This window comes from Xylophilus sp. PBN-3R, from assembly GCF_057747805.1.
In genome coordinates, this window is the sequence record NZ_CM173225.1 from 2,792,272 (window position 1) to 3,244,719 (window position 452,448).

The 452,448-nt window shown below is 65.3% G+C and carries 418 protein-coding genes, 3 tRNA genes, 1 other RNA gene and 3 pseudogenes (2 of these 425 cut by a window edge); 202 read left to right on the forward strand and 223 right to left on the reverse strand.

Features of this window, described 5'->3' with window-relative positions; genetic code table 11:
• Nucleotides 1–352 carry the end of a GGDEF domain-containing response regulator gene (locus tag AC3ANW_RS13265; protein ID WP_488341316.1) on the forward strand. The gene continues 647 nt to the left of window position 1, outside the view, so 352 of the gene's 999 nt are visible here — the last part of the coding sequence; its start codon lies beyond the left edge, outside the window; it ends in the stop codon at nt 350–352.
• A 113-nt stretch (nt 353–465) separates the two neighbouring features.
• On the opposite strand, the gene AC3ANW_RS13270 is transcribed toward AC3ANW_RS13265, so the two are convergent.
• Genes AC3ANW_RS13270 through AC3ANW_RS13295 form a run of 6 tightly spaced genes read right to left on the reverse strand, consistent with a single transcriptional unit; the run spans nt 466 to nt 6,056 of the window.
• Nucleotides 466–2,472, reverse strand: a complete 2,007-nt coding sequence (locus AC3ANW_RS13270; protein ID WP_488341317.1) for a hybrid sensor histidine kinase/response regulator — start codon at nt 2,470–2,472, stop codon at nt 466–468.
• Nucleotides 2,473–2,477: 5 nt separating this feature from the next.
• On the reverse strand, nt 2,478–3,371 hold the full coding sequence (locus AC3ANW_RS13275; RefSeq protein WP_488341318.1) for a sensor histidine kinase: 894 nt from the start codon (nt 3,369–3,371) through the stop codon (nt 2,478–2,480).
• Nucleotides 3,372–3,408: 37 nt separating this feature from the next.
• Nucleotides 3,409–4,437 (reverse strand): ATP-binding protein, encoded by a 1,029-nt coding sequence (locus AC3ANW_RS13280; RefSeq protein ID WP_488341319.1) that lies wholly within the window; start codon nt 4,435–4,437, stop codon nt 3,409–3,411.
• Nucleotides 4,428–4,832 (reverse strand): anti-sigma regulatory factor, encoded by a 405-nt coding sequence (locus tag AC3ANW_RS13285; RefSeq protein ID WP_488341320.1) that lies wholly within the window; start codon nt 4,830–4,832, stop codon nt 4,428–4,430. Before AC3ANW_RS13285 ends, AC3ANW_RS13280 begins: the two co-directional genes overlap by 10 nt.
• Nucleotides 4,822–5,196 (reverse strand): STAS domain-containing protein, encoded by a 375-nt coding sequence (locus AC3ANW_RS13290; RefSeq protein ID WP_488341321.1) that lies wholly within the window; start codon nt 5,194–5,196, stop codon nt 4,822–4,824. The genes AC3ANW_RS13285 and AC3ANW_RS13290 overlap by 11 nt, the downstream gene beginning before the upstream one ends.
• Before the next feature lie 11 nt (nt 5,197–5,207).
• A complete protein-coding gene (locus tag AC3ANW_RS13295) occupies nt 5,208–6,056 on the reverse strand; it encodes an STAS domain-containing protein (RefSeq protein WP_488341322.1) in 849 nt (282 codons plus the stop codon).
• A 309-nt stretch (nt 6,057–6,365) separates the two neighbouring features.
• Between AC3ANW_RS13295 and AC3ANW_RS13300 the strand changes: the two genes are divergently transcribed.
• Nucleotides 6,366–6,680, forward strand: a complete 315-nt coding sequence (locus AC3ANW_RS13300; protein ID WP_488341323.1) for a flagellar transcriptional regulator FlhD — start codon at nt 6,366–6,368, stop codon at nt 6,678–6,680.
• A 166-nt stretch (nt 6,681–6,846) separates the two neighbouring features.
• The gene (locus AC3ANW_RS13305) at nt 6,847–7,842 is read left to right on the forward strand and encodes a Bug family tripartite tricarboxylate transporter substrate binding protein (protein WP_488341324.1); all 996 of its coding nucleotides are present in this window, start codon (nt 6,847–6,849) and stop codon (nt 7,840–7,842) included.
• A 21-nt stretch (nt 7,843–7,863) separates the two neighbouring features.
• Here AC3ANW_RS13305 and AC3ANW_RS13310 read toward each other — a convergent pair whose 3' ends face one another.
• Nucleotides 7,864–8,532, reverse strand: a complete 669-nt coding sequence (locus AC3ANW_RS13310; RefSeq protein WP_488341325.1) for a GntR family transcriptional regulator — start codon at nt 8,530–8,532, stop codon at nt 7,864–7,866.
• Nucleotides 8,533–8,701: 169 nt separating this feature from the next.
• On the opposite strand from AC3ANW_RS13310, the gene ggt reads away from it, so the two are divergent.
• From ggt to AC3ANW_RS13325, 3 genes are all read left to right on the forward strand, one after another.
• Nucleotides 8,702–10,282 (forward strand): gamma-glutamyltransferase, encoded by a 1,581-nt coding sequence (gene ggt / locus AC3ANW_RS13315; RefSeq protein WP_488341326.1) that lies wholly within the window; start codon nt 8,702–8,704, stop codon nt 10,280–10,282.
• A gap of 15 nt (nt 10,283–10,297) precedes the next feature.
• On the forward strand, nt 10,298–11,065 hold the full coding sequence (locus tag AC3ANW_RS13320) for a class II aldolase/adducin family protein (protein WP_488341327.1): 768 nt from the start codon (nt 10,298–10,300) through the stop codon (nt 11,063–11,065).
• 913 nt (nt 11,066–11,978) lie between these two features.
• Nucleotides 11,979–13,124 (forward strand): zinc-binding dehydrogenase, encoded by a 1,146-nt coding sequence (locus AC3ANW_RS13325; RefSeq protein ID WP_488341328.1) that lies wholly within the window; start codon nt 11,979–11,981, stop codon nt 13,122–13,124.
• On the opposite strand, the gene hrpA is transcribed toward AC3ANW_RS13325, so the two are convergent.
• Entirely contained in the window at nt 13,121–17,218 is a 4,098-nt protein-coding gene (gene hrpA / locus AC3ANW_RS13330) for an ATP-dependent RNA helicase HrpA (RefSeq protein ID WP_488341329.1), read from the reverse strand. The two genes, AC3ANW_RS13325 and hrpA, sit on opposite strands and share 4 nt — an antisense overlap.
• Before the next feature lie 99 nt (nt 17,219–17,317).
• Between hrpA and argA the strand changes: the two genes are divergently transcribed.
• A complete protein-coding gene (gene argA / locus AC3ANW_RS13335) occupies nt 17,318–18,667 on the forward strand; it encodes an amino-acid N-acetyltransferase (protein WP_488341330.1) in 1,350 nt (449 codons plus the stop codon).
• Between the two features lie 46 nt (nt 18,668–18,713).
• On the opposite strand, the gene AC3ANW_RS13340 is transcribed toward argA, so the two are convergent.
• From AC3ANW_RS13340 to AC3ANW_RS13395, 12 genes are all read right to left on the reverse strand, one after another.
• Nucleotides 18,714–19,232, reverse strand: a complete 519-nt coding sequence (locus AC3ANW_RS13340) for a disulfide bond formation protein B (RefSeq protein ID WP_488341331.1) — start codon at nt 19,230–19,232, stop codon at nt 18,714–18,716.
• Between the two features lie 108 nt (nt 19,233–19,340).
• Entirely contained in the window at nt 19,341–20,444 is a 1,104-nt protein-coding gene (locus tag AC3ANW_RS13345; protein WP_488341332.1) for a sulfate/molybdate ABC transporter ATP-binding protein, read from the reverse strand.
• A gap of 10 nt (nt 20,445–20,454) precedes the next feature.
• Complete coding sequence (cysW, locus tag AC3ANW_RS13350) at nt 20,455–21,378, reverse strand: sulfate ABC transporter permease subunit CysW (protein WP_488341333.1); 924 nt, start codon at nt 21,376–21,378, stop codon at nt 20,455–20,457.
• Nucleotides 21,375–22,253, reverse strand: a complete 879-nt coding sequence (cysT, locus tag AC3ANW_RS13355) for a sulfate ABC transporter permease subunit CysT (protein WP_488341334.1) — start codon at nt 22,251–22,253, stop codon at nt 21,375–21,377. The genes cysW and cysT overlap by 4 nt, the downstream gene beginning before the upstream one ends.
• Nucleotides 22,253–23,248 (reverse strand): sulfate ABC transporter substrate-binding protein, encoded by a 996-nt coding sequence (locus tag AC3ANW_RS13360; RefSeq protein ID WP_488341335.1) that lies wholly within the window; start codon nt 23,246–23,248, stop codon nt 22,253–22,255. Before AC3ANW_RS13360 ends, cysT begins: the two co-directional genes overlap by 1 nt.
• Before the next feature lie 85 nt (nt 23,249–23,333).
• Entirely contained in the window at nt 23,334–23,975 is a 642-nt protein-coding gene (locus tag AC3ANW_RS13365; RefSeq protein WP_488341336.1) for a peroxiredoxin, read from the reverse strand.
• A gap of 170 nt (nt 23,976–24,145) precedes the next feature.
• The gene (gene pbpG / locus AC3ANW_RS13370) at nt 24,146–25,255 is read right to left on the reverse strand and encodes a D-alanyl-D-alanine endopeptidase (protein WP_488341337.1); all 1,110 of its coding nucleotides are present in this window, start codon (nt 25,253–25,255) and stop codon (nt 24,146–24,148) included.
• A gap of 255 nt (nt 25,256–25,510) precedes the next feature.
• Nucleotides 25,511–27,208: a 2-isopropylmalate synthase gene (gene leuA / locus AC3ANW_RS13375; RefSeq protein WP_488341338.1), complete on the reverse strand. Its 1,698-nt coding sequence runs from the start codon at nt 27,206–27,208 to the stop codon at nt 25,511–25,513.
• 201 nt (nt 27,209–27,409) lie between these two features.
• Entirely contained in the window at nt 27,410–28,258 is an 849-nt protein-coding gene (gene pssA, locus AC3ANW_RS13380; RefSeq protein WP_488341339.1) for a CDP-diacylglycerol--serine O-phosphatidyltransferase, read from the reverse strand.
• Nucleotides 28,259–28,401: 143 nt separating this feature from the next.
• On the reverse strand, nt 28,402–29,418 hold the full coding sequence (ilvC, locus tag AC3ANW_RS13385) for a ketol-acid reductoisomerase (protein ID WP_488341340.1): 1,017 nt from the start codon (nt 29,416–29,418) through the stop codon (nt 28,402–28,404).
• Nucleotides 29,419–29,562: 144 nt separating this feature from the next.
• The gene (gene ilvN, locus AC3ANW_RS13390) at nt 29,563–30,054 is read right to left on the reverse strand and encodes an acetolactate synthase small subunit (RefSeq protein ID WP_488341341.1); all 492 of its coding nucleotides are present in this window, start codon (nt 30,052–30,054) and stop codon (nt 29,563–29,565) included.
• A 117-nt stretch (nt 30,055–30,171) separates the two neighbouring features.
• Nucleotides 30,172–31,953, reverse strand: coding sequence for an acetolactate synthase 3 catalytic subunit (locus AC3ANW_RS13395; protein ID WP_488341342.1), 1,782 nt, complete (start codon nt 31,951–31,953; stop codon nt 30,172–30,174).
• A gap of 267 nt (nt 31,954–32,220) precedes the next feature.
• Between AC3ANW_RS13395 and AC3ANW_RS13400 the strand changes: the two genes are divergently transcribed.
• From AC3ANW_RS13400 to AC3ANW_RS13425, 6 genes are read left to right on the forward strand one after another with little or no spacing between them, the layout of a single operon-like run.
• The gene (locus AC3ANW_RS13400) at nt 32,221–32,787 is read left to right on the forward strand and encodes an RNA polymerase sigma factor (RefSeq protein ID WP_488341343.1); all 567 of its coding nucleotides are present in this window, start codon (nt 32,221–32,223) and stop codon (nt 32,785–32,787) included.
• Entirely contained in the window at nt 32,784–33,236 is a 453-nt protein-coding gene (locus AC3ANW_RS13405; RefSeq protein WP_488341344.1) for a DUF3619 family protein, read from the forward strand. The genes AC3ANW_RS13400 and AC3ANW_RS13405 overlap by 4 nt, the downstream gene beginning before the upstream one ends.
• Before the next feature lie 30 nt (nt 33,237–33,266).
• Nucleotides 33,267–33,932, forward strand: a complete 666-nt coding sequence (locus AC3ANW_RS13410) for a DUF3106 domain-containing protein (RefSeq protein ID WP_488341345.1) — start codon at nt 33,267–33,269, stop codon at nt 33,930–33,932.
• 50 nt (nt 33,933–33,982) lie between these two features.
• Nucleotides 33,983–34,540, forward strand: a complete 558-nt coding sequence (locus AC3ANW_RS13415; RefSeq protein WP_488341346.1) for an RDD family protein — start codon at nt 33,983–33,985, stop codon at nt 34,538–34,540.
• Between the two features lie 6 nt (nt 34,541–34,546).
• A complete protein-coding gene (locus tag AC3ANW_RS13420) occupies nt 34,547–34,969 on the forward strand; it encodes a diacylglycerol kinase (RefSeq protein WP_488341347.1) in 423 nt (140 codons plus the stop codon).
• 10 nt (nt 34,970–34,979) lie between these two features.
• A complete protein-coding gene (locus AC3ANW_RS13425; RefSeq protein ID WP_488341348.1) occupies nt 34,980–35,585 on the forward strand; it encodes an LOG family protein in 606 nt (201 codons plus the stop codon).
• Nucleotides 35,586–35,594: 9 nt separating this feature from the next.
• Here the strand turns inward: AC3ANW_RS13425 and AC3ANW_RS13430 are convergent, their stop codons facing one another.
• A complete protein-coding gene (locus tag AC3ANW_RS13430) occupies nt 35,595–35,933 on the reverse strand; it encodes a P-II family nitrogen regulator (RefSeq protein ID WP_488341349.1) in 339 nt (112 codons plus the stop codon).
• A 61-nt stretch (nt 35,934–35,994) separates the two neighbouring features.
• Between AC3ANW_RS13430 and AC3ANW_RS13435 the strand changes: the two genes are divergently transcribed.
• Nucleotides 35,995–37,173, forward strand: coding sequence for a GNAT family N-acetyltransferase (locus AC3ANW_RS13435; RefSeq protein ID WP_488341350.1), 1,179 nt, complete (start codon nt 35,995–35,997; stop codon nt 37,171–37,173).
• 49 nt (nt 37,174–37,222) lie between these two features.
• On the opposite strand, the gene ppa is transcribed toward AC3ANW_RS13435, so the two are convergent.
• The 3 genes from ppa to AC3ANW_RS13450 form a co-directional block, all read right to left on the reverse strand.
• Nucleotides 37,223–37,753: an inorganic diphosphatase gene (gene ppa / locus AC3ANW_RS13440; protein WP_488341351.1), complete on the reverse strand. Its 531-nt coding sequence runs from the start codon at nt 37,751–37,753 to the stop codon at nt 37,223–37,225.
• Nucleotides 37,754–37,838: 85 nt separating this feature from the next.
• On the reverse strand, nt 37,839–38,675 hold the full coding sequence (locus AC3ANW_RS13445) for a ZIP family metal transporter (protein WP_488345424.1): 837 nt from the start codon (nt 38,673–38,675) through the stop codon (nt 37,839–37,841).
• Between the two features lie 58 nt (nt 38,676–38,733).
• Nucleotides 38,734–39,357, reverse strand: coding sequence for a superoxide dismutase (locus tag AC3ANW_RS13450; RefSeq protein WP_488341352.1), 624 nt, complete (start codon nt 39,355–39,357; stop codon nt 38,734–38,736).
• A 140-nt stretch (nt 39,358–39,497) separates the two neighbouring features.
• Between AC3ANW_RS13450 and moaA the strand changes: the two genes are divergently transcribed.
• Complete coding sequence (gene moaA, locus AC3ANW_RS13455; RefSeq protein WP_488341353.1) at nt 39,498–40,634, forward strand: GTP 3',8-cyclase MoaA; 1,137 nt, start codon at nt 39,498–39,500, stop codon at nt 40,632–40,634.
• Complete coding sequence (gene mobA, locus AC3ANW_RS13460; protein ID WP_488341354.1) at nt 40,631–41,230, forward strand: molybdenum cofactor guanylyltransferase MobA; 600 nt, start codon at nt 40,631–40,633, stop codon at nt 41,228–41,230. The genes moaA and mobA overlap by 4 nt, the downstream gene beginning before the upstream one ends.
• 9 nt (nt 41,231–41,239) lie before the next feature.
• Here the strand turns inward: mobA and rnhA are convergent, their stop codons facing one another.
• Together rnhA and AC3ANW_RS13470 are read right to left on the reverse strand one after the other, a co-directional pair.
• On the reverse strand, nt 41,240–41,689 hold the full coding sequence (rnhA, locus tag AC3ANW_RS13465) for a ribonuclease HI (RefSeq protein ID WP_488341355.1): 450 nt from the start codon (nt 41,687–41,689) through the stop codon (nt 41,240–41,242).
• Nucleotides 41,690–41,702: 13 nt separating this feature from the next.
• Nucleotides 41,703–42,554, reverse strand: a complete 852-nt coding sequence (locus AC3ANW_RS13470; protein ID WP_488341356.1) for a class I SAM-dependent methyltransferase — start codon at nt 42,552–42,554, stop codon at nt 41,703–41,705.
• On the opposite strand from AC3ANW_RS13470, the gene gloB reads away from it, so the two are divergent.
• From gloB to AC3ANW_RS13500, 6 genes and pseudogenes are all read left to right on the forward strand, one after another.
• Entirely contained in the window at nt 42,553–43,335 is a 783-nt protein-coding gene (gene gloB, locus AC3ANW_RS13475) for a hydroxyacylglutathione hydrolase (protein WP_488341357.1), read from the forward strand. The genes AC3ANW_RS13470 and gloB overlap by 2 nt on opposite strands.
• Nucleotides 43,332–44,885, forward strand: a complete 1,554-nt coding sequence (locus tag AC3ANW_RS13480; protein WP_488341358.1) for a transglycosylase SLT domain-containing protein — start codon at nt 43,332–43,334, stop codon at nt 44,883–44,885. Before gloB ends, AC3ANW_RS13480 begins: the two co-directional genes overlap by 4 nt.
• A 123-nt stretch (nt 44,886–45,008) precedes the next feature.
• Entirely contained in the window at nt 45,009–45,743 is a 735-nt protein-coding gene (locus AC3ANW_RS13485) for a gluconate 2-dehydrogenase subunit 3 family protein (protein ID WP_488341359.1), read from the forward strand.
• 12 nt (nt 45,744–45,755) lie between these two features.
• Nucleotides 45,756–47,517: pseudogene (locus AC3ANW_RS13490) on the forward strand (GMC family oxidoreductase).
• 14 nt (nt 47,518–47,531) lie between these two features.
• Nucleotides 47,532–48,893, forward strand: a complete 1,362-nt coding sequence (locus AC3ANW_RS13495) for a c-type cytochrome (RefSeq protein WP_488341360.1) — start codon at nt 47,532–47,534, stop codon at nt 48,891–48,893.
• A gap of 99 nt (nt 48,894–48,992) precedes the next feature.
• Nucleotides 48,993–49,451 (forward strand): DoxX family protein, encoded by a 459-nt coding sequence (locus tag AC3ANW_RS13500; RefSeq protein ID WP_488341361.1) that lies wholly within the window; start codon nt 48,993–48,995, stop codon nt 49,449–49,451.
• A 7-nt stretch (nt 49,452–49,458) separates the two neighbouring features.
• Here AC3ANW_RS13500 and AC3ANW_RS13505 read toward each other — a convergent pair whose 3' ends face one another.
• Nucleotides 49,459–50,181 (reverse strand): Crp/Fnr family transcriptional regulator, encoded by a 723-nt coding sequence (locus tag AC3ANW_RS13505; protein ID WP_488341362.1) that lies wholly within the window; start codon nt 50,179–50,181, stop codon nt 49,459–49,461.
• Nucleotides 50,182–50,210: 29 nt separating this feature from the next.
• On the opposite strand from AC3ANW_RS13505, the gene AC3ANW_RS13510 reads away from it, so the two are divergent.
• Nucleotides 50,211–51,845, forward strand: coding sequence for an adenylate/guanylate cyclase domain-containing protein (locus tag AC3ANW_RS13510; protein ID WP_488341363.1), 1,635 nt, complete (start codon nt 50,211–50,213; stop codon nt 51,843–51,845).
• A gap of 150 nt (nt 51,846–51,995) precedes the next feature.
• Nucleotides 51,996–52,352 (forward strand): hypothetical protein, encoded by a 357-nt coding sequence (locus tag AC3ANW_RS13515; RefSeq protein ID WP_488341364.1) that lies wholly within the window; start codon nt 51,996–51,998, stop codon nt 52,350–52,352.
• A gap of 16 nt (nt 52,353–52,368) precedes the next feature.
• Here AC3ANW_RS13515 and AC3ANW_RS13520 read toward each other — a convergent pair whose 3' ends face one another.
• The 5 genes from AC3ANW_RS13520 to dnaX all read right to left on the reverse strand — a co-directional run bounded on the left by AC3ANW_RS13520 (nt 52,369) and on the right by dnaX (nt 56,896).
• Nucleotides 52,369–53,424 (reverse strand): ABC transporter substrate-binding protein, encoded by a 1,056-nt coding sequence (locus tag AC3ANW_RS13520; RefSeq protein WP_488341365.1) that lies wholly within the window; start codon nt 53,422–53,424, stop codon nt 52,369–52,371.
• A gap of 82 nt (nt 53,425–53,506) precedes the next feature.
• Nucleotides 53,507–53,902 (reverse strand): MAPEG family protein, encoded by a 396-nt coding sequence (locus AC3ANW_RS13525; RefSeq protein ID WP_488341366.1) that lies wholly within the window; start codon nt 53,900–53,902, stop codon nt 53,507–53,509.
• 26 nt (nt 53,903–53,928) lie between these two features.
• Entirely contained in the window at nt 53,929–54,519 is a 591-nt protein-coding gene (recR, locus tag AC3ANW_RS13530) for a recombination mediator RecR (RefSeq protein WP_488341367.1), read from the reverse strand.
• Nucleotides 54,520–54,528: 9 nt separating this feature from the next.
• A complete protein-coding gene (locus tag AC3ANW_RS13535) occupies nt 54,529–54,861 on the reverse strand; it encodes a YbaB/EbfC family nucleoid-associated protein (protein WP_488341368.1) in 333 nt (110 codons plus the stop codon).
• 58 nt (nt 54,862–54,919) lie between these two features.
• Entirely contained in the window at nt 54,920–56,896 is a 1,977-nt protein-coding gene (dnaX, locus tag AC3ANW_RS13540; RefSeq protein ID WP_488341369.1) for a DNA polymerase III subunit gamma/tau, read from the reverse strand.
• A gap of 58 nt (nt 56,897–56,954) precedes the next feature.
• Here dnaX and AC3ANW_RS13545 point away from each other — a divergent pair, with 58 nt between their 5' ends.
• From AC3ANW_RS13545 to AC3ANW_RS13560, 4 genes are all read left to right on the forward strand, one after another.
• A complete protein-coding gene (locus tag AC3ANW_RS13545; protein WP_488341370.1) occupies nt 56,955–58,076 on the forward strand; it encodes an AIR synthase-related protein in 1,122 nt (373 codons plus the stop codon).
• A gap of 30 nt (nt 58,077–58,106) precedes the next feature.
• Nucleotides 58,107–58,203: signal recognition particle sRNA small type (gene ffs, locus AC3ANW_RS13550), an RNA gene on the forward strand.
• Between the two features lie 257 nt (nt 58,204–58,460).
• Complete coding sequence (locus AC3ANW_RS13555; protein WP_488341371.1) at nt 58,461–58,718, forward strand: helix-turn-helix domain-containing protein; 258 nt, start codon at nt 58,461–58,463, stop codon at nt 58,716–58,718.
• A 160-nt stretch (nt 58,719–58,878) separates the two neighbouring features.
• On the forward strand, nt 58,879–59,550 hold the full coding sequence (locus AC3ANW_RS13560; RefSeq protein ID WP_488341372.1) for a response regulator transcription factor: 672 nt from the start codon (nt 58,879–58,881) through the stop codon (nt 59,548–59,550).
• Here AC3ANW_RS13560 and AC3ANW_RS13565 read toward each other — a convergent pair.
• The 6 genes from AC3ANW_RS13565 to AC3ANW_RS13590 all read right to left on the reverse strand — a co-directional run bounded on the left by AC3ANW_RS13565 (nt 59,540) and on the right by AC3ANW_RS13590 (nt 70,698).
• The gene (locus tag AC3ANW_RS13565; RefSeq protein ID WP_488345425.1) at nt 59,540–60,361 is read right to left on the reverse strand and encodes an alpha/beta fold hydrolase; all 822 of its coding nucleotides are present in this window, start codon (nt 60,359–60,361) and stop codon (nt 59,540–59,542) included. The genes AC3ANW_RS13560 and AC3ANW_RS13565 overlap by 11 nt on opposite strands.
• Before the next feature lie 281 nt (nt 60,362–60,642).
• Entirely contained in the window at nt 60,643–62,133 is a 1,491-nt protein-coding gene (locus AC3ANW_RS13570) for an ATP-binding protein (RefSeq protein WP_488341373.1), read from the reverse strand.
• The gene (locus AC3ANW_RS13575) at nt 62,130–66,860 is read right to left on the reverse strand and encodes an AAA family ATPase (protein WP_488341374.1); all 4,731 of its coding nucleotides are present in this window, start codon (nt 66,858–66,860) and stop codon (nt 62,130–62,132) included. Before AC3ANW_RS13575 ends, AC3ANW_RS13570 begins: the two co-directional genes overlap by 4 nt.
• Nucleotides 66,857–67,432, reverse strand: a complete 576-nt coding sequence (locus AC3ANW_RS13580) for a response regulator transcription factor (protein WP_488345426.1) — start codon at nt 67,430–67,432, stop codon at nt 66,857–66,859. Before AC3ANW_RS13580 ends, AC3ANW_RS13575 begins: the two co-directional genes overlap by 4 nt.
• A 299-nt stretch (nt 67,433–67,731) precedes the next feature.
• Nucleotides 67,732–69,354, reverse strand: coding sequence for an MFS transporter (locus AC3ANW_RS13585; RefSeq protein ID WP_488341375.1), 1,623 nt, complete (start codon nt 69,352–69,354; stop codon nt 67,732–67,734).
• A 57-nt stretch (nt 69,355–69,411) separates the two neighbouring features.
• Nucleotides 69,412–70,698 carry a TIGR03862 family flavoprotein gene (locus AC3ANW_RS13590; RefSeq protein WP_488341376.1) on the reverse strand — a complete coding sequence of 429 codons (1,287 nt, stop codon included), beginning with the start codon at nt 70,696–70,698 and terminating at the stop codon, nt 69,412–69,414.
• A gap of 225 nt (nt 70,699–70,923) precedes the next feature.
• On the opposite strand from AC3ANW_RS13590, the gene trxA reads away from it, so the two are divergent.
• The 5 genes from trxA (at nt 70,924) to AC3ANW_RS13615 (ending at nt 76,488) form a co-directional block, all read left to right on the forward strand.
• Nucleotides 70,924–71,259, forward strand: coding sequence for a thioredoxin TrxA (gene trxA / locus AC3ANW_RS13595; RefSeq protein ID WP_488341377.1), 336 nt, complete (start codon nt 70,924–70,926; stop codon nt 71,257–71,259).
• Between the two features lie 268 nt (nt 71,260–71,527).
• On the forward strand, nt 71,528–72,790 hold the full coding sequence (gene rho / locus AC3ANW_RS13600) for a transcription termination factor Rho (protein ID WP_488341378.1): 1,263 nt from the start codon (nt 71,528–71,530) through the stop codon (nt 72,788–72,790).
• Between the two features lie 169 nt (nt 72,791–72,959).
• The gene (locus AC3ANW_RS13605; protein WP_488341379.1) at nt 72,960–73,241 is read left to right on the forward strand and encodes a type B 50S ribosomal protein L31; all 282 of its coding nucleotides are present in this window, start codon (nt 72,960–72,962) and stop codon (nt 73,239–73,241) included.
• 143 nt (nt 73,242–73,384) lie between these two features.
• Nucleotides 73,385–75,121 carry a hypothetical protein gene (locus AC3ANW_RS13610; protein ID WP_488341380.1) on the forward strand — a complete coding sequence of 579 codons (1,737 nt, stop codon included), beginning with the start codon at nt 73,385–73,387 and terminating at the stop codon, nt 75,119–75,121.
• Nucleotides 75,122–75,126: 5 nt separating this feature from the next.
• Entirely contained in the window at nt 75,127–76,488 is a 1,362-nt protein-coding gene (locus AC3ANW_RS13615) for an MATE family efflux transporter (RefSeq protein WP_488341381.1), read from the forward strand.
• 3 nt (nt 76,489–76,491) lie between these two features.
• Here the strand turns inward: AC3ANW_RS13615 and phoR are convergent, their stop codons facing one another.
• The 7 genes from phoR to pstS all read right to left on the reverse strand — a co-directional run bounded on the left by phoR (nt 76,492) and on the right by pstS (nt 83,232).
• The gene (phoR, locus tag AC3ANW_RS13620; RefSeq protein WP_488341382.1) at nt 76,492–77,889 is read right to left on the reverse strand and encodes a phosphate regulon sensor histidine kinase PhoR; all 1,398 of its coding nucleotides are present in this window, start codon (nt 77,887–77,889) and stop codon (nt 76,492–76,494) included.
• A 13-nt stretch (nt 77,890–77,902) separates the two neighbouring features.
• Nucleotides 77,903–78,622, reverse strand: coding sequence for a phosphate regulon transcriptional regulator PhoB (phoB, locus tag AC3ANW_RS13625; protein ID WP_488341383.1), 720 nt, complete (start codon nt 78,620–78,622; stop codon nt 77,903–77,905).
• Between the two features lie 10 nt (nt 78,623–78,632).
• Entirely contained in the window at nt 78,633–79,334 is a 702-nt protein-coding gene (gene phoU, locus AC3ANW_RS13630) for a phosphate signaling complex protein PhoU (RefSeq protein WP_488341384.1), read from the reverse strand.
• A gap of 13 nt (nt 79,335–79,347) precedes the next feature.
• Nucleotides 79,348–80,160: a phosphate ABC transporter ATP-binding protein PstB gene (pstB, locus tag AC3ANW_RS13635; RefSeq protein ID WP_488341385.1), complete on the reverse strand. Its 813-nt coding sequence runs from the start codon at nt 80,158–80,160 to the stop codon at nt 79,348–79,350.
• Between the two features lie 17 nt (nt 80,161–80,177).
• Complete coding sequence (gene pstA / locus AC3ANW_RS13640; protein WP_488341386.1) at nt 80,178–81,071, reverse strand: phosphate ABC transporter permease PstA; 894 nt, start codon at nt 81,069–81,071, stop codon at nt 80,178–80,180.
• Nucleotides 81,068–82,033, reverse strand: a complete 966-nt coding sequence (gene pstC, locus AC3ANW_RS13645) for a phosphate ABC transporter permease subunit PstC (RefSeq protein ID WP_488345427.1) — start codon at nt 82,031–82,033, stop codon at nt 81,068–81,070. The genes pstA and pstC overlap by 4 nt, the downstream gene beginning before the upstream one ends.
• A 164-nt stretch (nt 82,034–82,197) precedes the next feature.
• Nucleotides 82,198–83,232: a phosphate ABC transporter substrate-binding protein PstS gene (pstS, locus tag AC3ANW_RS13650; protein ID WP_488341387.1), complete on the reverse strand. Its 1,035-nt coding sequence runs from the start codon at nt 83,230–83,232 to the stop codon at nt 82,198–82,200.
• Nucleotides 83,233–83,455: 223 nt separating this feature from the next.
• On the opposite strand from pstS, the gene AC3ANW_RS13655 reads away from it, so the two are divergent.
• A complete protein-coding gene (locus AC3ANW_RS13655; RefSeq protein ID WP_488341388.1) occupies nt 83,456–84,955 on the forward strand; it encodes a Ppx/GppA phosphatase family protein in 1,500 nt (499 codons plus the stop codon).
• A gap of 33 nt (nt 84,956–84,988) precedes the next feature.
• Here AC3ANW_RS13655 and AC3ANW_RS13660 read toward each other — a convergent pair whose 3' ends face one another.
• The 7 genes from AC3ANW_RS13660 to AC3ANW_RS13690 form a co-directional block, all read right to left on the reverse strand.
• Complete coding sequence (locus tag AC3ANW_RS13660; protein ID WP_488341389.1) at nt 84,989–85,465, reverse strand: SixA phosphatase family protein; 477 nt, start codon at nt 85,463–85,465, stop codon at nt 84,989–84,991.
• Nucleotides 85,462–87,531 (reverse strand): polyphosphate kinase 1, encoded by a 2,070-nt coding sequence (gene ppk1 / locus AC3ANW_RS13665; RefSeq protein WP_488345428.1) that lies wholly within the window; start codon nt 87,529–87,531, stop codon nt 85,462–85,464. Before ppk1 ends, AC3ANW_RS13660 begins: the two co-directional genes overlap by 4 nt.
• 326 nt (nt 87,532–87,857) lie before the next feature.
• On the reverse strand, nt 87,858–88,703 hold the full coding sequence (locus AC3ANW_RS13670) for a GNAT family N-acetyltransferase (protein WP_488341390.1): 846 nt from the start codon (nt 88,701–88,703) through the stop codon (nt 87,858–87,860).
• Nucleotides 88,704–88,809: 106 nt separating this feature from the next.
• The gene (gene glmM / locus AC3ANW_RS13675; RefSeq protein ID WP_488341391.1) at nt 88,810–90,168 is read right to left on the reverse strand and encodes a phosphoglucosamine mutase; all 1,359 of its coding nucleotides are present in this window, start codon (nt 90,166–90,168) and stop codon (nt 88,810–88,812) included.
• A gap of 28 nt (nt 90,169–90,196) precedes the next feature.
• Complete coding sequence (gene folP, locus AC3ANW_RS13680) at nt 90,197–91,036, reverse strand: dihydropteroate synthase (protein ID WP_488341392.1); 840 nt, start codon at nt 91,034–91,036, stop codon at nt 90,197–90,199.
• 98 nt (nt 91,037–91,134) lie between these two features.
• Nucleotides 91,135–93,060 (reverse strand): ATP-dependent zinc metalloprotease FtsH, encoded by a 1,926-nt coding sequence (gene ftsH / locus AC3ANW_RS13685; protein WP_488341393.1) that lies wholly within the window; start codon nt 93,058–93,060, stop codon nt 91,135–91,137.
• A gap of 166 nt (nt 93,061–93,226) precedes the next feature.
• Complete coding sequence (locus tag AC3ANW_RS13690; protein ID WP_488341394.1) at nt 93,227–93,895, reverse strand: RlmE family RNA methyltransferase; 669 nt, start codon at nt 93,893–93,895, stop codon at nt 93,227–93,229.
• Nucleotides 93,896–93,976: 81 nt separating this feature from the next.
• On the opposite strand from AC3ANW_RS13690, the gene AC3ANW_RS13695 reads away from it, so the two are divergent.
• Both AC3ANW_RS13695 and AC3ANW_RS13700 read left to right on the forward strand, forming a co-directional pair.
• Nucleotides 93,977–94,453, forward strand: a complete 477-nt coding sequence (locus tag AC3ANW_RS13695; RefSeq protein ID WP_488341395.1) for a YhbY family RNA-binding protein — start codon at nt 93,977–93,979, stop codon at nt 94,451–94,453.
• A gap of 14 nt (nt 94,454–94,467) precedes the next feature.
• Nucleotides 94,468–95,217: a glycosyltransferase gene (locus AC3ANW_RS13700; protein ID WP_488341396.1), complete on the forward strand. Its 750-nt coding sequence runs from the start codon at nt 94,468–94,470 to the stop codon at nt 95,215–95,217.
• Here AC3ANW_RS13700 and AC3ANW_RS13705 read toward each other — a convergent pair.
• The 21 genes from AC3ANW_RS13705 to rpsB all read right to left on the reverse strand — a co-directional run bounded on the left by AC3ANW_RS13705 (nt 95,202) and on the right by rpsB (nt 117,115).
• Nucleotides 95,202–95,654, reverse strand: coding sequence for a DUF4149 domain-containing protein (locus tag AC3ANW_RS13705; protein ID WP_488341397.1), 453 nt, complete (start codon nt 95,652–95,654; stop codon nt 95,202–95,204). The two genes, AC3ANW_RS13700 and AC3ANW_RS13705, sit on opposite strands and share 16 nt — an antisense overlap.
• Before the next feature lie 8 nt (nt 95,655–95,662).
• A complete protein-coding gene (gene greA, locus AC3ANW_RS13710) occupies nt 95,663–96,142 on the reverse strand; it encodes a transcription elongation factor GreA (RefSeq protein WP_488341398.1) in 480 nt (159 codons plus the stop codon).
• Nucleotides 96,143–96,214: 72 nt separating this feature from the next.
• The gene (kdoO, locus tag AC3ANW_RS13715) at nt 96,215–97,087 is read right to left on the reverse strand and encodes a Kdo hydroxylase KdoO (RefSeq protein ID WP_488341399.1); all 873 of its coding nucleotides are present in this window, start codon (nt 97,085–97,087) and stop codon (nt 96,215–96,217) included.
• A gap of 18 nt (nt 97,088–97,105) precedes the next feature.
• Entirely contained in the window at nt 97,106–100,351 is a 3,246-nt protein-coding gene (gene carB / locus AC3ANW_RS13720; protein ID WP_488341400.1) for a carbamoyl-phosphate synthase large subunit, read from the reverse strand.
• Complete coding sequence (gene carA, locus AC3ANW_RS13725) at nt 100,344–101,516, reverse strand: glutamine-hydrolyzing carbamoyl-phosphate synthase small subunit (protein WP_488341401.1); 1,173 nt, start codon at nt 101,514–101,516, stop codon at nt 100,344–100,346. Before carA ends, carB begins: the two co-directional genes overlap by 8 nt.
• 223 nt (nt 101,517–101,739) lie before the next feature.
• The gene (locus tag AC3ANW_RS13730) at nt 101,740–102,510 is read right to left on the reverse strand and encodes a TrmH family RNA methyltransferase (protein ID WP_488341402.1); all 771 of its coding nucleotides are present in this window, start codon (nt 102,508–102,510) and stop codon (nt 101,740–101,742) included.
• A complete protein-coding gene (gene rnhB / locus AC3ANW_RS13735) occupies nt 102,507–103,244 on the reverse strand; it encodes a ribonuclease HII (protein WP_488341403.1) in 738 nt (245 codons plus the stop codon). The genes AC3ANW_RS13730 and rnhB overlap by 4 nt, the downstream gene beginning before the upstream one ends.
• Nucleotides 103,216–104,370 carry a lipid-A-disaccharide synthase gene (gene lpxB / locus AC3ANW_RS13740; RefSeq protein WP_488341404.1) on the reverse strand — a complete coding sequence of 385 codons (1,155 nt, stop codon included), beginning with the start codon at nt 104,368–104,370 and terminating at the stop codon, nt 103,216–103,218. The genes rnhB and lpxB overlap by 29 nt, the downstream gene beginning before the upstream one ends.
• 4 nt (nt 104,371–104,374) lie before the next feature.
• Entirely contained in the window at nt 104,375–105,172 is a 798-nt protein-coding gene (lpxA, locus tag AC3ANW_RS13745; protein ID WP_488341405.1) for an acyl-ACP--UDP-N-acetylglucosamine O-acyltransferase, read from the reverse strand.
• 31 nt (nt 105,173–105,203) lie between these two features.
• Nucleotides 105,204–105,644: a 3-hydroxyacyl-ACP dehydratase FabZ gene (gene fabZ, locus AC3ANW_RS13750; protein WP_488341406.1), complete on the reverse strand. Its 441-nt coding sequence runs from the start codon at nt 105,642–105,644 to the stop codon at nt 105,204–105,206.
• Nucleotides 105,645–105,649: 5 nt separating this feature from the next.
• Nucleotides 105,650–106,699, reverse strand: a complete 1,050-nt coding sequence (lpxD, locus tag AC3ANW_RS13755) for a UDP-3-O-(3-hydroxymyristoyl)glucosamine N-acyltransferase (protein ID WP_488341407.1) — start codon at nt 106,697–106,699, stop codon at nt 105,650–105,652.
• A 3-nt stretch (nt 106,700–106,702) separates the two neighbouring features.
• Nucleotides 106,703–107,230 carry an OmpH/Skp family outer membrane protein gene (locus AC3ANW_RS13760; RefSeq protein ID WP_488341408.1) on the reverse strand — a complete coding sequence of 176 codons (528 nt, stop codon included), beginning with the start codon at nt 107,228–107,230 and terminating at the stop codon, nt 106,703–106,705.
• Nucleotides 107,230–109,527 (reverse strand): outer membrane protein assembly factor BamA, encoded by a 2,298-nt coding sequence (gene bamA, locus AC3ANW_RS13765; protein ID WP_488341409.1) that lies wholly within the window; start codon nt 109,525–109,527, stop codon nt 107,230–107,232. The genes AC3ANW_RS13760 and bamA overlap by 1 nt, the downstream gene beginning before the upstream one ends.
• 156 nt (nt 109,528–109,683) lie before the next feature.
• On the reverse strand, nt 109,684–111,045 hold the full coding sequence (gene rseP, locus AC3ANW_RS13770) for an RIP metalloprotease RseP (protein ID WP_488341410.1): 1,362 nt from the start codon (nt 111,043–111,045) through the stop codon (nt 109,684–109,686).
• 40 nt (nt 111,046–111,085) lie between these two features.
• On the reverse strand, nt 111,086–112,279 hold the full coding sequence (gene ispC / locus AC3ANW_RS13775; RefSeq protein ID WP_488341411.1) for a 1-deoxy-D-xylulose-5-phosphate reductoisomerase: 1,194 nt from the start codon (nt 112,277–112,279) through the stop codon (nt 111,086–111,088).
• Nucleotides 112,276–113,130, reverse strand: a complete 855-nt coding sequence (locus tag AC3ANW_RS13780; RefSeq protein WP_488341412.1) for a phosphatidate cytidylyltransferase — start codon at nt 113,128–113,130, stop codon at nt 112,276–112,278. Before AC3ANW_RS13780 ends, ispC begins: the two co-directional genes overlap by 4 nt.
• A gap of 25 nt (nt 113,131–113,155) precedes the next feature.
• Nucleotides 113,156–113,896: a polyprenyl diphosphate synthase gene (uppS, locus tag AC3ANW_RS13785; protein WP_488341413.1), complete on the reverse strand. Its 741-nt coding sequence runs from the start codon at nt 113,894–113,896 to the stop codon at nt 113,156–113,158.
• A 26-nt stretch (nt 113,897–113,922) separates the two neighbouring features.
• Nucleotides 113,923–114,483 carry a ribosome recycling factor gene (gene frr, locus AC3ANW_RS13790; protein WP_488341414.1) on the reverse strand — a complete coding sequence of 187 codons (561 nt, stop codon included), beginning with the start codon at nt 114,481–114,483 and terminating at the stop codon, nt 113,923–113,925.
• 17 nt (nt 114,484–114,500) lie between these two features.
• Entirely contained in the window at nt 114,501–115,226 is a 726-nt protein-coding gene (gene pyrH / locus AC3ANW_RS13795) for a UMP kinase (protein ID WP_488341415.1), read from the reverse strand.
• A gap of 85 nt (nt 115,227–115,311) precedes the next feature.
• A complete protein-coding gene (gene tsf, locus AC3ANW_RS13800; protein WP_488341416.1) occupies nt 115,312–116,238 on the reverse strand; it encodes a translation elongation factor Ts in 927 nt (308 codons plus the stop codon).
• A gap of 118 nt (nt 116,239–116,356) precedes the next feature.
• Complete coding sequence (gene rpsB, locus AC3ANW_RS13805; RefSeq protein WP_488341417.1) at nt 116,357–117,115, reverse strand: 30S ribosomal protein S2; 759 nt, start codon at nt 117,113–117,115, stop codon at nt 116,357–116,359.
• 173 nt (nt 117,116–117,288) lie between these two features.
• On the opposite strand from rpsB, the gene AC3ANW_RS13810 reads away from it, so the two are divergent.
• The gene (locus AC3ANW_RS13810; protein ID WP_488341418.1) at nt 117,289–118,818 is read left to right on the forward strand and encodes an NAD(P)H-hydrate dehydratase; all 1,530 of its coding nucleotides are present in this window, start codon (nt 117,289–117,291) and stop codon (nt 118,816–118,818) included.
• On the opposite strand, the gene AC3ANW_RS13815 is transcribed toward AC3ANW_RS13810, so the two are convergent.
• Nucleotides 118,815–121,364 (reverse strand): hypothetical protein, encoded by a 2,550-nt coding sequence (locus tag AC3ANW_RS13815; protein WP_488341419.1) that lies wholly within the window; start codon nt 121,362–121,364, stop codon nt 118,815–118,817. The genes AC3ANW_RS13810 and AC3ANW_RS13815 overlap by 4 nt on opposite strands.
• 183 nt (nt 121,365–121,547) lie before the next feature.
• Here AC3ANW_RS13815 and AC3ANW_RS13820 point away from each other — a divergent pair, with 183 nt between their 5' ends.
• Nucleotides 121,548–121,721 carry a hypothetical protein gene (locus AC3ANW_RS13820; RefSeq protein ID WP_488341420.1) on the forward strand — a complete coding sequence of 58 codons (174 nt, stop codon included), beginning with the start codon at nt 121,548–121,550 and terminating at the stop codon, nt 121,719–121,721.
• A 585-nt stretch (nt 121,722–122,306) separates the two neighbouring features.
• Here the strand turns inward: AC3ANW_RS13820 and AC3ANW_RS13825 are convergent.
• Nucleotides 122,307–123,077: an SDR family oxidoreductase gene (locus tag AC3ANW_RS13825; RefSeq protein ID WP_488341421.1), complete on the reverse strand. Its 771-nt coding sequence runs from the start codon at nt 123,075–123,077 to the stop codon at nt 122,307–122,309.
• A 58-nt stretch (nt 123,078–123,135) separates the two neighbouring features.
• On the reverse strand, nt 123,136–125,466 hold the full coding sequence (gene rnr / locus AC3ANW_RS13830) for a ribonuclease R (protein WP_488341422.1): 2,331 nt from the start codon (nt 125,464–125,466) through the stop codon (nt 123,136–123,138).
• 33 nt (nt 125,467–125,499) lie between these two features.
• Here rnr and AC3ANW_RS13835 point away from each other — a divergent pair.
• A tRNA-Leu gene (locus AC3ANW_RS13835) sits at nt 125,500–125,584 on the forward strand.
• 162 nt (nt 125,585–125,746) lie between these two features.
• On the opposite strand, the gene rimO is transcribed toward AC3ANW_RS13835, so the two are convergent.
• The 3 genes from rimO to AC3ANW_RS13850 all read right to left on the reverse strand — a co-directional run bounded on the left by rimO (nt 125,747) and on the right by AC3ANW_RS13850 (nt 128,077).
• Nucleotides 125,747–127,153, reverse strand: coding sequence for a 30S ribosomal protein S12 methylthiotransferase RimO (rimO, locus tag AC3ANW_RS13840; protein ID WP_488341423.1), 1,407 nt, complete (start codon nt 127,151–127,153; stop codon nt 125,747–125,749).
• A 56-nt stretch (nt 127,154–127,209) separates the two neighbouring features.
• Nucleotides 127,210–127,809, reverse strand: coding sequence for a polyhydroxyalkanoate synthesis repressor PhaR (gene phaR / locus AC3ANW_RS13845; protein WP_488341424.1), 600 nt, complete (start codon nt 127,807–127,809; stop codon nt 127,210–127,212).
• Between the two features lie 97 nt (nt 127,810–127,906).
• Nucleotides 127,907–128,077 carry a hypothetical protein gene (locus AC3ANW_RS13850; protein ID WP_488341425.1) on the reverse strand — a complete coding sequence of 57 codons (171 nt, stop codon included), beginning with the start codon at nt 128,075–128,077 and terminating at the stop codon, nt 127,907–127,909.
• Between the two features lie 177 nt (nt 128,078–128,254).
• Between AC3ANW_RS13850 and AC3ANW_RS13855 the strand changes: the two genes are divergently transcribed.
• The 3 genes from AC3ANW_RS13855 to AC3ANW_RS13865 all read left to right on the forward strand — a co-directional run bounded on the left by AC3ANW_RS13855 (nt 128,255) and on the right by AC3ANW_RS13865 (nt 130,595).
• Nucleotides 128,255–128,896 (forward strand): phosphatase PAP2 family protein, encoded by a 642-nt coding sequence (locus AC3ANW_RS13855; protein ID WP_488341426.1) that lies wholly within the window; start codon nt 128,255–128,257, stop codon nt 128,894–128,896.
• Nucleotides 128,897–129,022: 126 nt separating this feature from the next.
• Nucleotides 129,023–129,223 carry a hypothetical protein gene (locus AC3ANW_RS13860; protein ID WP_488341427.1) on the forward strand — a complete coding sequence of 67 codons (201 nt, stop codon included), beginning with the start codon at nt 129,023–129,025 and terminating at the stop codon, nt 129,221–129,223.
• A 37-nt stretch (nt 129,224–129,260) separates the two neighbouring features.
• Nucleotides 129,261–130,595 (forward strand): leucine-rich repeat-containing protein kinase family protein, encoded by a 1,335-nt coding sequence (locus tag AC3ANW_RS13865; RefSeq protein WP_488341428.1) that lies wholly within the window; start codon nt 129,261–129,263, stop codon nt 130,593–130,595.
• Here the strand turns inward: AC3ANW_RS13865 and AC3ANW_RS13870 are convergent.
• Nucleotides 130,585–131,037, reverse strand: coding sequence for a DUF6232 family protein (locus AC3ANW_RS13870; protein WP_488341429.1), 453 nt, complete (start codon nt 131,035–131,037; stop codon nt 130,585–130,587). The genes AC3ANW_RS13865 and AC3ANW_RS13870 overlap by 11 nt on opposite strands.
• Before the next feature lie 217 nt (nt 131,038–131,254).
• Between AC3ANW_RS13870 and AC3ANW_RS13875 the strand changes: the two genes are divergently transcribed.
• The 3 genes from AC3ANW_RS13875 to yghU all read left to right on the forward strand — a co-directional run bounded on the left by AC3ANW_RS13875 (nt 131,255) and on the right by yghU (nt 133,258).
• Nucleotides 131,255–131,698 (forward strand): hypothetical protein, encoded by a 444-nt coding sequence (locus AC3ANW_RS13875; RefSeq protein WP_488341430.1) that lies wholly within the window; start codon nt 131,255–131,257, stop codon nt 131,696–131,698.
• Nucleotides 131,699–131,740: 42 nt separating this feature from the next.
• Nucleotides 131,741–132,166, forward strand: coding sequence for a surface-adhesin E family protein (locus tag AC3ANW_RS13880; RefSeq protein ID WP_488341431.1), 426 nt, complete (start codon nt 131,741–131,743; stop codon nt 132,164–132,166).
• A 234-nt stretch (nt 132,167–132,400) separates the two neighbouring features.
• Nucleotides 132,401–133,258 (forward strand): glutathione-dependent disulfide-bond oxidoreductase, encoded by an 858-nt coding sequence (yghU, locus tag AC3ANW_RS13885; protein WP_488341432.1) that lies wholly within the window; start codon nt 132,401–132,403, stop codon nt 133,256–133,258.
• Nucleotides 133,259–133,415: 157 nt separating this feature from the next.
• Here the strand turns inward: yghU and AC3ANW_RS13890 are convergent, their stop codons facing one another.
• Nucleotides 133,416–134,783 (reverse strand): CitMHS family transporter, encoded by a 1,368-nt coding sequence (locus tag AC3ANW_RS13890; protein WP_488341433.1) that lies wholly within the window; start codon nt 134,781–134,783, stop codon nt 133,416–133,418.
• A gap of 186 nt (nt 134,784–134,969) precedes the next feature.
• On the opposite strand from AC3ANW_RS13890, the gene AC3ANW_RS13895 reads away from it, so the two are divergent.
• The 5 genes from AC3ANW_RS13895 to AC3ANW_RS13915 are packed head-to-tail and all read left to right on the forward strand — an operon-like array spanning nt 134,970 to nt 138,835.
• The gene (locus AC3ANW_RS13895) at nt 134,970–135,656 is read left to right on the forward strand and encodes a response regulator (RefSeq protein WP_488341434.1); all 687 of its coding nucleotides are present in this window, start codon (nt 134,970–134,972) and stop codon (nt 135,654–135,656) included.
• Complete coding sequence (locus AC3ANW_RS13900; protein WP_488341435.1) at nt 135,646–137,118, forward strand: sensor histidine kinase N-terminal domain-containing protein; 1,473 nt, start codon at nt 135,646–135,648, stop codon at nt 137,116–137,118. The genes AC3ANW_RS13895 and AC3ANW_RS13900 overlap by 11 nt, the downstream gene beginning before the upstream one ends.
• Nucleotides 137,115–138,215: an ABC transporter substrate-binding protein gene (locus AC3ANW_RS13905; protein ID WP_488341436.1), complete on the forward strand. Its 1,101-nt coding sequence runs from the start codon at nt 137,115–137,117 to the stop codon at nt 138,213–138,215. Before AC3ANW_RS13900 ends, AC3ANW_RS13905 begins: the two co-directional genes overlap by 4 nt.
• 54 nt (nt 138,216–138,269) lie before the next feature.
• Nucleotides 138,270–138,551, forward strand: coding sequence for a hypothetical protein (locus AC3ANW_RS13910; protein ID WP_488341437.1), 282 nt, complete (start codon nt 138,270–138,272; stop codon nt 138,549–138,551).
• Nucleotides 138,548–138,835 carry a cupin domain-containing protein gene (locus AC3ANW_RS13915; RefSeq protein WP_488341438.1) on the forward strand — a complete coding sequence of 96 codons (288 nt, stop codon included), beginning with the start codon at nt 138,548–138,550 and terminating at the stop codon, nt 138,833–138,835. The genes AC3ANW_RS13910 and AC3ANW_RS13915 overlap by 4 nt, the downstream gene beginning before the upstream one ends.
• Before the next feature lie 16 nt (nt 138,836–138,851).
• On the opposite strand, the gene AC3ANW_RS13920 is transcribed toward AC3ANW_RS13915, so the two are convergent.
• Both AC3ANW_RS13920 and AC3ANW_RS13925 read right to left on the reverse strand, forming a co-directional pair.
• Entirely contained in the window at nt 138,852–139,184 is a 333-nt protein-coding gene (locus tag AC3ANW_RS13920) for a hypothetical protein (RefSeq protein ID WP_488341439.1), read from the reverse strand.
• A gap of 63 nt (nt 139,185–139,247) precedes the next feature.
• Nucleotides 139,248–139,610 carry a hypothetical protein gene (locus tag AC3ANW_RS13925; RefSeq protein ID WP_488341440.1) on the reverse strand — a complete coding sequence of 121 codons (363 nt, stop codon included), beginning with the start codon at nt 139,608–139,610 and terminating at the stop codon, nt 139,248–139,250.
• A gap of 355 nt (nt 139,611–139,965) precedes the next feature.
• Between AC3ANW_RS13925 and AC3ANW_RS13930 the strand changes: the two genes are divergently transcribed.
• Together AC3ANW_RS13930 and AC3ANW_RS13935 are read left to right on the forward strand one after the other, a co-directional pair.
• Complete coding sequence (locus AC3ANW_RS13930) at nt 139,966–140,355, forward strand: hypothetical protein (RefSeq protein ID WP_488341441.1); 390 nt, start codon at nt 139,966–139,968, stop codon at nt 140,353–140,355.
• Nucleotides 140,356–140,889: 534 nt separating this feature from the next.
• Entirely contained in the window at nt 140,890–141,114 is a 225-nt protein-coding gene (locus AC3ANW_RS13935) for a hypothetical protein (RefSeq protein WP_488341442.1), read from the forward strand.
• Between the two features lie 102 nt (nt 141,115–141,216).
• Here the strand turns inward: AC3ANW_RS13935 and AC3ANW_RS13940 are convergent.
• From AC3ANW_RS13940 to AC3ANW_RS13950, 3 genes are all read right to left on the reverse strand, one after another.
• Nucleotides 141,217–141,293: transfer RNA gene (locus tag AC3ANW_RS13940), tRNA-Val, on the reverse strand.
• 77 nt (nt 141,294–141,370) lie between these two features.
• The gene (locus tag AC3ANW_RS13945) at nt 141,371–143,593 is read right to left on the reverse strand and encodes a RelA/SpoT family protein (RefSeq protein ID WP_488341443.1); all 2,223 of its coding nucleotides are present in this window, start codon (nt 143,591–143,593) and stop codon (nt 141,371–141,373) included.
• Complete coding sequence (locus tag AC3ANW_RS13950) at nt 143,590–144,585, reverse strand: alpha/beta fold hydrolase (RefSeq protein WP_488341444.1); 996 nt, start codon at nt 144,583–144,585, stop codon at nt 143,590–143,592. Before AC3ANW_RS13950 ends, AC3ANW_RS13945 begins: the two co-directional genes overlap by 4 nt.
• A 101-nt stretch (nt 144,586–144,686) precedes the next feature.
• On the opposite strand from AC3ANW_RS13950, the gene AC3ANW_RS13955 reads away from it, so the two are divergent.
• Nucleotides 144,687–145,469 (forward strand): 3-hydroxybutyrate dehydrogenase, encoded by a 783-nt coding sequence (locus AC3ANW_RS13955; protein ID WP_488341445.1) that lies wholly within the window; start codon nt 144,687–144,689, stop codon nt 145,467–145,469.
• A 15-nt stretch (nt 145,470–145,484) separates the two neighbouring features.
• Here the strand turns inward: AC3ANW_RS13955 and AC3ANW_RS13960 are convergent, their stop codons facing one another.
• On the reverse strand, nt 145,485–146,195 hold the full coding sequence (locus AC3ANW_RS13960; protein ID WP_488341446.1) for an SIMPL domain-containing protein: 711 nt from the start codon (nt 146,193–146,195) through the stop codon (nt 145,485–145,487).
• Between the two features lie 178 nt (nt 146,196–146,373).
• On the opposite strand from AC3ANW_RS13960, the gene ompR reads away from it, so the two are divergent.
• Nucleotides 146,374–147,108: an osmolarity response regulator transcription factor OmpR gene (gene ompR / locus AC3ANW_RS13965; RefSeq protein WP_488341447.1), complete on the forward strand. Its 735-nt coding sequence runs from the start codon at nt 146,374–146,376 to the stop codon at nt 147,106–147,108.
• Between the two features lie 46 nt (nt 147,109–147,154).
• The gene (locus tag AC3ANW_RS13970; RefSeq protein ID WP_488341448.1) at nt 147,155–148,714 is read left to right on the forward strand and encodes a sensor histidine kinase; all 1,560 of its coding nucleotides are present in this window, start codon (nt 147,155–147,157) and stop codon (nt 148,712–148,714) included.
• Nucleotides 148,715–148,733: 19 nt separating this feature from the next.
• On the opposite strand, the gene ispF is transcribed toward AC3ANW_RS13970, so the two are convergent.
• Nucleotides 148,734–149,213, reverse strand: a complete 480-nt coding sequence (gene ispF, locus AC3ANW_RS13975) for a 2-C-methyl-D-erythritol 2,4-cyclodiphosphate synthase (RefSeq protein ID WP_488341449.1) — start codon at nt 149,211–149,213, stop codon at nt 148,734–148,736.
• On the reverse strand, nt 149,210–149,926 hold the full coding sequence (ispD, locus tag AC3ANW_RS13980) for a 2-C-methyl-D-erythritol 4-phosphate cytidylyltransferase (RefSeq protein WP_488341450.1): 717 nt from the start codon (nt 149,924–149,926) through the stop codon (nt 149,210–149,212). The genes ispF and ispD overlap by 4 nt, the downstream gene beginning before the upstream one ends.
• 156 nt (nt 149,927–150,082) lie before the next feature.
• Between ispD and mfd the strand changes: the two genes are divergently transcribed.
• The 3 genes from mfd to AC3ANW_RS13995 all read left to right on the forward strand — a co-directional run bounded on the left by mfd (nt 150,083) and on the right by AC3ANW_RS13995 (nt 154,930).
• Nucleotides 150,083–153,559, forward strand: a complete 3,477-nt coding sequence (mfd, locus tag AC3ANW_RS13985; protein ID WP_488341451.1) for a transcription-repair coupling factor — start codon at nt 150,083–150,085, stop codon at nt 153,557–153,559.
• Nucleotides 153,560–153,569: 10 nt separating this feature from the next.
• A complete protein-coding gene (serB, locus tag AC3ANW_RS13990) occupies nt 153,570–154,277 on the forward strand; it encodes a phosphoserine phosphatase SerB (RefSeq protein WP_488341452.1) in 708 nt (235 codons plus the stop codon).
• 125 nt (nt 154,278–154,402) lie between these two features.
• Nucleotides 154,403–154,930: a cupin domain-containing protein gene (locus tag AC3ANW_RS13995; protein WP_488341453.1), complete on the forward strand. Its 528-nt coding sequence runs from the start codon at nt 154,403–154,405 to the stop codon at nt 154,928–154,930.
• A gap of 26 nt (nt 154,931–154,956) precedes the next feature.
• On the opposite strand, the gene trxC is transcribed toward AC3ANW_RS13995, so the two are convergent.
• Genes trxC through AC3ANW_RS14015 form a run of 4 tightly spaced genes read right to left on the reverse strand, consistent with a single transcriptional unit; the run spans nt 154,957 to nt 157,629 of the window.
• Complete coding sequence (trxC, locus tag AC3ANW_RS14000) at nt 154,957–155,391, reverse strand: thioredoxin TrxC (protein WP_488341454.1); 435 nt, start codon at nt 155,389–155,391, stop codon at nt 154,957–154,959.
• Nucleotides 155,392–155,407: 16 nt separating this feature from the next.
• Nucleotides 155,408–155,734 (reverse strand): hypothetical protein, encoded by a 327-nt coding sequence (locus tag AC3ANW_RS14005; RefSeq protein ID WP_488341455.1) that lies wholly within the window; start codon nt 155,732–155,734, stop codon nt 155,408–155,410.
• Nucleotides 155,735–155,788: 54 nt separating this feature from the next.
• Nucleotides 155,789–156,724: a Bug family tripartite tricarboxylate transporter substrate binding protein gene (locus AC3ANW_RS14010; protein ID WP_488341456.1), complete on the reverse strand. Its 936-nt coding sequence runs from the start codon at nt 156,722–156,724 to the stop codon at nt 155,789–155,791.
• Nucleotides 156,724–157,629: a LysR family transcriptional regulator gene (locus AC3ANW_RS14015; RefSeq protein ID WP_488341457.1), complete on the reverse strand. Its 906-nt coding sequence runs from the start codon at nt 157,627–157,629 to the stop codon at nt 156,724–156,726. Before AC3ANW_RS14015 ends, AC3ANW_RS14010 begins: the two co-directional genes overlap by 1 nt.
• 139 nt (nt 157,630–157,768) lie before the next feature.
• Here AC3ANW_RS14015 and AC3ANW_RS14020 point away from each other — a divergent pair, with 139 nt between their 5' ends.
• Nucleotides 157,769–160,501, forward strand: coding sequence for a tannase/feruloyl esterase family alpha/beta hydrolase (locus tag AC3ANW_RS14020; protein ID WP_488345429.1), 2,733 nt, complete (start codon nt 157,769–157,771; stop codon nt 160,499–160,501).
• Nucleotides 160,502–160,531: 30 nt separating this feature from the next.
• Here the strand turns inward: AC3ANW_RS14020 and AC3ANW_RS14025 are convergent, their stop codons facing one another.
• Complete coding sequence (locus tag AC3ANW_RS14025; protein WP_488341458.1) at nt 160,532–162,157, reverse strand: hypothetical protein; 1,626 nt, start codon at nt 162,155–162,157, stop codon at nt 160,532–160,534.
• Between the two features lie 186 nt (nt 162,158–162,343).
• Between AC3ANW_RS14025 and metG the strand changes: the two genes are divergently transcribed.
• Both metG and AC3ANW_RS14035 read left to right on the forward strand, forming a co-directional pair.
• Nucleotides 162,344–164,407, forward strand: a complete 2,064-nt coding sequence (gene metG, locus AC3ANW_RS14030) for a methionine--tRNA ligase (protein ID WP_488341459.1) — start codon at nt 162,344–162,346, stop codon at nt 164,405–164,407.
• Between the two features lie 33 nt (nt 164,408–164,440).
• On the forward strand, nt 164,441–164,656 hold the full coding sequence (locus AC3ANW_RS14035) for a hypothetical protein (RefSeq protein WP_488341460.1): 216 nt from the start codon (nt 164,441–164,443) through the stop codon (nt 164,654–164,656).
• A 2-nt stretch (nt 164,657–164,658) separates the two neighbouring features.
• Here the strand turns inward: AC3ANW_RS14035 and AC3ANW_RS14040 are convergent, their stop codons facing one another.
• Nucleotides 164,659–165,597 carry a hypothetical protein gene (locus AC3ANW_RS14040; RefSeq protein WP_488341461.1) on the reverse strand — a complete coding sequence of 313 codons (939 nt, stop codon included), beginning with the start codon at nt 165,595–165,597 and terminating at the stop codon, nt 164,659–164,661.
• Nucleotides 165,598–165,760: 163 nt separating this feature from the next.
• Between AC3ANW_RS14040 and AC3ANW_RS14045 the strand changes: the two genes are divergently transcribed.
• Together AC3ANW_RS14045 and AC3ANW_RS14050 are read left to right on the forward strand one after the other, a co-directional pair.
• Nucleotides 165,761–165,967: a DUF3460 family protein gene (locus AC3ANW_RS14045; RefSeq protein WP_488341462.1), complete on the forward strand. Its 207-nt coding sequence runs from the start codon at nt 165,761–165,763 to the stop codon at nt 165,965–165,967.
• Between the two features lie 23 nt (nt 165,968–165,990).
• Nucleotides 165,991–166,812: a segregation and condensation protein A gene (locus AC3ANW_RS14050; protein ID WP_488341463.1), complete on the forward strand. Its 822-nt coding sequence runs from the start codon at nt 165,991–165,993 to the stop codon at nt 166,810–166,812.
• A 13-nt stretch (nt 166,813–166,825) separates the two neighbouring features.
• Here AC3ANW_RS14050 and AC3ANW_RS14055 read toward each other — a convergent pair whose 3' ends face one another.
• On the reverse strand, nt 166,826–167,818 hold the full coding sequence (locus tag AC3ANW_RS14055) for a hypothetical protein (RefSeq protein WP_488341464.1): 993 nt from the start codon (nt 167,816–167,818) through the stop codon (nt 166,826–166,828).
• A gap of 202 nt (nt 167,819–168,020) precedes the next feature.
• On the opposite strand from AC3ANW_RS14055, the gene panD reads away from it, so the two are divergent.
• Genes panD through panC form a run of 3 tightly spaced genes read left to right on the forward strand, consistent with a single transcriptional unit; the run spans nt 168,021 to nt 170,110 of the window.
• Nucleotides 168,021–168,422 (forward strand): aspartate 1-decarboxylase, encoded by a 402-nt coding sequence (panD, locus tag AC3ANW_RS14060; RefSeq protein ID WP_488341465.1) that lies wholly within the window; start codon nt 168,021–168,023, stop codon nt 168,420–168,422.
• A complete protein-coding gene (panB, locus tag AC3ANW_RS14065; RefSeq protein ID WP_488341466.1) occupies nt 168,419–169,243 on the forward strand; it encodes a 3-methyl-2-oxobutanoate hydroxymethyltransferase in 825 nt (274 codons plus the stop codon). The genes panD and panB overlap by 4 nt, the downstream gene beginning before the upstream one ends.
• A gap of 33 nt (nt 169,244–169,276) precedes the next feature.
• Nucleotides 169,277–170,110, forward strand: coding sequence for a pantoate--beta-alanine ligase (panC, locus tag AC3ANW_RS14070; protein WP_488341467.1), 834 nt, complete (start codon nt 169,277–169,279; stop codon nt 170,108–170,110).
• Here panC and AC3ANW_RS14075 read toward each other — a convergent pair.
• Nucleotides 170,107–170,370, reverse strand: coding sequence for a YfhL family 4Fe-4S dicluster ferredoxin (locus AC3ANW_RS14075; RefSeq protein ID WP_488341468.1), 264 nt, complete (start codon nt 170,368–170,370; stop codon nt 170,107–170,109). The two genes, panC and AC3ANW_RS14075, sit on opposite strands and share 4 nt — an antisense overlap.
• Before the next feature lie 74 nt (nt 170,371–170,444).
• On the opposite strand from AC3ANW_RS14075, the gene AC3ANW_RS14080 reads away from it, so the two are divergent.
• From AC3ANW_RS14080 to AC3ANW_RS14090, 3 genes are all read left to right on the forward strand, one after another.
• Nucleotides 170,445–171,392, forward strand: coding sequence for an ABC transporter permease (locus AC3ANW_RS14080; protein ID WP_488341469.1), 948 nt, complete (start codon nt 170,445–170,447; stop codon nt 171,390–171,392).
• A complete protein-coding gene (locus AC3ANW_RS14085; RefSeq protein WP_488341470.1) occupies nt 171,389–172,210 on the forward strand; it encodes an ABC transporter permease in 822 nt (273 codons plus the stop codon). Before AC3ANW_RS14080 ends, AC3ANW_RS14085 begins: the two co-directional genes overlap by 4 nt.
• A gap of 101 nt (nt 172,211–172,311) precedes the next feature.
• Nucleotides 172,312–174,729 (forward strand): catalase, encoded by a 2,418-nt coding sequence (locus AC3ANW_RS14090; protein WP_488341471.1) that lies wholly within the window; start codon nt 172,312–172,314, stop codon nt 174,727–174,729.
• A gap of 25 nt (nt 174,730–174,754) precedes the next feature.
• On the opposite strand, the pseudogene AC3ANW_RS14095 reads toward AC3ANW_RS14090, so the two are convergent.
• The 5 genes and pseudogenes from AC3ANW_RS14095 to AC3ANW_RS14115 all read right to left on the reverse strand — a co-directional run.
• Nucleotides 174,755–174,931 (reverse strand): annotated as a pseudogene (locus AC3ANW_RS14095) (dihydrodipicolinate synthase family protein); the annotation flags it as partial.
• A 241-nt stretch (nt 174,932–175,172) separates the two neighbouring features.
• The gene (locus AC3ANW_RS14100; RefSeq protein WP_488341472.1) at nt 175,173–176,570 is read right to left on the reverse strand and encodes an amidase; all 1,398 of its coding nucleotides are present in this window, start codon (nt 176,568–176,570) and stop codon (nt 175,173–175,175) included.
• Nucleotides 176,567–177,313 carry an aspartate/glutamate racemase family protein gene (locus tag AC3ANW_RS14105; protein WP_488341473.1) on the reverse strand — a complete coding sequence of 249 codons (747 nt, stop codon included), beginning with the start codon at nt 177,311–177,313 and terminating at the stop codon, nt 176,567–176,569. Before AC3ANW_RS14105 ends, AC3ANW_RS14100 begins: the two co-directional genes overlap by 4 nt.
• Nucleotides 177,310–178,227: a polysaccharide deacetylase family protein gene (locus tag AC3ANW_RS14110; protein ID WP_488341474.1), complete on the reverse strand. Its 918-nt coding sequence runs from the start codon at nt 178,225–178,227 to the stop codon at nt 177,310–177,312. Before AC3ANW_RS14110 ends, AC3ANW_RS14105 begins: the two co-directional genes overlap by 4 nt.
• Entirely contained in the window at nt 178,224–179,732 is a 1,509-nt protein-coding gene (locus tag AC3ANW_RS14115) for an amidohydrolase family protein (RefSeq protein WP_488341475.1), read from the reverse strand. The genes AC3ANW_RS14110 and AC3ANW_RS14115 overlap by 4 nt, the downstream gene beginning before the upstream one ends.
• Nucleotides 179,733–179,767: 35 nt before the next feature.
• Between AC3ANW_RS14115 and AC3ANW_RS14120 the strand changes: the two genes are divergently transcribed.
• Nucleotides 179,768–180,250, forward strand: coding sequence for a nucleoside deaminase (locus tag AC3ANW_RS14120; protein ID WP_488341476.1), 483 nt, complete (start codon nt 179,768–179,770; stop codon nt 180,248–180,250).
• Here the strand turns inward: AC3ANW_RS14120 and AC3ANW_RS14125 are convergent.
• From AC3ANW_RS14125 to AC3ANW_RS14135, 3 genes are read right to left on the reverse strand one after another with little or no spacing between them, the layout of a single operon-like run.
• A complete protein-coding gene (locus AC3ANW_RS14125) occupies nt 180,238–181,107 on the reverse strand; it encodes an ABC transporter permease (RefSeq protein WP_488341477.1) in 870 nt (289 codons plus the stop codon). The two genes, AC3ANW_RS14120 and AC3ANW_RS14125, sit on opposite strands and share 13 nt — an antisense overlap.
• Complete coding sequence (locus AC3ANW_RS14130; protein WP_488341478.1) at nt 181,100–181,966, reverse strand: ABC transporter permease; 867 nt, start codon at nt 181,964–181,966, stop codon at nt 181,100–181,102. The genes AC3ANW_RS14125 and AC3ANW_RS14130 overlap by 8 nt, the downstream gene beginning before the upstream one ends.
• A 7-nt stretch (nt 181,967–181,973) precedes the next feature.
• Complete coding sequence (locus AC3ANW_RS14135; RefSeq protein ID WP_488341479.1) at nt 181,974–183,065, reverse strand: ABC transporter ATP-binding protein; 1,092 nt, start codon at nt 183,063–183,065, stop codon at nt 181,974–181,976.
• 308 nt (nt 183,066–183,373) lie between these two features.
• Between AC3ANW_RS14135 and AC3ANW_RS14140 the strand changes: the two genes are divergently transcribed.
• Entirely contained in the window at nt 183,374–184,429 is a 1,056-nt protein-coding gene (locus tag AC3ANW_RS14140) for an ABC transporter substrate-binding protein (protein ID WP_488341480.1), read from the forward strand.
• A 4-nt stretch (nt 184,430–184,433) separates the two neighbouring features.
• Here AC3ANW_RS14140 and AC3ANW_RS14145 read toward each other — a convergent pair whose 3' ends face one another.
• Both AC3ANW_RS14145 and AC3ANW_RS14150 read right to left on the reverse strand, forming a co-directional pair.
• Complete coding sequence (locus AC3ANW_RS14145; protein ID WP_488341481.1) at nt 184,434–185,732, reverse strand: MFS transporter; 1,299 nt, start codon at nt 185,730–185,732, stop codon at nt 184,434–184,436.
• Nucleotides 185,733–185,803: 71 nt separating this feature from the next.
• A complete protein-coding gene (locus AC3ANW_RS14150) occupies nt 185,804–186,250 on the reverse strand; it encodes a MarR family winged helix-turn-helix transcriptional regulator (protein WP_488341482.1) in 447 nt (148 codons plus the stop codon).
• A gap of 187 nt (nt 186,251–186,437) precedes the next feature.
• Here AC3ANW_RS14150 and gloA point away from each other — a divergent pair, with 187 nt between their 5' ends.
• Nucleotides 186,438–186,887, forward strand: coding sequence for a lactoylglutathione lyase (gloA, locus tag AC3ANW_RS14155; RefSeq protein WP_488341483.1), 450 nt, complete (start codon nt 186,438–186,440; stop codon nt 186,885–186,887).
• Between the two features lie 62 nt (nt 186,888–186,949).
• Here the strand turns inward: gloA and AC3ANW_RS14160 are convergent, their stop codons facing one another.
• On the reverse strand, nt 186,950–188,281 hold the full coding sequence (locus tag AC3ANW_RS14160; RefSeq protein WP_488341484.1) for an undecaprenyl-phosphate glucose phosphotransferase: 1,332 nt from the start codon (nt 188,279–188,281) through the stop codon (nt 186,950–186,952).
• Nucleotides 188,282–188,950: 669 nt separating this feature from the next.
• On the opposite strand from AC3ANW_RS14160, the gene epsF reads away from it, so the two are divergent.
• The 8 genes from epsF (at nt 188,951) to AC3ANW_RS14200 (ending at nt 199,022) form a co-directional block, all read left to right on the forward strand.
• Nucleotides 188,951–190,384 carry a chain length determinant protein EpsF gene (epsF, locus tag AC3ANW_RS14165; RefSeq protein WP_488341485.1) on the forward strand — a complete coding sequence of 478 codons (1,434 nt, stop codon included), beginning with the start codon at nt 188,951–188,953 and terminating at the stop codon, nt 190,382–190,384.
• Entirely contained in the window at nt 190,381–191,295 is a 915-nt protein-coding gene (locus AC3ANW_RS14170; RefSeq protein ID WP_488341486.1) for a polysaccharide biosynthesis tyrosine autokinase, read from the forward strand. The genes epsF and AC3ANW_RS14170 overlap by 4 nt, the downstream gene beginning before the upstream one ends.
• A gap of 132 nt (nt 191,296–191,427) precedes the next feature.
• Nucleotides 191,428–192,951 carry an O-antigen ligase family protein gene (locus AC3ANW_RS14175; RefSeq protein ID WP_488341487.1) on the forward strand — a complete coding sequence of 508 codons (1,524 nt, stop codon included), beginning with the start codon at nt 191,428–191,430 and terminating at the stop codon, nt 192,949–192,951.
• Nucleotides 192,952–192,961: 10 nt separating this feature from the next.
• Complete coding sequence (locus tag AC3ANW_RS14180; protein ID WP_488341488.1) at nt 192,962–194,413, forward strand: Atrophin-1 multi-domain protein; 1,452 nt, start codon at nt 192,962–192,964, stop codon at nt 194,411–194,413.
• Nucleotides 194,410–194,955, forward strand: a complete 546-nt coding sequence (locus AC3ANW_RS14185; protein WP_488341489.1) for a serine O-acetyltransferase — start codon at nt 194,410–194,412, stop codon at nt 194,953–194,955. The genes AC3ANW_RS14180 and AC3ANW_RS14185 overlap by 4 nt, the downstream gene beginning before the upstream one ends.
• Entirely contained in the window at nt 194,952–196,163 is a 1,212-nt protein-coding gene (locus AC3ANW_RS14190) for a glycosyltransferase (protein ID WP_488341490.1), read from the forward strand. Before AC3ANW_RS14185 ends, AC3ANW_RS14190 begins: the two co-directional genes overlap by 4 nt.
• Nucleotides 196,164–196,175: 12 nt before the next feature.
• A complete protein-coding gene (locus AC3ANW_RS14195) occupies nt 196,176–197,513 on the forward strand; it encodes a glycosyltransferase family 2 protein (protein ID WP_488341491.1) in 1,338 nt (445 codons plus the stop codon).
• Between the two features lie 63 nt (nt 197,514–197,576).
• Nucleotides 197,577–199,022 carry a lipopolysaccharide biosynthesis protein gene (locus AC3ANW_RS14200; protein WP_488341492.1) on the forward strand — a complete coding sequence of 482 codons (1,446 nt, stop codon included), beginning with the start codon at nt 197,577–197,579 and terminating at the stop codon, nt 199,020–199,022.
• Nucleotides 199,023–199,027: 5 nt separating this feature from the next.
• Here AC3ANW_RS14200 and AC3ANW_RS14205 read toward each other — a convergent pair whose 3' ends face one another.
• Entirely contained in the window at nt 199,028–200,209 is a 1,182-nt protein-coding gene (locus tag AC3ANW_RS14205) for a glycosyltransferase (RefSeq protein WP_488341493.1), read from the reverse strand.
• A 172-nt stretch (nt 200,210–200,381) separates the two neighbouring features.
• On the opposite strand from AC3ANW_RS14205, the gene AC3ANW_RS14210 reads away from it, so the two are divergent.
• Entirely contained in the window at nt 200,382–200,771 is a 390-nt protein-coding gene (locus tag AC3ANW_RS14210) for a hypothetical protein (protein ID WP_488341494.1), read from the forward strand.
• A gap of 60 nt (nt 200,772–200,831) precedes the next feature.
• On the opposite strand, the gene AC3ANW_RS14215 is transcribed toward AC3ANW_RS14210, so the two are convergent.
• The 3 genes from AC3ANW_RS14215 to AC3ANW_RS14225 form a co-directional block, all read right to left on the reverse strand.
• On the reverse strand, nt 200,832–201,473 hold the full coding sequence (locus AC3ANW_RS14215; RefSeq protein ID WP_488341495.1) for an FMN-binding negative transcriptional regulator: 642 nt from the start codon (nt 201,471–201,473) through the stop codon (nt 200,832–200,834).
• A gap of 10 nt (nt 201,474–201,483) precedes the next feature.
• Nucleotides 201,484–202,446, reverse strand: a complete 963-nt coding sequence (locus tag AC3ANW_RS14220; protein ID WP_488341496.1) for a Bug family tripartite tricarboxylate transporter substrate binding protein — start codon at nt 202,444–202,446, stop codon at nt 201,484–201,486.
• A gap of 80 nt (nt 202,447–202,526) precedes the next feature.
• Nucleotides 202,527–203,945: an amidase gene (locus AC3ANW_RS14225; protein ID WP_488341497.1), complete on the reverse strand. Its 1,419-nt coding sequence runs from the start codon at nt 203,943–203,945 to the stop codon at nt 202,527–202,529.
• An 85-nt stretch (nt 203,946–204,030) separates the two neighbouring features.
• On the opposite strand from AC3ANW_RS14225, the gene AC3ANW_RS14230 reads away from it, so the two are divergent.
• The 5 genes from AC3ANW_RS14230 to AC3ANW_RS14250 are packed head-to-tail and all read left to right on the forward strand — an operon-like array spanning nt 204,031 to nt 209,056.
• Nucleotides 204,031–204,822 (forward strand): IclR family transcriptional regulator, encoded by a 792-nt coding sequence (locus AC3ANW_RS14230; RefSeq protein WP_488341498.1) that lies wholly within the window; start codon nt 204,031–204,033, stop codon nt 204,820–204,822.
• Nucleotides 204,823–204,867: 45 nt separating this feature from the next.
• On the forward strand, nt 204,868–205,800 hold the full coding sequence (locus tag AC3ANW_RS14235; RefSeq protein WP_488341499.1) for a bifunctional heptose 7-phosphate kinase/heptose 1-phosphate adenyltransferase: 933 nt from the start codon (nt 204,868–204,870) through the stop codon (nt 205,798–205,800).
• Nucleotides 205,797–206,249 carry an adenylyltransferase/cytidyltransferase family protein gene (locus AC3ANW_RS14240; RefSeq protein WP_488341500.1) on the forward strand — a complete coding sequence of 151 codons (453 nt, stop codon included), beginning with the start codon at nt 205,797–205,799 and terminating at the stop codon, nt 206,247–206,249. Before AC3ANW_RS14235 ends, AC3ANW_RS14240 begins: the two co-directional genes overlap by 4 nt.
• The gene (locus tag AC3ANW_RS14245) at nt 206,239–208,029 is read left to right on the forward strand and encodes a tetratricopeptide repeat protein (protein WP_488341501.1); all 1,791 of its coding nucleotides are present in this window, start codon (nt 206,239–206,241) and stop codon (nt 208,027–208,029) included. The genes AC3ANW_RS14240 and AC3ANW_RS14245 overlap by 11 nt, the downstream gene beginning before the upstream one ends.
• The gene (locus AC3ANW_RS14250) at nt 208,022–209,056 is read left to right on the forward strand and encodes a transporter (protein WP_488341502.1); all 1,035 of its coding nucleotides are present in this window, start codon (nt 208,022–208,024) and stop codon (nt 209,054–209,056) included. Before AC3ANW_RS14245 ends, AC3ANW_RS14250 begins: the two co-directional genes overlap by 8 nt.
• Here AC3ANW_RS14250 and AC3ANW_RS14255 read toward each other — a convergent pair.
• A complete protein-coding gene (locus AC3ANW_RS14255) occupies nt 209,010–211,703 on the reverse strand; it encodes an excinuclease ABC subunit UvrA (RefSeq protein WP_488341503.1) in 2,694 nt (897 codons plus the stop codon). The genes AC3ANW_RS14250 and AC3ANW_RS14255 overlap by 47 nt on opposite strands.
• 152 nt (nt 211,704–211,855) lie before the next feature.
• Between AC3ANW_RS14255 and AC3ANW_RS14260 the strand changes: the two genes are divergently transcribed.
• Both AC3ANW_RS14260 and AC3ANW_RS14265 read left to right on the forward strand, forming a co-directional pair.
• Nucleotides 211,856–212,173: a hypothetical protein gene (locus tag AC3ANW_RS14260; RefSeq protein ID WP_488341504.1), complete on the forward strand. Its 318-nt coding sequence runs from the start codon at nt 211,856–211,858 to the stop codon at nt 212,171–212,173.
• A 107-nt stretch (nt 212,174–212,280) separates the two neighbouring features.
• Entirely contained in the window at nt 212,281–212,706 is a 426-nt protein-coding gene (locus tag AC3ANW_RS14265) for a hypothetical protein (protein WP_488341505.1), read from the forward strand.
• 543 nt (nt 212,707–213,249) lie between these two features.
• Here AC3ANW_RS14265 and eda read toward each other — a convergent pair.
• A complete protein-coding gene (gene eda, locus AC3ANW_RS14270; RefSeq protein WP_488341506.1) occupies nt 213,250–213,909 on the reverse strand; it encodes a bifunctional 4-hydroxy-2-oxoglutarate aldolase/2-dehydro-3-deoxy-phosphogluconate aldolase in 660 nt (219 codons plus the stop codon).
• A complete protein-coding gene (gene edd, locus AC3ANW_RS14275) occupies nt 213,900–215,726 on the reverse strand; it encodes a phosphogluconate dehydratase (protein WP_488341507.1) in 1,827 nt (608 codons plus the stop codon). The genes eda and edd overlap by 10 nt, the downstream gene beginning before the upstream one ends.
• Before the next feature lie 160 nt (nt 215,727–215,886).
• On the opposite strand from edd, the gene AC3ANW_RS14280 reads away from it, so the two are divergent.
• Nucleotides 215,887–216,462, forward strand: a complete 576-nt coding sequence (locus AC3ANW_RS14280; protein WP_488341508.1) for a gamma-glutamylcyclotransferase — start codon at nt 215,887–215,889, stop codon at nt 216,460–216,462.
• A 40-nt stretch (nt 216,463–216,502) separates the two neighbouring features.
• Complete coding sequence (locus AC3ANW_RS14285; protein WP_488341509.1) at nt 216,503–217,057, forward strand: superoxide dismutase family protein; 555 nt, start codon at nt 216,503–216,505, stop codon at nt 217,055–217,057.
• A gap of 13 nt (nt 217,058–217,070) precedes the next feature.
• Here the strand turns inward: AC3ANW_RS14285 and AC3ANW_RS14290 are convergent, their stop codons facing one another.
• Complete coding sequence (locus AC3ANW_RS14290) at nt 217,071–217,637, reverse strand: nucleotidyltransferase family protein (protein WP_488341510.1); 567 nt, start codon at nt 217,635–217,637, stop codon at nt 217,071–217,073.
• A gap of 32 nt (nt 217,638–217,669) precedes the next feature.
• Between AC3ANW_RS14290 and pdxH the strand changes: the two genes are divergently transcribed.
• Nucleotides 217,670–218,320 carry a pyridoxamine 5'-phosphate oxidase gene (gene pdxH / locus AC3ANW_RS14295; RefSeq protein WP_488341511.1) on the forward strand — a complete coding sequence of 217 codons (651 nt, stop codon included), beginning with the start codon at nt 217,670–217,672 and terminating at the stop codon, nt 218,318–218,320.
• A gap of 22 nt (nt 218,321–218,342) precedes the next feature.
• Here the strand turns inward: pdxH and AC3ANW_RS14300 are convergent, their stop codons facing one another.
• From AC3ANW_RS14300 to msrA, 4 genes are all read right to left on the reverse strand, one after another.
• A complete protein-coding gene (locus AC3ANW_RS14300) occupies nt 218,343–219,290 on the reverse strand; it encodes an AEC family transporter (protein ID WP_488341512.1) in 948 nt (315 codons plus the stop codon).
• A gap of 115 nt (nt 219,291–219,405) precedes the next feature.
• The gene (locus AC3ANW_RS14305; protein ID WP_488341513.1) at nt 219,406–221,481 is read right to left on the reverse strand and encodes a TonB-dependent receptor; all 2,076 of its coding nucleotides are present in this window, start codon (nt 221,479–221,481) and stop codon (nt 219,406–219,408) included.
• 113 nt (nt 221,482–221,594) lie between these two features.
• Nucleotides 221,595–221,981 (reverse strand): hypothetical protein, encoded by a 387-nt coding sequence (locus AC3ANW_RS14310; RefSeq protein ID WP_488341514.1) that lies wholly within the window; start codon nt 221,979–221,981, stop codon nt 221,595–221,597.
• 59 nt (nt 221,982–222,040) lie between these two features.
• On the reverse strand, nt 222,041–222,583 hold the full coding sequence (msrA, locus tag AC3ANW_RS14315; protein ID WP_488341515.1) for a peptide-methionine (S)-S-oxide reductase MsrA: 543 nt from the start codon (nt 222,581–222,583) through the stop codon (nt 222,041–222,043).
• A gap of 162 nt (nt 222,584–222,745) precedes the next feature.
• Here msrA and AC3ANW_RS14320 point away from each other — a divergent pair, with 162 nt between their 5' ends.
• Both AC3ANW_RS14320 and AC3ANW_RS14325 read left to right on the forward strand, forming a co-directional pair.
• Nucleotides 222,746–223,435 carry a protein-L-isoaspartate O-methyltransferase family protein gene (locus AC3ANW_RS14320; RefSeq protein ID WP_488341516.1) on the forward strand — a complete coding sequence of 230 codons (690 nt, stop codon included), beginning with the start codon at nt 222,746–222,748 and terminating at the stop codon, nt 223,433–223,435.
• Nucleotides 223,436–223,451: 16 nt separating this feature from the next.
• Nucleotides 223,452–223,799 carry a rhodanese-like domain-containing protein gene (locus AC3ANW_RS14325; protein ID WP_488341517.1) on the forward strand — a complete coding sequence of 116 codons (348 nt, stop codon included), beginning with the start codon at nt 223,452–223,454 and terminating at the stop codon, nt 223,797–223,799.
• 3 nt (nt 223,800–223,802) lie between these two features.
• Here the strand turns inward: AC3ANW_RS14325 and AC3ANW_RS14330 are convergent, their stop codons facing one another.
• Both AC3ANW_RS14330 and AC3ANW_RS14335 read right to left on the reverse strand, forming a co-directional pair.
• Complete coding sequence (locus tag AC3ANW_RS14330) at nt 223,803–225,068, reverse strand: 3-deoxy-D-manno-octulosonic acid transferase (protein WP_488345430.1); 1,266 nt, start codon at nt 225,066–225,068, stop codon at nt 223,803–223,805.
• A 56-nt stretch (nt 225,069–225,124) separates the two neighbouring features.
• On the reverse strand, nt 225,125–226,510 hold the full coding sequence (locus AC3ANW_RS14335; protein ID WP_488341518.1) for a phosphomannomutase/phosphoglucomutase: 1,386 nt from the start codon (nt 226,508–226,510) through the stop codon (nt 225,125–225,127).
• A 191-nt stretch (nt 226,511–226,701) separates the two neighbouring features.
• Here AC3ANW_RS14335 and AC3ANW_RS14340 point away from each other — a divergent pair, with 191 nt between their 5' ends.
• From AC3ANW_RS14340 to AC3ANW_RS14350, 3 genes are read left to right on the forward strand one after another with little or no spacing between them, the layout of a single operon-like run.
• Nucleotides 226,702–228,279, forward strand: a complete 1,578-nt coding sequence (locus tag AC3ANW_RS14340) for a DNA-3-methyladenine glycosylase 2 family protein (protein ID WP_488341519.1) — start codon at nt 226,702–226,704, stop codon at nt 228,277–228,279.
• Nucleotides 228,276–228,806 carry a methylated-DNA--[protein]-cysteine S-methyltransferase gene (locus AC3ANW_RS14345; protein WP_488341520.1) on the forward strand — a complete coding sequence of 177 codons (531 nt, stop codon included), beginning with the start codon at nt 228,276–228,278 and terminating at the stop codon, nt 228,804–228,806. Before AC3ANW_RS14340 ends, AC3ANW_RS14345 begins: the two co-directional genes overlap by 4 nt.
• On the forward strand, nt 228,803–229,696 hold the full coding sequence (locus AC3ANW_RS14350; RefSeq protein WP_488341521.1) for a DMT family transporter: 894 nt from the start codon (nt 228,803–228,805) through the stop codon (nt 229,694–229,696). Before AC3ANW_RS14345 ends, AC3ANW_RS14350 begins: the two co-directional genes overlap by 4 nt.
• A 4-nt stretch (nt 229,697–229,700) precedes the next feature.
• On the opposite strand, the gene AC3ANW_RS14355 is transcribed toward AC3ANW_RS14350, so the two are convergent.
• The 4 genes from AC3ANW_RS14355 to AC3ANW_RS14370 form a co-directional block, all read right to left on the reverse strand.
• The gene (locus tag AC3ANW_RS14355) at nt 229,701–230,360 is read right to left on the reverse strand and encodes a DUF1345 domain-containing protein (protein WP_488341522.1); all 660 of its coding nucleotides are present in this window, start codon (nt 230,358–230,360) and stop codon (nt 229,701–229,703) included.
• Between the two features lie 18 nt (nt 230,361–230,378).
• Nucleotides 230,379–232,319 carry a propionate--CoA ligase gene (locus AC3ANW_RS14360; protein WP_488341523.1) on the reverse strand — a complete coding sequence of 647 codons (1,941 nt, stop codon included), beginning with the start codon at nt 232,317–232,319 and terminating at the stop codon, nt 230,379–230,381.
• Between the two features lie 111 nt (nt 232,320–232,430).
• Entirely contained in the window at nt 232,431–233,036 is a 606-nt protein-coding gene (locus AC3ANW_RS14365; protein WP_488341524.1) for an isochorismatase family protein, read from the reverse strand.
• A 57-nt stretch (nt 233,037–233,093) separates the two neighbouring features.
• Nucleotides 233,094–234,167, reverse strand: a complete 1,074-nt coding sequence (locus AC3ANW_RS14370) for a PQQ-dependent sugar dehydrogenase (protein WP_488345431.1) — start codon at nt 234,165–234,167, stop codon at nt 233,094–233,096.
• Between the two features lie 175 nt (nt 234,168–234,342).
• Between AC3ANW_RS14370 and AC3ANW_RS14375 the strand changes: the two genes are divergently transcribed.
• Both AC3ANW_RS14375 and AC3ANW_RS14380 read left to right on the forward strand, forming a co-directional pair.
• On the forward strand, nt 234,343–234,930 hold the full coding sequence (locus AC3ANW_RS14375) for a C40 family peptidase (protein ID WP_488341525.1): 588 nt from the start codon (nt 234,343–234,345) through the stop codon (nt 234,928–234,930).
• 125 nt (nt 234,931–235,055) lie between these two features.
• Entirely contained in the window at nt 235,056–235,430 is a 375-nt protein-coding gene (locus AC3ANW_RS14380; RefSeq protein WP_488341526.1) for a VOC family protein, read from the forward strand.
• Between the two features lie 56 nt (nt 235,431–235,486).
• Here AC3ANW_RS14380 and lpdA read toward each other — a convergent pair whose 3' ends face one another.
• Genes lpdA through aceE form a run of 4 tightly spaced genes read right to left on the reverse strand, consistent with a single transcriptional unit; the run spans nt 235,487 to nt 242,333 of the window.
• Nucleotides 235,487–237,310, reverse strand: a complete 1,824-nt coding sequence (lpdA, locus tag AC3ANW_RS14385; RefSeq protein WP_488341527.1) for a dihydrolipoyl dehydrogenase — start codon at nt 237,308–237,310, stop codon at nt 235,487–235,489.
• Nucleotides 237,307–237,897: an MFS transporter gene (locus AC3ANW_RS14390; RefSeq protein WP_488341528.1), complete on the reverse strand. Its 591-nt coding sequence runs from the start codon at nt 237,895–237,897 to the stop codon at nt 237,307–237,309. Before AC3ANW_RS14390 ends, lpdA begins: the two co-directional genes overlap by 4 nt.
• 4 nt (nt 237,898–237,901) lie before the next feature.
• A complete protein-coding gene (gene aceF, locus AC3ANW_RS14395) occupies nt 237,902–239,596 on the reverse strand; it encodes a dihydrolipoyllysine-residue acetyltransferase (RefSeq protein WP_488341529.1) in 1,695 nt (564 codons plus the stop codon).
• 19 nt (nt 239,597–239,615) lie between these two features.
• Nucleotides 239,616–242,333, reverse strand: a complete 2,718-nt coding sequence (gene aceE / locus AC3ANW_RS14400; RefSeq protein WP_488341530.1) for a pyruvate dehydrogenase (acetyl-transferring), homodimeric type — start codon at nt 242,331–242,333, stop codon at nt 239,616–239,618.
• A 155-nt stretch (nt 242,334–242,488) separates the two neighbouring features.
• Here aceE and AC3ANW_RS14405 point away from each other — a divergent pair, with 155 nt between their 5' ends.
• The 5 genes from AC3ANW_RS14405 to AC3ANW_RS14425 all read left to right on the forward strand — a co-directional run bounded on the left by AC3ANW_RS14405 (nt 242,489) and on the right by AC3ANW_RS14425 (nt 249,427).
• Nucleotides 242,489–245,041, forward strand: a complete 2,553-nt coding sequence (locus AC3ANW_RS14405) for a PAS domain S-box protein (protein ID WP_488341531.1) — start codon at nt 242,489–242,491, stop codon at nt 245,039–245,041.
• Nucleotides 245,038–245,685, forward strand: coding sequence for a response regulator transcription factor (locus AC3ANW_RS14410; RefSeq protein ID WP_488341532.1), 648 nt, complete (start codon nt 245,038–245,040; stop codon nt 245,683–245,685). Before AC3ANW_RS14405 ends, AC3ANW_RS14410 begins: the two co-directional genes overlap by 4 nt.
• A 97-nt stretch (nt 245,686–245,782) precedes the next feature.
• The gene (gene folD, locus AC3ANW_RS14415) at nt 245,783–246,634 is read left to right on the forward strand and encodes a bifunctional methylenetetrahydrofolate dehydrogenase/methenyltetrahydrofolate cyclohydrolase FolD (RefSeq protein WP_488341533.1); all 852 of its coding nucleotides are present in this window, start codon (nt 245,783–245,785) and stop codon (nt 246,632–246,634) included.
• Nucleotides 246,635–246,713: 79 nt separating this feature from the next.
• Nucleotides 246,714–248,780, forward strand: a complete 2,067-nt coding sequence (locus tag AC3ANW_RS14420) for a M3 family metallopeptidase (protein ID WP_488341534.1) — start codon at nt 246,714–246,716, stop codon at nt 248,778–248,780.
• Nucleotides 248,777–249,427, forward strand: coding sequence for a DUF4124 domain-containing protein (locus tag AC3ANW_RS14425; protein ID WP_488341535.1), 651 nt, complete (start codon nt 248,777–248,779; stop codon nt 249,425–249,427). Before AC3ANW_RS14420 ends, AC3ANW_RS14425 begins: the two co-directional genes overlap by 4 nt.
• Nucleotides 249,428–249,434: 7 nt before the next feature.
• Here AC3ANW_RS14425 and rpiA read toward each other — a convergent pair whose 3' ends face one another.
• On the reverse strand, nt 249,435–250,139 hold the full coding sequence (gene rpiA / locus AC3ANW_RS14430; RefSeq protein WP_488341536.1) for a ribose-5-phosphate isomerase RpiA: 705 nt from the start codon (nt 250,137–250,139) through the stop codon (nt 249,435–249,437).
• 37 nt (nt 250,140–250,176) lie between these two features.
• Between rpiA and AC3ANW_RS14435 the strand changes: the two genes are divergently transcribed.
• Entirely contained in the window at nt 250,177–251,223 is a 1,047-nt protein-coding gene (locus tag AC3ANW_RS14435) for a quinone-dependent dihydroorotate dehydrogenase (RefSeq protein ID WP_488341537.1), read from the forward strand.
• An 18-nt stretch (nt 251,224–251,241) separates the two neighbouring features.
• On the opposite strand, the gene AC3ANW_RS14440 is transcribed toward AC3ANW_RS14435, so the two are convergent.
• Both AC3ANW_RS14440 and AC3ANW_RS14445 read right to left on the reverse strand, forming a co-directional pair.
• Nucleotides 251,242–254,271, reverse strand: coding sequence for a bifunctional diguanylate cyclase/phosphodiesterase (locus tag AC3ANW_RS14440; RefSeq protein WP_488341538.1), 3,030 nt, complete (start codon nt 254,269–254,271; stop codon nt 251,242–251,244).
• Between the two features lie 223 nt (nt 254,272–254,494).
• Nucleotides 254,495–255,382 carry a LysR family transcriptional regulator gene (locus tag AC3ANW_RS14445; RefSeq protein ID WP_488341539.1) on the reverse strand — a complete coding sequence of 296 codons (888 nt, stop codon included), beginning with the start codon at nt 255,380–255,382 and terminating at the stop codon, nt 254,495–254,497.
• Between the two features lie 113 nt (nt 255,383–255,495).
• Between AC3ANW_RS14445 and AC3ANW_RS14450 the strand changes: the two genes are divergently transcribed.
• Genes AC3ANW_RS14450 through AC3ANW_RS14470 form a run of 5 tightly spaced genes read left to right on the forward strand, consistent with a single transcriptional unit; the run spans nt 255,496 to nt 259,983 of the window.
• Nucleotides 255,496–255,891, forward strand: a complete 396-nt coding sequence (locus AC3ANW_RS14450) for a cupin domain-containing protein (RefSeq protein ID WP_488341540.1) — start codon at nt 255,496–255,498, stop codon at nt 255,889–255,891.
• Between the two features lie 58 nt (nt 255,892–255,949).
• The gene (locus tag AC3ANW_RS14455; protein WP_488341541.1) at nt 255,950–256,972 is read left to right on the forward strand and encodes a Bug family tripartite tricarboxylate transporter substrate binding protein; all 1,023 of its coding nucleotides are present in this window, start codon (nt 255,950–255,952) and stop codon (nt 256,970–256,972) included.
• Nucleotides 256,973–256,988: 16 nt separating this feature from the next.
• Nucleotides 256,989–258,251, forward strand: a complete 1,263-nt coding sequence (locus AC3ANW_RS14460) for a CaiB/BaiF CoA transferase family protein (protein WP_488341542.1) — start codon at nt 256,989–256,991, stop codon at nt 258,249–258,251.
• A complete protein-coding gene (locus AC3ANW_RS14465; protein ID WP_488341543.1) occupies nt 258,248–259,066 on the forward strand; it encodes an enoyl-CoA hydratase/isomerase family protein in 819 nt (272 codons plus the stop codon). The genes AC3ANW_RS14460 and AC3ANW_RS14465 overlap by 4 nt, the downstream gene beginning before the upstream one ends.
• Nucleotides 259,067–259,068: 2 nt before the next feature.
• Nucleotides 259,069–259,983, forward strand: a complete 915-nt coding sequence (locus AC3ANW_RS14470) for a hydroxymethylglutaryl-CoA lyase (protein ID WP_488341544.1) — start codon at nt 259,069–259,071, stop codon at nt 259,981–259,983.
• A gap of 17 nt (nt 259,984–260,000) precedes the next feature.
• On the opposite strand, the gene AC3ANW_RS14475 is transcribed toward AC3ANW_RS14470, so the two are convergent.
• Nucleotides 260,001–260,987 carry a Bug family tripartite tricarboxylate transporter substrate binding protein gene (locus AC3ANW_RS14475; RefSeq protein ID WP_488341545.1) on the reverse strand — a complete coding sequence of 329 codons (987 nt, stop codon included), beginning with the start codon at nt 260,985–260,987 and terminating at the stop codon, nt 260,001–260,003.
• A 182-nt stretch (nt 260,988–261,169) separates the two neighbouring features.
• Between AC3ANW_RS14475 and AC3ANW_RS14480 the strand changes: the two genes are divergently transcribed.
• Nucleotides 261,170–261,379: a hypothetical protein gene (locus AC3ANW_RS14480; protein ID WP_488341546.1), complete on the forward strand. Its 210-nt coding sequence runs from the start codon at nt 261,170–261,172 to the stop codon at nt 261,377–261,379.
• On the opposite strand, the gene AC3ANW_RS14485 is transcribed toward AC3ANW_RS14480, so the two are convergent.
• Genes AC3ANW_RS14485 through AC3ANW_RS14500 form a run of 4 tightly spaced genes read right to left on the reverse strand, consistent with a single transcriptional unit; the run spans nt 261,330 to nt 266,319 of the window.
• Nucleotides 261,330–262,883: a dynamin family protein gene (locus AC3ANW_RS14485; protein ID WP_488341547.1), complete on the reverse strand. Its 1,554-nt coding sequence runs from the start codon at nt 262,881–262,883 to the stop codon at nt 261,330–261,332. The genes AC3ANW_RS14480 and AC3ANW_RS14485 overlap by 50 nt on opposite strands.
• Nucleotides 262,880–264,142, reverse strand: a complete 1,263-nt coding sequence (locus AC3ANW_RS14490) for a GTPase (protein ID WP_488341548.1) — start codon at nt 264,140–264,142, stop codon at nt 262,880–262,882. Before AC3ANW_RS14490 ends, AC3ANW_RS14485 begins: the two co-directional genes overlap by 4 nt.
• Before the next feature lie 23 nt (nt 264,143–264,165).
• Nucleotides 264,166–265,101 carry a catechol 1,2-dioxygenase gene (gene catA, locus AC3ANW_RS14495; protein WP_488341549.1) on the reverse strand — a complete coding sequence of 312 codons (936 nt, stop codon included), beginning with the start codon at nt 265,099–265,101 and terminating at the stop codon, nt 264,166–264,168.
• Nucleotides 265,102–265,140: 39 nt separating this feature from the next.
• The gene (locus tag AC3ANW_RS14500; protein ID WP_488341550.1) at nt 265,141–266,319 is read right to left on the reverse strand and encodes a muconate/chloromuconate family cycloisomerase; all 1,179 of its coding nucleotides are present in this window, start codon (nt 266,317–266,319) and stop codon (nt 265,141–265,143) included.
• 142 nt (nt 266,320–266,461) lie between these two features.
• Here AC3ANW_RS14500 and AC3ANW_RS14505 point away from each other — a divergent pair, with 142 nt between their 5' ends.
• Nucleotides 266,462–267,349, forward strand: a complete 888-nt coding sequence (locus AC3ANW_RS14505) for a LysR family transcriptional regulator (protein ID WP_488345432.1) — start codon at nt 266,462–266,464, stop codon at nt 267,347–267,349.
• Between the two features lie 146 nt (nt 267,350–267,495).
• Here the strand turns inward: AC3ANW_RS14505 and eutC are convergent, their stop codons facing one another.
• From eutC to AC3ANW_RS14530, 5 genes are read right to left on the reverse strand one after another with little or no spacing between them, the layout of a single operon-like run.
• The gene (eutC, locus tag AC3ANW_RS14510) at nt 267,496–268,257 is read right to left on the reverse strand and encodes an ethanolamine ammonia-lyase subunit EutC (protein WP_488341551.1); all 762 of its coding nucleotides are present in this window, start codon (nt 268,255–268,257) and stop codon (nt 267,496–267,498) included.
• Nucleotides 268,254–269,648 (reverse strand): ethanolamine ammonia-lyase subunit EutB, encoded by a 1,395-nt coding sequence (locus AC3ANW_RS14515; protein ID WP_488341552.1) that lies wholly within the window; start codon nt 269,646–269,648, stop codon nt 268,254–268,256. Before AC3ANW_RS14515 ends, eutC begins: the two co-directional genes overlap by 4 nt.
• Nucleotide 269,649: 1 nt before the next feature.
• Nucleotides 269,650–271,017, reverse strand: coding sequence for an ethanolamine permease (eat, locus tag AC3ANW_RS14520; protein ID WP_488341553.1), 1,368 nt, complete (start codon nt 271,015–271,017; stop codon nt 269,650–269,652).
• A gap of 60 nt (nt 271,018–271,077) precedes the next feature.
• The gene (locus tag AC3ANW_RS14525; protein WP_488341554.1) at nt 271,078–271,317 is read right to left on the reverse strand and encodes a hypothetical protein; all 240 of its coding nucleotides are present in this window, start codon (nt 271,315–271,317) and stop codon (nt 271,078–271,080) included.
• Between the two features lie 54 nt (nt 271,318–271,371).
• On the reverse strand, nt 271,372–271,668 hold the full coding sequence (locus AC3ANW_RS14530) for a hypothetical protein (RefSeq protein WP_488341555.1): 297 nt from the start codon (nt 271,666–271,668) through the stop codon (nt 271,372–271,374).
• 154 nt (nt 271,669–271,822) lie between these two features.
• Here AC3ANW_RS14530 and ku point away from each other — a divergent pair, with 154 nt between their 5' ends.
• From ku to AC3ANW_RS14580, 10 genes are all read left to right on the forward strand, one after another.
• Nucleotides 271,823–272,704 carry a non-homologous end joining protein Ku gene (gene ku / locus AC3ANW_RS14535; RefSeq protein ID WP_488341556.1) on the forward strand — a complete coding sequence of 294 codons (882 nt, stop codon included), beginning with the start codon at nt 271,823–271,825 and terminating at the stop codon, nt 272,702–272,704.
• Nucleotides 272,705–272,709: 5 nt separating this feature from the next.
• Nucleotides 272,710–276,003, forward strand: coding sequence for a DNA ligase D (gene ligD / locus AC3ANW_RS14540; protein WP_488341557.1), 3,294 nt, complete (start codon nt 272,710–272,712; stop codon nt 276,001–276,003).
• On the forward strand, nt 276,000–276,893 hold the full coding sequence (locus AC3ANW_RS14545) for a LysR family transcriptional regulator (protein ID WP_488341558.1): 894 nt from the start codon (nt 276,000–276,002) through the stop codon (nt 276,891–276,893). The genes ligD and AC3ANW_RS14545 overlap by 4 nt, the downstream gene beginning before the upstream one ends.
• Before the next feature lie 133 nt (nt 276,894–277,026).
• Complete coding sequence (locus AC3ANW_RS14550; protein ID WP_488341559.1) at nt 277,027–277,164, forward strand: hypothetical protein; 138 nt, start codon at nt 277,027–277,029, stop codon at nt 277,162–277,164.
• 71 nt (nt 277,165–277,235) lie between these two features.
• The gene (locus AC3ANW_RS14555; RefSeq protein WP_488341560.1) at nt 277,236–278,258 is read left to right on the forward strand and encodes a Bug family tripartite tricarboxylate transporter substrate binding protein; all 1,023 of its coding nucleotides are present in this window, start codon (nt 277,236–277,238) and stop codon (nt 278,256–278,258) included.
• Nucleotides 278,259–278,297: 39 nt separating this feature from the next.
• Nucleotides 278,298–279,359 (forward strand): Ldh family oxidoreductase, encoded by a 1,062-nt coding sequence (locus AC3ANW_RS14560; RefSeq protein ID WP_488341561.1) that lies wholly within the window; start codon nt 278,298–278,300, stop codon nt 279,357–279,359.
• Between the two features lie 139 nt (nt 279,360–279,498).
• Nucleotides 279,499–279,774 carry a DnaJ domain-containing protein gene (locus tag AC3ANW_RS14565; protein ID WP_488341562.1) on the forward strand — a complete coding sequence of 92 codons (276 nt, stop codon included), beginning with the start codon at nt 279,499–279,501 and terminating at the stop codon, nt 279,772–279,774.
• Between the two features lie 6 nt (nt 279,775–279,780).
• Nucleotides 279,781–280,353 (forward strand): hypothetical protein, encoded by a 573-nt coding sequence (locus AC3ANW_RS14570; protein ID WP_488341563.1) that lies wholly within the window; start codon nt 279,781–279,783, stop codon nt 280,351–280,353.
• Nucleotides 280,354–280,382: 29 nt separating this feature from the next.
• Nucleotides 280,383–281,138, forward strand: a complete 756-nt coding sequence (locus AC3ANW_RS14575; protein ID WP_488341564.1) for a hypothetical protein — start codon at nt 280,383–280,385, stop codon at nt 281,136–281,138.
• A gap of 7 nt (nt 281,139–281,145) precedes the next feature.
• Nucleotides 281,146–282,372, forward strand: a complete 1,227-nt coding sequence (locus AC3ANW_RS14580) for a hypothetical protein (RefSeq protein ID WP_488341565.1) — start codon at nt 281,146–281,148, stop codon at nt 282,370–282,372.
• A 54-nt stretch (nt 282,373–282,426) separates the two neighbouring features.
• Here the strand turns inward: AC3ANW_RS14580 and AC3ANW_RS14585 are convergent, their stop codons facing one another.
• Nucleotides 282,427–283,458 (reverse strand): methionine synthase, encoded by a 1,032-nt coding sequence (locus AC3ANW_RS14585; protein ID WP_488341566.1) that lies wholly within the window; start codon nt 283,456–283,458, stop codon nt 282,427–282,429.
• Between the two features lie 19 nt (nt 283,459–283,477).
• Entirely contained in the window at nt 283,478–284,464 is a 987-nt protein-coding gene (locus tag AC3ANW_RS14590) for a DUF1852 domain-containing protein (protein WP_488341567.1), read from the reverse strand.
• A gap of 92 nt (nt 284,465–284,556) precedes the next feature.
• Between AC3ANW_RS14590 and AC3ANW_RS14595 the strand changes: the two genes are divergently transcribed.
• From AC3ANW_RS14595 to AC3ANW_RS14630, 8 genes are all read left to right on the forward strand, one after another.
• Complete coding sequence (locus AC3ANW_RS14595; protein WP_488341568.1) at nt 284,557–285,474, forward strand: LysR family transcriptional regulator; 918 nt, start codon at nt 284,557–284,559, stop codon at nt 285,472–285,474.
• Between the two features lie 574 nt (nt 285,475–286,048).
• The gene (locus AC3ANW_RS14600) at nt 286,049–287,650 is read left to right on the forward strand and encodes an ABC transporter substrate-binding protein (protein WP_488341569.1); all 1,602 of its coding nucleotides are present in this window, start codon (nt 286,049–286,051) and stop codon (nt 287,648–287,650) included.
• 25 nt (nt 287,651–287,675) lie between these two features.
• Entirely contained in the window at nt 287,676–288,653 is a 978-nt protein-coding gene (locus AC3ANW_RS14605) for an ABC transporter permease (RefSeq protein ID WP_488341570.1), read from the forward strand.
• Entirely contained in the window at nt 288,650–289,588 is a 939-nt protein-coding gene (locus AC3ANW_RS14610; RefSeq protein ID WP_488341571.1) for an ABC transporter permease, read from the forward strand. Before AC3ANW_RS14605 ends, AC3ANW_RS14610 begins: the two co-directional genes overlap by 4 nt.
• A 2-nt stretch (nt 289,589–289,590) precedes the next feature.
• The gene (locus AC3ANW_RS14615) at nt 289,591–290,592 is read left to right on the forward strand and encodes an ABC transporter ATP-binding protein (protein ID WP_488341572.1); all 1,002 of its coding nucleotides are present in this window, start codon (nt 289,591–289,593) and stop codon (nt 290,590–290,592) included.
• A 7-nt stretch (nt 290,593–290,599) separates the two neighbouring features.
• A complete protein-coding gene (locus AC3ANW_RS14620) occupies nt 290,600–291,649 on the forward strand; it encodes an ABC transporter ATP-binding protein (RefSeq protein ID WP_488341573.1) in 1,050 nt (349 codons plus the stop codon).
• Nucleotides 291,650–291,659: 10 nt separating this feature from the next.
• Entirely contained in the window at nt 291,660–292,547 is an 888-nt protein-coding gene (locus tag AC3ANW_RS14625; RefSeq protein WP_488341574.1) for an N-formylglutamate amidohydrolase, read from the forward strand.
• Entirely contained in the window at nt 292,544–293,749 is a 1,206-nt protein-coding gene (locus AC3ANW_RS14630) for a M20 aminoacylase family protein (RefSeq protein WP_488341575.1), read from the forward strand. The genes AC3ANW_RS14625 and AC3ANW_RS14630 overlap by 4 nt, the downstream gene beginning before the upstream one ends.
• Before the next feature lie 313 nt (nt 293,750–294,062).
• Here the strand turns inward: AC3ANW_RS14630 and AC3ANW_RS14635 are convergent.
• From AC3ANW_RS14635 to uvrB, 10 genes are all read right to left on the reverse strand, one after another.
• A tRNA-Val gene (locus AC3ANW_RS14635) sits at nt 294,063–294,137 on the reverse strand.
• A gap of 38 nt (nt 294,138–294,175) precedes the next feature.
• The gene (gene dnaQ, locus AC3ANW_RS14640) at nt 294,176–294,895 is read right to left on the reverse strand and encodes a DNA polymerase III subunit epsilon (protein ID WP_488341576.1); all 720 of its coding nucleotides are present in this window, start codon (nt 294,893–294,895) and stop codon (nt 294,176–294,178) included.
• Nucleotides 294,896–294,905: 10 nt separating this feature from the next.
• Complete coding sequence (gene fdx / locus AC3ANW_RS14645; RefSeq protein ID WP_488341577.1) at nt 294,906–295,244, reverse strand: ISC system 2Fe-2S type ferredoxin; 339 nt, start codon at nt 295,242–295,244, stop codon at nt 294,906–294,908.
• 30 nt (nt 295,245–295,274) lie between these two features.
• Nucleotides 295,275–297,155 carry a Fe-S protein assembly chaperone HscA gene (gene hscA / locus AC3ANW_RS14650; RefSeq protein ID WP_488341578.1) on the reverse strand — a complete coding sequence of 627 codons (1,881 nt, stop codon included), beginning with the start codon at nt 297,153–297,155 and terminating at the stop codon, nt 295,275–295,277.
• Nucleotides 297,156–297,233: 78 nt separating this feature from the next.
• A complete protein-coding gene (hscB, locus tag AC3ANW_RS14655; protein ID WP_488341579.1) occupies nt 297,234–297,752 on the reverse strand; it encodes a Fe-S protein assembly co-chaperone HscB in 519 nt (172 codons plus the stop codon).
• A gap of 74 nt (nt 297,753–297,826) precedes the next feature.
• The gene (gene iscA, locus AC3ANW_RS14660; protein WP_488341580.1) at nt 297,827–298,150 is read right to left on the reverse strand and encodes an iron-sulfur cluster assembly protein IscA; all 324 of its coding nucleotides are present in this window, start codon (nt 298,148–298,150) and stop codon (nt 297,827–297,829) included.
• Nucleotide 298,151: 1 nt separating this feature from the next.
• Entirely contained in the window at nt 298,152–298,580 is a 429-nt protein-coding gene (gene iscU, locus AC3ANW_RS14665) for a Fe-S cluster assembly scaffold IscU (RefSeq protein WP_488341581.1), read from the reverse strand.
• Nucleotides 298,581–298,619: 39 nt separating this feature from the next.
• Entirely contained in the window at nt 298,620–299,840 is a 1,221-nt protein-coding gene (locus AC3ANW_RS14670; RefSeq protein ID WP_488341582.1) for an IscS subfamily cysteine desulfurase, read from the reverse strand.
• 92 nt (nt 299,841–299,932) lie between these two features.
• Nucleotides 299,933–300,469: a Fe-S cluster assembly transcriptional regulator IscR gene (iscR, locus tag AC3ANW_RS14675; protein ID WP_488345433.1), complete on the reverse strand. Its 537-nt coding sequence runs from the start codon at nt 300,467–300,469 to the stop codon at nt 299,933–299,935.
• Between the two features lie 204 nt (nt 300,470–300,673).
• On the reverse strand, nt 300,674–302,821 hold the full coding sequence (uvrB, locus tag AC3ANW_RS14680) for an excinuclease ABC subunit UvrB (RefSeq protein ID WP_488341583.1): 2,148 nt from the start codon (nt 302,819–302,821) through the stop codon (nt 300,674–300,676).
• A gap of 123 nt (nt 302,822–302,944) precedes the next feature.
• Between uvrB and AC3ANW_RS14685 the strand changes: the two genes are divergently transcribed.
• The 3 genes from AC3ANW_RS14685 to AC3ANW_RS14695 all read left to right on the forward strand — a co-directional run bounded on the left by AC3ANW_RS14685 (nt 302,945) and on the right by AC3ANW_RS14695 (nt 306,411).
• On the forward strand, nt 302,945–304,141 hold the full coding sequence (locus tag AC3ANW_RS14685) for an amino acid aminotransferase (RefSeq protein ID WP_488341584.1): 1,197 nt from the start codon (nt 302,945–302,947) through the stop codon (nt 304,139–304,141).
• 99 nt (nt 304,142–304,240) lie between these two features.
• Complete coding sequence (locus AC3ANW_RS14690) at nt 304,241–305,776, forward strand: polyhydroxyalkanoate depolymerase (protein ID WP_488341585.1); 1,536 nt, start codon at nt 304,241–304,243, stop codon at nt 305,774–305,776.
• Between the two features lie 5 nt (nt 305,777–305,781).
• Nucleotides 305,782–306,411, forward strand: a complete 630-nt coding sequence (locus AC3ANW_RS14695; RefSeq protein ID WP_488341586.1) for an RnfABCDGE type electron transport complex subunit B — start codon at nt 305,782–305,784, stop codon at nt 306,409–306,411.
• Between the two features lie 7 nt (nt 306,412–306,418).
• On the opposite strand, the gene AC3ANW_RS14700 is transcribed toward AC3ANW_RS14695, so the two are convergent.
• Nucleotides 306,419–307,450, reverse strand: coding sequence for an extracellular catalytic domain type 1 short-chain-length polyhydroxyalkanoate depolymerase (locus AC3ANW_RS14700; protein ID WP_488341587.1), 1,032 nt, complete (start codon nt 307,448–307,450; stop codon nt 306,419–306,421).
• A 25-nt stretch (nt 307,451–307,475) separates the two neighbouring features.
• A complete protein-coding gene (locus AC3ANW_RS14705; RefSeq protein WP_488341588.1) occupies nt 307,476–307,898 on the reverse strand; it encodes a CopG family transcriptional regulator in 423 nt (140 codons plus the stop codon).
• A gap of 207 nt (nt 307,899–308,105) precedes the next feature.
• Between AC3ANW_RS14705 and AC3ANW_RS14710 the strand changes: the two genes are divergently transcribed.
• The 3 genes from AC3ANW_RS14710 to AC3ANW_RS14720 are packed head-to-tail and all read left to right on the forward strand — an operon-like array spanning nt 308,106 to nt 310,166.
• The gene (locus AC3ANW_RS14710) at nt 308,106–308,339 is read left to right on the forward strand and encodes a DUF2789 domain-containing protein (RefSeq protein ID WP_488341589.1); all 234 of its coding nucleotides are present in this window, start codon (nt 308,106–308,108) and stop codon (nt 308,337–308,339) included.
• A 34-nt stretch (nt 308,340–308,373) separates the two neighbouring features.
• Nucleotides 308,374–308,934 carry a hypothetical protein gene (locus AC3ANW_RS14715; protein ID WP_488341590.1) on the forward strand — a complete coding sequence of 187 codons (561 nt, stop codon included), beginning with the start codon at nt 308,374–308,376 and terminating at the stop codon, nt 308,932–308,934.
• Nucleotides 308,931–310,166, forward strand: a complete 1,236-nt coding sequence (locus AC3ANW_RS14720) for a PrsW family intramembrane metalloprotease (protein ID WP_488341591.1) — start codon at nt 308,931–308,933, stop codon at nt 310,164–310,166. Before AC3ANW_RS14715 ends, AC3ANW_RS14720 begins: the two co-directional genes overlap by 4 nt.
• Here AC3ANW_RS14720 and AC3ANW_RS14725 read toward each other — a convergent pair.
• Nucleotides 310,150–310,611: a MarR family winged helix-turn-helix transcriptional regulator gene (locus AC3ANW_RS14725; protein WP_488341592.1), complete on the reverse strand. Its 462-nt coding sequence runs from the start codon at nt 310,609–310,611 to the stop codon at nt 310,150–310,152. The genes AC3ANW_RS14720 and AC3ANW_RS14725 overlap by 17 nt on opposite strands.
• A 95-nt stretch (nt 310,612–310,706) precedes the next feature.
• On the opposite strand from AC3ANW_RS14725, the gene AC3ANW_RS14730 reads away from it, so the two are divergent.
• Nucleotides 310,707–312,077 (forward strand): MATE family efflux transporter, encoded by a 1,371-nt coding sequence (locus AC3ANW_RS14730; protein ID WP_488341593.1) that lies wholly within the window; start codon nt 310,707–310,709, stop codon nt 312,075–312,077.
• A 97-nt stretch (nt 312,078–312,174) separates the two neighbouring features.
• Nucleotides 312,175–312,996: a HoxN/HupN/NixA family nickel/cobalt transporter gene (locus AC3ANW_RS14735; protein WP_488341594.1), complete on the forward strand. Its 822-nt coding sequence runs from the start codon at nt 312,175–312,177 to the stop codon at nt 312,994–312,996.
• A gap of 109 nt (nt 312,997–313,105) precedes the next feature.
• Here AC3ANW_RS14735 and AC3ANW_RS14740 read toward each other — a convergent pair whose 3' ends face one another.
• From AC3ANW_RS14740 to prpR, 3 genes are all read right to left on the reverse strand, one after another.
• Nucleotides 313,106–314,020, reverse strand: a complete 915-nt coding sequence (locus AC3ANW_RS14740) for a helix-turn-helix transcriptional regulator (protein WP_488341595.1) — start codon at nt 314,018–314,020, stop codon at nt 313,106–313,108.
• A 41-nt stretch (nt 314,021–314,061) separates the two neighbouring features.
• A complete protein-coding gene (locus tag AC3ANW_RS14745; protein WP_488341596.1) occupies nt 314,062–314,757 on the reverse strand; it encodes a fumarylacetoacetate hydrolase family protein in 696 nt (231 codons plus the stop codon).
• Between the two features lie 142 nt (nt 314,758–314,899).
• Nucleotides 314,900–316,864, reverse strand: a complete 1,965-nt coding sequence (gene prpR, locus AC3ANW_RS14750; protein ID WP_488341597.1) for a propionate catabolism operon regulatory protein PrpR — start codon at nt 316,862–316,864, stop codon at nt 314,900–314,902.
• Between the two features lie 192 nt (nt 316,865–317,056).
• Here prpR and AC3ANW_RS14755 point away from each other — a divergent pair, with 192 nt between their 5' ends.
• From AC3ANW_RS14755 to AC3ANW_RS14780, 6 genes are read left to right on the forward strand one after another with little or no spacing between them, the layout of a single operon-like run.
• Nucleotides 317,057–318,082 (forward strand): tripartite tricarboxylate transporter substrate binding protein, encoded by a 1,026-nt coding sequence (locus AC3ANW_RS14755; protein WP_488341598.1) that lies wholly within the window; start codon nt 317,057–317,059, stop codon nt 318,080–318,082.
• Between the two features lie 35 nt (nt 318,083–318,117).
• A complete protein-coding gene (locus tag AC3ANW_RS14760; protein ID WP_488341599.1) occupies nt 318,118–319,107 on the forward strand; it encodes a Bug family tripartite tricarboxylate transporter substrate binding protein in 990 nt (329 codons plus the stop codon).
• Between the two features lie 25 nt (nt 319,108–319,132).
• Nucleotides 319,133–320,146: a Bug family tripartite tricarboxylate transporter substrate binding protein gene (locus tag AC3ANW_RS14765; RefSeq protein WP_488341600.1), complete on the forward strand. Its 1,014-nt coding sequence runs from the start codon at nt 319,133–319,135 to the stop codon at nt 320,144–320,146.
• The gene (gene leuC / locus AC3ANW_RS14770) at nt 320,146–321,549 is read left to right on the forward strand and encodes a 3-isopropylmalate dehydratase large subunit (RefSeq protein ID WP_488341601.1); all 1,404 of its coding nucleotides are present in this window, start codon (nt 320,146–320,148) and stop codon (nt 321,547–321,549) included. The genes AC3ANW_RS14765 and leuC (AC3ANW_RS14770) overlap by 1 nt, the downstream gene beginning before the upstream one ends.
• Entirely contained in the window at nt 321,546–322,151 is a 606-nt protein-coding gene (gene leuD, locus AC3ANW_RS14775) for a 3-isopropylmalate dehydratase small subunit (protein WP_488341602.1), read from the forward strand. Before leuC (AC3ANW_RS14770) ends, leuD (AC3ANW_RS14775) begins: the two co-directional genes overlap by 4 nt.
• Nucleotides 322,152–322,197: 46 nt before the next feature.
• A complete protein-coding gene (locus tag AC3ANW_RS14780; RefSeq protein ID WP_488341603.1) occupies nt 322,198–323,061 on the forward strand; it encodes an isocitrate lyase/PEP mutase family protein in 864 nt (287 codons plus the stop codon).
• An 8-nt stretch (nt 323,062–323,069) separates the two neighbouring features.
• Here AC3ANW_RS14780 and AC3ANW_RS14785 read toward each other — a convergent pair whose 3' ends face one another.
• The gene (locus AC3ANW_RS14785) at nt 323,070–324,083 is read right to left on the reverse strand and encodes a LysR substrate-binding domain-containing protein (RefSeq protein WP_488341604.1); all 1,014 of its coding nucleotides are present in this window, start codon (nt 324,081–324,083) and stop codon (nt 323,070–323,072) included.
• A 61-nt stretch (nt 324,084–324,144) separates the two neighbouring features.
• Between AC3ANW_RS14785 and AC3ANW_RS14790 the strand changes: the two genes are divergently transcribed.
• Nucleotides 324,145–325,176, forward strand: a complete 1,032-nt coding sequence (locus tag AC3ANW_RS14790; protein ID WP_488341605.1) for an amidohydrolase family protein — start codon at nt 324,145–324,147, stop codon at nt 325,174–325,176.
• A 4-nt stretch (nt 325,177–325,180) separates the two neighbouring features.
• On the opposite strand, the gene AC3ANW_RS14795 is transcribed toward AC3ANW_RS14790, so the two are convergent.
• Nucleotides 325,181–326,149, reverse strand: a complete 969-nt coding sequence (locus tag AC3ANW_RS14795; protein WP_488341606.1) for a flavin reductase — start codon at nt 326,147–326,149, stop codon at nt 325,181–325,183.
• 120 nt (nt 326,150–326,269) lie between these two features.
• Here AC3ANW_RS14795 and AC3ANW_RS14800 point away from each other — a divergent pair, with 120 nt between their 5' ends.
• Genes AC3ANW_RS14800 through AC3ANW_RS14815 form a run of 4 tightly spaced genes read left to right on the forward strand, consistent with a single transcriptional unit; the run spans nt 326,270 to nt 330,395 of the window.
• Complete coding sequence (locus tag AC3ANW_RS14800; protein ID WP_488341607.1) at nt 326,270–327,667, forward strand: acyclic terpene utilization AtuA family protein; 1,398 nt, start codon at nt 326,270–326,272, stop codon at nt 327,665–327,667.
• Nucleotides 327,664–327,975: a DUF4387 domain-containing protein gene (locus AC3ANW_RS14805; protein WP_488341608.1), complete on the forward strand. Its 312-nt coding sequence runs from the start codon at nt 327,664–327,666 to the stop codon at nt 327,973–327,975. Before AC3ANW_RS14800 ends, AC3ANW_RS14805 begins: the two co-directional genes overlap by 4 nt.
• A 29-nt stretch (nt 327,976–328,004) precedes the next feature.
• Nucleotides 328,005–329,405, forward strand: a complete 1,401-nt coding sequence (locus tag AC3ANW_RS14810; protein ID WP_488341609.1) for an LLM class flavin-dependent oxidoreductase — start codon at nt 328,005–328,007, stop codon at nt 329,403–329,405.
• Between the two features lie 30 nt (nt 329,406–329,435).
• On the forward strand, nt 329,436–330,395 hold the full coding sequence (locus tag AC3ANW_RS14815) for a 3-hydroxyacyl-CoA dehydrogenase (RefSeq protein WP_488341610.1): 960 nt from the start codon (nt 329,436–329,438) through the stop codon (nt 330,393–330,395).
• A 48-nt stretch (nt 330,396–330,443) separates the two neighbouring features.
• Here the strand turns inward: AC3ANW_RS14815 and AC3ANW_RS14820 are convergent, their stop codons facing one another.
• The 4 genes from AC3ANW_RS14820 to hisD form a co-directional block, all read right to left on the reverse strand.
• Nucleotides 330,444–331,421 (reverse strand): Bug family tripartite tricarboxylate transporter substrate binding protein, encoded by a 978-nt coding sequence (locus AC3ANW_RS14820; protein ID WP_488341611.1) that lies wholly within the window; start codon nt 331,419–331,421, stop codon nt 330,444–330,446.
• A gap of 110 nt (nt 331,422–331,531) precedes the next feature.
• Nucleotides 331,532–332,548 (reverse strand): LacI family DNA-binding transcriptional regulator, encoded by a 1,017-nt coding sequence (locus AC3ANW_RS14825; protein WP_488341612.1) that lies wholly within the window; start codon nt 332,546–332,548, stop codon nt 331,532–331,534.
• Complete coding sequence (locus AC3ANW_RS14830; RefSeq protein WP_488341613.1) at nt 332,545–333,312, reverse strand: SDR family NAD(P)-dependent oxidoreductase; 768 nt, start codon at nt 333,310–333,312, stop codon at nt 332,545–332,547. Before AC3ANW_RS14830 ends, AC3ANW_RS14825 begins: the two co-directional genes overlap by 4 nt.
• Complete coding sequence (gene hisD / locus AC3ANW_RS14835) at nt 333,309–334,640, reverse strand: histidinol dehydrogenase (RefSeq protein WP_488341614.1); 1,332 nt, start codon at nt 334,638–334,640, stop codon at nt 333,309–333,311. The genes AC3ANW_RS14830 and hisD overlap by 4 nt, the downstream gene beginning before the upstream one ends.
• A 494-nt stretch (nt 334,641–335,134) precedes the next feature.
• Here hisD and AC3ANW_RS14840 point away from each other — a divergent pair, with 494 nt between their 5' ends.
• Genes AC3ANW_RS14840 through AC3ANW_RS14850 form a run of 3 tightly spaced genes read left to right on the forward strand, consistent with a single transcriptional unit; the run spans nt 335,135 to nt 338,687 of the window.
• Complete coding sequence (locus AC3ANW_RS14840; RefSeq protein WP_488341615.1) at nt 335,135–336,577, forward strand: CHASE2 domain-containing protein; 1,443 nt, start codon at nt 335,135–335,137, stop codon at nt 336,575–336,577.
• A gap of 33 nt (nt 336,578–336,610) precedes the next feature.
• Nucleotides 336,611–337,003, forward strand: a complete 393-nt coding sequence (locus AC3ANW_RS14845) for a hypothetical protein (protein ID WP_488341616.1) — start codon at nt 336,611–336,613, stop codon at nt 337,001–337,003.
• Complete coding sequence (locus tag AC3ANW_RS14850; protein WP_488341617.1) at nt 336,978–338,687, forward strand: M48 family metalloprotease; 1,710 nt, start codon at nt 336,978–336,980, stop codon at nt 338,685–338,687. Before AC3ANW_RS14845 ends, AC3ANW_RS14850 begins: the two co-directional genes overlap by 26 nt.
• A gap of 83 nt (nt 338,688–338,770) precedes the next feature.
• On the opposite strand, the gene AC3ANW_RS14855 is transcribed toward AC3ANW_RS14850, so the two are convergent.
• Nucleotides 338,771–339,637 (reverse strand): DMT family transporter, encoded by an 867-nt coding sequence (locus AC3ANW_RS14855; protein ID WP_488341618.1) that lies wholly within the window; start codon nt 339,635–339,637, stop codon nt 338,771–338,773.
• Nucleotides 339,638–339,788: 151 nt separating this feature from the next.
• On the opposite strand from AC3ANW_RS14855, the gene AC3ANW_RS14860 reads away from it, so the two are divergent.
• The 4 genes from AC3ANW_RS14860 (at nt 339,789) to AC3ANW_RS14875 (ending at nt 343,450) form a co-directional block, all read left to right on the forward strand.
• Entirely contained in the window at nt 339,789–341,144 is a 1,356-nt protein-coding gene (locus AC3ANW_RS14860) for an aminotransferase-like domain-containing protein (RefSeq protein WP_488345434.1), read from the forward strand.
• Nucleotides 341,145–341,211: 67 nt separating this feature from the next.
• Entirely contained in the window at nt 341,212–342,345 is a 1,134-nt protein-coding gene (locus AC3ANW_RS14865) for a dienelactone hydrolase family protein (RefSeq protein ID WP_488341619.1), read from the forward strand.
• A gap of 215 nt (nt 342,346–342,560) precedes the next feature.
• Nucleotides 342,561–342,770 carry a DUF4287 domain-containing protein gene (locus tag AC3ANW_RS14870; RefSeq protein ID WP_488341620.1) on the forward strand — a complete coding sequence of 70 codons (210 nt, stop codon included), beginning with the start codon at nt 342,561–342,563 and terminating at the stop codon, nt 342,768–342,770.
• Nucleotides 342,771–342,898: 128 nt separating this feature from the next.
• Nucleotides 342,899–343,450 carry a GNAT family N-acetyltransferase gene (locus tag AC3ANW_RS14875; protein ID WP_488341621.1) on the forward strand — a complete coding sequence of 184 codons (552 nt, stop codon included), beginning with the start codon at nt 342,899–342,901 and terminating at the stop codon, nt 343,448–343,450.
• 38 nt (nt 343,451–343,488) lie between these two features.
• Here the strand turns inward: AC3ANW_RS14875 and AC3ANW_RS14880 are convergent, their stop codons facing one another.
• Nucleotides 343,489–344,379 carry an AraC family transcriptional regulator gene (locus AC3ANW_RS14880; RefSeq protein ID WP_488341622.1) on the reverse strand — a complete coding sequence of 297 codons (891 nt, stop codon included), beginning with the start codon at nt 344,377–344,379 and terminating at the stop codon, nt 343,489–343,491.
• Between the two features lie 149 nt (nt 344,380–344,528).
• On the opposite strand from AC3ANW_RS14880, the gene AC3ANW_RS14885 reads away from it, so the two are divergent.
• Entirely contained in the window at nt 344,529–345,278 is a 750-nt protein-coding gene (locus AC3ANW_RS14885) for an SDR family oxidoreductase (protein WP_488341623.1), read from the forward strand.
• A 150-nt stretch (nt 345,279–345,428) separates the two neighbouring features.
• Here the strand turns inward: AC3ANW_RS14885 and AC3ANW_RS14890 are convergent, their stop codons facing one another.
• From AC3ANW_RS14890 to AC3ANW_RS14970, 17 genes and pseudogenes are all read right to left on the reverse strand, one after another.
• Nucleotides 345,429–345,761, reverse strand: coding sequence for a hypothetical protein (locus AC3ANW_RS14890; protein ID WP_488341624.1), 333 nt, complete (start codon nt 345,759–345,761; stop codon nt 345,429–345,431).
• 277 nt (nt 345,762–346,038) lie between these two features.
• Entirely contained in the window at nt 346,039–346,731 is a 693-nt protein-coding gene (locus AC3ANW_RS14895) for an aspartate/glutamate racemase family protein (protein WP_488345435.1), read from the reverse strand.
• Nucleotides 346,705–348,183: pseudogene (gene hydA, locus AC3ANW_RS14900) on the reverse strand (dihydropyrimidinase); the annotation flags it as partial. The pseudogene hydA and the gene AC3ANW_RS14895, both read right to left, overlap by 27 nt.
• 24 nt (nt 348,184–348,207) lie before the next feature.
• Entirely contained in the window at nt 348,208–349,971 is a 1,764-nt protein-coding gene (locus tag AC3ANW_RS14905) for an ABC transporter ATP-binding protein (RefSeq protein WP_488341625.1), read from the reverse strand.
• On the reverse strand, nt 349,968–351,425 hold the full coding sequence (locus tag AC3ANW_RS14910; protein ID WP_488341626.1) for an amidohydrolase family protein: 1,458 nt from the start codon (nt 351,423–351,425) through the stop codon (nt 349,968–349,970). Before AC3ANW_RS14910 ends, AC3ANW_RS14905 begins: the two co-directional genes overlap by 4 nt.
• Nucleotides 351,416–352,990 carry an ABC transporter substrate-binding protein gene (locus AC3ANW_RS14915; RefSeq protein ID WP_488341627.1) on the reverse strand — a complete coding sequence of 525 codons (1,575 nt, stop codon included), beginning with the start codon at nt 352,988–352,990 and terminating at the stop codon, nt 351,416–351,418. Before AC3ANW_RS14915 ends, AC3ANW_RS14910 begins: the two co-directional genes overlap by 10 nt.
• Nucleotides 352,991–353,040: 50 nt before the next feature.
• Nucleotides 353,041–353,931 (reverse strand): ABC transporter permease, encoded by an 891-nt coding sequence (locus AC3ANW_RS14920; RefSeq protein WP_488341628.1) that lies wholly within the window; start codon nt 353,929–353,931, stop codon nt 353,041–353,043.
• Entirely contained in the window at nt 353,931–354,863 is a 933-nt protein-coding gene (locus tag AC3ANW_RS14925; protein WP_488341629.1) for an ABC transporter permease, read from the reverse strand. The genes AC3ANW_RS14920 and AC3ANW_RS14925 overlap by 1 nt, the downstream gene beginning before the upstream one ends.
• A 14-nt stretch (nt 354,864–354,877) precedes the next feature.
• The gene (locus tag AC3ANW_RS14930; protein WP_488341630.1) at nt 354,878–355,783 is read right to left on the reverse strand and encodes a LysR family transcriptional regulator; all 906 of its coding nucleotides are present in this window, start codon (nt 355,781–355,783) and stop codon (nt 354,878–354,880) included.
• A 47-nt stretch (nt 355,784–355,830) separates the two neighbouring features.
• The gene (locus AC3ANW_RS14935) at nt 355,831–357,240 is read right to left on the reverse strand and encodes an amidohydrolase family protein (protein ID WP_488341631.1); all 1,410 of its coding nucleotides are present in this window, start codon (nt 357,238–357,240) and stop codon (nt 355,831–355,833) included.
• A 4-nt stretch (nt 357,241–357,244) separates the two neighbouring features.
• Nucleotides 357,245–358,564, reverse strand: coding sequence for an aspartate aminotransferase family protein (locus AC3ANW_RS14940; protein ID WP_488345436.1), 1,320 nt, complete (start codon nt 358,562–358,564; stop codon nt 357,245–357,247).
• Between the two features lie 27 nt (nt 358,565–358,591).
• Nucleotides 358,592–359,623, reverse strand: coding sequence for a phosphotransferase (locus AC3ANW_RS14945; protein WP_488341632.1), 1,032 nt, complete (start codon nt 359,621–359,623; stop codon nt 358,592–358,594).
• Complete coding sequence (locus tag AC3ANW_RS14950; RefSeq protein ID WP_488341633.1) at nt 359,623–360,516, reverse strand: polysaccharide deacetylase family protein; 894 nt, start codon at nt 360,514–360,516, stop codon at nt 359,623–359,625. Before AC3ANW_RS14950 ends, AC3ANW_RS14945 begins: the two co-directional genes overlap by 1 nt.
• A 20-nt stretch (nt 360,517–360,536) precedes the next feature.
• On the reverse strand, nt 360,537–361,358 hold the full coding sequence (locus AC3ANW_RS14955; RefSeq protein ID WP_488341634.1) for an ABC transporter substrate-binding protein: 822 nt from the start codon (nt 361,356–361,358) through the stop codon (nt 360,537–360,539).
• 43 nt (nt 361,359–361,401) lie between these two features.
• Nucleotides 361,402–362,169 (reverse strand): amino acid ABC transporter ATP-binding protein, encoded by a 768-nt coding sequence (locus AC3ANW_RS14960; RefSeq protein WP_488341635.1) that lies wholly within the window; start codon nt 362,167–362,169, stop codon nt 361,402–361,404.
• 3 nt (nt 362,170–362,172) lie between these two features.
• Nucleotides 362,173–363,018 (reverse strand): amino acid ABC transporter permease, encoded by an 846-nt coding sequence (locus AC3ANW_RS14965; RefSeq protein ID WP_488341636.1) that lies wholly within the window; start codon nt 363,016–363,018, stop codon nt 362,173–362,175.
• A 19-nt stretch (nt 363,019–363,037) separates the two neighbouring features.
• Nucleotides 363,038–364,000 carry an N-carbamoyl-D-amino-acid hydrolase gene (locus tag AC3ANW_RS14970; RefSeq protein ID WP_488341637.1) on the reverse strand — a complete coding sequence of 321 codons (963 nt, stop codon included), beginning with the start codon at nt 363,998–364,000 and terminating at the stop codon, nt 363,038–363,040.
• A 618-nt stretch (nt 364,001–364,618) separates the two neighbouring features.
• Here AC3ANW_RS14970 and AC3ANW_RS14975 point away from each other — a divergent pair.
• The 5 genes from AC3ANW_RS14975 (at nt 364,619) to AC3ANW_RS14995 (ending at nt 368,700) form a co-directional block, all read left to right on the forward strand.
• The gene (locus tag AC3ANW_RS14975; RefSeq protein WP_488341638.1) at nt 364,619–365,155 is read left to right on the forward strand and encodes a hypothetical protein; all 537 of its coding nucleotides are present in this window, start codon (nt 364,619–364,621) and stop codon (nt 365,153–365,155) included.
• Complete coding sequence (locus tag AC3ANW_RS14980; protein WP_488341639.1) at nt 365,152–365,649, forward strand: hypothetical protein; 498 nt, start codon at nt 365,152–365,154, stop codon at nt 365,647–365,649. The genes AC3ANW_RS14975 and AC3ANW_RS14980 overlap by 4 nt, the downstream gene beginning before the upstream one ends.
• Before the next feature lie 136 nt (nt 365,650–365,785).
• On the forward strand, nt 365,786–366,799 hold the full coding sequence (locus AC3ANW_RS14985) for a Bug family tripartite tricarboxylate transporter substrate binding protein (protein WP_488341640.1): 1,014 nt from the start codon (nt 365,786–365,788) through the stop codon (nt 366,797–366,799).
• A 34-nt stretch (nt 366,800–366,833) separates the two neighbouring features.
• On the forward strand, nt 366,834–367,817 hold the full coding sequence (locus AC3ANW_RS14990; protein ID WP_488341641.1) for a LysR substrate-binding domain-containing protein: 984 nt from the start codon (nt 366,834–366,836) through the stop codon (nt 367,815–367,817).
• A 73-nt stretch (nt 367,818–367,890) separates the two neighbouring features.
• Nucleotides 367,891–368,700, forward strand: coding sequence for an aspartate dehydrogenase (locus tag AC3ANW_RS14995; protein ID WP_488341642.1), 810 nt, complete (start codon nt 367,891–367,893; stop codon nt 368,698–368,700).
• Nucleotides 368,701–368,732: 32 nt separating this feature from the next.
• Here the strand turns inward: AC3ANW_RS14995 and AC3ANW_RS15000 are convergent, their stop codons facing one another.
• A complete protein-coding gene (locus AC3ANW_RS15000) occupies nt 368,733–369,233 on the reverse strand; it encodes a hypothetical protein (protein WP_488341643.1) in 501 nt (166 codons plus the stop codon).
• An 80-nt stretch (nt 369,234–369,313) separates the two neighbouring features.
• Nucleotides 369,314–370,060: a FadR/GntR family transcriptional regulator gene (locus AC3ANW_RS15005; RefSeq protein WP_488341644.1), complete on the reverse strand. Its 747-nt coding sequence runs from the start codon at nt 370,058–370,060 to the stop codon at nt 369,314–369,316.
• Between the two features lie 118 nt (nt 370,061–370,178).
• Between AC3ANW_RS15005 and uxuA the strand changes: the two genes are divergently transcribed.
• The 3 genes from uxuA to AC3ANW_RS15020 are packed head-to-tail and all read left to right on the forward strand — an operon-like array spanning nt 370,179 to nt 372,860.
• Entirely contained in the window at nt 370,179–371,216 is a 1,038-nt protein-coding gene (gene uxuA / locus AC3ANW_RS15010; RefSeq protein ID WP_488341645.1) for a mannonate dehydratase, read from the forward strand.
• A 43-nt stretch (nt 371,217–371,259) separates the two neighbouring features.
• A complete protein-coding gene (locus tag AC3ANW_RS15015; RefSeq protein ID WP_488341646.1) occupies nt 371,260–372,270 on the forward strand; it encodes a Bug family tripartite tricarboxylate transporter substrate binding protein in 1,011 nt (336 codons plus the stop codon).
• Nucleotides 372,271–372,293: 23 nt separating this feature from the next.
• Nucleotides 372,294–372,860 (forward strand): YceB family lipoprotein, encoded by a 567-nt coding sequence (locus AC3ANW_RS15020; RefSeq protein WP_488341647.1) that lies wholly within the window; start codon nt 372,294–372,296, stop codon nt 372,858–372,860.
• Here AC3ANW_RS15020 and leuD (AC3ANW_RS15025) read toward each other — a convergent pair.
• The 4 genes from leuD (AC3ANW_RS15025) to AC3ANW_RS15040 are packed head-to-tail and all read right to left on the reverse strand — an operon-like array spanning nt 372,847 to nt 376,822.
• Nucleotides 372,847–373,503 carry a 3-isopropylmalate dehydratase small subunit gene (leuD, locus tag AC3ANW_RS15025; protein ID WP_488341648.1) on the reverse strand — a complete coding sequence of 219 codons (657 nt, stop codon included), beginning with the start codon at nt 373,501–373,503 and terminating at the stop codon, nt 372,847–372,849. The genes AC3ANW_RS15020 and leuD (AC3ANW_RS15025) overlap by 14 nt on opposite strands.
• Nucleotides 373,496–374,914, reverse strand: coding sequence for a 3-isopropylmalate dehydratase large subunit (gene leuC, locus AC3ANW_RS15030; RefSeq protein ID WP_488341649.1), 1,419 nt, complete (start codon nt 374,912–374,914; stop codon nt 373,496–373,498). Before leuC (AC3ANW_RS15030) ends, leuD (AC3ANW_RS15025) begins: the two co-directional genes overlap by 8 nt.
• On the reverse strand, nt 374,911–375,840 hold the full coding sequence (locus AC3ANW_RS15035; protein ID WP_488341650.1) for an alpha/beta fold hydrolase: 930 nt from the start codon (nt 375,838–375,840) through the stop codon (nt 374,911–374,913). The genes leuC (AC3ANW_RS15030) and AC3ANW_RS15035 overlap by 4 nt, the downstream gene beginning before the upstream one ends.
• Before the next feature lie 4 nt (nt 375,841–375,844).
• Complete coding sequence (locus AC3ANW_RS15040) at nt 375,845–376,822, reverse strand: tripartite tricarboxylate transporter substrate binding protein (RefSeq protein ID WP_488341651.1); 978 nt, start codon at nt 376,820–376,822, stop codon at nt 375,845–375,847.
• A gap of 98 nt (nt 376,823–376,920) precedes the next feature.
• On the opposite strand from AC3ANW_RS15040, the gene AC3ANW_RS15045 reads away from it, so the two are divergent.
• The 4 genes from AC3ANW_RS15045 (at nt 376,921) to AC3ANW_RS15060 (ending at nt 383,059) form a co-directional block, all read left to right on the forward strand.
• The gene (locus AC3ANW_RS15045) at nt 376,921–377,904 is read left to right on the forward strand and encodes a LysR family transcriptional regulator (protein ID WP_488341652.1); all 984 of its coding nucleotides are present in this window, start codon (nt 376,921–376,923) and stop codon (nt 377,902–377,904) included.
• Entirely contained in the window at nt 377,901–378,914 is a 1,014-nt protein-coding gene (gene dusA, locus AC3ANW_RS15050) for a tRNA dihydrouridine(20/20a) synthase DusA (protein WP_488341653.1), read from the forward strand. The genes AC3ANW_RS15045 and dusA overlap by 4 nt, the downstream gene beginning before the upstream one ends.
• A 70-nt stretch (nt 378,915–378,984) precedes the next feature.
• The gene (locus tag AC3ANW_RS15055) at nt 378,985–381,114 is read left to right on the forward strand and encodes a hypothetical protein (protein WP_488341654.1); all 2,130 of its coding nucleotides are present in this window, start codon (nt 378,985–378,987) and stop codon (nt 381,112–381,114) included.
• A gap of 133 nt (nt 381,115–381,247) precedes the next feature.
• Nucleotides 381,248–383,059 carry a M14 family zinc carboxypeptidase gene (locus tag AC3ANW_RS15060; protein WP_488341655.1) on the forward strand — a complete coding sequence of 604 codons (1,812 nt, stop codon included), beginning with the start codon at nt 381,248–381,250 and terminating at the stop codon, nt 383,057–383,059.
• Nucleotides 383,060–383,074: 15 nt separating this feature from the next.
• Here AC3ANW_RS15060 and AC3ANW_RS15065 read toward each other — a convergent pair whose 3' ends face one another.
• The 4 genes from AC3ANW_RS15065 to phaC all read right to left on the reverse strand — a co-directional run bounded on the left by AC3ANW_RS15065 (nt 383,075) and on the right by phaC (nt 388,623).
• Entirely contained in the window at nt 383,075–384,817 is a 1,743-nt protein-coding gene (locus AC3ANW_RS15065) for a cation:proton antiporter domain-containing protein (protein WP_488341656.1), read from the reverse strand.
• Between the two features lie 169 nt (nt 384,818–384,986).
• Nucleotides 384,987–385,724: an acetoacetyl-CoA reductase gene (phbB, locus tag AC3ANW_RS15070; protein WP_488341657.1), complete on the reverse strand. Its 738-nt coding sequence runs from the start codon at nt 385,722–385,724 to the stop codon at nt 384,987–384,989.
• A gap of 80 nt (nt 385,725–385,804) precedes the next feature.
• Complete coding sequence (locus AC3ANW_RS15075; RefSeq protein WP_488341658.1) at nt 385,805–386,983, reverse strand: acetyl-CoA C-acetyltransferase; 1,179 nt, start codon at nt 386,981–386,983, stop codon at nt 385,805–385,807.
• Nucleotides 386,984–387,030: 47 nt separating this feature from the next.
• Nucleotides 387,031–388,623 carry a class I poly(R)-hydroxyalkanoic acid synthase gene (gene phaC, locus AC3ANW_RS15080; RefSeq protein WP_488341659.1) on the reverse strand — a complete coding sequence of 531 codons (1,593 nt, stop codon included), beginning with the start codon at nt 388,621–388,623 and terminating at the stop codon, nt 387,031–387,033.
• Between the two features lie 145 nt (nt 388,624–388,768).
• Between phaC and AC3ANW_RS15085 the strand changes: the two genes are divergently transcribed.
• Nucleotides 388,769–389,068: a hypothetical protein gene (locus AC3ANW_RS15085; protein ID WP_488341660.1), complete on the forward strand. Its 300-nt coding sequence runs from the start codon at nt 388,769–388,771 to the stop codon at nt 389,066–389,068.
• Here AC3ANW_RS15085 and pgeF read toward each other — a convergent pair.
• Nucleotides 388,976–389,785 carry a peptidoglycan editing factor PgeF gene (pgeF, locus tag AC3ANW_RS15090; RefSeq protein ID WP_488341661.1) on the reverse strand — a complete coding sequence of 270 codons (810 nt, stop codon included), beginning with the start codon at nt 389,783–389,785 and terminating at the stop codon, nt 388,976–388,978. The two genes, AC3ANW_RS15085 and pgeF, sit on opposite strands and share 93 nt — an antisense overlap.
• A gap of 113 nt (nt 389,786–389,898) precedes the next feature.
• Between pgeF and AC3ANW_RS15095 the strand changes: the two genes are divergently transcribed.
• Nucleotides 389,899–390,201 carry an antibiotic biosynthesis monooxygenase family protein gene (locus tag AC3ANW_RS15095; RefSeq protein WP_488341662.1) on the forward strand — a complete coding sequence of 101 codons (303 nt, stop codon included), beginning with the start codon at nt 389,899–389,901 and terminating at the stop codon, nt 390,199–390,201.
• A 10-nt stretch (nt 390,202–390,211) separates the two neighbouring features.
• Nucleotides 390,212–390,760: an NUDIX hydrolase gene (locus AC3ANW_RS15100; protein ID WP_488341663.1), complete on the forward strand. Its 549-nt coding sequence runs from the start codon at nt 390,212–390,214 to the stop codon at nt 390,758–390,760.
• Nucleotides 390,761–390,769: 9 nt separating this feature from the next.
• On the opposite strand, the gene AC3ANW_RS15105 is transcribed toward AC3ANW_RS15100, so the two are convergent.
• From AC3ANW_RS15105 to AC3ANW_RS15115, 3 genes are all read right to left on the reverse strand, one after another.
• Complete coding sequence (locus AC3ANW_RS15105) at nt 390,770–392,044, reverse strand: DUF1501 domain-containing protein (protein ID WP_488341664.1); 1,275 nt, start codon at nt 392,042–392,044, stop codon at nt 390,770–390,772.
• A 27-nt stretch (nt 392,045–392,071) separates the two neighbouring features.
• A complete protein-coding gene (locus tag AC3ANW_RS15110) occupies nt 392,072–393,655 on the reverse strand; it encodes a DUF1800 domain-containing protein (protein ID WP_488341665.1) in 1,584 nt (527 codons plus the stop codon).
• Between the two features lie 91 nt (nt 393,656–393,746).
• Nucleotides 393,747–394,385, reverse strand: coding sequence for a glutathione binding-like protein (locus tag AC3ANW_RS15115; RefSeq protein WP_488341666.1), 639 nt, complete (start codon nt 394,383–394,385; stop codon nt 393,747–393,749).
• Nucleotides 394,386–394,471: 86 nt separating this feature from the next.
• Between AC3ANW_RS15115 and AC3ANW_RS15120 the strand changes: the two genes are divergently transcribed.
• A complete protein-coding gene (locus tag AC3ANW_RS15120) occupies nt 394,472–395,479 on the forward strand; it encodes an aldo/keto reductase (RefSeq protein WP_488341667.1) in 1,008 nt (335 codons plus the stop codon).
• 10 nt (nt 395,480–395,489) lie between these two features.
• Here the strand turns inward: AC3ANW_RS15120 and icd are convergent, their stop codons facing one another.
• Nucleotides 395,490–396,746 (reverse strand): NADP-dependent isocitrate dehydrogenase, encoded by a 1,257-nt coding sequence (gene icd, locus AC3ANW_RS15125; RefSeq protein ID WP_488341668.1) that lies wholly within the window; start codon nt 396,744–396,746, stop codon nt 395,490–395,492.
• 189 nt (nt 396,747–396,935) lie between these two features.
• Between icd and AC3ANW_RS15130 the strand changes: the two genes are divergently transcribed.
• The 3 genes from AC3ANW_RS15130 (at nt 396,936) to AC3ANW_RS15140 (ending at nt 399,325) form a co-directional block, all read left to right on the forward strand.
• Nucleotides 396,936–397,139: a hypothetical protein gene (locus tag AC3ANW_RS15130; RefSeq protein WP_488341669.1), complete on the forward strand. Its 204-nt coding sequence runs from the start codon at nt 396,936–396,938 to the stop codon at nt 397,137–397,139.
• 111 nt (nt 397,140–397,250) lie between these two features.
• A complete protein-coding gene (locus tag AC3ANW_RS15135; protein WP_488341670.1) occupies nt 397,251–397,721 on the forward strand; it encodes a DUF192 domain-containing protein in 471 nt (156 codons plus the stop codon).
• A gap of 149 nt (nt 397,722–397,870) precedes the next feature.
• Nucleotides 397,871–399,325, forward strand: coding sequence for a hypothetical protein (locus AC3ANW_RS15140; RefSeq protein WP_488341671.1), 1,455 nt, complete (start codon nt 397,871–397,873; stop codon nt 399,323–399,325).
• A 76-nt stretch (nt 399,326–399,401) separates the two neighbouring features.
• Here AC3ANW_RS15140 and AC3ANW_RS15145 read toward each other — a convergent pair whose 3' ends face one another.
• Nucleotides 399,402–399,983 (reverse strand): Fe-Mn family superoxide dismutase, encoded by a 582-nt coding sequence (locus AC3ANW_RS15145; protein ID WP_488341672.1) that lies wholly within the window; start codon nt 399,981–399,983, stop codon nt 399,402–399,404.
• Between the two features lie 181 nt (nt 399,984–400,164).
• On the opposite strand from AC3ANW_RS15145, the gene AC3ANW_RS15150 reads away from it, so the two are divergent.
• From AC3ANW_RS15150 to adk, 6 genes are all read left to right on the forward strand, one after another.
• Nucleotides 400,165–400,794, forward strand: coding sequence for a MotA/TolQ/ExbB proton channel family protein (locus AC3ANW_RS15150; RefSeq protein ID WP_488341673.1), 630 nt, complete (start codon nt 400,165–400,167; stop codon nt 400,792–400,794).
• Nucleotides 400,795–400,842: 48 nt separating this feature from the next.
• On the forward strand, nt 400,843–401,274 hold the full coding sequence (locus AC3ANW_RS15155; protein ID WP_488345437.1) for an ExbD/TolR family protein: 432 nt from the start codon (nt 400,843–400,845) through the stop codon (nt 401,272–401,274).
• Nucleotides 401,271–402,323 carry a tetraacyldisaccharide 4'-kinase gene (gene lpxK / locus AC3ANW_RS15160; protein WP_488341674.1) on the forward strand — a complete coding sequence of 351 codons (1,053 nt, stop codon included), beginning with the start codon at nt 401,271–401,273 and terminating at the stop codon, nt 402,321–402,323. The genes AC3ANW_RS15155 and lpxK overlap by 4 nt, the downstream gene beginning before the upstream one ends.
• Before the next feature lie 51 nt (nt 402,324–402,374).
• Nucleotides 402,375–402,557 (forward strand): Trm112 family protein, encoded by a 183-nt coding sequence (locus AC3ANW_RS15165; RefSeq protein WP_488341675.1) that lies wholly within the window; start codon nt 402,375–402,377, stop codon nt 402,555–402,557.
• A gap of 2 nt (nt 402,558–402,559) precedes the next feature.
• A complete protein-coding gene (gene kdsB / locus AC3ANW_RS15170; protein WP_488341676.1) occupies nt 402,560–403,333 on the forward strand; it encodes a 3-deoxy-manno-octulosonate cytidylyltransferase in 774 nt (257 codons plus the stop codon).
• 150 nt (nt 403,334–403,483) lie between these two features.
• Nucleotides 403,484–404,140: an adenylate kinase gene (adk, locus tag AC3ANW_RS15175; protein WP_488341677.1), complete on the forward strand. Its 657-nt coding sequence runs from the start codon at nt 403,484–403,486 to the stop codon at nt 404,138–404,140.
• 10 nt (nt 404,141–404,150) lie between these two features.
• On the opposite strand, the gene AC3ANW_RS15180 is transcribed toward adk, so the two are convergent.
• A complete protein-coding gene (locus AC3ANW_RS15180; protein WP_488341678.1) occupies nt 404,151–405,086 on the reverse strand; it encodes an asparaginase in 936 nt (311 codons plus the stop codon).
• Nucleotides 405,087–405,178: 92 nt separating this feature from the next.
• Here AC3ANW_RS15180 and lexA point away from each other — a divergent pair, with 92 nt between their 5' ends.
• From lexA to AC3ANW_RS15195, 3 genes are all read left to right on the forward strand, one after another.
• Nucleotides 405,179–405,874: a transcriptional repressor LexA gene (gene lexA, locus AC3ANW_RS15185; RefSeq protein ID WP_488341679.1), complete on the forward strand. Its 696-nt coding sequence runs from the start codon at nt 405,179–405,181 to the stop codon at nt 405,872–405,874.
• Nucleotides 405,875–406,037: 163 nt separating this feature from the next.
• Nucleotides 406,038–406,409 carry a hypothetical protein gene (locus AC3ANW_RS15190; protein WP_488341680.1) on the forward strand — a complete coding sequence of 124 codons (372 nt, stop codon included), beginning with the start codon at nt 406,038–406,040 and terminating at the stop codon, nt 406,407–406,409.
• A gap of 77 nt (nt 406,410–406,486) precedes the next feature.
• A complete protein-coding gene (locus tag AC3ANW_RS15195; protein WP_488341681.1) occupies nt 406,487–407,494 on the forward strand; it encodes a D-2-hydroxyacid dehydrogenase family protein in 1,008 nt (335 codons plus the stop codon).
• A 27-nt stretch (nt 407,495–407,521) separates the two neighbouring features.
• Here AC3ANW_RS15195 and AC3ANW_RS15200 read toward each other — a convergent pair whose 3' ends face one another.
• Complete coding sequence (locus AC3ANW_RS15200) at nt 407,522–409,723, reverse strand: type IV pilus assembly protein FimV (RefSeq protein ID WP_488341682.1); 2,202 nt, start codon at nt 409,721–409,723, stop codon at nt 407,522–407,524.
• Between the two features lie 272 nt (nt 409,724–409,995).
• On the opposite strand from AC3ANW_RS15200, the gene AC3ANW_RS15205 reads away from it, so the two are divergent.
• The 3 genes from AC3ANW_RS15205 (at nt 409,996) to AC3ANW_RS15215 (ending at nt 411,464) form a co-directional block, all read left to right on the forward strand.
• Nucleotides 409,996–410,718 carry an enoyl-CoA hydratase family protein gene (locus AC3ANW_RS15205; protein WP_488341683.1) on the forward strand — a complete coding sequence of 241 codons (723 nt, stop codon included), beginning with the start codon at nt 409,996–409,998 and terminating at the stop codon, nt 410,716–410,718.
• A 152-nt stretch (nt 410,719–410,870) separates the two neighbouring features.
• Nucleotides 410,871–411,173 (forward strand): hypothetical protein, encoded by a 303-nt coding sequence (locus AC3ANW_RS15210; RefSeq protein ID WP_488341684.1) that lies wholly within the window; start codon nt 410,871–410,873, stop codon nt 411,171–411,173.
• Between the two features lie 21 nt (nt 411,174–411,194).
• Entirely contained in the window at nt 411,195–411,464 is a 270-nt protein-coding gene (locus tag AC3ANW_RS15215; RefSeq protein ID WP_488341685.1) for a hypothetical protein, read from the forward strand.
• 80 nt (nt 411,465–411,544) lie between these two features.
• Here the strand turns inward: AC3ANW_RS15215 and AC3ANW_RS15220 are convergent, their stop codons facing one another.
• The 3 genes from AC3ANW_RS15220 to AC3ANW_RS15230 form a co-directional block, all read right to left on the reverse strand.
• Nucleotides 411,545–411,724: a hypothetical protein gene (locus AC3ANW_RS15220; RefSeq protein WP_488341686.1), complete on the reverse strand. Its 180-nt coding sequence runs from the start codon at nt 411,722–411,724 to the stop codon at nt 411,545–411,547.
• A gap of 90 nt (nt 411,725–411,814) precedes the next feature.
• Nucleotides 411,815–414,184: a YgiQ family radical SAM protein gene (locus AC3ANW_RS15225; RefSeq protein ID WP_488341687.1), complete on the reverse strand. Its 2,370-nt coding sequence runs from the start codon at nt 414,182–414,184 to the stop codon at nt 411,815–411,817.
• A gap of 111 nt (nt 414,185–414,295) precedes the next feature.
• Entirely contained in the window at nt 414,296–414,742 is a 447-nt protein-coding gene (locus tag AC3ANW_RS15230) for a CHRD domain-containing protein (protein ID WP_488341688.1), read from the reverse strand.
• Between the two features lie 111 nt (nt 414,743–414,853).
• Here AC3ANW_RS15230 and AC3ANW_RS15235 point away from each other — a divergent pair, with 111 nt between their 5' ends.
• The 3 genes from AC3ANW_RS15235 (at nt 414,854) to AC3ANW_RS15245 (ending at nt 417,097) form a co-directional block, all read left to right on the forward strand.
• Nucleotides 414,854–415,471: a chromate transporter gene (locus AC3ANW_RS15235; RefSeq protein WP_488341689.1), complete on the forward strand. Its 618-nt coding sequence runs from the start codon at nt 414,854–414,856 to the stop codon at nt 415,469–415,471.
• Nucleotides 415,472–415,484: 13 nt separating this feature from the next.
• Nucleotides 415,485–416,081, forward strand: coding sequence for a chromate transporter (locus AC3ANW_RS15240; RefSeq protein WP_488341690.1), 597 nt, complete (start codon nt 415,485–415,487; stop codon nt 416,079–416,081).
• 62 nt (nt 416,082–416,143) lie between these two features.
• Nucleotides 416,144–417,097 (forward strand): aldo/keto reductase, encoded by a 954-nt coding sequence (locus AC3ANW_RS15245; protein WP_488341691.1) that lies wholly within the window; start codon nt 416,144–416,146, stop codon nt 417,095–417,097.
• Between the two features lie 12 nt (nt 417,098–417,109).
• Here AC3ANW_RS15245 and AC3ANW_RS15250 read toward each other — a convergent pair whose 3' ends face one another.
• The 3 genes from AC3ANW_RS15250 to AC3ANW_RS15260 are packed head-to-tail and all read right to left on the reverse strand — an operon-like array spanning nt 417,110 to nt 421,129.
• Nucleotides 417,110–417,574 (reverse strand): RidA family protein, encoded by a 465-nt coding sequence (locus tag AC3ANW_RS15250; RefSeq protein WP_488341692.1) that lies wholly within the window; start codon nt 417,572–417,574, stop codon nt 417,110–417,112.
• 48 nt (nt 417,575–417,622) lie between these two features.
• A complete protein-coding gene (locus tag AC3ANW_RS15255) occupies nt 417,623–418,519 on the reverse strand; it encodes a transglutaminase family protein (protein ID WP_488341693.1) in 897 nt (298 codons plus the stop codon).
• A complete protein-coding gene (locus AC3ANW_RS15260; protein WP_488341694.1) occupies nt 418,520–421,129 on the reverse strand; it encodes a circularly permuted type 2 ATP-grasp protein in 2,610 nt (869 codons plus the stop codon).
• A 145-nt stretch (nt 421,130–421,274) separates the two neighbouring features.
• Between AC3ANW_RS15260 and AC3ANW_RS15265 the strand changes: the two genes are divergently transcribed.
• Nucleotides 421,275–421,799, forward strand: coding sequence for a hypothetical protein (locus AC3ANW_RS15265; protein WP_488341695.1), 525 nt, complete (start codon nt 421,275–421,277; stop codon nt 421,797–421,799).
• Nucleotides 421,800–421,827: 28 nt separating this feature from the next.
• Here AC3ANW_RS15265 and AC3ANW_RS15270 read toward each other — a convergent pair whose 3' ends face one another.
• The 3 genes from AC3ANW_RS15270 to AC3ANW_RS15280 form a co-directional block, all read right to left on the reverse strand.
• The gene (locus tag AC3ANW_RS15270; RefSeq protein ID WP_488341696.1) at nt 421,828–425,250 is read right to left on the reverse strand and encodes a transglutaminase family protein; all 3,423 of its coding nucleotides are present in this window, start codon (nt 425,248–425,250) and stop codon (nt 421,828–421,830) included.
• 120 nt (nt 425,251–425,370) lie between these two features.
• Nucleotides 425,371–425,616 (reverse strand): hypothetical protein, encoded by a 246-nt coding sequence (locus AC3ANW_RS15275; RefSeq protein WP_488341697.1) that lies wholly within the window; start codon nt 425,614–425,616, stop codon nt 425,371–425,373.
• A gap of 159 nt (nt 425,617–425,775) precedes the next feature.
• Nucleotides 425,776–426,528, reverse strand: coding sequence for a hypothetical protein (locus tag AC3ANW_RS15280; protein ID WP_488341698.1), 753 nt, complete (start codon nt 426,526–426,528; stop codon nt 425,776–425,778).
• Between the two features lie 107 nt (nt 426,529–426,635).
• Here AC3ANW_RS15280 and AC3ANW_RS15285 point away from each other — a divergent pair, with 107 nt between their 5' ends.
• The 5 genes from AC3ANW_RS15285 (at nt 426,636) to AC3ANW_RS15305 (ending at nt 435,991) form a co-directional block, all read left to right on the forward strand.
• Nucleotides 426,636–429,149 (forward strand): DNA internalization-related competence protein ComEC/Rec2, encoded by a 2,514-nt coding sequence (locus AC3ANW_RS15285; RefSeq protein ID WP_488341699.1) that lies wholly within the window; start codon nt 426,636–426,638, stop codon nt 429,147–429,149.
• Between the two features lie 108 nt (nt 429,150–429,257).
• The gene (locus AC3ANW_RS15290; RefSeq protein ID WP_488341700.1) at nt 429,258–430,703 is read left to right on the forward strand and encodes a circularly permuted type 2 ATP-grasp protein; all 1,446 of its coding nucleotides are present in this window, start codon (nt 429,258–429,260) and stop codon (nt 430,701–430,703) included.
• Nucleotides 430,704–430,723: 20 nt separating this feature from the next.
• A complete protein-coding gene (locus AC3ANW_RS15295; RefSeq protein ID WP_488341701.1) occupies nt 430,724–431,689 on the forward strand; it encodes an alpha-E domain-containing protein in 966 nt (321 codons plus the stop codon).
• A gap of 168 nt (nt 431,690–431,857) precedes the next feature.
• Nucleotides 431,858–434,992 carry an EAL domain-containing protein gene (locus AC3ANW_RS15300; RefSeq protein WP_488341702.1) on the forward strand — a complete coding sequence of 1,045 codons (3,135 nt, stop codon included), beginning with the start codon at nt 431,858–431,860 and terminating at the stop codon, nt 434,990–434,992.
• A 123-nt stretch (nt 434,993–435,115) separates the two neighbouring features.
• On the forward strand, nt 435,116–435,991 hold the full coding sequence (locus tag AC3ANW_RS15305) for a hypothetical protein (RefSeq protein WP_488341703.1): 876 nt from the start codon (nt 435,116–435,118) through the stop codon (nt 435,989–435,991).
• 3 nt (nt 435,992–435,994) lie between these two features.
• Here AC3ANW_RS15305 and parC read toward each other — a convergent pair whose 3' ends face one another.
• Genes parC through AC3ANW_RS15320 form a run of 3 tightly spaced genes read right to left on the reverse strand, consistent with a single transcriptional unit; the run spans nt 435,995 to nt 441,158 of the window.
• Nucleotides 435,995–438,364, reverse strand: coding sequence for a DNA topoisomerase IV subunit A (parC, locus tag AC3ANW_RS15310; RefSeq protein WP_488341704.1), 2,370 nt, complete (start codon nt 438,362–438,364; stop codon nt 435,995–435,997).
• On the reverse strand, nt 438,361–439,176 hold the full coding sequence (locus AC3ANW_RS15315; RefSeq protein ID WP_488341705.1) for a lytic transglycosylase domain-containing protein: 816 nt from the start codon (nt 439,174–439,176) through the stop codon (nt 438,361–438,363). Before AC3ANW_RS15315 ends, parC begins: the two co-directional genes overlap by 4 nt.
• A gap of 5 nt (nt 439,177–439,181) precedes the next feature.
• Nucleotides 439,182–441,158 (reverse strand): DNA topoisomerase IV subunit B, encoded by a 1,977-nt coding sequence (locus tag AC3ANW_RS15320; RefSeq protein ID WP_488341706.1) that lies wholly within the window; start codon nt 441,156–441,158, stop codon nt 439,182–439,184.
• 151 nt (nt 441,159–441,309) lie between these two features.
• On the opposite strand from AC3ANW_RS15320, the gene AC3ANW_RS15325 reads away from it, so the two are divergent.
• The 4 genes from AC3ANW_RS15325 to AC3ANW_RS15340 all read left to right on the forward strand — a co-directional run bounded on the left by AC3ANW_RS15325 (nt 441,310) and on the right by AC3ANW_RS15340 (nt 444,865).
• Nucleotides 441,310–441,915 carry a class I SAM-dependent methyltransferase gene (locus tag AC3ANW_RS15325; protein ID WP_488341707.1) on the forward strand — a complete coding sequence of 202 codons (606 nt, stop codon included), beginning with the start codon at nt 441,310–441,312 and terminating at the stop codon, nt 441,913–441,915.
• A 52-nt stretch (nt 441,916–441,967) separates the two neighbouring features.
• Nucleotides 441,968–442,864 carry a 4-hydroxy-tetrahydrodipicolinate synthase gene (gene dapA / locus AC3ANW_RS15330; protein ID WP_488341708.1) on the forward strand — a complete coding sequence of 299 codons (897 nt, stop codon included), beginning with the start codon at nt 441,968–441,970 and terminating at the stop codon, nt 442,862–442,864.
• Between the two features lie 82 nt (nt 442,865–442,946).
• Entirely contained in the window at nt 442,947–444,074 is a 1,128-nt protein-coding gene (bamC, locus tag AC3ANW_RS15335) for an NlpB/DapX family lipoprotein (RefSeq protein WP_488341709.1), read from the forward strand.
• A 14-nt stretch (nt 444,075–444,088) separates the two neighbouring features.
• A complete protein-coding gene (locus AC3ANW_RS15340; protein ID WP_488341710.1) occupies nt 444,089–444,865 on the forward strand; it encodes an MBL fold metallo-hydrolase in 777 nt (258 codons plus the stop codon).
• Nucleotides 444,866–444,941: 76 nt separating this feature from the next.
• On the opposite strand, the gene AC3ANW_RS15345 is transcribed toward AC3ANW_RS15340, so the two are convergent.
• Nucleotides 444,942–445,292, reverse strand: a complete 351-nt coding sequence (locus tag AC3ANW_RS15345; protein ID WP_488341711.1) for a hypothetical protein — start codon at nt 445,290–445,292, stop codon at nt 444,942–444,944.
• A 185-nt stretch (nt 445,293–445,477) separates the two neighbouring features.
• Complete coding sequence (locus tag AC3ANW_RS15350) at nt 445,478–446,629, reverse strand: JmjC domain-containing protein (protein WP_488341712.1); 1,152 nt, start codon at nt 446,627–446,629, stop codon at nt 445,478–445,480.
• A gap of 36 nt (nt 446,630–446,665) precedes the next feature.
• Between AC3ANW_RS15350 and AC3ANW_RS15355 the strand changes: the two genes are divergently transcribed.
• Nucleotides 446,666–447,190, forward strand: a complete 525-nt coding sequence (locus AC3ANW_RS15355; RefSeq protein WP_488341713.1) for an FKBP-type peptidyl-prolyl cis-trans isomerase — start codon at nt 446,666–446,668, stop codon at nt 447,188–447,190.
• Between the two features lie 57 nt (nt 447,191–447,247).
• On the opposite strand, the gene AC3ANW_RS15360 is transcribed toward AC3ANW_RS15355, so the two are convergent.
• From AC3ANW_RS15360 to AC3ANW_RS15375, 4 genes are all read right to left on the reverse strand, one after another.
• On the reverse strand, nt 447,248–447,775 hold the full coding sequence (locus AC3ANW_RS15360) for an outer membrane lipoprotein (RefSeq protein ID WP_488341714.1): 528 nt from the start codon (nt 447,773–447,775) through the stop codon (nt 447,248–447,250).
• A 192-nt stretch (nt 447,776–447,967) separates the two neighbouring features.
• Entirely contained in the window at nt 447,968–448,429 is a 462-nt protein-coding gene (gene dut, locus AC3ANW_RS15365; protein WP_488341715.1) for a dUTP diphosphatase, read from the reverse strand.
• A 53-nt stretch (nt 448,430–448,482) separates the two neighbouring features.
• Nucleotides 448,483–449,817, reverse strand: coding sequence for a glucarate dehydratase (gene gudD, locus AC3ANW_RS15370; RefSeq protein WP_488341716.1), 1,335 nt, complete (start codon nt 449,815–449,817; stop codon nt 448,483–448,485).
• Nucleotides 449,818–449,860: 43 nt separating this feature from the next.
• Nucleotides 449,861–450,832, reverse strand: a complete 972-nt coding sequence (locus tag AC3ANW_RS15375) for a Bug family tripartite tricarboxylate transporter substrate binding protein (RefSeq protein WP_488341717.1) — start codon at nt 450,830–450,832, stop codon at nt 449,861–449,863.
• A 115-nt stretch (nt 450,833–450,947) separates the two neighbouring features.
• Between AC3ANW_RS15375 and AC3ANW_RS15380 the strand changes: the two genes are divergently transcribed.
• The gene (locus tag AC3ANW_RS15380; protein WP_488341718.1) at nt 450,948–451,991 is read left to right on the forward strand and encodes a LacI family DNA-binding transcriptional regulator; all 1,044 of its coding nucleotides are present in this window, start codon (nt 450,948–450,950) and stop codon (nt 451,989–451,991) included.
• A 20-nt stretch (nt 451,992–452,011) separates the two neighbouring features.
• Here the strand turns inward: AC3ANW_RS15380 and coaBC are convergent, their stop codons facing one another.
• A protein-coding gene (gene coaBC / locus AC3ANW_RS15385) for a bifunctional phosphopantothenoylcysteine decarboxylase/phosphopantothenate--cysteine ligase CoaBC (protein ID WP_488341719.1) crosses the window boundary here: on the reverse strand, nt 452,012–452,448 show its 3' end. 793 nt of this gene lie beyond the right edge of the window; the window shows 437 of its 1,230 coding nt (coding positions 794–1,230); the start codon falls outside the window, past its right edge — the gene reads right to left on this strand; the stop codon is at nt 452,012–452,014.

Consider the following 452,448-nt stretch of genomic DNA (forward strand, 5'->3'; position numbering starts at 1 on the left):
CGCGGTTCTTTCGAGTGTTTGCAGGCGGCCCACCGATTACGCCTGCCGTATCGGCGGCGAGGAGTTCGCCTTGATCATGCCCAACACACCGCGATCCGGCGCCATGGTGTTTGCGCGTGCGCTGGCGGAGGTATTGGCTTCGCAGCGCTTGCGGCATCCGGCATCGGCGGTTTCGGACTGCGTCACCTTGTCGGCCGGCATTACCACCTGCGTGCCCGATGGTTCGACCACGGTGCTCGGCATGATTACCCGTGCGGATGAAGCGCTCTACGCCGCCAAAGCCCGTGGCCGGAACCATTTCTTCAGTTATGAATTGCAGATGACGGCCAGGGAACACATTGCGGGTCGTTAAGGGATTCGACTTGAAGCTGGATTCAATGACCCGGCACGCTGTCCCCCCGATCGAATACCTGGAAGCCTGATCCCGGACCCGTCTGGCAGGTAACGGGCGTTAGGCCGGCCGCCTCAACGCCCCGCCAGCAACTGCGCCACCACCGACATCAGCACATGCGGCTGGAGCGGTTTGCCCAGATGGGCGTCGAAGCCCGCCTCGATCGCCCGGGCCTTGTCCTCGGGCCTCGAAAATGCGGTGAAGGCAACCGCCACCAGGGCTGGCCCGGCGGCGGATCCGTCCATCGCCCGCACGGCACGGACGAGGTCGTAGCCATCCCGGCCCGGCAGGCCGATGTCGCTGATCAGAACATGCGGCCGATGTGCGTTGACGGCCGCCATGGCTGCGTCGTAATGCGGCGCCAGGCGCACGTTGGCACCGGCGTCTGACAGCACCACGGTCAGCATTTCGCTGGCGTCGGCGTTGTCTTCGACGATCAGCACATCCAGCCCTTCCAGCACCCGGTCGATGGAATGGTCCGGCGTGGTGCCGGACGCCGCCGAACCGGCGGGCTGGCGTTGTTCAGGCTCGGTGCGCGCTTCGGCCGGCCGGCCGACCGCAAGCCACACCCGCATGGTGCTGCCCTGCTCCAGCCCGGCGCTTTCGGCGCCGGCGTCCCCGCCGTGCAGTTCGGCCAGGTGCCGGACGATGGAAAGCCCCAGGCCCAGGCCGCCGTGGAAACGGTTGTCGGGCGAGTCGCTCTGGCTGAAACGGTCGAACAGATGCGCAAGGAAGTCGGGGTTGATCCCTCTTCCGTGGTCCTGCACCTGCAGTTCCAGCTGGTCGCCACTGCGGGCCAGCGCGACCCGGATGTGGCCGCCGGGGTGCGAGAACTTGATGGCGTTGGTCATCAGGTTCCAGACGATCTGCTGGAACCGGGTAGGGTCGAGCCAGGCGGTGGCGTGGGCGTCGTCGCCAACCTGCAGTTCGACGACCAGTTGCTTGCTGTCGATGGCCTCGCGAAGCGCTTCGACCGACGCGGCGACGACCTCGGCCGGGTCGACGTTTTCACGGTCCAGCCGCAGCTTGCCGCTGTTGATGCGCGAGACGTCGAGGATGTCGGAGATGATGCGGGCCTGCGCCTTGACGTTGCGGTCGATGGCTTCCAGCCCCTTCATCAGCTCCGGCGAGCCGCCGCGTCGGTTGAGGATGTGGACCCAGCCGGCGATCGAGTTGAGCGGCGTGCGCAATTCATGCGAAAGCACCGCGACGAAGTCGTCCTTGGTGCGGCTGTGGCGTTCGGCCACGGCACGTGCGGCCTGCTCGCGTTCCAGCACTTCCTGGCGGCGCAGGTCGAGTTCGATGCGTTCGGAAATGTCGACCGCGATGGCCACACGCAGGCCCGGTTCGACGTGCGACGAAATGCTCCACTCCAGATGCACCTGGCTGCCGTCAGGCCGCATCAGCGGGAATTCGCCCTGCCACGGCCTGCCGTCCTCGAACGCGCTGATGGTTTTCTCGCGCACGAAATCGACCCAGCCCGGCGGCGCGAAATCGCTGATGGAACGGCCCAGCAGTTCTTCGATGGGCCGGCCGAGCATGGCGACCATGGCGGGGTTGACGTCGGTCAGCACACCGTCGGCCTGCACCAGCGCGATTCCGCTGAGGGCGTGGCTGTAGATGGCGCTGAAACGAACGTCGGCGCGGCGCACCCGCTCTTCGGCCATGCGTGCGCGGATGAGTGCCTGCAAGGTGGCCAGCAGCACCGCCGGCTCGGCGGGATGCACCAGGTAGGCGTCGGCGCCGGAATCGAGGCCCAGCACCTTGTCTTCGTCCTGGGTGTAGGCGCCGGACAGGTGGATGACCGGCAGCAGCATGGTGCGGTGGTCGCTGCGCAGGGCTCGGCAGACTTCGAAGCCGTTCATGTCGGGCAAATGCACGTCGAGCACCACGGCCGATATCTGCTGGTGCCGCAGCACCTGCAAGGCCTCCTCGCCGGTCGAGGCTTCGAGGGTGTTGAAACCACCGGCACGGATGGTGCGCGCGTTGGCATAACGCAAGGCGGGGTCGTCTTCGACCACCAGCACGGTATGCCGGCCACGATCGATCGTGGTGTTGATGAAGTAGCTTTCGACGGGCACGTTGTTCAGGCCTTTTGCTGCTGGAGTTGCAACTGGTTCTGCTGGCGCGGTTCGACGGGCAGCGGCAAGGTGACGGAAAACACCGAACCCTCGCCGAGGGCGCTTTCGAGGCTGACGTCGCCGCCCAGCAGGACGGCGAGCTTGCGGCTGAGCGCCAGGCCGAGGCCGGTGCCGCGCAGGCGCTTCTGCAGGGGTGTGTTGACCTGGGAATAGTCTTCGAAGACCGCCGCATGGAATTCGGGGGCGATGCCGATGCCGGTGTCGGCCACCGAGAAGCGCACCGATTCCGGCCCGGCACGCACCACCGACACCCGCACTTCGCCCCGCTGGGTGAACTTGAGCGCGTTGGAGATGAAGTTGCGCAGGATCTGCGACAGCTTGTGGTCGTCGGTGTAGAGACTGGGCAGGCCGCCGGGTTCCTCGAAGATCAGCGTCACATCGGGATTGGTCAGCACCGGCTTGAAGATGCCGCGCAAGGCCTGGAACAGGTCGACCATCTCGAACCATGCGGGGGATATTTCCACCCGGCCGGCCTCGATCTTGGCGAGGTCCAGCAGGTCGTCGACCATCTCGGCGAATTCGGTCGCCGACTTGTGGATGAAACCGACCTGCGTTTCCTGCTCGGCCGTGAGCGGGCCGTCGATCTTGTCGGCCATCAGGCGCGCGATGGCTCGGATCGAGTTGATCGGCGTGCGGAATTCATGGCTCATGTAGGCCAGGAAACGGCTCTTGAGTTCGGTTGCCTTGCGCAGGTCTTCGGCCTGCGCGTCGAGTTCGGCATAAAGGGCGACGACACCCCGGTTGGTCTCATCGAGTTCGGCGCGCAGTGAGGCGGATTCGGCCAGGGCGTTCTCGAGTTCAAGCGCCAGCGTTTCGGCGGAGACGTTTTCTGTGGTCATGGCGAAGTCCTGCTCGCGGTGTTCGGCATGGTCGGGTTCAGGGGACGCGGCGCAGCACGACCACCGTGGCGTCGTCACGCCCGCGGCAATGGTCGCGCAGCAGCAATGCGGCGACCAGCACCGGGTCGCGGTCGATCAGCGGATGCAGCTGGGTCGAATCCCAGCGGGTTGCGATGCCGTCGCTGTGCACGATGGCAAGTGCGTGTTCGGGCAGGTCCATCACGGCCTCTTGCGCGCGCCGCATCTGCATGCCGACGGTGCCGTGCTGGGTGACCATGCTGCGGTCGAAGACACCCGAGACGATACGCGTGACGACGTTGCCGGCGCCGCTGCAGCGCACCTTGGCAGCGTCCAGCCGCAGGCAGCAGACAGCCGCGCCGCGGGTGGTTTGCAGCGCTGCGTGCGCATCGGCCAGAAAGGCGGCGGAATCCGCGAATGGCTGCTGCATGAACAACTCGGCCGCGGTGGAAGACGCCTTGGCCGCCTCGGGTCCGTGGCCCAGTCCGTCGGCCAGCATCAGGGATGCCTCCACCCCATCGGCGGCGAAGGCCCAGCCGTCGCCGTTGACGGTTTCGCCGGGCGCGCAGAGAGCGACCGCGCCCACCTGGATGCTGCCGTGCGCGGGCACCGTCGCCTTGCCGGCACCCACGCGTGCCACGCACACCGTGCCGCCGGCCTCGCCGTCTCCGCCGAGGGTGGAATACAGGTCGAAGTCACTGGCCAGTCGGCGGATGGCGCCCAGGCCGGTGCCCGGGCTGCCGCCGCCGGTCGAATAACCGTCGCGCATCGAAGCGGCAACGTCGGCGATGCCCGGGCCCTCGTCGATGGATAACACCTCTATATCGTTGAAGGCCGGGCGAACCGCTATCAGCAGGCGGCCGCGCCGGGCATGCCGGTGCAGGTTGGTGCCCAGTTCGGTGACGACCAGGGCGAGCCGCCCGATCTCGACTTCGGTCCAGCCCGCCAGTTCCTGGGTCAGCAACACGGCGAAACGCCGGGCCTCGCCCACGCGGCTGGCGTCTTCTATCGGGAACGCGGTGTGCGCCCAGCCCAGCGTTATTTCCACTTGGTGATGCTGACGCGGGTGCCCTGGCCGGGCTGCGACTGCACTTCGAAATCATTCACCAGGCGTTTGCTGCCCGGCAGGCCGAGTCCCATTCCGCCGCCGCTGGTCCAGCCGTCGGTCATGGCCAGTTTCATGTCCGGAATGCCGGGTCCCTGATCCTCGAAATGCAGTTGCAATCCGCGTTTGCCGTTCAATTCGAGCAACTGCCAGCGCATGTGGCCGCCTCCCCCGTGTATGAGCGTGTTGCGCGACAGTTCGCTGGCGGCCGTGATCATCTTGGTCTGGTCGACCAGCGACAGCTTGATCTCCTGGCACAGGGACCGCACTGTCTGGCGACAGGCGACGATCTGCTGTTCGTTGGTGAGGGGCAGCAGGCCCGTAGGTTCAACCGCCAAGCGCCTGCTCCTCACGTGCCCGGCGCAGCAATTCCATGCCTCGCTCGACGTTCAGAGCAGTGCGCACACCTTCGAGCGAAAGCCCGAGTTCGACCAGCGTGATGGCGACGGCCGGCTGCATGCCGACCACCACCGTGGTGGCCGACAGGATGCGGGCGATGCCCGAGATGCTGGTCAGCATTCGGCCGACGAAGGAGTCGACGATCTCGAGCGCCGAGATGTCGATCATCACGCCGGTGGCACCGGTCTTGGCGATCTTCTCGGCCAGGTCGTCCTGCAGGCCGACGGCGGTCTGGTCCTGCATGTCGACCTGGATGGTCACCAGCAGGGTTTCACCCATGCGAAGAATGGGAATGCGGTCCATGGGTTAGCGCCTTATACAGCCGTACGCGTGAAGCGCCAGCCGGTTTTCTGCAGGGCCAGCGCCAGGGCATCGGCCAGGGTGGCCTTGGTGTTGATGCCCTGCAGGTCGATGCCCAGGTGCACGATGGTCTGCGCGATCTGCGGCCGGATGCCGCTGATGATGCAGTCGGCGCCCATCAGCCGGATGGCCGCCACGGTCTTCAGCAGGTGCTGGGCGACCAGCGTATCGACGGTCGGCACGCCGGTGATGTCGATGATGGCGAGGCCCGATTCGGTCTCGACGATCTTCTGCAGCAACGTCTCCATGACGATCTGGGTGCGGTTGCTGTCCAGCGTGCCGATCATGGGCACGGCGAGCACGCCGTCCCACAGCTTGATGACGGGCGTGGAGAGTTCGAGCAGTTCTTCCTGCTGGCGCAGGATGATTTCTTCGCGGGTGCGCTGAAAGGTGGTGACGGTGTGCTGGGCCAGTTTGTCGACCAGCGAGGTGACCGTCCAGAGCGCGCTCGACAACGCGGCCGGGTCGGTGGCATGTGTGGCCTGAAGCAGTTCGAACAGCGGCTTCTTGAGTGCCAGCACGAAGCTGCTGGTTTCGCCGGCGTTCTGGCCGCGGGCTGCACGTGAGCGCGAAAGGCCTTCCAGCGCCTGCCGCAAGGGAGCCCATTCGGAGGAATCGACACGGCCGGGTTCGGCGCCTGCCGAGATGGCCGCCTTGAGTAGCTTGAGCAACTCGGCAGCTTCGACCTGCATGGCGCGGCGGCCACCGGCCTCGGTGGCGCCGGCAGCGGTCAGCCACAAGTCGAGGATGGTGTTTTCGTCAGCACCGAGCACGGCGTGGACGGCCTGGTTTTCGCTCTTCATCGCGTGTCCTGTCAAGTCGTTCAATGGATTTCCAAATGGGCCTTTCGAGCCCATAAGGGCGGGATTTTAGGTCAGCAAGTAACCAATAGAACGCTTGTATTCATTGCGTCGTAGTTGACCTACAGAAGGCACCTGGAAGACGTTGCTGTCAGGGAAACTCCTACAGCGAGGCTTTCTTAACCAGACAAGACGGACAGGCACACCCCGACTTAAGTTTTGATTGGCCCGTCTTCACAATTCACTTCACCGAATCGGCCGCGTCGCAATCGTGCAGATGGTTTGAATCGGACCCCTTCCAAAGGACTGAAGATGAACACCGAACAGATGCTGGCCGAGATCCGCGAAACCAACCACGGCTTTTTGCTGCTGGCACAGAAGCTGATCGCCTTCGACAAATCGGAAGCCCTGGCCGCCCTGGGCATCAGCGATGCGTCGGCCGATCTGCTGGCGATGCTGTCGCCGGGCCAGTTGATGAAACTGGCAAGCGGCAACGCGCTGCTGCAGCGCTTCCGGATGGATGACGATGTGGTGTTCGGCCTGCTGACCCGCCATGACCTGCCGGGTCGTGCCAGCGCCGGCGGCGGCGGCCAGATGGCTGGGCAAGGCTTTGCGGCGTTCGCCTGACCCAGGTTTCCCACACGGGCAATCGTTTCGAAGCAGACACCGAAGCAGGGCATCTCCCACCCCGAAAAGTGGCTGAATGGATCCAAAATGAGGCGCAATCCAGCCAAACCCTTGGCACAGGAGTTGCTGGATTAATGGATCCAATCAGCGAATCGAAGGAACAGAGATGCGGCGAACCCTCCTGAAGCAAGCAGCCGGCGTGGGCCTCGGCCTGGCCATCGCCCCCTGGGCTGGCCTGGGTGCAGCGCATGCCCAAGGCGGCTCGCCCTACCCCACCAAACCCATTCGCCTGATCGTTCCCTTCCCCCCGGGCGGCGGCACCGACGCCATCGCCCGCGCAGTCGGCGAAAAGATGGGCAGCGAACTGGGCCAGAACTTCGTCATCGACAACAAGCCAGGCGCCGGCGGCATGATCGGCGCCGACGCCGGTGCGCGCGCCCCGGCCGACGGCTACAACCTGCTGATCGGCACCAACAGCACGCTGGTCACCAACAAGTATCTCTACGCCAAGATGCCCTACGACCCCGACCAGTTCGAACTGATCGGCCTGATCGGGATCACGCCCCTGCTGCTGCTCGCCAACCCTTCGGTGCCGGCCCGCACGGTGCCCGAACTGGTCGCCTACGCCAAGGCCAACCCGGGCAAGCTGACCTACGCATCCTTCGGCAACGGAACCACCTCGCACCTGGCCGGCGAACTGTTCAAGCAGATGGCCGGCGTAGACATGCTGCACGTGCCTTTCAAGGGTGCGTCCGAAGCCCTGCCCGCATTGATCGGAGGCCAGGTCTCGCTGTATTTCGACACCATCGTCAGCGGCCTGCCCCATGTGAAAAGCGGCAAGCTGATGGCGCTGGGCGTGACCACCACCCGGCGTTCGGCCATCCTGCCGCAACTGCCCACCATCGCCGAGCAAGGTTATGCAGGCTACGAGATCTACCCCTGGTACGGCATGGTTGCGCCCAGGGGCACGCCGAAAGACGCGCTGGAAAAACTGCGCGGTGTGCTGGGCCGCACCGTGCGCGACCCGCAGCTGGTCGAAAAACTGGTGGCCACCGGCGCCGAGGTTACGCCGATGTCGGCGAGTGAATTCGCCGAGCTGGTTCGCCAGGACCACGCCAAGACCGAGAAGCTGGTGAAGACCGCCAACATCAGCCTGCTCTGAGCGACGGTCGACCGCGGGCGCTCAGTCCGCGGTCGGCAAGGCCGTCGTCTCGCGGCCCATGGCCTCGACGATGGTGGCCGTGGTGCCGCTCACATGCCTGCGCATGATGTCGCCTGCCGCCTTCGAATCGTGGGCCCGCAGGGCGGCCAGGATGTCGGCGTGCGAGGTGCGCGCCCGGGCGGGCTGCAGCGCGTTTTCGAGCCACACCCGCATCAGCGGTTCAACGATGGAATGCAGCGACGAGATCTGGCTGGCAAGGCGCGGCGAATCCGAAATGCGGCAGATGGTTTCATGGAACTGCCGGTGCAGCGTGACCCATTCGCCCATGTCGGCTTCGCACTCGGCCATGCGGTCGAGCAGGTGTTCGAGCCCGCGGACGTCGGCTTCGGTGGCGTGCCGTGCCGCACGGCTGGCCGCCAGCCCCTCCAGCGCGGCCCGCATGTCGAATACCTCTTCCACCTCCTTGGCGCTGAGGCCGCGCACCACCGCACCGCGGTTGGGACGAACGGTGACCAGCCCTTCGGCGCCCAGCCGCCGCAACGCCTCGCGTACCGGCATGCGGCTCATGCCGATGCGCTGGGCGATGTCTTCGGTCAGCAGGCGTTCGCCGGGCTTGAGTGTGCCGAGCCGTATGCCCTGCAACAGGTGCTGATAGGCCTCTTCCTCGGCGGAGACGGCGGGGGAATCCAAGGACTGGAATGGAAGCCTGGAGGTCATGGGTGCGGATGCTCGGTTGGTCTGCGGCAATCGTATCGGGTGTCATGGCCGGCGCGCGTGCGTCTCCCGCCGATGGCTTGTCAAATTGGATCCACGTATTCAATAATTAAAATTCAACTGCCGCAACCTTTCCCCGGATCCCATGATTTCCTATCAAGAACAGTTTCCCTATGCCTTGCAGCGCATGCCGGTGATGGCCCGCAACGCCGTTGCCGCCAGCCAGCCGCTCGCCGCCCAGGCAGGCGTCCGGATGCTGCTGAAGGGCGGCAACGCCGTCGACGCGGCGCTGGCCGCCGCCATCACGCTGACCGTGGTCGAACCGGTGATGAACGGCATCGGCGGCGACATGTTCGCGCTGGTGTGGGACGGCCGGCAGCTGCACGGCCTCAATTCGACCGGTGACGCGCCGGCAGCCTGGACACCTGAGCACTTTGCCGGCCGCACCGAAATGCCCAAGGTCGGCTGGGACACCGTCACCGTGCCGGGCCAGGTGGCCGGCTGGAAGGTGCTGTCCGAGCGTTTCGGCCGCCTGCCTTTCGAAAGCCTGTTCGAACCTGCCGTCGAATACGCCGAACGGGGCTTCAAGGTCACCCCGCAGATCTCGCGCCAGTGGGCCGGCCAGGTGCCGGTGCTGAAGGACCAGCCCGGTTTTGCCGAGGCCTTCGCGCCGCAAGGCCGCGCGCCGTCCATGGGCGATACCTGGCGTTTTGCCGACCAGGCCCGCAGCCTGAAGCTGATCGCCGAAACCGGTGGCGACGCCTTTTATACGGGCGCCATCGCCGAAGCCATCGTGGCCCACGCCCGCAAGACGGGTGGCTCGATGACGCTGGCCGACATGGCGGCCCACCGCCCCGAATGGGTGACACCGCTGAGCCGTGACTACCGCGGCTACACGCTGCACGAGATCCCTCCAAGCGGCCAGGGCATCGCGGCGCTGATCGCGCTGGGCCTGCTGGAGCATCACGACCTGGGCGCGCTCGACAGCGCTCAGGCCTATCACCTGCAGATCGAGGCGATGAAACTGGCCTTTGCCGACCTGCATGCCCATGTCGGCGACCCGCGCTGCATGCAGGTGTCGCCGCAAGCCCTGCTGGAAAACGCCTACCTGGCCGAACGTTCGAAGCTGATCGTCCCGGGCCGTGCCTCGGTGCCGTCGGCCGGCGCGCCCAAGACCGGCGGCACGGTGTACCTGGCGGCAGCCGACGACGCCGGGATGATGGTGTCCTTCATCCAGTCCAACTACCGCGGCTTCGGCTCGGGTGTGGTGGTGCCGGGCACCGGCATCTCGCTGCACAACCGCGGCGAGGGTTTCAGCCTGAAACCCGGCCACGCCAACCAGGTGGCGCCGGGCAAGAAGCCGCTGCACAGCATCATTCCGGGGTTCGTCACCCGCGACGACCAGGCGGTGATGGCCTTCGGCGTGATGGGTGGATCGATGCAGGCCCAGGGCCATGTGCAGATGATGAGCCGGCTGGCCGACTTCAAGCAGAACCCGCAGGCCATGTGCGACGCTCCGCGCTGGCGTGTCGAAGGCGCCCAGGTTTCGCTGGAAGCCCATGCCGATCCGGCCGTCGCCGAGGCACTGAAGGGCATGGGCCACGCGGTGGCGGTCGCCGGTCGCGACAGCCTTGACTTCGGTTCGGCCCAGCTGATCCAGGCGAGCACCGACGGTTATGTGGCCGCATCCGATCCACGCCGGGACGGCCAGGCCGTCGGCTACTGACCCAGAACTCCAGCGATGAAAAACCCCTACATATTTCCGGAAGTCCAGGCGCAAGTGAGCCCGGCCGAATGGCAGCAGCGTGTCGACCTGGCCGCCTGCTACCGGCTGATGGCGCATTTCCGCATGACCGACCTGATCCACACGCATGTGTCGGCCAAGGTTCCGGGCAAGGACGACGAGTTCCTCATCAACCCCTACGGCCTGATGTTCGACGAGATCACCGCCTCGAGCCTGGTGCGGATCGACGGCGACGGCAAGGTGCTGCAGGACGCGACCGGCATCGGCGTCAATCCTGCCGGTTTTGTGATCCACAGCTGCATCCACCGGGCCAGCCATCGGCTGGCCTGTGTGATGCACACGCACACGGCAGCCGGCATCGGTGTGTCGGCGCAGAAACGCGGGCTGCTGAAGCTGTCGCAGCATTCGATGCGTTTCTTCGGTGCGCTGGCGTACCACGACTACGAAGGCGTCGCCCTTGAGCTGGACGAACAGCCGCGGCTGGTGCGCGACCTGGGGCCGCACCGCGCGATGATCCTGCGCAACCATGGCTTGCTCACGGCTGGTGAAACGGTCCGCGAGGCGTTCGATGCCATGCATTACCTGGAGCGCGCATGCCAGGCGCAGATTGCGGCGCAGGCCGGGGGCGGAGAGCTGATCGAATGCGCCGATGAACTGGCGGCCAAGGTGGCCCGGCAGTTTGCCGAACCTGATCCGGGAGCGGAACACGACTGGCCTGCGCTGATGCGGTTGCTGGATCGGATCGATCCTTCTTTTCGGTCTTGATCCTTTTTTTGGGAGGTGTTTTGGTAATCGAGGCTGGGCTGTTTTTTATGGCGGCTTGTTTTTTGGTTATCTGGATTCGCTACTTCGTTTTGCTCTGTTTATTTCTTCTATTACTCCGTAGGGGTGAGCCGCTTATGCGCGGTGCAGTCACTTTCTTTTCTGGCAAAAAAGAAAGTAACCAAAGAAAGTTGCCTTGGGAGCGGGGAATCGCATGAGCGATGGTCGGGACTTCGATCCGCTTCGCTCCCCTCTCGTCCTCACGGTGGCATTGATGGCCGCACCCGGAAAGCCATCGCACGAGGTTCGGGACGCTCTTTCACCAAAAGCTTCACGCTCTGGCATCGGCCACGTTCGATCAACCGCCGCCGTACGACTTTGAAGAAAACACCGTTTGGAGCGGGATCGTGCGCACTGCCGATTTGCTGGCGAATGGCGAATGGCGGTGGGCCGGGGGCTCTCGACTGGCATCGGTGGTTGGCATCACCCCAGGTACTCGTTCAGGCGCCAAGCTGTATTTCCCAAATACCGTACAGCGGTATTCGATCAAACAAGGCCGATGCCAGAGCGTGAAGCTTTTGGTGAACGGGCGTCCCGATTCGCGAGCATTGAATACGGCTGGGTGATCAATTCGTCTAGGCCAGGACGAGAGGGGAGCGCAGCGGAACGAAGTCCCGACCATCGCTCATGCGATTCCCCGCTCCCAAGGCAACTTTCTTTGGTTACTTTCTTTTTTGCCAGAAAAGAAAGTGACTGCCCCGCGCATAAGCGGTTCACCCCTACGGAGTAGCAGAAGAAATAAACAGAGCGAAGCGGAGATAAAAACCCAAAAAACCCAGACAGAAAAACCTACTAACCCAACACACCCCAGCCCCCTCCACACTAGCCCAGACCCACCAACTCCAGGACCCGCCAAATGACAATCGAAATCCCGAAGGAAGCCCTGCAACTGCAATCGCTGGTCACGCCGGACGGCCAGCTGGAAGTGAAGCTGGTCAGCATCCCGGTACCGGAGCCGCGTGCCGACGAGGTCCTGGTTCGGCTGCAGGCAGCGCCACTCAATCCGTCCGACCTCGGCCTGCTGTTCGGCGCAGCCGACCTGGCCACCGCGCAGTATTCCGGCACCGCCACCCGGCCGGTGCTGACCGCCAAGGTTCCCGATAAGGCGATGCCATCGATGCAGGGACGCCTCGGCCAGTCCCTGCCGGTCGGCAACGAAGGGTCGGGTGTCGTGGTGAAAGCCGGCACCTCGCCTGCAGCGCAGGCACTGCTCGGCAAGACCGTGGCGGTGCTGGGCGGGGCGATGTACAGCCAGTACCGGGCGGTGCCGGCCGAGTCGTGCCTGGTGTTGCCCGAGGGCGCGACGGCGGCTGACGGCGCTTCGTCGTTCGTCAATCCGCTGACCGCCTTGAGCATGGTCGAGAACATGCGGCGCGACGGCCACCAGGCGCTGGTGCACACCGCAGCCGCTTCCAACCTCGGCCAGATGCTGCACCGCATCTGCCAGAAGGACGGCGTGCCGCTGGTGAACATCGTGCGTAAACCGGAACAGGCAGAACTGCTGCGCGGCATGGGCGCGAAGCATGTGTGCGATATGAGCGAGCCGGATTTCCAGCAAAAACTGACCCAGGCCCTGGTTGAGACCGGCGCGACCATTGCCTTCGACGCAACGGGTGGCGGCACGCTCGCCGGCCAGATCCTGGGCTGCATGGAAGCAGCGCTGGCTAAAACCGCCAAAGAATACAGCCGCTACGGTTCGACCACCCACAAGCAGGTGTTCCTGTATGGCCGGCTCGACAGTTCGCCCATCGAGTTCGTCAACACCTTCGGCATGGCCTGGAGCATCGGCGGCTGGCTGGTGTTCCCTTTCCTGCAGAAGGTCGGGCCGGAGCGCACCCGCGAACTGAAGCAAAGGGTGATGGACGAACTGAAGACCACTTTTGCCAGCCGCTATGCCGGCGAAATTTCACTTTCCGCGATGCTGAAACCCGATGCCGTCGCTGCTTATGCCCAACGCGCCACCGGCGAAAAATACCGGGTCAACCCGGAACTGACCGACTAGGTGTTCAGCAGCGACCAAGCCTTGTCGAGTCGTTTGACGCTGACGGGCTGGGGCGTGCGCAACTCCTGTGCGAACAGGCTTACCCGCAACTCCTCGAGCAGCCAGCGGAGTTCGGACATGCGCGCATCGACATTGCCCTTGCGTTCGGCCACCAGGCGCCAGTAGCGCGTGTCCTGCAGCTTGATGTCGTTCATGCGCTGAGCGTCTCGCAGCGGGTCGGCACGCAACTTGTCCAGACGCATCACGATGGCCTGCAGGTAGCGTGGCAGGTGCTGCAGCTGAGGCCACGGCGTGGCAGCCAGGAAGTCCTTGCCGACCAGGCGCGCGAGTTGCGCCTGCACGTCGGCGGTCACCAGCGGCTGGCCCTTGGTGTCCTTGATCTTGCGCACCGCGGCGGCGTAGTCGCTTAGCACCTTCAGGCCGAGGCGCGCCACCTCCTGGGCGATGAGGTTCAGGCGGCCACGCCCTTCCTCCACCCGTTTCCTGAAGGCGATGGCGTCGGTGGGCAGCGGGTCGAGCAGGAAAGCGCGGTCCAGCGCCACGTCGATGATCTGTCGGCGCAGCTGGTCCTGCGTGCCCAGCGGCATGAAGGCAACCGCCATCTTCTGCAGGTCGGGAATCGATTTTTCGAGGTACTTCAGTGCGTCCTTCACCTGGATGGCGAAGAGCCGGCGCAGGCCGCCACGGTGTTTGGCAGAGGCGACCTCGGGTTCATCGAAAACCTCGATGTGGACGGCATCGCCCTCGTCGATCAGTGCCGGGAAACCTACCAGGGTCTGGCCTCCCTTGCGGATTTCCATCAGTTCGGGCAACTCGCCGAAGGTCCATTCGGTGTAACGCTGGCCGGCCGGCACGGCCGGTGCCGCCGGGGCCTTGGCTGCCGGTTTGGCACTGGCTTGCGATGCGGCCTTGGCGGGCTCGGGAGCCGACGGCGCACGCATGCCGGCCAGCGCCTGGAATGCACCACGCGCCTGGCCGCCCAGGTCGCCCTTCAGCGCGGCCAGGCTGCGGCCCTGGCCCAGTTGCCGGCCATGTTCATCGACCACCCGCAGATGCATGAACAGGTGCGGCGGCACCATGTCGACCTTGAAGTCGGCGCGTTTGACGTCGAGCTGGGTGGTCTCGCGCACGATCTTCAGCAGGGCGTCGATCAGCGTGCCATGGCCGAAGACGGTGGGTTCGCACAGCGCCTGTGTGATGCGATTCGAACTCTCGGGCAGCGGCACCAGGCGCGACCGCGGTTTCTGCGGCAGGCTCTTCAGCAGCGCCTGCACCTTGTCGCGCAGCATGCCGGGCACCAGCCATTCGGCGCGGTCTTCGCCGATCTGGTTGAGCACGAACAGGGGCACGGTGACGGACAGGCCGTCACGTGCATCGCCCGGCTCGTGCAGGTATTGGGTGGCGCAGTCGACGCCACCCAGCCGCAGCGTGCGCGGGAAGGCGTCGGTGGTGATGCCGGCCGCCTCGTGGCGCATCAGTTCCTCGCGGTTCAGGTGCAGCAGGCGCGGGTCGCCGCGCGATGCATCGCGCCACCATTGCTCCAGGCCACGGCCGTCGTGCAGGCCGGCGGGCAGCTGCTTGTCGTAATAGGCGTAGATGAGCTCGTCGTCGACCAGCACATCCTGCCGGCGCGACTTGTGTTCCAGCTCTTCGACCTGGCGGATCAGCTTGCGGTTGGCTGCCAGGAATGGCAGCTTGCTGTCCCACTCCTCGCCGACCAGCGCCGCGCGGATGAAGATCTCGCGCGCCGCCGCCATGTCGACCCGGCTGTAGGGCACACGCCGGCCGCTGTAGACCACCAGGCCGTAAAGCGTGGCGCGCTCGAGCGCGACGACTTCTGCGCTGCGTTTTTCCCAATGCGGGTCGAGCAACTGCTTTTTCAGCAGGTGCGAGCCGACTTCTTCGAGCCATTGCGGTTCGATGGCGGCGATGCCGCGGCCGAACAGCCGCGTGGTCTCGACCAGTTCGGCCGCGACGATCCAGCGGCCAGGCCTTTTGGACAGGTGCGCGCCCGGATGTTTGTGGAACTTGATGCCGCGCGCGCCCAGGTATTCACCCCCGCCGGCCGCGCTTCGCCCTGCCCCGCCTGCCTGGGTGCTGCCGGCGCTTCCCGCGTCCTCGGGCCGGAAACCGATGTTGCCCAGCAGGCCCGACAGCATGGCGATGTGCAGCTGCTCGTAGCTGGCAGGGTTGGTGTTGATCGGCCAGTGGTGTTCCTGCACGGTCGACACCAGCTGCGAGTGGATGTCGCGCCATTCGCGCACCCGCCGGATGTTGATGAAGTTCTGCCGCAGCAGGCTTTCGTACTGGCGGTTGCTGAGCTTGTGGGTGGGCGCGCCGGCCACGACCGGCGCGGGCGCAGGGGCAGGGGCAGGCGCTTCGAGCACCGGCGCGGCGACCAGCCGTTGCGACACCGGCAAAAAGGCCGAGTTACTGGAATTGACGGTGCGGCCACCGGCGTTCTGCGCTGCCATCTGCTTGCGGCTGGTGGCCACCGGCGCGCCACCGCGGGCGTCGTGGATCCACTTCCAAAGCTTGAGGTAGCCGCTGAATTCGCTTTTCTCGTCGTCGAACTTGGCATGGGCCTGATCGGCCTGGGCCTGCAGTTCCATCGGCCGGTCACGCACGTCCTGCACGCTCAGCGCGCTGGCGATGATGAGCACTTCGTCGAGCGCGCTGCGGTCGCGGGCTTCCAGGATCATCCGGCCGATGCGGGGGTCGAGCGGCAGCTTGGAAAGCTCGCGGCCGACCGGCGTCAGCACGTTGTCGTCATCGACAGCGCCCAACTCGCCGAGCAGCTGGTAGCCGTCGGCGATGGCCCGCTTCTGCGGGGCTTCGAGGAAGGGAAACTCTTCGACGTCGCGCAGGTTCAGCGACTTCATCCGCAGGATGACGCCGGCCAGCGATGACCGCAGGATTTCCGGGTCGCTGAAACGCGGCCGGCCGGTGAAGTCCTCTTCTGAATAAAGGCGTATGCAGATGCCGTTGGCCACCCGGCCGCAACGGCCGGCCCGCTGGTTGGCGGCCGCCTGGCTGATGGGTTCGACCAGCAGCTGTTCGACCTTGCTGCGGTAGCTGTAGCGCTTGACGCGGGCGGTGCCGGTATCGATCACGTAACGGATGCCGGGCACCGTCAGCGAGGTCTCTGCGACGTTGGTCGCCAGGATGATGCGGCGGCCGGTGTGGTCGTCGAAGATGCGGTCCTGCTCGGCCTGCGACAGGCGGGCGAACAGCGGCAGCACCTCGGCATTGCGCAGCACGGCGTGGTGGCTGAGATGGCCGCGCAGGTGGTCCGCGGCTTCGCGGATCTCGCGTTCGCCGGGGAAGAAAATCAGGATGTCGCCGGTCTGGCGCGGGTCTTTCCACAGTTCGTCGACCGCATCCGCTATGGCGTTGTTGGGGCCGTACTCGCGGGACTCTTCATACGGCCGATAACGCTGCTCGACCGGGAAAGTACGGCCCGCCACGGTGATGACCGGCGCCGGCCCCTTGGCCGATGCGAAGTGCTGGGCAAAACGCTCGGCGTCGATGGTGGCCGAGGTGACGATGACCTGCAGGTCCGGGCGGCGCGGCAATATCTCGCGCAGGTAACCCAGCAGGAAGTCGATGTTGAGGCTGCGTTCGTGGGCCTCGTCGATGATGATGGTGTCGTAGGCCTTCAGCAGCGGATCGGTCTGCGTCTCGGCCAGCAGAATGCCGTCGGTCATCAGCTTGACCGAGGCATCGCGGCTCAGCCGGTCCTGGAACCGCACCTTGTAGCCGACCACCTCGCCCAGTGGCGTGTTCAGTTCTTCGGCAATGCGTTTGGCCACCGACGAGGCGGCGATGCGGCGCGGTTGCGTGTGGCCGATGAGCCTGCCCTTGCCGGGCGGCGCATTGAGCTTGCCGCGCCCCATGGCCAGCACGATCTTGGGCAGCTGGGTGGTCTTGCCCGAGCCGGTCTCGCCGCTGACGATCACCACCTGATGGTGGGCCAGGGCTTCCATGATTTCTTCTCGCCGGGCCGAGACGGGCAGCGATTCGGGAAAGGTGATCTTGAGCGGGACGGGAGTTTCGGGCACAGGCGGAATCCGATGGCTGGCGGTGTCCGCCATGGGGCGGGTCAGCCGGGGAACTTGGGGGACAATCCGCGATTATCCAGCCCTGCCATTGCGGCTCACCCTCTTTCCCGTCTCCCAGACTCTTACGCACGCATGTCCGCTGTCTTCAATTTCACCTTCGTGCCCTGGTTCCGTTCGGTGGCGCCCTACATCCACATGCACCGCGGAAAGACCTTCGTGGTGGCGCTCGCCGGCGAAGCCATCGCCGCCGGCAAGCTGGCGACCATCGCGCAAGACCTGGCGCTGATCCAGTCGATGGGCGTCAAGCTGGTGCTGGTGCACGGCTTCCGTCCGCAGGTCAACGAACAGCTGGCCGCCAAGGGGCACGAAGCCAAATATTCACACGGCATGCGTATCACCGACAGCGTGGCCCTGGACTGCGCGCAAGAGGCCGCCGGCCAGCTGCGCTACGAGATCGAGGCGGCCTTCAGCCAGGGCCTGCCCAACACGCCGATGGCGGGCGCGCAGGTGCGGGTGATCTCGGGCAACTTCATCACCGCGCGGCCGGTGGGCATCGTCGACGGCATCGACTTCAAGCATTCGGGCCTGGTGCGCAAGGTCGATACCGAAGGCATCCTGCGCTGCATCGACATGGGTGCGATGGTGCTGCTGTCGCCCTTCGGTTTTTCGCCGACCGGCGAGGCCTTCAACCTGACCATGGAAGAAGTGGCGACCAGTGTTGCCATCGAACTGGGCGCCGACAAACTCATCTTCCTGAGCGAGGTGCCCGGCGTGCGCATGCAGCCTTCAGAACCCGCCGGCGACGACAACCCGATCGACACCGAAATGCCGCTGGCCGCTGCCGAGGCGCTGCTGGCACAGCTGCCGTCTGCCCAGCAGCCGAGCGATGTGGCCTTCTACCTGCAGCATTGCGTGCGTGCCTGCAAGGCGGGCGTCGAGCGCAGCCATATCATCCCGTTCGCGGTCGACGGATCGCTGCTGCTGGAGGTGTACGTGCACGATGGCATCGGAACGATGGTGATCGACGAGAAGCTCGAAGAACTGCGCCAGGCCAACGGCGACGACGTGGGCGGCATCCTGCAGCTGATCGAGCCCTTCGAGCGCGACGGCACGCTGGTCAAACGAGACCGCACCGAAATCGAACGCGACGCCGACCAGTACACCGTACTCGAACACGACGGCGTGATCTTCGCCTGCGCAGCGCTTTACCCCTACGCCGAAGCGAAGACCGGCGAGATGGCCGCGCTGACGGTGTCACCGCTCAGCCAGGGCCAGGGCGACGGCGAGAAGGTGCTGCGCCGGGTCGAGCAGCGGGCGCGTGCCATGGGCCTGACCAGCATCTTCGTGCTGACCACACGCACCATGCACTGGTTCATCAAGCGCGGTTTCCAGCCGGTGGACCCGGACTGGCTGCCCGAAGCCCGCAAACGCAAATACAACTGGGATCGCAAGAGTCAGGTGTTGATGAAGAAGCTGGGGTGAGCTTCGTTTCATTCATTAAAAAAAGCGGCCGGGGCCGCTTTTTTTGTTATCGGTCGCCGACCCGCCGTTGCCGTTGCGCCGGGCTGGCCAGCACCGCGATCAACACCAGCGCCAGCACCACAAAACACACGAACGACCAGTTGGCTATGGAGCCGCCGAGGAAGGTCCAGTCGATCGCAGTGCAGTCGCCGCTGCCCTTGAAGATCATCGGAATGGCACGTTGCAGCGGAAAGGTTTCGATCATCCCGTAGAAGTCGCGGCCGCAGGATGCGAATTCCGGCGGATACCACTGCAGGAAGCTCTGCCGGGCCGCCACGAAGGCGCCGAAACCGGCGGTCAGCAAGCCCAGCAAGGCCAGCGTCTTGCGACCGCCGTTGCCCTGGAGCAGCGCGCCGACGAAAGCGAAAACAGCCAGCAGGATCAGCGCATAACGCTGCACGATGCACATCGGGCACGGGTTGAGCCCGACCACGTGTTGCAGATACAGGCCGAAAGCCAGCATGGCCACGCAGGCCGCGCACACCAGGGCCAGAACCTTGCGCGGTTGCGCTCTGAAAATACTCATCACTTTTGTTTCCTCCGGCGCCACAGCGGTCGCCCTGCCATTGGTGCGGCGGGCCTCCGATTGGTTCCCGCACGGCTGCCACCAACGGCGGCAGCGCGGTATTGTGGCTCAGCGTTTTTCGCCGACGAAAACGCGGGCGCGTTTCGGGGTCACCAGCACTTGCTGGCCTTCCTGCAGGCCCAGTTCGCGGTAACGGTCGGCGGGCATCTGGGCTTCGATGATGCCGGGCGTATCGCCGGCTGCGCCGGTGGGTTGGCTGGGCGCCAGTTCGAGCCGGGCGGTGGGCCCGACGACGATGGCCCGGTCGAGGGTGGCCAGGATTCCGCCGTGCAGTGCGTCCACCGAATCGGGGAAGTACGGCTGCACATCGACGTCGTGCGGCCGCACGTAGGCAAAGGCCGGCTGGTCCAGCACCGCCGCATGTTCGGGGGCGGCGAGGCTCACGCCTTCGAACTTCACCTGGCCCTGGTCGGCACGGCCGTGGAACAGGTTCACATCACCCAAAAAGCCATAGACGAAGGGGCTGGCCGGATGGTCCCAGACCTCTTGCGGCGAGCCGCTCTGCTCGACCTGGCCCTTGTTCATCACCACCACCCGGTCGGCCACTTCGAGCGCTTCCTCCTGGTCGTGGGTGACGAAGATGGTGGTCACGTGCAGTTCGTCGTGCAGGCGACGCAGCCAGCGGCGAAGTTCCTTGCGGACCTTGGCGTCGAGCGCGCCGAAGGGTTCGTCGAGCAGCAGCACCTTGGGCTCCACCGCCAGCGCACGCGCCAGGGCGATGCGCTGGCGCTGGCCGCCGGAGAGCTGCGCGGGATAACGGTCGGCCAGCCAGTCGAGCTGCACCAGCTTCAGCAGCGCATGGACCTTCTCCTGGATGACCGCCTCTTTCGGCCGTTCCTTGCGGGGTTTCATGCGCAGGCCGAAGGCGACGTTCTCGAACACCGTCATGTGTCGGAACAGCGCGTAATGCTGGAAAACGAAACCGACGCCGCGGTCGCGTACGTGTACGTCGGTGGTGTCTTCGCCGGAGAAAAGAATGGTGCCGTTGTCGGCGCTTTCCAGGCCGGCAATGATGCGCAGCAATGTGGTCTTGCCGCAGCCCGAAGGGCCGAGCAGCGCGATGAGTTCTCCGGACTTGATGTCCAGGCTGACATCACGCAGGGCCTGAAAGTCGCCGAACTGCTTGTCGACGTTGCGGATTTCAATGCTCATGATTTCTTTCTTATGCGCTGGCGCCGGGCACGGGCAGGGCCGGTGGCTTTTCGGGCGGCAGGTCGGCGGCGGCGCGTTCGCGTTCGCTGCGCCATTCGACGACCGACTTGATCACCAGCGTGACCAGGGCCAGCAAGGCGAGCAGTGACGCGGCGGCGAAGGCGGCAACCGACTGGTATTCGTTGTAGAGGATCTCGACGTGCAGCGGCACCGTGTTGGTCTGGCCGCGGATATGGCCGGACACCACAGACACCGCGCCGAACTCCCCCATGGCGCGTGCGTTGCACAGGATCACGCCGTAGATCAGTCCCCATTTGATGTTGGGCAGGGTGACATGCCAGAAGGTCTGCCAGCCGGATGCACCCAGCACGATCGCGGCCTGCTCTTCGTCGGTGCCCTGCGCCTGCATCAGCGGGATCAGCTCACGCGCGATGAAGGGAAAGGTGACGAAAACGGTCGCCAGCACGATGCCGGGCACGGCGAAGATGATCTTGATGTCGTGAGCCGACAGCCAGTTGCCGAACCAGCCGTTGGAGCCGAACACCAGCACGTACATCAGGCCCGCCACCACCGGCGACACCGAGAACGGCAGGTCGATGAGCGTGGTCAGGAAAGCCTTGCCGCGGAATTCGAACTTGGCGATGCACCAGGCGGCCGCCACGCCGAACACCAGGTTCAGCGGCACGGCGATGGCCGCGGTGATCAGGGTCAGTTCGATGGCCGACCAGGCGTCGGGTTCCTTCAGCGCATCGAGGTACGCGTCCAGGCCCTTGCGCAGCGCCTCGGTGAAGACGGCGGCCAGCGGCAGGATCAGGAACAGGAACAGGAAGACCAGCGAGATGCCGATCAGCGTGCGGCGAACCCACGGCGCTTCGGTGGTGACCGACCGTTTGGGAATGCCGCGCGGTGGCGGCGTTTTTGCGGGGGCGCTCATTGGGACATCCCGGTGCGTCGGCGCTGCCAGGCCTGCAGGCCGTTGATGACCAGCAGCAGCACGAAGGAGATGACCAGCATCACGACGGCGACGGCGGTGGCGCCGGCATAGTCGTACTGCTCCAGTTTGCCGATGATGATCAGCGGGGTGATTTCGGAAATCATGGGCATGTTGCCGGCGATGAAGATGACCGAGCCGTATTCGCCGATGGCGCGGGCAAATGCCATCGCGAAACCGGTCAGCAGTGCTGGCGCGATGGACGGGAAGATCACCCTGGAAAACGTCTGCCAGCGGCTGGCACCCAGGCAGGTGGCGGCTTCTTCCAGTTCTTTTTCGGTGTCCTCGAGAACCGGCTGCACCGTACGGACCACGAAAGGCAGCCCGATGAAGATCAGTGCGATGACGATGCCGGCCGGCGTGAAGGCCAGCTTGATGCCCATCGGCTCCAGGTACTGGCCGACCCAGCCGTTGCCGGCCAGCAGCGCGGTCAGCGAGATACCGGCGACTGCGGTGGGCAGTGCGAAAGGCAGGTCCACCAGTGCATCGACGATCTTCTTGCCAGGGAAGGTGTAGCGCACCAGCACCCAGGCCAGCAGCAGCCCGAAAACCAGGTTGACCAGCGCGGCGATCAGTGATGCACCGAAGGTCAGCTTGTAGGCGGCCAGCACGCGCGGCGACGAGACCGCCACCCAGAACTGTTCACCCGTCAGCGTGAAGCTGCGCAGCACCAGCGCCGACAGCGGCACCAGCACGATCAGGCCCAGCCAGAAAAGCGTGTAGCCCAGCGTCAGGTTGAAGCCGGGCAATACACGTTTGCCGCCTGTGCGGCGGCCCGGCACCGCCGCAGCGGATGCCAGGTTGGTAGCTGCAGACATCAACGGCCGACGGTGTAGAGCTTGTCGAACTGGCCGCCGTCGTTGAAGTGCACTTTCTGCGCCTCGCCCAGGCTGCCGAAGAGTTCCTGCACGGTAAACAGCGGGATGGGCTTGAACACGTCGGCATGCTTTTTCAACACGGCTGCGGAACGGGGGCGCAGCGCGTGCTTGACGGCGATTTCCTGTGCTTCGTCGGAGTACAGCCACGCCAGGTAAGCGCGGGCCAGGTCGCCGGTGCCCTTCTTGGCGACGGTGCGTTCGACCACGGCGACCGGGTTCTCGGCCACGATGCTGATCGACGGATAGACCGCATCGACTTTGCCTTCACCGAATTCGCGGTTGATGGAAACCACTTCGGATTCGAAGGTGATCAGCACATCGCCGATGTTGCGTTGCAGGAAGGTGGTGGTCGCGTCGCGGCCGCCCTTGCCCAGCACCGGAACGTTCTTGTAGAGCTTGCCGACGAATTCGGCGGCCTGGGCGTCGGTGCCGCCCTTCTTCTTGATGTAGCCCCAGGCGGCCAGGTAGGCGTAACGGCCGTTGCCGCCGGTCTTCGGGTTGACCACCACGACCTGGATGCCGGGCTTGATCAGGTCGTCCCAGTCCTTGATGCCCTTGGGGTTGCCGTTGCGGGTCAGGAACAGCATGGTCGACGTGGTGGGCGATGCGTTGTCCGGGAACTTCTTGGTCCAGTCCTTTGCCACGACGCCGCGCTCGGCGAGGAAGTCGACGTCGGTGCTGGTGTTCATGGTCACCACGTCGGCATCGAGGCCGTCGGCCACGGCACGTGCCTGGGCGCTGGAACCACCGTGCGACTGGTCGACCTTGATGTCCTTGCCGGCGGTCTGTTTGTAGTGGGCGATGAAGGCCGTGTTGTAGTCCTTGTAGAACTCGCGGGCCACGTCGTAGGAGGCATTGAGCAGGGTCTGCGACGAAACGGCGGCGGAGGCCAGCAACGCGGCGGCGGCCAGGGCGGCCTTGAGGCGGGAGTTCATACGGTCCTTGGAATACGAAAAATCTGATGAAAACGGGCCGGCACGATCGACACGTGCCAGCCCTGTTCAGCGCTGCCGGGTTCGATCAGCGATTCGGCTGCGGCGTGATGCGCAGGTACGGCCGCACGGGGTTGAAGCCCTTGGGGAAACGTTCGGCCAGTTCGGCCGGGTCCTGGATGCTGGGCACGATCACCACGTCGTCGCCGTCTTTCCAGTTGGCGGGCGTCGCAACCTTGTGGCTGTCGGTGAGCTGCAGCGAGTCGATGACACGCAGGATCTCGTCGAAATTGCGGCCGGTGCTGGCCGGATAGGTGAACGTGGTGCGAAGCACGTGTTTGGGATCGATGATGAACACGCTGCGAACGGTGGCGTTGGCCAGCGAGCTCGGGTGGATCATGTCGTACAGGCCGGCAACCTTGCGATCGGCATCCGCCAGGATCGGGAAGTTGACCTCGGTGTTCTGGGTTTCGTTGATGTCCGGAATCCACTTGCCGTGCGATTCGACCGTGTCAACGCTTACGGCGATGGGTTTGACGCCACGCTTTGCGAACTCTCCCGACAAGGCCGCGGTCTTGCCCAGTTCGGTCGTGCACACCGGGGTGAAGTCGGCCGGATGCGAAAACAGCACCACCCACGAATCGCCTGCCCATTCAAAGAAATTGATCGGGCCTTGCGAAGAGTCCTGCGTGAAATCAGGAACCGTGTCGCCGAGTCGAAGCGTTGCCATGTAAGAGTCCTTCTGATGATGGACCGCCATTCTGCAAGCGCATTCCTAATTCGGGAACGAACGGATTTTTTTATCCTTATTTTGAAAACCGCATAAGCAATACCCCTCGGACACATGTTTGGGCATAAAAAAGACGCCCGAAGGCGCCTTTGGTACGAAGCAGGTTTTGGTCAGCCGTTGGTGTTCTGGCGGGCCAACACCGGAGCAGTCGCCTGGGAGGATTCGACCCAGCGACGGACACGCTCGGCGTCGGCCACGCGGCTGAGTTTGCCGGCGGAATCCAGGAAAACCATGATCAGCTTGCGACCGGCGATCTTGGCCTGCATCACCAGGCACTGGCCGGCTTCGTTGATGAAACCGGTTTTCTGCAGGCCGATGTCCCAGGCCGGGTTGTGCACCAGGCGGTTGGTGTTGTTGTATTGCAGGGTGCGACGGCCGATGTCGACCGTGTAGTTCGGCGACGTGGTCAGCTCGCGCAAAAGCGGGTCTTGGTAGGCTGCGCCGACAAGGGTCGCCAGGTCACGCGCGCTCGACTGGTTGCGGCTCGAAAGTCCGGTCGGTTCGACATAGTGGGTGTCGACCATGCCCAGCTGACGGGCCTTGGCGTTCATCAGCGTGACGAAGGTTGCCAGACCGCCCGGGTAGGTGCGACCCAGTGCGTGGGCTGCACGGTTTTCGCTCGACATCAGCGCCAGATGCAGCATTTCGCCGCGGCTTAGCGTGGCACCGACGATCAGGCGCGAACTGCTGCCTTTTTCGGTATCGACGTCATCCTGCGTGATGGTGATCATTTCATCCATCGGCAGCTTGGCCTCGCTGATCAGGGTGCCGGTCATCAGCTTGGTGATGGAGGCGATAGGCAGAACGGCACCGTCGTTCTTGCTGATGAGGACTTCCTGGGTGTCCTGGTCGATGACGAATGCGACGCTGGACTTCAGGTCGAGCGGATCGGCTGCACCGTGCAGGCCGGCAAGCTGGCCATAGGAAGGCCGGGCCGGCACGTAAGCCACCCGCGCGGGAGCGCTGGTACGCCGACCGGCGACAAAGGTCTGTGAGACACGGCTGCTGGCGCGGGCGACCTGCTTGCCGGGCGTGGTGCGGGCCGCCACCTTGCGAGCCGGCGCAGCGGCGCTTGAAGCCTGTTTCTTGGCGGCCGGCGCCTTGTGGCGCTCGGCCGCTTGTGCGCCGGCAACGGAACACACCGCAAGGGAAGCGGCAGCAGCGACGGCGCCGACAAAACGGGCAGCGCGCGCAACAAAAGATGGGTGACGAATCGACATCGAAGATTCTCCGGAAAGCGGGGCCAGGGCCTAGCGGGAATAAAAATCCTGGGAATAATGCGTGAATTCAAGCACTTACAAGGGCTTTATCATGCACTGCCAAAATTATAAGCAGTTGTTTCCTCACCAAGCGCCGAAACGACAACTTTAGTTTGTAAATCCGTTGCCCGGTGTCATGCAAAAAGGGGGCATCGCCCCCTTTTTTCCGAACCGAGCGCTGTCAACCGAACGACAGCCGTCGACTTTTCAGATTTTTCAGGCTGGCGCAGTCTCGACCGGTGTCGGCGACTGCATCTGCCGAGCACGCACGACACCCGACAGGATCGCCTTGAGCGATGCAGACACGATGTTGGCGTCGATACCGGCGCCGAAGATGCCACGGCTTCCATCCACCTGCACCTCGACGTAAGCCACCGAACGAGCATCGGCGCCCGCGCCGATCGCATGCTGGTGATAGTCGATCACCCGCACGCTCGCACCGGTGATGGCCTGCAGGCCAGCCACGAAAGCGTCGATGGGGCCGCTGCCCTGCCCACTCAGCTGGCGGGTTTCACCGTCCCATTCGATGGTCGCGTCGAGGCTGACGACATTGCCGGTGGAACCGGTATCTTCGACCACACGGTGGATCGGCGCCTGCACTTCGTCGATGCGGTATTCGCGCTCGAACAATTCGAAGATGTCCTTGGCGGAGAACTCCTTGCCGCTCGCATCCATGTTCTGCTGCACGACCTGGCTGAACTCGATCTGCAGACGGCGCGGCAATTCGAGCCCGTATTCGCTTTCGAGCAGGTAGGAGATGCCGCCCTTGCCCGACTGGCTGTTCACGCGGATCACCGCCTCGTAGCTTCGGCCGAGGTCTTTCGGGTCGATCGGCAAATAAGGCATGTCCCAGATTTCGTCGTCATTGCGCGCTGAGAATGCCTTCTTGATCGCATCCTGGTGCGAACCGGAGAAGGACGTATAGACCAATTCGCCGACATAAGGATGCCGGGGATGAACCGGCAACTGGTTGCAGTGCTCGACGGTGAGGCGGATCTCATCAATATTCGAGAAGTCCAGCTGCGGCGAAACCCCTTGCGTGTACAAATTGAGCGCGACGTTGACCAGATCGAGGTTGCCGGTGCGCTCGCCGTTGCCGAACAGGCAGCCTTCCAGGCGATCGGCGCCAGCCATCAGGGCCAGTTCCGCCGTGGCGGTACCGGTGCCGCGATCATTGTGCGGATGGACCGAGATGACGATGGAATCACGGCGCTCCACGTTGCGGATGGTCCACTCGACCATGTCTGCAAAGATGTTGGGCGTGGAGCATTCGACCGTGGTGGGCAGGTTGATGATGCACTTGTGTTGCGGCGACGGATTCCATTCGGCCACCACCGCGTCGATGACACGCTTGGAAAAAGCCAGTTCGGTGTTGGAATACATCTCCGGCGAATACTGGAAGGTCCACTGCGTGGCCGGCTGTTCGGCGGCAAGTTCCTTGAACAAGCGCGCGTTGGTCACGGCCAGGTCGATGATCTGGTCTTCGCTCATGTTCAGCACCACACGGCGCATGACCGGTGCAGTGGCGTTGTAGAGGTGAACGATGGCGCGCGGCGCGCCCTGCAGGGCTTCGAAAGTGCGGCGGATAAGCGGCTCGCGTGCCTGCGTCAGCACCTGGATGGTGACGTCGTCCGGAATTCGGTTCTCTTCGATCAGCATGCGCAGGAAGTCGAATTCAATCTGCGAGGCGGAAGGAAAACCGACTTCGATTTCCTTGAAGCCGATGGCCACCAGGGTTTCGAACATCCGCATCTTGCGGGCCACATCCATCGGTTCGATCAGCGCCTGGTTGCCGTCCCGCAGGTCGACGCTGCACCAGACCGGCGGCCTGGACACGATCTGGTCGGGCCAGGTGCGATCCTTCAGACCGACTGCGGGAAAGGAACGATATTTCGATGCGGGTTGCTGCAACATGGCGATCTCTTTTGGATGATTTGGATTACCCAGCAACTCCCAGAATACAAAACGGCCCGTTGCTGGAGCATACGGGCCGTGGAGTGGGGTGAAAGCGCGCGCGCGTTACCGTCTCTGCCCGTGAGGCAGAGCTAGTAGGGAAAACGAAAGTGCGTTCATGCTGCGCAATTTATCACAGGGTTGCGGAAGCTGGCAACGCTTTTAACGGTGCCAGCCGCGCTCGTCCGGCTCGTCGGTCGACGTGCTGATGACACTGGTCTGCTGGCCGCGGAAGCGGCGCAGCGCATAGACCACATAACCGCTCAGCCCGTACAACACGAAGGTTCCGAACAGCACAGCCGGCGGATGGATGTTGATGACGGCGATGACCAGCACCACCAGCACCACGGCCGCGAACGGGACGCTGCGTTTCATGCGCAGGTCCTTGAAGCTGTAGAACGGCACGTTGGTGACCATCGTCAGGCCAGCATAGAGGGTGAAGGCAAAAGCCGACCAGACGATGAAGCCCCAGCTGACCCATTCGTTGCCTTCGCCGCGCACGCTGTTCTCGTTCAGCAGCCAGATGAAACCGGTCACCAGTGCAGCGGCAGCCGGAGACGGAAGACCCTGGAAATAGCGTTTGTCGACGACGGCCGTGTTGACGTTGAAGCGTGCCAGTCGCAGTGCAGCACAGGCGCAGTAGACGAAGGCGGCGATCCAGCCCCAGCGGCCGATGTCCCGCAAGGCCCACTCGTACGCGATGAGCGCAGGCGCCGCACCGAACGACACCATGTCGGATAAAGAATCCATCTGTTCGCCGAACGCGCTCTGCGTATTGGTCATGCGGGCGACACGGCCGTCCAGGCTGTCGAGCACCATCGCGACGAAAACCCCTGCGGCAGCCATGTCGAAACGGCCGTCCATCGCCATCACGATGGCATAGAAACCGCCAAACAGGGCTGCGACCGTGAACAGGTTGGGCAATATGTAGATGCCCTTGCGGCGCTTGCGTACGACGACGCCGTCCGGGGTTTCGTTCGTCCCCTGAGGGCCTTGCGGAAGTTGTGCCATTTTTTTCCTCCGGGCGCGCGTGATGTCCGGCGGCCCTGTCATATTTCTCGAACCGGCAGTGTAGCCACCGGCCTGTTTCGTCACAGAAAAAAACAGGGGCCACCGCCTGCGCGATGGCCCCTGTCATGACCCGGGAAGGCGTCTTAGTTGCGGGTCTGGTCGACCAGCTTGTTCTTGGCGATCCAGGGCATCATGGCGCGCAGCTTGGCGCCGACTTGCTCGATCTGGTGCTCGGCGCCCAGCCGACGACGGCTGATCAGGGTCGGTTGGCCGGCCACGGCCTCGAGCACAAAGCTCTTGGCGTATTCACCGGTCTGGATGTCCTTCAGGCACTGCTTCATGGCCTTCTTGGTCTCTTCCGTCACGATGCGCGGGCCGGTGACGTATTCACCATATTCGGCGTTGTTCGAGATCGAGTAGTTCATGTTGGCGATCCCGCCTTCATAGATCAGGTCAACGATCAGCTTCAGTTCGTGCAGGCATTCGAAGTACGCCATTTCGGGTGCGTATCCGGCTTCCACCAGGGTTTCGAAACCAGCCTTGATCAGCTCGACGGTGCCGCCGCACAGAACCGCCTGTTCGCCGAACAGGTCGGTTTCGGTTTCTTCGCGGAAGTTGGTCTCGATGATGCCGGCCTTGCCGCCACCGTTGGCTGCAGCGTAAGACAGGGCCAGGTCGCGGGCCTTGCCCGACTTGTCCTGGTGGACCGCCACCAGATGGGGCACGCCGCCGCCTTGGGCATAGGTGCCGCGCACGGTGTGGCCGGGAGCCTTGGGGGCGACCATCCAGACGTCCAGGTCGGCACGGGCCTGCACGAAACCGTAGTGCACGTTGAAGCCGTGGGCGAACACCAGCGAAGCGCCCTGCTTGATGTTGGGTTCGACGTCGTTCTTGTAGACGTTGGCGATCTGTTCGTCGGGCAGCAGGATCATGACGACGTCGGCGGCCTTGACGGCTTCTGCGACTTCGGCGACCTGCAGGCCGGCCTTGCCGACCTTGTCCCACGAAGCACCGCCCTTGCGCAAGCCAACCACGACCTTCACGCCGCTGTCGTTCAGGTTCTGCGCATGTGCGTGACCTTGCGAACCGTAGCCGATGATGGCGACGGTCTTGCCCTTGATCAGGCTGATGTCCGCGTCTTTGTCGTAGAAAACTTTCATGCTGGTAGCTCCGTTTGGATTGGGTTCTGGTTGGCGAAAACGCCCATCGACAGGCTCGGGGCGAATGCGAAAAAGCAAGATCGCCGGACACAATCCGCCCATGCCGAGCCTGTCGAAGCCCGGGCGGAAATAAGAAACAGGGGACTAGACGCGCAACACCCGTTCGCCGCGGCCGATGCCGCTGGCGCCAGTACGGACGGTTTCCATGATGGCGCTGCGTTCGACCGCATGCAGGAAGGCGTCGTTCTTGGACTGGTCGCCGGTGAGTTCGATGGTGTAGCTTTTGTCGGTGACGTCGATGATCCGCCCGCGGAAGATGTCGGCCAGGCGCTTCATCTCCTCGCGCTCCTTGCCCACCGCCCGCACCTTGACCATCATCAGTTCACGCTCGGTATAGGCGCCCTCGGTCAGGTCGACCACCTTCACCACTTCGATCAGGCGGTTCAGGTGTTTGGTGATCTGCTCGATCACGTCCTCCGAACCCGCGGTCTGGATGGTCATGCGCGAAAGGCTGGGATCCTCGGTCGGCGCCACCGTCAGCGACTCGATGTTGTAGCCCCGGGCCGAGAAAAGGCCCACCACGCGGGAAAGTGCACCAGGCTCGTTTTCGAGCAGCACGGCAATGATGTGTTTCATGTGCGATTCCTCTTTTCGCCGCCCTCCCCTGCGCACGGTAATGCGCAGGCTCGGCGAGCAATAGATTCTTCAGTTGGGTGAAAAGCAGGGGCAGCGAAAACGGCCCCCCTCGAAGGCTTAAAGGTCTTCGCTGCCGAGCAGCATCTCGGTGATGCCCTTGCCTGCCTGCACCATCGGAAATACGTTCTCAGTGGGGTCGGTACGGAAGTCCATGAACACCGTACGGTCCTTCAGTCGACGCGCTTCACGCAGCGCGGGCTCCACGTCACGTGGATGCTCGATCAGCAGACCGACGTGGCCATAGGCCTCGGCAAGCTTCACGAAGTTGGGCAGCGCGTCCATGTAGCTGTGGCTATAGCGGCCGGAATATTCGATCTCCTGCCACTGCCTCACCATGCCCAGGTAACGATTGTTCAGCGCACAGATCTTGATCGGCGTGTTGTATTGCAGGCAGGTGGAAAGCTCCTGGATGCACATCTGCACCGAACCTTCACCTGTGATGCAGAACACCTCCGAATCGGGCTTGGCCATCTTGACGCCCATGGCGTAGGGAATGCCCACGCCCATGGTTCCCAGACCGCCGGAGTTGATCCAGCGGTTGGGTTTGTCGAAGCGGTAATACTGCGCCGCCCACATCTGGTGCTGACCTACATCGGAAGTGATGTAGGTGTCGACGTCCTTGGTCATTTCCCAGAGCGTCTCGACCACGTACTGGGGCTTGATGACGTCGCCGTCACCCAGGCTATAGGCCATGCAGTCGCGGCCACGCCATTCCTCGATGGTCTTCCACCAGGCCTGCAGGGACTGACCGTCGGGTTTGATCGGCGACTCCTTGATCATGGTGATCAATTCGGTCAGCACGTCTTTCACGTCGCCGACGATGGGCACGTCGACCTTCACCCGCTTCGAGATGGAAGAAGGGTCGATGTCGATGTGGATGATCTTGCGTTCGTTCTGAGCGAAGTGCTTGACGTTGCCGATGACCCGGTCATCGAAACGCGCGCCGACCGCCAGCAGCACGTCGCAATGCTGCATGGCGTTGTTGGCTTCCCAGGTGCCGTGCATGCCTAGCATGCCGAGGAACTTGGGATCGGACGCAGGATAGGCGCCCAGGCCCATCAGCGTGTTGGTGACGGGGTAACCCAGCAGGTCGACCAGCGTCCGCAATTCTTGCGACGCATTGCTCAGCAACACGCCGCCGCCGGTGTAGATATAGGGGCGCTTGGCGGTCAGCAGCAACTGAAGCGCCTTGCGGATCTGTCCGCCATGACCCTTCTTGACCGGGTTGTACGACCGCATTTCCACGGTTTGCGGATAGCCGGTGTACAGGGTCTTCTTGAAGGAGACGTCCTTGGGGATATCGACCACCACCGGGCCGGGCCTGCCGGTGCGGGCGATGTGGAACGCCTTCTTCATCGTCATCGCGATATCGCGCGGATCCTTGACGAGGAAGTTGTGCTTCACGATCGGGCGGGTGATGCCGACCGTGTCGCATTCCTGGAAGGCGTCCTGACCGATGGCAGCAGTCGGCACCTGGCCGCTGATGATCACCATCGGGATCGAGTCCATATACGCGGTGGCGATGCCGGTGACCGCATTGGTCAGCCCAGGGCCGGAGGTGACCAGCGCCACGCCGACGTTGCCGGTGGCACGGGCATAACCGTCGGCCGCGTGTACCGCCGCCTGCTCGTGGCGCACCAGCACATGCTGAATGGAATCTTGTTTGTAGAGGGCGTCGTAGATGTACAACACCGCGCCGCCCGGATACCCCCAGACGAATTCAGTGCCTTCGGCGGCCAGCGCCTTCATCAGCACTTCGGAGCCCATGAGCTCGATGGATTCGGGGGATTGCGCTGCGGCGGCAGCTGCCGAAATGATTTCGGCCTTGGAGATTTCCATGATGAACCTTTGAGATTTTCTCTGACGAAAAACCTTGGGTGCTCCTTCGCAAGACCCTTGTGAGGCTGCGTCGGAACTTTGGGCTAGCGGCCATGGGCGCGATGTAACGTGCCGAACCGAAACCCGTTTGCTGTTTGAGTTGCAACGCGCATTATTGCATCGGTCGATGAAGATGCAGCTCCGCCGCGCATAAATATTTCCCTGATGGAATAATAGGCGCGCGCCGAACCTCATGCCGCCTTACCGGCGCAAACAAGTTTCCCCACTTTGGCTTCCGAAAAAGAACTCGCTGATTTCTTGCAGAGCGTCGAAACCCGGGCCTTCAAACGCTCGGTCTACCACGTGCGCGACCAGGAGGCCGCGCTCGACATCGTGCAGGACAGCATGCTGCGCCTGGCCGAACACTACGGCGACCGGCCAGCCGATGAACTGCCCATGCTGTTCCAGCGCATCCTGTCGAATTGCACGCTCGACTGGTTCCGCCGCCAGAAGACCCGCAACGCCCTGTTCTCCAACATGAGCGACTTCGACAGCGGCGGCGAAGACGACGGTTTCGACCTGCTCGAAGCGCTGGTCGTCAACGACGGAAGCCAACGCACGGAAAGTGCCGAAGACAGCACGAGCCGCGGCGAAATCCTCCACCAGATCGAAATACAGATACAAGAGCTGCCAACGCGTCAACGCGAGGCTTTCCTGATGCGTTACTGGGAGGAAATGGACGTTGCAGAGACAGCTGCCGCCATGGGCTGCTCCGAAGGCAGCGTCAAGACGCATTGCTCCCGCGCTGTGCGAGCGCTGGCCGCCGCGCTGAAAGCCAAGGGAATACAACTATGAACCGCTCTATCGACATTACCCAGGACCAGCTGCAAGACGAATTTGGCGAACGTGTGGCCGCACGCCTTGAAGCCGGCTCACGCACGCTGCCACACGACATCGGCGCGCGCCTCAAGGCCATTCGCCTGCACGCCATGAGCCGCCGCAAGGTGGCCAATGTTCGTGCACACACGGCAGCGGCCGTGTTCGGCCAGACGTCGGGTACCGCAACGCTCAGCATGGGTGGCGGCCGAGGTCCAGGGTTCTGGGGTCGCATGGCATCGGCACTTCCCTTGCTCGCCCTGGTTGCCGGCCTGGTCACCATCCACGTGGTCCAGACGGACAACCGGCTTCGTGAACTGGCTGAAGTGGATTCGGACCTGCTGACTGACGACCTTCCGCCTTCCGCCTATACCGACCCCGGTTTTATCGAATTCCTGAAGAACGGTCTTCAGTCCCAGGACCGCTGAGCCGAAGCGCCCTTGATATCGCCAGGTCACATGTTCCAACTTGCCAAGGCCGCCAGCGGCCACCTCCAAAGCCGCATATGGCAAGCCCTGCTGCTGTCGGCGATGGCGGGGCTTGTCACGGGCGTCTGCGCGCAGGCTCGCATGTCGGCAAAGGGGCCGGCCACTTCGGCTCCATCCAGCGCCTCCTCGCCCTCGATGGCACCCGCCACACGCCCGGCCTGGGGCGAGTTGACGGCAGGTCAGCGGCAGGCACTGGCTCCGCTCCATCCACACTGGGACACCCTGACCGAAAACCACAAACGCAAGTGGATCGCCATCTCGCGAAATTTCGACAACTGGTCAGCCGAAGAGCAATCCAAGATGCACGGTCGCATGAGCGCATGGGCCGGACTGAGCACTGTCGAGCGTGACCAGGCCCGGCTGAACTACGCCGAAGCCCGCAAGGTGAATGTCGATGAAAAGAAGGCCCGCTGGGAGGCCTACCAGGCACTGAGCGACGAGCAGCGCGGAAAGCTGGCGTCATCGACCGCGCCCAAGCGCCCCGGCGTCGCCGCACCTGCCAAGCTGAACCGTGGCCCGGAAATGATCAAGCTGGTGCCGGCTGGCGGCGATCCCCGCAGTTCGCCGCGGGTGGGCGTACCGGCTTCGGCCGTCGATCACAATACGCTTCTTCCGCAGCATTTCCAGGCGCCCTGAGCCCTTGGTTTCGGACATGCTGCTCCGCCCTTCGCAGAGCTCGCAGACCGATGACTCCAGACTTCCAGCCTTCAGCACCTGTGGCGCACCCAGCGGCCGCAACGTCCATCGTCGACATGCAGGCGCCCGCGCTCGGACGCAGGATGGCCTGCTGGCTCTATGAAGGCGTGCTCCTGTTCGGAGTGGTGTTTATTTCGGGCTACCTGTTCAGCAGCCTCAGTCAGACCCGCAATGCGCTGGACAATCGCCATCCGCTGATGGCTTTCCTGTTCGTCGTACTGGGTATCTATTTCGTCTGGTTCTGGACCAGGGGCCAGACGCTAGCCATGAAGACCTGGCATATCCGACTGGTCGACCGCAATGGAGACGCAGTCAGCCAAGCCCGCTGCCTGCTGCGTTACCTGCTGGCCTGGCTGTGGTTCCTGCCGCCCCTGGCGGCATCCATGCTCCTGTCTGCGTCCGGCAGGGAAACGGCCGTTCTGCTCATCGGCTGGGTGATTTTCTGGGGGCTCGCGAGCCGACTGCATTTGCAAAAGCAGTTCCTGCACGACGCGCTCGCCGGCACCAGGCTGGTTACCTGGCGCCCTTCCGTTCCTCGCCGAAAATAATTGCCGATGCAAGACAGCTCATCAAAGAATCATGGCGCGACATCCTTGCGCGAAGCCACCAACGCACAGAAATCCCGCCGAGGCTTGGATCGCCTCTGGCACGCCTTCAGATACTCGGTGGACGGCCTTCGGGCCGGCTGGAGCGAGGCCGCATTCCGCGCCGAAGTACTGGCTGCCATCGTCATGCTGCCCGCCGCTTTCTGGCTGGGCGACAACTGGATGGAAATCGGCACGCTTGCCGGCTCGGTGCTGCTGGTGATGATCGTCGAGCTGCTCAATACCGGCATCGAGGCCGCCATAGACCGCATCGGTCCCGACTGGCATGCCATGTCCAAACAGGCCAAGGACATGGGCAGCGCAGCGGTGCTGCTTTCGCTAATCCTGTGTGGCGGCCTGTGGGCCGGCGCACTGTTCCATCGTTTCAGCTGACTCTTTTGCGATGAACCCGTCGACCCAACCGAAGTTTTCCTTGTGTGTCTATTGCGGATCCCGCGAAGGCAACGACCCGAGTTTTGCCGAGGCTGCGCGCTCCGTCGGGCGATGGATCGGCGCGGCCGGCGGCCAGCTGGTATACGGCGGCGGCCACGCGGGCCTGATGGGTCAGGTGGCCGATGCCACGCAGGGGGCCGGCGGCCGGGTGATCGGGGTGATCCCGCAAAGCCTGGTCGACCGGGAAGCAGCGAACCACCGCTGCGACGAGCTGCATATCGTCTCGAACATGCACGAACGCAAGGCCATGATGGCCGAACGTTCGGACGGCTTCCTGGCCCTGCCCGGCGGCATCGGCACTTTCGAGGAACTGTTCGAAGTCTGGACCTGGCACCAGCTGGGTTATCACGCCAAACCGCTGGGCCTGCTTAATGTGGCCGGTTATTACGACGGTCTGCTGGCCTTCATGAAGCAGTCGGTGGCGACCGGCTTCATGTGGGAAGGAACCGAGCAATTGCTTCAGGTGGACACCGATGTGACGGCTCTGCTGACAGCCATGGTCGCAGGCATGCGGCACAGCCACGGCAACGCCGTGCCGCTGCGCGACGTCATCTGAACCTGAGGGTCAGACGGCCGAGTCGTCTTCCTCGCCGGTGCGGATCCGCACCGCCTTTTCGACCGAGGTGACAAAGATCTTGCCGTCGCCGATCTTGCCGGTCCGTGCTGCGATGACGATGGCCTCGACACAACGCGCCGTATCGCCGTCGGCCACGACGACCTCGATCTTCATCTTGGGCAGAAAATCCACTTCGTACTCCGCACCGCGGTAAAGCTCGGTATGCCCCTTCTGTCGGCCAAAACCCTTGACCTCGGTTACGGTCAGACCGCTGACGCCGCAAGCGGCCAGGGATTCGCGCACTTCTTCCAGCTTGAACGGCTTGATGACGGCGGTGATGAGTTTCATGGTCAATTCCTGATATGGAGTCTTCGGGATTTGCGGCAATTTTGACCAAGGGTAACGCAGCGTGAAGAAAAAGCAGGCCGACATCACCATCAGGGTTCATACAGATCCTGCATCCATCGACCCGGCGCGATGGGACGCCTTGCTGGCGCAACAGGCGCAACCGAGTCCGTTCATGCGCCATGCCTATCTGCTCGCCATGCACAGCAGCGGCAGCGCTACCACCCGCACCGGCTGGGCACCGGCCTTCATCACGCTGATGGACGGAGACACGTTGGAAGGCGCCTGCGCGCTGTACCTAAAGTCCCACTCCTACGGCGAATATGTGTTCGATTGGGCCTGGGCCAACGCCTATGCGGAACACGGACTGGAGTACTACCCCAAGGCCATCGTGGCCGCGCCTTTCACGCCGGTGCCCGGCGCCCGCCTCCTGGCGCGTGACCACGAAACGCGGGTGCGGCTGGTAAAGGCCGTGGTCGCATGGTGCGAAGCGCAGGGCCTGTCGTCGCTGCATCTGCTGTTCGCGGCAGAACATGACATCGATGCCTGCCGCGAAGCCGGCTTGATGCTGCGCCACACCGTGCAGTTCCACTGGCGCAACCGGGCGCCCGAGCCATACGCCGATTTCGATGGTTTCCTGGTCGGACTGGCACAGGAAAAACGCAAGAAGATCCGGCAGGAGCGCCGCAAGGTGGCCGACGCCGGCGTGGCTTTCCGCCACATTCAGGGCAGCGAAATCACCGATACAGACTGGGACTTTTTCTATCGGTGCTACGAACGCACCTATCTTGAACATGGCAACGCGCCTTACCTTACCCGTGAGTTCTTCCGGCGCATGCAGTCCGACATGCCGGAAAACTGGTTGCTGTTCATCGCCGAGCGTGCTGGTGCGCCGATCGCGTGCAGCCTGATCGCGGTTCAGCAGACGGCCGACGAAAAAGTGGCTTACGGTCGCTATTGGGGCGCGCTGGAAAGGGTCGACTGCCTGCACTTCGAGGCTTGTTATTACCAGCCGCTGGAGTGGTGTATCGCCCGCGGCATCTCGCGGTTCGAAGGCGGTGCGCAGGGCGAACACAAGATGGCGCGGGCCCTGATGCCGGTATCGACCACCAGTGCGCACTGGCTGGCCAGGCCGGATTTCTCGGAGGCGGTCGAACGTTTCCTGGAACGCGAGGGCGCAGGCATCGCAAACTACATGGAACACCTGGAAGAACGCTCGCCTTTTCGCCACGACACACGATGAAAAAAGGAGCCGCGAGGCTCCTTCCTGTTTCAGGCGCCCGGTGAAGCGGTCAGGCCTTTTTGTAATTGGCGATGCCTTCCAGGATTTCCCGGTGGGCCGCATCCTTGCCTTCCCAACCCAGGACCTTCACCCATTTACCGGCTTCGAGGTCCTTGTAGTGCTCGAAGAAGTGGCTGATCTGCTTCAGCAGGATCGGGTGCAGGTCTTCCGGCTTCTGGTACTGCTCGTACAGCGGCAGGATCTTGGTCGTCGGCACGGCCAGCACCTTGCCGTCCACGCCGGCTTCGTCTTCCATCTTCAGGATGCCGATGGCACGGCAAGGCACCACGACGCCAGGCGGCAGCGGGAACGGGGTCATCACCAGCACGTCGACCGGATCGCCGTCACCCGACAGGGTCTGCGGCACATATCCGTAGTTGGTCGGGTAGTGCATGGCGGTCGACAGGAAACGGTCGACGAACACGCAGCCGGAGTCCTTGTCGACCTCGTACTTGACCGGGTCGGCGTTCGCCGAGATCTCGATGACGACGTTGAAAACGTCGGGGGGATTCTTGCCAGGGGAAACTTTGTCGAAGGCCATGGATCGGTCAGCAGGATGTTGTTGTTTCAGGGCCGCGCAAGGCGCGGAACAGGCGCCGGCATTGTAGCCAGCACCCCGTGGCGAATCAGCCCAGCGCGGTGTCCAGCAGCATCATCAAGACAAAACCGATCATCAGGCCACCGGTCGCCCAGGCTTCGTGCCCCTTTCGGTGCGACTCGGGGATGATCTCGTGGCTGATGACAAACAGCATGGCGCCACCGGCAAAACCCAGGCCCCAGGGCAGCAGTCCGCGCGAATATTCGATCACCGCGGCACCTGCCAACGCGCCTACCGGCTCGATCAGCCCCGACGCCATTCCGACGCCGACGGCCAGGCCCCGTTTGTATCCCGCAGCCAGCAGCGCCACCGCCACCACCAGGCCTTCCGGCAGATCCTGAATCGCGATGCCCGTGGCGAGCGCGCTGGCACGCAGCGGATCGGTGCCTGCGAAACCCACCCCGATGGCCAGGCCTTCGGGCAGGTTGTGCAGGGCGATCGCAAAGACGAAAAGCCAGGATCGACGCAAGGTATGCGCGGTCTGGCCTTCGACTCCCTTGATGAAATGCTCGTGCGGCACCAACCGCTCGGTGACCAACAAGGCAAGACCTCCCAGGAGAATCGAGACGCCGACTATCCCGCCGGCACTCCACGGACCCATCCCGGACTCCTTCGCCACCGCGATGCCCGGGATGATCAGCGAAAACGCGCTGGCCGCCAGCATCACGCCGGCACCGAAGCCGAACAGGGTGTCCTGCGTCCGTTCGGAAAGCCGCTGCGAGAACAGCACCGGCACCGTACCCAACGCGGTCGCCAGCGCCGCAACCATGCCGCCCACGAATGCGTTGCGCACCACTTCGTGGGTGGTGACCAGTTGCCAGCCCTGCGCACAGACGGCGACGCCACCGACCAACAGGATGAACATGCCCAGCCAGCCGCGAGGCGACCGCGCCGCACGGGCGCGATCCAGGCTCGTCAGGCGATCAGCCTCGGGCGGCGGCATACCGGCGCGCCACTTCGGGCCAGTTCACCACGTTGTAGAACGCCGCGATGTAGTCAGGCCGGCGATTCTGGTACTTGAGGTAATACGCGTGTTCCCAGACGTCCAGTCCCAGGATCGGGGTGTTGCCGGAACCGATGCCGGTCATCAGCGGGCTGTCCTGGTTGGCGCTGCTTTCGACCACGAGCTTTCCTGACCTGTCGACCGCCAGCCATGCCCAGCCGCTGCCGAAACGTGTCAGAGCCGCCTTGGTGAACGCCTCCTTGAATTTCTCGATGCCGCCGAGGTCGGATTCGATGGCCTTGGCCAGATCGCCTTCCGGGGCAGTCGGACCGCCCGGCGCCATCACTGTCCAGAAAAGGCTGTGGTTGTAGTGGCCGCCGCCGTTGTTGCGTACCGGCGCACGCAGCGCTTCGGGCAGTTGCTCCACGCCGGACACCAGTTCCTCGATCGACTTTCCTTCGTGAGGCGTGTCTTTCAGCGCCGCGTTCAGGTTGTTGACATAAGTCTGGTGGTGCTTGGTGTAATGGATTTCCATCGTCTGCGCGTCGATATTCGGTTCGAGCGCGGTATAGGCATAAGGCAGCGGGGGCAGGCTGAAGGCCATCGATAATTCCTTTGAATGAGTTTCACTTTCATTTATACACGGCTATGACCGTGAGATGAAAAGACAGTCTCTATCGCATCGTTAGAGTGTGTGTAACGGCCCATCACCAAATGGATCTGCGGCCGGGCGACAATCGGGGCATGCCCAACGCCGCCACCCGGACCATACCCCTGCTGGACCTGCGTCGTCTGACGCCGGCGCTGCCGGTCGGCAGGCCGGATGGCCAGTTGATCGACCGGCTTGGTCGTCCACTGCGGGACCTCCGCATCAGCGTGACCGACCGCTGCAATTTCCGCTGCAGCTATTGCATGCCCAAGGAAGTCTTCGGCAAGGACTACCCCTACCTGCCGCAATCGGCTTTGCTGAACTTCGAGGAAATTGCCAGGCTGGCGGCCGTGTTCGTCGCGCAAGGCGTCAGAAAACTCCGGCTGACCGGAGGCGAGCCGCTGCTGCGGCGCAATCTCGAATCGCTGGTCGAACAGCTGGCCCGCCTGCGCACGGTCGATGGCACCCCTCCCGACCTCACCCTGACCACCAACGCCTCTCTGCTTGCCCGCAAGGCGCAATCATTGAAGGACGCGGGCCTGAACCGCGTCACCGTCAGCCTCGACGGCCTGGACGACGCGGTATTCCGGGCCATGAACGATGTCGATTTTCCGGTCTCCGACGTCCTTCACGGCATCGACGCCGCCCTGCGGGCAGGACTGGGTCCGGTCAAGGTCAACATGGTGGTGAAGCGCGGGACCAACGACGATCAGATCCTGCCGATGGCCCGGCATTTCCGCGGTACCGGCGTGGCCCTGCGGTTCATCGAATACATGGATGTCGGCGCCACCAACGGCTGGCGCATGCACGAAGTCCTGCCGTCGTCCGATGTGCTGGCCCTGTTGCGCGCAGAGTTGCCACTGGTGCCGCTGGCTGCTTCGGCACCTGGTGAAACCGCCGTCCGCTGGGCCTATGCCGATGCCAACGGACGGCCCGACGCGAGCCTCGGCGAGGTCGGTTTCATCAGCAGCGTGACACAGGCCTTCTGCGGCGACTGCAATCGCGCCCGACTGTCTACCGACGGCCGGCTCTACCTCTGCCTGTTCGGCCGCAACGGCCACGACCTGCGCTCCTTGCTGCGGGCCGGCGGCACCGACGACGAACTGGCCGCCGCCGTCGCCGGCATCTGGCAGGGCCGGGAGGACCGCTATTCGGAACTGCGCGCCAGCCTGCCCGCGGAATCGGCCGGCAGCAGCGGCAAACGGGTCGAGATGAGCTACATCGGCGGATGACGCCGGCCGACATCACCGGTCTGGTGCTGGCCGGCGGCCGGGGCAGCCGGATGTCCGGTGCCGACAAGGGACTGGTCGAATGGCAGGGCGTACCGCTGGCGCGGCATGCCCTGCGGCGCCTGCAGCCCCAGGTGGGCGCCATCGCCATCAATGCGAACCGAAACACCGCGATCTATATGGACTGGCAGGTGCCCGTCTGGCCCGATGCCGACGATCGTTTTCACGGTCCGCTCGCTGGCCTGCTCGCCGGCCTGACCCATTGCACGACCGACTGGCTGGTCACCGTGCCCTGCGACAGCCCGCTGTTTCCGGCCGACCTCGTGGCGCGGTTGATGTACGGCGCCGAAGAAACCGGCAAACCCATCGCCATGGCTGCGACCGCCCGCCGCGACGGCTTCGACCCGCAGCCCGTTTTCATGCTGGTACGGCGTTCGCTGCGGGATCCGCTGGAGCAGGCGCTGGCGCATGACGAACGCCGGGTCCGGCGCTGGGCTGAACGCTGCGGCTGTGCCATGGTGGTGTTCGACGACACCTCGGCCTTTGCCAACGCCAACACACACGAAGACCTGGAAGCGCTGCCGGCGCGTCAGGGCTGATGCAAGGATTCAAAGCCGGCCAAGGGCCATGTCGACGCCGCGGTTGGCCAGGGCATCCGCCCGCTCGTTGCCAGGGTCGCCGTTGTGGCCGCGCACCCATTTCCATTCGATGGTATGGCCGCAGGTGGCCACCAGCTGATCGAGCTGCTGCCACAGTTCCACGTTCTTCACGGGTTCCTTGCTGGCGGTGCGCCAGCCGCGTGCCTTCCAGCCCTTCACCCATTCGGTGATGCCCTTCAGCACGTACTGGCTGTCGATATAGAGCGTCACCCTGCACGGCTTCTTGAGGGCCGACAGGCCCTGGATCACCGCCATCATTTCCATGCGGTTGTTGGTGGTGAGTTTTTCGCCGCCGAACAGTTCCTTCTGCAGGTCGCCTGACTTCATCAGCACGCCCCAGCCGCCCGGGCCGGGATTGCCCTTGCAGGCGCCGTCGGTATAAATATCTACTTGGTTCACGAAAAGCTCTTCGTCACGTGTCGGGAGAAGACGCGGGCCGCGGCGCCGGGACCGGCGACGGCACACGCCGGGCCGCATTGTCGCGCCCTGCCACCGGCACGGCGGCGGGTTCCTTGCGCGACGAGCGGGCTTTCCAGGCCGGCGCCAGCAGCCGCATGCCGGCGACCCGTTTGGTGGCGACGACAAAATAGGCCGCACCGAAGATCGGCCACCAGCGCTCGCCGGCGACGTCGAGCCAGCCGGTGCGGTCCAGCCAGGCCTGGCTGCGAACCGCGGGGCGGAAACAGCCGAAGCGGCCCGATTCCACCTCGAAGGACAGAAGCCGCAACCAGTCGCGCAGCCGCCAGTAGCCGATGCTGTCGAAGTCGTCCGGAATGAATGCATCACCCAGGCCGAAACCGCCCAGCCGCAGGGTCCGCAGAAGCCGGGCCCGTCGTTGTTTCATGCCCCAGAGACTGTTCGGATTGAAACCGCTGATGACCAGCTTGCCTTCCGGCACCAGCACCCTTTCGGCTTCGCGCAACGCGGCATGCGGGTCGGCGGAGAGGTCGAGGGTGTGCGGCATCAGCACGAGATCCAGGCTGCCCGACGCGAAAGGCAAGGCCGAGAAATCGGTGACCAGCGCGTGGCGCGGCGTGATCTGGCGTGCCTCCGTCAGCGCGAGGTCGTAGCTGCCGGCAGCCAGCCAGCGGCGCCTTACCCGGCTCGACCCCAGCCCGTCCAGAGCCGACAAACCCAGCTGGACGCCGTGATAGCCGAAAATGTCGTCTACCGCCGCGTCGAACCGCGCCCGCTCCCAGTCCAGCAGATACCGGCCCGCCGGTGTGGCGAACCAGGAGTCCAAATCTATAATTTCGCTGCTCATGGTCTTGCTACCGCTGCCCGCTTTTTCCGACAACTACATCTGGATGCTGCGTGACGCGCAGCGGGCCGTGGTGGTCGACCCCGGCGAAGCAGCGCCGGTTTTTGCGGCGCTGCAGGCCGACGGCCTTCAACTTGAGGCAATTCTAGTCACCCACCACCACGCGGACCACACCGGTGGCGTCGCCGAATTACGGGCTGCCACCGGATGCCGTGTCATCGGTCCGGCCGCCGAGGCGGTGCCCGAGCCAGCCGAACGGGTTTCCGGCCGCGACACGGTCACCGCGCTGGGCATCAGCTTCCGAGTGATCGACGTACCCGGCCACACCGCAGGTCATATCGCCTTCTTCTGTCCGGACGCAGGTGGAACCCCGCTGCTGTTCAGCGGCGACACCCTGTTTTCGGGAGGCTGCGGCCGCCTCTTCGAGGGCACGCCCGCGCAGATGCTGCACTCGCTGGACACCCTGGCCGCACTGCCCGGCAACACCCGTCTCTGCTGTGGCCACGAATACACGATGGCGAACCTGAAGTTCGCCCAGGCCGTGGAGCCTCACAATACCGCCCTGGCCGACTACACCGCACGCTGCCAGGCGCTGCGTTCCGAAGGCCGGCCCACCCTGCCGTCCGAACTGCGGACCGAACGGGCGGTCAACCCATTCCTGCGCAGCCGGACCCGCAACGTGATCGACGCGGTTCGACGCCTCGCCCCTACCGACCCCGTCAGCGAACGCGACGAGGTCGGCGTTTTTGCCGCCCTGCGGCAATGGAAGAACGAATACCGATGAACAAGCTGTTCCCGGCCCTCTGGCTCACCCTCGGCGCATTGCTACTCTCAGGCTGTGCGGCACCGGGCGATCCGTCCGCCGCATCCAAGGCCGCCGCCAGCGCGGGGGCCACCGCCTCGGCACCGACTGCCCGCGCCCCGGTCTACCCTACCGGCGCACTCCGCCCCATCGCCGAAGCCAACCTGCGCAGCCGCACCGTGGCCCCGCTGGCCCCGCCGGCCGATCTGTGGGAACGCATCCGCCGCGGTTTCGCCATGCCCGACCTGGACAACGACCTGGTGCACGATCGCGAGCAGTGGTACGCCACCCGGCCGGACTACATCCAGCGCATGACGGAGCGCTCCAGCAAGTACCTGTTCCACATCGTCGAAGAACTCGAGCGGCGCGGCATGCCGACCGAACTCGCCCTGCTGCCCTACATCGAGAGTGCCTTCAACCCGCAGGCAGTGTCCAGCGCCAAGGCCGCCGGCATGTGGCAGTTCATGCCGGCAACCGGCAACGACTACCAGCTCAAGCAGAACATGTTCCGCGACGACCGCCGCGACGTGCTCGCTTCGACCCGCGCCGCGCTGGACTACCTGCAGCGCCTCTATGGCATGTTCGGTGACTGGCAACTGGCCCTGGCCGCCTACAACTGGGGAGAAGGCAGCGTCGGCCGAGCCATCGCCAAGAACCAGAAGGCAGGCCTTCCGGTGGGCTACGAAGACATCACCATGCCCAACGAAACGCGTATGTACGTGCCCAAGCTGCAGGCGGTGAAAAACATCGTGGCGCATCCGGAAATGTTCAACGCCGAACTGCCGCTGATCGAAAACCACCCCTACTTCCAGCAGGTCGAAATCACCCGCGACATCGACGTCGCCCTGGCCGCCCGGCTGGCCGACGTCAAGCTGGAGGACTTCAAGGCGCTCAACCCGTCGATGCGCCATCCGGTCATCCTGGCCGCCGGCACCACCGGCATCCTGCTGCCCTGGGACAACGCCGCCGTGTTCCGCCGCAATCTCGACGCCTATGCCGACGGCCAGTACGCCAGCTGGACCGCGTGGACCGTGCCCAGCACCCTGTCCGTCAGCGCCGCCGCGGCCAGGACCGGCATGTCCGAACAGGACCTGCGGACCGTCAACGGCATTCCGCCGCGCATGCTGATCAAGGCCGGCTCCACCCTGGTGGTGCCACGCACCGCCAAGATGCAGGACGACGTGGATGCCGACGTGGCCGAATCGGGCCGGCTTGCGCTGGCACCTGAAGTGGTCACCCGGCGCACCGTCGTCAAGGCCGGCAGGCGCGACAACGTCGATGCGGTGGCCAAGCGTTATCGGGTCACTTCCAGCGACGTCGCCAACTGGAACTCGGTCAGCCCGTCCACTACTTTCAAGTCGGGCCAGCAACTGGTGGTGTATCTGCCGGTGCAAGCCCATGCAGCGCCTTCGGGTTCGCCATCGGCGCGCGGTGCATCGCGTCCGGCGGCCCAGGGCCGCGGCGTGTCCAAACCGGGTCGTGCAGCTCCCCAGAAAGCCTCCGCGGCGCCGGCCCGAGCACGTAAACGCTGATCCCGTTCGACCCATCCAGATGTTGCAAAGTGCGACATCTGTACATAGCCATGCGCGTAGTATGGCCTTGCTTCCTGCAACGCATAACAACGACGGCCCACACCGTCGACAAGGAACAAGGTCATGTCTCACGACGCTGCGAGGCGCGGATTTCTGCGCCGATCGATCACGATCGTCCCGGTAGCGGCAGTCGCCGCCGGCTGCTCCCCCACCCCTCCACCCGCCTCCGCCGCCAACGTCTCCACGACGCCTCCAGCGGCATCCGCCAACCCGGCGGCACCCTTCACCCCCCGCTATTTCACCGCTCCCGAATGGGCCTTCGTGCAGGCCGCGGTAGCCCGACTGATCCCGGCTGACGAAACCGGTCCCGGCGGCATCGAAGCCGGCGCGCATGAATTCATCGACCGCCAGATGGACGAAGCCTTCGGCCATGCCGCCATCTGGTACATGCAGGGACCCTTCGCCGACGCCCCGCCCGAATTCGGTTACCAGGGCAAGATGCCGCCCCGCGAGGTCTACCGAGCCGGCATCGCCGCCTGCGACGAGCACTGCAAGAGCGCCTTCGACGGCAAGCTGTTCGCCCAGCTCGACCCAGCGCAGCAGGACGGGGTGCTCAAGGGCATGGAAGCCGGCTCGATCACCTTCGAGAACGTAGCTGCCAAGACTTTCTTCGGTTTCCTGCTGCAGAACACCAAGGAGGGTTACCTCAGCGACCCGATCCACGGCGGCAACCGCAACGGCGTGTCGTGGCAAATGATCGGTTTTCCGGGCGCTCGCGCCGATTTCGCCGACTGGGTCGGCAAACCCGGCGTGCAGTACCCGCTGCCCACGGTCACCATCGCCGGCCCCCAGGGCTGAGGAATCGATCACATGGCAAGCATCAAGAAACCATCGGTCGACGCCGTATTGGTCGGCTTCGGCTGGACCGGCGCCATCATGGGCATGGAACTCACCGACGCCGGCCTGCAGGTGCTGGCGCTGGAGCGCGGCGAAATGCGCGACACCGTGCCCGATTTCGCCTATCCCCGCATCACGGACGAACTGAGCTACGGCATCCGCGGCAAGCTTTTCCAGAACCTGGCGCGCGAGACGGTGACCGTGCGCCACAACGCCGGCGACGTCGCCCTGCCGTACCGCCAGCTCGGTTCATTTTTGCCAGGCGACGGCGTTGGCGGCGCGGGTGTGCACTGGAACGGCCACCACTGGCGGCCGCTGCCCGACGACCTGCGGCTGCGAAGCAAGTACGAGGAACGCTACGGGAAGAAATTCATCCCTGCCGGAATGCAGCTGCAGGACTTTGGCGTGACCTACGAGGAGATGGAACCCTTCTTCGACCAGTTCGAGAAGATCGCCGGCATCTCGGGCCGGGCCGGCAATATCCGCGGCCAGATCCAGCAGGGCGGCAACCCTTTCGAAGGAGCCCGCAACAACGACTTTCCGCTGCCGCCGCTGGCCACCATCAACAGCGCGCTGCTGCGCCCGAGACATGGGTTACCACCCGTTCCCGCAGGCCGCCGCCAATGCTTCCAGGGCATATACCAATCCGCACGGTGCGCAGCTGGGCCCGTGCAACTTTTGCGGATTCTGCGAACGCTACGGCTGCTACAACTATGCCAAGGCATCGCCGCAGACCACGCTGCTGCCGACCCTGATGCACCGGAACAACTTCGAGCTGCGGACCAAGTCGCATGTCACGCGAGTGAACATGTCGGCCGACGGCAAACGGGCCACCGGCGTCACCTACATCGACGCTCAGGGCCGCGAGGTCGAACAGCCGGCAGACCTTGTGATCCTGTGCGCCTACCAGTTCCACAACGTGCGGCTGATGCTGCTGTCGGGCATCGGCAAGCCCTATGACGCCGCCACCGGCAAGGGGGTGGTCGGACGCAACTACGCCTATCAGCTGAACGCCGGCGTCAGCCTGTTCTTCGACCACGACCAGCCGATGAACCCGTTCGTCGGAGCCGGCGCGAGCGGCAGCGTGATCGACGATTTCGACGGCGACAACTTCGACCACGGACCGCTCGGGTTCGTCGGCGGCGCCACCATCAACTGCATCACGACCGGCGGCCGGCCGATCCAGCAGATGGCCGTGCCGGCCGGCACACCCACCTGGGGCGCCGGCTGGAAAAAGGCCATCAAGGACAACTACCGCTACACCGCCAGCGTCGGCAGCCAGGGCTCGGTCATGTCGTACCGCGACAACTTTCTCGACCTCGACCCGACCTACAAGGACGCCTACGGCCAGCCGCTGCTGCGCATGACCTTCGACTGGCGAGCGAACGACCTCGCCATGACCCAGTTCATCGCCGGCAAGTGCACCGACATCGCCAAGGCCATGAATCCCAAGTCGTACACCGTCAACGTGCGCAAGCCAGGCGACCACTACGACGTACGGCCCTACCAGTCGACCCACAACACCGGCGGCGCGGTGATGGGCACCGACCCCGAGACCAGCGCCGTCAACCGCTACCTGCAGACGTGGGACGTGCCCAATGTCTTCGTGATGGGCGCCAGCGCCTTCCCGCAGAACTTCGGCTACAACCCGACCGGCATGGTGACCGGCCTGGCCTACTGGTCGGCCAAGGCGATCCGCGAGCGTTACCTCAAGAACCCGTCGGCCCTGGCCTGAAGGACCAGCACACCATGCCAACCTTCATTACTTCCAGGACCTTCCTGCCTGCCGTAGTGGCCGGCCTGCTGATGGCCGCCGGTTGCGTGCTGGCCCAGACCCCCGTGCCCACCACCGGTGGCGCCACCAGCGGCGAACGGGTGGTCCAGCCGCCGGCCGGTGCGGCGGCGCAGGACCCGCAGGTGATCCGCGGCGAATACCTGGCCCGCAGCGGCGACTGCATCAGCTGCCACACCCGGCCGCAAGGCGTGCCCTTCGCGGGCGGCCTGCCGATGAACACACCCTTCGGCACCATCGTCTCGACCAATATCACGCCCGATCCGGACCAGGGCATCGGCCGGTACACGCTGGACGACTTCACCCGCGCCCTGCGCAAGGGACGGGCCAGGGACGGCCATTACCTCTACCCGGCCATGCCCTACACCAACTTCGCCCGCCTGTCGGACGAGGACGTCGGCGCGCTGTACGCCTATTTCCAGAAAGGGGTGAAGCCGGCCAGGCAGGACAACGCCCGCACCGACCTGAAGTTCCCCTTCAGCATGCGCTGGCTGATGATGGGCTGGAACATGCTCTACCTGAAGGGCGACGCCTACGCGGCCGACACCAGCCAGAGCGCCGAATGGAACCGCGGCGCCTACCTGGTGCAGGGCCTGGGCCATTGCAGTGCCTGCCACACGCCGCGCGGCTATACCGGCGCCGAAAAGGCATCGACGGAAAAGGCTGGCGACAACTTCCTTTCGGGCGCGCTCATCGACGGCTGGTATGCCCAGCCCTTGCGCAACAGCGCCCTGCCCGGCCTGGCGACCTGGTCGCAGCAGGACATCGTCGATTACCTGCGAACCGGTCGCAACGGCCACACAGCCGCCTTCGGCCCCATGGCCGAGGTGGTGGCCAACAGCACCCAGCACATGACCCGGGAAGACCTGGCCGCCATGGCGACCTATCTGCACGCGATACCCGCGGCAACCGGCGCCAGCGCCACTCCGCCCGCAGCACCTCCCTCACCCGATCCTTTGGTGGTGGCGATGCGCCAGGGCAAGGTCGAGAAGCCGGGCGCCATGGTCTGGCTGAACAATTGCGCAGCCTGCCACCGCTCGGACGGCCAGGGCGAGGGTCGCACCTTCCCGGCGCTGGCCCGCAGCAGCGCGGTCAATGCGGCCGACCCGACATCGCTGATCCGCATCGTCCTGCAGGGCTCGGCCATGCCGCATACCAAAGACGCGCCGGCCGCGCTTGCCATGCCCGGTTTCGGCTGGCGGCTGAAAGACGGCGATGTGTCGGCGCTGCTGACCTTCGTGCGCAGCAGCTGGGGCAACCAGGCTGCCGCCGTGTCGGCTGAGCAGGTAGCCAAGGTTCGTGCGGCTCTCCCGAAATAAAGAGGGAAACTTCTGCCCGAATGTGCCAAAACGCACATCCGGACAGAGGCCGAAAGTCGCATAGTCGCGTTTCCATTGCCAACTTTCATCATCACGACCATGAGCCCCACCAATACCCGGACCAGCACCAACCCTTCCGGCGCGCACTACAACCGCGCGTCCTGCGACGACTGGGCCAGGCTGGTGCTTCGATTGACGCTCGGCATCCTGACGCTGCTGCACGGCATCGCCAAACTGCAGAGCGGCCCTGGTTTCGTGCTCGGCCTGGTGCAGCAGGCAGGCCTGCCTGCCTTCGTGGCCTACGGCGTGTACATCGGTGAAGTCATCGCCCCGCTGCTGATCATCGTGGGCTTCTTCACCCGGCCGGCGGCGCTGATCGTCGTGGTCAACATGCTGGTCGCCTTCAGCCTGGTGCACATGAGCCAGATCTTCACCCTGGGCAAACAGGGCGGCTGGGCGCTGGAGTTGCAGGGCTTCTTCCTGTTCACCGCGGTGGTGGTGGCCCTGCTGGGGGCCGGCCGTTTCAGCGTCGGCGGCAGCAACGGCCGCTTCAACTGACACGAACCTAGCTGCGTGCGTCTTCCACTCGGCGCGCCAGTCTTTCGACGTCGGTCACCCACAAGGTGCCGGCGTCTTTTTGCAGCAGCCCGGCACGGACCAATACCGCCAGTTCACGGGTGACCTGCTCCCTGTTGGTGCTGATCTGGCTGGCCAGTTCGGCATGGCGCGGTGCAGGCCGAAGGCAGGCCCGGTTATCGATCACGCCGGCTGCGCGCGCCATGCGCAGCAACTCGGCCTGCAGGCGCTCTGCCACCGGCAGAGTGCTGAGGTCGATCACGCGGTCGCTCAGCCTACGCACCAGGGCCGCCAGGCGTTTCAACATGCGTTCGGCCACCACGGGCTCGTCACGCAGCAAGGCCATGAAACCGGTGCGCGACAGGCTCGCCAGAACGCTGGGCTCCAGAGTCGACACATCGGCTGAACGTGGGCCTTCGTCGATGGCTGCCAGGTCGCCGAACAGCTCGCCGGCCCCGTGGTCGCGGAAGGTGACCTGCCGGCCGGCCGACGAAAAAATGGCGATACGCACCCTGCCCGACACGATGAAATAGACCTCCGGCTCGGGCGGAACGGAGCCGCCCGGCAATGATCGCAACAGCAGCGGCTGGCGCGCTGCGACGTTGTGCCAGGTGCAGTCGCGGGCAAGCTGGTCGAATCGGCCGTCGGACAATCCTTCGAACAATTCGACAGAACGCAGCGCCAGGCTGGAACGGAGGGTGGGAGATGGCATGTTGAATTATCCTGCGGACGTTCCATCCCATGACATCGACGCTGCGCCCCCGTTCCCTTTGCCTGCGGTTTCCCACCCAGCGCGACCTACGCTGGATCAGCGGCCTGGTGCTGCTGGCATATGTCACGCTGCACCTGCTCGATCACGCGCTGGGCCTGGTGTCGCTGGCGGTCGCCGAGGGCATGCTCGCACGGGTGCATGACTTCTGGCACAGCCTGCCGGGCACGGTGCTGCTGTACGGCGCGTCCGCCACCCATCTCGTGCTGGCCTTTGCCGGCGCCTGGGAACGCCGCAGCCTGCGCCTGCCGCCGACCGAGGCGCTGCGCATCCTGCTGGGTTTCTCGCTGCCGCTGCTGCTGGCCACGCACCTCGCGCTGATGCGCTGGGCCTACGACCGGTACGGCGTCGACCCCAACTATGCCCGCGTGGTGCGCGGACTCTGGAGCCCCGGTGCCGCCAGCTTCCAGATCGCCATGATGGTGGCCGCCTGGACGCACGGCTGCCTGGGCCTGCACCTGGCCTTGCGGGCCCGCCCGGCATGGCGCCGCTACCTGCCCGCGTTTGTCTGCGTGGCGGTGCTGCTGCCGACGCTGGCAGCGCTTGGTTTCGTGTCGATGGGCCGCGAGATCGCCTGGACCGGTGCCGGTTCGCCCGAAATGCTGTCGGTCGCGCAGGCCGGTGCCACCGAGAATGCGGCCCGCCTTTTCATGCTGGTGTACGCCGCCATGCTCGGCCTGCTGATGGCTGGCCGCGCGGTGCGCGAATTCGGTCAACGCAAGGCCGGCGCCGCCATCACCCTGCGTTACCCGGGCCGCACCGTCACTGTGCCGCGCGGCTGGAGCGTGCTGGAAGCCAGCCGCAGCCGGCACATTCCCCACCTTTCCGTCTGTGGCGGACGGGCTCGTTGTTCGACTTGCCGGGTGCGGGTGACAGGCGATGCGTCGGCGCTACCCCCACCGGGCGTCGATGAAATCCGAACCCTGCAGCGTGTACGTGCACCCCATGGGGTGCGCCTGGCCTGCCAGCTAAGGCCGACCGGCGACATCGTCGTGGTGCCGCTGTTCGTGCCCGGCCCGCGCGAGGCCAGCGGACGCACCGGGCGCGAGACCGATGTCGCCATCCTGTTCGTCGACCTGCGCCGCTGGTCCGGCCTGTCCGAACGGCAGTGGCCCTTCGACCTGGTCTACACGCTGGACCGCTATTTCGAGATCGTCGGAGGCGCCGCAAAGGACAGCGGCGGCGTGGCCAACCAGTTCATCGGCGACAGCGTGATGGCCATCTTCGGCCTGCAGACCGACCTGTCCACCGCCTGCCGGCAGGCCATGGCGGCGGCGGCCCTGATCAACCGTCGGCTGGACGAATGGAGCGCTGGTTTCGAGGTCGAGTTCGGCCAGCGCATCGACTTCGGCATGGGCCTCCATGCGGGGCGGGCGGTGGTGGCCGAGGTCGGCTGGCAGGAGCACACCACCTTCAGCGCGGTGGGCGAAGTGGTCAACACCGCCAGCCGGCTGCAGGACCATTCGAAGACCCGGGCCTCAAGGCTGGTGGTGTCGGTGCTGGTGGCCGAACAGGCCGGGCTGACGCTGGCTGGTGCGGAAGTCGAGCAGGTTTCGGTGCGCAGCCGCAACCAGCCGCTGGACGTGCTGCACCTGGCGACGCTCTGAAGATCGCCGAAGGCTTTTCAGGCGTCCTGTTTTCTTCCCGGATCGGTGCGCTTGCGCACATCCCCGGCACCGCCGAATCACGAGACTCGTCTTCGTGGCTCGGCAGGTTCGCGGGGCACACGCCAAGAAACGACAAAGGAAGAAATCATCATGAAGACCACCAAGACTCTCGCTCTTTTTTCCGCCACCCTGGGCCTGGTTCTTGCCGGATCCGCCTTTGCCGAGGATGCCCGGTCGGCCCAATACGCGGACACCGTGCCCGCAGTGCCCTCCACGGTCAGCCGCGCCGAAGTCGAGGCCGACCGCAACCTGTGGCTGAAGTCCGGGCTGGCGAGTTATGACGGTTCGCAGTCCGCCGACGCCACGGTGCCTGGCTATACCGACAGCGTGAAGGCCTACCGCGCAGCCCGCAACGGCCCGGCCTATATGGTCGAACTGCGCCGTGTCCAGGGCGTCGAGGCCACCCGCCTCGCGAGCGGCCCCGCACCGGCCGCCAAATCCGAATAAACCGGGCCGGAAACGGTCAGGCCTCGAACCGCTGTTTTGCCCGCCGGGCGAAATCGTTGGTGAACACCCGGTTGAGTTCCATGTGCGCGGTGGCCAGTTCGGGCTCGAAACCCGAGGCCACACGCAGCACCGTGGCGGGTCCGTCCTCGGGCACCAGGCCATCGGGCGAGATGGCCTCGCGCACCTTCTGGAAAGCCGCCAGGTACAGCGCGCGGTCGTCGCGCAGGTAGGCCGGCGGCACCGCCTTGAGGATGTCGCCCGGCCCCGCGGTCTGCAGCCATTTGAGCGCCCGCACCACCCCGTCGGCCAGCGCCTGGGTGGTTTGCGGTCGCTGGCGCAGGAAGGCCTCCGGTGCATACAGGCAACCGGCCGGCATCGGCCCGCCGAAAAGGGCACGGGTGTCCTTCAGCGTGCGCGTGTCGATCACCACACAGACATCGCCCTTCTGCTCCAGCTGGGTGATGAGCGGGTCGAGCGTGGCTAGTGCGTCGACCGTGCCGCCGTGCAGCGCGCTGGCTGCCGAATCGCCCAGCCCCACCGGCACGAAGGTGACATCGCTGGCGCGCAGGTTGCCACGGCTCAGCAGCAGGCTGGCCGCCAGGTGGGTAGTGGCGCCCAGGGTCGACACGCCGATGCGTTTGTTGCGTAGGTCCTCGATGCCTCGGTAGTCGGGCAGGCTGCGCAGCGACACGCCCACCACCACCTGCGGCGCGCGGCCCTCGAGCACGAAGGAGGTGCAGTACTGGTGCCGGCTCTGCAGGCTGAGTGTGTGTTTGAAGGTGCCGGCGCAGACGTCCGCACGACCTGAAAGCAACGCCTGCAAGGCACCTGCGCCGGTGCCGTAGTCGGCGATCTGCACATCCAGGCCCGCAGCTGCGAAGTAGCCCAGGCGTTCGGCGATGGTCAGCGGCAGGTGGTACAGGCTCGACCGTTCGCTGACCGATATGCGCACCAGCGGTTTTTCAGGCTTGGTCTGCGCCCGGAGCAGAGGCACCGAGAAGGCAGCGACACCAAGCGCCGCGCTGGTGATGAGGGCACGCCGGCCGGGCCGAAAAGAGGTTTCCAGGACCATGGCCGCAGCTTAAGTCCGCACCCGCCGATGGCGAATCCGGGTCATCCCCGCTGGGGAAACTCCCCACCCGCAGGGCGGAACCTCAGCGGTAGCCGACGAACAAGAGCCCCACGTTGGCGACGAAGGCCAGCAGGTAGAGCGCGCTGCGCAGGCTGGCGAGGTTGGCGAGGTAACTGGCGACATAGGCCACGCGCAGCACGATATAGGCCAGCGCCAGACCGTCCACCCAGCCCTGCGATGCCTGCAACTGGTGCGCGATGATCACCGCACCGATGAAGAACGGCAGGTTCTCGAACGAGTTGGTCTGCGCCGCATTCGCCCGCGCCCGGTACCCATGCTGGCGCGCCAGCCAGCCGCGCGGATCGTGGTTGTCGAACTTGCCGGCCTTGGCGATGCCCGCACAGACGATGGGCAGCAGCACCGCCGCCATGACGCACCAGTAGGCCAGGGTGAAATGCGGCAAGGTATCGAGGGGCATGGTCGGCTCCGGGTTCCGGTGTGGTTTCAGCGCCGATCGGCCAGCGCATGTGCGATGGTGCCGAGGTCGACATATTCGAGCTCGCTGCCGGCCGGTACACCGCGCGCCAGGCGGGTGGTGCGCAGGCCCCGCGCCTTGAGGCCTTCGGCGATGACATGGGCCGTGGCCTCGCCTTCGGCCGTGAAATTGGTCGCCAGGATCACCTCGACCGTCGTGCCGTCGGTGGCCCGACCGAAAAGATGCTGCAGGCCGATGTCCCGCGGCCCCACGCCGTCGAGCGGCGAAAGCCGGCCCATCAGTACGAAGTAAAGGCCCCGGTAGGCACCGGTGCGTTCCATGGCAGCCTGGTCGGCGGGTGTTTCGACCACGCAAAGGCGGCTGGCGTCGCGCTGCGGGTCGGAACATACCGAGCAGACTTCGGCTTCGGTAAACGTGTGGCAGCGTGCGCAATGCCGCACGCTGGACGCTGCACGGTGCAGCGCCTGCGACAGCATCTCGGCGCCGGGCCGGTCGTGCTGCAGCAGATGGAAAGCCATGCGCGAGGCCGACTTGGCACCCACGCCCGGCAGGCGCCGGAGCGCATCGACCAGGGCGTCGACAGAACCGAGATCAGCCACGCGGCGCGATCAGAAGGGGAACTTCATGCCGCCGGGCAGGCCGGGCATTCCGGCGGTGATCTTGCCCATCTTCTCGGCCGAAGTTTCTTCGGCCTTGCGCACTGCTGCGTTGAAGGCGGCGGCGACCAGGTCTTCCAGCATGTCCTTGTCTTCGGCCAGCAGGCTGGGGTCGATGGTGATGCGTTTGACGTCGTGTTTGCAGGTCATCAGCACCTTGACCAGGCCGGCGCCGGATTCGCCTTCGACCTCGACGTTGCCCAGTTCGTCCTGGGCCTTCTTCATGTTGTCCTGCATGGCCTGTGCTTGTTTCATCAGGCCGGCGAGCTGTCCTTTGTTGAACATGTGCGAAAAATCCTCAGGGTAAGAAATCGAAAGAAACGGGAAAAACGGAGCCGGGATATCAGGCCGGCGTGCTGTCCGGCAGCGGCCGCACCTTGAGACTGCCGGGGACGATTTTCGCCCCGAAGTCGCGCATCATCTCCTGCACGAAGGGGTCGTTGGTAACGACCTCCTCGGCCTTGCGCTGGCGCGCGGCCGCGGCCGCCGCATTGCGGCGCGACGGGCTGTCGATGACGGTGCCGACCTCGACCGAGAGCATATCGGCATGGCCGGCGGCTTCGAGCGCGGCGCGCAGGCGTTCGCGGCTGTTGGGCTGGTTGAGCGATGCGCTCTCGACCCGCAGCATCCAGTGTTTGCCGTCGCGCGCCACCAGCTGCGACTGCAGCGCCAGTTCACGTACCAGTGCGCTGATGGCCTCGGCACGCACCAGCGAACGCACCGTGGTGAACCACACTTCGCCCTCTTCGGTGGCGGTGTAACTGGCGTTGGGTGCGCCGTCGGTGCGCGGGCCGGTGCGGGCGCCGGCCAAGGGCTGCTGGCGCACCTGCATGTTCATCACGTCGCCGGCAGGTACGGGTTCGTGAACGGGCTCGTCGGCAGGTGCATGCCGGGGGCCGGACTCGCGAACCGGCAAGGCGGCCAGCGGTCGGGCGACCGGCGCGGGGGCGACGGTGGCAGGCTCGGGTTGCGAATGGGGTTCGTGTTCGTATTCCGGCGGCTCCGGCATCACCGGCTCGGCGTCTGCATCGGGCGGCAGCTCGATGTCGCCGTCACCGTCGGGATCGACGCCGATATCGGGTTCCGGCGCGGGCTGCGGTGCCGGCCTGGGCTGCTGCGGTTCCGGTGCGACGGCGGCCGGTGCGACGGCGGCCGGTGCGGCCTCAGCCGCCCGCGGCGCTGATTTCAGTGTTTTTTTTTCCGTGTCGGCCGAGCCGGCGCTTGGCTTGAAGGCCAGCAGACGCAGCAACACCATGGTCAGCGCCGCGTATTCGTCCGGTGCCAGGCCCAGCTCGCCACGACCGTGCAGGCAGATGCTGTAGAGCAACTGGCATTCGTCGGCCGGCATGGCATCGGCCAGGCGCGCGGTTTCGGCCGCCTCGGCATCGATCGGCGAGGCGGCGCGTTGCGGCACCGCCTGCATCACCGCCATGGTCTGCAGCACCGCCGCCATTTCCTCGAGCGTGGACGCAGCGGAAAAACCGTTGGAACGCAGCGTCTCGATGGTCTCGACCACCGTCAGGCCGTCGCCGATGGCCAACGCATCGATCAGCCGGAATACATGCGAGCGGTCGACGCTGCCCAGCATGCGGCGCACCGTTTCTTCCTCGACCTTGCCGGCGCCGAAGGCGATGGCCTGGTCGGTGAGCGAAAGCGCATCGCGCATCGAGCCCCGCGCGGCCCGGGCCAGCAGGCGCATGGCCTGCGGGTCGGCCGGCACGTTCTCGCGCGCCAGCACGTCGGCCAGATGCGTCTCGACGGTTTCGGGCGCCATCGGCCGCAGGTTGAACTGCAGGCAACGCGACAGCACGGTGACCGGCACCTTTTGCGGATCGGTGGTGGCCAGCACGAACTTCAGGTATTCGGGCGGCTCTTCCAGCGTCTTCAGCATCGCGTTGAAGGCGGTGTTGGTCAGCATGTGGACTTCGTCGATCATGAAAACCTTGAAGCGCCCGGCGACCGGCTTGTAGACCGCCTGTTCCAGCAGTGACTGGACTTCGTCAACGCCCCGGTTGGAAGCGGCGTCGAGCTCGGTGTAGTCGACGAAACGTCCGGCATCGATGTCGCGGCAGGCCTGGCACACGCCGCAGGGCGAATCGGTGATGCCGCCGGTGCCGTCGGGCCCGACGCAGTTCAGGGCCTTGGCCAGGATGCGCGACACGGTGGTCTTGCCGACACCCCGGGTGCCGGTGAACAGGTAGGCGTGGTGCAGTCGCTGGGTTTGCAGGGCATTCGACAGGGCCTGCACGACGTGCTCCTGCCCCACCATTTCCGAGAAGTTCCGGGAGCGGTATTTGCGGGCGAGCACGAGATATGACATGCCGCCATTTTACGGACCCCGCGGACCACCATCCGCCGCCGACGGATAATCCCGCCCCATGACTTCTGCTTCGACCAACCCGAACACGCTCAGCTACGACCAGGCTGGCGTCAATTACGACCTCATCGACCCCCTGAAGGTGAGCGCCCAGCGCGCCGCCGCCGCCACCGCGGTTCACCTGGGCGGCCATGGTTTCACCGAAGTCGCCGCGTCGCGCGGCGAGTCGGCCTATGTGGTCGACGTCGGTCCCTTCTACCTGGCCAGCATCGTCGAATGCCTCGGCAGCAAGGTGCTGGTGGCCGACGCCATGGCCGAGCTGACCGGCAAGAGCTGGTACGAAGGCATCGCGCAGGACACCATCGCCATGGCGGTCAACGACCTGATCACCGTCGGCGCCACGCCGCTGGTTGTGCAGGCCTACTGGGCGGCCGGCGGCAGCGACTGGTTCGGCGACAAGGCCCGCGCGCAGGCGCTGGTGGCCGGCTGGAAAAAAGCCTGCGACACCTGTTCAGTGGCGTGGGGCGGCGGAGAAACTCCGGCGCTGGCCGGCATCGTCGAAGGCGACCGCATCGACCTGGCGGCTTCGTGCACCGGCATCATCAGCCCGAAGTCGCGCCTTTCGGTCGGTGACGACCTGGCAGCAGGCGACGCCATCGTGCTGCTGGCTTCCAGCGGCATCCATGCCAACGGGCTGTCGCTGGCCCGCAAGCTGGTCGAACGCCTGCCGCAGGGCTACCTGACCGAAGTCGAGCCGGGCCTGAGCTACGGCGAAGCGCTGCTGGCGCCCACCGTGCTGTATTCGCCGGTCACCGAAGCCCTGGCCAAGGCCGGCATCGACATGAAGTACTGCGCCAACATCACTGGCCACGGCTGGCGCAAGCTGCTCCGCCACCCTTCGGAACTGACCTACCGCATCAGTGCGGTGCCGCCGGTCACGCCGGTGCTGGCCTTCATCCAGAAGCATGCCGAGCAGAATGACCGCGAGGCCTACAGCACTTTCAACATGGGCGCCGGTTTTGCCTTGTTCGTCAAGGCCGAAGACGCCCAGCGCACAGTGGAGATCGCCCAGGCGCAAGGCATCGCCGCCATCGTGGCCGGCCAGGTCGAGGCCGGCCCAAAGCAGGTCATCATCGAGCCGATCAACGTGACCTTCGGAACCGAAGACCTGCAACTCCGCTGAGCTATTTGCGTCCGGTTTAGAATGCGGGTTGACGGGCCTCCTCGCATGAGGAAGCGGCCAACCGGGTCAGGTGGGGAACCAAGCAGCCCTAACTGTGGAGTCAGTGCCGGGGGTAAGGCTCGTCAACCCCATAAAGTCCGAAAGGGGCTGTCGAAAGGCAGCCCCTTTTTGCATTCCGGCGCGCATCGCGGCCTCTCCCGAAAGAGGTAGCCGCCGCCGCCACACATGGCACGCCACCGCTCACGCATCGGGGCGATGCGGACAGCCTTGTCGATCTCCAGAATCGACTCGATGAACGGCTCCTCCCTCCCCGCCCAAGGCCGGCTCTCACCCTCCCGGGAACGGCGTGCCAAAGAGCTTCTGGCGTCGCAGCCGGACGAAACCATGTCCGTCGCCGAAGTGGCCAGCGCCTGCGGCCTTTCGCGCACCCATTTCACCCGCGCCTTCCGCCAGACCACCGGCACCACACCGCACCAGTGGGCCCAGCAATACAAGGTGGAACAGGTCAAGCAGATGCTCAGTTTCACCGGCCTGCCGATTGCCGAAGTGGCGGCGGCCTGTGGTTTTGCCGACCAGAGCCACCTCACCCGCACCTTCCGCCAGCGTGTCGGCCTGACGCCCGCGGCCTGGCGACGGCAGTAACCGGGTCCGCAGTCCACGGGCGATGTGGGACTTGCCAGTCCGCTATACCAAGGCTCAATAGAGTTGTCCGACATCTCTGCCTAGACTTGGCTGCAAGAAAGATGCGGCTCCGAAAACGCCTCCAAGAGCGCCCCGGTTTGCCCTGCCGCAGAGGAACGCCATGAACGCCTGGAACACCAGCCGCGCCGACTCGCAGAATATGGTGACGATCGCGGTAGCGCATCGTGAGCCGCTGGTCCGCGCCGGACTCGACACCATCCTGCGCACCGAGCGGGACTTCTCGGTCAGCCTCGTCGCAGCGACGATTTCCGACCGGTGGCTGCAGGATTGCCGACACACGGCATCGGCTGCGGATGTGGTGGTGGCCGACTATGTCACCGCCCTCGCTCTCCTGGAAGACAAGTCCGGCAGCGCGGATCGACCGGCGGTCGCCTCGCCGCGGGTCATGGTGGTCAGCCACCGCGAACGTGAATCCGAAATCCGCCATGCGCTCAACTGCGGGGTGCATGGCTACCTGCTGCTGGGCTGCGGCCTGGACGAGATGATCTTCGGCGTGCGGGCACTGCATCGCGGCCAGCACCACCTGGACCAGTCGGCGGCGCAACGGGTGATCGAAAGCCTGAACCACCAGCCGCTGACACACCGCGAGGGCGATGTGCTGCGGCTGATTGCGGTGGGCCATGTCAACAAGACCATAGCCACCGAGCTGGACATTTCGGTCGGCACGGTGAAGGCGCACGTGAAGGCGATCCTCGCCAAGTTCGGTGCCAAGACCCGCACCGAAGCGGCCGCCATCGCACAGCGACGCGGCCTGTTCGGTATCAGCTCTTGAAGAACGCCAGCAGATCGGGGTTGATCACATCCGCATGGGTGGCGCACATGCCGTGCGGGAAGCCCTTGTAGACCTTCAGCGTGGCGTCGGGGATCAGCTTGGCGGACAGTTCGCTGGAGATGGCGAGCGGCACCACCTGGTCGTCGTCGCCATGCAGCACCAGGGTGGGCACGGTGATCTTCTTCAGGTCTTCGGTCTGGTCGGTTTCCGAGAAGGCCTTGATGCCTTCGTAATGGGCCTGGATGGATCCGGCCATGCCCTGGCGCCACCAGTTCAGCGCGATGCCGTCGGACACCTTGGCGCCGGGACGGTTGAAGCCGTAGAACGGTGTCGGGAAGTCCTTGAAGAACTGGGCGCGGTTGGACGCCACGGCGGCCCGGATGCCGTCCAGCACTTCCATCGGCACGCCGTTGGGGTTGGCGGCGGTCTTGGCCATCAGCGGCGGCACCGAGCTGATCAGCACGGCCTTGGCGACACGTTTGGTGCCGTGGCGTGCGATGTAGCGGGCGACCTCGCCGCCGCCGGTCGAGTGGCCGATGTGGATGGCCTTTTCCAGCTTCAGGTGTTCGGTCACCGCGGCCAGGTCGTCCGCGTAATGGTCCATGTCGTGTCCGGTGGAAATCTGGCTCGAACGGCCGTGGCCACGCCGGTCGTGTGCGATGACACGGTAGCCCTTCTGCACGAAGTACAGCATCTGCGGATCCCAGTCGTCCGAGCTGAGAGGCCAGCCGTGCGAGAACACGATGGGTTGGCCGGTGCCCCAGTCCTTGTAGAAGATCTCGTTGCCGTCCTTGGTGGTGATGGTGCTCATGGCTTGTTTTCCGTGGTGGTGGGTCGAATGCGCGGCTGCGCGGGAAGCGGTGGTTTCGGCAGCGGTCGCGGCGAAAGGCAGTCCGGTGACGGCGGCCATTCCAGCGCCGGCGAGGAGCAGCTTGCGCCGCCCTCCGTCGAAAGGGTTGAGTGGTTCGGTTGGCGACATGCGATGGATCCTTTGAGCGCCTTCGTGAGGCGCACGGTCATCGTAGGCAGCGGGCACTTTTCCAGCGCCTCCCTCCGTGCAGCGTTGCGCCCCCCTCCAAAGAGGCAGGAAAACTAGTGCGTCGTGCCGGAAGCGGCCGGCAGGGTGAAGACCATGCGGGTGCCGCGCGGTGGCTGCGGCTGTGCCCACAGCCGGCCATGGTGCGCTTCGACGATCGAACGGCAGATCGCCAACCCCATGCCCATGCCGGTGGGTTTGGTGGTGAAGAAGGCGTCGAAAAGACACCCCATGTGCCGCGCTTCGATACCGTCGCCGGTGTCGGTCACGCTGGTGGCGATATGGCCGTCCGCCATCGTTTCGGTGGCGATGGTCAGCAGGCGGTCCTGGCCGGCGCTCCCGCAGATCGCCTCCATCCCGTTGCGCAGCAGGTTCACCAGCACCTGCTGCACCTGGATGCGGTCGGCCAGCACCAGCGCGCCCGGCTCGAAACGCCCCAGCTGAAGCTGCAGCCGCACGCCGTGGCGCTGCAGCTCGGAACGCATCAGGGCCGCCACTTCGTGGATGGTCGCGTGCAGGTCCAGCCGCGCCAGTTCCGGCCCCGACTTGCGGGCCAGCGCCTGCAGGCTCCGGATGACACCGGCGGCCCGGCTGCCGTCGGACACGATGCCACCCAGTACCTGTTCGATCTCGGCGAATTCGGGCCGCGGCCGGCGCAGCCAGTTCAGGCCGGCGCTGGCGTTCGTGACGATAGCCGCCAGCGGCTGGTTGATCTCGTGGGCGATGGACGCGGCCAGTTCACCCATCGTGGTCAGGCCCGAAACCCGGGCCAGTTCGGCCTGGGCATCCCTCAATGCCTTGTCGACCGCACGGCGGTGCGAAAGGTCGCGGAAAACCAGCACCGTGCCTGTGACATGGCCACGCTCGTCCACGATGGGCGACGCCGATTGTTCGATGGGCACCGGGCCGCGGCGGTCGCATTCGAGCAACAGGCTGTGCAGGGCGGCGGCCGACATGGTCCCCGACACCGGCAGGCCGGTTTCCTCGTCGCGCAGCCGGTAGACCTCGTCGAGCTGCCGGCCGAGCACCTGGCCGGACCGGCAGCCGGTGAGGCCTTCGGCGACCGGGTTCATGTAGGTGATGCAGTCCGCGCCGTCGGTGGAGATCACCGCGTCGCCGATGCTGGCCAGCGTCGCCGCGTAGCGGCGTTCGCTGTGGCGCAGCTTGCGGTCGGCGGCATGGCGGTAGAGCGCCATCTCGACGGCGGTGCGCAACTGCGAGTCCTCGAAAGGTTTCAGCAGGTAGCCGTGCGGTTCGGTCAGGCGGGCGCGCTGCAGGGTCTCGTCGTCGGCATAGGCGGTGAGAAACACGACCGGTATGTCGCAGGCCAGGCGGATTTCCTGAGCGGCGTCGATGCCGTCCATGCGGCCTTCCAGGCGGATGTCCAGCAAGGCCAGGTCGGCCGAGCTCGATAGTGCCAGCGCACAGGCGTCTTCTCCGCGGGCGGTGATTCCCACGACGTCGTAGCCCAGCCGGGTGAGCTGCTGGCGCAGGTCGCGGGCGACGACACGGTCGTCCTCGGCCACCAGGATGCGGGCCGGACTCATGGCGCGGCTACCGATTCGGTGTCGGCATCGAAGGTGACGACGAAGGTGGTGCCGACACCGCGCCGGGCTACGACTTCGCCATGCAGTTGCGCACTCAGATCGTCGACCAGCTGGAGCCCCAGCGAGTCGGCGGCGGCCAGTTCGATGTGGCCAGGCAGGCCCACGCCGTCGTCCGAAACGCCCAGCACGCAGCGGCCTTCGGGTGTGTTTTGCAGGGTCACCCGCACCTGGCCGCGACGATCGCCCGGGAAGGCGTGCTTCAGCGCGTTGGACACCAGCTCGTTGACGATCAGGCCGCACGACACCGCGCGGTTCAAGCCCAGGTGGATGTCCTCGACCTCGCAGTCCAGCGTCACCCGGCTTTCGTCCGCTCCGCCGGCGCCATAGGCCCGGGCCAGCTGCTCGCACAGTTTCCGGATGTGGGCGGCCATCGGCACGCGGGCGAAGTTGCCGGCGCGGTACAGGTTTTCATGCACCATCGCCATCGACCGCACCCGGTTGCGGCTGTCGACGAACAGCTCGGCCACTGCCGGGTCGCAAATGCGCGAAGCCTGCAGGTTGAGCAGGCTGCAGATCAGCTGGAGGTTGTTCTTCACCCGGTGGTGCACCTCCTGCAGCAGCACTTCCTTTTCTTCCAGCGATGCGTTTTCCATCGAGGTCGCCGCGGTGGATGCCAGCAGGTTCAGCAAGGCCACGCGACCGGCCGTGAAGACGCCGGACGCCAGGCGGTTTTCCAGGTACAGCAGCCCGATCAGCTCGCCCTGCTTCAGGAGCGGCAGGCACAACAGCGAACGGGCCTGGGACCGGGCGATGTAGGCATCCTGTGCGAACGGGCCGGGCTGGCGCGCATCGTCCACCAGCACCGGCGCCTTGGTGCGGATGGCGAAATGCAGCACCGAAAGCGGCAGCTCGGCAGCGCTGGCCTCGCTGTTTTTCAGCTCGACCTGAACCACCTGGCCGCTGGTGGCGGCACGCGCCTCGATGCGCAACTGCTCGCCGCGCGGCATGACCAGCAGGCCGCGTTCGGCCCCGGCGTGTTCGAGGGCCAGTGTCATCAGCCGGCGCATCAGGGGCTCGATCCCCTTTTCGGCGGCCACCGCATGTGCGCTACGCAGCAGGGTCTCGACATCGATGGCGGCACCTGACCCGCGCGGATCATCGGCCGCGACCGGTTCGGACGCCTCGCGCAACCCGGCATGCAGCCGGTCGAGCTGCCGCACCTTGCCCCACGCGCCCCAACGCTGGAAACAGCCGCGGGCAGAACGCATCAATGCGTCGGCGACCGACGCCAGGCCACGCGATGCATGGAACTGCGACGACAGCTCGAATGCCAGTGCCTCGACATGGACCACACCTCCTTCCCGCGCCGACACAACGGCCAGTTCGTAGAAACGCATGGCGGCCATGTCCGCACCACGCAGGCGGGCCGCTTCGGCGGCGAGCAGTGCCGCCCGACTGCGGAAGTTTTCCGGACAGTGGCGGGCCCAGCCGTCGAGCCACTGGCGATGTTCTTCGAGCCGCGCGCGGTGCTGCAGCCCTTCGTCTGCGTCCGCACCGCGGCAGCAGGCCGCGCGGACCAGCCCGGCATAGAAGTGGTAGGCCGCGAACTCCAGGTGCCCCTTGGTGGTCCACAGCAGCGGTTCTGCCTTCTGCAGCGCAGCGAGCGCCGGGCCGGCATCGCCGGACATGAAAAGCGCCTGCGCCTTGCGGATCCAGTACCAGCAGGCGGCGATGTCCAGGCTGCGGTTGGCGTCGAGTTGCGCCTCGAACGAAACCTCGTCGAAGTCCTCGTCGTCGAAACAGCCGAAACGTTCGGTGCGCCCCATCAGCGTGGCCATGAAACGCTGTTGCGAGGTGATGATGGCCACGATCAGCCCGAATCGCGCGGCGCTGACGAAGTCCAGCCGCTCCTGCGATTCGGGCCAGATGCGCTGCAGCGGTTCGCCGGATGCCAGCAGGCTGCTGACCAGGCAGCAGGAACTGAAGCCGGCGTAGGTGACGTCGCCGGTCTCGCGGGACACGTCGAACGCCCGGCGCAGCAGCGGCTGGCCTTCGCGCAGGGGACGGTTCCAGGGCAGCACATGGTAGGCAAAACACATGTACACGCGCGACCGGTAGCGGGTATGGACTCCCTGCTCCACCAGGTCGTACCCCAGCCTGCCGAAGCGTGACGCCGACGGATAGTCCTGGAAGAACGGCCCGACCATCATGCCCAGATAGGCATAGGCCAGCGGCGACGAATCGGTGTTGCCATATTCGATGCTCAACCGGGCCATGCGGCACAGCACCAGGCAGACCAGGTTCTCGTCGCTGAAGAAAGCCGGCGGCAGCACCGCGGCCAGCACGTCGAGCATTGCGCGGCGCAGCGGGTCGACCATCGGCGGCAGGTCGAGCAGGGACTCGATGGAACGGCCGTCCATCTGCCGCATGAGCAGTGCGTATTCCCGGTTCACCTCGTCGCGGCCGGGGTGCAGCGGCCAGGGGGTGTCGACTTCCTTCAAAAACGCCAGGCAGGTGTCGATGGCGCGTGCGCTCTGGTCCAGCCCCAGGCAGACGGTGATCTGCAGGCTGGCCACGCCGGCCCGGTCGACCAGGGTCCGGGCCTGCGCCGCCAGGCTCGCCAGACGTGCATCGGCCCCTGCCGGACAGCCGGCCAGGAACTCGCATTCCGCCATGTCGCGCGACAGGTCGAATGCCAGCCGATGGTCGGTGGTCCAGGCGTCGGCAGGCAGCAGCCGTTCGCCCTGCGACAGGTACGACAGCGCGGCCGCATAAGCGGTTTCCGTCATCGCACGGCGGCCGGCCTGCAGGTGGAGCGCAGCCACCGCGCGCCGCTCCGTGTCGGGCAGCGTGAGGCCGCCGATGCGGGCGTATTGGTTGACCAGCTCGAACACCATCCCGCTGCGCTCGGACAGACTCGTGCCCAGTTGCAGGCGCCGCGCGATGGCGAGGTGCATGACGGCGCGCTGCGACATCGGCAGCCAGGCATAGGCGGCCTCCTGGATGCGGTCGTGCATGAAACGATAGCCGGCCGCACTGCGTGTCACCAGACCGGCTTGTTCGGCCGGCCTGAACAGGGCATTCAGCTCGGCCGGCGCCCGCTGTGCGACACGCTGCAACGAACTGACGGCGGCGCTGGCGCCGAGGCTGGCCAACAGGGTCAGCGCCTGCCGGGACTCGACCGGCAGGCGCGACAGTTTTTCGGACATCAGGTCCGCCACGTTATCGCTGTAGTTGCATTGGCGGATGCCCGACATGTCCCACTGCCAGTCCAGTGATTCGCGGTCGAAATGCAGCAGGTTCTCGTCGGCCAGCGCCATCAGGAACTGCCGTGCGAAGAAGGGATTGCCCTGCGTCTTCTGCCAGATCAGCCCGGCCAGCGCAGCGCTGCGGCCTTGTTCGTCGCGCAGGGCGAAGGCGACCAGCGCCTCCACGTGCGGCAACGCCAGCGGCGCGAGTTCAAGCTCGGTCAGGTGCGTGCTGCCGGCCCGCACGCGTGCCAGCATGGAGTTCATCGGGTGCTGCGGACCGACCTCGTTCGACCGGTATGCACCCACCATCAGCACATGGCGGAAATCCGGATTGCCGACCAGCGCCAGCAGCAATTCGAGGGTGGCGCTGTCGAGCCATTGCAGGTCGTCGATGAACAGCACCAGCGGTTTCTGCGCGCTGGCGAAGACCGCCAGGAAAGCCTGCACGGTCTTCTGGAAACGCAGGCTGCCCTCGGCAGGCGCCACCTCCTTCAACGCCGGCTGCGGGCCGATGGCGTGTTCAAGTTCGGGCACCAGTTGTACGACGATCTGGCCGTTTGCACCCAGTGCCTGCTGCAGCCGGGCGCGCCATTGCGCCAGCGGCTCCGGAGCCTGGCTCAGCACGCCCTCGACCAGTCCGCGCAAGGCCTGAGCGACGGTCGAATACGGGATGTCACTTTTGTGCTGCTCGAACTTGCCCGAGGCGAACAGGCCGTGCCCGGCCAGCACCGCCCGGCTGAGGCCGTCCACCACGGCGCTCTTGCCCACGCCCGAATAACCCGACACCAGGGCCAGTTCGGACCTGCCGGATTCGGCCACCCTGGAATAGGCCTGCTTCAGCCGCGCGGTCTCGGTTTCGCGGCCGTAGAGCTGGTCGGCGAGACGCAGGCGTTCTGGCACGTCACGTGTGCCCGGAACGAAATCGTCGATGGCGGCGGCACACAGCTGTTCGATGGCGAAGTGCCGCAGGTCGGCTTCCACGCCGGCAGCCGTCTGGTATCGGTCTTCGGCCGATTTCTGCAGCAGCTTGTGGACGATGCTGCACACGGCCGGCGGCAGTCCGGGTGCGTGTTCGTGAAGGGCCGGCGGCTGGCGGGCCACGTGGCAATGGCTCCATTCGAGCGTGTTGCGGGCCTGGAACGGCAGCGCACCGGCGCCCATCTCGTAGAGAGTGACACCGAGGGAATAAAGGTCGCTGCGCTCGTCGACCGGCCGGTTGATGCGACCTGCCTGCTCGGGCGACTGGTAGGGCAACGCACCCCTGGGCGATGGCCCTGCGGCACCAGCCCCGGCCAAATACACCCGGCCGCGTGCATCGACCAGGATGTTGCAGGGCCGGATGTCGCGGTGCACGCCGTGGTGCCTGTGGCGTTCACCCAGCGCACGGGTGATGGCGATGCCCTGGTCGAGCCATTCCGACAGGGCCATAGGCCGCCCCAGGGTCTCGCGCAGCAGCGGGCTGCCGGTGTCGTTCACGACGACAGGCCGCCCCTCAAGCGCTCGGCCATGCGTACCAGATCGGGCAACGAGTCGGCCTGCATCTTGGCCATGACCTGGCGGCGATGGACCTTGACGGTGATCTCGCTGGTACCCAGCCGGGCCGCGGCCTGCTTGTTGAGCAGCCCTTCGACCACCAGCGCCATCACCTGGCGTTCGCGTGGCGTGAGGGTCTGGTAGCAGCTCACCAAATGCCGCAGCAGGTCACGCTGCACGCCGGCGTCGCGGTCGGCGGCCAGCGCCCGCTGGATGGCTCCCAGCAGCTCGGCCTCGACGAAGGGTTTGGTCAGGAACTCCATCGCGCCCGCCTTCATGGCGCGCACCGTCATGGGAATGGTCCCATGGCCGGTGATGAAAATCACCGGCAGGGCCCGCCCCCGGTCTCGCAACGCCTGCTGCACATCGAAACCGCTGGTGTCGGGAAGGCGGATGTCGAGCACCAGGCAGGCCGGGCCAGCCGGTTCCGGTTCGCGCAGAAAGGCCTGCGGGCAGTCGAAGGTCTTGCAGTCGATGGCCACCGAGCGCAGCAGGCTGCAAAGCGCGCTTCGCATCGAGGCGTCGTCGTCGACCACGAAGACGACAGGCGCGGGCTGGTCCGTCGGGTCGGCGACGGCCAATGGCGTCCGGGGCTCGAATCGGTTGTCGTCCAGGCGGGCGAGGCTGCTCATGAATGGCGAAAAAAGGCGTTGGATGTTCGAAATGGAAACCGGTGTGCAGGCGCTGGCGGGGTGCCGTGCAGACCGCTGGTATTCCCTGAGCATCTTCCCAAGCGGGTATCAAGTCTTGAAGAAAAGCCTCTTGCTTTGTACAAACGTGCACTGCATGGACCGGCGCGGTGCCGGCCCCGTCGTCAATGCGCGGACGGGCGCGCCGGGTCCAGCGCCAGGAAATGCTGGACTACCGGCATGCCAGGACCGACATGCCAGCGCAGGGTGTCCTGCTGCAGGTCGGCATCCGCCCTGGAAACGCGCTGGTGCTGTCGCAGATGTTCGGCCCACGACTCGACCAGAAACCATTCCACCACCCGCTCCGGCTGGGCGGCGTCTTCGACCACACCCCAGGCATAGGCGCCGTCGCGCCGGCGTTCCTGCGACAGGCGGCGCAGTGCGGTCAGGAAGGCCGGCCGGTCAGCCTGGCGGATGCGGTATTCGATCTGGATCAGCACCGGGCCGCGGTCATGCTCGACCGGCTGGTCGAGCAGCGGCTCGGCCCAGTGGTTCGAAGGCATCAGGTCGGATTCGCCGACCGGCAGCCGCACCCGGTGCATCAGCCAGCCGGCCGCCAGCATGCCCACCGCGCCGAGCAGCAACGTGGCGGGCAGGCCCATCGCCTGCGCCACCAGGCCCCAGCCCAGGCTGCCGGCAGCCATGGCTCCGTTGAAAACCATCAGGTAGATGGCCAGTCCCCGGCCGCGTACCCAATTGGGCAGCACCGACTGTGCAACGCCGCTGAAGGTGGTCAGCGCGATGATCCAGCCGGCGCCCAGCAGCAACATCAGCGGCACCGCGATCCAGCGCGGCGGCGCAAGCGACAACACGCCGACGACAAGCGCAGTCAGGACGGCGGCCAGCAGCACCAGCCCGTCCGAGCCCGTCCGTGCACGCAGGCGCGGCAGCAGCACCGCACCCAGGATGGCCCCGGTGCCGACGCCGCCCAGCATCAGCCCGTAGAAACCTGCGTCGCCGCCCAGCAGCCGACGCGCCACCAGCGGCAGCAAGGCCCAGGCCGCGCTGGCGAAGAGGAAGAACACCGCGGCCCTGAGCAGCACCAGATGCAGGTCGCGGCTGGAACGTGCGTAGCGGATGCCGGCGCGGAAGGCGCCGAAGAAGGTCTCGGACAAACCCGTGTCGACCGTCGCCGCGCGCCGCCACCACAGCAGCGCACCGATCACGAAGACATAACTCAGCGCATCGGCGCCATAGGCCACCGAAGCGCCGAAGCTGGCCAGGAGCAGACCGCCGGCTGCCGGTCCCACCGCGCGCGCGATGTTGACGCCGAGCGAGTTGAGCGTGACGGCGTTCTTCAGGTCCGGCCGGGGCACCAGCTCGGGCACGATGGACTGCCAGGTCGGTGCCATCAGCGCACCGCCGATGCCGCCGATGAAGGTCAGCGCGATCAGCCATTCCACCGTCAGCGCGTTGTTGCGTGCCATCACCAGCAGCGTTCCGCTGACGCAGGCCAGCATCACCTGCATTGCGATCAGCAGGCGACGACGGTCGAGGATGTCCGACAGCACACCGGCGGGAATCGCCAGCAGAAAGGCCGGCAGGCTGGCCGCCGTCTGGATCAGCGCCACGGCCGTGGGGCTGGGCGACAATTCGGTGACCATCCAGGAGCTGGCCACGTCGCGCATGAAACTGCCGATATTGCCCATCAGCGTGGCGGCCCAGAGGACGGCGAACACCGGCTGGCGCAAGGGGCCGAAGCTGCCGGAAGACGCAGCGGGCGTCGGTGCGCGGGAATCGAGGGTCATGGGTGTGGGCTGGCCGGGCTGGAAACGGCCAGCCTAATGCGCAGCCACCCACGGCGGCTAGACGATTTGTGCGGTTTTCTGCAGCGCCCAGTCGCGCGCACCCTCGCCCGCCACCTTGCCGCTGGCCATGCAGGCATTGAGCAAATATCCGCCGGTCGGGGCTTCCCAGTCGAGCATTTCGCCGGCGCAGAAGACGCCCGGCATGGACGCGAGCATCAGCCCCGCGTCCATGCCGCCGAAAGCCACGCCGCCGGCGGTGCTGATGGCCTCGTCGATCGGACGGGTCGCCTTCAGCACGATGGGTAACGCCTTGATGGCGGCGGCCAGCGCAGCGGCATCGGCGAGGACCGATTTGTCGAGCAGTTCGTGCAACAGCGCGGACTTGATGCCGTCCAGGCCCAGCCGGCTTTTCAGGTGGCTCGAAAGCGAACGCGATCCGCGCGGATGCCGGACCGCCGCCAGCACCTTCTCGGCACTGAAATCGGGCAGCAGGTCGAGCAGGAAAGTGGCGCTGCCGTCGCGGGCGATGGTGTCGCGCAGCATTGCCGATGCGGCGTAGACCAGGCTGCCTTCGACACCGGTCGTGGTGGCGACGAATTCGCCGCGCCGAGAAAATTCGCGGAAAGTGATGGCGACCGACTTGAAGGGCTGGCCGGCGAATTTCTCCACGAAGAACGGCGTCCAGCCGTCGACGTCGAAACCGCAGTTGGACGGCAGCAGCGGCGCCACCGTCACCGACTCCTGCCGCAGCGGTTCGACCCAGGCGCCGTCCGAGCCCAGGCGTGACCAGCTGGCGCCGCCGAGGGCCAGCACCACCGCGCGGGCCGGCAGCTGCTTTTCGATGCCGTCGGCCGCGGCAAAACGCAAGGTGCGGGCACCGTCGGCCCGCGTTTCGCCAAAACCCAGCCAGTGATGGCGCATGTGAAAGACGACACCGGCCGCACGCAGCCGCTGGAGCCACGCCCGCAGTAGCGGCGCTGACTTCATGTCGGCGGGGAACACCCGGCCGGAAGTGCCGACGAAGGTGTCGATGCCCAGGTCTTCGGCCCAGTCGCGCACCGCCTGGGCATCGAAACGCCGCAGCAGTGGCTCGACCTGCGCGCGGCGGTCGGCATAACGGCTGGCAAAGATGTCTGCCGGCTCTGAATGGGTCAGGTTGAGGCCGCCCTTGCCGGCCAGCAGGAACTTGCGTCCGACGGACGGCATGCGGTCGTAGACCTCTACGGCAACGCCTGCGGCGGCCAGGGTTTCGGCAGCCATGAGGCCGGCCGGGCCGGCACCGATCACGATCACAGGAAGGCGGGTGTCGGCGGGCGGGGCGGCGGAAGTGGCGGAGTCGGTCATGCGGTCGTCAAGGTAGGAAAAGCCCGGCGCATCGCGGTTGCGGCGGCGGGGGCCGTATTCTGAGGCGTGGCTGCAAGACCTTGTGCCAACGACCGGCGGCGGGGCTCCAAAAGTCGGTTTTGCCTATGCGGCCCATAGCATTCCTCGGCCCTGCGGTGCCCCTTGCCTTCTGTCACAATGGCCGCCACTTCAGCGGTACCTCCCTCCCCAACAAGGACCTTGACCATGGCAAGCGACCTCATCAAACATATTTCCGACGCCTCTTTCGAATCCGACGTGCTGCAGGCCGACAAGCCGGTTCTGGTCGACTACTGGGCCGAGTGGTGCGGCCCCTGCAAGATGATCGCGCCGATCCTGGACGAGGTCTCGGCCAGCTACAAGGACAAGCTGCAGATCGCCAAGATGAACGTCGACGAGAACCGCGACATCCCTGCCAAGTTCGGCATTCGCGGCATTCCCACCCTGATGCTGTTCAAGGGCGGCCAGCTGGCCGCCACCAAGGTCGGCGCCCTGAGCAAGGCGCAACTGACCGCCTTCATCGACGAACAACTGGCCGCCTGACGACCGACAACAGCCGCCGCGCCCGCAAGGGGTCGGCGGCTGTTTTCAACATGGGGCCGGACGCACTTCGACCATCGTCCGCTTCGTTACGAACCTCGCCTTTTTTGCTGTCATAATCAGTTTCGGTCGGCCAGCATCAAACATGCCGCCCGACATGCCTCCCGGCTTCGCAAGCATCACCTTGCACCCGCCGAAATCCCCCCGACAGAATCGCATCTGACACTCCGTATGCGGAGTCTTCACATGACACTCCTCGCGGAGTCTTCACATGCACCTTAACGAACTCAAGGCACTGCACGTGTCGGAGGTCCTCAAGCAGGCCGACGACCTCGAAATCGAAAACACCGGGCGCATGCGCAAGCAAGAGCTCATGTTCGCGATCATCAAGAAGCGTGCAAAGGCCGGCGAACAGATCTTCGCCGACGGCGTCCTCGAAATCCTGCCCGACGGCTTCGGTTTCCTGCGCAGCCCCGACACCAGCTTTACCGCCAGCACCGACGACATCTACATCTCGCCCAGCCAGGTGCGTCGTTTCAACCTGCACACCGGCGACATGATCGAAGGTGAAGTGCGCACGCCCAAGGATGGCGAGCGTTATTTCGCACTGACCAAGCTCGACATCGTCAACGGCAGTCCAGCCGAGAACAACAAACACAAGGTCATGTTCGAGAACCTGACGCCCTTGTTCCCCAAGGAGCAGATGAAGCTCGAGCGGGACATGAAGGGCGAAGAGAACATCACCGGCCGCATCATCGACATCATCGCGCCCATCGGCCGAGGCCAGCGCGCCCTGATCGTGGCGCCGCCCAAGAGCGGCAAGACGATGATGATGCAGCACATCGCCCACGCCATCACCGCCAACAATCCCGACGTGCACCTGATGGTGCTGCTGGTGGACGAGCGGCCTGAAGAAGTGACCGAAATGCAGCGCACGGTGAAGGGCGAGATCATCGCTTCCACCTTCGACGAACCTGCTGCCCGCCACGTGCACGTGGCCGAAATGGTCATCGAGCGCGCCAAGCGCCTGGTCGAACTGAAGAAGGACGTGGTCATTCTTCTGGATTCCATCACCCGCTTGGCCCGCGCCTATAACAACGTCGTGCCCTCGTCCGGCAAGGTGTTGTCGGGCGGTGTCGATTCCAATGCCCTGCAGCGTCCCAAACGTTTCTTCGGCGCGGCCCGCAAGGTCGAGGAAGGCGGCTCGCTGACCATCATCGCCACCGCGCTGGTCGACACCGGCAGCCGCATGGACGAAGTGATCTTCGAAGAATTCAAGGGCACCGGCAACAGCGAAATCCACCTGAACCGCCGCCTCTATGAAAAGCGCGTGTTCCCGGCGATCGAACTCAACAAGTCCGGCACCCGCCGCGAAGAACTGCTGCTGGCCCCCGAAATCCTGCAGAAGACCCGGATCCTGCGACAGTTCATGTACAACATGGACGAGATCGAGTCGATGGAACTCATGATCAAGAACATGCGCGCGACGAAGACGAACGTCGATTTCTTCGACATGATGCGTCGCGGCGGCTGAGCCGCCACGGCGTCTTCGGGCGCGCATCGGCAAGCCGGGTTCTGCCCGGCTTTTTTGTGCCTTTGCCAAACCTGGGCGCAACGTGTGATAATCGAAGGCTATTCGGCAGAAAGTGCTGCGCAACAGGTGCGGAGTGGCTACTGCAGCAGAACCCAAAAGGAATTCGGCCATGAAAGAAGGCATTCACCCCAACTACCGCGAAGTGCTGTTTGTTGATCTGTCCAACGGTTTCAAGTTTGTCACGCGCTCGTGCGTGAACACCCGCGAAACGGGCACCACCGACGACGGCCGCGAACTGCCGCTGTTCAAGCTGGACACGTCCAGCGAATCGCACCCCTTCTACACCGGCACCCAGAAGTCGGTCGACAACATGGGCGGCCGCGTCGAGCGCTTCCGCAACCGTTTCGGCAAGACCACCGCTGCTGCCGCTCCTGCTGCTCCTTCGGCTTGAGTCCCCTGATCAGGCCTCGGGCCATGATCAAAAAAAGCGCGGCCGGTCCGCGCTTTTTTTATGCTCCTCGCGTTCGTCCACGGCTCGTAAAGGGGTCGCGCCGCCTTTGATTCGCAACCTGCGGATATGACACACTCTTTCGCGTGAACCTTCCGTCTCCCGCCATCGTCGCGCAGAGTGCCGTCCGGCGCCTTCCCCGCCCCCTGTTGCTGGCTTTCTGCATCGTCTGGGTGTTGGCCGGGTTCGTCGGCCGCGGCCCCTGGAAGAACGCGGACATCAGCGCCTTCGGCTACATGCTCGAACTGGCGCACGGCCACACCGGTTGGCTCGACCCCAAGCTTGGCGGTTTCGAACCCGAAACCGATGGCCTACTGCCCTACTGGCTGGGCGCGTGGGCGCTGAAGCTGGCGCCGGCCTGGGTGCCGCCCGACTTCGCGGCCCGCGTGCCTTTCGGTTTTTTGCTCGCCATGACGCTGGCAGCCACCTGGTACGCCATCTACGCACTGGCCCGCAACCCGCGCGCGCAGCCGGTGGCTTTCGCGTTCGGTGGCGAAGCACTGCCCAAGGACTACGGCCGAGCCATCGCCGACGGCGGTCTTCTGGCGCTGATGGCCTGCCTGGGCCTGGCGCAGCTTGCACATGAAGGCACGGCCTATCTCACCCAGCTGGCATTTTCGACGCTGACCTTCCTGGCACTGGCAGGCGCACCGTGGCGGCCCGTGCTGACCGCCACCTTCCTGGCGGCCGGCCTCAGCGGGCTGGTGCTTTCGGGAGCGCCCGCCCTCGCCGTGATGTTCGGCGGTGGCGGAACATTGCTGAGCCTGTTCGAATCCCGCGCGGGCAAGCCGGGAGACCCGCTCGCCATCGCCGTAGACGAAGCCGTCCTGATGCGACGCAACGCCGTGGTGACCGGCGCCATCACGTTGCTTGCGGCGGCCCTTGCGTGGGCGCTCGATCTCTGGGAATGGCGGCTGGTGCCCTACGAGACCGGCAGCTGGCGCAGCATGGGCCGGCTGTTGCTGTGGTTTACCTGGCCCTGCTGGCCGCTAGCCCTGCTGACTCTGTGGCGCTGGCGCAGGCAATGGCTGGGCAGCACGCTGCATCGCCATCTGCTGCTGCCGATCGGTTTCACCATCATCACCATCGCAGCCACCGTCAGTACCCAGCCAGCCGACCGCGCACTGCTGCTGGGCCTGCCCGCGCTGGCCGCACTCGCGGTGTTTTCGCTGCCGACACTCAGCCGCGGCGTGGCGGCACTGATCGACTGGTTCACCCTGCTGTTCTTCACCGGCGGCGCCATCGTCATCTGGGTGATCTACATCGCCATGCAGACCGGCTGGCCCCGCCAGCCTGCGGCCAACGTACTCAAGCTGGCGCCGGGGTTCGTGTCGACCTTCTCACCCATCGCGCTGGTGGTTGCCTTGATCGCGACCGTGGCCTGGGGCACTCTGGTGGCGTGGCGCGCGGGCCGGCAGCGACACGCACTCTGGAAAAGCATGGTGCTGCCGGCCGGCGGTGCCGGCCTGGGCTGGTTGCTGCTGATGACCCTGTGGCTGCCATTGCTCGACTACGCCCGCAGCTTCGCCCCCCAGGTGGAACGTGTGGTGGCCATCACCGGCACGCAGGACTGCGTCGAATTCCAGGGATTCAGTCGCGCACAGATCGCCGCCTTCCAATACCACGGCAAGCTGCGCATGCTGCCGATGTATACGGTGACACCGCACTGCCGCTGGGCGCTGGTCGATGTCGACGGCCCAGAGCCGACGGCAGCCCAACGCAAGTCGATGGTCGACGCCGGCTGGACCCCGGTGGCCCTGGTGGCACGGCCTGCCGACCGCAAGGACACCGTCGGTCTCTATCGCCGCACGGCGGGGCGCTAGGCGCCATGGCCGAAGCTCATCCGGCGCGGGTTGCCGGCGAATTCCGCGCCATCGCGCGCCATGCATTGACCGTGCTGGCCGGCCAGCTGGCGGTGATGGCCTTCGGGCTGACCGACACCATCGTCGCCGGACGGCATTCGGACGCTTCGCTGGCCGCGCTGTCGGTGGGGTCGGCGGTCTACATCAGCATCTACGTCGCCCTGACCGGCGTGTTCCAGTCGCTGCTGCCGGCCTGGGCGAAATTGCACGGTGCCAACGATCCGCAAGCGCTCGGCCGCTCGGTGCGGCAGTCGCTCTATCTATGGGTAATTGCGTCCATGCTGGGGGTGGCCCTGTTGTTGGCCCCGGGCCCGTTGCTGCGGTGGGTCGAGGTTCCCGACGCCATGCGTGCCGAAGTGGGCGACTACCTGTCGGTGCTGGCCTGCGCCCTGCCCTTCGCGCTGCTGTTCCGCATCTACGGCACGCTGAACCAGAGCCTGGGCAAACCGGTGCTGGTGACCTGGCTGCAGGTGGGGTCGCTGGCGGTCAAGGTGCCGCTGTCGGCCCTGCTGGCCCTTGGCTGGGGGCCCGTCGGGGGATGGGGCGCGGTGGGCTGCGCATGGGCCACGCTGGTGGTCTACGCCATGATGGCGCTGGTGTCGCTGATATTGCTGCGCTGGCAGCCCCTGTACCGGCCCCATGCCTTGTGGCGCCGGCCCGAGGCACCGCACGGCCCGACGCTGATCGCCTTTGCGCGACTGGGTGTGCCCGCAGGTCTGTCCTATCTGGTCGACGTGACATCGCTGACCCTGATGGCGCTGTTCATCGCCCGGCAAGGCACCGTGCCCACCGCCGCCCACCAGATCGCCGCCAGCATGGTCGGCATGCTCTACATGGTTCCCTTGTCGATGGCGATCGCCACCAGCGCGCGTGTGGGCTACTGGCTGGGCACCGGCAATCCCGCGCAGGCACGCCATGCGGTCGCCACCGGCATCCGCACCACGGCGTGCCTGGCGCTGGTGATGGCGACAGCCGTGGTGCTGGCCCGCGGCCATATCGCGGCGCTGTACAGCAGCAACACAGCCGTCGCGGCGCTGGCGGCGAGCCTGTTGGGCTGGGTGGCTTTCTTCCATCTCGGCGACGCCATCCAGTGCTTTTGTGCCTTCGTGCTGCGTTGCTGGAACATCACCGTGTCGACCTTCATGGTGTACGCGCTGATGTTGTGGGGCGTAGGCCTGGGCGGCGGATACGCCCTGGCCTACCGCGGCTGGTTCGGCGAACCGTGGCGCTCGCCGCAGGCCTTCTGGCTGGCCGGCGGCAGCGCGCTCTGGCTGACTGCCGCGGCCTTTTCGGTGATGCTGGTGCTGACGCTCAGGCGTCGCACCTGAACTTCAGTCGACCGCGGCGACCGACGCATCGCTGCGCAGCCGGCTCACCGGAAAAACCAGCGAGAAGGTCGAACCCGAACCCGGTCGGCTGACGATGCGCAGCCGGCCGCCGTGCCGTTGCATCACATGCTTGACGATGGCCAGGCCCAGTCCGGTGCCGCCGGTTTCGCGTGAACGGCTGCGGTCCACCCGGTAGAAACGTTCGGTCAGGCGAGGAATGTGTTCGGAGGCGATGCCGGGGCCGGTATCGGTCACCGCGAATTCTCCCTCGCCCACCGCACCGCGCGCCGGGTCCTGCCCATCCAGCACGGTGAAGGTGACGCGTATGGTGCCGCCGGCCGGCGTGTAGCGGATGGCGTTGCCGACCAGGTTCGAAAGCGCGCTGCGCAATTCCTGCTGGGCACCCAGCAGAGACACACCCGCCAGGCTTTCCATGTCCGGAAAAACCAATGTGTGTTTGCGCCCCAGCACCGTCGACAGGGCCTGGCCTTCCTGCTCGCACTGCGACATCAGCAGCTTGACCTGCATGCCCTCGGAACGGCCGGGCGGCGGGCTGCCTTCGAGGCGCGACAGCGTGAGCAGATCGCTCACCACGCCCTGCATGCGGCTGGCCTGCTGGGACATCAGGTTGAGGTAGTGGGAACGTTCGGCGGGCTCCAGCGGCAGCGTCTGCAGGGTTTCGACAAATCCCGACAGCACGGTGAGCGGCGTCCGGATTTCGTGCGAGACGTTGGCCACGAAATCGCGCCGCATGGCCTCTGCCTGCTCGACCGCGGTGACGTCGCGCGACAGGATCATGGTGCGGCCCTCGCCATAACGATGCAGGTGCACCGACAACCTGACCGGCCGCGTCGCGCTGCTGCGCGTGCCCGGCATGGTGATGCCGGCCGCGAAGTCTGCGCCGGCCCAGTAGGTGACGAAAGCCGGGTCGCGCACCAGATTGCCGATGGACTGCATCAGGTCGCGCTGCGGTTCGATACCGAAGTGTTCGGTCGCCGTCTGGTTGCACCACTCGATGTGTCCTTGCGCGTCGAGCAGCACCACGCCGTTGGGCGATGCCTGCAGCGCCGAGAGGATGTCGTCGAGCCGCGCCTGGCTTTGCTCCAGCGTGCGTTCCGATTCACGTGCGCGCCGGCGCGAGCGGTCGACCACCTCGCCCCAGACGCCGTGCAGCACCGGAGCAACTGCTGCCACGGCGCCTTCGCGCAGCCAGCCGAGCAGGCGCTGCGCACGGCGCAGGTCCCAGGCAAAGGCCACCCAGCTCGCCAGGACGGCGCCGCACATCACGTGCAGCAGCACCCGCATGGCGGAAGGTTCCTGCACACCGCGCATCGCCGAAAAAAAGCCCAGCCCTGCCCCCAGCAACTGCCAGAAGGCGAACATCAAGACCCGCGCGATCATGCCGAGACAGGCCTCACTGCGCGGCGGCCTGGGTGTGGACGACCGCTGGCTGTGCGGTTGCGCGATAACCCGCGCCGCGCACCGTCTCGACCATGGTGCCTGCGGCGCCAAGGGCTTCGCGCAGGCGCTTCACATGCACGTCGACGGTACGTTCCTCGATAAAAACGTGGTCGCCCCACACCTTGTCGAGCAACTGGGTGCGGCTGTGCACCCGTTCGGCGTGGCGCATGAGGTAGTGCAGCAGCTTGAATTCGGTCGGAGCCACCTTCAGCGGATTGCCGTCGAAGCTCACGCGATGCGTGGCGGCATCCAGCACCAGCGCACCCAGCGACACCGTATCGGCCAGCTGCTCAGGCGCACGGCGGCGCAGCACCGCACGGATGCGGGCCAGCAGTTCCTGGGTCGAAAAAGGCTTGGTGACGTAGTCGTCGGCCCCGGCGTCGAGGCCTGCGACCTTGTCGGGTTCGTCGCCGCGGGCGGTCAGCATGAGGATGGGGACGGCCTTGGTGCGGGCGTCGGCCCGCCACTTGCGGGCCAGCATCAGGCCGCTGGTGCCCGGGAGCATCCAGTCGAGCAGGATGACGTCGGGCAGCACGGCATCCAGCTCGCGCTGGGCAGCTTCGCCGTCTTCGGCCCAGACCGGCTGGAAGCCGTTGTGGCGCAGATTGACGGCAATGAGTTCGGCGATCGCCGACTCATCTTCGACGATCAGCACCAGGGGCAGTTTCTTCATAAGGCTTGGATCATTGAATGGCCGATTCGATCGCCTGCATCGATGTGTGGCGCACGTCGGTGCCCTTCACGATGTAGATGATGAATTCGGCGATGTTCTTGGCGTGGTCGCCGATGCGCTCGATGGCCTTGGCCAGGAACAGCAGGTCCAGGCTGGCGGAAATGGTGCGCGGGTCTTCCATCATGTAGGTGACCAGCTTGCGCACGAAACCGTCGAACTCCTTGTCGATCAGGTCGTCTTCTTTCAGGATGGTCACGGCAGCGTTGACATCGAGGCGCGCGAAGGCGTCGAGCGCCTTGCGCAGCAGGCCGGATGCGAGGTCGGCAGCCACCCGCAGGTCGGACGACGGCAGCGTGCGGGCCGAGCCGCTTTCGATGATCGACTTGGCCATGCGCGCGATCTTGTTGGCCTCGTCGCCCACCCTTTCCAGGTTGGCGGTGGTCTTGGAAATGGCGATCAGCAGGCGCAGGTCGCGGGCGGTCGGCTGGCGGCGGGCGATGATCGATGACAGTTCGTGGTCGATCTGGATTTCCATCGCGTTCACGCGAATCTCGGTTTCCACCACCTGGTCGGCGACTTCGGTGCTGAAGGCCGACAGCGCGTAGATCGCCTGGCGGATCTGGCTTTCGACCAGGCCACCGAGTTCCATCACACGGGATGAGACGCCGTTGAGTTCGCTGTCGAACTGCGTGGAAAGGTGTTTGTCTGGCATGGCGGTCTCCTGATCAGCCGAAACGGCCGGTGATGTAGTCTTCTGTCTCTTTGCGCTGCGGCTTGAAGAACATCTGTTCGGTCTCGCCGAACTCGACCAGATCGCCCAGGTACATGTAGGCGGTGTAGTCGCTGCAACGGGCCGCCTGCTGCATGTTATGGGTGACGATGACAACCGTGTAGTCGTTCTTCAGCTCGGCGATCAGTTCTTCGACCTTGGCGGTCGAAATCGGGTCCAGCGCCGAGCAAGGTTCGTCGAGCAGCAGCACCTCTGGCTTGATGGCGATGCCGCGTGCGATGCACAGGCGTTGCTGCTGGCCGCCGGAGAGTCCCGAACCGCTCTGGTTCAGCTTGTCCTTCACCTCGGTCCACAGGGCGGCCTTGCGCAATGCCCACTCGACCCGCTCGTCCATGTCGGTGGCGTTGAGGTTTTCGAACAGCTTCACTCCGAACGCGATGTTGTCGCGGATCGACATCGGGAACGGCGTGGGTTTCTGGAACACCATGCCGACCTTGGCGCGGATCAGCGCCACGTCCTGCTTGGAGGTCAGCAGGTTCTCTCCGTCCAGGATGATCTGGCCTTCGGCGCGCTGCTCCGGATAGAGCTCGAACATGCGGTTGAAGGTGCGCAGCAGCGTCGACTTGCCGCAGCCCGACGGGCCGATGAAGGCGGTGACCTTCTTTTCCGGGATTTCTAGGTTGATGCCCTTCAGGGCGTGGAACTTGCCGTAGTAGAAGTTGAGGTCCTTGACCGAGATCTTGGACGCGTTCACGGTCTTGGCACCCTGGGCGCGGACCGGCGGGGGAGAAAGGGTTGCAGCAGCCATGTCTTTAACCTTGTTTCTTACTTTTGCCGCGTCAGGACGCGGGCGAGGATATTGAGGCCGAGCACCGCCACCGTGATCAGGAACACACCGGCCCAGGCCAGTTGTTGCCAGTTCTCGTAGGGGCTCATCGCGAACTTGAAGATCGTCACCGGCAGGCTGGCCATGGGCTTGCCCAGGTCGGCGTTCCAGAACTGGTTGCTCAGCGCGGTGAACAGCAGCGGAGCGGTTTCGCCGGCGATGCGGGCCACCGCCAGCAGCACGCCGGTGATGACACCCGCACGGGCCGCACGCAGCGTGATGGTGGTGATCACCTTCCATTTGGGAGTGCCCAGGGCGTAGGCTGCTTCACGCAGGCCAGAGGGCACCAGCATCAGCATGTTCTCGGTGGTACGGATGACCACCGGGATCACGATCAGCGCCAGCGCCACGATGCCGGCATAGGCCGAGTAGCTCTTGAAGCGCGACACGATCACCGCATAGACGAACAGGCCGATGACGATGGACGGCGCGGACAGCAGGATGTCGTTGACGAACCGGGTCACCGAAGCCAGCCAGCCGCGGGGGTCGTATTCCGCCAGGTACACGCCGGCCATGACGCCGATGGGCGTACCGACGAAAGTGGCCAGGGACACCATGACGAACGAACCGAAGATGGCGTTGGCAAGGCCGCCGGCCTCGTTCGGTGGCGGTGTCGATTCGGTGAACAGCGTGTAGCTGAGACCGCCCAGGCCGAGGCGCAGGGTTTCCCAGAGGATCCACACCAGCCAGAACACACCGAAAGCCATGGCGGCCAGCGACAGCGCCAGGGCGACCGTGTTGACCCGCTTGCGGGCGGCGAAACGCACGCGGCGCGCTTCTGCCAGTTCGGCGGCGTTGATGAGGCGCTGACCGGTAGACGTTGCGGTGTTCATGACTTGGCTCCCTCGTTTTTCTTCAGGCGGGCCAGCAGCAGCTTGGAGCATGACAGCACCACGAATGTGATGAAGAACAGCACCAGACCGAGGTAGATCAGAGAAGCCTGGTGCAGGCCTTCGCCGGCCTCGGCGAATTCGTTGGCCAGTGCCGATGTGATGCTGTTGGCGGCCTCGAAGACCGACAGCGAATTCAGCTGGTTCATGTTGCCGATGACGAAGGTGACCGCCATGGTTTCACCCAGCGCACGACCAAGGCCCAGCATGATGCCGCCCAGCACCCCGGTCTTGGTGAAGGGCAGCACCACCTTGAAGACGACTTCCCAGGTGGTGGAACCCAGGCCGTAGGCCGATTCCTTGAGCAGCGGCGGCGTGACCTCGAACACGTCGCGCATCACCGATGCGATGAACGGAATGATCATGATCGCGAGGATGATGCCGGCCGACAGGATGCCGATACCGACCGGCGGGCCCGACACGAAGGTGCCCAGCAGCGGAACGCCGTGGAACATCTTCTGCAGCGGCTGCTGCACATAGGTCGCCAGGATGGGACCGAACACCATCAGGCCCCACATGCCGTAGACGATGGAAGGCACCGCGGCCAGCAATTCGATGGCGGTGCCCAGCGGACGCTTCAGCCACGACGGTGAAAGCTCGGTCAGGAACAGCGCGATGCCGAAGCTGACAGGCACGGCGATCAGCAGTGCGATGAAGGAGGTGGCCAGCGTGCCGTAGATCATGACCAGGCCGCCGTAGTCGTTCTGGACCGGATCCCAGACGCTGCGGACCAGGAAGGTCAGGCCATATTTTTCGATGGCGGGCCAGGCGCCGACGATGAGCGAGCCGAGGATGCCGATCAGCAGGGCCAGCGTGAGCAACGCGGCGCCACGGGCAGCCCAGCCGAAAAGACGATCCACAACCGCGCCGGAGAGGCGCGAACGGGGTGCAGGAGATGGGTTCATGGTGTCGCCACGCCCCGCAGAACGGGCGGATGCATGGGTGACCGGAAGTGTAGAGGACACGTGATTTGCCTCGATGTTTTCAGCGGCCGTGAGGGCGCTGGTGAGAGGACGAAGAAAAGGGATGACCCGTCGAAAAACAGGCCATCCCCGGCAGTCCTATGGGGTCAGTGGAACGCCACGGCCTTGCCGGAACTGTCCTTGATGTTGGCCCACGACTTGTAGATCACTTCCTTGACCGAGGCGGGCATCGGCACGTAGTCCAGGTCGGTGGCGGTCTTGTCACCGCTCTTGTAGGCCCATTCGAAGAACTTCAGGGCGGTGGTGGCCTGGGCCGGCTTGTCCTGCGACTTGTGCATCAGGATGAAGGTGGCCGAGGTGATGGGCCATGCGGCCTTGCCCGGCTGGTTGGTCAGGATCTGGAAGAAGCTCTTGTTCCAGTCGGCACCGGCTGCGGCGGCCTTGAAGGTCTCGTCATCGGGAGCCACGGTGGCGCCGTCGGCGTTGACCAGCTGCGTGTAGGTCATCTTGTTCTGCTTGACGTAGGCGTACTCGACGTAGCCGATGGAGTCGGGCAGGCGGCTCACGAAAGCGGCGACGCCTTCGTTGCCCTTGCCACCCGCACCGGTGGGCCAGTTGACGGCGGTGCCTTCACCGACCTTCGACTTCCACTCGGCCGAAACCTTGCTCAGGTAGTTGGTGAAACCGAAGCTGGTGCCCGAGCCGTCGGCGCGGCGGACCACGGCGATGGGCGCGTCGGGCAGGGTCACGCCCGGGTTCAGTGCGACCACGGCGGCGTCGTTCCACTTGGTGATCTTGCCCAGGTAGATGTCGGCCAGCACGGTGCCGCTCAGCTTCAGCTGACCGGGAGCGATGCCCTTGATGTTCACGACCGGCACGATGCCGCCGATGACGGTGGGGAACTGAACCAGGTTCTTGGTGGCCAGCTCGGCGTCGGTCAGGGGCATGTCCGATGCACCGAAGTCGACGGTCTTGGCATCGATCTGTTTGATACCGGCGCCGGAACCGACGGACTGGTAGTTGATCTTGACGCTGGTGGCCTTGTTGTAGTCGGAAGCCCACTTGGAATACAGGGGGGCCGGGAAGCTGGCGCCTGCGCCGGTGGCTTCCGATTGCGCTTGGGCGGTCGTGGCGCCGAATGCCGCAAAAGCAGCCAGGATGGCGATCAGGGTCTTGTTCATGCGTTCCTTCTTTCGATGGGTAAGGGGACTGAAGCGAATGTAGGCAGCGTTCATGACAGCTTCGTGACGCAGATGACACGCCTTCGGAGGCGCCCGGATGCCTGTCACGCAAATGTCACAGGACCGTCCTAGCCTCGCGCGCACCCCGACTGGTCCTACACTCGTACAAAGCCTCGTTCCCGAGGTTGCCATCGCCTCACATCCCCTGAATTCCCCACCCGCCATGCAAGACGGTCTCCCACTCGCCGCCATCGACCTCGGCTCCAACAGTTTCCGTCTCGAGATCGGCCGCTTCGACAAGGACGGCCGTCTCCAGCGCATTCAATATCTCAAGGAAACCGTGCGCCTCGGCGGTGGGCTCGATGCAGCCGGCCGCATCTCGCTCGAAGCCATGCAACGGGGCTGGGACTGCCTCGCCCGATTCGGCGAACGCATCGGCGACTTCAGTTCGCGCCAGGTGCGAGCGGTGGCCACCCAGACATTGCGCGAAGCCACCAATAGGGCCGAATTCATCGAACGCGGCGCGCAGTTGCTCGGTTTTCCCATCGACGTGGTTTCCGGCCCCGAAGAAGCCCGCTTGATCTACCAGGGCGTGGCCCATCTGCTGCCGCCTTCGGAGGAACGCCGGCTGGTGGTGGATGTGGGTGGCCGCTCCACCGAACTGATCCTGGGCCTCGGCCTGGCCTCGAAATCGGTGGCGTCGTTTCCGGTCGGCAGCGTTGCCTGGTCCCAGCGCTATTTTCCGGGCGGCCGTTTCACCGCAGAAGCGTTCGCAGAAGCCGAGGTGGCAGCCCAGGCCGTGCTGGACGAGGCCCTGCAGGTCTTCAGCCGCGGCGCATGGGATGTGGCCTACGGCTCGTCCGGCACGGCCGGTGCGGTGGGCTCGCTCGGCCCGATGCTGGGCATGAAACCCGGCACCATCACTCGCAAGGGCCTGGCGGCGTTGCGCGACCTGCTGCTGCAGGCGAAGACCGTGGACGCCCTGCGCATCGAAGGCATGAAGGAAGACCGCCGCCCCGTCATCGGCGGTGGCGTGGCAGTTCTGCGCGCGGTGTTCGATCTGCTGGACATCGACGAGATGCAGGTCGCCCAGGGCGCCCTGCGCCAGGGTGCGCTGTACGACCTGCTCGACCGCGACCATCCGGGCACCGACCTGCGTGCCGCGACGGTCGATGCGCTGGCGCGGCGTTTCCAGGTCGACGAAGCCCAGGCCGCACGCGTCTCGCGCACGGCCACCACGCTGCTGCAGCCGCTGGTGCACGACGCCCACACACCGCAGGCCGAGCGTTACGCACGCAAGCTGCGCTGGGCGGCGCGCCTGCACGAGATCGGCTGCCTGGTGGCGCACGACGATGCCCACAAGCATGGCGCCTACATCCTGGCCCATGCCGATGCGCCGGGTTTTTCGATGCCGGAACTGGAACGCCTGTCCATGCTGGTGCTGGCGCAGCGCGGCAAGCTGCGAAAGGTCGAGACGCCACTGGTCGACGACGGTTTCGCCCGCCAGGCGCTGTGCCTTCGGCTCGCAGTTGCGCTGTGCCACGCACGCAAGGACCCGGATCTTTCGGGACTGAAGCTGGGTGCCGGCAAGGGCGACGGCGGCTGGACGCTGAGCTGGCCCGGCGCCTGGGAAAAACGCCATCCGCAGTCGGCCTACCTGCTGCGCGAAGAGGCCCAGGCCTGGCAGAAGACGGGCCGCAACCTGCAACTGGTCACAGCCTGAAAAAACACAGGGCGGTCAAAACCGCCCTGCCCTTCAAAGAAACTCCGGTGTCTGGACCGTGACCACCACGGTCTGCTCGGATTGTTCGCCGTCACGCGAACGGCTCCGGTGGCGCAACCACCAGACCGCACCCTTTCGGATGGCGCAGTCACTGGCCTGAAGTCCGAGCAACTGGGCGATGGTGCGGCCCAGCATCGGCTGGTGGCCCACCACCAGCACCGCGCCGCGCGCATGCGGCCACTGCACCACGCTCAACAGGTCTTCCGGCGTGCTTTCGGGCAGCAGTTCGGCGCGCAGCTTGTATTTGCGCCCCAGCGCGATGGCGGTCTGCTCGGTACGGCGCGCAGGGCTGGCCATCATGCGGACGCCTTCGGGCAGTTGCCGGTCCAGCCACTGCGCCATGCGCTGCGCCTGTTTCTCACCGCGCGCGGTAAGGGCGCGCTCCAGGTCCGGAACGTTTTCATCACGCTCTTCGGCTTCGGCGTGACGCCAGAAAATCAGATCCATCATGCAGTCCTTTCCCGCCGACGGGTCGGTGTTCGATATCGTTCCATGAGTGCCGCCTGGGCCGCGTGGCCACCGTCCGCCGGCGTTTCGGCGCAGCGGTATCGGCCGTCCGCGTCCAGCACCCAGGCATCGCGGGTGTCGTGCAGATAGGCGACCAGGCATTCGTCGACGATGCGCCGGCACAGCACCGGGTCACGCACCGGCCAGGCCAGTTCGACGCGGCGCAGCATGTTGCGGCTCATCCAGTCGGCGCTGGACAGGTAGAGGTCTTCGTTGTCCTCGTTCGGGCCGCTGCGGAAATAGAACACCCGGGTGTGTTCCAGGAAGCGGCCGATGACCGAGCGCACCTTGATGTTGCCAGTGGAACCCGGCCGCTGGGCCGGCAGCATGCAGGCGCCGCGGATGATGAGGTCGATCCGCACCCCGTCGCGGCCTGCGGCGATCAAGGCGGCGATCAGGCGTTCGTCGGTCAGCGCATTCATCTTGGCGACGATGCGGGCGTCATGGCCGGCACGGGCGGCGGCGGCGGTCTGTTCGATCTTCTCGATGAACCGGTCCTGCAGCTGGAACGGCGCCATCCACAGTCGCTTGAGCTTCGGCAACTGGTTCTGGCTGGCCAGGTGGGCGAAGACCGCGTCCATGTCGGCGGTCAGCGCTGAGTCAGCAGTGAGGTGGCTCAGGTCGGTGTACAGCCGCGCGGTGCGGGTGTTGTAGTTGCCGGTGGACAGGTGGCCGTAGCGGCGCAGCCGTCCGCCTTCGCGACGGGTCACCAGCAGCATCTTCGCGTGGGTCTTGAGGCCCACCACGCCATACACCACCTGGGCGCCGACGGACTCCAGCGCTTCGGCCCAGTTGATGTTGGCTTCCTCGTCGAAACGCGCCTTCAGCTCGACCACCGCTGTGACTTCCTTGCCGCGCCGCACCGCTTCGGTCAGCAGGTCGATCAGCACCGATTCGGAACCGGTCCGGTAGATGGTCTGCTTGATGGCCAGCACCTGCGGATCGTGCACGGCTTCGCGCAGGAAGTCGATGACACCGTCGAAGCTCTCGAACGGCTGGTGGATCATCACGTCGCGCTCCCGCAGCTGCGCAAAGATCGATGTGCCGACACGCAGGCCGGTCGGCTGTGTGGGCGTCCACCGCGGGTAGAGCATGGCGGGGTCGTTGACCAGGTCGACCAGTTGCATCAGGCGTACCAGGTTGACCGGCCCGTGCACCCGGTACAGCGCTGCGGCGGGCAGGCGGAACTGCTGCTGCAAAAAGTCGAGCAGATGTTGCGAGCATCCCGAAGAAACCTCAAGACGCACCGCCTGCCCGTAATGGCGCAGCGTCAGCCCGCGGCGCAGCGCCGTGCGAAGGTTGAGCACTTCGTCCTCGTCCACCGCCAGGTCGGAATGCCGTGTCACGCGGAACTGCGAGAACTCGGTCATCTGCCGTCCGGGGAACAGTTCGCTCATGTGAGCGCGGATGACACTCGACAACATGACGAAGGACGCACGGCCCCGCGCGACGTCGTCTGGCAGCCTGATGATGCGTGGCAGCACCCGCGGAACCTTCAGGATGGCGATCTCGTTTTCACGGCCGAAGGCGTCGGTGCCCTGCAGGCGGACGATGAAGTTGAGCGATTTGTTGGCCACCTGCGGGAACGGATGGGCCGGGTCGAGCCCGATCGGCACCAGCAGCGGCGCCACTTCACGGTGGAAATAGTCACGCACCCATTTGCGTTGCGCATGGTTGCGTGCGCCGTGCGACAGCAGATGGATGCCGCTGGCGGCGAAGGCAGGCACCAGGGCGTGGTTGTAGAGGGCGTACTGGCGCTCGACCAGTTCATGGGCTGCGTTGGCCAGGGTTTCGAAGGATGCGGAACCGTCGCCGGGCTTGTCACCTTCTGCCAGCGCCGCAGCCAGGTGCGGCGCGGCACGCACCTCGAAGAATTCGTCCAGGTTGGAAGACACGATGCACAGATAACGCAGACGCTCGAGCAGGGGGATGTCGGTGCGCTGCGCCCAGTGGAAGACCCGTTCGTTGAAGGCCAGGATGCTGCGATCGCGGTCGAGCAATGCCGGCATGGGCACGGCCGTGTCGAACGAGTCTGTCCGGGCGACCTCGCCGGCAATCGGGGTCGGTTGCGGGTCGGGCAAGGTGGACGTGGTTTCCTGTGCGGGCGGCGCGCCAGGCAAACCGGACGTACCGGGCGCATCGGTGGCGGACGGCGGCAATGGCGAATCGGAAGGTACGGGTGAAGAAGACGTCATCGCGGAGAAAGAATAAGACATCACTATGCAGGATGGCATCCTGGCACCATCGTGCGGTGAAGCATCTTCGAGCTTGCACCGGACATGTGACACGTCGGTGACATCAGCATGACAAGTTCCGGATCGCTTGTCTCCGGGTGTCATCCCAGGAAATGCCTGCGGTAACGCAGCGGAAGATCGGCGATCCGCATCAACATCGGCAGATCGGCGGTATTGAAGTCCGGATCCCAGGCCGGCGCACCGAGGACCTTGGCGCCGAGCCGCAGATAACCGCGAATCAGTGCCGGGGCTTCGACATCCAGGGTGTCATCCAGCCGCTCGACCGGCAGCGGCAACCGCGGCCATACCTGCATCTCGAACGCGGCCAGGTCGGTGGCACGCAGCTGGCGCCAGATGCTGGCGGCCACGTCGCCACTGACGACCCCGTTATGGACCATCGGGATGCTGGCGCAACCGATCATGGTGTCGAGCTGGTTGCGCACCATGAAACCGGCCAGCGCACCCCACAGCGCCATGATCACGCCGCCGCGGCGGTGGTCGCGGTGGACACAGCTGCGGCCGAGCTCGACCATACGGTCGCGCACGCCGCGCAGCCGCACCAGGTCGAATTCGGTGTCGCTGTAAAAACTGCCTGCGCGCCGGGCCTGGGCCGGAGTCAGCACGCGGTAGGTGCCGACCACCGGGCCGGCGTGGCCGGCTCGCACCAGCAGGTGTTCGCAGTAGTCGTCGAACAGGTCGATGTCGTGGCCCGGCACCGGCGTGTCGATACGCGCGCCCATCTCGCCGACAAAAACCTGATGGCGCAGCCGCTGGGCTTCACGCACCTCGTCGAGATGACGAGCCCAGCTGACCTGCAATTCGGTAACCACCACCGGTGCAACGGATGCCGGCAGCAGCGGCGCGATGGCCTTGGCCGGCAACAGGCTTGCGAGCCGCTGCGAGATCGGGGGAGACAGCGGGAAGGTGGGGCTGGGCAGTTCGCGCATGCACGGTCCTCGTATTGGATGGATACGAGCAAGTCTGTGCAACTCGAATGACATGTTCGTGGCGTCCGGGTGACGCCGGCATGACGCCCGGAAACCGGGTCCGAGCTCAGCGCTCCACGGCGTCCGCCAGGCGTTGGGCGCACGCCAGCGACAGCTGCGCATCACGCGCTTCGACCATCACCCGCAGCAGTGGCTCGGTGCCGCTCGCACGGATCAGCACCCGGCCTTCGTCGCCCAGGAGAGTCTCCACCGCGCGCCGTTCGGCCGCGAAGGCCAGCGTCTCCCGCCAGACGGTGCCGGGCTGCATGCGCACGTTGAGCAATGTCTGGGGATAGAGCGTGATTTCGGACAGCAACTCTGGCATGGTGCGGCCGCTGCGCAGGCATGCCTGCAGAACCTGCAGGGCGCTGATCAGGCCGTCGCCGGTGGTGTGCTGGTCGAGTGCCAGCAGGTGTCCGGAGCCTTCTCCGCCCAGCAGCCAGCCGCGGGCTTCCAGTTCTTCGAGCACATACCGGTCGCCGACCCGGGCGCGCACGAAATCGACACCACGCCGGCGCAGCGCGGTTTCGACCGCCATGTTGGTCATCAGGGTTCCGACGACACCAGGCGAAGGGTCCGAGGCTCCGGCGGCCACCAGCGGCTGACCGGAAGCCAGGCGGGCGCTGGCCACCAGGTACAGCAGTTCGTCGCCGTCATACAGGCGGCCCTGCCCGTCGACCATCTTCAGCCGGTCGGCATCGCCATCGAGTGCGATACCAAAATGCGCCCCGCGGCTGCGCACCTCTTCCACCAGCGCCTGCGGATGGGTGGCGCCTACACCGTCGTTGATGTTCAGGCCGTTGGGTGACACGCCGATGGAAAAGACCTCGGCACCCAGTTCGTGAAAGACCTGCGGTGCGATGTGGTACGCGGCGCCGTGCGCAGCATCAACCACGACCTTCAGGCCACGCAGGGTCAAAGCGTTGTCGAAGGTGCTCTTGCAGAATTCGATGTACCGGCCGGCCGCGTCGTCCAGCCGCCGGGCTTTGCCGATCACCCGCGAATCGGCCCATACGGGTGGCTGCTCCAGCGCTTCCTCGACCGCCAGTTCCCAGGCATCGTCCAGCTTGGCGCCCTGGGCGTTGAAGAACTTGATGCCGTTGTCGTCGAACGGGTTGTGGCTGGCACTGATGACCACCCCCAGGCTGGCGCGCAATGCACGGGTCAGGTAGGCGACGCCCGGCGTGGGCAGCGGGCCCAGCAGCACCACATCGACGCCGGCGGAATTGAAACCCGCTTCCAGCGCGCTTTCCAGCATGTAGCCCGAAACACGCGTGTCCTTGCCGATCATGACGCGGGGACGGCTTTCGGTGCGGCGAAGCACGCGGCCGACCGCATGAGCCAGGCGTAGGACGAAATCAGGCGTGATGGGCGATTGACCGACCGTACCGCGGATGCCGTCGGTACCGAAATATTGGCGAGACATGGATGTCGACTCCTTCAGATCTGCGGCTTCAAGACGCCGTCATTTGTTTTTGCATGGCGGCGGACACCTTCAGCGCCGCCACCGTTTCCATCACGTCATGCACCCGCACTACCCGGGCCCCCTGCTGAACGGCCAGCACGGCCGCGACCACGCTGGGTAGCATGCGTTCCTGCACCGGCAGTCCGGTAACCGCGCCCAGCGACGATTTGCGCGACCAGCCGGCCAGGATGGCATAGCCGGCCGGCACGGCATCCTGCTGGCGCGCCAGCAAGGCGAAGTTCTGCTCGACGGTCTTGCCGAAACCGACGCCCGGGTCCAGGGTGATGCGGTCGCGGGCGACCCCGGCGTCCTGCAGAAGGGCCGCCCGGGCTGCAAGAAAGTCGAAGACCTGCGGCACCACGTCACCGGACATGGGGGTTTGATGCATGGTCTGGGGTTCGCCGTTCATGTGCATCAGGCATACCCCGCAGCTGGGGTGGGCAGCGACAACCTCGACGGCGCCTGGTGCACGCAAGGCCCGGATGTCATTGACGATATCGGCCCCTGCATCCAGCACTGCCCGCATCACCTGGGTCTTCTGGGTGTCGACCGAAATGGGTACGCCATACGCCATGGCTGCCCGCACCAATGGCAGGACCCGTGCCAATTCGTCCTCGACCGAAACGACCGGGCTGCCGGGTCGTGTCGATTCACCCCCGATGTCCAGAATGTCCGCGCCTTCTCGCAACAACTTCTCGCAGTGACGCAGCGCAAGGGAAAGTTCCCCATGCCGGCCACCGTCGGAAAACGAGTCAGGCGTGATGTTGACGATGCCCATCACCCTCGGAACGGCGAGGTCGATGCGAAAGCGGGAGGTCTGCCAGAACATCGGCGATCAGATGAAGAATTGCAGTGGATGACAGATGCGAAAACGGGGCCTAAGCCCCGTTTTCATTCGATGCCTGCCGACTATGTCGGCGTCTGGTATCAAGCCGCTGTCGGCGCAGGTTCGGTATTGACCGCGGCGTTGCCACCGCCCGGCTTGTCACCGCCGTTGTTCGGCGGAATACGCGGTGTCCAGTCTTTCGGCGGACGGGGCTCGCGCCCGGCCATGATGTCGTCCAGCTGGTCGCTGTCGATGGTTTCCCATTCGAGCAGTGCCTTGGCCATGGCGTGCATCTTGTCGCTGTGTTCCTCGATGAGGCGGCGAGCCAGCGAATACTGTTCGTCGATGATGCGGCGCACTGCGTCGTCGACCTTCTGCATGGTCTGCTCGCTCATGTTGGTGGTCTTGGTCACCGAACGGCCCAGGAATACTTCACCTTCGTTCTCGGCGTAGACCATCGGGCCAAGGGCTTCGCTCATGCCGTACTTCATGACCATGTCGCGTGCCAGGTTGGTGGCGCGTTCGAAGTCGTTGGAAGCACCGGTGGTCATCTGGTGCATGAAGACTTCTTCGGCAATACGGCCACCGAACAGCATGCTGATTTGGTTCAGCATGTAATCACGGTCGTAGCTGTAGCGGTCTTGTGCCGGCAGGCTCATCGTCACACCGAGGGCGCGGCCACGAGGAATGATGGTCACCTTGTGGACCGGATCACACTTTGGCAACAGTTTGCCGATGAGGGCATGGCCGGACTCGTGGTACGCGGTGTTGCGGCGTTCTTCCTCGGGCATGACCATGCTCTTGCGCTCGGGGCCCATGAAGATCTTGTCTTTGGCGCGCTCGAAATCCTGCATCTCCACAGTGCGGGCACTGCGGCGGGCAGCCATCAGCGCGGCCTCGTTGCACAGATTGGCCAGGTCAGCACCGCTCATACCGGGGGTACCGCGGGCAATGACGGACGGATTCACGTCCTGACCCAGTGGAACCTTGCGCATGTGCACGTTCAAGATCTGTTCGCGGCCCCGGATGTCGGGCAGCGTGACGTAGACCTGCCGGTCGAAACGACCCGGACGCAGCAACGCGGCATCCAGGATGTCGGGGCGGTTGGTGGCGGCCACCACGATCACGCCCATGTTGGTTTCGAAACCGTCCATCTCGACCAGCATCTGGTTGAGGGTCTGTTCACGTTCGTCGTTGCCGCCGCCAAGGCCCGCACCGCGCTGGCGGCCGACGGCGTCGATTTCATCGATGAAGATGATGCAGGGTGCGTTCTTCTTGGCGTTGTCGAACATGTCGCGGACACGCGCCGCACCCACGCCGACAAACATCTCGACGAAATCGGAACCCGAAATGCTGAAGAAAGGAACCTTTGCTTCACCGGCGATCGATTTGGCCAGCAAGGTCTTGCCGGTGCCAGGTGGCCCGACCAGCAGCAGACCACGGGGAATCCGCCCACCCAGCTTCTGGAATTTCTGGGGATCCTTGAGGAAATCGACGACTTCCTTCACTTCTTCCTTGGCTTCGTCGCAGCCTGCGACATCGGCGAAGGTAACCGTGTTGTTGTTCTCGTCGAGCATGCGGGCCTTGCTCTTGCCGAAGCTGAACGCACCGCCCTTGCCGCCGCCCTGCATCTGGCGCATGAAATAGACCCAAACGCCGATCAGCAGCAGCATCGGCCCCCAGCTGATGAGCAGGGAAACCAGCAGCGAGCCTTCTTCGCGGGGCTTGACGTCGAACTTGACGTTGTTGGCGATCAGGTCGCCGACCAGGCCGCGGTCCAGGTAAGTTGCAGTTGTGCGGATCTTGCGATCGTCATTGGTGGTAGCGACGATTTCGCTACCGCCGCTCTGGCCTTCCTGAATGGTGGCGCTCTTGATGCGGCTGCCGCGCACTTCTTCAAGAAAATCCGAATAGCCGATATAGCCAGCGCTGGCATTGCCGCGCGCATCGAACTGTTTGAAGACAGTGAACAGCACCATGGCGATCACAAGCCAGACGGCGATCTTGGAAAACCACTGATTGTTCAAGCGAGGCTCCGGTCGGGTACGTGGGGGGACATCGATGACCTATGTGTGACGCATTCTAGGGGTTTCAAGGGGGGCGAACTGGAATTCGGGCCGCTGCGTCCCCAGGGAGTGCGCGGGCTTTCAGGGAATGAATCCGATTCGAAAGCTCGTGCGACTCGCGGAATCTTCAGGCCTGTGGCGACTCTTTCAGGCCGATGCCGACCAGGAAGGTTTCGGACGACTTGTCACGCGACGCCTTCGGTTTAATCGGCTTGACGACCTTGAAGACATTCTTGAATAGTTTGACGATCTCGTTGTAACCGCTGCCGTGAAAGACCTTCACCACGAGGGCACCCTCAGGCACCATGTGCGCCTGGGTGAATTCGACGGCGAGCTCGACCAGATGGGTGATACGGGCCGCGTCGGACGACTCGATGCCTGACAGATTGGGCGCCATGTCGGACACCACCACGTCGGCCAGCTTGCCCTCCATGGCTTCCTGCAACTGGGTCAGCATCTCGGGTTCGCGAAAGTCGCCCTGCAGGAACTGGACACCCTCGATGGGTGTCATGGGCAGCAGGTCGAGGGCGATGATCTTGCCGTCCAGCGCACCGACGGCCGCACCTTGCGGCGACAGCCGGCGGCGCAGGTACTGGCTCCACGCCCCGGGCGTGGAACCCAGATCGACCACGGTCTGGCCAGGCCGGATCAGGTGCAGCAGTTCGTCGATTTCCTTGAGTTTGTACGCGGCCCGGGCGCGGTATCCTTCCCGGGCGGCGAGCTTGACATAAGTGTCATTGACGTGATCGTTCAGCCAGGCCTTGTTGACCTTCTTGCTATTGGTTTTAACCTTCACTCTGTCTCCCCGAAATGCGCCGAAACGCGAAGAGAAAAGCCGGCATGTGGGGACATATGCATAAGCTTGGATAATACGGCCATGCCCCAGATTTCCCTGACCCCTGCCCAAAGGCGCGAAAAGCGCGCCGATGCCCACCACCTGAACGCCGTGGTGATCGTTGGATCCGACGGGCTGACGCCCGCCGTCCAGAAGGAGATCGACTCCGCGCTGAACTCCCACGGCCTCATCAAGGTGCGTGTCGCCTCGGATGACCGTGCCGGCCGCGAGCTGATGTTCCAGAGCCTCGCCGCCGACCTCAACGCTGCGCCCATCCAGCACATCGGCAAGTTGCTGGTGCTGTGGCGCGAACCGGTCGAGAAGATCCGCGCCGACGGCGGAGAAGACCGCATGCCCGGCCCGAAGGACGTCAAGGTGCTCAAATACGGCCGCGGCGGCCAGCGGCCCGAGGTCAAGACCTTGCGTGTGCTGGGTAACCAGCGCCTCACGCAAGGCGGCCAGGTCAAGCGTGTGAAGGTGCTGCAGAAATCGGTCAAGAAGCGGCAGCAGGCCGACTGAAAGACACCCTCGCAATGACTGCGACCGCAGGCCAGCGTTATGTGCTGTGCATGAAATGGGGCACGAAATACGGCCCCGAATACGTCAACAATCTCTACGGAATGGTGCGCCGCCACCTGGCGGGCGACTTCACCTTCGTCTGCCTGACCGACGATCCGGCAGGCATACGTCCGGAGGTGAAATGCCTGCCGATTCCGGAGATGCCGCTCAAGCCTGAAAAACCCGGCGTACCCGACCGGGCTTGGCGCAAGCTGAGCACCTTCACGGCGGATCTCCACGGCCTTCAGGGCACCGCGCTCTACCTCGATGTGGATGTGGTGGTGGTGGGAAGCCTGGACAGCTTCTTCACCCAGCCCGGCAAGTTCCTGATCATCAAGGACTACAAGCGGCCATGGCGTGTGACCGGCAATTCGTCGGTGTACCGGTTCGAGATCGGTGCCCATGCCGATGTACTGAGTTACTTCCACGCGCACGAGGACGAGATCCGCGCCAGGTACCGCAACGAACAGGCTTACCTTTCGGACTACCTGCACAAGCAGGGCAAGCTGGCCTATTGGAAGGCTTCCTGGTGCCCGAGCTTCAAGTACCACAGCATTCCGCGCTGGCCGCTGAACTATTTTGTGGAACCGTCCATTCCGGACGATGCACGGGTGGTGATCTTCCACGGCGAATGCAATCCGCCGGATGCCCTGCATGGGCAACGCAACCGGCGTTTCCGCTTCATCAAGCCTGCCGGCTGGGTGGCGGATTACTGGAAGGCCTGATCAGGCTTACGGGTCTCCGGCGCCAGCAGGCGCCAGAACGCCAGGCCAGCACAGGCCCACTGCAGAACATAGGAAGCAGTGCCGACCGCGTGCCACAGCTTCAGGTTCTCGCGGGCCACGATGCGCGGCGACACCGCGAACTCGCTCAGAAGGGCCAGCAGAACCCCGCCGAGAACCAGCGCGACCCAGGTAAAGGGTATCGGCGTGGCCGCATCGTCCTGCGCCTGCCCACGGCCTCTCGAAGCCATCAGCAGCAACATCGCGCAGACCACCGAGATCCACGTCTGCCCGCTGAAAAGCCGGGCTGCCATGTTGCCGGCCAGTGCCGCCGGCTGCAGGTGCGCGAACAGCATCGGCACGACGAAGAAACCGACCGCAGAAAGACTGCCCCACCACAGCGCAGCTGCCAGGCAGCACATGCGTCTGTTGTGAATCATGCCGATGCTCAGGCGTCGTAGCGGACGCCGACGACTTCGTAGGTGCGGGTGCCGCCCGGTGCCTGCACCGTGGCGGTGTCGCCTTCCTGTTTGCCGATCAGTGCGCGTGCGATGGGGCTGGACACGTTCACCAAACCCAGCTTCAGGTCGGCTTCGTCTTCACCGACGATCTGGTAGGTGACCTTGTCGCCCGAGTCTTCGTCTTCCAGTTCGACCGTGGCGCCGAACACCACGCGGCCGTCCGCGTCCACCGTGCTCGGATCGATGATCTGCGCCGCGGACAACTTGCCTTCGACCTCCTGGATACGGCCTTCGATGAACCCCTGGCGGTCCTTTGCGGCGTCGTATTCGGCGTTTTCGCTGAGATCGCCCTGGGCACGCGCCTCGGCGATGGCCTGGATGATCGCGGGACGTTCGACAGTCTTCAACTTGTGCAGTTCGCTCTTCAGTTTTTCAGCACCGCGTTTGGTGATGGGAATGGTCGCCATGTGTTTCTTCTCTCCAAAAACAAAACGCCGGACGGGGAAGGTCCGGCGGTGAAATGAGGGGGCCTGGAGCGCTTAGGGAACAAGCGCATGCCCCGCCAGCCGCGTCAGGATCGCGAGCGGGCTGGAGCCAGGATTGTATTGCGCCTCGGCAGGCAAATGGAGCGTCTGCTCGAGCATGAACTGGCCGCCCATCACCGCATGCGGTGTCTGGTCGGAGAAACACACCCAGGCCGATCCGGCGGCAAACGGCATCGTGAGTTGCGGAGCGTCCTTTTGGTACCCCGCGTCGCCCTTCATGCCATCGTGCAATTGCAGCATCAGGTGGTCGTATTCGCTGCGCAAGGACTTGGTGATGCCCAGCGTCTTCAGCAGTTGCGCCTGCCAGCGGGCATAGGGTTTTGCCCGCGGAAGAAACTTCTCCGCCACGTCTTCGAAAGGCTCGCCGACACGCCAGGTGCGAGGCTGGCCCTGCGGATTGATGTTGGCAAACACCCGCAGGATGCGTTCACCGCGGTTCGGCCGCGACGGAAACGCATCGACATGCAGCCGACGGTCGTCCGCCCGCCACGACTGCGCGCGAGTCTCGACCTGCGTCGGCCTGAAGCTGGTGGGTGCCAGCCTCAGGTGCGGCGTGTAGTCAGGCAGCAAGCCGTGCACAAGGGCCTGCGCCTGCGTCCTGAAACGGCCGATCATGTCGGCCAGCCACTGCCGCTCCTCGGCGCTTCCGGCAGCGCCTTTCAGCATGCCCTGCGCATCCAGGCTGACGTTGCGCTTGCCTTCGGCCAGCATGTCGGGGCGCAGCAGTCCGACCTCTTGCGGCCACAGGTTGAAGTGAAGCTTCGGAAAGTACAGCACCTTGCCGGCCTCGACCGCAGCGATCAGCGCGGGATCGGCCTTCGCCGCCTGCCAGTCCGCCAGGTCGAGTTCGAGTATCTGTTTTTCCATCGGCTGCACCCTGCCCGTTCAAGCCGTGAGTTGCGCGTGCATTTCCTGCACCGAGATCACACCCAGCTTGTCGACATGGGCCAGGCCTTCCACCGCCGCCTCGGCACCCGAGATGGTGGTGAAGGTGGTGACACGGGCCAGCAGCGACGAAGTACGGATCTGGCGCGAATCGGAGATCGCGTTGCGGCGCTCTTCGACCGTGTTGACCACCATCACGATCTCGTTGTTCTTGATCATGTCGACCACGTGCGGACGGCCTTCAGTGACCTTGTTGACCACCTCGACCGGAATACCGGCAGCCGAAATGGCCGCCGCGGTGCCCTTGGTCGCCACCAGGGTGAAGCCCTGGGCCACCAGTTGGCGCGCGACTTCGACGGTACGCGGCTTGTCGTTGTTCTTGACGGTCAGGAACACCTTGCCTTCACGCGGCAGCTTGGTGCCGGCGCCGAGCTGGCTCTTGACGAAGGCTTCTCCGAAGGTCTTGCCCACACCCATGACTTCACCAGTCGACTTCATTTCCGGGCCGAGGATGGTGTCCACGCCAGGGAACTTCACGAACGGGAACACGGCTTCCTTGACACTGAAGTAAGGCGGGTTCACTTCCTTGGTGACGCCCTGCGAGGCCAGCGACTGGCCGGCCATGCAGCGTGCCGCCACCTTGGCCAGCTGCACGCCGGTCGCCTTGCTGACGAAGGGCACGGTGCGAGACGCACGCGGATTGACTTCCAGCACGAAAATCACGTCCTGGCCATCGACCTGCTGGATGGCGAACTGCACGTTCATCAGGCCGACCACGTTCAGCGCGCCGGCCATGGCCGACGACTGGCGCTTCAGCTCGTCGACCGTGGCGGCCGACAGGTAGTACGGCGGCAGCGAACACGCCGAGTCACCGGAGTGAACCCCGGCCTGCTCGATGTGTTCCATCACGCCACCGATGAAGGTGGCGCCGGTGTTGTCGCGGATGCAGTCCACGTCGCACTCGATGGCATCGTTCAGGAAGCGGTCCAGCAGCACCGGGGAGTCGTGGCTGACCTTGACGGCTTCACGCATGTAGCGCTCGAGGTCGCGTTGTTCGTGCACGATTTCCATCGCGCGGCCGCCCAGCACATAGCTCGGGCGAACGACCAGCGGATAACCCAGCGCAGCAGCCTTTTCGAGCGCTTCCGGCTCGGTGCGGGCGGTTGCGTTAGGCGGCTGGCGCAGTCCGAGTTCGTGCAGCAGTTTCTGGAAACGTTCGCGGTCTTCTGCGGCGTCGATCATGTCGGGCGTGGTGCCGATGATCGGCACGCCTTCGGCCTCTAGGCCGAGGGCCAGCTTCAGCGGCGTCTGGCCGCCGTACTGCACGATCACACCGACCGGCTTTTCCTTGTCGACGATCTCCAGCACGTCTTCCAGCGTCAGCGGCTCGAAGTACAGGCGGTCGGAAGTGTCGTAGTCGGTGGAAACCGTTTCGGGGTTGCAGTTGACCATGATGGTTTCGTAGCCGTCTTCGCGCATGGCGAGGGCAGCGTGGACGCAGCAATAGTCGAACTCGATGCCCTGGCCGATGCGGTTCGGGCCACCGCCCAGCACCATGATCTTCTTGTTGTTGGTCGGAGCCGCTTCGCACTCTTCCTCATAGGTTGAGTACATGTAGGCGGTGTCGGTGGCGAACTCGCCCGCGCAGGTGTCGACCCGTTTGTAGACCGGACGCACATTCAGGGCACGGCGGGCTTCACGCACGGCTTTTTCCGTCGTGTGCAGCAGCTTGGCCAGGCGGCGATCCGAGAATCCCTTGGACTTCAGCGTGCGCAGCGTGCCGGCGTCTATCGCCGCCAGCGCGCGGTCACCCTTGTCGATGGCCAGTTGGTCCAGTTCGAGTTCGATCTTCACGATCTCTTCGATCTGCACCAGGAACCACGGGTCTATCTTGGTCAGCGCGAAGACCTCGTCCACGCTCATGCCGAGGCCAAAGGCGTCGCCCACGTACCAGATGCGCTCGGGACCGGGCTCGCCCAGTTCCTTTTCGAGTACTTCGCGGTCCTTGGTCTTTTCGTTCATGCCGTCCACGCCGACTTCCAGCCCGCGCAGGGCTTTCTGGAAGGACTCCTGGAATGTGCGGCCCATGGCCATGACTTCGCCGACCGACTTCATCTGCGTGGTCAGGCGGCTGTCTGCCGTGGGGAACTTCTCGAACGCGAAACGCGGGATCTTGGTGACCACGTAGTCGATGCTGGGCTCGAACGATGCCGGGGTCGCGCCGCCGGTGATGTCGTTGCGCAGTTCGTCGAGCGTGTAGCCGATGGCGAGCTTGGCCGCCACCTTGGCGATCGGGAAACCGGTCGCCTTGGATGCCAGCGCCGACGAACGCGACACGCGCGGGTTCATTTCGATGACGACCATGCGGCCGTCGACCGGGTTGATGGAGAACTGCACGTTCGAACCGCCGGTGTCGACACCGATCTCGCGCAGCACGGCCAGCGAGGCGTTGCGCAGGATCTGGTATTCCTTGTCGGTCAGGGTCTGGGCCGGTGCCACCGTGATGGAATCGCCGGTGTGCACGCCCATCGGATCCAGGTTCTCGATCGAGCAGACGATGATGCAGTTGTCCGCCTTGTCGCGGACCACTTCCATTTCGTACTCTTTCCAGCCGAGCAGCGATTCTTCGATCAGCAGTTCGTTGGTCGGCGAGGCTTCCAGGCCGCGCTTGCAGATCACTTCGAATTCTTCTGCGTTGTAGGCGATGCCGCCACCGGTGCCGCCCAGCGTGAAGCTCGGCCGAATGACGGTCGGGAAACCCAGGCCTTTCTGCACCGACCAGGCTTCGTCCATGGAGTGCGCGATGCCCGACCGGGCCGAGCCCAGGCCGATCTTGGTCATCGCGTCCTTGAACTTCAGGCGGTCTTCGGCCTTGTCGATGGCTTCGGGCGTGGCGCCGATGAGTTCGACCTCGTACTTGTCGAGCACGCCGTTGTGCCATAGGTCCAGCGCGCAGTTGAGCGCGGTCTGGCCGCCCATGGTCGGCAGGATGGCGTCGGGGCGTTCCTTGGCGATGATCTTCTCGACCGTCTGCCAGGTGATGGGCTCGATGTAGGTGACGTCGGCGGTGGCCGGGTCGGTCATGATCGTCGCGGGGTTGCTGTTGATCAGGATGACCTTGTAGCCCTCTTCGCGCAGCGCCTTGCAGGCTTGCACGCCGGAGTAGTCGAACTCGCAGGCCTGACCGATGACGATCGGGCCGGCGCCGATGATGAGGATGGATTTGAGGTCTAGGCGCTTAGGCATTTTTCTGCTTGTCCATCAGGGCTGCGAAGCGGTCGAACAGATAGGAAATATCGTGGGGACCGGGGGAGGCTTCCGGGTGACCCTGGAAGCAGAAAGCGGGCTTGGACGTGTGGGCCAGGCCCTGCAGCGTGTTGTCGAACAGGCTGATGTGGGTGGCACGCAGCGTGGCGGGCAGCGTGTCGGCATCGACCGCGAAGCCGTGGTTCTGGCTGGTGATGCTGACCCGGCCGTTGTCCAGGTCCTTGACCGGATGGTTGGCGCCGTGATGGCCGAACTTCATCTTGTAGGTCCTGGCGCCCATGGCCAGGGCCATGATCTGGTGGCCCAGGCAGATGCCGAAGGTGGGTATGCCGGCTTCGATGAGTTCGCGTGCAGCGGCCACTGCGTAATCGCAGGGTTCCGGATCGCCGGGGCCGTTGGCCAGGAACACACCGTCGGGTGCCAGCTTCATCACCTCGGCAGCGCTGGTCTGCGCCGGCACCACGGTGATCTGGGCGCCGCGCTCGGCCATCATGCGCAGGATGTTCTTCTTGACGCCGAAGTCGAACGCCACCACATGGTGGCGCGGCGCGATCTGCATGCCGTAGCCTTCGCCGAGCTTCCATTCGGACTGCGTCCACTCGTACGGCGCCTTGACGCTGACCACCTTGGCTAGGTCGAGGCCAGCCATGCTGGGCGCGCCTTTGGCTTGTGCGACGGCGCGGTCGATCTGGCCCTGTGTCGGCACCTCGCCAGCCGCCAGGCCGACGATGCAACCGTTCTGCGCGCCCTTGCTGCGCAGGTGGCGGGTCAGCTTGCGGGTATCGATGTTGGCGATGGCGACGGTGTTTTCGCGCACCAGGTACTGGTGCAGCGTGACCGTCTTGCGGAAGTTGGAAGCGACGAGCGGCAGGTCCTTGATGATCAGACCTGCGGCGTAGACCTTGTCGGCTTCGATGTCCTCGTCGTTGACCCCGTAGTTGCCGATGTGCGGGTACGTCAGGGTGACGATCTGCTGGCAATAGCTGGGGTCGGTGAGGATTTCCTGGTAGCCGGTCATGGCGGTGTTGAACACCACTTCACCGACGGTGGAGCCCGTGGCTCCGATCGAATTGCCGAGAAAGACTGTGCCGTCTGCAAGCGCCAGGATGGCGGAAGGGAATTGACCCTGTAGAGACAAGAGCACTGGGTTCTCCGGATGGTTACGGTGCGGCCCGGCGCGGCTCCACACCCGTGCAAGGGGTGCAGAAATGGCTGCTCGTCGATAGGGAGGAGGCTTCGCTGCGGCGGGGCGACGCGATTAAGAAAAGCCCCCGATTATAGCCGCACCGAACCGATGCCCCAAAGCCTCCAGGCGCATTCATCCATGCACGACATGCATGACGGCGTCATGTCGAACGGGCGGTTCGTCAGCGGGCGGCGCCGCTGGCGTGAAGGCAGATGGCGGCGGCGGCGGCGACATTCAGCGACTCCTCACCGCCTGGCTGCGCGATGCGGATATGTTGTGCCGCCAACGCCTCCAGCGCGGATGAAACCCCCTGCCCTTCGTGACCCAGCAACCAGGCGCAGGGCCAGGAAAAGGATGCGCGGTGCAGAAGGTCACCGGCATGCGAACTGGTGGCCAGCACCGGAACCTTCAGCTGGGCGATGTCCTCCACTGCCAGGCCCTCGACCAGCTTGAGACCGAAATGCGCACCCATGCCGGCCCGCAACACTTTCGGCGCCCACAGCGCCGCGGTGCCCTTGATGGCCAGGATCTGGCCGAAACCGAAGGCGGCTGCGCTGCGGATGATGGAGCCCACATTGCCGGCGTCCTGCACCCGGTCGAGCACTACCGAAGCCATGGTGGCATCGACGACCGGCACCACCGGCAGGTCCATGACGAAACCCATCGGCGCGGGGGATTCCAGGCTGCTGATATCACCCAGCAAGGCGTCGGCCACGATCACGTTGCGACCGGCCGCCAAGCTGAACTCCCCCCGGAAACGCGGCCACGCGCTTTCTCCGAAGACACCGATGGCCGGCTTCCATCCGCGTGCCAGCGCAGCACGCGCGAGATGGTCACCCTCGATCCACACCTTGCCGACCTTGCGATAGGCATTGTTGTCCTGGGCCAGCTTGCGCAGCTCACGCACCAGCGGGTTGTCGCGCGAGGCGATCTGGATCGGGCCTTCGTTCATGCAGCACGCGCCAGGCGGCGGCGACGCACAGGCGGAATGACGGGTTTGAGCAAGGGGTCGTCCTGTGAATCCAGTGGCATGAGAGCGGGAAACGCCTGGGGCAGCGGCGCACGGGGCGCCAGATGCACCGCGGCCACGGGCGCGAACGAACGGCGGTGGTGTTCGCTGGCGCCGTGCTGCCGCAATGCGGCCAGGTGTTCAGCGGTGCCGTATCCCTTGTGTCTGGCGAAGCCGTAATGCGGGTATTGCAGGTCGAGATCCTGGCAAAGCCGGTCGCGATGCACCTTGGCCAGGATGGACGCGGCCGAGATCGATTGCACCAGCGCATCACCCTTCACGATGGCCTCGGCCAGCACGTCGAGCGTGGGCAGGCGGTTTCCATCCACCAGCACCTTGGCCGGCTTGAGCCGCAGGCCCATCACCGCCCGGCGCATGGCCAGCATGGTGGCCTGCAGGATGTTGAGGCTGTCGATCTCTTCGACGCTGGCCATGCCGATGGCGCAACACAGGGCACGCTCCCGGATCTGGTCGTGCAGCCGGTCGCGTTGCAGCGCGGTCAGCACCTTGGAGTCGGCGAGGCCGGCGATGCGGCTGGGGTGGTCGAGAATGACCGCCGCGGCGACCACCGGCCCGGCCAGCGGGCCGCGGCCGGCCTCGTCCACGCCCGCCACCAGGCCGGGGACATCCCACAGCAGCGAGGACTGCTCAGGCTTCGAGGACTTTTTGGACGGCATCTGCGCAGAGGGCGGGCGTGTCGCGCAGCAATTCGTGGTGCAACGCTGTAAATCGATCTGTGAGGGCGGTCATTTTCTCAGGGTTTGCCCACCAATCAAGCACCGCGTCGGCCATTGCGCGGGGCGTGGCCTGGTCCTGCAGCAATTCGGGCACGACGAAGTCGCGGCACAGGATATTGGGCAGTCCGACCCAGGGCTGGAGGCGCTTGGGCGCCATCAGCTTCCAGGACAGCCAGTGCATGTTGTACGCGATGACCATCGGGCGCTTGAACAGCGCGGCTTCGAGGGTGGCGGTACCGCTGGCGATCAGCGTGGCGTCGCATGCGGCCAGCACCGCATGCGAGCGGCCTTCGACGATCTGAACGGCGTCGGCCATGCCTGCGCCGGCAGCGGCCCGGACGATACGTTCGCGCAAGGCCGGAATCGCCGGCACCACGAAGCGCATGTCGGGCCGCTCTGCACGCAGCAGCCTGCAGGCCTCGAAGAACCGCGGGGCCAGATACTGGACCTCGGAAGCCCGGCTGCCGGGCAGCACCGCCAGCAGCGGCGCGCCGTCGGGCAAACCCAGTGCGGCACGCGCCGCAGCACGATCGGGCACCAGCGGGATCACGTTGGCCAGCGGATGGCCGACATAGGTGGCGGCGATGCCATGACGAGCCAGAAGCTCGGGCTCGAACGGAAAGATGCACAGCACGTGGTCCGTGCTGCGCCTGATCTTCTCGACCCTCTGGGGCCGCCATGCCCAGACGGACGGTGCGACGAAATGCACACAGGGAACGCCTGCGGCACGCAGATCGGCCTCCAGGTCGAGGTTGAAATCGGGCGCGTCCACGCCGATGAAGACTCTGGGTTTGTCGGCCAGCAAACGGTCGCGCAGCTGGCGTCGGATGCCGACGATCTCACGGTAGTGCCGCAGCACCTCGACATAGCCGCGGACGGCCAGTTTGTCGCTCGGCCACCAAGCACTGAAACCACGTTTAGCCATTTGCGGGCCGCCGATGCCATAGCTCGACATCTCGGGCCAGCGCGCCTTGAGGCCGTCGAGCAGCAGGCCGGCGAGCAGGTCACCCGAAGTCTCGCCCGCGACCAGCGCGACCGAAAGTGGCGCCGGTGTCTGATCGTTCATCAGACTACCGGACGATGCCGCGGGTGGGCGCCACGTCGCTCAGGAAGCCCAGCATCATGTCGACATCGGGCTGCGACCCGGCGAACCGTGCAGGCAATTCGGCGATGCGTTCCTGCGCGTCTTCCAGCGTCAGGCCGTCGCGGTACAAGGCCTTGTGCATGGCCTTCACGCCGGCAATGCGGTCGGCCGAAAAACCACGCCGGCGCAGGCCTTCGAAGTTCATCGAACGCGCGCCGGCCGGCTGGCCCTGGCTCATGACGAACGGCGGCTGGTCGGCGAACAGCAGCGAACACATGGCGGTCATGCCATGTGCGCCGATCCGCACGAACTGATGCACGACGGTGAAGCCGCCTAGGATCACCCAGTCACCCACTTCCACATGACCGGCCAGCTGCGAGTTGTTGGCGAAAATGGTGTGGTTGCCCACGATCACGTCATGTGCGAGGTGCACGTAGGCCATGATCCAGTTGTCGTTGCCCACCCGGGTGACCGCCAGACCACCGGGCGAACCGATGTTGAAGGTGCAGAACTCGCGGATGGTGTTGCGGTCGCCGATGATCAGTTCGCACGGCTCGCCCGCGTACTTCTTGTCCTGCGGAACCGCACCCAGCGAATTGAACTGAAAAATGCGGTTGTCGCGACCGATGGTGGTGTGGCCGTCGATCACGCAATGCGCGCCGACCGTCGTGCCCGCACCGATCTTCACGTTCGGGCCGATCACGGTGTAGGGGCCGATCTCGGCCGAGGGATCGATCTGCGCTCCAGGCGCGACAATGGCCGTCGGATGGATGGAACTACTCAACAAGAACTCCTCGCCAGACGCATCGGATGCGTCAGGCAATGGTGCGCATGGTGCACATCAGCTCTGCCTCGCAAGCCAGTTCGCCAGCTACGCGGCTGATGCCCTTGAACTTGAAGATGCCGGCCTTCATGCGCTCCAGCGTGACTTCCATCACCAGTTGGTCGCCCGGCTCGACCGGCCGCTTGAAACGTGCGCCGTCGATGCCTGCGAAGTAATACACCGTCTTGTCGTCGGGCGTGACACCCAGCGTATCGAACGACAGCAACGCGGCGGCCTGAGCCATGGCTTCCAGGATCAGCACACCCGGCATGACGGGGCGGTGCGGGAAGTGGCCGGTGAAGAAAGGCTCGTTGATCGTCACGTTCTTGAGCGCGACGATACGTTTGCCCTTTTCGATCTCGGTCACCCGGTCCACCAGCAGGATGGGGTAACGGTGGGGCAACTGCTTGAGGATCTGGTGAATGTCCAACATGGGATTCAGGATTCGTTGTTCTGGGTGTTCTGGGAATAGACCTGCTCGAGCGCCTTGATGCGGTCGCGCAGACTGTGGAGTTGCCGCAGCGTGGCCGCGTTTTTCTCCCAGCTCTTATTGTCATCGATTGGAAACACGCCGCTGTACTGGCCCGGCTGGCGTATCGAGCGCATCACCACGGATGCCGCCGATATGTGCACGTGGTCGGCCAGCGTGAGGTGACCGAGCACCACCGCGCCGCCGCCCACGGTGCAATAGGCGCCGATGACGGCACTGCCTGCGACTCCCGCATTGCCGGCCAGCGCACTGTGGCGCCCGATGCGGACGTTGTGGGCGATCTGCACCAGGTTGTCGATCTTGACGCCGTCCTCGATCACGGTGTCGTCGAGCGCCCCGCGGTCTATGCAGCTGTTCGCCCCGATCTCGACATCGTTGCCGACGCGGACCGCGCCCAGCTGCTCGATCTTGATCCACTCGCCCTGCTGTTGCGCAAAACCGAAGCCGTCTGCACCGATGACCACACCCGAATGCACAATGCAACGTTCGCCGATGCTGCAGTCCTCGCCCAGAGTGACACGAGCCGAAAGCACGGTCCCGGCGCCGACCGAAGCGCCCCGCTCGATCACGCACATGGGACCGATGGACGCGCCAGGATGCACGTTCGCGGCCGCATCGACCACGGCAGTCGGGTGAATGCCGGTCGGTCGGCCGCGGCCGAGATGACGCTTCCACAGCTGGGTCAGCCGGGCGAAATAGACATAGGGAGATTCGGTAACGATGCAGGCCACACCCGCACCACGGCTCAGCGCGGCTTCGGCGAAAGCCGGTGCCACGATGACACAGCCGGCACGCGAAGCGGCCAATTGCTGGGCGTATCTGGGATGGCTGAGAAAGGCGATGTCGGCCTGCTCGGCGGTTTCGAGCGGCGATATGCCGCTAACAGCCAGGTCACGGGCACCGCGCAGATCGCCGCCGAGTTGGGCGACGATGCTGGACAAGGGCAATGCGACGGCCTTGCGGCTCTCATTGCCGGCGATGCCGGGACTGGACGACACCGATTACTTGGCAGCCGGAGCCGGGCCGCTGTTCAGCGCCTTGATCACGCGGTCGGTGATGTCGTACTTGGGGTTGATATAGACGGCTTCCTGGAGGATGACGTCGTACTTTTCGGTTTCGGCGACCTGCTTGACCACACGGTTGGCGCGTTCGAGCACTTGCTGAAGTTCTTCGTTCTTGCGGGAATTCAGGTCTTCCTGGAATTCACGGCGCTTGCGCTGGAAGTCGCGGTCTTGCTCGACCAGCGCCCGCTGACGCGATGTGCGCTGGGCATCTGGCAGCGTGGGCGCGTCTTTTTCGAACTTGTCGGAAGCTGCCTTCAGGGCGTTGCCCTGGTCCAGCACTTCTTTTTCGCGCTTGGAGAACTCTTGCTCCAGCTTGGACTGGGCGGCCTTGGCTGCGGTCGCCTCGCGGAAGATGCGGTCTGTATTGACGAAGCCGACACGGAAATCGTCTGCCTGGGCAGGCGCCGCGCAGGCTGCTGCCGCGAGCAGGACACCGAGGGCGCCTTGGCGGATGAGAGCGTTCATTAGAAAGAGCTTCCGATCTGGAATTGGAATTTTTGGATTCTATCGCCCGGTTCCTTGCGGACCGGGTTGGCGATGGCAATACGCAGCGGGCCCACCGGGGATACCCAGCTCAGGCCCAGGCCGACCGAGGCGCGCATTTCACCAAAATCGAACTTCTGGTTTTCGCCGTACACGTTGCCGACGTCCGTGAAACCGAAGACCCGCAGCGTGCGGTCGTTGCCGGCTCCGGGGAACGGAGCGGAGACTTCGGCGTTCAACGTGATCTTCTTGGCACCGCCGATGGAAGCGCCGGTCACGTCCCGCGGGCCCAGCGTTCCCTGCTCGAAACCACGGACGGAGCCCAGGCCGCCCGAATAGAAGTTCTTGAAGATGGGGAACGGCAGGCCGTTCAGTCCCTTGCCCGCACCCAATTCGCTGTTGAGCGCCAGCGTGTACTTCTTGGTGATGGGGTAATACTGCTGGAACTGGTAGTTGCCGCGCACGTAGCGTGCATCGCCGGCCACTCCGAGTTCGGAGTTGAACCGCTGGAAACGGCCAGTGCTGGGCGAAAGGGCGCTGTCTCGGCTGTCACGCGACCAGCCGACGGTCAGCGGAACCGAATAACTGACGTAGCCGACCCGTTCCGCATAGGCGAGGTAGCTGGCCGGAATGTTGGTACCGGCCTTGATTTCGGTCCGCTCCGCGCCGGCACCGAAGAACACGGTGTCGGTTTCACTGAACGGCACACCGAAACGCATGCTGGCGCCGGAAGTCAGCAGGCGATAGTTGCCGCCCTGGTCCTGGTAAGGCCGCGATGACCGGTGATAGACGTCGAAGGTGCGCGAGATGCCGTCCGGCGTGAAGTACGGATTGGTCGTGCTCAGCACGATGGCGCGGTTGTACTTGCTGGTGTTGACGTCGATGCCCAGGTAGTTGCCGGTACCGAAGACGTTTTCCTGCTTGATGCCGAATGTCAGCGCGACCTTTTCGGCGCTGGAGAAACCGGCCCCCAGCGACAGGCTGCCAGTGGGTTTCTCGATGACGTTGATCAGCACGTCGACCTGGTCGGGCGAACCCGCCACGTCCTGCGTCTCGACTTCGACCGAGCTGAAATAGCCCAGGCGGTCGACGCGGTCGCGCGACAGCTTGATCTTGTCTCCGTTGAACCAGCTCGACTCGAACTGGCGGAATTCGCGGCGGATGACTTCGTCCCGCGTGCGGTTGTTGCCGGCGATGGAAATGCGGCGGACATACGCGCGGCGCGAAGGTTCGGCCTGCAGCACCAGTGCCACGCGGTTGTTGGCACGGTCCACCTCCGGCACCGGCTCGACACGTGCAAAGGCGAAACCGAATGCGCTGAAATAGTCGGTGAAGGCCTTGGTGGTCTGCGCGACCTCGTCGGCGTTGTAGGGCTCGCCGGGCACGATCTTGACCAGCGATTTGAACTCCTCCTCACGACCGAGGTAGTTGCCTTCGAGCTTGACACCCGACACCACGTAACGCTGACCTTCGGTCACGTTGATGGTGACGCTGATGTCCTGCTTGTTCGGCGAGATGGCGACCTGCGTGGAGTCGACGCGGAATTCCATGTAGCCGCGCTGCAGGTAGTACGAGCGCAAGGTTTCCAGGTCGGCGTTGAGCTTGGCACGGGCATAACGGTCGGACTTGGTGTACCAGCTCAGCCAGCCGCCGGTATCCAGGTCGAACTGGCCCTTCAGCGTGGATTCGCTGAACGCCTTGTTGCCGGTGATGCGGATGTCCTTGATGCGGGCGGGCTCGCCCTCGGTCACGGTGAAGGTCAGGTTGACCCGGTTGCGCTCGATGGGCGTGACCGTGGTGACGACTTCGGCACCGTAGAGGCTGCGGTTGACGTACTGGCGCTTGAGTTCCTGCTCGGCGCGGTCTGCCAGGGCCTTGTCGAAGGGACGGCCTTCAGTCAGGCCGATATCGCGCATGGCCTTCTTGAGGGTGTCCTTGTCGAACTCCTTGGCGCCGGCGAAATCGATGCCGGCCACCGTGGGACGTTCTTCGACGATGACCGTCAGCACGTTGCCGCGGGCTTCGAGGCGCACGTCCTTGAACAGGCCCAGGGCGAACAGCGAACGGATGGCGCCGGAGCCTTTTTCGTCGTTGTAGTTGTCGCCGACCCGGAAAGGCAGGGATGCGAAAACGGTGCCGGGTTCGACCCGCTGCAGGCCTTCGACACGGATGTCGCCCAGCGTGAAGGGATCGATGGCCCAGGCGGCCTGCGCTGCGAAGACCATTGCGGCGACTGCCGAGACGGCTCGAAGCCGGAAACCGAAGAGTTTTTGCTTCATGTACGCGAAATGAAAATTTGCCTGCGACCGCAAGCCGGTCGCGGCCAACGCAAGATTATGACGGAGGCGGATGACAGGCCTGCCGCGATGTCGGAGAACAAGAGGTAAATGTGCAGGGGAACACCGCATTCGGCGGTGTACGGACGCATGGGCGCATTAACCAAAGATGCGGCTCACGTCGTTGTAGAGAGCGATGGACATGCCCAGCAGCAGGACGGCGACACCGCCGCGCTGGAGGTAACTCAGCCACGCCTCGGACACCCCTTTTCCGGTCATGACTTCCCATGCATAGAAAACCAGGTGGCCGCCGTCCAGCACGGGAAGGGGCAACAGGTTGAGCACACCCAGGCTGACGCTGATCAGCGCCAGAAAAATCAGGTATTGCACAAACCCCATGCTGGCCGACTTGCCCGCATAGTCGGCAATCGTCAGCGGGCCGCTGAGGTTCTTCAGAGAGGCCTGTCCGGTGACCATGCGGCCCATCATGCGCAGGCTGAGCGCCGAGACCTCCCAGGTCTTGACGACGCTGCGCCAAAGCCCTTCGACCACGCCGTAGCGCACTCGCAGCATTTCAGGCGGCCCGCCGACGAAAGCGCCGATGCGACCGAAAGTCGTCTTGCCTTCGGTCACGACCGCAGGTGTCACCGTCAGGTCGCGCAGCACGCCGGCCCGCTCGACCTGCCAGGTCTGGGTCAGCGCCTTGCCGTCGCGCACCGAGGCCCGGATACGGTCGCGCAGTTGGGCGCCGTCGGTGATGGCCACGTCGCCGATGCGGCGCACGATGTCGCCCTTTTGCAGTCCGCCCGCAGCGGCCGCGCCGCCGGCCTGCACGTCGCCGACCAGCGGCACCGTGAGCGGACCGAGCAGGCCGATTTCCCGCACCATCTGGATGTCGGCTTCCCGGGCGTTCAGCTGATCCAGCGGCAACTCGACACGCCGGATTGCGCCGTCTGTCGTCCGGATGTCCAGCGACACCGCATGGCCGTCGAGGGCAGCGCGCGTCAGCGTCCAGTGCAGGTCGTCGAAGGACCGGACCCGCGACGGCCCGCTGCCCTGCTCCGCCGCGGCCACGACTTCTTCACCGCCACGCAAACCGGCCTTGGCGGCAATCGATGCCGGCAGCGGCTGGGCCAGCAGAGCCCGTGGTTCGTCCAGGCCGATCCAGTTGACCACCGCGTACAGCAGCACCGCCAGCAGCAGATTGGCAGCCGGGCCGGCCGCAACGATGGCCGCACGTTTGCCCACCGTCTGGTTGTTGAAGGCCAGGTGACGTTCGGACGGGTCCACCGGGCCCTCGCGTTCGTCGAGCATCTTCACGTAGCCGCCGAGCGGCAGCAGGCCGATAGCGAACTCGGTCGGCGAGCCAGGTTTCTGGAAACGGAAGATGGTCTTGCCGAAACCGATGGAAAACCGCAGCACCTTCACACCGCAGGCCCGCGCCATGCGGTAGTGGCCGTATTCGTGCACGGCGATCAGCAAGGCCAGTGCCACAAGAAAGGCGGCGACGGTCATCAGCATGGGCGGAAATCCTGTGAAGACCCGCGACGGGCCGGTGACATCATTGTGCTGCGGACAGGCTGCGAACGCTGCCTTCGGCCCGAAGACGCGCACGGGCATCCAGGTCGAGCAATGCTTCCAGCGAAGCCGGTTCATTGGTCGCGACGGCTTCGAGCGCCTGCAGGTTCACCGCGTGGATCTGGTCGAAGCGGATGCGGCCGTCGAGGAAAGCCTGCACTGCAACCTCGTTGGCTGCGTTGAGCACCGCTGTGCTTCCGTCCGGACCTTCGAGTGCTTCCCATGCAAGTTGAAGCCCCGGAAAACGCTCGGCGGACGGCTGCTCGAAGGTCATCGCCGCGACCTTGGAAAAATCGAGGCGCGGCGTACCGCTTTCGATGCGTTCGGGCCAGGCCAGTCCATAGGCGATGGGTACCCGCATGTCGGGCAGGCCGAGTTGCGCCACCAGCGAACCGTCGCGGTATTGCACCAGTGAATGCACGATGCTTTGCGGGTGGATCACCACCTCGATCCGCCCCGAAGGCAGGCCGAACAGATGCCGGGCCTCGATCACCTCGAGCGCCTTGTTCATCATGGTGGCCGAGTCCACCGAGATCTTGCGACCCATGGACCAGTTGGGATGCGCGCAGGCCTCTTCCGGCGTGACGGCCTTCAGGCTGGCCGGATCACGGCTGCGGAACGGCCCGCCCGAAGCGGTCAGGATGATTTTTTCGACCCGCCGGTCCCAGCTGGACGCATCGTCGGGCAGCGATTGGAAGATGGCCGAATGTTCGCTGTCGATGGGCAGCAGGGTTGCCCCGCCGGCCGCCACCGCATCCATGAAGAAACGGCCGCCGACGACGATGGCCTCCTTGTTGGCCAGCAGCAGGCGTTTGCCGGCACGTGCCGCCGCCAGGCAAGGCCCCAGGCCTGCGGCGCCTACGATGGCCGCCATCACCACGTCGACTTGCGGATGCGCGGCGATCTCCTCCACGCCTGCATTGCCGCTCAGCACCTGTGTGGCAATGCCGTGGGCGGCGAGCTTTTCGCGCAGCGCCGCGGCATGGGCTTCGGTGGCCATTGCCGCATAGGCGGGACGAAACTGCCGGCACAGCTCGAACAGCGCGTCGATCCGGCTGCCTGCGCACAGGGCGTACACCTCGAAGCGCTCCGGATGGCGCGCCACCACGTCGAGCGTGCTGGCGCCGATGGAACCAGTTGCCCCCAGAACCGCCAGCCGCTGGCGTGCCGCGTTCACAGCCCCACCGCCGTCGCCAGCATCATGGCCAGCGGCACCGCCGGCAGCAGTGCGTCGATGCGGTCCAGCACGCCACCGTGGCCGGGCAGCAACTGGCTGCTGTCCTTGGCGCCGGCGCTGCGTTTGACCAGCGATTCGACCAGGTCACCCACCACGCTCATGGCCGCCAGGAAGATCACGGCAGGCACCAGCAGCCACAGGCCGCGCGCAGCCAGCAGGCTGTACAGGCTGACGGGCGACAGACCGTAGGCACGGTCGGCCCAGATCCACACACCGGCCATGACCAGCACACCGACCATGCCACCCCAAACGCCTTCCCAGCTCTTGCCGGGACTGATGGACGGCGCCAGCTTGGATTTGGTGAAACGCAGGCCGAAAGCGCGGCCGGCAAAATAAGCGGTGATGTCGGCCACCCAGACCAGCACCATGACCGACAGCAAAAAGTTGGTGCCGACGAAGCGCGCCTGTGCAATGGCCAGCCAGGCCAGCAGCAGGGCGATCACCCCGCCGACCAGGCGCAGCGCACGCGGCACCTGTGCCCAGCCTGCCACGCCACGGCGCAGCATCCAGCCGCCGATCAGCACCCAGGCTCCGCCGACGAACGCCCACAGCACCGGCATCGGCCGCGCCATCAAACCCAGCTGCCAGGCAAACACACAGGCCACCAGGCTGATGATGGCGATCAGCAGCGCGCTGGCGTCCTTGCAACCGTTGAGACGCCCCCACTCCCACGACGCCGCGGCGATGGCCGCGACCGCTACCGCACAGAAAGGCAGCGGCGACGGCACGATCAGCGCCGACAGGATGATGGCGAGCAATACGACCGCGGTAAGAATGCGCTGCTTGAGCATGTGATTTCCTTGAATGATTCAGGCGTCAGGATGCCCGCAATGCCGATGGCGGAGATGCCGGCGATGACGGCGCTATCACCGGCGCACCGCCGTAACGCCGTTCACGCTGGCGGTAGGCAGCGATGGCTTCGTCCAGCGCCGCCTGGTCGAAATCGGGCCACAACCGGTCGCTGAAGAACAGCTCGGCATAGGCACACTGCCACAGAAGGAAATTGCTGATGCGCTGCTCGCCGCCGGTGCGGATGAGCAGGTCGGGGTCCGCCACGTGCGCCATGGAAAGACAGCGCGCAAGGCTTTGTTCGGAAATGGCCTCGCCACGCTCGGCCAAGGCCTGGGCGGCCTGCACGATGTCCCAACGGCCACCATAGTTGAAGCAGATGTTGAGGGTCAGGCCGGCGTTGCCTGCCGTCAGGGCTTCGGCGTCATGGAAACCCTGGGCGACTCGCGACGACAGTGCTGCACGGTCACCCACGAAGAACAGGCGGACGCCGTTCTGGTGAAGCCGCGGCACCTCGCGCGCCAGCGCCTTGGCCATGAGTTCGAAAAGCGCACCGACCTCGTCGGCCGGGCGCTTCCAGTTCTCGGATGAAAAGGCGAAGACGGTGAGCACCGCGACTTCGCGCGCCATGCAGGCATCGATGCACCTGCGCAAGGCTTCGACACCCTGGCGATGTCCGGCGAAACGGGGCAAAAACCGTTTGGTCGCCCAGCGTCCGTTGCCATCCATGACGATGGCGATGTGCTGGGGAACGAGACTCTCGCCCATGGCGATCGACGAGCGACGACGGAGCGTCAGACCGCCATGATTTCCTGTTCCTTGGCGACGACCAGCTTGTCGATGTCGACGATATGGCGGTCGGTGACCTTCTGCACGTCGGCTTCTGCACGTTTCTGTTCGTCTTCGGACGCCGCCTTGTCCTTGACCAGTTTCTTGACCGATTCGTTGGCGTCGCGGCGCAGGTTGCGGATGGCGATCTTGGCGTTTTCGCCTTCGGACCGGACCTGCTTGGTCATTTCCTTGCGACGCTCTTCACTCATGGCCGGAACCGGCACGCGGATCAGGTCGCCCATCGAGGCCGGGTTCAGGCCGAGGTCGCTTTCACGGATGGCTTTCTCGATCTTCGGCCCCATGCCCTTTTCCCAGGGCTGGACACTGATGGTGCGCGAGTCGATGAGCGACAGGTTGGCCACCTGGCTCAGCGGCACGGGCGAGCCGTAGTAGTCGACCTGCACCGAGTCGAGCATCGCCGGATTGGCGCGGCCGGTACGGATCTTGGTCAGGTTGTGCTGGAAGGCGGCGATGGACTGGTCCATCTTGCCTTCAATGGTCTTCTTGATATCGGCAATGGTCATCTAACTTCTCCGACAGTTCAGGCGTGCACCAGCGTGCCTTCGTCTTCACCCATCACCACCCGCTTGAGCGCACCGTGCTTGATGATCGAGAAGACGCGGATCGGCAGCTTCTGGTCACGGCACAGGGCGAAAGCGGTGGCGTCCATAATGCCCAGATTCTGCGACATGGCGTCGTCGAAACTGATGCGGGCATACCGGGTGGCGGTGGGGTCCTTGTGTGGATCGGCGGTGTAGACACCGTCGACCTTGGTGGCCTTCAGCACCAGTTCGGCGCCGATTTCGGCACCCCGCAGGGCCGCGGCCGTATCGGTGGTGAAGAAGGGGTTGCCGGTGCCCGCGGCGAACACGACAACCTTGCCTTCTTCGAGGTACTGAAGCGCCTTTGGACGCACATAGGGCTCGACCACCTGCTCGATGGCGATGGCCGACATGACACGTGCGGTCAGGCCCTGCTTGTCCATCGCATCGGCCAGTGCCAGGGCGTTCATCACCGTGGCCAGCATGCCCATGTAGTCGGCCGTGGCCCGATCCATGCCGACCGCACCACCCGCGACACCGCGGAAGATGTTGCCGCCACCGATCACCACCGCCACCTGGACACCCAGACGCGAGACTTCGGCCACCTCTTGCACCATACGGACGATGGTCGCCTGGTTGATGCCGAAGGCGTCGTCACCCATCAGGGCCTCGCCGGACAGCTTGAGCAGGATTCGCTTGAGGGCTGGCGACGGGGTATCTGACATGGTGGCTCCTGGAACTAAAAAATGCGGGACTGGATAAAACGACGGCCGACCCCCGGCAAGCGGGGACCGGCCGTGCGTGACGCTATCAGGCAGCTGCCTTGGCGGCTGCGACCTGCGCGGCGACTTCGGCCGCGAAGTCGTCGACCTTCTTCTCGATGCCTTCACCGACCACGTAGAGGGTGAAGCCCTTGATGGTGGTGTTGGCGGCCTTCAGCATCTGCTCGACGGTCTGTTTGCCGTCAGCGGCCTTCACGAAGACCTGATTGAACAGCGAGACTTCCTTCAGGAACTTCTGAACGCCGCCTTCGATGCGCTTCGCAACGATTTCGTCGGACTGCACAGGCTTGCCTTCGGCTTCGGCCTTGGCCTTGTCTTCAGCGGCCTTGGCTGCAGCGACCGAACGTTCCTTTTCGATCAGGTCGGCAGGCACGTCGGCGCTGGTCAGGGCGACGGGTTTCATGGCGGCGATGTGCATGGCCACGTCCTTGGCAGCGACTTCGCTGCCTTCGAACGACACCACCACACCGATGCGGGCGCCGTGCAGGTAGGTTGCCAGCTGGGTACCGCTGAAGTTCTGGAAGCGGCGGAACGACATGTTTTCGCCGATCTTTCCGATCAGGCCCTTGCGCACGTCTTCCAGGGTCGGGCCGAAGCCGTCTTGTTCGTAGGCCAGCGCACCCAGTGCGGCGACATCGGCCGGATTGTGCTTGGCGACCAGTTCGGCGGCAGCCTTGGCCAGTGCCATGAAGCTGTCGTTCTTGCTGACGAAGTCGGTTTCGCTGTTGACTTCGATCAGACCACCGCTGGTGCCTTCGATGAAGCTGGAAACAACGCCTTCGGCGGTGATGCGGGATGCGGCCTTGCCAGCCTTGGTACCCAGCTTGACACGCAACAGTTCTTCAGCCTTGGCCAGGTCGCCTTCGGCTTCGGTCAGTGCCTTCTTGCACTCCATCATGGGGGCGTCGGTCTTGGCGCGCAGCTCGGCGACCATGCTTGCGGTAATTGCAGCCATCAGTTCATTCTCCGTATGCAGTTCAGTTCAGTTTTCAGGGTGTCACCTGCGAACCGGCTAAAAAAAAGGGGCGATGAGGCCCCTTTTCGTACGCCAGAGCGGCGACGGTGCGACGCGCTTAGGCGGCAGCACCCTCTTGGACTTCGACGAATTCGTCGGCAGCTTCGGTGGCGCCAGCGGCAGTCTTGACGACTTCGTTGGAGCTTGCACGGCCTTCCAGGACTGCGTCGGCGATGCCCTTGGCGTACAGCGCCACGGCCTTGGCCGAGTCGTCGTTGCCAGGAATGACGTAGTCGATGCCTTCGGGCGAGTGATTGGAGTCAACCACGCCGATCAGCGGAATGCCCAGCTTCTTGGCTTCCGAGATGGCGATCTTGTGGTAGCCGACGTCGATCACGAAGATGGCGTCCGGCAGGGTCGCCATGTCCTGGATGCCGCCGATGTCTTTTTCCAGCTTGGCGATTTCGCGCGAGAAGGTCAGTTGCTCCTTCTTGCTCAGCGCGGCCAGGCCGGTTTCTTGCTGGGCCTTCAGGTCCTTCAGACGCTTGATCGAGGTCTTGACGGTCTTGAAGTTGGTCAGCATGCCGCCGAGCCAGCGCTGGTCGACGTAAGGAACGCCGGCACGTTGGGCTTCGGCCGACAGCAGCTCACGAGCTTGACGCTTGGTGCCGACGAACAGGATGGTGCCGCGGTTGGCAGCCAGTTGCTTGACGAACTTCTCAGCTTCCTGGAACAGCGGCAGCGTCTTTTCCAGGTTGATGATGTGAATCTTGTTGCGATGGCCGAAGATGTACGGGGCCATCTTGGGGTTCCAGAAGCGGGTTTGGTGACCAAAGTGGACACCGGCTTCCAGCATTTCGCGCATGGTGACGGACATGATATTTACCTCGAAGGTTGGGTCTGAAATCCGGGCCGTCATCCCGATGCACCTGGCGAAAAGCCTATTGAATGCATCGCGACACCTTGGTTGACCCGGTTTGCGATTGAATCGACAGCACCGCCTCTCAAGAGACAGTGTTTGGCGAAACCGCGAGATTGTAGCATTCCCCCATGACAACCCGTATCGACTTCCGACATGTGCAACCCTTGTTCGGCATTGCATCCACCCGCCGGCTGGAAACGCAAGCGGCCGCAGACCTGGCGCCGCACGCCCTGATGACCTGCGCCGGCGCATCGGTCGCCCGCCTGGCACGCGCCCTGGCCCCGGATGCCGGGCACATATGGGTCGCATGCGGGCCCGGCAACAACGGCGGCGACGGTTTAGAGGCGGCTGCACAACTGCGACTTTCGGGAGTCACCGTGACCGTGGTGTTCGGTGGTGAAAGCGTCGGTCTTCCGCCCGACGCCCGCCGGGCCTTGCAACGTGCGCGACAGGCGGGCGTCGCATTTGTCATCGCGCCTCCCGACGAGGTCGGCGCGGGCGACCTGTATATCGACGCCGTGCTCGGGATCGGCACCGGCAGCGGCAATCGCCCGGCGACCGGATGGATTCGCGCCCTGCTGGACGCCATGCACCGAGCGCCCTGCCCCGTGCTCTGTGTCGACCTGCCGTCCGGCCTGAACGGCGACACCGGCCAATACGCCGAGGGCCTGACGCCGGCAGGCCCGCCGAGGTCTCCACGTCACACGCTGGCGCTGCTGACCCTCAAACCCGGGTTGTTCACCGCACAGGGCCGTGACGCGGCAGGTTCTGTCTGGTTAGACGAACTGGGCATCGCCCGCAGCGACCGTCAGCCGGACGCCGTGCTGAGCGGCCGGCCCGGACCGTCCGCTCGCAGCCACGCTTCGCATAAGGGCACCTTCGGGGATGTCGCCATCCTGGGTGGCGAAGGCATCGACCGGCGCGGCATGGGCATGAGCGGTGCCGCGCTGCTGGCAGGCACGGCGGCGCTGCACGCGGGCGCAGGCAGGGTGCTGGTGGCCCTGCTGGACGACGTCCACCGGTTGACGGCAGATCCTTCGCAACCCGAACTGATGTTGCGCACTCCCGAGGCGCTCGACCTGGGCGCGGGCACGCTGGTCTGCGGCTGCGGTGGCGGCGAAGCAGTTCTGGAATGGCTGCCACGCGTGATTCAGTCGGCACCGCGCCTGGTGCTCGATGCCGATGCACTGAACCACATCGCAGCCGACAAGGCCCTCCAGCGATCCCTGGCGGCCCGCGCCGGGCGCCAATGCATCACCGTGCTGACGCCCCACCCGCTCGAAGCCGCCCGGCTGCTGGCAACCGATACCGCCACGGTGCAGGCCGACCGCCTGGCCGCCGCCCGGCAGTTGGCCGGTCGTTTTGCCTGCGTGGTGATTTTGAAGGGCTCGGGCACGGTGGTCGCCGCGCCGGACTGCATTTCTGCCGTCAACCCCAGCGGCAATGGCCGCCTTGCCACCGCCGGCACCGGTGATGTGCTTGCCGGCATGATCGGCGCGAGCCTGGCGGCCCTGAATCCGCGCGACACACCAACGACGGCCGCCACTTTCGAAGCGGTGTGCGACGCAGTTTTCCGCCACGGCCAGCTGGCAGACGACTGGCCCGAACATGCACCGCTGACCGCGAACGGCCTGGCTCGCCAGGCTCCCGCCCGCTAGTCCGGCAGTCTGCCCCGGATCCTGGTGAACGCCTCCAGGCGGATGGCATCCAGCAGTTGGCCTCTCGCCATGCAGCTGGCGGGGTCATCGTCCGGCAAGCCGGAGCCATCCGGGCTGCCTGGCGATTTCGAGTCGCTCGCCAATTCACGCTGCAAAGCCCGGTGCACGACGTTGAGCCGCCTGATCGGGTCGAGATCGGTGCGGGCGTCCCAGTCGCCGGACTGCGACCCGTCGGCCGATGTTTCCGGCGTGGGAATGAACCTGTCCCGATCCAGCCGGGCTCCGGGCACGCCCCACACCACGGCATCCTGGTTCTCTTGCTGCAGAAAGAATTCCTCGTCGAAACTCGGCCGGAAATCCGCCCGTTTTTCCCACTCCTTGAGCAAGGCCAGAACCCGGCGCTGGAAGACTGGCCGCGTGACCCGGGCGGCCTGCAGGTTGAGTCGGCACGAAGCCAACTCTGCAAACAAACGATCCTGGTCGATGAAGTTGGCGTTCTTGCGCAATTCGGCGAGCGACAGGTCAAACAGACTCTGCTCGAAACTGAAGTCGCCTCGCCGCCCTTCCATCCCGGAAACCCCACGCAGTTGTTCAAAAATTTCGGAAATCGCCGGATCCACGTCCGCGTCGCCGCAGGCCTTTCGCAGGAAATGCCAGGCGACCAGCGGACTGAGATACAGGTAACGGTCGCAGGCGCCGGTCTTGGGGTCCGGATGCACGACCGGTACATGGTCCGGCGGCCGCATTTCCCGCGTGGCTGTCGCAACATCGCGGAAACGCAGCAGGAAGTCGCCGAAGGCCACACGCACGCCCTGCGTGTCGTCATGGCGTGCGATGCATGCGGCGGAAACCTCGACCGATCCGCTGGCGCATTCCAGAAAAATACGCATCCATTCGCCGACGGTCGCCCACAAAGAATCCTTCGATACGAACTGCACCCGCCGCGCCTGGAGCTTGCGAAGGCGGCGAGCCCGATCCAGGTCACGTTCGTGATTGCCGTAGCGGCCGAGCGGAATGCCCAAGTCCTCTTCGGGCTCTCGGTCGAGGTCGTAGCGCTGCCAAAGCTCCTGCTGGATGGCCGGGAATTTTTCGGAGATCACCTGCTCGATGGCGCCATCCAGGCCAGCGCGTATATCCCCGTCCGGAGCCTCGGAGCAGGCTGCCTGCATGCGCTGCAGCACCGCCTCCAGAAATTCCGCGGCAATCGGCGTCTGCTCCTTCGGCAGTGCCAGCGCGCCGGTGATGTGCAGGGCCAGCAAGCGCTCCTGCAGCAGGCCCAGCACGACAAACCATTCCCGGGCCGACAGCCGCTGCAGCTTCAGGTTGAAGAACAGCTCCGAAAGGACGATCGGCAACTGGTTCTGGCTGACCGACTGACCGTTGGCAAGCTGCTTTGGGCCGAAAGTAGTGGATGCGAAGGGCGTCGTCGTGCGGAACAGCGTCGGCAGTTCGTGATCCGCACAGTCGCTTTTCCATGCCCGCGCCTGCAGTGCGACGAAGTGCGGAACTGCGCAGATGGCCTTCAGCCGCTCCATCGTGAGTTGATCGCCCCGCTCCATGCCGGCGTTGCACTGACGCAGATAGCGGTCGATGCCGCCCTGGTCCGGGAAGGTGGGAACCAGGCGCAGAAATCCGGCAATCGCCTGGACCAGCTTGGGGTCGGGCCCGCGGCTGAACACCAGCTTGTGCCCCCGTATCGCGAGGCGCCTGGTGGTCTGGCCACGACACGCCTGCCCAAGCAGGTGCCGGGCCACTGCCTCCAGATCGACGTGGCGCAGGATGTCCGCCATGCCGGCCGCCTCGCCGCCAGCAAGAAAATAGTAGACACCGGTGAACAGCTTCACCCCGAGCGTGTGGATCGCTTCGTCCAGGTCCCGTCCACCGCCGGCCAGGTGGTCCCCATGCCCGGCAACCGGAGAATGGGCGTCGAACATGGTGCCGACGGCCATGTCCTTTGCAAGCACCCGCGTCTCCAGTGACGGCTCCAGCGCAAAAGTGATGTGATTGCGGTCCGTGGAAAGCGGGGCCACACGGTCACTGCGGTGATCGCTCACACCATTGCTTTCCGAAGTGAAGCATTTCGGCAACGCGGTGCGACCGGTCGGCAGATTGCACAGGTTCGGATGTTGCAGCCATGGGCCGGGCCGGTCCGGCAGGGAGTCACCGGTCAGCGGCTCCGGGTGGAAAACGGTGCGCGGATGCACCGGCGGCGGTATCTTGAGCAGGCTCTTGCGAGGACGGACCGGTGGAGGAGTTCCGATCATGAACCGGGCTGCTCTCGCTCGTCCCGTTGGCCGGGATCCGAACCGCGCATCGGCGCCTTTTTCGAAAGGCGTGCGGCCTCTTCCGCACGTTCCAGCCGCTCGTTCCAGGCACGCACCTGCGAAGCGGACGGAACACGGTGATAGAGGTCGGCGCCGAACGCCTGCCTGACGCGGTTCAACATGCTGGGTCCGCTCGCTGTGGTGCGAGGCCTGGGAACCGGAGCCACCACCGGCGCGGGCGCCGACGGCGCAGGCCTCATGGGGTCGCCCGGCCGGGCGCACATACGGTATTTCGTCCGGTCCATCACCACGTCGACGGCTTCGTCGAAGCTCTTTCGACCCAGCGCAGCGGCGGTCCCCACCATACGCTGTGTCCGTTCCAGACCGTGATGGTCGACCAGCAGCTGGTATTTCGCCTGGGCTGCCGCCGATGCCTCTTCCGGGACGGAGACCAGATGGCTGCGGATGAAAACCGGATCGGCCGGCGCGGCACGGGTCGCAGTCGAACCCGAAAACCTGCTGGGCAACAAGGACCGCAACAGACCCGAGCGGCTCCCGGGACCCTTGCCGGATCCGCCGGTGTCCGGCTTCGAGGCAGCACCGAACCGGGTGAGCTGGGCGGTGGTGCCGCCGCCGTGATTGACCGTGCCGACGCTAGACCTCGGAGGCACCGAAGACGCGGCCCGTGCCGACTGGACGGCAGACGGCGTGCCGTACCCGGAAGCAGCGGCCGGCGGAGAGTCGATCGGCAGAAAGCTGAAGTTCCACCGATGCGCACGATCCTCACCCTTATCGACGGATGCCGCCCCGGATGCCGTGCCTCTGGACGACTCCTGAAGCGATGCCAGCAAACCCTCGGACTGGCCAGAGCCGTAGCGGCTGCTCATGCGGCTGGTGGAAGGATGGTGAGTAGCCCTGGACGAGACCACCGAGGCCTGTCTCGTTTGATCCGGGCGGTCGCTCCGCTCTGCAGGATGCTCGCTGCCGTCATCCGAATCGGAGCTTTCTGTCGGAATGCCGATTCGTATGAGTTTCGGGACGCCGCTGGAAAAAACTTGATTGAGCATTGAGATTCCTGTTGGTTGAAAAATCCAACCCGGAACCTTGTCTCCCGACGATCGCCCGAGCCGAAACGCGAGGCTCGGGGCAATCTCCGTCAACAGGCCGCGCCCAGCCGAAACAAAGGCTGGGATCGCGCAGCAAACGCCTGCGGAAACGGTGTATTCAGCCGCGACCGACGAACGGCATCTTGGTGGCCATCACCGTGTGGAACAACACGTTGGCTTCCAGCGGCAGGTTGGCCATGTAGAGCAGCGAGCTGCCCACCAGCGCGACATCCATCAGCGGCTCGGGAGCGATCTCGCCGTTGGCTTGCGGCACACCCTTGGCCATGCGCGACGCGAGCGGCGTGCCGGCATTGCCGATGTCGATCTGGCCGACCGCTATGTCGTACTTGCGGCCGTCCAGGGCGCCGGTCTTGGTCAGGCCCGCGACTGCATGTTTGGTGGCCGTGTAAGCCATCGAGTTGGGTCGCGGCGTAGGGGCCGAGATGGAGCCGTTGTTGATGATGCGACCACCGCGCGGCGATTGGTCTCGCATGGCGCGGAACGCCTGCTGTATGCAATAGAACATGCCGTTCAGGTTGATGCCGACCACGCCCTGCCACTGCTCGGGTGTCCAGTCCTCGAACGGGCCCGGCGGATTGCCCACGCCGGCGTTATTGAACAACAGGTCGACCCGCCCGAACCGCGCGACAACCGCATCGAACAAGGCCACCACCGAAGGCTGCGACGAGACGTCGGTGGGCACGGCCAACGCGCGGTCACCAGCACCGCTTTCAGCAATCACCTCGTCCAGCGGTTCCGGCCGACGGCCCGCCAGCGCAACGCTCCAGCCGTCCTTCAACAAGGCCAGCGCCGCCGCACGGCCGACACCGCTGCCGGCACCGGTGACGACGGCGATACGGGCGGGCTTGGATGAATCCGATGTCTGCATGGAAAAAGTCTCTTTTTTGAAATGGAAGAAAGAAAGAAAGAACGTAAGCCGGATTCGCTCAACGACGCGGCTTGCGCTGGCGCCCCTTGGCACCGCTGGCGGCCTTCTTGACGCCGGCCTTCAGCGCCTGGATGGGCGACATGCCGGATTCGGATCCCAGCTCGATCTGGCGGGGCCTGGACGACTTGGCGGCTTTCGAAACGTTGGCAGCCTTGGCGCCCTTTGCCGGCTTTCCGGTCTTGGCAGGCGCGCTGCGTTTTTCGATGCCACCAGCGGGAGGCATGACCGGCGATTCACGGCCGCCCTTTTCGCGGGGTTGCGGGCGGACGGGAAGGTCCTCGCCCTCACGCACCAGGCGGAAGTCGATCTTGCGGCCGTCCAGGTCGACGCGGCTCACCTGCACCCGCACCCGGGTGCCGACGGCATAACGAATGCCGGTTCGCTCGCCCCGCAACTCCTGGCGCGCCTCGTCGAAACGGAAATATTCGCCACCCAGTTCGGTGATGTGCACCAGGCCCTCGACATACATCGCGTCGAGCGTGACGAAGATACCGAAGGTGGTGGCCGCCGTGACCACACCGCCGAATTCCTCGCCGAGGTGTTCGCGCATGTATTTGCACTTGAGCCAGGCCTCGACGTCCCGGCTGGCCTCGTCAGCACGTCGCTCGTTGGCGCTGCAATGCAGGCCGGCGGCTTCCCAGGCCTGCATGTCCTTGGGTGTACCGACCACCTGCATCGGCTTCTGCGACGGCGCCTTGACACGCTGCGCCAGGCGTTTGGCCAGCTTGGCATGGGCCTCGCCCGGCGTCGGCAGCGTGGGCAACTGGTATTTCGAATGACCAAGGATGGCCTTGATCACCCGATGGACCAGCAGGTCCGGATAACGGCGGATCGGGCTGGTGAAGTGGGTGTAGGCCTCGTACGCCAGACCGAAATGCCCGCTGTTGAACGGCGTGTAGATGGCCTGCTGCATGGAGCGCAGCAGCATGTTGTGGATCTGCTGCGCGTCGGGCCGCTCCTTGGTCGCCTGGGCGATGGCCTGGAACTCGCCGGGCGTCGGCTCGTCGCTGATCGTCATGCCCACGCCCATCGCCTTGAGATAGCTGCGCAGGATCTCCTTTTTCTCGATGGTCGGGCCCTCGTGCACACGGTAAAGCCCGGGTTGTTTGCCCTGCAGGATGAAATCTGCGCTGCAGACATTGGCTGCCAGCATGGCCTCTTCGATGACCCGGTGCGCCTCGTTGCGGGTGCGTGGCACGATTTTCTCGATACGACCGTTCTCGTCGCAGACGATCTGGGTTTCGGTGGTCTCGAAATCGACGGCACCACGCACGCCACGTGCACCCAGCAATGCCCGATACACATCGGCCAGGTTGAGCAGGTCGCCCACCCTGTCCTTGCGTTTGGCAGCCTCGGGCCCGCGTGTGTTCGAAAGGATGGCGGCCACCTCGGTATAGGTGAACCGGGCGTGGCTGTACATCACCGCCGGGTAGAACTGATAGGCGTGCACCTCGCCCTTGGCAGTGACGAGCATGTCGCAGACCATGCACAGGCGCTCGACCTCCGGGTTGAGCGAACACAGGCCGTTCGAAAGCTTCTCCGGCAGCATCGGGATGACCCGGCGCGGAAAGTAGACGCTGGTGGCTCGGTCGTAGGCGTCGATGTCGATGGCCTCGCCGGTCTTCACGTAGTGGCTGACGTCGGCAATGGCCACCAGCAGGCGCCATCCCTTGCTGCGACCCACCTTCGCCGGTTCGCAGTACACGGCATCGTCGAAGTCGCGCGCGTCTTCACCGTCGATGGTGACCAGGGGCACGTCGCGCAGGTCGATCCGGTCGCGCCTGTCTTGCGCACGCACCTTTTCGGGCAGGGCCTTGGCCGCGGCCAGGCAGGCGTCCGAGAACTCGTGCGGCACACCGTACTTGCGCACCGCGATCTCGATTTCCATGCCGGCGTCGTCGACTTCACCCAGCACCTCGACCACCCGTCCGACCGGCTGGCCGTACAGGGCCGGTGGCTCGGTCAGTTCGACCACGACCACCTGGCCCGTCTTGGCCTCCCCGATGCCGGCCTTGTTGATCAGGACGTCCTGGCCATAACGCTTGTCCTCGGGCGCCACCACCCAGACGCCGCTTTCCTGCAGCAGGCGGCCGATGATGGGCTGCGGCGGACGCTCCAGTATCTCCACCACCTTGCCTTCGGGGCGCCCCTTGCGGTCGTGCCGCACGATACGTGCCCTGACGCGGTCCTTGTGCAGCACGGCGCGCATCTCGTTGGCGGGCAGGTAGACGTCGGATTCGCCGTCATCACGTTGCAGAAAACCATGGCCATCCCGGTGTCCCTGGACGGTGGCGTTGAACTCATCGACAGAGGTGTTGATCGAACTCATTTTTTTGGTATAGAATCGTGTTTTCCCTGAAATGCCCAGGTGGCGGAATTGGTAGACGCACTAGTTTCAGGTACTAGCGAGTAACATCGTGGAGGTTCGAGTCCTCTCCTGGGCACCAAATAAAATAAAAAGCCGCTGAATGCATTCAGCGGCTTTTTCGTTTTGCGGGCGCTGAATCGGAAGGATCCGGCAGAGGACTTCGATTGGAAACGCCGGCGGGGCATTCCGACCAGCGCGCCGCAGCGGCGGCGCGCGATGCTCGAAATGCCCACAGCTTCCGTCATATGGGCTGGGCCACCAGGTCGTGCCCGTCGGTCGCGACGATGCGTGCCCGGGTGAACTCACCCACCTTGAGCGTCTTGCTCGCCTTTTCAGGTGGCAGCAGTCGCACCACGCCGTCGATCTCGGGCGCGTCTGCATAGGTACGGCCCACACCGCCCTTGCGACCGAGTGCGGGCGCGGAATCGATCAGCACCTGCATCGTGGCGCCGACGCGGCGGCGCAGGCGCTCGGCCGACACCTCTTCGGCGACGGCCATGAAACGCGAACGTCGCTCTTCACGCAATTCGATCGGCAGCATGCCGGGAATTTCGTTGGCAGCGGCGCCGTCCACCGCGCTGTAGGCAAAACAACCCGCCCGGTCGATGCCGGCTTCACGCACGAAGTCGAGCAGGTGCTGGAACTCTTCTTCGGTCTCGCCCGGAAAACCGGCGATGAAAGTGCTCCGGACCACCAGTTCGGGACACGCTTCGCGCCAGCGGGTGATGCGGTCCAGGTTCTTTTCGCCGCTGGCAGGGCGCTTCATGCGGCGGAGAACGTCGGGGTGGCTGTGCTGGAACGGCACGTCCAGGTAGGGCAGAGCCAGGCCCTGCGCCATCAGCGGCACCACGTCGTCCACGCTGGGGTACGGATACACGTAGTGAAGGCGAACCCAGGCGCCGTAAGGTTCGGCAATCTCACCCAGTGCCTGTACCAGGTCGAGCATGCGGGTCCTGATCGGGCGGCCCTCATAGAAACCGGTTCGGTACTTGACGTCGACGCCGTAGGCCGATGTGTCCTGGCTGATCACCAGCAGTTCTTTCACGCCGCCTTCGAACAGCGCGCGCGCCTCCTTCAGCACATCGCCGATGGGGCGCGACACCAGATCGCCGCGCATCGAAGGGATGATGCAGAAGGTGCAGCGATGGTTGCAGCCTTCGCTGATCTTGAGGTAGGCGTAGTGGCGCGGCGTCAGCTTGATGCCGGCCTCGCCGAACGAGTTCGGCATCAGGTCGACGAAGGGATCGTGCGGCTTGGGCAGGTTCAGGTGGATGGCGTCCATCACCTCCTGTGTGGCGTGCGGGCCGGTGACGGCGAGCACGCTGGGGTGCATCTGGCGCACCAGGTTGCCGCCGTCGGTGCCGGTGCGCGCGCCCAGGCAGCCGGTCACGATCACCTTGCCGTTGCCGGCGAGGGCCTCGCCGATGGTGTCGAGGCTCTCGCGCACGGCGTCATCAATGAAACCGCAAGTGTTGACGACGACGATGTCGGCGCCTTCATAGGTCTTGGAGGTCTGGTAACCCTCGGCGCTGAGTTGCGTCAGGATCAGCTCAGAGTCGGTGAGTGCTTTGGGGCAGCCTAAGCTGACGAAACCGACACGTGGGGGCGTGCTGGCGCTTTTTTTCGGTGGGGACAGGACTTCGCTCATCCTCGTATTGTCCCCCGGACCGGCCCGGCAGCGATAAAACGGGTTAACACCGGTAATCAGCGCTTCAATCCGAACGCCCCGAACATCTGCTCCGCCTGTTTCTGCCACTGCTCCTGCATCTGCACAAAACTGCTCTTCGACTGCTCGGCATAGTTGCCCAGCAAGCCGTGAAGCATGGGTGACTGGATGTTCATGAACTGAGTCCACATTTCCGGCGTGATGGTGCGGGACTGCGCCGCCAGCCTGGTCTGGATGTCTGTGAACGCCTGCACGTTCTTCTCCAGGTAATTGCCCATGAAACCTTGCATCGCGTGTCCGTAGAAACGGATGATGTTGGCCAGTGCAGATTCGCTGAACATGGGTGCACCGCCCGCTTCTTCTTCCAGGATGATCTGGAGAAGGATGCTGCGCGTGAGGTCTTCGCCGGTCTTGGCGTCGCGCACGACCAGCACCACGTTTTCGATCACCAGTTGCCTGACTTCTGCCAGCGTGATGTAGCTCGAGGTGGTGGTGTCGTACAAACGGCGGTTGGGATACTTCTTGATCACCCGCACCGAACCTGTTTCCCTGGATTCGTGCGTGGCCTCACCAGGCTCGGCGCCGTCGGTGCCAGTATGTTTGCCGTCTTCCAATTGCGCCCCTTCGTGGAGCCTCATTCACCGAGGCTGTTGCAGTGCAACACATTCTAGGCACAGAGGGGCGCGATGCGGCCGAAGGGGAAACCCCAGCCGCAAAAAACACGGCAAAGCCGAATCAACCGCCCTTGGAAGGACGCTTGCCGGGGTTCTTCTTGCTGCGGGTCGCGGTGCCGCGCTCCAGGCTGATCTTCTGGCCACGGCCTGCGGTGCGCAGGTTGACGCCAGCCGGTGCGGGCAGCGGAGGGGTGGCTTTGCGGTCGGCTTCGGTAACGATCTTGTTGCCCATGAGAGTGTCCTGAGTGTTGGATGGAAAAAGAGTTAACCCGCGATTAAGCCACAGCCGCGCGATGCCCGGTCCGCGCGCCCGGTATGCTGCGCGCTTCCGGCTCCTGACAAACCCTGATTCCCGCCTGCGCCAACCGTAAAAATGCCGATTGAATTTCTCGCCTCTCGAAGCTCGTGGATGAGCTGGACTTCCCTGACATGGTTTGGCGATAGCAACCTGCTGCTTCCGGCCGGTGCCGTCATGGCGCTGGCCTTGCTGCTGGCCCGTTCTTCGCGGGGTCTGGCGGTTCGCTGGGTACTGGCTTTCGGCCTGACGGGTTTTGTGGTGCTGGCCACCAAGATCGCATTCGTGGCCTGGGGCATCGGCAACGCCGAACTGGATTTCACCGGCTTCAGCGGGCATTCGGCATTGTCCGCCTGCTTCTGGCCGGTACTGGGCTGGCTGGTGACGGCCCGGCTGGACAAACCCGTTCTGTGCCGCGGCGCAGTCATCGCGGGTTACCTGCTGGCCCTGGCGATTGCTGTTTCGCGCCTCATGCTCGAAGTGCATTCGCTCTCCGAGGTGGTATCCGGCCTGCTCGTCGGTGCGGCCGGCAGCCTGTGGTTTCTGGCCGGTACCCGAAAACAGAACCCGTCCCAGCGCCCGGCAGGGGCATCGGCGGCCCTGGCACTCTCGATCACGGCCTTCATGACGATCGCCCTGCACGGTAAACCCGCGCCCACCACCCACTGGATCGAGACGTCGGTGATGCAAATGCTGGGTATCACCACGCCCTTCACCCGCCACGACTTGCGCATGCGTCTCCGCCGCCTGGGATAAACCCCAACGCAGCGATTTCGACAATAGAAAAACCTGTCATTTTTAGAAACACTTCTAGAATTACCTGACATTCCCGACTCTCTTTCCGGGGCAGAATGGACTCGTGTCCACGCAAGAAAACAAACCATGACCTATCTCGCACTGGGCGTCCTCGTGCTGTATCTTTTTTTCGGACTGTTTTTCTACGGCCTGTCGAATGCAGCACGCCGAGCAGACAACCATGACGCCAGGGCCCGCGCCATCACCAAGCTGAACCTGCGCCGCCGTCATGCGGCCATGGCGGAAGCCCACAAGCCTGCCTCCGCCATCAACAAGACGGTCGTCTGATTTTTCTTGATCCGTGCTGTGTCATGCTCTTGCGGGCATGCACCACGACACTCTTTCCCTCCTGCGCGCCGGGCGGCTCGGCGATGTGCGCAGACTCGATCTTTCCTGCGAACTGACAGAATTTCCTGCCGAGATCTTCTCGCTGGCCGATTCGCTCGAAGTGCTCAATCTGTCGGGCAACCGGCTCGACAGCCTGCCCGCCGACTTGCACCGCCTTCATCGGCTCAAAGTCGTCTTCTGCTCGGACAACCGGTTCACCGAACTGCCAGCCGCACTGGGTCACTGCAGTCAGCTGGAAATCGTCGGTTTCAAGGCCAACCGGATCCGCGCGGTGACCGCCGGTTCGCTTCCGTCAAGGCTTCGCTGGTTGATCCTCACCGACAACTGCATCGAAGCCTTGCCCGATGAACTTGGCAATCGTCCGTTTCTGCAGAAACTCATGCTTGCCGGCAATCGCCTGAGAGTTCTTCCGGCTGCCCTGATCGACTGCCGGCGACTCGAGCTCATTCGCATTGCAGCCAACCGGCTCGAAACCTTTCCGGGCTTTCTCACCGGGTTGCCGCGCCTGTCGTGGTTTGCCTTTGGTGGAAATCCGTTTTCCAGCGCAGCGCGGCCAAACACTGCCGGCGCCGGAATTCCGGCCATCGACTGGCGGGACCTGACGCTCGGCCGTGTGCTGGGCGAAGGCGCATCCGGCGTGATCCACGAGGCCATCGATACCCGCCGACCGGAACGCCCATCCGTGGCGGTCAAGCTTTTCAAGGGTGCAGTCACCAGTGACGGTTTGCCAGAAGACGAGATGGCGGCATGCATGACGGCCGGGATGCATCCGGCGCTGGTAGGCGCCACTGCACGAATCACGGGGCATCCGGAGGACAAGCCTGGATTGATCATGCCCCTGGTCGCGTCTTCGATGCAGGTGCTGGCCGGTCCTCCGAGCCTGGATTCGTGCACGAGGGATGTATATGCGGACGGGTTTTCATTGACATGCGAAATCGCGCTCGGCATTGCGCACCAGATCGCATCAGCAGTAGCACACCTGCATGCAAAAGGCATCCTGCACGGCGATCTTTATGCACACAACATCCTGCAAAACGGAAAAGGTGATGCATTGCTCGGAGACTTTGGTGCGGCATCTTTTTTTGATGGTCTTGCCGCGCCAGATGCCGAAAATCTCCAGCGCGTGGAGGCTCGCGCGTTCGGCTGCCTGCTCGAAGAACTGATTGCCCTTTCCCAGGATGACACAACAGACCCGACCATCGAAAATCTCCGCGATAGATGCATGTCCGAGGATCCGGCGTCGCGTCCCCTTTTCGATGAGATTCAATGTGTCCTGGCGCGATATACGCCAGAAACCAGTCTCAGCCGTTGACCGGTTTGCCCACGCCCCAGGCCTCGGCGAAGCGCGGGCGGCGGTAGTCACGGGCCTGTTTGACCGCTTTCACCAATTCGGAAACAGCGGCGCTGTCATGCGAGCGGAAAACTGCGACCGAACCTTCCGGCAACATCAGCCAAGCGGAATGCTTTTGAAAGAGGCCCACCAGGCGAACGGCGATCATCGAAAGCACCGCCAGCGTGCCAGCGACGAGTGCATAACTGTAGTCGTCGGTGCCGTTCACCAGTTCGCTCAAGGTCCACACCACGAAGACCAGCGCCATCACAAAAGGAATGGCCTTACCCTGGTAGCTCGATTCCGTACCCATCCGCGCATCCCTCACCATTTGCATCGGATATCGATGGCCTTCCACCACCACCTCGTCCGAAGTCACCCGGCACGCTTCGGTTTGAAGAAAGGTTTTTTCAGCAGTATTCATGGCAAGTCATCGGGTTGAATTTTGGAGGCAGGCATCGCATTCCGTCACTTCGGTTTCCTGCATCCCTAAAATTACCCCTCACTCTCGGTAGCCTCTGTAGGCTTTTGCCTTGTCTGGGATTCGGACTGATGCGGCCGCATCCGCACTAGGGAAAACAGCCCGGGCAGTATCGGCCGCAGCATGCTCGAATGGCTTTCCGCGTCCTATCGCACGAACGATGCACCTCAACCCGCGTCTCTGTACTCTGCTGACGGCCGCCAGCCTGCTGGTGGCAGGCGGTCCTGCCCTGGCCGTGGAATGGTTCACCCTGACCGGCGACAAGTCCAACCCCGACATCGATACGACACAGGTCGATGCATCGACCCTCGACCGCCGCAGCAATGCGCTGGGCCTGCGTTTTCGGGTCAACCTGGCCAAGGTCCGAAAAGGGGCCCGGGGCGATAGTTACCAGTCCTATCTCTCGCACATCGCCGTCGAATGCGCCAGCGGTTCGATCTTCCATGAAGACCAGCGGCGCTTCCCGGAACCCTTGTGGACGGGCCCCAGCACTTTCGAAAGTTTTCCCCAGGCCCGCCCCATGGCCTTCGTCGGCCTGGTGCCAGACCCTCGACCCCTGATCCTGGATATCGCCTGCGGCAAAAAAACGGCTCCGCGGCCCTGATGCCGGCGAGCCGTCACCGCGCCTCACCATAATCCTGGCCTGATGTCCCCGATCCGGCCCTTGCTGCTCGCCCTCTGCCTCTTCAGCGCCAACGCCTGGGCGGTCGAATGGTTCACGGTGATCGGTGCCAAGAACGACCCCGATGTCGATACCGCGCAGCTCGATGTCAGCACCATCAGCCGCCGCGGCGCGGCAACCGTGCTGCGCTTCAGGGTGAACCTTGCCCAAGCCCGCAAGCTGCCGTCCGGCGAGATCTATCAGTCGTATGTGTCGTTCATTTCGATCGACTGCACCAGCATGTCGGTATTCCATGAAGAGCAGACCCGGTACCGCGAGTCGTATTGGGGTGGCGCCACTATCCACGAACGATTCGTGCAGCCGAAACCGATGGCCTTCGGCGGGCTCGAACCAGACCCAAAACCGCGCATCCTGAACGCCGTCTGCCGCTCGCATTTCCGGCCCTTCTAGCAATGAAAAAAGCCGGTCTCCCCGCAAGGGAAGACCGGCAAACAACATGAAGGAGACGAGCCGATCCTAGGCTTGCAGAACCCATCGGCAAAGCGCCCGTACCGCATGCCCACATGCAGAAACCGAAGATCGAAAAACCCCCGGTGTCCACGGAGATTGACCTTCGGCCACGATGCGGCTCCGGCCGAAAGGCTCGAAACCGCTCCTCCTTCGCAACGCCGAGAAAGCATCCCGATGATCGATTCCACCGACTACGTTCCACCCAGGGTCTGGACCTGGGACCAGGGCAACGGAGGCCAGTTCGCCAGCATCAACCGCCCGATCGCCGGAGCGACGCACGACAAGGAACTCCCGGTCGGGAAACACCCGTTTCAGCTGTATTCCCTGGCCACGCCCAACGGCGTCAAGGTGACGGTCATGCTAGAGGAACTGCTGGCCCTCGGCCACACGGGTGCCGAATACGACGCCTGGCTGATCCGTATCAGCGAAGGCGACCAGTTCGGCAGCGGATTCGTGTCGGTCAACCCCAATTCCAAGATCCCGGCCCTGTTCGATCGCAGCGGCAAGGAACCGGTGCGCATCTTCGAGTCCGGCGCCATCCTCCAGTACCTCGCCGAGAAGTTCGGTGCCCTGCTGCCCGCCAGCGGCGCAGCCCGGGCCGAATGCCTGTCGTGGCTGTTCTGGCAGATGGGCAGTGCGCCTTTCCTCGGCGGCGGTTTCGGCCATTTCTATGCCTATGCACCGAGCAAGATGGAATACCCCATCAACCGGTACGCCATGGAAAGCAAACGCCAGCTCGATGTGCTCGACCGCCGGCTGGCCGAGTCGCCCTACCTGGCCGGCGACGACTACAGCATCGCTGACATCGCGGCATGGCCCTGGTATGGCGGCGTGGTTCTGGGCCAGCTCTACAACGCGGCTGAATTCCTGGACGCGAAAAGCTATACCAATGTCTTGCGCTGGGCCGAACAGATCGCCGCCCGTCCCGCGGTGCAGCGCGGCCGGAAGGTCAACCGCACCTGGGGCGATGCCGCCGACCAGGTGCCCGAGCGCCACTCGGCCCGCGACCTGGACACGCCCGCAGGCACCTGATTCAGCCCCCGACGCCGGCCAGCCAGGCCAGAAACCGCCCGATCAACACCAGCAATTGCCACAGTGCCTGCAAGGCGTCCCAGATTCCCATGCCGGTGCAGCATACGCGCGGCACGATGCGGTCTGGTAAAGCGGCCGACGGGTCACATCACCGGAATCAGTGCTGCGCCACCACCAGCGGAAAGATGGCGAACGCCAGGCAGGCTCCCATCAGGGCCAGCGACACCAGCACCGCCCATTTCAGGGTGAAACGCTGGTGGTCACCGAAATCGACGCCGGCCAGGCCGACCAGCAGATAGGTCGACGGCACCAGCGGGCTCAGCAAATGCACCGGCTGGCCGACCAGCGACGCACGGGCCATCTCGACCGCCGTGACGCCGTATTTGGCGGCGGCTTCGGTCAGGATCGGAAGCACGCCGAAGTAGAACGCGTCGTTCGACATGAAGAAGGTGAACGGCATGCTGACGACCGCCGTGATGGGCGCGAAGTACGGCCCCATCGACGGCGGGATCACCGCCAGCAGGCTGCGGGACATCGCCTCCACCATGCCGGTGCCCGACAGGATTCCGGTGAAGATACCGGCCGCGAAGATCAGCGACACCACCGCCAGCACGTTGCCGGCATGGTTGGACAGGCGGCGGCGCTGCTCGGCCAGGTCGGGATAGTTGATCAGCAGCGCGATGGAAAACGCGATCATGAAAAGAACCGGAAGCGGCAGTACGCCGATCACCAGGCACACCATCAGCGCCACGGTGAGCAGCGCGTTGATCCATCGCAGCCTGGGGCGACGCACGTCTTCGTCGGCGGTCTCGTCCGGTGGCATGCGGCGGTCGTCCTCGTCGTCGGTGATGGACGGGAGCACTTGCGCGGGTGGGCGGCCGGCGATGCCGTTGCGGCCCGTCAGCAGCGAGTAACCCAGCCGGCGGCGCTCCTTCAGTCCCAGCCAGACCGATACCGCCAGCAGCGCGCAGATCGCCACCGCGATGGGCACGACCAGCGGCACGAACACGTCACCCACATCCAGATGCAGCGCGCTGGCGGCGCGGGCCGTCGGGCCGCCCCAGGGTGTGAGGTTCATCAACCCGCTGGCGACCAGGGCCACGCAGGTCAGGTTGAGCGGGTTCATCTTCAGCCGCTTGTACAGCGGCAGCATCGAGGCCACCGTGATCATGTAGGTGGTCGATCCGTCGCCGTCGAGCGAGATCACCAGCGCCAGCACCGTCGTGCCGACCACGATCTTCAAGGGATCGCCCTTGACCAGCCGCAGGATGAAATCCACGATCGGGTCGAACAGGCCGGCGTCGATCATCACGCCGAAGTAGAGAATCGCGAACATCAGCAAAATGCCGGTCGGCGCGATCTTCCTGATGCCGTCGAGCATCATCGGGCCCAGGCCTGCATGGAAGCCGCCAAGCAACGCAAACACGATAGGCACGAGGGTCAAAGCGACCAGGGGCGAAAGCCGCTTGGTCATGATGAGATACATGAATGTGATCACCATGCCGAAGCCGAGAATGGTCAACATGGGGTGCTCTGTCCTTGCATGGGGAGTTTCTCCTGGAATGCAGGCCGCACGGGCGCGGACCAACCACGCGTCGGATCGTGCGACGAAAGGCAGGGAGCTTAAAAATCGAGTCTGTCGGGCCTCTGTCGTTTTACCCTGGGATAAACCCCATCAGCAGAAACCCTTGGTTTGCCGGAGCACCCGCTGATGCGTGTCCTGCTGGTGGAAGACACGCCCGACCTCGCCGACGCGGTGCTGCGCTGCCTGCGCCGCATGGGCCACGCGGCCGACTGGCAGACCGACGGCCAGGTGGCCGACGGTGCGCTGGAGCACCATGACTTCGACCTGGTGGTGCTGGACATCGGCCTGCCGCGCATGGATGGCACCGAGATTCTCGCCCGCATGCGCGGGCGCGGCGACAGGACACCGGTGCTGATGCTGACCGCCCGCGCCGACATCGAGGACCGGGTGGCCGCGCTCGACAGCGGCGCCGACGATTACCTGGGCAAACCATTCGATTTCCGTGAATTCGAGGCCCGCTGCCGCGTCCTGCTGCGACGTCACCAGGGACAGGTCGAGTCGGTGCTGAAGATCGGCGCGCTGGTGATCGACAGCGCCAGCCGCCGGGTGAGCCTGGACGGGCACCGCATCGAACTTCCCAACCGCGAATACAGCCTGCTCGACATTCTGGTCGGCCGCCTGGGCAGGGTGGTGACCCGTGAAGAGATCGCGGCCAAGTTGTTCAGCTTCGACGACGAGGCCGGACCCAACGCCATCGACCTCTACGTCGGCCGCCTGCGCAAGAAACTGACCGACGCGCCGCTGCGCATCGGCACCGTCCGCAGCATCGGCTACATCGCCGAGGCCATCGAAGATCCGTCCGGTGACCACTGAATCACCGCCCGGCAGCGCGGTGGTGCGCGGCACCATTCACGGACGCCTGCTGGTCTACCTGGGCCTGCTGTTCTTCTGCGCCATGGTGCTGCTGGCGCTGGCCTCCCAGGCCTACGGCAGGCGGGCTGCCAACCTGTCGTTCGACCGGCTGCTGGCGGCATCGGTCCTGGCCATGGGCGAGACCGTGAACGGCACAGGCAATCGGCCAGGCGACTGGGACATGGATCTTCCCTATGCAGCGCTCGACATGCTGGCAATGGCGCCGGACGACCGCGTCTTCTACAGCCTGCACAGTCCCGGCGGCGAATTGGTCACCGGTTATGCCGATCTGCCCGAAGCACCAGCGGCACTGCGCGCCAGGGCCGCGCAGGAAAACACGCCGGTGTTTTTCGATGCGGTGTACCGCGGTGAGGAAACCCGTTTCGCACTGGCCGGCCATTGGGCTGCCGGCACGCCGGACCAGGGCCGCGCCTGGTTGCAGGTGGGCCAGACCCGACGCGCACGCGACGAACTGGCGGCCGAGATCACCAACACCGCCATGCTGGCCATCGCGCTGCTGACAGTCGCCGCCCTGGCGCTGTGCTGGTGGAGCGTGCGCCGTGGACTCGCACCGCTGGGCCGGCTGGAGCGTGAACTGGCCGCCCGCGATGCATCCAACCTGCAGCCCATCGCCACCGCTGTGCCGGCGGAAATGGCGCAATCGGTCGGTGCGCTGAACCGCTTCATGACCCGACTCGCCGCCAACCTCGACACCCTGAGACTTTTCATCGCAGAGGCCGCCCACCAGATGCGCACCCCGCTGGCCGCACTACGCGCGCAGGCCCAGATGGCACTGGACGAAACCGACCCCGCCGAACAACGCCGCGGCCTGCTGGCGGTGGAACGCAACGCCGCCCGGCTCACCCGATTGCTGAACCAGCTGCTGGCCGATGCCAGCATGGACCACCGCGGCACGCTGCAGCGCTTCGGGCCGGTCGACCTGGTGCGCACCGTGCGTGAAGCCTTGCATGAAGCCGTACCGCGAGCCGACCCGCAGCCGCAGGTGTTCTTCGAGCCGGGCGTCAACAGCGCAAGGCTGCAGGCAGACGCATTGATGCTGAGGGAAGCCGTGAAGAACATCATCGACAACGCTTTGCGCCATGGCGTGCGGCGCGGTGCGCACGACGACGACGCGGTCGCCGACATCGAATTGAGCCTGCAGCCGTCCACCCTGCCCGGTTTCGCCTGGTGCCTGCGTGTGGCGGACCGCGGGCCGGGCATCGCAGCCGACGACATGCCCAGGGTTTTCGACCGTTTCGCCCAGGGCCGCGATGCCGGTGCGGGCGGCGCCGGGCTGGGCATGGCCATCGTCCGGAAGGTGATGGACAGCCACGGCGGCCGCATCGCGCTGCTCCCCAGGGAGGGAGGCGGCCTGGTGGTGCGACTGGACCTGCCCGCCAGGCTGACCGAGGTCACCGCATGAAAAATGACAGACGCGCCCTCGTCGTGGCCGCGGCGCTGGCCGGTTTCCCCGCCTTGCGGACACATGCCCAGTCTTCGCCGGCCATGCCTGCCGCCGCGGTGCCAGGCATGGCCAACCCGCTGTTGCTGCCGGCGCTCACGAGCCAGACCGCTGCGCTGGACATCATCGGAGCCACCGACCTGCCGGTGTTCGCACCGCTGTTGCGCGACTACCAGCGCCAGCATCCGGGCGTCGCCATCCGTTATGAGGAGTTTTCGACCCAGGCGCTTTACCAGCGAGCGGCCGCTCCGGCATCGACCGGCGAAGCCGACCTCCTGGTCAGCAGCAGCATGGACCTGCAGATGCAGTTGGTGAACGATGGCCATGCCCAGGGCCACCGCTCTGAACACACCGCCGCCCTGCCCGCCTGGGCACGCTGGCGCGACGAGATCTTCGGCTTCAGTTACGAACCGATGGTGATGGCCTACGACACGCGCCGGTTCACCCCGGCCACCGCGCCCGCCACGCGACGCCAGCTGTTGCAGATGTTGCGCGACCCGGAACGGCCGCTGGACGGCCGGGTCGGCAGCTACGACCTGGCCGGCAGCGGCATCGGATACCTGGCTGCGACGCAGGACGCCCGCTACGACGACAACGCCGGCGCCCTGATGGCGGCCCTGGCCGCCAACCATGCGCGCTGGGTGATGCACGCGGGCCTGCTGCTGGACGACATCGAGACCGGCCGCATGGCGCTGGCCTACAACGTGCCGGGCTCGTATGTGCAGGGGCGCATTGCCGCGGGCGCGCCCATCGGCATGGTGCTGCCGCGCGATTACACACTGGTCATCAGCCGCACCGCGGTGATCCCGCAAAACGCACCGAATGCAGTGGAAGCAAAGCGGTTTCTGGACTACCTGCTGTCGCCGCGCGGCCAAGGCGTGCTGGCGCACGAATCCCGCATCCTGCCGATCCGTACCGACGTGGATCGTGGCTCGCATCCGGTCGGCGCGCTGCGGCCGATCGCGCTGGGCCCGGGCCTGCTGGTCTACCAGGATCGGCTGAAGCGGGCGCGTTTCCTCGAAGCCTGGCGGGCATCCATGCCGGTCCGCGGCGGATAAGCGGAAAATCCACCGACCGTGCTGAACGAAGCGCCCAACCCGTGGAGCCAGACGATGCGAAACCTGCTTTTCTCAGCGCTAGCCGCTTGTGCGTTCTGCGCCCATGCAATCACCCCGCTGACCGTGGAGACCTGCAAGACCATGAAGACCGAAGCCATGCGACAGCAATGCATGCTCTCGGCGGTCGACGCGCCGCCGAACATCACCGGCAAGACTTACAGCACCCGGGATGTGCAGCAGCGCGGCCCCGCCTATATCGACCAGTCGGCGCCGGCCACACCGGTCGCGCCCATCTCTCCATACGTGAACGCCACACCAAGTGCGAAGACCAGATGACATTGCCTGAATTCGGCGCCTTCGAGGCGCAAGCCCTTTCCCGCGGTTTTGACGAGGTACTGGTACGAGATTGGGCGCCCGACCTGCTCATCGACGATCACGTCCACCCTTTCGACGCCGACGCCCTGGTCGTGGCGGGCGAAATGTGGCTGACCGTGGACGGCCGCACTCAGCATTTGCTGCCCGGTGGGACTTTCTTCCTCACCGCCGGCACACCACATGGCGAGCGCTACGGACCCAAGGGTGCGACCTATTGGGTCGCCCGAAAGAACACGGCTCGCTAAGGACAGGTCGATTCCTTTACCCGGCAGTTTTCGGATCGACCTTCATGGCCGCCAGGTAGGTGTCCCACGCGTCCTTTGTCTTTTTTGCGAGCGCAGCCAATTGTTCGGCCTTGCGCTCTTTTGCCTCCCCGGAAAGCGGGTTGTCCAAGCTGTGCAAACGGGCCTGCTGATAACGCGTGTCGGCGAGAACCCATTCCGTGTAGGCCTGGCGTGCTGCTTGGGTGGGCATGCTGATTTCCTTGCTCGACTCCGATGTCCATCGCATGAGTGGGCGCACATGGCGCGCGGGCCCGTGACCGAGCGCAACGACATCGAGAATGCAGAAACATAAAAAGCCTTCCAGGCTCATGTCTGGAAGGCTTTTATCTTGCCTGTGCTAGCGGCTGTTTGTCAGCCCCTGGCCTCTTGCAATTCAGCGTGCGGTGCCGCTTGGCTGTTTCATGCCTTCACCGGTGGTGAGGGGGCTCGAGCCGCCGCCTTGGGTTGCGGTGCTGTTGGCGTCGGTAGCCGAAGACTTTTCGTTCGCTATCGGCGAGCCTTTGGCGCCGGCCTTTCCACCCATATGCATCTTGCCCATGGGCGTCTTGCCGGACATGCCCGACCCGCCGGAGGCGCCGCTGCTGCTCATGGTGTTTTGGCCGCCGTCCTTGGGCAGATTGGACGTCGCATTGCCGGCACCGGTGCTACCTTGCGGCGATGCAGTTTGGGCCATGGCTGGGGAAAGCGCGGTGAAACAGGCAATCAATGCTGCAGCGGTCAGTGCTTTTGTTTTCATGAAGGCTCCTTGGATGTTGGAGTTTGAAAACTAGGCCGCACTGCATCGGCCGAGCGACAGGCATGAAGCGGCCTCGCGGTAGGACAGCAGGCATCAGTCCTGCCATCGACCGCCGATCAGTTGCCAGGCAAGTTCCCTGCGTGAATTGCCCGGCGGTGCGGACGGAGGCAGGCTGTGGCAACGTTCGCCCGAGCGAGGTCACCGCAGCAGCGAAATCCGCATCCCTGTCCAGAAATCCAGCTCTTGCCTGCCTACCATGGTCAGCCGCCTGTCCTACGATTGCGGCGCATGAATGCTTGCGAGACGACAGATCTTTGATCTTTACGGTGAAGCCTTCAACCAATTGGAGACTTTCATGAATGTCAAATCCTTTACTGCCGCCGCTACTCTGGTTTGTGTTGCGGCACTAGGCGCATCGCCTGCTTTTGCCCAAAACGCAACGGGTGGAGAAAACTCCAAGCAAGGTTCCACCGCAACCACTGGTACCGCCACATCGACGTCCAAAAAGGACGGTGGCCAAAACAGCATGAGCGGCTCGGCTTCTGCACGCACCGGTAGCACCGGAGCAGGCATGAAGGGCGGAACCTCGGGCGGCGCTGCAACGATGCCTGGCACGACTGGTGGAGATAGCTCCACTGGCACGACAGGCAATACGGGTGCAGCGGGCGGTGCAGGTGCTGGAGCCATGGGTGGCACCGGTCAAGGCTCTCTTAAAACCACGCCGGGCTCCATGCCAGCCAAATAATTCCATAGCCAAAATGGCGACAAATGGGCTTCGGCCCATTTACTGCGGCCGGCCTCGGCCGCTTTTTTTCGTGGACGGCCGATCAAGCGGCGGGCGCGGACGCTAGCGCTTTTTGCCGCCTCGTTTTCGCACAGCTTGCCGTTGGCCGCCATCGATTCAAGCAATGCTCCAGAGCCTGGCCTCGCAACAAATTGCATTGAAAGCGTCAGGGTAACGGCGCGCTCGGATGGAGACTCTGCAAAGAGATTTATCTGCGAAACGGAACACCCAGTAACCGGGTTGGCGACACTTCCTTGTCAGGTAACGGTCACCAACGACGTCGAATTCAAGATCGAGGGCGCACCTCTGGGTCAAACCCGCTTATCCACTTTGGGGACGCCCCAGCGGATCCACCCGCCGGGCGTCAGGTCGAGGGCCGACCCGGGACGATGCCGGACCGCTGGATCGAGGCATTCTTTGCCTGACCGGGCCGCATGGACCTGAATAAGACGGGGACCATTCGCACAGCTCAGCAACCGTGACCGAGGAACTCGCATGGGCATGGAGACCGTCAGCGCCGTTCCGCTGGCGCGTGGATGGCTGGCAGTCGACCGGCCTGAAACGGCGACGGAACTCGAGGCGAATGCACGGTCGCTCGACCTGGCCGAACACCAGCACAGCGTGCTGCCCGACCTGGTGACCGCCCGCGTCGACGGGATCGGTCGGGATAAGACGGAAATGAAAGCGATGCTCCAGAACGGAGGTCGAAAAGGCGGCTGAAAGCCAAAACCTGACGCACAAAACAAAACGGCCACCGGGTTACCCGGTAGCCGTGATTTGTCCCAGAGTCCCCTGAAAGTTCCCTGGATACCAATGGTTAGTTGGTAGGCGCGATTGGACTCGAACCAACGACCCCCACCATGTCAAGGTGGTGCTCTAACCAGCTGAGCTACGCGCCTGTTTGTATTCGAGAAAGCGATTCTAGCACGGTAAAAATCGGCTTTGCAACAAGCCCTTCAATTTTTTTACTTCCAACCTAACGACGCCTTGCCGACCTCACGCCCGGTACCGCCGCCACCGTGCCGAGCACCTGCGCCAGGCGTGCCGAATCGCCCACCTCGACCGTGAAGGTCATCCACGCGGAACCCTTCACGGACTGGGTCTGCACGCCGATGACATTGGTCTTCTCGCGGGCGAAGACGTCGGAGATATCCCGAAGCAAGCCTTGCCGGTCGGCTGCCTCGATCCGCACGTCGACCGGATACACGGTGGCCCCGGAGCCGCCTTTCGGGGTTCCCCACTCGACATCGATCACTCGCTCGGGCGCCTTGTTCGACATCTCGCGGAAGTTGGAACAGGTGGCACGGTGCACGCTGACACCCTTGCCGCGGGTGACGAAACCGCGGATGACGTCCGGCGGCGCCGGCTTGCAGCACTTGGCCATCTGGGTCATCAACGAATCCAGGCCCACCACCAGCACCCCGCCCTTGGGTGCATTTTCGTTGTTTCGCGCCTTGCGCAGCACGACCAGGTCGTCCTCGCTGGGCAGGGCGTCCGGGGGGTTGAGCAAAATCTCGATGTTGCGCAGCGAGTATTCGTCCTTGCCGACCACCTCGAACAGCGACTCGGCCGACTTGAACCCCAGCCGGCCGGCCAGATCTTCCAGCTTGAGTGCGGTGCGACCCTCGCGCTGCAGCAGTTTTTCGACCGATTCCCGGCCGCGCGCGATGTTCTCGTGGTTTGCCTGTGCGTTGAACCAGGCGCGCACCTTGGCCTTGGCCCGGGAGCTCGTCAGATAGCCGAGTTCGGCATTCAGCCAGTCGCGCGAGGGCCCACCTTCCTTGGCGACCGTCACCTCGACCGTCTGGCCGTTCTGCAGCGGCGTGTTCAAGGACACCAGTGCGCCGTCGACCCGCGCGCCCCGGCAGCGGTGGCCCACGTTGGTGTGTACCGCATAGGCGAAGTCGACGGCGGTGGCGCCCTGGGGAAGTTCGACCACCGCAGCGTCGGGTGTCAGCACATAGATGCGATCCTCGAACAGGCCGTGGCCATGGTGAGCGCCCGAAAGGTCGCGCTCCCACGCCAGCAATTGGCGCAACACCGCGATCTTGGCGTCGTAGTCGCTGCTGGCGCTGACACCTGCATATCCCTTGCTGCCGGCTTCCTTGTAGGCCCAGTGCGCCGCCACGCCATGTTCGGCGTGATCGTGCATGGCCTGCGTACGCAGCTGGATCTCGATGGGCTGGCCGGCCCCGTTGCGCACCACGGTATGCAGTGACTGGTAGCCGTTGGCCTTCGGCTTGGCGATGTAGTCGTCGTATTCGTCCGCGATGGGCTGGAAATGTTCGTGCACCCAACTCAGGGCCGCGTAACAGTCGGCCACCGTCGGCACGATGACCCGAAGCGCACGGATGTCGAACACCCCGTCGAAATCGAGCGACTTGCCGCGCATCTTTCTGACGATGCTGTAGATGTGTTTGGGTCGTCCCTGCACGGTCGCGGCAATGCCGCGTGCACGAAGATCGGTTTCGAGCTGCTGGCGCAACTGGGCCATCGAGGTTTCGCGCTCGACCCGTTTTTCGTCCAGTTTGCGCGCGATCTCTCGATAGGTTTCGGGCTCCAGGAAGCGGAAGGCCAGGTCTTCCATCTCCCACTTGACCTGCCAGATGCCGAGCCGGTTGGCCAGGGGCGCAAACACATGCAGGGATTCATGGGCCAGGCTGGGCGACACCGGCGTCTTGGCGGCGGCGGCGAAACGCAGGGTTTCGAGCCGCGAAGCCAAGCGCAGCAAAACCACCCGCAAATCGCGTGAAAACGCCAGCAGCATCTTGCGGACGTTTTCGGTCTGCACCGCCGGGTCGTCCAGCAACTGGGCGGAAGCGTCAGCGCCGCGTGCCTGCTTCTGTACATGGATCAGGCGATTGGTCTCGACCGCCAGCGCCGCATATTCGGCGCCGAATGCCTTGGCGATGGCTTCATGCGGACGGGCCAGGTGGTCGCAGGCATGCACCAGATAGTTGGCGGCGCGCATCGCGTCCGACCCGCCGATCGCCTGCAGCATGGCCGATACCGCATCGGCATGGGCTAGCGTGTTCTGGCCGGATTCGAGAACTTCACCGCAGATCAGCGGCTCCGCAAAAGCCCGGGCCCGTGCCAGTGCCTGGGCTTGTTCGGGCAAGGCATGGGCGGTGGCGATGACCACCACGGGCACCGCATCCGACGGTGGAACGGTGCCGGCAAGCGAAACACCGGTCTTCATGCGGGCGGGCCCAGCAGAAAGTCGACCACCACCTGGGACTGTTCGGCCGCCACCAGCGTAGGCGCATGACCGACCCCGGCAAACTCGACCAGTCGCGACCTGGGGCCGCGCTCGGTCATGGCTTGTGCGCCGCCGCGAGACAGGAGATCGGAATCCGCACCGCGCAGTACCAGCGTGTCGGCGGTGACGGCGTCGTAGAGCGACCAGAGCACGGCCTCGGACTGCAGCGCCATTTCTTCGGTCATGGCGCGGAAAGGCAAGCCGATGGCGGGGTCGTAATGCAGTGCGAAGCCGCCGTGTGGGTAATCGGCGCAGTCGGTGTCGTAGGCATCCAGCGCACGCAACATGGGTCCGGACAAGGCAAGCCAGGCTTCGGGGCTGTGCGGGCCGAAGCTGCTCGAGAGTTCCCACATCTTCCGGGCGCCCTCGTCGACAGTGGCAAACCGCAAGGGCTGCCCGACATAACGACCGATACGTTCAAGCGCAGACCACTGCAGTGCCGGACCGACGTCGTTCAGCACCAGCTTGCGCACCGGCACCGGCAAGGGCAAACCGGGCTGGCCGCAGACCGCCAAACCGATGAGCCCGCCCATGCTGGTGCCGACCCAGTCCAGGGTTTCGATGGGAGCTTCGGCCTGCAATTGCGCCAGCAGCGCCAGCATGTCGGCCGCGTACAGCGGAACCGCATAGCCATCAGGCACCGACAGCCAGTCGCTGCGGCCGCGGCCCACCACGTCGGGGCAGACGACACGCGCAAAGCGGGACAGGCGCCGGGCCAGCACATCGAAATCACGGCCCTGCCGGGTCAGGCCGTGCACACAGAGGATCACATGCGGATGCGCCGGGTTGCCGGTGTCGTTCCACTCCCAGTAAGCCATGCGGTGCCCGCCGTCCGCGGCGGACTCGCCGCGTGGCGCGCCAGGTGCAGCCGGGCACACCACGCTGCGCAACACGGGGCTGGATTCACGAATGGCGGCGCTTGAATTCGACATGGGTATCGTCTCTGGAACATCGATAAGGGAGCTTCGTGAAGCCCCCGCAAAGGCGGCTGATAATGGCCGCAGCCCATCCTAAATGATCCGGAGAAACATCCATGCTCAGAGGAAAGACCGCCCTTGTCACTGGCTCCACCAGCGGCATCGGACTCGGCGTTGCGCAAGCCCTGGCGCGCCAAGGCGCCAACCTGGTGCTCAACGGTTTCGGTGACGCCGAAGAACCCAAACGCCTGGTCGCCGAAGCCGGCAAGGCGTTCGGCATCAGCGTCAGCCATCACGGCGCGGACATGTCCAAACCGGCCGACATCGCCGACATGATGGCGTTTGCCGCTCGGGAGTCCGGCCGGGTCGACATCCTGGTCAACAACGCCGGCATTCAGCATGTCGCCCGTATCGAGGAATTCCCGACCGAGAAGTGGGACGCCATCATCGCCATCAACCTGAGCAGCGCATTCCACACCACACGGCTGGCCTTGCCAGGCATGCAGGCATCCAACTGGGGGCGCATCGTCAACATCGCAAGCACCCACGGGCTGGTGGCCTCGGCATTGAAGTCGGCTTATGTCGCGGCCAAGCACGGCATCGTCGGTTTCACCAAGGTTGCAGCGCTCGAAAACGCCACGACAGGCGTCACCGTGAACGCCATCTGCCCCGGATGGGTGCTGACACCGCTGGTGCAGAAACAGATCGACGAACGCGCAAAACGCGACGGCATTTCTGCCGATGAAGCCAAGAACGACTTGCTGGGTGAAAAGCAGCCATCGCTGCAATTCACCACACCAGAAGAGTTGGGCGAACTCGCGGTCTTCCTTTGCTCCCCTGCCGCGAACAATGTCCGCGGCGTGGCGTGGCAAGTGGACGGCGGCTGGACCGCCCAGTAGCGTCCGAATGCCGACTTATTGCATTTGTACGGAGCCGCTCACGTTCACCGTGACCGTGCTCTTGCCGGCTTCCACCGGCACTGGCGCGTCCGAGGCCATCTTGGCTTCCATCGCCATCATGCGCGGGCGTGGCATCGGAGAGGAATCGCTGGTGTTCACCGCCACTTCCCGGAGCGCGTAACCCTTGAAGCCGAAGCTGCGACTCAGGTCGGTCGCCTTGGCCTTGAAACGTTCGATGGCCTGCGACTGAGCGTCGCCCTCCACCTTGGCACGTTGTTCGCGGCTCAGCCCGAAGCCGGTCCGCGCCAGGGTCATGGTCGAGATCCTGCCCACCGTGCTGGTGATGCGTGCGAAATCACGCCCTTCGAGGACCAGTTCGGCGCTGCCCTGCCAATTGGCGATCTTTCCATCTTTCGAATAGCGCGGATACAAACCGAAACTACCTGTTCGCACATCCATCTGCCCAGGCTGCGCGCTTTTGCGTGCTTCGGTCAAAGCGGTGTCGAGGGTAGCCTTCAATTGATTCTGGACTGCGGCGGGGTCGCTGCCCTCTTTGGTGGCGGACAACACCATGCTCAACATGTCCTGCGCCACTTCGACCTGGCCATCAGCCGACAGCTGCACCACGTTCTGAGGCTGGGGCGCCGTCTGCGCCTGAGACTGGACGCCGGCCGACAGGCCGGCGACCATGGCGACGACCGGAAGAATCTTGAAACGCTTCTGCATACTTTCCTTTTCTCAAACTAAGGCTGATCGACCGTCTATCGGCCAAACTCGACGATATTCGGGCAAGCAGCTTCAGGCCGCCGCAGACCAACGCAAGACTTGTAACAATTGACAATTCAACGGGAATCGGGGTGGTCCGGCGCGACACAATGCGGCTGTTACATATACCGAGACCTCCATGACGCAACCCGTAGCAGCCCGTACCGACAAGATCCTGGTAGTGGACGATGACGCCCGTATCCGCGATCTCCTCCGCCGCTACCTGACGCAAGAAGGTTTTGAAGTGATGGTCGCCGAAGACGGCAAGGCACTCAACCGCATCCTGCTGCGCGACACGGTCGACCTGATCGTGCTCGACCTGATGATGCCCGGCGAAGACGGCCTCTCCATCTGCCGCCGCCTGCGCGCCGCCAACGACCGCACCCCCATCATCATGCTCACCGCCAAGGGCGAAGACGTCGACCGCATCGTCGGCCTCGAAGTCGGCTCGGACGATTACCTGGGCAAACCCTTCAACCCGCGTGAACTCCTGGCCCGCATCCACGCCGTGTTGCGTCGCCGTCCGCCACCGGAAGCACCGGGCGCACCGTCCGGCGAAAACGAAGTGGTCAATTTCGGCCCCTTCACTTTCGACCTGGGCACCCGGGCATTGCAGAAGAACGGCGAAGAACTGCCGCTGACCACTGGCGAATTCGCGATGCTCAAGGCCCTGGTGCGTCACCCGCGCCAGCCGCTCTCGCGTGAAAAGCTGGCCCTGCTGGCGCGGGGCCGCGAATTCGAACCTTTCGACCGCAGCCTGGATGTGCAGATCTCGCGCCTGCGCAAACTGGTCGAGGTCGATGCCGCAGCGCCACGTTATATCCAGACGGTGTGGGGTGTGGGTTACGTCTTCGTGCCGGACGGCACCAACTGATGTCCGGCATGCCTGAAACGGCCCCGAAGCTCGCCCGGTCTCAGGCATGGCCGAGGTAGGTTCCTTCCGCGGCGAATCGGTCGACACCACAATCGATTCGCGGCCCGTCGAGCGAACCGAACGCCTGAACGAAAAGCCCGACGAACAGCCCGATCCGCGTGTCAAGCGCGTCGGGCTGAACCTGTTCTGGCGCACCTTCTTCCTCTTGGCCATCCTGCTGATCGGCAGCATCATGGCGTGGCTGCATACGCTGCTTTCGCTCGAATACGAACCGCGTGCCCTGCACACGGCGCAGCAGATCGCCTCGCTTGTCAACCTGAGTCGGGCCGCATTGATCCATGCGGATGCCATTGCCCGCGTGTCGCTCATCAAGACCATGGCCGACCAGGAGGGCGTGCGCATCCTGCCGCGAGAACCGACCGACCAATACGAACCCATGGTGGCGGACCGTTTCGGCGGCCGCATGACCGATGAGCTGGTGGAACGCCTGGGCGCGGGAACCGTGGTAGCGCAAAGCGTGAACGGCGAAAAGGGCCTGTGGGTTGGTTTCGTGATCAATGGTGACTCCAACTGGCTGCTGCTCGACCAGGCCCGTTTCAGCCCTTCCAACGGAACCATCTGGCTGGTGTGGCTCGTGACCGCGGCGGTGCTTTCGCTGGCGGGCGCTGCCGCCATCACCCGCCTGATCAACCGGCCGCTCAAGCAGCTTTCTCGGGCCGCCAACCGGGTGCGCGAAGGTGACTTCGCGGCAACCGAACTCGACGAACAGGCGCTCACCACCGAGATCCGCGAAGTCAACCTCGGTTTCAACCGCATGGCCCGCCGCCTGGCCGAACTCGAACAGGATCGTGCCGTCATGCTGGCCGGCATTTCGCACGACTTGCGAACGCCCCTTGCCCGGCTACGGCTCGAAACCGAGATGAGCGTGGCCGACACGGACGCTCGCGACCACATGGTGGCCGACATGGCGCAGCTCGACGCCATCATCGACAAGTTCCTGGACTACGCACGGCCGGACCATGTCAATCTGAAACCCATGCTGTTGAACGATGTGGTGGCGTCCTGCGTCTATGCGGTGGAGGACCACGACGAACTCAACATACGGGTCGACATTCCGGAAGGCATGCGGGTGATGGCCGACGGGACCGAACTGGCACGGGTGGTTTCCAACCTGATCGAAAACGCGCGGCGTTATGGCAAGTCGCCGGGGCTGGATGTGGCCGAGGTGGATATCGGCGCCTATCTGCAGGGCCGCGAGTCGGAAACCGTGGTGGTCACCGTGCGCGACCACGGCCTGGGTGTGCCGCCGGAATCGCTGGTGCACCTGACCAAACCCTTCTTCCGGGGCGACACCGCACGCACGTCGGCCACCGGCGCCGGGCTGGGCCTGTCGATCGTGGACAAGACGGTGCGCCGCATGGGCGGCAGTTTCCAGCTGTCGAACGCACGCACCGGCGGTTTCCTGGCGCGTATCCAGCTGACCCGGGCGCCCGCCCTGGAAGGTGGCGAGGCGGCCGCGGCCATGGCTGGCGGCAAGAAACCGTCCGCATGGCGTCCGTCGGCGGTGGCCCGGCGGGTACTGCCCAAGCCCTCGGTACCCAAATAGGGAGCGGAGGCGCCGGGGGTCAGCGCAGAAGCAGCACGACGGCGCGTGCCTCCATGCTGCGGCCCTCGCCCACCGGCCCCATCTTTTCGGCGGTTTTTGCCTTGACGTTGACCGCATCTGCGGCAATGCCCAGCACCTCCGCGATACGCTGGCGGATGGCCGGCTTGTAGGGTGCCAGTTTCGGCGCCTGGGCGATCACCGTGCAGTCGACATTGCCCAGCGACCAGCCGAGCGCCGCCACCTGGCGCCGAGCCTCGGCCAGCAACACCGCCGAATCGGCGCCCTTGAACTTGGCATCCGTGTCCGGAAACAGCGTGCCGATGTCGCCCAGCCCTGCCGCTCCCAGCAGCGCATCGGTGATGGCGTGCAGCAATACATCGGCATCCGAATGGCCGAGCAGGCCTTTTTCGTACGGCACCTCGACGCCGCCCAGCACCAGCCGACGGCCCTCCACCAGCGCATGGACATCCCAGCCCTCACCGACCCGAATCTGATTCATGTTGTCTTTCTCGCGGCCAGGACCGCTGCGGCCAGGGCGAAGTCCTCCGGCCATGTCACCTTGAAATTCTGTGCGCCGCCGACCACCAGGCGGGGCTGAAGGCCCATCGCCTCGACGGCGCTGGATTCGTCCGTGACCGCATGTCCGGCTGCGCGCAGGGCGTCGGCCAGTTGACCGATGCGGAACATCTGCGGTGTCTGCGCCAGCCAGCGGTCGCGGCGGTCCAGCGTGGATTCGACCCGGTCACCGGCCGCGCTCTTGAGTGTGTCGGCCAGCGGCTGGGCCAGCAGTCCGCCGACGGCGTCGCCGATGCAGGCGTCGATCAGCGCATCGATGCGTTCGGGCGTCACCAGGCAGCGCGCGGCGTCGTGCACCAGCACCCAGTCGGCTGCGTCGGCGCCCTGACCCGACAACTCCGCCAGACCGTTAGCCACCGTCGCCGCCCGGGTCGCGCCGCCGAGGGCCGCCACCCGAACCCGTCCGTCCATCGACGGATTCGTGTCGAAAAAACCGTCGCCCGGCGAAACCACCACCAGGATGCCTGCCAGCCGCACGACCTGCCCCAGTGCAGCCAGCGTGTGCTGCACCATCGGCCGGTCGCCGATGGGCCGGTATTGCTTGGGCCCGTCGCCGCCCGCGCGCTGGCCGCTCCCGGCGCAAGGCACCAGCGCCCAGAGGGATGGAATGGAAACGGGCGAAAGAAATTCTGGCATGGGCGGCTTCGAATGTCGGCGCTGACGGAAAAGCGCCATTGAACGCACGCCGAAACACCCCATTCTAAAATCGAGGCCAGACTCGCCTTTTCGCCCCCACCCCCCGTCCTCGCGCCGGGGGGTGCTTGTCTTTTTGCCGGACCCCGCCCCCAGCTTATGGATCTGCCCCGCCTCGTTCCCGGAAAACGTTTCACGCTGCCGCGCCCACCGGGTTCGGCCGATGCGCTCCTGCTGGGCCGCCTGGGCCTGCGTGAAGCCGCCGCCGGCCACCGCATCGCCATCGTCACCTCGGATGCCAACGACGCCCAGCGCCTGCTGGAAGAGATCGCCTTCTTCGCGCCCGACCTGCGCTGCGCACTGTTTCCCGACTGGGAAACGCTGCCCTACGACACGTTTTCGCCGCACCAGGACCTGATCAGCGACCGGCTGGCCGCCCTGTGGCGCATCTCGCAGGGCGATGCCGACGTGGTGCTGGTGCCCGCCACCACGGCGCTGTACCGGGTGGCGCCGCCGTCCTTCCTGGCTGGCTACACCTTCCATTTCAAGGTCAAGCAGAAGCTGGACGAGTCGCGGTTGCGCGCTCAGCTGACCCTGGCCGGCTACAGCCATGTGACCCAGGTGGTGAGCCCCGGCGAATACGCGGTACGCGGCGGGCTGATCGACCTGTTCCCGATGGGTTCGCTGGTGCCATTCCGGGTCGATCTGTTCGACGACGAGATCGATTCCATCCGCACCTTCGACCCGGACAGCCAGCGCAGCCTGTACCCGGTGCCTGAAGTGCGCCTGCTGCCCGGCCGCGAGTTCCCGATGGACGACGATGCCCGCGCGCGGTTCCGCAGCCGCTGGCGCGAAATGCTCGAAGGCGACCCGACCCGCAGCCGCATCTACAAGGACATGGGCGCGGGTGTGGCCACCGCCGGCATCGAGTATTACCTGCCGCTGTTCTTCGACGAAACCGCCACCGTCTTCGACTACCTCGGCGCCGACGCCACCGTCGTGCTGCACGGCGACATCGAGCCCGCCTTCCAGCGTTTCTGGCAGGACACCCGCGACCGCTATCGCCTGGTGCAGGGCGACAGCGAACGCCCGGTGCTGCCGCCCGAGGCGCTGTTTCTCAGTGCCGACCAGTTCTACGTGCGGGCCAACGCCCACGCGCAACTGGCCTTGCGCACCGTCGGTGTCGACGCGTCGCAGGCGGACAGCGGTTTTGCGCCCCTGCCCGAGATGTCGGTGCAGCGCGGGTCGGACGATCCGCTGGCCCGTTTCAAAACCCATGCCGCCAAATCGGCCCACCGGGTCTTGCTGCTGGCCGAAAGCGACGGCCGCCGTGAAAGCCTGCTGGATTTCCTGCGCGCCAGCGGCGTGCAGCCGCCGGCCTTCGACAGCCTGTCGGCCTTCGAGGCCGACACGAAGGAAAGCCTGGGCATCGCCACCGCCCCGCTGTCCGCCGGTTTCTCATGGACATCGGAAGGCATCGACTTCGTCACCGAGACCGAGCTTTTCGCCGCCGGCGCCACCACCCGCCGCCGCCGCAAGCAGGAACAGGCCAGCGACGTCGAGGCCCTGATCAAGGACTTGTCCGAGCTCAACGTCGGCGACCCCATCGTGCATGTTCAGCACGGTATCGGCCGTTACCGCGGCCTGATCAACATGGACCTCGGCCACGGCGACAGTGAATTCCTGCACCTCGAATACGCCGACAAGGCGGCCTTGTACGTGCCTGTCTCGCAGCTGCACCAGGTCGGCCGCTACACCGGTGTTTCGGCCGACGAGGCGCCACTGCACAAGCTGGGCAGCGCGCAGTGGGACAAGGCCAAACGCAAGGCTGCCGAACAGGTGCGCGACTCGGCTGCCGAACTGCTCAACATCTACGCCCGCCGCGCACTGCGCCAGGGCCATCCGTTCCGTTTCTCGGCGGCCGACTACGAGATCTTCTCGAACGACTTCGGCTTCGACGAAACCGCCGACCAGCGTGCCGCCATCCATGCGGTGGTGCAGGACATGATTTCGCCCCGCCCGATGGACCGGCTGGTCTGCGGCGACGTGGGTTTCGGCAAGACCGAAGTTGCCCTGCGCGCCGCTTTCATCGCGGTCACCGGCGGCAAGCAGGTCGCCTTCCTGGCTCCCACCACGCTGCTCGCCGAACAGCACTACCAGACGCTGGTGGACCGTTTCAGCAAGTGGCCGTTGAAGATCGCCGAGATGAGCCGCTTCCGTTCCACCAAGGAGATCAATGCCGCCGCCGTCGGCCTGGCGGATGGCAGCGTCGACATCGTCGTGGGCACTCACAAGCTGCTCAGCGAATCGGTCAAGTTCAAGGATCTCGGCCTGCTGATCATCGACGAGGAGCACCGTTTCGGCGTGCGGCACAAGGAGCAGATGAAGGCCTTGCGCGCCGAGGTCGACGTCCTGACCCTCACCGCCACGCCCATTCCGCGCACCCTCGGCATGGCGCTCGAAGGCCTGCGCGACCTCAGCGTGATCGCCACCGCGCCGCAACGCCGGCTGGCCATCAAGACCTTCGTGCGCACCGAAGGCGCGGGCGTGATCCGTGAAGCCGTGCTGCGCGAACTGAAACGTGGCGGCCAGGTCTATTTCCTGCACAACGAAGTCGAGACCATCGAGAACCGCCGGCAGAAACTCGAGGAAATGCTGCCCGAGGCCCGCATCGCCGTGGCGCATGGCCAGATGCCGGAACGCGAACTCGAGAAGGTGATGCGCGACTTCGTCGCCCAGCGCTACAACCTGCTGCTGTGCTCGACCATCATCGAGACCGGCATCGACGTGCCGACCGCCAACACCATCGTCATGAGCCGCGCAGACAAGTTCGGCCTCGCCCAGCTGCACCAGTTGCGCGGCCGGGTCGGCCGCAGCCACCACCAGGCCTACGCGTATCTGATGGTGCCCGACCTCGAAGGCCTCACCAAACAGGCGCAGCAGCGGCTGGACGCCATCCAGCAGATGGAAGAACTGGGTTCCGGTTTCTACCTGGCCATGCATGACCTCGAAATCCGCGGCACCGGCGAAGTGCTCGGCGAGAACCAGAGCGGCAACATGATGGAGATCGGTTTCCAGCTCTACAACGAAATGCTGAGCGAAGCGGTCCGTTCATTGAAAGCCGGCAAGGAACCCGACCTGCTCGCCCCGCTGGCCGCCACCACCGACATCAACCTGCACGCGCCCGCCCTGCTGCCCGACGACTACTGCGGCGACGTCCACCTGCGCCTGTCGTTCTACAAGAAGCTGGCGACCGCGAAGAACACCGACCAGATCGACCGCCTGCTCGAAGAAATCGTCGACCGCTTCGGCAAGTTGCCGGCGCAGGCCCAGACGCTCATCGACGTCCACCGCCTGCGGGTGCTGGCCAAGCCCTACGGCATCGTCAAGGTCGACGCCGCGCCGGGCGTGACCCACATCACCTTCAAGGCGAACCCGCCGGTCGAGCCGATGCGCATCATCGAACTCATCCAGAAGAACCGGCACATCAAGCTGGTGGGCAACGAAAAACTGCGCGTCGAGCGCGAATTGCCCGAACCCAAGGACCGGGCGCAGATGGTGCGCGACATCCTGCGAAACCTGGGCCAGCCGATCGCCGATGCGCCGGACAAGCCGAATCCCAAGACCCCTGCCTGAGCTTTTTTCCATGACGACTTCTCCCCTGCCCGGCCTCGTGCTGCAGAACATCACCGCACCCATGGCGCTGGCCGATTTCAAACTGATCGCGTTCGACATGGATTCGACGCTGATCAACATCGAATGCATCGACGAAATCGCCGACGCGGTCGGCAGGAAGGCCGAAGTCGCGGCCATCACCGAGGCCACGATGCGCGGCGAGATCAAGGACTTCAAGGAAAGCCTGACCCGCCGTGTCGCCCTGCTGACGGGTGTGCCGGTCGCCGCCTTGCAGGAGGTGTACGACCAGCGCCTGCAACTGAACCCCGGCGCCGACACCCTGGTCGCCGCATGCAAGGCCGCAGGCCTGAAGGTGCTGCTGGTGTCCGGCGGCTTCACCTTCTTCGCCAACCGGGTGAAAGCCCGCCTGGACATCGACTTCGCGCGGTCCAACCTGCTGGAAGAAGAAGGCGGGCGGCTCACCGGCCGGCTGGTCGAACAGAGCTGGGGCAGCATCTGCGATGGTGCCGAGAAACGCCGTTCGCTGATCGAACTGGCTTCGCTGATGGGTGTCTCGCCGCAACAGGCGATCGCCGTGGGCGACGGCGCCAACGACCTTCCCATGATGGGTGCCGCCGGACTGTCGGTGGCCTATCACGCCAAACCCAGGGTGCGTGAACAGGCAATGGTGTCCATCGAGGCCGGCGGTCTCGACCGCCTGCTGGAAGTACTGGCCTGAAATCCGCTCACTTCGACCGACGCTGAAACAGCACCGGGACGGCGACGAAAGCGGCGCTCTTCGTGACGCCGGCGCTGGCGGACGAAAGCTGCATTTGTGTCGGGTTTGTAAATCCGGAGCGGCTCATGAGAAATAATGTCCGCGCTCTCAACTGCGTGCCTTATTCAATGCCTTCGTCCAAGACTCGAAACCTGCTCGTCTTTGTTTCCGGCGCGGTGGTGGCCCTGGCGGGTGTCACCGCCTACGAAGCCGCCCAGCATGTGGACGTCATGCCAGACGCATCCCAGGCTTCCATCTCGATGCCGCTGGCTCATTACGACGCACCCGAAGCCAAGGTGCTTTCGGGCCAGCCGAATTTCCGCGGCACCGCCTATGCCATGTCTGCGGACGGCAAGACCGTATCGGGCATCTGGGCAGCAGACGGGCCTTCGACCTTCACCTGGATCTACGCAGGCGACGAAGCGGTGTACATCCAGGAAGGCATGGCCGAGGTCGAATACCAGGGCCGCAGGTTTTCATTGAAGCCCGGCGACCATGCCTTCTTCCATGTCGGCACGGTCGCCACCTGGACGGTGCCGCAGCATGTTCGCAAGTCGTGGACGGTGCACGGGGCCAACCGGCTGGTGCGCTGGTTCCGTAACCTGACCGACTGAGCCGCCGGCACAGCCTGCGGCGGCGCTCAGCCGCCGTGGGAACGCACCCAGCGCACGATGTCGGCCGCGCCCATCGCTCCTGCCTGCCGCGCGATTTCCTTGCCGCCCTTGAACAGCGCCAGCGTCGGAATACTGCGGATATTGAAACGTGTACCCAGCGCGGGGACGGCCTCGGTATCGACCTTGGCCAATCGAACGGCGGGTTCCAGCTGGCCGGCAGCCTGTTCGTAGGCCGGCGCCATCTGCCGGCATGGACCGCACCAGGGCGCCCAGAAATCGACCAGCACCGGAATATCGTTGCGCCCGATGTGACGGTCGAACCCGGCCTCATTCAACGCCACCGAATGGCCGGTGAACAGCGGCTGATGGCACTTGCCGCAGTCCGCCTCGGCGCGGTCGGCGGCAGCCGTCCGGTTGGTGGTGTGGCAGTGCGGACAGACGATGTGCTGCAGATCGCTCATGGCTGCGCGCCTTCGCTCAGATGGAGGATGCGGCCGGGCGGCGTGCGCGGGCGATGACGTCGCGCGCCGCCAGTTCGGATTCGGCCGCCGCATCGAGCAGGGAACGGCACAGGCCGGCCTGTTCGTAGTGCAGGTTCTCGTAGACGGTCGCAGCAGCAGGCGAAGCGTTCAGCAGAGCTTCCATCGCCGCGTCGTGCGGAAGGGTTTGCAACTCCTGCTTCAGGCGGGCGACCACGTCGCGGTATTGGGCCGCGTCGGAATGATTGGCGGCTTCCAGGCGTTCCAGCAACCCTGCGAGCAGGGCTGCATTACGGGGAAGGGCTTGCTTGGTAGTGGTGTTCATGGATGGAAGCTAGGGGCGCTGTCCGCACTTGCAAGCCCCCGTGCCGTACTGGCTTCAACGCCTGAAAACGCCGGCATGCCGGTTGGCCGCGGCCTGCTGTTCGATCTCGGTGCGGAACTGACCTGCACTACCGCCCGCCGGCAGGTTGCCCGATGCCAGCAACCCATGGCGGAAATCCGGCTGCGCCAGCACTTTTGCGCAGGCTGCGTTCAGGCGGTCCACCAGGCCGGCCGGCGTACCGCGCGGGGCGAACAGGCCGAACAAGGAGTCGCGGTTGGCTCCGGGACATCCCGCTTCGGCGAAGGTGGGCACATCGGGCAGCGCCGACGCCCTTGTCGGCGCACCCAGCGCCAGCGGCGTGAACCGGCCGCTGCGCACATATTCGATCTGCTGCGGTGCCAGGTTGGTCGACAGCAACTCGAAACGGCCGGCCAGGGCGTCGTGCAACTGGGGCCCGCCGCCGGCATACGGCACATGCACCACCTCGATGTTTTCCCCGCGCTGCACCTGTTCGAGCACCAGGTGGCCGATGGTGCCCACACCCGAGGTCGCCCAGCGCAGCGAACCGGGCGCGGCCCGTGCCAGCGCCAGCATGCCGGCGAAGCCGCGTGCGGCCAGCGCCGAGGTGCCGACCAGCAGCAGCGGCGTGCGCATGACCCCGATGACCGGCGCCACATCCGGAGCGGGCACGCCGAGCAGCGGCGACAGGGCCAGCGGGCTGATGGCGCAGAAACCCAGGGTGCGACCGTCTGGCTGGCTTCTGGCGATGGCCTGAAGCGCGACCGAACCGCCTGCGCCGGGCCGGTTCTCGACCAGCACCGGGCAGCCGAGTTGCGGCTCCAGGCCGTGCGCCAGCAGGCGGGCCACGCGGTCGCTGATGCCGCCGGGCGGATAGGCGACCAGCATCCGCACCGCATCCGGCGACCAGGCTCCGGCGCCGCCGGCCGTCGCCAGCAAGGCCGTTGCCACGAGACCGGTGCGCCGCCGCATCACGGCTCCGCGGCGGCCGGCACGGATTGCCGCACCAGTTTCACGAATGCATGCAACGCCGGGCTGTCGTCGTCGGCGCGCCAGACCAGCGTCAGCGGAGCGTCCAGCCCGCCGTCGGCCAGCGGCCGGAAGACGATGGCGCCCGGATGTGCGCCTCGCATCGATGCCGGCACCACCGTCACGCCCTCGCCCGCCGCCACCAGGTTCAGCGCGGTCATCATCCGGTCGACTTCCTGGGTGGCGGCGGGCAGGCAGCCGATCTGCTCGCACAGCGCCAGCAGCTGCGCATAGAGCCCCGGTGCGCCCTGCTGCCGGACCAGGACGAAACGCTCCTTCACCAGGGAACGCAGGTCCAGCGGCCCTTCCTGCGACAACGCGGGATGGCCGTTGGGCAACGCCACCAGCACCGGCTCGCGCAGCAGGGTCTCGAACACCAGTTCGGGCGGCCGGGCGACCGGCACCCGCAGGAAACCGCAGTGAAAACGCCCGGTGGCGACCCCTGCGGTCAGGCCGGCGGCATGGTCCTCGCCGATGCGCAGGGCGATTCCGGGCCAGTTCTGCCGGCATTCACGCAGCACCTGCGGCGTGAATGCATGGGCTGCCGCCGAACTGGTGAAACCGATGCTCAGCGAACCGGCACGGCCGGCGGCCATGTCGTGCATGCGGCGCTCGACCGCATCGGCGTCGGCCAGCAGCCGCCGGCTGTCGGCCAGCAGCGCCAGGCCTGCATCGGTCAAGGTGACGCCCCTGGGATGGCGCACGAACAGGTCGATGCCCAGCCGGGTCTCCAGCGCGCGGATCTGCTGGCTGAGCGGCGGTTGCTGCATGCCCAGGCGGCCGGCAGCGCGGGTCATGTGGCCGGTTTCGGCCACCGCCACGAAATAGCGAAGTTGTTTCAGGTCCATCGTTTTTTCACACGTGTTGTCTCGATACTTTTTTCGTATGGACTGAGGGGCGGAATTGTATTTGACCTATAGGCACCCGCTTCTTATCGTTCCCCCGCCCATGGCCGTCGGCCGGGTTCGATAACGGAGACAAAAAATGATGCACAAGATGCGACCCAATACGGTCGCGGCGTGGCCTCGCGCCCTTCTTTTCAGCGCCTCGGCCGTACTGCTGGCCAGCCTTGCCGCCTGTGGCGGTGGCAGCAACGACGCGACCATCGTGACCGGCGGTGGAAGCACGCCTTCGACCGGCGGGACGGGCGGCATCGGTGGCGGCACCATCACACCGACCGACCCGGCGCCCGTGGTGCTGGCCTCCTGTGCCGACCTCAACGGTCGCCGCATCGCCGCTTCGGCCATCGGCGTGGCGACCGGCGGTGCCACCGTGGTGTCTTCCACCGCCGTGGCCGCCACCGACGCCGGCAACGCCCTCGGCGCCTATTGCAAGGTGCGCGGCACCGTGGCACCGGTCACCGCTGGCGCGCCGGTCATCACCTTCGCCGTCAATTTGCCGACCACCTGGAACGGCAAGGCCATCCACTACGGCGGCGGCGGTTTCAACGGCACGCTGATCGACGGCACCGAGCAGGTCCGGTTCGGCCCTGCCGACAAACCCGCGCCGCTGGCACTGGGTTATGCCACCTTCGGCGACGACGGCGGCCACCAGAGCAGCAGCATCACCGACGGCAGTTTCGCTACCAACGACGAAGCGCTGGCCAACTACGGCGGCCTGTCGCTCAAGAAGACGCACGACGTGGCGATGTCGCTGATCCAGGCCTTCTACGGCAAGGCCCCGCAGCAAAATTACTTCCTGGGCACCTCCACCGGCGGGCGCGACGCGCTCAACCACATCCAGCGCTGGCCGGCCGACTACATCGGTGTCATCGCCAACGAACCGGCGCTCAACTACACCGGCACCCGGCTGTCCAACGTGGCAGTGGGCCGTGCGCTGTACAACAACGCAGGCGCCGGCTGGCTCAACGTCACCAAGACCCTGCTGGTGCAGAAGACGGTGCTGCAGGCCTGCGACAAGCTCGACGGCGTGGCCGACAACATCGTCAGCAACGTCGAGAGCTGCCGTCAGCTCAACACCCAGGTGCTGGCCTCGCTGCGCTGCACCGGCGGCACCGACACCGGCAACACCTGCCTGAGCGACGCCCAGATCGCCACCGTCAGGGTGATCGAGTCACCGCTCAACTTCACCGGCTATTCGCTGGCCAACGGCGTGACCAAAGCGGGCGGCTACAACATCCTCGAAGGCACGCTGGTGGCAGGGCCGTACACCACCCGTGACCTGGGCACCCGCGCGGTGCCGGGCAACCCGGCCACTTCGGCGGATGCCAACCAGTACGTCACCGGCGACCAGTGGACCAAGTTCTTCGTCACCCGGCAGCCGCTGTTCGACACCCTGACCTTCGACCCGCTGGCGCCCGGCGCCTTCACGCAGCGGGTGGTCGACGTGTCGGCGCTCGAAGACGCCACCAACCCCGACCTGCGACCTTTCCTGAACCGCGGCGGCCGGCTGATCCTGCTGCACGGCCTGGCCGACGAGGTGATCAGCAACAACTCGACCATCGACTACTACCAGCGCATGGTCGGCACCGTGGGTGCCGATGTCGCCGCCAAGGGCGTGCGTTTCTATACCGTGCCCGGCATGGGCCACGGCACCGGCGTGTTCATCCCCGGATGGGATTCGCTGGCAGCGTTGGAGAACTGGGTCGAGAAAGGCCTGGCGCCCGGGACCGGCGTGGTGGCCGACAGCGTGGCCGGCACCTTCGGCCGCACCCGTCCGTTGTGCCAGTACCCGGCCTGGCCCAAATACAAGGGCAGCGGCAGCGCCGATGCGGCGGTCAACTTCAGCTGCGTGCAGGAAGCCGGCGACCCTCTGGCCTGCCAGAACCTGCCGAGCGCCGTCACCGCATACAAGGGCGGCAATGTATTCGGTGAAGAACTCACCGTCAGCATCAACCCGACGCAGCTGACCTATACCGCCACCGTGGACGCCAGCCTGCAACGCACCGCCGGCACGCAGCGCAGCGGCACCCTGCTGCCGCTGGGCAACTGCAATTACGCCAGCAGCGAGAACGGCGCGGTGTTCACCTTCGGCGCAGGCGGTGTGGTGCAGGGCGGCATCGCAGCGCCGACCGGCAGCGCCTACCTGCCGCTGGTGGCCTTTGGCAGCACTTTCGACAACGTGGCCAGCCCTGCCGTCTTCAACACCGTCGCGAACATCTACAACGCGGTGGGTGTGCAGTACGGCGCGGGCGGCGCGTCGACCACCTATGCGGCTTCGGCGCGCATCCGTAATGCCGGCACCTTCCAGACCTGCCAGGACACCGGCACCGGCCAGTTCGTGATCTACGACGCGGCCTGCACCCAGACCACCAAGGGCTACCTTACCTACAACACCACCCGCGGCGCCTTCGACCTCCGGGCCACCCCCGCCAGCGGCGGCGCGGTGACCACCGGCGGCACGCTCAGCGGCTCGGTGATCGCCGGCAAGGTGGGCGCGAGTTATGTGCCTCTGGTGCTGTGGCGCGAGTCGGCCACCAGCTACGGCATGCGCCTGTATTCGCCGCAGCAGACGCTGGCGTCCGGCACCGCCGACGGCAGCTACGCGACCCTGCTCGGCAGCGGCAGCGCATCCACCGCCACCGTGTCCGGCAGCGACTTCAACGCCGGTTCCACCGCTTCCACCCTGGCCTACGACACACCTGTGCTGGGCGTGATCCAGGCCAGCGGCGGCCGGCCGGGTTCACTGCTCTATACGGCCGGTCTGTACGGTTTCATCGCCGGCACCGGCGGCAGCTTCGAAATCGGCGTTCGCGACTGATCGGCGGGCCGGCCGGTTCCACAGGCCGATTCAGTCCGGCGACACGCTGCGCCGCCGCAGCGTGTCGCCGGATGGCGGCGGTGATCCGTCGCGCAGAGCCGCCACCGCGGCCTGCAGACCGGTCATGCCGGCCCGGAAGGCGCGTGCGTCGAGGCGCGGCCCGATGGCGTTGGCCGCCGCCGCGGCACAGCCGGACATCACCATCATCAGCAGCGTGCTGATCATGGCCCGCATCGCGTTTTCGTCGGCACGCACCGGCAGGGCCGCCGCCGAGGCGGCCTCGCTGCCGCCCCGCAGCACCTGCGCGCCGGTATTGGCGGCCACCTGGGTCAGCAGGCCGACCCCTGGCGGCACCGCATTCTGGGCGGCCAGCAGCAGACCGATCATCGGCGCCACGGTGGCCGTCAGCACCAGGTAGGTCGACGGCGCGACCGCCGCCCGGCCCAGGCCCTCGGCCAGGTTCCGCAGCGCCCCCGCCAGGTCGGCCGTCGAGAACGAGCGCTGCATGCGCTCCAGCAGCCGACCGAGATCGGGCTGCGACAACAGGCGCCGAGCGTGCAATTGCGGCTCGTCCAGCACCAGGTAACGCATCCAGGCGCCGAGTGCGCCGCCCATCAGGCCACCGGTGATGTCCAGCGTCATGTCGATCTGGCCGCGGCGCGCGCGGGGGATGCCGTCGGGCGCGACCGCTGCCATCACCGTCGAGGCCAGCACCACCCGCAACAGGAAATTCTTCATGAAATTGGCGCTGGCGCCGATGCTGCCCACCCGCAGCAGATGGTGCGATCCGCGGGGCACGATGCCGCCGTGGCGCAGGCCGGCGGCCACGCTGTCCATGCCGGCGGTGCCCAGCATGTCGAACATGCCCAGCATCAGGCCCGCGATATAACCGAAACCGAAGGCCGGCAGGAAACCCCGGTTCAGCAGCCGCGGCGCCAGCAGCGGCGCGAGCAGGTTGTTGAACAGCAGGAAACCCAGTCCGTAGCCCAGCTGGCCGATGCCTGCACACGCCATGTCCATCCGAAGGTCATGGCGCCAGGCGTCTGCCAGCAAGGCATGCAGCCGGGTCGGCGTGTCGATGCCGTGTGCCACCAGCAACACGGCCGTGCAGCGCAGCATTTCGTGGTCGGCAGGGGTCTGCACGTCGTCCCGCAACGGCCCCGACAGCAGGTGCCGGTAGACCAGCTGCTGGGTGGGTGTCAACGCGGGTGTGGGCGTGGGCGTGGATGCCGGTGCGGCCGCATCGGCCACGGTTTGTTCGTCGCCCGCAGCCAGGGCGGTGGCCGGCAGCAAGGCCTCGATTTCCGCCTGGGCGTGATCCAGTTCGGCATCCAGCGCCAACCGCGTATCAGGCCGTTCGAAAGCCTGCACCACTTGGTCGAGCCGCTGCTCCAGCCGTGCCAGGAAACTGGCTCGCAGGCGCTGCGGATCGTCCCGCGGGAAACGCAGCAACAGGCGGTCTATCTCTTCCTCGACGAAGCGCTGCATTTCGCCGCTGCCGGCCGCGAAATGCTGGGATCCGGCCGTCTCGCGCACCGGTGGCTCGGACAGTGGCGGCGGATCGGGTCGTTCTTCCGCGATATCCGCGAGTGACGACCGGCGACTTAGGCTTGGCGGCGTGGTGTTGACGGTCGGTCTGAAGGTGCTGTTGTACATGGCGGGCCCGGATGAACCGAACAGGAATTCCGTTCGTCGCCGGCATGCTCCGACGGCCTGCCGCCTGTGCCGGGCAGCGGGCCGAAGGGTCTCCTTGCCGAACGAAGCGCGCAAGCTGGCGCCAGGCCACTTAAAATTGCCGGTTCGCCCGGCGCCTGCCGGGTACTGCCCGGCCAGAACCACCAGATGACCTCTCCCCGCAAGCTCTTCGTCACCACCGCCCTGCCGTACGCCAACGGCAAGTTCCACATCGGCCACATCATGGAATACATCCAGGCCGACATCTGGGTGCGTTTCCAGCGCATGCGGGGCGCACAGGTCGATTTCGTGTGCGCCGACGACGCCCACGGTGCCGCCATCACCATCGCTGCCGACAAGGCCGGCATCACGCCGCAGGCCTTCGTCGCCGAGATCGCCGCCGGCCGCAAGCCCTACCTCGACGGTTTTCACATCGCATTCGACAACTGGCATTCGACCGACGGCCCCGAAAACCACCTGCTGGCGCAGGACATCTACCGCGACCTGCGCGCCGCCGGCCTGATCGAGACCCGCAGCGTCGAACAGTTCTACGACCCCGAAAAGGGCATGTTCCTGGCCGACCGTTTCATCAAGGGCGAATGCCCCAACTGCCATGCCAGGGACCAGTACGGCGACAATTGCGAGGTGTGCGGCGCGGTATATGCGCCCACCGAACTGATCAATCCGTATTCGGCGCTGTCGGGGGCCAGGCCGGTGCTGAAGAGTTCGGACCACTTCTTCTTCAAGCTGTCCGACCCGCGTTGCGAGGCCTTCCTGAAGGAATGGACAGTGGCTCCCGGCCATGTGCAGCCCGAGGTGCAGAACAAGATCCGCGAATGGCTCTACAAGGACGACGAAGGCAAGGGCGGCCTGGGCGACTGGGACATCAGCCGCGACGCGCCCTACTTCGGCATCGAGATCCCCGACGCGCCCGGCAAATATTTCTACGTGTGGCTCGATGCGCCGGTCGGCTACCTGGCCTCGCTGAAGAACCTGCTCGACAGGCAGGGCCGCGACTACGCCGCCTACATGGCGCAGCCGGGCCTGGAGCAGGTGCATTTCATCGGCAAGGACATCATCACCTTCCACACGCTGTTCTGGCCGGCCATGCTGCATTTCAGCGGCCGCAAGTCACCCGACGCCATCTACGTGCACGGCCACCTGACCGTCAACAACGAGAAGATGAGCAAGAGCCGCGGCACCGGCATCGACCCGCTCAGGTATTTGTCGCTCGGCCTGTCGCCCGAACACCTGCGTTACTACCTGGCGGCCAAGCTGAGCGGCCGCAACGAAGACATCGACTTCAACCCCGAGGACTTCGTGGCCCGGGTCAACAGCGACCTGGTCGGCAAGTTCATCAACATCGCCAGCCGCGCCGCGGGGTTCCTGACCAAACGTTTCGAAGGCCGTCTGAGCGCGCTGCGCGACGTCGATGCCGGCCTGCTGGAACAACTGCAGGCCAAGGCCGAAGAGATCGCTTCGCTCTACGAACAGCGCGACACCGCCCGCGCCCTGCGCGAAACCATGGCGCTGGCCGACAAGGTCAATGAGTACGTCGACGCCAACAAACCCTGGGAACTCGCCAAGCAGGAAGGCATGGAAACCCGCCTGCAGGACGTCTGCAGCACCTGCATCGAAGCCTTCCGCCTGCTGGCCGTCTACCTCAAGCCGGTGCTGCCGGCGCTGGCGGCACAGGTCGAGGTTTTCCTCAAGGTCGAGCCGCTGCTGTTCGCCGATGCCGCACGCCTGCTGGGCGCCGGCCACACCATCGGCGTGTACCAGCATCTGATGCAGCGGGTCGATCCCAAGCTGCTCGCGGGCCTGTTCGATGCACCGGCTCCGGTGGCCGAAGCCGTGGCCGAAACCCTGCCCGGGGGTGAAGCCATCGCACCGGTGATCGGCATCGACGACTTCGCGAAGATCGACCTGCGCATCGCCCGCATCGACGCCTGCGAAGCGGTGGAGGGTTCCACCAAACTGCTTCGCCTCACGCTCGACGTGGGCGAAGGCCGGCAGCGCAATGTCTTCAGCGGCATCGCCGCCGTCTACCAACCCGGGCAACTGGTCGGCAAGCTGACGGTCGTGGTCGCCAACCTGGCGCCCCGCAAGATGAAGTTCGGCATCAGCGAAGGAATGGTCCTGGCTGCCAGCCATGCCGACGGCAAGGCCCATCCCGGCATCCACATCCTGGAACCGTGGCCGGGCGCCACGCCGGGAATGCGCATCGGCTGACGACTGCAACACACGACCGGAATCCCACGACCCATGAACCGCCTGAAGACAATCGCCACCCTCGCCGCCCTGTCGGTCGCCAGCCTCGGCGGCTGCGCAGTTGTCGCGGTCGCCGACGCCACCGTCTCGGTGGCCAGCGCCGCGGTGGGAGCCACCGCCAGCGTGGCCGGCCTGGCGGTGGACGCCACGGTCGGCACCGTCAGGCTGGCCGGCAAGGCCGTGTCGGCGGTGATTCCGGGAAGCGACTGAATTCAGCGAGGCAGATGCCCCAGGAAGCGGTGCTGCAGATAGGCTCGCCGCGACGCGGAAACCCCTGTGGTGGCGGGCGAATGCACCAGCGAATCCACTTCGTCGTATAGCTGCCGCAGATCCGTCGCCAGCCCGCCGCTGCGTTTGCCGAAGAATTCGGCCAGCGTCCATTCGGCATGCCGGCCACCGTTGTCCAGCGGCAACATCGGCAGCACATCGGACCGATAGACGGCCTGCCGCTCCCGAGTGGCGGCCAGCCAGCCGGCCAGCGGCAACAGGTCGGCCACCTGCAACTGGCCGTCCCCCGTGTCATCGCCGCGCTGCTCGAAGGCCTCCATGGTCTCCAGCACCCGCGCGCCCAGGTCGACGCAGCGTGACATCAGCAGGAATCGCATCGCGAACACCATGCAGCCGCGCCCTTCCATGCCCTGGGTCACCGGCGTGACATAGACCTGCCGGGCGAAAGACTTCTGCAAGGCCCGCCTCACGCTCCCCATGCAGGGGCCGGCGCTGTCAACCATCAGGCAGCGCGGCGTGCCGTCGCGACTGCGGCCTACGGCCAGCACGAAAGTGTGCAAGCCGCGGCTGGTGCCTGCCAGCAGAAAACCGCATTCTCCCGGCGCCATGCCGTCGCACCAGGCACGCACTTCGGCGGCTTTCGCCTTGTGCGCCTGGAACACCACGGTTCCGACATCCAGCCGGTACTTGGCCCGGTAGATGGCGAGCATGGTGTTCACCGTGCTGCCACAGAGCGCATCTGCAGGACGCGCGCAGGCCGGCACGCTGAAAGACAGGTCGACGCACGGTGGACCTCCCACGCCCGGCGGTTCGTCGGGTGTCTCGTCGACAGGCCGATGCGGGCCGGGCGCGGTGGCGTCTTCGATGGTTGTCGCCGGCCAGGTGACGAATGTGTGTTCCGAGACAGGAAAGCCGAATGCCATGGCGATCTCCGATGAAGTTGGAAAGCCCAATATCGGCGGCGGAATCCTCCCCGATACGGCCCTTGCCGCCGCATTGCGTGGCGCTGCGAAACCGGCAGGCCGCCGACGCCCGTAAAATCGGCGTTTCGCCTCCGATTTCGACCGTCCCCAACAGGTTCGCCCCATGTCCATCTTCGCCCGCAAGCACTACACCTCCGACGCCACCGACTTCCTCAACAAGCTGAAGGAAGACAACCCGCAGATGGACGCCGGACAACGTGCAGGCCGCGCCCTGCTGTGGGACAAGAAAGTCGACCGCGACGCCTGGTCCGACTACGACGCAGGCGAAGTGAAACAGAAGCCCTACGTCTACCAGACGGACGCCAGCTAAACCGCACTGCGCACTGCGCCCGCATGGACGACATTGCCGGCCTGGCTCCGTCTCCCGAGGTCGTCGACCAGGTCGCGCTGGCGCGTTTGTACGGCGAACCGCTGTTCGCCATGCCGCAGGACCTGTACATCCCGCCAGATGCGCTCGAGGTTTTCCTCGAAGCCTTCGAAGGTCCGCTGGACTTGCTGCTCTACCTGATCCGCAAACAGAACTTCAACATCCTCGACATCCCGATGGCGGCATTGACCCGCCAGTACCTGTCGTACGTGGACGAGATCCGCAGCCGCAACCTCGAGCTGGCAGCCGAATACCTGCTGATGGCGGCGATGCTGATCGAGATCAAGTCACGCATGCTGCTGCCGCCCAAGAAGGCCGACCCCGGCGCCGAGCCGGAAGACCCGCGGGCGGAACTGGTGCGGCGCCTGCTCGAATACGAGCAGATGAAACTGGCGGCCGCCAAACTCAACGCGCTGCCGCAGTTCGGCCGCGACTTCCTGCGGGCCCAGGTGGTCATCGAGCAGAGCCTGCACCCCCGTTTCCCGGACGTCCACGTGGTCGACCTGCAGGAAGCCTGGCGCGACATCCTGCAGCGGGCCCGGCTGGTGCAGCACCACACCATCACCCGCGAGGAACTCAGCGTGCGCGAGTACATGAGTTATGTGCTGCGCGGCTTGCAGGGGCGGCGTTTCGTGCCGTTCGAAGAGTTGTTCCAGCCCGAGAAAGGCGCCACCGTGCTGGTGGTGACCTTCATCGCATTGCTCGAGCTGGCAAAGGAAACCCTGATCGAGATCACCCAGGCCGAAGCCTTCGCACCCATCTACGTCCGCCTGGCGTATTCGGCATGAACCTCGGCCCGGTTCAACGTCCACGCGTCTGGCGCGTCAGGTAATCGAGGGCAAAACGCCGGATCACTTCCCGGTGCCGCGCCGCCATGTGGTCCGTGGCGTCCTGGATGGTGACGGCGATGCTCTGGCCATGCTTGCGGTTCTGCGGCGCATGCAGTGGCCGATCGGGAAAGTTTCCGTTGACCACCCGGGCAATGGCGATGCCGAGCGCCGAGATATCCGGCCCGCGTTGCCGTTGCCGGCCGTCGGCCGCGTCAAGCGCACGGTCGATGGCCCGGCGTATCTGCGCCTGGCCTTCCTCGTCGATCACATAGGGTTGCGCCGCCTCTGCCGCGGCGGCGGCTGCCGCCACCACTGCCGGAGGCTGCCGGTCGACCGGAGCCGCGAGTTCGTATCGGCGCGGTTCGCGGCGACGCAAGGCCGGAGGGGGAGCCTGGGGAGCATCCGGTGCGGATGCAGTCTGCGGCGGAAATGGGAGGTGCAGCGGCAGCGGGACGAGCGGGGGATCGGGCAAGGCGGTTGGCGGTCGATTCAGGCAGCCGGCAGCCGCCTGCTGCTGACGTATCCGCCGGTGCCTGGCGATGTCCTTCTGCAGCCGGATCGCGTCGTCGCGCAACTGGTCGAACTCTTCGTGGACGTCGTCCCGTTCGTACACCTCGAAAAGCCGGAGCTTGAGCGCTTCGACTGCCGATTGCAGCAGGTTCAGCCGTCGCTGGATGCTGCTGCTGTCGGGCACCCGGGCCGGCAGCTCGCCGCACTGGCGTATGAGCAGGGTGTAGGCGACGTCCAACCGCCTGTGGCTCGACGACCGGAAGCCGGCGTAGTCCCAGATGCGTTCGCACAGGCTGGACTTGCATCGGGGATGACGGCTGGGAAGCCGGTCCAGCATGGTCTCGCCGTCGGGCGGCGCCAGCGTGGTTTCGGACTCCGCCGTCGGCGGCGGATCGTAGGCGGCGGAAAGACTGGCCACGCGCACCGAGCGGGCCATCAGCGGAATCAGGGACATGGGAATAACCTCGTTTCAGAGCCCGACCAGGCACTGTGTCCCCGAGGGAGCCGGGGTTCGGCCGAAGTCTCCGGCCTTGCCGGGCCAGCATCACCCTTGCGGCACGAAGCATGGTCCGGACGCACGAAGCCAGGCCGGTGCTACAGTTCCGCGCCCCGCGAACGGCGGCGCTGGCACCCGAGAAACCTGGAGAGACAAAACCATGTATCGCACCCTGCTCAAGTCCAAGATCCACCGCGTCGCCGTAACCGATTGCGAACTGCACTACGAGGGTTCCTGCGCCATCGACGAAGACCTGCTGGACGCAGCCGACCTGGCCGAGAACGAGCAGGTGCACATCTGGAACATCAACAACGGCGAGCGTTTCATCACCTACGCCATCCGCGGGCAGCGCGGCACGGGAATGATTTCGGTCAACGGCTCGGCGGCGCGCCGTGCGGCGGTGGGCGACCTGCTGATCATTGCGTCCTTCGCCCAGGTCGAGGAAGCCCGGGTCAAAGGTTTCGCGCCCAGGCTGGTGTTCGTCGACCAGGCCAACCGCATTCAGGAAAAGCGCACACACATTCCGGTCCAGCTGGCCGCTCCGGTCGACTATCCGGCATGAATGCCCGACGCAAGGCGGTCACCCTGCCGGGCCTGGCCGAACAACACCGGCGCGGCGACAAGATCACTATGCTGACCGCCTACGACGCCACCTTCGCGGCGGCTGCCGATGCGGCCGGCATCGATTGCCTGCTGGTGGGCGACTCGCTCGGCATGGTGTGCCAGGGCCGCTCGGCCACTACCGGCGTTTCGCTGGAAGCCATGCGATACCACACCGACTGCGTGGCGCAGGGCCTTCAGCGTGCACAGGGTGCCGCTCTCATCGTCTCCGACCTGCCCTTCGGCAGCTACCGGCAGTCTTGCGAGCAGGCCATGGCGAGCGCCACCGTGCTGATGCAGGCCGGCGCGCACATGGTGAAACTCGAAGGCGGCGGCTGGACCACCGACATCGTGCGGTTCCTGGTCGAACGCGGCGTGCCGGTGTGCGCCCACCTGGGCCTGACGCCGCAGACCGTGCATGCGCTCGGCGGCTATCGGGTGCAGGGCCGCGACGACGCGGGTGCCGCACGGCTGCGGGCCGAAGCGCTAGGGCTGCAGGATGCCGGTGCCGCCATGGTCGTGTTCGAGATGGTGCCCGCCGCACTGGCCGCCTCCCTGACCACCGAACTGCCGCGCTGCCCGACCATCGGCATCGGTGCCGGCCGCGACACCGCCGGCCAGGTGCTGGTGATGCACGACATGCTGGGCCTGAACCTCGGACGCATGGCGAAGTTCGTGCGCAACTTCATGGACGGCGCCACCGGCATCGAGGACGCCATGAGCCGCTACGTGGCGGCCGTGCGCGACGGCAGTTTCCCGGATAACCGGCAGCACGCCTGGTAAGCCTTTCAACCGAATCCAGAAGAAAAAGAAACCATGCAGATCGCCCATTCCGTTTCCGACCTGCGCGCCCTGCTTGCGCCCTACCGCAGCCCGGCCCTGGTCGCCACCATGGGCAACCTGCACGACGGCCACCTGGCGCTGCTGGCCGCCGCCCGCGAACTGGGCGATGTGAGTGTGGCCAGCATTTTCGTGAACCGGCTGCAGTTTCTGCCGCATGAAGACTTCGATAGCTATCCGCGGACCTGGGAATCCGACTGCGCCCGGCTGGAAGCCGGTGGTTGCGACGTTCTGTTCGCGCCGCGCGAGGCCGACCTGTACCCGCAGCCGCAGACCTATCGTGTGTCACCCGACCCGGCGCTGGCAGACATCCTCGAAGGCCGCTTCCGGCCGGGTTTCTTCAGCGGCGTATGCACCGTGGTGCTCAAGCTCTTCAACTGCGTGCAGCCGCGTTTTGCGATGTTCGGCCAGAAGGACTACCAGCAGCTGATGGTGGTGCGGCAGATGGTGCGGCAACTGGCGTTGCCGGTGGAGATCGTCGCCGGCCGGACCGAACGAGCGGCCGACGGCCTGGCGCTGTCGTCGCGCAACGGTTATCTGAATGCGGAGGCGCGCGCCGAGGCGGTGCAACTGCCGACCACGCTGCGGGCGCTGGCCGCCGCGGTGCTGGCCGGCCGGCGCGACCTGGCCGCGCTGGAAGCCGAGGCCGCGCAGGCGCTGTCGACCCGTGGCTGGGCGCCGGACTACCTGACGGTGCGCCGCCGCAGCGACCTGCTGCCGCCGCAGGACGAAGCCGACTGGCATTCGCTGGTGGTGCTGGGTGCCGCGCGCCTGGGCAGCACCCGACTCATCGACAACCTCGAATTCTAGGTAGCCGACGCGGGCGCCCGGGTCAGAAAGATGTACTTGGCATACAGGCTGTCGTGGTTCTCGACATGCGCCGGGTTGCCCGGAATGCAGGCTACCGGACAGATCTGCACGCACTGCGGTTCGTCGAAATGACCGACGCATTCGGTGCAGCGATGGGGATCGATTTCATAGATCAGTTCGCCCGCCGAGATCGCGTCGTTGGGACACTCGGGTTCGCACACATCGCAGTTGATGCATTCGTCGGTAATCATCAGGGCCATGGGCGGATTATCCCGGAGCGGGCCGAAGCCCGGAATCACCCTGGCGGCAACAGGCCCGACACCATAATTCCGCGATGACCGGTTTTTTCCTCAAACGCCTGCTGGGCCTGCTGGCCACCCTGGCCGCCATGTCGGCCCTGGTGTTCCTGGCGCTGGACATATTGCCCGGCAATGCCGCCGAGATGGCGCTGGGCGCCGACGCCTCGCCCGAGGCGGTGCGTGCGCTGGCCCTGCAACTGGGCCTGGACCAACCGGCCTGGACGCGTTACCTGCACTGGATCCAGGCACTGGCACAGGGCGACATGGGCACCAGCAGCAGCTACGGCGTGCCGGTGGCCGAACTCATCGCCGAACGCCTGCAGCTGACCCTGCCGCTGGCGCTGGCCGCCATGCTGCTGACCTGCGTGGCGGCGCTGCTGGTCGGCGTGACCGCGGCCGCCCGCCACCGCACCGCCACCGACACCGCCCTCATGGCCGCCGCGCAGGTAGGCGTGGCGGTGCCCAATTTCTGGTTCGCGATCTTGCTGGTGCTGTTGTTCGCGGTGAAGCTGCACTGGTTCTCGGCGGGCGGCTTCGACGGCTGGAGCGAGGGTTTCGGCGAGGGACTGAAGGCGCTGGTGCTGCCAGCCGTCGCCCTGGCCGCGGTGCAGGCCGCCATCCTCGCCCGCATTACCCGTTCGGCCGTGCTGGAAACGCTGCGTGAAGACTATGTGCGCACCGCCCGCGCCAAGGGTCTGTCGGAGGCCGCCATCCTCTGGAAACACGTGCTGCGCAACGCCGCCATCCCGGTGCTGACCGTCATGGGCCTGCAGTTCGCCGAACTGCTGGCCGGCACCATCGTGGTCGAGAACGTGTTCAACCTGCCGGGCCTGGGCCGCCTGGTGTTCCAGGCCATCGGCAACCGCGACCTGCCGGTGGTGCGCGGCTGCGTCATGCTGTTCGCGGTGATGGTGGTAGTGGTCAATTTCGGGGTCGACGTGCTGTATGCCGCCATCGACCCCCGGCTGCGGAGACGCAATTGAAACGACATGCAGGTTTGTGGATCGGCAGCGTGCTGGTGCTGCTGTTGCTGGCCGCCGCCGGGCTGTCGTATTTCTGGACGCCGTGGCCGCCCTTCGAAATGGCCCTGCCCGACCGGCTGCAGCCGCCGTCGTGGTCGCACTGGCTGGGCACCGATGCCTATGGGCGCGATCTCGCGTCGCAGCTGCTGCTGGGCGCACGGGCATCCATAGCGGTCGGTGTGGTGGCCGTGGCCATCGGCATGCTGGCCGGCACCGCCCTGGGTCTGCTGGCCGCGGCGCGGCGCGGCTGGGTCGAAGACCTGCTGATGCGCCTGACCGACCTGGGCCTGGCTTTCCCGGCCATTCTCACGGCCATCGTGCTGGCCGCCGTGTACGGGCCGGGCATCGGCAACGCCATGCTGGCCATCGGTCTCTACAACGTACCTTCGTTCGCACGGCTGGCACGCGGCGCGGCCAACGCGGTGTGGTCGCGCGACTTCGTGCGGGCAGCACGGGCCACCGGTCGCGGCCGCTGGGCCATCACCTGGTGGCACGTGCTGCCCAATGTGCTGCCGCTGCTGGTGGTGCAGGCCACGGTGCGTTTCGGCATCGCCATCCTCGCCGAGGCAGCGCTCTCCTATCTGGGCCTGGGCACCCAGCCGCCGCAGCCCAGCTGGGGCCGTCTTTTGAGCGAGGCGCAGACCCTGATGGCGCAGGCGCCGTGGCTTGCGGTTTTCCCGGGCTGCGCCATAGCGCTGGCGGTGCTGGGCGTCAACCTGCTGGGCGACGGGCTGCGCGACTGGCTCGATCCGCGCCGCGACCGCTCGCCTGAGTTGTAACCAGCAATTGGTTGCAATGGCGCGCGGAACCGGCCGTGCAATGGGTGTCACCGACCGTCGCAACGACGGCGGTCGCCCATCCCACACAACCGGTTTCCACGATGACAACACCTTCGAAGAGCAAAAGCGCGCCCGCCAAAAACGCGGCCGCGACCGTCGGCACCCAGGCCGCTGCACGCAACACGGCCAGCCGTCCGGCCCACGGAGGCGATCCGGGCGGTGACCTGCTCGCCCAGCAGGCAGCCGACACCAACGCCCTCGTTGCGTCCATGCCTTCCAACCCGCTCAAGCTGGCCGATGCGGGCGAGGCCGATGCAGCCGCGCCCCAGCCCGGCGCAACTTCCGAGCCGGCTTCCCCCGCCGTGACCGCAAGCACCCTGACCGAGACCAATGTTTCGGCCAAGACCGGATCCGGAGCGCCCATCGGCGGCAACGCACTCGCCGGATCGCTCGACCGGGTGCGGGTCGACAGCGGCGGCCAGGTGCTGACCACCAACCAGGGCGTGCCGATCGGCGACAACCAGAACTCGCTGAAGGCCGGCTTGCGCGGCCCTACGCTGCTGGAAGACTTCATCCTGCGCGAGAAGATCACCAACTTCGACCACGAACGCATTCCGGAACGCATCGTCCACGCTCGAGGTTCCGCCGCCCACGGTTTCTTCGAGGCCTATGAAGACCTGACCGACCTGACCCGAGCCGCACCGTTCCAGAAAAAGGGCAAGGTCACGCCGGTGTTCGTGCGTTTTTCGACCGTGGCCGGCGAACGCGGCTCGGTGGATACCGCCCGCGACGTGCGCGGTTTCGCGGTCAAGTTCTATACCGACGAAGGCAACTGGGACCTGGTCGGCAACAACATCCCGGTGTTCTTCATCCAGGACGCGATGAAGTTCCCCGACCTGATCCACGCGGTCAAGCCCGAGCCGCACCACGGCATGCCGCAGGCCGGCAGCGCCCACGACACCTTCTACGACTTCGTGTCGCTCAGCCCGGAGTCGACCCACATGCTGCTGTGGGCCATGAGCGACCGAACACTGCCGCGCAGTTTCAGCATGATGGAAGGCTTCGGTGTGCACAGCTTCCGGCTGGTCAATGCGCAGGGCGAGAGCGTGTTCGTCAAATTCCACTGGAAGCCCCGCGCCGGCACGCATTCGCTCGTCTGGGACGAGTCCGCCAAGATCCAGGGCGCCGACAACGACTTCCACCGCCGCGACCTTTGGGAATCCATCGAGGCCGGCAACTACCCCGAATGGGATCTTGGCATCCAGGTGTTCACCGAGGAAATGGCTGAGAACTGGAGCTTCGACATCCTCGACTCGACCAAACTCATCCCCGAGGAACTGGTGCCGGTGAAACTCATCGGCCGCATGGTGCTGGACCGCAATCCGGACAACTTCTTCGCCGAAACCGAGCAGGTCGCGTTTTGCACCGCCCATGTCATCCCCGGCATCGACTTCAGCAACGACCCGCTGCTGGCAGGCCGCATCCACTCGTACAAGGACACCCAGATCACCCGCCTGGGCGGTGCCAACTTCCACGAGATCCCGATCAACTCGCCGGTGGTGCCGGTGCACAACGGCCAGCGCGACGGCATCAAGCGGCAGGCGATCCACCGCGGCCGGGTGGCTTACGACCCCAACTCGCTGGCCGGTGGCTATCCCGCACAGGCCGGCGCCGCTGGTTTCGTGTCCTTCCCGGCGCCCGAGCAGGGTGACAAGCTGCGCGGCAAACCCGAACGTTTCGCCGAGCATTACCAGCAGGCCACCCTGTTCTGGGAAAGCCAGACCGACTGGGAAAAGGCGCACATCGTCGGCGGCTTCCGCTTCGAGCTTTCGAAAGTCACCGTGCCCGCCATCCGCGAACGGATGGTGGCCAGCCTGGTCAATGTCTCGACCGAACTGGCGCAGCGCATCGCCGACGGCCTGGGCATGGACCTGCCCGCCGCCCTGCCCCGCGCCATCGACGCGCCGCAAGCGCCCGAGGTGACCAAATCCGCCGCGCTTTCGCTGACGCACCTCCCCGGAGACGGCGGCATCAAGGGCCGCAAGATCGCGCTGCTGGCCGCCGACGGCGTGGACGGCGATGCGCTGGCCGCACTGCAATCCGCCTTGTTCGCACAGGGTGCCGTGCCGCGTATCGTCGGCCCGCGCCTGGGTAGCATCCAGACGATGCAGGGCAAGAAGATCGAGGCCGACGCCTCCATGGAAAACACCCCTCCGGTGGTGTTCGACGCGGTGGTGCTGCCCGACGGCCAGGGTGCGGTGGACCTGCTGATGAAAATCGGCAACACCAGCGAATTCGTGGTCAACACTTATCGCCACTGCAAGACGCTGCTGGTGCTGGGTGCGTCGAGCGCCATCACCGAGAAGATCGGCGTGCCGACCACACTGGAGGACGGCAGCGCCGACCCCGGACTGCTCTATGCCGACGGCGCCAAGGCCGCGGATGTTGCCGCTGCCTTCATCGCAGCCATCGCCCTGCACCGCCACACCGCACGCGATCAGGATCCGCCGCGCATCTGATGCCGTCCCCGGGCAGGACCCGGGTTCAGCGCCACCGGCGCAGGACCAGCGGATCCAGCCGGCGGGCAGTGTCGAGCGAGCCCCGGCGCACTTCCGGGTGCATCGACGGCCAGGGGTGGCGCGGCTCTTCGCAGTCGATGATTTCCAGCCGCCTCATCAGCGCCTTGCAGGCCAGGCACCCGGCCTGCCGGGTCTCCTGGTCACCTGGTCACCGACCACCTCACCATCAGCAACCTGATCGCCCGAACGCAGATGGTGGCGGTGATCCCGCAGGCTGCGGTCAGCCGCTACGCACGGCACGGCCTGTTGCGCATCCTGCCGTGCCGCCTGCGTGCCGAACTGGCGTCGTACGGAACCATCGTGCCACGCGCCCGGCCGGCGGGTCTTGCAGGCTCGCGTTTCTGGAAATCCTGCACTTGCCGCGCACATGAAGGCTGGCAGCCTCAGCGCAAGGTCTGCAGCCGTTCGACCTCGCGGGCAAAAGCCATCACCCGCGCGTCTTCCATGCGCGGACCGACGACCTGCAGCCCGACCGGCAGTCCGTCCACCAGGCCGGCCGGCACCGAGCACGCCGGCACGCCGCAGTAGTTGAACAGGGGTGTGAAGGCAGCGTGGCCGCGCGGACCGGCAGGCAATCCGCCGATGACCGGCGGACCCAGCTGGTCTGCCGGCCAGGCGGTCACCGGGGTGGTCGGGCACAGCAGCAAGTCGTATGAATCGAAGAAGTTCGCCAGGCTCTGGCCGATCCTTTCCTTCAGCCGGACCGCCCTGGCGACCTGCGCCGGCGTGACCCGGGAGCCCGCTTCGATCTGCGCCACCAGGTCGGGGTCGATCTGGTCGCGGGCATCGGCCAGGCGGTCGCCATATAGGGCGAAAAGACCGGCCTGCTGCAGCACGATCAGCGGATATTCACGCACCGCATCCGGCCATGCCGGGTCGGCCCGCTCGACGGACCAGCCATCGGCCTGCAAGGCATCGACCTGCCGCGAGAGCTGTCGCATCACCGCCTCGTCGACCGCGAAATCGCAGCCCAGGCGCGGACTCCAGGCCAGCCGCAGGGTCGAACGCTCCAGCGGCGGCGCGGCCGAAACCTGCAGGCCCACCGCGATGGGCACGCCGGCCGGATCGTTGGCGTCGTAGGCCAGCAAACTGTCGAACACAAAGGCGCAGTCGGCCGCATTGCGCGCCAGGATGCCGACCACCGAAAGTCCGAAATTCGGCTCGGCAAAACCCCAGGGATGGGGGATGAGGCCGGAGCTGGCTTTCAGGCCGACCAGCCCGCAATGCGCAGCCGGACGCCGCGTCGAGCCGCCCGCATCGGTGCACAAGGCCAGCAGTCCCAGGCCGGCGGCAAGGCCTGACGCCGCGCCGCCGGACGATCCGCCGGGCGTCAGCGACAGGTCCAGCGGATGGCGGGTGGTGCCGTACAAGGGATTGCCGGTGATGCCCTTGCAGGCGAATTCCGAACAGTTGGTGATGCCCAGCATCACGCCGCCCAGCGCGCGGAGGCGGGCGACCGCCCAAGCGTCGCGCGGCGCGATGAAGTCCTCGAAAAGCCGCGAGCCCTGCGAGATGCGCCGGCCTTCGACCCACAGGTTGTCCTTCACCGTGAAAGGCACGCCGGCCAGCGGCAGGGTTTCGCCGGCGGCCAGCCGCCGGTCTACCGAGGCAGCTTCGGCCAGCACGCCTTCGGCATCGAATTGGACGATGGCGTTGAGCGGCGGGTTCAGCCGCTGTACCCGTTCGATGAAAAAACGGGCCACCTCGACCGCACTCGGTGTGCCGGAACCAACCCGCGCGGCCAGTTCCAGGGCGGTGTCCTGGTCGAGTGCGTCGTTCATCGCCTTTGTCCCATCAGGTTCGTCAGTTCTTTCGACACGCCGCGCACTTCGCGCGGGCCGGTGGCGCTCAGGCTGCCGACCGTGGCCTTGGGCAGCCGCAAGCCGACCATCGCCTGCGCCATGGCCACGGCGCAACCCACGCCGTCCAGCAGCGGCACCGGCACCGACGGCTGAAGCGATTCGGCCATCGACGCCATCGCCGCGCCGGCCAGCAGCACCGCTTCGGCACCGTCCCTCCGCACCAGCCGAAGCGCGCCTTCCAGCACCGCACGGCGAGTACCCTGCGGATCGGCCAGGCTGGCAGCCGGGTCGAGCGGCAGGCATTCGATGCCGGCCAGCCGGCCTGAAAAACCATAGCTGGCGACCAGCTCGCGGTACAGCGGTCCCATGCGGTCGCCATAGGTCAGCAGGCCGATGCGGCCGGCCACGGTGGCACCGCACAGCAGGCCGGCCTCGGTCATGCCGATCACCGGTATGTCGAGCATCTCGCGGCAGGCCCACAGGGCCGTGTCCAGCGATACCCCCAGCACCACCGCATCGCAGCCCGGTGCATGGCGGGCGACCAGTTCCAGCATGCCGTGCTGCGCCAGCGCGGCTTCGGCGCGCGAGCCGATCACCATCGGACCGAATTCGCCGGTGACCGCCAGCAGTCCGGTGCCCGGCGCGGCGCGTTGCCGGGCGGCGGCCAGCACCGCGTCGGTCACGCCCTGGGTGAGATTGGGGTTGGCCAGCAGCAGTTTCACGCGGTGCCTCCCACCGTCGTTCCGGGCGGCATGGCAGCCAGCCAGTGCCGCGCGATCTGCTCGCGGGTGGCGCACCACACGCCCTGCCGGCCGGCGATGTGGGCCAGCAGTTTCCGCAGTCCGCCGATGCGCCCGGGCCTGCCGATGATGCGGGTGTGCAGGCCGATAGACATCATGCGAGGCGTATGGCGCGACTCGGCCAGAAGGCATTCGAAGGCATCGATGGCGTAATCGGCGAAATCGTCAGCGCGCACGTAGGCGAAGTTGTCGAAGAACCGCATGTCGTTGGTGTCGAAGGCATAGGGCAGCACCAGGTGCGGTTTGCCGGCCACCGGCAGGTAATAGGGCAGGTCGTCGTTGTAGGCATCGCTGTCGTACAGGAAACCGCCGTGTTCGGCCAGCAGCCGCCGCGTGTTCAGCGAGGCGGAAGACTTGGTGTGCCAGCCGACCGGGGCGCGGCCGCTGAGCCGTGTCACCGTCGCCACCGTGCGGGCGATGCGCTGGCGCTCTTCGGCCTCGTCCATGCCGGCATGCGATTCCCAGCGCCAGCCGTGGCAGCAGATCTCGAAGCCCTGTTCCACTGCGTCGGCGGCGATCCAGGGTGTGGTTTCCAGCGCACGGCCGCAGGCGTTGAGGGTGAGCGGCATGCCGGCTTCCATCAGCATCCGCGTGATGCGCCAGTAACCTACGCGGGCGCCGTACTCGAACTGGCTTTCCATGCACAGGTCGGGCACACCGACGATCTCGTGGTTGACCTCGTGCCGGCCTTCGTTACGGTCGTCGCCCGCGCTCAGCGAGAACTCGGCGCCCTCCTCCACGTTGAGCACGAAGGACACGGCCAGGCCGGCACCACCGGGCCAGCGCAGTGCCGGGTAGTTCCATCGGTATCCGGAAAAATCGCGTTGATGAGTCATGGCAGGCGCGCGGTGTAGGTGTCGGCCGGAATGGCGGTGGCGAGCGATCGCCGGTAGATGGCCTCGACCGCTTCGAGAATGGGCGTGACCGACGCCTCGGCCTCGGCATAGCGCTCGCCCAGGCTGCGAAACTCGTTTTCGATTTCACGCAGCAGCGCGGCCTCGTCGATGCGTGTCAGGCGGCCGGCGCGGATCACCACTTCGCCTGCCACCATCGAGAAATCCAGGCCTGCACCGCGCTCGGCGTAGACCAGCTGTCGCAGCGGATCGTTGAGCGGTGCGAAGGTCACCGTGTCGGTGCGATAGGCCACCACGTCGGCGATGGCACCCACCCGCAAAGAGCCCAGCGATTCGCCGAAACCCAGCGCCCGTCCGCCTGCCAGCGTGCCCGCCTGCAGCGCTTCGCGCGCCGACAGCCAGCGGCCGAAGTCGTCGCCGCGCAGCTTGGATACCGCCGCCGCGCTGCCCAGCACGTTGAGCATGTTGACGGTGACGGTGGAGCACGAACCGTCGGAACCCAGGCTGACGTTGACCCCAGCATCCAGCAGTTCGCGCACCGGCTGCACACCCGAACCCAGCAGCAGGTTGCTCCAGGGGTTGTGCTGCGCGGTGGCGCCGTTGCGGGCCAGCGCGTCGATCTCGCGCGGGTTGAGCCACACCGCGTGGATCAGGCTGGTAGCGGGTTTCAGGAAACCGATCCGGTCCAGGTATTCGACCATCGGGCAGCCGTAGAACAGCTGCGCGGTGACCACCTGCATCCGGGTTTCCTGCACATGGGTGATGACCGGCAGCGCCAGGTCGTCGGCCAGCGCGCGCACCTGTTTCAGAAAGGGTTCGGTGCAGCGCTGCGGGGCCGATGCCGAAACCAGCACACCGATGCGGTTCGACTGCGGATGGTGGTTTTTCGCCAGTTCGCGGACCAGGCCCAGGCAGTCGTCCGGCGCCGGGCGCGGTGCTGCGCGGAGTTCGTTGGCCAGGCCGGGTGGAAAGTGGTTCTCGACGAAGGGGAAGTTGTCGACGATGGGTTTGTCCATCATGGCGAAACCCAGCAGCGACCGGATGCCCGCGTCTTCGTAGGCCTGCATCGCCGCGTCGATGTTCTCGCGCTGGACGGCACCGCCCAGCGCCATGTCGTCGACCAGCGTGGTGCAGCCGGTGCGCAGCGACTCGATGGCGCCGATCATGGTCCGCAGGTAGACCTGGCGCGGCGTCAGCGCCACCGGTATGCGGGTGCGCACCAGGTGCATCCAGAGTTCCAGCGGCAGGTTCTCGGTGCGGCCGCGCTGGAAATGTTCGTGGGAATGCTGGTGGCCGTTGACCAGGCCGGGCACCAGCAGGCGGTCGGCCAGGTCGACCTCCACATCGGCGCCGTGCAATGTGCCGGCGGGCGCGATGGCCGCGATGCGGTCGCCCTCCACCAGCACGTCGAGCGGCTGCGGGTCGAACGACAGCGTGTCGCCCAGCAGGGCCCGCGCATGGCGCAGCAGGGTTCGTTTCTTGCTCATCGGGAAGCTCCTGGATCGAACGGAGAAGGACTGCCATGGACGGCATGACGGAAGACGAGACCGACCGCCACTGGATGCGGCTGGCGCTGGCCGAGGCGCGCGCCGCCCATGCCTGCGGCGACTGGCCGACCGGCGCGGTGCTGGTGAGGAACGGCCGGCTGCTGGCATGCGGCCGCAACCGGCAGCACACATCGGGCGACCCCACGGCCCATGCCGAGCCCGACGTGCTGCGCACGGCCTTCGCGGCCCACGGCCCGCGGGCCGCGGAAGGCGCGACGCTCTACTGCACCATGGAGCCCTGCCCCATGTGCGCCGGCGCCCTGAAGGTGGCCGGCGTGGGCCGCCTGGTGCTGGCGCTGCGCCATGCACGCCTGCGGCGCAGCGACCTCGGCGGCTATTCCTTCGAGGCCTTCTGCGCGCTGACCGGCTACACCCCCGGCCTGCGCGACGGCGTGCTGGAGGACGACTACCTCGCCCTGCGGCTGCACTGGGGCGGTGACACGGTTCACCGGAACTGACGCGAGATGCCCGCCACCCGCTCCATCACCACCATCAGCACCAGCGTGGCGGCGATCAGCACGCCGGACACCGCTGCGGCGCGCACGTCGAGGTTGGATTCGATGATGTGCCACATGCGGATCGGCAGCACCTCGCTGCGGGCGTCGGACAGGAACAGCGACACCGCCACGTTGTCGAACGAATACATGAAACCGATGAAGGCGCCGGCCAGGATGCCGCGCGAGATCAGCGGCAGCGTCACCGTGCGGAAGATGTAGAAGGGTTTGGCGCCCAGCGACCGCGCGCTTTCCAGCAGCGCACCGTCCATCTGCAGCAGGCTGGCCGAGGTGGTGCGGAGGATGTAGGGCGTGGTGATGGCGATGTGACCCATTACCAGAGTCCAGAAGGACAGCCCGGTGCCGGCGAGGTTGAACAGCATCAGCAACGACAGTCCGATGGCCAGCGAAGGCAGCATCAGCGGCGACAGCAGCACCGCCTCGAAGGTGCGGGCCCAGGCCTCCCGGCGACGCGCCAGTGCGAGGGCGGCGGCCACCGCCAGCACCACCGAAGCCGCAGTGGCGACGGCCGCCAGTTCGAGCGACAGCACAAAAGCCTCGATCAGCTCCGGCGATTCATTCCACAGGGCCGAATACCAGCGGGTCGAATACCCCGGCGGCGGGAACTTCAGCGAATAACCGCTGGTGAAGGAGGTGATGAGCACCACCACCGTGGGTGCCAGCAGCAGCACGGCCGCCACCAGCCCCAGCAGGCCGAACACCACGGCGAAGGAGCGCCGCTCCAGTCCGCCGCGCAAGGATTCGCCGCGGCCCGACGGCGCAGCGACGGCCGGCTGGCCGGACACGAAGACATCAGGCATGGACGAACCCCCGGCTGCGGCGACCCAACGCATTGATGAAAACCACCACCGCCAGCACGCAGGCCAGCAGCAGCACCGCGATGACCGCGGCGAACGGATAGTTGCCGGCCTGGATGGCCTGCTGGTACATGTAGAACGGCATGAACATCTGCTGGCCGCCGCCGACCAGGGTCTGGGTGACGAAGGCGCTGACGGCCGATGCGAACACCAGCAGCGCACCGGCCAGCAGGCCGGGCATCGACAGCGGCAGCGTCACCTTGAAGAAGGTGCGCCAGTGGCCGGCACCCAGGGCCAGTGAGGCCTGGCGCAGGTTGGGGTCGAGGTTGGTCAGCGCGGTGATCAGCGGCAGCACCATCAGCGGCAGTTCGATTTGCGCGAGAGCGATCGAAACGCCCATCGGGGTGTAGAGCAGCTTCAGCGGTTCGACGATCACGCCCGTCTGCAGCAGCAGCATGTTCACGATGCCCTGGCGGCCCAGGATCACCACCCAGGCGAAGGTGCGAACCACCGAACTGGTCAGCAGCGGCAGCACGATCAGCAGCATCAGCGGCCCCTGCCAGCGGCGCGGCGCCAGCGTGTACAGATAGGCCAGCGGGAAACCGATCACCAGCGTCAGCAGCGTGACTTTCAGGCCCAGCCACAGCGTGTTGCCCAGCACCTCCAGGTTGAATCCGTCGCCCAGGAACTTGGCGTACTGGCCAAGGCCGAACCGGGTCAGCGTACTGTCGTTGTGCAGGCTGACCCAGGCCAGCAGCGCCATCGGGGCCAGTACGAAGACGATGAAGAACAGGCCGAGCGGAATGCTCAGCGGCAAAGCCGAACCGAAGCGCGGCCCGGCATGGACGGTAGTGGCGGACATGGCCGGCTCAGTCCTGGAAGACCGCGGCTGGCGAACCCGCCCGCAGGCTGACACCGACCGCTTCGCCGGGCTCGTAGCGCCGGTCGCCGGCATTGCGCGGCTGTGTCACTTTCACCGTGCGGCCGTTCCCCAGCAGCAGTTCGTAGACCAGCGACGGCCCCAGCGGCAGCACCATCGCCACCGTCGCCGGCAGCGCATCGATGGACGGCGCTGCCAGGCTCAGGTGTTCGGGCCGGGCCGCCACCATCACCTTGCCGGCGCGCGAACACGGCGCGGCGCGGTCCAGCGCCAGGCTGCCGCCGCCGTCGCAGGCGATGGCGCACGGCCCGCTGCCGCCGGTCGGCAGCTGGCCGCCAATCAGGTTGGCGGTGCCGATGAAGGTCGCCACGAAGAGAGTGGCCGGCCGGTCGTAGATGGTTTCGGGTGTGTCGAACTGCTCCACCCAGCCGGCGTTCATCACCGCGATGCGGTCGGCCATCGACATGGCTTCTTCCTGGTCGTGGGTGACCAGCAGCGTGGTGATGCCGAGTTCTCGCTGGATGCGCTTGATCTCGATCTGCATGTCGAGCCGCAGGTTCTTGTCGAGTGCCGCGAAGGGCTCGTCGAGCAGCAGCACCCGCGGCCTGACCGCCAGCGTGCGCGCCAGGGCCACCCGCTGCTGCTGGCCGCCGGAAAGCTCGCGCGGATAACGTTTGGCATAGGCGTCCATGCGCACCATCGCCAGCATCTCCATCGCCGTCTTCTGCGCAGCCGCGGCGGCCACGCCCTGGGCCCGCAGCCCGTAGGCCACGTTGGCCTCGACAGTCATGTGCGGGAACAGCGCGTAGTTCTGGAAAACGATGCCGGCGCCACGTTCGTTGGTGGGCTGGGCATCCACGGTTTCACCGCCAATCCGCACATGGCCGGTGGTTTGGCGCAGCAGCCCGGCGACGATGCGCAGCAGCGTGGTCTTGCCGCATCCGCTGGGACCGAGCAAGGCGACCAGCTGGCCGGCGGGAATCTCCAGCGAAACCGATTCGACCGCCGTGCTGCCACCGTATCGATGGTGGATCTGGTCGAGCGTGACGCCGACACCGGACGTTTTCGCGGGTTGTTGCATGGGCTGACACCTCCAGGGCAGCGGCGCCGGAATGGGCCGCTGTTCGGCCGGGTCGAACACAAGAACCATGCCACCCGACATGCCGCGCCCGCTGAAGATTGTTTCCACTGATCAACCATATTGTCGCCAATCAATATGGTTTTTGATCACAAACAGTGCATGCAAAGAATCCATATTGGCGCAGCGGCTGCACCGGAATGGATGGTTCTGCGGCAAATCAAGGGTTATCCCGGAACGAACGCCACGGGCACGGAGATTGCGCTGGGAGGTACAGGTCCTTGTCCAATTTCGTCACACAGGAAATCCCCATGAGCAATGAACTGTCCCGCCGCCGCCTGCTCCAGACCGCCGCTTCGCTGGGCGCCGCACCCCTGGTCTTGAATGGAGGAACGGCATTCGCGCAGTCGAAGTCGATATCGGCGACCACTTATCCCGGCGCCTGGGAATCCGCACACCGCGGCATCCTGCTGCCGGCCTTCACCAAGGCCACCGGCGCGTCGGTCAGCCTGGTCCCGTCGCTGGCGGTGGATACGGTATCCAAAGTGGCGGCGTCCAAGGCCAATCCGCCGTTCGACGTCATCATCCTGGATGAAGGCCCGTACCTCGCCGCGCTGTCGCAGGACATTTTCGAGAAGATTCCTGTCGACAAGATTCCCAACCTGAAGGACGTTCCCGCCGGCCTGCAGGACCCGCGTGGTTTCGGCGCCTTCGTGTCCGGCCAGATCATCGGCATCGCCTACAACACCGAGAAGATCAAGAACCCGCCGCGTTCGTGGAACGACCTGCTGAAGCCCGAATACAAGGGCCGCGTCGGCCTGGCAGGCATGGGCTCGACGCTGATGTCGGCCTGGATGGTCGAGATCGCGCGCCTCAACGGCGGCAGCGAGGAGAACCTGGAACCGGCCTTCCAGTTCGTCAAGAAACTGCTGCCCAACGTCAGCGCCGTGGCCAGCAACCCGGGCGCACTGGCCACCCTTTTCCAGCAGGGCCAGATCGACATCTCGGTGCACTACAACAACAACGTGGGCGACCTGCAGGGCAAGGGCGTGCCGGTGGCGCTGGCCAAACCCGACACCGGCTGGATCCACATCAAGAGCGTGATGCACATCGTGAAGAACACGAAGAACCCGGACCTGGCCGCGGCCTATATCAACGCGGCCCTGAGTCCGGAAGTGCAGACCCAGATGGCGGCCGCACCCTACTTCGTCGCACCGGTCAGCTCCAGGGCCGCTTTCAGCCCGGGCCTGCAGGCCTATGCGAAGAACATGGCCGAGATCACCGCCATGAACGGTGTGGACTGGGCCAGGCTCAATCCGCGGCGCGGCGAATACATCGACCGCTTCAACCGCGAAGTGCGGGTCTGAGGCTTCAGGCCCTGGCGGTCGCCATGTTCGCCAGCGGCGGCCGCATCTTGCGGGCGGTCAGCGCCAGGCAGGCGGCCACCAGGCAGGCACCGCCGGCCACGTACAGCGCCGGTGTGTAGCTCATCAGGATGGTCCGCGAGAACCCGGCACCGTAGGCCGCGGTGGCCGCGCCCAGCTGGTGGGCGGCGAACACCCAGCCGAACACCAGGCCCACCTTCTGCGGGCCGAACTCTGCGCCAGCCAGCTTGACGGTCGGCGGCACGGTGGCGATCCAGTCCAGGCCGTAGAAGATGGCGAACAGCGCAAGGCCGTAGAAACTGAAGCCCGAGTGCGGCAGCCAGAACAGGGACAGGCCGCGCAGCCCGTAGTACCAGAACAGCAGCTTGCGGCAGTCGAACCGGTCCGACAGCCAGCCCGAGGCGATGGTGCCGAACAGGTCGAAAGCACCCATCATCGCCAGCACCGATGCCGCCGGAACCGGCGACAGGCCGTTGTCGCCGCACAGCGATATGAAATGGGTCTGCACCAGTCCGTTGGTCGACAGCCCGCAGATGAAGAAGGTGCCGGCCAGCACCCAGAAGGTACGGCTGTGCGATGCCTCGGCCAGAATGGTGAACGGCGTGCGCCATGTCATCGCCATGGGCGCCGCCCTGACGGGCGCCGTACCTGGTGCCTCGCCATACGGCGCCAGGCCCAGGTCGGCCGGCCGGTTGCGCACGAAAAGCAGCACCATCAGCCCGACCGCGAAACAGCCGGCGAACAGCGGCGCCACGGCCGAGCGCCAGCCCCAGCGTTCGATCATCCAGGCGGCGAACGGCAAGAACGCAAGTTGCCCCGTGGCCGCGCTGGCGGTCAGGATGCCGACCACCAGGCCCCGCCGCGCCACGAACCAGCGGTTGGCCACCACCGCACCCAGCACCAGCGCCGTCATGCCGGTGCCGACACCCAGCATCAGGCTCCACAGCACGAACAACTGCCACAGGTGCGACGCCTGGGTCACCAGCGCCATGCCGCCGCCGACCAGCAGCAGACCGGTGCACATCACCGCCCGCAGGCCGAAGCGTTCCATCAGCACCGCGGAAAAAGGCCCCATCAGGCCGAACAGCGCGAACCGCACCGCCAGCACCGACGAGATGTCGCTGGTGCTCCAGCCGAATTCCTTCGACAACGGCTGCAGCATCGCGCCGGGCAGGCCCAGCGCCGCCGACATGGTGAGCATCGTCAGGAAGGTGACGACGGCCATCACCCAGCCGTAGTGGATGCCCCGGCGCTGCAGCCAGGAAGAGAGGTCTCGGGACAACATGGTGGGTGTCTTTCGGAGGAGGCGTTGAAATGAATAGGCGATGCAGAAACCGGGGATGGGATGCGCCAGGCTCAGTGCTCGTCGCCGTGTTCGTCGGGCGCGGGCGCCAGCAGCGGCAGGGCTTCGTCGATCAGCCGATGCAGCGCCTCGACCCGTTCTGCGCCGAGCAACAGCACCAGCGACTGCTGGGCCCGCCGCCAGTGCGCACGGGCAGCGCGGCGCTGCGCACGACCGGCTTCGGTGATGCTGACCAGCCGGCTGCGGGCATCGGGCCCGTCGTCGATACGCAGCCAGCCCGCGTCGACCAGCACATGCAGGTTGCGGCTCAGGGTGGAAGCGGTCATGTGCAGCGACGCCGCCAGGTCGACCGAGCGCACCGGGCCGCGCGACTCGATGGTGGTCAGCAGCGAATACTGGGTGGTCTTGAGGCCGGACTGGGCAACTTCGGCATCGAAATGCTGGCCGACACGGCGGGTCAGCTGGCGCAGCTTGGCGTTGGTGCAGCCGAGCGGAGACACCGGAGCAAGTGACGGAACTGCGGAAAGTGACAAAAGATCGGGCGCGACAGAAGACGGGTTTGACGACATGGTCGCGGATTGTAGCTGCAATCATTGCAGCTGCAACATCATGAAAAACCCGTTATCGGACACGCCGTCGGGCAGGAAGCAAAATGCCGGTTTTCGTCAGCCAGAACCCACACACCCCATGCGATTCCTTCACACCATGCTGCGCGTCGGCGACCTGCAACGCTCCATCCAGTTCTATACCGACGTGATCGGCATGCAGTTGCTGCGACAGTCGGAAAACCCGGAATACAAATACAGCCTGGCCTTCCTGGGTTTCGAAGGCGGCAACCCCGGCCAGGCCGAGATCGAACTGACCTACAACTGGGGCACGACTGAATACGAACTCGGCACCGCCTACGGCCACATCGCCCTGGGCGTGCCCGACATCTATGCGGCCTGCGAAAAGATCCGAGCAGCCGGCGGCGCCATCAGTCGCGAGCCGGGGCCGGTAAAGGGCGGCAGCGCCGTCATCGCGTTCGTGACGGATCCGGATGGGTACAAGATCGAACTCATCCAGGCGAAATCGGCGACCCTCGACAAGGCAGGCCCATCGGGCGTTCAGTCGACCGATCCCTTACGCGCGGCTTGAACTGCGAGCTGACCGATCACCCATGACCTGAATCTCCTGACGCCTGGCCTTTTGCCTGAAACTCAAAAGGCGTGGCGATCATTGACCACAAGCAATGCGGTCTTCAGGATAATCCGCAAATCAAGCAGCAAGGACCAGTTGCGGATGTAATGGAGGTCCAGCTCGACGCGGCGCTCCATTTTCTCCACTGTCGACGTTTCACCGCGCGCACCATTGACCTGGGCCCAACCAGTAATCCCAGGCTTCACCTTGTGGCGCAGCATATAACCGCGAACCTGCCGCCGATATAACTCGTTATGTTGCACTGCGTGCGGGCGCGGACCGACAATGCTCATCGAGCCACCGAGCACATTGAAGAACTGGGGCAGTTCGTCGAGCGAGGTTCGCCGCAAGAACGCTCCCACCCGCGTGACCCTGGGGTCATTACGCAATGCCTGTTGAATCACTCCATCCACCGACGGCGCGTCATGGCGCATCGAGCGAAATTTAAAAACGGATATTTCGACGGCGCCGACGCCGTAGCGCCTCTGCCGAAACAGCACCGGACCCGGAGAACTCAGTCGGACCGCCAATGCGCACGCCACCATGACGGGAAAAGCGGCAACCAACAAAAGAGTCGCCAGGATAATGTCCATGGCCCGCTTGCAAACCCGGGACAATCCCAAAAACGGCGTTTCGTAGGCCACCAGCACCGGCGTTTCTGCCAGTTCTGCATACTGGACATGCCGCAGGCCTGCCGGCCGATAATCCGGTACAAAATAAATCGAAACCACCGAGTCCAGCAATGAATCGAGGAGCGCCTGGGCACGTTCTCCGTGAGCGCCGCGCAAGCCTATGAAAACCATGTCGACCCTGTGGTCGAGAATCCAGTCGTGCGCTGTTTTTACCTCGCCCAACTTCATCAGCCCGGCGATATTCGAGCCTCGCGGCACATCACGATCATCGAAATATCCAAGTGGTGTAATACCGAGAATGGGAGCCTCAGCGAGCGTGCTGGCAAGTTGTGCAGCTTCGTCATCGTAAAACACGAAAACAGCCTTCCGGCGCAGAGCCGGAGCGCTATAGATAATTACAGCGAATCGCCCGCAGAGCAGTAGCAGCGGCATCAATAAAAATGGAGCACTGAGTAGCCAGCAGAGCATGACAAGCCGCGACTTATCGGACGCCACACCACCGAAGTAGAGCGCAAAAAGGACCAATGCAAATGTCAATGCACAACGACGGAGCAATGACAGCAGAAGTAAGCGCCTGCGCACTCTGACACTCAGAAGTTCCTGGCCAATATCGCGGAAGGTGATCAACCCAACGACGAAGCTGATCACGCTGACGACTGCGAAACTTCTAAAAAAGGCATCGTGATAGACCCCCGCCCAGATCAGCAGCGTGATGCTCAACGCACTCGCGCATGAAAAGGCAACAAATCCATCGAAGAACGATGCGTGATGGGTGGTTTTCCTGAGGCCGGCCACAGTAAATTAAATCTGTTTAACGGAAACTGGAAACACCAGACGGCTTCGAGGGACAGCCTGCGCACAGCAAATCCATCGGATCCTCGCTGCTCGAAGATAATCGAAAGCAGATATTGGCGCGCTCAACAATAATCATAGAAACCGACCGGTCCTCCGTTGAAGCGCAGACTTCGGCGCGTTTTTAAAGGACAAGAGACAGTCGCATAAGCTTGCTGTGAAAGCAGCCTTCACTGTATCGCAAGCTGACATCCCCAACACTTATTGATACACTTTCATCTTGTTTAAAGCTTGTTTTCTGACGGGAAAACGACGCAAGTCGTCGCATTTCAACAACGATCAGGTTGATCCTTCCAGCACCTGAGCCCTGTGCGGGTCCCGAAAGCTGCGATGATGGGTGAAGTAACTTAGCGTATCTACTGTTGCAATCTACAGGTTTACAAAATTGCGTTTTCAGTTAAGTTCATTCGCAAATTTCGAACGGTCGAACGGGCTGTGCCCGAAGTGAGCGCTACACACCTGGGATATGCAACGCACGCAGACCAAGGCGGAGCGATTGGTTCTTCGTCACGGATGTTTTATCAGGTGGAATGGTAAATGACGCTCAAAAATTTTATATCGATCATCAAGGCGCGCTGGCTCCTGGTCCTGACGGTGTTGGTACTCACCACCGCAACGGCAGGCGTCGTCAGTTTCTTCATTCCAAAAAAATACGTTGCCACCGCGTCGGTCGTCGTGGATGCAAAACCGGATCCGATCTCGGCGATGTATCCCGCGATTTCGTCTCCGACCTTCATGAACACGCAGGTCGATGTGTTGAAAAGCGACCGCGTGACGCTCCGCGCCGTCCAGGATCTGAAACTTTCGGACGACACCGAGTTGCGCGCAGATTGGGCCGCCGCCACTGGCCGCCAGGGAAATATCGACGAGTGGCTCAGCACGCAACTCAAAACGAATATGGAAGTGATTCCGTCCAAGGAAAGCAACGTATTGTTCGTGTCGTATTCGGCAAGAAATGCGCAAGATGCCGCAGCGCGCGCAAATGCCATTGTGCAGGCTTATCTGGCGATTACCCTTGATCTGCGTGTAGGCCCGGCGCGCAATTATGTCAAATACTTCGAGGAGCGGACTGCGGCAGCGCGCCAGCAAATGGAAGCGGCGCAGGCGAAACTGTCGAAGTTTCAAAGCGAAAACCAAATCGTCGCGACCGACGAACACCTGGACAACGAAATTGCCCGGTTGAATGAACTGTCGTCCCAATTGGTTGTCATTCAGGCACTCGTTTCCGAATCATCCAGTCGCCAGGCCCAGGCGCGCGGAGCTTCTGCCGACCGCATGCAGGAAGTATTGAGCAATCCGGTCGTGGCCCAGTTGCGCCAGGACCTGAGCCGCGCAGAATCCCGCCATCAGGAACTCCTCACACGTTACGGAAATAATCATCCGCAGGTTATCGAGTCGACCGCCCTGGTCGCTCAGCTTCAAAAAAGATTGGATGTCGAGTCACAGCGCGTGAGCGGCGGATCTGTCGTGGCGAATTCCATCAATCGTCAGCGCGAATCAGAGGTTCGTAGCTTGCTGGACGCTCAGCGAACCAAAGTTGTCCGATTGAAAGCCATGCGGGATTCCGCTGGCGTTCTGGTGCGCGATGTGGAAGGCGCCCAGCGGGCTTTCGAGAGTGTGACGGCCCGGTTGAATCAGACGAGTCTCGAAAGCCAGAACATGCAGAGTAATGTGAACCTGCTCACACAGGCAGTGGCGCCACTCAATCCGTCGTCGCCCCGCCTGCTGATGAACATCGCAGTTGCGCTATTGGCGGGCGCGGCTCTTGGCGTCGGTGTTGCACTACTTTCGGAATTGCGCGATCAGCGGGTGCGCCTCCCGCGGGACGTCGTCATGGCTCTGCAGCTTCCGCTGCTCGGTGTGATTCCTGGGCCGAAAGAGCTTGGCCGAGGAAAGCAGAGAAGATTCTCCGGCATGGAGCAACGCCTGCTCGGTTTGAAAAACAGCACAGATAATGGAAGAGTGTCATGAGCTTCGTTGACGACGACAGCCGCGGAAACAAGAGCAGTGATGCGATCACAAATGGCGCAATTCCATCCGGCAGCGACCAAAACCGGTCCATCGGCTCGATCATCGGAGGCATGCGCACTCTTTCGGCTGACCAGGTCGAACAAGTGCTGCGTTATCAAAAAGAACGCAATGTCCGTTTCGGCGAGGCGGCAGTCGCATTGAACTTGGTGACGCCGGACGACGTTCTGGAGGCACTTTCCCAACAATTCGATTATCCGTACGCACCCAGCGAGCTTCAGACGAGGAGTGCCGAACTCGTCGCACTGACCCAACCTTTTTCCGCCCAGGCGGAGGCATTTCGCCTGATCCGGAGTCAGCTCATGATGCGACTCTACGGCTCGGACACCCCGCGTCGCGCATTGGCCATCATCAGTGCCGACTCGAAGGATGGAAGAACCTTCTTCTCGGCCAACCTGGCAATCACGCTTGCGCAATTAGGCGGGCGGACTCTCCTGGTGGATGCCGACATGCGTGTCCCGCGCCAGCATGAGGTGTTCGCGCTGCCAAACGAGGTAGGCCTTTCATCCCTGCTGTCCGGCCGTGCGGAACGCAGCGCCATACGGCAAATCAGTGGAGTGCCGAGCCTGTTTGTGCTGCCGGTCGGCGCCACGCCGCCCAATCCTCTGGAACTGGTGGAGCGCAACACATTCGGCGTTCTGATGCATGAATTGACGATCCAGTTCGATCACGTGATCGTCGATACGCCCGCTGCTGTCTATGGCGCCGATTGCGGAGTCATTGCATCGCGTTGCGGTGCCGCTCTGGTGGTGGCACGAAAAGACGAATCCAAAATCGCCGCTCTTGAAGAACTGGTTCAGATGCTGAATGGCAGCGTCGCGAACATGGTGGGGGTAGTGGTCAATAACTTTTGATTAGGCGGCGTAATTGCTGCCATGACGACCAATGCTGCAGCGCATGACATATGTGGAGCATGAAGCGAAAGCAGTGCGATGGTGATACCGAAATTTTCCGGCCGCATGGCCATGGAATAACGTCCGCACGTGATGCAGCACATTCAAAAAAAACCTGATGATCGACACGACGCGAAACGCCTCCGGCGTGAATCGTCTGCAAATGCCGGTGGCGACGCAAACGCCTTTCTCCATAAGATATTCAGCAAAAGCAGTTCGACTTTTCTGACACGTGCCATCGGTCTGTGCGTGCTTTGCTTGGTAATGGGCTGGGTGAGCGCCATGGCTGGAGACCTGGCGAACGATCGCCCCATGTTTCTGGCCGCCTTGCCGATCGCCATTGTGATGGCCGTCATGATCGTGCTCAGCCCGACCACGCTGGTGCTTTCGATCATGCTGATGCGTGCCGGGGCAGACCAGTTCTTCCAGGGCACTCAATTCTCAGGATTCGGTGGACTCGGCGGCCTGGTCAATTTAGTCGTCATTATCCTGGCAGGGATTTTCACGCTCCGGGACCCGGCGCGAGTCCCGCGAGCCGCATGGTGGGCATGGATACCTTTTTTGGCCATGCAGATAATCGGCATCGTTTATGCTCCGGAGCGGGTGTCCGCATTGCGTTTCGGACTTGCGCAAATTTCGACCTTCGCAATCTTCATCATCGCGTTCCATGTAGTCCACGACCGGAAATCGCTGCGTCGTGCGTTATATATCGTATTGATCTCGTCCATTCCGGTTCTGATGCTGAATCTGGTTGCGATCATGACGGGCGATACAGCCTCATCCGAAGATGGACTGGAAGCCGTATCGAATCGCTACGGCGCACCGTTTCCGCATCCGAATATTTTGGCGTTCTATGTCGTCGTCGTCATGGGTGTCGTGTTGTATCTCTGGAAAATACGTGAACGACAAAAGCCACACCGATCGGCCGGCCAGGCCCTGCCCTCACTTGCTTACTCCCTATACATCATTCTGCTGATCGGAGCGCTTTATTCGACTAAAACTCGCAGCGCCTGGCTTGCAGCCGCCTTCCTTTTCACCGTATATGGTGTATTTGCCGAACGGAGATTCCTTTTCTATCTTGCGGCCGTACCGGCTGCGGCCATGTTGATTCCGGAATTCCGTGATCGCATGTTTGACCTCCTCCAAGGCAATTCAACCGCCAATTACGCCAAGCTGAATTCATTCGCCTGGCGGCAGATTCTCTGGCGCAGCGGTTTGGATTGGATGGACGTCAGTCACTATTTTGCCGGATACGGCTCCAACTCCTTCATTTATTATTGCACTCGATTTTTTCCTTTGTCAGGGGGCATGAGCTTCAACTCACACAGCGTTTTCGTGCAACTGTTTTTTGAAGTGGGACTGCTGGGCCTGGCAAGCTATTTTTGGCTTTTTTCTGCATGCGGTTATTTTCTGTGGAAGATGCGTAAAAATGACCGCCTGATTTTTCTCATATTTGGAGCATTGCTGGGAACCTACCTGGTGGTATCCGCAGCGGACAACATGCTCTTTTATGTTGTGTTCAATTGGTATTTTTGGTTTGCAGTCGGTGCGGTTTGCACGGTCAGCTATTGGCCCAAAAGTGTTGCACCTGAAGTCGAACGCGGAACGAAGGGCTGAAGGGTGCTCGATGGTTAATGCTGTATATCCGACAAGCAAAAGCCAGGCGACGCATCGAAAAACGTTGTCGGTTTCGGTGCTTCTCATTTTGAATGCCTTGCCCGTCTTCGCCGCCGAGCCATGGGGCACCTATCTCAAACCGTTTTCGGCTCAATCGCCGTGGAACGCAAAACCGATTTCACCGGTTTTGAATGATTTCGAAATTCCCAAATCCAGTTATTACCCTGCGTTTGTGGAAGGAGCCTGGTCGACGGGCGTTTTTCTGGCGGCTGCAACCGATGGCCCTGTCCAGGTGCGTGGCATTACGGACGACCGCGGCATCTGGGATCCAGATGCCGAGCTTGCGCGCGAATCGATTACCCTGCCGCGTTGGCCGTCCAATGTGATTCCGGCGACCGGCACCGATGGACACGCAGATATTGTCGATCCGGTTTCCGGCATCGTGCACTCGTTCTTCCAACTCAAGATGGTCAACGGGCAATGGCGTGCCAATCAATATTCCTGGACCCGCATCGACGGCCGTGGATGGGGTGAACCGGGTCATTACTTTCAGGGCTCGCGTGCCGCAGGAGTACCCACCATGGCCGGAATCATCCGGCGGCATGAAATCAACGATGGCGAAACGGTCTATCGCCATGCGCTGGCCTTGTCCTTGACCTATTCCGGCATGAGCGCAGACCCGACCTATGTTTTTCCCGCGACGTCATCCGACAGCGACGCCGCCACAACAAATAGCGGCCGTGTGCCAGAAGGCGCCCTGCTGATGCTGCCGCACGGTTTCAATACCTCCAGCATTGCGGATCCGCATCTCAGAAAGGTGGCGGAGACGCTCAAGATTTTCGGTGGATATGTCGTCGACCGTAATGTCGGGACGCCATTTGTGGTTTACGTCGAAAACGGCAGCAATCTCAATCTGCATCCAGGAGGCTGGAATAGCCGGAATGCGAATGACCTGGACCGGATGCGCGCGGGGTTGAGACAAGTCGTCGGCACCGCGGGATGGACGGACGGAGACGGAAAATCGATGACTGTCGACCGGCGCCTGAATCTGCTGTCCATGCGTGGTGCCTGGCGCTCGATCAGCGGCGGCGGCGCGGCGACCTTTGATACCTGGCATCAGGCCGTCGTCATCGAGCCGAGCCCAGCTTCGTCCGTATTTTTGAATTCCGTCAACCGGGCCATGGGCTCGGTGCAATGGGCGCGCCCGGTTGCAGGCCAGAAGTTGCGCTTTGCGGTCCGAACGACGATGGATGCCCGGCTCCGCTTTCAGTTGGTCACGCCGGCATCAGAAGTTTCATACGACAGCGGGGAAATGAAAAACGGCCAGGTTTCCATATTCGAATGGCCGGCCGGCACCGTAACCGCCAGGTTGACAGCCTATGCGACGGCTTCAAAAAAACGGGCCCTGGTGGGGGCCACGCTGATTAACGAACCAACGAACGAAAAGGCCGAGGCCAAATGAATGCAAATTGGAAAGCCGACCTGGCGCGCTGCGGCGGTAGCTGGCGGGCACTTTTCCGGGAGCAGTCACTTTGGGCGATTTGGGTTTATCGTTTTGGCCAGCGTATCGACGCCCGACCGGTCGGCATCAAAAAGCGCCTGTTGACCAATCTGTATTGGGTGATGTTCAGGGGTGTGGAGACCATGACCGGTATTAGCCTGCCCAAGGAGGCGAGTATTGGTCCCGGCCTGCGTATCTGGCATTTTGGCGGAATTTTTGTTCATCCCGGAACCACGATAGGTGCCAACTGCACACTCCGCCAAGGCGTTACCCTGGGCAATCGAATCGATGGTGGGCCGACGCCAACACTTGGCGACGGAGTCGAGTTGGGAGCCTATGCCCAAATCATCGGTGGCGTGAACCTGGGCGACGGTTCACGTGTCGGCGCCATGTCGGTGGTCTTACAAGATGTTCCTTCGGGCGCTACGGCTGTCGGTAATCCAGCTCGCATCATTTCGCCGAGGATAGACGGCTCGGATACGAAGGTCGGAGGCTTGCAGTGAAGATAGGTTATCTGGTCAATCAATATCCTAAGGTGAGCCACACTTTCATACGGCGGGAGATTCTCGCACTGGAGCGCCTCGGTTTCACCGTCACCCGGCTGGCCGTACGCGGGTGGGCAGAACCGACACCAGATCCGCAAGATGCCGCCGAGAAAGCGATTACTCATTATCTATTGAAGGGCGGCGCACTGGCGATGGTCCTTTCTGTCGCCAGAACGTTTGCCAAGTCGCCCATCCGGTGGTTCACCGCGCTGAAACTCGCGTTGAAAATGGCGCGGCGGGCCGACCGTCCATGGCCTGTGCATCTGATCTACCTGGCAGAAGCCTGCCTTGCCCTGGAAAGACTGCACATGGCCGGAGTGCGCCATTTGCACGCGCACTTCGGGACCAATACCGCAGAAGTCGCGATGTTGGTGGACTGCCTTGGCGGCCGGAATGGGCCTGCATATAGCTTCACCGTGCATGGACCGGAGGAATTCGATAAACCGGAATTTCTGCATCTTGGGGAAAAGATCAGTCGGGCGAAATTCGTCGTGGCCATCAGTTCCTTTGGTCGGAGTCAGCTTTACCGCTGGGCAAACCCGTCCGACTGGCACAAGATCAAGGTCGTACATTGCGGCGTGGAGCGCGCATTCCATACCGTTGAGGCAGGCACTCCGGAAGGCAGGACGATGGTGTGTGTCGGCCGATTATCAGAACAGAAAGGCCATCTGCTTTTAATCGATGCCTACGTCCTTGCGCTGTCACGAGGCGCGGATTTCGATCTGGTCCTGGCCGGAGACGGTGAACTGCGTGGTGAAATCGAGGCGATGCTTTCAAAACTGGGACTGCGCCATCGGGTGCGCATCACGGGCTGGATTAGCAGCGCTGAAGTCCGCAATGAAATACTGGGTGCTCGTGTTTTAGTGCTGCCGAGCTTTGCGGAGGGTTTGCCGGTAGTCCTCATGGAGGCGATGGCGTTGCGCCGGCCGGTCATCGGCACGGCGATCGCCGGAATTCCTGAACTTGTGCGCCATGGTGAAAACGGCTGGCTCGTACCTGCCGGCGACGTGGCCGCCCTGGCGGATGCGATGGTGGCTTGCATGGCCTGCCCGCCCGATGTGTTGGCAGATATGGCAGTTGCGGCAAACCAGGCGGCCATCGAAAGGCATGACATCGACACGGAGGTGGTGAAACTCGCGGCCCTCTTCAGCGCAATCAGTACCTGACAAGGTGGTTTTATGGCTTACATTTTGATGATGCTGTCCAATGTCATTCATATCGCCCTGATGATATTGGCGCTATTTCTCGCTTTACCCGCCGTTGTGTTGCTGATTCAAGTGGGTCTGGCATGTTTGCCAACAAGAAATGCTCGGCGTGTGGAGGAAGAATCTACCCGCCCCCGCGTTGGCATTTTGATACCCGCACATGACGAATCGAGCGGCATCCTGGCGACTTTGCAAAGCGCGCGAGCCCAGCTGGCGGAGAATGACAGATTACTGGTGGTGGCAGACAATTGCACGGACGACACGGCCGCATTTTCGCGCGCTGAAGGCGCAGAGGTGGTCGAACGTTTCGATGGTTCACGCCGAGGCAAAGGTTATGCGCTGGATTATGGAGTGCGCCACTTCGCCAAGGACCATCCCGATGTCGTGGTGATTGTCGATGCCGATTGCACACTGGAACCCGGATGCATCGACCGTATCGCGCGACTCAGCATGCGGACCGGTCGTCCCGTGCAGGCCACCTACCTGATGGCCGCTGCAGGTAATGCATTGAAAATGCGGGCGGCCGAATTTGCAATGCGCGTCAAGAACCGGGTCCGTCCGCGTGGAATGCACCGCATGGGTTTGCCTTGCGGACTGCAAGGTGCCGGTATGGCATTTCCGTGGTCGGTGATTTCTACGGCTCCGCTGGCCAGCGGTCACCTTGCCGAAGACATGCAGCTGGGTGTGCGATTGGCCGCTGCAGGTGCCAGCCCGCTATTTTGCGAAGAGGCGCATGTCCGCAGTGTGTTTCCGAGCAGCGCCGAAGGCACAAAAAGCCAGCGCACGCGCTGGGAGCACGGACATCTTTCGCTGATCCTGAAGGAGGGGCCAGGGCTGTTGGCTAAGTCAGTCCTCAACTTCCAACCGGCCGTAACCGCAATGGTTGTCGACATGCTGATACCGCCCCTGGCATTACTGATTGCGGCGCAGCTGGCGGTTCTCACCGTTACCGCCATCGGCTCCGGTTGGTGGGGCTGGCATCTTCCGCTGATAGCGTCCGTTATCGGTTTCGCCATGCTCTCCTCCGCCATTCTGATTGCGCGCGCCCGTTTCGCGTCCGACATCCTGAGTGGAGGCGATCTTTTCCGAGGTATCGGTTTCATGCTGGCAAAAACGCGGCTGTATACGCGTTTCGTGCACAAGCCCCAAGTTGAATGGCGGAGAACAGAGCGGCATTCCGATGACGCGGACGCCGAATTGGCCGCCCTCGTACGGGATATGGCTGCTCGAAAATCGAAATTGAGCAAGCCCGACAACGGCAAAGCCAAAATCAGCCCGGCCGATGAAAACAAAGATCGATACAAGTCATAAGTCGATTTCCAGGAGCATGGATTGTCGATTCATGCAAAGCGATCCGATTCAGGCAATTGCGCAATGAACCAAAGTAGTGTCTCGATCAACACGCGCAACAGTGCCAGGTGGGTCACCATATCGCATGGTCTCAAGATAGCCCTCCAACTGGCATCCATTGCCATCTTTGCACGGTTTCTATCTCCGGCAGATTATGGCCTGATGGCACTTGCCGGCGTGTTTACCACCCTTGCATATTCCCTCAGGGATCTAGGCACATCGCCTGCCGTCATTCAAAAAAAGGACTCCAGCGACGAATTCGAGTCGACGGTTCTGGCGATCAACCTCTTTTCGGGTTTTGTTCTCTTCGTCGCAATGATTATCGGCGCTTATGTCGCCGCGCATCTTTTTGACACGCCCAAACTCAAGACAATCCTGTTGTCGCTGTCCCCCCTGTTCCTCATCAGTTCATTATCCATTCTGCAACAGGCCAAAATGGAGAAAACGGGTGAATTCAAGGCGCTTGCGGTAATAGAAGTATCTTCCGTGATTTTAGGAATAATGGCAGGCGTGACCGCGGCATATTTTGGTGCCGGCGTGTACAGCCTCGTCGTGCAGGCGCTTGTGGCGGCGATGGTAGCCACCGGCATCATTCTGACAGTCAATCGTGGAAACTGGCCTGAATTCAAACCTTCGCGCCTCGCGTTGAACAGCTTGCTCAAGACGAGTGGTTCCCTGACGCTTTACGCACTTATCCATTATCTTCGCGGCGCCATCGACGTCGCAATCATCGGACGGATGTTCGGTCACGCATTGCTAGGCAACTATAATATTGCGACCAAATTGGTCACGAACCCGATTCAAAATATCGCATGGACAGTCGCGCGCGCACTTCTTCCGTCGATGAGCGCTTTCCAACAAGATCTCGATAAACTACAAGGGCTTTATCTTCGATCTCTTGGCGTCGTCGCGTTCGTGTGTTTCCCGGTCCTGGCGGGATTGTGGTCGATAAGTGAAGTATTCACCACGGTCGTTCTTGGCGAAAAATGGCTCTCGGCGGCTAAACTCTTGTTCTGGATCGCGCCGATGGGCCTCATGAACGTGGTGGATTCTGCCAGTGGCACGGTGCTGGTGGCCCGAGGAAAATCTCATGTACTGCTCACGCTGACTTTCTGCAGCACGGTTTTCATGACGATCTTTTTAGGTGCCGGATCCCGGTTTTCGATACAGCTCGCCATGTCCGGCCTGCTTCTTGCGGCACTTTGCAGCACTGTTTTATCACTGTCGCAAGTCTGCAAAGAACTGAAAATGCGATTTCAGTCGATAGCGGCAGTGTTGATTCCGATAACAGCTGCTGCCTTTTTCACGGCCTTGTCCATGCATTATCTGGCGAACGTGATTCTGATCGACTCGGCACCCGCCACCAGGTTGGTCGTTGGCTCCATTACTGGCTGCATCGTCTATATGGCTGCATCCTTCCTCTTCGCACGAAAAGCACTGGCGGATGCGCTGTCGATCGTCAGAAAGTAGGTAAATCAGGCAGTGGCTTTCGATTGCCTCATGGGTGACTTACTTTTCACCCATTTCCGGAGCCAGGATTTCACTGGATACCACTGCCGGGACTGATACGAAAATTTCGATAGATATCCCAAATATCTCACGATCAGGTGCAGGGGCTTCCTGACACTTATCACATCGAGGTATTTCAGTTCTGTTTCTGTGCTCGTGGTCGAACCCATGCACGCCCGTATCACTCCCTGGATGGATTTCGATTCCGCGGAAAAATCGACCTTGCCCGCAATTTTCATGAGGGTTCCACCATGGGTGCAGAACGGGAGCGGATCGAATTCAGGCAATGCATTTTGCCGGCACCATCTTTCAGCCAGGTGCCGCGAAACCTTCAGGGCGACGGCGATCTGGTCTTCGAATTTTGACTGGCCGACGCTCGACGAGTGCTGGCGATACAAGATCAGGTCATCCGGCGAATTCATGCACTTCTTCAAGATCGCAAATTGTCCGAACATCAAATAATCTTCCGCAAGCGAATTGACTTCGAACGGTTCGTCGTCTGGCGTGCTGACGAAACTCACGCCATAACGCCCGTTCAATTTATCGAGTTCCGTCTTTCGCAACATGACGGCGGGGTGAATGATGGGGTTTGCGAATAAGGCACTGATGGTGATGCTGTCCCTGTCGGTGGGGACGGTCATATGCCCTATGGTTTTTCCATGTTTATCGATGACGATCGCCTGTCCACCGACTACCGCAATGCCTGGATTTTCTTCAAATATGGCCAGGGATTTTGAAATTCGCTCCGGCAGTGCAATGTCGTCCGCATCGAGTCTCATAATATAAGGAGCGGTACACAAGGCCAATCCGCGATTCAGCAGATCTGCCAGTCCTTTTGCTTCCGGGAAACTCCTGACCTCGAACCTCGGATCGCCTGTCCGATAGCCGTTCGCCAACTCCAGAGACCCGTCGGTGGACCCGTGATCGAGGACGATACATCGCCAGTCCGTGAATGATTGCGCCAAGATGCTGTTCAGTGATTCCCTGAAAAATTCGATGCCGTTTTTGACGGGCAGAAGAATATCGACTTGTGTCATTGAAGGCCCTTTTTCCATCACTGATTGATTTCGCGGCGGGGCTTCGAAATATCCACGCGTGTCCAACATTCCCCCCACTGGCAGCGCCGCATTTTGCAATAGCAAGGTCATTCTGACCAGCCAATCGATTCGAACGACCTGAAGTTCGAACGCAACGTTTTGCCGCCCCGGTTCATGCCGTGTGGCGGCTCGTCTCAGGCGCTGGCTTCGGCCAAATCAATCACGCCAGGAATGACGACAAGAGACTTTCGAACGAATGCCCGAATGGGCACAATCGCCAGCCATGCCTGATTTGAAACCATTCGAATTCTTCGACGATTCAGTGAAGCGGTCACTTGCTTTCTCGCCTCACTTTGTGAGAGAGGCCAATACCGGAGGAGTGATGCCTATTTTTTTCGTACGGGTCGAGCTTTATGGCAACCCTCCCCCCGAGGCATACGAAACACTGGATGTCGCGATGGCATCCCGCGACTTGAATGTTGCCGAGACGGGCACGGACGAGCCACTGCTGGACCTGCCTGCAGCGGACTACTTCTATTCCGGCGCATTGGCGATGCGATCGGTCATGGACATGGCCTGGGACGCCGCGAATTCGGTTTGGAACGATAACGCGGTCTTCGTCAGGGAAGTCACTCAGGTCGAGTGGATCGGACCGAGGGGACTCGCACCGTAAGGTCTGGCGATGCAGCCGGGGGGGTCGTGCATGACCTGCCCGCTCCGCCTGTGTGCAGATTCATTCAAGAACGGTGCGATTGGATTCACGCCGCCGCATGAATTCGGCGGCAGCCTGGTCGCCGAGATCCGCCGAGGCTTCCAGGGCCCGCATCACACCTTCGCGGTCGGCGGCCGACTTGTCCTGGTTGAACTTGAACTTGCCCTCCAGCGACTCGATGGGAATGCGCACTGCGACGATGGCTTTCAGGCGTGGCCGGATCATTTCGGCCGGCATCGCCTGGAAACGCCACGCACCGCACAGCGGTTCGTCATATTGCCGCACCGTGCGGTCCAGCACTTCCCGGACTTCGTCCGGGCATTCCAGGCACACCGGCTGGCCGCGCACATGGATGGCGGCGTAGTTCCAGGTCGGGAAGGTCAGCTGGTTGTCGTACCAGCTGGGCGACACATAGGCATGCGGCCCCTGGAAGATCACCATCGCCGGCGCGCCGGCCAGCAGGTCGGCCAGTTGCGGATTGGCCCGTGCCAGGTGGGTGGTCAGCGTGCCCATCGGGCCGTCGCCGTCCTCGAGCAGAAAGGGCAGATGGGTGGCCTGGCTGCCGTTGGCGCCGTGCGTGACCAGGGTCGCAAAGCTCCACCGCCGCATGCAGTCGTGGAGCTCGGCCCGGTCCTGGTTCTCGTAGGGTTTGGGCGTGTACATCGGCAGCTGATCAATCGGCCTTGATGCCGGCAGCTTCGATGATCCGGGCGTTGCGTTTGAGTTCGCGCTGCACCTGATCGCGAAACTGGCGCGCATCGGAATAACGCGGGTCGAAACCGGCGGCCGCCATCGCTTCCTGGGTGGTCTTGTCGGCCATCATTTCCTTGAGCTCGCGCGACAGGCGGTCGACCACATCGGCCGGCGTTCCCTTGGGCGCGACGATGCCGAACCAGGTCTCGTATTCGAAGTCCGGCACGCCGCTTTCCTGCATGGTCGGCACGTTGGGCAGTTGCGCCGCACGTTCGCGGCCGAGGACGGCGATGGGCCTGACCTTTCCGCCCTTGATCTGCGGCATGGCGGCGACCATGGTTTCGATGGTCAGCGGGATCTGGTTGCCGATCAGGTCGGTCATGGCCGGCGCGCTGCCCTTGTAGGGCACGTGCACCAGCCTGGCACCGGTCTTCTGCGCGAAGGATTCGCCCGCGATCTGGGGCAGCGATCCGGTGCCGAACGAACCGAAACTCAATGCCTCGCCAGCCGACTTCGACACCACATCCCTGACGGTGCCCAGTCCGGTGGTCGGGTTGGTCAGCATCACCAGCTGCGACCCGCCTGCGATGCCCAGGTAGTCGTAGCTGGCGACCGGGTCATAGCCCATGTTCTTGTACAGAAGCGTGTTGACGGTGTACGACGAAGCGCCCATCAGCAGGATGGTGTAGCCGTCCGGCTTTGCGCGCGCCGCAGCCGATGCGCCGATGCCGCCGTTGGCGCCGGGCTTGTTCTCGATCACCACCGGCTGGCCCAGGCGGGCACCCAGGCGGGTGGCCAGGATGCGGGCCAGCACGTCAGTCGAGCCGCCGGGTGGGAAGGGAGCGATCAGGGTTACGGGCCGGGACGGATAGGTGTCGGCCAATACGGCGGCGCTGCCGAGAAGCGCGACGGCGGCCATGGCGGTGCTGATGATTCGTTTCATTCGAAGGCTCCGGTGAATTTCGGGTGAATTGCGGTGGGGGAAACAAGAGAAAAGGAAGAAAACCCGCTGGCGGGCACGCGTCAGACCGCGGGCAGCGGCGGTCGACGCTGGCCGCAGGGCACGGCCCGCTCGAATGCGTGCGCGAATTCCAGCAGGGCGCGTTCCTCGCGGTAGCGGCCGACGATCTGCAGGCCGACCGGAAGGCCGTCCTCGGTAAAGCCGCAGGGCACCGAGATGGCCGGGTGGCCGGTCACCGACAGGTAATAACCGGAGCGCATCCAGTCGATGTAGTTGGACATCGGGGTTCCGTCGATCTGGTGCACCGTGTCCCATTCGACCGGGAAAGGCGGCACCTGGCTGACCGCTCCGATCAGGAAGTCGTACGACCGCATGAAACCGTGCATCTGCTGGAACAGTGCGGCCCGCGCTTTTTCGGCCCGGGCGATGTCCGCGCCGCCGGCCTTGCGGCCCACGCTGATGTTCCAGCGGATGGAGGCCTTGAAGGCTTCCGGGCTTCGGTCGGCGAGTTCGCCGTAAGCCAGTTCGAAGGCCACGCCGCGCAGGATCTGGAAGGCGTGGTCGGCCTGCGAAAAATCCGGGCAGGCGGGAGTCACCTCCGCCCCCATCGCTTCCAGCACGCCCGCCTGCGCCTCGATGACCCGCAGCACGGCGGGGTCGGTGGGCAGCCCGCCCCATGTGGGAGCGAAGGCGATCCGGGTGCCGAGGGTGTTGCATTCGAGCGAGCCCAGAAAACCGGCCGGGTCCTGATCGAAGGACAGCGGGTCGCGCGCGTCGGCACCGGCTTGCGCGGCCAGCAGCAGTGCGACGTCGGCCACCGTGCGGCCCAGCGGGCCGATGACGGTCAGCGCGTTGTACGGGTTGAGCGAAGGCCACTGCGGCACACGTCCGGGCGAAGGCCGCAGGCCGACCACGTTGCAGAACGAAGCCGGGTTGCGCAGCGATCCGCCCATGTCGCTGCCGTCGGCCAGCGCCGCCATGCCGCTGGCCAGCGCTGCCGCCGCCCCGCCGCTGCTGCCGCCCGCGGAACGGCCCAGGTCGTAGGGATTGCGGGTCGCACCAAAAACGGTATTGACGGTATGCGAGCCCGCACAGAATTCGGGAATGTTGCTCTTGCCCAGCGTGATGGCACCGGCAGCCTGGGCGCGCTGCACCAGTAGGCTGGTGACCGCCGGCACATGGTCGCGGTACAGCGGCGAACCCTGGGTGGTGCGCATGCCCTGCGTCAGGAAGCAGTCCTTGTGCACCATCGGCAGGCCGTGCAGCAGTCCGAGGGTTTCGCCCCGCGCCTGGCGATCATCGGCGTATGCGGCCTCTCGCATTGCGGCATCCAGGTCCAGCGTCACCAGTGCATTCACGCTGGGGTTGCATCGGTCGATTCGTTCGCTATGGGCAGACAGCAGTTCGCGTGCGCTGAGGTGGCCGTCCAGGATTTCCTGGCGGAGTTCGGTGGCCGGTCGGTCGCAAAGTTCAATAGACATTTGTTTAAAGTATTGACATACAATACAAACTATTCCAATAAAATACTTTTAAGCCAGAATCGTGCCTGGCAAAGAGGGAAAACCCATGCTTGATGAACAGCAGCCCGGTGAAGGCGAGGAAACCGGCGAAAAGAAGGAACACCTCTACGTAGCGGCGGTCGAACGCGCCATGCGGGTGCTGGAAGCTTTTGCGTCGCGGCCGGGCGACCTCGGGCTGACCGAACTGGCTGAAATGACCGGCCTGGGCAAAAGTGCGGCGCAGCGTTTTGTCTTCACCTGGGAAAAGCTGGGTTATCTCGCCCGCGATACCGGCTCGCGGCGGCTGCGCCTCACTTCGAAGGCAGTCGAGCTGGGGCATTCGTACCTGAAGGGCGATCCGCTGATCGCCCAGCTGGCGCCGCACCTGGCCGTGCTGCGCGACCAGTTCGGCCTGGCGGTCAACCTGAGCATGCGGCGCGGCGACGACATGGTCTACCTGCTGCGCCTGCCCAGCCGGCAGCTGACGCTGGCCGAGATGCTGCCCGGCCGTCGCCTGCCCGCATGGTCGAACGCCAGCGGACGCATGCTGCTGACCACCAGCACCGAGCCGGAACTGCGGGACATCTACCGCCGCCAGCCGCCGATCGCCTTCACGCCGCGCACCACGACCGACCTGGAAACGCTGCTGGCCGAGATCGCCAGGGCGCGGGCCGACGGCTACGTCATCACCCGGAACCAGGTCAACCTGCACCAGATCGCGGTGGCGATCCTGGCGACGGTGCCGTCTGGCGCGCAGGTCGCCATCGCCATGGCGACAACGCTGGACGACTACTCGCCCGAGCGCATCGAAGCCGAGCTGCTGCCTGCACTTTTCCGGGTGGCGGCGGCATTGCGCTGACGGATCGGTCATGCTTGCGGGCTTTTCCACCCGGTTCAGGAAACGATGAATCCCAGAGCTCGCCAGATCGCCGAATGCCGTGTGCTGGTCGCCGGAGACGCCATCCTCGACCGCTACTGGCTGGGCAGCGTGGACCACATTTCGCGCGAGGCGCCGGTGCCCGTCGTGCAAGTGACCCGTGAAGAAGAACGGCTCGGCGGCGCGGCCAACGCGGCCATGAACCTGCGGACCCTCGGCGCCGGTGCGACCTTGCTGTGGGTGCGCGGCGGCGACCGTGATGCCGCCAGCCTGCAAGCCCTGCTGGCGACGCAGGGTGTGGCCAGCATCGGCCCGGTCGACGCCGCTTTGCCGACCACCGTCAAGCTGCGTATCGTCGGCCGCGCACAGCAGTTGCTGCGGGCCGACTTCGTGCAGGGCCAACCCTCAGCCGCGGCGCTGGACGGCTTCGACCTTGCCTTCGCAGAAGCCCTGCCCCGCCATTCGGCGCTGCTGCTGTCCGACTACGGCCGAAGCGCGTTGAGCCGGGTGCCAGGCCTCATCGGCCGGGCCCGCGCGGCCGGGCTGCCCGTGGTGGTCGACCCGCGCGGCGGCGACTTCTCCCGCTATGCCGGTGCCAGCCTGTTGACACCCAACCGCGCAGAACTGCAGGAAGCCGTCGGCATCTGGCGCGACGAAGCCGACCTGGCCGAGCGCGCACAGGCGCTGCGCCGGCAGCTGGGCCTGCAGGCGCTGCTGGCCACCCGCGCCGAACAGGGCATGACACTCTTCGACGCGGAAGGCGCGCTGCATGTACCGGCCACCGCCCGCGAGGTGTTCGACGTGACCGGTGCCGGCGACACCGTGGCCGCCGTCATGGCCCTGCTGATGGGGCACGGCCTGCCCGTGCGCCAGGCCGTGCCTTTCGCCAACCGGGCCGCCGGCATCGTGGTCGGCCGTTTCGGGACCGCGGGTGTCCGTTACGAGGAACTCTTCGTTTGACCGCCATCGACTCGAACCATCTCCCCCGGCCCCTGGTCTTCACCAACGGCGTGTTCGACCTGCTGCACCGCGGCCATGTCGAATATCTGCAGCAGGCGCGGGCGCTGGGCTCGGCGCTGGTGGTGGGGCTGAATTCCGACGCTTCGGCCGCCGCCCTGGGCAAGGGCCCGGGCCGGCCACTGGTGCCCTGCGCGGACCGCACGGTCGTGCTGCAGGCACTGGCCTGCGTGTCGCTGGTGCTGCCCTTCGACGACGCCGCGCCGCTCGCACTGATCGAAAGGTTGCGGCCGGACATCTATGTGAAAGGCGGCGACTACGACATGGCCACGCTGCCCGAAGCCGCGCTGGTGCGCAGCTGGGGCGGCACCGTCATCGCCCTGCCCTTCGTGGCGGGACGGTCCACCAGCGCCCTGGTCGCAAGAATCCAGGCCCTGCCGCATGCGCGCTGAAACCGCCATCGGCGCCGCGCTGGATGCACTGGATGCCGGCCGGCCCGGGCAGGCTTTCGGCCTGGCATTCGACGCACTGCGGCTGAACCCGGGCGACGCTGCCTTGTGGAGCGTCGCCGCACTGGCCGCCCGTCTGCTGGGCCGCGTTGCCGATGCCGAACATGCCTGGCGCCGGTCGCTGGCGCTGCGGCCGGATGCCGGCATCACCCAGCAACTCGGCGCCCTGCTGCTGTCGCTCGGCCGAACCGACGAAGCCCTGGCCTGCTGGCAAACCGCCGCCGACAACGGCAGCGCCGATGCCACCTGCTGGGCCAACCTGGGCCTGTTGCGCCTGCACCGGCGCGAGGACGAAGCGGCAGAACGGGCAATGCGCCACGCACTCCACCTGGACCCGCGGCAGCCCCGGACGCTGGTCAACCTGGGTGTGCTCATGGCTGCCGGAAAACGCTGGACGGAAGCTGAAACACTGTACCGATCCGCCCTCGAAATGCAGCCCGACGATGTGGCGGCGCTGACCAACCTCGGCCTGGCGGTCGAAGAACTGCGCCGTTTCGACGAAGCCGAAACCCTGCAGCGCCGCGCCCTGGCGCTGGCACCGGAACGGGCCGAGATCCACAACCACCTGGCAGGCGTGCTGGCGCGCAAACCGCATGGCACGCCCGGCGAGGCCGAACACCATTACCGCGAAGCCATGCGCCTGCAACCCGGCCATGCGGCGCACCTGTCGAACCTGGGCGCGCTGTTCTTCGACCAGGGCCGGTTGAAGGAAGCGGAAGAAGTCCTGCGCGAGGCGCTGGCGCTCGATCCGGAACAGCCGTCCGCACATATCAACCTCGGCCAGCTGCTGCTGTCGCTGGGCCGCCTGCCGGAGGGTTTCGCCCACACCGAAATGCGTTACCGGCTGCGGGTGCCGGGTGCCGTGCCGGGATTTCCGGACACGCCTCCCGCCAACGCCGCCCGCCAGTGGAAAGGCGAATCCCTCGCCGGCAGGCGCCTGCTGGTGTGGCCCGAACAAGGCCATGGCGACCAACTGCAGTTCTGCCGGTACATCGCCATCGTGCGGACGCAGCGGCAGCCGGCTTTCATCACCTGCGCCTGCACCGACTCGCTGGTCGGACTGCTGCGAACCCTCGACGGCCCCGATGCGGTGATCACCCTTGAAGACGCGCCGGCCGCCCTGGCATCGCATGACTACTGGGTGCCGATGCTGAGCCTGCCGCTGTTCTGCGGCAGCACGCTGGAGACCATTCCGGGCCGTACGCCGTATTTGTCGGCCGACCCGCTGACCGTCGCCCGCTGGGCGCCGCGGATGCCCACGGCCGGCAGGCGCATCGGCCTGGTCTGGCGCGGCAATGTGCAGCACGACAACGACGCGGAACGTTCGCTGCCCGGCCTACCGGTGCTGGCGCCTCTGTGGTCGGTGCCCGGCCTGGTTTTCGTCAGCCTGCAGAAATGGGCCGGCGAGGACGAAGCGAAAAACCCGCCGCCCGGCCAGCCGCTCGTGCACCTGGGCAGCGAAATCGAAACTTTCTCGGACAGCGCCGCCATCGTCTCGCAGCTCGACCTGCTGATCTGCGTCGACACCGCCGCCTGCCACCTGGCCGGCGCGCTGGACGTGCCCTGCTGGGTGATGCTGCCCGCCTGGCGCAACGACTGGCGCTGGTTGCGCGACCGCGACGACACGCCCTGGTACCGCAGTACCCGGCTGTTCCGGCAGACCGAGCGCGGCGACTGGACGACGGTGGTCGAAGCTCTGGTGGACGCCCTGCGAAATGACTGACACATCACCGTCATCTGCGCGGGTGAGCATGGCGGGCTCCATGTCCGAGCCCCTGATCTGCGGCTACCGCTTCGACGCTGGCGCCGATGTCGCCCGCCCCCTGTCCCTCGACGAGGCCGCCGTGTGGCTGCACGACGCCGACCCGCGGTCCGACGACTTCGCGTGGCTGCACTTCAATCTCAGCCATGCACAGGCCGAGCGCTGGATCGAGCGCCACGCCGGCCTGCCGGACGCGTTCTTCGACGCTTTGAAGGAGAACGTCCATTCCACCCGCATCGAACGCGACGACGACGCGCTGGTGGCGGTGCTGAACGACGTGCATTTCGACTTCGGTTTCGAGCCTTCGGACATCTCGACCCTCTGGATCTGCGTCCGGCCCCAGCTGGTGGTGACCGCCCGCAGCCGGCCGCTGCGTTCCATCGATTCCTTGCGGACCGCCGTGCGCGACGGCCGTTCGCCCAGGTCCAGCGTGGAACTGCTGGAACAGCTGATGCGAGCCCAGGCCGGCAGCCTGGTGGAAATCCTGCGAGGTGTCACTGCCAAGGTGGACGATGTGGAAGACAAGCTGCTGGCCGGCCGGCGCGACCGGGAACGGTCGAAGCTCGGCACGCTGCGGCGATTGCTGGTTCGGCTTCAGCGGCTGCTGGCACCCGAACCCGCGGCCCTGTTCCGGGTCCTGCACCATCCGCCCGCCTGGATGGCAGAAGACGACCTGCAGCAACTGCGCGGCTCGACCGAGGAATTTTCGGTGGTGCTGCGCGACATGCAGGGCCTGCAGGAGCGCATCAAGCTGCTGCAGGAAGAAATCGCCGCGAGTGTCAACGAAGACAACAACCGCAGCCTGTTCGTGCTGACGGTGGTCACCGTGCTGGCCCTGCCGATCAACATCCTGGCCGGCCTGTTCGGCATGAACGTCGGTGGCGTGCCGCTCGCGGAAAGCCCGCACGGCTTCTGGATCCTGGTGTCGCTGGTGCTGGCGTTTACCGTGATCGCCGGCTGGCTGGCGCTGCGGAAAAAAGACCGGTAGCGGCTGCAAGATAGGCCGCGGTCTGGCTGCCCGCCGCAGCCGCCACCTCGGCCGGCGTACCCGACGCGACGATGCGTCCGCCTTCGTCGCCCGCGCCTGGGCCGACATCGATCACCCAGTCGCAGCCGGCCACCACCCGCATGTCGTGTTCGACCACCACCACCGTGTTGCCGGCATCGGCCAGGGCGTGCAGATGGGTCATCAGGCGGTCGACGTCCGCCGGATGCAGGCCGGTGGTGGGTTCGTCCAGCACATACAAGGTGTCGCCGCGGCGTGGCCGTTGAAGCTCGGTCGCCAGCTTGATGCGCTGCGCCTCGCCGCCGGAAAGCTCGGTGGCGGGCTGGCCGAGCCGCAGGTACCCCAGGCCGATCTGCTGCAGCACCTCCAGCGACCGATGCACCGACGCCTCGCCCCGGAAGAACTCCAGCGCGGCGTCGACCGTCATGGCCAGCACCTCTGCGATGTTGCGGTCGTTCCAGCGCACCTCCAGCGTGTCGGGCGCATACCGCGCGCCATGGCATTCGGGGCACGGCGCATAGACGCTGGGCATGAACATCATCTCGACGCTGACAAAACCTTCGCCCTCGCAGACCGGGCAACGGCCCTGCGCGACATTGAAGGAAAACCGTCCGGCTCCGTAATGCCGGCGGCGCGCTTCCGGCGTGGCGGCGAACAGCTTGCGCACCGAATCGAACAGGCCGGTGTAGGTGGCCAGGTTCGACCTTGGCGTGCGGCCGATGGGTTTCTGGTCGACCTGCACCAGTCTTTTCAGCGTCTCCATCCCATCGGCAATGCGGCCGCCGGCCATTTCGGTCGGCGCGTCCGCACCCTCTTCCGGCTCACCGGATTTGTCTTCGTCCGTTTCTTCGCCGGGCATCACACCGAGACTTTCACCGACCAGTTCCACCAGTGCCTGGCTTACCAGGCTGGACTTGCCGGACCCCGACACACCCGTGACCGCACACAGGCAGCCCAGCGGAAACGCGGCTTCCACCCGGTGCAGGTTGTTGCGGCTGATCTCGGCCAGGCGCAGCCAGCCGGCCGGCGCGCGAGGCTCGCGGGGAATATGCGGCTCGCCCTGGTTTCCAGCATCGAACAGGTATCGCCGCGTCTGCGATTCCGCCACCTCCGCCAGCCCGTCGGGCGGGCCGCTGTAGAGCACCTTGCCGCCATGTTCACCGGCACCCGGCCCGACGTCGACCAGCCAGTCGGCGCGCCGCATGGTGGCGGTGTCGTGTTCCACCACGAAGATCGAATTGCCCGCGTCACGCAGCCGTTCCAGCGCATCGAGCAGCGCTTCGCCGTCCGCGGGATGCAGGCCGGCGGACGGTTCATCGAGCACGTAGACGACACCGAAGAGCTGTGATGCCAGTTGCGTCCCCAGCCGCAGGCGCTGCAGTTCGCCCGGCGACAGCGTGGTGGTGGCGCGCTCCAGGCTGAGGTAGCCCAGGCCGAGGCCGGTAAGTCGGCCGATGCGTTCCCGCAGTTCGACGGCGATTCGTTGGGCTGCCATCCGTTTTTCGGTGCTCAGGCCGGCGGTGCGGGTCACGTCCTCGGTGCCGGCATGAGCCGTCCCGGCCTGGCGCGCCATGCGGGCTTTCTTCGGTGCCGCGGGTGCAGCGGCAGACCCGGATAGACGGTCCTCCGCCGCAGGCTGCAGCAGCTCGGCCACGGCACCCAGCGGGAGGCGCGCCAATGCACCGATGTCGAGGCCGCCGAACGTGACCGACAGTGCTTCGGGCTTGAGCCGTTTGCCGTCGCATACCGGACACGGCGTGCTGACCAGGAAGCGCGCCGCACGTTTCTTGGCCATCGCGCTCTGCGTGGTGGCGAAGGTGTGCAGCAGGTATCGCCGGGCGCTGCTGAAGGTGCCCATGTAGCTGGGCGCCAGCTTGCGGCGCACGGCATCCTGCGTCTCGTCGGGACTGAAACCGGCGTAGACGGGCACTGTCGGCTGGTCTTCGGTGAAAAGGATCCAGTCCCGGGTTTTTTTGGGCAGTTCGCGCCAGGGCCTGTCGACATCGTGGCCGAGCGTCACCAGGATGTCGCGCAGGTTCTGGCCGTACCAGGCCGGCGGCCAGGAGGCGATGGCGCGGTGGCGGATGCTCAGCGACGGGTCGGGCACCATGGTCTTTTCGGTGGCGTCGTAGACCCGCCCGAGTCCGTGGCAATGCGGGCAGGCGCCCTGCGGAGTGTTGGGTGAAAAATCCTCGGCGAACAGCATCGGCTGGTCCGCCGGATAGTGCCCGGCCCGTGAATACAGCAGCCGCAGCAGGTCCGACAGATGGGTGACGCTGCCGACGGTCGAGCGCGCCGTGGGTGTGCCGCGTTGCTGCTGCAGCGCCACGGCGGGCGGCAGTCCGTCGATGCGGTCGACCTGCGGTGTGCCCGCCTGGTCGAGCAGGCGACGGGCGTACGGCGCAACCGAATCGAAATAACGGCGCTGGGCTTCCGCGTAGATGGTGCCGAAAGCGAGGGATGATTTTCCCGAGCCGGACACGCCGGTGAATACCACCAGCCGGTTGCGCGGGATATCCACATCGACCTGCCTCAGGTTGTGCTCGCGGGCGCCGCGCACGGTGACAAAGCCGGGTTTTTCGGAAGTTCCGGACGTTTCGGGGGTTTGTTCGGGTGGGGACTTGGCCATGGCGGCCAGCCTGTCAGCACCGCCGCGCCGGAAGCTGTAGGAAGAAAACCCAAGCGTGGCGCAGCCATGCGCGCGCTTGCATTTGGTTGACCCTGGGACGGCAAAAGCGGGTGCAGACTGGCCTTCCACTATTGATTGAAGGAGACCTCGACATGACCAAGACCTCGAATCATTCGCGCCTGACCCTTCTGCTCGGCACCGCCGCATTGGCTTTGGCGACCGTGACGTCGGCGCAGTCCGCGACGAAGGACACCAAGTACGAAAAGCAGTCGGCCGTGATGTGCCAGGACGGCACCCACGCCACCGACAAGACGGGCTGCGAAAAGAACGGCGGCATCCGCGCCACTTCCGCCAAAGCCGACGGTGCGGCCGTGCAGACCGAATCGGCCAAGGTCAACGCCACCGGCCAGGCGCCCACCACCGGCCTGCCGACCAAGACACCGGCCAAGCCGGACACCATGGCGAAGTAACACAAAAAAATCCATTGCATACCTCAGCGCGGATCCGTTCATAAAATGAATATGACGCTTTCTCGCTGACCGGTAATCTGCGTCGCTCCGAGCAAAGGGCTGCGCAGATGACCGAGAAAATTCCTTATTGGAAGTCCAGTTGGGCGCTGCGGGCTTTCTTCCCACGTACGGGCGAAGACGGTTGCCGCTTATGCACCGACGATGAAATTCAGCTTTCGCTGGATCGCGCACCGCCGCCGATGCGCGACGCTCCACCGGCCCCAAGGCGGCCGGCAAAACCAGGCCGTGAAAAGTCGGAAGACATTATCGACAAGACCTTGAACGTGGTCGAAGCGTTTGCCGCAGGGGTCGAGAAGTGGAATAAATTTCAGAAATGGATACATGCCCCGGTCGTTGCGCCGCAACCAAAGGTATTTGAAGACTGCAGCATGGAAAATCGAGATGCACCGGGAGCCGTTTGTCATTCAGAATTTGCCTGTCACGGTACGCAGGCTGGGATGTGGCAGGCGACGAAAAATCGACTGGATTCTTAAATTCCCGCGCGCAAAAGTTGCACGCGATGAGTTGGTCAATCACTCGTACCTGACAACAACACACGCCACGGAAATGCTGCGGAACATTCTTAAAAGAAATACATCCAAAGCACTTTTCAGCCCTTGGTCGTGGCGCGGCGAAGATATTCAGAAATTACATCGTGAGTTTCAATTTCAACGTATGGATGTCGACGGCACCCTGACGCAAAAGCAGAGCGGCAGCAACCGACTGGACCACTTTCGTCTCTACTGAAGACAATGGAAACCGTTAAATATAATTTTATCGCCGAGAGTCTTATTTATCTAAAACTCTACGAAACCTCCACCAACGAACTACTTGCAACACGGACTTACCGTGCCGGCAACATTGCACAGTTCATCTGGGGAAAAGATCACTTGGGATACGACACGACAGAACAGTCATGGTTCGACCGCGGGAAAATCGATCTTCCGCCGTCGAGACTAGACAAGTTATTAACCTACCTGCGGTAAACCGACAGGTCCGCATAATCCCCTAAAAATCATGCGGCCCCTCAATCGATATCAGCTGCCAGCCCGGGCCAAGGCCTTGGCTTCGCGCGCCAGCGCCGTAATGCGGTCCCAGTCGCCCGCCGTCACCGCATCCGCCGGTGTCAACCACGACCCACCGACACAGGCAACGTTGGGCAGCGCCAGCAACTCGTCGGCATTGCCGGCCGACACGCCACCTGTCGGGCAGAACCTGATGTCGGCGAACGGGCCGTACCAGGCCTTCAGCATGTTCGGACCGCCCGCCTGCATCGCCGGGAAAAACTTCAGGGAATTGAATCCGTCTTCCAGGGCCATCATGATTTCCGACCCTGTCGCCACACCCGGCAGCAAGGGCAGGCCGGCTTCACGGCAGGCACGGCCGATGGTCGGGGTGTAGCCGGGGCTGACACCGAAACGTGCGCCGGCAGCAGCGGCCAGGTCGGCATCCGACGCGGTACGGATGGTGCCGGCGCCGACCACGGCTTCCGGCACTTCCTGCGCGATCGCCTTGATGCAGGCCAGCGCCTGCGGAGTACGCAGCGTCACTTCCAGCATGCGGATGCCGCCGGCGACCAGGGCACGCGCCAGGGGCACGGCATGGGCCACGTCGTTCAGCACGATGACCGGAATGACCGGCGCGTCGGCCATGACGTCGCGGGCGGTCAACGGGGTATTGTCTTGGTTCACAGCCATGTACAGGCTCCTTCTTCAGCAGTGTTGGCATTGCGGCGCATGCCGGCAAACAGTTCGCGACCCATGCCCCGGCCGGCTTCCACGGTGAGCATGGGCGGAATGGTGGCGTCGGGGCGGGCGGCCCACACTTCGGCGGGGACCAGCACTTCGAGGGTACCGGCATTGGCGTCCAGCCGGACGATGTCGCCGTCCAGCACCTTGGCCAGCGGACCGCCGGCCAGGGCTTCGGGCGACACGTGGATGGCGGCCGGCACATTGCCCGATGCGCCGCTCATGCGGCCGTCGGTGACCAGCGCCACCCGGTGGCCCCGGCCCTGCAGCACGGCCAGCGGCGGGGTGAGCTTGTGCAGCTCGGGCATGCCGTTGGCACGCGGGCCTTGCCAGCGCACCACGCACACCGTGTCCTGTTCGAGTTCGCCGGCATTGAAGGCCACATGCAGGGCTTCCTGGGAGTCGAACACCCGAGCCGGGGCTTCGATGATGTGGCGGTCGTCGGGCACCGACGACACCTTGATGACGGCTCGTCCCAGGTTGCCTTGCAGCAGCTTCAGCCCGCCGACGGGACTGAACGGATCGCTCGCCGGCCGGCACACGGCCAGGTCGAGCGATGCGCCGGTTTCGCGCCATCCGAAAGCCTTGCCTTCCTCATCGGCCGGCACCGGCACCCGGGTCTGTTCGCGGATGCCGCCTTCCCGGACGGTCAGCACGTCTTCGTGCATCAGGCCGGCATCGAGCATTTCGCGGATGACGTAACCGGTGCCGCCCGCGGCCTGGAACTGGTTCACGTCGGCACTGCCGTTGGGGTAGACACGCGACACCAGCGGCACCACATCGGACAGCGTGGCGAAGTCGTCCCAGTCGATGATGATGCCGGCCGAGCGGGCGACCGCCACCCAGTGGATGAGGTGATTGGTCGATCCGCCGGTGCACAGCAGAGCGACCATGGCGTTGACGATGCAGCGTTCGTCGACCACTTTTCCGATGGGTGCATAACGTCGGCTCGGCAGGATGCCCAGCACCGTGCGCACCGCCTCGCGGGTGAGCTGTTCGCGCAGCGGCGTGCCGGGCGTGATGAAGGCAGCGCCGGGCACGTGCAGGCCCATGGCTTCGAGCAGCATCTGGTTGCTGTTGGCGGTGCCGTAGAAGGTGCAGGTGCCCTGGTCGTGATAGGCCTTCTGTTCGGCCTGCAGCAGTTCCTTGCGGCCGACCAGGCCTTGCGCGGCCTGTTCGCGCACCTTGGCTTTTTCCTTGTTCGACAGGCCGCTGGTCATCGGCCCGGCCGGCACGAACACCGTGGGCAGGTGGCCGAAATGCAGGGCTCCGATCAGCAGGCCGGGCACGATCTTGTCGCAGATGCCGAGCATCAGCGCGCCGTCGAAGACATCGTGCGACAGCGCGATGGCGGTGCCCATGGCGATGGTGTCGCGCGAGAACAGGCTCAACTCCATGCCCGGCGTGCCCTGCGTGACACCGTCGCACATGGCGGGCACGCCGCCTGCCACCTGGGCGGTGGCGCCCTGGCTGCGGGCTTCTTCCTTGATGATTTCGGGGTAGCGGTAGTAAGGCGCGTGCGCCGACAACATGTCGTTGTACGCGGTGACGATGCCGATGTTGGGTGTGCGTTCGGCCACCACCTTGAACTTGTCGTTGCTCGGCATGCCGGCGAAGGCGTGGGCCACGTTGGCGCAACCCATGCGGTCGGCGCCGGGTTTGCGGGCGGCCATCTGGTCGACCAGTTGCAGGTAGGCCGCGCGTGTGGCGTGGCTGCGTTCGCGGATGCGGTCGGTGACTCGCTCGATTGTTGGGTGCAGTTTCATCGTGTTCCCATCGTAGGCCGGTGAATCCGCATTTTCGTTCAGGGGAGTAACGAACCGGGTACGAACACGGTTACGGTGCTTGCGGCGACCGGTTTTGGATAATGGGCACGTGCTCCCGTCACCTCTCCCCTCCCCGCCCGCCGACCGGGATCCGGCTGCCATGCTCGACAACGCCATCCAGGAATGGGGTGGCAAGCAGGATTTATGGGTCTTCGGTTACGGCTCGCTGCTGTGGCGGCCGGAACTGGATTTCGTCGAAAGCCGGCCGGCCCAGGTCCACGGCTGGCATCGGGCGCTGAAGATGTGGAGCCAGGTCAACCGCGGCACGCCGGCCTGTCCGGGGCTGGTGTTCGGCCTGCTGTCGGGTGGCAGCTGCCGCGGCATGGTGTTCCGGCTGCCGCGCCAGGACTGCGCCGAAGGCCTGGCCACCCTGTGGCAACGCGAGATGGTGACCGGTGTCTACGACCCGCGCTGGCTGGCTTGCCGCACTCCGCAGGGCCCGGTGCAGGCGCTGGCCTTCACGCTTTCACGTCAGAGTCCGCACCACACCGGCGAGTTGGCGGACGACGAATACCGACGCATCTTCTCGACTGCGACCGGCCGCTTCGGCACCACCCGCGATTACGCCCGGCAGACCTACGAACAACTGCGCCGCATGGGCATCGAGGACCGTGCGCTGGCCCGCCTGCTGCGCCTGTCACAAGCGGATGCAGGAACCCCGCCATCGAGGGAATAAAGTCCGCCCTGATTTTATTTTCTTCCGGAGACATCCCGACATGCCACACACCATCCAACGCCCGGTTCATTTCAAGCGCCTTTCCGCCAGCCTGTGCGCCATGGCGGTGATGGCCCTGGCGGCCTGCACCACCACACCGCCGCTGGGCCCGGTGGCTTCGGCCGACCTGATGCCCACCAACGGCAACACCGCCAGCGGCACGGTGCAGTTCGCTCAACTGGGCAACATGGTGCGGGTCAACGGCACGGTCAGGGGCCTGAAGCCCAATGCCGAGCACGGTTTCCACATCCATGAAAAAGGCGACTGCAGCAGCGGCGACGGCATGAGCGCCGGCGGCCACTTCAACCCTACCGGCGCCAAGCACGGCCATGCGGGCGACCCGGGTGTGCATGCCGGCGACCTGCCCAGCCTGCATGCCGACGCCACCGGCACCGCCACGTTCAGCGCCGAACTGCGCGGCATTGCCGTGGGTTCGGGCATGACCGACGTGGTCGGCCGCGGCCTGATCGTGCATGCGATGCCCGACGACTACCTGACCCAGCCCACCGGCAATTCGGGCGGGCGCCTGGCCTGCGCGGTGATCGTCAAGCGCTAGGGATCGGCGGTCCTCAGGCGCTGAAGCGCGCCTGCCACAGGGCCGCCGCGTCGTCGAGGTCTTGTGGGGTGTCGATGTCGAGCAGGACACCGTGGTCCTCGCATGCGATATCCGTCACCTGCCCGGCGGATCGCAGGCGCGAAAGCAGTGTTCGCGCGCCGTGGTCGCCGGTCAGATCGGCCAGTGGCACGAAATGCCGGGCGGAAAACCCCACCGGATGTCCGCGCCGACCCGCAAGAACCGGATGAGCGGCGCTGGCACCGGCCTTCACCGCGGCAGCCACCGCCTGCAGGGTTTGCGGCAATACCAGCGGCATGTCGGCCGGCAGGATCAGCCAGCCCGCCGCATCGGCGGTGGCTCGCACCGCGGCAGCCAGGCTGTCGCCCATCGCCGGGTGCCGGTCCGAGTGTTCCAGGTGCCAGGGCAGGCCTGAGGCCCGAACCGCTTCGATGGTGTGGTCCATCACGCTTCTGCCAGCCAGCAGCGCCTGCAGCTTGTGGCCGGTGCCGCCGGCTGCCAGGAAACGCTGGCCACGGCCCGAAGCCAGTATCAGGACGGTCGGAGATGCGGTGATGTTCATCGCCGCGATTATCCGGGGCGCAAAATACCGGGATGGACACTCCCCTGCACCAAGACATCGCCGACCTTCGCAAGAGCTATGAAAAAGCAGAACTCGGCGAACAGGATTCCGACCAGAACCCGCTGTGCCAGTTCGACCGCTGGCTGAAGGAAGCCATCGCCGCCAAGGTGCCCGAACCCAACGCGATGACACTCGCCACCGTCGGCGGCGACCTGCGCCCCAGCAGCCGCATCGTGCTGATCAAGGGCTACGACGAGCGCGGCATCGTGTTCTTCACCAACTACGACAGCCGCAAGGGCCGCGAGCTTGCCGGCAACCCCTTCGCCGCGCTGCAGTTCCACTGGGTCGAGCTGGAGCGTGTGGTGCGTATCGAGGGCCGCGTGGAACGCACCTCGGCCGAGGAGAGCGACGCCTACTTCAACAGCCGTCCGCTCGATTCACGCATCGGTGCATGGGCCAGCCCGCAGAGCGAAGTCATTTCCAGCCGCAGCGTGCTGGTGGCCAACGCCGCCAAGGCAGGCGCGCGTTTTCTGCTGAACCCGCCGCGCCCGCCGCACTGGGGCGGTTTCCGGCTGGTGCCGGACGGCTGGGAGTTCTGGCAAGGCCGCAAGAGCCGGCTGCACGACCGGCTGCACTACCGCCAGCAGCCCGGCGGCTGGCAACGCGAACGCCTGGCGCCCTGAACCGGTCGACAGGTCGGAATATCTAAAGATGCGCTGCCACCAGCAGCGCGATCGGCAACGTCACCAGGCCCAGGATGGTCGACACCGCCACGCTGGAAGTCACCACGTCCTCGGCCGTGCGATAGCGCTGCGAGAACAGGAACACATTGGCGCCGATGGGCAGCGCCGCGGTCACCACCATCACCGACAGCGGCACGCCCGACAAACCCATCAGCTTGCCGGCGGCGACCATGCCGACCGGATGCAGCACGATCTTCACCCCGCTCATGGCCAGCGCACCGCGCCATTGCCGGCCGATGCGAGAGAAAGCCAGCGTGACACCCACCAGCGTCAGCGCCACCGGCACCTGGGCATTGCCCAGGATCAGCAGCGACTGGTCGATCACGCCCGGCAGCGGCAGCCCGGTCGAACCGTACAGCAGTCCCAGGATGATGGGCAGCGGCACCGGGTGCAACACGCCGTTGCGCACCGCCTTCATCACGGTGACGGCCATGTGGCGCGGCTGCTGGCGGCCTGCCGCCACGTCTTCGCGCGACACGGCCAGTTCGAGCAGGATGGTGGCGCAGGTCAACAGCACGAAGGCGTGCACCGACACCAGGGTGAACAGTGTCACCAGCCCTGCCGGACCGAACGCCAGGCCGACCAGCGGCACGCCGATCATGGTGGTGTTGCTGAAGGTGCCGGCCAGCGCCAGCACGGTGCCGTGGCGGCCGAATCCGCGCACCACACACACGCCGAGAAACACCAGCGCAGCCACGCAGAAATACACCGCGATGGGTCGGAAATCCAGTTGCGCCACATGCACCGAACTCATGGTGCGAAACAGCAGCGCCGGTGTCAGCACCATGAAGGTGAGGTTGCTCAGGTCCGGGATGGCGCTGGCCCGTATCAGCCCGCGCCGGCCGCAGATGAAACCCACGAGGATGAACAGGACGACCGGCGCGAGTGCGGTAAAGACGGCGTGGATCACGGCAACAGCGCCCGGGAAAAGTCCAGGCAGGCAAAGGGCGGCACTTTAACCGAGACACCAGGGAATACCCGAAGCCCCCCGGCTTGCCGCTCTGTCCCCACCTGGACTTCAGTCCTTAGAAGCTGGCCTGCACACCCACACGCAGGCTGCGACCCGGCAACGGCGCCTTGGGATAGGCGGTCGTGGTCAGGATCGAAGTGGCGCTGTAAGCCAGTTTGTCGGTGATGTTGTCCAGGCGGGCAAACCACAGCAGGTTGGTCTTGAGTGAACCGAACTGCGCCTGGGTGCGCCAGCCGAGCGACGCATTCCACAGCGTGTAGCTCGGGGTGGCACGGTCGCCCGAGGCCACCCGGTCCTGCGAATCCAGGTAGTCGAAACCACCGGTCAGGCGCCACGGTCCGTTGGCCCAGGCCAGCGTCGCGCCGGCACGCAGCGGCGCGATGCGGGGCAGCGGTTCGCCGGTGTCGCGGTTGGTGGCCCGGGTCAGGTCGGCGCGCAATTGCAGGTCCAGCGTGCCGCCGGCCAGGGGGCCGGCCAGGCCCTGCTGGCCCGCCAGGCGCACCGTGCCGCTCGACTCGACGCCGTAGAACCGCGCCCGCATGCCGCTGTAGCGGTATTCCGGCAGGGTGTCGATGCCGGCCGCAGTCGGGTTGCGTTCGCCGTCCTCGCTCAGCACATCACCGGTACGTGCCAGCCCGATGTAGTTGCCGAAGTTGCTGACATAGGTGGTCGCCTTGAAGCGGTGAGGGCCGCTCTTCCATTCGGCGCCCAGGTCGAGGCTGGTGGATTTTTCTACCGACAGCGAGGTGTCGCCGGTTTCCCAGGCCGCCGTGGCCAGGTGCGGGCCGTTGGCGAACAGTTCGTAATCCTTGGGTGCGCGCTGGGTATAGGCCAGGTTGGAGGTCAGTTTCCAGGCGGGTGTCAGGTCGACCAGCGCGCCCACGGCGGCACTGTGCGGATTGAACTGGGATTTGCCGGTGGCAAAACGCGCGATGTCCGGATTGCCGAAGGACTCGACCTCGACATGTTCGGTGCGAGCGCCGAAATTGAGCCGGCCCCAGGACATCGGCATTTCTTCATGCACGAACAGCGCGGCGTTGTGTGTGCGGCTACGGGGCGCGAAGGCCTCGTCGCCGATCGCCGAGAAGCTGTTCGATTCGACCTGCAGGCCGACCAGTCCCTGCAGTGGGCCGAGCGGCATGTGCCGCGCTTCCAGCCGCAGTTCGTTGCCGCGATTGTTGAAGGTGGTGCCCGGCGCCCCGCCCTCGTATTCGGTGTGGGTGTAGTCGGTGTGGCTGGCCTGCATCTTCAGGCTCTTGAGGCCGAAGGCATTGACACGCCACTCGCCTTCCAGCGCATAGCGGTCCTGGCGCATGCCGATGGTCACTTCGTCTTCCGCCACAGTGCCGTAGGTGCTGCGGTAGCTGGTGACCGAAGCGCCCAGGTAACCCTGGTCGAAGAACAGGGTGCCCCCGACCGAACCGCCATGGCTCTGGCTCGAAGAATTGCAGATGCGTTTGCCGAAACCGAGCTTGCCGGGCTTTTCGCAGTCCAGCGAAACGGGCACACGCACATCGCCAGTGTGGCGGTCGAAAGCGTCCACGTGCAGGGCGAACCGGTCGTTGCCGCCTTCCAGCATCGCGCCGCCGCCGGTCTCGCGGTTGCCGGTGGCGCCGCCCAGTTGCACCTTGCCGTCCATGCCGTTCAGGGGTTCGCGCGGGATGCGGTTGTCGATGACGTTGACCACACCGCCTACCGCGCTGCCGCCGTACAGCAGAGCCGCCGGGCCGCGAAGCACTTCGACCCGGTCGACCAGCATCGCCTCGGTGGGCACGGCGTGATCGAAGCTGAGCGACGAGGCGTCGACAGACGCGCCGCCGTTCTGCAGGATGCGGATGCGGTCACCGTCCTGGCCGCGAATGATCGGGCGGCTGGCATTGGGGCCGAAATAGGTGGTCGAGACGCCCGGCAGGCCGTCCAGGGTTTCGCCCAGGGTCGGTTTGAGCCGCAGGGTCAGGTCGTCGCCAGACAGCGATTCGACCGGTTGAGCGATGGCGTCGGCACCCAGCGGATTGCCGGTGACGGTGACTTCGCGCAGGCTGGCGGCCGGCGTGGCCTGGGCCCAGGCAGCAGCAGAGATGACGGACAGGACGGCAGCGCAGACAGCGCTGGCCTTGAATGAAAAGGACATGGGGAACTCGCTGGAATCGAAGACCGCCGGCGCGCCGAAGGAAGTAACGCGCGGCGGCAAGGCCGGCACCCCGGATGCGGCACCGGACAAGACGGCGCAGAAGCGCCGCGATTTCAGACGAGTGAGGGAGGCCCGCGTGCGTCGAACAGCGTGGCCCAGCGGCGCAGGCATTCACCCGCGTGCCAGGCCAGCACCGCGACCGGCGGCAGCATCACCGGCGGCAAGGCCTTTGCGGCGTGCAGCCCGTCGGCATGCGAGAGCTGGTCGTAGATGCGGCAATCGCCGTTGTGGCTGTGGTCGCCGAAAAGGCGACGTAGCGGGTGCGGCGCTTTTGTTGCCGCGACAGCCGCGGCCGTCACGATGGTTTCCGGAGCCCTGGCATGCAGCACGGCATGGACAGACCCCAGCCAGGGCGCCACCAGCAAGGCCAGCAGCAGCCACGAGAGAACCCACGCCGGAATACGGCGTGTGGTGGGTCGGCGAGGCGCTCGGTGGTTCATGCAGGGCTGGGCAACCCGCAATTTTCACCGAAAAAGATGACGCTGCCGGGTCGGTGCGCTCAAGACTTCATGTGCGCTGCGAAGGTCTTGCGGAATTTCTGCACCTTGGGGCCGACCACCGCAGCGCAATAACCCTGGTTGGGATGCTGCGCGAAATAGTTCTGGTGGTAGGCCTCGGCAGGCCAGTAATCGGCCAGGGGAGTCACCTCGGTGACGATGGGGCTGCGATAAACCCCGCTCGCCACCATCTCGGCGATGACCTCGTCGGCCACGGCCTTCTCGGCCTCGGTACGGTAGTAGATTCCGCTGCGGTATTGGGTGCCCACATCGTTGCCTTGCCGGTTGAGGGTGGTCGGGTCGTGGATCACGAAGAAGATCTCGAAGATCTCGCGCAGCGTGATGAGCTCGGGGTCGTACTGCAGCCGCACCACTTCCACGTAACCGGTGTCGCCGGTGCAGACATCCTGGTAGGTGGGCTGCCGCGGCGTCTTGCCGTTGGAATAGCCGCTTTCGACAGCCACCACGCCGCGGGTTTCGAGATACACGGCCTCGGTGCACCAGAAGCAGCCGCCGCCGATCACGATGGTTTCAACATTCGCCATGGATAAGAACCTCTTGTTTCGTTAATGCACACGTGGGGCCAGCATGCCACTCCTTAAAGGGACCGCGGTGACGTTTGGTACCGTTCATCTCGCGGCTGGCCTAAAATCCCGGGTTGTTCGCCAGATTGGCCCGAACCCGCGAAAACCCTCGAGAACGCCACGATGTCCTTGCCCCTGAATTCGCCCATCACCCACGCCAGTGCGGTCGACCAAGCCCGTTTCAACATGATCGAGCAGCAGATCCGCCCGTGGGACGTGCTCGACAACGACGTACTCGACCTGCTGGCCGTGCTGCGCCGCGAAGATTTCGTGCCGGTCGCCCTGCGCGGCCTCGCCTTCATGGACATGGAACTGCCGCTGCCCGCCGGCCAGACCATGCTGGCGCCGCGTGTCGAGGCCCGCATGCTGCAAGACCTGCAGGTCCAGCCGAACGAGTCGGTGCTCGAGATCGGCACCGGTTCCGGCTATATGGCCGCATTGCTGGCACGCCGCGCCAAGCAGGTGCTGTCGCTTGAAATTAACCCCGAACTGGCGGCTTTCGCCCGTGAAAACCTGCAGCGGGCCGGCATCGCCAACGCTGAAGTCCGTGTGGCCGACGGATCGCAGCTGCCGGTCGCCGGCGGCCCGTTCGACGTGATCGTGCTCAGCGGTTCGGTGGCCAGCGTGCCGGCGGCGCTGCTCGCGCAACTGAAGGTGGGCGGCCGGCTGGGCGCCATCGTCGGCGACCTGCCGATGATGCGTTGCCAGTTCGTCCGCCGCACCGGCGAAGCGACCTTCGAAACCACCGAACCCTGGGACACCGTGGCGCAACGCCTGGATAACTTCCCGGTCCCGTCGCGTTTTCACTTCTAAGCCTGGACTCCGTTTCATGCAAGCCATCGCCCAGCTGCGTCCCGCCGATTTCGATTCCTGGGTCAGCACCCACGCCGACGCACTGCCGGTGTTGCTGGACGTGCGCGAAACCTGGGAACTTCAGACCGCCAGCGTGAATGCTGTGCCGGGTTTCCGCCTGGTCGGGATTCCGATGAACGACATCCCCGGCCGCCTGGCCGAACTCGATCCCGATGTACCGGTCGCATGCCTGTGCCATCACGGCGCACGCAGCCAGCGTGTGGCGATGTTCCTGGCCGGCAACGGTTTTGTCGACGTCACCAACGTGGCAGGCGGCATCGACGCCTGGTCGGTGGAACGCGACAACGCCGTGCCGCGCTACTGATCCTCAGGCTGCCGAAGGCCGGTGGGCCGCCAGCATCGCGCACAAGGCATCGGCGGTGCGGGCCGCGGCGCCACGATGAGACGCGGCAAAGGCCAGCGCCGCGCCGCGTGTTATGCCGAGCCGGGCCGGGTCGGTCACCAGCAACGTGCCGGCCTCGACTGCCGTTTGCATGTCGGCCACCCGCAGCGCAGCATGCGCGGCTTCGGCCAGGACCGATGCTTCCGCGAAGTTGAAGGTCGACGGGCCCATCACCACCGGGCAACCGCAGGCGGCTGCCTCGATCAAATTCTGGCCGCCGGTATTGGCAAAACTGCCGCCCAGCAAGGCGGTGTCGGCCAGGCCGTAATACAGCGCCATCTCACCCAGCGAATCGCCCAGCCACACGTCGGCTTCGGGCGGAGCGTCGTCCGGGCCAGTGGTCCAGCTGCTGCGGCGCGACACTCTCAGCCCGCCGGCCGACAGCAATGCGGCGACTTCGTCGAAGCGCTGCGGATGACGCGGCACCAGCAGCCATTGCACTTCTCGCAGCAAAGCCTTGGAGGCTTCGAGCCAGAGCTCTTCTTCGCCCTCGCGGCTGCTGGCCAGCAGCAGCACGGGTTTGCCGACGGCACGTCTCCAGCGCCGACCGGCCTGCAACTGCTCCGCATTCGGCGCCATGTCGAACTTGAGATTGCCGAAGACACCATCGACCGGTGCGTCCAGCCGCCGCAAGCGGGTTGCGTCATCGGCCGACTGGGCCCACACCGCCGACAGCCCGGCGAAGGCACCGCGGGCCAGCACCCCGAGGCGTTCCGCGCTGTTCAATGATTTCTGGCTGAGCCGGGCATTGGCCAGAACCAGCGGCACCCCGGCTTCGCGGCAACCCACGACCAGGTTGGGCCAGACCTCGGTTTCCATCAGGAGGCCCGCGGTCGGTCGGAAATGCACCAAAAACCGGGCCACCGCACCGGGAACGTCCCAGGGCAGCCAGGCTTGCCGATCACCCGGCAGCAGCAGCTTCCGGCCTTCTGCACGGCCGGTGGCGGTGCCGTGGGTCAGCAACAGCTGCATGCCGGGCAACCGTTCGCGCAGGGCGGCGACCAGCACCGCGGCGGCGCGGGTTTCGCCCAGCGACACCGCATGGATCCAGATGCAGGGGCCGGCGGCGGATTCGATTGCTGCGGGTTCGGCGTAACGACCGAACCTTTCTTCCACCGCTTCGAGGTAACCCGGCTCCGCGCCGCCCCGTTTGCGCAGCTTGCGCCGCAGCAGCGGCTGGGCGGCCGACATGCCGGCCGAATACACCGCACGCAGGGCGCGTTCGAACGGCACGGATGCGCCGCCGCTCAGTGAGCCGCCGCGCCGATGTTGGCATCCGGCTTGATGGTTTTGAGCAGCGTCACCATGGTGTTCTCGATGCGGTGCATGGCCTCTTCGGTATGGCCCTCGAAACGAAGCACCAGCACCGGCGTGGTGTTGGATGCGCGGATCAGGCCGAAGCCGTCGGACCAGTCGACCCGCAGGCCGTCGATGGTGGAAACCTTGGCGTCGCCGTCGAACCGGGTGGCGCTGTCGATCAGTTGCTTGACGACGGCATGCGGCTCGCCCTCGGCGCATGCGACGTTCAGCTCAGGCGTCGAGAAGCTGGTGGGCAGGTCGTTCAAAACCTTGCTGACGTCGGCGCTGCGGCTGACGATCTCGAGCAGGCGGCAACCTGCGTAGGTGCCGTCGTCGAAACCGTACCAGCGCTCCTTGAAGAAGATGTGACCGCTCATCTCGCCGCCCAGGGGAGAGTTGGTCTCGCGCATCTTGGCCTTGATCAGCGAATGGCCGGTCTTGAACATCACCGCTTCGCCGCCCGCAGCCTCGATGGCCGGCGCCAGGCGCTGGGTGCACTTCACGTCGAAGATGATCTTGCCGCCGGGCACGCGGCTCAGCACATCCTGGGAGAACAGCATCATCTGGCGATCCGGGAAGATGTTGACGCCTTCCTTGGTGACGATGCCCAGGCGGTCGCCGTCCCCGTCGAAGGCCAAGCCCAGCTCCGCGTCGGAGTCCTGCAGGGCGGCGATGACGTCTTTCAGGTTGTCCGGCTTGCTCGGGTCCGGATGGTGGTTGGGAAAGTTGCCGTCGACCTCGCTGAACAGCTCGATCACCTCGCAGCCGATGGCACGGAAGATCTGCGGCGCCGACGCACCGGCCACGCCGTTGCCGGAATCGACCACCACCTTGATGGGCCGGGCCAGTTTGATGTCGCCGACGATGCGGGCGATGTAGGCCGGCAGCACGTCGACCTGGCGCACGCTGCCGCCTTCCCGGTGCGGTGAGCTGGCGGTATCCATCGCCTGGCGCAGCGCCTGGATCTCTTCACCGTAGATCGCCTTGCCGGCCAGCACCATCTTGAAGCCGTTGTAATCCTTGGGGTTGTGGCTGCCGGTGACCTGGATGCCGCTGTGGCACAGCGTGGCGGCGGCGAAGTACAGGATGGGCGTGGTGACCATGCCGACGTCGATCACCTCGATGCCGGCATCGACCAGGCCCGCGATCAGCGCGGCCGACAGGGCCGGACCCGACAGGCGACCGTCGCGTCCGACAGCCACGGCCTTTTCGCCCAGGGCGAGTGCGGCGGCGCCGAAAGCCTGGCCGAGCGCGCGAGCCACCTCTTCGTCGAGGTTGGACGGCACGACGCCGCGGATGTCATAGGCCTTGAAGATCGACGGGGAAAACGGCATGAGGCACTCCGAAACAGACGGGTCAAACAATGAATTGCGAATGGATTTCGAAAAAACGCTGCCGATTGTAGGCAGGCAAAACCGTGATGGATGTGGGACACCGGCCCTATCGTCCCAACATGTTTCGCAGCCTGCATGCACATGGCCGAAAACGGCTGGTCGGTGACTGCACGCTCCGTATCATCCGATCCATGCAAACCAGCAGCGCCGCCATCGAAACCACCGATCTCCCTGCCGATCCGGAAGGTTGCTGGCGAGCGCTCGCCTCGCACGATGCACGCTTCGACGGCCGTTTCTTCACCGGCGTGACCAGCACCGGCATCTATTGCCGCCCGGTTTGCCGGGTGCGTACGCCGCGCCCCGAGAACTGCCGTTTCTTCGCCCTGGCGGCGCAGGCAGAGCAGGCGGGTTTCAGGCCCTGCCTGCGCTGCCGGCCCGAGCTGGCACCCCAGGCCGGAGCCGCCGGTGTCTGGTCCACCAACGACGCCGCCGGCCTGCTGGCCCATGCGGCAGCACGCTGGCTGGACGATCCGCAGGCCTGGTCGGATCCGTCCGGCGCGAGCGTGCTGCTGCGGCTGGCGGCACACCTGGGCGTGAGCGACCGGCATCTGCGGCGCATCTTCAGCAGGCAGTTCGGTGTGTCGGCGCTGCAATACCTGCAAACCCGGCGGCTGCTGGCGGCCAAGCAGTTGCTGACCGATACCCGCCTTCCGGTGACGACCGTGGCACAGGCCAGCGGTTTTGCCAGCCTGCGGCGTTTCAACGCGGCCTTTCTGCAGCATTACCGGCTGAACCCCAGCCAGCTGCGTCGTGAACAGCGTCCGGACGAAAACCCGGGCCGGGTCGCCGCGATCTCGGTGCGGCTGCCCTGGCGACCGCCGTATGACGCGGCCGGCATGCAGGCCTTCCTGCAGCGCCGGGCAATCCACGGGCTCGAAAGCTGGATGCCCGATGCACAGCTGCCCGGCCGCCTCTGGCTGACCCGCGCACTGGCGGTCGGGCACCAGGGCAGGCAACACATGGGCTGGCTGCAACTGGCATTCGATACCGAGGCGCAACAGGTGCTGCTGCGGGTCGGAGACGGCCTGGCCCCGGCCCTGCCTGCCGTGATCCACCAGGCACGCGCCCTGCTCGACCTGGATGCCGATCCGGCCGCCATCGACGCGGTGCTGCTGCCGCATTTCCCCGGCAGCGAAGGCGCACGGGTGCCCGGCGCGCTGGACGGCTTCGAACTCGCGGTCCGCGCCGTGCTGGGCCAGCAGGTCACCGTGGCCGCTGCCCACACGCTGGCCGGCCGGCTGGTCGCCCGCTACGGCAAGCCCATCGACACCCCGTTTGAAGGCGTGACCCATCTGTTCCCCGATGCAGAGACCCTGGCGCTGGCCGATGGCGACGTGCTGGGCGGCCTGGGCATCGTGCGGCAACGCCAGGCTGCCATCGTGGCGCTGGCGCGTGAGGTGGAGGCCGGCCGGCTGAGCCTGCGGCCGGGCGATGCGCCCGAACCGGCCATGGCCGCGCTGCGCGCCCTGCCCGGCATCGGCGACTGGACCGCCCAATACATCGCCATGCGTGCGCTACGCTGGCCGGACGCTTTCCCGGCCGGCGACGTGGCGCTGCAGAAGGCCCTCGGTGTGCGCGGCGCGAAGAAGCCGGCGCAGGCTGCCATCGACGCATCGCAGGCCTGGCGGCCCTGGCGGAGTTATGCGGTGCTGCGGGCCTGGCACGGCAGCCCTCCACCGGCAACCGAATTTCCTGGAAGACAACAATGAAATATGCAGCAGACACCGTCCAGCGCCGCTGGACCAGCCCACTCGGCGCCATCGACCTCGCGGCCACGCCGCGCGGCCTGAGCGGCCTGTGGTTCGACGATCACAAGTACCGCCCTGCCGCGCTCGACGCGGCCGATGGCTGGCCGCGCCAGGACGGCCCGCATGCGGTGCTGGACCTGGCGGAACAGCAGCTGGCGGCCTACTTCGCCGGCCGGCTGGACCGCTTCGACATCCCGCTGGACCTGCCGGCGGCCACCGCTTTCCAGCACGCCATCTGGGACGGCCTGCTGAAGCTGGAACACGGACGCACTTGCAGCTACAGCGCGCTGGCCACCGCCACCGGCCGGCCGCATGCGGTGCGGGCGGTCGGCAGCGCCGTCGGCCGCAATCCGGTGTCGATCCTGGTGCCATGCCATCGCGTCGTCGGCATGCACGGGGCACTGACCGGTTATGCCGGCGGGCTGACACGCAAGTCCGCGCTCCTCGAACTGGAGCAACGCCAGGCCCGCTTGCCGGAGATCGCATGAACGACAACCGACATGGCTGGGCCTTCGAATTCTTTGCTCTGGCCGCCATCTGGGGCGCATCCTTTCTGTTCATGCGCATGGGTGCGACCGAGTTCGGCCCTTTCGCCACCGCCGGCGTGCGGGTCGGCCTGGCCGCGCTGGTGCTGGCACCGGCGCTCTGGCTGAAGCGTCCGGAGGATGGCATGACCGCCCGCCGCTGGGGCTGGCTGCTGCTGATCGGCATGCTCAATTCGGGCATCCCGTTCGCCCTGTTTTCCTATGCGGTGCTGCACCAGTCGACCGGTCTCACCTCCATCCTCAACGCCACCGCGCCGCTGTTCGGCGCGCTGGTCACCTGGCTCTGGCTGGGCGACCGGCCCAATGTGTCGCGCTGCATCGGCCTGGCGGTGGGTTTCGGTGGCGTGGCGCTGATCGCCCACGCGGGCGGCCGGCTGGAAGGCGCCGCCGCGCTGGTGCCGGTGCTGGCCTGCCTGGGCGCCACGCTCTGCTACGGCCTGGCCGCTCCGATGGCCCGGCGCCACCTGGGAGGCATGTCGCCGCTGTTCAGCACCGCCGGCAGCCTGGCCGGCGCGACGCTGGTGCTGGCCGTGCCGACCGCGCTGACCTGGCCGACCCGCATGCCGGGCGCCGGCGCCTGGCTTGCCGTCGTGGCGCTGGCCCTGCTCTGTTCGGCCTTCGCCTACCTGCTGTATTTCCGGCTGATCGTGCGGGCCGGGCCGGCGCGTGCCATGGCGGTGACCTATCTGATTCCCGTGTTCGCACTGCTTTACGGTGCGGTGCTGCTCGGCGAACCGATCACCGGCGCGATGGTCGTCGGCGGGCTGGTGGTGCTGGCCGGCACGGTGCTGGCCAGCGGACTGGTGCGGCTGCCGGCGCCGCGCGAGGTCTGAGGAGCTACAAGGCGGAAGCCAAAGCGTTGATGCCCAGCGCCAGCAGCACCACGTTGAAAACGAAAGACAGCAGCCCATGCGCGGCCGTCAGCCGCCGCATCGACGAAGTCGTAACTTGCACGTCGGACACCTGCGAGGTCATGCCGACCACCAGCGCCTGGTACAGGAAATCGAAATAGTCCGGGTCTGCGGTGCCCGGAAAATCCAGGCCGGCGCTGTCGGCCGCGTTGTCGGCCTTCACGTCCTCGCCCTGGTAGTAGCGGTGGGCGTAATGGAAGGCGAACAGGGTGTGGATCCACAGCCACGAAGCCGCCAGAGCCAGCGCCGAAAGCACGAGCTGCAGCACCCGTTCGCCAGGCGGCAGGCTCTTGGCATGGCTCAGCAGCAGCACGATGGCCGCCACGCTGGCGCACACCGCCACCACCATCACCATGAACAGCACCGCCATCGACTCGTCCTGCACCTTGGCGCGCTGGCGAATGCGGCCGGCATCGAAGCCGCTGGCCAGCAAGGCCGCCAGGCCCAGGTCGACGGCAGCCGCCGCGATCCAGGCCATCAAGCCGCGCGCCGGCCATGCGATGGGAAGCGGCAACAAGGCGACCACCACGAAGGTGATCGCCGCATAGGCCAGCCGCTGCGGGCCGGAGGTTTCGGAAAAGGTCATTCGTGGATTGTGGCGGGCTCAGGCCCGGGCCTGGACCACTGCGTCACGCACCTGTTGCAGTGCGGCCGGATCCTCGAGAGTGCTGAGGTCACCGGTGTCACGGCCTTCGAACACCGCCTGGATGGCGCGGCGCAGCAGCTTGCCGCTGCGCGTCTTGGGCAGCGCGCCGACGAACAGCACCCGGGCCGGCCGGGCGATCGCGCCGAGCTGCGAGTCGACATGTTTCAGCACCGAGGCCTCGAGTTGCGCCGACGCTGCGGCATCCGACAGCGCGGCCGCATCGCGCGGCACCACCAGCGCCATCGCGGTCTGCCCCTTGACGGCATCGGCCACGCCGACCACGGCCACTTCGGCGACACCGGCATGGCCGGAAACGACTTCCTCGATCTCGCGTGTGCCCAGCCGGTGCCCGGCGACGTTGATCACGTCGTCGGTGCGGCCGAGAATGCTCCAGTAACCCGCCTCGTCGCGCACACCCCAGTCGAAGGTGCTGTAGACAAAACGGCCGGGCACGCTCTGCCAATAGGTGCGCTCGAAACGGGCGTCGTCGCGCCACACCGTCTGCATGCAACCCGGCGGCAGCGGACCCTCGATGGCTATCACACCCTTGCGCCCGTGGCCGACCAGGTCTTCGCCGGTGGCCTCGTCCACCAGCCGCACATCGAAACCGTACATGGGCACGCCCGGGCTGCCGATACGGCCCGGCGAACGCTCCACGCCGTTGGCGACGGTCATGATCGGCCAGCCGCTTTCGGTCTGCCAGTAGTTGTCCACCACCGGAATGCCCAGGGCATCTCCGATCCAGCGAGCAGTCGGTTCGTCCAGGGGTTCGCCGGCCAGCCAAAGCGCTTTCAGGCTCGATAAGTCGTGGCGCTGGAGATATGCCGGGTCTTGCCGGCGCAGCACCCGGATGGCGGTGGGCGCCGAGAACATGTGGGTCACGCCGTGGCGCTGCACCAGCTGCCACCACACCGCCGGGTCCGGCTGGGTCGGCAGGCCCTCGTACAGGATGGTGGTCATGCCGGCGATCAATGGGCCATAGACGATGTAGCTGTGCCCGACCACCCAGCCGATGTCGCTGGTGCAGAAGAAGGTCTGGCCGGCCCGGGCATCGAAGATGTGCCGCATGCTGGCCGCCAGCGCCACCGCGTATCCGCCGGTGTCGCGCTGCACCCCCTTGGGTTTGCCGGTGGTGCCGCTGGTGTAGAGCGTATAGCTGGGATGCGTGGCCTCGACCCAGGCGCAAGGCACCTCGGCGCCGACGTGAAAGGCGCGCAGATCGCACCAGGCCAGGTCACGGCCGGCCGTCATCGGCATGGGCGCCAGGCCGCGGTCGATCAGCAGCAGGTGCGCAGGCCGGTGTTTCGACAAGCGCAGGGCCTCGTCCAGCAAGGGCTTGAAAGGAATGACACGTTTGCCGCGCGAGCCGGCGTCGGCGCTGACGATCACTTTCGGTTCCGCATCGTCGATGCGCGAGGCCAGTGCGGCCGACGCAAAACCGCCGAACACCACCGTATGCAGGGCTCCCAGCCGCACGCAGGCCAGCATGGCGAAGACCGCCTCGGCCACCATCGGCATATAGATCAGCACCCGGTCGCCAAGGCCCACGCCCAGCGAACGCAGGGCCGACGCCATGGTCTGCACCTCGGCATGCAGCTGTTCGTAGCTGTAGCTGCGTTCGGTGGCGGTTTCGGTCGAGACCGCGATCAGCGCCGGCTGGTCGGCACGGGTGGCGAGATGCCGGTCGATCGCGTTGTGGCACAGGTTGGTGGTGCCGCCGACGAACCAGCGGGTGAATGGCGGCCGGTCGTGGTCGCAGATGCGCTGCGGCTTCTGGTGCCAGTCGATCAGCTGCGATTGCTCGGCCCAGAAGGCATCGCGGTCATCGATGGATCGACGGTGGAAGTCGGCGAAGACGCCTCCCGCGGCGGCGGGCGATGTCGGGATGGCTGGAATCATGGCGGCTGTCTCCGAATGCCGCGCGAGCGCTTACTGATGCGCAGCGCCGCCGGCTGTTGTTCTTCAGCCGATTATTGGAGAGCTTCTTGCGCCGCGCTGACGTCGGACGCCTTATTTGATCAGGGCTTGTACCTGCTTGAACAGCGGGTGCTCGGCACCGCCCAGCCATTCGAAAAGCACCATTTCGGTGGTCACCAGCTCGGCGCCGGCACCCGCCAGGCGGTCGAATGCGGCATCGCGGTTGCGGTCGGTGCGCGAGGTGCAGGCATCGGTCACCACCCAGACGTCGAATTCGTCGCCCAGCAGGTCGAGCGCCGTCTGCATGAGGCAGATGTGCGCCTCGCAGCCGGCCACCACGATCATGCCCCGGCCGCCGCCCTGCTCGGCCTGCGGTTTCTGCAGGTGGCGCGGCAGGCTGCGGGCGTTGCCCTGCGGCGGCCTGGCGGGCGGGCGCAGCCATTCGGACAGGCCTTCGGCGCAGGCGCTGAACTCCATCTTGGCCAGCACCCGCTGGCAGCGGTCACGCAGCTCGGGTGGCAACGGTCCCAGCCTGGACGGGTTCTGCTCGGTGCCCCACACCGGCACGTCGAGCAGCTGCGCGGCCTCGGCCAGGCGTGCGGCGTTGGCCAGCGCGCCGGCGGCGTCGGCCATGGCGGGCATCAGGCGGGCCTGATAGTCGATCAGGACGAGTTGGGATTCGGAGACGTCGAGCAGCATGGGATATGACCTGAGAACCTGAAAAAAGTGGCCGCGATTAGAACCCAGCCCTGCGCATCACTTGACCGGGTCCACCCGCAGCAGCCGGCCGCGAGGGTTGTCGGTCAGCAGGTAGAGCAGGCCGTCCGGTCCCTGGCGCACATCGCGGATGCGTTCCTTCAGGTCTGCGAGCAGCTTTTCCTGCTTCACCACCTTGCCGCCCGACAGCTCGATGCGGTCGAGGTACTGGAACTTGAGCGAACCGACGAACAGGTTGCCGCGCCAGGCGTTGCCGTAACGCAGGCTGGTGACGAATGCCATGCCGGAAGGCGCGATGGAAGGCGTCCACTGGTACAGGGGCTGTTCCATGCCTTCCTGTGCCGTGATGCCGGCGCCGATCCTGCCGCCGCCGTAGTTCTCGCCGAAGGTGATGACCGGCCAGCCATAGTTGCGGCCGGCCTGCGGAAGGTTGATCTCGTCGCCGCCTTGCGGGCCGTGCTCGTGGGTCCAGAGGCGACTGTCCGGTCCCAGGGTCGCGCCCTGCAGGTTGCGGTGGCCGTAGCTCCATATCTCCGGCCTGGCGCCCGGCCGGTTGACAAAAGGGTTGCCCTTGGGAATCGAACCGTCTTTTTCGATCCGCACGATCTTGCCGAGATGGTTGTCCAGTTTCTGCGCGTCTTCCTTGTGGCTGAAACGTTCGCCGAGCGTCAGCCAGAGATTTCCGTCGGTGCCTTCGACGATGCGGCATCCGAAGTGCGCGCTGCTGTCGACCTTGGGTGCCTGGCGGAAGATCACCGTGACCTCTTCCAGCGCGTCCTGCTTGCGCGAAAGCTTGGCAGTCGCCAGGGCAGTGCCGTTGGTGCCGCCTTCGCCGGGCTCCGAATAACAGAAGAATATCCGGCTGTTGCGGTTGAAATCGCTGTCCGTCACCACATCGAGCAAGCCGCCCTGGCCGGCTGCGGCCACGGCCGGCACGCCGCTCAGCGGCGCGCCAACCTTGCCGTTTGCACCAATAACGCGCATCGCCCCCGGACGTTCGGTCACCAGGTACTGCGCACCCGGCAAGAATGCCACTGCCCACGGAGAACGCAGGCCGTCTGCCACGGTGGTGGCCTTCACCCGGGTGTCGGCCGCTAGCGCCGAATGCACCAGGAAAAGGCTGACAAGCGGACCGACACACCAGATAGGGGAAAAAATTCGCACCGATAGCCCTCTGTTCCGTCGCTTTTTTGCAAAAACCTCTTGTTGTGCGCTTGACGATAACCGATGACTGAGAGCATGTAACTATCCTTGACGTAGGACCGCACTGACGTTAACCTCCGTCCCCATGCAGAAGAAAGCCCTATGCGCAGTGTTGTTGTCGTTTGCCGCCGCCCTGGCGAACGCCGCTCCCTCCTCCACCGGTCAGGCCGACGACATGGACTCTCTTCTGGCGCAGAAGGGGCTGATGTCCCATCTGCGTGAAGTGCGGCAATCGGTCACCGAACGCGCTTCCGACCTGGTGGTCAACGCGATGGGTTTCATCGGCGTGCCTTACCGGCGCGGTGGCAGCAGCGAAAACGGTGTCGACTGCAGCGGTTTCGTCCGCACCATCTACGAACAGACCGTCGGCCTGATGCTCCCCCGCCGTGCCAACGAGCAGGCAGCCGCCACGCAAAAGATCGACCGCAGCGAACTCAAGCCTGGCGACCTGGTGTTCTTCAACACCATGCGCCGCGCCTTCAGCCATGTGGGCATCTATGTCGGCGACAACAAGTTCATCCATGCACCCAAGCCAGGCGCCAAGGTCCGCGTCGAAGACATGGGCATCAGCTACTGGAACAATCGCTTCGACGGCGCTCGCCGCGTAGAAGGTGGCGACGAAGCCACCGCCAATGCAATCAGCGCAGCAGCCAACCTGCCAGCGACCCGTTAAGCAGCGTGTCCTGCAGCGAGCAAGAGCCCGGTTCAGCCGGGCTTTTTATTTTCCGGACGATTACGGATTGACGGCCATATTCAGCTGGCCGAAGCTCGGCGCTCAATACGCCTAGAGGAACAACCATGCTGGAAGCCAATGTCACCACGCTGTATGTGGACGACCTCCAGACGAGCATCACCTTCTATCAAAAGCTTCTAGGCCGCGAAGCCATCACGTTCATGCCGGGCCTGGCCATGATCCTCCAGGAATCAGGTGCCCGCATATGCCTTTGGCAGCGCGCACTCGTAAAGCCGGAGGCAACACCATCCGGCGGTTTCGAACTGGCCTTCAGCGTTTCTGAAAAGTCCGATGTCGACGAGATCCATCGGACCTGGTGCCGGCTCGGCGTCACCATTGTCGAACCGCCGCACCTGATGGCGTCCATGCGCGGCTACATGATGCTGGCCTGCGATCCGGACGGTCATCGCCTGCGGGTCTACAAAGCGCCCACCGACTAGGCCAAAAAGCAGAAAACCCGGCGGGACCGGGTTTTCTGAACGGGACGGCCGAAGCCTTACTTCTTGCGCGGCGGAGGCACGTCGGTGCAGCTGCCGTGAGCCACTTCCGCTGCCAGGCCGATGCTTTCGCCCAGCGTCGGATGCGGATGGATGGTGCGACCGATATCGACCGCATCCGCGCCCATCTCGATGGCCAGCGCGATCTCGCCGATCATGTCGCCCGCATGGGTGCCGACGATGCCGCCGCCCAGGATGCGATGCGTCTCGGCGTCGAACAGCAGCTTGGTGAAACCTTCGTCGCGACCGTTGGCAATGGCCCGGCCCGAAGCCGCCCACGGAAACAGGCCCTTCTCGACCTTGATGCCCTGCGCCCTGGCCTGGTCTTCCGTCAGGCCGACCCATGCCACTTCGGGGTCGGTGTACGCCACGCTCGGGATCACCCGTGCGTCGAACACCGTCGCTGCCAGTTCCTTGTCGCCCAGCAATTCGCCGGCGATGACTTCGGCCGCCACATGGCCTTCGTGTACCGCCTTGTGCGCCAGCATCGGCTGGCCGACCAGGTCGCCGATAGCGAAGATGTGGCCGACATTGGTGCGCAGCTGGATGTCGACGTCGATGAAACCGCGGTCGGTCACTTCGACGCCGGCCTTGTCCGCGCCGACCTTCTTGCCGTTCGGCGTGCGGCCGACGGCCTGCAGCACCAGGTCATAGACCTGCGGCTCCTTCGGAGCACCCTCGCCCTCGAAGGTGACCTCGATGCCGGCTTCGGTCGCCTTGGCGCCGACCGTCTTGGTCTTCAACATGATGTTGTCGAAGCGCGGTGCGTTGAACTTCTGCCAGACCTTCACCAGGTCGCGGTCGGCGCCCTGCATCAGGCCGTCCAACATCTCGACCACGTCGAGACGGGCGCCCAGCGAGGAATACACCGTGCCCATTTCGAGGCCGATGATGCCGCCGCCGACGATCAGCATGCGTTTGGGCACCGCTGCCAGCGCCAGCGCGCCGGTGGAGTCGACGATACGCGGATCATCCGGCAGGAAAGGCAGGCGCACGGCCTGCGATCCGGCCGCGATGATGGCGCGGCGGAAACTCACGGACTGGGTCTTGCCGGTCTTTTCCTGTGCTGTGCCCGATGTCTCGGCCACTTCAAGAGTATGGGCGCCGGTGAAGGCTGCCAGGCCGCGCAGGATGGTGACCTTGCGCATCTTGGCCATCTGGCCCAGGCCGCCGGTCAGCTTGCCGATGACCTTTTCCTTGTGGGTGCGCAGCTTGGTGATGTCGACCGTCGGTTCGCTGAAACTCACGCCCAGGTCGGCGAAGTGTTTCACCTCGTCCATCACCGCCGCCACGTGCAGCAGCGCCTTCGACGGAATGCAACCCACGTTCAGGCAGACGCCGCCCAGCGTGGCGTAACGCTCGACGATGGCGACCTTCAGGCCCAGGTCTGCAGCCCGGAAGGCGGCCGAATAACCACCGGGGCCGCCACCGATGACGACCACGTCGTAGTCGGCGTCAGGTTTGTCGGACACGGGACCCGATGCCTTGGGCGCTGCGGAGGCGGCAGCGGCTTGCGCAGGCACGGGGGCAGCGGGCGCCGGTGCGGACGCAGCAGCGGCAGCCGGAGCCGGAGTTGCTGCGGCACCGCTGGCCTCGATGCTCAGCAGAACGCTGCCCTGGCTGACCGTGTCACCGATCTTGACCTTGATTTCCTTCACCACGCCGGCAGCCGACGAAGGGATTTCCATCGAAGCCTTGTCCGACTCGACGGTGACCAGCGACTGGTCGACGGCGATGGTGTCGCCGACCTTCACCAGGATCTCGATGATCGGCACATCCTTGAAGTCGCCGATGTCCGGGACGGCGATGTCTTGCTGGCTCATTTGGCAGCTTTCAATTTGAGGGTGAAGAGGTTGACCGGACCTTCGGAATTGCGGTCGAACTCGCAGCCGGCATCGACGCCGGCCTGGGCGATCTCGCGCGCGGTCTTCGCCTTGCCGTAAGCCGCGTGCATGGCGCCGAGCGCAAAGCTGCGGCCCGATCCGATGCCCCAGAATTCCTTGAATTCGAAGACTTCGCGATAGCTGTAAAGCCCGAAGATGCCGGCCGGGTTGGCAATCAGCACACTGAACTGACTCGACTCGTAGGGGTCGTTGTCGTCTTCCTTGGTCTGCAGGAAGAACTGGTCTTTCAGCACCGGATGCAGGCGTGAAAACGTGTCGAAGATCTCGTCCTTGCTGCCGAACAGGCGCAGTTCGGGCGCCAGCGACGCGAGCGCCTTGCGCAGCACCGGGAAGTGCGCCACCGTGCCGGCCATGCCGACATAGGTGAGCCCCACCGGGGTTTCAAGGGCGAAGATCTTCGAGTTGTCTTCGAAGCGGTGCTTCAGGCGGGTGTCGCCGAAGGTCACCAGCGTATCGGCGGCCAGGGCGACCTGGCCGTTTTTACGAACGACGACGACGGTCGTCATGTCGTCAGAGGGTGATGCGACGCAGGTCGCTCAGCAGCGAACCGAGGTACGCGTTGAAGCGCGCGGCCGAGGCACCGTCGATGACCCGATGGTCGTACGACAGGCTCAGCGGCAGCATCAGTTTGGGCACGAACTGCTTGCCGTCCCACACCGGTTTCATCTGGCCCTTGGAGAGACCCAGGATGGCCACTTCGGGTGCGTTGATGATGGGTGTGAAGTGGGTGCCGCCGATGCCGCCCAGCGAGCTGATCGAGAAACAACCGCCCTGCATGTCGCCGCCGCCCAGCTTGCCGTCGCGCGCCTTCTTGGCCAGTTCGCCCATTTCCTGGCTGATCTGCAGGATGCCCTTCTTGTCGGCATCCTTCAGCACCGGGACCACCAGGCCGTTGGGCGTGTCCGCCGCGAAGCCGATGTTGAAGTACTGCTTGTAGACCAGGGTGTCGCCGTCGAGGCTGGTATTGAACTCGGGGAACTTCTTGAGCGCCGCGACCACCGCCTTGATGACGAAGGCCAGCATCGTCACCTTGACGCCGCTCTTCTCGTTCTCCTTGTTGGTGGAGACACGGAAAGCTTCGAGTTCGGTGATGTCGGCTTCGTCGTTGTTGGTGACGTGCGGAATCATCACCCAGTTGCGGTGCAGGTTGGCGCCGCTGATCTTCTTGATGCGCGACAGGTCCTTGCGTTCGACCGCGCCGAACTTGGCGAAGTCGACCTTCGGCCAGGGGATCAGGCCGAGGGCTGCGCCGTCGCCGCCACCGGAAGCGGCGGGCGCCTTCGCCGCCGAAGCCTTGGTGGCGGTCGCGCCGCTCATCACCGCCTTGGTGAAGGACTGCACGTCTTCCTGGGTGATCCGGCCCTTGGTGCCGGAACCCTTGACCTCTTCCAGCGGCACGCCGAGTTCGCGGGCGAACTTGCGGACCGACGGCGATGCGTGGGGCAGCGCACCGGTAGGCGCGACCGGCTGATGCGCCGGCAGCTTGGCGTTCGGGTCGGTGCGCTCCACCGGCTGGCTTGCCAGCGATGCGTCCGCAGCGGGTGCGGCTGCAGCAGCGGCCGGTGCAGGGGCCGCGGCGGAGGGAGCCGGCGCTGACGCAGGCGCAGCAGCCGCGCTGCCTTCGAGGACGGCGATCAGGTCACCGATGTTCACCACATCACCGACCTTGACCTTGAGTTCCTTCAAAACGCCGGCAGCCGACGATGGGATTTCCATCGAGGCCTTGTCGGATTCGACGGTGATCAGCGACTGGTCGGCCGCGACAGTGTCGCCCGGCTTGACCAGCAGTTCGATGACCGAGACGTCCTTGAAGTCACCGATGTCGGGAACCTTCACGTCGACCGGGCCGGCCGGCGCTGCCGGAGCAGCCGCCGGTGCAGGCGCGGCTGCTGCCGGAGCCGGAGCCGGAGCCGCTGCTGCCGGTGCCGGTGCAGGCGCGGCGGGTGCGCTCGCCGGTGCGGCGGCCGCATCCGACTCGAGCATCGCGATCAGGTCGCCGATGTTGACCGTGTCGCCGATCTTGACTTTCAGTTCCTTCAGGACACCGGCAGCCGACGACGGGATTTCCATCGAGGCCTTGTCCGATTCGACCGTCATCAGCGACTGGTCGGCCGCGACGGTGTCGCCCGGCTTGACCAGCAGCTCGATGACCGCGACGTCCTTGAAGTCGCCGATGTCCGGGACTTTTACTTCCACCAATGCCATATCGTGAGTCTCCGGATACTTAAGCGTAGAGCGGGTTCAGCTTGTCGGCATCGATGCCGTACTTGGCGATGGCTTCGGCGGCCTTGGTGGCCGGCAGCTTGCCGTCGTCCGCCAGCGACTTGAGGGCCGCGACCACGATGTAGTGGCGGTTGATCTCGAAATGCTTGCGGAGTTCGCTGCGGAAATCGCTGCGGCCATAACCGTCGGTGCCCAGCACGCGGTAGGTGCGGCCGGCCGGCACGAACGGACGGATCTGTTCGGCATAGGCCTTCATGTAGTCGGTCGATGCGACCACCGGGCCTTCGCTCTTGCCCAGCTGCTGCGCCACGAACGGCACACGTGCCTTGTCGGTCGGGTGCAGCAGGTTCCAGCGGTCGGCGTCCTGGCCTTCACGAGTCAGTTCGTTGAAGCTCGGGCAGCTCCACACGTCGGCGGAAACACCCCAGTCGTTCGCCAGCAGCTCCTGCGCCGCAATGCTTTCGCGCAGGATGGTGCCGGAACCCAGCAGTTGCACCTTGGGGCCCTTGGCGAGGATGGACTCCTTGCACAGGTACATGCCCTTGATGATCTGCTCTTCGGTGCCTTCCTTGAGGCCCGGCATGGCGTAGTTCTCGTTCAGCAGCGTCAGGTAGAAATAGACGTTTTCCTGCTTCTCGACCATCCGCACCAGGCCGTGATGCAGGATGACGGCCACTTCGTGCGCGAAGGTCGGGTCGTAGCTGATGCAGTTCGGAATGGTGCCGGCCAGGATGTGGCTGTGGCCGTCTTCGTGCTGCAGGCCTTCGCCGTTCAGCGTGGTGCGGCCCGAGGTGCCGCCCAGCAGGAAACCGCGCGCCTGCATGTCGCCGGCCGCCCAGGCCAGGTCGCCGATGCGCTGGAAACCGAACATCGAGTAGTACACGTAGAACGGCACCATGATGCGGTTGTTCGTCGAGTACGAGGTGGCGGCGGCGATCCAGCTGGCCATGCCGCCGGCTTCGTTGATGCCCTCCTGCAGGATCTGGCCGCTGATGTCTTCCTTGTAGTAGGACACCTGGTCACGGTCTTGCGGCGTGTAGTTCTGGCCGGCCTGGTTGTAGATGCCGATCTGGCGGAACAGGCCTTCCATGCCGAAGGTACGGGCTTCGTCGACCAGGATGGGCACGGCGCGCGGGCCCAGGGCCTTGTCGCGCAGCAGCGTCGTCAGGAACCGCACATAGGCCTGCGTGGTCGAGATCTCGCGGCCTTCTGCGGTCGCGTCGAGCACGGCCTTGAAGGTTTCCAGCGGCGGCACGGCAATGGTCTCGTCGGCCTTCACGCGGCGGTGCGGCAGGTAGCCGCCCAGTTCCTTGCGGCGGGCATGCAGGTACTGCATTTCCGGCGTGTTGTCGGCCGGCTTGTAGAACGGAATGTCGGCCAGCTGGTCGTCCGGAATGGGAATGTTGAAACGATCCCGGAAGGTCTTGATGTCTTCGTCGGTCAGCTTCTTGGCCTGGTGGGCGGTGTTCTTGCCCTCGCCGGCCTTGCCCATGCCGAAGCCCTTGACGGTCTTGATCAGCAGGATGGTGGGCTGGCCTTCGTGCTTCACGGCGGCGTCGTAGGCGGCGTACACCTTTTGCGGATCGTGGCCGCCGCGCTGCAGGCGCCAGATGTCCTCGTCGCTCATGTGCGAGACCATTTCGAGAGTGCGCGGATCGCGGCCGAAGAAGTTCTTCCGCACGAAGGCGCCGTCGTTGGCCTTGAAGGACTGGTAGTCGCCGTCCAGCGTGTCCATCATGATCTTCTTGAGGGCGCCTTCCTTGTCACGCGCCAGCAGCGGATCCCAGTAACTGCCCCACAGCAGCTTGATGACGTTCCAGCCCGCGCCGCGGAATTCGCCTTCCAGTTCCTGGACGATCTTGCCGTTGCCACGCACCGGGCCGTCGAGGCGCTGCAGGTTGCAGTTCACCACGAAGATCAGGTTGTCGAGCTTTTCACGGGCGGCCACACCGATGGCGCCCAGCGATTCGACTTCGTCCATTTCGCCGTCGCCCAGGAAGGCCCAGACCTTGCGGTTGCTGGTGTCGGCGATGCCGCGTGCATGCAGGTACTTCAGGAAACGGGCCTGGTAGATGGCCATCAGCGGGCCGAGGCCCATCGACACCGTGGGGAACTGCCAGAACTCGGGCATCAGCTTGGGATGCGGGTAGCTCGACAGGCCCTTGCCGCCGACTTCCTGGCGGAAGTTCAGCAGCTGTTCTTCGGTCAGCCGACCTTCCATGAAGGCGCGGGCGTAGATGCCTGGCGAACTGTGGCCCTGGATGTAGAGCAGGTCGCCGCCGTGGCCTTCGCTCTCGGCGTGCCAAAAATGGTTGAAACCGGCGCCGAACATGGTTGCCAGCGATGCGAAGGAGCTGATGTGGCCGCCCAGGTCGCCGCCGTCTTCCGGGTGCAGGCGGTTGGCCTTGACCACCATGGCCATGGCGTTCCAGCGCATGTAGGCGCGCAGGCGCTCTTCGATGTCGTTATTGCCCGGCGTCCGTGCCTCGGCGTCCGTGGGGATGGTGTTGACGTAGGGCGTGTTGGCCGAAAACGGCATGTCGATGCTGTTCTGGCGTGCTTCGTCAAGCAGTTTTTCCAGCAGGAAATGGGCACGTTCCGGGCCCTCGCTGGCGATGACGGCTTTGAGCGCGTCGGTCCACTCACGGGTTTCCTGGGTGTCGGAATCCTGCGCGGTGCGCGCTGCGGCGCCGATCGATTCGTCGGGTAGGGCTGACATGCTTGTCTCCATGGAGGTGGTGCCGATCCGGCACGGGCGCGGCGAGTTTCTCACACTTTCCAACCATTTCGAATGGTGCATATTCGTTTCACATAATGAAATTTCATGCTGCACCGCAATAAGATTTTTACCCCCGCCGCCTACACTTGCGCACCATGGTTAACCATCCCGTCCGCGCACTGCGCCCTCGCCCGCTCCTGACCCGTGCCGCCGCGCTCTGGAGGCACTGGTGGCAGCGCCAGAGCCCGCAACGCCAGGACCGCTTTGCCATGCTGGCGCCGCTGGCCGCCGTTCTGCTGTTCCTGGCGACCATCGCGACCGCCTTTTCCTACCTGCGCAGCGAGGAACTCGAACGTGAACACGAAGCCGTGCGGCGCGACGTCGAATATGCCCAGCAACGTCTGCGCCTGCGGCTGCTGGAACGGCAGGAACAGCTCATGCGCATCGCGCGCGATGTGTCCAACGGCGAGATCGACCGGCAGGAGTTCAACAGCCGCTCCGAATCCCTCATCAGCCAGTACCCCGAGGTTCAGGCGCTGACCTGGATCGACGAACGCCGCCGTGTCATCGCCAGCCATGCCGCGCCGTCGCTGCCGGCCACGCAGTTGCGCCACGAAAACGAAGTCTTGCGCCCGGGCGAAACCGAAGGTGTCTTCAGCCTGACCCGCGACCTGCAGCAGCCGGTGTATTCGCAGCCCTCCGGCGGCACTGCGCCGACCACGCTGCTGCAGCTGCAGATTCCGTTGTCCACGCAGGGCCACTTCTCGGGTGTGGTGCTGGGCGAATATTCCATCGACAGCCTGCTGCGCTACGGCGTGCCCAGCGAGGTGCTGGCGCGTTATGCCGTCACCCTGCAGGACGGCAACGGCCGCGCCATCGCCGGTACTCCGCTGGCGCCGCGTACCGGCGCCAAACGCCTGGTGCCCTTCGGCGCGACATCCATCACATATGAAGTACCGGTTTCGCCGGTCGGCAACGCGCTGGTGCTGCATGCCCAGGCCTACCGGACGTCGCTCGGCGTGGTGGGCAGCGGTTTCTTCTGGCTGGTCGGCATGCTGAGCGCCATGACCGCCTGGATGCTGATCGCCAACTGGCGCCACACCCGGCGCCGCATGCAGGCCCAGCAGGCGCTGATCGCCGAGACCTATTTCCGGCGGGCCATGGAAAACTCGGTGCTGACCGGCATGCGGGCACTCGACATGGAAAGCCGCATCACCTACGTCAACGCCGCCTTCTGCCAGATGACGGGCTGGGCCGAAAGCGAACTGGTCGGCCAGGTGCCGCCCTATTCGCACTGGCCGGACGAAGACCAGGCCCACCTGGCCAACGTGCTGAACGACGAGATCACCGGCCACCATAAACCCGGCGGTTTCCAGGTGCGGGTGAAACGCAAGAACGGCACCATCTTCGACGCCCGGCTGTACGTGTCGCCGCTGATCGACCCGCGCGGCGAACAGACCGGCTGGATGACCTCCATGACCGACATTACCGAGCCCAACCGCATCCGCGCCCAACTGACCGCGTCGCACGAACGTTTCACCATCGTGCTGGAAGCGCTGGACGCCTCGGTGTCGGTGGCGCCGCTGGGCAGCCACGAACTGCTGTTCGCGAACCGGCTGTACCGGCAATGGTTCGGTTCCGAGACCACCGGCCACCTGCAGATGGTGGCCCAGGCCGGCGTGCAGACCACCGGCGACAGCGGCGAAGACACGCTCGACGACGTCGATGGCCTGGCCGGTTTGCCAACCACCTCGCTGACCGCCGCACAGACCGAGAATTCCGAGATATTCGTCACCTCGCTGGGCCGCTGGCTGGAAGTGCGCTCGCGTTACCTCAACTGGGTGGACGGCCGGCTGGCGCAGATGGTCATCGCCACCGACATCACCAGCCGCCGCGATGCGGAAGAGCAGGCGGCCGCCCAGGCCGAACGCGCGCAGTCGGTCAGCCGCCTGATCACCATGGGCGAAATGGCGTCGTCGGTGGCCCACGAACTCAACCAGCCGCTGACCGCCATCAGCAACTATTGCAGCGGGCTCATCACCCGCATCAACAGCGGCAACACCGACCAGCAGATGCTGCTGTCGGCGCTCGACAAGACCGCGCACCAGGCACAGCGCGCGGGCCAAATCATCCAGCGCATCCGTGCCTTCGTGAAACGCAGCGAGCCCAATCGCACCCCGTCGGACGTTCAGGCCATGGTCGCCGAGGCGGTCGAGCTGGCCGACATCGAGATGCGCCGCCGCAGCATCCGCCTGTCGCACTACGTGGCGGCGCGCCTGCCGCAGCTGCTGGTCGACCCGATCCTGATCGAGCAGGTGCTGGTCAATCTGATGCGCAATGCGGCCGAATCGGTCGACAACGCAGGTCGGCCGCCCGGACGCCGGAGCGTCGAATTGCGGGTGGTGCCCAAGCAGGTCGAATCGCAGCCGGCCATCGAGTTCACCGTGCTGGACACCGGCGGCGGCCTGGCGCCCGAAGTGCTGGAGCGCCTGTTCGAGGCCTTCTTCTCGACCAAGTCCGAAGGCATGGGCATGGGATTGAATCTCTGCCGGAGCATCGTGGAGTCGCACCAGGGCCGGATGCATGCGGAGAACCTCTACAATGGTCCGGAGGTGGCCGGCTGTCGTTTTTCCTTCTGGATTCCGCTGCTGCCGCCCCGAGACAACACCTCCACAGCCAATCCACAAAAACCGGGCGTGACCGCATGAGCTTGATTCCGAAAAAAGGCACGGTATACGTGGTGGACGACGACGAGGCCGTGCGCGATTCCGTGCAATGGCTTCTCGAAGGCAAGGACTTCCGGGTCCGCTGCTTTGAATCCGCCGAATCGTTCCTTTCCCGCTACGACCCGCGAGAAATCGCCTGCCTCGTCGTCGACATCCGCATGGGCGGCATGAGCGGCATCGAACTGCAGGACCGACTCATCGAACGCAAGTCGCCGCTGCCGATCGTGTTCATCACCGGCCACGGCGACGTGCCGATGGCGGTGGACACCATGAAAAAGGGCGCCCTGGACTTCATCCAGAAACCCTTCAAGGAAGACGAACTGGTCGCCCTGGTCGAACGCATGCTCGAACGCGCAAAGGAACTCTTCGCCGACTCGCAACATGCCGCCAGCCGTGACGCCTTGCTGGCCAAGCTCACTTCTCGCGAAGCCCAGGTGCTCGAGCGCATCGTTGCCGGCCGTCTGAACAAGCAGATCGCCGACGACCTCGGCATCAGCATCAAGACGGTGGAAGCGCACCGCGCCAACATCATGGAAAAACTCAATGCCAACACCGTGGCCGACCTGTTGAAGATCGCCCTCGGCCAGGGCCACCAGAACCACTCGCAGCAAGCCGCCAAAGCCTGATGCCGCGCTGACCAGCGCACTGCCCCGCACAGCGCCCGTCTGATTCGGTTCATACGGGCGTTTTCCATTTGCCGACCCACTTCTTCACCTTCTTCACATGACCGCCCAGACCATCGACGGCAACGCCCTCTCCCGCCAACTCCGCACCGATGTCGCCACCCGCGCAGCCGCCCTGCGCGAACGCGGCGTGACGCCCGGCCTGGCGGTCGTGCTGGTCGGCGACAGCCCGGCCAGCCAGGTCTATGTGCGGAACAAAATCAAGGCCTGCGAAGAAAACGGCCTGCATTCGGTGCTCGAAAAGTACGCCGCCGACATGACCGAAGCCGATCTGCTGGCCCGTGTCGACGCGCTCAACAACGACCCGTCCATCCACGGCATCCTGGTGCAGTTGCCGCTGCCGCCCCACATCGACGCACAGAAGGTGATTGAAGCGATCTCACCCGAGAAGGACGTTGACGGTTTCCATGTCGCGTCGGCCGGCGCGCTGATGACCGGCACTCCCGGCTTCTGGCCCTGCACGCCCTATGGCTGCATGAAGATGCTCGAATCCATCGGCTACGACCTGCGCGGCAAACATGCGGTGGTCATCGGCCGCAGCAACATCGTGGGCAAACCCATGGCCCTGATGCTGCTGGCGAAAAGCGCCACCGTCACCATCTGCCACAGCGCCACCGCCGACCTGGGCGCCATGACCCGCCAGGCCGACGTCATCGTCGCCGCCGTCGGCAAAAGAAACGTGCTGACCGCCGACATGGTGAAACCCGGGGCGGTCGTCATCGATGTGGGCATGAATCGCGACGACGCCGGCAAGCTCTGCGGCGACGTCGACTTCGCCGGTGTGTCGCAAGTGGCCGGCTACATCACCCCGGTGCCCGGCGGTGTCGGCCCCATGACCATCACCATGCTGCTGGTCAACACCATCGAGGCCGCCGAACGCAAGGCAGGTTGAGTCAGGTCCGATCGCCAACATTGTCAGCATCTATTGCCCGGGGGCTTGAAGCCGGGCGAGCTGACGCAAAATCGAGGGCATGACCAATGCCCTCCTCGACTTCTCCGACCTCCCCCTGTTCGACCGCGTGCGTCCTGAAGACGTCGGCCCCGCCACCGACCAGCTGATGGCCGAAGCCGGGCAGGCACTCGAGGTCGTCACCGCCCCCGACTTTCCATCCGACTGGAGCGCCATCGCCAAGGTGCTGGACGTCGCCACCGAACGCCTGGGCCGCGCCTGGGGAACGGTGGGCCACCTCAACGCTGTGGCCGACACCCCCGAACTGCGCGCCGCCTACAACGCGGCCATGCCCGGCATCACCGAGTTCTTTACACGACTGGGCGCAGACGAACGCCTGTATGCCAAATACAAGGCGGTGGACACCTCGACCCTCGACGCCGAACAACGCCAGGCCCACAAGAACGCCATGCGCAATTTCGTGCTGTCGGGCGCCGAACTGCAGGGCGCGGCCCGCGAAAGGTTTGCCGCGATCCAGGAGCGCCAGGCCGAATTGAGCCAGAAGTTCAGCGAAAACGCGCTCGACGCCACCGACGCGTTCGCCTACTACGCCACCGCCGAAGAGGTCGACGGCCTGCCGGACGACTCGCTGCAGGGCGCCCGCGCCGCCGCGGAATCCGATGGCAAGGAAGGCTACAAACTTACCCTCAAGATGCCGAGCTATCTGCCGGTGATGCAGTTCGCAAAGAACTCCGAACTGCGCCGCAAGCTCTACACCGCCTACGTCACCCGGGCCAGCGACATCGGCACCGAAGAACAGCGCAAGTTCGACAACAGCGCCCTCATTCGCGAAATCCTGGCGCTGCGCCAGGAAGAATCCCGCCTGCTGGGCTACAACAACTTCGCAGAAGTCTCGGTAGTGCCCAAGATGGCCGAATCGCCGGCCGAAGTCATCGCCTTCCTGAAGGACCTGGCCCAGCGCGCCAAGCCTTACGGCGAGCAGGACATCGCAGACATGCGGGCTTTCGCCGCCGAAAACATGGGCCTGACCGATCCGCAGCCCTGGGACTGGACCTTCATCGGCGAGAAATTCAAGGAAGCCCGTTACGCCTTCAGCGAACAGGAAGTCAAGCAATACCTGCCGGCTCCGAAGGTGCTGGCCGGCCTGTTCAAGATCGTCGAAACGCTGTTCGACGTTCAGATCCGCCGTGACCAGGCGCCCGTCTGGCATCCGTCGGTGGAGTTCTATCGCATCGAACGCGCCCGCTCAGACGGCCATGCACCCACACTGGTCGGTCAGTTCTATCTCGACCCTTCGGCCCGTGCCGGCAAGCGTGGTGGCGCCTGGATGGACGACGTGCGCGCCCGCTGGCTGCGACCCGACACCGGAAAGCTGCAGACGCCCGTTGCACAACTGGTGTGCAACTTTGGCGAAGGCATCAACGGCAAGCCGCCGATGCTCACCCACGACGATGTCATCACCCTGTTCCATGAGTTCGGCCACGGCCTGCAGCACATGCTCACGCAAGTGAACGAACACGATGTGTCCGGCATCAACGGCGTCGAATGGGATGCCGTCGAACTACCGAGCCAGTTCATGGAGAACTTCGTCTGGGAATGGGATGTGCTGCGCCACATGACCGCCCATGCCGATACCGGCGAACCGCTGCCGCGCGAGCTTTTCGACAAGATGCTCAAGGCCAAGAATTTCCAGAGCGGCCTGGGCACTTTGCGGCAGGTCGAGTTCTCGCTGTTCGACATGCTGCTGCATTCGCAACACAATCCGGAGGACGACTTCATGCCCCTGCTCAAGTCGGTGCGTGACGAAGTCGCCGTGCTGCAGGCGCCCGAGTTCAGCCGCACGGTGCATACCTTCAGCCACATCTTCGCGGGCGGTTATGCCGCCGGTTATTACAGCTACAAGTGGGCCGAGGTGCTGAGCGCCGATGCCTACGCGGCATTCGAGGAAAGCGCCGGAGCCGACGGCCAGCCCGATGCCGCCACCGGCCGCCGCTACCGCGAGGCGATTCTCGAATCCGGCGGCAGTCGGCCTGCGATGGAATCGTTCAAGGCCTTCCGTGGCCGGGCGCCGACCATCGACGCGCTCCTGCGCCACCAGGGCATGAGCCCGGCCGCGGCGGTCCAGTGAAAAAGACGCTGGCCCCACGTTGCCTGGGAATCGCCGGCGGCCTGTTTTTGCTGGCGGTTGCCGGCGCGCAGGCGCAGCAGGTGTTCCGTATCGTCGGTGCGGACGGCCGGGTGACCTACTCCGACCGCCCCGCGCCCACCACTGCCGACCGCGCGCCGGGCGCGGCAGCCACGGTGGTCGATGTACCGGCCGCGCCCGCCATCAACACCAGCGTGCTGCCCTACGAATTGCGCCTGGCAGTGCAGCGTTATCCGGTGACGCTGTATTCCGCCGCAGGCTGCGGCGCCTGCGATTCGGCGCGTGCACTGCTGCGCGGTCGCGGTGTTCCCTTCCTCGAAAAGACGCTAGGCACGGCGGCCGACTCCGAGGCTTTCGAACGCATCAGCGGCGGCAACAACGTGCCTTACGCCACCATCGGAAGCCAGGCGCTGCAGGGTTTCTCTCCCGTCGAATGGACGCAATATCTGGACGCGGCGGCCTACCCTGCGCAGACGCAACTGCCAGCCAACTACCGCGAGCCGGCCGCGTCACCGCTGGTCGCCTCGACGCCGGTGCGCGCTCCGGCGGCCACGGCCGGCGCGGCACCCCGTGCCGCAAACCCGGCACCGTCAGCGCCGGCCCGCAACCCGGCCGGCATCCAGTTCTGAAGCGCGTTTAAAACGCCAGCGTCTGCACGCCGGCGGGCGTGGCCAGAAGGCAGACATGGGCGCGCTGGTGGGCGAACACACCTACCGTCACCACGCCCGGCCACTGGTTGACTTCCGACTCGAAGGCCAGAGGGTCGGTGATCTTCAGGCCGCGCACGTCGAGGATGTGCTGGCCGTTGTCGGTGACCAGCGCCTGGCCGTCCTTCAGGCGGACCGTGGCCTGGGCGCCCCTGGCGGCGAACGCGCGGGTGATGCGGGCAGTGGCCATCGGGATCACTTCCACCGGCAGCGGGAACGCACCCAGCGCGTCCACCATCTTGGAAGCGTCGGCGATGCAGACGAACTGCTTCGCCAGCGCCGCCACGATCTTCTCGCGCGTGAGGGCTGCACCGCCGCCCTTGACCATGTAGCCCTTGGCGTCGATCTCGTCGGCACCGTCGATGTACACCGCCAGCGACTCGACCTCGTTGGCGTCGAACACCTTGATGCCCAGGGCCAGCAGGCGCTCGGTGCTGGCGACCGAACTGGACACCGCGCCCGGGATCAGGTCCTTCATTTCCGCCAGCGCGTCGATGAACTTGTTGACCGTGGAGCCGGTGCCGACACCGACGATCTGGCCCGGCACCACATAGGCCAGCGCGGCACGGCCGACCAGGGTCTTGAGTTCGTCTTGCGAAGGGGCGGAAGGGTTTGGGGGGGTAGGTGTCGTCATGGGAGAAAATCCGGCGCTGTTGATCCGGAATTATCCAATGCCTCTGCTGCCCTACCCGCTCGCCCGTGCCCTGCTGTTCAAGATGGAACCCGAGGCCGCCCACGATTTCACCCTCGACTGGCTGGCCCGCGGCCAGAACACGCCGCTGCAAATGGCCTGGCAACAGACCATGGTGAACGACCCGGTGACCATCGCCGGACTGAAGTTCCCCAACCGTGTCGGCCTGGCTGCCGGGCTCGACAAGAACGCCCGCTGCATCGACGCCTTCGGCGCGATGGGTTTCGGTTTTGTCGAGGTCGGTACGGTCACACCCAAACCTCAGCCGGGCAATGCCAAGCCGCGGATGTTCCGCCTGCCGAGGGCCGAGGCGCTGATCAACCGCTTCGGTTTCAATAACCAGGGGCTCGATACCTTCCTGCACAACGTGGCGCAGTCGAAACTGCGGCGCGACAAGTCTCCGATGCTGCTGGGCCTGAACATCGGCAAGAACGCCGCCACGCCCATCGAACGTGCTACCGACGACTACCTGCTGGGCCTGGACGGCGTCTATGCGCTGGCCGACTACGTGACCGTCAACATCAGTTCACCCAACACCCAGAACCTGCGCGCACTGCAGTCGGACGAGGCGCTCGACGGCCTGCTGGGCGCGCTGGCCGACCGCCGCCGTGCGCTGGCCGACCGCCACGGCCGGCTGACGCCCATCTTCGTGAAGATTGCGCCCGACCTCGACGGCCTGCAGGTCACGGCCATTGCAGACGCCCTGCGGCGCCACGGCATGGACGGCGTGATCGCCAGCAACACCACCATCGACCGCAGCGCCATCCAGGGCATGGAACACGCCGAAGAAGCGGGCGGGCTGTCGGGCCGGCCGGTGCAGCCGGCCAGCAACCGGGTGATCGCCGCCCTGCGCGCGAGGCTGGGCAAGGGTTACCCGATCATCGGCGTGGGCGGTGTGATGTCGGGCGACGACGCGGTGGCCAAGCTACATGCAGGCGCCGATGCGGTGCAGATCTATACCGGTTTCGTCTACCGTGGCCCGGCGCTGGTGCCGGAAGTCGCCAAGGCGTTGCGCAACGCACGCTGAGCGGCCGAGAGCGGCGCGTCAGGCCGCCAGGGCCAGGGCGGACATCATCTGTTCCACCGGCGCAGGCCGGGCGAAGAAATAGCCCTGGAAGGCGCGGCAACCGCTGTGCCGCAGAAAGTCGAGCTGGCCCTGGGTCTCCACGCCCTCTGCCACCACCTGCAGGTCCAGGCTTTCGGCCAGCGCCAGAATGGTCCGCACGATGGCCGCATCGTTGGGATCGGTCAGCACGTCGCGCACGAACGACTGGTCGATCTTCAGCTGGTCCAGCGGCAGGCGCTTGAGGTAGCTGAGCGACGAGTATCCGGTGCCGAAGTCGTCCAGCGAGAAGCCCACGCCGTGCGCCTTCAGCGACGCCATCTTGACGATGATGTCCTCGACATCGTTGAGCAGCAGGCTTTCGGTCAACTCGATCTTCAGCCGGTCCGGCCGCGCGCCGGTACGTTGCAGCACGCCCAGCACGCTCTCCACGAAATCGATCTGGCGGAACTGCCGCGCGCTGACGTTCACCGCCAGGCTCAGGTCGCGGGTGGAGGCATCGTCGGCCCACACCACCAGCTGCCGGCAGGCGGTTTCCAGCACCCAGTGGCCGATCGGCAGGATGAGTCCGGTCTGTTCGGCCAGCGGAATGAACTCGCCGGGCGCCACCATGCCCCGCAGCGGGTGCCGCCAGCGCAGCAGCACCTCGGCGCCCATCAGCTGGTTCTCCTGGTTCATCACCGGCTGGAAAAACAGCACCATCTCGTCGTTGGAAATCGCGTGGCGCAGGTCGGCTTCCAGCGCGGACCGAGCACTCACCGCCTGCTGCATGTCGGGATGGAAGAAACACAGGGTGTTGCGGCCTGCCGCCTTGGCCTGGTACATCGCAAGGTCGGCACGCTTGAGCAGGTCGTCCACGCTCTGCACATCGCCGTCGAACAGCGCGATGCCCACGCTCGGGGTGCTGTGGTGCTGGTAGCCCTCCAGCAGATAAGGATGGTTGAGCACTTCCAGCACATGCTCGGCGACACCCCGTACATGGTAGATGGCGTCTTCCTCGCTGGCGGGCAGGCCTTCGAGCATCACCACGAACTCGTCGCCGCCCAGCCGCGCCACCGTGTCGCCGGGCTGGGCGCAGGTGACGATGCGGTTGGCCACTCTTTCCAGCAGCGAATCGCCGACGTCGTGGCCCATCGTGTCGTTCAGGTCCTTGAAGTTGTCCAGGTCGATGAACAGCAGGGCTCCGCGCTGCGTACGCGAGCGGCACACACCCAGCGCGGTCACGAGGCGGTCCAGCAGCAGGCGGCGATTGGGCAGGCCGGTCAGGGCGTCGTAGAAAGCCAGGCGCTCGATCTCGTCCTCGACCCGCTTGCGTTCGGTAATGCTGCGGCCGATGCCGCGGTAGCCCCGGAACGCGCCGCCGGAATCGAAGATCGGTGCACCGCTGATCGACACCCAGTACACATTGCCGGCGCCGTCCAGCCGCTGCAGTTCCAGGTCGTGGAACACCTCATGGGCGTCCAGCGCCATGCGGTGGCGGGCCCAGTCGGCGTCGGTCATGTTGAGCGCGCCCAGGTCCCAGCGCGCCAGGCCGATGTTGTCTTCCTTGGGCAGCCCCAGCTCGGTGTCGGAATAACCCTCGAAATGGGCAAACCGGTGCTGCTCGTCCAGCTCCCAGTACCAGTCGGACGACAGCTCGGTCAGCGCCCGGAAACGCGCCTCGCTCTGGCGCATGGCTTCGTCGGCGCGTTTATGCGGCGTGATGTCCATATGGGCGCCCACCACACGCAACGGTGCGCCCTGGCGATCGCGCTGCATCACCTTGCCGCGGTCCAGCACCCAGATCCAGTGGCCGCCGCGGTGCCGCAGGCGATATTCGGCCTCGTGGACCTCGGCATCGCTTTCCCAATGGCGCGCGATGGCCGCACGCAGCCGGCCGGCATCGTCCGGATGCACCAGCGAACGCCAGTCGTCGGGGCCGCTGCCGATGTCGCCCGAACGCAAACCGAGCATCTCGTACCAGCGTTCGCTGAAGGTCATCTGCCCGCGCGCGACGTCCCAGTCCCACAGGCCGATGTTGGCGCCCGACAGGATGAAATCCAGCCGCTCGGCATGGGAGCGCTGTTCCTGCAGGCTTTTCTCGTGCACGTCTTCCTGCGCACGCCGGCGGCGCTGGTAGAAATACAGCGCAAGGCCGCTGACCAGGTAGGTGCAGAGAAGTACCACGGCCAGCGCCATCGCCCGGCTGCGCCAGCCGGCATAGATCGCCGACAGCGAACGGGCCGCCACCACCACCAGCATTTCGTCCAGCGCCACCTCGCCGGTGTGTAGCTGGTAGCGCGCCACCAGCCGGTCGCGGTCGCGCATGGTGACCGGCTCGCCGCTGCCGTCCATGCCGGAGACACTGGCCAGCACACCGCCGTCGCGATTGACCAGCGTCAGCCGCATGTCGGGCGCATAGACGATGGACGACAGCATCGCCGACAGGCGCTGGTCGTCCAGCACCGCGTAGACCACGCCGGCAAAACCGTTTCCGTCCTGCAGCGGCCGCACCACCGCCAGGCCCGGCATCTGGCTGCCGGCATCGTCCTGCAAACGGGCCAGCCGCAGCATGCCCGGGTCGCCGACCCGGCTGCGGGCCGCCAGGAAAAACGCCTGCAGGCCGACGTTCTGGCCGACGTGCGCCGGATCGGTCGCCGCCCGCACGGTGCCGTCGGCATCCACCAGCTGGATGTCATGCACACCCGGCACCAGGCGGCTGAGACCTTTGAGGCGGCGCGAGGTCAACGAACCAGGGTCGGCGCGGTCGAATATTTCAGGCGCGTTACGGACGCCGTCCAGTGCGCCGGCCACCGCCGTCAGCTGGCTGCCGACGCGGTCGTTCAGCGTGCGGATCTGGGCTTCCAGGCGGCGCCGTTCGTAGTTGCCGATGCGGCCACGTTCCTGCCACGACGCATAACCCGCGTAAATGCCGACACCCAGCAGAACGGCCACCAGCAGCAGCCATTCACGCAGTGCCCGACGTGAATGGCCCGCGTTCGGTGAAGAGGATGGCAAGGAAGGAGCAGACATCAGGTCCGATGCGGTGCGGCATTCATTGGCAGGGAATCGATCCACTCTCGCACGCAGCTACCCCTGGTCAGCCGGAATCCGCACATCGGGAAGAACCGAACCGCAGAGGTCGCCATCCATCCCGGCCATTTGAAACAAAAAGGATTTTCAGGTTTCCCGATGTCACTTAATTGTCAGTTTACACGCGAAGGTGGGAGGTCCGAACGTTTCAAACGGCGCTTCCTCACCCCGCCCCCACCGCATCCACGATCCGCTGCACCAGCGTCGACCGCGAATCCTTGCGCCAGGCCAGCGCGATCTCCAGGTCCAGGCCGGGATATGCATCGCGGATGTCCCGGTACACCACGCCGGCATGCGGAATGTTCTTGATCTGCTCCGGCAGCAGGGCCACACCCACACCGGCCGCCACCAGGCTGACCATGGTGGGCATCTGCCATGCTTCCAGCGCCACCCTGGGACTGAAACCGGCGGCATGGCAGGCAGTGAGGGTCTGCGCATGCAGGCTGGGCACCCGGTCGATGGGGAAGACCATGAAGGTCTCCTCCGCCAGATCGGCGAGCCGCACCGCATGCCGCGCAGCCAGCCGGTGGCCGATGGGCAGCACGGCGATCATGCGTTCGCGTCGCACCACCTTCAGATGGAAGTCGTGCGCGTTTGCCAGCGGCAGCCGCACCACCCCCAGGTCGATGCGCCGGGCGTGCAGTTCCTGCACCTGGTCGGACGAAGGCAGCTCGCGCAGGTCGAATCTCACGTCGGGATATTCGCTTCGAAAACGCACCAGCAGCTCGGGCAGCAGGCCGTAGCTGACCGAGCCGACGAAACCCAGCACCACGGTGCCTTTCAGTCCGGCGTCGGCCTGGCGGGTGTGGCTGATGGCCAGGGCCTGTTGTTCCAGCATGCGATGCGCTTCCTGCAGAAACACGGCGCCGGCGTCGGTGAGGCTGATGGCGGGGCGGCTGCGGTCGAGCAGGCGCACCTGCAGGGTTTCCTCGAGCCGCATGATGGCCTGGCTCAGCGGCGGCTGCGACATGTGCAGGCGCTGGGCGGCGCGGCCGAAGTGGAGCTCTTCGGCCAGCACGATGAACTGGTTGAGCGCGCGGGCGGAAATCACGGCGGGCGCGGCCTCTTCTTCATATGCTCCGTGATATGGGAACCCGGGGTAAATGATATTTTACAAAGTCTCGTGACGGCAGGACGATGGACCTTCCACAGGAGACGACAAACATGAGCCAGACGGCCGGAGCAGCACGTTATTTCATCCGCGAAGCCGACATCGACGGATACCACCCCGCCAACCACGTCGGCACCCTCAACAAACGCCTGATCGGCCCCGAAACGGTGGGCGCGCGCCAGCTCGAAGTGCTGGTCGGCAATATCGAGAAAGGCAAAGGCGCCCTGCCCCATGCCCACCCCGGCATCGAACAGGTCTGCTACCTGCTGCAGGGCCGCGCGGTAGCCGAGGTCGGCGGCCAGCGGCAGGAAATGTCGCCCGGCGACTGCTGCTTCTTCCCGGCGGACGCCATGCATACCTTCACCGTGGCAAGCGATGAACCGGTGCGGGTGCTGGTGATCTACAGCCCCCCCTACGAAGAGCGGGAAGACCGGGTGATCCGGCCCTGATTGCCCTCCGGCCCCCGAGTCCACACGCTTTCGATCATAAAAAGACAGAGACAAAGACATGAACTTCAAGACCGACATCCGCCGCCGGGGTTTCATCGCCGCCGGCGCTGCTTCGACCGTATCCGCGCTGGGCCTGGGCCTGGCGTCGCCGTGCGTCTTCGCCCAGATGCCGGCCAGCGCCGACGGTTATCCGCGCCAGCCGATCCGCCTGGTGGTTCCCTTCGCCGCCGGCAGCGGCACCGACGCGGTGGCGCGTCTCACCGCGCAGGCGCTGGGCGAGGCGCTCAAGGGCTCGGTGATCATCGACAACCGGGCCGGCGCCAACGGGGTCATCGCCGCCGAACTGGTGGCCAAGGCGCCACCCGACGGCTACACGCTGTTCATGACGACGAACACCACCCATTCGGCCAACCCGAGCCTGATGAAACGCCTGCCCTACGACCCGATCAAGGACTTCGCGCCGGTCAGCCGCATGGGCAACCTGCCCTTCATGCTGGTGGTCAACAACGATCTGCCGGTGAAGAACGTGGCCGAACTGCTGGCCTGGGGCCGCGCCAACCCGGGCAAACTGACGTATGCCAGCGGCAACAGCACCGGCATCGTGAGCGGCGCCACGCTGTCGCGCATGAGCGGCGTGCCCATGCTGCACGTGCCATACAAGAGCACGCCGCCGGCCATCGCCGACGTGATCGGCGGGCAGGTGTCGATGATGTTCGTCGACCTGGCGGCCGGCCTCGCGACGGTCAAGGCCGGCAAGATGCGCGCCATCGGCGTCACCACCAAGGACCACACCGCGCTGTTCCCCGAACTGCCGCCGATGGCCGACACGCCCGCGCTGAAGGGCTTCGACATCACTTCGTGGAACGGCGTGTTCGCGCCGGCCGGCACGCCGCGCGACATCATCCAGAAACTCAACCAGCCGCTGGCCGCCATGGCCAACAGCGCGGCCTTCCGCGAGAAGACCGCCAAGCTGGGCTTCGACGCCTTCGGCAGCACGCCCGAGGAGCTGGGCGCTTTCACGGTGGCCGAAGTCGGCAACTGGAAACGCCTCATCGAGGCGGCTGGCATTCAACCCGAATAAGCCTGAACGAGCCCGAATGACCTCGACCGACCCCGAAACCCCCATGACGAGTCCCGCCACGGGTCCGCTCGCCGGCCTGCGCATCCTCGACCTGACCGCCGTGGTGATGGGCCCCTACGCCACCCAGATCCTGGGCGACCTGGGCGCCGACGTGATCAAGGTCGAAGCGCCCGGCGGCGACAACCTGCGGGCGGTCGGCCCCATGCGCCATGCCGGCATGGGCGCGATGTCGCTTCACCTGAACCGCAACAAACGTTCGGTGGTGCTCGACCTGAAGCAGCCCGGCGGCCGCGATGCCTGCCTGAAGCTGGCGGCCGGCTGCGACGCCCTCGTCTACAACACCCGGCCACAGGCGATGGCGCGGCTGGGACTGGGCTACGCGGCGGTGCGCGCAGTCAATCCGCGCATCGTCTACCTGGGCGCGGTGGGTTACGGCGAGGCCGGGCCTTATGCCGGCAAACCGGCCTACGACGATCTGATCCAGGGCGCCGTCGGGGTGCCTTCGCTGTTCGCCCAGCAGAGCGGTGGCGACCCGCGTTACGCGCCGGTCACGCTGGCCGACCGGGCGGTCGGCCTGCAGGCCGCCATCGCGCTGCTGGCGGCGGTGATGCATGCACGCGCCACCGGCGAAGGCCAGTCGGTCGAAGTGCCGATGTTCGAGGCGCTGGCGCAGTTCGTGCTGGGCGACCACATGGGCGGCCGCAGCTTCGAGCCGCCCATCGGTCCCAGCGGCTACAACCGCCTGCTGGCGCCGCACCGCAAGCCCTACCGAACGGCGGACGGCCATATCAGCGTGCTCATCTACAACGACAAGCACTGGCGCGCCTTCTTCGAGATGATCGACCGCGCGGACCTGCAGGCCGACCCGCGTTTCAGCACCCACACCGCCAGGGCGGCGCATATCCACGAGGTCTATGCCTTCGTCGCCGAAGTGATGGCCGGCGGCACCAGCGCCGACTGGCTGCAGCGCCTGGAAGCCGCCGACATACCGGTGGCCGCGCTGCACAGCATCGACAGCCTGATGGATGACGAACACCTGCGCGCGGTCGATTTTCTGCCGACCTTCGACCACCCCAGCGAAGGCCGCATCCGCAGCACCGCGCCGGTCGGCCGCTACAGCGCCACACCGGCCTCCATCCGCCGGCTGGCACCGCGCATCGGCGAACACAGCGTCGAGGTGCTTCGTGAAGCCGGCTACGACGACGCCGCCCTGGCGGAATTGTTGGGCAGCCGTGCCGTCCACCAGGCCGAAGCCCTGAAACCCGAGCCACATCCATGAACCCGGAAACCCCACTCTCGCCTCTCCGCATCGCCATCGACGGCTGGCGCGCAACCGTCACCCTGCAACGGCCCGAGGTGCGCAACGCATTCGACGAGACCCTGATCGCCGCGCTGACGCATGCGTTCGTGGAACTCGGCGCCCGCACCGACCTGCGCTGCATCGTGCTGGCCGGCGACGGCCCGGCCTTCAGTGCCGGCGGCGACCTGCGCTGGATGCGCCGCATGGCCGACTACAGCCGCGAACAGAACATCGCAGATGCGGGTGCGCTGGCCGCCATGTACCGCGCCATCGCCGACTGCCCGCTGCCCACCATCGCCCGGGTACACGGCGACGCCTTCGCCGGCGGCATCGGCCTGGTGGCCGCCTGCGACATGGCGGTGGCCGCCGACAGCGCCGTCTTCTGCCTGAGCGAGGTGCGCATCGGTCTGGTGCCGGCCACCATCAGCCCGTATGTGATCCGCGCCATGGGCCTGCGCGCCACCCAGCGTTATGCGGCCACCGCCGAGCGCTTCGGCGCGGCCGAGGCGCAGCGCATCGGGCTGGTCCACGAATCCGTGGATGCCGCGCTGCTGGACGCCACCGTCGACGGCCTGGTGCGCAATCTGTGCGGCGCCGGCCCGGCCGCCGTACGGGCCAGCAAAACGCTGCTGCAGCGTGTCGCAGGCCGCGGGCTGGACGACGCCCTGGTGCGCTACACGGTCGAGACCATCGCCGACATCCGCGCCAGCGACGAAGGTCGCGAAGGGCTCCAGGCCTTCCTGCAGAAACGCAAGCCGGCCTGGCTGGCGGAGAAAAGCGGGGAGGCCGCCTGACCATGGCGACCCACTATCCATCGCGGGTCCAGCTGGTCGAGGTCGGCCCGCGCGACGGCCTGCAGAACGAGAAACAGCCGGTGCCGGCCGCCACCAAGATCGCGCTGGTGCAGCGGCTGCAGACGGCCGGCCTGAAGAACATCGAAGTCACCAGTTTCGTCAGCCCGAAATGGGTGCCGCAGATGGCCGACAACCGCGAGGTGATGGCCGGCATCGAGCGCGCGGCAGACGTCCGTTATTCGGTGCTGACACCCAACCTGAAGGGCTACGAGGCTGCAGTCGCATCGCATCCCGACGAGATCGTGGTTTTCGGCGCCGCCAGTGAAGCCTTCAGCCAGCGCAACATCAACTGCTCCATCACCGAAAGCATCGAACGTTTCCGCCCGGTCGCCGATGCGGCGCGGGCCGCGGGCATCCATGTGCGCGGTGCCATCTCGTGCGCGGTCGGCTGCCCCTACGAAGGCGACGTCGCCCCCGAACGGGTCGCCATGGTGGCGCGGCTGATGGCCGGCATCGGCGTGCAGCATGTGGGCGTGGCCGACACCATCGGCGTCGGCACGCCGCTCAAGGTGCAGCGGGCGCTGGCGGCAGCGCTGGAGCATTACGGCATCGACGCCGTGTCGGGCCATTACCACGACACTTACGGCATGGCCTTGTCCAATACCCTGGCATCGATGGAGCTGGGCGTATGGCAGTTCGACACCTCGGTGGCCGGGCTGGGCGGCTGCCCTTATGCCAGGGGTGCCACCGGCAACGTGGCGACCGAAGACGTGGTTTACCTGCTGCACGGCATGGGCATCGCCACCGGCGTCGATCTGGATGCGCTGGTAGACACCGGCGCCTGGATCAGCGCGCAGCTGGGCCGCGAAACCCAATCGCGCACCGCACGCGCACTGCTGGCGAAACGCTCCGCCTGAAAGGCAGCGCGACCTGCTCAGTCCAGCTTGATGTTCCGCTCGGTGATCAGCCTGCCCCAGCGGTCCAGCTCCAGGTCGAGGTGTCTGGCCAGCTGCGCGGGCGTCGAGCCGATAGGCTCGGCACCGACACCGGCCAGCTTGGCCTGCGTGTCGGGCTGGCGCATGGCGTCGACCAGCGCGGCCTGCAACTTTGCGACGATGGGCGCGGGTGTGCCGCCCGGCGCGAAGACCGCGAACCACGGCGACACCTCGTAGCCCGGTACGCCGGCTTCGGCGATGGTCGGCACCTCGGGCAGCGCTGCTGACCTTTTGGCGCTGGTCACGCCCAGCGCCCGCAGCTTGCCGGCCTTGATGTGCGGGCCGGCCGAGGTGATGCTGTCGAACATCATGTCGATCTGGCCGCCCAGCAGGTCGGTGATGGCCGGGCCGCTGCCCTTGTAGGGCACATGCAGGATGTTGAGTCCGGCGCTGGAGGCGAACACCTCGCCCGCCAGGTGGATCGAAGTGCCGTTGCCGGCGGACGCATAGGTCAGCTTGCCGGGGTTCTTGCGGGCCATTTCCAGCACGTCCTTCACCGACTTCGCGGGGCTGTCGGCGCGCACCACGAGCACGTTGGGCACCACTGCCAGCAGGCTGACCGGCGCGAAGTCCTTCACCGGGTCGTAACCCAGGCGTGAATACAGCGCCTTGTTGGTCGCCATGCCGATCGACGTGATCATGATGGTGTAGCCGTCGGCCGGCGACTTGGCGACCGCCTCGGCACCGATGTTGCCGCCGGCGCCGGGCCGGTTCTCGACGACGAACGGCTGGCCCAGCGCTCGGCCGGCCTTGTCGCCCAGCGTGCGGGCAATGACGTCCATGGCGCCGCCGGGCGGGAACGGCACCACCCAGCGAACCGGGTGGTCGGGCCAGTTATTTGCCGGATTAGGCTGGGCTATGGATGGGAATGCGGCTGCGGCGATGCAGGCCGCGACGAGGCCCTGGGCCTTGCGTCGGTTGATCATGTTGTCTTGTCTCCGTCCCTGGATGGGAAGCGTTGATGTTCAACCCGGCCTGCCGCCACGTCCAATATCTTTTGAGTCGTGTTTCATACCCTGCCGGTTTGAACCGCCTGAAGTCGCGCCGCACCAGGCACTGCGAAACGCAGCCACCCTGTTCCTCTATCCCGCCAAACCCCGGCCGAGTGATGCCGCCCATGTGCTGGAGCCGTTTCGGCCTACAGGCTCTGGACCTGGCCGAGACCATCAACACACCCATCATCTTGCGCCGGCGCAAACACGACGATTCGGAGCTGACCACCTTCATCCGGACCATCGTGAACGACCTGCCGACAAGTGTCGTGGGGGCTACCCGGAAACAAGCGCCGGTTCGCCGCCCGCGCGAACGTTCCGCCTGATCTCCGTCAGTTCGGCCTGACGGGCCTGGATGCTGTTCTTCAGTGTCATCAGGCCAGCCTCGAACGATTCGACGGCCTGTCGGCATTGGTCGACGACTTGGGTGGCGATCCGGCTGAGCACCGGCTGAATGGACTGTTCGAGAGCGGCATCGATCCGCGCCAGGTCTTGCCTATCGATGGCTCCGATCCTTAGCTCGAAGCGGGCATTACGGGCATCGACTGCGTAACCAGAAAATGCGTCGACCAACGCCTGCCCGACCGCGTCTTTCAGCACTGCGGAGGTTTGTTCGCAGACGTCCGACAGGTCGGCCGGCCCAGCCCTTGCGGCATTGGGTTCGACGATGCCGGGCAACGCTGGAATGACGGTTCGCCATACCCGTTTCTTCAGCAGATCCTGCCGGCTTTCCAGGGACGACTTCTCGTCTGCCGCCAACTGCAGGAGCACATCCAGCTGCGCAACGATCTCATGCTGCAGATCGTGCATCACGCATTCTTCGCCGTGGTGCAGCACGATCTCCGCATATTTGCGCTGCTTGTATTCGAGCGCCGGTTCGACGATGTCGGCGAACGCAGACCAGAAGTCGTCGAAGCCTGCAGCGTGCAAGGCGGCATCGGTATCGGTATCGGTATCGCCATGCTTTTGGGCCGCGTGAACCGACACTGAAACGGGAGCCTGCAGCAAGCCCTGCCCCACTCCCATCAAACCCAGTTTTTCGCGGCCACGGACCCGTACGTCGGCCTGCTGCAGCCTGCGTGTGGCCGGCGACTTGTTGCGGAGAACCTTCAGGATCTCGCCGTCCACTTCGTCCTCTTCCAGGTAATCGCTGCGGCTGATCACGGGCAGCAGCGGCTTGGCCCGGCGCAGTTCACGGGCCAGTTCGTCCAGCTCCTGCACCTGTCCTGGCGAGGCCGAACTCGTCAGCCACAACACGCCATCGGCGCTGTCGGTGAAACGTCGTGTCAGCTCGGCATTTTCGGGGGTGACGGAATGCAGGCCGGGCGTGTCGAGCAGCACCAGCTTCCGGCCCAGGAAGACGCCTTGCAGTGCGGTGGTTGTTTCGGTCGCGCCTTCCTTGAAACGCTGCGCGATGCCGACGATGCGGCCGGCCTCTATGCGGAAGTATTCGACCTGCTGTCCCAGGGCCACGAAGCGGTCCGCGAGGAAATTGCAGAGCGCGCTTTTACCCGCGTTGAACTTGCCGAAGACCAGGAAGATCGCCCGCTGGTCGAGCGCGCCGGCCAATGCCTGCGCGGCTTCCAGGTCCGTGCGGCGCTGCAGCCAGACGGATGCGCGTTCAGCCATTTGCCGATTGAGATCGACCGCCTTTTCGGCCAGCGCATGGCCGGGCAAAAGACCGGTGTGGCGCAGTGGCGCGCTGGAAATTTCATCGACCAGCCGGCTCAGCCAGTCGTCCAGTTGGCGGAGTTCGTGTTGCAGTTCGCCGGCTTGCCACTGAAGATCGCAGATGCCGGCGATGAAAGACTGTTCCGCCGTGCCACTCATGCAACCGGCTCCAGCACGGCGACCACGTCCAGGGCCCGCTCCACGGCAGCCAGGTTCCGCCGCGCGCTCTCGATCTGCTCCGCCAGCGTCACCCGGTCGGCCGATAGTTCGTAGTAACGCGCGAAATCGTTCAGCAGCCGTTCGCGGCCGGCGTCCTGGCAGAACATCTTGCGCAGGTCGGCGCGGTATTTGACCGATACACCCAGCACCGCGACCATCGCGCTGTTGAGGCTGGTCGACACCGTGTGCTGGGCAACGGGGAGATCGAAGGCACCGTGTTTCACCAGCACCGCCTTGATCTTGATGCAGACCCTCGAATAGGAGACCTGCACCCTGCCCCGCTCCAGCCGGCCGAGCGTGGCACGGAACCTGTCGTCCACCGAATCCGGCCGCAGCGCGAGGTCGGGGCCGGGGTCGGACAAGACATCGGACAGGTCTTCGGGTGCGTCGAGCAATACGGCGCTCAGGTCGTGTTCGAACTCCAGGCGTTCGGCTGACTGTCGACGTCGCAGGTTTTCAAGCTGCGTCTGCAGGTTTTCATGGCGCACCAGCAGGTCGTTCCGAATGCCGTCCAGCAGCACGGCCGACTCGAATGCACGTGCGGCCGGCACTGCTTCGACGGCCCTGGCAAGCGCTGCCTCCAGCGCCGGAATGCCGCTCCTTTCGATCAGCAGTTTCCTGTCACCCGCCAGGCCCTGCCGATGGCGGGTGGAAGACACGAGGTGCTGCTTCAGGCCCGGTGCCTGTGCGGCAATGGCTTCGGTGACCATGCGCTGCTCGGTGTCGTCGGCAAGCTGGTCCAGCTGCGTGACAACCAGCAAGGTCTGGCGGCGGGAGGTTTCGGCATCGGCGCGCAGGGCCTGCAAAAGATCCCGCTCCGCAACGTCCAGCTCGCCGCTACGGGCCGAGTGCACGAACAGGCGGATGTCCGACTGCTGCCAGACAGCCTGGTGGGCGAAGCCGTCGTCGGCGCCACCCACGTCGGCATCCAGGCCTGGCGCATCGAGCCAGCGCATGCCGCCCTGCACCCGTTCGCCAAGCGCGACCGTTTCGCGTTTGTCGGCCACCGCAAAGATGTCCTGGCGCATCAGTTCGTTGAGCAGCCGGCTCTTGCCGTGGTTGTATTTGCCGACCACGGTGACGGTGGCCAGCCCGGCCTGGGCTGCGAGCGCCCGCAGGCGCGACAGGTCGTGGGCCCGGCCCGGCAGAACCGCCAGGACCTCCCGTTCAACACGGTCGAAAACTTCGGGTCCTGACAACTCCGTGCTCCTTGTTTTGGCGGTCAGGCCGCAACGCGGGGGCGTTCGACGATCTGGTTGTCCACACCGTCGACCAGCGGCGACAGGTGGATGTCGAACACGATTTCGGCGAACGGACCGCTCATCTTCCAGGCGGCGATGCTTTCCGCGTCCGTGCGTTCGACCAGCGGCGGCACCAGGCCGTCGCGGGTGGCGTAGGCGAAGTCGTCATACACCAGCGGATCGCCGTCGATGTTGATCTGCGTGGTCAGCTTGCGGTGCTGGTCGGCGCTGACGAAGAAGTGGATGTGCGCCGGCCGGTTGCCGTGGCGGCCCAGCTGGTTCAGCAGCGACTGGGTGGCGCCGTCCGGCGGGCAGCCGTAGCCCTTGGGCACGATGCTTTCGAAGCTGTAGCGTCCCTTGTCGTCCGCGATGATGGTGCGGCGCATGTTGAAGGGGGCCTGTTCGCCGGTGGGGTCGAAGTGCGAATAGAAACCCTTGGTGTTGGCATGCCAGACCTCCACCTGCGCGCCCGGGAGCGGCTGGCCGTCGGCACCGTAGACGATGCCGTGCATGACCAGCGGATGACCATCGGTGTCCTTGCCGTCATCCAGTTTTGCGTGGCCCTGCAGCACCGGCGCACCGGAGACATACAGCGGACCTTCGATGGTGCGCGGCGTGCCATCGGGCACACCGTCGGCCTTGTCCTGCGCGTCCATGCGCATGTCCAGGAAACGGTCCACACCCAGACCCGGCGACAGCAGGCCGGCCTCGCCCCGGGCACCCAGGAAGTTCAGGTAGGCCACCGCAGCCCAGTATTCGTCGGGCGTGACCTCCAGGTCCTCGATCATCCTGAACAGGTCGCTGACCACACGGTGCATGACCTGCTTGATGCGAGGGTTGCCGCCTTCGTTGTCCAGACCGGCGATGGTCTTGAGGAAATCCTGCACTTCGGCTGTCTCGAAAATATGAACGCTCATCGTGGCTCCTTGGAATTATGGGATGCGGGTTTGGGTGGCTCAGGCTTGCACGGCGACCTGCATGCTCTTGCGGTCGCGGCGGAAAAAGGCGATGCGTTCCGGGTCCATCACGATGCCCAGGCCGGGGCCAGACGGGACGGTGAGGTGGAAGTCGGCGTATTGCAGCGGCTCGGCCAGGATTTCCTCGGTGATCAGCAGCGGGCCGAATAGCTCGGTGCCCCACTTCAGATGCGGGAAAGTGGCGAAAACATGGGCCGAGGCGATGGTGCTGACCGCGCCTTCGAGCATGGTTCCGCCATACAGTTCGATGCCGGCGGCATCGGCGATGGCGCCTACCCGCTGGGCGGCGAGCAGCCCGCCCGACTGTTCGATCTTCACCGCGAACGCATCGGCCGCATCGATCCGCGCCAGTTCGAAAGCCGAACCCGGGCCGACAAGCGATTCGTCCGCCATCACCGCCAGGCCGTAGCGGGCACTGGTCAGGCGGGCCAGTGCGGCGCCGGAAGCGACCGGCTGTTCGGCCAGTTCGCAGCCCGCATCGGCCAGGGCGGCCAGACCCTGGTGCGCCTGCTGTTCGTTCCACGCCATGTTGACGTCGACACGCACTTCGGCGCGGTCGCCCAGGGCACGTTTGATGGCGGCCACGTGGGCCACGTCCTCACGCACGCTGCGACGGCCGATCTTGAGTTTGAAGACCCGGTGGCGGTGTGCGTCGAGCATCTTCTCGGCTTCGTCGATGTCCTTCCGGGTATCGCCCGATGCCAGTGTCCAGGCGACCGGCAGGCGGTCCCGCAGGCGGCCGCCGAGCAGCTCGGAAACCGGCAGGCCGGTGCGCTGCCCGAGGGCGTCGAACAGCGCCGTCTCGACTGCGCATTTGGCAAACCGGTTGTCGCGCACGGTGAGTTGCACCCGCGCCATGGCGGCGGCCACCGCGTTGGCGTCCTGGCCGACGAGCAGCGGTGCGATATAGGTATCGACCGTGAGTTTCATGCTCTCGGGGCTTTCGGCCCCGTAAGCCAGGCCGCCGATGGTGGTGCCCTCGCCCCAGCCGACCGAGCCGTCCGAACACAGAACTTTCACAAGCATCAGCGACTGGCCCTCCATGACGGTCATGGCGAGTTTGTGCGGCCGGATGGTGGGCAGGTCGACCAGCATCGTCTCGATCTTGTCGATACGCACGGCGTGCAGGAAGGGAGGCTTGGAAGTGGCGATTTGCATGCGCTGCATTGAACCGCGGCATACAGCATGTTTCCAGTATTTTTTATGTCTTCTTTCATACCTTGAAGGTATGAACATCTGCCAAGTTCCTGTCGCACATAGAATTAACCGCCTACTATATCAAGATACATGGTTTACCCTAATGGATCTGAGACAGCTTAGATATTTCGTGGCGGTAGCGCGCGAAAGGAATTTCACCCGCGCTGCCGAACAGCTGCACATGGCACAACCGCCGCTGAGCCGGCAGATCCAGCTGCTGGAAGAAGAACTCGGCGTGCCCCTGTTGTTGCGCAACAGCCGGCCGCTGCGACTAACGGAAGCCGGCCGGCTTTTCTATGAACAGGCCATCCAGGTGCTGGGCCGGGTCGAGCAGATGACCGGCGCCACACGTCGGCTGGGCCTCAACCAGCAGAGTGCGCTTTCCATCGGGTTTGTCGCCTCGACCCTGTATGGCGGACTGCCGATGCTGGTGCGGCAGTTGCGGCAACAGTTGCCGACGCTGGACATCCAGCTGATCGAGATCTCGTCCATCGACCAGGCAGAGGCCTTGAAGACCGGCCGTATCGACCTGGGGTTCGGGCGTATCCGGGCGAATGACCATGCGGTGTCTCGCACGGTGCTGACCGAGGAACGGCTGGTGCTGGCCACCCCGCCAGGCTTCTTTTCTGCGCCTGACGACGAGCCGGTCTGGCTGGCCAGGCTGGCGGGGCAGAAACTGATCGTTTATCCGAAGGAACGGCGGCCGAGTTTTGCGGACCAGATATTGACGTTGATCAACGATTATGGGGTGCGGCTGGCGGAGATTATCGAGGTGAAGGAGTTGCAAACCGCGCTGGGGCTTGTTGCCTCCGAAGCGGGCGTCTGTATCGTGCCTTCGAGTGCGCGGCTGCGGGCTGATCTTCAATATCGGCCGATCGCCGATAAGAATGCGACTTCGCCTATTATCCTGAGTCACCGCTTGAATGATGACGGGTGGTATATCGCTACTGTCAAGAAACTCGTTGCGGAGATATATCGGGGGGATTTTTGACTTTTTTGCTTTTCTCGAGCGGAAACTCCGCTTCGTTCTGAAGTGTCCTTTAGTAATCCATCGGGGTGAACCGCATATGCGCGGTGCAGTCACTTTCTTTTCCGGCAAAAAAGGAATTGACCGAAGAAAGTTGCCTCGCGAAAAAATCACCCAATCAAATCAAGATCACTCTCATCCTTCAACAACACGCCACTCCCTCCCCGCCTGAGCGCCTCTCGCATCAACCAGGCCAGCCTGGCAGCCGCCACCGAATAGGCCAGCCCTTCGGCCCGAACATTCGAAATGCAATTGCGCTCAGCGTCATGACGCCCGCGCCGCGGCTCAAACGTCAAATAAGCCCCCAGACTGTCAGGCGAACTCAACCCGGGCCGTTCCCCGATCAGCATCACCACCAGCCGGGCACCGAAAATCTCCCCGACCTCGTCAGCCAGCGCCACCCGCGCCTGCGATGCGATGACAACCGGAGCGAAAACCGTCTCAGCCGGCAGCAGCGGCCGCAGCGCTGCCAGCAGCGGCCGCGCATGCCGTTGCACGGCCAGGCTGGAAAGCCCATCCCCGACCACCAGACAAACATCGGCCGGCCGCGCGCCCTCACGCAAAAGCGCTGCATCCGCCTGCGCCAACTGCCGGCCGTGATCAGGCCTGCGCAGATAGGCGGTGCGATCCTCCGCACGGCTCCGCACACGGGCCACATCCCACCCATCGGCCCGGAGCGCCGACTCCAGTTGCCCGACATCCAGAGCAGCATGAATCGCATCACGCGCCATGGCGTGCGCCCAGCCGAACCGCAGGGTTTCATCGGTAGGCATGCCGGCCCCGGCCCGTCCCAGCGCCAGCCGCGCAGGCGTGGCGGCACGCCAGTCCGACCAGCTGTCGGCGGTGACCGACGGTGTCTTGTCGTCGCTCATGAACCCAGCGCAGCCAGGCCGCCCATGCCGGTCAGAAGCCGGTTCGCCGAAGTCGCCGCCAGCCGGCCAGCCGGGTCGGTGATCGACATGCGCTGCAGCCAGGCTTCGAACTCCGGCGCCCGTTTGAGGCCCATGGTCTCGCGCAAAAAAAGCGCATCGTGGAAGGAGGTGCTCTGGTAGTTCAGCATCACGTCGTCGGCGCCGGGCACGCCGATCAGGAAGGTGAGCCCGGCACTGGCCAGCAGCACCAGCAAGGTGTCCATGTCGTCCTGGTCGGCCTCGGCATGGTTGGTGTAGCAGACGTCGCAACCGATGGGCAGACCCAGCAGCTTGCCGCAGCAATGGTCCTCCAGCCCGGCCCGGATGATCTGTTTGCCGTCGTACAGATACTCGGGGCCGATGAACCCGACCACGGTGTTGATCAGCAGCGGTTTGTAGCGCCGGGCGAGTGCATACGCGCGTACCTCGCAGGTCTGCTGGTCAACGCCGAAGCTGGCGTCGGCCGACAGCGCACTGCCCTGCCCCGTCTCGAAATACATGACGTTGTCGCCCAGCGTGCCCCGGCCCAGCGACAGCGCGGCGGCATAAGCCTCATCAAGAAGTTCGGGCGTGACGCCGAAGGACCGGTTGGCCTTCTCGGTACCGGCGATGGACTGAAAAACCAGGTCGACCGGCGCGCCCGCCTCCGCCAGCTTCAGGGTGTTGGTGACATGCGTCAGCACGCAGCTCTGCGTGGGAATCTCGAAGCGCTGGATGACTTCGTCCAGCATGTGCAGCAGACGGCCCAGCATGGGCAGGCTGTCTGAGGCGGGATTGAGGCCTATGACGGCGTCGCCCGCGCCGTACAACAGGCCGTCGAGTGTCGAAGCCGCCACGCCGCGCAGGTCGTCGGTCGGATGGTTGGGTTGCAGCCGCACCGCCATGTGCCCGGGCAGGCCGATGGTGTTGCGGAAACGGGTCACGACGCTACATTTGCGGGCGACCGCGATCAGGTCCTGGTTGCGCATCAGCTTGGAAACCGCCGCCACCATTTCGGAGGTCAGACCGGGTGCCAGCGCGGTCAGCGCGGCGGTGTCGGCCCTGGCGGACAGCAGCCAGTTGCGGAAGTCGCCCACCGTCAGGTGCGACACTGGCGCGAACGCCGTGGCGTCGTGGCTGTCGATGATCATCCGGGTGATGTTGTCGCTCTCGTAGGGCACCAGCGCTTCGGTCAGGAATTGCCTGAGCGGCGTTTCAGCCAGCACATGGCGGGCAGCCATGCGCTGCTGTGCGGTGGCCGCGCCGATGCCGGCCAGGTAGTCGCCCGAGCGCGCCGGGCTGGCGAAGGCCATGACCTGCCGTAGGTCGTCGAACCGGAAAACCTGGCCGGCGATGGTGGTGCGGTAACGCATGTCAGTCGGCCTGCAGCATCTGATCAGGCGCGGCATTGCGACGCTGTTCCGGGGTAGCCTGAAAATAGCCGTAGCCCAGCGCCATCAGCACCAGGAACAGGCCGGTCAGCAACAGGTTGAACCACACCATCGCCACCAGGCAGACCACTCCGAGTCCGAAGGCGATGGCCGGGAAAACCGGATAGAACGGCGCGCGGTAACTGCGATGCAGGCCGGGCTCGATGGCCCGCAGGCGGAACAGTGCGGCCATCGACACCAGGTACATGACGATGGCTCCCAGCACTGCCAGGGTGACGATGCCGGCGGTCAACGTCTGGCCGCCGAAACTCACCCAACGGTCGCTGAAGATGGCGACCACACCGACCACGCCGCCCGCCAGCAGCGCCCGGTGCGGCGTATTGAAGCGGGGGCTGAGCCCGGCGAAATAACGCGGCAGGTAACCGGCCCGCGCCAGCGCGAAGATCTGCCGCGAATAGCCCATCGTGATGCCGTGGAACGACGCGACCAGACCGAACAAACCGATCCACACCAGCATGTGCAGCCAGCCGCTGTGGTCGCCCACCACCGCCTTCATCGCCTGCGGCAGCGGATCGTTGATGTTGGCGATGGTCCGCCAGTCGCCCACTCCGCCAGCGAAGACCATTACACCGAACGCCAGCAGCACCAAGGTGACGATGCCGCCGACGTAGGCGATTGGAATGGTGCGCTGCGGGTCGCGGGCCTCTTCCGCCGCCATGGCCGCGCCTTCGATGGCCAGGAAGAACCAGATGGCGAAAGGGAGGCTGGCGAAGATGCCCGACACCGATGCACCGTTGAGCACCTCACCGCCCGCCCAGCCGTGCGCGGTGAAATTCGCCATTGACCAGCCGGGTGCGACCACACCCATGAAGACCAGCAATTCGACGATGGCAAGCACGGTGACAGACAGTTCGAACGCCGCGGCGATGCCCACGCCCACCCAGTTCAGCGCGATGAAAACCAGATAAGTACCGAGCGCGAAATATTTGGGATCGATGTCAGGGAACTGCACATTGAGATAAGCCCCGATCGCCAGCGCGATGGCCGGCGGCGCAAAGACGAATTCGACCAGCGTCGCGAAGCCGGCCACGAATCCGCCGCGCGGCCCGAATGCCCGCCGGGCATAGGCAAAAGGCCCGCCTGCATGCGGAATCGCGGTCGATAGTTCGGTGAAACTGAAGATGAAGGTGGTGTACATCGTGGCCACCAGCACCGTGGCGACCAGGAAACCCAGGGTGCCGGCTGTATTCCAGCCATAGCTCCAGCCGAAGTATTCGCCGGAAATGACCAGGCCCACCGCGATGCCCCACAGCTGGAACGGACCTAATACTTTTTCGAGGTGTGGGGTCACGATGCGCCTGGGGGTTGATGGCCTGGGGCGGCATGCATCAGCCGTGCCAGGGTCGCGACGTCAGGCGTCCGGCTTGGCGGGTTTGGTGTCCGGAACCTCGGCCTCCGCTTCCGTTTTCGAATTGGCCTTCATCGTCACGTCGACCCGCGCGCCGGGCACCGACTTGTGTTCGCCCGGCGTATTGCCGACCGTGCCGGGAGCGGAATTCTCGTAGGCCTGTTCGCCGGGAACACCGGCCTGGTCCTGAATCGCTTCGAGTGTCGACGAAGCACCGGGGTTGATTGCATTTGGCTTGTTCATGGGCCGGAGCTTCGCGCAAAGGCGGCGCCGTGAACGTAGGAAAGGACCGCTTGCCTATCGCGCCGGGCCGAAGCCGAAAAGCAGGCCGCGTTTCGGTGCTTCGGGAGATTCGGCTTCACGGTGGTCGTCGGCGGCGACGGGTTCTTCACGCGGCCCGGCGTCCAGGTCGGGCACTAGCGCCTGAAGCGCAAGCAATCCATCGGCCATCGCCTGCCGGTAGGTATCGACCGGTTTTTCAGATTTTTGAAGCTCGGCCCATCGCGCGTCCGAGCGTTCGGTCAGCACCCAGACGAACGACCCCGTATCGGCTTCTTCGACATGGACGGCGACGATTCGCAGGTTGGACGGCATGTCCACAGCGTATGCCGGCTGGCGGCCCGGTCTGCAGCAAATGGTTTCGGCGCGTCCGGAAATGCAGCCGCCGACCTACAGACTGGCGATGCGGCACCCCAGAAACTGTGACGGCTGCGGGCGGTCCCGCAAAAACCGCAAAGGAACCCACCACATGGCAACCGGAAGCCGCACCCTCTGGAAGGGCGCCATCACATTCGGCCTGGTTCACATCCCGGTCGGCCTGCACACCGCCGCCACTGAACAGGGCATCGATTTCGACTGGCTCGACAAACGCACCATGGACCCGGTCGGCTACAGACGCATCAACAAGAAGACCGGCAAGGAAATCGACAAGGACAACATCGTCAAGGGTGTCGAATACGAGGACGGCAAATACGTGATCATCAGTCCGGAAGAGATCGAGGAGGTCTTTCCGAAGACCACCCAGACCATCAAGATCGAGCGGTTCATCGACGCCTCCGAAATGCCGTTCATCTTCCTGGAGCGTCCCTATTACATCGCCCCGGTCAACAAGAGCGACAAGGTCTACGCACTGCTCCGCGAGACGCTGATCGCCACCGGCAAGATCGGCCTGGCCAAGGTGGTCATCGCCACCAAGCAGCATCTTGCCGCGCTGGTGCCGTCGGGTCCGGCGCTGGTGCTCAACCTCCTGCGCTGGGGCGACGAGGTGAAGACACTCGATTCGCTCGACTTGCCGCCGGCCGGCAGCAAGGGCGTCAGCGCCGCCGAGCTGAAGATGGCGAAGCAGCTGGTCGAGGAAATGACAGGGAGGTGGGATCCGGCCGACTTCAAGGACGAGTTCCGCATCCAGGTCATGAAGCTGGTCGAACAGAAGGCCAAAAAAGGTGAAGGAAAGACCGTCACCCAGCCTGAGGAAGAGGCACCTCAGTCCGGTGATGTGATCGACCTGACCGCCCTGCTCCAGCGCAGCCTGAAGGGCGGCTCGAAGGCAACACCCGCCAAGACAGCCACGAAGACGGCCGCCAAGCCGGCCGCACCGCGGAAGACCACATCGCACAAGAAAGCGGCCTGACGCCCGTGCGGGTCGCGACCTGGAACATCAACAACGTCAACAAGAGGATCGAACTTCTTGTCGACTGGCTCCGGCGCACCCGGCCGGACGTGGTCGCCCTGCAGGAACTGAAGGCGCCCACGGCGCAGTTTCCGAGGGCGGCGCTGGAGGAAGCCGGCTACCGGTCGGTGGTGGTCGGGCAGCGCGCCTGGAACGGTGTGGCGTTGATATGTCGGGACAACGAACCCGTGCCGGTGCTGACCACGCTGCCCGGCGATCCGGCCGACAAGGAAGCCCGATACCTGGAAGCCGCCATCGACGGCGTGCTTTACGCCTGCCTTTACCTGCCCAACGGCAATCCTCGGCCGGGCCCCAAGTTCGACTACAAGCTGCGTTGGTTCGAACGCCTGCGCAGGCGATCGGAAGAGCTCTGGAAATCCGGCAACCCGGTCGTGCTGCTCGGCGACTGGAACGTGGTGCCGACCGATAGCGACATCTACAAACCGGACACCTGGCGCGACAACGCCCTGCTGCAGCCGGAGGCGCGGGAGGCCTATGCATCCATCCTCGCGCAGGGCTGGACCGACGCGCTGTCGGCGGCTTCGGCCGAAGCGCCGGCCTTCACCTTCTGGGACTACCGGCGCAAACGCTGGGAGCGGGATGCAGGCCTGCGCATCGACCACATTCTCGTCGGCGGCGGCCTGTCGGTGGTCGGTGCGGGTGTCGACCGTGACGAGCGGGGAAAGGCAGAGGCCAGCGACCACGCGCCGGTGTGGGCCGAACTGGCGATGCGGCAGCCACCGGCCGAAAAGCCCCTGACCAGGTACAACGCCAAACGCAATTTCAGGAAAACAGCCGAGCCGGCGGGGCTGATGCCGGAGAAACCTGCGGATGCGGATGCGGCCCTTGCCTTTGTCATCCAGAAACACTGGGCAACGCGGCTGCATTACGACTTCAGGCTGGAACTGAACGGCGTCATGGTCAGCTGGGCGGTGCCCAAGGGACCATCCTTCGATCCGGCGGTCAAGTCGATGGCGATCCATGTCGAAGACCATCCCGTGGGCTACAACAGCTTCGAAGGCGCCATTCCCAAGGGCGAATACGGCGGCGGCACCGTCATCGTCTGGGACAGCGGCACCTGGGAGCCGGTCGGCAACCCGACGGATGGGCTGGCCAAGGGAAAGATCATGTTCCGGCTGCACGGCCAGAAGCTGGCAGGGCTCTGGGAACTGGTCCGCATCTCGAAGCCCGGCGAAAAGAAACAGGACCACTGGATGCTTTTCAAGAAGCGCGGCGATGCCTGGGCACGACCCGTCGCCGAATACAACGTGATCACCGCCCTGCCTGACAGCGTGCTGAAGAAGCCGCTGGGGCTGGTCGAGGTGCGTGAGCCACGCGGCGGATCGACGGTCGGCAACGAAACGCCACTGCCGGCGAAGCTGGAGCCGCAACTGGCCACTCTGGTCTCGTCCGTCCCGGCGGGCGACTGGATCGTGGAGTCGAAGTTCGACGGCTACCGGATGCTGGCCCGCATCGACGGCGACGAAGTGCGACTGTTCACCCGCAACGGCAACGACTGGACCGAAAAGCTGGCACCCGTTGCCCGTGGGGTCGCAGGCCTGGGCCTTACATCGGCCTGGCTGGACGGCGAAATCGTGGTGCTGAACGACGCGGGTGTTCCGGATTTCAACCGCCTGCAGAACTCGCTGGACAGCGGCGGTGCCGGTGCGGCCGACATCACGCTGTTCATCTTCGATGTGCCCTTCCTGGGCGGCATGGATCTCCGGCCGGCACCGCTGCGCGACCGCCGTGCCCTGCTCGAACGACTGTTCGATGGCCGTGACGGACAGGCCGGCGACACCGTGCGCCTGAGCCAGTCCTTCGACGTCGCGCCGGCCCAGTTGCTCGGGGCCGCCTGCAAGATAGGCCTGGAAGGCGTGATGGTGAAGCGCGCCGATGCGCCGTATACATCCGGACGGACGGAGAGCTGGCTGAAGCTCAAGTGCCAGCACCGTCAGGAATTCGTGGTGGTGGGATTCACCGACCGTTCGGGCGGCGCGCGGGAGGTCGGCGGGCTGCTGCTGGGGTACCACGAAGGCGGCAGACTGCAGTTCGCTGGGTCGGTGGGAACCGGCTGGGGGGCGTCCACCGGCAGTGAGCTGCATGCACGGCTGACGAAGCTGGAAATCGGCAAGCCGGTGGTGGACGTCACCGACACCAGGCCCGGCCGGTGGTCGAAACGCAAGGCGGGCAGCGAGCGCTGGGTAAAACCTTCGCTGGTGGTCGAAGTGGCCTTCGCCGAATGGACGCCCGAGAAACACATCCGGCATGCGGTGTTCCGCGGTATCCGCAGCGACAAGCCGGCAGGCGACATCGTCCGCGAAGAGGCCAGGACCGTCGCCGATGCGCCGATGGCCAGGAAGACCGCGCCCGCGGGCCTGAAGATCTCCAACCCCGAGCGGGTGATCGACCCCGGCACCGGCCTGCGCAAGATCGACCTGGTGCATTACTACGAAAGCATGGCGGGCTTCATGCTGCCGCACCTGAAGAACCGGCCGACATCGCTGGTGCGGGCACCGACCGGCATCACCGGCCAGCTCTTCTTCCAGAAACACCCGGAAAGCAGGATGGCCGGACTGAAGGAACTGGACCCGGCCCTGTGGCCCGACCATGCCGCGCTGCTGGCGGTCGATTCGCCGGAGGCGCTGGTTTCCGCGGCGCAGATGAATGTCATCGAGTTCCACACCTGGAATTCCGTGATCGCCCGGATCGACCAGCCCGACCGCTTCATCCTGGACCTCGACCCCGGCGAAGGCGTCACCTGGCCGATGCTGCAGGAAGCGGCCATCCTCACGCGTGTAATGCTGACCGAGCTGGGCCTGGAAAGCTGGCTGAAGACCAGCGGTGGCAAGGGCCTGCACGTGGTGGTGCCCATCACGCCCAGGCTGGCTTATGCCGATGTGAAGGCTTTTACCCAGGCAGTGGTGAAACACATGGCCCGCGTCATTCCGTCGAAGTTCACTTCGGTGATGGGCGGCAGCAACCGTGTCGGCAAGATCTTCATCGACTACCTGCGCAACGGCCACGGCCAGACCACGGCCTGTGCGTTCTCGGCCCGTTCGAGGCCGGGCCTGGGGGTGTCGATGCCAGTGGACTGGGAGCAGCTGAAGGAACTGAAGAGCGGATCGCAGTGGACCATCACCACCGCGCGCGACTACCTGTCGTTCCGTCAGGAAGACCCCTGGGCCGGCTACTGGAAAAAGCGGCAATCGCTTGCCAGGGCCACCACCCTCCTCGGCCGCGGCCCAAGCGCAGGATGATCCAGCTCAATCAAGTCCGATGTTTCATCGCGGTCGCCCGTGAACTCCATTTCGGCCGGGCCGCCGAACGCCTTCACATGACCCAGCCGCCGCTGAGCCGGCAGATCCAGCAACTCGAGCATGCCCTGGGCGTTCTGCTGCTGGAGCGCAATCAACGGCAGGTGCGGCTGACGCCGGCCGGCAAGGCTTTCCTGCCGGAGGCCGACCATCTGCTGCAGGTGGCGGAAACCGCCTCGATGGCAGCGCGCCGCGCCACCACCGGACATGTCGGCACGGTGAGCCTCGGTTATGTGCCGGGCATCAGCTGCACGCTGCTGCCGCCGCTGGTGGCAGCCATCTCGCGCGACTTTCCGGACGTCGACATGGATCTGCGGGAGCTCAGCACCCATCACCAGGTGGATGCCCTGCGAACCGACCGCCTCGACCTCGGGCTGGTTCGCATGCCCTGGGCGTCCGGGGATTTCGAGACCTGCTGCCTGATACGCGAGAAATTCATCGCGGCGGTGCCGGCCGGTCACGCGCTGGCCGCCCGCGACCAGCTCCACATAGCCGATCTTCACCGGCAACCGATGCTGATGTTCCACCCGGCCCAGGGCGGCTATTTCTACGAACTGCTGGTGCGCCTGTTCGAGTCCGAGCGTGTCTCGCCGCGTTATATGCAGTACGCCCGCCAGGCCTATTCGATGCTCGGCCTTGTCAGCGCGGGCATGGGCCTGGCGCTGATGCCGGCGTCCAACGCCCGGCTGGGCCTGAAGGGCGTGGTGTTCCGCCCCATCGAGCTGCCGCCGCAGGTCGTGGCCGAACTGCACCTCATCTGGCGCAAGGTCGACCCGCTCGACGGACCGGTCATCGAAGCCATGCGCAGCCGTATCCTGGCGCACGACTTCTAGCAAGGCCCAAGCGGGGGCGTCGATTCAACTATTGACTCACCGCAACCCAATTTTGCATTGGACGCCTGCGGACTGCGATGCTGGAATCCGGGAGCCACCGACGATGTGGCGAATACCCATAACGGAGACTTCCATGCTTTCAGCTTCCCGGGCGCGCCGCTGCGCAGCCGTTTTGTTGTTGTCCGCGCAAGCTCTGCTGCCGTCCCTGCAGGCCCAGACCGGCCAGTTCCCCAGCGCTCCCATCCGCATGGTGGTGGGCACTCCGCAATAGGCGCGGCCCACTTTGCTTCGAGCCCCGCCAGCCCAGGAACGACCACGTTATCAACCAGACGGAGACAAGACATGAAAAACAGACATTCCATTTCACGGCGTTGCCTGACCCTCGGCCTTTCCGGCGTCGCAGCCGTCATCGGCGCGCTCGGTTTGCCGCCGGCCGTCCGGGCGGCCGAACCCGGCACTGCCTATTTTTCCGGCAAGAACATCCGCATCATCGTGCCCAACCCGGCGGGCGGCACCTCCGACATCCTGGCCCGCGTGCTGGCCCCGAAGATGGGTGAAATGCTGGGGGCCAACATCCTGGTGGAAAACAAGGCGGGAGCCACCGGCAACCTGGGTTCGGACTTCGTGGCCAAGTCACCGCCCGACGGGCTGACCCTGCTGCTGAACGACATCGGCTCGCTGGCCATCGCGCCCAGCGTGTTTCCCACCCTGCCCTTCGACCCGGTGAAGGACTTCGCGCCGGTCTCGCTGGTGGCGTATTCCCCGCACATCCTGGCGGCTTCGCCCGGCCTGCCGGTCAAGGACGTGAAGGAACTGATCGCACTCGCCAAGGCCAAACCCAACTCGCTCAATTTCGCGATTTCGGGCACCGGCGGAGCGAACCACCTCGCCGGCATCGACTTCGCCATGCGCACCGGCATCGTCTGGACCTATGTCCCCTACAAGGGCGGCTCGCAGGCCATCAACGACGTGGTGGCGGGGCAGGCGGACGTGCTGTTCAACGGCATGGTCGCCACCTACCCCATGGTCAAGGGCGGGAAGCTGAAGGCGCTGGCCATCTCCAGCGCCCAGCGTTTCCCGGCCGCGCCGGAGATCCCCACCGTCGCAGAAGCCGCCAACCTGAAGGGTTTCGAGACCGGATCGTTCCAGGGCATCGTCGCACCGGCCGGAACACCCCCCGCCGTGGTCGCCACGCTGCACGCCACCCTGCAGAAGATCCTGGCCACGCCAGAGATGCAGAAACGCCTGCAGGACCTCGGCGCCGAATACCGTCCCGGCACCTCTGCCGAGTTCGGCGACTTCATCAGGACCGAGAAGGCCCGCTGGGCCAAGGTCGTGAAGGACTCGGGCGCCAAGTTCGACTGACCGGCACGCCCGCCCGCAATCCGTCTCCAGAGAAATCAATTGAACACGACCACAGCCAAACGCTTTGAATTCCAGTCCGTCCGCAAGACCGTGCTGACCCTGTTCGGCAAGGCCGGCCTGCATGACGCCGCGGCCACCGCCGTCACCGACGTGCTGCTGGAAGCCGACCTCATCGGCCACTCCACCCACGGACTGGCGCTGGTGCCCTGGTATCTGGAAGCCGCCCGGACAGGCGCGATGAAACTGGAAGGCGAGCCGGAGGTGCTGGTCGACCGCGGAGCCTGCGTCACCTGGAACGGCCACCGGTTGCCCGGCGCATGGCTGGCCTCCCAGGCCGTGGAACTGGCGGTCGAGCGCGCCGCCGCCTACGGCACCGTCACCGTGGTGATCCGCGACTGCGGCCATGTCGGCGCACTCGCGGCCTACATGGAAAAAGCCACGTCGCGCGGAATGATGCTGCTGATCGCCAGTTCCACGCCGTCGGTGGCCGGTGTGGCTCCGTTCGGCGGCACCCAGGCCGTCTTCACGCCGAATCCGATCGCGGCCGGCATACCCACCGACGGTGAACCCATCCTGCTGGACATCAGCGCATCCATCACCACGCTGAACCGGGCAAGGCAACTCGCACGGGAAGGCGGGCAGTTCCCCGCGGCCTGGGTACTCGACAAGGAAGGCAACACCTCGACCGATCCCGCGGTCGTGGTCAGCCAGGGCGGCAGCCTGCTGCCGGTGGGCGGCCTGGACCACGGTCACAAAGGCTACAGCCTGGCCCTGCTGGTGGAGGCGCTGACCCAGGGGCTTTCAGGTTTCGGCCGGGCCGACCGGCCGACCGGCACCAGCGTTTCGCTCTTCATCCAGGTGATCGATCCCTCGGCCTTCGCCGGCCAGGACGCATTCGCGCGGCAGACCAGCCACCTGGCGCAGGCCTGCCGGGACAGCGCGCCGCGTCCCGGAGCGGACCGGGTGCGGGTGCCGGGCGACCGTGCCGCCGCCGCCCGCCAGGACGCCCTTCGCAACGGCCTGCCGCTGGACGACGCGATCCTGCAGGCCCTGGAGCCCTGGTTGACCCGTTACGAGCAGGCATTGCCGCCAGCGCGATAAACCAACCGTTTCGCCGCGGCTGCCGGCCGACTATTCCGGTCGGGCCGGCGCGGTGCCGAAGCGCGTCGGCGCCGCGCCTCCTACAATCGCTGCCTTTTGCGGTTCGCCGTGAGACCTGCGTAACGAAGGAAGGCGCCGCATGCAAGACCACTATCTCGCCCTCGGTGTCGGCAGCAGCGCAAGCCTGGCGGACATCAAGAAGGCCTATCGCCACCAGGCCGGCCTGCACCACCCGGACCGCAGCACCGCGCCGGATGCCGCCCAACGTTTCCGCGCCGTGCAGGAGGCCTACGACATCCTCGGCGACGCGGAAAAACGCGAGGCCTACGACAACAACCGCAAACGCAATCTGCTCGACGACCCGCTGGAAACGGCCCGCGGCATCTGGGCAGACTATTTCCAACGGCTCATCTAGGCCTCGATGTACGTATCCCCCTTCTTTCACAACCTGCGTTCCGCCTACCTGGCCGAACTCGACGACATGCGCCACGATTCCGACGGGAAGTTCGTGCTGGACCGGCGCCTGGCCGAGCGGCGCAAGGAGGTCACCTTCCTGGTCGCCATGCTGGAACTCGCGCCCGAAATGGTGGCGGTCGTCCTGCACAAGGCCTTCCGCTTCACCTCGGCGTCGGCCATGGACCGTCTGCTGGCCTGCGAGTCCGACAAGCTGCCCGCCTGGGAACACCTGAAGGACACCATCGAGATCGCCCCCTGGGCTCAGGCCACTGTGAAGATGCTGCGTGAGCAGGCCGCCGGCGACAGGTTCCTGATCGTGGCCGCCGCGCTGGAATACATGGCGGGCAATCCCCGGCATGCGGCCACTCATGCCGGCGACGAGGACGACAGCGAAGAAGACGCAGACAACACCGAAGACCGGGACAACGACGACGGCCAGCACCTGTCGGCCGACGACCTGGACGACGCCGACGGCCAGACCCGCGAGGAAGCGCGCGCCGACTGGATGGCCGGGCAAGGCTTCGACCGCAAAGACTGAAACGCCCCGCAAGCAACCGACCCATCGCCATGAACCACCTCGCCCTGATCACCAAGACCCGGAGCCTGATTGCCGCAGGCGACATTTCCGGCGCCGAGTCCGCCCTCACCGAACTGGCCGACACCGAAGGCGACAAGGCACTGATGGTGGTGCTGGACCAGCTGGAGCCCAAGGACATCCTGGCGGTGATGCGCGAGTACGACCCGTCCCGCGAATCGGTGGTGAGCCTGCTGGTCACGCCCCGGCAGTTCGCGCATGCCATCGTCATCGAGAAGCGCTACAAGGACCTGACCCACACGCACCTGCGCGGCATGGTGAATTCCATCGTCTTCCGCGAGGACGCGGATCCGGTCGAATTCCTGACCGCCGTCGGCGACCTGGAAGGCGGCAGCGAAGCCATGGCCAATTACTTCGCCGAGAAGTGGGCGCGCATCGAGGCCTTCGCCCGCAGCGGCAACTTCGACACCGCCGAGGAAGACGGCGAGATGCTGTCCGAATCCGCGCTGCTGGCATCGGCCTATGCCAAACCCAAAATACAGCTGGACGAGGTCGCCGACCAGGACTGGATGGAACTGGCCTGGCGCATGCGCTACGAATGCCCCGACCTGTTCACCGAAACCCTCATGGTGTTGCGTGCCAAGGCCCGTGCCCATGACCTGGGACTCGACCTCGACGACGAGGACGAAGACGCGGAAGATCACGACCCGCGCGTGGAGACCGGCGACACCGACCGCGGCCGCAGCACGCCGGCTGCACGCGACGACGATGAAGAATCTGCGATCTGACGGTTCCATGTCCACGCCCTCCCCCACCGCCGACCAGGCCATTGCGCTGTTCGACAAGCGGCCCTTCTTCGAGAAGGCACTGCAGCACGGCGTGCGCCACGGCGTCATCACACCCGACCGCCTGGCCGCCATGAGCCTGGAAGCGCCCAAGGGCATGGTGCAGATCGCGCGTTATTTCGGCACCGAATACCTGCGCCCCGACCTCGAGAAAGCCCGTGACCGGCTGGTGAACCTGGTGAGCCTGTACCTGGAACACTCGACCGGCGGCGACTTGGACCGGGCCGCGGAGTCCCTGCGCGACCACAGCCTGCTGTCGCGTTCCAAGGGCGGTTCGGACATGCTCAAGGCGCTGATCGTGATGCCGCAGAGCAGCCATTTCGGAATGCAGGAACACGGCGTCTTCCAGGACAAACACATCGCGCTGCTCGCCAAGTGGTCGCTGCGCAGCCTGCCCGAATACCAGGCCGAACGCGCAGAACGGAGCCACGCCACCACCCTGGTCGAAGCCGCCGTCTGGATGGCCGCCCAGTTGGGCATGGACGTCGACGACCTGCAGGACGCCGGCAAGGACGCGGAATCCGTCGTCCGCACCGCCCTGCTGGTGCGGTTGTGCCGGCAGAGCGCCATGCCGGACTGGGCCGCGTTCGAGAAAATGGTGCTGGGCCTGCGGAAGAAACACCCTTCGGCAGCGCCGGTGGCCATCGCCTTGCCGGAAGGCCTGCCCGCGCAGTACCGCGAGGCGGTGCAATCGGTGCAGGCTTCCGTCATGCAGGACATGCCCAGGATCCTGGATGCCGCGCTCGGCGTGCGCAAGCTGTTCGACCAAACGCCCGCTTTCATGGGCCGTTATTTCTGGTCGGAGGACGGCCTGGCCGACCTGGACCATTTCGAGCGCAGCAACAGCGCCGTGTGGGACCAGGCCACCGAAGGCCACGGCGACGACAGCTCGTTGCTGACCCTGTTCCTGCGCATCGCCACCCAGGGCAAACACACGACGCTGCTGACCCGGAAGGCCGCCACTGCCCTGATCAAGAAAGTCCGTACATCCGGCCTGGACGCCGACCTGCCCCGCCATTTCGTGCTGCAGCACGCCCCGGCACAGTTGCAGGCCGACTACCTGGACCTGTGGAACGCCTTCGTCGACGAAGCCGAACCCGTGCTGCGCAGCGACCGGGTGCAGGCCACCGAGGACGCGCTGGCGCTGCTGCGCCGGGAATGCAATATCGCCGAATAGGCAGTGCGCGCGGCGGCTCCGGAATGCCGCCTAGCTGAGCGTCACGCCGGTATCTCAACCCTTCAGGAGTTCGGCCCGGATGATTTCCGCGCCGGCACTGAGAGCATGCAACTTGCCTCTGGCGACTTCACGCGGCAGCGGTGCCATGCCGCAATTGGTGCAGGGGTAGAGTTTTTCGGCATCCACGAACCGAAGCGCCTTGCGCAGGGTGTCGGCCACTTCCTCTGGCGTTTCAACCGAGTGACTTGCCACGTCGATGGCCCCGACCATTACCTTCTTGCCGCGAATGAGTTCGATGAGGTCGATGGGAACATGCGAGTTATGGCATTCCAGCGAAATGATGTCGATACTGGATTTCTGCAACCTGGGGAAAGACTCTTCATATTGCCGCCACTCGGATCCGAGCGTCTTTTTCCAGTCGGTATTGGCCTTGATGCCATAGCCATAACAAATATGGATGGCGGTTTCACATTCGAGCCCTTCGATTGCCCTTTCCAGGGCGGCGACTCCCCAATCATTCACTTCATCGAAAAACACATTGAATGCCGGTTCGTCGAACTGGATGATGTCGACGCCAGCGGCCTCGAGCTCCCTGGCTTCCTGATTAAGGATTTTGGCAAATTCCCAGGCCAGTTTTTCACGGTTCCTGTAGTGGTTATCGTAGAGTGTGTCGATCATCGTCATCGGGCCCGGCAAGGCCCATTTGATCGGCTGGTCGGTGTGCCGACGTAAAAACCTGGCATCTTCGACAAAAACCGGTTTCTGGCGATTCACCGCACCGACCACCGTCGGCACACTGGCGTCATATCGATCACGTATCCTGACCGTTTCGCGTTTCTCAAAATCCACGCCGTCGAGATGCTCGATAAAGGTGGTGACAAAATGCTGACGGGTCTGTTCGCCGTCACTGACAATATCGATACCTGCCAGCTGTTGCTCCTTCAACGACAGAAGCAGGGCGTCCTGTTTGCCTTCGACCAGTTCGTCGCCTTGCAGTTTCCAGGGCGACCAGAGCTTTTCGGGTTGTGCGAGCCAGGAAGGTTTGGGCAGGCTGCCGGCAGTCGAAGTGGGCAATAGTTTTTTCATGATGTCGATCTTTTTCTGGTTAACTGGAAAGCGCCTCATTGGACGACCATTGCTCGAGGAGATTCTTGTAGGGCTTGATGAAATGTTCTTCGGTAAACTTCCCCTGCCTGACGGCCAGCTGGCTGCGTTCTTCCCGGTCGTAGAGGATCCGGGTCAGGGAATAATCCTGGTTATTCAGATTCGGCTGATAGAACTTGCCTGCCGCAGAATTGGCGTTGTAGATTTCCGGCCGGTAGATCTTCTGAAACGTTTCCATCGTGCTGATGGTGCCGATCAGTTCGAGATTGGTGTAATCAGCCGGAAGATCCCCACGAAAATAAAAAGCCAGGGGCGCAACGCTATCCGGCGGCATGAAATATCGAACCTGCAAACCCATCTTTTCAAAATATCGATCCGTGGATGAAAACTCATTCTGCAAATATTCGACACCGAGTATGGGATGCAGATTTTCGGTGCGGTGATAGGTCTTGCTGCTGGAGGCGCTGATGCATATGACGGGCGGTTTATGGAAACGCTGCCGGTAGGCGTCCGAGTTCACAAAAAGCTTGAACAACTTTCCATGCAGATCGCCGAAGTCTTGGGGAATGCTGAAAGCCGACGTATTCAGGTTATGTTCCGGCAGCAGCACACTGAAGTCGTAGTCACGCACATAAGAGGAAAAATTATTTCCCACGATGCCATCGATGCATTCACCTGTTTTTTTGTCGAAAATCTTCGGCTTCAATATCTCGATCAGCGGAAACAGCGCATCATTTCCGGCGCCGATATTCATTTCCACCGACACGATTTCCAGTTCGACAGAATAACGATCGCCCTGTGGATTGTCCCAACCCGCCAGACTGTTGAAACGGTTGTCGATCATCCTCAGGGTATTACGCAGGTTTTCCCGGCGACTGTTCCCGCGGGCCAGATTGGCAAAATTGGTGGTAACACGCGTGTGGTCCGATGGACGGTAGTCTTCATCGAAACAAACACTCCTGATATCAAACGTGAACTTCTTTTCCATTGGATTCCCTGTCAGCTGGCTGGATGCTAGCCATGGCAACCAATGAAGTAAAATGGGTTTATTTCATAAATCCATGAATTCGGGTCATCTGAATGCTTGAGCGTATCCATCTCAACATCGTCCAGCAGGTCGAAAAGCAAGGCTCACTGACCGCCGCTGCGGGCGTGCTGAACCTCACCCAGTCGGCACTGAGCCACAGCATGAAGAAGCTGGAACAGCAACTGGGCACCGACGTCTGGCTGCGTGAAGGCAGAAGCCTGCGGCTGACGCAGGCCGGGCAATACCTGCTGGCGGTGGCGAACCGGGTGTTGCCGCAACTCGACCTGGCCGAAGAGCGGCTGGGGCAATTCGCGCAGGGCGAGCGCGGCGCACTGCGCATCGGCATGGAATGCCACCCGTGCTACCAATGGCTGCTCAAGGTGGTCTCGCCCTACCTGACCACGTGGCCCGACGTCGATGTGGACGTCAAGCAGAAGTTCCAGTTCGGCGGCATCGGCGCGCTGTTCGGCTACGAGATCGACCTGCTGGTCACGCCGGACCCGCTGTTCAAGCCCGGCCTGAAGTTCGAACCGGTGTTCGACTACGAGCAGGTGCTGGTCGTGCCCAGGGCCCACGCGCTGGCGTCGGCGACCTATGTGAAACCGCAGCAGCTGACCCAGGAAGTGCTCATCAGCTACCCGGTGGACATCGAGCGGCTGGACATCTACAACCAGTTCCTGCTGCCGGCCGGCGTCACGCCCAGACGCCACAAGACCATCGAGACCACCGACATCATGTTGCAGATGGTGGCCAGCGGCCGCGGTGTCGCCGCACTGCCGCGCTGGCTGGTCGAGGAATATGCGGCCAGGATGGATGTGGTGCCGGTGCGGCTGGGCGTGCGCGGCATTGCCAAGCAGATATTCCTGGGGGCACGCGAGACGGACAGCGCCATCGACTATGTGCGGGCGTTCATCGAAATGGCGCGCCACCCCGATGGCGATCCAGCCGTTTCATCCGGGAAAAAATCTTGAGCGAACTGCCATGAGCCAGCGCGCCTGAACGGGTCAGGGTTGCAGCCGGCGGGCGGTCCAGGGCGCTCTTCCAGTGAAAGCCGAAGATGGCACGGCTCTGCGCGAAAGAGCGGCCGCGCTGCAGGACGGCATCGCTGCTTCCAGGCGCGATCTCGGGCAGCAGCAGTGCCCGCGCCCGACCGACGGAAGCTTGCCACCGAGGGATAGGAACCATCGGATGGCCCGCGTGCGGCGATCGCCTGCGATGCATGGAGCGCGAGCTGCTATCTGCTCGTGCATGCATCCCCGGCAAAGGGCCGAATTTTGCCGTGCGGACCCCAGTGAAATCCCTGCAGTTTCCCGACCTGTTTGTACGCATGATGGAAGCCGGCGGCCGGGCGGCCACCGAACGGCGGGCAAGTGGACGCGCGGAGGCGGCTGGCAGTCGAAAACGACCGCTCGACGCAGTCAGTGGCACGCTTCATGCTCATGGTCGGAAGGCGATTGCGCGCACCGGTCCGTCCGTCGAGCCTGCGATTTTTCTGATGTTTTCGTTGCGGCCCATCTGGGGCCCGCGTCTGGAGATGCTCTAGCTATGTCAGGTTTTTCTTGCTTCCGGCCCCGTGGCCGCAACGTTCTCGCAGCCACCGCCATCGCGGCCGGCATCGGTTTTTCAGGCCTCGCCGTGGCACGCGACCTGGTGGTGGCGCTGAAGACCGAGCCCACGTCGATGGACCCGCAATATCACGCGCTGACACCCAACATCCAGCTGTCGCAGACCCTGTTCGATCCACTGGTCTGCGTCGATGCCGAACTCAAGCCAGAACCCTGCCTGGCCGAATCCTGGAAGGCCGACGGCAAGGTCTGGACCTTCAAGCTGCGGCCCAACGTCAAGTTCTCCGACGGCTCGCCTATGACCTCGGCCGACGTGCTGTTCACCATGGACCGGGTGGCCAAGGTGCCCAACAGCCCCTCGTCCTTCAAGGTGTACCTGCAGAAGGTCGAGAAGATCGAGGCACCCGATCCGCTGACGGTGCGCATCACCACGTCCGAGCCCTATCCCCTGCTGGCCATCAACATGGTCGGCCTGCCGATCATGTCGGCCAAGGCGGCGGCGGGACCGGCGCCCGAAGGCAAGACCACCACCGAACTCAACGGCGGCAGCGGCCTGGTCGGTACCGGCCCCTACCGTTTCGTGTCCTGGAAACGCGGCTCGGAAATCATCTTCGAGCGCAACCCGAACTACTGGGGCAAGCCGCCCGCCTGGGACAAGGTCATCTATCGCCCGATCAGCAACCCCGCGGCCCGCGTGGCAGCCTTGCTGGCCGGCGACGTGGACCTGGCCGAAGACCCGCCGACCGACGACCTGGAGCGCCTGAAGAAGGAACCGAAGCTGCGGGTGGAAACCAAGGCGTCCAACCGCGTCATCTACGTGGCGCTGGACCAGCACGGCGAGACCACGCCCGGCATCACCGAGAGCAACGGCAAGAACCCACTGCTCGACAAGCGGGTGCGTGAGGCGCTGTCGCTGGCGGTCGACCGCGCGGCGCTGGTATCGCGCACCATGGGCGGCGTGGCGGCGCCGGCGGGGCAACTGCTGCCCTACCCGATGTTCGGCGCCAGCAAGAACCTGGCGACGGCACCCAAGGCCGACCCTGAAAAAGCCAAGGCCCTGCTCAAGGAAGCCGGCTACCCCAACGGCTTCACGCTGGTGCTGGGCACACCCAACGGCCGCTATATCAACGACAGCAAGGTGGCACAGACGCTTGCCGCCATGTGGACCCGCATCGGCGTGAAGACCACCATCGACGCCAATGCGCCGGCGGTCTTTTTCAAGAACCGCGACAGCTATGCCTACAGCGCCTATCTGGCGGGCTGGGGCACGGCGACCGGCGAGATGTCCAACACCCTGAATTCCCTGCTGGTCACACCCGACAAGGACAAGGGCGTGGGCACCACCAACCGTGGCCGCTACAGCAACCCGGCGATGGACAAGCTGGTGGCCGATTCGGCCAACCAGATGGACGACGCCACTCGCGCCGCCACCCTGGCCAAGGCCAGCGAGATCGCCATGGCCGACTATGCGATGTTGCCGATCCACTTCGAGTTTTCGGTCTGGGCCATGAAGAAGGATGTCGATTTCAAGGGCCGCGCCGACCAGCAGACCATGATCCAGTACGCCGTGCCGGCCAGGTAAACGAGACCGTAGACCGTCCTTCCCGATGCTGGCATTCATCATCCGCCGCCTGCTGCAGGCGCTGCTCGTCATGGTCGTGATGTCGGGCCTGATCTTCGTCGGTCTCTACGTCGTCGGCGACCCGGTGTCGATGATGGCGAGCGCCGAGGCGAGCGACCTCGAACGCGACCAGATCCGCACTTCCTTCGGACTCGACAAGCCGCTGTGGCTGCAATACGCGATCTTCATGGGCCATGCGTTGCAGCTCGACTTCGGCAAGAGTTTCCTCACCGGCCAGTCCGCCATGGGACTGATCCTGGAACGCGCACCGGCCACGCTCGAACTGGCCGTGGTGGCCATGGGGCTGGCGATGCTGGTCGGAGTGCCGCTGGGCATCTGGGCCGGCCTGCGGCCGCAGGCGTTCAGCACCCGCACCATCATGACCGGCTCAGTGCTGGGTTTCTCGCTGCCCAACTTCTGGGTCGGGCTGATGCTGATCATGGTGTTCGCGGTGCAGCTGGGCTGGCTGCCGGCCAGCGGCCGCGGCACTACCGTGCATGTCGGCCCGGTCGACTTGAGCGTGCTGACGCTCGAAGGCTGGAAACGGCTGCTGCTGCCCGCCCTGACGGTGGCGCTGGCCAAGGGCGCGCTCATCATCCGCGTGACCCGCGCCGCCACCCGCGAGGCGCTGCCGATGGACTACATCAAGTTCGCCCGCGCCAAGGGCCTGGGCTGGAGCCGCATCCTGCGGGTCCACCTGCTGAAGAACATCATGATCCCCATCATCACCGTGGGCGGGCTGGAGTTCGGCCAGGTGGTCGCCTTCGCGGTGGTCACCGAAACCATCTTTGCCTGGCCCGGCATGGGCAAGCTGCTTTTGGATTCCATCATCACGCTCGACCGCCCGGTGGTCGTGGCCTACCTGATCTTGATCGTGTCCTTCCTGGTGATGCTGAACCTGGCGACGGACATCCTCTATTCGGTGCTCGACCCGCGGGTCCGCCTCCAAGGAGCCAAAGCATGAACGACACCACCCTGATTGCGGGCGTGCCGGTCGCCGTCGCGACTGCGGCGCTGCCCGCGCCGGAGACACCCTGGCAACGCCTGCGCCGCGAGTTCGTCGCCAGCAAGCTCGCCATGTTCGGCCTGGTGCTGCTCGGCCTGGCGGTGTTCTGCGCAGTGTTCGCGCCGTGGATCTCGCCGCAGAACCCTTACGACATCGGCAAGCTCGACATCTTCGACAGCAAGCTGCCCCCCTTCAGCAAGGACGCGGCCGGAGGCATGACCTACCTGCTGGGCACCGACGGCCAGGCACGCGACCTGCTGTCGGCCATCTTCTACGGCCTGCGCACCAGCCTGCTGGTGGGCGGCGTCTCGGTGGCGGGGGCGCTGGCCATCGGCAGCGCGATCGGCCTGGCCGCGGCCTATTTCGGCGGCTGGATCGATGCCCTGCTGATGCGCATCGTCGACATCCAGCTGTCCTTCCCGGCGATCCTGGTGGCGCTGATCCTGCTGGCCATCCTGGGCAAGGGGGTCGACAAGGTGATCATCGCGCTGGTCATCGTGCAGTGGGCCTACTTCGCGCGGGCGGCCCGCGGGGCGGCGCTGGTGGAACGCGGCAAGGAATACGTCGAGGCCGCACAGTGCATGTCGCTGGGCTGGCCGCGGGTGCTTCTGCGCCACATGCTGCCCAACTGTCTGCCACCGCTGATCGTCATCGCCACCATCGACCTGGCGCATGCCATCGCGTTGGAGTCGACGCTTTCATTCCTCGGCGTCGGCGTGCCGGTGACCGAGCCCTCGTTGGGCATGCTGATCGCCAACGGCTTCGAATTCCTGCTGTCAGGCAACTACTGGATCTCGTTCTTCCCGGGCATCGCGCTGGCCCTGTCCATCGTCGGCATCAACCTGGTGGGCGACCATCTGCGCGATGTGCTCAACCCGCACAACGCGCACTGAAGATGACCATCGAAACCACGGTCGGAACCGGCCAGCCGGTGCTTGAGGTCCAGGGCCTCAAGACCCATTTCTTCACCCATGGCGGCGTGGTCAGGGCGGTCGACGGCGTCGACCTGCAGGTGCATGCGGGCGAGATCCTGGGCCTGGTGGGCGAATCGGGTTCGGGCAAGAGCATCACCGGCTTCTCGGTCATCGGCCTGATCGATCCGCCCGGGCGCATTGCCGCCGGCAACATCCGATTTCGCGGCGAGGAACTGGTGGGCGCGTCCGAGAAACGCCTGCAGGCGCTGCGCGGCAAGGACATCGCGATGATCTTCCAAGACCCGATGATGACGCTCAACCCGGTGCTGCGGGTCGATACGCAGATGGTCGAAGCCATCCACGCCCACGAAAAGGTCAGCGCCGCCGCCGCCCTGGCACGGGCTCGCGACGCCCTTGCGATGGTGGGCATCCCGTCGCCGGAAGAACGGCTCAAGGCCTATCCGCACCAGCTGTCGGGCGGCATGCGCCAACGGGTGGCGATCGCCATCGCGCTGCTGAACCGGCCGGCGCTCATCATTGCCGATGAGCCGACCACCGCACTCGACGTCACCATCCAGGCCCAGATCCTCTACGAGGTGCAGAAGCTGTGCCGCGAAACCGGCACCGCCATGATCTGGATCACCCACGACCTGGCCGTGGTTTCGGGCCTGGCCGACCGCATCGCGGTAATGTATGCCGGGCGCATCGTCGAGAGCGGTTCGACCGCGGCGGTGATCCGGCAGCCTTCGCATCCCTACACCCGCGGGCTGATCGACTCGATCCCCACCCGTGCCACCCATGGCACGCTGCTGCAGCAGATCCAGGGCATGACCCCTTCGCTGCTGCACCTGCCACAGGGCTGTGCCTTCCGGCCGCGCTGCGGCCGCGCCGACGAGATCTGCCTCGGCGTGCCGCAGCCCGAGCCCGCCGCTGCCGGCAAGACGGTGCGCTGCTGGCACCAGCTCAGCACCGAACCGGCCTGAACCAAGCATGGACACCCTTCTTCTCGAGCCCACCGTGGCACCGCCCGCCGACGTGCACCCGCAGCCGCTTCTGCAACTGCGCGGCATCAGCAAACGTTTCGAACAGAACATCGACCTGGCCGGCCGCATCGCCAATCTGCTGGGCGGCCAGAACCGAGCTTCGGTGGTGCATGCGGTGGCCGATGTCGATCTCGAAATCCGGCCCGGCGAGGTGATTGGAGTGGTCGGCGAATCCGGCTGCGGCAAGTCGACCCTGGGCCGCGTGATCGCCGGCATCAACCCACCGACCGAGGGCACGGTGAGTTACCTCGGCAAAGCCGTCGGCGCGATGAATGCGGAGGAGCGCCGTGCCTGGGGCCTGGGCGTGCAGATGATCTTCCAGAACCCCATGGCCTCGCTCAACCCGCGCATGCGGGTGATGGACATCGTGGGCGAGGCGCCGGTAGTGCACGGGCTGATCAAGGCATCGCAGAAGGCCGAGTACGTCGGCAGCCTGATGCGCCAGGTCGGGCTCGACCCGGAATACGCCCAGCGTTATCCGCACCAGTTCTCGGGCGGCCAGCGCCAGCGCATCGGCATCGCGCGGGCGCTGGCCCTGAAGCCCCGCCTGATCGTCTGCGACGAGGCGGTGGCCGCACTCGACGTGTCGATCCAGGCGCAGGTGCTGAACCTCTTCCTGGCGCTGCGCCGCGAGTTCGAGCTCACCTACCTGTTCATCAGCCACAACCTCGGCGTGGTGGGCCATGTATCGGACCGGGTGGTCATCATGTACCTCGGCCGCATCGTCGAGGTGGCGCCCACCGGCACCATCTTCGACCGGCCCAACCATCCCTACACCCAGGCGCTGCTGTCGGAACTGCCGACGCTGGAAACCGCCCGCCGCGCCTACCGGCCGATCCAGGGCGAACTGCCCTCCCCGCTGGCTCCGCCGCCGGGATGCGCCTTTCATCCGCGCTGCCCGCATGCGATGCCGCGCTGCAAGGTCGAAGCGCCGCTGCTGCGTTCGCTGCAGCCGGGCCACACCAGCGCGTGCCACCTCAACGACACACAGCCATGACACTCCGGGCATGACCACAACTTCAAACGCCATCCTTCCCGGCGTTCCCACGCCTTTCGCACCTTTCACCCTGCGCCTGCCCGAAACCGACGCGCTGCCGCTGGTCTGCGACTCGCCGCACAGCGGCACGATGTACCCGGCCGACTTCGGCTACGCCCTGCCCTTCTCCCTGCTGCGTGCCGGCGAGGACACCCATGTGCACCAGCTCTGGCAGGGACTGCCGGCGGTCGGAGCCACGCTGCTGGCGGCGAACTTTCCGCGTGCCTACATCGACCCGAACCGCGACCTGGGCGACATCGATCTCGACCTGCTGGCAGACGCCTGGCCCGGACCGGTATCGCCGAGCGAAAAAACCCGCCTGGGCATCGGCCTGATCTGGCGCGCCGTCGACGGCCAGCCGATCTACCGACGCAAGCTGACGGCAGCCGAGGTGCAGGCCCGCATCACCAACTGTCACGCGCCCTACCATGCTGCGATGCAGGACCAGATCGAGGCAGCCTACCGACGCCACGGCGCGGTGTGGCACCTGAACCTGCATTCCATGCCGGCCAATTCCTATGAAAGCATGCAGATCGTCAGCGACCACCCGCTGGCAGACTTCGTGCTTGGCGACCGCGACGGCACCACCGCCGCGCCGGAGTTCACCGCACTGATCGCCGAGGCCCTGAAAAAACGCGGTTTCAGCGTGGCCCGGAACGATCCCTTCAAGGGCGTCGCCCTCATCGCCCGCCTCGGCCGCCCGGCCGAGCGGCGCCACAGCGTGCAGATCGAAGTGCACCGCGGCCTCTACATGAACGAAACCACGTTCGAACCCAATGGCGGCTTCGCAAGCCTGCAGACAGCGCTCGCCGATGTCTCGGCCGAAATCGCCCAATACGTCAAGGAGCAAACGACATGACAGTCATCGCCGACATAGAAGCCCGACACGCTGAATTCACCGCCCTGCGGCGCGACATCCACGCGCATCCGGAACTGGCCTTCAAGGAAACCCGCACCTCCGACCTGGTCGCCGAACGCCTGGCGTCGTGGGGCATCGAGGTGCACCGGGGGCTGGGCACGACGGGCGTGGTCGGCGTGCTGCACGGCAGCCGCGGTGCGGGCGAACGCGCCATCGGCCTGCGCGCCGACATGGATGCCCTGCCCATGCCCGAACACAACCGTTTCCTGCATGCCTCGACCCATGCGGGCCGCATGCACGGCTGCGGCCACGACGGCCATACCGCCATGCTGCTGGGTGCGGCTCACTACCTGTCGACCCACCGGGATTTCGAAGGCACGGTCAACTTCATCTTCCAGCCGGCCGAAGAAGGCGGCAACGCCGGGGCCAAGGCAATGATGGACGACGGCCTGTTCGAGCGTTTCCCGTGCGAGGAGATCTACGGCATCCACAACATGCCGGGTTTCGCAGCCGGCCATTTCGCCTTCCGCAAGGGCCCGACCATGGCGTCGAGCAACCGGTTCGACATCATCGTGCGCGGCACCGGCGGCCACGCGGCCCAGCCGCACAAGGCGGTGGACACCATCGTTATCGCCGCCGAGATGGTCGGCGCGCTGCAGACCCTCATCTCGCGCCACAAGAACCCGATCGACGTGGCCGTGGTCAGCGTCACCCAGATCCATGCCGGCGACGCCTACAACGTTCTGCCCGGCGAAGCGGTGATCAAGGGCACGGTGCGCACCTTCAGCACAGAGGTGTTGGACGACATCGAAAACAATATGCGCCGCATCGCCGAGTTCCTGCCGCAGGCCCATGGCGGCACCGGCGAACTGAAGTTCCACCGGGCCTATCCGCCGCTGGTGAACTGGGACGCGCAGACCGATTTCGCCATGAAGGTGGCGCAGGACACCTTCGGTGCCGACAAGGTCGACGGCAACACGCCCCAGCACGGCGGCGCGGAAGATTTCTCTTTCTATTTGCAGAAGGTGCCGGGCAGCTACCTGTTCCTGGGCAACGGCGGCGGAGGACATCGCGACGCGATGTACCACGGGATGGGACCGTGCGAACTGCACAACCCGAACTACGATTTCAACGACGCGCTGCTGCCGGTGGGCGGAACCTACTGGGTGAGGCTGGTCGAAGCGTTTTTCGCGCGAGGCTGATCGAGACCTGAAGCGGTAGGGCCTCGGAGATGCCGGCCTGAGCATCTGCTGGACCAGCCGATGCGTCACCTTGCGCTTCGACACGCACCTGTTCACCGTGTCGAAGATCCTCGGCCCCACGTCGATCAGCACGATACGGCGCATGCTGACTTGCAGATCGAGCCCAGCGCGGTCGCTTGAAGTCGGGCGACCTGATGCATCGGAATACGCAAAAAAAGCGGCGAAGCTGTGAAGCCTTGCCGCTTTTTGCACCGCCGATTACACCGGAGGTTTCAACCGCTTGCCGCTAACTCGCGCAAGCCATTGATTTGATTGGTGGGTGATGCAGGGTTTGAACCTGCGACCCCTGCCGTGTGAAGGCAGTGCTCTACCGCTGAGCTAATCACCCGTACCGGGATGTTTTCGCTGCATCCCGGCAGCCTCAGATTATGCCACAGGATTTTCTACTTTTCGCCAGATTGCCGATCCACCGCCTGATTTGTCGAGCTGCACCAGCACGGCCGCATGTGCGGAAAGCTCCTGTTCGGTGGCGGACAGCACCGGCAACATGAACTGGCTGAGGTCTATCCGCACAACCTCGACGGCACCCGGCTCGTCCGCGGTGGCGGTGTCGATGCCCAGCGCGTTCTGACCGCGGGTCATGTTGATGTAGACATCCGCCAGCAGCTCGGCATCCAGCAGGGCGCCATGCAGCGTACGGCCCGAATTGTCGACTTCCAAACGATCGCACAGCGCATCCAGCGAATTGCGTTTGCCCGGGAACATTTCCTTGGCCATCACCAGCGTGTCGACCACGCTGCCGACGAAATTCTTCAGCCCGGGTTTGCCGACCAGTTCGAGTTCCTTGTTGAGGAAACCGACGTCGAAGGCTGCGTTGTGGATGATGAGTTCGGCACCCTTCAGGTAAGCCAGGAACTCGTCGACCACTTCGCCAAAGCGTGGTTTGTCCTTGAGGAATTCGTTGCTGATGCCGTGCACACGCAGTGCGTCTTCGTGGCTGTCTCGGTCCGGGTTGAGATAAATGTGAAGGTTGTTGCCGGTGAGCTTGCGGTTCACCATTTCGACCGCGCCGATTTCAATCACGCGGTCGCCACCCTCGGCGGACAGGCCGGTGGTTTCGGTATCGAAGAATATCTGGCGGCTCATGTGCGGTACTTCAGTGGTTTTCCTTGGCGTGGTTCAGCGAGTACTTGGGTATCTCGATGGTCACGTCCTGCTGCGCCAGGATGGCCTGGCACGACAGGCGGGACTGCGGCTCCAGGCCCCAGGCACGGTCGAGCAGGTCGTCTTCGGTCTCGTCTGTCTCGTTGAGCGATTCGAAACCCTGGCGCACCACCACGTGGCAGGTGGTGCAGGCCGCGCTCATGTCGCAGGCATGCTCGATGTTGATGTGGTTGTCGAGCAGTGCTTCGCAAATGGAAGTGCCGGCCGGCGCCGTGACTTCGGCGCCCTGCGGGCAGTATTCGGGATGGGGCAGGATCTTGATGACGGGCATTGTCGTGGGTGTCTTTTTGTCGGGGGCGCGTCAGAAGGTCTGCACGTTGCGGCCGGCCAGCGCACGCTGGATGCCGCGGTTCATGCGCTCTGCCGCAAAGGCTTCGGTGCCGTGGGCGAGCGCCTGGGTGGCGGCTTCGACGACGGCGGGGTCTTCGGCCGACCGCGCCGCCTGCAAGGCTGCGATCAGGGCCTCCACGTCGGCGCGCTCGGCATCGGACAGCAGGTCGCCGTCGGCAGTCAGGGCGCTGCGGGTGGCCAGCACCATGCGGTCTGCATCGACCCGGGCTTCGACCAGCGCGCGTGCCTGGATGTCCTGGCCAGCGGTGGTGAAACTCTCCTGCAGCATGCGGGCGATGGTGTCGTCGCTCAGGCCGTACGACGGCTTGACGTCGATACGCGCCTCGACACCACTCGTCTGCTCGCGGGCGGCCACACTGAGCAGGCCGTCGGCATCGATGGTGAAGGTGACCCGGATGCGCGCCGCGCCTGCAGCCATCGGCGGGATGCCGCGCAACTCGAATCGCGCCAGGCTGCGGCAGTCGGCGACCAAGTCGCGTTCGCCCTGCACCACATGCAGGGCAAGCGCGGTCTGGCCGTCCTGATAAGTGGTGAAGTCCTGGCCGCGCGCAGTGGGAATGGTCTCGTTGCGCGACACGATGCGTTCGACCAGGCCACCCATGGTCTCGATGCCGAGCGACAGCGGAATGACGTCGAGCAGCAGCAGGTCATCGGCGCCGACGTTGCCGATGAGTTGGTCGGCCTGCCGCGCGGCACCGAGCGCGACGACCTGGTCGGGGTCGAGATTGGTGAGCGGTTCGCGAGCGAAATGGCGGGCCACGGCAGCCCGCACCTGCGGCATCCGGGTTGAGCCGCCGACCATTACCGTGCCCTGCACTTCTTCAGCAGAAACCTCGGCATCGCGCAGCACGCGGCGCACGGCGTCCATGGTGCGGGCGGTGAGTGCCTTGGTCGCCGCTTCGAAGTCGGCGCGGGTCAGGCTGCGTGCGATGGCGCCGCCCGTCAGGTCGACCTGGAAGACGGCGGTGTCGTCATCGGACAGGGCTTCCTTGCAAGCGCGGGCCGCGCGACGGACCGCTGCGCGATCACCGGCGCTGTCGGCGCTGCGGCCTTCCTGCGCCAGCACCCATTGGGCCAGCGCGGCGTCGTAGTCGTCGCCGCCGAGCGATGCATCGCCCCCGGTGGCGACCACTTCGAAAACACCACGGGAAAGGCGCAGCAGCGAGACGTCGAAGGTGCCGCCGCCGAGGTCGTACACCGCATAAAGACCTTCGCTGCCGTTGTCCAGGCCGTAGGCGATGGCGGCGGCGGTGGGCTCGTTGATCAGGCGCAACACCTCCAGACCAGCCAGGCGCGCAGCGTCCTTGGTGGCCTGGCGCTGGGCATCGTCGAAATAGGCGGGAACGGTGATGACGGCGCCATCGATGTCCGCGTCGAAACTGTCTTCGGCGCGTTGGCGCAGCGTGGCGAGGATCTCGGCACTGGTCTCGACCGGCGACTTGATGCCGGCCACGGTGACGATGCCGACCATGCCGCCGCTCACGGCCTCACCGGCCTCGGCGCTGCTCACGAGGCGGTAAGGCAGACGGTCGGCATTGACCACGTCACGCAAATCGCGGCCCATCAGTCGCTTGACCGAAGCGATGGTGTTTTCAGGATCGGCGACCGCGGCAGCCTGTGCTGCGGCGCCGATCTGGCGACCGGTTTCCGACAGGTAACGCACGACCGACGGCAGCAGCACCTGGCCGTCGGCGTCGGGCAGGCATTCTGCAACACCGCTGCGCACCGCAGCCACCAGGGAGTGGGTGGTGCCAAGGTCGATGCCGACCGCGATGCGCCGCTGGTGCGGATCTGGCGATTGGTCGGGTTCGGAAATCTGGAGAAGCGCCATGCGGGAGATAAGTCTCGATTCTGGGAAGCCGCCGAAGCGACAGGCCGACCCTTGTTCGGGCCGGCAGGAGGAAGGTCGCTATTGTCCCGTCAACGCCCGCCGCGCATCGACATCCTCGGCAAAGCGCGCAAGAAACATAAGGGCACGGACTTGCGCCGCGGCCGCAAGATAGTCCTGCTTTTGATCGATCATCACGCCGCAATCGGCAATGGCCGACTTGCGCGCGGCTTCGACCTCGGCCTGCAGTGCGTCGATGCAGGCAGTGTCGCTCGCCTCGTCGAGGGCTTCGCGCCACTCCATCTGTTGCATCAGGAACGCGGCGGGCATGGCGGTATTGGTTTCAGCCGAAATCGGCGCGTCGTGCAGTTCACACAAGTACGCAGCGCGTTTGAGCGGGTTGCGCAGCCGGCGATAGGCTTCGTTGATGCGCACCGACCATTGCATGGCCAGACGCTGCGCCGCCGCGCCCTGCGCGGCGAAACGGTCGGGATGGGCGTTGCGTTGCAGCTCCTTCCAGCGCTCGTCCAGCAATGCCAGGTCTTGCTGGAAAGTTGGCGGTACACCGAACAGGACGAAATCGTCGGACTGGATTTCCATTTTGGGCAGAAAAAAGCCGCCCCATTCGATGCGGGCGGCCGGTGCAGCCCGAAGGCTAGCAGGGGCTCTGTGAGTCAGATGCGGAAACTCTCGCCGCAACCGCAGCGATCGCGCTCGTTCGGGTTGAGAAACTTGAAACCTTCGTTCAAGCCCTCGCGCACGAAATCGAGCTGGGTACCGTCGATATAGGCGAGGCTCTTCGGATCGATCATCACCTTGACGCCGTGGTCCTCGAAGGCGACATCGCCCTCGACGGGTTCGTCCACGTATTCGAGCTTGTAGGCCAGGCCCGAACAGCCGGTGGTCTTGACACCGAGGCGCACACCGATACCGCGACCACGTTTGGTGAGGTATCGGTTGACGTGCCTCGCAGCGGCTTCGGTCAGGGTGACGGCCATGTCAGGCAGCCAGCACCGCTTCGGAGGCGGTGGATGTAGCGGAAGCTTCCGCATGTTTCTTGCGGTAGTCGTCCACTGCTGCCTTGATGGCGTCTTCGGCCAGGATAGAGCAGTGGATCTTGACCGGTGGCAGCGCCAATTCTTCCGCAATGACGCTGTTCTTCAAAGCCGCAGCTTCGTCCAGGGTCTTGCCCTTCACCCATTCGGTGACCAGCGAAGAGGAAGCGATAGCCGAACCACAGCCGTAAGTCTTGAAACGCGCGTCTTCGATGACGCCGGTTTCGGCGTTGACCTTGATCTGCAGTTTCATCACATCGCCGCAAGCCGGTGCGCCGACCATGCCGGTGCCCACGCTGTCGTCGCCCTTGGCGAACGAACCGACGTTGCGAGGATTTTCGTAGTGGTCAATGACCTTTTCGGAATAAGCCATGGTGGGGTCCTGTCTTTTGAATGATGGAGGGCGAGGCGCTCAGTGCGCGGCCCACTGGATGGTGCTGATGTCGATGCCGTCCTGGAACATTTCCCAGAGAGGCGACAACTCGCGCAACTTCGCCACGTTGTGGCGGATGGTGGAGATGGCGTAGTCGATCTCTTCTTCGGTCGTGAAACGGCCGATGGTCATGCGCAGGCTGCTGTGCGCCAGTTCGTCGCTGCGGCCGAGGGCACGCAGGACATAGCTGGGTTCCAGGCTGGCCGAAGTGCAGGCCGAGCCCGACGACACGGCGAGGCCCTTGATGCCCATGATGAGTGATTCACCTTCCACGAAGTTGAAGCTCATGTTCAGGTTCTGCGGCACACGGTGTTCCATGCTGCCGTTGATGAAGACCTGCTCGACATCCTTCAGGCCGTCCAGCAGACGCTGTTGCAATTCGCGGGCCTTGGCGTTCACCTCGCCCATTTCGAGCTTGATGATGCGGAAAGCTTCGCCCATGCCAACGATCTGGTGGGTGGGCAAAGTGCCCGAACGCATGCCGCGCTCATGGCCGCCACCGTGAATCTGCGCTTCGAGGCGCACGCGGGGCTTGCGCCGCACATACAAGGCGCCTACGCCCTTGGGACCGTAGGTCTTGTGTGCGGTCATGCTCATCAGGTCGACAGGCAGGGTCTTCATGTCGATGTCGACACGCCCGGTAGCCTGGGCGGCATCGACATGGAACAGGATGCCTTTTTCGCGGCACAGCGCACCGATGGCCGGGATGTCCTGGATGACACCGATCTCGTTGTTCACGAACAGCACGCTGATCAGGATGGTGTCCGAGCGGATGGCCGCCTTCAGGGAGTCCATGTCGACCAGGCCATCTTCCTTGACGTCCAGATAGGTGGCGTCGAAGCCCTGGCGCTCCAGTTCACGAACCGTGTCGAGCACGGCCTTATGTTCGGTCTTGAGCGTGATGAGGTGCTTGCCCTTGCCCTTGTAGAACTGCGCGGCGCCCTTCAGGGCCAGGTTGATCGACTCGGTCGCACCGCTGGTCCAGACGATTTCGCGGGGGTCGGCACCGATCAGGTCAGCCACCTGCCCACGGGCTTTTTCGATGGCTTCCTCAGCCTCCCAGCCCCAGGCGTGGCTGCGCGAGGCAGCATTGCCGAAGTGTTCGCGCAGCCACGGAATCATGGCGTCAACGACACGGGGATCACACGGCGTGGTGGCGCCGTAATCGAGATAGATCGGAAAATGCGGAGTGAGGTCCATGGCAGAACGGGCGATTGCTGGCTTTTAAGGCTGGCGATGAAGCGGAATGGCGGGACGGGACAGTGCTTGTGGCACCGCCCGACCAAACGGACTCAGGACTTGGCGAAGGCGTTGCCGAGCGCGAACACCGAATTGGGTGCATTCACGCGTATGGGCTTGACCACCGGTGTGCTCGAAATGGCACGGCGAACGGCCGGCTTGTCTTCGATCTGCACGCCCTTTGCGATCTGCTCGTCGACAAGCTTCTGCAGGGTGACCGAATCGAGGAATTCGACCATGCGCTGATTGAGCGAAGCCCACAGCTCATGTGTCATGCAGCGACCGGCGTCGCCCAGGCAGTTTTCCTTGCCGCCACACTGGGTCGCATCAATCGGTTCGTCAACCGACACGATGATGTCGGCAACGGTGATGTCGGCAGCCTTGCGGCCGAGCGTGTACCCGCCGCCGGGGCCACGGGTCGATTCGACCAGTTCGTGGCGACGCAGCTTGCCGAACAGCTGTTCAAGATACGACAGCGAAATTTGTTGCCGCTGGCTGATGGCCGCCAGGGTAACGGGGCCGTTGTTCTGGCGAAGCGCCAGATCGATCATCGCGGTGACCGCAAAACGGCCTTTGGTAGTGAGACGCATGGCAAGCTCCTTGGCTGTTGCACTAGTTTGAACACCCGCCGGGCTGGACCCGGAGGGCACCGTCTCCACCCATTCCCTGTCGCTTATCGCAAATCAACCGGTGCTTGAAATCGGTGTTTTGTACGATGGACAAGGCCCTGCATCGTCGGGAATCTCTTTTGTTTTCTTTGTTGAGTATTTGCCTCAACTATAACACAAGACCCGCTACTTTGGTCGGGATTGGGCCGAACCACCTGTAGGAAAGGGCACCACATTGTCGTGGCCCGGTGCACCAAAAGCGCGCGCCTTGAGTTGCCCCAATTGGTCACGCAACCGCGCAGCTTTCTCGAATTCGAGGTTCCGAGCGTGTTCGAGCATCTGCTTTTCCAGTCGCTTGATTTCGCGCGCCAGATCTTTTTCGGAGAGGTCTTCCAGCAGTTCCCCCGCCCTGGTGCCTATGTCGGCCGAAACGGCATCCCGGCCCGATTTTTCTCCGTACACACCATCGATCAGTTCACGCACCTGCTTGACCACGCTGCGGGGAACGATGCCGTGCGCTTCGTTGTGGGCGATCTGCTTGATGCGGCGGCGCTCGGTCTCATCGATGGCCTTGCGCATCGAATCGGTCACCCGATCGCCGTAAAGAATGGCCCGGCCGTTGAGGTTTCGGGCGGCGCGGCCGATCGTCTGGATCAGGCTGCGTTCCGCGCGCAGGAAACCTTCCTTGTCGGCGTCGAGGATCGCAACGAGGCTGACCTCGGGAATGTCCAGACCTTCGCGCAGCAGGTTGATCCCGACCAGCACATCGAAGGTGCCCAGGCGCAAGTCGCGCAGGATTTCTACGCGTTCAACCGTATCAATGTCGCTGTGCAGGTAACGCACCTTGACACCGTTGTCGCTCAGGTAATCGGTTAGCTGCTCGGCCATGCGTTTGGTCAGCGTGGTGATGAGCACACGTTCGTTCTTCTCGACCCGGATGCGGATTTCCTGCAGCACATCATCGACCTGGTGCGTGGCGGGCCGCACCTCGACCTGCGGGTCGACCAGCCCGGTGGGACGCACCACCTGCTCGACCACCTGACCGGAATTTTCCTTCTCGTAATTGGCCGGCGTAGCCGAAACGAAGATCGCCTGGCGCATGCGGCCTTCGAATTCCTCAAACTTGAGCGGCCGGTTGTCCAGTGCCGAAGGCAGGCGGAAACCATATTCGACCAGCGTCGTCTTGCGGGCCCTGTCGCCGTTGTACATGCCGCCCAACTGGCCGATCATCACGTGGCTCTCGTCCAGGAACATCAGCGCGTCCTTGGGCAGGTAATCGGTCAACGTGGCCGGCGGCGCGCCGGGTGGCGACGCCGAGAGATGGCGCGAATAGTTTTCGATGCCTTTGCAATGGCCGATCTCGGCCAGCATCTCAAGGTCGAAGCGCGTCCGTTGTTCCAGCCGCTGGGCTTCGACCAACTTGCCTTCCGATACAAAAAACTTCAGGCGCTCGCGCAGTTCCTCCTTGATGGCCTCGACGGCGGTCAGGACCTTGTCGCGCGGCGTCACATAGTGGCTGGCCGGATAGATCACAAAACGCGGCACCTTCTGTATCACCCGGCCGGTCAGCGGATCGAACAGCTGAAGCGACTCGACCTCGTCGTCGAAGAGTTCGATGCGCACCGCGAGTTCGGAATGCTCCGCCGGAAAGACATCGATGGTGTCGCCGCGCACGCGGAAGGTGCCGCGTGCGAAATCCTGTTCGTTGCGGGTGTACTGCATGCGGATCAGCTGCGCGATGGCCTCGCGCTGGCTCTGCTTTCCACCGGTCCGCAGGATGAAACGCATCTGCGTGTAGTCCTCCGGCGCGCCGATGCCGTAGATGGCGCTCACGGTAGCGACGATGATCACATCGCGCCGCTCCAGCACGCTCTTGGTGGCCGACAGTCGCATCTGCTCGATGTGTTCGTTGATCGCACTGTCCTTCTCGATGAACAGGTCGCGCTGCGGTACATAGGCCTCGGGCTGGTAGTAGTCGTAATAGCTGACAAAATATTCGACCGCATTCTTGGGAAAGAACTCGCGGAATTCGGCATACAGCTGCGCCGCCAGCGTCTTGTTCGGAGCGAACACGATGGCCGGACGCCCGGTGCGGGCGATCACATTCGCCATGGTGAAGGTCTTGCCCGAACCGGTTACGCCCAGCAGGGTCTGAAAAACCTCCCCGTCCGCAACACCTTCCACCAGTTTTTCAATGGCGGTCGGCTGGTCCCCGGCCGGCGGATAGGGCTGGTAGAGCTCGAAGGGCGAGCCTTCGTACCTGACGAAGACACCCGGCTTTTCAGTGGGGATTTCGGGTGGGGGCGAAGCGAGGTCGGTGGCGATGTCGGGCATGGTGCGATCAATGTACAGGCCGCTTGCCGGCCCCTGGTTAAAATTCCAGATGGACCCGGGCGGCGTCGATTCAAGCCAGGGCCCTCATCCAATTCCCGTTTGCATCCCTGAGGACACTCTTCCATGTCTTTGTTTACCGCCGTCGAAATGGCGCCACGCGATCCGATCCTGGGCCTGAACGACCAGTTCAATGCCGATACCAACCCCAAGAAGGTCAACCTGGGCGTCGGTGTCTATTTCGACGACAACGGCAAGCTGCCGCTGCTGGAGTGCGTGCAGAAGGCCGAACAGGCGATGATGCAGGCCCCCAAGCCCCGTGGCTACCTGCCCATCGACGGCATCGCCGCCTATGACGCCGGCGTGCAGGCGCTGGTGTTCGGCGCAGGCAGCGAACCACTGGGCTCCGGCCGTGTCGCCACGGTGCAGTGCATCGGCGGCACCGGCGGCCTGAAGGTCGGGGCCGACTTCCTGAAGCAGCTCAACCCATCGGCAAAAGTGCTGATCAGCGACCCGAGCTGGGAAAACCACCGCGCGCTGTTCAGCCGCGCCGGCTTCGAAGTCGAAAGCTACCCCTACTACGACGCCGCCGCCCGCGGTGTCGATTTCCCGGCCATGCTGGCATCGCTCGAAGCAGCGGCCGCCGGCACCATCGTCGTGCTGCACGCCTGCTGCCACAACCCGACCGGCTACGACATCACCCCGGCCCAGTGGGACCAGGTGGTCGCCGCCGTCAAGTCGCGCGATCTGGTGGCCTTCCTGGACATGGCCTACCAGGGCTTCGGCCACGGCATCGCCGAAGACGGTGCGGTCATCGCCAAGTTCGTCGACGCCGGCCTGACTTTCTTCGTCTCGACTTCCTTCTCGAAGAGCTTCAGCCTGTACGGAGAACGTGTCGGGGCATTGTCGGTGCTGTGCGCCAGCAAGGAAGAAGCCGGCCGCGTGCTGTCGCAGCTGAAGATCGCCATCCGCACCAACTATTCCAACCCGCCGACCCACGGCGGAGCGGTGGTGGCCGCCGTGCTGAACGATGCTGAACTGCGGGCCCTGTGGGAAGCAGAACTGGCCGCCATGCGTGTCCGCATCAAGGAAACCCGCCAGAAACTGGTGGACGGCCTGAAAAAAGCCGGCGTGAAGCAGGACATGTCCTTCATTGCGGAGCAGATCGGCATGTTCAGTTATTCAGGGCTGAGTAAGGAACAGATGGTTCGCCTGCGCAACGAGTTCGGCGTTTATGGCACTGACACCGGCCGGATGTGTGTGGCCGCCATCAACAGCAAGAACATCGACTACGTGTGCGAGTCCATCGCGAAGGTGCTGTAAGAACGGCAACCGGATGACAAAGCCGCCCCCGCCGGGCGGCTTTTTTCATGCCCTCGCAACTGCTATATTGCACCGCAACATAACCCCTCGGGCCACCCCATGCTTTACCAGATCTACGAAGCGCAACGCGCGCTGATGGAGCCGTTTGCAGATTTTGCAAACGCGGCGTCGAAGATGTTCAGCAACAAGGAGACGCCCCTGGGGCAGTTGCCGGTGGCCCAGCGGCTCTCGGCCGCGTACGACCTGATGTACCGGCTGGGCAAGGACTACGAAAAACCGGTGTTCGGCATCCAGACCGTCACCGTGGACAAGACCGAAGTGGTGATCCACGAAGCCATCGAACTGGACAAGCCCTTATGTGAACTGCGTCGTTTCAAGCGATTCACCGACGACTCCGACGTTCTGGCAAAACTGAAGGCACAGCCGGCCGTGCTGATCGTGGCGCCGCTGTCGGGCCACTACGCCACGCTGCTTCGTGACACGGTCAAGACCATGCTGAAGGATCACAAGGTCTACATCACCGACTGGAAGAACGCGCGCACCGTGCCGTTGAGCGAGGGTGAATTCCACCTCGACGACTATGTGAACTACGTGCAGGAATTCATCCGCCATCTGCAAGGCATCTACGGCAACTGCCATGTGATCAGCGTGTGCCAGCCGACCGTGCCGGTCCTGGCCGCGGTGTCGCTGATGGCGTCGCGCGGGCAGAAGACGCCTTATTCCATGACCATGATGGGCGGGCCCATCGACGCTCGCAAATCACCCACCGCGGTCAACAACCTGGCGATGAACAAGAGCTACGAATGGTTCGAGAACAACGTCATCTACCGCGTGCCGCCTGGCTTCCCCGGTGAAGGCCGCATGGTGTACCCCGGTTTCATGCAGCACACCGGTTTCGTGGCGATGAACCCCGACCGCCACCTCAGCAGCCACTACGACTATTTCAAGAACCTGATGAAGGGCGACGACACCAGTGCCGAAGCGCATCGCAAGTTCTACGACGAATACAACGCGGTGCTGGACATGGACGCGCAGTACTACCTCGAAACCATCCGGGTGGTGTTCCAGGAGTTCTGCCTGGTCAACGGAACCTGGGACGTCCGCAACCTGAAGGGTGTGCCGGAACGGGTCAAGCCGCAGGACATCAGTACGACGGCACTGCTGACGGTGGAGGGCGAGCTCGACGACATTTCCGGCTCGGGCCAGACCGAAGCAGCACACGATCTCTGCACCGGCATTCCAGCCAAGCTGCAGAAACACATCGAGGTGAAGGGTGCCGGCCATTACGGCATCTTCAGCGGCCGCCGCTGGCGCGATGCCACCTACCCGGCAGTCCGCGACTTCATCCTGGCGAATGAACCCAAGCCGGATGCCGTCAAGGTCCAGAAAACCGAAAGCCATGCGTTGCCGGTTGTCGCCAGTGCCGCCCCAGCCGAAGTTGTCACACCGGTCGACGATGTCGCGCCGGCGAAGACGAGCCCCGTCAGGCTCGCTTCGGTCAAGACGGCAGCTGCAAAGGCAGCACCGCTGAAGGCCGTACCGGCATCGAAGGCGCCGGCGAGCAAGACCGCAGCCGCCAAGACGCCCCGTGCAACCAAGACCGTGGCGGCCAAGAAACCACCCGCCGCCGCCTGAACCTGATGCAGAAGACCCCGCAGGCCGCCATGGCCCTCCGCCTGGACGCGGCCCTGCCGCAGACGCAGTGCACCCGCTGCGGCTACCCGGACTGCGCCGCCTACGCCCATGCCATGGCGTTCGAGGCAGCGCCTGTCAACCGCTGCCCGCCGGGCGGCCAGGAAGGCGTAGTGCGGCTGGCCGCCATTGCCGGAGTGGAAGCCCTGGCGCTCGATACCGGATGCGGCGTGGAAGCCCCGCGACAGATGGCGGTCATCGACGAGGCCTGGTGCATAGGCTGCACCCTGTGCCTGGATGTCTGCCCTACCGATGCCATCCTCGGTGCCAACAAGCGCATGCACACCGTCATCGAGGCTCACTGCACCGGGTGCGAGTTGTGTGTGCCGGTCTGCCCGGTCGATTGCATTTCACTGGAGAACGCCAGCGCAGACGCCACCGGCTGGGCCGCCTGGTCGCAGGCACAGGCCGACATGGCACTGCAGCGTTATCGCATCCACGGCTCGCGCAAGGCAGGGCCGGTCATCGAGGCAGAGGCAGCGCCGGTAGTCGTCGAAGCGGCACAAACCGAACGCAAGCGGTCTGCAGTTGAAATGGCACTTGCGCGCGCCCGGGCCAAACGGGACCAACTCGGCTGAAGACTTTTCAGGGCAGGCGATGTTCGCCGAAGAAACGCAGCATTTCGGCGCTGGCGTCCGGCCCTGAAGGATCGGTATAGCTGCCACCTGGCGCGCCGCCCGACCAGGCGTGCTGCGCACCCTGCACCACCCATAACTCGGCCATCACGCGATCGTCCGATCCCTTGAAGACTTCCCGGATGGCGCCACGGCCGCCGGCCACCGTGGATATCTCGCCGGTGGCAGCAGCACCGACACTTGCCGCGAGCACGTTGTGGGCGTTACCGACGTTGACAGTCGGATCCGCATCGCCATGAAACACGATGGTGGGTTTTCCGCTTCCGATAGGGCGCGATGCCGCCTGCCCGTTCTTCATGGCCGCCATGGCCGATGGAAGGTCCCGCGCCGCACCGGCGGCCAGGCCCGAGTGCACACCGACGGCAGCGAACAGCTCCGGATAGGTCTCGCCCAGGATCGCCGCCATCGCCCCGCCCGCGGACAGCCCGGCGACATAAACACGGCTCGGATCGATGGACTGCGCCGCCGTCACCTGCCGCACCATGCCGGCGATCAGCGCGGGCTCGCCGCGTTCACGGGTCTGGTGGCTGTGCTTGAACCAGTTCCAGCAGCCATGCGGATTGGCCTTGCGTGACTGCTCGGGGTACAGCACTGCGAAACCCTGCGATTGCGCCAGCTCGTTCATCCGGGTTCCGGCCGCGAAATCATCCGGGTTCTGCGTGCAGCCGTGCAGCATGACCACCAGCGGCATGGGACCGGTCCGGGCCCCGCCCGGAATGAAGAGCTTGTAGTCGCGGCGGTCGGCCGCATTGGCGAAGCTGTGCCCGGTGAAGCTGCTGCCTTGCGATGCCGGCACATCGACGCGGCGGGCGCTGACATCGATGACATCCGCCATGCGCGCCTCCGTCGCCGGCGGCGCGGCGGCAGCATGACCGCCACCTCCGCCCATCGCAGAACGCAGCAAGGCGGCGGCATCGGACAGTCGCCCGTCGCGGGTCAGCTGGGTGGCCTGTGCCATGAATTTTTGAAGATCGAAATCCATTTTGAAAAGTGCTTTCTTGGGCGGTTCAACGCAGGCGAACGGCTAGGGCCGCCCGGACGGCCGGGCTGGCATGCAGGGCCCCCAGCACGGTGATGGATTCGATGGTGGCCAGCGCCAGTTCGGGCGTGACGGCGGCATCGATGGACGCCAGCCCGAGTACCCGTATCTGCAACTGCTCGCCGCGCGCCCTCACCGCTTCAAGTTCGGCCACGGTGTAGTGCTGCAAGCCCAGCACCAGCGACTTGCGCAGCACCAGTTGCCGCACAACGTCGCCCTGCAGGCTGAGCTGGTTGCGGATGGCGGTTCGGATGAGCTCGGTACGGCTGGAGAAAAAGCCCTCCTGCACCAGAAGGTCGATCTGGCCGAGATCGACATGGCCCAGGTTGATGGTGATCTTTTCATCAGCGGGTTTGACGACGGCGGTATGGTTTGCACTTTTTCTCGGCATGGCGCATCGTATATCAAACCATCCAAGTGGATGGAATATTTACACGGCCATGTGTATATGCCTGGTCGCCCGCGCAAACGACGGCACTGCTTTCCCATCTGGCCGAAGGTGGAACACAAACCCTCCCGGAAGAGGTGTATTCCGACACGGGTCGCCAGCTGCGGCATGGCACGATCGACGCCCGTCAGATACACGAGATTTGTCCCCATGGAACTGAGCAACCATCCCTTCACCGAACTGTTCGACCAACTAGGCCTGGCGTCCGACGAGGCATCCATCGTCGCCTTCATCAGCGCGAACCGGCCGCTGCCGCCCGGCGTCACGCTGCCCGAGGCGGGCTTCTGGACCCCGGCCCAGACGCAGTTCCTGCGCGAGAGTGTCAATGCCGATGCCGACTGGGCCGAAGTGGTGGACCAGCTCAACCTGGCGCTTCGCGGCTGAGTCAATAGCCCTGCGGCCATGGCACCATGAGGCCATGCTCGAACCGTCCCGCCGCACCCCTTACAGAACCTGGCCGGGCGCACTCGCCGTACTGCTGGCCATCGCCGGCTACGTAGGCGGACTGGTGCTCTGGGACCGCCATACACCGGGCGCCTGGCAACTGGCCGGCGGACAGGCGGTCGAGGTAGGCCCCGCCCGTTTCGTTCCCGCCGACGATTGGCGGATGGACGTTTCGCGCTCCAAGGCCGGCAAGTCGCTGCTGCTGTTCAAGGGCAGCCACCGTTTCCTGGTGACCATCGGCGAATGGGCCGGCGGGCCCGCGGGGCCGGTGACACGCCAGCGCAGGCTGATGGAACGCGGCCAGGGCCTTCGGATCGACGGCGAAATGTCCCGATTCTTCAACAGCTGGGGACTGGGCGGCACCACCTTCGCCTATTACGGGCCGCAGCTCGCCGGACGTTTCTGGCAGGTGGTCGACCAGCGTCGCCGGCTGCTGGTGCAGGTCGACCTGTACGGCTCCAACGACGGATTGGAGGCCGCCCTGGAAGATGCCCGCGCCATGGTCGATTCGATGGACCTGGACGCGCCGACATGAACCTCCACGCATTCGGCCGCGATGCCCTGGCAGCAACCAACGCCAACGCCAATGCGGGCGCGGGCGCCGGCGGCGGGGTCGGCACCGACTCATTCTTCCAGCCGCGCCGGGCCGCCTTCTGGTTGCTGTCGGCACTGATCGTCAACGGCCTGTTATACACCGCCCAGATGTTTTCCGTGGGCCTGCGGGTGGTGCCGGTCACCGTGCTGCTGGGGCTGCTGGCCTGGACCGGCTACACGCTGGTGTTCGTGCTGGTGTTCCGCCAACTCGACCTGCTGGAACAACATCCGCCGGAGGCTTTCGTGCTGGCCTTCGGCTGGGGCGGCCTGGGCGCGGTGTATTTCGCGGTGCCGGCCAATGCGGCTTTCCAGAGCCTGTGCGGCAAGCTGGTGTCGCCGGAGTTCGTGGCGACCTGGGGCGCGGCGCTGGCCGGTCCCACGTCCGAGGAATTTTTGAAGCTGGCCGGCGTTCTGCTGCTGATCCTGGTGGCCCGCAACCAGTTCCAGACGCACCTTTCGGTGCTGATCGTGGGCGCCATGGTGGGGCTCGGTTTCCAGGTCGTCGAGAACCTGGCCTACACCGTCAATTCGTCCATGCATTTCCCGCTGGAAAACCAGGTGGCGCCGGTGCTGCTCAACCTGTTGACCCGCGGGCTGCTGGCCGGCTTGTGGACCCATGCGGCCTTCACCACTGTCGCGTCGTACGGGGTCGCCTGGTTCCTGCTGCACCCGCAACGTTCGCGGACGTGCCGGCTGGTGGTCGCGCTGTTGTGTTTCGCGCTGGCGTGGACGCTGCATTTCGTGTGGAACTCACCGCTGCTGGAAGACCTGTCGGGCGGCGGTTCGCGCGGCCTCGTGGTGCTGTCCCTTGCCAAGGGCATACCGGTGATGGTGGCGGCCGGGCTTTTCTGGCGCGTGGCTGCCAGCGAGAACGGCGCCTACCTGCATGCGCTGGCCGCCTGGTTCGTGCCCGAGCGCGACCTGATCCGCGACGAAGAATGGCTGCGCCTGGGCGCACCGCTGCTGCGCTGGCGGGCCCGGCGCGACGTCCACGAACGCTTCGGCCCGCGGGCCGGCCGGCTGAAGACCCGGCTGCAGCGCGAGCAGCTGCACCTGGTCCGCAAGGCCGCTACCTACGGACGCGGACCGCAGACCCGCCGCCATGAAAACCGCATCAGGCGGCTGCGGGCGGCGCTGGATACTTACACCGCCAGCGTCACGCTTCCCGGTTGAAGGCCTCGGCGAATTCATCCGAAAAGATCTCGGCCAGCGCCAGCCGCAACGCTGCCGAACGTTCCGCTCCGTAGACCGACTCGAAGCGGTTCTGCGCGGCCCGCCACAACCTGTTCGACTCGGCCAGCTTGGCGGTGCCGGCGGGCGTCAGTTCGATATGTTTGCTGCGGCCATCCTGTGGATGGCGGGTCTGCACGATGTAGCCCTCGCGCTCCAGCGGCTTGATGTTGTGGGCCAGAGCCGAACGGTCCAGCACCATGGCGTAGGCCAGCTCGGTCATGGTGGGCCGCACGGCGCGCTGGATGTGCACCAGCACCGACCGCTGCGACACGGTGATGCCAGAGGGCGCCAAAGCGGCGTCATACAACTGCGTCACCCGGCGCGTGGCCTTGCGCAACGCGGCGCCGTTGCAGACGAGAGGGTCCCGGGCTTGGGAACTGGACATGGGTGGCATGGGTGTTTTCCTGCAGAACGCCAACTCTAAATGATCTTGACCAATGTTTGCATATGCCAGTAGATTCACGGAAAAATTACTTGTATATGCCAACACCTTCCACCCTGACCGACCCGCGCCTGCACCGCATGCTGCAAGCGCCCATCGTGCCGACGCTGCTGCGCATGGGCTGGCCCAACATCCTGATGATGCTGGCGCAGTCGTCCACCGGGCTGATCGAGATGTGGTTCCTGGCAAGACTGGGCACCGACGTGCTGGCCGGCGTGGCAGTGGTCATTCCCATCCTGATGCTGATGCAGAACATGTCGCAGGGCGCCATGGGCGGCGGCATCTCGGCGGCGGTGGCGCGGTCGATGGGCTCACGCAATGCGGCGCTGACGCAATCGCTGGCCCGGCATGCGGTGGTCATGTGCGCTGCGCTGGGCCTGCTGTTCACCGTGCTGCTGCTGGCGTTCGGCACACCGCTCTACCGCTTTCTCGGCGCACGTGGCGCGGCGCTGGACGCGGCCGGCAGCTACGGCCATGTGCTGTTCGCCGGCCTGCTGCTGATGTGGATCATGAACGCCCTGGCCAGCGTGGTGCGCGGCACCGGCAACATGCTGGTGCCGGGTGCGGTGATCTGCGGCGGCGCGGTCCTGCTGGTGCCGGTGTCGGCGGCGCTCATCCTCGGCGCCGGGCCGATTCCGGCCCTGGGAGTGGTGGGTGGGGCCTGGTCGCTGCTGGTCTATTACGCCGGCGGCGCGGCCGTGCTGGCCTGGTACTGCGCCAGCGGGCGTTGCGCGGCACGGCTGTCGCGCGGTCCGGTGCATTGGGCGCCCATGCGAAGCATCCTTACCGTCGGCGGCCTGGCCTGCATCAATCCCTTCCTGACCAACGGGCTGATCGCCGGCACCGCCGCCCTGGTCGGCGCCTATGCCGGCACCGAGGCGCTGGCAGGTTATGCCACCGCAGCACGGCTCGAATACCTGCTGATGCCGATCGCCTTCGGACTGGGCGCGCCGATGGTCGCCCTGGTCGGTGCCAACATCGGCGCCGGCCAGACGAAACGCGCGCAACGCATCGCCATGGCCGGCGGCGCCATCGCTTTCGGGCTGGCCGAAGTGGTCGGGCTGGCCGCCGCCCTGTGGCCCGAAGCCTGGCTGCGCCTGTTCGGCACCGACGAACGCCTGCTGCGAACCGGTGCGCGCTACCTGCACATCGTCGGCCCGTTCTACGGATTCTTCGCGATGGGTTTCGCCCTGTATTTCGCGTCCCAGGGCGCCGGCCGGCTCAAATGGCCGCTGCTGACCAGCGCCTTGCGGCTGTTCGTCTATGTCGGACTGGGAGGCGCGGTGCTGGCCGCCACCGGTTCGCTGACCGCCTTCTTCGCACTCGGCGCGCTGGCCATGGTGCTGTACGGCGCCGGTATCTTCTGGTCGGTGGCGGGCGGCAGCTGGTTCACCGGCCGGATGCCCTGACGCGGGGCGGTTTTCAAAACCCGTACAAAAAAACGTTTGCCGCGTCGGCAGCCATGCAAGAAGATATGAGAAAGAAGAAAAACCTCATACGCGCTGCATGTCGAACAGTTTTCTCGCCCTTCTACCGCTCACTTTCCTGCTCGGCCTGAAACACGGCCTGGATGCCGATCACCTCGCCGCCATCGACGCCATGACACGGCACAACGCGGTCGACCGGCCGCGGCTGGCCCGCTGGGCCGGCGCGCTGTTCGCAGTGGGGCACGGCTTGGTCATGCTGGTCGTTTCGGTTGGCGTCACGCTGTTCGCAAGCCATTGGCAATTGCCCGGCTGGCTGCTCTCCGCCGGCACCTGGGCCGCCATCGCCGTGCTGGCCTGGCTGGGCATGCTCAACCTGCGCTCGGCCCTGGCCCGGCCGGGGAACCGGACCGGTGTCGTCGGCCTGCGCACCGGATGGCTGGGCGGTGTGCTTCGGACATCCAACCCGGTGGCGGTGATGGGCGTCGGCGCTCTCTTCGCCGTGTCGTTCGACACCGTCGGGCAGGCCGCGCTGATGGCCGGCGCGGTGCAGAAACTCGGCGGATGGCCGCAGGCTCTGCTGCTCACCGTGGCTTTCGTGTCCGGCATGTGGGTGGTGGACGCCCTCAACGGGGTGTGGACCGCCAGCCTGGTTCAGCGGTCTTCCGGCTATGGGCGCATCGCTTCGCGCGTGATGGCCGCGGGCGTCGGCATCCTCGGCGTGGCCACCGCCGCCTACGGAGTCGCCACTCAGCTGTCGCCGACGATGGACAACTGGGCGCAGGGCAAGGAAACATGGCTGGGCGCCGGCCTGCTGGCCTGTGTCGCACTGGTTTTTGTCGCGGGCCGGCTGCTCGGCAGCAGGCGGTATCCAGCGACATCCGCAGCAGGAAGCCCGGCTTGATGCAGCCCGAGGCAATCGCGCCAGACCCTGCCGGGAAAACCCGATCTTTCGTTTTTCAAACCCGTCGAACCCCGCAGCAATAAGCAGCGTCGACAGGCTGATCCTCTGATCAACCGTGCAGCCGGGCCACCTGCTGGTCGCGGTAGGCGCGCGGCGTACAGCCGACCACCTGGCGGAAACGCCGGGCGAAATAGGCCTCGTCGCCGTAACCGCACTGGTGGGCGACCTCTTTGATCTGCAGCGTCGAGCTCAGCAGCAGTTCCTTGGCCCGCAGCAAGCGCCGTTCGGTGACCAGTTCCGTGAAGGTCTGGCCGGTTTCCTTCTTGAGCAGGTTGGCCAGGTAGTTGGCCGACAAGAAAGCCGCCGCGGCCGCATCGGTGAGCGACATCTCCTGCGCCAGGTTCTCGCGCACATAACGCACCACCCGCTGCAGCGCGTCGTGGCGCGAGGCCCTGCCGTTCTGCACCAGCGCCAGCCGCGACAGTTCCTTTTCCTGGCGCAGGCAGGCCAGCCCGATGATCTGCCGGACCATGCCGCGCAGCATGGCCATGCCGCCAAAACTGCGTTCGGCGTTGTAGACGGCCATTTCTTCGAGCCAGGCCACGATGCGGGCGAAATCGGGCTGGTCGAAATGGAAATCCAGGTATTCCTGGAACAGGAAGGGTGCCAGTTCGGGCTGGGTCGCAAAGTCCACGCCGTCCAGGTCGAGCGCATCGGCTGTCAGCTCGGGCCACATGAATTCCTGGCTGAAATTGACGATGCAGTAACGCGATCCGGGTGGGTGCGGAATCACGTGAATGCGCTGCGGCAGCACAAAACTCAGGGTGCCGCGGCCGAAGGGCCGCACTGCTGCACCGATGGCCTGGTGGGTGTCGCCCTCCAGTCCGACCTGGATCTGGAAATAGCCGTGGCGGTGCGGCTGGGTGAGTTCGTTGCGGGCACCCTGGAAACGGATGTCGAAGTCGAGGTGTTCGGCTCGTTCGTGCATCCGCCAGGTGCGCAGGGAAGGTACGGGCGTCGGCATGGTGCACGAGCGTACCGCGCCGATACCGCCCCGGCCGAATGTCAGATGACGGTGACCTTCAGTTCGCCGACCGCCGCCACGCTGGCCACCAGCTTGTCGCCGCGCTGCACCGCCGCCACGCCCGAAGGGGTGCCGGTGAAGATCAGGTCGCCGGCGCGCAGTTCGAAGATCGTCGACAGGTAGGCGATGGTGGCCGGCACGTTCCAGATCAGGTCGGACAGGTCGCCGGCCTGGCGGGTTTCGCCGTTCACCGTCAGCGTGATGGCACCGCTGGACGGATGGCCCAGCGTGGCGGCCGGCACGATGGGGCCGCAGGGTGCGCTCTGGTCGAACGCCTTGGCGATTTCCCACGGGCGGCCGGCCTTCTTGGCGACGGCCTGCAGGTCGCGGCGGGTCATGTCCAGGCCGACGGCATAACCGTAGACATGCGACAGCGCATCGGCTTCGGCGATGTCTGCGCCGCCCTTGCCGATGGCGACCACGAACTCGACTTCATGGTGGACGTCGGTGGACAAGGCCGGGTAGGGGAAGTCGCCGCCGTCGGCGACCAGGGCGGTGGCCGGTTTCATGAAGAAGAAAGGCGGCTCGGCATCCGGGTTGTGGCCCATCTCGCGGGCGTGTTCGGCGTAGTTGCGGCCGACGCAATAGACCCGTGCGACCGGGAAACGCGCGGTTTCTCCCACGACGGGAAGGGACTGGACTGCTGGCGGTTCGATGACAAAGCTGGCGTCTTGCATGGCGTCTGTTGATGAGGTTTCTGGGGTTGAGGATTTCGGATGGATGTCGCGGCCAACTCTATCGCCGCCGACCGCCTTCCCGGCAGACGGCCTTATGCAGTTGTTGGACAGGATTACCCTGCGCACGACCGACCCGCCGGCTTCAGCCCGCCGTCCTGAGCCATCGCCACAGCGTGGAGCGGCTGACACCCAGCGCCCTCGCCGTCGCCTGGTGGTTGCCGAAATGCCGGGCCAGCTGGTCACGCGCCTCGCTGGTGCGGTCGATGGCCGGTTGCGGCCCGGCCACCAATGCGCCGGCCTGTGCATCGGTACCGGCACCGGCACCGGCATCGAACAGCTCCGGGCACTCGTGCGGCAGGCCGGTCCAGTCCACCGTGGACACATCGGGGAACTGCGCCATGAACACCGCCAGCCGTTCGCAGACGTTTTCGAGTTCACGCACATTGCCGGGCCAGGCATGACGCTGCAGCAGCGGGTGAATGGATGGCAGCAGGTCGGCCCGGCCAGCTTTCATCCCCAGCCGCTCCAGGCAGCGGCGCACCCTGCGCTCGGCCATCGGAACCACATCGCCCGGCCGGTCGCGCAGCGCCGGCAAACCCAGGCGCAGCGTGTTGATGCGGAAATACAGGTCCTTGCGGAACAGCCCTTCGGAGACCATGTCGGCCAGCGGCTGGTGGGTGGCCGCGATCACCCGCAGATCGACCGGAATCGGGCTTGCGCTGCCCACCCGCAGCACCTCGCGTTCCTGCAGCACCCGCAGCAGCCGGGTCTGCAGCGACAGCGGCATGTCGCCGATCTCGTCGAGGAAAACCGTGCCGCTGTGGGCCGCCTCGAACAGCCCGCGCCTGCCGCCGCGTCGGGCGCCGGTGAAGGCGCCTTCCTCGTAGCCGAACAACTCGCTTTCGAGCAGGCTTTCGGGGAAGGCCGCGCAATTGATGGCCACGAAAGGTTTGCCCGCACGCGGGCTCTCGTTGTGGATGGCCTGGGCAAAGAGCTCCTTGCCGGTGCCGCTTTCTCCGGTCACGAGGACCGTGAGGTCGGTGCGCGCAAAACGCCGCGCGGCCTGGACCGCGCGCACGAAGTCGGGGCTGTCGCCTTCCAGGTCGTCGAAGCGGTGGCGCGCCGACGCCTGCTGCCGGCGCTGCTGCATGCGCAGGCTGTTGTCGGCTTCATGGATGGCGCGCGAGTCGTACAGCGTCAGCGCGGCCCCGGCGATCTCGCCGTTGACCCGGATCGGCGTCCGGTTGGCGATCCAGTTGCGGTGGCCGATGGTCAGCACCCGCGCCCGGTCCGAGGTGCCGGTGTCGAGCGTGTCCTGCAGCGACAGGTCGGGGTTCAGCACCGCCAGGTCACGGCCCAGCACGGAAGCGGAAACCAGCCCACCGCCGGCAGCCAGGATGCGCTGCATCGGCGGGTTGGCGGCGATCACCTGGTTGGACTGGTCCACCGCCAGCACCGCATGTTCCAGCGTATGCAGAACGCCGTTCAGCTGCGCATAGCGGTCGCTTTCCATGCGGGCGACACGGACCAGTTCGATGGCCTCGTCGAAGCCGCGGCGGATGCTGTCCAGCGAATACGCCATGACACCGACGATGCCCGCAGCCTCGGCCATCTCGACCGCCAGGCTGGTGCCGACGATGACACTGAAACCCGCCGCCCTGAGCTCCTCGAAATCGCGCCGCGCCTCATCGGGCATGCGATAGGCGCGCTGCTGCAGTTCGATCTTCAGCAGGTCGCGGATGGCGTCGAGTTCCGGCAGCGTCTGGCCGTAGACGATGACGCCGACCCGGGACGACCGCTCGCGTGCATCCATCACCGCCTGCAGCACGTCCAGCCCGCCCAGCTGGATGGTCGCGACCGGCGCGCGCACCTGCTGGCGCAGCAGGCCGCCGTTGGCGCCGCCGCTGATGAAGGCATCGACACCGCCGCGCCGGATGCGTTCGCGGGCCAGGGCCACGGCGTCGTGGACGGTCGCATCCAGCAGCTCGATCTCGGCCCGGTTGCGGTATTCGGCGATCACCGGCGCCGAGAACTCCCGGAGGTGGCGATAACCCAGGAAACACAGTCGCGGCAAGGGGGTGGGTTCGTCCGTCCGGCTGGATGACATGTTGAACGATGAAACACACAGGTCGTGCGGTGAAACATTATTGATTCGCACCGCGACATCCGTCTGTCCGGGCCGACCCTGACAAGGCTTTACCGATCAAGCACTTGCAGCAGCCCCACCGGTGGCACGGTGCCTGCAATGTCGCTGTCGCCCGTCGCATCGCGCAGGCCAAGAGAACGAAAGAGACAAGCAATGAACAATGCGTTTTTTCCGAAGCCGGACCACCCGACGCGGCGCCATGCGCTGGCCGCCGTCGCAGGCACGCTGTTTTCGCTGATGCCGCCGGAAACGCCCATGGCTGCCACGCAGGCGCCCGGCACACCCGACGCATCGCGTTTCCCGCGCAAGCCGGTCACCCTGATCGTTCCTTACTCGGCCGGTGGCGGCACCGACATCGTCGGCCGGCTGCTGGCGCAGAAGCTGGGCGACCGCTGGGGCCAGTCGGTGCTGGTCGACAACCGCACCGGCGCCAACGGTGTCATCGGCAGCGCCCACGTGGCCAAGTCGCCGCCCGACGGCTATACCCTGCTCCTGGTGGTGGGCTCGCATGCGGTCAATCCGGTGCTGATGAAAAGCATGCCCTACGACACGGCCAGCGCGTTCTCGGCCATCACCAACGTGGCCACCTCGCCGACGGTGCTGGTGGTGTCGGCCAAGGGACCGTACAAGACCCTGCCCGACCTGCTGGCCGCCGCCCGCAAGGAAGAGCTGGGGGTCGGCAATTCAGAAGGCCAGACCCGACTGACCGGCGAGCTGGCGCGGCAGGCGGCGGGCCTGAAAACGGTCGAGGTGGCCTACAAGGGCGGCGCGCCGATGATGGTCGACATCATCGGCGGCCACCTGCCCATGGGCTACACCAGCGTGCTGACCGCCCTGCCCCATGTGCAGGCCGGCAACCTGCGGGTGGTGGGGGTGACCGGGCGCGAACGCATCAATGTTTTCCCCGACGCCATGACCTTCGCCGAGGCAGGCGTGCCCGGCGTGGAGTCCTTCAGCTGGTATGGCATGTTCGGCCCGGCCGGCATGCCGGCGGCGCTGGTCGAGCAGATCGGCGACGACCTGCGCGCCGTCTGCGCCGACCCCGCCGTGGTGTCGCAGCTGCGCGACCAGGGCGCAAGACTGGTGCTGGGCAGCCCGGCCGATCTCGACCGTTTCGTGCGGGCCGAATCCAGCAAATGGGCGGCCGTCGCGCAACGCGGGGGCATGAAACCCGAATGACCGATTCCGGACGACAGCAAAGAGACAACACCATCGTGAAGACAACCCGTACCGTTTTCTCAAGACGCGGCCTGCTGGCGGCAGCGGCCGCGCTGGCCTGCGCCACCCCGGCCCACGCACAGGCCGACTACCCGGCCAAACCCATCCGCCTGATCGTGCCCTTTGCCACTGGCGGCGTGACCGACGCCAGCGCCCGCATCGTGGCCGAGAAGCTGGGCCAGGCCATCGGCCAGCCGATCGTGGTCGACAACCGGGCCGGCGCCGCCGGCAACATCGGCACCCAGCTGGTGGCGCAGGCCGAACCCGACGGCTACACCCTGCTGCTGGGCTACGACGGCACGCTGGTCATCAACCCCAACGTCTATGCCAAGGTGCCCTTCGACTCGGTGAAGGACTTCGCGCCCATCGGCAAGATCGGCGATGCGCTGCTGATGGTGGTGGTCAACCCCAAGCTGCCCGCCACCAACATGGCCGAGCTGCAGGCGCTGGCCCGCAGCACGCCGGGGGGCTTGTCGTACGGCAGTGCCGGCACCGGCAGCACCACCCACCTGGCGGGCGAAATGCTGCGCCAGCGCACCGGCATGCCGCTCACACACATTCCGTACAAGGGCGGCGGCCCGGCGCTGTCGGACGTGGTCGGCGGCACTCTGCCGATGACCTTCAGTTCGGTCACCGGTGCCATGCCTTTCATCAAGGGCGGACAGCTGCGGCCCATCGGTGTCACTTCGCGCCAGCGCGCACCGTCGCTGCCCGATGTGCCCACCTTCGTCGAGCTGGGCCTGAAGGACTTCGAGATCAATTCCTGGGTCGGCCTGCTGGCCCCGGTGAAGACCCCGCGACCCGTCATCGACAAGCTGAACGCGGCGCTGCAGAAGGTGCTGACCACACCCGAGATGGTCGAGCGCCTGAGCGCGCTCGGCGTGGTGGCGATGCCCGGCACACCGGAGGCCTACGGCGCCGAGATCGTGCGCGACCTCGCCAAGAACAAGGCGGTCGTGAAGTCCGCCAACATCCAGCTCGACTGACCCCGGACAGGCAGGACACCACCCCATGAAAAACAAGCTTCCGCTTTCCAGGAGCCTGTCCGCAATCGCCCGCAGGGGCGTTTTGCAGGCCGGCGTTGCAATCGTATGCGCCGCGTCCTTCGGCGTACAGGCGCAGGCGCCGTTCCCCACCAAACCGATCCGCCTGGTGGTGCCCTTTGGCACCGGCGGCGTGACCGACACCAGCGCACGGGTGGTCGCCGACCGGCTGGGCCAGGTGCTGGGTCAGCCGGTGGTGGTCGACAACCGCGCGGGTGCCGCCGGAAACATCGGCACCCAGATGGTCGCCCAGGCCGAACCCGACGGCTACACCCTGCTGCTGGGCTACGACGGCACGATGGTGATCAACCCCAACGTCTACAGCAAGACGGGTTTCGATCCGGTGAAGGACTTCGCGCCCATCGGCAAGATCGGAAATGCGGTGCTGATCATCGTGGTCAACCCCAAACTTCCGGTGCACAACTTCAACGAACTGCTGGCCTACGGCAAGGCTACGCCTGGTGGAATTTCCTTCGGCACTTCCGGCACCGGCAGCACCACCCACCTGGCCGGCGAAAGCCTGCGCCAGCGCACCGGCATTCCGCTGACCCACGTGCCCTACAAGGGCGGCGGCCAGGCGCTGACCGACGTGGTCGGTGGGGTGCTGCCGATGCTGTTCACCGCGGTGGCCGGCGCGGCGCCATTCATCAAGTCGGGCCAGGTGCGGCCCATCGCGGTGTCGTCGGCGCAACGCGCGCCCGCCTTCCCCGACGTGCCCACGCTGGTCGAGAGCGGCGTGAAGGATTTCGTGTTCGATTCCTGGGTCGGCCTGCTGGCCCCGGCGAAGACACCCAGACCCATCGTCGACCGTCTGAACCAGGCACTGCAGGAAGTGCTGAAGATGCCCGACATGCGCGACAAGCTGTCAAGCCTGGGCATGGTCGCCACACCCGGAACGCCGGACGAATACGGCCGCCAGATCGCCGCCGACCTGCAAACCAACAAGGCCATCGTCAGGGCGGCCGACATCCGGATCGACTGATGGCGACCCTCTTCGACAAGATCTGGGATGCCCACCGGGTGGCCGGCAACGAGGCCGGAGACGACCTGGTCTACATCGACCGCCACCTGGTGCACGAGGTCTCCAGTCCGCAGGCCTTCAGTGCGCTGGCCGAGGCCGGCCGGGGCATCCGTTCCAACGCCCGGCACATCGCCGTGCAGGACCACAACGTGCCGACCACGGCCGACCGGCTGGTTCATATTCCCAACCCCGAAAGCGCGGCGCAGATAGAGGCGCTGCGGCAGAACGCGGCCCGCAACGGCATGCGCCTGCTAGACCTCGACGACCCGCGCCAGGGCATCGTGCATGTGGTGGCGCCCGAGCAGGGCTGGGTCCTGCCGGGATCGACCGTGGCCTGCGGCGATTCGCACACCGCGACGCTGGGCGCGCTGGGTGCGCTGGCCTGCGGCGTCGGCACATCCGAGGTCGAACACATCATGTCGACCCAGAGCCTGTGGATGCGCAAACCCCGCACACTGGGCATCGAGATCGCCGGCCGGCTGGGCCAGGGCGTATACGCCAAGGACCTGGCGCTGGCCGTGATCCACCGCATCGGCACCGGTGGCGGCGGCGGCCACGCCATCGAATACACCGGCCCCGCCGTGCGCGCCCTGTCCATCGAGGCCAGGCTGACGCTCTGCAACATGACCATCGAAGCCGGATCGCGTTTCGGCCTGGTCGCCCCGGACGAAACCACCATCGCCTACCTCCGTGGCCGCGTGAAGGGCGCGGCGCGCGATCACTTCGACGAAGCGGTACGCAGCTGGGCGGCCCTGTTCACCGACGACCCTGGCGACTACCGGCGCCGCGTCGAAATGGATGCATCCGCCGTGGTGCCCACGGCCACCTGGGGCACCACGCCGGCCGACAGCGCAGCCCTCACCGGCCGCGTGGCCGACGGCGCGAGCACGCACGAGACGGCTGAGCAAGACCGCATCGCCGCCGCCCTGGCCTACATGGGTCTGGAGCCGGGCCAGCCGATGTCGTCGGTGACCATCGACATCGCCTTCATAGGCTCGTGCACCAACTCGCGGATCGAAGACCTGCGCGCCGCCGCCGACGTCGTGCGCGGCCGCCGCATCGCCGGCGGCGTGCGCGGCCTGGTCGTGCCCGGATCCACCCAGGTCAAGCGGCTGGCCGAAACCGAAGGTCTTGCCCAGGTCTTCGTGGATGCCGGTTTCGAGTGGCGTGAATCCGGCTGCTCGATGTGCATCGGCATGAACGGCGACAGCGTCGGCCCGGGCCAGCGTTGCGCATCCACCTCGAACCGCAATTTCGAGAACCGCCAGGGCCAGGGCGGCCGCACCCATCTGCTCAGCCCCGCATCGGTGGCGGCATCCGCACTGCGCGGAAGACTTTCCGACCCGCGCGAGGTGACGGCATGAAACGCAGCGTCACCGCCGTGAACGGAAGCGCCGCCGTGCTGCAGCGCGACGACATCGACACCGACGCACTGTTCCCCGCGCCCTTCCTGCGGCTGACGCAGCGCAGCGGCATGGGCCGATACCTGTTCGCCGACTGGCGCGCGGCCGGCCGGCCGGAGGTCGATTTCATGCAGTCGCCCGAAGCGCCGAAGTTCATCGTCGGCGCGGCCAACTTCGGCTGCGGGTCGTCGCGCGAACAGGCCGTGTGGGCGCTGGCCGATTACGGCGTGCAGGCGGTGCTGGCGCTGTCCTTCGGCGACATCTTCCGCAACAACTGCCTGAAGAACGACGTGGTGGCCGCCACCCTCGCACCGGACGACCACGCTGCACTTGTCGCCGCGCTGGCGCGGACGCCGGGCGCCGAACTGCGGCTCGACCTGCCCTCGCGCACGGTGCAGTTGCAGGGCGACCTCGACCTGCCCATCGTGCTGGCCGAAGGCCATGCCGAGACCCTGCTGTCCGCAGAGGACCACATCACGCGCACCCAGCATTTCGCCGATGCGCTGAAGGCCTACGAACAACGTGTGCAGACCGCGCGCCCGTGGCTGGCGTCCATCGACTGATCCGCCTTTTTTCCATTCATCACGCAAACCGAAGAAGTTCAAGACAATGGCAAATCCCATCCTCCGACAAAAGCTCGCCGCCGGCGAATTCCTGGTCATCCCCGGCGTGCAGGACATGATCGCGACGGTCATGACCAACAAGGTCGGTTTCGACATCGTCTACGGCACTGGCTACTGGCTGACCGCCTCGTACCTGGGCCTGCCGGATGCCGGCATCGCGACCTATACCGAGATGGTCGACCGCATGCGCACCGTCTGCCGAACCACGAACGCGGCGGTCATCGCCGATGCCGACACCGGCTACGGCGGCCTGCTGAACGTGCACCACACGGTGAAGGGATACGAAGCCGCGGGTGTCACCGCCATCCAGATCGAGGACCAGGAATTCCCCAAGAAATGCGGCCACACGCCCTACAAACGCTGCGTGCCCATCCAGGACATGGTCGAGAAGATCAAGGTGGCGGTGGAAGCCCGCGAGGACAAGGAAAACTTCCTCATCATCGCCCGCACCGACGCCCGTGCCAGCCTGGGCGTGGACGACGCCATGCGCCGCCTGGAGGCCTACGACAAGGCCGGCGCGGACATCCTTTTCTTCGAGGCCCCGCAATCAGAAGAAGAAATGCGCAAGGCCTGCGCAGCCTTCGAAAAACCGATGCTTGCCAACATGGCCGACGGTGGCAAGACGCCCATCCTGCCGGCCCGGGTGCTGGAAGAGATCGGCTATGCGCTGGCCATCTATCCGTCGATGACCAGCCTGGTGGCCGCTGCCGCCATGGAACAGGCGCTGCGCACGCTGAAGGAAAAAGGCCTGAGCCAGACGCCCGACCTGGCCATGGCCGACTTCGGCGAGTTCTGCAAACTGATCGGCTTCGACAAGGTCTGGGAATTCGAGCAGCGCTGGGCGCGCTGAGCCGGTTTTCAACCCTGGGCCGGCACCTCGTCCACCGTCACGACCACGGCTTCGGCCGTCGGTTTGCGCTCTTGCCACACCTGGGTTTCGAGCAGCCGGCCGACGTCTTCGCGGATGTAGCGGAACAGCTGTTTCATGGCCTGCGTCGCCGGCCGTTTGGTCGACATGGCGACCGACAGCACGCTCGGCACCGTCGGGTTGACCAGCGGACGCACCGCCAGCAGGCCACGCGCCACCTGCATCGAAACCGAGCCGAAAGGCAGGAAGGTGTAGGCAAAACCTTCTTCGGCCAGCCGGATCAGCGAATGCATGCCTTCCACCTCGAGCCGGATGTTGGGCTGCGCCGGGAGCAGCGCCGCCGCGTTCTCGATGACGTCGCGCAGGCCGTGGTGCGGGCTGGGCAGCACCAGCGGCAACTTCAGCGCCTCGGCCAGGTCGATGGGCGCGTCGGTGGTCATGGCGCCGTGGCCGGCGGCACCGACCAGCATCAGCTCGTCGGCGATCAGGGTCTCGAGCGCCAGCTTGGCGCGTTTGGGCACGTTGTAGACCACCGCGACATCGACCTCTCCGGCGATCAGCCATTCGAGGATGTAGCCGCTGATGGCGTCGCGCACCCGCAGCGACACGTCCGGGAAGTCGTGGGTGAAACGGCTGACCAGCGGCACCAGCAGGCTTTCGGCCAGCATCGGCGGAATGCCCAGCACCACGCTGCCGGCGGTGCTCTTGCCCAGCGCCTGCATCTCGCGCACCGCGTCGTCGGCCCGCCGCACGATGTCGTTGGCCGATTCGAGGAACCGTTCGCCCGCATCGGTCAGCGTGACGCCGTGACCGGTGCGGCGGAGCAGCGGCAGGCCGAGTTCCTCTTCGAGCAGCTGCAGCTGGCGGGTCAGCGCCGACTGCGTGACACCCACCGAAACCGAGGCCCGCGACAGGCTTTCAGCCGATGCGATGGCGATGAAATACCGAAGCTGGCGCAAGTCCATGGAGCTGTGGGCGGAGAGCCTGGTTTCGATGAAGCCCATGTTAGTTTTGCGGCCTCTGGCGCACATCCGTAGTCCTACCTGCCCCGACGACAACAGGCCAATGCAAGCATTCGATCTTCTCTACCGACAGCGCAACTTTCCGTGTATCCGGCACGACTGGCTGGCCCTGCGCCACGAACCGGCCCTGTGGCCGGCGCTTCCCATCGTCGACACCCACCATCACTTCTGGGATCAGGAAACCGCGCCGTATCATGCGGACGACCTGCTGGCCGACCTCGGTGGCGGCCATGCGGTGGTGGCCACCGTGCTGGTCGAATGCAAGGCGCGGTATCGGACCGTCGGACCCGAACACCTGCGGCCGGTCGGCGAAACCGAATTCGCGGTGGCCCAGGCGGAACGGGCTGCGCAGCGCGGCGTGAACATCTGCCAGGGCATCGTCGGCTGGGCCGACCTGGAGACGGGTGCGCGGGTGGAAGAAGTGCTGGCGGCGCATGCCGAAGCCGGCCGGGGCCGGTTCCGCGGCGTTCGCTGCCACGGCGCCTGGAGCGACGATCCGGCGCTGGCCGGCCCGGCCGGCGGCCCGCCGCGACACCTGGTGCTGCAACCGCGATTCCAGGCCGGCGTTGAGGCGCTCACCCGCCTGGGCCTCAGCCTGGACCTGTGGCTGTATCACACCCAGCTGGACGATGCGCTGCAACTGGCCCACGACTGCCCGGACACGCCCATCGTGCTGAACCATGCCGGCGGACCGCTGGGCGTGGGGCCTTTCGAAGGCCGCCGGGCGGAGGTGTTCACTGCCTGGCGCAACGACATCCGGCGGCTCGCCCGCTGCGGCAATGTCAGCGTCAAGCTGGGCGGGCTGGGCATGCCACGCATCGGTTTTCCCTTTGCCGCCGGCAACCGGCCGGCGTCGTCCGAAACGCTGGCCGACGCCTGGCGGCCCTATATCGAGACCTGCATCGACGCCTTCGGTGCCGAGCGCTGCATGTTCGAAAGCAACTTTCCGGTCGACAAGGGAATCTGCGGCTACACCGTGCTGTGGAACGCTTTCAAACGACTCGCGTCGGGCTGTTCGGCCACACAGAAGGCAGCGCTTTTCCATGACACGGCCGCCCGGTTCTATCGCCTGTAGAGACTCAGGCCGGAACCGCTTCGGCATCGGCGCGCGACGCGGCGACCACTGCAAAATATTCCGTCATCGCTGCTGCGGCGCCGTCGGCATCGCGGGCCTTCAGGCTGTTCAGCACCTGCCAGCGCAGGGGCGTCAGCGCCGGCAGGTAGACCGGCCTGGCCGTCACCGTGTATTCGAGCATGGTGCTGAGCGACTGCGCCACGACGGTCAGCATGTCGTTGTGGGCGGCGGCGGTCAGCTGGCGGAAGAAGGTGATCGCAGCCTCGGCGCGGTGCACCATGTCGCCCTGTTCCGCCAAGCCGTCCAGCATCGCCAGGTTGTGTTCGATCAGTTCGAAATCTTCCGGGTGCGCGGCGACGGCGGCCAGCCTCACCAGGCTGACATGCACCGCCGCACGCGCCTGCACCAGCTCGCGTTCGGCCGCGATGCCCTTCGACGCCAGGGCGCGCAGCGACTGCGCCAGCATCATGTAGGCGCCCTTGTAGAAGACCAGCGCGTCTTCTTCGCTGCTCTGCTCGAAAGCCTGCACCTGGCCGATGAAAACCACGTGGTCGCCCGCCTCGTGCCGCGCGAAAACACTGCACTGGAAGTTGGCGATGCAGTCGGTCAGCACCGGCGTGCCGCCCCATCCGGCCTTGACCGGCACGCCGTCGAACTTGTCGGCCATGCTCTTGCTGCTGCTGGCGAACCTGCCCGAAACGGCGTCCTGCCGGTGCGACAGCACGTTGATGGCGAACTGCCCGGTGTTGCGGAAGATGTCGATGGACTTGCTGTTGTTCCGCAGGCTCCACAGCACCAGCGGCGGCTCCAGCGAAACCGAGCTGAAGGAGTTGCACGTCAGGCCGACGGCATGGCCCTGTTCGTCGGTGGTGGTGATGACGGCGACGCCGGTCGGAAAACACCCGAGGGCGTGGCGAAAACTCTTGGCGGTGGCGTCCGTGGCGGCCTGGGTCGTCGTGCTGGTCTGGCTCATTTCTCGTCTCCGGTGAACGCCTGGATCGGCGCTTCGCAACAAGTCTAGGAGCGACTCGGGCAGGCGGACTCATACCTGTTATTCGTTGTCGCGCCGGTTGGTGGCCGGAATAGTGGCGCCATGAACACAAGAGACAACACCAAACCGAAGGAGGCGAGACTGCTCGCAGTCACCTCCATCCTGGGTTACGGCTTCCCCGAACTCGCGCTGAAGATCGGCATGGAGGCAGATCCGCACATGATCGGCGCCGATGCCGGCAGCACCGATCCGGGGCCTTATTACCTGGGCGCGGGCAAGGCCTTCTGCTCCCGGCTCGCCATCAAGCGCGACACCCGCCTGATGCTGCTGGCCGCCGTGCCGCGCGGCATTCCGGTGCTCATCAGCACCTGCGGCGGCGCGGGCGGCGAGCCGCACCTGCAGTTCATGGCCGAACTGGTGCGCGAGATCGCCCGTGAAGAAAAACTCGACTTCAAGCTGGCCCTGATCCATGCGGAACAGGACCCGGCCTTCATCAAGAAACAGCTGGCCGCCGGCAAAGTGAAATCGGCATCGAAACGCCCGCCCCTGACGGTGGAACAGATCGACGGCGCGACCCGCATCGTCGGCCTGATGGGCCCGGAGCCTTTCGAGCGCGCGCTGGAAAACGGCGCCCAGGTGATCCTGGCCGGCCGCGCCACCGACCCTTCCATCTGGGCCGCCGGAGTGGCCCGCGCCGGCCTGCCGCCAGAGATGGGCTGGTACGCCGGCAAGATGCTCGAATGCGGCGCCGAACCGGCCGCGCCCAAGCGCGACGGCTGCCTGCTGGCGCGGGTCTACCAGGACTACATCGACCTGGAGCCGACCAACCCGGAGCAGTCGTGCACCAAGCTTTCGGTGGCGAATTTCGCGCTGCATGAAAACCCCAGCGCGGTCCATCACTACGAACCCGGCGGCATGCTCGACACATCGGCCTGCAGCTTCGAACAGCTGACCGACCGGGTGGTGCGGGTGCGGGGCATGAAGTGGGTTCCGTCGCCGGTCTACACGGTGAAGATGGAAGGCGTGAAACACGTCGGTTACCGCGCCATCGCCATGTGCGCCACCCGCGACCCGGTGCTCATCAGGGGCATCGACGACTACCTGGTGCGGGTGCGTGCCATCGTCGAAGAAAAGACCCGCAACTTCGGTGTGCCCGAAGGCGGCTACCAACTGGCCATCCGCTGCTACGGCCTGAACGGCGTGATGGGCGAACGCGAGCCGGTCAAGACCACCAGCGCACACGAACTCAGCTTTATCCTGGAGGTGCTGGCGCCCACCCAGGAAGTCGCCAACGCGGTGATCGCCATATCGCGCACCACCATCCTGCATGCCGACTTTCCGGGCCGGCTGTGCAAGGAAGGAAACATGGCCATCCCCTTCTCGCCGGCCGACGTGGAGATGGGCGCCTCGTATGAATTCAGCGTCTATCACATCGTCGACGCCGAAGACCCGTACCACCTGTTCCCCATCGAATACGCCGACGTGAAAGGCCAGCCATGACCCGCATCAAAGACCTCGCCAGCGTCTGCAAGAGCAAGAACGCAGGCCCCTTCGAGCTGACCATCGACGTGATCTTCGGATCGGACGAACTGTTCGAACGCGTGGCCGCCACCGGCATCCTGAACGCGGCGCTTTTCGCCAGGCTCTACAGCGTGAATGAGTCGGACGTGCTGTTCATGCCCTATCCGCCGGCCCGCGCATTCAAGGCAACCCTGCCCCGCCTGACCCCGGCCGGCGCCTTCGGCGACAGCGACGTGTACGGCGCCCAGCAGCACGGCCCGATTCTCGAAGTCGAGATCCCGGACTGAGCGCCCACCCCCATGAGGAGACAGGAAAAATGACGCAGCAACGCAAGATGAGCCTGATCGGTTTCATGCAGGCCCAGAACTGTTCCACCTACCCCGGCAGCTGGCGCCACGTGGCCAGCGACCCCGGCTACCTCACGCCCGAGTACTACCAGAGCATCGCCCGCACGCTGGAGGCCGGCATGTTCGACATGGCCTTCTTCGACGACCGGCTGGCCATGCCCGACATCTATTCGGCCGACCATGCACAGACCGTCGCAGCCGGGGTGCGCGCCGTCAAGCTCGACCCGCTGGTGGTGCTGTCGTCCATGGCCGCTGTGACCACCCATCTGGGCCTGGGCGCGACCTATTCGACCACCTACTACGAACCCTATCACGTGGCCCGCACCTTCGCCACCTTCGACCTGATGAGCAAGGGCCGCGCGGCCTGGAACGTGGTGACATCGCTCAATGATTCCGAAGCGGCCAACTTCGGCAAGGACGAACACCTGGAACACGACCTGCGCTACGACCGGGCGGACGAATTCCTGGAGACCACGCTGGGCCACTGGGACACCTGGGAAGAAGGCGCGCTGGTCAACGACAAGTCCACCGGCCTGTTCGCCCACCCCGACAAGGTCAAGCGGCTCGACCACGAGGGCCGGTTCTTCAACTCGCGCGGCCCCTTCACCGTGCCGCGTTCGCCGCAGGGCCAGCCGGTGCTGATCCAGGCCGGCCAGAGCGGTCGCGGCCGGGCCTTCGCCGCACGCTGGGGCGAACTGCTGTTCGTGGTCTATCCCAACCTGAACCTGGCGAAGAAGCAGTACGCCGAAATGAAGCAGGCGGTCGCCGATTCGGGCCGCGACCCGGACCGGATCCGCATCGCCACCGCCTGCCACGTGGTGGTCGGCGAGACCGATGAAATCGCCCGGGCCAAGTTCGAATACATGGACGCGCTGGCCGAACCCATCGACGGACTGACCCTCATCTGCGAGGTGCTCAACACCGACTTTTCCACCCGCGACCTGGACGCCCCCTTCACCGACGAAGAGATGGCGGCCATTTCCGGCTGGCAGACCTTCCGCGACCGGGTGGTGACGCTGTCAGGCAAGAAGAACCCCTCGGTACGCGACTTCGTGGAGTTCTCCAAACGCGCCCGGCTGCGCGAGTTCAACGTCTTCATCGGCTCGCCCGAGACGGTGGCCGACGAGATGGAGAAATGGTTCACCGAAGGCGGCTGCGACGGCTTCGTGCTGTCGCCCACCCACATGCCCGGCAGTTATGAAGACTTCGTGCGCATGGTGGTGCCCGAGCTGCAGAAACGGGGGCTGGTTCGTACCGAGTATGAAAGCGACACCTTGCGCGGTAACCTCGGACTGGACGTGCCGCACGCCGGCGACTGGAAGGCCGAAAGCGGCCCCGACTCGAAGGCGGCGTCCATCAAGGGTGTCTGAAACCGCCCGTCAAGAGGAGACAGGAACAACATGACAGAGACCGAGAAACTTACCGCCGGCCGGCCGGTCGCCATCGTCGGCGCGGGCCTGGTGGGCGCGGGCTGGGCGGTGGTCTATGCCCGGGCCGGGCTGAAGGTCCGGGTGTTCGACGCCAACCCGGAGATTACCCGCAAATCCATCCCCCTGATCCAGGGCCAGCTGGAGGGCCTGGCGCGGCATGGGCTGATCACCGAGGACCCGGCTGTCGTACTGGCCCGCATCAGCACGGCGGCAACCCTGGCCGAGGCTGTCGAAGGCGTGGCCTATGTGCAGGAATCGGTGCTGGAGCGGGTGGAGGTGAAACGCGGACTGATGGTGGAACTGGCGGCCCTGGTGGGGCCGGACACGGTGATCGGCAGCTCCACATCGGGCATTCCGGGTTCTGCCTTCGCGCTGGGGCTTTCCATATCGCCCCGGGTGCTGATCGTGCATCCGGTGAACCCGCCTTACCTGGTGCCGGTGGTGGAACTGGTGCCTTCGCCCGAGACTTCGGCGGAGACGCTGGCGTTCGCCGATGCGCTGATGCAGGCGGTCGGGCAGACGGTGGTGCATGTACGCAAGGAGGTGGAGGGCTTCGTTCTCAACCGGCTGCAGGCCGTCTTGCTGCGGGAGGCCTGGGCCCTGGTGCAGGAAGGCGTCGCCAGCTGCGAGGACATCGACAAGACGGTGCGCGACGGGCTGGGCTGGCGGTGGTCCTTCATGGGGCCGTTCGAGACCATCGATCTGAATGCTCCCGGGGGGGTGGCCGACTATGCGGTTCGGCTGGGGCCGCTTTATCAGCGGATCGCCGGTTCGCGTTCGCACGAGGCTGCCTGGGATGCTGATTTGATTGCTGAAGTCGAGGGGCAGCGGCGGGGGTTTTTGTCGCAGGCTGAGCTCGAGTCGCGGCGCGCTTGGCGGGATGAGAAGTTGATGGCGTTTGCGGCTGGGCGGACCTCGGCTTTGGGTTGAGGTCTTTTTGATAAAAACCCCCACCCCACCAATAAGCAAACCGCAAAATCACTGGGCGCTGATCTTGGCCTTCTTGACAATCGTTTCCCACCGCGCCAGATCAGCCCGAATCTGCTCCGTAAACTGCTCGGAAGAATTACCGACAGGCTCCAACCCCGCAGCGATATACCGATCCCGATAAGCCGGCGTCTCCATCACCGCCTTGATGTTGGCACTCAGCTGATCGACGATGACCTTCGGAGTCCCCGCCGGAGCAAGAATTCCAAACCAGGAATTCAGGTCGAACCCCGGCACTCCCAGTTCGCTGAATGTAGGTACATCCGGCAAGGCAGCCGAGCGCTTGGGCGCCGAAACCCCCAGTGCCTTCACCTTGCCCGAAGTCACAAACGGAATGGCCGTCGCCACCGCCGTGTAGACCATCTTCACGTGGTCCCCCATCACCGCCGTCATGGCCGGCGCACCACCCGCGTAGGGGATATGCCGCAGGTCGATGCCGAACTGCAGGTTCATCATTTCCCCGGCCACGTGCGGTGTGCTGCCGACCCCGGTGGTCGCGTAGTCCAGCGTCCCCGGCTTGGCCTTGGCCAAGGCGATCACTTCCTTGACGTTCTTCGCCGGAAGGTTGTTGTTGGCCACCAGCAGCAAGGTCGAATCGTCGATCTTGCTGACCGGCACGAAGTCCTTCAGCGTGTCGAAACCGGCGTTGGGATAGACCCACGGGTTGATCGCCAGCGTGCCGTCGTAGCCCAGCAGCAAGGTGTAGCCGTCGGGTTTGGCCGCAGCCACCATGCGGGTGCCGATGTTGCCGGCGGCGCCGGGGTGGTTCTCGATGACGATGGTGTACTTGAATTGCTGCGTCAGGCCCTCTGCCAGCCAGCGTGCGGACAGGTCCGATGCGCCGCCCGCCGAATACGGGACGATGAGTTTGATCGGCTTGTTGGGATATGCCGCCGGTGCCTGCGCAAATGCCGTTGCGCCGAAGGCCACGAGCAGTGCCGAAGCACCGAAAGTCCTGAGGTGTTTCATGAGTTTGCCTGTCTCCGTTGTGTCTTTTGCAGCGTGCCCCGCGCGCGCCCGTTCCAGTATCCGCAGGACCCTTCGGCAGGGTTCCGATACCTGTTATGCGTCGGCCGCGATCAGCGGCGCACGGCCACCGTGCCGCGCTCCACCAGCACGCAGGGCACGGTCACGCTGCGTGCCATCACCTCGCCCTCGATCTGCTCGAACAGCAGCGTGCGGGTGGCGTCCACCATGCGGTCGACGTCCTGCTGAACCGTGGTCAGGTCGAACGACGGCCAGGCGGCCTGCGGCACGTTGTCGAAGCCGACCACCGACACGTCCCGCGGCACCTTCAGGCCGAGTTCGCCACGCAGCACCTCCAGTGCGGCGATGGCCATGTGGTCGTTGGCGGCGAACAGGGCATCGGGCCGCGTCGCCGGGTCGCTGAACAGCGCCAGCACCGCCCGCTGCGCCTCGGCGAAGTCGTACCGGCCGACCGCCCTGGCGAAGAGGGTCTGCCCGGCCTCCGCCAGCACCTCGCACAGGCCGGCCTCGCGTTCCAGGCTGGTCGATGCGTTTTCCAGGCCGGCCAGCCAGGCGATGCGCCGGTGGCCGGTGCGCAGCAGCAGTTCGCCGGTGAGGCGGCCGCCCTCGCGGTTCTGCGAAGTGACGGAACTGGTCGAATAACGCCCCATGGCGCCCATCTGCGCCACCCGGTTGAACAGCACCACCGGTATGCCCGCCTCGGCACAGTCGTGTGCCAGCGCCGACGACAGCGTGGTCGACGCCATCACGATGCCGTCGACCTGGTATTGCAGGATGTCGGCCAGGACCGCGTCGGCGTCGGCCGTCTCGCTGATGAACAGCAGCACGTGATAACCGTCGCGCTGCAGGGCCTGGCTCAGCCGCTCGATCACCAGCGGATAGAACTGGTTCTCCAGGTAACTCATCACCAGTCCGATCATCCGGCTGCGACGGGTGATCAGGCTGCGCGCAATGGCATTGGGCCGGTAACCCACGCTGCGGGCGGCGGCCTGTATGCGGTCGCGGGTTTCGGGCGCAACGCTGGCGCCGGCGGTGAAGGCACGGCTGACCGCCGACTGCGACACACCGGCCAGCCTGGCGACGTCATGGGCGGTCACCTTGGCCTTCATGCCGCCGTCCAGCCCCCGTCGATCATCAATGCGCTGCCGGTCATCAGGCTCGACGCATCGCTGGCCAGAAACACCACCGGCCCCATCACCTCGTCGATGCGGCCCAGCCGGCCCAGCGCGATCTTGTCGAGCACGAACTGGCGGAAGGCGGCGTCCCTGAACATCGGCGCGGTGAGCTCGGTTTCGATGAAGGTCGGGCACAGCGTGTTGACGCGGATGCCGTGCGGCCCCAGCTCCCAGGCCAGCGCCTTGCTCAAACCTTCGACCGCATGCTTGCTGGCGCAATACAGCGTGCGGCGCGGGCTGCCCACGTGGCCCATCTGCGACGAGACATTGACGATGGAACCCGGCAGGCCGACCGCCTGCAGGCTGCGCGCCACTTCGCGGGCGACATAGAAGGTGGCCTTGACGTTCAGGTCGAACACCGCGTCGATATCGTCGTCGAGTGTGTCGGTCAGCAGCTTGGGCCGGTTCATGCCGGCATTGTTGACCAGCACCTGATAAGGCGGGCGGTCGCGGATGGCGGCGGTGACAGCTGCAGAGTCGGTGACGTCCAGCACCAGCGCGTCGGCCTTGCCGCCCGCCGCGCGGATGGCTGCGGCGGCGCTTTCCAGTTCGGCCGCCGAACGCGCCGCCAGCGTGACCTCGGCTCCGGCCTGCGCCAGTGCCACGGCGGCGGCCAGCCCCAGGCCCCGCCCGCCGCCGGTGACCAGCGCACGCCGGCCGGCAAGCCCGAAACCGGCGAAGAAAGGCAGCGCCGTCATTCCTGCAATGCCGTCAGCGCCGGCACCGGTTCGTACCACGGCACCTCGGCGCGGGTGCCGTAACGCCGCACGCGGATGTTGGCCTGCTCGCCATGGCCGGCGAAGTTCTCCATGTGGCAGAGGCGCGAACAATATTCCCCGATCTCGGCGCTGGCCTCGTCGGTGGTCACCCGCTGGAAGGTGCAGGTCTTGAGGAACTTGCCCACCCACAGGCCGCCGGTATAACGCGCCGCCTTGTTGGTCGGCAGCGTGTGGTTGGTGCCGATGACCTTGTCGCCGAAAGCCACGTTGGTGCGCGGCCCCAGGAACAGCGCGCCGTAGTTGCTCATGTTCTCCAGGAAATATTCCGGGTCGCGGGTCATCACCTGCACATGTTCGGAGGCGATCTCGTCGGCCTTCTGCAGCATCTCGACCTCGGTGTCGCAGACGATGACTTCACCGAAGTCGGCCCAGCTCTTGGCGGCGATGTCGGCGGTGGGCAGGATCTTCAACTGGCGTTCCACCTCGGCCATGGTTTCGCGCGCGAGTTTCTCGCTGGTGGTGAGCAGCACGGCCGGTGTGGTCAGGCCGTGTTCGGCCTGGCCCAGCAGGTCGACGGCACACATCTCGCCGTCCACCGTCTCGTCGGCGATGACCAGGGTTTCGGTCGGGCCGGCGAACAGGTCGATGCCGACCCGGCCGAACAACTGGCGCTTGGCCTCGGCCACGAACATGTTGCCCGGGCCGACCAGCATGTCGACCGGTGCGATGCTGGGCGTGCCGACCGCCATCGCCACCACCGCCTGCACGCCGCCCAGCACCAGGATCTCATCGGCGCCGGCCAGGTGCATGGCGGCGACGATGGCAGGATGCGGCTCTCCGTGAAAAGGCGGCGCGGTCGCCACGATGCGTTTGACCCCGGCCACCTTGGCGGTCAGCACACTCATGTGGGCCGAGGCCAGCAGCGGATATTTGCCGCCCGGGATATAGCAGCCGACCGCGTTGATGGGGATATGCCGGTGGCCCAGGAACACGCCGGGACGGGTTTCGACCTCCACGTCCAGCATCGAGTCGCGCTGGATCTGCGCGAAGTTGCGCACCTGTGCCTGGGCGAATTTGATGTCCTCGATCTCGCGGGCGGACAGGCTCTTGATGGCCTTCTCGATGGCGGCCTGCGACAGCCGGAAATCATCCGGCTCCCAGTCGTCGAATTTCCTGCTGTATTCACGCACCGCCGCGTCGCCTCTCAGCTCGATGTCACGAATGATGGCCTCGACCGTCGCACGGACCTTGGTGTCGTCGTCGGCACGCGCCTGGACATCACGCCCGCGCTTGAGATATCGAATCATGGAGGGATCCTCAGTTGGTTGCATACGTATTCATGGTGCTTTTTATGCATTCGTATGCAATTCAGGGTTAACCCACGAGACCGGTGTGCGGCAATCCTCGTGCGATTCGATCCTGTACGCCTCCAGTGAAGGTTCAGCCGCGGCACTGGTCGCCGGGCACCGACCGGCGGCTACGGTATCTGACGGCGAGTCCATCGCCCGGACACTGCACAGCGCCTACCCGGCCATGCCCAAGGCCCAGGCGGGACGGTCTCGACCGGGTGCGAATCGCAGGCTGACATCCGCGCCGATCGGACGCTGCTGCACGACGCCTGCCGCCTCCCGGCACAAGGGAAACCCTGGACCCGAATCGCTGTTGAAACGTCATTTTCGTCTGATAGACTTGATACGTTTATTAACAAATAGCGCCAAAAAGATACAAGGCGAGGGGCTTACTGACTGTGCAAACGACCCTCTTGCAAAAAGAAGCGGCGGAGACCGCCCGGCATCGCCGAATGGTCAATTTTTTTGCCGGTCCCATCGTGGCGATCGCCATCGGCTTGGTGGCGGCCTGGATCGTGCCCCACGTGCTGGGTGAGGAATTCCTGGTGCGGCAAATCGCCCGCGCCTATGCGCCCATCGTCGGGTCGTGGCATGGCAACGACCGGCAGGACGAGGTCTCGGTCATGTTGCTGGACGACACGTCCTTGCAGAGCGCCGGCCAGGCATGGCCCGCCGACTACGGCTATTACGCCCGCCTGCTGGATGCGTTGACCGTCTCCCGGCCGCGCGCCGTGTTCTTCGATATCGTTTTTGCTGCTCAGCGTAACGACCCTTCGCTGGATCGGTTCCAGGCCGCCATCTGTCGTGCCGGCGCGGCCGGGGTGAAGGTTTACCTTGCCGCACGGCGCGACGCCGCGGGACGATTTCTGCTGCGGCCCGAACTCGACGCCATGGCCGGCAGCTGTCTGACCAAGGTGGCCATCGAATACGACCCCGACGCTTCCGATCAGACCGCCTGGACCTATCGACTGGCAGCCGACACCCAGGCCGAGGATGGCCGGGTGATGAACGTGGCCAGCGCCATCTACCGCGACCTGGGACACACACTCCCCGCGCACCAGCATTCCGACCTGGCGGTCAACTGGGGCCTGCGGCCGGCAGCTCGCGGAATCGACTGGCTGGAATCGCCGGACGCAAACGAACACGCGGCCCACGCGCCCGACCCCGAAGAAGAGGCTGTTGCCTACTGCCGGCAGCCGGGCAACGTGTATTACGAACTACTGGTGCCGAGCGTCTATCGGCACTGGCGCGACCCGGCATCGCAGCGGCCGATCTGCGTTTATCACAACACCCTGTATCCGTCGGATTTGCAGACCTCGTCTGCCGAGGACGAAGCCGTGCTGACCCGCCACGTCACCGGCCGGGTGGTCATGGTCGGCACCGCCCTGCAGGGGTCGAACGACCGCGTGCTGTCACCGCTGCACGGTCGTATCCCGGGTGTCTACATGCACGCCATGGCGCTGGAAAACCTGCTGGTCGACGGCGCGGGATACAACCGCGCCTCGCATGTAGACCTGACCTGGGAAGGCGGCCGGGTGCTGTGGATGCTGCTGGCGGGACTGGTGCTGATCGCTTTCGGCCATCGCCAGACTCACAAGGCCAAGAAAAGCGCGCAGCAACGCTGGACTTTCGAAGGTCTGGCGCATGGCCCCCGGAAGCTCGGCCAAGCGGGTGTCTGGCTGCTGCTGAAGCTGGGCGGACTGCTGCTCTACAGCGTCTTCTTCCTCGTCATGCTGGCAATCGGCCAGTGGCTCGACGTGGGTTTCCTCACGGTCATCCATGTGGCGCTGTATTCGTTCGCAGCCGAATGGCTGGAGTGGAACCAATCGTTGCTGAATTGGTGGACCGACGGAAAAACCGGCCACGAAGAAACCGGCGAAACCGCCGTCGCCTGAAGTCATCCGTCCCGATAACTGGAGAACGTTCCCATGAAATCCGGCTTCCGAATCTGGCAATCCGACCACCCGGCGCGACTGGCCTGCGCAATCGCCCTGACTGTCGGTTCATGGTGCGCCGCACCAGCCGCGGCGCAGACCGCCGAGGCATCCGGGCTGGCCGTGGTCTCGTCCAAAAGCGACCCCTTGCCTGTGTTCGCGACTGCGGGCGCCGCAGCCGCCAGCGGCTCGGTCGCCGTGACCGGCCTGCCCTGGCCCGTCAAGGAGTCGCGAGCGGATTTTTTCCTGGTCAACATCGACGGACGCGACGTCTGGATCGATTCGATGATGGTGCGGGCCACCCGAAAGGTGGCGGCACGTTGTTCCGCCATCGCCGGTGCCGTGGTTGCAGGCGAACTCGGTGCAGCATCCAACCGGTGCCGCTGAAGCCATGCCGGACTTTCCGCCAAAGAATCTGCGCCGCCTGGTCGTCGCCTGCCTGGCGACCTGCCTGCTGAGCGCATGCGAAACGCAGCCGACGCTGGCATCGCTGTCGTCCAGCCTGCCGGCCATGCCCTCGCTGCCGCCGATGATGGGCGGCACCCTGCCGCCCATCTCGCCCGAGGCAGCGCTGCCGCCGGCGCCCGAGCGCAAGTGGGCCGACCCGGTCGTCGATGCCAATAACAACCGTGCGGCCGGCTGGGGCCTGGTGTCGATGCCGGCCATGGATGCCTACCTCAACCGGCTCTATGCGCAACTCAAGGAGATGAGCGGCCATCCGGACTGGCCCGGCCGGGTGTATGTGCTGGCCGATCCGGCGCTCAAGTCCACGGCCTCGGCCGCCGGCAACATCTACGTGTCCATCACCTGGCTGCAGAACATGGAGTCGGAAGACGAGGTGTTCGCCCTCCTCTCGCATGAGTTCGGACACATCTATCTCAACCACAACGTGGTGTATGACGCCAGCGATGCGGGCCTGGTGGCCAGCCAGCTTGGCGTGATCGGAGTGGCGCTTGCACATCGCGGCACGCAGGTGGCCAACCTCAACGGTGCGTACGCCATCGTGGCGATCCGGGAGGTGGCCGAAAGCACCCTCATGCCGGCGTGGAAACGCACGGTCGAAGAAGAGGCCGACCGCTTCGGCGTGGCCCTGAGCCTCCGCGCCGGCTACAGCTATCCACGCGGTTTCAAGACCTTTCTCGAACGCATCGCCTCGTACGACGACGTGGAACGCGAGCGAGCCCGCAAGGCCCAGGACGAACTGGAACAGCAGGCGCGTGCCGCCGGTATCCAGGCCGTGCAGGAGCAGTCGCGGCAGGCCCAGGCCCGGCAGAAGAATCCCAATGCGCCCGCCATCGACATCACCGACCTGCAGGTGCAATTCCAGACAGGTCTGTTCGACGCGACCGCCAGCGTCAGGCGTGCACTTTCAAGCACCGCCGATAAACTGCGCGAAACCCATGACGAGGCCACCGTGCGCGAGGAGAACCTGGCGAAATCGGTGGCGGCGGCCATCGCCGACAGGCCACGCCCACCCGGCCGCGTGGCGCCCTGGGAAGCCGCCCGCAAGGAGGCCGGCACCGCAGAGATCCTGTCGCACTACGCAATGCTCGGGTCGGCTGAAGAAGCCATCGCCCGCAAGAACTACCCCGAGGCCATCAGGATCGCCACCCGGGCCGCCTCCGGCCGCACCGCATCCGACGCCTTGCCGCTCATGACGCTGGTTTCAGCGAACCTTGCGGCACGACCCAACGCATCAGTGACCGCACTGCGGGACCGCCATCGCAATTCGGTGGAGCGTTCCTGGAAGTTCGAACTGCTGGCCGGCCAGGAACTGGCGCGGACCAATCGCACTGCGGGGCGCAAGCTCATCGACGACCAGTTCGCCTACTTCAGGAAGGCACCGGTGTTATGGCCTGACGTGATCGCCTTCTATCGCGACAACAACTACCTGGAAGAAGCCCGTGCCATGGCCGCCACCTGCCGCTTCGAAATGGTGTCGTACAGCGAAAGCTGCCAGGAAAGTGCCAAGACCGTCGCAGAAAAACAGGCGGAAAAAGAAGCGGGCGAACGCAAGGGCAAGGAGATTGCCGAGAAGAACATGCCCAGGTTCCTGCGGCCGAAACCGTAGGTTGCGGCAAGCACGCCGATGCCAGGCGGGCCGGCGTGACCACCGGCACAGCCGCGGCACCGGCCAGCTGCACGATGCGGTGTCTAGCGGGCATACCGCCGGGCGCCCGCCACGCATGCGACTGCGGCCAGCGTGACCACCAGCATGTGCCAGCTCACCTGCTCGCGAAGCAGCAAGGCGGCCAGCCCCAGCGCCATGAAGGGCTGCACCAGTTGCAGCTGGCCGACGGCCGCGATACCGCCAAGCGCCAGCCCCCTGTACCAGAAGAAAAAGCCGATCAGCATGCTGAACACCGACACATAAACGAAGCCGACCCAGGCCGCCAGACCCACATGCCCGAAGCTGGCCGGCGCTGCCCATACCGCCAGCGGCAGCATCACCGGCAGCGACAGCACCAGCGCCCAGCAGATGACCTGCCAGCCGCCCAGCCGGCGCGACAGCCGGGCTCCTTCGGCATAACCCATGCCGCAGACCACGATGGCCGCCAGCATGTACAGGTCGCCCTGCCAGGAGGCTTCGGACGTATCACCCACGGCGGCATAACCGGCCACGCAAGCTGCACCGATCACCGAGAAGACCCAGAACGGCAGACGCAGCCGTTCGCCGCCGCGCAGCACCGCGAAGACGGCGGTGCACAGCGGCAGCAGGCCGACGAAAACGATGGAATGCGCGGAGGTCACATGCTGCAGCGCCAGCGCGGTGAGCAGCGGGAAACCCACCACCACACCGATGGCGGTGAGCGCCAGGCCCGGCAGGTCCGCCATCGCCGGACGCGGCTGCCGAAGCAGCAGCAACAGTCCCAGGCCCAGCACACCCGCGATGGCGGCGCGGGCGCAGGTCAGGAAGATCGGGTCCAGGTCGGCCACCGCCGCCCGTGTGGCCGGCAGCGAGCCCGCGAAGATGGCGATACCCATGAAACCGTTCAACCAGCCCTTGTTCGTGCTGTTCATCGAGACTCCTGTTTTTCAAGGCTTCAGTAGATCACCGCCGGCCGCGGCACTCCAGGCACAGCCCCATACAATTCTTCGATACTGTTATGGCCGAACATCCAGTACGGCGAGGACATGCAAGTTGAAGAACACCACATTGATCGAACAGGTCATGGCACAGGTGCGGGCGGGCATCTCGTCACGGACCTCGGTGCCCGGCACCCGCTTGCCGTCGGTGCGGGCGCAGTCCCGGGCACTCGGCATATCGGTTTCGACCGTGGTCGAAGCCTATGAGAGGCTGGCGGCCGAAGGTGTCGTCGTGGCGCGGCCGGGGGCGGGTTTCTATGTGGCCGGCCCGGTGGCGCCGCTGGCGCTGACCGCATTGGGCCCGCGGCTCGACCGGGAAGTCGACCCGCTGTGGGTGTCGCGCCAGTCGCTGGAAACCGAGGCCTCCATGCCCAAACCCGGCTGCGGCTGGCTGCCGCCTTCGTGGATGTACGACGAAGGCATGCGGCGTGCGCTGCGTGCGCTGGCCCGGGCAGACACGTCGAACCTGGCCGACTACGCCACACCGCTGGGCCACCCTGCCCTGCGGCAGCTGCTGTCGCGCCGCATGGCCGCGCTGGGCATCGAGGCCGCACCCGAGCAGGTCATGCTGACGGAATCCGGCACCCATTCCATCGACCTGGTCTGCCGCTTTTTGCTGAAACCCGGCGACACGGTGCTGGTGGACGACCCCTGCTACTTCAACTTCCACGCGCTGCTGAAAGCGCACCAGGTGCAGGTGGTCGGCGTGCCCTACACACCGCAGGGGCCGGACGTATCCCTCTTTGCGCAGGCGCTGCAGGCGCATTCGCCCCGGCTGTACATCACCAACTCGGGCATCCACAACCCCACCGGCGCCACCCTGTCGCCGCTGGTCGCGCACCGCCTGCTGAAACTGATCGACGCGTCGGGCCTGATCACCGTCGAGGACGACATCTACGCCGACTTCGAGAGCAGCCCCGCGCCGAGGCTGGCGGCCTTCGACGGCCTGTCGCGGGTGATCCACATCGGCAGCTTCTCCAAGACGGTTTCGGCCTCGGTGCGCTGCGGCTACATCGCCGCCCGCGCCGACTGGGTGGACGCCCTGGTCGACCTGAAACTGGCCACCACCTTCGGCGGCGGGCGAATGTCGGCCGACCTGATCCTGCGCACCCTGACCGACAGCGGCTACCGCAAACACATGGAAGCCACCCGGCTGCGGCTCGAGCAGGCGCGGGAGGTGGTGACCGCGCGGCTGCAGAAGCTTGGCATAAGACCCTGGCTGAAACCGCTGGGCGGCATGTTCCTGTGGTGCCGCCTGCCGCAGGGCGTCGACGCGGCGGAGGTCGCCCGGGCCTGCCTGGCCGAAGGTGTGGTGGTGGCGCCCGGCAACGCATTCAGCCAGTCGCTGAGCGCCGGGGATTTCATTCGGTTCAATGTCTCGCAGTGCAACGACGAACGGGTGTTCTCGGTGCTGGCAAAGGCGCTGGCCACGCAGACGTAGAACAATGGCAGGTTGAAGCGTAATCGTCGGCACGTCATCCGACGCCCATAAAAAAATCCAGGACAACATGCTGAATCGCCTGCGCCACGCCATCGCCGCCGCCCTGTTCGTCGCCGCCCTTCTGCCCGCCGCGGCGCCGGCCGTCGAGGTGCCCGAAACCGTCGTCATGGTCCAAAAGACCTCCGGCCTGTTCACCACCGAGCTGGAGACCACCATCTTCAAGCCCGAGGGCGACGGGCCGTTTCCCCTGGTGGTGATCAACCACGGCAAGTCCCCCGGCAACGCCCGCATGCAGGGGCGCTTCCGGCCGCGGCTGGCGGCCCGCTATTTTCTGGCGCGGGGTTATGCGGTCATCGTGCCGATGCGCCAGGGCTTCTCGAAATCCACCGGCGCCTACATCGACGGCGGCTGCAACGTGGAAAGCAACGGCCGGCTGGCCGCCGACGACGTGGTGACCGCGCTGGACTACGCCACCGCGCAGCCCTGGGCCGACAAGAGCCGCATCCTGGTCATGGGCCAGTCGCACGGCGGCTGGACCACGCTGGCCTTCGGCGCCCGCAGCTACCCCGGCGTCAAGGGGCTGGTCGATTTCGCCGGCGGACTGCGCCAGCAACTGTGTACCGACTGGCAGGGCGGGCTGGTGCAGGCGGCCGGTGTGTATGGCGCTGAAACCCGGTTGCCCGCGCTCTGGTTCTACGGCGACAACGACAGCTACTGGCCGACGCCCACCTGGCGCGCCATGTTCGACAACTACGTGTCCCATGGTGCCAAGGCCCGGCTGGTGGCCTTCGGTGAATTCGAGGGTGACTCGCACCGCATGTTCCACGCCGCCAGCGGCGCACCCATCTGGCAGCCCGAAATGACCAAATTCCTGCAGGAGATCGGCCTGCCCTTCGAGGTGCAGCCCGCCTTCGCGCAGTATCTGGCCGAGCCGCCGGTAAAGCCCAGTGGCTTCGCCGCCATCGACGACGAAACGCGCCTGCCGGTGCAGTCGGGCGGCGCGCTGCGCGACTACCGCTTTTTTCTGCAGCAGAAGCTGCCCCGCGCCTTTGCCGTCAGCAGCGACGGCGGATGGGGCTCGGGCTGGGGCGGGGCAGATCCACGCGCGCGGGCCATCGCCAACTGCGGCAAACGCGCCGCCACGGCGGAGTGCCACCTGTATGCGGTGGATGGCGAAGTGGTGTGGAGCCCGCAGCAGTAGCCGCCCGCGAAATGGGCCGAATCTCGAGCGCGGGCCACAGGCCGACAACTGGAATCAGTTCACTGCTTTCGCTGTAGATCTCCCTGCTTCGATGAAACTCCTCATTAATGGGCGAACTCAAGCTGGATTCGCTTCTGCAGACGAGGTCCAGCGTCCTGCTCCGTCTTCGACTCGACTGGACATGGACGCAGCTTTGACAACCCGAGGAGACCGACATGCCTGAATCGAAAGTGACCGGACCAGCGTCCTACTTTCCATCGATTGAACGGACTTACGGCAAGCCAGTCGATTATTGGTTCGACATTCTCAGGGCAGCCGGCTCGTTGAAACACATGGAGGCGGTCAGCCTGCTCAAAGAGTCGCACGGAATCGGGCATGGACATGCCAACGCACTTGTGGCTCACTTTCGAAGCTTGCAAGGCTGATACAGAAAAGAAGCACGCATCTAGAGGATCAAATATGGGATTTTTCAAGCAATCAGCCCTTACCTTGGTCGCGGTGTGCATGCCGCCAACAGCACTCCCGCACCTCTTGAACTAGCCCTGCAGAACACATGATTGAAAAATCATTCGATTTCCAGCCAACCCTGCGTGACCATCAATTTGAGATAGAACCTCTGCGCGAGAAACATTTCGACGGGCTTTACAAGGCGGCGAGTGATCCGGAGGTGTGGGCCGGGCACCCCGCCATCGATCGCTACAAGCTTGAACAATTTACGCCGTATTTTTCCGGGCTGCTGGCATCCGGAAAGGCGCTTGTCTTCAAAGATGCGAATTCCAAGCAAATCATTGGCACTTCGAGTTTCTATGTTCCGCCAGACCAACCCGATGGAATCGCGATCGGATTCACATTCTTGATTAAAGAAAAATGGGGCGGAGCCACCAACCGGCAGATAAAGAGCCTCATGCTGGAGCACGCCTTCAAGAAATTCAAAACGGTTTACTTTCATATTGCACCGACAAATGTGCGGTCGCAAAAAGCAACCGTTAAATTGGGCGCTGCTTATTTATATGATGCCGAATTAAAGTTATCGGACAAACCGGCACTTTGGAAGTGCTATGGCATTGAGAAAGACAAATTCGTAGAGGCGCGGGATTCAAGTTAGCCATGGCCCGGGCAAACGCTCCCCTTGCCTCTCTCTTTCTAGCACTTGGAGCGCCTCTCCCTGCCGGGCGTAACACCGAACATCTCACCGTAATCGCGGGTGAACTGCGGCACGCTCTCGTAGCCGACTTCATAAGCGGCGCGAGTCGCCGATGCGGCTTCGTGCCTCAGCAGGCGTCGCGCCTCCACCAGGCGCAATCTCTTCTGGTATTGGATGGGCGTCAGGGAGGTCATCGACTTGAAATGCCGATGGAACACCGCACGGCTCATCGCTGCAGCATTGGCGAGTTGCTCCACCTCGACCTCTTCACGAAACCGAGCCTGAAGCATCGCGACCGCAGGCCGCAGGCGCGTAGCCGTGCTGTTCGCCGCGACCGATGCCCGCAGCGCCTGTGCATTGGGTCCGGTCAACAACCAGTACTGCAGCTCCCTCAGCAAGGCTGCGTGCAGGAACGGTATGGCCGCAGGTGTATCGGCCAGCTGCAACAGGCGCCGGCCGCAATCCAGCACCGAGTCGTTCGAGGCCTCCGTAAAGACAGTCGGTGCAGATAGGCGGGGATCGGTGTCTGAGACGGCTCCCAGTTGCTCGGCCTGCTCGCTGAGCACCGCCATGTCCAGCTCGATAGCCAAGGCCAGGTAAGGCCGCCCTGCCGACGCTTCCACCACCTGCCCGCTCACCGGCATGTCCGCGGTGACGATGACCGACTGGCCCCGGCTGCAGACATGGTCATGCCTGCCGACCACCATGCGTTTGGCACCTTGCAGGACCAGGCAGACGAGTGGCCGGTAATTCGACTGCATGGGCCGGCCGGGTTGCTCGATGCACATCAGGCGCAGGCCCGGCACAGCAGTGGCGACAGCGCCGTCGGCATCCATGTTCGCACGGGCGAACTCGCTGATTTTCGAAAGAGATACGGTGGTGAAGCTCACCGGTGAATTGTGAGTGCATGGCGTGCCCGGTTGCGGCAAGCGATACAAAAAGGCAAGACATCGAGCCGCCCGGGCAACTTCGATTCGCGCCTCGCCGCTTACGCTGGCCGCACAGGAATCAGCCTGCATCCACTCTCAAGACATCACCCATGAAAAACACTGGAAACACCATTCTGGTCACTGGCGGAACGTCCGGCATCGGCCGGGCCCTGGCCGAGCGCTGGCAAGCCGCAGGCAACAACGTCGTCGTCGCCGGCCGGCGGGCCGCGCTGGTCGACGAGGTGATTGCCGCCAACCCGGGCATGTCCGGTTATGTGCTCGACGTCGAGGACGCAGCATCGCTCGCAGGCTTCGTGGACCGACTGACCCGCGAGCACCCCCAGTTGAACGTCGTCGTGCACAACGCCGGCATCATGGTCGCCGAGGATCTCGCCGGCGACGACTGGCTGGAAACCGCCGAGCGCACCGTCAGCACCAATCTGCTGGCACCGATGCGCCTGACCGCCGCACTGCTGCCGCATCTCCGCAAGGCTTCGGACGCTGCGATCGTCACCGTGTCGTCCGGCCTGGCCTTTGTTCCCCTGGCGTTGACGCCAGCCTATTGCGCGACCAAGGCAGCCATCCATTCCTGGTCGATGTCGTTGCGGCTCAAGCTGGAAAAGCAGGGCATCGAGGTCATCGAGATTGCGCCGCCGGCGGTGCAGACCGATCTCATGCCCGGGCACAGGACCAATCCCGATATCCTCACTTTGCCGGCGTTCATAGACGAGGTGATGGCCTTGTTTGCACAGACGCCGACGCCTGCCGAAATCACGGTCCAACGGGTGATGTTCCAGAGGGCTGCGGAACGGGAAGGCCGGTTCCAGGCCGCTTTCGAGACCATCAACGGCCTGCGCTAACAGTTGCCAATGGGCCGGCGACATGCGGTAACTCACTGGTGTCGGCAGGGCTGCAGACAATGACCATTCAACCCTGACCGAAACCCTGGGTGATTTCATCGTTGTTCAAAGTCAGCCAGCCCCGCGATGATCGGGTGTTCTCCGTGCTGATCAAACCCCCGGCAGCATCCAGTCCTCCGCCCGCGCAAACGCCCCGGTCCCACCCAGCTTGCGTTCCGCCACATCGGCCACCCAGCCGATGCGGTCCAGGGTGCGGCGCAGCATCTGGATGCGGTCGTCGCGGTCGTCGTCGTCCAGTTCGTCCGTCAGTCCCGGCCGGTCACGTGAGACGCGGATCGCCATGCTGGCGAGGATGCAGACCTCACGCAGCAGTTCACGGGCCTGGGCGGTGTTCGCCAGTTCGGGATTCGCCGGAGCGGCGTTTGTCTGGCGTTCTGTCTGCGACGCGATGCTGCGTCCGGTTTCGTTCTCGGTGGTCTTCATGCGGGCCTCCTGATCGTTGGCTTCTGCAAGAGAAACCGCCGTCATTTCATCGGGAGGATGAAGTGGCGGCGGCTCGAACAGGTTGACGTTCCGGTGATCCCCTATGAAAGAGCCGGCAGGGCGCGAGCCCTCCCATCCGAGCCGCCATAAGCGATTCGAATGAAAAGGCCGCAGTCCATGCGGTACAGCAGTCCTACGGCCTTAGCCATAGGGGATCAAAACCAGGACGTCAATCCCGTCCGCGCGTTTCCGCGCGAGCCGCAAATGTAATTCAGCTTCAGGCCAACCGGTCGGCCGCCTCCATCGCCGCCGCTTCGCAGGGGTCGATGACCGGAATGCCCAGCGCGTCGGCCAGCGGCTTGCGCAGGTCGGCCATGCCGGCGCAGCCCAGCAGGATCACATCCGCACCGTCGACTTCGCGCAGTTCGCGGGCGGCGGCCAGCATCGGCTCGAAAGCCAGCGCCGGGTCGCCCGTCTGGTCCACCCGCAGGTTGAGCGCCCGCTCGCCGACCACGCTGGCATCCACGCCCAGCGCCTTCCAGTAGCGCAGGTGGCGCGGGATGGAGGCATCGGCCACAGCCACCACACCGACCTTGCTGCCCTGGCGCAGGGCGGCACGCACACCCGCTTCGCCCAGGCCGATGACCGGCTTGCCGCCGCTCACCTCACGTGCCCGGGCCACGCCGGGGTCGCTGAAGCAGGCGATGACAAAGGCATCGGCTTCGGCCGCATGGCGGGCCACGTGTTCGGCCACCTGAACGGCGGCGATGTCGTAGTCCTCCTGGCTGACGATGCCGGGCGGGCCGACCTTCGAGGTGACGCTGTCGAAACGCACCGGCGTGGCGGTTTTCACCGCCTGCACCGCACGGTCCACGCCCTCGGTGACGTTGACGCTGCTGTTGGGGTTCAGCACCTGCACGACAGGCACTTTTTCGTTGCTGTCCTTCAGCCCGATCAGCGCCTTCAGCACCCGGCCGCGCGGGCGCGAACCCAGGCCGGCGGCCGGCGGTTGGCGGCGCGGCACATCCGGCGGGCCACGGCGGATGAACCGGCCCGATCCGCGTTCGGCATGCAGGCCCTGGTCGTCGATGACCACCCGGCCCCGGCTCAGCACCACCTCGGGCCAGCCGCGCAGGGTGCGGCCTTCGTAAGGCGTGTAGCCGACCCGGTCGTGCAGCATGCCGGCGCTGACCGCCACTTCACGCTCCGGGTTCCAGATGGCGATGTCGGCATCGGCGCCGACGGCGATGGCGCCCTTCTGCGGCGCCATGCCGTACAGCCGCGCATGGTTGCCGGCGGCCAGCGCCACGAACTGGTGGATGTCGATGCGGCCGGTCATGAAACCTTCGCTGAACAGCAGCGGCAGCCGCAGTTCGATGCCGGGCACGCCGTTGGCCATGTCCTTGAACAGCGTGGCCTCGCCCTTGGGCAGCTTGCCGCTTTCGTCGAAACGGTAAGGCGCATGGTCCGACGAATAGGTGGCCAGCGTGCCGTCGATCAGGCCCTGCCACACGGCCTCTTGCGAGGCCTCGTCGCGCGGCGGCGGCGAACAGCAGTACTTGGCGCCTTCCAGGCCCGGCGCGTCCATGTCGTCGGCCGTCAGGAAAAGATATTGCGGGCAGCTTTCGGCCAGCACGTTGGCGCCCAGGGACTGCGCCTGGCGGATGAGCTCGACCGTTTCGGCGCCGGCCACATGCACGATGAGCAGGGGCACATCCACCAGCCGGCCCAGGGAGATGGCCCGGAAGGTGGCCTCGGTCTCGGCCAGCGGGTCGTGCGCCACGCCGTGGAACTTGGGGGCGCCGTGGCCGCGGTCCAGCAGGCGCTGGGCGATCCACTTGATCATGTCGTGGTTCTCGGCATGCACCATCACCAGCGCGCCCTCTTCCCGCGACAGCGCCAGCACGTCCAGCAGCTCGTGGTCTTCCAGCTTCATCTTGTCGTAGGTCATGTAGACCTTCAGCGAGGTGATGCCTTCGCGGATCGCCTTGGGCAGGTCGACCTTCAGGGTCTGTTCGTCGGGGTTGGTGAGGATGAGGTGGAAGCCGTAGTCGATGACCGCCTTTTCTGCGGCGAGCTTCGAATAGTCGGCCAGCACCTCGGGCACCGCCATGCCGCGGTGCTGGGCGGCGAAGGGCACGATGGTGGTGGTGCCGCCGTAGGCGGCGGACACGGTGGCCGAGTAGAAATCGTCGGCGCACATCATGCCCATGCCCGACTTCTGCTCGACATGGCAGTGGCTGTCGATGCCGCCGGGCAGCACCCAGCGGCCGGCCGCGTCGATGTCGCGAAGGCCCGGCGCCAGGCCGGTGCCGATGGCCTCGATCAGGCCGTTGCGCACGCCGATGTCGCCCTGCAGCACGGTGCCGTTGGTAACGATCCGGCCGTTGCGGATGGTGAGGTCGAAAGCGGGTTGGGTCATGTCGGGGTTTCCGGTTTCAGGCATTCAATGGACTCCGTCGAGCTGGACGAAATGGCCCTCGGCCACCTCCTCCATCGCGGCTTGCACCGGCCGGTGGCCGGCAGGGAATACGGGGCTGGGCACGGCAGATGCCGGCCGGGCCTGGTGCACCCGGCGGATGGTCGGGTCGGGCATGGGCACGGCCGACAGCAGGCGGCGGGTGTAGGGGTGGCGCGGCGCATGCAGCACCGACGCGGTGGGGCCGATCTCGACGATGCGGCCGAGGTACATCACCGCCACCCGGTGGCTCACCTTTTCCACCACCGCCATGTCGTGCGAGATGAAGAGATAGGCCAGGCCGTGTTCCTTCTGCAGGTCCTGCAGCAGGTCGATGACCCTGGCCTGCACCGACACGTCCAGCGCCGACACCGACTCGTCGGCCACGATGATCTTCGGCCGCACGCTCAGCGCCCGGGCGATGCACAGGCGCTGCCGCTGGCCGCCGGAGAACTGGTGGGCACGGCGGTCGAGCATGCTGGCCGGCAGGCCCACCCGTTCCATCAGCTCGGCGGCGCGCTGGCGGCGCTCGCCCGGGGCCAGGCCGCCGTGCAGCTTCAAAGGTTCACTCACCAGGTCCCATGCCGCCAGGCGCGGGTTGAGCGATGCGTAGGGATCCTGGAAGATGGTCTGGATGTCGGCACGCAGCGGCCGCATTTCGGCATTGCTCAGCCCGCCGATGTCGCGGCCGCAGAGCTTGACGCTGCCTTCGCTGGCGTCGATGAGTTTGCTGACCAGCCGGCCGGTGGTCGACTTGCCGGAACCCGATTCACCGACCAGGCCCAGCGTTTCGCCCGCCCGCAGCGAGAACGAGACACCCTCCACCGCATGCACGTTGGCGGCCTTGGCGAACCAGCCGGTGCGCACCGGGAAACGTTTGCTCAGGTTGCGCACTTCCAGCAGCGGCGGTTCGGCATCTGCCGCCAGCGCGGCCGGCGATCCGTCGCCCAGCCGGGGCACCGCCGCCAGCAGTTCGCGGGTATAGGCCTGGGTAGGCGCGGCGAACAATTCGCCTACCGGTGCCTCCTCGACTTTCTGGCCGTGGCGCATCACCACCACCCGGTCGGCGATCTCGGCCACCACACCCATGTCATGGGTGATGAAGAGCACGGCCATGCCCATCTCGCGCTGCATCTCGCGGATCAGCGCCAGGATTTCGGACTGCACCGTCACGTCGAGCGCGGTGGTGGGTTCGTCGGCGATCAGCAGCTGCGGCCGGCAGGCCAGCGCCATGGCGATGGCCACCCGCTGCCGCATGCCGCCGGACAGCTCGCCCGGGTATTGCTTCAGCCGGCGCGCGGGCTCGGGCAGGCGCACGGCTTCCAGCATCTTTCCGGCGCGGGCCATGGCCTCGGCGCCGGAGATGTTCTCGTGCAGCTGGTAGACCTCGGCGATCTGGTCGCCCACCGTCATCACCGGGTTCAGCGCCGTCATCGGCTCCTGGAAGATCATCGAGATCTCCTTGCCGCGCAGCGCCCGCAAGGCGTTCTGCGGCAGGGCGAACAGGTCGACGGTTTCGCCCGACTGGCGGGTGAACATCGCCTTGCCGCCGGCGATGGTGCCACCCGCGTTCTCGATCAGCCGCAGCAGCGAAAACGCGGTGACCGACTTGCCCGAACCCGACTCGCCGACCAGCGCCACCGTCTGGCCGGCACCGATGGAAAAACCCAGGCCGCGTACCGCCTGGGTGCGCTGCTGGCCGCGCGTGAACTCCACGCACAGGCCCCGGAGTTCCAGCAATGGTCTTGTCATGCGGCAACTCCCGGCGTGCGGGTCGTGAACACCTTCGGCGACAGCTGGTCGGCGCTGCGGCCGGCATGGTCGTTCAGGTGCACCCGGCCCAGGGTGGACAGCTGCGCCTGTTCGACCTCGAACAGCGCCCGCTCCACGTCGATGGTCAGCACCTCGCCGTTGCGCACCACCTGCCGGCCATCGACATACACATCACGCACCGCCCGGTCGCCGGCCGAATAGACCAGGCAGCGCAGCGGCTCCCGCGCCGGCCGCATGTAGGGGTGGCGCAGGTCCACCAGCGAGAAGTCGGCCTTGCAGCCGGGCGCCAGCCGGCCGATGTCGTCGCGGCCGAGCATGCGGGCCGCGGTCGTCGTCGTGGCATCGATCAGGCCTTCGGTGCTGCTCGCCTGGTAGTTGCGGGCGACCACACGCGCCAGGTAGCTGGCCAGCCGCATCTCGTCGAGCATGTTGTGCGGGAAGGTGTCGGTGCCGATGCCGACCGGAATGCCGGCCTGCTGGTAACGGCCCAGGAAGTTGAGCGCGATGCCGCGCCGGGCAAACACGGTCGGGCAATGCGCGACGCCGGCACCGGAGCGGGCCAGCAGTCCGAAGTCGTCCGCCTGCGGCCAGTAGACCGACGGATGGTCGTTCAGGAAGATGCCGTGGCCGATGACCAGGTTTTCGTTCAGCAGGCCGATGTCGTCCAGCCATTCGATGGGCGTGCGGCCGTGGCGGCGGGTCATCTCGCCGAACTCGACAACGCTCTGCGCCGCATGCACCTGCAGCGGTATGCCGAGGCGTTTGCCCTCGGCCTGGGCGGCCTTCAGGAGCGCGGGTGTGCAGGTGTCGATCTGCGAGGGGCACAGCATGGCGCCGAGCCGGCCGCTTTCGTGTTCCAGCGCGCTCTTGACCACCGCCAGCGATGCCTCGAAGGCGCGTTCGCCGGCGGCTTCGTCCCAGCTGTATTCCACCGAATGGCCGTTGCGCGTGGCCCAGGCGGCCGACCGGAACATCGGCCCCAGGATGCCCCGTATGCCGGTGGCGGCCACCGTGTCGGCCCAGCCCGGGCGGGGCATGGACATGTCGACATAGGTGGTGACGCCGCTGCGCAGCATCTCGGACACCGCCACCTGGTTGGCATAGGGCGCCGAGGCGATGTCGGCGCGGAACACCGGCATGTATTCGTACAGGGAACTCTGCCCGAGCTTCGCGCTGCCCAGGTCTTCCAGCAAGCCGCGGTTGCCCGGCTCCGAGCTGGGGTGGCTGTGCATGTTGATCAGGCCGGGCATGGCCATCAGGCCCCGGCCGTCCACCGTCTCGTCGCACGGGCCGTGATAGGTGCCGCCGGCCTGCACGATGGCATTGCCGCGCAGCACCAGGTCGGCGCCGTGGTGGTAGACGTGCTGCTGCGCGGCCTCGTCCCAGCCGACCAGCACGTCGAGCGCGCGGACGACCGTGGTCTTCACTTCCATGCGAAGTCCAGGCCCTTGTAGAAGGCGGTGCCTTCGATGCCGTGCGCCTTCAGCGGCTTGATGCGCGGGCCGTTGACCAGGTAGAGCGGGTCGTGGAACAGGGGCACCCACACGGCCGCGGCCGAGGTCTTGCCCAGCACCTGGCTGAAGGCCTTGTCGGCGGCCGCGGGGTCGCGGGCGGAGTCGCCTTCGGCCAGCCACTTGTCGGTCTCCGGATCCTTCCAGTTCATGCGGTTGGGGGTGGGCACGCTGGTCGACAGGAAGTACAGGTTCAGCGCCTCGCCGGTGGACATGTAGCCGAAGCCGATGCTGAACATGTCGAACTCCTGCGTGCCCAGCTTGCCCCAGGCCACGGTCGAGTCGAATAGCTGCACCTTCAGGTCCACACCCACCTTGCGCAGGTCGCCCTGCATGGCTTCGAGGATGTCCTTCCAGTAGCCGGCGATGCCGTACAGCAGCGGCTGCAGCCTGACACCGTCCTTGTAGCGGAAGCCGTCGGGCTTCTTCAGCCAGCCGGCTTCGTCCAGCAGCTTGTTGGCCCTGGCCGGGTCGAAGTGGAAAGGCGTCTGGCCGGGTGTGGGCGTGTCGGTCGCCAGCATGCTGGTGGCCGGCGTGGCGTTGCCGAAGGTGATGATCTCGGTCAGCGTCTTGCGGTCGACCGCCAGGTTGATGGCCTGGCGCACCTTCTCGTCGGCGACCGCCGCCTTGTCGATCTTGAAACCGACATAGAACGTCCAGTTGTAGACCGGCGCCTTGCTGGTCGACAGCGTCTTGCTGCTCTTCAGGTCCTTCAGCGCGTAGTAAGGCAGGTAACGCGTGGCGTCGGCCTGGTTGGTCTGCAGCGCGGTCAGGCGGGTGGTTTCTTCGGGCACGATCTTCCACACCACGCGGTCGACCTTGGGGCGCGGGTCGGCATAGATGGCGGGGCCCCAGTCGTAGCCTTCGTGTCTGGTCAGCACCACCTCGTTGCGGGGTGTCCAGCTCTGGAAGCAGTAGGGGCCGGTGCCGTCGAAACCCTTCACGCCGAAGTCGGCGCCCAGGGCCTTGACCTGTTCCATGTTGATGATGGTGTGCCCGTGCTGCGACATCTGGCGCAGCAGGTCGGCATAGGGGCGCTTGAGCTTGTAGACCACGGTGTAGGGGTCCGGGCCGGTGACGCTGTCGACCGGGCCGGCGCGCCATTTGTCCAGGCCCTTGGTGGCCGGATCGAGCCAGCGTTTGTAGCTGTCGACCACGTCCTGCGAGGTCATCTTCTTGCCGCTGCAGAAGGTGACGTTCTCATGCAGCTTGAAGGTATAGGTGAGGCCGTCGGCCGACACCGTCCAGCTCTTGGCCACGGCCGGCACGGGTTTCTTCAGGTCGTAGTCCAGGCCGACCAGGGTGTCGCCGGCCATGAACAGCACTTCGGCGCCGCCGCGTGCGGTGGTGCGGTGCGGGTCGTAGCGGTCGGTTTCCAGGTCGCGCAGCAGCAGCACCGACTTCGGCGTTTGTGCTTGCGACACCAGCGGCGCGCAGGCCAGCGCCAGCAGGGGCAGCGCGGCGAGGCGGATGGACAGAGAGGTCATCGGGAAACTCCTTCAACTAACAAAATCGGAAACCGGAAATTCAGGACGCCTCAGGCGCGCAACCTGGGGTCGAAGGCGTCGCGCAAGGCATCGCCCAGCAGGTTGATCACCAGCACCACCAAGAAGATGACCAGGGTGGGCACGGTCGACACGTGGGGGAAGATCTCGAGGTACTTGCGGCCGTCGGCGGCCATGCTTCCCAGCTCTGCGAACGGCGGCGCGGGGCCCAGGCCCAGGAAGGACAGCAGCGAAGCCAGCAGGATGGTGTGGCCCAGTTGCAGCGTCGCGTAGATGAGCAGCATCGACGAGCAGTTGGGCAGCAGGTAGCGGGTGATCAGGTAGAAGTCGCCGAAGCCGATGGAGCGCCCGGCTTCCATGTAGTCCTGCTTGGTGACCACCAGCGCGGCCGAGCGCGCCACCCGCACCATGCCGGCCACGCACGACGCGCTGAGCGCGATGAACAGGCTGGCCAGCCCCGGCCCCATGAGCGCCGAAAGGCTCAGGCCGAACAGGATGGCGGGGAAGGACAGCAGCACGTCGGCCACCCGCATGATGGGCGCCGTCAGCCGCCGGTAATAGGCCGCCAGGATGCCCAGCACCATGCCCAGGCCGGAGCCCAGCGCCACGCTGCCCAGGCTGATGCCCAGCGTGGCGCCCAGGCCGTGCAGCACCCGCGACAGGATGTCGCGGCCCTGCACGTCGGTGCCCAGCCAATAGGTGACGCCGTCGGGCGAGGTCCAGCCCGGCGTGTGGCGGGCGATGCGCATCTGCGTCTCGTAGGGATCGTGCGGCGCGATCCAGGGGCCGAGCAGGCCCAGCAGCAATATCACGACGGCCAGCGCCAGCCAGAGCACCAGCAGGCGGTCGGACGCGATGCGGCGCCACAGGCCTTGCGGGGCCGGCTCGGCGGTGGGCGTGGTGGTCACGGGGACTGCGCTCATTATTTGCTCCCGCGCGGGTCGAGGCTGGCGTAGAGCAGGTCCACCACCAGGTTGATGATCAGGAAGCCCACCGCCGTCACCAGGATCGCGCCCTGGGCCAGCGGGAAGTCGCTGGAGAAGATGGCGCTGACCGCCATGCGGCCGATGCCCGGCCACGAGAAGATCTGCTCGGTCACCACAGCCCCGCCCAGCAGGTTGCCCACCTGCAGGCCGACCAGCGTGACGATGGGCAGAAGCGCGTTGCGCAGGGCGTGGCGCACCAGGATGCGGGCCTCGCCGGCACCCTTGGCGCGGGCGGTGCGCACGTAGTCGGAACCCAGCGTCTCGATGACCGCCGTGCGGGTGATGCGCGCCACCGGGCCGATCAGCACCGAACCCAGCGTGATGGCCGGCAGTGCGATGGCCGCCAGGCCGTCCAGCGTCCACAGCGGGCCGCCGCGCCCCAGGTAAGGCAGCCAGCCTGCACCGCCGATGGTCTGGATCAGCAGCATGCCGACCCAGAACACCGGCAGCGAAACGCCGCAGACCGACACCAGCATGACCAGCCGGTCGACGAAACGCCCGCGCCGGTAGGCCGCCACCACCCCCAGCGCGATGGCCAGCGGAATGGACCAGATCACGCTGGCCAGCATCAGTTCGACGGTGGGGCCGACTGTCGCGGAAATTTCATCGGCCACCGGCTGGCTGGAGATCATCGAGCGGCCCAGGTCCAGGTGGGCCAGCCGCCAGACATACAGGCCCAGCTGCACCACCACCGGCCGGTTGAGGCCCATCTCCTCGCGGATCTCGGCGATTTCTTCTGCCGAGGCGCTGCCGCCGGCCCGCACCGCGGCGGGGTCGGCGGGCGCCACCTGGATCAGCACGAAACCGATGACGATGACACCTGCGAGAACGGACAGGGAGGTGAGGAGACGATTGAAGAAATGGGTCATGGGTTCGGTCGGGTTCAGGCATGCACGTCGACATCGACGGACTCCAGCACCCGGCGCATTTCGTCGATGAAGAATCCGCCGAGGCGGGACACCGGCTGGCGGTCGGAAACCACCACATAGGCAGTCACCGGCGTCTGCGGCTCGAAGCGTTTGACGACCATGCCGCCGCGGCGGAAGGACAGGGCGCTGAAAGGGTCGACCACCGACACGCCCACCTGGGCCTCGACCAGCAGGCAGGCGGTGTGGCAATAGCGGGTCTCGGCGGCGTAATCCACCGTCTCGCCCACCTTCAGGAAGGACTGGCGCACCGCCTTGCCGAACGCCGTGTCGCGGTGCAGGGCGACGAAGGGGAAACCGGCCAGGTCCTGCGGCCGGATCAGTTCGCGGGTAGCCAGTGCATGGTGCGGCGGCATCACGCACACCATGCTCGAATGCACCAGCACCTCGGCATGGATGGAAGGCGGCGTGCGCGGCGTTGCCAGCACGAAGCCCAGTTCGCTGACACCCGACTGCACCGCATCCAGCACCCGGCGGGCATCGCCCACGTCGACATGCGCCCGCACGTCGGCATGCTTGGACATGAAGCGCTGCATGGCCAGCGGCAGGCCGGCATTGGCGACCGGCGGCGTGGCGATCACCCGCAGGTGGCCGGTGCGGCGTTCGCGCATGTCCTGGATACGCGAGTTGAGCGTGGAATACAGCTCGAAGATGCTCTCGGATTCGACGAACAGGGTGCGTGCGTCGGCCGTCGGCAGCAGGCGGTTGTTGACCCGTTCGAACAGGGCGAAACCGGCCTGGCGTTCCATGAGCTTGATGGCGTTGCTGACCGCCGGCTGCGACATGGCGAGTTCACGCGCCGCGCCCATGGTGGTTTCGCAGCGGATGACGGCCCGCAGCACTTCGATTTGCCGCAGGTTCATGGGAGGTTTCCGAAAGGCTTTGGGGTCACGGGCATGAACGTGTGCAATTACTGCGCCACATCGAGCCAGGGGATCTCGCCGACCGGCCGCGCGATGTCCGGGTTCTGCCGCACCATGCGGCGCCACACGTCGCGGACCACCTGCTCCGCCCGGTCGACCACCGCGTCTTCGTCCACGGTGGTCAGCCGGCCTCCGCGCATCAGGAACCGGCCTTCGACCAGCACCGAATGCACCGTACCGGGGTGGCCGTAATGCACCACGTTCGACGTCAGCCGGATCAGCGGGCGCAGGCTGGGCGAACGCAGGTTGAGCACCGCCAGGTCGGCTTTCTTACCGACTTCGATGCTGCCGATCTCGTCCAGCGCGCCGACCGCCGCCGCGCCGTGGCGGGTGGCCATGTCGAGCATTTCCTGCGGCTGGGGCGACACGCCGCCTTCCACCTCGCGGCCACGGCCGGTGCGGTGAAGGATGGAGCCGAACGCCAGCGCCTGGAACATGTCGGCGCTCATGTTGTCGGTGCCCAGCGCCACCTCGATGCCGGCGTCTCGGATGGTGCCGATCAGCGCCTTGTGCACGCCGCGCCGCGAGATGCTGGCGGGTGTGTGGGCCATGCGTACACCGTGTCGTGCCAGCAGTGCGATGTCGTCGGGTTTGCAGAAGGTCAGGTGCGCCGCCAGCAGGTCGGGGCCCAGGAAACCCTGTTGCGCCAGGTAGGCGGTGGAACTGAGGCCGGTGCGCTGGCGCACCGCCGCCTCTTCCCCCTGGCTCTGCGACAGGTGGATGGTGCGGGTCAGTCCGCGCTGTTCGGCGGCGTCCCGCAGCCGCTTCAGGATGACCGGCGAACAGTTGTCCGGTGCATGGGCCGCCACCTGGCAACGCACCCTGCCCTGGTGGCTGCCATGGAAGCGGTCGATCAGCGCCATGCTGCGGTCGAAGAAGGCGTCGCCGAAGGCCGGATCCACGCTGTAGTCGCCGTGGCGGATGCGCCGGGTGTCGATGTCGGCGCAGGCTTCGGACAACCACAGCCGCAGGCCGGTCGCGGCCATGGCGTCGGCGTAGGTGGCCACATGGCGGAAAGGGTCGACCACCGTGGTGGTGCCGCTGCGGACCGCCTCGACGCAACCCAGCACCGCCACCGCTGCCCGCTCCTCGCCGGTCATGGCATAGGAGATCGGGGTCATGTAGTTGTAGATGGCCTCGCCGGACCAATCCTCGACGGTGCCCTTGAGCGCGTTCAGCACGGTGTGCGAATGGGCGTTGACGAAACCCGGCAGCACACCCAGCCCAGCGGCCTCGAAGCGTGGCAGCGCGGCATAGGCGGGGTCCAGCGCGGCGGTGGGGCCGATGGCGGCGATGCGGCCGCCGACGATGGCGATGGAAGTGTCCTGCAGCAGCCGGCGGTCGGCGTCGCAGGTCAGCACCGTGGCTTCGCGGATGAGCAGGTCGGTGTTTTCCATGAGCTCAGGCCAGGGCCGCGACGTCGGCCAGCGCTTCGTCCAGCGCCTGCAGCAGCAGGCCGGCCTGCTCGCTGTCGAACACCATCGGCGGTCGCACCTTCAGCACGTTGGCGCCCGGGCCGCAGGCGCTGATCAGCACCCGCTTTTCACGCAGGCGGTTGACCAGCGCGGCGGTGGCGGCGGTGGCCGGCGTCCTGGCGGCCCGGTCGCTCACCAGTTCGACACCGATGAACAGGCCGTCGCCGCGCACGTCGCCGATGAGCTGGTGGCGTCCGGCCAGGCGGCGGATGCCGGCCTGGAGCTCGCCGCCGACGCGGGACACGTGCTGCCGCAGGTCCTGGTTCTCGATGACATCGAGCACCGCCATGCCGACCGCACACGAAACCGGGTTTCCGCCGAAGGTGTTGAAGTAACGCGACTTGCGGCCGAAGGCGTCGAGGATTTCGGGCTTGCCGGCCAGACCGGCCAGCGGATGGCCGTTGCCCATCGGTTTGCCCATGGTCACCAGGTCGGGCACCAGGCCGTGCCGCTGGAAACCCCACATGGCCGAACCGGTGCGGCCGAAACCGGGCTGCACTTCGTCGGCGATGAACAGCCCGCCCGCATCGCGGATGACCTGTGCGGCCGGCGCGAGGAAACCGGCCGGGCCGCTGAACACACCGTCACTCGAGAAGATGGTGTCGACCAGCAAGGCGGCCGGCTGGATGCCGTGGGCTCGCAGGTCGTCGATGGCCGCCTGCACGTTGCGGGCGAAGGTCGCGCCGACGTCTTCAGGCTTGCCGCGATAGGCGTCCGGTGCCGGCACCACCCGCACGTTGGGGCTGCGCGCCACGCCCGCGCCCAGCGACGGCGACATGCGCGAAATGACTTCGGTCACCCCGTGGTAGGCCAGCTCGGTGACGATGAAACCGGTGCCGCCGCTGTGCGAACAGGCGATGCGGTAGGCCAGGTCGTTGGCCTCGCTGCCGGTGCAGGTGAACATCACATGGCCGATTTCCGGCGGAAAGTAGCCCAGCAGGCGCTCCGCGTAATCCAGGATGCCGTCGGTCAGGTAACGGGTGTGGGTGTTGAGAACACTCGCCTGCCGCGTGAGCGCCGCCACCACATGCGGATGGCAGTGGCCGACCGATGCGACGTTGTTGTAGGCGTCGAGGTAACGCTGGCCGTCGGCGTCGTAAAGCCATGCGCCTTCGCCGCGCACCACATGCACCGGGGTTTGATAGAACAGCCGATAGGCGGGGCCGAGCAGGCGTTCGCGGCGGGCGACCATGTCGCGCTCGCGGGCGGCCAGGTTGCCTGACTCGGGGCTGTAGGAATTGATCATCGTCACGGGTGGCGGCCTTTGTTCAAGTCAGTTTTTCTTCAGCATTTCGGCGCCCTCGCCTTCGGCCAGCGCGGCCAGGCGGGCGAGCCCGGCGACTGCGATCGGCCGGTTCTTCAGGATGTAGGGCGCGTTGCCGGGATGCGCCGCTGCCCGGAACGAACTCACCGCCACGGCCAGCGCCAGGCGTGCGGCCATCAGGTCGGGCAACAAGGCGATTTCGGTTTCGGTCAGGGGCGTGATCGACTGGAAACCGCGCACCAGTGCGGCCGGGCCGCTCATCGCATGGCCTTCCGGCGACACGAAATACGCGGCGGCGGTCGCCACGTCCTGCACCAGCGACGCCGACACCATGTCGCCGAAGTCGATGACACCGGTCACCCGGTCGATGTCCGCCGGGTCGACCAGGAGGTTGTACGGGTTGAAGTCGTTGTGGATGACCTGGTGGCGCAGGCCGGGCAGTTGCGGCGCCACGCGGTCTTCGAACCGGTCGAGGGCGATTTCCGCCAGGCGGCGGGCTTCGGCTTCCTCGATGGAGGCCAACATGGGACGCACGCCGAGCACATGCTGCACATCCCACAGCAGGCGGGTGTGTTCGGCGGGGTGCCGGTAGCCGGAAAGCGCTGCGCCGAGCTGCGCCAGCGTGCGGCCGACGCTGGTGCGCTGCGCGTCGCTGCGGCCCACCGTGTTGAGCGGTGCTCCGGGCAGGTAACTCAGCAGGTGCACCCGGCGGTCCGGCAGGCCGTCCACCTGCCAGAGGTATTCGTGGCCGCTGCCGTCCAGCGCGGCCATGGCGCGCGGCACCGGCGCAGCGGGGTCGCGGCGGGCCACGTGGAGCAGCGCCTGAAGATGGAAATCGCTGACCGCGGGGTCTTCGGCAAAGTGCAGCACCTTCAGCACGAACGCCCTGCCCTGCCGGTCGGTCACGCGGAAATTGCGGTCACGCTCTCCCCCCAGGGGCTCGACGACACCCACGCCTTCGATGAAAACCTCTGCCAGCCCCCCGGCCTGCGCAGCTGTCACCTCGGGCGAGGGTGTGTCGAACAGGGCGTCCGGCGACATCAGGCGCGGCGGGTGTCTGCGGCTTCGCACTTCTCGAAGTGCGTCGCGATCTCCTGGCCGGTGGTGATCCACACATCGCCGTATTCACGGGTGGTCTGCAGGAATTCACGCAGGATCTTCAGGCGCATCGGCCGGCCGCTGACCTGCGGATGCAGCACGGTGGTGATGAGCCCGCCCCAGTCGCGGGTCTCTTCCATCTCGTCGTTCCAGATCGACAGCACGTGTTCACGCGGGAACATCGGGCGCGGGCTGAAACGATGGGTCAGGCCGTACATCCAGTCGTCGAAAGTCATGGTGGCGGGCAGTTCGACCACGCCAGGCGTGCCGTCGGCCAGCACCTGGCGGTAGGGGCGCACGTCGTCGCGCCATGAACTGCTGTACTGGAAACCACGTTCCTTCAGCAGCACCCGCAGCTGCTCGCAGCTTTCACCGACCGGTGCGCGATAACCGACGGGCACCACACCCAGCACCTTCTTCAGGCTGTCCAGCCCGCGCTCGAGTTCCTCGACGATGTGCGGCGCGCCGGGGTCGGGCATCAGGTGGTGGTAGCCGTGGTGGGCGATCTCGTGGCCGTCCTTCAGGATGGCCTCGCACATGGCGGGATGTGCATCCACCGTCCAGCCGGGGATGAAGAAAGTGCCCTTGACCTCGAAGTCCCGGAACAGTTCCAGCATCTTGGCCGTGCCGATGCGGGCTTCGTAGCCGCCGAAGGACATGGTCACCAGGCGTTCGTAGTTCTTCGGGTCCTTGGCGGTCCAGGCGGTCTCTGCGTCGACATCGACCGCCAGGAACATGGCGGCCTTCTGGCCGGCCGGCCAGGGGTAGATCGGCGAGACGGGTGCGCGGTTGGCCGGCAGGAGCGGGATCTGGTCGAGTTGCGGGGTGCTGCTCATGGTCATGCTCATGGTCGGACTCACTTGCCCGCGTTGACGGTGAAGGCGGTGACGCCGTTGTTCGACAGCTGGTACTTGTCCAGCAGCTTCTTGTAGGTGCCGTCCTTGCTGAGTTCTTCGAGCGCGCCGACCACCGCCTTGTGCAGCAGCGGCTGGTCCTTGGCCATGGCCATGCCCATCAGCGTGTAGCGCAGCGGCTCGCCGACCAGGGCGTAGGTATTGGGTTCCTGCGACATGATGAAAGGCAGGGTTTCGTTGCCCTGCACCGCTGCGTCGATGCGGCCCTGGCGCAGCTGGGTGCGGGCATCGGCCGAGCCTTCGGTGCCGGTCACCGTGATGGCGGCCAGGCCCTTGGCGACGCAGTTGGTGTCGCTCCAGGCCTTGATCTCGCCGGGCAGGCTGGTGCGGCGGCTGGCGCCGACGTTCTTGCCGCACAGGGCGCTCTGCGACTTGAACTCGCCGGCACGCGAAGCCTGGGTGAAGAACTGCACACCCGAACGCACGTAGTCGACGAAGGTGGCCGTTTCCTGTCGCACCGGCAGGTCGCTGAAACCCGAGATGATCATGTCCACCCGGCCGGTCTTGATGCTCGACAGGAACTGCTCGAAGCTGGTCTCCTGCCACTTGATCTCGACGCCCAGCTTCTTGCCGATGGCGTTGCCCAGCTCGATGTCGAAGCCGGTCAGTTCGCCGGTCTTCAGGTCCTTCATTTCCAGCGGCGGGTAATTGGGCACCACACCCACGGTGATGGTCTTGCTCGACTTGATGGTGTCGGGCAGGTCGACCGCGTGGGCCGAGAAAGCGGCCAGCAGGGCGGCGACGAGGGTCAGCTTCTTGATCATGGGAACCTTCGATGGGTGGAACAGGAAACAGTCGGAAAAGCGGTCACAGGACGGCCGCCAGGAAGGCCTTGGTGCGGGCCTCGGTGGGCGTGGAGAGCACTTGCGCGGCGGGGCCGGATTCGACGATGGCGCCCTGGTCCATGTAGACCACGCGGTCCGCGACCTCGCGGGCGAAACCGAGTTCGTGGGTCACCACGATCATGGTCATGCCGGAGGTGGCGAGGCCCTTCATCACCGCCAGCACCTCGCCGACCATCTCGGGGTCGAGTGCGCTGGTGGGTTCGTCGAACAGCATCACCTGGGGCTGCATGGCCAGCGCACGGGCAATCGCCACACGCTGCTGCTGGCCACCGGAAAGCTGCGCCGGGTAGGAACCGGCCTTGTCGGCCAGGCCGACCCGGGCCAGCAGCGCCAGCGCCTCGGTCTCGACCGTCTTGCGGTCGCGGCCCAGCACCTCGACCGGGCCTTCCATCACGTTGGCCAGGGCCGTCATGTGGGCAAACAGGTTGAAGCGCTGGAACACCATGCCGGTGTGCAGCCGCTGCTTCGCGATCTGCCGTTCGGTCAGCCTGCGCAGGGTCTTGTCGCCACGCGGCTGGAAACCGATGAGCTCGCCGTTGACCCAGATGGCACCGCTGTCGGGCGTCACCAGCTGGTTGATGCAACGCAGCAGCGTGGTCTTGCCGGAACCGGACGCGCCGATCAGGCACAACACCTCGCCGGCCTCGACATCGATGGACACGCCGCGCAGGGCCTGGAAATCGCCGAACTGCTTGCGCACGTCGACGATGGAAACGATGGGCTGGTCCATGGCTCAGGTCCTCGTGCCTTTGGAATACCGGCGCTCCAGCAGCATCTGCAGCGGCGTCAATATGGAAACGATCACCAGGTACCAGATGGCGGCCACCAGCAGCAGTTCGATCACCCGGGAGTTGGCGTAATAGATGTTCTGCGCGTTGTGCAGGATCTCGGAGAACTGGATCACGCTGGCCAGCGAAGTGAGCTTGACCATGCCGATGAACTCATTGCCCAGCGGCGGCAATATCACCCGCATCGACTGCGGGAACACGATGCGCCGCAGCAGCTGCAGCTGGCCCATGCCGATGGCCTTGGCGGCTTCGTACTGGCCGGTGTCCACCGACAGCAGGCCGGCGCGGATCACTTCGGAGGTGTAGGCACCCTGGTTGATGGCCAGGCCCAGCAGCGCGGCCAGCATGGGTGTCATGACCGTCACCGTCTTCACCTGCCAGACACCGGCGATGCCGATGGTGGGGAAGATCAGCGCCAGGTTGAACCACAGCAGCAATTGCAGGATCAGCGGCGTACCCCGGAACAGCCAGGTGTAGCCCATGGCGACACCCTTCACCAGCGGGTTGGGCGACAGCCGCATGACCGCCGCCAATATGCCCAGCACGATGCCCAGGGCCATGGCAGCGACGGCCATCGCCATGGTGGAGACCAGGCCGGTGAGGATGGTCCTGGCGGTCAGGAAGTCGGCGACGTATTGCCACTCGATCTGCCCTCGGGCGAATGCGACGGCCAGCCAGGCCAGCACCAGCAGCACCAGTGCGGCGGAGGCCCAGCGGCCCCAGAAACGCTGCGGCAGAAGCCGGTAGCCGGAGACGTCCGGGTAGGCGTTCGGCGCCTTCGAGATGGTCATGGCGTTTGCCCCGCTTGCTTCAGTTGGCCGGAGGGATAGGCGGGGCCGGCAGCACCACGCCGACCTGCTCGACCAGCCGGGTGTAGTGCTCGGGGCGGCGATGCGCCTCGAAATTGAACATCTTCTCGCGGCCCTGGCGGCAGGCGTCGAGGTCGCAGTCGGCGACGATGACCTCGTCGCCCAGCGTCTTTGCCTGGGCCACGATGACACCGTTGGGGTCGACGATGCAGCTGCCGCCGATGAGGCCGTAACCGTCTTCGTCGCCGGCCTTGGCGACACTCACCGCCCAGGTGGAGTTCATGTAGGCGTTGGCCTGGGTCGCCAGGATGGAATGGAAGGTGCGCAGGGCCGCGTCTTCGCTGGAACCGCCGTTGGGGTCGTAGGCGGCGGAGTTGTAGCCCATCACCATCAGCTCGACGCCCTGCAGCCCGAAACTGCGCCAGGCCTCGGGCCAGCGGCGATCGTTGCAGATCAGCATGCCCATTACCGGGCTGCCCCAGGACTCGGAGCCGTAATAGGCCTCGAAACCGGTGTCGCCGTATTTGAAGTAGCGCTTCTCCAGCTGGTGGATCTGCGCACCCGGACGGGGTTCGACGGTGCCGGGCAGATGGGTCTTGCGGTACTTGGCCAGCACCTCGCCGTCGGCCGCCACCGTGATGGAGGTGTTGAAGTGCTCGCCGTCGGGTGTCAGCTCGGCATAACCGAGGTAGAAACCGACCGACAGTTCGCGAGCCCGGTCGAACAGCGCCTGGACGTCGGCGTTCGGCATGGTCGCCTCGAAATATTTATCTGCCTCGGCGACGCTCATCAACCACCGCGGGAAGAATGTCGTCAATGCCAGCTCAGGGAAAACCACGATTTGAGCGCCTTGGGCGGCGGCATTTTCCAGGAGCGAAATCATGCGCCCCAATGTTTCCGGCCGATTAGCGGAAAGCTGAACCGGTCCCATTTGTGCGGCGGCAACCCTGACGATGCGTGACATTTAATTTCCCGTATGCTTTTTTGGTGCAATGCGCTGTGTCCATACAGCGAAATTAATTCTGTCAGGCTCCTTCCGATTTTGGAATGCTGCGAATTATGATTTTGGCGAGGGGCCTATTCAAGGGATGAATACCCCGTATGAACCCGGGTGCCCAAACGCCGCAACGCCGTGACGGCCGGGACATCCATACGTCGAACGAAGTGGCCAGACAGCAGGATCTTCGCCGCCAGCGCCTACCTGCCCGCCCCCCGAATTCAGGTCGATGCGAAGGCTGCCCAGGCTGGGCGGGCCGCTCCATTCGAGTGCATCCTCGACCACCAAAAAGGTGCATCCCCGGACCATGCAGATAACCACGAATATCCGCAGCGTGGCAAGGCGGGCTGCGTCTGCCGCCAATGGTGATCGCCACCTGGATGACAAGATTAAAATCAGAGGGGCATTTGTCTCCGAATATGGCGCGGCGAATATCTGCCGGCCGGCCGATTATCGGCCGGCGAACCGTGCACGAATCTCCGGAACCGCTGCACGGAGACCGCATCGACCGCCGCACATGCGCGCACGCGGAAAATCGGCACTGTTTTTGGGCACACTCCTGCCTCGGAGCAACAGAAGGAATTTATGGCGCGATCGATCTTCACCTGCTGCCTGCTGGCAGGCCTGCTGGCCGTCACCGGCTGCACTTCCCTGGTGACAGAAGGCAGCACCGCAGGCGCGGGCATCGCAGGCACCGCCGTCGCCGGCGCGCTCACCAACAGCGCCAGCGCCGCCGCGGGCATCGGCCTGGGTGTGCAGGCTGCGGCACGTGTGGCGGTGCAGTACGGCCAGCGCAAGGTGCACGCCGAGACGCAGGCCCAGATCGCGCAGATCGCCGGCGCCCTGGAGGTCGGCCAGGTGACCCGCTGGAAGGTCTGGCACGACATCGCACTGGAGCCCGACGAAGCCGGCCGGGTGACGGTCAGCCGCACCATCAGCACCGGAGAACTCGACTGCAAGGAAATCATCTTTTCGGTCGATGAAGCCCTGCAGGACAAGAAAGGGGTAATGGACGCTTCCATCGCAAACGGTTTCTACGTCGCGTCCATCTGCCGGAACGGCACGCAATGGGCCTGGGCTTCTGCGGAACCGGCGACGGCGCGCTGGGGTGGACTGCAATGAAGGCGACTCTGGTCGGCCGGATCGTGCTGCCGGCCGCGCTGCTGGCCGTGGCCGGCTGTACGTCGGTGGGCAGCGTGTCGGGTGCGGCGGCCGGCATCGCCTCGGGCAGCGCCAGCGGCAATCCGGCGGTCGGCATTGCGGTCGGCATCGGTGTGCGGGCCATCGTGGACGATTCGGTGGACCGGCTGACACGCCACTGGAGCACCGAAGAGCAGCAGAGCATCGCCATCCGTGCCGGCGCGATGAAGGTCGGTGAACGCCAGGCCTGGAATGTCCGCCACGCCGTGCCCATCCGCAACACCGATGGCCAGGTGCAGGTGGTGCGCGCCTTCGAGACGCCGCTGGCCAGTTGCAAGGAAGCCCTGTTCACCGTCGCCGGCACCGACGCCGCGTCGGCCAGCACCTGGTTCACCACGACCGTCTGCCTGGGTCCGAAGGGCTGGCAGTGGGCTGCCGCCGAACCGGCGGTGCCCCGCTGGGGCGCGCTGCAATAGGTCTGCCGTTCCGCCGCACGACGGATTAGCTGGACTCGTGCATGGTCCGAATAATGCTCGTTTGTTCCCCGGGTGAACCCACCCATAGGATGGATTCACTTCGTTTTCCATCCGCCAGCCCGCAGGAACAAACCGCATGTCCGTCTCTTCGATCCGCCGCCTCGGCCTGGGCACTTTCGGTGCGCTGGGCGTTCTGCTGGCACTGGCCGGCACGTCCATCGGTGCGCACGCACAGGCCCCGGCGCAGGCACCCTTCCCGACCAAACCGATCCATGTGGTGGTGCCCTTCCCGCCGGGCGGCATCAACGACACGGTGGCCCGCCCGATCCTGAAGAAGATGGGCGAACTCCTGAGCGTCGGCTTCGTCATCGACAACCGGCCGGGCGCCAGCGGCACCATCGGCACCGCCGCCGCGGCCCGGGCCGAACCCGACGGCTACACCCTGCTGCTGGGCGCGGCCAGCACCATGGCAGTGGTGCCGCACATGATGAAGTCGGTGCCTTATTCACCCACCCGGGACTTCGCGCCCATCGGTGGCCTGGCCTCGGTGCCCAGCGTGATGATCTCGGGCAGTGCGGCCAGATTCCCCGACTTCGCAGCGGTGCTGGCCGAGCTCAAGAAACGCCCCGGTGAACTGACCTACGGTTCGGCCGGCCCCGGCACCTCGCACCACACGCAGATGTCGTTTCTGAACCTGCAGCTGGGCACCTCCATGCTGCATGTGCCCTACAAGGGCAGCGGCCCGGCGATGGCCGACCTGCTGGGCGGCCAGATCGATTTCCTGATGGACCCGCTGCCGACCACGCTGGCGCAAGCGGGCGGCGGCAAGATCGTGCCGATCGCCATCACCGCCGCACAACGTTCGCCGCTGCTGCCCGGCGTGCCGACCTTCATCGAACTGGGCGTGAAGAACTTCGAGGTCAGCACCTGGTTCGGCCTGTTCGCCCCGGTGAAGACACCGCCCGCGGTCCTGGCCGTCCTGACCGAGGCCCTGAATTCAGCGCTGCGCGACCCGGCCATCGCCCAGTCCATGAGTTCGCGCGGCATGGACCCGCTGATCAGGTCGCCGGCCGAAATGGCGCAGTACGTGGCCGCCGAGAACGTGCTGTGGAAGGGTGTGATAGAGAAGACGAAAATCGGGTTGGACTGACCGTCCGCCCCGCCCGTCTTCCCATCTTCCCTTCATGCGCAGAACCCTTCCGCCGCTCGCCACCCTGCGCCCCTTCGAAGCCGCCGCACGGCTGGGTTCCTTCACCGCCGCAGCCGACGAACTGGCCCTGACGCAGGGCGCGGTCAGCCTGCAGATCCGCAACCTCGAGAGCTTTCTCGGCAAACGCCTGTTCGAGCGCCTGGTGCGCCGGGTCGAGCTGACCGAGGACGGCCGGCAGTACTACGCCGCGTGCCTGAACGCGCTGGAAGAGATCGAACGCGCCACCCGCCGCCTGCTGGCGCAGCGCGACCACCGCATCCTCACCGTGTCCTGCCTGCCCACGCTGGCCACCATGTGGCTGATGCCGCGGCTGGGCGCGTTTTCGTCGGCCTATCCTGACATCGAGGTGCGGGTGGCGACGTCCATCTCGCCGGTCGACCTGCGCGCCAGCGACATCGACGTGGCTCTGCGGGTCGGCAAGCTGCCGGGCCGCCACTATCGGCGCGGCCTGCCAGGCATCGACCTGGTGATGACCGACCGCTGGGACGGCATCGAAGCCGACTACCTGTTCGACGACGTGCTGGTGCCGGTCATCGCCCGCAAGCTGCTGAGCCAGGGCGCGGCGATCGAAACCGCACGCGACCTGCTGAAGTACAGCCTGATCCACACCGCCAGCCGGCAGAACGCCTGGCGCGACTGGCTGTCCACGCAGGGCATCGACAACCGCAGCCGCAAGGCGTCCGCCGAATACGGCCACTTCTTCATGGCGCTGCAGGCGGCGCAGGACTGCAAGGGCATCGCCATCCTGCCGCGCAAGCTGTTCGAGACCTACTCCGAACGGGCGTCCGACCTGGTCGTGGCCTTCGAATCGGCCGTGCCCAGCGCTGGCGAGTACTACATGCTCACCCACGAATCACGTGTCGACAACGCGGCGGTGCGCAAGTTCCGCAAGTGGGTGCTGCTGATGGCGCAGGCCGAGGGGCCAGACCACACATCAGCCAAACCAATGGAGCCGTGAGCGCAATTCGTTTGTCACCGCGGGCCGCTGTTTCCTATCATCCGGATCACCGGAAAACCAAAGGACATCGAGAGTGAAGACAACTATCCGCGTCGGTATCGCAGGCCTCGGCGCCGTCGGCAAGAAACTCGCCACGGCACTGGACGACGGCAGCCTGCCCGGCCTCACGCTGGCCGCTGTCGGCGTGCGCGACGAGGCCAGGGCCCGCGCATCGATCACGCTGAAAGGCGAACCGGTATTCACGGCCGTCGAGAACCTGGCGGACCACTGCGACGTGGTGGTGGAATGCGCCCCGTCCGCCCTGCTGCCGCAGATCGCGACCCCGGTGCTGGAGGCCGGCAAGACCATGATGGTGCTGAGCGCCGGCGCCCTGCTCTTCCACCCGGAACTGATCGACCTGGCACGCGAACACGGCGGCCAGATCATCGTGCCGACCGGTGCGCTGCTGGGCCTGGATGCGGTCAGTGCCGCCGCCGAGGGCACCATCCATTCGGTGACCATGAAGACCCGCAAGCCGGTGCGCGGCCTGCTCGGCGCGCCCTACCTGGTCGAGAACAACATCGTCATCGAGGGCATCACAGAGCCGATGTGCATCTACCGCGGTTCGCCGCGCGGCGCAGCCAAGGGTTTCGCCGCCAACCTGAACGTGGCGGTGGCGCTTTCGCTGGCCGGCATCGGTGCCGACCGCACGGTGCTGGAGGTGTGGGCCGATCCGCACATCGACCGCAACATCCACCAGATCGTGGTGGACGCCGATTCGGCCTCTTTCACGATGGAGATCCAGAACATCCCCAGCGAGAACCCAAAGACCGGCCGCATCACCGCACTGAGCGTGCTGGCCGCCTTGCGCAAGATGGCGGCGCCGCTGCGCGTCGGCACCTGAAACAGCCAAACCTGTTCGCCGACGACGGCCGGCTATTCATTCAAAAGCAGGCGCAGGCGGGTTCGGTATCGGTCGAACCGAGCCGCCGTAGCCTGGAATTTCTCGACGGCGGTGATCGACCGATCCGTCAGCGTCCTCAAGGTATTTTTGTCGACGATGGTCCTGCGATGGATCTTGACGGAACCGAATTCCTGTTCCCTTGCAGCAGACCAGCAACAAAAGAACGGTGCGTTCGACGCTTTCCGCTGGAAGGCCACCATAGACGCTTCATTTACCGGGGCTGTCGTATCAACTGGCAAGGCAGTCGCCTCGAGGTGATTGCACAGCGTCTGGTACACCCACTCGGCCAGGATGTCTTCGACAGACTCGACCCCGAGCGGGCTTTGTGGGGGCGTGCGCGAAATGGACATCAGCGAAGACCCCGTCGACGTGGTGATTTGCGCCGACCACAAAAACCGGTTGAACTGGGCTGAAAAATAGTAATTCGAGCCGCAGGCGAAGGCTTCTGAAAAAAATGATCCAGACGTGGTCATTTCATTTTCCCGGGATGGTTTTCTCGACCCGGTCATTCTCATCCTGCAGAAAATCCAGACAAGCCGGATCAACCATCGAATCAGCGCCAGGCCTGGGTGAATTCCTGGATGACACGTTCCAGGTGCCCGCGCATGGCCGCGCGCGTGGCCGCCGGGTCGCGTGCCAGGATGCCGTCGAAGATGCGCTGGTGATCGGCCAAGGCGGCCGAGCGCATTTCCAGCGTCGAGAAATGCTGCTCCATCCTGGTCCACAACTGGCTGCTGCGAGAGCCGTCCCAGATGGCGGCCACCGCCTGCACCAGCACGTTGTTGCCGGTGGCGCGGGCGATGGCGAGGTGGAATTCGCGGTCGGCGGCTTCGTTTCCGGGCTTGTCCTGGAGATGGTCGCGCATGTCGGCGATGGTCGCGAAGATGGCGTCCAGGTCGCTGTCCTTGCGGTCCGCCGCGGCCTGCGCCGCCACTTCAGATTCAATCAGCGCCCGGGCCCGCAATGCCTCGATCGGACCGGGACCCTGGGCGAATTCGAACGACGCCAGGCGGACGTTCGGCGGGCACACGTAGATGCCCGAACCGCCCCGCACCTCGACCGTGCCGTTCACCTCCAGCGCGATGATGGCTTCGCGCACCGACGTGCGGCTGACCTTGAATCTTTCCGCCAGCGCACGTTCGGCAGGCAGCCGGTCGCCGGTCTTGAATTCACCCGCCGCGATCAATTCGACCACCTGATTGGCCAGACCGCGGTAGGACCGGTCGACCTCGGCGCGGCCGGTGGCGGCTGCCGGGACCCGCGTGGATGGACTGGCGTTGACCTGTGCTTGGGCGGACATTCTGTGCTTCTGGAAAAGATCGCGGGGATGATAGCGCGGCCTTAGTGGTAAACCATGTGCGCTGTTCTGGTTCACCAATCTACATTTGGTCCAACCAATTTACAGATCCAGGAACACCATGAAGATGTCTTTTCGCTGGTACGGCGACAACGATCCGATCCCGCTGGCCTATATCCGGCAGATTCCCGGCATGACCGACATCGTGTCCGCCCTGCACGACGTGCCGGTCGGAGAGGTCTGGCCGCTGGACCGCATCCTGGCGCTGAAGGACAGGATCGAAGCCGCAGGCCTCAGGTTCGAAGTGGTCGAGTCGGTCGCGCTGCACGAGGACATCAAGCTCGGCAAACCGGGCCGCGATCGCTACATCGCCAACTACCGGCAGACCATCCGCCACCTGGCGCAGGCCGGCATCCAGGTCATCGCCTACAACTTCATGCCGGTCTTCGACTGGACACGCACCTCGCTGTCCAAGACGCTGGAAGACGGCTCGACCTGCCTGTCGTTCAGCAACGAAGACCTCGAAAAGATCGACCTCGACAACGGCATGTCCCTGCCCGGCTGGGACATGAGTTTCAAGCCGGCCGAAATGAAGGCGCTGCTGGCCGAATACCAGGGCATGTCGGTCGAGCAGTACCGGGACAACCTGGCGTATTTCCTGAAGGCCGTCATTCCGGTGGCTCAGGAGGTGAAGGTCAAGATGGCGATCCACCCGGACGACCCGCCGCGGCCGCTGTTCGGACTGCCCCGCATCGTCAGCAACCGCGACGACCTGGCGCGCATCCTCAAGATCGTCGACGTGCCGGAAAACGGCATCACCCTGTGTTCGGGTTCGCTCGGCGCGGGCCCGCAGAACAATGTGGAAGCGCTGGTGCGAGAGTTCGGCGGCCTGGGACGCATCCACTTCGCGCACCTGCGTAACGTGAAGGTGCAGCCCGACGGCGATTTCGAAGAGACCGCGCATCTTTCCGGCTGCGGATCGCTCGACATGGCGGCCATCGTGCGGGCCTACCGCGAGGTCGGTTTCACCGGGCATTTCAGGCCCGACCACGGCCGGATGATCTGGGGCGAAACCGGCAAGCCGGGTTACGGCCTGTTCGATCGCGCGCTGGGCGCGGTATATCTCAACGGCCTGTGGGAAGCCACCGCGCCGCGTTGATTCGGTTTTCATAAACACACCCGGAACCGGGGGAGACATTCGAATGGACAGCAATCAGATTTCGCGGCGCAATGCGCTCGTCGTGGGCGGCGGCGCCGTCTTGGCAGGCATGGCCGGCATGGCACCGTCGGCCTGGGCGCAATCGGCCTATCCGACCAAACCGATCACCATCGTCGTGGGTTATCCGCCGGGCGGCCAGACCGACTTCGGCGGCCGCATGATCACTGCCGGACTGCAGGGCGCGCTGGGTCAGTCGGTGGTGATCGACAACCGGGCGGGCGTGGGCGGCAATATCGGCGCCGACTATGTGATGAAGTCACCTCCGGACGGCTATCGCCTGCTGGCCGGCAATGGCGCGATGTGCATCAACCCGCACACCTACCGCAACACCACGATGGTCGACCCGCTGAAGTTCACGCCCATCGGCCTGATGCTCGAATCCGCGCTGGTGCTGGTGGTGCCGGCGAGCATGCCGGTACATACCTTCGCCGAATACGTCAGCTGGATCAAGGCCCAGGAAAAGACGCGCGGCGGGGTCGACTACGCATCCAGCGCTGCCGGCAGCCTGACCCACGTCACCATGGAACTGATGCGCGACCGCATCGGCAAACCGGCCATGACCCACGTGGCCTACAAGGGCAGCGGGCCGGCCATCATCGACGTGATCGCCGGCCGGGTCAGCGGGCTGTTCGACGCCGCCTCGGTGGTGTCGCCCTTCGTCAAGTCGGGACAGCTGCGGCCGTTGATGGTGACCAGCGCGAAACGGGTGCCCAGCCTGCCGGAGGTGCCCACCGCGACCGAACTGGGCCTGAAGGATTTCGAGATCCTGGCCTTCATCGGTCTTTACGGCCCGCCCGGCCTGCCCGCGCCCATCGTCGAAAAACTCAACGCCGCATTGAACACCTCGCTGAAGGATCCCGCGTTGATCAAGACCATTGCGGACCGTGGCGAAAACCCCGGCGGCGGCACACCGGAGCACCTGAAGAAGATGACCGCCGACGATTTCAACCGCTGGCGCGACATCGTGAAGGAAAACGACATCCGGGCCGAATGACCGGCGGGCCGACAATACGGCCCATGGCATCCATCACCCGACGCGGCTTGCTGCGGCCCCTTGCCGGCGCCGCGCTGGCCGCCCTCGTCGAACTTCCAGCCCAGGCCGGCTACAACCTGTGGACCGGCCAGTTCACCGTCGATCAGCCGGAACTGCAGGCCCGGGTCGAGACCCGGTTTCCACTGGCCTTTCCGTATCCGCCGCTGTTCGACGTCAGGGTGCAGCGGCCCCGCCTGGGCCTGCACCCGGGCGAGCAGCGTGTCTCGGTGACGGTCGACGTGCTGGTCCGCAGCGCCTTCGTGCCGCAGCCGCTGAAAGGCCTGCTGACGATCAGCGGCCGGCTGCGTTTCGACGCGGCCAGCCGCTCGGTGCGGCTGGTCGATCCGGCAGCCGACCGCATCGATTTCCAGGGCCTGGCGCCGGCCGACGCCCGGCAGCTTCAGGCCATCGGCCAGGCGGTGGCGCAGGACGCCCTGCAGGACTGGCCGCTGCACACCTTCCGGCCGGAAGAACTGACCATGGGCAGCCGCATCTTCAAGCCCGGCGAGATCACCGTGCAGGACGCGGCCATCAGCATCACGATCGACTAGCCGCCCTGGCCAGCCGCGCGACCGTTGTCGACGCCACGTCGCGCACCCACGGTTGCGCCTGCCAATGCCGCTGCGCAAAGGCCTCGATCCGTGCGGCGTAGGTCATCGACAGGCCGATGACGTCCAGGCCTTCCATCGACATCCGGCGGTGCCGCTCCGACATGCCGAACGCCGCGTCGACGCTGGCGCTGCGCAGCCGCAGCCGTTCGAGGTCGATCCGCACTTCGGCGGTCTGCGGGTTTTCCGCGTCGGCCGTCAGCGCGGCGATGTCGGCCGGCGGCAGCATCACCAGCAACAGCTGGTTGTTCATGGCATTCGAATAGAAGATTTCGCCGAAACTCGGCGCGATCACCGCCCGTATGCCGTATTGCTGAAGGCCCCACACCGCATGTTCCCGGCTGGAGCCGCAGCCGAAGTTGGCGCCGCCGATCAGGATGCTGGTGGCGGCGCGCTCGGGCCGGTTGAGCACGAAGTCGGCGCGGGGAACACCTTGCGCGTCGAATCGCAGGTCGTACAGCACGCCGCGGTCCAGGCCCGACTTGTCGATGCCGTGCAGGAACTGCTTGGGCATGATCTGGTCGGTGTCGAGGTTCTCGATGGGCAGGGCGGCAGCCAGGCCGACCAGGGTTTTCAGTTCAGGCATCGAGGGCCTCCAGTCGGCGGACGTCGGTGATGGTGCCGGTGAGCGCGGCAGCCGCGGCCATCGCGGGGCTCATCAGGTGGGTGACCGCACCGCGGCCCTGGCGGCCTTCGAAGTTGCGGTTGGTGGTCGAGGCGCAGCGCACGCCGGCCTCGAGGATGTCGCCGTTCATCGCCAGGCACATCGAACAGCCGGGTTCGCGCCATTCGAAGCCGGCGTGCTGCAGCAAGGCGGCGATGCCTTCCTTTTCGGCCTGCTGTTTCACCGCACCGGAACCCGGCACGACCATCGCCCGCACGCCGTCGGCTACATGCCGGCCGCGCACGATGTCGGCCACCGCCCGCAGGTCCTCGATGCGGGCGTTGGTACAGGAGCCGATGAACACATGCTGGACGGGTGTGCCCTCGATGGCCGAGCCGGCAGCCAGGCCGGTGTAACGCAGCGCCTGCTCGGTGCTGCGGCGCAGCGGGCCGTCGGGCTGTTCCTGCGGCAGCGGAATGCGCTCGTCGATCGAGATGACCTGGTCCGGGCTGGTGCCCCAGGTGACATGGGGCGCTACAGCGCTGGCGTCGAAGCGGTGTTCGATGTCGAAGGCAGCGCCTTCGTCGCTGTGCAGGCCCGCCCAGTGGCGCAATGCGGCATCGCGGATGTCTCCGTGGATATCGGGAGCGCGCTGCAGCAGGTAGTCGATCGCCTTGGCATCCGGCGCCATCAGCGCGCCCCGCGCACCGGCCTCGACCGCCATGTTGCAGACGGTGAAACGCGCCTCGACCGACAAGGCTTCGAAAGCTCTGCCGGTGAACTCGACGACATGGCCGCGCGCGCCCTGCGCACCGATCCTGCCGATGATCATCAGCACCAGGTCCTTGGCGGTGGTGCCCACGGGCAGCCGGCCGTCGACGCGGATGCGCATGTCGCGCGCCAGCCGGTAGACCAGCGTCTGCGTGGCCAGCACATGCTCGACTTCCGAGGTGCCGATGCCGAAACCCAGCGCGCCGAGTGCGCCGTAGGTGGTGGTGTGCGAATCGCCGCAGATGACCACCATGCCGGGCCGGATCATTCCGTGCTCGGGCGCGACCACGTGCTCGATGCCTTGCAGTGCGTCGTTGGTATCGAACAGCGGGATGGCGTGGCGGTCGCAGTTCTTCTTGAGATTGCTGGCCTGCAGCGCCGGTGCCGCATCGCGGATGACACGGATCACGCCAGGATCGGTCGGTATGACATGGCTGACCACCGCCACGTTCTGCCCCGGCATCGGCACGCCGCGGCCCTTTTCGTCCAGCCCGGCGAAGGCCTGCGGGCTGGTGTATTCGTTCATCAGGTGCAGGTCGCAGAACAGCAGCACGTTCTGTTCGTCGAGCGTCGCGACGGTGTGCGACCCGACCAGCTTCTGGTACAGGGTGCGGGGCTTCATGCGGGTACCTCCTGGGCAAGAAAAGGCTGGATCTGCGCCAGCAGTGCTTCGGGTGCTTCCTCGGCGATGTAGTGGCCGCAATCGAGCGCGCGGCCGTCGACCTGCAGCGCGACCCGGCGCCATTCGTCCAGCGGCTCGAAGCATTGGTGGACGACCCCTTGCCTGCCCCACAGGGCCAGCAATGGCATGGCCAGCTTGCGGCCGGCGTCGCGGTCTTCCCGGTCGTGGTCGAGGTCGATGCCGGCGGCTGCACGGTAGTCCTCGCACAGTCCGTGGGCCGCGCCGGGCAGTGCCACGCAGCGCTGGTATTCGGACAGTGCGCGGGGGTCGAACGGCGCCAGCCCGGCGCTGCGGCGGCCCATCACGTCGCGGATGTAGGCCGCCGGGTCGGCGGTGATCAGCCGCTCGGGCAAGGGCGACGGCTGGATCAGGAAGAACCAGTGCCAATACGCGCGGGCGAACGCTTCGGCGGTCTGTTCGTACATCGCCAGCGTGGGTGCGATGTCGAGCAGCACCAGGCGCGAGACGGCGTCCGGATGGTCGGCCGCCAGCCGGTGCGCGACCCGTGCGCCACGGTCGTGCGCCAGCACATCGAAATGCTCGTAACCCAGCCGCGACATCAGCGTGTGCTGGTCGCGCGCCATCACCCGTTTGGCGTAGTTGGCGTGGTCGACGGCGCCCTGTGGTTTGGAAGAATCGCCATAACCCCGCAGGTCGGCCATCACCAGGGTGTGGTCGCGGGCCAGCACCGGTGCGACCTTGTGCCAGATCGCGCGGGTCTGCGGATGGCCGTGCAGCATCAGCAGGGGCGGGCCGGAGCCGCCGACGGTGGCGGCGATTTCGATGCCGGACTCCACGTCGATGCGTGTTTGGCGAAAACCCGGAAACAGGGATTCGAGCGCTGCGGCTGTCGTGCCTTCGGTCATTTTTTCATTCACCGGTGATGCCGCGCTCTTTGACGAGCTTCGCCCATACAGGCATTTCCTGTTCGAGCTTGTTTCGTGCCGCGGCGGGGGTCGAGGGAGTCGGGTCGAATCCTTCCTTGACCATGCGGTCGCGGATGGCCGGAGTCGCCATGGCCTTGTTCAGCGCCAGGTTGAGTTTCTCGATGACGGCCGGCGGCGTGCCTGCTGGCGCGAAAGCCATGAACCAGGTTTCGAACAGATAGCCGGGCAGGCCGGCTTCGGCGATCGTGGGCACGTCCGGCATCAACGAAGACCGTTTGCCGCCCGTCACACCCAGCGCCCGCAGCTTGCCGCCCTGCACCTGCGGCAGCGCGGCGGACAGCACCGGGAAACTCATGTCGACCTGTCCGGCGATGGTGTCCACCAGGGCCGGGCCGCCGCCGCGGTAAGGAACATGCAGGATGGACACGCCGGCCGTCGCCTTGAACAGTTCTGCCGCCATGTGGAAGGTGCTGCCGGCACCGGCGGAGCCGTAGCTGTACTTGCCTGGCGACGCCTTCACCCGGGCGATCAGCTCGGCGACGTTCTTCGCCGGGAAGTCGTTGTTGACCACCAGCACATGCTGCGAACTGGCCACCATGCCGATGGGTGCCAGGTCCTTCTGGGTGTTGAAGGGCATGCGGGCGAACAGCGCCGGATTGATGGCCAGCGACACCGTCTGCAGGCCGATGGTGTAGCCGTCGGCAGGTGCCTTGGCGACGACATCCACGCCCAGGTTGCCGCCCGCGCCGGCCCGGTTCTCGATGAACATGTCGCCACCCAGGGCCTTTGCCCATTCGGCGGTGACCAGACGCGCCGCGATGTCGGCGCTGCCGCCCGGCGCATAAGGAACGATCAGCTTGACCGGGCGTTCCGGAAAGGTCTGGGCCGAAGCCGCGAACGGCGCGCACGCGGCCGCCAGCGCCAGCAGAAGAAAGGGGTTCGTGAGGGATCGGCGCTGCATGGTTTGTCTCCATCGAATTTTTAGAACCCGAATCGTAAACATGAGCCCGATTCGTACAATAGGCGTCGGGTAACTTCTTTCAGTCTTTCAGGTAATCAATGGACGGCTTTTCCGACCTGGCCTTTTTCGGCCTGCTGAACCAGAAGGGCAGCATGGCCGCCACCGCGCAAGAGCTGGGCGTGACCGGGCCGGCGGTCAGCAAGCGGCTGGCGCAGCTGGAAAGCCGCCTGGGCGTGCGGCTGCTCAACCGCACCACCCGCCGCATGAGCCTCACGCCGGAAGGCGAGACCTATCTGGTCGACGGCGCCCGCCTGCTGAACGAACTGGAGGCACTGGAACGAACCGTGTCGGGCCACCAGGCGCAACCCAAGGGCCTGCTGCGGGTGAGTGCGACGCTGGGTTTCGGCCGTCGGCACATCGCGCCGGCGCTGAGTCGTTTCGCCGAGCTGTACCCGGGGCTGGAAGTGCAACTGCACCTCGGCGACCGCCCCGCGAACCTGGTCGAACAGGCATTCGACGTGGTGATCCGTTTCGGCGAGATGCCCGATGCACATCTCACCGCTCGCCTGCTGGCAGACAACCGTCGCATCCTCTGCGCCAGCCCCGCCTACATCCGGAAGGCCGGCATGCCCGCCACACCGCGAGAACTGGCGCGCCACGCCTGCATCTTCATCCGCGAAGGGGACGAAACGTTCGGCACCTGGCACCTGCGCAACGGCGCCCGGACCGAGACGGTGAAGGTGCGCGGCGCGCTCAGCACCAACGACGGTGAATCGGCGACCGGCTGGGCGCTGTCCGGCCACGGCATCCTGATGCGTTCCGAATGGGAAATCGCCACCCAGGTGGCGGCGGGCGCGCTGGTGCCGGTGCTGCCGGACTGGCACTTGCCGCCCGCGGGCGTCTATGCGGTGTTCCGCACCGGCCGCCACCTTTCGGCCAAGACAAGAGCGCTGGTAGACCACCTGCTGGCCTGGTTCGCCGGGCAACGCGGTGGCTTGCCGGAGCAGTGGGCGCAGCTCTCTGAGAAAATGCCGCCTCGCTGCGTCGATGGGACCCGGCGCAAGACTTTTCTCGCGAGATGAATTCCAAAGACGAACCACGGCTCACGGGCATGCCGCGACCGGCGCGACTCAGCGTCGCGCCGATGCTCGACTGGACCGACCGCCACTGCCGCTATTTCCATCGCCTGCTGAGCCGGCACGCCCTGCTGTACACCGAAATGGTGACCACCGGCGCGCTGCTGCACGGCGATGTCGCACGCCACCTGCGCTTCAACGACAGCGAACATCCGGTCGCCCTGCAACTGGGCGGCAGCGAGCCGGCCGACCTGGCGCGCGCCGCCGTGCTGGGCAGGCAGTGGAACTACGACGAGATCAACCTCAACTGCGGATGCCCTTCCGAACGGGTGCAGCGCGGTGCCTTCGGTGCGTGCCTGATGCGCGAACCGGCGCTGGTGGCCGACTGCGTCAGGGCGATGGTCGATGCGGTCGACATTCCGGTCACCGTCAAGCACCGCATCGGCGTCGACCGCGAGGACAGCTATGCCTTCGTGCGCGACTTCGTCGGCACCGTGGCCGAGGCCGGCTGCCACAGTTTCACCGTACATGCCCGCAGCGCCTGGCTGCAGGGCCTGAGTCCCAAGCAGAACCGCGAGGTTCCGCCGCTGCGCTACGAGATGGCGCACCAGCTCAAGCGCGACTATCCACAGCTGCACATCACCGTCAACGGCGGCATCGCCAGCGCCGCGCAAATCGCCGAGCAGCTGTCGCAGGTCGATGCGGTGATGGTCGGCCGCGAGGCGTATCACAACCCCTGGAGCCTGGCCGGCTGGGACAGCGAATTCATGGGTGCGCCCGCACGCGACATCAGCCGCGAATCGGTGGAAGAAGCCATGGTCGAGTACATGGCGCGCGAGGCCGCCGAACACGGCACCCACTGGTACAGCGTGGCGCGCCACATGCTCGGCCTGCGCCATGGCCTGCCCGGCGCGCGCTACTGGCGCAGGGTGTGGAGCGACCACCGCCTGAAGTCCCTGCCGGCACACGAAGTGATGACCATCGCCCGGCAACCCCAGGGCCTGTCGGTGGATTGAGCTTCCGCCGGGAGGTCGGTGTTTCGGTTGGACCCGGCGGCCGGCGGGAGTCGCCCGGAACAATCGGTCGATGCTTACCTCCCCGCCGGCTCTCCCCAATCTTCCCGCCCATCCGAAATCCCCGGATGCTACCGGCCGGGCCGTGACGCTGGTGGCGCAGGGCCTGAAGGCAGATGACGGCGGCTACCGACTCCGGTTCCAGGCCGACGGCGCCGCCGGCGTGCTGGGCCTGCTGCCTCCCAGGCCCCTCAGGCCACGACCCGGTGATGTCGTGAGCGTCCGTATCGGCCACCATTTCCTGTCGTCCGCACCCAAGGTGATCGACGATTTTTCCGCTTCCGGACTGCTGTCGGCATTGCGGCTGCTGCAGAAGATCCGCAACCTCGACGGCCCGGACGACATCGCCAGCGCGCTGCCTACGGCGTTCTCAGAGGCCAACCAGCCGTACGTCGAAATTGGCCTGCTGAGCCTGCTGTTTCCGCTGGTGGTCATATCGGCGGTGGGTGCGGTGCGCAACGCCCTGCATGTCTATTCGGCGGAATATCCGGCGGCGGTCCGCCGCAAATTCGATCAGCAGCAAGCCATGATCGACGCGCTCCGAAGCGATGGGCTCACGCTTGGCAGCCACCAGGTTCCGGCCGAAACCGATGCCGAACTCGAATTGCTGCTGGCGTTGCAGCATGAATCGACAGACCACTTCGAGGCGCAGCAGCTCAGCCGCGAACGTGGTGCGCTCCGTCTGGTCCGGCACAACATCGGCAATCGCTGGCACCGGGTGCGAGGCAATGGCGATCTTTCGGCGGCCTTCAACGAAGAGGTGCTGGAGATCATCGCCCGACGCATGTCGCGGGCCCGCGTCCTGTCGAGCGTGCACGGCTGCTATCAGCTGGAACGGCTCGAAAAACTGGAACGGGAACGCGCCGCTTCCAAGATGACCCGCACCGCCGCGTTGTTCACCGGCCTTGGCATGCCGACCATGGCGGCCGGCATGCCGGTGTCTGCAGGCGGGGCGGTGGCCAAGGCACTCAAGTCGGTTGCGGCTGAAGAAGCGTTTGCTCAGGCCACCGCATGCGTGATGGGCGCCGCACAGCTGATGCAGCTCACCTCGGGGGCGCTGCAGTTCCAGCTGCACCGGAGCGCACGTGGGCAGATCCGTCGCGACGCGGAAGCCGTACGGCAACTGGCCGAGACCCGTGACGGCCTGGCGCAGCCGGTGCTGCAGCAATACCTGGACAAAAGCGCATATCGGCAGCGGGCCGCTTCCCGCGACATGGCGCTCAGCGGCGTGCTGACCGGCGGCCAGGCGCTGATGCTGGCGTCGAGTGTCACCGGGCTTCTGGTTCCGCCGGTGGCCGCCGGGCTGGCGGTGCCGGGCGCGGTGATGACGGTGGCGGCGAGTGTCTGCTCCAGCCTGCAGGCGGATCACTTCGGCAGGCACACCGGGGCCGGCGCCATCGATGCGATCCGAAAGCTCGAATCGGTCGGCAACCTCGGGCCGCGCCTGCAGGAACAGGGACTGGCCGCCACCACCGCAGCCATCGGCGAAGGCGCACTGTCGCAGCAGCAGCAGGTGGAACAGACACGGATGTGGAACGACATCCTCGATGCGCTGGCCGACGAGGACCCGCGCCCCGGCCAGCCGCCGTGGCCGGCCCAACAGCGATGCGACCGCGTGACACAGAACAACCAGGCGCAGCGCGGCCGCAGCCATGTCGGACCGCATTGCACCAGGGCTCTGGATGCATTGCGGCAGGAGCGTTATCCGCTTCTTTTTTTCCAGCGAAGCCTGCCGGAAATCCAGCGGGCGCTGGCGCTGGAGATGGCGGCGCACCCGCACCGGCGGATCATCGGGCGGCAGACGAAATTCCGGCAGCAGGTGCTGTTCGAAACTCTGATGGCACTGTCGGCACGGCCGGATGCGCGGATTTCCGGACTGTTCCATCTGGACTCCGGACGCCGGGTGAACCTCATCGCGGCAGACACCCAGTTCTTTGCCTGGCTGACGGCCAATCCGGAGGCGGACGCGGTGTTCCGCCAGAAACACAACGAGGTGCTGGCGCGGCATCTCCTGGCCGGCAACCGCTTCGCAGGGGCCGAACATCACGAAGCCCTGACCGACCTGGCACACACGCACCGGCGGCGGCAGGCACTGGCCGATGCGCTGCGGCTCGATCCGTCCGAGGAAACCACGCGAGCCTAGCGGCGCGACGGATGCCGGCCGGTGTGCGGGTCAGGTGCTTCCGGTAACGCCTTCGACGTGGCGCCGAGGTTTTAATATCGGCGTCGCGCGCCGCCGGGCGCGCACCGTGTCCCCCGCCCCCAGGAGAATCAGCATGCGACCGCCCCGAATCCTGTCGACCGCCCCGGCGGCCCTGACGCTGTTGCTGGCCGCCTGCCAATCGACACCGCTGCCGACCTGGTCCGATAACCAGCCGATCCGTGGCGCCAATCGCCCCGCCGCCTCGGCGCAGGCACCCACGTCGACGCCCTATGCGCCGTATGTGCAGTCGGCGCCGCCGGTCGTCGACGTGCCGGTGCCCGGCGTGCAGGTGACGCCGGTACGTCCGCCCGACGCCATGACACCCGGGCTGCCGCCGGTGGAGGCCACGGTGACGGTGGCGCCTGCCGATGTGCCGCCCTACGGCCCGGCCATCGCCGCCCGGTTTCCGGCGCCCACCGTGCGTTACGCCACCCCGGGCCTGGCCGACGGCCGAGACACCGCCACCAGCAATGCCGAAATACACAGCTGGCTGACCGGCCTGGCCAGCGCGGCCGGGCGCGGCAACGACATCCGCGCCGGCATCGTCAACATCGGCTCATCGCAGCGCGGCGAGCCGCTCGAAGCCCTGGTGCTGACCCGCTCGGGCAATACCGAGGCCAGCACCCTGCTGGCCGACGCCCGGCCCACCGTGCTGCTGGTCGGCGGACAGCATGGCGACGAGCCCGCCCCCACCGAAGCCCTGCTGGTGATCGCCCGCGAAGCCGGCCAGGGCCTGCTGCAACCGCTGCTGTCGCGCATCAACCTGATCGTGGTGCCGCGCGCCAACCCGGACGGCGCCACCGCCGGCAGCCCGCTGACCGCCGACGGCGTCGACATGGCCCGCGACCATCTGGTGCTGGCCACGCCCGAAGCCCGCGCACTGGCCCGCCTGGTGCGCGACTACAAACCGCTGGTCGCCGCCGATGCCCGTGAATATGCGGTCAGCCGCGGCTTCCAGGAGAAATTCGGCGCGGTGCAGCGCGCGGACATGCTGCTGCAGTACGGCACCGGGCCCAACGAACCCGAATTCATCACCAAGGCCGCCGAAGAATGGGTGCGTCGCCCGGTGGTTGCCGGCCTGGAACGCTCGGGCCTGAGCCATGACTGGTTCTTCACCGCCTCGGCCGATCCGGGCACCAGGACCCTGGACATGGGCGGTGCCCTGGCCGGCGATTTCCGCAATGGCGAAAGCCTGAAGAACGTGGTCACGCTGATGCTGGCCAGCCGCGGCCAGGGCCTGGGCCGCATGCATCTCCAGCGCCGTGTGCATACCCAGGTGGTGGCCCTGTCGGCGCTGCTGCAAAGCGCGGCTGCCAAGGGTGACGACCTGCGCAAGCTGCGTGACTTCGTCGACCGCGACGTGAGTTCGCTGGCCTGCCGCGCCGATGCGGCGCTGGACGTTCTGCCGACCACCCAGCGCCGCAAGGTGACATTGCTCAATGCCGAGACCGGAGCCGACCAGGCGACCGACATGGAATGGAATTCGGCCCTCGTGCCGCGTCCGGTGCTGACCCGTCGCCGGCCCTGCGGCTACTGGCTGGACGCATCGTCCATCGGTGCCATCGACCGCCTGCGCGATGCCGGTGTGCAGGTGATGCGCGTGGCGGAACCGTCGTCGCTGCTGATGGACAGTTACAAGGAAACCGCTCGCCGCGACGACACGGTGCGCGGCACGCTGATGGTGGACGTGACCGTCAACCGCGCCCTGGCCGACGTGCCGCAGGGCGGTTTCTATGTGCCGCTGTCGCAGCCGCTGGGCAACTTCATCTTCGCGGCGATGGAGCCCGACAGCCCGGACAGCTTCTTCGCGCGCCGGGTGATCGACCGGCTGGAATCCATCGGCCGCGTGGCCAACGTGCCGGCGCTGCGGCTCGAGGAATACTGAGCCGTAGCAGCCCGGTCAGGCGTGGCCGTGCTGTGAAGCGGGGCCGTGGCCGGAGCCGTTCGAAGCGGCCGGCGCGGCCGCCCGCTCCAGCACATGGCGAACCATCGCCTGCGCCAGTTCGTGTTCACCGATGAACACCGTGCCGGCGGTTTCCTTCTCGAGCAGGCGGGCCTCGTCCTCGTTGTGGCTGCGCACCACCAGCTCGATTTCGGGGTTGAGCGTGCGGGCCGTCTCGATCATCTGGCGGATGTCCATCGACTCCGGCACCGCGATGACCAGCATGCGGGCGCGGGCGATGTGGGCCTGGATCAGCACCGACGGTTCGGATGCATTGCCCGACACAGCCGCGACGCCTTCCGAACGCAGGCGTTCGACGATCTCGCGGTTTTCGTCGGCGATCACATACGGGATGCCCTGCGCGGCCAGCGCGGCGGCGATGCGCCGCCCCACCCGGCCGTAACCCACCAGCACCACCTGGCTCGACAGGTAACGTTCGTGCGTGCCCATCGGCAATTCGGCTGTCGGGTCGTCGCGCTGTTCGAGCTTGCGGGCGAAGGCCGAGCGTTGCAGCAGCCAGCCGCGGATCGGCGAAGTCAGGCCGAAGATCAGCGGGTTGATGGCGATGGAGATGAGGGCGCCGGCCAGTACAAGGCTCTGGCCTTCGGCGGGCAGCAGCCCCAGCGATGCACCCAGCGCCACCAGGATGAACGAGAACTCGCCGATCTGCGCCAGGCTGGCCGAAATGGTCAGCGCCATCTGCAGCGGGTAACGGAACAGCAGCACCAGCCCGGCCGCCGCCAGCGACTTGCCGATGACGATCACCGCCACCACCGCCAGCACCTGGAACGGGCGTTCGACCAGCACATGCGGATCGAACAGCATGCCGACAGCGACAAAGAACAGCACCGCGAAGGCATCCCGCAGGGGCAGCGATTCTTCGGCGGCGCGATGACTGAATTCGGATTCCCGCATCACCATGCCGGCAAAGAAGGCGCCCAGCGCGAAGGACACGCCGAACAGCGCTGCCGCACCGAAGGCGATGCTCACCGCCGCCGCCACCACACACAGGGTGAACAGTTCACGCGAGCCGGTGCGGGTGATTTGCCAGAGGATCCACGGGAAGACCCGGCGGCCGACCACCAGCATCAGCGCGACGAAGATGCCGACCTGCAGCAGGGTCAGGCCGATGGTCTTGGCCAGCGCGGTGGCGTCCGCTCCGCCGCCATTGCCGCCCAGCACGCCGGCCAGCGGCGGCAGCAGCACCAGCACCAGCACCATGACCAGGTCTTCGACCACCAGCCAGCCGACCGCGACACGGCCGGTATACGAATCGAGCAGGTTGAGGGTTTCGAGCGCGCGCAACAGGACCACCGTGCTGGCCACCGATAGCGCCAGGCCGAACACCAGGGCGGCGCCCAGCGACCAGTCCCAGAACCAGGCCAGGCCCATGCCCATCAGCGTCGCCGCGAGGATCTGCACCAGCGCACCGGGTAACGCTATTCGCCGCACCGCCAGCAGGTCGTCCAGCGAAAAATGCAGGCCGACGCCGAACATCAGCAACATCACACCGATCTCCGACAGCTGCGCTGCGATCTCGGCATCGGCTACGAAACCCGGTGTGAACGGGCCGATGATGACCCCTGCCAGCAGGTAGCCGACCAGCGCGGGCAGCCTGACCTTGACGGCCAGGAAACCCAGGATGAGCGCCAGGCCGAGGCCCGCCGCAATGGTGTTGATGAGCGAGACGTTATGGGGCATCGGTCCGGGAGTCCTCTGTTTGGATGGCTTATGTATCTGCTTCGTTATAACCGCTCACTTGTTCACGGCAGCGAAATTCACGGTTGCGTCCGGGGGGCTTGGCGGAAATGGAAAAGCCCGCGCGAGGCGGGCTTTTGCAGACAGGGCGTCGAACGCGCCCGATGCATGCTCAATGCATGTGCAGGCCGCCGTTGACGGCGAACTCGGCACCGGTGGTGTAACCACCTTCATCCGATGCCAGCCACGCGATGATGGAGGCGATCTCGTTCGGCTCGCCGAGACGCTTGACCGGAATGGTGGCGACGATCTTGTCGAGGACGTCCTGACGGATCGCCTTGACCATGTCGGTGCCGATGTAGCCCGGGCTGACGGTGTTGACGGTGACGCCCTTGGTCGCCATTTCCTGCGCCAGCGCCATCGAGAAACCATGCATGCCGGCCTTCGCAGCCGAATAGTTGGTCTGCCCCGCCTGGCCCTTGACGCCGTTGACCGAGCTGATGTTGATGATGCGGCCCCAGCCCTTTTCGACCATGTCGCCCACCACCTGCTTGGTGACGTTGAACATGCTGTTGAGGTTGGTCTCGATCACCGCGTCCCAGTCGTCGCGGGTCATCTTCAGGAACATGCGGTCGCGGGTGATGCCGGCGTTGTTTACCAGCACGTCGATGCTGCCGAGTTCGGCCTTGGTCTTGGAGAAGGCCTCGACCGTGGAATCCCAGTCACCGACATTGCCGACCGACGCATAGAAGGTGAAACCCAGCGCTTTCTGGGCGGCCAGCCACTTGTCGTAATCGCGGGTCGGGCCGCAGCCGGCGACGACCTTGAAGCCATCCTTGTGAAGACGCTGGCAGATGGCGGTACCGATACCACCCATGCCACCGGTTACGTAAGCCACTTTCTGGCCCATGGATCACTCTCCTGAATCTTGTAAGTTTGTCGGTGCCGCACCGGAAGAACCGGTGCGGCGAATTCATTGTGTGCGGTAAATCAGCGCTCGACAGTGAGGGCAACCCCCATGCCGCCACCGATACACAGCGAGGCGATGCCTTTTCTGGCATCGCGCTTCTGCATTTCGTGCAGCAGGGTCACCAGGATGCGGCAGCCGGACGCACCGATCGGGTGACCGATGGCGATGGCGCCGCCGTTCACGTTGACCTTGGAAGTATCCCAGCCCATTTCATTGTTCACCGCGCAGGCCTGCGCGGCGAACGCCTCGTTGATTTCCAGCAGGTCGAGGTCGGACGCCTTCCAGCCGGCACGTTGCAGTGCCTTGGTGGAAGCAGGAACCGGGCCCATGCCCATGATGGTCGGGTCCAGCCCGGCGGTGGCGTAGCTGGCGATACGCGCCAGCGGCGTCAGGCCCAGCGCAGCCGCACGTTTGGCGGTCATCACCATGACGCCGGCTGCACCGTCGTTCAGGCCCGATGCATTGCCGGCAGTCACGCCGCCGGCCTTGTCGAAGGCGGGCCGCAGGCCGGCCAGTGCTTCGGCATTGGTCTTGCGGTTGATGAATTCGTCGGCGGAAAAGACGATCGGATCGCCCTTGCGCTGGGCAATGCTCACCGGCACGATTTCGTCGGTGAAACGGCCGGCGTCCTGCGCGGCGGCCGCCTTCTGCTGGCTGCCCAGCGCCAGCGCATCCTGCTGTTCGCGGGTGATGCCGTATTGCTTCGCAACGTTCTCGGCGGTGATGCCCATGTGGTACTGGTTGTACACATCCCAGAGGCCGTCGACGATCATGGTGTCGACCAGTTTCCAGTCGCCCATGCGCTGGCCGTCGCGCGAGTTGGGCAGGATGTGCGGCGATGCACTCATGTTTTCCTGGCCGCCGGCGATGACGATTTCGCTGTCTCCGGTCGCCACGGCCTGGGCCGCCAGCATCACCGCCTTCAGGCCCGAGCCGCAGACGGCATTGATGGTGAGGCCGGGCACCTCCTTCGGCAGTCCGCCCTTCAGCAACGCCTGGCGCGCCGGATTCTGGCCGGCACCGGCCGCCAGCACCTGGCCCATGATGGCCTCGCCGACCTGGTCCGGGCCGATGCCGGCACGGCGCACCAGCTCGCGAATCACGATGCTGCCCAGCTCGGTGGCGGGAATCTTGGCGAGCGAACCGCCGAACTTGCCCACCGGCGTGCGGGTGGCGGCGACGATGACGATGTCTTCCATTTTCTAGGGCTCCAGCGGTGAATGTTGAGAGATGAAATTGTCGGATGTCAGGCCTTCTGCCTGACGTAGCGTCCGGGTGCGGGCTCGATGGCGACGTAGCCGTTGCCGCCGTATCCGCGCGGTGCGGCAATGCGACGGCCGGCGTGTCCGGCAAGCCATTCTGTCCAGTCGTCCCACCAGCTGCCGGGGAGTTCGTCGGCACCTTCGAGCCACGCACCCAGCGTCGGCGGCAAGACGCCGTCATCGCGGATCCAGTGGCTGCGTTTCTTCTTGGCTGGCGGATTGATGACGCCGGCGATATGGCCCGACGCCCCCATCACGAACCGGCAGGGGCCCGGCAGCAGCTGGGTCGACGCATAGGCACCACCGCCCTGGTTGCCGACCGGCACGATGTGGTCTTCGCGCGAGCCGTACACATACACCGGCAGGTCGAGCCGGCCGAAGTCGACCGGCTCGCCGCAGACGGTGGCGGCACCGGCCTTGCACAGCCGGTTTTCGAGGTAGGCGTTGCGGAGGTACCAGGCGTAGAACGGCCCCGGCAGGTTGGTTGCGTCGCTGTTCCAGTACAGCAGGTCGAACGGCGGAGGCGTTTCGCCCTTGAGGTAATTGCCCACCACGTAATTCCAGACCAGTTCGTTGGGCCGCAAAAAGCTGAAGGTAGAGGCCAGTTCCTGGCCGCGCAGCAGGCCACCCTGCCCGATGCCCATTTCACGCTGCCGCACCGCCTGTTCGTCGATGAAGATGTCCAGGATGCCGGTGTCGCTGAAGTCCAGGAAGGTGGTCAGCAGGGTGGCCGATTCGGCAGGTTTCTGCCCGCGCGCCGCCAGCACCGACAGCGCGGTGGCCAGCAGTGTTCCGCCGACGCAGAACCCCAGCGTGTTGATCGTTTTCGACTTGCCGATCCCGCGCACCGTGTCGATGGCGCGGATGACCGCGTTCTGCACGTAGTCGTCCCAGGTGGCAGAGCCCAGCGATGCGTCGGGATTGCGCCAGCTGATGACGAAGGTGCGGTGACCCGACGCGACCGCGTGGCGGATCAGCGAATTGGCCGGCTGCAGGTCGAGGATGTAGTACTTGTTGATGCACGGCGGCACCAGCAGCAGCGGCCGGGCGAACACCTTGTCGGTGAGCGGCTTGTATTCGAGCAGCTGGAAGAGTTCGTTCTCGAAGACCACCGCGCCTTCGGTGGTGGCCACGTTGCGGCCCACTTCGAACTGCTGTTCGTCGGTCTGGCTAACATAACCGCGCCGCAGATCGGCGGCCAGGTTCTGCAGGCCCTGCGCGATGCTGCGGCCTTCGGTCTCGACGGCCTTCTGCTGGGCGTCGGCATTTAGCGCCAGGAAGTTGCTGGGCGCCACCGCCGCCGCCCACTGGTCGACGGCGAAACGGATGCGCTCACGGGTCTTGGGGTCGGCCTGCACCGCATCGGCCATCGCCGTCATGGCACGGGTGTTGAGCAGGTGGGCCTTGGCGGCGAATGCGGCCATCGGATTCTGTTGCCAGGCTTCACTGGCGAAACGCCGGTCCTGCGCGGGCAGGCCCTGCTGGGGTGGCGTGCCGGCCAGCTCGGTCAGGCCCCGCAGGTAATCCTGTTGCAGCGACCGCAGCACCGCCGGATCCATCCGGGGCAGGCTATCCATCAATGGCAGTGCGAACGGGGCGAAAGGGTTTTTCGACGGGTCAGAATCCATGTGTCTCTTCATCTGCGTTCACGGCCTTGCATGGGTCGGTCGGCAAGGCTTGGAGCCTGCGTGGCCGACATCATGATGCATCGAAAATGATTGTATGTACCTCGTGGTTATCGCCTGGATCTATGTGGCCTTGATGATGGCCGTGGCCGAAGCCACCGCCAGCAACGGCACGGTGCTGGGCGCCCTTGTCACCTTCACGCTTTACGGCGTGTTGCCGCTGTTGCCGGTGATGTACCTGATCGGCGCACCGCTGCGGCGCCGGGCGATGCGGCGTCGGGAGGCGGACGGAAAGGCAGCGCGTTCAGCTGCCCGGTCCGGCCAGCCAGATGCTGGCGGCCATGCGCCCGGTGCTGCCGAGCCGGGCCGCGTCACGCCGGTGCGAGAAGAAACGTGAACCATTGCTGACGGTGCACCAGGCCGCGCCGCCATCGTTGCCGTACACACCTGCCACACCGGCAAGCGTCAGCCGGCGACGCGCCAGGCCGGCCAGGTCTGCCTGCCATTTACCCAATGCCGCGCCCGCTTCGAAACATGCCGCGGACCCCGCCTCGTGTTGCAAGAACGCCTGCCGCACGTCATCGCCGACCTCGAATGCCGGCTGGCCGATGCAGGGCCCCAGCCAGGCCAGGACGGGCGCGGCCGGATCGCCAAGGCGGTCGCGCAGGGCGGTTACGCAGGATTCGATGACACCTGCGGCCAGGCCCCGCCATCCTGCATGGGCCGCGCCCACCGCCAGACCCTGGAGATCGCTGAACAGCAGCGGCAGGCAGTCGGCCACCATCACCGTGCAGGCCCTTCCCGCTATGGCGGTGGTGCAAGCGTCGGCCGACGGCTGTTCGCCCGCTGTCCACAAGTCGAGGTCGGCGCTATGGGTGCCGTGGGGTTGCCGCATGAACACCGGCTCGGCCCCGATCGCCGCCGCGAAGCGCTGGCGGTTGACGGCCACCGCCGCCGAGTCATCGCCTACATGGTCGCCCAGGTTCAGGCTGTCGAAGGGCGCGATCGACGCGCCACCAGCGCGGCTGCTGAACACGGCGCCGACATTGGGTGGAGCCGGCCATTCAGGCAGGAGCCAGCCGGGGGCGGCGAGACGAAGCGAGGCAATGTTCATCGGCGGGGCCACCGGTGGAGCGAAGTGGCTGTAGAGTCTTGGGCGATCGAGCATAGCGCCCGAGACATGCTGTTTTTTGCAAAACACTTCATTCCAGGACAACGAGCATTTCCATGATTCTCGAACACGCAGACATCCGCATCGCGCCCGGCCGCCACGCCGAATTCGAAGAAGCCATCCACCGCGGCCTGACCACGGTGATCGCCAGGGCCCCGGGTTTCCTGAATGCCAAGGTTGTCCGCGGCATCGAATCGACCGAACGTTTCGTGCTCATGATCGAGTGGGAAACACTGGAAGCCCATACCGAGGGTTTCCGCAATTCGGCGTTGTTCGCCGAATGGCGCGCCATCGTCGGTCCGTTCTTCGCCGGCCCGCCGACCGTCGAGCATTTCTCCATCACCTCGGCCAAGGCCTGAGCATTCGCCCGTGAGCCCACGCCCGCCCATCCGCCACTGCCGCGAATGCGGCACCGGCGTCGTCTACCGGCTGCCGGATGACGGCGACACCCGGCAGCGCGCCATCTGCCCGGCCTGCCATACGGTGCATTACGAGAACCCGCTGAACGTGGTGGGGACCGTGCCCTGGCTGGACGACCGGGTGTTGCTCTGCAAACGCAACATCGAGCCGCGCCGGGGTTTCTGGACGCTGCCCGCCGGTTTCATGGAACTGGGCGAAACCACCGCCGCGGGCGCCGCCCGCGAGACCGACGAGGAAGCCGGCGCGGAGATCGCGATGCAGGACCTGTTCACCGTCATCAACGTGGTGAAGGTGGGTCAGGTGCACTTTTTCTATCGGGCGCGCCTGCTGTCCGATCGGTTCGATCCGGGACATGAAACCATGGAAGCCCGGCTTTTCACCGAGGCGGAAATTCCGTGGGAAGACATCGCTTTCCATACGGTCCGCGATACGCTCAGGCACTTCTTCGAAGACCGGCGCAAGGGCCGGTTCGACCTGCACCACTTCGACATCGGCTGACCTGCCCCGTCAGACCAGGCCGAGGTCGACCGGCCTGATGCCCGGAAACACCTGCGCCACGCGGGCTGCGTCCAGTCCGTACATGCGTTGCAGCAGGCCGCCGATGACGGCCCGGTATTCGTTCAGCACCGGGAAGTCGCGGTCCTGGTTCAGCTTGCCGGGCACCACCGCGACCTGTTCGCCGGCCAGGCGGCCGCCCCTGACCGCCCCGCCGGCCACCCAGTAGCAGCTGCCGTGGCCGTGGTCGGTGCCGCGGGTGCCGTTTTCGCGGAAGGTCCGTCCGAATTCTGAAACCACCACGACCACGGTCTTGCTCCAGGCCGGACCGATTTCCTCACCGAACCCGCTCAGCCCGCCGGCCAGGTTCTGCAGCAGGTTGGCCAGTTGCCCCTGCGCGCCGCCCTGGTTGACGTGTGTGTCCCAGCCGCCGACGTCGATGAAACCCAGATTGAACCGGTCGCGCATCAGCTGGCCCATGCGCCGGGCTTCCTGCTCGAAGCCCCTGGCACTGACCGCACGGCGACTGGCGGCTTCCATCTCGCGTTGCCGGCCGTCCTCTGCGGCGGCTTCGCGGGCCACGGTCTGGCGCAGTTCGAGGCCTTCGGTAAGGACGGCCGAAAACCGCGTCTCCCGGTACATCTGCGCGAACAGGGCACTTTGCCGGTCGTCGAAGGGCGCCCTGGTACTGCCGCGCAGCGAGACGTTGGCGATGTTCACCGGCCCGGCCATCGATGCCGGAAGCACGTCGGTGAAGGCAACCGGCGCAACCCTGGAACCGAGCGCGCCGGCCAGCCGGTTGAGGAAACCGCTGCCGCGCAAGGACGCCGCATCGGTGCCGGGTGCGGACCGGTCGCCGGCGATCGGCAGGCCGGCTTCCAGGCTGTCCTGCGTCTCGAAATGGCTGCGCGACAGGTCGTCGGTGCCGGCGAAAGGCACGAAAGCCAGCTGTTTCTGCCGCCACAGGGGCATGAGTCTTTCAGCGGCCGCCGGATGCAGGCCCCAGCCGTCGGCTCCCTGCCCGTTCAACAGCAGCGCGGCCTGCGGATCCGGGTCGGCCCCGGCCACCGCCGGACGCCGGATGGCGATGGTCGGCCGGGATGCGTAGTAGAAGTCGCTGACGATGGGCACCAACAGGCTGTTGGCATCATAGGCACCGCGCAGGAAGACCAGCAGGAACCGTGCATCTGTCTGGTTGGCCGGCAGCGCCCAGGCCCGGGACGCCACCGGCATTGCGGCCGCCGCGGCCAGATGGCCGAGCCTGCGCAAGAGTTCACGTCGATCCATGTCTGCCTCCGTCGATTCCGGTGAAGTTCATCGCTGCATCCATTCGGGAGACGACAGCAGCACTGCGTTCCATTCGCCTGGCGATGTCGTCTGCGACAGCGCCAGGCGGGTGTCCGCGCCCAGCTGCGGCTCGATCTGGTCGTAGTACAGGCGATTGGTCAGCAACGGAAACCCGGCCGACGGCGGCCGGCTGCCGGCGGGCGCGTCGGGTTCGGCGAAAAGCACTCCCGGCCCGCTGCCGATGGCGCGTGCGATCTCCAGCCGCCGCACCAGTTGCCCGGAACTGGCCCAGGCCGACTCGATGAGCGGATAACCATCGGGCGATTGCCGGCCGTAGAGCGGCTCGCCGAGTTGCTGAAGCCAGTTGATCATCGGCGTCATGTTGGTCGGCTGGCGGTCGACATAGGCCAGCCGCATCGAAGAGATCACGAACTGCATCGGGTCCTTGAACTTTCGCTCGGGCGCGACCATCGCAGCCTCGAGTTCCGCAGACAGGAACATCACCTTCAGCACCGACCCGATGTCGCCGCCGGTCTGCTGGAACCGATCCGCCATGCGATCGACAAGCGCCTGCGGCGGGCGGTCCGACACGAAATACACGGCCAGCTTCTGCGACACGAACATCGCGCAGGACCGTTGCCGCACCAGCAGTGAAATGGCCTGCCGTGTCTCGCCGAAGCCGCTGCCTTCGATACGCTGGCCCAGGAAGGTCTTGGGACCGAAGTCGTGCCGATTGGGATTGAACTCGAACAAACCATCGTGCACGTACTGCGCCTGGCGCTGCGGGTTCATGCGCGGCGCGCCGGTGGGCTGCTCGATGCCGACGCCGGTCAGCACACGCGCCAGTTCCTGGACGTCCTGCTGGGTGTATTTCGAACCGCTCGAACCGCCGGACACGCCCAGGGTGTGGAGTTCCATCAGCTCGCGGGCGTAGTTTTCGTTGATCTTGCCGGCCGCGCTCTGCGCGTTGTCCAGGTATTCCTGCATGGCCGGCGATGTGAGCGTGGCCATGACCAGGTCTTCGAACCGGCCGAAGACGCGGGGACGGATCACCCGGTCCTCGTAGTCGCCCACCGTCCAGCGGATCTGCCCCTTGGGCACATGGACATTGAAATGGTTCATCCAGAACCAGGTCATCTGCTCACGCAACTGCGTCTGCGAATAGAGCGCGCGCAGCAGGTAACGACGCTGGACGGCGGTGCTCGCCACGGCCCCCGCGCGGTAGAGCTCGGTACGCGCATTCTGTTTTTCGTCGGCATCGGCCAACTGGTTGATGCGCCTGTTTTCCTGATGCACGGCACGGATGGCTTCATCACCGCCGACGAGCGGCAAGCCCGCAATCTGAGCGGCCAGGGCCGGGGCATCGGTGCCGGACGACGCGAGCTGCCGATCAAGGTAGCTCGCCCGGCCCTGGCTGCGAAGCTCGGTCAACTCGGCCGGGCTGCCCAGAAAACCAACGCGGCCCAACCAGCGCCAATCGGTCGGAAGGCTGGCAGGAGACGGTGTGGAGCCGGAGCCCGAATCGCTTGCGCAGGCGGCCAGCCAGAGCGGTGCGCACAGCAAAGCCAGGCGGCAACGCGGCGAAACCGCGAGGGAAAAAACAGAGGTCATTGCGCATTCAACTGCGCTCCGATGGTGCCGTCCAGACCTGGCAGTAGGCCTTGCGCAAAGACTTGCAAGAATCTGATTCGCGCAGGCTGGATCAGGCCTTGGGCTGGAACCGCTCCACCAGCGCATAGGCACGCTGCACCGCAGGGCGCGCCCTGATTGTTTCGAACCAGCGTTGCACGTTGGGGAAGTCGGCCAGGTCCTGCTGCTGGCGGGTGTGCGGCACGATCCACGGATAGATCGCCATGTCGGCGATGGAGTAATCGCCCGCCACGAATTCACGGTCGGCCAGGCGCCGGTCCAGCACACCGTAAAGGCGGGCGGTTTCCTTCACGTAACGCTCGATGGCGTACGGAATCTTCTCCGGCGCGAAAGTGCCGAAATGGTGGTTCTGGCCAGCCATCGGTCCCAGTCCGCCCATCTGCCAGAACAGCCACTGCGAAACTTCCTGCCGGCCACGGATGTCGGCGGGAATGAATCGCCCGATCTTCTCGGCCAGGTACAGCAGGATGGCGCCGGACTCGAACATCGGCAGCGGCGCGCCGCCGTCGGCGGGTTGCTTGTCGACGATGGCCGGAATGCGGTTGTTGGGCGCGATCTTCAGGAAGTCGGGCTTGAACTGCTCGTTCTTGCTGATGTTCACGCCGTGCAGCTGGTAGGGCAGGTCCGCCTCTTCCAGAAAAATGCTGATTTTGTGGCCGTTGGGAGTGGTCCAGTAATACAGGTCGATCATGGTGTTTTCGGGTATGCCGCGATGGGCAGAACGGGCGGGACGGGTATCGTCGCAGAGATCAACCCTCAACGGCCCCGCCACTATCCATGAGCATTCCCACCATACGCTTCGGCCGCACCGGCCTCACCGTCTCCCGCCTGGCACTGGGCACCATGACTTTCGGCCTGCAGACCGACGAGTCGGTGGCGCAGGCCATCCTGGACAAGGCGACCGACGCCGGCATCAACTTCCTGGACACCGCCAACGTATATCCGCTGGGCGGCGACACCGGCACCGCCGGCCGCACCGAAGAGATCATCGGCCGCTGGCTGAAGGCTTCGCCCGGACGCCGGGCGAACCACATCCTGGCGACCAAGGCGGTCGGCGTGATGGGGCCGTCGGCCTGGGACCGGGGAGCGTCCCGCAAACACCTGCTGGACGCGGTCGACGCCTCGCTCAAACGGCTGGACACCGATTACGTCGACCTGTATCAGCTGCATTCCGACGATGCCGACACGCCGCTGGACGAGACACTGGAAGCCCTGGACGTGATCGTGCGTTCGGGCCGTGCGCGTTATGTGGGCGTATCGAATTTCCTGGCCTACCGGCTGGCCCGGGCCATCGGCCGGTCGGAAGTGTTGAACACGGTGAAGTTCGTATCGGTGCAGCCGCGCTACAGCCTGCTGTTCCGCGAGATCGAACGTGAACTGCTGCCGCTGTGTGCCGAAGAAGGCCTGGCGGTGATTCCGTACAACCCGCTGGCCGGCGGCCTGCTCACCGGCAAATACGCCAAGGGCTCGGCGCCCACGGCCGGTACCCGGTTCACCCTGGGCACCGCCGCCGGCCGTTACCAGGACCGCTACTGGAACGACAACGCATTCGATGCGGTCGGTGAACTGGAACGCATCGCCGACGAAGCCGGCATTCCCCTGGCATCGCTCGCCGTGGCCTGGGTGATGGCCCAGCCCACCGTCACCGCACCGCTGCTCGGCGCCAGCAAACCCGAGCAGCTGGACGCCACCATCGCCGCGGCCAGCCTGAAACTGGACGCCAGCCTGATGGAACAACTGAACAAGGCCACGCACCGATTCCGCATGGGCGACGCGGTGCGCTGACCGGCGGCAATCACCCCATCTGGTCGATCATCACCTGGCCGAAACCGGAGCAGCTGACCTGGATCGCGCCCTCCATCAGGCGGGCGAAGTCATAGGTGACCCGTTTGCTCTGGATCGCCTTTTCCATGGCCGAGATGATGAGGTCGGCGGCTTCGGTCCAGCCCATGTGGCGCAGCATCATTTCGGCGGACAGGATTTCCGAACCCGGGTTCACATAATCCTTGCCGGCGTACTTGGGTGCGGTGCCGTGGGTGGCTTCGAACATGGCGATGGTGTCGCTCATGTTGGCGCCCGGCGCGATGCCGGTGCCGCCGACCTGCGCGGCCACCGCATCGGAGATGTAGTCGCCATTGAGGTTGAGGGTGGCGATCACGCTGAACTCGGCCGGCCGCTGCAGGATCTGCTGCAGGAAGGCGTCGGTGCGCGAATCCTTGATGGTGATGAAACGGCCGGTGACGGGGTTCTTCATCCGCATGTAAGGCGTGCCGTCCAGTGGCTCGGCGCCGAATTCACGCTCGGCCAGGGCATAGGCCCAGTCGCGGAAACCGCCTTCGGTGAACTTCATCACATTGCCCTTGTGGACGATGGTGACGCTGGGCTTGTCGTGGTCGATGGCGTATTGCACCGCCTTGCGCATCAGCCGTTCGGTGCCTTCGACCGACACCGGCTTGACGCCGATGGCCGAGGTCTCTGGGAATCGGATGTTGTTGACGCCGAACTCGTCACGCAGCAGGGCGATGAGTTTCCTTGCCTTGTCGCTGCCGGATGCGAACTCGATGCCGGCGTAGATGTCTTCCGAATTCTCGCGGAAGATGGCCATGTTGGTTTTCTCCGGCTCGCGCAGCGGCGTGGGCACTCCCGGGAAATACCGCACCGGACGCAGGCAAACATACAGGTCGAGCTTCTGGCGCAGTGCCACGTTCAGCGAACCGACGCCGCTGGTGGGCAGCATCAGCGGTCCCTTGATGGACACCACGTAGTCACGCACCGCCTGAAGCGTCTCCTCGGGCAGCAGCACATCCGCCCCGTACAGTTTCGCGGCCTTGGCGCCGGCGAAGACCTCCATCCAGTGGATCCTTCGGGAACCGCCGTAGGCTTTCTCGACCGCAGCATCGACCACCTTGAGCATGACCGGCGTGATGTCGACGCCGCTGCCGTCACCTTCGATGAACGGAATGATCGGCTCGGCCGGAACGTTCAGGGTCCTGTCGGCATTGACCGTGATTTTTTCGCCGTGGGCAGGCACCTGGATGTGCTGGTAGGACATGGGGCGAATGTCTTTCGGAATGGGGGAGAAAATTGGAAAACCGGGAAACGGCAGTCAGGGTTCAGCCAGAAGATTTTATGTCCGAAAAATGAGCCGTCGCCCTGTCAACCGCGGGCCTGCGGAGGGCGTTGCGATGAGACCTTCCGTTTTTGGAAGGCGGTCTTTTCGAGAAATCCACAGGAACGCAAAATGAAGAAACTCCTCGCAACCCTGATCGCCGGCTTCCTCGTCTCCAGCGCTTTCGCGCAGTCGCCCGCAGCGCCGACCGCAGCCACCACTGGTGCCAGCACCGTACCGATGGGTGACGGCACCAAGGGCGATGTCAAGAAGACCACCCCGAAGGCCCACACCAAGCACATGAAGAAACATACCGAAAAGGCCATGGCCAAATAAGCAGCCCGCCGGGCTGCCATCCGTCAGCGCCCTGCGGGGCGCTTTTCTTTTGGCTGGGCCACAATGCGCCGTCTTCGGCTTTTCACCGTTCGCGCACGGCGCGTCTCCGCGATGCAAACTCTGTTTTCTCCCCTGCGGCACCTTTTCGTCGCCACCGTCGTCACCCTCTGCGCCAGCCTGGCCCACGCCCAGGAGACGCCGCAGACCAACCTGCCGCGTGTCGACCTGACGATCGGCATGTACCGCATCGATGCGCAGGTGGCGCAGACCCCGCAATCGCGCGAGATCGGGCTGATGTTCCGCCGCGAGATGCCCCAGCAGGAAGGGATGCTGTTCGCCTTCAGCGTGCCGGCCGAACAGTGCTTCTGGATGAAGAACACCATCCTGCCGCTGAGCGCCGCCTTCATCGCCGACGACGGCACCATCGTCAACGTGGTGGACATGGCGCCGCAGACCACCAACTCGCACTGCTCGGCAAAGCCGGTGCGTTTCGTGCTGGAAATGAACCAGGGCTGGTTTGCCCACAAGGGCTTCAAGGCCGGCACCCGTATCGGCGGGCCGCCGTTCGAAGCCCGGCGCTGAACCGTAAAACCGACAGGCAATCGTCGGAGCAGCGATGCCGGTCACCTCGGCGGCCGTGTCGTTCGGGCGTGCTTAGGCCGGTTCGCATGCGTCGCTGCCCGCCACCTTGCGCCGCCCAGACTGGGGCCTTTCCCACTCGAGGCACCGGCATGCAACTCTTCCATCGGCTCTTCAATGCCAACGCATCAATTCCAGTGCTCGGCTGGCCCGCCCAGACCTTGCGGGGTCCGCAAACATCGCATCGTGCCGACCTTCTGAAGCCCGACCCTTCTTCCGGCGTTTTCACCGAATACGACGACGAAAACGACGATGACGCCGACGACCCGCAGGCGGTGTGGCCTCGGCGGGGACGCAGGGCGGCGATGGTGATGGGCGATGACTTGCGCGCGCTGCTGGATGTCGTGCCGGCCACTTTGGCAGGCCCGCACTTCGAGCCAGTAAAACCTGCGCAAGCCACCAGGGCCGCCGCACGTCTTCCCCGGCCACCCACTGCAATCGAAACCCGGGAGCAGGCTGCACTGTCGAGACATCCGCCGAAGGACATCCTGATCCAGTACGTCACCCTATGGCATTCGGCACAGCTCCGCGCCCTGCCCCAGCGTGACGGCGCACTCGCGGAGTGGCGGACGGCCACCATGCGCGAGTTGTTGGCCGCGGGCATGGACGACCGCACACTCCGGCAACTCGGAGCCGCTCTCGACGCCATGCGTCAGGCATCGGAGCTGCTCGATTCCCGGCTGACGAAGGCGAAACGCCAGCTCGCCACACCTACCGTCGTGGAACGTATGGAGCGCGCCCGCGTGAGTGCGACGGCAGTCGAGGCGGCGTTGAACTTTCGGGCCAACGATCTCCTGGGTTTCCTGCAGGACGAAGCCTTGCGGGCGCCGCCGGTGTTCCCGCTGGTGCCCCGCCAGAAGCAACTGCTCGACGAGGCCATCGCAGACGCCCAGAAAGACGCCCGCGCTGTCGCGGCCGGGGAACGCAGCCGTTTGTCTCCGACCTCCCGACCTGGCGATTCGGATCCGGCCGCAGCCCGAAGCAGCGGACACCGACCGGCGTTCGTGCCGCCGCGTTACCCGCTCATTGGCCAGGAGGCCATCCGCGCCCGCCACAAGGCCCTGGACGACCTGAAACAGTTCGAAGCGACGGCCGCTACCCGCCTGCCTCAACTGTCTGCCGACCCCGTCGATGCAGCCCGCCTGTCGATGGGGCTGGTCCAGTTCACGAACATGGAAGACCTGGTGAAGACCTTTCCCTGTGTTTCCATTCCACGGCTGCACGAGCCGGAACGCCTGCACCGTGTATTGCCGCACACCCTGCTTGCCAGCGACCAGGAGAACATCGCCATACCGCGCAACGCCGTACTGACGACGATACGCAAGGCTTACCTGAACACGACGGAAATTGTTCTCGGCCGCAGCGACTCCCACCCGACAGTGGTACGCCACACCACCGACCTGGCCCACTGGATCGCAGCCGACAGCTATACCGACGACACCGTGGAGGCCGAAAAACGCAATATGTGGGCCCGCATCTTCAACCATGCGTTCCGCGTATCGTTCGGTGTCAGCGCCGACCTGGCGCAGCCCACAACGCAACCATAAGCCCGGCGGATCGAGCGGACGGACAAAAAAAGGGCCGGACAAAAGTCCGGCCCTTTTTTGTTCGCCAGAACCCTGGTCAGGCGAAGTTGGCTTCGGCGAACTTCCAGTTGACCAGTTTTTCGAGGAAGGTCTCGACGAATTTCGGGCGCAGGTTGCGGTAGTCGATGTAATAGGCATGTTCCCAGACGTCGACCGTCAGCAGCGCCTTGTCCGCGGTGGTCAGAGGCGTGCCGGCTGCGCCGGTGTTGACGATGTCTACCGAACCGTCGGTCTTCTTCACCAGCCAGGTCCAGCCCGAACCGAAGTTGCCCACGGCCGACTTGACGAAGGCTTCCTTGAAGGAGGCGTAGCTGCCCCACTTCGCGGTGATGGCTTCGGCCAGGGCACCGGATGGCTCGCCGCCGCCTTGCGGGGCCATGCAGTTCCAGAAAAAGGTGTGGTTCCAGATCTGGGCCGAGTTGTTGTAGATGCCGCCGGACGACTTCTTGATGATGTCCTCGAGGGACATGGTTTCGAACTCCGTGCCCTTTTGCAGGTTGTTGAGGTTCACGACGTAGGCGTTGTGGTGCTTGCCGTAGTGGTATTCGAGGGTTTCCTTCGAATATTCAGGAGCGAGCGCGTCGATCGCGTACGGCAGCGGCGGCAGGGTATGTTCCATGTTTCCTCTGAGGGATTCGTTGTGGGGAACGACGATTGTAGGCAGCGCCCATGAAAGCTCTCAGCCCGTGACAAGATGCCACCAGGAAACCCGGGGCGCCGCCGTCCGGTCACCCGCCTACGGCTGGCGTCCGACGGGCGTGGGCGATAATCGCCGCCGTCAAAGACACGGGGGATCGTTCTTGTTTTCCATCATTCAAGCGGCTGGCTGGCCGATCTGGCCGCTGCTGGTCTGCTCGATCGTGGCCCTGGCCCTGGTTTTCGAACGGGCGATCAGCCTGCGCACCGCCAGGGTGGCACCGCCGCGCCTGCTGGACGAAGCCATCGCGGTGTCGAACCGCACGGTTCCCACCATGGACGTGATCGTGCAACTGGAGCAGAACTCCGCCCTGGGAGAAGTGCTGGCGGCAGGCTTCCGCTCGATCAACAGCCAGCCCGGCGGCAGCGAGGAAGACCTCCGTTCGGCCATCGAGGCAGCCGGCCGCAGGGTCGCGCACCGGCTCGAACGCTACCTGGGCGCGCTGGGCACCATCGCCTCGGCCGCGCCGCTGCTCGGCCTGCTGGGCACCGTCATCGGCATGATCGAGATCTTCGGTTCGCAGACGGCGGCAGCCGGCGGCGGCACCAACCCGGCACAACTGGCGCAGGGCATCTCTATCGCGCTCTACAACACGGCTTTCGGCCTCATCGTGGCGATTCCCTCGCTGATCTGCTGGCGCTACTTCCGTGGCCGGGTCGATTCGCACCTGCTGACGCTGGAACTGGCGGCCGAACGTTTCGTGCGCCACATCACGCACATGCGCCGCGGCTGATCGAAGGCGATATTCCGCATGGCCCTGAACTTCCGCTCCCGTTCGCGCATGAATTTCCGCGCCGGTGAACGCGACGAACCGGAGATCAACCTGATCCCGTTCATCGACGTGCTGCTGGTGGTGCTCATCTTTCTGATGCTGTCCACCACCTACAGCCGCTTCACCGAGATCCAGCTGCGCCTGCCGGTGGCCGACAGCCAGGCCCAGCGCGACTATCCCAAGGAAGTGCGGGTGTCCGTCAACAGCGACGGTCGCATGACCGTCAACAACCAGCGCGTCACCAATACGGCAGTCGAATCCCTGAGCCAGGCGCTGACCGTCGCCGCCCAGGCCGGACCGCAGAGCATCGTGGTGATCAGCGCCGACGCCAATGCATCGCACCAGAGTGTCATCACGGTGATGGAAGCCGCGCGTCGGGCCGGACTGGGCCAGATCACCTTTGCCACCCAGCGCCCGGCCTCGGGCTCCACCGCACGGTGACCGGCCAGACGCCGGCCCGCCGCCTGCTGGCGCAATGGTCGCAACGCGGGCCGGTCGCCCGCCTGCTGTGGCCTGTTTCCCAGATCTATCGCGCCGTGTGGGCGGCGCGCAAGACCGCCTACCGCTTCGGCCTGCTGAGGGCTACCCGCCTGCCGGTACCGGTCGTGGTGGTCGGAAATGTGATCGCCGGTGGCGCCGGCAAGACGCCGGTGGTGATGGCCCTGGTCGGACACCTGGCCGCACGCGGAATCGTGGCCGGTGTGGTGTCGCGCGGCTACGGACGCAAACCTCCGCCAGGCGACGACGACGAAGGGCTGGAAGTGCAACCGCAATCCGACCCGGTCGCGGTGGGTGACGAACCGCTGCTGATTCGCCGGCGCATCGGCGCGCCGGTGTTCGTCGGCCGCAATCGCACCGCCGTCGCGCAACGGCTGCTGACTCTGCATCCCGAGGTCCAGGTGCTGGTCTGCGACGACGGGCTGCAACATGTCGCGCTGGCCCGCGACATCGAGATCTGCGTGTTCGACGACCGTGGCGCCGGCAATGGCTGGCTGCTGCCGGCCGGGCCTTTGCGTGAACCCTGGCCACGAACGGTCGACATGGTGCTGCACACCGGGCAGCAGCCGGCCTTTGGTGGATTCCGCGGCGAGCGGCAACTGGCCGACGAAGCCATCGGCAACGACGGCCGGCTGGTGCCGATGGTGTCGCTCGGCCAGACCGGGCCGGTCGCCGCGGTGGCGGGCATCGCCCGCCCGGAAGCCTTCTTCGAGATGCTGCAGGAGCGCGGCATGGCGCTGTCCGAAACACATGCATTGCCGGACCACGCCGACTTCGCAACCGATGCGGCGACCGTCGCGACCGTCGCCGGCATCGGCCCGCGCACCACCCTGCTGTGCACCGAGAAAGATGCCGTCAAGCTCTGGCGCCTGCGGCCCGATGCGCTGGCGGTGCCGCTGGAGTTCAGCCTGGCGCCGGACTTCCTGGCCTACTTCGACCGGCTGGTCGATGCCCGGCTATCATCCGCCTCCCGCGCGCGCCACCCCGGTTGAGGGCGCAGCGTCCCGTATCCCTTCCTTCTCATCAAAACCAAGCTCTCGCCCATGGACAGCAAACTCATCGCACTGCTGGTCTGCCCGGTCACCAAGGGTCCGCTCATCGTAGACCTGGAACGCCAGGAACTGGTGTCGCGCAGCGCCCGCCTGGCCTACCCGATCCGCGACGGCATTCCCATCCTGCTCGAAGTCGAGGCACGCACGCTCAGCGACGAAGAGCTGGGCCTGTGACCATGGCTGCAGGCGCCACCACGCCGGCCTTCACCGTGCTGATTCCGGCACGCCTGGCCTCCACCCGCCTGCCGGCCAAACCGCTGGCCGACATCGGCGGCCTGCCGATGGTGGTGCGTGTTGCGCGGCAGGCGCTGAAATCCGGCGCCGCGCGCACGGTCGTGGCGGCCGACGACCGCCGCATTGTCGATGCCTGCCGCCAGCACGACATTGAGGCGCTGATGACCCGGCCGGACCATGCCAACGGCAGCGACCGGCTGGCCGAAGCCTGCGACCTGCTCGGCCTGCCGGACGACGCCATCGTCGTCAACGTGCAGGGGGACGAGCCGCTGATGCCGCCCGAGCTCATCGCGTCGGTCGCGCAGTTGCTGCATGAACGTCCGCAAGCCGACATCGCCACCGCTGCGCACCCCATCCATTCGCTCGATGACTTCTGCAACCCCAATGTCGTGAAAGTGGTGTGCGACCGCAGCGGCCTTGCGCTCTATTTCAGCCGCGCGCCCATCGCCTGGCAACGTGACGGCAGCCAGCCGGGCGCAGCGGTCCTGCCATCGCCAGCACCACTGCGGCATGTCGGCATCTACGCTTACCGTGTGGGTTTCCTGCGGGCTTTTCCGAACCTCGAACAGGCTCCTCTGGAAATCACCGAAGCACTCGAACAGCTCCGCGCCCTATGGCACGGGCGCCGGATCGCTGTATTTGTAACAGCAGCAGCACCCGGCGGGGGCGTCGACACGGCGGAAGATCTGAAGCGTGTCAGGGCGCTGCTGACCTAGGGCAAACCGGGGCATTTGCCTCTGGGGCGCGAAGGTTTCGCGAAAGGTGTGCATGTTATTCTCGACTCAAGCGAGAGCACCATGCCCACCCCCTTCACGGGAGTGTGTGCGGCCAGCGGTGCCACAGATTTTTACTATTCGAGGAATTTCATGAGACTGATTCTGCTGGGCGCGCCGGGCGCCGGTAAAGGCACGCAAGCTGCTTTCATCTGCCAGAAATACGCCATCCCACAAATTTCGACCGGCGACATGCTGCGCGCAGCAGTCAAGGCCGGCACGCCGCTGGGCCTGCAGGCCAAGGCCATCATGGAGTCCGGCGGACTGGTCAGCGACGACCTGATCATCAACCTGGTCAAGGAACGCATCGCCCAGCCCGATTGCGCTAAGGGCGTGTTGTTCGACGGCTTCCCCCGCACGATTCCCCAGGCCGACGCCATGAAAGCCGCCGGCGTCAAACTCGACTTCGTGCTCGAAATCGACGTGCCGTTCAGCGACATCGTCGAACGAATCAGCGGTCGCCGTTCGCACCCTGCATCGGGCCGCACCTATCACCTCAAATTCGCTCCGCCCAAGGTGGAAGGCAAGGACGACCAGACCGGCGAAGACCTGATCCAGCGCGAAGACGACCGGGAAGCGACCGTGCAGAAACGGCTGGACGTCTACAGCGCCCAGACCCGTCCGCTGGTCGAGTACTACTCCAGTTGGGCAGCGCAGGACCCTGCGGCCGCGCCCAAGTACCGCAAGATCAGCGGCGTAGGTTCTGTCGAGCAGATCACCGCCCGGGCCTTCGAAGCCCTGTCGAGCTAAAGCAGCCCCGTCAAGACGCGATCAGCCGCAGCTGCATCGCGATCCTGGCCTTGGCGGGCGGCAGTGCAGCCTCCGCCGAGCCTGGCACCACCGATTCGGCATCCCCCAGGCTGCATCGGCTGCCGATCTCCACCGGCACGCCCAGCGATCTTGCTTCCGCGAGTGCCTCTTCAAGCCGATGGTGCAGGCTGGCATTGCCGGTACCGCCCACCACCAGACCCTTTACGCCCGCGGCGAGCAAAGCGTGTACCTCTGCACCGGTCGCGCCCGCATGGCTGGTGATCCACGCCACCCACGGCAACGGCTGCCGGGCGGCGAGCCAGGCCTCCAGCCCGGCCAGGGCCTTGGGTTGAAAGGCTGCATCCGACATCGGCCATGGGCGTTCCTGCAGCACGCTCCCGTTCTCCACGCGTGCCAACGCACCAGCATCACCGGCCTCGAAGGCATCCGGGCGCAGCGGGTGCACCTTTCGAACCTCGCTCCCCGTGAAAAGGCGGCCGGCAAACATGACCAGGACACCACGCAAGTCAGCATGCGCTGCGACCATCAATGCATCGCGCAGATTGCCGGGACCGTCGGGCGTCCGGTGGGTGGAGGGATACATCGCGCCCGTCAGCACCACCGGCTTTGCAGGGGACAGCGTGGCGGACAGAAAGTACGCCGTTTCTTCCAGTGTGTCAGTACCGTGGGTCACCACCACGCCGGCCACGTCGTCTTGTGCGACCCAGTGAGCCACCCGCAGCGCAAGCTGCAACCAGAGAGCTCCGTCCATGTCCTTGCTGTCGACCTGCGCGACCTGCTCGGTCAGCACCTCGAATGCCAACGGCAGACCCGCACCTGCCACCAACGCATCCACCGACACCTCGCCCGACCGATAACCGCGCGGCGCCGAAGCATCGCCCACACCCGCAATCGTCCCGCCCATCCCTAAAACGACAATTTTCATCGATTCACACAACGCCGGTGCTTGCCAGCGCGAAAAAACTGTTTAAAAATACAGGTACTGGATATCCAGACAGCCCGCTTACCGGAGTTGCCATGATCGACCTGCCTTCCCCCGTCAAACTTACCGCGCGCCAGCAGCAAATTCTGGAACTCGTCCAGAACGCCATCGCCAGAACCGGTGCCCCGCCCACGCGCGCCGAAATCGCTGCAGAACTCGGTTTCAAGTCGGCCAACGCAGCCGAAGAACACCTGCAGGCCCTGGCGCGCAAGGGCGTCATCGACCTGGTCAGCGGCACCTCGCGCGGCATCCGGCTCAAGAACACGCATTCTGCCGGTGCGGCACTGCAATCCACCACCAGCCGGGCGCAGCAGCTGATGCTGGCCATCCCGGGCCTGTCCCAGCTGGCTCTGCCGCTGGTGGGCCGGGTGGCGGCGGGCTCGCCCATCCTGGCGCAGGAACATGTCGACCAGACGTACCACGTCGAAGGCAGTCTGTTCCAGCACCGGCCTGACTACCTGCTCAAGGTGCGAGGCATGTCGATGCGTGATGCGGGCATCATGGACGGTGACCTGCTGGCCGTGCAATCCACACGCGAGGCCCGCAACGGCCAGATCGTGGTGGCCCGGCTGGGTGAAGAGGTCACGGTCAAGCGCTTCCAGCGCACCGCCCGCGGCATCGAACTGCATGCCGAGAATCCGGACTATCCCACCATCATGGTGGCCCCGGACGAGGCCTTCGAAATCGAAGGCCTGGCCGTTGGTCTCATCCGCAACACCATGCTGATGTAGTCACAAGCCGCGGCGAGAGGTGGCGGGCGTTCGGTTGGGGGCTTCGGTTTGAAGCGAAGCCCCCCGGCAACCCTCGCGCTGCGGTTTTTGCTTTCCTGAATCCTGCCTGTGTCCGACAACCACCGTTGCGATGGCGTAGCGCCAGTCGCCCAGGAGTTTTCACATGGGATTTGCCGCTTCTTCCCTGGTTTCCGTCATGTCGTCCAGCGCCAGCGCGGCGCTGCGTCCGCGATCGGGCAGGCACTGGATGGCTCCGCTCACCGGCTGGCTCGCGCGCCGGGTGCCTCTTTCTTCAAACGCCCTCATCTCCGCAACAGGGGCAGGTATCGAACCACCGCCAGCCGCTGAAATCGTGATGCCTTCCCCGCCAAACCGCCCAGCGCTCCGGGTGCTGAAGGTGGTGGACGGAACTTCGCGCCAATGTGCGGGGCGCATGGTCATATCGGGCCGCATGGCCGATGTATGCGCCGAACTTGATCGCCTCGCGGCCCGCGAGGCCCAGCGCACGATGGACCCGAGAGCCAACAGCAACTGAACACAGCAGACCAAAACTCACGTTTTTGCGGAGCGCGCCGTCGTGAGACCGCGTTGTAGCGAGGCACAATCACGAAGATGAATATCGTGATCCTCGACGACTATCAGGATGCGGTGCGCAAGCTGCCGTGTGCCTCCCGCCTGGACCCCTACTCCGCAAAGGTATTCACCAATACGGTGAAAGGCATCGGCCAATTGTCGGTCAGGCTGCGGGACGCCGACGTCATCGTGCTGATACGGGAACGCACGCAGATCAGCCGGCAACTGGTCGAAAAACTTCCCCGTCTCAAGCTCATCGCGCAGACCGGCAAGGCTGGACCGCACATCGATGTAGAGGCCTGTACCGAGCGCGGCATCGCCATCGCCGAAGGTGTCGGCTCGCCAGTCGCACCGGCCGAACTGACCTGGGCGCTCATCATGGCGGCGATGCGGCGCGTACCGCAATACATCGCCAACCTGAAGCACGGTGCGTGGCAGCAGTCCGGATTGCGCGCTGCGTCCATGCCTCCCAACTTCGGGGTCGGAATGGTCTTGAGGGGAAAGACGCTGGGCGTCTGGGGTTATGGCCGCATCGGCCAACTGATTGCCGGCTATGGTCGCGCGTTCGGCATGAACGTACGCATCTGGGGCCGAGAAGGTTCGCGCGCCAAGGCGCTGGAAGACGGCTACCAGGTGGCGTCCACGCGCCAGGAGTTCTTCGAGCAATGCGACATCGTGTCTGTGCATCTGCGGCTGAACGAAGAGACCCGCGGCAGCATCACGCTTGACGATCTGTCACGCATGAAGCCGACAGCACTGTTCGTCAACACATCGCGTGCCGAACTGGTTGAAACCGATGCGCTCATCGCCGCGCTCAACCGGGGCCGTCCCGGAATGGGTGCCGTTGATGTCTTCGAAGCGGAACCGCCGCTTCAGGGCCACGCCCTGCTGCGCCTGGAAAACTGCGTCTGCACACCGCATATCGGATATGTGGAACAGGACAGCTACGAGTTGTATTTCGGCGCAGCGTTCGAGAACGTGGTGAACTACATCAAGGGTTCGCCGACCAACATCCTGAACCCTGGCGCGCTGCAGGTCCGCCGCTGAAACGACTGCAGCGGACCGGCGTCCGCGTCAGCGTTTGGTTTCCTTGTCGATCGGCGGCAAGGCAACATCGAACATGTCGAAATCGATGATGTGAGGGTCGGCCGCCGCCTCCGGTGAGCTACGACCCGGGAGTTCGGTGTCGGGAATGGCCAGATCGTCGAACGAAACCTGAAGATCCTGCGTGGGATCGGACGAAATGCCAAACTCCAAGGGAACACCCAGATCAAGCCCCGGACTGCCGAACGAGGTTTCTTCCGGCTCGAACTCGAAATCCAGCTTGGTCTCTTGTGCTGCTTCCGGCGCGGCAGCGGCGAAAGTCGGCGCAACCATGGTGACTGCAGTCGCCACCGCCGCGGTCTCGGCCATTGCGGAGGGCGCAGCTGCAGGTGCCGGAACTGGGGCAAGCGATGGAGCAATAGCAGGCGGAACAGCCAGCTTCACGCCAGAACTCGCACCATGCTCGATCTTCGCGATCTCATACAGCAGAAGCAGTTCACGATAGGCTTCAAGCTGGAACGGCGGATGAGCGCCCTCGCCGATGTGACGCACAAGCAGGGACTCTATGAGGTCGAGCACTTCCGGCAGCGTCCATACCTGCGCTATGCGTTGCAACACATCGTTATACGAAGCGAGGTCTTTCGTCGCCTTCTGGAAACCGGCAAATGGCGGCACATCTGCATTGAATACGGCATTGAAGTCGTTGCGCAGCTTGCGGTACGGCTCCGTCTCACTGAGCGTATGGAAGAGTTTGAGCAGGTCGAGGTAGGCCACCGGACTGGTGCCCGGGTGCAACGCTATGTATTCCTGCAACAACTCGATTGCCTGTTCGTATTGACCGAGAGAAGCAAAAAAATCGGCGTTTTGCTGCACATCCGCGAGTTCGTTAGCCGAACCATTACGCAACTGGCGCGCCGCCCGCATGGCCGCTTCGGCCGAATTCAATTGCGCCGGCGGCTGTTCCGACGGCAGATGAGAGGCAACAAAAGCGGACGCACCCTGCTGAACGCCATCGACGCCGGGCGCAGCCTGCCTGGCGGCGGGCGCAGGCACGGCGTTGTCGGGAAACTGCGACTGCAGTACCGGTTCCTCCAGGGGGTACAAGAAATCCACTGGCGCAGGCTGTGTGTCGACGAAACCCTCACCAAACGCCGTGACGGCATCGGCGCCGAACACCGACGCTTCCGCACGCTTGCGCCAGCGCAAAGGCATGCCGCCTTTTCGACGCCAGGCGACCAGTCCGCCCACGACGCCTCCCACTGCCAGCAAACCCAGCGCGGCCCACAGCGCCATCCAGAATGTCTCGCTGGAACTCTGCGCCTGGCTGAGTTGCCCCTGCAGCTCCGCTTCGCGGCTGCGGGCGATACGTGCGCTGTTCTGCAGCGTCTTTACCTGCTTTTCGAGTGCCAGCACACGCTGTTCGGAATCGACGTCCGACACTGGAACGCCTTCAACGCCGCCCAGTGACCGCCACAGGGCGGCTGCAGCGGCACGCTGTTCCGCCGTGGTCGTCAGCGTCGGGCCGGTCATATCGGACGAGACCCTCAATGGCAGCACCTGTTCCTGCAGCCAGTCGGCAGGGGACTGCAGTTCCAGACGGGCGCCCCGCGAAGCCGCCGGAGCCGTCGGTGTTACCGCCGCCGTTGACATCGCCGGTGACGCCGCGCGTTTAGCGGACTCAATACGTCTGGCGGTCCTGGCGTTTTCTCTGGAAATGCCGTCCGACGCTGACGCGGGTGCGGTAACGACGGAACGCGCGGCAGGGAGCGGAACGGAATAAATCGACGGGGATGCAGGTCGAACCGCACCGGACGAAACGAGAGGTCTCACCTCTGCTGCAGCAGCACTGGTCGCTTCGATCGGAGACGAGGACAGGATCACGAACCGACGTGAAACCGCCGGGCTGCAACCCGCACGCAGGACCACCGAAACAACCGGTTCGTTGACCGGAACGTTGCTGGAAATCTGTACCGAAGCCTGCAATGCCTGCGAACCCGGCCTGGTGTTCACGCGAACCCGCGACGGATCGACGCGGGTGTCACCGTAGAAAACGTCGGCGGAGACACAGGCCGAGGCCGGATCCGAGCCGGCATCGAGCGCGAGGTCGAAGCCGAGGTCCAGGGCTTGGCCGACGACCGCATCGCCGCGCGCCGTTCCGATCGAAAGAGCTTGGGCATCGACCACAGCCATGAGAACGGCCGCACCGACAAGGGCCCGCAGACGATCACTCATGCGCGAGATTTCCACGCTGCTGCGGAAGGCCGGCAAAACTTGATGTCCGTAAAAGATGAAAATCCATGGGTAAGTGATATCCGCGGCGCATGAGGTTAACGGCCACCCGATTTTGTCACACACACCGGAAAATGGCAGACCGGATAATCAGCCATCCAGATGGGGTGTGGTCGGAAACTTCGGCCATACCTGAGTCGGTAGCAGCATTTGCTCAACGTTTTCCCTGAAATTCCATGCCCGCAGAACTCAGAAGTCATTCACAAGGTCAGACCATGGTTCTGACCCTGCACAACCCGCAGTCTCGCAATGCGATGGATACCGGTGTCTATGCGGCAGGAGTCGAGGCTTTGAACGCCGCCGGAGACAATCAGGATATCCGAACGGTGGTGGTGGTCGGCGCCGGGAACACATTCTCGGCCGGTCCCGATTTGCAACGATTGCGGGATAACCTTAGCGAGCCACGACAACTGCAGGCCGATTCTGTCGACGCCTTCCATCTTTTCGTCGAAACCGTCAATACGTTTCCGAAGCCCGTGGTCGCGGCGGTCGAGGGTATGGCCGCAGGAGCGGGGTTTTCGCTCGCATTGGCCTGCGACATGATCGTCGCAGCCCGTGACGCCGTTTTTTCGATGCCTAACGGCGCTATCGGGTTGACCCCCGGCGGCGGCGCCACCTGGCATCTGGTCCGGTCGATGCCGCTAAGCATGGTCCTCGAGGTCGCGCTACTCGGAACCGAATTGCCAGCCGAACGGCTGCACGCACTGGGCATCATCAACCGGCTCAGCACGCCGGGGTCTGCGCTGCAGGATGCGATGCTGCTGGCAGAGGCGCTGAACCGGTGTGCGCCGGATGTTGTCGAGGCCACCAAAGAAATGCTGGCCACCGCCAGCCGAAGCACCCTTTCAGATCACCTCGCCTCCGAGCGCGAACAGCTTCTCGAAAGCTGCGGGCACGCCAATTCCGGAATCGGCATCAACCCGTTTGTGCATAAGTAAAGTCCGCGTTTCATCTAGAGGCCCGGCATGCTTCCCATGCTTGTGGTGCAGCGTCCGAACGGTTTGTAGGATCGCATCCATTTGTCTGACGAAAGCGGGCCAGAGGGCTTTTGCCTCGACATACTGTGGACTCCTTATCCGGAGATCACATCATGAAAACAAACTCCCGCGTCAGAATCGTTTCCACCGCCCTGGCACTGGGCGCTGCAGCATTGTCGTTCTCGGCTTCCGCCCAGACCTCGACCGCGCCGGCAGCAAAGGGTGAAGGCACATTCCAGCGCGCCGAAGACGCAACCAAGCGTACGGCTAAACGAGCAGGACACGCTGTTTCCAAGGGTGCCCACAAGACGCACGACGCCGTGGAACACACCGGCGAAAAGATTGGTTCCAAGCTGCCGCCGGCACCGCGCGACCAAGGTCTCGACGCCCAGGGCGTCAAGAAAAACCCTCAGTAATTCTTTAAAGGAGCCCAGAGCATGAGCATCGAAGACAACCAGGACGCCAGCCTTTTCGCCAACCACAGCATCGATCCCGATGGCACCGTCGGCAAGGCTGCGGCATCGGCCCACGACACCGTGGATCGCGCCGCACAGTGCGCCCAGGATGCCTTCGACCGCGCGCATGCCTGCCTCGACGAAGCCGTCGAGGCCCCGCGTAATGTCATCCGGAACAATCCGGTGGCTGCAGTGGTGCTGGCACTGTCCGTGGGTTTCCTGTGGGGCCGGCTCGGCGGCTCGCGCGATTAAGCGTCCAGGCCCAAACTCCACAGACAAAAAGCCCCCGGCCGTCATGGCCGGGGGCTTTTTGCATTTGTAAGCCAAACGGCTCAGTCGCCGACGGGCTCGGGCTGGACCACTCGTTCCCCTTCTTCATCGAAGGGAACACCGGCAGGTTCGACCAGGCCTTCACCGGGCGCCGGCGGATCCTGCTCGTCCAGCAGTTCTTCGTCGATGTCTTCGGCGCCTGGGTCGGCGGGGGGGAATTCAGGGTTTCCGGGTTGGTTCATGTCTCGCGCTCCTTGTGGAAAAGATCGAGACATTCTGCGGCCATCCACAAGCGCTCATGTATGCGTTTGCGAATGGCGCCATGACGCGGGTCAGCGGCGTGCAGACGGCTTCTTGCGCGGGCCGGAACCGTTGTCTCGCGGCGGAAGCCCGGTGTGCTGGGTCAGCAGGCGACCAGGACGCGGCGGCGCGGAAGCACCCGTCTTCTGAGCCGTCGCCGGAGTCGAATTCTTGCGCCGTGCGCTTTGATACCCGTCGTCCGTCAACGGCTGGAAAGTCGGAATCAGATGATGTTTGCCGTTGCCGATCAGGTCGGCCCGGCCCATGGTTTTCAACGCCTCGCGCAGCAGGGGCCAGTTCTTGGCATCGTGATAACGCAGGAACGCCTTGTGCAGGCGGCGCCGACGTTCACCCCGCACGATGTCCACGGTCTCGCTTTCGCGACCGACCTTGCGCAGCGGGTTCTTTCCGCTGTGGTACATCGCGGTGGCGGTGGCCATGGGGCTCGGGTAGAAGGTCTGCACCTGGTCCGCGCGGAAACCGTTTCGTTTCAGCCAGAGCGCCAGGTTCATCATGTCTTCGTCGCTGGTACCCGGGTGGGCCGCGATGAAGTAAGGAATGAGATATTGCTTCTTGCCTGCTTCTGCCGAGAACTTCTCGAACATCTGCTTGAACTTGTCGTAGCTGCCGATGCCCGGCTTCATCATCTTGGACAGCGGCCCGCCCTCGGTGTGCTCCGGAGCGATCTTGAGATAACCGCCGACGTGGTGCTGGACCAGCTCCTTGACGTATTCAGGGCTCTGCACCGCCAGGTCGTAACGCAGGCCGGAACCGATCAGGATTTTCTTGATGCCGCGCAGCGAACGCGCACGGCGGTAAATCTTGACGAGGGGTGCGTGATCGGTGTGCAGGTTGCTGCAGATTCCCGGATACACGCAGCTCGGCTTGCGGCAGGCGGCTTCGATCTCGGGCGACTTGCAGCCCAGGCGGTACATGTTGGCGGTCGGCCCGCCCAGGTCGGAAATGACGCCGGTGAAACCTGCCACCTTGTCGCGGATGTCCTCGACCTCACGAATGATGGATTCTTCCGATCGACTCTGGATGATGCGGCCCTCGTGCTCGGTGATCGAGCAGAAGGTGCAGCCGCCAAAGCAGCCGCGCATGATGTTCACGCTGAAGCGGATCATTTCCCAGGCGGGAATCTTGGTGACGCCGTCATGGCTGCCGTTCTCGTCGGCATAACGCGGGTGCGGGCTGCGGGCGTATGGCAGGCCGAACACGTGGTCCATCTCGGCCGTGGTCAGCGGGATCGGTGGTGGGTTGATCCACACATCGCGTCCGGTAGGACCGTCGCCATGCGCCTGCACAAGCGCCCGGGCGTTACCCGGGTTGGTCTCGAGGTGCAGCACGCGGTTGGCGTGGGCGTACAGCACCGGATCGGCGCGTACCGCTTCATAGCTGGGCAGGCGGATCACGCTGCGGTCACGTGCCGGAACCTTCAGCTTGACAGAAGGATTGGCCACGAAATTCATCGGCTTGACCGCCGGGTCGGCCGGCCTGGCCGCCTTCGGCAGGACGGGCATGGTGACAACGCCCTGCTGCGCCGCCTGGGCCACGGCCTGGGCTTCGTCTTCGCGGGCACAGCTTGCGCCCTGCTCCCTGGCCTGCTCCGAAACCATCAGGTAAGGATTGACGTGCGCCTCGACACGACCTGGTTGGTCGACCTCGGTCGAGTCGATCTCGAACCAGGTGTCCTCGGGCCGGTGGCGGCGCACGAACGCCGTGCCACGTACATCGGTGATGTTCTCGACGGGCTCGCGGGCCGCCAGGCGGTGGGCGATTTCGACCACGGCGCGTTCGGCATTGCCATACAACAGCAGGTCGCTCTTGGCATCGACCACCACGCTGCGGCGCACCTTGTCGGACCAGTAGTCGTAATGGGCGATGCGGCGCAGGCTGCCTTCGATGCCGCCCAATACGATGGGCACGTCGTTATAGGCTTCGCGGCAGCGCTGCGAATAGACGATGGCGGCGCGGTCGGGCCGGGCGCCGCCGACGTCGCCAGGGGTGTAGGCGTCGTCGCTGCGAATCTTCCGATCGGCCGTGTACCGGTTGATCATCGAATCCATGTTGCCGGCCGTCACCCCGAAGAACAGGTTGGGCTTGCCCAGTGCGCGGAAGGGTTCGGCGCTTTGCCAGTCCGGCTGGCAGATGATGCCGACACGGAAACCCTGGTCCTCCAGCACCCGGCCGATGACCGACATGCCGAAGCTGGGGTGGTCGACATAGGCGTCGCCGCTGACCACGATGATGTCGCAGCTGTCCCAGCCGAGCGCGGCCATTTCCTCGCGACTGGTCGGGAGGAACTTGGCGGTGCCGAACCGTTGCGCCCAGTACTTGCGGTAGCTGGTGATCGGTTTTGCGGCGCGCGCGAAAAAGGAAACGTCAACGGGGGCGTTCATCGGGTCTTTCGGGGGGAACCGGCGATTTTAGGCTTTCTCCCTATTTCTCGGGTTCCGAAAGGACAAAAGCCGTGGTCTGTGGACCACGGCTTTTGTGAAAGCGACCTCGGGTCAGCGGACCAGGACGACCTGGCCGCGGATTTCCCCGCCCGGATACTTGGCGGTGTGGATGTTGAAGTACCACTTGCCCGCCAACAGGTCCTGCACCTGCGCTGGGGTGATGCTGGCCTCGCCCTCGAAGGTCTGCAGCGGGATCGCGCCCTTGACGGGAACCACCACGCCGGCATTCACGCCGGGATCGGCCGGACCGTGGAAATGCGCCATGGTCGCGGGGCCGCTCAGGCCCGAATAATCGACCTTCCAGCGCAGGCCGCCGGTGTCCTTGTTGAGCCAGACCTGTGCATTGCCCTGGCCCATGGAGACCGTCGGCGGCACTTCGGACTGCGGCGACAGACGTGCCTGCATGGTAGCGGTGTTGGATGTAACGGCGGCGCAACCGGCGACCACCAGGGTGGCGGCGGCGATCAGGCCCAGGGCAAGGCGACGGGTGTTTTGCATGGAGAAACCTCTGGTATGTCGAACGCGATAACCGGATCATCTTGTGCGGCGATACATACCAAGCTGCAACTGAATGCAACCAGATCAAGCCCTTATCCCGATAATCAGACGATGCCCGCTCCACCTCCCACAGCCTCCATCCAGACGATCGAAACGACAGCGGTGCCGCCGGCATCCAGGCCCGGTCCGCGGACCCTGATGGAATTGTTCCTGGCCTTCAACTGGCTGGCATTGCAGGGTTTCGGCGGGGTGCTGGCGGTGGTCCAGCGCGAACTGGTCGAACGAAAACGCTGGATGACCGCCGAAGAATTCATCGAGGAATGGGCCGTCGCCCAGGTGATGCCCGGCCCGAACGTCATCAACCTCGGGCTGATCCTCGGCGACCGCTTCTTCGGCTGGCGCGGCGCCGTCGTCACGCTGGTCGGCCTGCTCACCGTGCCGCTGTTCATCGTGCTGGGCCTCGGCCTGGTCTACAGCCGCTTCCAGAGCCACCCCCAGGTGGCCGGCGCATTGCGCGCCATGTCGGCGGTGGCGGCCGGACTCATCATGGCGACCGGGCTCAAGCTGATCGCCGCCTTGCGCAAGCATCCGCTCGGCGTGCCGTTCTGCCTGGGACTGGCCCTTGTCTGCTTCATCGCGATCGCGCTGATTCGTGTGCCGCTGATGGCAGTGCTGATCGTGGTCGGCGGGCTTTCCTGTGTGCTGACCTGGAAGAAACTCAAGCCCTGAACAGCCGCACACCATGACCATCCACCTCGCCTTCGCCGACTGGCTGGCCCTGTTCGGCCAGTTCGCCCTGCTTTCGCTGTTGTCCGTCAGCGGCGCCATCGGAACCGTGCCCGACATGCACCGTTTCCTGGTCGACCAGCATCACTGGCTGACGGACATGCAGTTCAGCACCTCCATCACCATCGCCCAGGCCGCTCCTGGCCCCAACGTGCTTTTCGTCGCGCTGATGGGCTGGAACGTCGGCGTCAATGCCGGCGGCGGACTCGGCGCCGGTCCGCATGCCTGGCTGCTGGGCGTCTGCGGCCTGCTGACCATGATGGTCGCCATCCTGCTGCCCAGCAGTCTCATCACCTACACCGCCTGCCGATGGGGCCAACGCAACCGGCATCGGCTTTCGGTACGGGCTTTCAAGCAGGGCATGGGCCCCATCGTCATCGGACTGTTGCTGGCCACCGGCTGGATCCTGGTGCGCAACGGTGCAGGCGAACACAATCCGGTGGGCGCCTGGGTGGTGGCCGCCATCAGCGCGTTGCTGGTCTGGCGGACCCGCATCCACCTGCTGTGGTTGCTGGGTGCCGGTGCGGTGGCGGGGGCTTTCGGCCTGGTCTGACACCGACGAGGCCCGACATGACCAGAATCACGATTTTGGCTTTTTGACAGGAACCGCTGCCCATGGAATTCCGTACGCTCGGCCGCTCCGGCCTTCAGGTCTCGCCCCTCGCTTTCGGCTGCAATGTCTTCGGCTGGACGGTCGACGAAGATACCTCGCACCGCCTGCTCGACGCCTGGCTGGACCTGGGCATGAACTTCATCGACACCGCCGACATGTATTCGACCTGGGTGCCGGGCCACAGCGGCGGCGAGTCGGAAACCATCATCGGACGCTGGCTGGCCAAGGGCGGCCGCCGCAACAAGGTGGTGCTGGCGACCAAGGTCGGCAAACCGATGGGCGGCGACAAGGTCGGCCTGCATCCCAAATACATCCGACAGGCGGTGGATGCATCGCTGACCCGGCTGAAGACCGACCACATCGACCTGTACCAGTCGCACGACGATGACGCCAATGTGCCGGTGGAAGACGTGATGGGCGCCTTCGACGACCTGGTCAAGGCCGGCAAGGTGCGGGCGGTGGGTGCTTCCAATTACGCTGCCGACCGCTTCAAGCTGGCGCTGGACACCAGCGAAAAGCTGGGCATCACGCGCTACGAAACCCTGCAGCCGCTGTTCAACCTGCACGAGCGGGAGCCCTACGAAAAAGACCTGCAGCCGTTGTGCGTCGAGCGCGGTATCGGCGTGATCAACTTTTATGCGCTGGCGTCTGGTTTTCTGACCGGCAAATACCGCAGCGAGGCCGATGCAGGCAAGAGCGTGCGGGGTGCCAACATCGTCAAGAAGTACCTGGATGCAAGGGGACTGAAGATTCTGGCCGCGCTGGATTCCGTGTCTGCCCGGGTCGGTGCCACGCAGGGCCAGGTCGCACTGGCCTGGCAGATGGTTCAACCGGGCATCTCCGCCCCTATCGCCAGCGCCACCACGGTTGCACAACTGAAAGAACTGGTTCAGGCGGCTGAACTCAAGCTCGATGCGCGAGCCCTGGCCGAGCTCGACCAGGCCAGCGCTTATTGAACCGTCGCGGGATCAGAGGCCCGGAGCCACCTCGGCGATGAGCTCGATCTCGACGCATGTGCCCAGCGGCAACTGAGCCACGCCGAAGGCGCTGCGGGCATGGGCGCCCTTGTCGCCGAAGACCTGCGCCAGCAGTTCGCTGGCGCCGTTGGTCACCACATGCTGCTCGATGAAGTCGGGGCCGGAGTTCACGAGGCTCATCACCTTGACGATGCGGGTGACCTGGTCCAGGTCGCCCACCGCCGCCTGCAGCGTGCCCAGCAGGTCGACGGCGACCGAACGGGCGGCCAGCTTGCCCTCGTCGACACCGATCTGCTCACCCAGCTTGCCCACCCAGGGTTTGCCGTCCTTGCGGGCGATGTGGCCCGAAAGGAAAACCAGGTTGCCGGTGCGCACGAAGGGCACATAGGCGGCAGCCGGCGGAGCCAGGGGCGGCAGGGTGATGTCGAGGGCGCGCAGTTTGTCGTAGACGCTCATGGAAAATCCTAGGGGTTCAAGAAATCAGGAAACCGGCGCCGGGCCGGTTCATTCGAGAGGTTCGACCGTGACACCTACGTCGAGGGTGTGTTCGCCGCCGCCATGCAGCAGTCCGCGCATGGGGGAAACGTCGCCGAAGTCACGGCCGAAGGCGATGGTGACATAGTCCTCGCCCGGCACCCGGTCGTTGGTCGGGTCGAAATCGTGCCAGGCGCCGGGCGCCGTGACGTCGTCGGCCGGCGGGGCGTAGACCGACACCCAGGCATGCGATGCATCGCTGCCGACCAGCCGCGGTTGGCCGGGCGGCGGCACCGTCAGCAGATAACCGCTGACATACCGCGCCGGCAAACCCAGAGAACGCATGCAGCCGATCATGATGTGGGCGAAATCCTGGCAGACGCCCTTGCGCTGGGCCAGCGCCTCGACTGCAGGCGTGCCGACGTCGGTGCTTTCGCTTTCGTACTGGAAGTCGGCGTGGATGCGCCGCATCAGCGCGTCGGCGGCCTGCAGCACCGGCATTCCGGGAGTGAACACCGGCCGCGCATACGCGGCGAAGTCATCATGGAAAGGCACGTATTCGGATGCGAAGACGAATTCGGCCGCGCGGTCCCAGGTGGTGCCGGCACGGTAGCGAAAACGTTCGCGCACCGCTTCCCAGGCCGCACCGCCGTCGATGGGCATCGGCGCCGGGACCTGGGTGAGCACGGTGCTTTCGGCGATCACCCGCAGTTCTTCATGGGCCGTCTGCAGAGCGAAGAAACTGCGTGCATTGCCCCAGGCATCGACCCGTTCGGAACGCGCAGCCGGAAAGGGCGTCACATCGAGCGTGTGGCTCAGCAGGGTCTGGCTGGCGGTGTCGCGCGGCTTGAGGTGGACGATGTGCTGCGCCGTGTCCACCGCCGGCGCGTAGGCGTAGACGGTCTCGTGGAGGATGCGGAGTTTCATTCAGGTGCCGATGCTGTGGCGGGCGTCGGTGGAATGTGTGAAATACAGTGCGCTGATGGCGTCCGACAGGCTGTAGGCGCAGTCGGAACACAGCTGCAGCAACTGAGGCAATTGAGGCGATATGCCCGTCTTGTCGGTGCCGACGCGGCACAGGGCGCCGAGTTCCCAAAGGTCCGGATTGGGCACCGACAGGCTGAGCGCTCCGGTGTCGCCGGCCCTGCCCCCGGACAGCCGCGACAGCCGTCCGCGCAGCAGCTGTGCGCCCCAGCCCAAAGAACGCGGGTTGTCGCGGTCGATCACCAGCAGGTCGACCAGCGCGGCGACTTCACGTGTCTGCTGGTATTGCGCGTGGAAGGTGATGGTGCTGTCGAACAGCGCCAGCACGCCTTCGAAGCCGGCTTCGTCGAACAGGGCGCCAGTGTCCAGCGCCAGCTGCAACGCAGAAGACAGGAAACCCAGGCGTTCGATATGGCGGCCGATCGACAGCAGGCGCCAGCCGTCGTCGCGGGTCATGCGGTCGGTCTGTCCGCCGGTGATGGCAGCGAGATGGCCGCTGGCGGATTCGAGGATGCGCAACGCATCGACCGGCAGGCCGGTTTCCTCGCCCTCGTAGGCGGAGCAGCGCCGAAAGAAGTCTTCCTCGGCATGCACGATGGTGCTCCAGTGCTCCTGCGCGAGTCGCTCGCGTACACCGGCCGCGGCCAGCCGCAGTGAACGCAGGTTGTGGCCCACGCTGCACGAATCCTCGCTCGCCAGGCCGGAGATGAGGCTGCGCTCGAACACCCGGCGCGCCTGCAGTGCGGTCGGCACCTTGGAAAGCACCAGTCCGTTGTCGACGGCGGCGGCCGACAGCCAGGCCAGCAGCGGTTGTGACGACTGGTCGTCCCCGTTGAGCGATTGCAGGACCAGCCGAGCCAGCCGCACGTTGTTCTCGGCACGTTCGGTGTAACGGCCCAGCCAGAACAGATTTTCGGCCGCACGGCTGGTGACCAGGCGCACACGCCGGCTGATGGTTTCGGGCGTGGGTGTGCTCTGCAGCAGTGTGGTGGTGTCGACTTCGCCGGGCGCCAGCACCCAGACATCGGCACTGCTGCCGCCGCGCTGCATCGAGGCGAAGGCGCTGTTGGCGCCCGTGCCATCGCCCACCACCCGCGCCATGCCGCCGGGAAGCACCCGCCAGCTGCCCGGGCCGTCGGACACGGCGAAGACACGCAGCAGCAAAGAACGCTGGGAAATGTGTCCGCTTTCGCCCAGCGACTGCTGCCAGGTCGGCATCTGCGACAGCGGCAACTGCTCTTGCAGCGTGTGTTCGTCACTGCTGCGCATGATGCGGCCGGTCCATTCGTCGCGGCCGCGCTGCGACAGGCTGCCGCCCAGTACCGCCTCGAAGGAGTCGTGCCAGGGCGATGCCGGATAGGTGGGCTTGATCACGCAGTCGGCCATGCGTGCCATGGCGGCGCCGCGAGCCGCACGTTCGCCGCACCACCAGGTGGGCAGCGCCGGCAGCGAAAGCTCTTCGCCCAGCAGGTGACGCGCCAGCGCCGGAAGGAAACCCAGCAACGCCGGCGACTCCAGAAAAGCCGAACCCGGTGCATTGGCCAGCAGCACATTGCCGGCACGCACCGCCTGCAGCAGGCCGGGCACGCCGAGCGTCGAATCGGACCGCAGTTCCAGCGGATCGAGAAATTCGTCGTCCACCCGCTTGAGCAGACCGTGCACCGGCTTCAGGCCTTGCAGGGTCTTGAGGTAGAGCCGGTCGTCGCGCACCGTCAGGTCGCTGCCTTCGACCAGGGTGAGGCCCAGGTAACGCGCCAGATAGGCGTGTTCGAAATAGGTTTCGTTGTACGGGCCGGGCGTCAGCAACGCGATCAGTGCGTCGTTGCCCGCCGGGCTGCTGCGCTTGAGGCTTTCGACCAGGGCGCCGTAGGTGCTGGCCAGGCGCTGCACCTGCATGGCTTCGAAGGCCTCAGGGAACTGGCGCGAAATGGCCAGACGGTTCTCGAGCAGGTAACCCAGGCCGGAAGGCGCCTGGGTACGCTGCGACACCACCCACCAATGTCCGTCCGGCCCGCGCGCAAGATCGAACGCCGCGATGTGCAGCAAGGTGCCCTTCGGCTGGGCGCCCTGCATCTCGCGCAGGAAACCCGGATGGCCGTGCACCAGCGCCGGCGGCAGCAGTCCGCTGGCCAGCAGGCGCTGTTCGCCATACATGTCGGCCATCACACGGTCGAGCACACGCACCCGCTGGAGCACGCCCGTGCTGATGCGCTGCCACGCTTCGGGTTCGATGATCAGCGGGAAAAGGTCGACGGCCCAGGGCCGTTGCGAGCCGGTCGATTCGTCCGCGTAGACGTTGTAGGTGACACCGTTGTCGCGGATCTGGCGGCGCAGGTTGGCCATGCGCCGGTCCAGGTCGTCCAGTCCGGGCTCGCCCAGCAGATCGAAGAAACGCGACCAGTCAGACGACAGCGGACCGCCACGTTCGGCGTCGGCGTTGCCGCGCAGTTCGTCGAAATGCCCGGCAGCAGCGGCCGCGGCGATGGCGGCGGCCAGGGCCGAAGGCGTGTCGGCTTTATCTGCCGAGAAAAGGGAACTGCGGGACTCATCCATGGAGGGGCGATTGTCCCATCAACGTCAAGGATGCCCACGGACTACGCTCATTTCCTTCGTAACGCTGAAACAGCCGTTCGTTTTCTGCGCACGAAATCTCCGCCATGCCGTCAAAAGTTGCGTCTCGACCCACAGGAGGACTTCGATGGTGCAACTTCCACCCCTCTCGAAAATTCTGGAACACGCTTTCGGCGCCGTGCCGGTTTCCGGTACGGCCACCGTCCGAAACGCCACCGCCGACTCCACCGGAACGGCCGCGGCGGCAAGACCTGCCGGCTCTGCGGGCCCGCTCTCCGTTCTGCTGGATCGTCCCGAGCCCATCGAACCGGCTTTCATCCGGATCGGCACCCTGCAGCGCCGGCAGGACCTGCAGAACCGGGCCCGGGTCGACAACGTGCGCGCCAGGCTGATGCAGGGTGAGGGTGTGCCGCTCTTCAACCCGCAGGACCCGACGGGCCGGCACTTCTGCTTCCGCGACCAGAACCAGGTGCTGTCCATCGGCAGCCACGCCGCGTTCATGGCCGGCCAGGAGCCGGCATTCGTGCTGCACCTGCACGGCCCCGGACTGATGGCGCGGCAGGACGGCGCCTGGATCGAAAATCCGGGCGCCGCCTTTTTCGAAGCGCTGGATGCTGCATCCCGCAGCGCCCAGCAAGCCTTCATCGTCTAGAAGAAAGGCGCGGTGCCACCCTGTCGTTTCAGCGCCGCAGGTCCAGCGTGTAGGGGAACTCGCGGCTGGCTGCCACGCCCGAGATCGGTTCGGTCGGCATCTTGAGATCGCCGGCCGAATGCCCCGTCTTGAAGAAGCGTGCCAGGCGGCGGCTTTCGGCTTCATTGGCGTTCACCGGCAAGGTGGTGTAGTTGCGACCGCCCGGATGCGCCACGTGATAGGTGCAACCGCCGATGGCACGGCGCATTGCCACATCGACGATGTCGAAGGTGAGCGGCGCATGCACACCGATGGTCGGATGCAGGGCGGAATACGGGTTCCACGCCTTGTAGCGCACACCGGCGATGTACTCGCCTTCGGTGCCGGTGGGCTGCAGCGGCAGCTGCCGGCCGTTCACCAGCACCGTGTGACGGTGGGCATCCAGGCCGGTCACCCGCACCTCGATGCGCTCCAGCGACGAATCGACGAACCGCACCGTGCCCCCACCCGCGGTTTCCTCCCCCATCACATGCCAGGGCTCCAATGCCGAACGCAGGGTCAGTTGCACACCGAGGGCTTCGACCGAACCGATCTTGGGGAAGCGGAATTCGAAATGCGGCGCGAACCAGGCGGCGTCGAAACCGTAGCCGGCATCGCGCATTTCCTGGATGACGTCCTCGAAATCGGTCTGCAGGAAACCTGCGAGCATGAAACGGTCGTGCAGCGCAGTGCCCCAGCGGGCGACCGGCGCCACGTAAGGCTTTTTCCAGAAACGTGCAACCAGCGCCCGCAGCAGCAGCTGCTGCACCACACTCATCTGCGGATGCGGCGGCATCTCGAATGCGCGCAGTTCGAGCAGGCCCAGGCGGCCGGTACTCGAATCGGGTGAGAACAGCTTGTCGATGCAGAACTCGGCGCGGTGGGTGTTGCCGGTGATGTCGATCAGGATGTTGCGCAGCGTGCGGTCGACCAGCCAGGGCGGCATCGCCTCGCCGTGTTCCTTTCGGGCGGTCTGGATCTGCTGGAGCGCGATCTCCAGTTCGTAGACCTGGTCGTTGCGCGCCTCGTCCACCCGTGGCGCCTGGCTGGTCGGGCCGATGAACATGCCTGAAAAGACATAACTCAGCGACGGATGGTTGTGCCAATACTGGATGAGGCTTGCGAGCAGTTCGGGCTTGCGCAGGAAAGGGCTGTCGTCGGGTGTTGCGCCGCCCATCACGAAATGGTTGCCGCCGCCGGTGCCGGTGTGGCGGCCGTCGGTCATGAACTTCTCGGCCGACAGGCGCGACTGGAAAGCTGCTTCGTACAGGAATTCGGTGCTGTGCACCAGTTCGCGGAAATTGCGCGCCGGCTGGATGTTCACCTCGATCACACCCGGATCCGGCGTGACCGCCAGCACCTGCAGGCGCGGGTCGCGCGGCGGGGCATAACCTTCCAGCACCACCTGCATCTGCAGGCCGGCCGCCGTGGCCTCGATGGCCGACAGCAGCGACAGATAGTCTTCCAGGTGGGCTGTCGGCGGCATGAAGACATACAACATGCCCTGCTTCCTAGCGCCCTTGGCGACCTTCTCGCGGGCTTCGGCTTCAGCCTCGGGGCCGTTGGCCAGCGAAGGGTCGCGCACTTCCACGCACAGCGCGGTGCGGGTGGTCCATTTGGCGGACTCGAAACGCTCGGGCTCGCGCGTCAGGGCGGCGGCGGCCGAAGCGTCCCGCTCCGGGTTGCGCGACTGCACCTGGTCGGGCAGCGGAGCGCGTGGCGCACCCGGGTCGACTTCGATCAGGTAGGGAATGTCTTCGGCGCGGATCCACGGCAACGAATCGAGCGGCAGGCGGAAACCCATCGGCGAATCGCCGGGCGTCAGGCGCAGCACGCCTTCACGGACATACCAGGGCCCCGTGCCCCAGACGGTTTCTGCAGCGGTCTGGCGGGCCTTGGCGGCCTCGACCGCATCCACCCGTGGTGCGGCCTGCAGCGGCAGCAGCCAGCCGGTGACCGAATCCAGCCCCTTGTCAAAGACGCGGCGCAGACGCTCGCGTTCCAGTTCGTCGCCGATGCGAGCGTCCAGGACGTCGACATTGACCGGCAGCTTGCGTTCGCGCCACAGGTAATAGAGCGTGTCTTCGTAGGCCGGCTCGACGAAGGTGTCCTGAAGGCCCAGCTCGGCCGCGAGACGACGCACGAAACGTTCGGCGTCCTCGCCGTTGTACGACGTCGGCTTGCGTTCGTCGGCCAGCAGCGCCGGATTGCTCCAGCAGGGTTTGCCGTCGGTGCGCCAATAGATGCCCATGGCCCAGCGCGGCAGTTGTTCTCCGGGGTACCACTTGCCCTGCCCCACGTGCAGGAAACCGCCCTTGGCGTATTGGGCCTGCAGTTTCTCGACCAGGCTGGCCGCGTAGGCGCGTTTGGTCGGGCCCATGGCGGCGGTGTTCCATTCGCCGGCATCGCGGTTTTCGGTCGCCACGAAAGTCGGCTCGCCGCCCATGGTCAGGCGCACGTCGCCGGCATTCAGCTCGGCATCGACCGCTTCGCCCAGCATCAGCACCTCGTGCCACTGGCTGTCGGTATAGGGACGGGTGACACGCGGCGATTCATGCACACGCGTGACCGTCATCTCGTGGTGGAACTCGACCTCCGCGATGCCGCTGTAGGAACCTTCGATGGGCGCCGCGCTGCCCGGCGTGGGCGTGGCGGCCAAAGGCACGTGGCCTTCACCGGCGAACAGGCCTGAAGTCGGGTCCAGCCCGACCCAGCCGGCGCCGGGCAGGTAAACCTCGCACCAGGCGTGCAGGTCGGTGAAGTCATGGTCGGTGCCGCTAGGACCGTCAAGCGCCTTCACGTCGGGCGTCAGCTGGATCAGGTAACCCGACACGAAACGCGCCGCCAGTCCCATGTGACGCATCAGGTTCACCAGCAGCCAGGTCGAGTCGCGGCAGGAACCGCAGGCTTTCTCCAGCGTTTCTTCCGGCGTCTGCACGCCGGGTTCCATGCGGATCAGGTAGCGCACATCGCCCTGCACCATCTGGTTCATGGCGACCAGGAAATCGATGGTCGGCTTGGGTGTGCGGTCCACCTTCTTCAGGTATTCGACGACCAACGGCGTGGCCGGCTCAGGCACACGGTACTGGGCCAGTTCTTCCCCGATGGCGGGCGCATAGGCGAAAGGAAACTTTTCGGCCTCGGGCTCCAGGAAGAAATCGAAGGGGTTGTAGACCGCCATCTCGACCACCAGGTCGACGGTCACCTTGAATTCACGCGTCGGCTCCGGCACGACCAGGCGCGCCAGATAATTTGCGAACGGGTCTTGCTGCCAGTTGACGAAGTGATCGGCCGGTTCGATCTTCAGGGAATACGAAATGACGTTGCTTCGGCAATGCGGCGCCGGCCGGAGACGGACCACCTGTGGGCCCAGCAGGACGGGTGCGTCGTATTTGTAATGGGTGACGTGGTGCAGAGCTGCGTGGATAGTCATTCGCGGTGGATGCTTTGCTGACGAAAAGAAGGGGCCGTGCCAGGAGAAAGCCGTCGGCGGCCGGTCCAAACATACTAGCAAGAGGCAAGCCCGTAGCGGGCGCTCCGCGATTCCCAGGCGTCAGTATTTGTAGAACGGGTGGAGGCCGAGGTAGTGGTCGAAAAGCTCCCACACCGAACCCCGGGAGGGGTCGCGGGCCAGCGTGAGCTGTTCCGCATGCAGCAGCGGAGCAGGCGACGGCGGCCCGAATACCGTGTCGAAAACCACGATGGCGTACTGGCCGTCCGGCAGGTTGGGCAAAAAACGAAGGTAGACACCGGCGAGTCGGCGGGCATCCGTGGGCAGCGAGTCGAACTCGGCCAGCACCAGTTGCGCGGCCGCCAGCGCCTGGGTGCGCTCGCGTTCCTGAAGGAAATAAAGGTATTCGGCCTGCTCGTCGGTGGTTGCGGCCTTTGCCGGCGTCGCCGGCGTCGCTGACAGCGCTGACAGCAGAAAGCAAAGATGGCCCGGCGGCCGAACGCCGGTTCATTTCGCGCCTCCAGCCGCCGGTAACCCGGCCTTCGGCACAGGTAGCGCCGCTTCGTTATAGGAAAACCCCAGGGCAGCAGTCGCCACACCATCCACGAATATCAGAAGATAATCGCCGCCATTGCGATCCACGAATATCCTTCCACCCAGTTCGGAGGCAAACCAACCCGACTGAAAACCTTGCAGACCCACACCGTCGATCCGCTTGCCGACCGGGTCGTCCGCCGCGCCCTGCACCCGCAAAACGACACGGGTGATTTTCTCCACCGGAAACCGCTGGTGATAAAAAGTGGAGTAAACGATGACCTGTTCTCCCGAATATCGACGCTGCCCTTTTTCATCGAAAAAGCAATCACCAGCAAGCTGATGGCACTGATACCCATGACGGCCGACAAAACCGGATGCCCGGCAAAGCCGGCTTTGAAACGCAAGGCGACGGCAGTGACCACCGGCCCGAAAGCCAGCAGCAGCAGCAAAACGCAGGGCAATGTTTTTGGATGTCACCAGCGTGGGAATGCCGCCTCCCACCAGCGCCACGCAGGCATTCTCGATACTCGCAAACGGCGGGAACTGCTGTTGGTTACTGCCGATGCTGATATTGATCCCGGATAAGCCGCATTCCTGCAGCTTGATGACCGCGAGCGAAAATCCGACCGTATCGTGTAGCGGCATTACCCCATAAAGACCTGGCGCCGCCGACGGCCCACCGCCATTCAGACGCCAGTGCTTCAACCGGCGCCGCAACTGCATTCACTGACATCGACAGCATCGGAATGCACAACACCAGAAGATTCACAATTCATCTGGATTGAATTTCGCAGCCCGGCCCGATGATGCGCCAGCAAATAAGCGAGCGCATGAAAGACACCCCAGTATTAATAGATGCATCCATCGAGCATCCGTATGGATATTCGCCCGCCCATACGGGTATCACGATATGGACACCCTTGTTATGTGGAGTAGTGCTGGGCAGCGGCTGCCAGTTGAGGCAGGCGCGTTTATGGCCTGCCACCATTTATGCGGCTTTGCTGGTCGTGGTCTTTGTCCTCGTCATGGCGATGCTGTTGCTTCCGGCATCCCGGGGGCGCGCGGACCGCGGGAGGCGGGCGGGTCGTGCCTGCGTCGTTGCGGCGGTGGCATCGCTGGCCAGCTTTTCAATCACCGGTCTGCGCGCCACCGCATTCGCCGCGCAGGCACTTGCGCCCGCTCTCGAAGGTGAAGACCTGCTGCTGACCGGCACCCTGGTCGCCATGCCGCAGTTGTCGGCCCAGGGCACACGTTTTCACTTCGCGCCCGAGGTCGCCGAGCGCGATGGCGCCGCGGCCCGGGTGCCGCCGCTGATCGAATTGGGCTGGTGGTCGACCGAAACCGGCGCCGCCGATGTATCCGACGCGCCGGACCTGCGGGCCGGCCAGCGCTGGCGGCTGATGGTGCGGCTGAAGGCGCCGCACGGAACCCGCAATCCGCAAGGCTTCGATTACGAACTCCGCGCCTGGCAGCAGGGTCTGCAGGCGCTGGGCAGCGTAAGAATGGACCGCGCCAGCCAGACGCCCCGGCTGCTGGACGACAAGCCGTGGCGCCATCCGGTCGAGCGGCTTCGGCAATCAATACGGGATGCGGTGATGGCAAGGTTGGCCGGGGCTGCGGCAGGCGACCCCGATGCCACAGCATCGCGCCGGCGCGCGGCCGGCGTGGTCGCGGCGCTGATCACCGGCGACCAGCAGGCCATCACCCAGGGCGACTGGAATGTGTTTCGCGCCACCGGTGTGGCCCACCTGATGTCGATCTCTGGCCTGCACATCACCATGTTTGCCTGGCTGGCGGCGCTCGCGACGGGCTGGCTCTGGCGGCGATCTTCGCGGCTGTGCCTGTTCTGGCCGGCACAGCACGCTGCGCTGGCCGGGGGCGTGGCGCTGGCAGCGGTCTATGCCTTGTTCAGCGGTGGCGGCCTGCCATCGCAGCGAACCGTGTTCATGCTCGCAATCGTCGCCGGGCTGCGGCTGTCGGGGCGGCGCTGGCCGTGGCCGCACGCATGGCTGCTGGCCGGTGCCGGCGCGGTGGCGCTGGATCCGTGGGCGCTGCAACAGGCCGGTTTCTGGCTGAGTTTCGTGGCGGTGGGTGTGCTGTTCGCCAGCGGTCCGCCATCCGGCGAACCTGCGCCGCAGGGACGGGGCCGCTGGCTGGCCCCGCTGCACGGCCTGCTGCACGAACAGATCGTGGTCACCGTGTCGCTGGCACCGCTCGGCCTGCTGCTGTTCGGTCAGGTTTCGCTGGTCGGGCTGCCCGCCAACCTGCTGGCGATTCCCTGGACCACGCTGGTAGTCACCCCGATGGCTTTGCTGGGCGTGTGGATTCATCCCCTGTGGGATCTGGCGGCGTGGGCGGTCCGGTGGATGGAAATGCCGCTGCAATGGCTGGCGGCCCTGCCCTTCGCGAGTGTTTCAAGGCCGACCGCACCAGTCTGGGTCGCGGCATTTGCGGTCGCCGGAGGCGTGCTGCTCTGCCTGCCGCTGCCATGGCGCTGGCGCCTGCTGGGCGTTTCGCCCCTGTTTCCCGCCTTGCTGTGGACGACGCCGGCACCAGCACCGGGCAGTTTCGAGCTGATCGCACTGGATGCCGGCCAGGGTTCCGCCGTATTGGTGCGCACCGCCGGCCACGCGCTGCTGTACGACACCGGTCCGCGCTACAGCGCCGAAAGCGATGCCGGCCAGCGCCTGGTGGTGCCCCTGCTGCAGTCGATGGGCCAGCGTCTCGACACCGTCGTGCTGAGCCACCGCGACAACGACCATGCCGGCGGTGCCGTGGCGGTGCTGAAGCAGCAACCGCAGGCCGCACTGCTCAGTTCCATCGAACCGGGACACCCGCTGCAGCACCTGCGGCAGGCTACCCGCTGCGAAGCAGGACAGCGGTGGCAATGGGACGGTGTCGACTTCAGTGTCTTGTGGCCGCCCGCCGCCGACTATCCGGGCGGCACCAGCAGCAACGCCCTGAGCTGCGTTCTTCGCATCGAAGCCGGCGGACGAGCCGCCCTGCTGACCGGCGACATATCCGAGGCCGAAGAGTCGCGGCTGCTGGTGTCAGGCGCCGCGCTTTCAGCCGACTGGCTGCTGGTGCCGCACCACGGCAGCCGGGGTTCGTCGAGCAGCCGTTTCCTGGCGGCGGTTTCACCTCAATCGGCCTTGGCCCAGGCGGGCTATCGCAACCGCTTCGGTCATCCGACGCCCGAGGCCCGGGCCCGTTACCGGCAGCAGGGTATCCACTGGCTCGACACCGTTCACTGCGGCGCGGCAACCTGGAGTTCCATAAGACCTGCAACGAATGTTTGCGAACGTGACCGGGAACCCCATTACTGGCAGCACAATGTTCAGTGAGGAATGTCCTCGACGCAAACATGGCCGACAGGGCCCGTCCCGGCATCGTCCGACAACCATCGCCGGCCTGGAACTTGCTACCTGGGTCGGCAGGAGAACGCCCTTTCTATGCGGAAATTCGATGAGATGTATGCCACCCTGCCGCCCGAACCGGGCCAGGTGCGCGACCACTACAAGACCTACGACCGTTGGTTGGCCCAGCAGCCGCCCGACACCATGCTGCGGCGACGCAGCGAAGCAGAGGTCATCTTCCGGAGAGTCGGCATCACCTTTGCCGTGTACGGCGCCAAGGACGAGGACGGCTCGGGCACCGAACGCCTCATCCCCTTCGACCTGATCCCCCGCATCATCCCGGCCCACGAATGGGCTCGCATGGAACGTGGACTGGTGCAGCGGGTCACCGCGCTCAACCGGTTCCTGCACGACGTCTATCACGACCAGGAAATCATCCGCGCCGGTGTGATCCCGGCCGACATGGTGCTGCAGAACGCCCAGTTCCGGCCCGAGATGATGGGTGTCGACGTACCGCGCCACATCTATTCGCACATCGCCGGCATCGACATCGTGCGGGCGCCGGATGCCGAAGGCAACGGCGAATACTTCGTGCTGGAAGACAACCTTCGGGTGCCATCCGGCGTGTCGTACATGCTCGAAAACCGCAAGATGATGATGCGGCTGTTCCCCGACCTGTTCAGCCAGCACCGCGTGGCGCCGGTGGCCCACTATCCCGACCTGCTGCTCGAGACCCTGCGTGCCTCGGCGCCGCCGGCCACACCCGACCCGACCTGCGTGGTGCTCACGCCCGGCATGTACAACAGCGCCTATTTCGAGCACGCCTTCCTGGCGCAGCAGATGGGCATCGAGCTGGTCGAAGGACAGGATCTGTTCGTCAAGGACGACTTCGTCTGGATGCGCACCACCCGCGGCCCGAAACGTGTCGACGTGATCTACCGCCGGGTGGACGACGACTTCCTCGACCCGCTGGTGTTCCGCCCCAACTCCACGCTGGGCGTGGCCGGACTGATCGGCGCCTACCGCGCGGGCAACGTCGCAATCTGCAATGCGGTGGGAACCGGCGTGGCCGACGACAAGGCCATCTACGCCTACGTACCGAAGATGATCGAGTTCTACCTGGGCGAACAACCCATTCTGAAGAACGTGCCGACCCACATGGGCCGCAACCCGGATGAACTGAAGTACATCCTGGACAACCTCAAGGACCTGGTCGTGAAGGAGGTCCACGGCGCTGGCGGCTACGGCATGCTGGTCGGCCCGGCGTCCACCACGGCCGAGATCGAGGATTTCCGGCGGGCCATCCTGGCCAACCCCAGCGGCTACATCGCCCAGCCCACGCTGAGCCTGTCGAGCTGCCCGACCTATGTCGAGAGCGGCATCGCGCCGCGTCACATCGACCTGCGGCCTTTCGTGCTGTCGGGCAAGGAGGTCCAGATGGTGCCGGGCGGTCTGACCCGCGTGGCCCTGAAGGACGGCTCCCTGGTGGTCAACTCGTCGCAAGGCGGCGGCACCAAGGACACCTGGGTTTTAGAAGTCTGAAAATAGAAGAGCACACAAGCATGCTGAGCAGAACCGCTGACCATCTCTTCTGGATGTCCCGATACACCGAGCGCGCAGAAAACACCGCGCGCATGCTGGACGTCAACTATCAAACCGCCCTGCTTCCGCAATCCGCAGAAGCGGCGCAGATCGGCTGGCAGGGTTTGCTGACCATCAGCGAACTGCTGCCCGCCTATCAGGCCCTGCACGGCGACATCAGGCCGGCGCAGGTGATGAACTTCATGGTGCGCGACGAGGACAATCCGTCATCCATCATCTCGTGCCTGAAAGCCGCCCGAGAAAACGCACGTGCCGTGCGTGGCACCCTGACGACCGAGGCCTGGGAGACCCAGAACGCGACCTGGCTCGAAGTCAACCGCATGCTGCGGGCCGGCGACTTCGAACGCGACCCCGGCGCCTTTTTCGAATGGGTGAAATACCGCTCGCACCTGTCGCGCGGCGTGTCGGTGGGCACCATGCTGATGGACGAGGCACTGCATTTCATGCGCATCGGCACTTTCCTGGAACGCGCGGACAACACGGCCCGCCTGGTGGACACCAAGTTCCACGCCATGCACAACGATTTCATCGGCCTGACCAACGACAACGACGAGCAGGAATATGACTTCTATCACTGGAGCGCAGTGCTGCGCAGCGTCTCGGCCTTCGAGATCTACCGCCGCGTCTACCGCGACGTGATCCGGCCCGAAAGGGTCGCCGAACTGCTGATCCTGCGGGCGGACATGCCCCGTTCGCTGCACGCCAGCCTGAACGAAGTGGTGAGCAACCTGCAAGCCGTGTTGCCGGGTGCCGACATGAGCATGAGCCAGCGCAAGGCCGGCAAGCTGCGCGCCGAGCTGCAGTTCGGCCATATCGACGAAATCCTGGCCACCGGCCTGCATGCATTCCTGACGCAGTTCCTGGACCGCGTGAATGAACTCGGCGCCCACATCAGCCGCGAGTTCCTCGTGCCGACAGCGGCCTGACCGGCGATCGACCGGATTCCACAGGAGATCGTCATTTCGCAACCAGAGCGGGACGTCCGTGCGGGCCACGGCGTCCGCCGGTCGAACAGCGGCCGTCTGAGCCGCTGGCTCGGCAAGCTGTCGGTCGGCCGCAAGCTGACCCTCATCTACCTGCTCGACCTGAGCGCGGTGATCTTCGTTTCCGGGATTCTCATCAACGAGAAGTACCTGTCGATCGACTTCGCCCGCAAGGAAGCCGTCGGCAGCGCGTACAGCGCCGGCGTGCGGGAGCTCCTGCTCATGCCCTTCCTGCCGTACAAGTCGCAGGTGGAGCAGCCGGACGCGGCGATGCAGCGTTTCAACGAACTCCGCAGGAAACACGATTCCGCGCTGCATTCGGCCGAGGCCAGCGCCCTGTTCGAACGCAACTGGCTACGCGCCGCCGCCGCCCGGCAGAACCCCAACACCGCGACCACCGACCTGGTCAGCCGGGACATGTTGCGTTCGGCTCGCGAACTGCTCACGACCGTGGGCAACCAGTCGAACCTGATCCTCGACCCGGACCTCGACAGCTACTACACCATGTCCCTGGTGGTGCTGCGTTTCCCCGAGTTGCTGGAGGTGATCGACGACACCATGCGCACGCTCGAAGGCACCGGTTCGCGCGCCCAGGCCTACGGCGAACGCCGCTCCGAACTGCTGATCCTGGCCGGCCGCATCGACGCCGCGGCGATGGGCATCCGGTCCGACTACCTGCAAGTGTTCGCAGCCGGCTCTCCCGCCCTGCGTGCCGCGCTCGACCCCGGCCGCCAGAGCATGGCCGACGCACTGGCCGACTTCCTGGCCATCGTGCAGCGGCTGGCCGGACCCGACGCCGGGCCGCGCGATCTGGCGCAGCTGCAGGCCGCGCGGTCCACCCTGCTGTACGAGCTGGACCGCACCTGGATCCGCAACGCCAGTGAACTCGACACCCTGCTGTCCGAGCGCATCGACACCCTGTTCACCCGCATGTTCATGCACCTCGGCACCGCCCTGCTGCTGCTGTTCTGCATCCTGAGCCTGGTGTATGCGGTGGCCCAGCAGATCGCGCGCCCCCTGCGCCACCTGGCACGCGTGGCCGACAACGTGCGCAGCAGCGGCAACTACGAACTGCGTGCCGACTGGAACAGCCGCGACGAGATCGGCATGCTGGTCACGGCCTTCAACGAAATGCTGGCCCAGCTCGGCCGGGAACGCGAGAACCAGCAGGAGCTGGCAGCGCGCGAACGGGCCGCGGCCGCGCAGCTGGAGATCGTCGAGGCCGTGCCCATCGCCATGGTGGTCACTTCGATTCCGCGCCACGACGTGCTGCATGCCAACGCGCCGGCGGTGCCCTGGCTCGACGGCATCACCAGCGACCCCTGGGGCAAGAAGCTGGAAACCGGCGTGCGCGCCCGTTTCTTCCAGCAGCTGGCCGACCGTGGCGCGGTGGACGAATTCGAGGTGCGCTGGAACGCCGGCGGCGAATCGACCTGGGCCGTGCTGTCGGCCAGAAGGCTGATTTTCCAGGGCCAGGACGCGGTGCTGACCGCTTTCACCCCGGTCAACCTGCTCAAGCAGATGGAGCAGCGGCTGGAGTTGTGGTCCAAGGTGTTCGAAGCCTCGTCCGAAGGCATCGCCATCATGGACGACGAGCAGAAGGTGGTCAGCGTCAATGTCGCTTTCTGCCGCAGCACCGGCCTGGAGGTCTACGAGGTGCTGGGCCGCGACTTCTCTTCGCTGGTCGAGGAAAGCGGCGGCCTGCCGCTCAAGACCCGGATCGGAAATTCGGCCACCGAACGCGGCGCCTGGCAGGGCGAGGTGCTGTTCCGCAGGCGCGGCGGCACCAGCTACCCGGCCTGGCTGATGGTGTCGGCGGTCCGCACGGCCGGCGGCCACGGCGCCATCTCGCACTACATCGGCATTTCGGTGGACATCACCGAACGCAAGCGCACCGAGGAGCGGGTGCAGTTCCTGGCCGATCACGACGTGCTGACCGAACTGCCCAACCGCTCCCTGTGCGTGGCGCGGCTGGCCGAGGCGCTGCAGATGGCGCATGGCAGCGACGACCGGGTGGCCGTGCTGTTCATCGACCTCGACCGCTTCAAGTCGGTCAACGACACGCTGGGCCACCACGTGGGCGATGCCTTGCTGCGTTCGGTCGCCGGCCGGCTGATGCAGGCGGTGCGCAACGACGACACGGTGAGCCGCCAGGGCGGCGACGAGTTCGTGGTGATCCTGCGCAACGTGCGCGACGCCAGCGAGATCCGGGACATCATCGAGGAGCGGCTGATTCCGCTGATCCGCGCACCGCACGACGGCGAGGGCCACGAACTGCGGGTGTCGTGCAGCATCGGCGTCGCGGTCTACCCCGAGGACGGCCAGGACATCGACGAACTGATGCGCCGCGCCGACGCGGCCATGTACGAGGCCAAGTCGTCCGGCCGCGACCATTACCGGTTCTTCTCTTCCGAGCTGGACAAGCTGGCGCGCGAACGCCGCACCCTCGAACAACTGCTGCGCCAGGCGCAGGAGCGCGGCGAACTCGAAATGCACTACCAGCCACGCATCGACGCCCGCACCCTCCAGGTCGTCGGCGCCGAGGCCCTGATGCGCTGGACCCACCCCGAGCTGGGCTCCATCCCGCCGATCGAGTTCATTCCCATCGCCGAGGAAACCGGCCTGATCCGCCCGCTGGGGCTGTGGGCGATGCAGGAAGCCTGCATGCTGCTCAAGCGCTGGAAAACGCAGCGCCGGCCGCTGATTTCGCTGTCGGTCAATATTTCCGCCGCGCAACTGACGGATCCCGCGCTGTTCGACTACCTGAGCGACTTCACCACCAACAGCGGCATCGACCCGCAACTGCTCGAACTGGAAATCACCGAGACCCAGCTGATGGAAAACGCCGGCGCAGCCGGCCAGGGCCTGGCCGCCCTGCGGCGGCTGGGCGTGCGTTTTTCCATCGACGACTTCGGCACCGGATATTCGAGCCTGGCCTACCTGAAACGTTTCCCGATCGACAAACTCAAGATCGACAAGTCATTCGTGCAGGACCTGCTGGGCGACACCACCGACCTCGCCATCGTGCGAGCCATCATGGCGCTGGGCCACAACCTGGGCCTGGGTGTGGTGGCCGAAGGAGTGGAAAACTTCGCAGTCGCGCATCAGCTCAAGCTGCTGGGCTGCGATGAACTGCAGGGTTACCACTTCGCACGGCCGATGCGAGTGGATGCGCTCGAAACCTGGATCGATGCACGCCGCGCCGCCACCCCGGTGATGACCGGCATCGGCTCCGGCGAACGCTGAAACAGGCGCGCAGGCCGGAAGGGCTTGCGGGGTTTCGCCGCCGCTCCTGGTGTTTCGTGGCGCCGTCGGTGGGCGATACCGGGCGGGCGCAGGCTTCGAGGCCCTGAAACGAAAGGCCCTGTCATGCAACTGCTACGTCACGCCCTGCCACGCATCGGCGCGCAATCCCTCGGCTGGCCGGCGCCGGATGTTTCCGCCCGGCTTTCACCCGGCAGCCAGACGTCGGGCCGGGCCGGTTACTGCACCCATTCCACCTTTCTGGCGCTCATGGAAAACGCCAGCACACGGCATGCCCTGGAAAACGGGCTGTTTCAGGGCTATGACAACAGCATCCGGCATTCGCTGCACACGCTGCTGGGCTTGTATCCGCAGGGCCATCTGCAGACCGAACACCTGCGGCGAATCGAGAGCCCGACGATCGGACAGTTGCAGGCCCGTCTGCAGCGAGGGCCGGTGCAGTTCGTCACCAGTGCGCTGCCGCCGTCGGCCGACACGCGTTGCGAGCAATACGCAGTCCACGCGACGGTGCTGTTGGGCAGCGTCCCGGTGACCGAGCCTGGCCGCGGCCCGCAGACCTATGCCCTGTGCCTGGACTACAACGACCTGCAATTCGGCCCGGCCACCCAGGCGCTGAGGGAGCGATACGCCACGCGCATGCGCGAACGTGCGCCGCAGGTCGAAGGCCAGGTGTCGGAGCATTCGCTGAGCCTGCTCACGCCGGAAGAAATAACCGAATTCAACCGGCGCCTGCAGGGCGACGGAGGTGCGGTGCAGAACGTGTTGCAGGGCCATGTACACCTGATGCCGCTGGAACGGCTGGTGGCGGCTTCGACGCCGTCGGCCACCGCGGCCCGGACGCATGACGTACGAATGCCACCGTCCGCACTGCACTACCTCGACCGGCCCATGACCCACGACCTGCGGCAGCTCTGCGATCGCCTGCCCCGGCTGGTGCAGGCCGAACTGGAACTCAACCCGGCGGTGGTCGTGCCGCTGTAGCGGTCAGAGCACCCGTTCGACCAACGCCGGCTTGAAGCCCAGGTCGGCAGCCTTGCCCTTACGGCCGCGCAGCGCCCGGGCATTGTTGAGGGACCGGATCTCCAGCGTTTCCTCGCGTTCCTTGCCGCCGCGGCCCAGGCCGGCGATACGAACGCTGCGGGTGTAGGCGGCGGCTCCTGCCAGCGAATCCTTGTCTTCCAGATCGATCAGCATCAGGCCGCGACCGCCCTTCTCCATCAGCTTGAGTTCGGCGATCTCGAAAGTCAGGATGCGGCCGCCGACCGAAGCGCAAGCCACATGCGTGGCCGGCGGCAGCGGTTCGGTGCCGGCTTGCTGGGCACCCGCAGGCAGCATCGCCAGGCTGGGCCGGCACAGGGTTTCACCCTCGCCCAGGGTGACGAAGGTCTTGCCCGAGCGGTTGCGTGAAACCATGCCTTCGACATTGGCGATAAACCCGTAGCCGCCCGATCCGGCCAGCAGCAGCGCCGCGCCGACGGGGCCGGCGAAATAGAACATCGGCTGGGTGCCGCTTTCGAGTTCGACCAGCGTGCCGATGGGCTGGCCGTCGCCGCGCGCATTGGGCAGCGCCGCCACCGGCACGCTGTACACCCGGCCGTTGCCGCCAAACACCAGCAACACGTCGATCGTGCGACAGGCGAAGGTGCCGTACAGCCCGTCGCCGGCCTTGAAGGCGAAACCCGCCGGATCGTGCCCGTGGCCGGTGCGCGCCCGCACCCAGCCCTTCTGCGACACCACCACCGTCACCGGTTCGTCGACCACCCGCACCTCCGCCACGGCGCGTTTTTCGGCCTGGATGAGCGTGCGGCGCGGATCGGCGAACTGCTTGGCGTCGGCCTCGATCTCTTTCACCATCAGTCGGCGCAGCGAATTCGGGTTGGCCAGGATCTCTTCGAGCCTGGCCTGTTCTTCGCGCAGGTTCGAAAGCTCCTGTTCGATCTTGATGGCTTCCAGCCGGGCCAGCTGGCGCAGGCGGATTTCGAGGATGTCTTCGGCCTGCCGGTCGGACAGGTTGAAACGTGCGATCAGCGCGGCCTTGGGTTCGTCGGCCTGCCGGATGATGGCGATCACCTCGTCGATGTTGAGCAGCACGATCTGCCGCCCCTCGAGGATGTGCACCCGGTCCAGCACCTTCTGCAACCGATGCTGCGAACGACGCTGCACCGTCTGCTGGCGGAACTCGATCCACTCGACCAGCATCTGGCGCAGCGACTTCTGCACTGGCCGGCCGTCCAGGCCCACCATGGTCATGTTGATCGGCGCCGAGGTTTCCAGCGAGGTCTGCGACAGCAGGATGGAGATGAGTTCGGCCTGGGGCGTGCGGCCGGTCTTGGGCTCGAACACCAGGCGCACCGCGGCGTCCTTGCTGGATTCGTCGCGCACCGCGTCCAGCACGCCGAGCAGCGTGGCCTTGCCCAGCTGCTGTTCCTGCGTCAGGGCCTTCTTGCCGGTCTTGATCTTGGGGTTGCTGATTTCCTCGATCTCTTCCAGCACCCGCTGCGAGCTGACGCCTGGCGGAAGTTCGTTGACCACCAGTTGCCATTGGCCGCGTGCCAGTTCCTCGATTTTCCAGCGCGCCCGCACCTTCAGGCTGCCGCGTCCGCTGCGATAGGCGTCGGCGATGTCGGCAGCCGGGCTGATGACCTGGCCGCCGCCCGGATAGTCCGGGCCGGGAATCTTCAGGAACAGGTCTTCGTCGGACAACTGCGGCTGCTTGATCAGGGCCACGCAGGCGTCCGCCACCTCGCGCAGGTTGTGGCTGGGAATTTCGGTCGCCAGACCCACCGCGATGCCCGATGCGCCATTGAGCAGCACGAAAGGCAGGCGGCCGGGCAACTGGCGGGGTTCTTCGGTGGAGCCGTCGTAGTTGGGTATGAAGTCGACCGTACCCTGGTCGATCTCTTCGAGCAGCAGCCGGGTGATGCGTGACAGCCGGGCTTCGGTGTAACGCATGGCGGCGGCGCCGTCGCCGTCCCGGCTGCCGAAATTGCCCTGGCCGTCGATCAGCGGATAACGCTGCGAAAAATCCTGCGCCATGCGCACCAGCGCGTCGTAGGCGGCCTGGTCGCCGTGCGGATGGAAACGGCCCAGCACGTCGCCCACCACCCGGGCGCTTTTCACCGGCTTGGCACCCTGCGTTGCATTGGCGCCGGAAAAGCCCAGTCCCATGCGCTCCATCGAATAGAGGATGCGGCGCTGCACCGGCTTCTGGCCGTCGCAGACGTCCGGCAGGGCACGGCCCTTGACCACCGAAAGCGCGTATTCGAGATAGGCGCGTTCGGCGTAGGTGGCCAGGTCGGGGTTCTGGTCGTCGCCGGGCACGGGCGCCAGGTCCAGGGTGTTTTGATCGGTCATCGCTTTGGAAATTCGGCAGTCGGTACGGAAGCGGGCGCGCCGGCCGGCAGGGTCATCTGGACCCGCCTGGGCGTGGCCGGAAGCAGGGCCTCGACCGGCTTGAGCGCGCGGTAGAGCTGCATCACCGTCTTCACGTAGTTCTGCGTTTCTGGGTAATTGGGAATGCGGTTGCCGGCGCGTTGCACCGCGCCCTCGCCCGCGTTGTAGGCGGCCAGGGCCAGTTCGAGCTGGCCGGGAAACAGGTCGACCAGGTAGCGCAGGTGCCGGGTGCCGGCACGGATGTTGACGGCAGGATCCATCAGCTTGCGGGCGATGGGCTGCTGCTCCCCGTCGATCACCCCGTACTGTCGGGCCGTGGTGGGCAGCAACTGCATCAGGCCGACCGCGCCGCGCGAGGAAACGGCTGCCGCGTCGAAACCCGATTCGGCGGCGATCAGCGCCTGTAGCAATTCGATGTCGAGCCCGGCGGCGGTGGCGGCCGTGCGCAGATGGGCACCGACGGCCTTGACCGCAGGCGAGGATGCGATGAGCCCACGCATCCGCTGGAGCGAGGCGGTGGGAGCTTCGCCGGGCTGCGATGGCGCGGCGGCGATCTCGGCCGAGTCGAACTCTTCGCGGAACGTGAACAGCAGCTTGTACCGCGCGTCGACCTGCTCGCGCGCGAAATGCGCGGTGCCGTAGCTGTCGACCCAGCCCCACATGTCGATTGCCGCCCAGGCGGGCGCACCGGACAGCGCCAGGCACACGCCGGCCGCCGCAGCGAGCAGCCGCGGGCGACGCAAAAGCAGGTGCATGCCGGGCATGTTGCGCATCGGCCTCAGATGTCGACCTCGACTTCGTCGCCGTGCAGTTCCATCAGTTCCCGGCGGGCTGCGGCTTCGCCCTTGCCCATCAGCTTGGTGATGCGCTGTTCGGTCTGGCTGTTGTCGAGCAGGCCGAGCCGGACCGGCATCAGGCGACGGGTATCGGGGTTGAGTGTGGTTTCCCACAGCTGGCCAGCGCTCATTTCGCCGAGGCCCTTGAATCGGCTGATGCTCCAGGCACCTTCACGCACGCCGTCCTTGCGCAGCTTGTCGAGGATGGCGGTGAGTTCACCTTCGTCCAGCGCATACACCTTGGCGGCCGGCTTCTTGCCGCGCGCGGGCGCGTCGACGCGGTACAGCGGCGGGCGGGCCACATAGACGTGCCCAGTTTCGATCAGCTTGGGAAAATGGCGGAAGAACAGCGTCAGCAGCAGCACCTGGATATGCGAGCCGTCCACATCGGCATCGCTCAGGATGCAGACCCTGCCGTAGCGCAGGCCGGACAGGTCGGGGGTGTCGTTGGGGCCGTGGGGGTCGACACCGATGGCCACCGAGATGTCGTGGATTTCGGTATTGGCGAACAAGCGGTCGCGGTCGACTTCCCAGGTGTTGAGCACCTTGCCGCGTAGCGGCAGCACCGCCTGGCATTCCTTGTCGCGGCCCATCTTGGCACTGCCTCCGGCCGAATCGCCCTCGACCAGGAAGACTTCGTTGTGGGCGATGTCGCGGCTTTCGCAATCCGTCAGCTTGCCGGGCAGCACGGCCACGCCCGAACCGCGCCGTTTCTCGACCTTCTGGCCGGCTTTCTGCCGGCTCTGTGCCGCGCGGATGGCCAGTTCCGCCAGCTTCTTGCCGTATTCGACATGCTGGTGCAGCCACAGCTCAAGCGCCGGCCGCACGAAGGAGGACACCAGCCTCACCGCATCACGCGAGTTGAGGCGTTCCTTGATCTGGCCCTGGAACTGTGGGTCCAGCACCTTGGCCGACAACACATAACTCGCGCGGGCGAAGACGTCCTCGGGCATCAGCTTGACGCCCTTGGGCAGCAGCGCGTGCAGTTCGATGAACCCCTTGACTGCCGTGAACAGGCCGTCGCGCAGGCCGCTGTCGTGCGTGCCGCCGGCACTGGTGGGGATCAGGTTGACATAGCTCTCGCGGACCGGCGCGCCGTCTTCGGTGAACGCCACTGCCCAGGCCGCACCCTCGCCTTCGGCAAAGGTCTCGTTCTGTTTGTCCGCAAAACCGGCGCCTTCGAACACCGGGATCACCGGCTCGCCGTGCAGCGTCTGCAGCACGTAGTCGCGCAGTCCGCCCTTGTATTGCCAGGTCTGAATTTCGGCGGCGCCCTGGTGCTTTTCCTGCACCAGCGTCACCGACACACCCGGCATCAACACCGCCTTGCTGCGCAGCAGGTGCACCAGTTCGTTCTGCGGGAGGTTGGCCGATTCGAAATACTTGGGGTCGGGCCAGGCGCGCACCGTGGTGCCCTGCTTGCGGTCGCCCGCCGCCTGCTGGCGCACCGCCAGCGATTCGATGACGGAGCCGGCACTGAACACCAGCCGCGCCACCTTGCCCTCTCGCCACGAGGTCACCTCGAGCCGGGTCGCCAGCGCGTTGGTCACCGACACACCCACACCGTGCAGGCCGCCCGAGAAGCTGTAGGCACCGCCCTTGCCCTTGTCGAACTTGCCGCCGGCGTGCAGCCGGGTGAACACCAGTTCGATGACCGGCGCACCTTCTTCCGGATGCATGCCGAAGGGAATCCCCCGGCCGTCGTCTTCGACGCTCACCGAACCGTCGGCATGCTGGATGAGCCTGATCTTCCTGCCATGACCGGCCAGCGCCTCGTCGGCGGCGTTGTCGATCACCTCCTGGATGACATGCAGCGGGTTGTCGGTGCGGGTGTACATGCCCGGGCGCTGCTGGACCGGCTCCAGGCCCTTGAGGACGCGGATGGAGCCTTCGGAATATTCGCTGGGAGCAGTGGCCATGGGGGCAGACAGAGGTCGGGGGAAGGGTCGAATTGTAGTCAGGCCGCGAGAATCTCTGTACGTTTATCCAGTAGCCCGCTCGGCTCCGCATGAATCGGTGCCGGATCCGGCATCAGTGGCACCGCCCGGCTTCGCGCAAAATGCGTCCGCCATGCCCCTGCCACCCGACCCCGCTCCGATCCCGGAAACCACCCCGCCGTCCGACTGGGTGCGCCGGTGGGCACACCTGGTGCCGGCCGGCGCCACGCTGCTCGACGTGGCCTGCGGATCGGGCCGGCACCTGCGCTGGTTCGCGGCGCGCGGAGTCGATGTCACCGGCGTGGATCGCTCCCCTGATGCCGTCGCCGCTGCAAAGGCGGCGGGCACCGGCCTGCTGGCCGACCTGGAAGCCGACGCCTGGCCGCTGCCGGGCCGCCGCTTCGACGCGGTGCTGGTCACCAACTACCTGCACCGCCCGCTGCTGCCCGCCATCCTGGCCGCCGTGGCCCCCGGCGGCCTGCTGATCTATGAAACCTTCGCCCAGGGACAGGAGACGGTGGGCCGCCCGGCCCGCACCGAATTTCTGCTGGCACCCGGCGAACTGCTGGGCGCCTGCCGGGGGCTGCATGTCGTCGCCTACGAAGACGGCTGGCTACCGACACCGCGGCGCGTGCAGCGCATCGTCGCCCGGCGCGCTCCGGCAGACGGCGCACCCGCTGCCCCGGCACTGGAAGAAACTCTCACACCCCACACAGGGCCTTTACACCCGCGCGGCTAAAATCCCGCGTTTCCCTTCGCCCACTTACGGCCGCTTACGGCATTTCGCGAACATGAGCTCTACCTCAGCATCCTTGACGGGCAGCATCGTGGCACTGGTCACGCCCATGCACGAAGACGGCAGCGTCGACTACCCGGCGCTTCGCAAGCTGATCGACTGGCATATCGACGAAGGCACCGATTGCATCGGCGTGGTCGGCACCACCGGCGAATCGCCCACGGTCGACGTCGAGGAACACTGCGAAATCATCCGCGTGTCGGTCGAGCAGGCCAGGGGCCGCGTACCCATCATGGCTGGCTGCGGTGCCAACTCCACCCGTGAAGCCATCGAACTGGCGAAGTTTGCCAAGGGTGTCGGCGCCGACAGCCAGCTTCAGGTGGTGCCTTACTACAACCGGCCCACGCAAGAAGGCCAGTACCAGCATTTCAAGGCCATCGCCGAAGCCGTCGGCGACCTGCCGGTGGTGCTCTACAACGTACCCGGCCGCAGTGCTGCAGACATGTTGCACGACACCGTGCTGCGCCTCGCCCAGGTGCCCGGCATCGTCGGCATCAAGGAAGCGACCGGCAACATCGAGCGTGCGCAGTGGCTCATCCGCGACCTGCCCAAGGGTTTTGCCGTGTATTCTGGCGACGACCCGACCGCTGTCGCCCTGATGCTGTGCGGCGGACAGGGCAACATCAGCGTCACCGCCAACGTGGCGCCCCGCCTGATGCACCAGCTGTGTGTGGCCGCACTGGCCGGCGACATCCGCCGTGCCATGGAAATACAGTTCCAGCTGATGCCGCTGCACAAGCAGCTGTTCGTCGAAGCCAACCCGATCCCGGTGAAGTGGGCGATGCAGCGCCTGGGCCTCTGTGGTGGCACCATGCGCCTGCCCATGACACCGCTGTCTTCGGCCAATGAACCAGTCGTCGAACAGGCACTCAAAGCCTCCGGCCTGCTCTGAGACCTGGCATCACACACGCTGCGGCGGCACATTCCCTGCTCGCCCGGCGCATGATTTTTTCCGATCGAAAGAAGGATTTTCCGTGACCCGTTCTGTTACTCCGACCGTCGCGGCCGCGCGCCTGGCCTGTCTCGGCCTGGTGGTGGCCCTGTCGGCCTGCACCGTTTTCGACAACGAAAAGATCAACTACAAGAGCGCGAAGCGCGCCACCTCCACACTGGAAGTGCCGCCCGACCTGACGCAGCTCAGCCGCGATTCTCGGTATGTGGTGCCTGGCGGTACCGCCGTGTCGGCAGCCGGCTTCGAGGCCGCGCAGGCCCTTGCCTCGCCCGCCACCGCCGAAACCGCACCAAGCAGCCTGGGCGACGTGCGTATCGAACGCGACGGCAACACCCGCTGGCTGGTGATCAAACGGCCGGCCGACAAGCTGTGGGATCCGACCCGCGACTTCTGGGTGGACAGCGGTTTCCTGCTGACCATCGACCAGTCCAATCTGGGCATCATGGAAACCGACTGGGCCGAGAACCGCGCCAAGCTGCCGCAGGACTTCGTGCGCCAGACCATCGGCAAGCTGCTCGATTCGGTCTATTCCACCAGCGAACGGGACAAGTTCCGCACCCGCATGGAACGCCGCCCCGACGGCACCACAGAGATCTACATCAGCCATCGCGGCATGCAGGAGGTCTACACCTCGGCGAACAAGATGGAAGAGCGAACCGTGTGGCAGCCACGTCCGAGCGATCCGGAACTCGAAGCCGAAATGCTGCGCCGCCTGATGGTGAAGCTCGGCGGCGCCAACGAAGTGCAATCCAAGCAGCTGATCGCCGCCGCCGCGCCGCAGGTCACCTCCGCGCAGGTCACCAATGTCGGTGGCACGCCGGTCGTGCAGTTGAACGAACCCTTCGACCGCGCATGGCGCCGGGTCGGCCTGACGCTGGACCGCACCGGTTTCACCGTCGAAGACCGCGACCGCAGCCAGGGCGTGTATTTCGTGCGTTATGTCGCGCCGAATGCCGATCGCAAGGAACAGGGTTTCCTTGGCAAGATCTTCAACCGCAACCCGGACGCACAGGCACCGGTGCGCTACCGCATCGCCGTCAGGGGCGAAGGCAGCGGCACGACCGTCACGGTGCTGGGCGAAGGTGGTTCTCCGGCCGTCGCAGCCGATGCCAACCGGATCGTCAAGGTCATCGCGGACGACCTGAAGTAACTTCACAAGGCGCAATGCTCAGGTTCCGTAATCTCGGCAGTGGTAGTTCCGGCAACGCCACCTTGGTGGAAGGCAGCAGCGGCGCCGCCACCAGCCGCCTGCTGATCGATTGCGGCCTGGGTATCCGTACGCTGGAAAAACGGCTGGGCCTGGCGGGCCTGGGCTATGCCGACCTCGACGGCATCTTCATCACCCACGAACACTCCGACCACATCGGCTGCGCGCAGGCGCTGGCGGTGCGACACCGGATCCCCGTGTGGATGAGCGAAGGCACTTTTGCCGCCATCGGCGCGCCAGATTTCGACGGCCTGCTGAACGTGGTGCACGACCTGCAGACGGTGGCGCTGGGCGGTTTCGAGTTCCGGCCCTTCACGGTGCCTCACGATGCGCGCGAGCCGCTGCAATTGCGCTGCTCGGACGGTGCCCGCCACCTGGGCGTACTCACCGATCTCGGCCACGCCAGCGGACATGTGCTGGCGCAGCTGCAGGGCTGCCATGCGCTGATGCTGGAATCCAACCACGATCCCGAACTGCTGGCCCAGTCGCGCTATCCGGACTTCCTAAAACGCCGGGTCAGCGGGCGTTTCGGCCATTTGGCCAATGCCGCTGCCGCAGCAGTGGCCGGTGCGCTGCGGCACGACGGCCTGAACTGCGTGGTGGCGGCCCACCTGAGCGAACGAAACAACCGTCCCGACCTGGCCCGGGCCGGGCTCTCCGCCGCGCTCGGCTGGCAGGCGGAACAGATCATCGTGGCGGATCCGACGCACGGAACCGGCTGGCTGGCGGTCTGAAACGGCCGGTGTCTTCGCCATGAAAAAAGCCACCTCAGGAAGGTGGCTTTCCTTTGCCCCGAAGGGTCGGCGGAAATTACTTCTTGGCGGCTTCGGCAGCAGCGTCGGCAGCTTTCTTGGCAGCGTCGTTGGCATCCGAGGTGCCGTTGCCCGTGGTGGTGCTCGGGGTGGTTGCTGCACCAGCGCCGGTGGTCGGTGAAGCCGTGCCGGTTGTCGCATCGGCACCGGTTGCAGGTGTGCCGGACATCGCGCCGCCGGCGGCAGGTGCCGCATCGGTGGAAGGAGCCGGTGCCGGTGCCGGAACGGCTGCCGGTGCCTCGACAGGAGCCGGAGCGGGAACCGGAGCCGGAGCCACTTCTTCCTTCTTGCCGCAGGCGACGAGGGCGGTGGTGGCGACGAGGGTCGCGAGAACGAGGTACTTCTTCATATCGATGCTTCCTTTGGATGGATTCAATAGTCGAACGATGGCACCCGCCGCACGGCTTGTAGTCAGTAGGTGTAAATGCCCGCGCGGCCGGCTGATGGATAGGTACCAGCCGAAACGATTATAGGAACCGCATCCGCGCATGCCCTGCTGCATTCACATGCGTTTGCAAAACCGGATTGCCGGGCTCAATGGTTGTGTGCCCAGCCTGCAACGCACCACGAGCGCAGGAGGGAACGCGCGTCTTCGCTGGCATTGGCCAGCGCGTCGTCGCCCAGGGCGCGGCGGTCAGCCAGTTCGCGCATCAGGCGGGCGTCCCGCCCGGCGGCGCGGTAACTTTCACCGTTGATGAAGATGTGGCGCTCGTCGTAGAGCATGCGGGTGCGACGGTCCAGGCGCAGCCGGGTCAACGGGATGTCGTCCTCTTCCTCGTTGAAACCTTCGATCTCGTCGAACCATACGTTGGCTTTGGGTTCAGTGAGGTATTCGCCCAGGGCGCGCGGCAGCGCATCGCGGTCCTGCAGCAAGCGTGCGACCGCGGCTTCGGCGAAGTCGCGCAGGCCTTGCGGCACGGCTCCGGGATTTTCTACCGCGGGTGTCGCGGCATCGGAATAGAGCTTGCTCTCAACTTCTTCGTCCACCGCGTCCTGCGCCAGGCGCTCCAGCATCTCCTGCGCCATTTCGTCGCGGCGCGGCGCCCGAAAACCGATGGAGCATGTGATGCAGTCACCGCCCACCGCCACGCCTTCATGGGCGTAACGCGGCGGCAGGTAGAGCATGTCGCCGGGCTCCAGGATGAATTCCTGCTCGGGCTCGAAATCGGCCAATATCTTCAGCGGCATGCCTTCTCGCAAAGCCAGGTTCTTCTGCCGGCCGATACGCCAGCGACGCCGGCCGGACGTCTGCAGCAGGAACACGTCGTAGCTATCGAAATGCGGCCCGACGCCGCCGCCATCGCTGGCGTAGCTGACCATCAGGTCGTCCAGGCGGGCACCCGGCACGAAACGGAACTGGTTCAGCAAGCCGTGCGCCGCGTCGTCGTGCAAGTCCACGCCTTGCACCAGCAGCGTCCAGTCGGGCTGGGTCAGCGCCGGCAAGGCACGACGTCCCACCGGGCCGGAACGCATGCTCCAGTCGCCGGCCTTCTGGACGATCAGGCGGGACTCGACGTTTTCGTCCGCCGCCAGCGCGAACAGGCGGGCGCGGGACGGCGTGGCAGGCAGCTCGGAAGCCGGAATCGCCTGGCGCACCAGCAGCGGTTTTCGCTGCCAGTGGCGTTGCATGAATGTCTGGGCAGAAAGCCCGCCCAACAGGGCAAGAGGCGTTTGAATGTCGGTCATGGAGATCAGTCGGTCGAACTGCGACAATTCTCACCTATGGAAATCACCCCGCAATGTGTGGTCGCGCTGACCTGGCGCCTGACCGATACCCTGGGCGAAGAACTCGATGTTCTCGAAAGCCCCGTCGAATTTCTGCTGGGCGGCGGCGACCTGCTCGAAAAGATCGAGGAAGCCCTGCAAGGCCACAAGGTCGGCGACACGCTCGACCTGCACCTGGAACCAGAACAGGCTTTCGGCGACTACGACGACCAGAAGCTGTTCCTGGAGCCGCGCACCCGGTTTCCGGCCGAGATCGAGGAAGGCATGACATTCGATGGAACCGCCCTGCCCGCCGGCATGGACCCGATGCCGCCGCCGGAGCTGCTCTACAGCGTCACCGACATATACCCCGAACACGTGGTGCTGGACGGCAACCATCCGCTGGCCGGCATCGCCTTGCGGATTCACCTGACGGTGGAAGCCGTGCGCGAGGCTACCGAGGACGAAATCGGCAGTGGCACCGCCGGCACCGGTTTCTTCAAGGTGCAGCCGGCAACGCCGGGCGGCACTCTGCTGCACTAGCCTTGAAAACACAAAGGGCTGCCGAAAGGCAGCCCTTGTTGCGTGACGCAATGGATGTCACATGCGCTGCAGCTGGTTGTTCTGGATACGGACGCGGTCGCCGATGCGCAGGTCGCCCGGCGACGGCACGTCAAAGCTGCGCACGCCGCCGTGCTCGACCTCGACAGACACCCGGTAGGTCTGCACGATCGGGCCACGCTGGTTGCCTTCGAGTGCATTGCCGGCGACGGCACCACCGATGACACCGGCACCGGTAGCCAGGGCACGACCACCACCATGGCCGATCTGGTTACCGACCACGGCACCCAGCACGCCGCCGATGATGGCGCCGGCACCCGACGGTGCCCGTCGGGCTTCGGATTGCAGGACCTCGATGTTGGCGACACGGCCGAACTCGGTGTAGGCCTGCGGTTGCACGTAACCTTGCGGCGCTTGCTGATAGACCGGAGCCTGGCGGTAGACAGGTGCCTGCTGGTAGACGGGGGCGGGTTGAGCGTTGTAGTACGGATCGACAGCGCAAGCCGTGAGGGCGAGAACGCTGGCCGAGGCGGCCGTGATGGCAAGGGTGCGATAGATGTTTTTCATGACTTGCTCCTGGATGGGATGACCCCTGGCGCACTGCGCCGAATCTCTAGGTCGGATTAGGCCCCTGGCAGAAGGTTCACCCGCCTGGGCGAAAACGCTTTCTGCCGTCGGATGCTCAACGCAGCCATGGTAGGAGTCGGCCGACACGAAATCTGCAAAGTTGCGCAAAGATCGGTGACGGCCAGGCAAACCTCAGGTCTTGCCGGTGCTGCCGAATCCGCCCGTACCGCGTTCGGTCACCGTCGAGAATTCGTCCACCATCTGCAGCGCCACCTGGACGACGGGCTGGAACATCAGTTGCGCGATGCGTTCGCCGGGCTGGATCAGGTAGGCCGACTCGCTGTCGTTGGCCAGGATGACGCCGATCTCGCCGTGGTAATCGGCGTCGATGACACCGATACCCTGGGCCACTCGCACACCGTGCTTGAGCGACAGACCCGAGCGCGAGGCGACGATGGCGACCAGGCCGGGGTCCATCATGTTGATGGCGATGCCGGTCTTCACCAGCAGGCGGCTGCCGGCGGCCAGGGTGACCGGCTCGGCGATGCAGGCCCGGAGATCCATCGCGGCGGCGCCGTCGGTGGCATAGGACGGCGGTTCGATGGACGCCCCCAGCAGGGGGTTCACGATGCGGGTTTCGATTCGTCTGAGCATTTCTGGTTCGTCTGTTGGATTCGGCCGGGGTTTATACCGCCCCGGCCGACCGTTCAGCGCACCAGGCAGGGACGTTTGTTGTCGAACTTCCAGTCGGGCACCAGGTACTGCATGGCCGATGCGTCGTCACGCGCGCCCAGGCCGTGCGCCAGGTACAGCCGATGCGCCTTTTCCACCGCGTCCATGTCGAGGTCGATGCCCAGGCCCGGCTTGACCGGCACCTTCACGTAGCCGCCTTCGATCTGCAGCGGCGCCTTGGTCAGGTACTGGCCGTCCTGCCAGATCCAGTGGGTGTCGATGGCGGTGACCTTGCCCGGCGCGGCAGCTGCCACGTGCGTGAACATGGCCAGCGAGACGTCGAAATGGTTGTTGGAATGCGAACCCCAGGTCAGGCCCCAGGCCTGGCACAGCTGAGCAACCCGCACCGAGCCCTGCATGGTCCAGAAATGCGGATCGGCCAGCGGGATGTCGACGGATTGCAGCGACAGGCTGTGCACCATCTCGCGCCAATCGGTGGCCACCATGTTGGTGGCCGTCGGCAGGCCGGTGGCGCGGCGGAATTCGGCCATCACCTCCCGTCCCGAGAACACACCTTCGGCACCGCACGGGTCTTCTGCATATGCCATCACGCCGTGCAGGTCGCGGGTGATGCGGATGGCGTCCTTCAGCAGCCAGCCGCCGTTGGGGTCCAGGGTGACGCGGGCGTCGGGGAAACGTTCGTGCAGGGCGCGGATCGCCTCGACCTCTTCCTCGCCGCGCAGCACGCCGCCCTTCAGCTTGAAATCGGTGAAACCGTAGCGTGCGTGCGATGCCTCGGCCAGCCTGACGATGGCTTCGGGCGTCATGGCCTCTTCGCGGCGCAGGCGGTACCAGTCGTTGTCGGCGTCCGGTTCGGCCAGATAGGCCAGGTCGGTCTTGTTGCGGTCGCCCACGTAGAACAGGTAACCCAGCATCTGCACCGCATCGCGCTGCTGGCCTTCGCCGAGCAGCGCGGCTACCGGCACGTCCAGGTGCTGGCCCAGCAGGTCGAGCAGCGCTGCCTCGGCAGCCGTCACGGCATGGATGGCGACCCGCAGGTCGAAGGTCTGCTGGCCGCGACCGCCGGTGTCGCGGCCGGCGAATTCCCGGCGCATGGCGTTCAGCACCGACTGGTAGGCGCCGATGGACTTGCCGACGATCAGGCCGCGGGCGTCTTCCAGCGTCTGCCGGATCTTTTCGCCGCCCGGCACCTCACCCACGCCGGTGTTGCCGGCACTGTCGGTCAGCACCAGCAGGTTGCGGGTGAAGAACGGGCCGTGTGCGCCGCTCAGGTTGAGCAGCATGCTGTCGTGGCCGGCGACGGGAATCACGCGCAGGGCGGTGACGACGGGAGTGTGTTGGGTAGTCATGGCTTCAATTTTCCACGGAGATGAATACGGTGACCCGGCCGGATCAGTCGGCGCTGATGTTGCGGGTCTTGATCAAGTCCTTCCAGCGGACCCATTCACGGGCCTGGAAGGCGGTGAATTCCGCCGGGTTGCTGCCGACGATCTCCAGGCCCTGCTCCACCATGCGTTTCTTGACGGCCGGGTCGTTGATCGCGGCAATGGCGGCAGCGGCGATCTTTTCCTTCACGGCCGGCGGCAGGCCCCTGGGCGCGGCGAGGCCCTGCCACGAATACACCTCGGCGCCCTTCACGCCGGCTTCGGCCAGCGTGGGCACGTCGGGCAGCACCGGGGAGCGTTTGTCGCCGGTCACCGCCAGCGCACGGAGCTTGCCGGCGCGGATTTGCTGCAGCACCGCGTTGACGTTCTGGAAGGAATAGGAAACCTGGTTGCCCAGCAGGTCGTTGACCGCCGGCGCGCCGCCCTTGTAGGGCACATGCAGACCTTCGGTGCCGGTCTGCAGCCAGAAGACCTCGGCCGACAGGTGGTCGCTGGAACCGTTGCCCGAACTGGCGAAACTCACCTTGCCGGGATTGGCCTTCAACTCGGCGATGACGTCGGCCACGTTGCGCGCCTTCTGCGCCGGGCTGGCCACGAGCACGTTGGGCGCCTGCACGGGAACGCTGAGGTAATCGAAGTCCCGGGTGGCGTCATACGGCACGCTGGCCACCAGGTGCGGCGTGACCACGAAAGCGCCCAGCGACGACACCAGCAGGGTGTAGCCGTCCGGGGCGGCGCGTTTCACCAGGCCGGCGCCGATGGTGCCGGTGGCGCCGGGACGGTTGTCGACCAGGAAGGTCTGGCCGAACTTCGCCTGCATCTCGGTCGCCAGCGCGCGGGCCACCATGTCGGTGGAACCGCCCGCCGGGAACGGCACGACGATGGTGACGGTCTTCTCGGGCCAGCCGGTTTGCGCCTGGATGCTGCCCGCCGCCATCGCCAAAGTGGAGAAAGCCAGTGCAGCAAAAATCTTTTTCATCTTGTCTCCTTGCAGCGTTATCGTTAACAAACCATTTTGCGGCGATTGTTAACGTAAACAATTTAAGCTTCATTGGTGGAAACCCCTGTGCTTCGTGCCCACTAGACTAAGACGCATGGCGCTAGCAGAACCCCCGGCCGACAACACGAAAACCACCGAAGACCGCGGACGGACTTCGGTCACGCTGCGCGACGTGGCCCGGCTGGCCGGCGTTTCGATGATGACCGTCTCTCGCGCCATCAACACTCCCGGACAAGTCAGCGACGGTACCCGGCAACGGGTGGCCGAGGCGGTCAGGACGTTGGGTTACGTGCCCAACCTGATGGCCAACAACCTGCGTTCGTCGCGCAGCTACCTGGTGACGGCGCTGGTGCCGACCATGAGCGGTTCCCTGTTCAGCCAGATGGTGAGCTCACTGACCACCGCGCTCGAGGATCGAGGCTACCAGCTGATGGTCGGCCAGAGCGGTTACGCCCATTCGCGTGAAGACGACCTGCTGCAGGCCATCGTCGGACGACGGCCCGACGGCATCGTGCTGACCGGCATCCTGCATTCGCCTGAAGGACGCCGCATGCTGACCGCTTCGGGCATTCCGGTGGTCGAGACCTGGGACACCACGGAGGAGCCGATCGACATGCTGATCGGGCTGTCGCACGACGCAATCGGCGAAGCGGTCTGCCAATATCTTTTCGAGCGCGGAAAACGCCGGCTGGCACTGCTGTGCGGCGACGACACCCGGGCCCGCAAACGCCATGCCGGTTTTGTCCGGGCCGCCACGGCACTGGGGCTGGACGAGCCGCTGATCCACTTCGTGCCCTCGCCCACCACCCATGCGCTGGGACGCCAGGGCCTGCAGTCGCTGCGGGAGATCGACCCGCGCATCGACGCGGTGTTCTGCAGCTCGGACATGATGGCCGCAGGCGTGATGACCGAGGCCATTTCCGCCGGCCTGAAGGTGCCGGATCAGCTGGCGGTGGTCGGTTTCGGCGACCTGGAATTCGCCGCCAGCATGTCGCCCGCCATGACCTCGGTGCGGATCGACGGCGGCGGCATCGGCACGACGGCGGCAGCCATGATCGCTACGCGCGCCGATGGGCGGCAGGTCGACCGGAAGATCGTCGATATCGGGTTTTCCATCGTCAGCCGAGACAGCGCCTGAGGCCTCCGACGCGCCCGGTTTCAGACAGCGGCGCGGACCCGCCGGCCGATCTCGGCGACCAGCTTGCGTGCCAGCACCAGCTTGGGTGCACGCTCCAGCGATTGGGCCCCGTTGGCGTCCACCAGCAACAGTTCGTTGTCGTCGCGGCCGAAAGCGGTCGGGCCGATGTTGGCCACCAGCAGCGGAATGCCCTTGCGCTGGCGTTTGGCGGTGGCGTTGACCAGCAGGTCGTGGCTTTCGGCGGCAAAACCGACGCAGTACAACTCGCCTGAACGGGCACGAGGGCCTTGCGCCACTGTCGCCAGGATGTCGGGGTTCTCGACGAACTGCAACGTCGGCGGCTGGCCGTCGGTGGTCTTCTTGATCTTGCGTTCGCTGGCTTCTGCCGGGCGCCAGTCGGCCACTGCGGCGGCCGCGATGAAGACGGTGGCGGCATCCACCGCGGCCAGGGTCGCCG

Bases quoted from the DNA above. Each gene is read 5' to 3' on its own strand.
- AC3ANW_RS13275 (WP_488341318.1), bottom strand. From the start codon at position 3,371: ATGACCACAGAAAACGTCTCCGCCGAAACGCTGGCGCTTGAACTCGAG.
- AC3ANW_RS13290 (WP_488341321.1), bottom strand. From the start codon at position 5,196: ATGGACCGCATTCCCATTCTTCGCATGGGTGAAACCCTGCTGGTGACC.
- AC3ANW_RS13295 (WP_488341322.1), bottom strand. From the start codon at position 6,056: ATGAAGAGCGAAAACCAGGCCGTCCACGCCGTGCTCGGTGCTGACGAA.
- AC3ANW_RS13300 (WP_488341323.1), top strand. From the start codon at position 6,366: ATGAACACCGAACAGATGCTGGCCGAGATCCGCGAAACCAACCACGGC.
- AC3ANW_RS13305 (WP_488341324.1), top strand. From the start codon at position 6,847: ATGCGGCGAACCCTCCTGAAGCAAGCAGCCGGCGTGGGCCTCGGCCTG.
- ggt (WP_488341326.1), top strand. From the start codon at position 8,702: ATGATTTCCTATCAAGAACAGTTTCCCTATGCCTTGCAGCGCATGCCG.
- AC3ANW_RS13320 (WP_488341327.1), top strand. From the start codon at position 10,298: ATGAAAAACCCCTACATATTTCCGGAAGTCCAGGCGCAAGTGAGCCCG.
- AC3ANW_RS13325 (WP_488341328.1), top strand. From the start codon at position 11,979: ATGACAATCGAAATCCCGAAGGAAGCCCTGCAACTGCAATCGCTGGTC.
- hrpA (WP_488341329.1), bottom strand. From the start codon at position 17,218: ATGGCGGACACCGCCAGCCATCGGATTCCGCCTGTGCCCGAAACTCCC.
- argA (WP_488341330.1), top strand. From the start codon at position 17,318: ATGTCCGCTGTCTTCAATTTCACCTTCGTGCCCTGGTTCCGTTCGGTG.
- AC3ANW_RS13340 (WP_488341331.1), bottom strand. From the start codon at position 19,232: ATGAGTATTTTCAGAGCGCAACCGCGCAAGGTTCTGGCCCTGGTGTGC.
- AC3ANW_RS13345 (WP_488341332.1), bottom strand. From the start codon at position 20,444: ATGAGCATTGAAATCCGCAACGTCGACAAGCAGTTCGGCGACTTTCAG.
- cysW (WP_488341333.1), bottom strand. From the start codon at position 21,378: ATGAGCGCCCCCGCAAAAACGCCGCCACCGCGCGGCATTCCCAAACGG.
- cysT (WP_488341334.1), bottom strand. From the start codon at position 22,253: ATGTCTGCAGCTACCAACCTGGCATCCGCTGCGGCGGTGCCGGGCCGC.
- AC3ANW_RS13360 (WP_488341335.1), bottom strand. From the start codon at position 23,248: ATGAACTCCCGCCTCAAGGCCGCCCTGGCCGCCGCCGCGTTGCTGGCC.
- AC3ANW_RS13365 (WP_488341336.1), bottom strand. From the start codon at position 23,975: ATGGCAACGCTTCGACTCGGCGACACGGTTCCTGATTTCACGCAGGAC.
- pbpG (WP_488341337.1), bottom strand. From the start codon at position 25,255: ATGTCGATTCGTCACCCATCTTTTGTTGCGCGCGCTGCCCGTTTTGTC.
- leuA (WP_488341338.1), bottom strand. From the start codon at position 27,208: ATGTTGCAGCAACCCGCATCGAAATATCGTTCCTTTCCCGCAGTCGGT.
- pssA (WP_488341339.1), bottom strand. From the start codon at position 28,258: ATGGCACAACTTCCGCAAGGCCCTCAGGGGACGAACGAAACCCCGGAC.
- ilvC (WP_488341340.1), bottom strand. From the start codon at position 29,418: ATGAAAGTTTTCTACGACAAAGACGCGGACATCAGCCTGATCAAGGGC.
- ilvN (WP_488341341.1), bottom strand. From the start codon at position 30,054: ATGAAACACATCATTGCCGTGCTGCTCGAAAACGAGCCTGGTGCACTT.
- AC3ANW_RS13395 (WP_488341342.1), bottom strand. From the start codon at position 31,953: ATGGAAATCTCCAAGGCCGAAATCATTTCGGCAGCTGCCGCCGCAGCG.
- AC3ANW_RS13405 (WP_488341344.1), top strand. From the start codon at position 32,784: ATGAACCGCTCTATCGACATTACCCAGGACCAGCTGCAAGACGAATTT.
- AC3ANW_RS13410 (WP_488341345.1), top strand. From the start codon at position 33,267: ATGTTCCAACTTGCCAAGGCCGCCAGCGGCCACCTCCAAAGCCGCATA.
- AC3ANW_RS13415 (WP_488341346.1), top strand. From the start codon at position 33,983: ATGACTCCAGACTTCCAGCCTTCAGCACCTGTGGCGCACCCAGCGGCC.
- AC3ANW_RS13420 (WP_488341347.1), top strand. From the start codon at position 34,547: ATGCAAGACAGCTCATCAAAGAATCATGGCGCGACATCCTTGCGCGAA.
- AC3ANW_RS13425 (WP_488341348.1), top strand. From the start codon at position 34,980: ATGAACCCGTCGACCCAACCGAAGTTTTCCTTGTGTGTCTATTGCGGA.
- AC3ANW_RS13430 (WP_488341349.1), bottom strand. From the start codon at position 35,933: ATGAAACTCATCACCGCCGTCATCAAGCCGTTCAAGCTGGAAGAAGTG.
- ppa (WP_488341351.1), bottom strand. From the start codon at position 37,753: ATGGCCTTCGACAAAGTTTCCCCTGGCAAGAATCCCCCCGACGTTTTC.
- AC3ANW_RS13445 (WP_488345424.1), bottom strand. From the start codon at position 38,675: ATGTTCATCCTGTTGGTCGGTGGCGTCGCCGTCTGTGCGCAGGGCTGG.
- AC3ANW_RS13450 (WP_488341352.1), bottom strand. From the start codon at position 39,357: ATGGCCTTCAGCCTGCCCCCGCTGCCTTATGCCTATACCGCGCTCGAA.
- moaA (WP_488341353.1), top strand. From the start codon at position 39,498: ATGCCCAACGCCGCCACCCGGACCATACCCCTGCTGGACCTGCGTCGT.
- mobA (WP_488341354.1), top strand. From the start codon at position 40,631: ATGACGCCGGCCGACATCACCGGTCTGGTGCTGGCCGGCGGCCGGGGC.
- gloB (WP_488341357.1), top strand. From the start codon at position 42,553: ATGGTCTTGCTACCGCTGCCCGCTTTTTCCGACAACTACATCTGGATG.
- AC3ANW_RS13470 (WP_488341356.1), bottom strand. From the start codon at position 42,554: ATGAGCAGCGAAATTATAGATTTGGACTCCTGGTTCGCCACACCGGCG.
- AC3ANW_RS13480 (WP_488341358.1), top strand. From the start codon at position 43,332: ATGAACAAGCTGTTCCCGGCCCTCTGGCTCACCCTCGGCGCATTGCTA.
- AC3ANW_RS13485 (WP_488341359.1), top strand. From the start codon at position 45,009: ATGTCTCACGACGCTGCGAGGCGCGGATTTCTGCGCCGATCGATCACG.
- AC3ANW_RS13495 (WP_488341360.1), top strand. From the start codon at position 47,532: ATGCCAACCTTCATTACTTCCAGGACCTTCCTGCCTGCCGTAGTGGCC.
- AC3ANW_RS13500 (WP_488341361.1), top strand. From the start codon at position 48,993: ATGAGCCCCACCAATACCCGGACCAGCACCAACCCTTCCGGCGCGCAC.
- AC3ANW_RS13505 (WP_488341362.1), bottom strand. From the start codon at position 50,181: ATGCCATCTCCCACCCTCCGTTCCAGCCTGGCGCTGCGTTCTGTCGAA.
- AC3ANW_RS13510 (WP_488341363.1), top strand. From the start codon at position 50,211: ATGACATCGACGCTGCGCCCCCGTTCCCTTTGCCTGCGGTTTCCCACC.
- AC3ANW_RS13515 (WP_488341364.1), top strand. From the start codon at position 51,996: ATGAAGACCACCAAGACTCTCGCTCTTTTTTCCGCCACCCTGGGCCTG.
- AC3ANW_RS13520 (WP_488341365.1), bottom strand. From the start codon at position 53,424: ATGGTCCTGGAAACCTCTTTTCGGCCCGGCCGGCGTGCCCTCATCACC.
- AC3ANW_RS13525 (WP_488341366.1), bottom strand. From the start codon at position 53,902: ATGCCCCTCGATACCTTGCCGCATTTCACCCTGGCCTACTGGTGCGTC.
- AC3ANW_RS13535 (WP_488341368.1), bottom strand. From the start codon at position 54,861: ATGTTCAACAAAGGACAGCTCGCCGGCCTGATGAAACAAGCACAGGCC.
- dnaX (WP_488341369.1), bottom strand. From the start codon at position 56,896: ATGTCATATCTCGTGCTCGCCCGCAAATACCGCTCCCGGAACTTCTCG.
- AC3ANW_RS13545 (WP_488341370.1), top strand. From the start codon at position 56,955: ATGACTTCTGCTTCGACCAACCCGAACACGCTCAGCTACGACCAGGCT.
- AC3ANW_RS13555 (WP_488341371.1), top strand. From the start codon at position 58,461: ATGTCCGTCGCCGAAGTGGCCAGCGCCTGCGGCCTTTCGCGCACCCAT.
- AC3ANW_RS13560 (WP_488341372.1), top strand. From the start codon at position 58,879: ATGAACGCCTGGAACACCAGCCGCGCCGACTCGCAGAATATGGTGACG.
- AC3ANW_RS13565 (WP_488345425.1), bottom strand. From the start codon at position 60,361: ATGAGCACCATCACCACCAAGGACGGCAACGAGATCTTCTACAAGGAC.
- AC3ANW_RS13570 (WP_488341373.1), bottom strand. From the start codon at position 62,133: ATGAGTCCGGCCCGCATCCTGGTGGCCGAGGACGACCGTGTCGTCGCC.
- AC3ANW_RS13580 (WP_488345426.1), bottom strand. From the start codon at position 67,432: ATGCGAAGCGCGCTTTGCAGCCTGCTGCGCTCGGTGGCCATCGACTGC.
- AC3ANW_RS13585 (WP_488341375.1), bottom strand. From the start codon at position 69,354: ATGACCCTCGATTCCCGCGCACCGACGCCCGCTGCGTCTTCCGGCAGC.
- AC3ANW_RS13590 (WP_488341376.1), bottom strand. From the start codon at position 70,698: ATGACCGACTCCGCCACTTCCGCCGCCCCGCCCGCCGACACCCGCCTT.
- trxA (WP_488341377.1), top strand. From the start codon at position 70,924: ATGGCAAGCGACCTCATCAAACATATTTCCGACGCCTCTTTCGAATCC.
- rho (WP_488341378.1), top strand. From the start codon at position 71,528: ATGCACCTTAACGAACTCAAGGCACTGCACGTGTCGGAGGTCCTCAAG.
- AC3ANW_RS13605 (WP_488341379.1), top strand. From the start codon at position 72,960: ATGAAAGAAGGCATTCACCCCAACTACCGCGAAGTGCTGTTTGTTGAT.
- AC3ANW_RS13615 (WP_488341381.1), top strand. From the start codon at position 75,127: ATGGCCGAAGCTCATCCGGCGCGGGTTGCCGGCGAATTCCGCGCCATC.
- phoR (WP_488341382.1), bottom strand. From the start codon at position 77,889: ATGATCGCGCGGGTCTTGATGTTCGCCTTCTGGCAGTTGCTGGGGGCA.
- phoB (WP_488341383.1), bottom strand. From the start codon at position 78,622: ATGAAGAAACTGCCCCTGGTGCTGATCGTCGAAGATGAGTCGGCGATC.
- phoU (WP_488341384.1), bottom strand. From the start codon at position 79,334: ATGCCAGACAAACACCTTTCCACGCAGTTCGACAGCGAACTCAACGGC.
- pstB (WP_488341385.1), bottom strand. From the start codon at position 80,160: ATGGCTGCTGCAACCCTTTCTCCCCCGCCGGTCCGCGCCCAGGGTGCC.
- pstA (WP_488341386.1), bottom strand. From the start codon at position 81,071: ATGAACACCGCAACGTCTACCGGTCAGCGCCTCATCAACGCCGCCGAA.
- pstC (WP_488345427.1), bottom strand. From the start codon at position 82,033: ATGAACCCATCTCCTGCACCCCGTTCGCGCCTCTCCGGCGCGGTTGTG.
- pstS (WP_488341387.1), bottom strand. From the start codon at position 83,232: ATGAACAAGACCCTGATCGCCATCCTGGCTGCTTTTGCGGCATTCGGC.
- AC3ANW_RS13655 (WP_488341388.1), top strand. From the start codon at position 83,456: ATGCAAGACGGTCTCCCACTCGCCGCCATCGACCTCGGCTCCAACAGT.
- AC3ANW_RS13660 (WP_488341389.1), bottom strand. From the start codon at position 85,465: ATGATGGATCTGATTTTCTGGCGTCACGCCGAAGCCGAAGAGCGTGAT.
- ppk1 (WP_488345428.1), bottom strand. From the start codon at position 87,531: ATGCCGGCATTGCTCGACCGCGATCGCAGCATCCTGGCCTTCAACGAA.
- AC3ANW_RS13670 (WP_488341390.1), bottom strand. From the start codon at position 88,703: ATGCGCGAACTGCCCAGCCCCACCTTCCCGCTGTCTCCCCCGATCTCG.
- glmM (WP_488341391.1), bottom strand. From the start codon at position 90,168: ATGTCTCGCCAATATTTCGGTACCGACGGCATCCGCGGTACGGTCGGT.
- folP (WP_488341392.1), bottom strand. From the start codon at position 91,036: ATGTTCTGGCAGACCTCCCGCTTTCGCATCGACCTCGCCGTTCCGAGG.
- AC3ANW_RS13695 (WP_488341395.1), top strand. From the start codon at position 93,977: ATGCCCCAGATTTCCCTGACCCCTGCCCAAAGGCGCGAAAAGCGCGCC.
- AC3ANW_RS13700 (WP_488341396.1), top strand. From the start codon at position 94,468: ATGACTGCGACCGCAGGCCAGCGTTATGTGCTGTGCATGAAATGGGGC.
- AC3ANW_RS13705 (WP_488341397.1), bottom strand. From the start codon at position 95,654: ATGATTCACAACAGACGCATGTGCTGCCTGGCAGCTGCGCTGTGGTGG.
- greA (WP_488341398.1), bottom strand. From the start codon at position 96,142: ATGGCGACCATTCCCATCACCAAACGCGGTGCTGAAAAACTGAAGAGC.
- kdoO (WP_488341399.1), bottom strand. From the start codon at position 97,087: ATGGAAAAACAGATACTCGAACTCGACCTGGCGGACTGGCAGGCGGCG.
- carB (WP_488341400.1), bottom strand. From the start codon at position 100,351: ATGCCTAAGCGCCTAGACCTCAAATCCATCCTCATCATCGGCGCCGGC.
- AC3ANW_RS13730 (WP_488341402.1), bottom strand. From the start codon at position 102,510: ATGAACGAAGGCCCGATCCAGATCGCCTCGCGCGACAACCCGCTGGTG.
- rnhB (WP_488341403.1), bottom strand. From the start codon at position 103,244: ATGCCGTCCAAAAAGTCCTCGAAGCCTGAGCAGTCCTCGCTGCTGTGG.
- lpxB (WP_488341404.1), bottom strand. From the start codon at position 104,370: ATGAACGATCAGACACCGGCGCCACTTTCGGTCGCGCTGGTCGCGGGC.
- fabZ (WP_488341406.1), bottom strand. From the start codon at position 105,644: ATGTTGGACATTCACCAGATCCTCAAGCAGTTGCCCCACCGTTACCCC.
- AC3ANW_RS13760 (WP_488341408.1), bottom strand. From the start codon at position 107,230: ATGAACGCTCTCATCCGCCAAGGCGCCCTCGGTGTCCTGCTCGCGGCA.
- bamA (WP_488341409.1), bottom strand. From the start codon at position 109,527: ATGAAGCAAAAACTCTTCGGTTTCCGGCTTCGAGCCGTCTCGGCAGTC.
- rseP (WP_488341410.1), bottom strand. From the start codon at position 111,045: ATGCTGATGACCGTCGCCGCCTTTCTTGTGGCACTGGCCTTGCTGATC.
- AC3ANW_RS13780 (WP_488341412.1), bottom strand. From the start codon at position 113,130: ATGCTCAAGCAGCGCATTCTTACCGCGGTCGTATTGCTCGCCATCATC.
- uppS (WP_488341413.1), bottom strand. From the start codon at position 113,896: ATGGGCGAGAGTCTCGTTCCCCAGCACATCGCCATCGTCATGGATGGC.
- frr (WP_488341414.1), bottom strand. From the start codon at position 114,483: ATGACCATTGCCGATATCAAGAAGACCATTGAAGGCAAGATGGACCAG.
- pyrH (WP_488341415.1), bottom strand. From the start codon at position 115,226: ATGTCAGATACCCCGTCGCCAGCCCTCAAGCGAATCCTGCTCAAGCTG.
- tsf (WP_488341416.1), bottom strand. From the start codon at position 116,238: ATGGCTGCAATTACCGCAAGCATGGTCGCCGAGCTGCGCGCCAAGACC.
- rpsB (WP_488341417.1), bottom strand. From the start codon at position 117,115: ATGTCCGTCACCATGCGCGAAATGCTGGAAGCCGGTGTCCACTTTGGT.
- AC3ANW_RS13810 (WP_488341418.1), top strand. From the start codon at position 117,289: ATGACAACCCGTATCGACTTCCGACATGTGCAACCCTTGTTCGGCATT.
- AC3ANW_RS13820 (WP_488341420.1), top strand. From the start codon at position 121,548: ATGAAAACCGGATCGGCCGGCGCGGCACGGGTCGCAGTCGAACCCGAA.
- AC3ANW_RS13825 (WP_488341421.1), bottom strand. From the start codon at position 123,077: ATGCAGACATCGGATTCATCCAAGCCCGCCCGTATCGCCGTCGTCACC.
- rnr (WP_488341422.1), bottom strand. From the start codon at position 125,466: ATGAGTTCGATCAACACCTCTGTCGATGAGTTCAACGCCACCGTCCAG.
- rimO (WP_488341423.1), bottom strand. From the start codon at position 127,153: ATGAGCGAAGTCCTGTCCCCACCGAAAAAAAGCGCCAGCACGCCCCCA.
- phaR (WP_488341424.1), bottom strand. From the start codon at position 127,809: ATGAGGCTCCACGAAGGGGCGCAATTGGAAGACGGCAAACATACTGGC.
- AC3ANW_RS13850 (WP_488341425.1), bottom strand. From the start codon at position 128,077: ATGGGCAACAAGATCGTTACCGAAGCCGACCGCAAAGCCACCCCTCCG.
- AC3ANW_RS13855 (WP_488341426.1), top strand. From the start codon at position 128,255: ATGAGCTGGACTTCCCTGACATGGTTTGGCGATAGCAACCTGCTGCTT.
- AC3ANW_RS13860 (WP_488341427.1), top strand. From the start codon at position 129,023: ATGACCTATCTCGCACTGGGCGTCCTCGTGCTGTATCTTTTTTTCGGA.
- AC3ANW_RS13865 (WP_488341428.1), top strand. From the start codon at position 129,261: ATGCACCACGACACTCTTTCCCTCCTGCGCGCCGGGCGGCTCGGCGAT.
- AC3ANW_RS13870 (WP_488341429.1), bottom strand. From the start codon at position 131,037: ATGAATACTGCTGAAAAAACCTTTCTTCAAACCGAAGCGTGCCGGGTG.
- AC3ANW_RS13875 (WP_488341430.1), top strand. From the start codon at position 131,255: ATGCACCTCAACCCGCGTCTCTGTACTCTGCTGACGGCCGCCAGCCTG.
- AC3ANW_RS13880 (WP_488341431.1), top strand. From the start codon at position 131,741: ATGTCCCCGATCCGGCCCTTGCTGCTCGCCCTCTGCCTCTTCAGCGCC.
- yghU (WP_488341432.1), top strand. From the start codon at position 132,401: ATGATCGATTCCACCGACTACGTTCCACCCAGGGTCTGGACCTGGGAC.
- AC3ANW_RS13890 (WP_488341433.1), bottom strand. From the start codon at position 134,783: ATGTTGACCATTCTCGGCTTCGGCATGGTGATCACATTCATGTATCTC.
- AC3ANW_RS13895 (WP_488341434.1), top strand. From the start codon at position 134,970: ATGCGTGTCCTGCTGGTGGAAGACACGCCCGACCTCGCCGACGCGGTG.
- AC3ANW_RS13905 (WP_488341436.1), top strand. From the start codon at position 137,115: ATGAAAAATGACAGACGCGCCCTCGTCGTGGCCGCGGCGCTGGCCGGT.
- AC3ANW_RS13910 (WP_488341437.1), top strand. From the start codon at position 138,270: ATGCGAAACCTGCTTTTCTCAGCGCTAGCCGCTTGTGCGTTCTGCGCC.
- AC3ANW_RS13915 (WP_488341438.1), top strand. From the start codon at position 138,548: ATGACATTGCCTGAATTCGGCGCCTTCGAGGCGCAAGCCCTTTCCCGC.
- AC3ANW_RS13920 (WP_488341439.1), bottom strand. From the start codon at position 139,184: ATGAGCCTGGAAGGCTTTTTATGTTTCTGCATTCTCGATGTCGTTGCG.
- AC3ANW_RS13925 (WP_488341440.1), bottom strand. From the start codon at position 139,610: ATGAAAACAAAAGCACTGACCGCTGCAGCATTGATTGCCTGTTTCACC.
- AC3ANW_RS13930 (WP_488341441.1), top strand. From the start codon at position 139,966: ATGAATGTCAAATCCTTTACTGCCGCCGCTACTCTGGTTTGTGTTGCG.
- AC3ANW_RS13935 (WP_488341442.1), top strand. From the start codon at position 140,890: ATGGGCATGGAGACCGTCAGCGCCGTTCCGCTGGCGCGTGGATGGCTG.
- AC3ANW_RS13945 (WP_488341443.1), bottom strand. From the start codon at position 143,593: ATGAAGACCGGTGTTTCGCTTGCCGGCACCGTTCCACCGTCGGATGCG.
- AC3ANW_RS13950 (WP_488341444.1), bottom strand. From the start codon at position 144,585: ATGTCGAATTCAAGCGCCGCCATTCGTGAATCCAGCCCCGTGTTGCGC.
- AC3ANW_RS13955 (WP_488341445.1), top strand. From the start codon at position 144,687: ATGCTCAGAGGAAAGACCGCCCTTGTCACTGGCTCCACCAGCGGCATC.
- AC3ANW_RS13960 (WP_488341446.1), bottom strand. From the start codon at position 146,195: ATGCAGAAGCGTTTCAAGATTCTTCCGGTCGTCGCCATGGTCGCCGGC.
- ompR (WP_488341447.1), top strand. From the start codon at position 146,374: ATGACGCAACCCGTAGCAGCCCGTACCGACAAGATCCTGGTAGTGGAC.
- AC3ANW_RS13970 (WP_488341448.1), top strand. From the start codon at position 147,155: ATGGCCGAGGTAGGTTCCTTCCGCGGCGAATCGGTCGACACCACAATC.
- ispF (WP_488341449.1), bottom strand. From the start codon at position 149,213: ATGAATCAGATTCGGGTCGGTGAGGGCTGGGATGTCCATGCGCTGGTG.
- ispD (WP_488341450.1), bottom strand. From the start codon at position 149,926: ATGCCAGAATTTCTTTCGCCCGTTTCCATTCCATCCCTCTGGGCGCTG.
- mfd (WP_488341451.1), top strand. From the start codon at position 150,083: ATGGATCTGCCCCGCCTCGTTCCCGGAAAACGTTTCACGCTGCCGCGC.
- serB (WP_488341452.1), top strand. From the start codon at position 153,570: ATGACGACTTCTCCCCTGCCCGGCCTCGTGCTGCAGAACATCACCGCA.
- AC3ANW_RS13995 (WP_488341453.1), top strand. From the start codon at position 154,403: ATGAGAAATAATGTCCGCGCTCTCAACTGCGTGCCTTATTCAATGCCT.
- trxC (WP_488341454.1), bottom strand. From the start codon at position 155,391: ATGAGCGATCTGCAGCACATCGTCTGTCCGCACTGCCACACCACCAAC.
- AC3ANW_RS14005 (WP_488341455.1), bottom strand. From the start codon at position 155,734: ATGAACACCACTACCAAGCAAGCCCTTCCCCGTAATGCAGCCCTGCTC.
- AC3ANW_RS14010 (WP_488341456.1), bottom strand. From the start codon at position 156,724: ATGCGGCGGCGCACCGGTCTCGTGGCAACGGCCTTGCTGGCGACGGCC.
- AC3ANW_RS14015 (WP_488341457.1), bottom strand. From the start codon at position 157,629: ATGGACCTGAAACAACTTCGCTATTTCGTGGCGGTGGCCGAAACCGGC.
- AC3ANW_RS14020 (WP_488345429.1), top strand. From the start codon at position 157,769: ATGCACAAGATGCGACCCAATACGGTCGCGGCGTGGCCTCGCGCCCTT.
- AC3ANW_RS14025 (WP_488341458.1), bottom strand. From the start codon at position 162,157: ATGTACAACAGCACCTTCAGACCGACCGTCAACACCACGCCGCCAAGC.
- metG (WP_488341459.1), top strand. From the start codon at position 162,344: ATGACCTCTCCCCGCAAGCTCTTCGTCACCACCGCCCTGCCGTACGCC.
- AC3ANW_RS14035 (WP_488341460.1), top strand. From the start codon at position 164,441: ATGAACCGCCTGAAGACAATCGCCACCCTCGCCGCCCTGTCGGTCGCC.
- AC3ANW_RS14040 (WP_488341461.1), bottom strand. From the start codon at position 165,597: ATGGCATTCGGCTTTCCTGTCTCGGAACACACATTCGTCACCTGGCCG.
- AC3ANW_RS14045 (WP_488341462.1), top strand. From the start codon at position 165,761: ATGTCCATCTTCGCCCGCAAGCACTACACCTCCGACGCCACCGACTTC.
- AC3ANW_RS14050 (WP_488341463.1), top strand. From the start codon at position 165,991: ATGGACGACATTGCCGGCCTGGCTCCGTCTCCCGAGGTCGTCGACCAG.
- AC3ANW_RS14055 (WP_488341464.1), bottom strand. From the start codon at position 167,818: ATGTCCCTGATTCCGCTGATGGCCCGCTCGGTGCGCGTGGCCAGTCTT.
- panD (WP_488341465.1), top strand. From the start codon at position 168,021: ATGTATCGCACCCTGCTCAAGTCCAAGATCCACCGCGTCGCCGTAACC.
- panB (WP_488341466.1), top strand. From the start codon at position 168,419: ATGAATGCCCGACGCAAGGCGGTCACCCTGCCGGGCCTGGCCGAACAA.
- panC (WP_488341467.1), top strand. From the start codon at position 169,277: ATGCAGATCGCCCATTCCGTTTCCGACCTGCGCGCCCTGCTTGCGCCC.
- AC3ANW_RS14075 (WP_488341468.1), bottom strand. From the start codon at position 170,370: ATGGCCCTGATGATTACCGACGAATGCATCAACTGCGATGTGTGCGAA.
- AC3ANW_RS14080 (WP_488341469.1), top strand. From the start codon at position 170,445: ATGACCGGTTTTTTCCTCAAACGCCTGCTGGGCCTGCTGGCCACCCTG.
- AC3ANW_RS14090 (WP_488341471.1), top strand. From the start codon at position 172,312: ATGACAACACCTTCGAAGAGCAAAAGCGCGCCCGCCAAAAACGCGGCC.
- AC3ANW_RS14100 (WP_488341472.1), bottom strand. From the start codon at position 176,570: ATGAACGACGCACTCGACCAGGACACCGCCCTGGAACTGGCCGCGCGG.
- AC3ANW_RS14110 (WP_488341474.1), bottom strand. From the start codon at position 178,227: ATGACTCATCAACGCGATTTTTCCGGATACCGATGGAACTACCCGGCA.
- AC3ANW_RS14115 (WP_488341475.1), bottom strand. From the start codon at position 179,732: ATGAGCAAGAAACGAACCCTGCTGCGCCATGCGCGGGCCCTGCTGGGC.
- AC3ANW_RS14120 (WP_488341476.1), top strand. From the start codon at position 179,768: ATGGACGGCATGACGGAAGACGAGACCGACCGCCACTGGATGCGGCTG.
- AC3ANW_RS14125 (WP_488341477.1), bottom strand. From the start codon at position 181,107: ATGCCTGATGTCTTCGTGTCCGGCCAGCCGGCCGTCGCTGCGCCGTCG.
- AC3ANW_RS14130 (WP_488341478.1), bottom strand. From the start codon at position 181,966: ATGTCCGCCACTACCGTCCATGCCGGGCCGCGCTTCGGTTCGGCTTTG.
- AC3ANW_RS14135 (WP_488341479.1), bottom strand. From the start codon at position 183,065: ATGCAACAACCCGCGAAAACGTCCGGTGTCGGCGTCACGCTCGACCAG.
- AC3ANW_RS14140 (WP_488341480.1), top strand. From the start codon at position 183,374: ATGAGCAATGAACTGTCCCGCCGCCGCCTGCTCCAGACCGCCGCTTCG.
- AC3ANW_RS14145 (WP_488341481.1), bottom strand. From the start codon at position 185,732: ATGTTGTCCCGAGACCTCTCTTCCTGGCTGCAGCGCCGGGGCATCCAC.
- gloA (WP_488341483.1), top strand. From the start codon at position 186,438: ATGCGATTCCTTCACACCATGCTGCGCGTCGGCGACCTGCAACGCTCC.
- epsF (WP_488341485.1), top strand. From the start codon at position 188,951: ATGACGCTCAAAAATTTTATATCGATCATCAAGGCGCGCTGGCTCCTG.
- AC3ANW_RS14170 (WP_488341486.1), top strand. From the start codon at position 190,381: ATGAGCTTCGTTGACGACGACAGCCGCGGAAACAAGAGCAGTGATGCG.
- AC3ANW_RS14175 (WP_488341487.1), top strand. From the start codon at position 191,428: ATGCAGCACATTCAAAAAAAACCTGATGATCGACACGACGCGAAACGC.
- AC3ANW_RS14180 (WP_488341488.1), top strand. From the start codon at position 192,962: ATGGTTAATGCTGTATATCCGACAAGCAAAAGCCAGGCGACGCATCGA.
- AC3ANW_RS14185 (WP_488341489.1), top strand. From the start codon at position 194,410: ATGAATGCAAATTGGAAAGCCGACCTGGCGCGCTGCGGCGGTAGCTGG.
- AC3ANW_RS14195 (WP_488341491.1), top strand. From the start codon at position 196,176: ATGGCTTACATTTTGATGATGCTGTCCAATGTCATTCATATCGCCCTG.
- AC3ANW_RS14200 (WP_488341492.1), top strand. From the start codon at position 197,577: ATGAACCAAAGTAGTGTCTCGATCAACACGCGCAACAGTGCCAGGTGG.
- AC3ANW_RS14205 (WP_488341493.1), bottom strand. From the start codon at position 200,209: ATGACCTTGCTATTGCAAAATGCGGCGCTGCCAGTGGGGGGAATGTTG.
- AC3ANW_RS14210 (WP_488341494.1), top strand. From the start codon at position 200,382: ATGCCTGATTTGAAACCATTCGAATTCTTCGACGATTCAGTGAAGCGG.
- AC3ANW_RS14215 (WP_488341495.1), bottom strand. From the start codon at position 201,473: ATGTACACGCCCAAACCCTACGAGAACCAGGACCGGGCCGAGCTCCAC.
- AC3ANW_RS14220 (WP_488341496.1), bottom strand. From the start codon at position 202,446: ATGAAACGAATCATCAGCACCGCCATGGCCGCCGTCGCGCTTCTCGGC.
- AC3ANW_RS14225 (WP_488341497.1), bottom strand. From the start codon at position 203,945: ATGTCTATTGAACTTTGCGACCGACCGGCCACCGAACTCCGCCAGGAA.
- AC3ANW_RS14230 (WP_488341498.1), top strand. From the start codon at position 204,031: ATGCTTGATGAACAGCAGCCCGGTGAAGGCGAGGAAACCGGCGAAAAG.
- AC3ANW_RS14235 (WP_488341499.1), top strand. From the start codon at position 204,868: ATGAATCCCAGAGCTCGCCAGATCGCCGAATGCCGTGTGCTGGTCGCC.
- AC3ANW_RS14245 (WP_488341501.1), top strand. From the start codon at position 206,239: ATGCGCGCTGAAACCGCCATCGGCGCCGCGCTGGATGCACTGGATGCC.
- AC3ANW_RS14250 (WP_488341502.1), top strand. From the start codon at position 208,022: ATGACTGACACATCACCGTCATCTGCGCGGGTGAGCATGGCGGGCTCC.
- AC3ANW_RS14255 (WP_488341503.1), bottom strand. From the start codon at position 211,703: ATGGCCAAGTCCCCACCCGAACAAACCCCCGAAACGTCCGGAACTTCC.
- AC3ANW_RS14260 (WP_488341504.1), top strand. From the start codon at position 211,856: ATGACCAAGACCTCGAATCATTCGCGCCTGACCCTTCTGCTCGGCACC.
- AC3ANW_RS14265 (WP_488341505.1), top strand. From the start codon at position 212,281: ATGACCGAGAAAATTCCTTATTGGAAGTCCAGTTGGGCGCTGCGGGCT.
- eda (WP_488341506.1), bottom strand. From the start codon at position 213,909: ATGGCTGTGAACCAAGACAATACCCCGTTGACCGCCCGCGACGTCATG.
- edd (WP_488341507.1), bottom strand. From the start codon at position 215,726: ATGAAACTGCACCCAACAATCGAGCGAGTCACCGACCGCATCCGCGAA.
- AC3ANW_RS14280 (WP_488341508.1), top strand. From the start codon at position 215,887: ATGCTCGACAACGCCATCCAGGAATGGGGTGGCAAGCAGGATTTATGG.
- AC3ANW_RS14285 (WP_488341509.1), top strand. From the start codon at position 216,503: ATGCCACACACCATCCAACGCCCGGTTCATTTCAAGCGCCTTTCCGCC.
- AC3ANW_RS14290 (WP_488341510.1), bottom strand. From the start codon at position 217,637: ATGAACATCACCGCATCTCCGACCGTCCTGATACTGGCTTCGGGCCGT.
- pdxH (WP_488341511.1), top strand. From the start codon at position 217,670: ATGGACACTCCCCTGCACCAAGACATCGCCGACCTTCGCAAGAGCTAT.
- AC3ANW_RS14305 (WP_488341513.1), bottom strand. From the start codon at position 221,481: ATGTCCTTTTCATTCAAGGCCAGCGCTGTCTGCGCTGCCGTCCTGTCC.
- AC3ANW_RS14310 (WP_488341514.1), bottom strand. From the start codon at position 221,981: ATGAACCACCGAGCGCCTCGCCGACCCACCACACGCCGTATTCCGGCG.
- msrA (WP_488341515.1), bottom strand. From the start codon at position 222,583: ATGGCGAATGTTGAAACCATCGTGATCGGCGGCGGCTGCTTCTGGTGC.
- AC3ANW_RS14320 (WP_488341516.1), top strand. From the start codon at position 222,746: ATGTCCTTGCCCCTGAATTCGCCCATCACCCACGCCAGTGCGGTCGAC.
- AC3ANW_RS14325 (WP_488341517.1), top strand. From the start codon at position 223,452: ATGCAAGCCATCGCCCAGCTGCGTCCCGCCGATTTCGATTCCTGGGTC.
- AC3ANW_RS14330 (WP_488345430.1), bottom strand. From the start codon at position 225,068: ATGTCGGCCGCCCAGCCGCTGCTGCGGCGCAAGCTGCGCAAACGGGGC.
- AC3ANW_RS14335 (WP_488341518.1), bottom strand. From the start codon at position 226,510: ATGCCGTTTTCCCCGTCGATCTTCAAGGCCTATGACATCCGCGGCGTC.
- AC3ANW_RS14340 (WP_488341519.1), top strand. From the start codon at position 226,702: ATGCAAACCAGCAGCGCCGCCATCGAAACCACCGATCTCCCTGCCGAT.
- AC3ANW_RS14345 (WP_488341520.1), top strand. From the start codon at position 228,276: ATGAAATATGCAGCAGACACCGTCCAGCGCCGCTGGACCAGCCCACTC.
- AC3ANW_RS14350 (WP_488341521.1), top strand. From the start codon at position 228,803: ATGAACGACAACCGACATGGCTGGGCCTTCGAATTCTTTGCTCTGGCC.
- AC3ANW_RS14355 (WP_488341522.1), bottom strand. From the start codon at position 230,360: ATGACCTTTTCCGAAACCTCCGGCCCGCAGCGGCTGGCCTATGCGGCG.
- AC3ANW_RS14360 (WP_488341523.1), bottom strand. From the start codon at position 232,319: ATGATTCCAGCCATCCCGACATCGCCCGCCGCCGCGGGAGGCGTCTTC.
- AC3ANW_RS14365 (WP_488341524.1), bottom strand. From the start codon at position 233,036: ATGCTGCTCGACGTCTCCGAATCCCAACTCGTCCTGATCGACTATCAG.
- AC3ANW_RS14375 (WP_488341525.1), top strand. From the start codon at position 234,343: ATGCAGAAGAAAGCCCTATGCGCAGTGTTGTTGTCGTTTGCCGCCGCC.
- AC3ANW_RS14380 (WP_488341526.1), top strand. From the start codon at position 235,056: ATGCTGGAAGCCAATGTCACCACGCTGTATGTGGACGACCTCCAGACG.
- lpdA (WP_488341527.1), bottom strand. From the start codon at position 237,310: ATGAGCCAGCAAGACATCGCCGTCCCGGACATCGGCGACTTCAAGGAT.
- AC3ANW_RS14390 (WP_488341528.1), bottom strand. From the start codon at position 237,897: ATGACGACCGTCGTCGTCGTTCGTAAAAACGGCCAGGTCGCCCTGGCC.
- aceF (WP_488341529.1), bottom strand. From the start codon at position 239,596: ATGGCATTGGTGGAAGTAAAAGTCCCGGACATCGGCGACTTCAAGGAC.
- aceE (WP_488341530.1), bottom strand. From the start codon at position 242,333: ATGTCAGCCCTACCCGACGAATCGATCGGCGCCGCAGCGCGCACCGCG.
- AC3ANW_RS14405 (WP_488341531.1), top strand. From the start codon at position 242,489: ATGGTTAACCATCCCGTCCGCGCACTGCGCCCTCGCCCGCTCCTGACC.
- AC3ANW_RS14410 (WP_488341532.1), top strand. From the start codon at position 245,038: ATGAGCTTGATTCCGAAAAAAGGCACGGTATACGTGGTGGACGACGAC.
- folD (WP_488341533.1), top strand. From the start codon at position 245,783: ATGACCGCCCAGACCATCGACGGCAACGCCCTCTCCCGCCAACTCCGC.
- AC3ANW_RS14420 (WP_488341534.1), top strand. From the start codon at position 246,714: ATGACCAATGCCCTCCTCGACTTCTCCGACCTCCCCCTGTTCGACCGC.
- rpiA (WP_488341536.1), bottom strand. From the start codon at position 250,139: ATGACGACACCTACCCCCCCAAACCCTTCCGCCCCTTCGCAAGACGAA.
- AC3ANW_RS14435 (WP_488341537.1), top strand. From the start codon at position 250,177: ATGCCTCTGCTGCCCTACCCGCTCGCCCGTGCCCTGCTGTTCAAGATG.
- AC3ANW_RS14440 (WP_488341538.1), bottom strand. From the start codon at position 254,271: ATGTCTGCTCCTTCCTTGCCATCCTCTTCACCGAACGCGGGCCATTCA.
- AC3ANW_RS14450 (WP_488341540.1), top strand. From the start codon at position 255,496: ATGAGCCAGACGGCCGGAGCAGCACGTTATTTCATCCGCGAAGCCGAC.
- AC3ANW_RS14455 (WP_488341541.1), top strand. From the start codon at position 255,950: ATGAACTTCAAGACCGACATCCGCCGCCGGGGTTTCATCGCCGCCGGC.
- AC3ANW_RS14460 (WP_488341542.1), top strand. From the start codon at position 256,989: ATGACCTCGACCGACCCCGAAACCCCCATGACGAGTCCCGCCACGGGT.
- AC3ANW_RS14465 (WP_488341543.1), top strand. From the start codon at position 258,248: ATGAACCCGGAAACCCCACTCTCGCCTCTCCGCATCGCCATCGACGGC.
- AC3ANW_RS14470 (WP_488341544.1), top strand. From the start codon at position 259,069: ATGGCGACCCACTATCCATCGCGGGTCCAGCTGGTCGAGGTCGGCCCG.
- AC3ANW_RS14475 (WP_488341545.1), bottom strand. From the start codon at position 260,987: ATGATCAACCGACGCAAGGCCCAGGGCCTCGTCGCGGCCTGCATCGCC.
- AC3ANW_RS14480 (WP_488341546.1), top strand. From the start codon at position 261,170: ATGCCGCCCATGTGCTGGAGCCGTTTCGGCCTACAGGCTCTGGACCTG.
- AC3ANW_RS14485 (WP_488341547.1), bottom strand. From the start codon at position 262,883: ATGAGTGGCACGGCGGAACAGTCTTTCATCGCCGGCATCTGCGATCTT.
- catA (WP_488341549.1), bottom strand. From the start codon at position 265,101: ATGAGCGTTCATATTTTCGAGACAGCCGAAGTGCAGGATTTCCTCAAG.
- AC3ANW_RS14500 (WP_488341550.1), bottom strand. From the start codon at position 266,319: ATGCAAATCGCCACTTCCAAGCCTCCCTTCCTGCACGCCGTGCGTATC.
- AC3ANW_RS14505 (WP_488345432.1), top strand. From the start codon at position 266,462: ATGGATCTGAGACAGCTTAGATATTTCGTGGCGGTAGCGCGCGAAAGG.
- eutC (WP_488341551.1), bottom strand. From the start codon at position 268,257: ATGAGCGACGACAAGACACCGTCGGTCACCGCCGACAGCTGGTCGGAC.
- AC3ANW_RS14515 (WP_488341552.1), bottom strand. From the start codon at position 269,648: ATGCGTTACCGCACCACCATCGCCGGCCAGGTTTTCCGGTTCGACGAC.
- AC3ANW_RS14525 (WP_488341554.1), bottom strand. From the start codon at position 271,317: ATGAACAAGCCAAATGCAATCAACCCCGGTGCTTCGTCGACACTCGAA.
- AC3ANW_RS14530 (WP_488341555.1), bottom strand. From the start codon at position 271,668: ATGCCGTCCAACCTGCGAATCGTCGCCGTCCATGTCGAAGAAGCCGAT.
- ku (WP_488341556.1), top strand. From the start codon at position 271,823: ATGGCAACCGGAAGCCGCACCCTCTGGAAGGGCGCCATCACATTCGGC.
- AC3ANW_RS14545 (WP_488341558.1), top strand. From the start codon at position 276,000: ATGATCCAGCTCAATCAAGTCCGATGTTTCATCGCGGTCGCCCGTGAA.
- AC3ANW_RS14550 (WP_488341559.1), top strand. From the start codon at position 277,027: ATGCTTTCAGCTTCCCGGGCGCGCCGCTGCGCAGCCGTTTTGTTGTTG.
- AC3ANW_RS14555 (WP_488341560.1), top strand. From the start codon at position 277,236: ATGAAAAACAGACATTCCATTTCACGGCGTTGCCTGACCCTCGGCCTT.
- AC3ANW_RS14565 (WP_488341562.1), top strand. From the start codon at position 279,499: ATGCAAGACCACTATCTCGCCCTCGGTGTCGGCAGCAGCGCAAGCCTG.
- AC3ANW_RS14570 (WP_488341563.1), top strand. From the start codon at position 279,781: ATGTACGTATCCCCCTTCTTTCACAACCTGCGTTCCGCCTACCTGGCC.
- AC3ANW_RS14575 (WP_488341564.1), top strand. From the start codon at position 280,383: ATGAACCACCTCGCCCTGATCACCAAGACCCGGAGCCTGATTGCCGCA.
- AC3ANW_RS14580 (WP_488341565.1), top strand. From the start codon at position 281,146: ATGTCCACGCCCTCCCCCACCGCCGACCAGGCCATTGCGCTGTTCGAC.
- AC3ANW_RS14585 (WP_488341566.1), bottom strand. From the start codon at position 283,458: ATGAAAAAACTATTGCCCACTTCGACTGCCGGCAGCCTGCCCAAACCT.
- AC3ANW_RS14590 (WP_488341567.1), bottom strand. From the start codon at position 284,464: ATGGAAAAGAAGTTCACGTTTGATATCAGGAGTGTTTGTTTCGATGAA.
- AC3ANW_RS14595 (WP_488341568.1), top strand. From the start codon at position 284,557: ATGCTTGAGCGTATCCATCTCAACATCGTCCAGCAGGTCGAAAAGCAA.
- AC3ANW_RS14600 (WP_488341569.1), top strand. From the start codon at position 286,049: ATGTCAGGTTTTTCTTGCTTCCGGCCCCGTGGCCGCAACGTTCTCGCA.
- AC3ANW_RS14605 (WP_488341570.1), top strand. From the start codon at position 287,676: ATGCTGGCATTCATCATCCGCCGCCTGCTGCAGGCGCTGCTCGTCATG.
- AC3ANW_RS14610 (WP_488341571.1), top strand. From the start codon at position 288,650: ATGAACGACACCACCCTGATTGCGGGCGTGCCGGTCGCCGTCGCGACT.
- AC3ANW_RS14615 (WP_488341572.1), top strand. From the start codon at position 289,591: ATGACCATCGAAACCACGGTCGGAACCGGCCAGCCGGTGCTTGAGGTC.
- AC3ANW_RS14620 (WP_488341573.1), top strand. From the start codon at position 290,600: ATGGACACCCTTCTTCTCGAGCCCACCGTGGCACCGCCCGCCGACGTG.
- AC3ANW_RS14625 (WP_488341574.1), top strand. From the start codon at position 291,660: ATGACCACAACTTCAAACGCCATCCTTCCCGGCGTTCCCACGCCTTTC.
- AC3ANW_RS14630 (WP_488341575.1), top strand. From the start codon at position 292,544: ATGACAGTCATCGCCGACATAGAAGCCCGACACGCTGAATTCACCGCC.
- dnaQ (WP_488341576.1), bottom strand. From the start codon at position 294,895: ATGAGCCGCCAGATATTCTTCGATACCGAAACCACCGGCCTGTCCGCC.
- fdx (WP_488341577.1), bottom strand. From the start codon at position 295,244: ATGCCCGTCATCAAGATCCTGCCCCATCCCGAATACTGCCCGCAGGGC.
- hscA (WP_488341578.1), bottom strand. From the start codon at position 297,155: ATGGCGCTTCTCCAGATTTCCGAACCCGACCAATCGCCAGATCCGCAC.
- hscB (WP_488341579.1), bottom strand. From the start codon at position 297,752: ATGGAAATCCAGTCCGACGATTTCGTCCTGTTCGGTGTACCGCCAACT.
- iscA (WP_488341580.1), bottom strand. From the start codon at position 298,150: ATGGCCGTCACCCTGACCGAAGCCGCTGCGAGGCACGTCAACCGATAC.
- iscU (WP_488341581.1), bottom strand. From the start codon at position 298,580: ATGGCTTATTCCGAAAAGGTCATTGACCACTACGAAAATCCTCGCAAC.
- AC3ANW_RS14670 (WP_488341582.1), bottom strand. From the start codon at position 299,840: ATGGACCTCACTCCGCATTTTCCGATCTATCTCGATTACGGCGCCACC.
- iscR (WP_488345433.1), bottom strand. From the start codon at position 300,469: ATGCGTCTCACTACCAAAGGCCGTTTTGCGGTCACCGCGATGATCGAT.
- uvrB (WP_488341583.1), bottom strand. From the start codon at position 302,821: ATGCCCGACATCGCCACCGACCTCGCTTCGCCCCCACCCGAAATCCCC.
- AC3ANW_RS14685 (WP_488341584.1), top strand. From the start codon at position 302,945: ATGTCTTTGTTTACCGCCGTCGAAATGGCGCCACGCGATCCGATCCTG.
- AC3ANW_RS14690 (WP_488341585.1), top strand. From the start codon at position 304,241: ATGCTTTACCAGATCTACGAAGCGCAACGCGCGCTGATGGAGCCGTTT.
- AC3ANW_RS14695 (WP_488341586.1), top strand. From the start codon at position 305,782: ATGCAGAAGACCCCGCAGGCCGCCATGGCCCTCCGCCTGGACGCGGCC.
- AC3ANW_RS14700 (WP_488341587.1), bottom strand. From the start codon at position 307,450: ATGGATTTCGATCTTCAAAAATTCATGGCACAGGCCACCCAGCTGACC.
- AC3ANW_RS14705 (WP_488341588.1), bottom strand. From the start codon at position 307,898: ATGCCGAGAAAAAGTGCAAACCATACCGCCGTCGTCAAACCCGCTGAT.
- AC3ANW_RS14710 (WP_488341589.1), top strand. From the start codon at position 308,106: ATGGAACTGAGCAACCATCCCTTCACCGAACTGTTCGACCAACTAGGC.
- AC3ANW_RS14715 (WP_488341590.1), top strand. From the start codon at position 308,374: ATGCTCGAACCGTCCCGCCGCACCCCTTACAGAACCTGGCCGGGCGCA.
- AC3ANW_RS14720 (WP_488341591.1), top strand. From the start codon at position 308,931: ATGAACCTCCACGCATTCGGCCGCGATGCCCTGGCAGCAACCAACGCC.
- AC3ANW_RS14725 (WP_488341592.1), bottom strand. From the start codon at position 310,611: ATGTCCAGTTCCCAAGCCCGGGACCCTCTCGTCTGCAACGGCGCCGCG.
- AC3ANW_RS14730 (WP_488341593.1), top strand. From the start codon at position 310,707: ATGCCAACACCTTCCACCCTGACCGACCCGCGCCTGCACCGCATGCTG.
- AC3ANW_RS14735 (WP_488341594.1), top strand. From the start codon at position 312,175: ATGTCGAACAGTTTTCTCGCCCTTCTACCGCTCACTTTCCTGCTCGGC.
- AC3ANW_RS14740 (WP_488341595.1), bottom strand. From the start codon at position 314,020: ATGCCGACGCCCGTACCTTCCCTGCGCACCTGGCGGATGCACGAACGA.
- AC3ANW_RS14745 (WP_488341596.1), bottom strand. From the start codon at position 314,757: ATGCAAGACGCCAGCTTTGTCATCGAACCGCCAGCAGTCCAGTCCCTT.
- prpR (WP_488341597.1), bottom strand. From the start codon at position 316,864: ATGTCATCCAGCCGGACGGACGAACCCACCCCCTTGCCGCGACTGTGT.
- AC3ANW_RS14755 (WP_488341598.1), top strand. From the start codon at position 317,057: ATGAACAATGCGTTTTTTCCGAAGCCGGACCACCCGACGCGGCGCCAT.
- AC3ANW_RS14765 (WP_488341600.1), top strand. From the start codon at position 319,133: ATGAAAAACAAGCTTCCGCTTTCCAGGAGCCTGTCCGCAATCGCCCGC.
- leuC (WP_488341601.1), top strand. From the start codon at position 320,146: ATGGCGACCCTCTTCGACAAGATCTGGGATGCCCACCGGGTGGCCGGC.
- leuD (WP_488341602.1), top strand. From the start codon at position 321,546: ATGAAACGCAGCGTCACCGCCGTGAACGGAAGCGCCGCCGTGCTGCAG.
- AC3ANW_RS14780 (WP_488341603.1), top strand. From the start codon at position 322,198: ATGGCAAATCCCATCCTCCGACAAAAGCTCGCCGCCGGCGAATTCCTG.
- AC3ANW_RS14785 (WP_488341604.1), bottom strand. From the start codon at position 324,083: ATGGGCTTCATCGAAACCAGGCTCTCCGCCCACAGCTCCATGGACTTG.
- AC3ANW_RS14790 (WP_488341605.1), top strand. From the start codon at position 324,145: ATGCAAGCATTCGATCTTCTCTACCGACAGCGCAACTTTCCGTGTATC.
- AC3ANW_RS14795 (WP_488341606.1), bottom strand. From the start codon at position 326,149: ATGAGCCAGACCAGCACGACGACCCAGGCCGCCACGGACGCCACCGCC.
- AC3ANW_RS14800 (WP_488341607.1), top strand. From the start codon at position 326,270: ATGAACACAAGAGACAACACCAAACCGAAGGAGGCGAGACTGCTCGCA.
- AC3ANW_RS14805 (WP_488341608.1), top strand. From the start codon at position 327,664: ATGACCCGCATCAAAGACCTCGCCAGCGTCTGCAAGAGCAAGAACGCA.
- AC3ANW_RS14810 (WP_488341609.1), top strand. From the start codon at position 328,005: ATGACGCAGCAACGCAAGATGAGCCTGATCGGTTTCATGCAGGCCCAG.
- AC3ANW_RS14815 (WP_488341610.1), top strand. From the start codon at position 329,436: ATGACAGAGACCGAGAAACTTACCGCCGGCCGGCCGGTCGCCATCGTC.
- AC3ANW_RS14820 (WP_488341611.1), bottom strand. From the start codon at position 331,421: ATGAAACACCTCAGGACTTTCGGTGCTTCGGCACTGCTCGTGGCCTTC.
- AC3ANW_RS14825 (WP_488341612.1), bottom strand. From the start codon at position 332,548: ATGAAGGCCAAGGTGACCGCCCATGACGTCGCCAGGCTGGCCGGTGTG.
- AC3ANW_RS14830 (WP_488341613.1), bottom strand. From the start codon at position 333,312: ATGACGGCGCTGCCTTTCTTCGCCGGTTTCGGGCTTGCCGGCCGGCGT.
- hisD (WP_488341614.1), bottom strand. From the start codon at position 334,640: ATGATTCGATATCTCAAGCGCGGGCGTGATGTCCAGGCGCGTGCCGAC.
- AC3ANW_RS14840 (WP_488341615.1), top strand. From the start codon at position 335,135: ATGGTCAATTTTTTTGCCGGTCCCATCGTGGCGATCGCCATCGGCTTG.
- AC3ANW_RS14845 (WP_488341616.1), top strand. From the start codon at position 336,611: ATGAAATCCGGCTTCCGAATCTGGCAATCCGACCACCCGGCGCGACTG.
- AC3ANW_RS14855 (WP_488341618.1), bottom strand. From the start codon at position 339,637: ATGAACAGCACGAACAAGGGCTGGTTGAACGGTTTCATGGGTATCGCC.
- AC3ANW_RS14860 (WP_488345434.1), top strand. From the start codon at position 339,789: ATGGCACAGGTGCGGGCGGGCATCTCGTCACGGACCTCGGTGCCCGGC.
- AC3ANW_RS14865 (WP_488341619.1), top strand. From the start codon at position 341,212: ATGCTGAATCGCCTGCGCCACGCCATCGCCGCCGCCCTGTTCGTCGCC.
- AC3ANW_RS14870 (WP_488341620.1), top strand. From the start codon at position 342,561: ATGCCTGAATCGAAAGTGACCGGACCAGCGTCCTACTTTCCATCGATT.
- AC3ANW_RS14875 (WP_488341621.1), top strand. From the start codon at position 342,899: ATGATTGAAAAATCATTCGATTTCCAGCCAACCCTGCGTGACCATCAA.
- AC3ANW_RS14885 (WP_488341623.1), top strand. From the start codon at position 344,529: ATGAAAAACACTGGAAACACCATTCTGGTCACTGGCGGAACGTCCGGC.
- AC3ANW_RS14890 (WP_488341624.1), bottom strand. From the start codon at position 345,761: ATGAAGACCACCGAGAACGAAACCGGACGCAGCATCGCGTCGCAGACA.
- AC3ANW_RS14905 (WP_488341625.1), bottom strand. From the start codon at position 349,971: ATGACAAGACCATTGCTGGAACTCCGGGGCCTGTGCGTGGAGTTCACG.
- AC3ANW_RS14910 (WP_488341626.1), bottom strand. From the start codon at position 351,425: ATGGAAGTGAAGACCACGGTCGTCCGCGCGCTCGACGTGCTGGTCGGC.
- AC3ANW_RS14915 (WP_488341627.1), bottom strand. From the start codon at position 352,990: ATGACCTCTCTGTCCATCCGCCTCGCCGCGCTGCCCCTGCTGGCGCTG.
- AC3ANW_RS14920 (WP_488341628.1), bottom strand. From the start codon at position 353,931: ATGAGCGCAGTCCCCGTGACCACCACGCCCACCGCCGAGCCGGCCCCG.
- AC3ANW_RS14925 (WP_488341629.1), bottom strand. From the start codon at position 354,863: ATGACCCATTTCTTCAATCGTCTCCTCACCTCCCTGTCCGTTCTCGCA.
- AC3ANW_RS14930 (WP_488341630.1), bottom strand. From the start codon at position 355,783: ATGAACCTGCGGCAAATCGAAGTGCTGCGGGCCGTCATCCGCTGCGAA.
- AC3ANW_RS14935 (WP_488341631.1), bottom strand. From the start codon at position 357,240: ATGGAAAACACCGACCTGCTCATCCGCGAAGCCACGGTGCTGACCTGC.
- AC3ANW_RS14940 (WP_488345436.1), bottom strand. From the start codon at position 358,564: ATGATCAATTCCTACAGCCCCGAGTCAGGCAACCTGGCCGCCCGCGAG.
- AC3ANW_RS14945 (WP_488341632.1), bottom strand. From the start codon at position 359,623: ATGTCGCCGGACGCCCTGTTCGACACACCCTCGCCCGAGGTGACAGCT.
- AC3ANW_RS14950 (WP_488341633.1), bottom strand. From the start codon at position 360,516: ATGAGCAGCACCCCGCAACTCGACCAGATCCCGCTCCTGCCGGCCAAC.
- AC3ANW_RS14955 (WP_488341634.1), bottom strand. From the start codon at position 361,358: ATGATCAAGAAGCTGACCCTCGTCGCCGCCCTGCTGGCCGCTTTCTCG.
- AC3ANW_RS14960 (WP_488341635.1), bottom strand. From the start codon at position 362,169: ATGGACCAGCCCATCGTTTCCATCGTCGACGTGCGCAAGCAGTTCGGC.
- AC3ANW_RS14965 (WP_488341636.1), bottom strand. From the start codon at position 363,018: ATGACCATCTCGAAGGCGCCGAACGCCTACCCGGACGTCTCCGGCTAC.
- AC3ANW_RS14970 (WP_488341637.1), bottom strand. From the start codon at position 364,000: ATGTCACGCATCGTCAGGGTTGCCGCCGCACAAATGGGACCGGTTCAG.
- AC3ANW_RS14975 (WP_488341638.1), top strand. From the start codon at position 364,619: ATGGCGCGATCGATCTTCACCTGCTGCCTGCTGGCAGGCCTGCTGGCC.
- AC3ANW_RS14980 (WP_488341639.1), top strand. From the start codon at position 365,152: ATGAAGGCGACTCTGGTCGGCCGGATCGTGCTGCCGGCCGCGCTGCTG.
- AC3ANW_RS14985 (WP_488341640.1), top strand. From the start codon at position 365,786: ATGTCCGTCTCTTCGATCCGCCGCCTCGGCCTGGGCACTTTCGGTGCG.
- AC3ANW_RS14990 (WP_488341641.1), top strand. From the start codon at position 366,834: ATGCGCAGAACCCTTCCGCCGCTCGCCACCCTGCGCCCCTTCGAAGCC.
- AC3ANW_RS15000 (WP_488341643.1), bottom strand. From the start codon at position 369,233: ATGACCACGTCTGGATCATTTTTTTCAGAAGCCTTCGCCTGCGGCTCG.
- AC3ANW_RS15005 (WP_488341644.1), bottom strand. From the start codon at position 370,060: ATGTCCGCCCAAGCACAGGTCAACGCCAGTCCATCCACGCGGGTCCCG.
- uxuA (WP_488341645.1), top strand. From the start codon at position 370,179: ATGAAGATGTCTTTTCGCTGGTACGGCGACAACGATCCGATCCCGCTG.
- AC3ANW_RS15015 (WP_488341646.1), top strand. From the start codon at position 371,260: ATGGACAGCAATCAGATTTCGCGGCGCAATGCGCTCGTCGTGGGCGGC.
- AC3ANW_RS15020 (WP_488341647.1), top strand. From the start codon at position 372,294: ATGGCATCCATCACCCGACGCGGCTTGCTGCGGCCCCTTGCCGGCGCC.
- leuD (WP_488341648.1), bottom strand. From the start codon at position 373,503: ATGCCTGAACTGAAAACCCTGGTCGGCCTGGCTGCCGCCCTGCCCATC.
- leuC (WP_488341649.1), bottom strand. From the start codon at position 374,914: ATGAAGCCCCGCACCCTGTACCAGAAGCTGGTCGGGTCGCACACCGTC.
- AC3ANW_RS15035 (WP_488341650.1), bottom strand. From the start codon at position 375,840: ATGACCGAAGGCACGACAGCCGCAGCGCTCGAATCCCTGTTTCCGGGT.
- AC3ANW_RS15040 (WP_488341651.1), bottom strand. From the start codon at position 376,822: ATGCAGCGCCGATCCCTCACGAACCCCTTTCTTCTGCTGGCGCTGGCG.
- AC3ANW_RS15045 (WP_488341652.1), top strand. From the start codon at position 376,921: ATGGACGGCTTTTCCGACCTGGCCTTTTTCGGCCTGCTGAACCAGAAG.
- dusA (WP_488341653.1), top strand. From the start codon at position 377,901: ATGAATTCCAAAGACGAACCACGGCTCACGGGCATGCCGCGACCGGCG.
- AC3ANW_RS15055 (WP_488341654.1), top strand. From the start codon at position 378,985: ATGCTTACCTCCCCGCCGGCTCTCCCCAATCTTCCCGCCCATCCGAAA.
- AC3ANW_RS15060 (WP_488341655.1), top strand. From the start codon at position 381,248: ATGCGACCGCCCCGAATCCTGTCGACCGCCCCGGCGGCCCTGACGCTG.
- AC3ANW_RS15065 (WP_488341656.1), bottom strand. From the start codon at position 384,817: ATGCCCCATAACGTCTCGCTCATCAACACCATTGCGGCGGGCCTCGGC.
- phbB (WP_488341657.1), bottom strand. From the start codon at position 385,724: ATGGGCCAGAAAGTGGCTTACGTAACCGGTGGCATGGGTGGTATCGGT.
- AC3ANW_RS15075 (WP_488341658.1), bottom strand. From the start codon at position 386,983: ATGGAAGACATCGTCATCGTCGCCGCCACCCGCACGCCGGTGGGCAAG.
- phaC (WP_488341659.1), bottom strand. From the start codon at position 388,623: ATGGATAGCCTGCCCCGGATGGATCCGGCGGTGCTGCGGTCGCTGCAA.
- AC3ANW_RS15085 (WP_488341660.1), top strand. From the start codon at position 388,769: ATGTACCTCGTGGTTATCGCCTGGATCTATGTGGCCTTGATGATGGCC.
- pgeF (WP_488341661.1), bottom strand. From the start codon at position 389,785: ATGAACATTGCCTCGCTTCGTCTCGCCGCCCCCGGCTGGCTCCTGCCT.
- AC3ANW_RS15095 (WP_488341662.1), top strand. From the start codon at position 389,899: ATGATTCTCGAACACGCAGACATCCGCATCGCGCCCGGCCGCCACGCC.
- AC3ANW_RS15105 (WP_488341664.1), bottom strand. From the start codon at position 392,044: ATGGATCGACGTGAACTCTTGCGCAGGCTCGGCCATCTGGCCGCGGCG.
- AC3ANW_RS15110 (WP_488341665.1), bottom strand. From the start codon at position 393,655: ATGACCTCTGTTTTTTCCCTCGCGGTTTCGCCGCGTTGCCGCCTGGCT.
- AC3ANW_RS15115 (WP_488341666.1), bottom strand. From the start codon at position 394,385: ATGATCGACCTGTATTACTGGACCACTCCCAACGGCCACAAAATCAGC.
- AC3ANW_RS15120 (WP_488341667.1), top strand. From the start codon at position 394,472: ATGAGCATTCCCACCATACGCTTCGGCCGCACCGGCCTCACCGTCTCC.
- icd (WP_488341668.1), bottom strand. From the start codon at position 396,746: ATGTCCTACCAGCACATCCAGGTGCCTGCCCACGGCGAAAAAATCACG.
- AC3ANW_RS15130 (WP_488341669.1), top strand. From the start codon at position 396,936: ATGAAGAAACTCCTCGCAACCCTGATCGCCGGCTTCCTCGTCTCCAGC.
- AC3ANW_RS15135 (WP_488341670.1), top strand. From the start codon at position 397,251: ATGCAAACTCTGTTTTCTCCCCTGCGGCACCTTTTCGTCGCCACCGTC.
- AC3ANW_RS15140 (WP_488341671.1), top strand. From the start codon at position 397,871: ATGCAACTCTTCCATCGGCTCTTCAATGCCAACGCATCAATTCCAGTG.
- AC3ANW_RS15145 (WP_488341672.1), bottom strand. From the start codon at position 399,983: ATGGAACATACCCTGCCGCCGCTGCCGTACGCGATCGACGCGCTCGCT.
- AC3ANW_RS15155 (WP_488345437.1), top strand. From the start codon at position 400,843: ATGAATTTCCGCGCCGGTGAACGCGACGAACCGGAGATCAACCTGATC.
- AC3ANW_RS15165 (WP_488341675.1), top strand. From the start codon at position 402,375: ATGGACAGCAAACTCATCGCACTGCTGGTCTGCCCGGTCACCAAGGGT.
- kdsB (WP_488341676.1), top strand. From the start codon at position 402,560: ATGGCTGCAGGCGCCACCACGCCGGCCTTCACCGTGCTGATTCCGGCA.
- adk (WP_488341677.1), top strand. From the start codon at position 403,484: ATGAGACTGATTCTGCTGGGCGCGCCGGGCGCCGGTAAAGGCACGCAA.
- AC3ANW_RS15180 (WP_488341678.1), bottom strand. From the start codon at position 405,086: ATGAAAATTGTCGTTTTAGGGATGGGCGGGACGATTGCGGGTGTGGGC.
- lexA (WP_488341679.1), top strand. From the start codon at position 405,179: ATGATCGACCTGCCTTCCCCCGTCAAACTTACCGCGCGCCAGCAGCAA.
- AC3ANW_RS15190 (WP_488341680.1), top strand. From the start codon at position 406,038: ATGGGATTTGCCGCTTCTTCCCTGGTTTCCGTCATGTCGTCCAGCGCC.
- AC3ANW_RS15195 (WP_488341681.1), top strand. From the start codon at position 406,487: ATGAATATCGTGATCCTCGACGACTATCAGGATGCGGTGCGCAAGCTG.
- AC3ANW_RS15200 (WP_488341682.1), bottom strand. From the start codon at position 409,723: ATGAGTGATCGTCTGCGGGCCCTTGTCGGTGCGGCCGTTCTCATGGCT.
- AC3ANW_RS15205 (WP_488341683.1), top strand. From the start codon at position 409,996: ATGGTTCTGACCCTGCACAACCCGCAGTCTCGCAATGCGATGGATACC.
- AC3ANW_RS15210 (WP_488341684.1), top strand. From the start codon at position 410,871: ATGAAAACAAACTCCCGCGTCAGAATCGTTTCCACCGCCCTGGCACTG.
- AC3ANW_RS15215 (WP_488341685.1), top strand. From the start codon at position 411,195: ATGAGCATCGAAGACAACCAGGACGCCAGCCTTTTCGCCAACCACAGC.
- AC3ANW_RS15220 (WP_488341686.1), bottom strand. From the start codon at position 411,724: ATGAACCAACCCGGAAACCCTGAATTCCCCCCCGCCGACCCAGGCGCC.
- AC3ANW_RS15225 (WP_488341687.1), bottom strand. From the start codon at position 414,184: ATGAACGCCCCCGTTGACGTTTCCTTTTTCGCGCGCGCCGCAAAACCG.
- AC3ANW_RS15230 (WP_488341688.1), bottom strand. From the start codon at position 414,742: ATGCAAAACACCCGTCGCCTTGCCCTGGGCCTGATCGCCGCCGCCACC.
- AC3ANW_RS15235 (WP_488341689.1), top strand. From the start codon at position 414,854: ATGCCCGCTCCACCTCCCACAGCCTCCATCCAGACGATCGAAACGACA.
- AC3ANW_RS15240 (WP_488341690.1), top strand. From the start codon at position 415,485: ATGACCATCCACCTCGCCTTCGCCGACTGGCTGGCCCTGTTCGGCCAG.
- AC3ANW_RS15245 (WP_488341691.1), top strand. From the start codon at position 416,144: ATGGAATTCCGTACGCTCGGCCGCTCCGGCCTTCAGGTCTCGCCCCTC.
- AC3ANW_RS15250 (WP_488341692.1), bottom strand. From the start codon at position 417,574: ATGAGCGTCTACGACAAACTGCGCGCCCTCGACATCACCCTGCCGCCC.
- AC3ANW_RS15255 (WP_488341693.1), bottom strand. From the start codon at position 418,519: ATGAAACTCCGCATCCTCCACGAGACCGTCTACGCCTACGCGCCGGCG.
- AC3ANW_RS15260 (WP_488341694.1), bottom strand. From the start codon at position 421,129: ATGGATGAGTCCCGCAGTTCCCTTTTCTCGGCAGATAAAGCCGACACG.
- AC3ANW_RS15265 (WP_488341695.1), top strand. From the start codon at position 421,275: ATGGTGCAACTTCCACCCCTCTCGAAAATTCTGGAACACGCTTTCGGC.
- AC3ANW_RS15270 (WP_488341696.1), bottom strand. From the start codon at position 425,250: ATGACTATCCACGCAGCTCTGCACCACGTCACCCATTACAAATACGAC.
- AC3ANW_RS15280 (WP_488341698.1), bottom strand. From the start codon at position 426,528: ATGCAGTTGCGGCGCCGGTTGAAGCACTGGCGTCTGAATGGCGGTGGG.
- AC3ANW_RS15285 (WP_488341699.1), top strand. From the start codon at position 426,636: ATGAAAGACACCCCAGTATTAATAGATGCATCCATCGAGCATCCGTAT.
- AC3ANW_RS15290 (WP_488341700.1), top strand. From the start codon at position 429,258: ATGCGGAAATTCGATGAGATGTATGCCACCCTGCCGCCCGAACCGGGC.
- AC3ANW_RS15295 (WP_488341701.1), top strand. From the start codon at position 430,724: ATGCTGAGCAGAACCGCTGACCATCTCTTCTGGATGTCCCGATACACC.
- AC3ANW_RS15305 (WP_488341703.1), top strand. From the start codon at position 435,116: ATGCAACTGCTACGTCACGCCCTGCCACGCATCGGCGCGCAATCCCTC.
- parC (WP_488341704.1), bottom strand. From the start codon at position 438,364: ATGACCGATCAAAACACCCTGGACCTGGCGCCCGTGCCCGGCGACGAC.
- AC3ANW_RS15315 (WP_488341705.1), bottom strand. From the start codon at position 439,176: ATGCGCAACATGCCCGGCATGCACCTGCTTTTGCGTCGCCCGCGGCTG.
- AC3ANW_RS15320 (WP_488341706.1), bottom strand. From the start codon at position 441,158: ATGGCCACTGCTCCCAGCGAATATTCCGAAGGCTCCATCCGCGTCCTC.
- AC3ANW_RS15325 (WP_488341707.1), top strand. From the start codon at position 441,310: ATGCCCCTGCCACCCGACCCCGCTCCGATCCCGGAAACCACCCCGCCG.
- dapA (WP_488341708.1), top strand. From the start codon at position 441,968: ATGAGCTCTACCTCAGCATCCTTGACGGGCAGCATCGTGGCACTGGTC.
- AC3ANW_RS15340 (WP_488341710.1), top strand. From the start codon at position 444,089: ATGCTCAGGTTCCGTAATCTCGGCAGTGGTAGTTCCGGCAACGCCACC.
- AC3ANW_RS15345 (WP_488341711.1), bottom strand. From the start codon at position 445,292: ATGAAGAAGTACCTCGTTCTCGCGACCCTCGTCGCCACCACCGCCCTC.
- AC3ANW_RS15350 (WP_488341712.1), bottom strand. From the start codon at position 446,629: ATGACCGACATTCAAACGCCTCTTGCCCTGTTGGGCGGGCTTTCTGCC.
- AC3ANW_RS15355 (WP_488341713.1), top strand. From the start codon at position 446,666: ATGGAAATCACCCCGCAATGTGTGGTCGCGCTGACCTGGCGCCTGACC.
- AC3ANW_RS15360 (WP_488341714.1), bottom strand. From the start codon at position 447,775: ATGAAAAACATCTATCGCACCCTTGCCATCACGGCCGCCTCGGCCAGC.
- dut (WP_488341715.1), bottom strand. From the start codon at position 448,429: ATGCTCAGACGAATCGAAACCCGCATCGTGAACCCCCTGCTGGGGGCG.
- gudD (WP_488341716.1), bottom strand. From the start codon at position 449,817: ATGACTACCCAACACACTCCCGTCGTCACCGCCCTGCGCGTGATTCCC.
- AC3ANW_RS15375 (WP_488341717.1), bottom strand. From the start codon at position 450,832: ATGAAAAAGATTTTTGCTGCACTGGCTTTCTCCACTTTGGCGATGGCG.
- AC3ANW_RS15380 (WP_488341718.1), top strand. From the start codon at position 450,948: ATGGCGCTAGCAGAACCCCCGGCCGACAACACGAAAACCACCGAAGAC.